The organism is Paraburkholderia tagetis (genome assembly GCF_022213065.1).
Taxonomy (GTDB): Bacteria; Pseudomonadota; Gammaproteobacteria; order Burkholderiales; family Burkholderiaceae; genus Paraburkholderia; species Paraburkholderia tagetis.
In genome coordinates this window covers 1-361251 of sequence record NZ_JAKLJA010000004.1, presented here as the reverse complement: position 1 = coordinate 361251, position 361251 = coordinate 1, and the positions used below count along the sequence as shown (strand labels likewise).

Here is a 361251-nt window from a genome sequence, read left to right as displayed (position 1 = left end):
TTACTGCTCGCTTACGCGTGGAATTCGCGCTCGGGTGTGCGTGGAATTCGCGCTCGGGTCATCGTGGAATCGGTGCTCGGGTCGCCGTGGAATTCGCGCTCGAGTACGCGTGGAATATGCAATCTTGGCAAATTTTCAAACGCGACCGGCTGGAACGCGACAGAAGTCAGCCCAGGTTCAGCTAAGCTGCGCGACCTCCTCTTCGAGAAGCGGCTACGAATCTGTCCGATTTGTCTCGAATCGGCGTACCACAGTGTCTGGCACCAGTTTCAAGGACTACGCATCTGCCCGATTCATTCATGCCAGTTGCTACCTACTTGCGCCTATTGCGGCGCAGGCACCATGATCGTCACCGATTATTTTCGCCACAATGCGCGATGGATGCGCTGCGTGTTCTGCGGCCAATATCTCGCGGGAGCCGCGCCGAATCTGACCGCTCACATCGACCTCCGAGATCAGTCGGGCGCGCTTGCCACTCACTTTGGCGCGCTGGACAAATGGTGGAGTGACTATGCCGGCGTCCTCGGCATGATTTCGGAGCTCGAGCCGATAGAATCCCCCGACCGAAGAGCACGCCGACGTTCGGGGGAATACCTGATCGCCAGTTTGTTCGATGCCCTTGCGCCGGTGCCCGGGTACTCGGCAAACTCAAGCGGCAGCTTGAATGTCTTTCAGTGGAGCGCGTCGTCCAATCGCCCTGGCCGCACGCGAGCGGACTACCACGTGAAAAGTTCGGCTTATAGCAACGCGCTTGGCAAGCTGCTCCGATGGGCCATCAGAGAGCCCGATCACGCGCGGCAGCTCCGGGATATCGGAAGGGCGCTCGAACAGCGATGGGCGACGGACGTCACGCTTTACTCACCGCCCGTTGTAGCTGTCGGGTTAACCAGAAACTGGTTCGAAGGATACAAGTGGGACATCCATCAAGCAACCGATCCGCACCGCCATGCACTGCGGCCGGATGCGCCCCTGCTGAGCGCGGTATGCCAGCCAGTCTTGAGACTAGAGATTCAGGCATTTGTGAGCGCAATTTGCTCAGCGTTTCTCCACGACGTCCGCCGGGCAACCGAGCAGGGGTGGAGCCTGTCAAGCGAGACGTTGCAACAATCCGGGCCGGCCGCCGCCGGCGTGCGCAAACAGGAGGGCAGGCTGTTCAGCGGCCTGATTGTCTTTCCGGGCAATGACGACGTACCGCATTCGCCATTGCGGCGGCACCAGTTTGGGGAGTGGCTGACTGGCGCGTCGTCGACACTCGATCGGCGCGCTTTTACGAAGGGCGGTAACGGTTGAGGATGGCCCCGTCCGCTCTTGATGACTATGCAGACGGGGGGATTCGGTTACCAAGCACTCGTCGCATTGCATCGGCTTTGATGCGCTCGTCGGACAGTGCCTTATCAAGCGCTTCGGCTCGACCTTTCCAATAACGGCACTGCTCGGACATCTGCTGCCTCAGGTTGTCCGTCTGCATACGCATATGGTTTTCCAGTCCCGCCATGCGCTGAATCGCGTCGGTCAATGCATCAAGGCGTTGCACCAGTTCCGCCGTCCGTTGGCCATGCTCGGCGCGCTCCCGCTCGAGTTGCTGCGTCAGTTCCCGCACCTGCGACTCGGCTGACATCGCGCGCCCGCCAACGGTAGTGCATTCGGCTTCATATCTCGCCAGGCGAGCGTAGGCGTCGCGCAATGCCATCTCCGAGACCTCCACGCGCACGCGAAGATCCATCATTTCGTCGCTTCGCTCATCGACCGGCAGCGGACTGGGGCAGGCCGCCGGGGGAGGCGCAATCGGCTCCCCAGCCTCGTGCACATTACGCGACCGCGGCTCCGGCAATGCCGCCTCCCGAGCGCGACGGATGGCTTTTGACCACGTCAGCGCCGACGGTCGCCGGCGAATCCCAACCGCTGATAGCATCCGTTCATAAAGCGTCTGGCCATAAAACTGGCCGGTCGTGCGTGCAACGCCCGCGATGAACTGGTCGAGGAATTCGTTATTCGCGTGATGAGGCGCAGCCTCATTGGCGGACGTGGCTGCCGCGGCGATCGCGCGCCATTCGTCTGACGTAAAGGTAATGACCGGCCGACCCATAGAGCGGTCCCTTGAACGAAACCTGGTTTACTATACAAACCCACCTGGGTTTGGGTGGGTTCATCAAGTTTGTCCACGTAATTCGTCTTGGAACGCGCAGGCCGACGGCCTGCGCCGACGGAATTCATGTCGGAATTCGGGGTTGCCACCGAGCGCCCATCGACGCAATTCGTGTCGGAAATCGGATCCCGGAATTCCGCAACGATTTGTGACGAATATCCGATACACATTACGTAGGCGGGCTCACTCGGCTACGACGGCTGGATCGGCTGCGAATACCGGCCGAAGGCGGCTACCTCCGATGGGCTGGGCTGGCTGCGTCCGTATCTGCATGCGACGAAGGCGCGGTGAGTGCTCGAGATTGGATCGAAAGCGCGGCTCAAACGCGCGGATTAGCGCAAGAGAATCAGTTGCGGCACGGCATCGGCGCCGCACCAGACGATCGCGTTCTGTCCGTGCTTTTCGCCTAGCGCCTTTGCCGCGTCGAGCGTTGCGCCCAGCACCAGCAAGCTGGCTTCGCCGGGCCAGGTGTTCGACGGATGTTTCCCGATGCCCTCGATAAACGCGACGCCGAGCGCTTCGAGATCGCGCACGAGCGCCTCCTGCCGTGCAGCATTGGCTTGAGGATCGAGATTCTGACTGAACGGATTGCAGGCGGTGATAAAGGCGCTACAGGCAACGTGGTGCGCATCGTGCAGCGCGGAAAGCGCCGGATTGAATCGACCGATCTGCAGCGTTGCCGGTGCGCCGCCGAAAACCTGGTAATGCGTTTCGAGGTACGCCTGAATCGTATCGCGCGGGATGCTGGAGTCTGAAAACAAAAGAGCCTCGGGTTTAATTGCCAGAACACGATATTTCTATTTGGGATCTACAGATTTTCCGCTGATAATTTGCATTATGTTAAATAACGCAAATTCCCGTTATCCGCCCCCCCCGTGCGGATTCCGCCAACCTCGCGAAACCCGCACGCTCGATGCATCCAGCGACGATGAAGCCGTGCAGGCACTTGGCGCGCTGCACGAATCACCCTAAAGAATACGATCCAATGCCTTGGCGAACCTGGCGACCGCACCTTCGACGTCATGCAGTTTGTCCAGGCCAAATAGTCCGACGCGGAAGGTCTTGAAATCTTCTGGCTCGTCGCATTGCAACGGAACGCCGGCCGCGATCTGCAAGCCGGCATCGGCGAACTTCTTGCCGGATCGTATGCCATCATCGTCCGTGTAGCTGACCACGACGCCCGGCGCCTGAAAACCTTCGGCCGCCACACTCCTGAAGCCTTTGCCAACCAGGAGTGCACGAATGCGCTTGCCGAGCTCGAGCTGCTCCGCCTGCACCTTGTCGAAGCCGTATGCCTCGGTTTCCTTGATCACGTCGCGCAGCGTCGTGAGACTGTCCGTGGGCATCGTGGCGTGGTAAGCGAACCCGCCGTTCTCGTAGGTCTCCATGATCTGCAGCCATTTGCGCAGATCGCAGGCGAAGCTGGTGCTGGTCGTGGCGTCGATTCTTTCGCGGGCAAGCGCGCCGAGCATGACCAGCGCACAGCAAGGCGACGCGCTCCACCCTTTTTGCGGCGCGCTGATCAGGACATCGACGCCGGTGGCCTGCATGTCGACCCAGATCGTGCCGGAGGCGATGCAATCCAGTACGAACATGCCGCCGACGGCATGCACAGCGTCGGACACCGCGCGCAAATAGTCATCGGGCAGCATCATCCCCGAGGCGGTTTCGACATGCGGCGCAAAGACCAGATCCGGCTTGTGCTCCTTGATTGCGGCGACCACTTCTTCGATTGGCGCCGGCGCATAGGCGGCCTGCCTTCCTTGTTCGACCGGACGCGCTTTCAATACGATCGACTCAGACGGAATACCGCCCATGTCGAATATTTGCGACCAGCGGAAACTGAACCAGCCATTGCGGATAACCAGACACTTCTGGTTCGTCGCGAACTGCCGTGCAACGGCTTCCATGCCGAAAGTCCCGCTACCCGGGACGATAACGACCGACTCCGCGTTGTAGACTTTTTTCAGGGCGCCGGAAATATCGCGCATGACGCCCTGAAAGAGCTGCGACATATGATTAATCGAGCGATCGGTGTAAACCACCGAATATTCGAGGAGCCCCTCGCGGTCGACATCGGGAAGTAAACCTGGCATGCCCGCCTCCGGTAAAGGATGAACAATGTGAGCCGATTCTAACGAAAGCCACCTGCAATCTGGTGCATATTTTTTCTCACTTCCGCGCGGGCGGCTGCGGATTGTTGGCCGGGTTCGTATCGAACCGGCTCACGCCTTCGATACCCACCTTACCAGCAAGAGCCGAGAGCCGCGCATGCAGCCAGTCGGCGGTTTCCCTGTCGTAGACCGGTTCGTCACGCACATACACCGTAAACGACCTCAGATACTTCGCCTTTTTCTCGGGATTGCCGATCGTATCCTTCGTCCATGGGTACAGCGGATAACGATCTCGCCCCGCCCTCTCCGCCTCTTCGACATATTCGGCGAATGCATCGAATTGACACTTCAACGAGGCGTTGCGCTCACTCAGGACGGCTTCGAGCAAATCTTTCCCCTCATGCTGCCCGCGCGCCCGCAACGCATCGGCCAGTTCGGGCACGACGGTAATGCGCACCTGGAATTGCCATGTTTGCGCCATGTATGCCTCCTGCAATAACGGCCTCCTGCAATAACGAGCAGGATACCCCTGAAGGCTCGCATCGCACGACCCGGTACGAGGTGCTTTCGCCGCTGCGCGTCTACATGGCGCCTATGACATCGCGATGAATCGCGAGCCGCACACGCACGAAGCCCAGCGTTCTTACTAACCGTTACAGAAGCGACGTCATCGTTGCACCTGTGTTTCACCTGTACGCGCCAAGCCTTTCTAGAATTCATCGGACCGTTGCGCGACACACTTGCACAGCGGTCGCAAACGAAGCCTCGTGCAACGCATGCACATCGCATTGAGCCGGGCCTCGTTTGTGCAATCAATAAATCACGAAAGGAGTTCGTATGTCTCGCCTCTCGCTTGCTTCGCTCGCCACTGCATCCGCTGCCGGCCTCCTCGTTCTTTCGCTGGGCGCTCATGCCCAGACCACGGCGCCTGCCGGCACCAACGCCGCCGCCGCTGCCACCACGAACGCCGCCACCGCGAATGCGGCCACGGCCAGCGCCCCCCCTGCGACTACCGCCAGTGCCACGGAGAAGCTGCATGGATCCGACAAGGCCTTCATCGCGGACGGCACGCAAACCGTCGCGACGCAACGCGACGCCGCACGCATTGCCGACTCGCGCTCGACCGATCGCGACGTGAAGGCTTTTGCGCAGCAAATCGTCGCCGACTACACGAAGCTCTCCAACTCGATGCGCGCCGCGAGCCCGCGCGGTGTTGATGTGCCGCGCAACGACCCGGACACGGCCGTGCTCGACAGCATCAAGAATCTGCGTGGCGCCGACTTCGACAAGGCTTATATCGAGCAGGTGGCGCTGGGCGCGCAGCAAAAGGCGCTTTCGGCGTTCCAGGCGGAAATCGCCCAAGGCCGCGATGCGGGTCTGAAGAAGGTCGCGACCGAAGGCCTGCCCGTGATCCAGGCGGACATCGCCAAGGCGAAGGAACTGGCGCAGCGCAAGCATATGGCCAGCTAATTTGTCGAGGGAGCAGCGCGCCGCGCAGTCGACGGCGCGCTCAACTCACTGATCCACAGCGCGGGCGTTCCGAGCATTCCCGCACAGTACGGATGCGCAGTGAAGACGCATGAAGACGAAGCAGGCGCGGTGGAAACCGCGCCTGCTTTATTTATTCTTGCGGCGGCTCGTGTGCGGCCGTCACGAGCCGCTCCATGCGACGGTCCGGCACGAGCCACAATAGCGCCACCGCCACGAAAAACAGCGCACCGATATGCGGCCAGTCCAGCGCCGCCAGCACCATCCCCAGCACATACCCCGTGACCGAAGCCTTGCCCTTCAGGTCGCGCCCCAAGGCTCGCGCAAGCGCGCTTTGCGCGCCGTGATGGCGCACGAGCGTGCCCTGCAACACGGCATACGCAAGCGCACAGAGCAGCAGGTTCAGACCGTAAAGCATGGTAGGCCAGCGCCCGAAATGGTTCTCGCCCATCCACCCGGTGGTGAACGGCAGCAGCGAGAGCCAGAACAACAGATGCAGATTCGCCCATAGCACGGTGCCGTTCACGCTGCTCGATGCGTGCAGCATGTGATGGTGGTTGTTCCAGTAAATGCCGACATAGATGAAGCTCAGGATATAGCTGAGCACTGTGGGCCACGCCGGGATGAGCGCGGCGATATCCTCGCCGTGCGGCACCTTGAGTTCCAGCACCATGATGGTGATGATGATGGCGAGCACGCCATCGCTGAACGCTTCGAGTCGGTTCTTGTTCATCGGCTTCGTTGTTCGCGGGTCGGTTCAAGCTGGCGCAAGTATCGCCGAAAGCACCGGCGGACGCCATGCCGGCCGCGAGCGCGATGCGCGCGGCGGCGCTACAGTGCATATGCGCAGATACGGTGCAATGAGCCCCACGCCAGCGCATTCACCGCTCACCCTCGCGCGCCCACTGCAATACAGAGGAATGCCATGGATAACGAACCGCACGCTACGCCCAGCGTCTTGCCCGCCCGCCGTGTGCGCATCTGGGATCTGCCCGTGCGCCTCTTTCACTGGCTTACCGTATTGCTCGTGGCGCTCGCTTATGTCTCGCAGCGCATGAACTGGATGCAGTTGCATGTGCGCGCGGGCGAAACGCTCTTCGCGCTCGTGCTGTTTCGTCTGCTTTGGGGTTGCTTCGGCAGCGAGACCGCGCGCTTTAGCCACTTCGTCGCGACGCCCGCGGCGGCGTGGCGGCAATTGCGCCATCTGGCGCACCGCGAACCCGACGTGCAAGTCGGCCACAATGCGGCGGGCGGCTGGATGGTGCTATTTCTGCTCGCGCTGCTGTTCGTCGAGACGCTCTCCGGTCTTTACGACAACAACGATATCGCCGATGAAGGCCCGCTCTCCGAAATCGTTCCCGCTGCCATTGCGAATGCGATCGCGGCAATTCACGCTTATGGATGGGACGTGCTGGCGGTGGCCGTCGTGCTGCACGTATGCGCGATCCTGAGCTATGCACTCGTCAAGCGCCACAATCTGCTCGGTCCGATGGTGACGGGCACGAAGCATCTGCCTGCAACGGTGCGCGCGCCGCAACGCGCTTCGCTGTGGCGCGCGGTGCTGCTGCTGGCTTTTTCCGCGCTCGTGACGGTGCTCCTTGCTGTTTATCTCTGAGGGCGTGTTTTTAAATCGACGAGCCCTACCCCGCAGGCACGGTAAGTATCGGCGCCTTCTGATCCTGATTGGCCTGCGAAAGCGCGATCACGTTCTGCAATACCGTCAACGCATACTTCGAATCGAAATCATCGTTATCGATCCAGTACGTGGCGCCGTGATAGACAACCGTGGCATACGCATCGGGCGGAGGCTTCTCGCCCACGTGCACGACGACGGTAGGCCGCGTCTCGCCGCCGACGAGATGCACGGTCGGCACCGTAGAGCCGCGCTTGACGTCGTCTTCGCGCACCGAGATCTGCGCGCCCAGATTGGTCAGGATGCCCATCACCGACCTCGTCACCATATTGATGGCGAGACCGTTGCCCGACGCAGGGCCATACATCACCGGATATTCGCGCACGGCAGGCGAGAGATGCAGCAGGCGGCGCACTTCGGCGAGATCCGCGGCGGTGCCGGGCGGCGCGCCGTCGCCTCCGATCGCCATTGTCACGCGCGCCGCGCGGTCGGGCCCGGCCTGCTTGTAGCTCACGGTGAGTTGTCCCGCGAGTTGCAGGCGGCGCAGCGCGCGCAGCAGCGCGAAAAAATCGGGGTTCCCGTCGCTCTCCGGGCCGCCGAGCGGCGTGGCATTCTGCAGCCCGCCAATCGATTGCACCGAAAGACGCAGCAGCAAGTCGATGGGCACGCCGCTATCGGCGAGCGGCAGCACCAACTCGGGCTGCAACGGGCGAATATAGCCGGTCGCGAGCGCCTCGCCCGTGGTGGGCACGAACGTGAAGGTCGGGTGATTCGAATACGAGGCGCCCACGCTCGCCTGACCATAGCTCGCGCCGGCCGGTCCCGATCCGCCCTGGGTTATCGCGCCCGCATTGGCCTCGAACGTGTACGACGCGATGATCTGGCTCACCGCCACGAACGAAGGCGAATCGCCGAAGCGCAGGCCCACGATGGTCGCGAGCATCTCGCGTTTTTTTGCGTCGCCGAGCGCGCGTTCGTAATCGACCTGGTCGGTGCGCAACAGATGCGGGCCGAACCAGGCGCAGCCCGATGTCATGAAGAGCGGGCACAATGCAGCGGCAACGAGCTGCCGGCGAGGCAAGCGGAATGAAATCATGCGGGAAGCCGGATGGAGTGGAGGCTGGAGGCGATGCGTGCAGCAAGCTTCATGCCTCGCACGACGCGCGGCGCTTGACGTAAAATCTACCGCTCCCCTCACTCCCCTCGAAAAGACCGCAGATGGCTACCTACCTCGAATTGCTCGCCGAAAAACGCGCGCTGGATGCGCGCATCGAAGCGGTGCGCGCCGAGGCGGCTCAAGAAGCACTTGCGGCCGCCCGTGCCGCCATCGCCGAATTCGGCTTCACGCCGGAGGACCTGTTCGGCAAGCCGCGCCAGAAAAGAGGCCCGCGGCGCAAGCGCGAGGAGGCGCAGGAAGGCGCCAATGCGCAAGCCGCCGACCAGGCCAATTTCGATTTGTTCGGCGATTGCGCCGCGCATTGACACCCGGGCGCACGAAGTAGCGGCCCAACAGCGGCTCAACAAGGGCTCAACGAATGAGCGGAATGCGCGTAGTTACTGCGCGCCCAGCTTCTTGATGAGCACATCGAGCTGCGCCATTTCTTCTTCGTTGAGGTCGGTGAGCGGCGCGCGCACCGGACCCGCATCGCGGCCCACGAGCTTCGCGCCCGCCTTCACGATGCTCACCGCGTAGCCGGCGCGGCGATTGCGAATCTTCAGGTAAGGCAGGAAAAATTCGTCGATGAGCTTGCCCACGGTGGCGTGATCGTCGGCGGCAATCGCGCGGTAGAACGCCATCGCCGTCTTCGGAATGAAGTTGAACACCGCCGACGAGTACACGGGCACGCCCAGCGCCTTATAGGCCGCCGCATAGACTTCCGCCGTGGGCAGCCCGCCGAGGTACGAGAAGCGCTCGCCCAGGCGCCGGCGGATCGTCACCATCGCCTCGATATCGCCCACGCCATCCTTGAAGCCAATGAGGTTTTCGCAGCGGTCCGCCAGCCGTTCGAGCATGTCCGCATCGAGCTTCGAATTCGCGCGGTTATAGACGATCACGCCCATCTTCGGCACGGCCTTGCAGACCTGCTCGACGTGCACGGCAATGCCTTCCTGCGAGGCTTCCGTGAGGTAATGCGGCATCAGCAGAATGCCTTGCGCGCCGTTGCGCTCCGCTTCCTGCGCGTATTCGATAGCCACGCGTGTCGCCCCGCCCGCGCCCGCGAGAATCGGCACCTTGCCCTTGCAGGTTTCGGTGGCGGTCTTGATCACCTGCGAATATTCGCGCTTCGTGAGCGAAAAGAATTCGCCCGTGCCGCCCGCTGCGAACAGCGCGCTCGCGCCGTAGGGGGCGAGCCACTCGAGGCGCTCGGCATAGGTATCGGCGCGAAAATTGCCCTGCGCGTCGAAGTCGGTGACGGGGAACGAAAGCAGACCATCGGAAACGATTTGCTTGAGTTCTTGCGGCGTGGTCATGGTCTTGATCCTGTGACGAAGTCGGTAAAAATATATTCAATCGAATTCAGTAACGCACTCGGGACATTCGAGCGGTTTTCGCTCAGCGCACGAGGCACGGACGCTTGTGGTCGAACGTCCAGTTGGGAATGAGGTATTGCATGGCGATTGCGTCGTCGCGGGCGCCCAGGCCGTGCTGCCGATAAAGCGCGTGCGCTTTCTCCAGTTCGTCCATGTCGATCTCGATGCCAAGGCCCGCCTTTTGCGGCACCTGCACTTTGCCGCCCGCGATTTGCAGCGGCTCGCGCGTGAGGCGCTGGCCGTCCTGCCAGATCCAGTGCGTGTCGATCGCGGTGACGTTGCCGGGCGCCGCGGCCGCCACGTGCGTGAACATCGCGAGCGAAATGTCGAAGTGATTGTTCGAGTGCGAGCCCCACGTGAGGCCCCAGTCGTTGCACATCTGCGCGACGCGCACGGAGCCCTGCATGGTCCAGAAGTGCGGGTCCGCGAGCGGAATGTCCACCGATTGCAGCTGGATCGCGTGGCCCATCTGGCGCCAGTCGGTGGCGATCATGTTGGTGGCCGTGGGCAGGCCGGTCGCGCGGCGAAACTCGGCCATCACTTCGCGGCCCGAATAACCGTTTTCCGCACCACAGGGGTCTTCCGCGTAGGCGAGCACGTCGTGCTTGTCGCGGCACAGGCGAATCGCTTGCGCGAGCGACCACGCGCCGTTCGGGTCGAGCGTCACGCGCGCCTGCGGGAAGCGCGCGGCCAGCGCCGTGACCGCTTCCATTTCCGCATCGCCGGCCAGCACGCCGCCCTTGAGCTTGAAGTCATTGAAGCCGTAGCGCTGCTGCGCGGCTTCGGCCAGACGCACGACGGCCTCGGGCGTCATCGCTGCCTCGGTGCGCAGGCGCTCCCAGTCGTCGCGGCCATCGGCGCCGCTCGCATAAGCCAGATCGGTCTTGTTGCGATCGCCGATGAAGAACAGATAGCCGAGCATCTCCACTTCGCTGCGCTGCTGGCCTTCACCGAGCAGCGCCGCAACGGGCACGTTCAAATGCTGGCCAAGCAGGTCGAGCAGCGCGGCTTCGAGCGCGGTCACGGCATGGATCGTCGTGCGCAGGTCGAAGGTCTGCAAGCCGCGGCCGCCCGAATCGCGGTCGGCGAACTGCTTGCGCACGGTATTGAGCACCGCTTGCAGATTGCCGATCGACTGGCCGACCACGAACGCGCGCGCATCGTCGAGCGTCTTGCGGATCGACTCGCCGCCCGGCACTTCGCCCACGCCCGTATTGCCCGCGCTGTCGCGCAGCAGCACGACGTTGCGCGTGAAGAACGGGCCGTGCGCGCCGGAAAGATTCATCAGCATGCTGTCGCGGCCCGCGACGGGCACGACGCGCAATTCGGTCACGACGGGCGTGGCGCTCTGTGTCACGTTTGGCTCGCCGTGCGGCTGGACGTTCTGTGTAGACATGAAAGCACTACCTCTAAAAAATGCGGCGCACCGCGCCTGGAAAACCATGGCTCACTGCGCGCTGCCCTGCACCGGCGCATCGACAAAAGCGCGGCGCGCGGGCTTGTTGCGCGCGAGGAACGCGACAGCGGCGGCGATCAACGAAGTCACGCCAAGGCCGTAGAGCCCGCCCGTGATCGAGCCCGTGTGCTGCTGCAAGTAACCGAACGTGGCCGGGGCAAAGAAGCCGCCCAGATTGCCGAGCGAATTGATGAGCGCGATTACGGCAGCCGCCACGCGGGTGTCGAGATAGCCCTGCGGGATCGGCCAGAACAGCGACGAAGCCGCCTTGAAACCGATGGCCGAGAAGCAGATCGCGACGAACGAGAACACCGGGTTCCCCGAGGTCGAGGCGAACAGACCGCACGCGGCAATGACGAGCGCAGTGGCGAGCCAGGCCTGCTGGAAGCGGAATTTCGCCGAGAGCAGCGCGAAGCAGTACATCGCGACGATGGCGATCATCCAGGGAATCGCGTTGTACAAACCCACCTGAAAGTCGCTAAGGCCGCCCATCTTGCGGATGATGGTCGGCAGCCAGAAAGTGGCCGCGTAGATCGTCAACTGGATCGCGAAATAGAGGAAGCAGAACAGCAGAATCTGCGGATCGCGCAACAAGCGCATGACCGGCACGCGCGCGCCCGTCGCGGCTTCGCGCTCGGACTGCTCGTTCGCCATGCAGGTTTCGAGCGCATTCTGCTCGGCGCTGGAAAGCCAGTGTGCGTCGCGGATGCGCGATTTCAACACGAGCCAGCTCGCGCCGCACAGCACGACGGAGAACGCGCCTTCGATCAGAAACATCCACTGCCAGCCCGAGAGGCCGAAGCCGTGCACCGAAAGCAACGCGCCCGTGACCGGCTCGGACAGCACCGAGGCAAACGCCGATCCCGCGAGGAAGATCGCCACGGCCTTGCCGCGCTCCTTTTGCGGCAGCCATTGCGCGAAGTAATAGACGACGCCTGGGAAGAAGCCCGCCTCCGCGATGCCGAGCAGGAAGCGCAGCATGTAGAACGAGGTGTCGTTGTGCACGAACGCCATGCTCGCTGCGACGATGCCCCATGTGCCCATGATGCGCGTGAGCCAGGCGCGCGCGCCGTACTTCTGCATCAGGATATTGGAGGGCACTTCGAAGATCGCGTAGCCGACAAAGAACAGACCCGCGCCGAGCCCGTATGCCGCCGCCGAGAGACCGATGTCGGCCTTCATGTGCGCGCCGGCGAAGCCGACGTTCACGCGGTCGATATAGTTCGCGATGTACATGATGAGGAACAGCGGCAAGACATGACGCTTGACCTTGGCGCTGGCGGAATCCAGCAGGTCTTCATTGCGGTCGGACGAAGTGGACATCGGGGTTGTCTCCAATTTGGCGCCCTGGTCGACAGGCCTGACATCGACAAGGCGCATCGTGGTACGTTGTCTGACGACATTGTAGCGAGGTTGTACGATCACTCCAATGTGGTGTTTACCCTTTTCTTGCCCTGAATAAGCCTGGTTATTGGGGCGAAAGGCCCGGCCCGCGGGGTTCCGTGGACAATTTGGCGTTATCGGTTGCCATGTCATGTTGTACGATGACATATGTCGGGTGACGCCCTTAAAGGGATGGCTGGCAGATCACCATATTGATGGGGCAATGCGGCGGCGCACGGCTCGGACAAGCCACAGTGGCTCCGCGCAGCGCAGGGATGGGGGAATTTTGTGCGAGAGATCAGTCGACGCACTGATGGAGATCAGGATCTGCGCGTCATTCGGCGCAGCGAGCGAAATGGCTTCGCCTTTCTTTTCTTTATTGCGCGGCGAGCAAGTACCCGCGCGCCAGCTAGATCAAACGGTGTCGCTCGAGTTATCTGGCAAGAACCCGGCGCGCATGGCGGCAACAAAAAGCACGGCCTGCTCTACGATGTGCGTCGCATTGATGCGAGCCTCACATTGAGATCCAGCCCATGATATCAAGCCCCCTCCGCCGCCCGCCGCAGCCGCTCCCGGCTGCTCGACAGATGCATGCGCATCGCGGCGCGCGCGCTTTCCGGATCGCGTCTTGCGATGGCTTCGAAAATGCTCTCGTGCTCGCGATTCACCAGCTCGGCATAAGCTTTGGGATCGCTATGCGCGATACCGGCCGAATCGATGCGATGGCGCGGAATGAGCGCGGCGCCCATCTGCGTGAGGATATCGACGAAATAGCGGTTGCCGGTGGCGCGCGCCACCGCGACGTGGAATTGCAGATCGGCGCCCGCGCTGTCACCGCCTGCGCGCGTGGCGGCTGAAATCGCATCGAGCGCCGTGCGGATATTCGCGAGGTCGCGCTCGCTCGCGCGCTGCGCGGCGAGTCCCGCGCATTCCGTTTCGAGGCTGATGCGCAGCTCCAGCACGCAGAGCAGATCGTTGAGCGTGCTCGCGGGCACGACTTCGAGTTCGAGCGGCTCGCGGCGCGGCTCCAGCACGAAGCTGCCGATGCCATGACGCGTCTCGATCACCGACATGGCCTGCAACCGCGAGATGGCCTCGCGCACCACGGTGCGGCTCACGCCCAGCGCGTTCATGAGACTGCTTTCGGTCGGCAGCTTGTCGCCGGGCTTCAGCGTGCGCGCAGCAATCTGCTCGTTGATGTAGTTGACGGCCTGCTCGGCAAGATTGCGACCGCGGGTGGTGGTGCTGGTCGTGCTGGTGGTGCTCTTGGTGCGGGTGGGTATGGGCGCGGCGGTCGACTCGGCCATCGTCCCCTCCTTGAAATGCGAATTTCATTTCATTATACGTCGTCGGACAACCAAACGACTGCCCCCCATATCGCGCACAATAACGCGGATTCGCAGCGTATTCCGACACCCACGAAGACATCGGACAACCGGGTTTGCCGGCACGATCGGCAGCGCGCCTGGCTGCCTCGCAATTGCCTCTCGACCCGCCACGCGCGCTCTCGCAAATAAATTCGGATTCCGTATCTATTGATACCGCCCGCGTTTGCGTCCGCGAGATCGATGTGTTAGCAAACGTCTTTATTCAAAGGCCGGATTAAAAAAACCACCGCCGACAATTTGTACACGTTCATCTCGACAGATCGCGTTTTTCCACGATAATGTGCTCCAGAAGATGCGCGCCGGAACGCAGTCGCCGCGTAGCTGCCTCGCAATTGGCTCGCAGTTGGCAATTGGCTTTGAGGCGCTGCTCAAGAGCGAACCCATTACCGCGCCGGATGACGCCTCAACTGATATCGAATCGCATCGCGCTTGTGCCGTACATGCCGTACATGCCGTCCACAATCCGCAACGAGGGAATCATTGAGAAACCGCATCGTCCGCGTTGTCCTCTGCGCCGTGGCACTCGCGCTGCCATGCGCCGCGTCCTTCGCAGCCCCGCCCGCGGAGCCCGCGCCTGACACGATGCAGGCCCGCGTCATGGGCTGCGCCGCATGTCATGGCGCGCACGGCGAAGGCACCGACAACGACTACTTCCCGCGCCTCGCCGGCAAGCCCGCCGGCTATCTCTACAACCAGCTCATCGCGTTTCGCGACGGTGGCCGCAGCTATCCGCCGATGAACTATCTGCTCGCGTATCTGCCCGACGCCTATCTCAAGCAGATGGCCGAGTTCTTCGCGCATGAGCGTCCGCCTTACCCGCCGCCCGCCACGCCCAAGGTGGATGCGTCCACGCTCGCGCTCGGCAAGTCGCTCGTCATGAACGGCGCGCCCAATCGCCAGGTGCCCGCGTGCGTGGCGTGCCACGGCGCCTCGCTCACCGGCATGCAGCCTGCCACTCCTGGCCTCGTGGGCCTGCATGCCGACTACATCAGCGCCCAACTAGGCGCGTTCCGCTACGGCACGCGCCGCGCTGCCAGCCCGGACTGCATGCACGACATCGCCTCGCATCTCGCCGAACGCGACATCACGGCCATCGCCGCATGGCTCGCCTCGCAGCCCGCGCCCGCCGACCCGACGCCCGCCGCGTCCGCGCACTTGCCGCTCGCGTGCGGCAGCGCCCACAACTAGCCGAGGCCTCGACGTGCGCAAACTTCGATCCCTCATCCCGACGATGCCGGTTCCGACGCTGACTTCAACGCGGACTTCAACGCTGACTTCAACGCTGACTTCAACACGGACTTCAACGCGGACGAAAGCCTTCGCCCGCACCTTGACGCTGAGCGCCGCACTCTTCTGCGCGGGCGCCGCGAACGCGCAGAGCGGCGCGCCTGCGGCCAATGCAGCGGATGCGGCGAGCGCTGCTGCCGCCGCCGCAACGGCCAACGCCAAGCCCGTGGCGAGCAATGCCGAGCAGCTCGTGCGCGGCGAGTATCTTGCGCGCGCGGGTGATTGCATCGCTTGCCATACGGTGCCTTCGCAGAAGATCTTCGGCGGCGGCCGTCCGATGGAAACGCCGTTCGGCACGCTCTATACGCCGAACATCTCCTCGGACAAGCAATACGGCATTGGCGCGTGGAGCGCCGACGAGTTCTACCGCATGCTGCACGAGGGCAAGTCGCGCGACGGCACGCTGCTCTATCCGGCGATGCCGTTCGCGTCGTACACCAAGGTCACGCGCGCCGACTCCGACGCGATCTATGCCTATCTGCTTTCCACGCCTGCGGTGCATCAGGCCAATCGAGCGCATACGCTGCGCTTTCCGTATAACCAGCGCCAGCTCCTGATCGGCTGGCGCGCGCTGTTCTTCCGCGCGGGCGAATTCAAGCCCGATCCGAAGCAATCGGTCGAATGGAATCGCGGTGCATATCTGGTGGAGGGCCTCGGGCATTGCACGATGTGCCACACGGAGATCAACGCGCTAGGCGGCAACACCGCCTCCAAGGAATTCCAGGGCGGCCTGATCCCGCTGCAAAACTGGTACGCACCTTCGCTCACCTCGAACAAGGAGGCGGGCCTGGGCGACTGGAGCATCAACGACATCGTCGACCTGCTGCACGCGGGCGTATCGAATCGCGGCGCCGTGTACGGGCCGATGGCCGAGGTCGTCTACGACAGCTTCCAGTACCTCACCGAAGACGACGTGCGCGCCGTGGCCGTCTATCTGAAGTCGCTGCCGGGCCACTCGAACGAGGTCGACAAGTCGCCCAAGAGCCCGTTCGTGACCGAGGAAGCCAACCGTCTCTCGCCGCTCGGCAAGAAGATCTACGAAGCGCAGTGTGCCGAGTGCCATGCCACCGCAGGCCAGGGGAAGCTGCCGCATTTCCCGCCGCTCGCGAACAACCAGTCGATCCAGATGAACTCGGCGGTGAACCCCATCCGCATGGTGCTCAACGGCGGCTATGCGCCGGGCACGAAGAAGAATCCGATGCCCTATGGCATGCCGCCGTTCGCGCAACTGCTTTCCGACGAGGAAGTGGCCGCCGTGGTCACCTATGTCCGCACGGCATGGGGCAATCACGGCACGCCGGTTTCCGGGCGCGAGGTGAACGCGCTGCGCTCTGCGCCGCTTTTCTGAGCCGTTTTTTTGAGCCGCTTTTCCAAGGTGTGTCGCGAATATTCAACCTGAGGCCGCGATGATCGAAACACCCGTTACTCAACAACCTGGCGAGCGCCCGCAGCACGAGCAGGTCGACGAGATCGTCCGGCGCGGGCCGTGCGGGGCGCTCGCGCTCGCCGGCATTGCCACGGCCATCGTGGCGGCGATCTGGTTTGCGTTCTACTTCCTGGTGTTCCTGCCGCGCGGCGTCATTCAATAGATGAGCCGACTGAAGCGCTACTGAGCCATCGCCGCGCAACACGCTCGCCCCCCCTTCACTCAATCTCGCGCCAACCGCCCTCATGTCCACGCATCCAACCGATCCCCATGCCAGCGCCGAAGTCGCCGCACGCGTGGAGCGCCGCTGGGCCACGCTCATGGTGGCGCTCGTTCTCGTGCTGGTGGCGATGACCGTCTACACCGGCCTGCACTGGGCCATGATGCCGCCTTCGCGCGTCGAGACCATCAGCCCGGAAACACTGCACGTCTCCGGCGAATTCGTCGAAACCAACCTGGGCAGCGCGCTCGAGCCGGACGGCTCCGTGACGGTGCGCGTGCTCGCGCAGCAATACTCGTTCACGCCGCAATGCATCGTGGTGCCGGCGGGCGCGCCCATCACCTTTCGCGCCACCAGCGCCGACGTCGTGCACGGTTTTCTCGTGACCGATACCAACCTCAATTCGATGGTCGAGCCGGGCTACGTCTCCACCTTCCACACGACCTTCGAAAAGCCTGGCGACCATCTCATGCCGTGCCACGAATATTGCGGCACGGGTCACCAGGGCATGTGGGCGCACGTGAAGGTCGTCGAGCGCGACACCTTCATGAAGATGGCCGCCCTTCCGGAGAACCATTCGCGGAGACTGAGCTGTGCTAAATAACAAGCGACTCGTGCTCGCCCACTTCTGGCTCGCGTTCATCCTCTTCGGGGTTGCGCTGCTGCTCGGCGCATGGCAGATGCTCGTGCGCAGCCCGCTGCATCCGTGGCTGCACGACCCCGAGCTCTACTACCGTTCGGTCACCGAGCACGGCACCGTGATGGGCTACGCGTTCCCCACGCTCATTGCCATGGGTTTCGGCTACGCCGTGACCGAGCTCTCGCTCAAGCGAGCGCTCATCGGTGCACGCTGGGCATGGCTCGGCTTCATTCTGCTCGCGCTGGGCGCCGTCGCCGCCTCCGTGACGGTCGCGCTCGGCCGCGCCTCGGTGCTCTACACGTTCTATCCGCCGATGATCGCCAACGCGTTCTATTACATCGGCGTCGTGTTCGTGGTGGTGGGCTCGTGGGTGTGGGTCGCGCTGATGAGCGTAAACTTCACCGCCTGGAAGCGCGCGAATCCCGGCAAGCCGGTGCCCCTCGCAATGTTCGCGACCACGGCGGGCGCGTATCTGTGGGGCTGGACCGCCGTGGGCGCGGCCATCGAGGTGCTGTTCCAGATCCTGCCCGTCGCGCTCGGCTGGCGCAGCACCATCGACGCGGGCCTCGCACGCGTGTTCTTCTCGTGGACCCTGCACGCGATCGTCTACTTCTGGCTCATGCCGGCGTATATCTGCTACTACACGATCGTTCCGCGCGCGATTGGCGGCCGGCTCTATAGCGATTCGATGGCGCGCATCTCGTTCATCCTGTTTCTCGTGGTGGCCATGCCCATCGGCCTGCACCACCTCTTCACCGACCCGCAGGTGGGCTCGGGCTTCAAGTTCCTGCAATCGGCGTTCACGGCGCTCGTATCGGTGCCCACGTTGCTCACGGTCTTCACGATCTGTGCCTCGGTCGAAATCGCCGGGCGGCTGCGCGGCGGCAAGGGCGTGTTCGGCTGGATCGCGAAGCTGCCGTGGCAAAACCCGCAGATGCTCGCCGTGGCGTTTTCGTTCGTGATGCTCGGCTTCGGCGGCGCGGGCGGGCTCATCAACATGAGCTACCAGCTCGATCAGCCGATCCACAACACGCAATGGATCACGGGCCACTTCCACCTGATCTTCGGCGGCGCGATCGTCATCATGTACTTCGCCATTGCCTACGATCTGTGGCCGCAACTCACGGGCCGCGCGCTCACCAACTGGCGCCTCATGCGCTGGCAGTTGTGGCTGTGGTTCATCGGCATGATCGTGACCACCTTTCCGTGGCACCTCGTGGGCATTCTCGGCATGCCGCGCCGCATGGCCTACTTCGATTACACCGACCCCGCGCTGGCCGCGCAGGCGAGTCTCGTGACCCTCTCGGCCGTGGGCGGGCTGATTCTCGTGATCTCCGCGATCCTGTTCTTCGTGGTGCTGCTGCAAGGCCATCGCAGCGCCGCCCAGGCGCCCGAGGAATACCGCTTCAGTGCGCCGGTGCATGAATCGCCGGTGCTGCCCGCCGCGCTCAACGGTTTCACGCTGTGGGTCGCGCTGATGATCGCCCTCACGATCACCAACTACGGCTACCCCATCGCCCAACTGCTCTCGACACCCAACACGTCGGTGCCCGCGATTCCAATTGGAGCGCCACGATGAGCGAAGAACGCCTGTTCACGTTACGCAATATGTGGTTCCGCGCGAGCGTGGGCGCGACGATACTCGCGCTCGTGGGTTCCGCGCTGATCGGCTTCGTCTGGCTGCCTTCCGTGCAACGCGATGCGCAGTTCCAGGGCATCTGGAACGCCATTTGCAGCGCGGCCGGCGTGCCGCGCCAGTGGTATCAGGCGGGCACGCCGCTGATGCCGGTTACGCCCGGCTACAAGGTCAGCACGGTCGAGCTCACGCCGCACATGCTCGACGACGCCACCCCGCTCTCGATCGGACGCGGCACCACGCTCTCACTGCGCTGCACGATGTGCCACGGTCCAAAGGGCATGAGCGAGGCCAATTCGCCGAATCTCGCGGGCCAGTTCGCGGGCGTGGTGTACAAGGAACTGCTCGACTTCCAGAGCGGCGCGCGCAAGAACGCGGTCATGACGCCGATGGCGCAGCATCTCTCGGACCAGGACATGCGCGACCTCGCGGCCTATTACGCCTCGCTGCCGCCCGCGGCGCGCGTGCGCGGCGAGCCGCCCGCGATCGTCGTGCTCGGCGCGCCGATGCGCAATATCCCGGCGTGCGCCTCGTGCCACGGCGGCGTCGACCACAAGGTGGGCAGCCCCTGGCTCGACGGCCTGCCGGCGGTCTACACCAAGGCCCAGCTTGCAGCCTTCGCGGACGGCACGCGCCACAACGACATTTCCGAGCAGATGCGCAACATCGCGCGCAACATGACCGCCGAGGAAATCGACGCGGCGGCGGCCTGGTACGCGGGCGGCGCACGTCCATAACGGGGCGGCGCGCGGCATGCCGCTTGCGCGCATCGCGCTTTCCCCCTCGCTCTTGTGGAGACACATCATGCAAAAGACGGCAACCGCCAAATGGCATGGCGGCATCAAGGACGGCCAGGGCTCGATCTCGACCCAGACCGGCGTACTCAAGGACGCGCCCTACGGCTTCGCCTCGCGCTTCGAGAGCGGCCCCGGCACCAATCCCGAGGAACTGATCGGCGCCGCGCACGCGGGCTGCTTCACGATGGCGTTCTCGCTCTTTCTCACCGAGGCGGGCTTCAAGGCCGACAGCATCGAAACGAAGTCGACGGTCACGCTCGAAAAAGTGGGCGAAGGCTTTTCGATCACGGCCTGCCAGCTCGACATGAGCGCGAAGATTCCGGGCATCGACCAGGCCGCCTTCGAGAAGCTCGCGACCGGTGCCAAGGAGAACTGCCCCGTGTCGAAACTGTTCGCCAACAACGCGAAAATCACGCTGAACGCGAAACTCGTGTCCTGAGCCGGAGAGACGATCATGGCCATTGCTCACGCCACGCCGGGCGAAGTCTTCGATGTGCGTCCGCTCGGCGGCACGCTCAAGGACGCGAAGTCGACCACGCTGATCCGCTCCGCGCAACTCGAGGTGATACGCCTCGTGCTGCCGGCGGGCAAGCAGTTGCCCGAACATAGCGTGCCCGGCGAGATCACCGTGCAATGCGTCGAAGGCGTGATCCGCTTTTTCGTGAGCGGCGAGCCGCTCACGATGCAGGCGGGCGAGATGCTGCTGCTGGGCGCGGGCGAGCCGCACGCGCTTGAAGCGCTCGACGACGCCTCGGTCATCGTCACGATTCATCTCGCGCACGAGCGCAAGTAGGCGCCCTTCTCCGCAGGCCGGCCGCAATCAGGTCAAGGCGGCGACACCGGATCGTCGTTGAGCGTCTTCAGAAACGCGACGAGGTCGCGGATCTCGTCGTCGTTCATCGCCGGCTTGTCGCCGAACTTGCGGTCGAACGGCGCATCCGTCACATCCACGTTGCTCCGGTATTGCGGCGGGATGTCGTCGTATTTCTCGATCTTGCCCCTGGCGTCGCGCGGGTAGAACTTGCCCGGATCGGTGTTGCGCTCGTTGTAGAACGCCATCACCCGATCGAGGTCGTGATAGATGCCGTTGTGGAAGAACACCGTGCGCGCAGCCGAATTGCGCAGCGTGGGCGTGAGGAACATGCCGCAATACTGCGTCTGGTCCTTCATGTCCGCGCGAAACGGCCCGCACACGCCCAGATCGAAGAAATGCGGGTCGCGGTTCTGCGCGAGCTTGCCGTTGCGCGGCACGCCGAGCGCCTCGTACTGGTAATCGGTGAACATCGGCGGCAGGCCATCCTTGCCCGGCTTGGAGAGGTGGCAGCCCGCGCAGTTCGCCTTATTGGAATCGTTGAAGAGGCGCAGCCCGCGCAACTCGGCCTGCGTGAGGCGCGCGTGCCCTTCCAGCCAGCGGTCGTACTTGCTGTTGTACGGATGGAACGACGGATCCTCCACCTGATAGCGCGAGATCGCGAACATCGCTTCGGAGACGAGCAGTTTGCGATTGTCGAAGATTCGCGGTCCGAACAATTCCGTGAAGCGCTTCGCGTAGGACGCGTGCTGCAACTTCGCGGCCACCTGGTCGACGCTCGTGTTCGCCATCTCCACCGGATTGAGCAGCGGGCCATAGGCTTGCTGCTGCAAGGTGTCGGCGCGGCCGTCCCAGAAGAGCCCGCCTTGCGGCACCCTCTCCACCGAGGTCGACGGGCCGCCCGCGGTCTTCTGCGATTTCACCACACCGGCGGCGGCCGTGGCCTGCTGTGCCACCGTGGGCGCGTCGTCGTTTTCGCCCGCGTCGGGGCCGATGCTGAAATTCGGCTGGCGATACAGATACATGAGCGACGGCGGCGGACGGTAGCCCTGCTGCGTCAGCGCGAGCCCGCCCTGCTGCACGTCGAGTCCGTTGGGCGGCCCATAGGCGTGCTCGGGGCTATGGCACGAGGCGCACGACTGCTTGCCCGAAGCCGAAAGCGCCGGGTCGAAAAAGAGCTGCTTGCCGAGCTGGGCCATGGCTGAAAGCGGCGCCACGGGCGGGCGCTGCAACACGACCGGATGCGGATTCGCGCCGGTGAGATTCTCGACGATAGCGCCAACGGGCTCGGGCACGTGGGCGGGAAATGCCACGGCGTAGGCACAGAAAGCCAGCGCGGCGGCTGCGCCGACTGCGGCGAGGCGTGACGCGAAGCGTGACGTGAAGCGCCCAGGCTTCGCCTTGACGCTTGCCGCAGGGGGCGAGGAAGAAGCAGAAGAGGAAGAGGAAGAGGAAGAGGAAGAGGAAGAGGAAGAGGAAGAGGAAGAGGAAGAGGAAAACTCGGACATATTGCGTTGTTCCTGGCGGACCAGAAAGCCGAAAGCCGTGTGCGATCTCGAGGATGCGCGACACGGCGTGGGACTCGGCCGACGTCACCGAATCGGTATGGACAAGCGATGCAAAAGCCCGGGGCGAGGCCTCTAGCGAGTGCGCAGCCGAGGGCGCGCTTCACAGCATGCGCGCCCCTGGTTGGCCTTGCGCCGGGCGTCGATCACATCGCCGGCGCGGCGCTCAATTGCGTGCCTTGCGAGCCGTCGAGATACAGGACCGGCAAGTTGCCCTTGCCGCCGAAATCGAACATGCCGCGCATGTCGCCCGCCGCCGCGTCGAACGAACCGCCACCGAGACGCGCGCTGCCGAGCCAGTTGTCTTCGATGAAGCGCACCACCGAGGCCTGGTCGATGAAGGTGTGATCCACGTAATTCGCCTTCGCCCACGGCGAAATCACCACGAACGGGATGCGCGTGCCCGGACCGCAGCGGCCGTTGACCGGCGCGCCCGCGACGCCCACGGGCTGCGTGCCGCTACCGCACACGCCGTTGCCGTTGAGCTGGTCGGCCGTGGCCATCGACGAATGCACCGGCGCCATGTACTGATGGTCGTACCAGCCGTCCGAGTCGTCATAGGTCACGACCACGGCGGTGTTCTTCCAGTCGGGCTGCTGCATCAGGAAGTTCACGACCTTCGTGACGAACTGCTGCTCGTCGAGCGGATCCGAGTAGCCTGCGTGCGCGTCCTGCGCGGCCGGCGCCTTCAGGAAGCTCACCGACGGGTAGTTGCCGGCCTTCACGGCGGCAAAGAAGTCGTCGGAGTCGTACTGGTGGTTCGCGGGCTCGGCCGTCTTGCCGTCCGTCTCCAGGCTCGAGCCGATCGCGGCCGTCGAGCTCGGGCGCGTATGCTGCGGGTTCGCGGTCGACTGAAAGTACTGGAACCAGTTGTGGTGCGGGATGTAGTCGGCCGTGGACGCGTTCACCGCCGACGCGATCGTGCTGCGCTTGCAGCCCGTCGTGCCGTTCGAGTTGGTCGTCTGCAGGTTGAAGCCGCCCATGAAGCCGCCCCACGTGATCTTCTGCGCGTTCAGCAGGTCGCCAATGTTCTTCGCGTTGATCATGGCGGTGTCGGTCGTGCTCGAGCACACGTCGTAGCCCGGATCGACGTCGTTGATCATCGTGAGGCCGCCCGCACCGTCGTTAATGTAGTACGACGAAGTAGTAGCCGTGGCCGGCTGCTTCGACGAGACCACGAGCTGAAGACCGTTGGTCTGGCCCGCCACCACTTCGAGTGCGCCGGGCGTGGACGGACCGTAGGTCGTGGTCCACGCGTTGTCGCTCATCGCGAACTTCTGCGCGTAGTTCCACAGTGCCGTGACCGTGTTGCCGTCGAAGTAGCCCATCACCTGGCCCTTCGTGCCGAAGGCGCCCGCGCCGCCGCTCGTGGCGTTGCCGGTGTACTTCGGGAACAGGTCGAGCGCGCCGTTGTCGCCGGCGCGCTGCTCGGCCGTGTAGGCGTGGTTCTGGTCGGCGGTGGCGGCCTGGGTGCGGTCGAGGCGGAACGGATTCGCGGCGTCCGCGCCGTTGGCCGTGTTCGTGAAGTTCGGGTTGGCCGTGAGCAGCGCGCCCGAGAGGCCGTTGATGGCCGGCGTGCCCGTGGCGGCCGTGAAAGCCGGCTCGCCCGACGGGTTCGTAGCGCTCGGATAGGTCGCGAAGTAGTGGTCGAACGAGACGTTCTCGCCGTAGATCACCACGAGGTGCTTGATGGGCGTGGCGGTCGAGAGCGCGTCCTGTGCGGTTGCGGACGGCGTATTCGAGTTGCTGCTGCCACACGCGAACAGCGTGGCGGCGAGGCCGGCGCACGGCACGGCGAGTAATGCCCGGCGATACATGCGATACATAGGGTTGGGCTCCATCGATTCTTCGAGTTGGTCTTAGCGGCCTGCCGGCGCGTCCAATGCGTGTAGATTCGCCGCCGCGCCATGCAGGCCCAATTCAGTTCGATTTGCCTGACATCAGGGCGAGCGCATTACAACATCCGAACATGACTGCATGGCGACCACCTCATTTCCATAAGCTTTCGCGAAAATTTCAATTTCGAAAGAAACGTGCAACTATCGGCGCGCGCCGCCGTTGCACTCTTGCGCGCGCGAGCTATAACGAAAGTGCAGCGCGGATTTTCTCTGCGCGCCCGCTCTCTCCTTCTTCTTGCGCCGCGCCACGCTGCGCCGCCTCCCGAACCGGCGGAGGCGCGTTCACAAGTTAGTTAGCTAACACGTCCGGCAGCCTGCCTTTTGCGCCGGCATCCCGGCCTTCCGCCCGAGTGCGCACGGCGCTGTGGTGCGCCGCGCGTTTGCCGTGGGTTTGCCACGCATTGGCCGTGCGCGCGCCGGGCCATTTTTGCGTTGTGCTCCGCAAGGAGTAGGGAAATGAAGATCCGATTGGCGTTGATCGCCGGCTGCGTGGCGGCATTGGCAGCCGGTGGGCCTGCAACTGCGCACTCGAGGGACGAGCCGGTCTCGCAGCAGCGCGCGCATCAGACGATGACCGATGATGCGGATGCTTCAGCTCAGGCCGAAACCGATATGTCGTATGGGGGGACGCCTGATACGCAAAGCGTCTCGGGCCATCGCACGGGCAAGGCCTGCTGGCCTCGTTCGGAATGCGATGTATTTTTTGGGCAATAAGCGATGAGATGAAGGTGGAGCCGGTGCGCACGCGGCGCGCCGGGCTCGCTGGCGCTGGTTAGCGCACCGCGCGTCTCACTGCACGGCGGCCTGCAAGAGCCCCGTCACGCGCTGCAAGGGAACCAGCAGATCGGGCGCGATGGCGTAGAGCGGCCCGAGCGTTTGCGTCACGTCGCGATAGTCCACTTGCGCGTGCCCTTCGTCGTCTTCCCACACCACGAGCCGCAATGGCAATTCGAGCGCCGCGTGCGGATTGGCCGCCATGACCGGCGTGCCCGCCTTCGGATTGCCGAACATGAGGAGCCGGGTGCGCCGCAGCGTCAGGCCCGCAAGCATCGCCGCCTCGCGCTGGTCCACGTCGGCGAACACGACCGCGCCCGCGCGCTGGAGCACCGCTTTGAGGCGCGAGATCGTAGTATCGAAATCGTGCGCGCTCCGGAACGTCAGAACGGATGGGGGATGCTGCCCGTGTTCGGTCATGGCGAGGCTCCTGGGGATAAAAACGCGCATTTACGCCTGGTCAATGCGCCCGGTGCATAACCTCGCACTTTAGTCGATAAAGCGCTCGCCCCCGGCTCAAGGCGGCACGGCCCGCAAAGACCGCGCGCGCCACACTCACAGCATCGGCGTGAGTTGCTGGACCTGTTGCGCGAAATGCTCCAGATCCTTGCCGTTCAGGGCCGTGCGGACCGGCAGCTCGACCGTGAGCGGATCCTCGGGCACGTGGTCCACATGGACCTCATAGTGCAGATGCGGCCCGGTCGCCCAGCCCGTCCTGCCCACGTACCCGATCACCTGGCCCTGGCTGACCTGGCTGCCCACGTGCAACGACTTCGTGAAACGCGAGAGGTGCGCGAAGGTCGTCGAAAATTCGCCGAAATTCTGGATCTTGATGACGCGGCCATAGCCGGTTTGCCGGCCCACGAACGTCACCGTGCCCTGCGCGGTCGCGTGCACGGGCGTGCCCACGGGCGCGGCGAAATCGACGCCTTCGTGCGCGGCCCAGCGGTGCGTGACGGGGTTGAGCCGGTTCGGCGAGAACGCCGAGGAGATGCGCGTGTAGTCGAGCGGATAGCGCAGGAACGAAGGCGCCGCCGGCTGGCCGTCGGCGCTGTAATAGAACGCCTTGCCGCCGAGCTTGCGGTAGAGGAACAGGTCGTGCGACTCCTTGCCCGTGGAAATGCGTATCGCGACGGGCGTGTCGTCGGCTGCGGCGGAAGGCGCAGCGGCGGCGTTCCCTGCGGTTCCCGCCGGTTTGGCGGACGCGCTCGCCTGTGCGCCGGCGGCATTCGACGCGCCGTCGCGGAACACGAGGCGCACCTGGCTGCCGGGCTGCAGATCGTGCCGGAAGTCGAGCTTGCCCGCGAGCGCGCGAGCGAGCTTCGCGGTTGCGGCGGCATCGGCGCCCAACTGGCTCGCCGTGGCCGAAAAGCGCTGCGTGACCCGAGCGGACTCGACGCGATAAATGGGGACCGGGGCGACGGCGTTCGCGGGAGCGAGCGTAGCGACGCCCGGCGTAGCGGCGCCCGGCGTAGCGACGCCCGGCGTAGCGACGCCCGGCGTGGCGGCGCGCGGCGCGGTGACGCCTGGCGTGGCGACACGTGGCGCAGCGCCGTTCGGCGCGGCGCCGTCTGGCGTGCCGGCACTCGGCGTGGGCGCGAGGCCGCGATCGCGCATGGCGCGCTCGGGGAGATCGTCGGAGGCGTGCAGCGATATCTCGGCGCCGGGTCTCGGCATCTCGTGCGAGAGCCACGCTGTGCAGGCGGTGCTGAGCGCGGCAATGAGCATGGCTCTACCCGCGACTCCCTGGGAAGTCGTCGATACGAATTTGGGCATCTGCTGGTACGGATCGGGTACGGATGACTGGCGGAAAGCCGCGCGGGCAGCACGCCGCCTTCGAACCGGCACCGGCGCCATTGCGACACCGGTGGGCGAAAGAGCCGAGCCTATGACAGATTTCTTAAGCGAATCTTAAAAATGGTGAATGACGTTAATTCCCTCTTTTTGACATCCTGTTAGCGGAAATTAGATGCGGATTGGGCGCGGTAGCCGACGCCGGCTTTTGCAGCGGCTCGGCGGGATCGGCGGCGGGCGTGGTCAGCGCGTTGGAGTAAGGCGAGCGTGCACGATGCCGATGCCGGAGCCACCCACTGCGCGAACTACTGTGCGAACTACTGCGCGATTTGCTGGCGTTGATACTCAGCGTGCTTCATTTGCAGATAGTCGGCGCGGCTGACTTCATGCAATTGCCGTGGATACTGCTCGGTCGCATCGAACCAGTCAGTGAGGCGTTTGTCGAGGCGAGCATTGGGCGGGCTGGAAAGCGCACCCAGATAAGCCTCGATGGCGAGGTAATAGCGCACGGTGTTGCGTTCCACCAGACCGCGCACGCCGCCGATGTATTGCACCTCGCCCGTCGATGAATCAGTGGTGGAGGAAAAGCCAACCTTGCCACTGCCGATCGTCGCCAGATAGGTTTTCATCGCGAGCCGCCCGGCCGTACCGTAACCGTAGGCGTAAGTCAGATGGATGAAGGTACGGCTCTTGCCCACGGGTATCGCCTCGAGCACGATCCGGTAGTCTTTCGTGCTCAGCGGCCCCGTGGCGGCGGTGAGTTCCACGCGAAAATAATCCGGCGTGCCCACGACCTCGCGATAGTTGAATTGCAGCCGGTAGGACGAGGAAAGCGATTCCTCGGTTTTCTTGCCGATATTCACCGCGAGGACCGTACCGCCGGCGCCAGTCGATGCGTGGCAGTACTTGGTGTTCAAGTGCAGGATCAAGACGTCGCACCAGTTGGCAGGGCCTTGAGTCGGGTCGTTGAGCGTGCCGTTGACCGCCGCGAAAGGATAGCTAACCACGCCGTAAATGTCGCCGTTGAGTGCCGACGGCAACTCCTTCGATTCGAGGTACAACGGCCGCTGAAACGGGTTGTGCGCGAGCTGTTGCGTCAGGCTCTGATATTTGTCCCGCAGACTCGCGGCCCGCTCGTCCGTCTGGGCGAAGGCGCTCTGCCATAGAAAACAGAACGCCAACGCCATCACAACCATTGGCCACAGGCGCGTGCGTCGGGTGTCTACAGGGATTTGGGCAAGCTGGCTCATGGCCCTCATCCTACCTTGACTGCGGTTGCGACGCGCCGGTGGTGGGGCCGGTCAGATCGAGAGGATCGAGCCCTCGCCACAGCGAGAAACCCGGCGCGCTCAACGCAACCGCCTCCCCTTCCGTACCGGCTTTCGTTCGCCAATCTGTACCGGTACTGTACAGATTCCCGCAGCTAAACTGGCTGCCAGTCAATCGACGCGCCCCTCAACGGTCGCGGCCCTTTCCCTGGAGCCCTCGCACCATGCTGCCCGAAATGCTCAGCGCCCTGCCCGCCGGCATGCTTTTCGTGGTGGTCACGACCATCACGCCCGGCCCCAATAACACGATGCTGCTCGCCTCCGGCGTCAACTTCGGTTTCAAGCGCACGGTGCCGCATATTCTCGGCATCAGCGCGGGCGTCGTCGTGCTCATGCTCTCGGTGGGATTCGGCCTCGGCGAGGTCTTCCGGCACGTGCCCTGGCTCTACACGACGCTCGAAACCGCGAGCGTCGCCTATCTGCTGTGGCTCGCGTGGAAGATCGGCACCTCGGGCATGATCAAGGAGAAAGGCGGCGAGCGCCGCCCCATGCGCTTTCACGAAGCCATCGCGTTCCAGTGGATCAACCCGAAGGCCTGGATGATGGTGCTCACCGCCGCCACCACGATCCGCCTCTCGGCGGACTTCGGCGTCAACACCGTCGTGATGGCCGCGCTGTTCTACGTGATCGGCCTGCCCTGCATCTGCTTGTGGGCCGCGTTCGGCACCGGCATGCGCCGCTTCCTCGACGACCCGCGCCGCCTGCGCACGTTCAACATCGCGATGGCGCTTGCGCTCGTCGCTTCGATGTATCCGCTGTTCGCGCATTTGCTGCAACGCTAAAGGCGGCTCGCGTTCGGCCGCCCCCGCGCTAAAGCCCGCCCTTGGGCCTCTAAACGCCGCCGTTGCCGCCCACGGTGCGCAAGCTCTTCCACTGCCCCTGCTGGACCTCGAAGAGCGTATAGGGCGGCTTGATCAGATCGCCGCGCGGATCGAACGCGATATTGCCGGTCACGCCCGTCACCGTGACCTTGGGGAAGCTCGCGACGATCTTCGCGCGATCGAGCGAGTTGGCGTCCTCGATCGCCTTGATCATCGCGAGCGCCGCGTCATAGGCGAACGGCGCATAGAGTTCGACATCCTGATTGAAGCGCGCCTTGTAGCGCTTCGCGAAGGCCTGGGCGGACGGCAGCTTGTCGAGCGCGGGGCCGGGTTCGAGATCCTGCGTGCCCTCGCCCGCCGTGCCGGCAATCTGCAGGAAGGCATTGCTCTTGAGCGCCCCCGCGCCGAACAGGTGCGCCTGCATGCCGAGCGAGCGCATCTGCTTGGCGAGCATCGCGCCCTGCTCGTCCAGCCCGCCAAAGAAGATCATGTCGACGTTCTTCTGCTTGAGTGTCGTGAGAATCGCGCGGAAATCCACGGCCTTGTCGTTGGTGAACTCGCGGTCGACGATATTGCCGCTGGCTTCCTTCGCACCCTTTTCGAACGCGTCCGCGAGCCCCTGGCCGAACGCGGTGCGGTCGTCGATGATGCCAATGCGCTTCGCCTTGAGCTGGTCCACCGCGAAGCGCCCCGCGATCACGCCGCCAATGCCGTCGTTGCCCATGGTGCGAAACACGTTTGCGAAGCCTTGCTGCGTGAGCGCCGGATTGGTCGAGCCCGGCGTGATCATTGCAACATTCGCCTTGTGATAGACCGCCGAAGCCGGAATGCTGCACCCGGAGTTGTAGTGACCGATCACGCCAACCACGCCGTCGTCCACGAGCTTTTGCGCTACCTGGATCGCGGTGCGCGGGTCGGCCTGATCGTCCTGCACGTCGAGCACGAACTTGACCGGTTTGCCGCCGATAGTGGGACGTTTCGCGTTCGCCTCGTCCAGCGCGAGCTGCGCGCCGTATTGCAGGTCCTTGCCGACGCGCGCGACCGGCCCGGTGAGCGGCCCCGCAAAGCCGATCTTGACGACTTCCTGATCGTCTGCGTACGACGAGACGTACGCACCCATCAGCCCAAGGGCCATCGTGATGATCAAAGTGCGACGGTTCATGATGCTCATCCTCTTGTGAAGACTGTAGCCGTGGTTGAAGAAAATCGTTAGAAAGACTGATTAAAAACGTCGCGGACTATAGGGCGCGAGATCGAGCGCACTCTCGCGGCCCGCAACGAGGTCGGCGACCACGCTGCCCGTGACGCCGCCGAGCGTCACGCCCAGATGCTGGTGGCCGAACGCATAGATCACGTTGGGCGTTCGGCTGGACGGCCCGACGACCGGCAAACCGTCCGGCAGGCTCGGACGAAAGCCAAGCCAGTCGCTGTCCGGCTCGGGCAAGCCCGGCAGCGCCGTTTGCGCCGACTTCGTCAGCAGCCTGAGCAGGTCGGCATTCTTGCCCGCTTCGTGGCGGGCGAGCTCGACAGTGCCCGCCGCGCGAATGCCGCCCTCCATCGGCGTCATGTAGAAACCGCGCTCGGCCCAGCCGCAGGGCCGCGAAATCAGGCCCGACGTGCCCGGAAAGCGCACGTGATAGCCGCGCTCCGTGCCGAGCGGCACGGCGTCGCCACATTGCCGCGCAAAACGCCCCGAGCGCGAGCCCGCGCAGACGATCGCGCGCTCGGCCTCGTGCGCGGCTCCAGCGCTGTCGATCAACCTGAGCGCACGCGCGTCCGGCACGACCGACTCGACGGTCACCTGCCTGTATTCCATGCCGCGATCGAGCAGCGAGGCATGCAGCACCCGCAGAAAGCCGCGCGGATCGCTGAGGAACCAGCTACCGCCGAACAGCGTGCCGCGCTCGAACAGCGGCGCGAGAGACGGTTCGAGTTCGCCGATCGCGTCGCGCTCCAGCGTGTCGAACTCCACACCGAGCGAGCGTCGCAGCGCCAGCGACGGCTGCGACGCTTCGAACGATGCCTTGCTCGAATACAGATACAGGCATTCGCGTTCGCGCACGAACGCGCCAAGCGCGTTTGCCGAGAGCATCTCGCGATAGCCCTCGAATGCGCGCGAGAGCATTTGCGCGAGCGCCCTCGCGCTCCATTCATAGCGGCGCGACGTGGCGCAAAGCAAGAAACGCGCGAGCCAGGGGGCGAGTGTGGGCGCATCGCGCCAGCGAATCCGCAATGGGCTGGTCGCCGAGAACAGAAAGCGTGGCAGATTGCGGAACACGTCCGGGTTGTTGACGGGAATGCACGCGTAGTTCGCGAACGTGCCTGCATTGCCGTACGACGCACCCTCGCCCGGGCCCTGCGCGTCGAACAGCGTGACGCGATGCCCGTCGCGCATGAGCCAGTAAGCGCACGAGAGTCCCACGAATCCCGCGCCGATGACAGCCACTCGAGCCATTACTTCTTCCGGTTCGTTGCGGGTTCACCGAAGCCGTGCGGCGACGGGGGTTGCTGGATTGCCACGAGCATCTCCTCATGTACTAAAGTGCGGGTTGCGTCGCACCTGTGTCCAAACAAAACCGTGGACTCATACTCACACAATAAATTTTTGTGTGCAAATAAAAATTCTTTGTGTGGAGACCAGGAATTTCCCTGGAGAGACGCCGTGCGCCCGACCGGAATCCGGCAAATCTCTTGCCATATGGCAGGTTATTGGGTTTAAGATGCAGCAAAGCTGCGACGCACCGAATTGGATGCAAAAGCTTGCAGTGGCGGGAGACCGAGTTTTGTATGGAGTTATTACTTGAATGAAAGTGGACGAAAACCAGACAAAATCCGACGGCAATAGCCATACAAAAGGGCGTCAGGCCACCTATCTCGAGGTGTCGCGCAATCTCGAGGAGCAGGTTCGCAGCGGACACTACCCGCCCGGCAGCCGGCTACCGCCGCAACGCGATCTGGCAATCGAACTGGGCATCAACGTGTCGACTGTTTCGCGCGCCTACAAGGAGCTTCAGGCACGCGGCCTGATCGTCGCGAGCAAGCGGCGCGGCTCGATCGTCACCGGCGGCGCGATGCCGGCTGTGCATACGAGCGCACAGCGCAACGCACAAGCACCGGGCGAAGGCACGAGCGGTGTCATCGACCTGACGGTCAATCGCCCCGCAACCGGCGAGTTCCTCACACAACTCGCGCGCACCATGGCCGTCATTTCGCGTGACCCGCGCTTTGCGGAAACACAGGAGTACCAACCGCCGCAAGGCCCCGAATGGGCACGCGCGGCGGGTGCCAAATGGATCGCCGCGCCCGGCTTCACGCCCTCCGCCGAGAATCTCGTCGTCACGAGCGGCGCGCAGCATGGGCTCTACGCAGTTCTGAGCAGTCTGATGGGCCACGAAGGCGTGATCCTCTCGGACAAGCTCACCTACTATGGCCTCAAGGCGCTCGCGCCGGCGTTCCAGTTCGAACTCGTCGGCATCCCGAGCGACGCCGACGGGCTGCTGCCCGAGCATCTGGAAGACGCGTGCAAGCGCATGCGCGTGAAGGCCATCTTCACCGTGCCGAATCTGCAGAATCCAAGTGTCGTGACGATGAGCCTCGAACGCCGGCTCGCGCTCGCGGAAATCGCGCGGCGGCATCACGTGGCCATCATCGAAGACGACGTCTACGGGCCGCTCCTGCGCAAGCGTCTGCCGACCATCGCGAGCCTGTGCCCCGAGCTGACCTTCCATATCGCGTCCACCTCGAAGATCCTGGCGCCAGGGCTACGCATCGGCTATCTGCTGACGCCGCCGCACGGCGCCGCGCTGGCCGCCGAGGCCGTGCGCACGACCGCGTGGATGCCCGCGCCGCTCTCGACGCTCATCACCACGCGCTGGATCGAGGACGGCACCGCGCAGATCATCCTGGAGGCGCAGCGCGTGGAGCTCGAGGCGCGCCAGACGCTCGCGCGCGAACTGCTGCCGCCGGACCTGCTCAACAGCGACCCCGCGTGCATGTTCGTCTGGCTGCGCGTGCCCGAACCGTGGCGCTCGGACGATTTCGCCGCCAACGCGCAGGCGCGCGGCGTGAGCACGATGCCCGCTTCGGCGTTCGCCGTCGACCGCTCGACCATCGAGCACGGTGTGCGGATCAATCTCGCGTGCGCAAGCTCGCGCGAGCAATTGGCGCGCGCCCTGCAGATTCTCGCGCGCACGCTGCGCGATCGGCCGCGCGCGCTGTACGGGACGATCTAGCGCTTTGTGCGGCGCGTGAAAAGCCACGCCTCATGACGGCTGGCTGCCGATCCGCTCAATGAACCGCCACAGCGCGTCGTTGAGCGAATACGGCGCGTTGAAGCGGAACCAGGCGCTGGCCGCGTCGTCGGTCCGGAAATAGGAGCCGGGCGCGAGCCAGATGCCGTCGGCAAGCGCTGCCGTAGCGATCTCGCCGGCGCGCGCAGCCTCCACCGGCAGACGCACCCACGCGAAAAGTCCCGCGCGCGGCCGGCAGAACGGTTCGAGGCCCAGCGTGTCGAGACGGTCTTCGAGCGTCGCATGCGCGGCCTTCAGCCGTTCGTTGACGATCTCGACGTGATGCGCGTAGCGCCCTTCGAGCAGCACTTTGTCGACGATGCGCTCGATCGTCTCCGACGAGGTGAGCCCCACCGCCATCTTCGCGCGCGCCAGCTCCCGTAGCACATCGCGCTCGGCCACCACGTAGCCGCAGCGCAGCGAAGGCGTCACCGTCTTCGAAAAACCGCCCACGTAAACCACGCGCTGGAGCCCTTCCATCGCGGCCAGCAGCGGCGCGCCGGGCGACGCAAGTTCGCGGCTCACGTCGTCCTCCACCACCCACATGCGCTCGCGCTCGGCAATCTGCAGCAAGCGGAACGCATTCGCCATCGTGTACGTCGCGCCGGTGGGATTCTGTAGCGTCGTGTTCACGAAGATCGCCTTGGGCCGGTGCGCGGCTACCTGCCGCTCGAGCACCTCGAGGTCGAGCCCGGCCGGCGTGCGCGGCACCCCGTGCACCGCGAGCCCGGCGAGCTTGAGGATCTGCAATAAATTGCAGTAGCCCGGGTCCTCCACCAGCACCGCATCGCCCGCGCGCAGCAGCGTGCGCACGATCAGATCGAGCCCCTGGGTCGCGCCTTGCGTGAGCAGCACGTTGCCGACCTCCACCGGCAGGCCCTGGCGATCCAGTTGCGCGGCAATGCGCTCGCGCAGCGGCGCAAAACCGTACGGATGCCCGTAGTCGCCCAGCCGCACTGCGGGCACCCGGCTCGTCGCGCGCAGGGCGTGGTGCAGCCCCGTCTCGTTGATCCACTCGCTCGGCATCCACCCGCAGCCTGCCTTGATCGGCACGGAGTGGTCTGCGAACACGTCCGAGAGCAGCCAGGTGGCCGTGAGCGTGGGCGGCTGCCAGGCCGCCGCGCTCGGGCGCGGCCCGGCCTCGCGCGGCGCCACGCGGTAGCCCGAGCCGCGGCGCGCCACCACGAGGCCCATCGAGACGAGCCGGTTGTACGCCTCGGTCACGGTGTAGGTCGAAAGCGCGTGCGATTGCGCCAGTTGCCGCACCGAAGGCAGCAGCGCACCCGAGCGCAGCGAATTCGCTTCGATCGCGTGAGCGAAGCCGTGCACGATCTGCTCGACGAGCGTCGTGGAGGCAGCGCGGCCGCGTTGCAATTCAAGTTCGATCATGGGGAAAGTGGGTGGCGCACGCGAACCAATACAGTTGCGACAGATTGTCCAGCACAGTTATCAGCGCAGTATAGAGACTGTATATGCCGCCGTTCAAGCCCCGGGGCTACAGTCTGTGAAACACAACCGCAACCCTGTTGCATGGAACCGGCGCATGCGCACGCGCGCCAACGCCGGTCGACACTGGAGGAAACCCATGACTTCGCGCCCCGTCATCGACGACCTGTCGTCGTTCTGGATGCCGTTTACGGCCAACCGTCAGTTCAAGGCCGCGCCGCGCCTGCTCGAATCGGCGAAAGGCATGTACTACCGCACGAGCGACGGCCGCGAGGTGCTCGACGGCAGCGCAGGTCTGTGGTGCGTGAACGCCGGCCATGCGCGCGACGAGATTGTCGCCGCCATCGCGCAGCAAGCCGGCTCGCTCGACTTCGCGCCCACCTTCCAGATGGGCCATCCGCTCGCCTTCGAAGCGGCGCGCAGGATCGCGGACCTCATGCCCGCTGGGCTCGACCGTATTTTCTTCACGAACTCCGGCTCGGAGTCCGTCGACACGGCGCTCAAGATCGCCCTCGCCTACCAGCGCTCGCGCGGCGAAGGCCAGCGCACCAAGTTCATCGGCCGCGAGCGCGGCTATCACGGCGTGGGCTTCGGCGGCATTTCGGTGGGCGGCATCGGCGCGAACCGCAAGGCCTACTCGGGCCAGCTACTGCCCGCCGTCGACCATCTGCCGCACACGCACAACCTCGAGCACAACGCGTTTTCGAAGGGCCAGCCGGCATGGGGCGCACACCTCGCCGACGACCTCGAGCGCATCGTCGCCCTGCACGACGCCTCGACCATCGCGGCCGTCATCGTGGAGCCGGTGGCGGGCTCGACCGGCGTGCTGATCCCGCCGCAAGGCTATCTGCAACGCCTGCGCGAAATCTGTACGAAGCATGGCATCGTGCTGATTTTCGACGAGGTGATCACGGGCTTCGGCCGCCTCGGCAAGGCCACGGCGAGCGAATATTTCGGCGTGACGCCCGACATCATCACGATGGCGAAGGCGATCAACAACGCGGCCGTGCCAATGGGCGGCGTGGCCGTGAGCCGCGCGATCCACGATACGGTGGTGAACGGCGGCGCGGCGGGCGCAATCGAGCTGTTCCATGGCTACACGTATTCGGCGCACCCGCTCGCCGCCGCGGCCTTGATCGCGACGCAGGACCTGTATCGCCGCGAAGGGCTCTTCGAGCGCGCGCACAACCTCGCACCGAAGTTCGAAGCCGCGGCCCACGCGCTGCGCGACGCGAAGCATGTGAAGGACGTCCGCAATCTCGGCCTCGTTGCGGGCATCGAGCTCGAATCGCGCGACAGCGCGCCGGGTGCGCGCGCCTATGAGGTGTTCGTCAAGTGTTTCGAGGCGGGCGTGCTGATCCGCTTCACGGGCGACATCCTCGCGTTCTCGCCGCCGCTCATCGTCAGCGAGGAAGAGATCGAGCGTCTCTTCGGCACCGTGCGCGATGTGCTGGCGAAGGTTCAGTAACGAGGGCACGGTAACGAGAGTGCAATAGCACGCTCGACTCGCCCATGTAGCCCACTCGTGCAACCGCGCGGGTGGCACCCGACACGACAAGACTCCTCCGAAGCAGTCCTGCGGCCCGCAGCATCACATGCGCGGGCCATTTTTTCGTCCGCTTTTTCGTCCATCTTTCAGTTTACTTTCCCCCCCACCCGGCGCCGGGATCACGACACGCACACGGCGCGCGGCATCGGCGTATCGTTTGCTTATCGACACTGCGATGCCGCGCGCAGGCGGCGGCGGGAGGAAAGGCAATGAAGACACCGATCCGTATGGGCGCGCATATCGAAGGCGTCCACTGGGTAGCGGAATACTTCGCGTCGACGCATGAAATCCGTGTGTTCCGCGATGGCCGCGAAGTCGACACGTTCGCGGCGCCGGCAGCGTTGCTTGGGGAAGAGGACGATGCGGGATCGGCCAGCGACGACGCGAACCGCGCCGAAGACGCCGCTGTGCTCGCCGTCCTGCGGCGCTACGTGGCCGCGCTCAGCGCCGAGGAGTGAACGGGGCGCGCCGGCACATGCATGCCGCGCGCCCCGATGAGGCAGGATCAGCCCTGCGCGCCACCGGAGGGCGCACCGCCAGAGGGCGCCGCGTCTTCCTCGCGGAAGATGCGGTCGGCGAGATGGAATGCCGAATTGGCTGCGGGCACGCCGCAATAGATGGCCGTCTGCAGCAAGACTTCCTTGATCTCGTCGCGCGTCACGCCGTTGTTCTTCGCGGCGCGCAGATGGAGCGCCAGCTCCTCGCTGCGATTGAGCGCCACCATCATGGCGATCGTGAGCAGGCTGCGCGTGTGACGCGGCAAGCCCTCGCGCGTCCAGATCTCGCCCCACGCGTAGCGTGAGATGAGCTTCTGGAATTCTTCGGTCAGCTCAGTGCGATTCGCGATGGAACGGTCGACGTGCGCGTCGCCCAGCACCGCGCGGCGCACTTTCAGCCCCGCTTCGTAGCGTTCGTCTTCGTTCATTTCGACTCCAGCAGGAAGCCCAGCACGGTCTTGTTGAACTCATCCGCCAACTCGACGTTCGAGATGTGCGAAGCGTTCAGCTCGACGTAGCGCGCACCCGGCACCGACTCCGCCAGCTCGCGGCCCTGCGCGGGCGTGGCGGCCAGATCGTGGGTGCCCGAGATCACGAGCGTGGGCGCCTTGATCGACGCAGCCTCGCCGCGCAGATCGGCGGCATTGATCGCTTCGCAGTTCGAAGCATAGCCATCCTTGTCGGTATGCACGAACACGTCGCGCGCCTGGTCGATCACGAGCGGATTCTTCGCCATGAATCCGGCCGTGTACCAACGCGGCAGCACCGCATCGGCGAGCGCGAGCATGCCTTCGTTGCGGGCCTTCGCTGCGCGCGGCACCCACACTTCGGGCGTGCCGATCTTCGCGGCGGTATTGCACAGCGCGAGGCGCTCGATGCGGCTGCCAAAGCGCGCGCCAAGGCCCACGCCCGTAAGTCCGCCCATCGAGACCCCCACGAAATGCGCGCGCTCGATGCCGAGATGATCGAGCAGGCCAATCACGTCGCCCGTCAACTGCTCGATGGTGTACGGGCCGGCCGGCGCCGCCGAATGGCCGTGGCCACGCGTGTCGTAGCGCAGCACGCGGAAATGCTTCGAGAATTCGACGAGCTGGGGCGTCCACATCGACACGTCGCTGCCGAGCGAATTCGACAGAACGAGCCACGGCGCCGTGGCGTTCTGCGCACCGTCGATGCGGTAGAACAGTTGCGTGTCGTTGACGGCTGCATGAGGCATGCGGTTACTCCTGGTGAGTCTGCGATGAAAGATGGGGAGCGCACTGCGCATACGACGCGAGCACCGCGTCGACAAACGCGTGCGCCTCGCCCACATAATTGGCGGGATCGAGCAGCGCCTTCAGGCGTGCTTCGTCCAGATGTTGTGTGACTGCGGAGTCTGCGGCAAGCACTTCATAGAGCGTACGCCCCGTTTGCACCGCCGCTTTCGATGCATGCTCAACGAGATGATGCGCATCGAGACGACCGATGCGCTCGCCCAGCGCGAGCATCACAGCCTCGCCGAGAATCAGGCCATGCGTGACGTTCAGATTGGCGGCGAGACGCTCGGGCCGGACTTCGAGACCGCCCGCGATTTGCTCGATCTGCGCGAGCGCGCCGCCCGCGAGGCGCGCCAGCTCCGGCAGCGCATCCCACTCGGCCTGCCAGCCGCCGAGCGCGCGCTCGTGCTCCTGAACCATGCCCGCGAAAACGGTGGCGACGAGACCAGGCGCACGCGTGGCAGCGGTCAGGACTGCTGCGCAACCCACGGGATTGCGCTTGTGCGGCATCGTCGATGAACCGCCCTTGCCCGCCGCCGCGGGCTCGCCCAGTTCGCCGATCTCGGTTTGCATCTGCAGCGAGATATCGCGCGCGATCTTGCCGAGCGTGCCAATCAGCATGCCGAAGAAAGCAGCGGCCTCGGCAATGCGGTCGCGCTGCGTATGCCAGGGCAGCGCGGGCGCAGCAAGCCCCAGTTCCTTCGCAAGTTCCGCGCTCACCTTCGGCGCCGCTTCGCGCAGACTCGCGAGCGTGCCCGCCGCGCCGCCGAATTGCAGCACGAGCGCGCGTTCGCGCAACGCAGCCAGGCGCTCGCGGTGACGCAGCATTGCATCGAGCCACTGCGCGAATTTCAGGCCGAGCGTGATCGGCAACGCTTGCTGAAGCCAGGTGCGTCCGATCGCCGGCGTCGCGCGATGCGCGCGCGCGAGGTCGGCGAGCTTCGCGCAGGTGGCGTCGATGCCGCTTTCGATCAGCGCGAGCGCGTCGCGCAATTGCAGCACCGTGGCCGTATCGATGATGTCCTGACTCGTCGCGCCCCAGTGCACGTATTTCGCGGCTTCGGGGTCGGCGGCCTTCACGCGTGCGGTCAGTTGCTTGACGAGCGGAATCGCCAGATTGCCGCCCAATGCGGCCTCGCGCACGAGCGCATCGGCGTCGAGCTGGTCCGCCTTGCACGTCGCTTCAATTGCGGCGACAGCGGTCTGCGCAATCACGCCGTGCACCGCCGACGCCCGCGCCAACGCCGCTTCCACGTCGAGCATGCGCTGCAACGTGGCTTCGGGAGACCACACGGCGTTCATCGGCTCGGTGCCACAGATCAGGCTCGTCAGGCGTTCAATCATGATCGGGATGATTCAGGTGGAAATGCGCGCAAACACAGATGGCGCGACGCCCGGCCACTGTGCAGCCGGACGCCGCGCCACGCGCGTGTTCATGCGATGAGCGCGTTGCAGCAGTTTAAGCCGCGCGGCGGTTCTGCGTCGCGTCGATCAGCGGCACGCCGGCCAGCTTTTGCAGCGCGTCGAAGTCGATATCCGAATAGATCTCGCGCACCGCGAGGCCATCGGACGTCACGTCGAACGCCGCGAGGTCCGTATAGATACGGCCCACGCAGCCCACGCCCGTCACCGGATACGAGCATTCGCTCACGAGCTTGCTTTCGCCCTGCTTCGTGAGCAGTTCCATCATGACGAACACCTGCTTCGCGCCAAGTGCGAGATCCATCGCGCCGCCCACCGCCGGAATCGCATCGGGCGCGCCGGTGTGCCAGTTCGCGAGGTCGCCCTTCACCGAGACCTGGAACGCGCCGAGCACGCAGTAGTCGAGATGGCCGCCGCGCATCATCGCGAACGAATCCGCGTGATGGAAGTACGCGCCGCCCGTGAGCAGCGTGACGTGCTGCTTGCCCGCGTTGATGAGTTCGTCGTCTTCCTGGCCGGGCGCGGGCGCCGGACCCATGCCGAGCAGACCGTTCTCGCTGTGCAGGAAGATTTCCTTGCTCGGGTCGAGGTGGTTGGCCACCAGCGTCGGCACGCCAATGCCGAGATTCACATAAGCGCCCTCAGGAATATCCTGAGCCACGCGTTGAGCCATTTCGTCGCGATTCAACCGTTTCATTTCTTGACTCCTCACTCAGGCGGCCTGGCCGGCTTGCAGCGATTGATGCGCCGCCTGCGGCACGCCCACGACGCGCTGCACGAAAATGCCCGGCGTCACGATGTTTTCCGGATCGAGCGCGCCGAGTTCGACGACTTCCGAGACCTGCGCGATGGCGACCTTCGCCGCGCTCGCCATGATCGGCCCGAAGTTGCGCGCGGTCTTGCGATAGACCAGGTTGCCCCAGCGATCGCCCTTGTACGCCTTGATGAGCGCGAAGTCGGCATGCAGCGGCGACTCCAGCACGTAATGGCGACCGTCGATCAGGCGCGTTTCCTTGCCTTCGGCCAGCTTCGTGCCGTAGCCCGTGGGCGTGAAGAAGCCGCCGATGCCGGCGCCCGCCGCGCGGATACGCTCGGCCAGATTGCCCTGCGGCACGAGTTCGAGCTCGATTTCGCCGGCGCGATAAAGCGCGTCGAACACATACGAGTCGGTCTGGCGCGGGAACGAGCAGATGATCTTGCGCACCCGCTTGGCCTTGAGCAGCGCGGCGAGACCGGTGTCGCCATTGCCCGCGTTGTTGTTCACGATCGTGAGGTCGCGCGCACCCTGCGCGATCAGCGCGTCGATCAGTTCCGACGGCATGCCGGCCGTGCCGAAGCCACCGATCATCACCGTGGCGCCGTCATGCACGTCGGCGACGGCGGCTTGAAGCGAATCAAAAATCTTGTTGATCATGCCTGTTCCTGAAAGCGATGCGCATCGCGGAAAAGCCCACGTCACCCGATCGCGAAAAAGTTCTATATACGAACACTGATTCGTTTAGCGAACGTTCAGCGCATTATCGGAGCCGAAATATGCACTTGTCAAGGCGGGACTTCCTGAGGCAGCGGTTGCAGTGAGCAAATCCCCCAATATCGCGCACTCGAATTCATGTACTACTGTTTATCCCGTTTCGACATAGTGCTTCCGGCCGCCCGCGCGCCCTCTTCCATGCAAGACCTCGACCTGAATCTGATCCCCTACCTCGTTGCGATGGATGAAACGCGCAACGTGAGCCGCGCCGCCGAGCGGCTGAACGTGAGCCAGCCACGCGTGAGCACGGCGCTCGGCAAACTGCGCGAGTATTTCGGCGACCCGCTGTTCGTGCGCACCTCGCGCGGCATGGAGCCCACGCCGCGCGCGCTCGGTTTAATCCCTGCTGCGCGCGACGCGCTCATCCGCATCGAAAAAGGCATGCTCGAAGCTCAAGACTTCGACCCGGCCACCAGCACGCATACGTTCTCGATCGCCCTTTCGGATGTGGGCGAGATCGTCTTTCTGCCGCGCCTGTTGCAGGTGTTCGCCGAACGCGCGCCCAATGCGAATCTGCGCTCGGTCTCGCTGCCGCCCAGCCAGGTGGAACGCGGCCTCGAATCGGGCGACGTCGATCTGGCCGTCGGCTACTTCCCCGACCTTGGGGGCAACAACTTCTTCCAGCAGCGTCTGTTCACCCATCGGTTCATCTGCCTGATGCGCAGCAACCATCCGCTCGCGGACAAGCCCATGACGATCGAGCAGTTTCTTGCACTCGGGCATGCCGTCGTGCGTGCCGAAGGCCGCAGCCAGGAAGTGCTCGAACGTTTTCTGGAGAAGAAGCGCCTGCACCGGCGTGCCGTGCTCGAGACGCCCCACTTCATGAGCCTGCCGTTCATTCTCACGCGCTCCGACCTGATCGCAACCGTGCCGCATGCAATCGGCTTCGCCTATGCCTCGGAGCACGCCTCGATCGCGCTGGTGGAGCCGCCGCTGCCCTTGCCCCGCTTCGACCTCAAGCAGCACTGGCACCGCAAGTATCACAACGCACCGCGCGGCGAGTGGCTGCGCCATGTGGTGGCCGAACTGTTCAACGATGCGATGGACGAATGGCCCAAATGAACAGCGCGACGAACATCGCCGCGCTAGCCATTGCGGCGCGCGCCGCCATGCACGGGCGCGAGCGAATCATGAAACAATGGATATTCGTGGTACGCGTCGCAGCGGCGTGTCCCACATGACAGGAGCCGATGCATGAGCGACGAAAAGAACGCAGAAAAAACCAGCAAGAATAAGCCGAAAACCGGCGCAGGCCGGCCATCGCGCGAGCAGGCGGAAGATGCCGTGCGCGTGCTGCTGCGCTGGGCCGGCGACGACCCCGCGCGCGAAGGCCTGATCGATACGCCCGCGCGCGTCGTGCGTGCCTATGAGGAATTCTTCGCGGGCTACGACCACGATCCGCGCGAGATCCTGTCGCGCACCTTCTCGGAAGTGGACGGCTACGACGAGATGATCGTGCTGAAAGACATCCGCTTCGAAAGCTACTGCGAACACCACATGGTGCCGATCATCGGCCGCGCCCACGTGGCGTATCTACCCGAGCATCGCGTAGTGGGCATTTCGAAGCTCGCGCGACTCGTCGACGCCTTCGCCAAGCGCCTGCAGATCCAGGAGAAGATGACCGCGCAGATCGCCGACACGCTCAACGAGGTGCTTCAGCCCAAGGGCGTGGGCGTGATTCTCGAAGCTGCACATCAATGCATGTCGACGCGCGGCGTGCACAAGGCGGGCGTGACGATGGTCACGTCGCGCATGCTCGGGACGTTCCGCAGCGACCCGTCCACACGCCGTGAATTCCTGGCCATCGTCGGCACGCCTGGCGTGATGAGCATGCCCAATACCTGAGGCGCGCCCCAGCTTCGGCCCGAGGCTGGCCGCAACTGCACACCCTCCTCGGGACCCGTTCAGCGCCCTTCAAGGCGCGTCGTTGCTATTACCGATTTCGCGGATCTTGCCCTGGCGCACGCTGCTGCCCGGCGGCACGCTATGCGTGAGCCACACGTTGCCGCCGATTACCGAGCCCCGTCCGATCGTCACGCGGCCCAGAATGGTCGCGCCGGCGTAGATCACCACGTCGTCCTCGACGATCGGGTGGCGCGCGTTGCCCTTCACGAGCGTGCCGTCGAGGTCGGCCGCGAAGCTCTTCGCACCCAGCGTCACGGCCTGGTACACGCGCACGCGCTCGCCGATGATCGCCGTCTCGCCGATCACGACGCCCGTGCCATGGTCGATAAAGAAACTCGAACCGATCTGCGCGCCCGGGTGAATGTCGATGCCCGTCGCCGAATGCGCGATTTCGTTGATGAAGCGCGCGAGCAGCGGCACGCCGAGCCGGTGCAATGCATGCGCAAGCCGGTGATGCGTCATGGCCCAGACGCCGGGATAGCAAAGCAGGATTTCGGTGATGTGCTGCGCGGCCGGGTCGCCGGTGAATGCGGCCTGAATGTCGCTCACGAGCAGTGCACGAATGCCGGGTAGCTGGTGACCGAATTCGCGGGAGATTTCGAACGCGCGCTTGCGCAACACGTCGTCGCTGGCATCGGCGTTTTCAGGCAGGAAGCGCAGCGCGCGGCGAATCTGCTCGGCCAGCAGGCGCAGCGTGCTTTCGAGTGTATGGCCGACGTAATAATCGACGCTTTCGTCCGTCAGGTCGGGAGCGCCGTAGTGCGTGGGGAACAGCGCGGCACGCAGGCCGGCCACAATGTTGATCACACCATCGCGCGACGGCAACTCGCGAATGCCGAGCGGATGGCGCGTACGGTGAAGCTCTTCGCGCGACGCGCGCAGATCGGTCACGATCTGTTCGAGGCCCCAGTCGGGGAAAGCGGCATTTGACATGATGAAGCAGCGGAACGGCACCGCCAGGGAGTGTATCGACCCCAGAGATTACCGCTTTTCGCGATAGTCCGCCGACGCCCCCTTGGTTCGCCTGGCTGCCCTTGGGCGACACCCCGCCCGCAAAGCGCCCGGCGAAGCAGAACGCCGGTGCTTGCGCGAAACCTCAGAGCGTGACGCTGCTCGCGTCGATCCAGCGCACCGCCCAGTCGCGCGCATGGGCGATGGCGGCGGCTTCGTCGGAAAAGCGCAAGTCGGCTGGAAAAAAACGATTGGCAACGAGTTCGCCATCGCTCGAACGCGAGATCACGACATAAGGTTGATAGGTGCCGTCGCCGGCGCGCGCCGGTGCACAATTGAGCAAATAACCGCGATGCGTAAATGCAGCGTCGAAGTGCATGTGTCTCGTCCGCCCCTGAACTGCCTTGTCCGTTTTTGTGGGCGCGTACAGGATCGTGCGGCAAAGCCACAGGCCCGGTCATTGCTTCATGCCGTTAATTCTTATGCGCGCCAACTCGTTGAAAGAGGATCATACTCCCAGTAAATACGCCGATCCAACGAAAAAAATCCTGGGTTGCTGGAGGCGTTCTCCTGGCGCACAAGCTTGCAATTCCGTTGGATTCCGGTTTCGCGCCGGATGTTTTGGAACGCCTCTTGCTGAAGTTTGGTGCATCCGGTTCTACATTGGCTTCCCACGGAGGGCATATCATGAACGACTCCGACCGCAGCAACCGCACTGCTGGAACGCAAGGGAAGGAACTGCGTCCGCGCAGCGCCGAACTGCACAACGACCGCACCCACGACAGCACGGTCGACACCGACGGCAAGAACCGCGAAGCTGCACGCCTCGCGGGACACGGCCCGATCGGCCCCGACGAAGTCACTACCAGCAATGCATCGCTCGACAACAGCATGCCTGAAACCCCCGACGGCCTCGCGGGCTTCGACAGCCGCGGCTACGCGCACCGCATGCCGTTCGCGCCCGGAACGGGCTTCGAGGCCGTGGATATGGGCATGGCTGACCCGCAGACAGATGACGCCGAACGGCAGTTCGACGACCAGCGCGAGCCCGGCCAGCGCCGCAGCCCGGGGCGCATTCACTACGCGATGAATCACATGCGCCCGACGCGCGTGGTCGAATTGCATCGCAAGCATTGACCCGCGCTGTGCATGCACTCGAACGCCTGGCGGACGTGCCCGCCAGGCGAGCAGCAACGCGCCGGGCGGGTCCGACTGTTCAGCAAGACTGCGCGAATCGGTATAGCCAAGGCACTGTGCTGAATAGCGTGCACCGGGTGTGTACTCGCTTGCACAAAAATGCATTCAACCGCATTAACAATCTTTCAAGTTCACGCGAAACGAATTTCCCGGTTTTATTATTCATTCACATCAAGTGATTTACAGAATAAGTAATAAATACCAGGACCCGATTTCGCTTACGGTGCGCCGGAACTTCATGCCGGAAAATCATCCTTTTTGCTCTTATTGGTCGGGAAGGCACCGTGATTCTCGCGAAGCGCTGGGGAAATCCCCGACACAAAACCATTCCAGCAGGGAGAAAAAGACGATCCCCGAGGAATTTAGTGATAAATTGTTACATCACAAGAAGCAAGGCAGCGGCCTGGCCAGGCCGCTGCCTGCGGTCTGGCCCACCGCCGATGGAGAGTGTTGAGTGCCTCTACATTACATTGAGCAGATGTCATCCGTGCTCGACGCGCCCGAGGATGCGGCGTGGTTCGACGCGGTGTCTCGGCTCGCCGCCTCATGGGGATTCGGTCAGGTCATGCTGGCTATCCTGCCGCGCCCAGGTATGCGGCTCGAGGACGCGTTCGTCCGCACGAACTATTCCTCCGTCTGGCGGCAGGCTTATAACGACCACGGCATGGCGTACTTCGACCCGGTCGTCGCGCATTGCACGACGCGGGCGGCACCGCTTATCTGGTCGCCTGAACTATTTGCCACCGAGCAGCAGCAAACGATGTATGAGGAGGCCCGCTCGCACGGGCTGCGGGCCGGCATTACGCTGCCGATCCATGGCCCGCGCCAGGAGGCGGGCATGCTGTGCTTCGTCAACGACGCCAGTCCGTCGGACTCGTTCTGGCAGGACGTGGACCGTGCGCTGCCGAACCTCGTGTTGCTTCGCGATCTCGTGCTCGACTCGAGCCAGCGGCACCTGAACGATCATGCTCAGTCCCTGATTCCCAAGCTCACGCCGCGCGAAAAGGAATGCCTCAAGTGGACTGCGCTGGGCAAGTCCACTTGGGAAATTTCGCACATCCTGAATTGCTCCGAAGCCGTCGTGAACTTCCACATGAAGAATATTCGTGGGAAGTTCGGCGTAAATTCACGGCGTGCGGCAGCCGTGATCGCAACCCAGATGGGCCTTATTGACCCGGGCTAAGCATCATGGGCGTGTCCATGCGCCGGAGCACACGCTCCGCGCGGCCCAGATCGCCGTCCGAGATTGTCTTGTTGAAGTACAAACCCAACAGGATCGATACCGGCGGCGGAATCTCCGCACCCGACTCGAACCGGCTGCCGCGTGACTGCGTCACGCCGAACCGCGCCCAGAAGCGGCGCTGGCTCTCCTTCTTCTTCTTCCGATACGCGATGATCAGGACACGGTCGATTACCGACGACAGGTCCCCTCCGGTGTGAGAGGAATTCGTGCCCGCCTGCCATTGATGATTGTCCAGAAGTTCCATTTTGACTCTCGCTGTGTCAGATATGCCTGATGAGTGACTGCCGCCCAGCCATTCTCCTGAACTGAACCTCCCTGCACACCTACCTATCTTGATAGGTGTTTTTTTATATTCATAACGCATAGCTTCGATCCATACCGCTGCCCCTCCACACGTATATAACGGGAGAGTTGTCATGCAAGCTGCGATTCGGATTGGACTGCGCCAGGAGTTCGACAACGAGGACATTAACGAGATGTATCGACTGCGCGCTCGAGTCTTTCGCGACCGCATGGGCTGGGATATTCCCACCATCGCGGGGATGGAAATCGACGGGTACGATGCGCTCGGGCCCCATTACATGCTGATTCAGGACGACAGCGGCACGGTGCGCGGCTGCTGGCGCCTGATGCCGACCGAAGGCCCGAACATGCTGCGCGACACCTTCCCGCAGCTGCTGCACGGCGAGGCTGCGCCGGCGGGCCGCCATATCTGGGAGCTCAGCCGTTTTGCCATCGAGTCAGGCAATGACCACGCGTTCGGCTTCGCCGACGTCACCATGCACGCGATCCACTCGCTGGTCTCGTTTGCCGACCGCATGGGCATCTCGCGCTACGTGACCGTCACCACCACGCCGATCGAGCGCCTGCTGCGCCGCACCGGCATCGAAGTCTCGCGGCTCGGCGCACCTGTGCGCATTGGCGTGGAGAACGCTGTCGCGCTGGAAATAGCGGTGGGCGCGCAGACGCGTAACGCCCTCTTTGGGCCGATGGCCGCCGCCGCCTGAGATCCGCGGTCGCCTGTTTATCGATCCCATCTTGCGCCACGGCCCGCGACGTCAAGTCAGGCGAATTTCAGTTTTGCCTGACAAATCGCGTCAAAGGTGGCTGAAAACCACCGCAGCGGGCGAGCCGCACACGCAGGTCCTGGGCCAGAGCGTCGGTGCCGTCACTCGACCTGAGTCGGGTCGCGCGCCGGTGCCGGCGCAGGTGCGGCCGTGGCGGCACGGCTAAAGCGGATATGCGCGATGCGGCGCACGGACAGCGCCGCCACGAGCGCGGCGAAACCGGTCACGCCGATGCCAAGATGAATGGCATCCACGAGCACGTGCCGCACGGCCTCGATGAGCGCTGCGCCGTCCAGGCCCGCCGCCCTCATTTGCATGGATGCGGTGTTGCGCGCGTGGCGAACGCGAGCCCCACGCAAGCGCACACGAGCAAGCCGAAGCCGACGGTCAGGATTGCCGACAGCGCCAGCGCAGTCCGAAATGGGTAAAGCGCCACTCTCCGACACCGATTTATTGATATTCCTTCCGGCTTCTTCCACTTTTCAGACGACGACACTGCAATTTTCTGAGCAATCAATTAAGCTTTTTTAAAGTTCGAGAAATGCAGCAGAAGGCCACGGGCGAACGTCACCCCTGAAGCCACGTGCATTTTGGTTCTACTCAAGCGGAGGCTCCATGTATAAACGCATCCTGGTTGCGGTCGACGGCAGCGAAACGTCGCGCCGCGCATTCGAGGCCGCGCTCGAGTTGGCGAAGGCGATGGGCTCGACACTGCAACCGTTCTATGTAATCGAAAACACGCCGATGTATTTCGACGCGCCGGGCTACGATCCATCCATCCTGCGCAACCAGATGATTGTCCAGAGCAAGGAACTCGCGGAGCAGATGAACAAGGTGCTACGCGAGCGCGGCGTGCAAGGCGAGATGCTGACTGGAGAGGCGTCCTCGCTCGACGACGTACCCACGCTCGTGCTCAACGCGGCAAAGACGAGCGGCGCCGACCTGATCGTGATGGGCACTCACGGGAGACGCGGTTTCCAGCGGCTGATACTCGGCAGTGTGGCCGAACGCTGTGTGCGGCAATCGACCCTACCTGTCCTGTTGATTCCCTCCGCCGCAGGCGCATCCGAAACAGACGCCGGGTAACGAGCGCCGAATAACTCAAAATTACAAGATAACGAGTCAATTACTGCCTTTTTAAACCCGCTTGAGCCCAATCACTTACCGCGAAAGCGGCTTCTGACAAGGCTCAAGCGGGTCCATCTCATATGCGCGGCGTTTTGCCGCCATTTTAAGATTTAAACGCGGTGTGACAATGCTCCGAAAGTCGATTACAGGAGCAAGCCGATGCTAACCCCTACTGTCGTATCGCACACCACCGTGCGCCGTGCCAGCCGCAACACCACAACGAGTCCGCGCACTTCCGCGCGCTGCTCGAGTTGCGCAATGCGTCATCTATGCATGCCTCAAGGGCTCGCGCTCGACGACCTTCCGAAGCTCGAAGCGCTTATCTGCAACGCGCGCAGCGTGCGGCGCGGTGAAGCGCTCTATCGCGCCGGCGACCCGTTCGACACGCTCTATGCCGTTCGCTCCGGCTCGTTGAAAACCGTCATGGCGCACCGCGACGGCCGCGAACAGGTCACGGGCCTGCGTCTCGCCGGCGACCCGTTGGGCATCGACGGCATCAGCACCGACTTCCACACCTGCAGTGCGACGGCGCTCGAAGACAGCTCGGTGTGCATCATTCCCTACTCGGCGCTCAAGCACCTGTGCCGCGAAACCGGCGCCATGCAGGACCGCCTGCACCGGCTCATGAGCGACCAGCTCATCCGCGAGTCGTCACAGATGATGGTGTTGGGCTCGCTTTCCGCCGATGAGCGCGTGGCCGCCTTCCTGCTCGACGTCTCCGAGCGCAACGGCCAGCGCGGCTACTCGCATGCGGAGTTCAACCTGCGCATGACGCGCGAAGACATGGGCAGCTATCTCGGCATGACGCTCGAAACGGTCAGCCGCACCCTGTCAAGATTTCAAAAGCGCGGCCTGATCGACACACAGGGCAAACTCATCCGCATCATCGATATCGAAGGTCTGCGGCACCTGTAAGCGCAGTGCCCCAACGCGCGCCGCCCCTTGCTGGCGGCGCGCGGCCGTATCCCCGTCCCTGACGTCCCCGTGACGTCCTTGCCTTGTTTACGCCGCCCCCTCGATCGCCCCCTCCTGATCCCGCCTCCGATAATGGCCCGCCGCCCCGGCGTGAACGTTGGCACGGCTCCTGCGCAGCGGTAAAGTTCGTTCACCGCCCAAGTCAGGAGACTCGCCGCAATGCAGCTCCCGTCCTCGCCCACGCTCGCCGTCCGCCTCGCCCGCGCACGTGCCGCCAGCGATGCGTTGTTTGCCGTCGTCAAGCCCGAATTCCTCTACGAGCGGCCGATCCGCGAACGCCACCGCATCGTGTTCTACATCGGCCATCTCGAAGCGTTCGACCGCAACCTGCTCGACAAGCGCCTGTTCGACCTGCCGTCCGCCGATCCGCGCCTCGACCAGTTGTTCGCGTTCGGTATCGACCCCGTCGACGGCGCGCTGCCCACCGACACGCCCGCCGATTGGCCACGCCTCACCGAAGTGCGCGACTATGCTCGCGACGCCCGCACGCGCATCGACGCGCAGCTCGCTGCGCTCGACCTGGCGCCCGGCGCCTCGCAGCACGACACCGAGGCTCAATTGCTGAACGTGGCCATCGAGCATCGTCTGATGCACGTCGAGACGCTCACCTACATGCTTCATCAATTGCCGTTCGCGCAGAAGCACGCACCCGCTGCGGCGCGCGATATCGCCGATCACCTCTACGTCGCGACGCCGTCGATGGTGAGCGTGCCGGCCGGCCGCACCGAGCTCGGCATGACGCACGAGCGCGGCGTCTTCGGCTGGGACAACGAGTTCGGCGAACAGCAGGTGGATGTGGCGGCATTCGAGATCGACCGCTATATGGTGACCAACGGCGCCTGGCTCGATTTCATCGCCGATGGTGGCTATCGGCGCAAGGACTTGTGGGACGACGCCAATTGGGCGTGGAAGGAAACCGAAGGCATCGAACATCCTGTCTTCTGGGTGCCCGACGCCGGCGGCTGGCGTCTGCGTACGATGTTCGAAGACATTCCGCTTCCGCTCGCGTGGCCGGTCTATGTGAGTCAGGCGGAAGCCAGCGCCTTCGCTCGGTGGCGCGGCGCGCGACTGCCGACCGAGGCCGAATGGCAGCGCGCGGCGCACGGCGCACTGCCGGGCTCCACGGACAACTTCGACTTCCGGAGCTGGAACCCCGTCGCCGTGGACGCGACACCGGACAGCGCGAGCACGTGGGGCGTGGAGGGGCTATACGGCAACGGCTGGGAATGGACCTCGACGACATTCGGACCGCTGCCTGGCTTCGAGCCATTTCCCTTCTACGAAGGCTATTCGGCGAACTTTTTCGACGGACAGCATTATTCGATGAAAGGCGGTTCCGCATGCACCGCCGGCTGCATGATGCGTCCGACGTTCAGAAACTGGTTTCAACCGCGCTATCAGTATGTCTATGCGGGATTTCGTTGCGCACGCAACTGAAAAATCAAGCGATAGCTGATCGCTAATTTCGGCTATCGCTTTATCTTCAGAAATCTCATCTATCGATTATCTCTGATAGCGCAGTCATGGCTGACGCATGGCTGCCATGCGCACGCATTCAACTACCGAAGTAGAGCGTGCAAAAGCTGACCGGACCGACACAGTTCGTCTCCGCCTTGCCAGCCGCCGATGGTCCGGCAACGCCCGGCGCGTCCGAACCCGACATCCCGGCGCCGACGCCGCTTGCGTTTTGCTCATTGCGGGCCGCCTGGTGCCCGGAGTCCTGGCGGACTTCGGCATTGGTCTTTTCCTGAGCGGACACGTTGGCCGCGACGCTAGCCGATGCAAGAATGGCAATGGAAAGGCCGAAGACAAGATGCTTGTTCATTTCGAACTCCTAAGTTGATATCTAAAAACTTCACGTGCTACATCATGTTTAACTCAGCTTGATTCGACTTTATTCCCAGATTTTTGTAGCGAACCGACTTTGTCGACCGCACCAGTTACGTCCATATTCGGGCGACACGCGCGCCACAGGATATGCGCTCGATGTGCTTCATGCACCTTATGCGACGGCGCGCAGCGCGACCGGGGGGCTGTGCGTGCCGCTGGCTGCGTTTGCAGGATTGGCACGGAACTGCTCGACCGCGAAGTCGATGAAGCTGCGCGCTTTCATCGTCAGGTAGTTGCGGCCGGGGTACACGATGAAGACGTGCTGCATGCCGCCGCTTATGTCGTACGCGTTGAGCACGGACAGCAGCACGCCGCGCGCGATGTCGTCGGTAACGAGCGGCAGCGGCAGCAGTGCAATCCCCATGTTGGCGAGCGCCGCGGCGCGCACGGTGGCGTAGCCGCTCGCAGTGAGCGGACCGTTCACGCTCACGCGCTGCAGGCCCTCGGCGTTGGCGAACGTCCAGCTGCGCGGCGCGTCGGAGACAGCAAGCAGGTCGTGCTGCGCGAGTTCTCCGGGCGTGCACGGCACGCCTTTGCGCGCGAGATAGCCGGGCGCGGCCACCACAACCTCCTTCAGGGAAGTGAGTTTGCGTCTCACGAGCGAGGCGTTCACCTGCTGGCGGTCGGTGGCGAAGCACACGTCGAAACCGCCTTCGATCATGTCGATGTGGCTGTCGTACGCAGTCACATCGAAATCCACGCGCGGATTCACGCCGCGATACGCACCGAGCAGCGCGGTGAGCGCACCGCTTGCGAACACCGAAGGCGCGGCAATGCGCAGTGCGCCGCTCGGGTCGCACGTGGCGCGCACGAGTTCGGATTCCACTTCATCGAGCTTTTCTATCACGGCGCGGCAGCCGTCCAGATAGAGGCGGCCCGTCTCGGTAAGCGAGAGGCTACGCGTGGAGCGGTTCAGGAGGCGCATGTTCAGATGCGCCTCCAGCATGGCAACGCTGCGCGTGACGGCTGCGGCGGACATGCCGAGCTGATCGCCCGCGCGGGTGAAGCTGCTCAGGTCGACGACACGCGTGAAGACGCGCATGGCTTGTAGCTGGTTCATGTGACGAGTCCAGGCCGATGAAGGCGGAAAGTCAGAGCCGCGCGGCCAGGGACCGGCCCGCCGCACGACTCAATACAGGCGAGATTGGCCTTTTCGGTGCATCGAAACTGCCTGAACACGCCGCACCGAATAGACGCCAATCCACCTACTGCACCGTGATGGTTGCCTTCATGTACGGGTGGATACCGCAAAACACCTTATAGACCCCCGGCTTGTCGAACTTGAACTGAAAGGTATCGTCCTGGTCGAGCGCCGCGGAGTGGAAGACGCCGGTATCGTTGACGATCGAGTGCGGCTCGCCATCCATGTTTTTCCAGGTCACCGTCGTGCCGGTCTTGACCGTCAGGGACATCGGCGAAAACATGAAATTCTTGATGATGATCTCATCGGGGTCCTGGGCCTGCGCGGCAGGCGACGCTGCGGCCAATGCCACGATGAGCATCCCGCTCCCGACGGAGCGAATGAAGGTGCGACGAAAGAAAGCGGATAGCATGGCTTCGATCCTTGTTCAATGAATGAATTTCGTCGTCAGGCGAGCGTTTTGTCGGAAAGCGATGCGGCGAGAGGGTGGCGCGAGATACTGATGCTGGTTACGCCAAGCATCTTTTGTAGCTGATCGCCAGGCACGGTAAGCGGCCCGGGGCCGGGACCATTGCCGGCCGTCGGCTGTGGATAGGCGGTCGAGCGCGCGGTATGGAACGTGATATTGCCCTCCACCTTGGAAACGATCTGATGAATATGGCCATTGACGACGGTGACCGAGCCGAATCGCTTCAGATACTCCATCGCCTGACCCGCATCGCCGGTACCCCAGCCCCAGGGTTCATAGATCGTCCACATAGGCATGTGCACGAACACAACGATCGGCGTGCTGGACGTGCGGCCCCTCAGATCGTTTTCCAGCCAGGCAAGCTGGTCCTCACCCAGGCTTCCCAGACCGTTTGGCTTGAAATGCATCACATTGACGAGCCCGACAAAGTGCACGCCATGGCTGTCGAAGCTGTAATAGCCCCGGTTGTCTGACGCCTGTCCGAAGCGCTTGAAGTATTCGCCTTGCGGTCCGTCTGTCACGTCGTGCTCTCCCGGCACAGTGTGCAACTCCGTGACGTTCAGCCCAGAGAGCAACTGGGACGCGAGATCGAACTCTGCCGGTTTGGAAAGATGGGTGATATCGCCCGTGTGAATCGCCAGGGCAGGTTTGACCGGCATGGCGTTGACGTAATCAATCGTTTGTTTGAGCGTGCCCGCGACATCGGGATTGGCTTCCTTGTTGAAGCCAATATGCGAGTCGCTGATCTGCAGGAATAGCGGAATACCGGAAGCCGCCGACTTGTCCTCAGTGCTGGCAGCAAGGGCTAGCTGCACGGGCGTGAGGATGCCTCCGGCCAGGACAAACACGGTGCCCACGCCACCGAAGGCGAGACATTTCAGGGCATTTCGGCGCGACGGTTGGGAAGGAAGATCTGACGACATGATGTCCTCTCGACTGGGTTCAGGAAGCCGCCCGCCGATTCGATCCGGAGTGCCTTCTTGGGCGGGGTTCAGGTGCAATACCGCCCACGCAGCCGCTTTATTCCCGATCCTGGACACGTCACTTCACTGTCCGGCGGCAATGCGCGCGGACGCAGGCCCGGCACATCTGCCTGCCTTCACATGTCTCTCGTCGAATCCGGGAATAACCGGCGCGGCTTCGCGGTATTGCAGTCGTGGCACACGAAATGAGGGAAACGAAATGGACATCATCGACAGGGCTCGTGCGTCGGGATTGACCGTTATCCTCGACGGCAGGATTGGCCGCGAGGAATACCAGAGCGTATGCGGTTCGATATCGGCATTACAGCGCTTCGCCGAATCGCTGCGTCAATGTGCAGCGCATGAGCAGGACAGCGCCCCGCACGGGTCAACGGCGTCCAGCGCGTCCAGTGCATCTGGCCGCGAATCTGGCAGCGAATCTGGCAGATTACGCCGGCGCATCAACAAACTTGCGAGAATAGCGGGCGCCATGGCGACGCCCGCTCAAAGGATGTCGCGCATCGCTCACTGGAGGCGGAAGTGAGCGTCAGGGTGCAATCCATTCTGCGCCGGCTCCAACTAGGATCGGGCCTCGTGATGCTGACTTATCTCTTTCTGCATCTGGTCAATCACGCGCTCGGGATCTGGTCGCTCGATCTGGCCGGCCACGGTCTCGTACTCGCCCTGAGGCTCTGGCGCAGCATACCTGGAACGATCGCGCTCTACGGCGCTGCAACTCTGCATTTCGCGCTGGCGTTGCACACGATATACGGGCGGCGCCACTGGGCGCTGCCGCCCGCGGAATGGATCCGCCTCTGGGCAGGGCTCAGCCTGCCGCTCCTGCTTATCCGCCATGCAGTGACGACCCGGCTTGCGTCTTCGCTCTATGGCTTCGAACCTGACTACGAGCGCGTCATTGTCGTGCTGCTTACGAGCGGCACGCAGGGCCTGCAACTGGCGCTGCTTGCACCCGGCTGGATCCACGGATGTCTCGGGCTGTGGTTCCGGTTGCGCCACTTTCCGTGGGCGCGTCGCTTGCGGCCTGCGCTGCTGGCGCTCGTTGTCCTGTTGCCGCTGCTGTCCGCTGCGGGCTTTATCCGGATGATGCGAGCAGTCGAAGGAAAGAGTCGCATTCTTCCGCCCGCCGATGCTACGCTCGTAATTCATCAGGTCGCCCTCAATGCCACGCGTCACAATCTCGTCGCTCTGTATCTAGCCCTGATTGCCAGTGCGTTGATCCTGGGTCAGTTGCGCAACGCCTTCGAACGTCGAAGGCTGCGAAAACATCCGGTGGGCTCCCGCGCCTGATTCGCGAGCTTACCCAGCGCTTTTACTGCCATACCGCTGTTCAACGATGTTCCTTACGCACACTTTGTGGAGGTCGATCGATGTCCAGATTTCAGGTGTTGTCGGGAACATTGCTTCTCTTTGGAATTTCCCTGTTTTTTCGGGCCTCCCCGGCAGAAGCCGGCGTGGAGAGACAGTGTGGGTGAGACCAATAGAGACGCCGCTGGCGCACCGCGCGACGACGCTGCCCGCAGCAGCCGTTTTCAGCAGATGGCGTTGCCGCATCTCGATGCCGCGTACAACCTCGCGCGCTGGCTGAGCGGCAACCCCAACGATGCCGACGACATCGTGCAGGAAGCGTTCATGCGTGCATTCCGCTTCTTCGATACGTTTCGCGGCGAAACCGCGCGCCCCTGGCTGCTGGCGATCGTGCGGCGGACCTGGTATACGGAGTGGCGGCGGCGCAAGTCGTCGCACGAGGTTGCCGAGTTTGACGACAACCTCGACGATGCCACGATCGACGGCTGGAGCGCTGCATGCGCCGATCCGCAAACGCTCCTCATCCGCGACGAGGACACACGTCTCGTGCATGCGGCGCTGGAGCAGTTGCCGGTCGAGTTTCGCGAGGTGCTGATACTGCGCGAACTGGAGGAACTGAGCTATCGCGAGATCGCGGAGATTGCCGACCTGCCTGTGGGCACCGTGATGTCGCGCCTGGCGCGTGGGCGCCGCAAGCTGGCTGCGCTGCTGAGCGCATTGCAGGCGCGTGGCGTGAAGTCGCCATCCCGCGGCGAAGCCGCCAACGCCCGGCGAAGCAGTGCATCGGAAGATGCGCGCGACCTGCCAGGCGCGTTACGCGGCGGCTTGCCCCCACGCAACAATCCAGGCGGAATCGGAGAGGAGATGTCAGATGGACTGTAAAGATGCAAGGCCGCTCCTGGACGCGAGCGTCGACCGGGAACTGTCGCCACCCGACGAACATCGCCTGCAGCAGCACGTCGAAGGCTGCGACGCATGCCGTCGCGAAAGCGAGGCGGTGCGCGCGATCAGCCGCGCAGTGCGCCGCGCCGAGTACTACCGTGCCCCCGAAGGGCTGCGCGCGCAGATAGCCGCCTCGTTACCGGCCGCCCCGCTGTCGGGCGATACGGATGAAACGCGTGACCGGGAGACCCCCGCGCGTAAGCGGAGACGCTTTGCGTGGCTCGACGGCTGGCAGATTCCACACGGGGGCGGCTTCGGGACAGCCTCCGGCAGCACCACCTCCGGCCGAGGAATAAGCGCCGGCTGGCTGACGGGACTGGCGATCGCGCTGTGCGCGGTGGCGGCGGGCGTGGTCTTGACGCTGCCTCGTCATGTGGACAGCACCCCATTCGTCGACGAACTCGTGTCGAGCCATGTCAGGGCCCAGCTCTCAGGGCGCGACATCGACGTCATTTCGTCCGATCAGCATACGGTGAAGCCGTGGTTCAACGGCCGGATCGACTATGCACCGCCAGTCGAGGACTTGACCGCGAGCGGCTTCCCGCTGGTGGGAGGCCGGCTCGACTACCTCGGACATCGGCGGGTGGCGGTCCTGACTTATCACTACCGCAAGCATGTGATCGACGTGTATGTATTCCCGGACTCCGACCAGGCTGTTGCGGGCCCGGCCGAGGCGCTGGGCCGCGAGGGCTACGCGCTGGCGCGCTGGCACGATAACGGGATGACCTGGTGGGCGATCACGGACGCTGCTCCGGACGCGCTGACCGCGTTCGAAACTGCGCTGAAGGCCCGACTGCACGGAAGTGGATGATGCGAAGCGCGCGCCGGCCAGTCAGCCGGGGAAAGCGGATATGAAACGCGCACTTCGGGCCTATGCAGACGGGAAGTGCGCGGGGAAAAATATTACCCACATCGACGATCAGACCGGCATGAGGGTTTGGTCAGCGGGTTTCCAGTGCTCGGCAACGGCCTTGTCCGGTATGCGCACCGTCGCGAGCAACGGCACGTAGCCGTGCAGCCTTGCCTCGCTTACCGCCAGTCGTTCGGAGCGTAGCAGTTCTCCTGAGAGCTTCGTCCCGTCCTCAGTTTCGATGCGGTATCCATCAATGGGCCCCCATTGTCCCTTCGGTACCGGTTCAATATAAACGTGCAACATCTTGCCTCTCCCACAGGTTTAGAAAATGCCGGAACGCGTGTGCGTCTCGCAAGCCGGAGTGCCGCGAGCCTGCGTGTGCGTTCTCCATGGGTACAGAGTATCGAGATAAGTGGCGGCTGCGGCCTTGGACTCGCTGACAAAACGAAACAAAAAAATAATTAAAATTCAAGCATATACGAATTATATTTCATGATATGCAATCGCATTCGCCGATGCGCAACAGCTTCATGTTGCGTCGCCGCAGATTTTTTTGGCATACGCGACTTTGTTTTGCATTATGAGATTTTGGTTGTGCAGCAGGAGCGAGGTCCGACGAAATCGTCGGCCTGCGTAGGAAAACGCTGACACCCATACTGTTGCGACTACAGCAAGTTCGCTGGCCGCTGATTTCAACTCTCCCCCGCGAAAGCAATACTTCCATCAGGAAATATCGACGTGGCCCTTGAACGGGGGAACCTCATGAACAGCGCCGAAACACTGCAATCCATTCAGGAACTCAACCTGTCCTATCTCGCGCTTGCGCAACGCCTGCTGCACGACGACCGCCCGACGGGCATGTTCCGGCTCGGCCTGTCCGAGCAAGTGGCCGACCTGCTGGCCGGGCTGACGCTGGCCCAGACCGTCAAGCTCGCCGCGTGCAATCAACTGCTGTGCTTCTTCCGGATCAACGACCATCAGATGCTCTCCGTGCTGGCGGCACCGGCGAAGCACGTGGATCTCGCGCACACGCATGCGGCCGTGCTGCTCGCGGGCCAGCCCGCCGAACAGTTCGCGTGAACGGGCCGAGGCGAGCCATGTCCAGGGTCAGCATCATCGAAGATGCGCGGGAAGTCGTGCGCGCGAGCGCGCTGATCGAACTCGGCGCACGGATGCAGGTGCTCGAAAGCGAGCTTGCGCTGCCGCGCGACCGGCTGATCCGGCTGTACCACGAGATCAAGGGGGAGTCGCCGCCGAAGGGCATGCTGCCCTCGTCCGCCGACTGGTACATGACATGGCAGGCCAATATCCACGCATCGCTCTTCTACAACACGTATGTGTTTCTCAAGGACGAAGCGGGCTGCTCGCATCTCGACGCGCTGACCAAGGGATTTCGCCTGTATCGGGAGCACTGCGTGCACAACGGTCTCGAGATGCAGCTCGATTTGACGCGCGCCTGGACACTCGTGCGCTTTTTCAACGGTGGCCTCCTGCAACTGACATCATGCCGCCGCTGCGCGGGCAAGTTCGTGATCCACAAATACGACGCGCCGAACGGTAAAGTCTGCGCGATTTGCCAGCCGCCCTCGCGCGCCGGCAAGCGCGGGAAGGCAAGGACGGGCGCGCCTTGCCAAGCGGATGGCGCGCGCGAACCCGCTGAAACGCGCACGGAAAGCAGGCCCAAATCAAACGAACGACGCGCCGGAAATCCGCACCGCCCTAAGCTGATGCCTCGCGATTCAGCGCACTCACCGGCAAGCTGACCGACAAGCGAAATCCTTCGCCCGGCGCCGTATCGACCGACACGGCGCCATTCAATTGCCGGACCCGCTCGCGGATGCCAAGCAAACCGAACGACTGCGCCTTGTGCATCGCGCTCGCCGCCGAGCCGCGCCCGTTGTCCGCCACTCCGATCCGGCACGCATCGCCATCGAGCACGACCTCGATGTGCACTTCGGTGGCCTCCGCGTGTCTGGCGACGTTCGTGAGCGCCTCCTGGACGATCCGGTACACGGCGGTGGCCGCCGCCGAATCGAAGTTCAGATCGTCGATGTCGATGAGCAGATCCACCACGATCCCATTGCGGCTTTCGAAATCGCCGGCCAGCCACTCGAGCGCCGGCACGAGCCCGAGGTCGTCGAGCACGGTCGGGCGCAGCCCCGCCGCGATATGGCGCACCGACCTCACGGTCTCGTCGATCAGCGTCATCATCGAGCGCGCGCGCCCGCGCAACGCCGGCGCCATCGTGCGGCCGTCGAGATCGACTTCGAGCATCGTCAGGTCGATCTTGAGGGCGGTCAGCCGCTGCCCGAGATCGTCGTGCAGTTCGCGCGCGATGCGCTTTTGCTCCTCTTCGCGCGCGGCCTGGATGCCGGCCGAGAGATGCCCCAGATGCTCCAACTCCTTCACGCGCATGCGCTCGCGCAGGTCCCGGCGCGTGAGCGCGACGAGCCGTGCATAGAGCGTGCCGCTCTCGACCAGCAGGACGATCAGCACGAAGCTCGCCGCCAGCAGACCGTAAATGCGTCCCGCATAGAACCCGAGATCGAACCGGCCATGATTGAGCATCGCCGCGAGCGCGATGTCGATCATCCATGCCGTCATCACCACCATCAACCACATATCGAGCGCCGTGCGCCTGCCGTGCCGCCACAGCATCGCGAACGCGCACGGGCTCGCCAGCCACACGGTGCCGATCACGAACCGGTATGTCCAGGTGAAGCGTCCGTTGACGAGGAGATCGGGCAGCAGCGCCTTGCCCGCCGTGGCAAACGCGGTCAGGCCGCAGACGAGTGCCGCCACGGCCACCACGCAGAATGCGATCGACGCGCGCGTGGAACGCCTGGGAATGTCGCGTCGCTGGCCGCCCGCAGCGTTCCCGAGCAGCACATAGGCCGTGACACAACAGGGGAACCCGGCATGCCAGAACATATAGAGCCACGCGGTGCTTTGCGGGCCGGCGCCTAGCAGCCCGGCGGGTGCGAACAGGCCCGGGAACGTGAGGCCATGCACGATCGTCATGCCTGCGGTGAAGAGGTAGCCGCTGCCGAGCGCGAGCAGCGCACGCGAGCGCAGCGAATTGAATTGACCGAACAGCAGCATGGCCGTAATCAGGTCGTTCATCACCAGGGCCGATTCGTAGATCGGGATGAACGCCCCCACCACCGGCAGCGGACGCTTGGCAAACGGCGCGCAGATGGCGAACAATACGAAGCTCACGAGTATCACCGTGAGCGCGAGCCGTCGCTCGCTGCGCCCGGCAGGCAAGGTCGACAGGAACATCTGATTGCCGTCTTCTCGGTCGCGACCCATGCTCGTGCCTGCAAAGGAATCCGGAAAAGGCATTTGAGCAGATGATGCACGCCGAAGGCAACTATTGCATACTGCCTGTTGCCCGCTGCGGCCGGACTGCGGCGCCCACAGATGCTTGTCCATGCACGATGAATCGGTTGCGCACGCCACGGCCAGCACCAGGCGCCGCGCGATCGCGATGACTTTCCTGCAACCCGCGCCACAACCAGCGGCACAGCTGGAGGACCGACACTGATGACCCAAGTCTTGATCGCCGACGACCATGCGCTCGTGCGCGACGGTCTACGTCATATCCTGCAGAACGCCAGCGGATTCGACGTGGCAGGCGAGGCGCGCGACGGCGTGAGCACGATCGCGCTGATCCGCTCGACTCCCGCGCAAGTGCTGCTGCTCGATCTTTCGATGCCGGGACGCAACGGCGTCGAATTGATCAAGCAGATCAAGGAAGAAAAGCCCGAGCTGCGCATTCTCGTGCTGACCATGCACGCCGAGCAGCAGTACGCGGTGCGGGCGTTCAAGGCCGGCGCATCCGGCTATCTGACGAAGGAAAGCGCCGGAGCGGAACTCGTTGCGGCCGTGACCAAGGTCGCCGCGGGCGGCGTGTACGTGAGCCTCGCGATGGCCGAGCAGTTCGCCCAGAGCCTGAACGAACCCGCCGACGCGCTGCCGCACCAGCGCCTCTCCGACCGCGAATTCGACGTGTTCCGCCGCCTCGCGGCCGGAGAAACCATCACGGAGATCGCACAGGAACTCAGCGTGAGCGCGAAGACGGTCAGCACGTACAAGACGCGCATCCTCGAAAAAATGCGCATGCCGCACGAGGCCGCGCTCGTGCGCTATGCCATGCGCCACAAGCTGTTCGACGACGACGACGATGTCTAGCTCGACCCGTCTAGCGCGACCCGGTCTGGCGCGAACCGGCACCCCGCCCAGGCGCGTTGCCCCATATGCAGATCGGGTAGGAATCCGCCTACACAGCTTCCGTTTCGCCTACCCGAAGTTCAACCGTGGCCGATTTCATTGCGCGACGGCGGGCACGATACTTCGGCACATGGACGCGAACGCCTCATCGACACAATTGACCGTCTTCCTCGTCGAAGACTCGGCATCGTTGCGGCGCCGGATTGCGGCGCTGCTCCACACGATCGCCGGGGTTCGCGTGGTCGGCGAAGCCGAGGAGATTCCCGCCGCACTGAGGGGCATCGCCGCGAGCCGCCCCGATGTCGTGATCACCGACTTGCGCTTGCCGGGCGCGAGCGGGCTCGAGTTGATATCCGCGCTCGCCCGCCGCGGGCCGCCGGTCGTCATGGTCGTGCTGACCAATCAATCGAGTCGGCCTTTTCGCGACGCCTGCCTGGCGGCGGGCGCGCATTATTTCTTCGACAAGACCAACGAGATCGACAAGGCGCACAAGGCCATCGAACGTCTGGCCGAAGCACGCAGCCGGCGTCCGACGCTGTAACCGGGCGCCCGCCGCTCACACCAGCAGCGTCGCGCCGGCCCACACGATCAACGCCACGCCCAGCGCCTGGCCGATGCGCTCGCCGCCCGGCAGGATTTTTTCGACGAGGACGATCAGCGAGAGCGCGGCGATCCACAGCACGTTCATGACGCCGCCTACAAATAGCAGCGCCATTAGCAACCAGCAGCACCCGACGCAGTAGATCCCATGATGCGCGCCGAGCAGGAAGCAGCCCGCCACGCCCGGGCGCCAATGCTCAGTCAGGAAATTGACCGGCGAGCGGCACTGCTTGAGGCAGGCGCGCTTGAGCGGCGTGAACTGATAGATGCCCGCCGCCGCGAGGATGATCGAGGAAAGCACGGCGCTCTTCGACCACAGCATCATTGCGGAAATGAGACCGCGCGGTTGCAGGATCATTTGCAGCCAGGACACGCCAATCGAAAACGCGAGCCACGCGCTGAGATAGCCGGCCAGAAGACACATCGACATGGCGGCGGTGTTCGATTCCGGCGCACCGCGATACCGGATGACGCGGCGATACAGCAGGATCAGCGGCGCGGCGCTGGGCGTCATCATCGCGATCATCATGATCCACCACATGACGATCACGGCCGGCAGCGACATTTGCATGCTGCCGCTGCTCGCGAGCCGATGCGGGAACAGCGTCGCCGCCGTCATGGCTAGCGCCGACATGCCTGTTCCCGCTCCTGTCCAGAGGTAGTACCACGACGCCGCCATGACCCCGGCAATGCCTAGCGCCGTGATTGCACGACCACGGCCAAGCACGCTTTCGACCGCGCTCATGCGGTGGCGCGATGCCGGATCGGCCCCTGGTTGTTCAAGTGCAGCCGCGCAAACTGCGCATACGTCCCGCTCAGATCCAGCGCGATGTTGCCTTGCGAGCGGCCCTTGCCAGAACCGATTTCGGCAAGCTCGTATTCGAAGCCTTGCGGCAGATCGATTCGGACGCGATGCTCGGCGCCGGTCACCACGTTGAGAATCGGCTCGCCTTCGAGATCGAAGACGCCGTCGACATGAACCCGGCCGCGTCTCGCATCGACATCGACGTCGAAATCGATCTTCGTGAAGATCGGCTCGAACGCCTGCTCGAGCGTCGACGCATAGACCGCGAACATCGTGGCGAATGGTTCGGTATCCTGACCTGTCATGATCTTCAGGATAGCTTCGCGTTGTTCCGGGCTGGTCCGTTCGTCGACGATCGGCTGGCACTTCCCCCTGCCTTCGTGCACGGCGCCCGGCCATTGAAAGACCACTGCGATATTGACGCCGTCGAGCCGCACGTCGCCGTGGAAGCCTTCGGCGATCGAAATCGCACCCATTGCTTCACACCGGCCATGGGTCGGCAGCGCGTTGAACTGGCAAGGGCAACCGTATGAGCAATTGCAACTGATCAACTCGGTGCCCTGGATTTCCCAGGAAGTCACGATCGTTCTCCTGTCGAGACATCGTCCGAAACCGGCCCCTCCCGAAAGCGGCGCTCTAGCCCTTTGATTTACCTGAGAAACCCTGCCGCACGCTGGGCTGCGTCATTTGAATCTAGTGGACGCACCAGGCAAAGTCAAAGCCGCGGCACACGGATATTTGCCTCCGCCGCAAGGGTGTTCATGGCACGACCCAGCCGCCCTGCCACGCACCGTTGCAGCGCGAAAACCGCGCACGCTTGTGACCGTCTGGAGACAGCTCCAGCATCGCAGACTCAGACCGATCTGGTCACGCCGCCGTCGACGCGAATATTCTGGCCGGTAATGTAGGCCGCGCCATCCGAGGCCAGGAAGGCGATGGTGGCCGCGATCTCTTCGCTCGTTCCATAACGTTGCAGCGGGACGCTTTCGCGACGCGCCTCCAGCGCGGGCAGGCTATCGATCCAGCCGGGTAACACGTTGTTCATGCGAATGTTGTGCTTGGCCTGACTGTCCGCGAAAAGCTTGGTGTACGAGGCGAGGCCCGCGCGGAACACGGTCGAGGTGGGGAACATCTCGCTCGGCTCGAAAGCCCACGCGGTGGAGATATTGATCACGACGCCGCTGCGCTGCTTCTGCATGATGGGGGCGACGAGACGAGTCGGGCGAATCACGTTCATCAGATAGGTGTCCATGCCGCGATGCCAGTCTTCGTCGGAGATATCGAGGAGCGGGCCGCGCGGGCCGTGGCCGGCGCTGTTCACCAGCACGTCGATGCGGCCCCAGCGCGACACGGTCAGATCGACGAGCTTGCGCAGGTCGTCGGTCGACTGGTTCGAGCCCGTCACCCCGACGCCGCCGAGTTCCGCCGCGAGCGCCTCGCCTTTGCCCGACGACGAAAGGATTGCAATCTTGAAGCCATCGGCGGCCAGGCGTCGCGCGGCGGCGGCGCCCATGCCACTGCCGCCCGCGGTAACCACTGCCACTTTTTCTACTGTCATGGTGTCAATCTCCGGATATTGGGTCATGCTCTGGACTGCCCACAAAATACGCTACAAGCCGAAAAGAGCTTAGCACCGGCGCACTCACCCGACGCCCCGCCCCGCTCGCTTGCTGGCACTCGAAAAACCAACGGCATCGTTGCGCGCGACGCATTGCTTCACAACGCGCGCTCGATCTCCACGATCAAGGCCCTCAGCACACGCTCGATCGGGCGCGAAAGCCGCCGTTCGCGCATTGTCATCACGCAGAGGTTGCGCTGATTGAGCAAGGGCTCGTCGAAGCGCTTCGCGACCAGCGAAAGATCGCTCCCGAGCCCCGAAAGCGAGAGCTTGCTGCCGAGCGTGATCGCGCCGGCCAGCGACGCGAACGCGTGCAACGCGCTCGAATTGTTGCTCGTGAGGATGGGTTCGAGCGTGATGCCGTGGCGCGCGCAGCATTCGTCGAATAGCTGGCGAGCGGTGTTGCCGCGCGCCAGCAGCGCGACGGGGTAGTCGCGCAGATCCGCGAGCGTGAGCGACGCGCGGCGCGCCAGCGGGTGCTCGGGGGCGAGCAGCGCGCAGACCGGCGCCTCGGTGCTGTATTCCACCTGGACCTTCGCGGGGTCGCCGCTCGAAAACGCCAGCCCCAGATCCACCTCGCCGGTGGCCACCCACTGCTCGACCTGCGCAGGCGTGCCCGAGCGCAAATTGAAGTGCACCTGCGGCGCTGCGGCGTGATGCTCCGCCAAAACGTGCGGCAGGAACGAGCGCGTGAAGCCCTCCGTGCAGCCGATGCGCACGATGCCGCGCCCGAGCGCCCTAGCCGTGGCGATTTCGGCGAGCACGGCGTCGCCTTCGAGCAGCGCGCGCCGCGCGTGCTCGGCGAGCCGCTCGCCTGATTCGGTCAGCACCATGCCGCGCGGCATGCGCTCGAAGAGCGCCGTGCCCACGTCCTGCTCCAGCTTGCTGATCTGCCGGCTGATGGCCGAGACGGCCACATGCAAACTCTCCGAGGCCGCAGCCAGCGACCCGGTGCGCGCGACCTCGACGAAGTAGCGCAAGGCGATTCCATGAAGCATCGGTTGATCCGGTCAATAAGCGTCCACGACGCATTCTTAGCATTGCCATTTTGGCAATGCTATCCGCAAATTTTGAAATTGTTGCGAATTTTTGACGTTCCTAGACTGGCTTTACTTCCTGCACCCAAGCCAGACAAGAGAGGAGCCCCCTTGAACGAGCCTCGACAAACCGGGTCGCGCCAGACCGGGTCGCGCCAAACCGCCATCGACCGCGCGCTGCGCGCCTATGACTCCGGTGCGTTTTTCGCCGATCTCCAGCGCCGCGTAGGCTTTCGCACGGAAAGCCAGAATCCCGCGCAAGCCGATGCCGTGCGCGCCTATCTCACCGACGAAGTCGCGCCCTCGCTCGCCCCGCTCGGCTTCACGAGCCGCGTCGTCGAGAATCCGGCGGCCGAGCGCGCGCCGATGCTGATCGCCGAGCGCATCGAAGACCCGGCGCTGCCGACCGTGCTGACCTACGGCCACGGCGACGTCGTGCGCGGCTACGACGAACAATGGCGCGAGGGCCTCGCGCCCTGGACGATCACCGTGGAAGGCGACCGCTGGTATGGGCGCGGCACGGCGGACAACAAGGGCCAGCACTCCGTGAACTTCGCCGCGCTCGCCGCGGTGCTCGACGCGCGCGGCGGCAAGCTCGGCTACAACGTGAAGCTGATTTTCGAAACCGGCGAGGAAATCGGCTCGCCGGGTCTCGACGAGGTCTGCGCGGCACACGGCGACGCGCTCGCGTCCGACGTGTTCATCGCCTCGGACGGCCCACGCGTGCTGGCCGAGCGGCCCACGCTCTTTCTCGGCTCGCGCGGCGGCGTGGCCTTCGAGCTGCTCGTCGATCTACGCAAGGGTGCCCATCACTCGGGCAACTGGGGCGGCGCGCTGCGCAATCCGGCGATCGTGCTCTCGCACGCGATCGCGAGCCTCGTCGACCGGCACGGCGCCATCGCCGTGGACGGCCTGCGGCCGCCGCCCATCCCGGCAAGCGTGCGCGAAGCGCTCGCCGACATCGTGCTCGGCGGCGACGAGAACGCGCCCGCGATCGACCCGGACTGGGGCGAGCCCGGCCTCACGACCACCGAGCGCGTGATCGCCTGGAACACGCTCGAAGTGCTCGCGTTCAAGGCCGGCAACCCCGATGCGCCCGTCAACGCGATCCCGCCCACGGCCAGGGCGACCTGCCAGCTTCGCTTCGTGGTGGGCACGGACGCCGGGCGCGTGGGCGAGCATCTCGAAGCGCATTTCGCTCGGCTCGGCTTTGACGAGGTGAAAGTGCGCGTCACGCAGATTTCGGCGGCCACGCGCCTCGACCCCGACGACGCCTGGGTGCACTGGGCGCTCGCGTCGCTGCGCGCGTCCACGGGCAAGAAACCGGCGCTGCTGCCGAACCTGGGCGGCACGGTGCCCAACGACGTGTTCGCGTACACGCTCGGCCTGCCGACGCTCTGGGTCCCGCACTCGTATCCGGCCTGCGCGCAGCATGCGCCGAACGAGCATCTGCTCGGCTCGGTCGCGCGCGAGGCGCTCGCCGTGATGGCCGGGCTCTGGTGGGACCTCGGCGACGCCGCCGCGCGCCTCGCCGCCACGCGCACCGCCCAAACCCTGGCACAAGCCCAGGCGCAAACGCAAACACAATCCTCCGACGCCGTTCTTTAAAAGGCCCGCCGCCATGTCCGCCAAGCAACCCGTGAGCCTTGTCAGGCTCGTCATCGCCACCTCCGCCGGCAACGCGCTCGAATGGTTCGACATCGCCATTTACGGGTTCTTCGCGGTGTATATCGGCAAGCACTTCTTTCCGTCCGATAACGACACCGTTTCGATGCTGCTCACGTTCGGCACCTTCGGCGCGTCGTATCTCGTGCGCCCGCTCGGCGGCGCGATTCTGGGCGCCTATGCCGACCGGCGCGGGCGCAAGGCGGCGCTGATGGTGTCGGTCGGCCTCATGATGGTGGGCACGGCGATCATCGCGCTGATTCCCGATTACGCCGCCATCGGCGTGGCTGCGCCGCTCGCGGTGTTCGCCGCGCGGCTCATTCAGGGCTTTTCGGCGGGCGGCGAGTTCGGCGCATCGACCGCCATGTTGATCGAGCATGCCCCGCATCGGCGCGGCTTTCTCGCGAGCTGGCAGTTCGCGACCCAAGGCCTGGCAACGCTGCTCGCAGCCTCGTTCGGCTACGGCCTCGCGCGCCTGCTGGCGCCCGCCGATCTCGCGGCGTGGGGCTGGCGCCTGCCGTTTTTCTTCGGATTGCTGATCGGTCCGGTGGGTCTCTATCTGCGCCGCTTCATCGAGGACGCCGAGGACTTCAAGCGCGCCGAGCGCACCGAAACGCCCGTGCGCGAGGTGCTGGGCCAGCAAAAGCGGCTCGTGCTCACGGCCATCGGCCTGCTGACCGTCTCGACGGCGGTCAACTATCTGCTCCAGTACATTCCGACCTTCGCGATCCGCCAGCTCCATCTGCCTGCGGCGACGGGCTTCGCGGCGACGATGGCGGGCGGCGTGATTCTCACGGTCGTCACGCCGTTCGCGGGGCATCTGTCCGACCGCATCGGCCGGCGCACGCAGATGACCTGCGTGGCGCTGCTGTTTCTCGTCAGCGCGTATCCCGGCTTTGCCTGGGCAACGAGCCATTCGAGCGCGCTCCCGCTCTTCGTTCTGATCGCATGGCTGGCGCTCCTGAAGTCGATCTATTTCGGCGCCCTGCCCGCGCTGATGGCCGAGATCTTCCCGGCCGCGACGCGCGCGACCGGCATGTCGATCGGCTACAACATCGGCGTGACCGTGTTCGGCGGCTTCACGCCGGCCATCGTCACGTGGATGCTGAGCGCGACCGGCAACAAGAGCGCGCCGAGCTTCTGGCTGATCGCGACCGCCATGATCAGTCTGTCCGCACTCGCTTATGTCAGCCGCGTGAAAGTCCCGTCCACGGTCTCGCAGCGAGCGACGGCCTGAAGGACCTCAAGGAGCCAATTCCAGACGAATATTCGCCGAACCTCGCGATATCTGGTAGAACATCGGCCTGGGCTTTTTCGATCAATAACCGCGAGAGACGACGCAAATGAACACCCTCCGTCCCCTTGAAATCGCCGTGGAACGGCACCCGAACCCCACGCCGGTCGAGGAAATCGCCGCCCGGCTGACCAATCCGGTGTTTGGACGCGTTTTCACGGATCACATGGTCACGATCCGCTGGACGGAAGGCACCGGCTGGCATGACGCCAAGGTGGAAGCGCGCCGCCCGTTCCAGATCGACCCGGCCTGTGCCGTCCTGCACTACGCGCAGGAGATTTTCGAGGGCATGAAGGCCTATCGCGGCGAAAACGGCCAGATCTCGCTGTTCCGCCCGCAGGAAAACGCCAAGCGCTTCCGCGCCTCGGCCGCGCGCATGTCGATGGCCGACTTGCCCGAAGAGCTGTTCCTGCGCGCGGTCGAAGCGCTCGTCGACATCGACCGCGCCTGGGTGCCGGGCGGTGACGGCAGCCTCTACCTGCGCCCCTTCATGTTCGCCAACGAGAGCTTCCTCGGCGTGCGGGCGGCCAGCGAATACATCTTCTGCGTGATCGCCTGCCCGGTCGGCCCCTATTTCAAGTCGGGCAAGTCGGCGGTCACGGTGTGGGTGTCGGACCAGTACACGCGCGCGGCGCCGGGCGGCACGGGCGCAGCCAAGTGCGGCGGCAACTACGCGGCCAGCCTGATCGCGCAGACCGAGGCTTCGGCGCACGGCTGCGACCAGGTCGTCTTCCTCGACGCGGCACAGCACCGCTGGATCGAGGAGCTCGGCGGCATGAACGTGTTCTTCGTGCTCGACGACGGCTCGCTGGTCACGCCGCCGCTTTCCGGCACGATCCTGCCGGGCATCACGCGCGCGTCGATCATCGAACTCGCACGCAAGGAAGGCCTGACCGTCAACGAGGCGCCCTACTCGTTCGACGCCTGGCGCGAAGACGCCGCGTCGGGCCGCGTCAAGGAAACGTTCGCGTGCGGCACGGCGGCGGTCGTCACGGCGATTGGCAGCGTGCGCCACGCGGGCGGCGAATTCTCGATCGGCGACGGCGGCGAAGGCGAAGTCACGCGCCGCCTGCGCACGCTGCTCACCGGCATCCAGCGCGGCAAGGTGGCCGATCCGGCCGGCTGGGTCTGGAACGTCAAGGCTTAACGACATCAAGGCGTAACGACGTCAAGCCACTCCCGGGGGCGCGCTCAATCGTGCGCGCGCACCTCGGGACGCACGAGCAACGCGCCCAGCGTGCGAATCGCCTCCTCGATGCGAGGCGACCATGGGTGCCCATAGTTCAGCCGGATACAGTTCTCGAACCCGTGCGATACGGAAAATAGCGGCCCTGGCGCCACGCTGATGCCGCGCTCGATGGCCAGCCGATGCAACGCCATCGCGTCGATGGGCTCGCGGAACCTCAGCCAGAGAAAATAGCCGCCCTCGGGTTGCGTCTGCTGCGTGCCCTCCGGCAGCCAGCGGCGAATCGCCCCGGCCATCGCATCGCGCTGCGCTTGCAGCGCGAGCCGGATCTTCTTCAGATGGCGCTCATAGCCGCCGTGCTCCAGATAATCGGCAATGCCGGCCTGCACGGGAATGCTCGCCGAAAGCGTGGTCATGAGCTTGAGCCGCTGCACGCGCTCCGCAAAGCGCCCCGCGCTCGCCCAGCCGACCCGGTAGCCGGGCGCGAGCGTCTTCGAAAACGACCCGCAGTGCATGACGAGCCCGCGCCTGTCGAACGCCATGGCCGGCGGCGGATAGTTCGGCGCGTAATGCAGTTCGCCATACACATCGTCTTCGATCAGCGGAACCTCGTGCCGCGCCAGCAGCTCGACGAGCGCCTGCTTCTTTTCCGCCGATAACGTCACGCCCGTGGGATTCTGGAAGTTCGTCATGAACCAGCACGCGCGAATCGGGTGCTTCTCCAGCGCCTGCGCGAGCGCGTCGAGGTCGAGACCGGCCGTCGGGTCGACGGGAATCTCCACGGCGCGCAAGCCGAGGCGCTCGATCGCCTGAAGGGCGACATAAAAGCCCGGCGACTCCACGGCGACGATATCGCCGGGCTGCGTGACCGCCATCAGGCACAGATTGAGCGCTTCGAGCGCGCCATTGGTGACGACGATGTCGTCGGCGGGCTGCGAGATGCCCACGCGCAGGTAGCGCAGCGCAATCTGCCGCCGCAGGTTTTCATTGCCTGGCGGCAGATCGACAACCGTGCTCCACGGACTCACGTTGCGCGCGGCCTGGCCGAGCGATTTCGCGAGGCGCGAGAGCGGAAACAACAAGGGCGACGGAAAGGCCGAGCCGAGCGGCACGATGCCGGGCTGCTTGGCGGCGTCGAGCACCGAGAACACGAGCTCGCTGATATCGACCGTGGCCGACTCCCCAGCGCTCGCGCGCGCCGCCGCTTCAGGAGCGTTCGCGGGCGGCGCGACATAGTAGCCCGAGCGTTCCTCGGCCAGCACGAGGCCCCATTGTTCGAGCAGATAGTAAGCGCGCGAGACGGTGGACTGACTCACGCCGTGCTGGGCGATGATCTGCCGCAGCGAGGGCATCCGCGCGCCGGGTGCGAGGTTCCCCGAGCGAATCTCCACAGCCATGCTCTGCGCCAGCTGTTCGTAGCGTGTCATGCGTTCTCTTCAGATGAGGTCGCGGCCCGCACTGCCTGCGTGCGCCGCGGAGCGCTCAATTTTCGTCTGTCCCGCCGGCGTTGAAAAGTGTTCTGCTGCGGTCGATTTTGCGGCAACTGCTTCTGTACGGCAGGATCGCCATAGCGGATCATGACGACCAGCGCGCATCGAATCCGGGGACGTTCTCCCGGGATGCGCGGGGATCACTGCGCGAGTGCCCGGATCATCACCTAAACCCGCAGAGCTTGCAGCTCTTTTTGCCTGTAGCGTGGCAAGCACTTCGCCCCGGCACGCACGTGCCGGGGCATTTTCGTTTGGGGCGTGCTGGAATCGAACACGATCAGATCAACATTGTGGCGCTTCTTTGGCGTGCGTCGTGCTGCTCGTTGCACACACCACGGGCAGCGCGCAGGGATTTTGATTTGATCAGTAATCCTCAAGCAAACCGCACGCAATAGATCGGCGGCAAATGCGCGGAAATCAGCCGCCAGTTTTCGCCGCCGTCGCTGGAGGTCCATAGCGCGCCGGTAGTCGAGCCCATCGCGAGACGCGTGCCCGAATCGTCCACGACAAGCCCGTGCCGATACACGAGGTCATAGGCCGGCGCTGGCGGCAAGCCGTTCGAGAAGCGCTCGAACGTGCGGCCGCCGTCGCGCGTGCGCGTCACCACGAACTTGCCGTCCACCGGAATCCGGCACGCGTCTTTCACGGCCGGCACGAACCATGCGGTGTCGGGCTCGCGCGGATGCACGGCCACCGCGAAGCCGAAGCTCGAGGGCTGCGCCTCGATGCGCCGCCAGTGCGCCGCGCCATCGGTCGAGCGGAAGATCGCGCAGTGATGCTGCGTCCACAGCACGTCGGGGTTCGCGGCGCATTGCACGACGCGGTGCGGGTCCTGCACATTGGCCTCGCCGCGCCGTTCGGGCGGCATGTAGTCGGCCTCCATGCCCTCGGAGCTCAGCAGCCAGGTCGCGCCGGCATCAAAGCTTTGCCAGACGCCGCCGCACGATATGCCGATCGTCACGTGCCGGCTGTCGCGCGGGTCGATCATCACGGAATGGATGCCCGGCGCGTCATAGCCGCCGCCGAACCATTCGGGGCGCTCCGGTCGGTCCCATAGCGCGCGGTTGAGAACCCAGGTGTCGCCGCCGTCGCCGGAGCGGAACAGGCCGCCGGGAATCGTGCCGGCCCAGAGGACGCCCGGCTCGTCCGGGCCGCCGGCTTCGAGCGACCAGATTTGCTGGAGCGTCCAGGGGGGCGATGGTGGCGTTGGGGGCGATGGTGGTGTTGTCGGGCTGAGTGCGGCGTCGCTCGCGTTGTTGGGATTGCTGGCGTCCAGGTCCGCGACTTTATCCGCGCTTGCGCTCGCGCCGTTGGCGGCGCGCCTCTCGTCGGGCGGTTGCGGCGGGTAGACAGGAACCGCGCACTCTTCCCAATCCGTCATGCCCGCGCGCTGCCGGTGCAGTTTCACGCCGAAGTGGCCGAGATTGAGCGCGGCGTAAAGCGTCCCGTCTCGCGGATCGGGCAGCACCATGCTTACCGGCTCGCCCGCGAAATGCGGCGCGCCATGCGTCCAGCCGCCCTGGCCGTCGTCATGCAGCACGAACAGTCCTTTGCGCGTTGCGACAAGCAATCGATCGCTCATGTGGAGTGTCTCCTGTCGACCAGAGTTAGCCGCCTACCCGTCCTTTACCTGCCCTTTACTTGCCCTTTACCCGCCCGACAGCGCCTGAACCACGTAGACGCGGCTTGCCTCGCTCAACGTATCGGAAAGATGCTGCCGGTCGCGCACTGGCTGACCGTCCACGAACACGGACAGATGCCGCCGCAGCGCGCCTTGATCGTCGAGGATGTAGCCGCGCAACCGCGGCTGCGCGCTGAAAACGGCCTCGAACGCCTCGCCCAGCGTGCGCGCGTCGATCTCGCGCTCGGGCGTTGCGACATGCCGTTGAATCGAGGCTGCGAAGAAGATGTGGGCCATGGGGACGCGGCGGCACGGGAAAGGCCCGTTGCCGCCGGTTTTGTAGTGTAGGCGATTTGCGGCGCCGATTTGCGGCGCGATTCCGTCTCGCTCCACACCGTAGGCCATGCGGTGCAAGGGAAAAAACCGCGTGCGAGTCGATAAGAGATACACGACACATGAGGCACGCGCGTTGCGGCACAGGACATTCCGGCGCGCCGCCGATCCGTGCACAATCACGAACGAAGCATGAGCAAAGCGCGGGCTCGTACACGCCTCGTCATCGCAAACACAGAAAACACAGGAAACTCATGGCCCCACTGGTTGCCACACTCGCGCTATTGATCGTCGTGTTTGTCCACGCGAGCATTCCGCGCTTCACGCTTCCAGGGCGCAAGCGGCTCGTCGCGCATGCGTCGCTGCTGCTCGTGGGTCTTGGGTTCGGCGTGGTGAGCGCCATGCTGACCGGCCCGGCAGCGCCGCCGTGGGCCGTGATCGCATGCGGCATGGGCGTCGTCCATGTGCCGGCGATGTGTCTGCTCGTCATCAAGCGCATGAAGCATTCCGGGCGTAGCTGAAGACGCCTGCCGTTGCACGCAGCCGTTGCGGCAACGTACACGCCTGCCAGCCCCTAATCCGCCGGATAAGCCGCCATCACGATCCAGATGTCGCGCTCGCCGTCGTCCACCTCGGCGGCCAGTGCGTAATCGTCCTGAGGGTCGCACGCCGTCTGGAGCGCCTTGCGCGCTTCTTCGGTATCGCCGTAGCGCCGTGCCGAGAGGGGCCGGACCTCGTACCTTCCCTCGAACATTCTTTGATCCTTCCGATAGATAAGCGGCTCGTTCTTCCACTCGCGAAAACGTTCGCGCACGTGCTGGAAGTCGCCTCCACAAACGTTGACCTCATAGCGTGGAATGGCGTTCATGATTGGCTCCTTGTTGTAACGGCGCTCGCAGAGTGTCCACGCATGTTGCGCATGCCGCGTGCCGAACCGGTGCGCCAGTGACGCAGCAGCATTGCCATGCCGACGAAATTCAGACGAAGAAGCGATATGAAGAAAGCGAGGATTCCGGTACTGGCTGACCGGCAGACCTGCGAAAGCGCCGCGTTACGCGAGCGTCAAACCTGATCAGCGCTGATTGGAGCCCGCCACTTCCTCGGGCTCGCCGGAGACCTCCGGCATCATGCCCGCATCCCGCGCCGGCGCCGTATCGGTGCGCGTGCGATTGAGCACGGCCAGCACTTCGCGCGCCGTATTCTCGGAGTGCGCGCGCAGGATCTGCGGCAAATCCGCGTGCGTGGGGTCATCGAGCGCGGCGAGAATCGCCTCGTGCTCTTCCATGGACTCGGACCAGCGCAGCATGTCGGTGTTGGCGGCGCCGCGCGCGCGATGCACTTTCGACATCAGCGTCGCATAGATAGTCGACAGGACCGGATTCGCGGCCGCATCCACGATCATCTGGTGGATCTGCTGGTTGAGCCGGAAATACTCGAGCCGCTTGCCCGCGTTGTGGCACTCCGCCATGCGCCGGTGCTTGGCCCCGATGGCGGCCAGTTGCGTGCCGCTCACGCGCTGCTGCACAAGCTCTCCCGCCATGGTTTCGAGCCCGTGCAGCATCTCGAAGGTGCTGGCGAGGTCGTCGAGGTCGATCGCCGCGACACGGTAGCCGTTGTATTGCCGGTGCGTCACGCGGCCTTCCGACACCAGCACCTTGAGCGCCTCGCGCAAGGGCGTCTTCGACACGTCGAACGCCGCGCACATTTCCTTCTCGTCGATGCGCGCGCCCGGGGGCATCTCGCCCTCGTCAATCATGACGCGCAGGCGCGCGGCAATCTCCGCGGCCATGCCGCGGGTGCGCAACAACAGTGGTGTGGCATTCGATTGGTTCATCGTAGCGAAAGCTTAGCATGATCCTGGGATATACCCTGAATTTCTTATCACTCTTTTATAAATCAATAGCTTATCGTATTTGTAATTATTTATCTCTAATTCTATACTCTGCCCAACGTTGCGCGACTGTTCAGGAGCCGTTCATGTCAACAGCATCCAGTGTGGCCGCCACGGCGGTACACAAGTCCAGCGTCCGCTGGAAGATTTTTCTGGTTTTTCTGGTCAGGAAGGGCATGTCGAACGATCTCGATTTCGTGATCCGACTTGTGGCTCCGCACGGTCGTTTGTGATTTTGTTTTTATGGGGGTCGCGGTTCCTTGTGTTCGTGTCGGTCTGCCAGCATTGCCCCTGTGCGGGGCGGCCCCTACTTTTCTTTGCAGCCGCAAAGAAAAGTAGGGGCGGTTTCAAGATACAAGTGCAACAGCATCGTTTAGGATGCGTTGCATGGGAAACCATGAGTACTGCCTGGGTAAGCGAATGCGAATGCGCACGCGCCCCACTGGTTTGGGGTTATGCCCCACGGGGCGCACAGCGCCACCGGAGGAATGAGCCCTTAGTCACTCCGTTGTACGTCGCGTGGCGACAGACGCTCCGGAACCGCTCCGATTAAAGGCAAGTGGTCCACTGCGTAACACTGGCGGTTTGAGCGGCTTTCTTTTGCCTACTTTTCTTTGCCGCTGCAAAGAAAAGTAGGTGCCGCCCCGCACAGGGGCAACGCTAGCAGACCGACACGAAAACAAGGAAACGCGAAACCCAGACCCAGAGTAAAACCCATAAGCAAAACGAAGGAAGGAGCACTCAATGAGAATGCCTAAAGCGTTACGCACGATAGCGGCAGCGGCGGCAATCGTCGCGGGATCCGCAGGACATACACAAGCGGCAGCGCCCACAGCCGGCGCAGCGCCACACGACATGCCCACGGTGGTGCCCGAATCGATCGGCGTCGATTCAGCGCCGCTCATACACATGTCGCAGTGGCTTCGCAACGACAAGATGGGCGTGCGCAGCCTCGTGATCGTGAAGGACGGCAAGATCGTATTCGAGCGCTACAGCGACGGACTCACGCGCGACAACAACTACGAGCTCTATTCGGTCACGAAGACAATCACCGCGCTGCTCACCGGCGTCCTGGTGGGCGAAGGCAAGCTCACGCCGTCAACGAAAGTCGCGCCCATGATCGCTCAGGCGCGCCCCGACCTGGCGGGCGAACTCGCTGACAAGCAAAACATCGAACTGCGCCACCTGATGTCGATGTCGAGCGGCCTCAGCTATCAGACGCGCGAAGGCACCGACCCGCTCTACTACGAAGCGCCCGACCGGCTGCGCGTCGCGGTCACGAGCCGCGCCACCGCGGCGGCGCCCGGCACGCACTTCGACTATATCGAGCCGTGGTCGTAATGACGAGCTTGCTGCCCACCGATGGCGGGCTGCGCGACGCGACCTACCTCCAGCAGTATCGGCGCATGGTCAACGAGTACATTCTTCCCGCCCTCACGCCCGCGAGCAAACCTGCGCAGACCGCCGCGAAAACGCAGGCGCTGCGCGAGGAACTCGAGAAGAGCCGCCAGACCCAGGGGGTTCCGGGCACGGCCACCGCATTCAACGACGCACCCGAAACCTGATGGAAACCACAACGATGACAACCCAGCCGGTCCTGCTGTTCCCTGCGCGGCGCGCGTCAAGTGCACAAGGTGCATCGCGCAAAGCGCGCTCTCCGGAAACGTCAGGCGCATTGTCGGGCATGCGCGCGCTGCTCTCGCGCATGGTGCCGTTCATGCTCGGCGCGAGCGCGTTCGTGCCATTCGCGGCTTCGGCGCAGCAGGCAGGCACCGCGCCTGCCGCGCTGCACGAAACCGGTATCGAGGCGGCTTCGCCCGAGGACGCAGGCGTCGATTCGCGCGAGCTCGTGCGGCTCTCGCAATGGATCCGCGAGCAAAAGCTCGACGTCTACAGCCTGCTCGTGGTGAAAGACGGCAAGCTGATTTTCGAGCGCTATGGCGCGGGCGCGTCGCGCGACGCCAACTACGAGCTGTATTCCGTGACCAAGTCGGTGACCTCGCTCGTCGCGGGCATCCTGGCCGGCCAGGGCTCCATCGGCCTGAACGATTCGGTGGCGGACCAGTTGAGCGCATGGCGCCCGGACCTGCGCGCGGACTTCGCCGACAAGCGCGACATCGAGCTACGCCACGTGCTTTCGATGTCGAGCGGCCTGCACTACGACTTCCGGCCCAAGGACGATCCCATCTACTACACGGCGCCCGACCGCCTGAAGCTTGCGGCCGCAACCAAACCGAAGGCGGCGCCCGGCACGGTGTTCGAATACACGGACATCAATCCGATCCTGGCTTCGGCCATGCTGAGCGCGGCGGCGCGCGAGCCCGTCGAGCGGTACGCGCAGGCGCACGTGTTCGAGCCGCTCGACATGAAGCACGCGGCCTGGGAGCGCGCAGACCGGAAGGGACTGGTCTCGGCGGGATGGGGCTTGCGGCTGCGCGCGGTCGACATGGCGAAAATCGGTATGCTCGTGCTCGATCATGGCCGCTGGCAGGGACGCCAGGTCGTGCCACAGCAGTGGATCGCGCAGATGACCACACCGGCGGTATCGCCGCACTTTGGCTACTACTGGTGGGTCAACAACATCGTCGAGAGCGAGCCCGAGTATGACGCGATGGGCTTCAAGGGGCAGTTCATCACGGTGCTGCCCAAACGCAACACGGTGATCGTGATGACGAGCATGCTGCCGATCGAAGGCGGCCTGCGCGATGCGAAAAACGTGCAGATGTTCCGGCAGATGGTGAACGGCTACATCGTTCCGGCGCTCGATAATGCGCAGCACGCGAAGCCGACCGACGAGCGCCGCGCGGCGCTCGCGCAAGAGCTGGAGGTGAGCGCGCGCACGCAAGGCATTCCGGGAACGTCGATGGACCCGACCGACCAGCCGAAGCTGTGAGGTCCCGCCGCGCGACGCGCTCGCGCGGCCACCGTCGCGAGAAACTACAAGCCCGCTATGAGTGCTGTATGACCCGCTACAGCCAGCGCCAGATCCCGGCGGCCATGCCGGCGATCGGCCTGTGCGCCCAGGTGGCGACGAGCCAGACGATGAGGCCGCCTGCCAGCGCGTGCATGCCGAAGCCGCCGAGCCGCGCGCGGCCGGCTGCAATGGCCGCGAACGGCAGATAGCTCGTTTTCGCCTCCCACGCGGGCCATTGCTCGGGCTGCAAGCGCTCCTTCTTGCGGTCCTGCAAGGCGGCGCCGACGAGCGCGAGCACGATTATCGCTGCCGCAACGACGATATTCTTCGCGACCGGATACACCGCGATATGACACAGCCCCCAGAGGGCGAAGGCCCACATCATCGGATGACGTGTCACCGCGTACACACCCAGCGCCGCCTCCGGATACGCGCTGGGCCGCCCGCCCGTGGGCAGCGCGGGGTTGCGGATCAACGAACCCATCAGCAGGATCGACGCGATCAGCATCAGCACGGTCACGAGCGCCCAAAGGCCGCTGCCGACTTCCCACAGCGGCCCGATCAATGGAGCGCGCCGGTAGGCCACGATCATCCAGCCGAGCGTCGCGAACGAGACCAGCGAGTAAACGCCCTGGAACGCCCGCTCGCCGATCGCGCCCACCAAGGGCTTGCGCAAGGGATGGGACAGGATGAAGTGGCTGCCCACGAAGGCGACTGCCGCCGCCACGACTACCTCGATAGTTCCGAAATCGCTTTCCATCGGCCCGGCTCCTCAGGTCATATCGTCAGCAATCCGCAAGGGTTTCATGCGTGAAAACGCGCGCGCGGATCCTGTAAGGTCCGCACAAGCGCGCGGCGTATCGAAGATTACTCCTTTATGGGACGAGGCCGCGGAGCGTCGTGGCGCGCGTGGCTCGCACCGCAGCCACGGATCGTCCCCGCGCCAAGGCAGCCTTTCTCTCCAGGAAAGCATGCTTGAGACATGCGCAATTTTCGTACTGGCGAAAAACTCCCACACTTGTCCTTGCGCCCAGTCCCTGCGGGATCCCTCGGGCGCACCTCACCCCGCGCAGCGCTTGAATCGCCCCTGCGTTGAGGACAAGACCTGCCGCTTGATGCGACATACCTATAGCTGGAGACACGATGAACAGCCAACCTTTGGATCTGGGCGGCCCCGCGGCCCGCGATAGCTCGCCCGCGCCGCTCACCACCGCCCGGCGCGAAGCGCCCGACCTCGCAGCAACGACGCTCGGCAACTTCATGGACGAAATGCCGGTAGGCGCGCTGCACCGCTTCGTGGTGTGGGTCGTGGGCATCGGCCTGTTCTTCGACATGTACGAGATCTTTCTCGTCAGCTCGATCGGCTCGGCGCTACAGAACGAATATGGTCTGGACGGCCACAGCACCGCTTTCAAGCTGCTGCTCGCCTCCGCGTTTATCGGCATGTTCTTCGGGTCGCTGTGCCTCGGCAGCCTCGCGGACCGCATTGGACGGCGCCGCGCATTTCTGCTCACGCTCGTCTGGTACAGCGCGTTCTCGCTGCTGGGTGCATTTTCGGTCAACGCGGCCATGCTCGTGGCCTGCCGCTTTCTCACGGGAGTAGGCGTGGGCGCGATCTATCCCGTCGCCGACAGCTACCTCTCGGAGATACTGCCGAAAGATCGGCGCGGGCGCCTCGCGGCATGGGCCTATACCACGTCGTATGTGGCCGTGCCGCTGGTGGGCTTTCTCGCGGTCTGGCTCAATCCGCTGCACGCCGGCGCGATCACAGGCTGGCGCATGATTCTCGCGATCGGCGGTCTGGGTGCCGTGTTCGTGCTGGCCGTGAAGCATCGTCTGCCGGAAAGCCCGCGCTGGCTGCTCGCACAAGGGCGCGCCCAGGAAGCGCATGCCACGCTGCGCCGGTTCGCCGAAAGCGCGGGGGTCGCCATGCCCGCGACCTTTGCGGAATCCGGCGAACGCAAGCGCCCGTTGCAACTACGAGAGCGTATCGCGTTGCTACGCCGCGCACCGTATGGCAAGCGCTATCTGATGCTGACTATCTTCCATCTGTTCCAGGGCTTCGGCTATTACGGCTTTGGCACGCTCGCCGGCGTCGTGGTGAAAAGCCGCGGTTTCGACCTGACGGGCAGCTCGCTCTTCGTCGCGCTCTCGTTCCTCGGCTACCCCATCGGCTCGCTGCTCTCCGTGCCGCTGCTCAACTGGTTCGAGCGGCGCACGCTCATCATCGTCTCTCTGATCGCAATCGCCCTCTTTGGCCTTGGCTTCGCCTATTCGAATCATATCGGCCTGATTATCTGCTTTGGCGTCCTGACTACGTGCGCGTCGAATGTATTCAGCAACGCCTACCACGTCTATCAGGCGGAGATCTTTCCCGCCAGCGTGCGCTCCACCGCCATCGGCAGCACCTACTCGCTCTCGCGCGTCGTTAGCGGCGCCCTGCCGTTCATTCTGCTACCCGTGCTCAACCAGCATGGCGCGCTCGCGATGTTCGGCGTGATTTCGGCTGCGCTCGCGATTGTCGCCATTGCGCTGCGCACGCTCGGACCGCTTACCACGCGGCGCAGCCAGGACGAGATCAACCCCGTCTGACGCCCGCGCCGAATCGCACTGCCGCATCACGGGCCGTGTGCCGCGCTTTGCGCGGCCACGGCCCTCATTGCTTCAGGCGCTTCAGGAACCTCAGATACTCGAGGTGCCTCAAGTACGTTCCGACATGTAATCGAACAGGCTCAAGATATCGGAGCTCGGCGCACCGCCCGCCTTCACGCCGACCCAGAGCGTGCGCATCGCCCACGCGTCGCTGAGTTTCACTTTGGAAACACCGATCTTGCCGCGCTCGTCGCTGACCGAATCGCGCGGCAAAACGCCGATGCCAAGCCCCGCTTCGATCATGCGGCACACGCCGTCGAAGTTCGAGGCCTGAATGCGCAGCTTGAGCGAACGCTCCACGGCGAACGCCGCATCGGTCATGCGCGCGAGCAGCGAGCTTCCATCGCTCAAGCCCACGTAGTCTTCATCGAGCGTATCCGCGAAACGAATGATTTCCTGCTGCGCGAAACGATGCCCCTGCGGCACGAGCAACACCAGTTCGTCGCGCCGGTACAGGCGCCGCTCGATGCCGGGCGCCGGCACATTGTCGGCGAACACGCCGATATCGGCCTTGCCCGAGCCGAGCGCCGCCACGATCTCGTGGCTCAGGCGCTCTTCGAGACTGACCTTGACGCCCGGATTTCCGTTCAGAAACCCCGCGAGATCGACGGGCAGGAACTGTACGATCGCCGACGTATTGGCCCACATGCGAACGTGTCCGCGCACGCCGGCCGCGTAGTCGCCCATTTCGTTCGCCATGCGGTTGACCTGGTCGATGACGCGGTTCGCATGATCGAGCAAGGCGAGGCCGGCCGGCGTCAGTTCCACGCCGCGCGCGCGCCGGATGAAGAGCGCGCAGTCCGTGACGCTTTCGAGTTCCGCGATGCGTTTGCTGACGGCCGAAAGCGTGAGCTGCCCGTGCTCGGCCGCCTTGGTCAGACTGCCATGCTCCGCGACGAGCAGAAAGACCCGCAGCGACTGCAGATCGAAGTGAAGCGGATTGACCATGGTGGACACGCTGGAAGAAAAGCTGTTTGAAGAGGCCATTGTGCGGCATCCGCGACGCGCGCGAAAGTAGCCAGCCGTGCGGTGAGCGGCAGTCGCATCCGAAAGCGGAAGACGGCACAACGAGCGCAGGCCGCTGAAGAAAACGAGAAAACAAAAGACGCGCACATGGCGCGTCTTTGGGCGGGCAACCAGAGCTGCAAGGACCGCAAGGCCCAGGGCCCGTCAAATCAGCTCGGAGATCTCGATGAGATTCAGATCCGGGTCGCGTACATAGACCGAGCGTATCTTCTGCGTCGCGCCCGTGCGCTCGACGGGTCCTTCGACAATGGGCCAGTCGAACTTGCCCAGATGCGCGATCACTTCGTCGAGCGGCACCGATGCGATGAAGCACAGATCGAGCGCGCCCGGCGCCGGCACATGCGCCTTCGGTTCGAATTCCGCGCCGCGCACGTGCAGATTGATCTTCTGGTTGCCGAAGCGAAACGCGAGCCGGCCCGCGCCGAATGTCTCGAGCTGCATCTGCAGCACCTCGGTGTAGAAATGCTTCGTGGCCTCGGGGTCCACGCAAGTCACCACCAGATGGTCGAGATGATCGATCAGCGCCATGCTTCGCTCCTTAAAGAACTGCGCGCTGCGCCGGCATGTCCTGCGCGCCGGCGGGCAGCGGATGAAGGTCGGTGCGGCGGCCGGCCTTGAGAATCTGGCTCGGCACATCGTGCCCGATCAGCGCCGGCAGACGCGCAGCGGCCTCCAGTACCGCCGCAAGATCCACACCCGTTTCGTAGCCGTCCAGTTCGAGCATGTGCACCAGTTCCTCAGTACAGACATTGCCGGTCGCGCCCGGTGCATAGGGACAACCGCCGAGGCCACCCAGCGATGCGTCGAAGCGCACGATGCCCGCATCGAGCGCAGCGAGCATATTCGCGAGCGCCATGCCGCGCGTATTGTGGAAATGCAGCGTGAGTTCCCGCGCGCCAAATGCTTCGCGCGCGCGCTCGCACAATGCGCGAACCTGGGCCGGATGCGCCATGCCCGTCGTGTCGCAAAGGGTGAAGCCGTTCACGCCCCGCTGCGCGAAGCGCTGCATCCATTCGAGCACCGTCGCGGTGGGCACGTCGCCCTCCATCGGGCAACCCATCGCCGTGGAAAGCGACACGTTGATGGCCACGCCGGTGCCGCGCACGGCCTCGATCACATCGGATAGCTGAGCGAACGATTGCTCGCGCGTCATGCGCAGATTCGCGCGATTGTGGCTCTCGCTCACCGACATCACGAGATTCACCTCGCCGACGTTGCACGAGAGCGCGCGCTCCGCGCCGCGCACATTGGGCACCAGCACCGTATAGACGACGCCCGGCGCTCGCACGATGCCGTGCATCACTGCCTCGGCGTCGCGCAGCGCGGGAATCGCTTTCGGCGACGTGAACGAGGTCACTTCGATCTTCGCGTAACCGCATGCGCTCAGTTGGTCGATGAGCGCGATCTTGTCGTCGGTGTCGATAAACGTTGCTTCGTTCTGGAAACCATCGCGCGTGGCGACTTCGTTCAGATACAGTCTTTGCGTCTGATTCGTCATTACATCCGCCTCTATTCAAATCACACCGCGCGCACGCCATGCGTCGCGTGTCGCGGCATCCACGCCGATGGATTCGAGCACCGTATCCGTATGCTGGCCGAGCGTGGGCGCGCTGTGCTCGATGACGCCCGGCGTGGCGTTCAGTTTCGGCACGATGCCGGGCACGCTCACCGGCGTGCCATCGGGCAGCGTGTCCTCGACGATCATCTCGCGCGCCTGGTAGTGCGGGTCGGCCGCGATATCCGCCACGTCGTAGATGCGTCCGGCCGGAATGCGCGCTTCGTTGAGCGCGGCAAGCACCTCGTCGAGCGTGTGGCGCGCGCACCATTCGCCAATGGCCACGTCGATGCGCTCGACCTGTGCGACGCGCCCGTCGTTCTGCGCGAGCGCCGGATCGCTGCCGAGGTCCGGACGCTCGATCAGCTCCATCAGGCGACGGAAGATGCTGTCGCCGTTGCCCGCGATCAGCGCGTATTTGCCATCGCTGCAACGATACGCATTGCTCGGCGCAATGCCGGGCAAACTGCTGCCGGCCGGCTGGCGCACCGCGCCGAACACCGAAAACTCGGGCAACAGGCTCTCCATCATGTTGAAGACGGACTCGTAGAGCGCCACGTCCACGACCTGCCCCTTGCCGCCGTGCTGCTCGCGGTGGCGCAGCGCGAGCAGCACGCCAATCACGCCGTGCAGCGCCGAAAGCGAATCGCCAATCGAAATACCCACACGCACCGGCGTGCGCTCGGGCTCGCCGCTGAGATGGCGCAGGCCGCCCATCGCCTCGGCGACCACGCCGAAGCCGGGCCGGTCGCGATAAGGCCCGGTCTGTCCGTAGCCGGACACACGCAACATGATCAGCCCTGGATTGATCGCGCTGAGCGCCTCCCAGCCGAGCCCCCAGCCTTCGAGCGTGCCGGGACGAAAATTCTCGATCAGCACATCCGTTTCCGATACGAGACGGCGGATCACATCCTGCCCCTCGGGCGAGCGCAAATCGAGCGTGAGCGACTGCTTGTTGCGCGACTGCGCGGCCCACCATACCGAGGTGCCTTCGTGCAGCAGGCGCCATTTGCGCAGCGGATCGCCGGTGCCGGGCGGCTCGATCTTGATGACGCTCGCGCCGAATTCGGCGAACATTTTCCCCGCGAACGGGCCCGCAATGAGTTGCCCGAGCTCCAGAACGCGGATGCCGGTGAGCGGACGTGACATGACTGTCTCCAGAAGGTTTTCGACTCTGGACGTCATGATGAGCCGGATCGCGCGCCTTGATAATCGATCGTTGCTCAATCTGGCTTGATCAAATGGAAAGGCTGAGCGACCCAAGCCCGAGTCGCATGGCACGCGGCATGACGCACGGCGCGGCAACCGGAGCGAGGCCGTGCGTGCCGGTCGCTGGCTCGAATCGGGTCACATTGCCGGGTTCCACGCCGGCCAGCCGCGCAACGTCGTGCTGCCGCGTTAACCGTTTCTGGCTGTGTCTTGCAAGCCAGGCGCCATCACACTCACACCATGGCTGGCTGTGCTGCCAGCCATTCATCGACGGATTGACGCGCCTTGTGCTCCACCATGCTGACCACCATCAGCACGTCGATCTTGAGTTTGGGAAACGCAAGCTCCATGCAAGGCAATGCGACATCGCGCACTTCAGCTTGCGCTCCCTCGATCTCCGCGCGGCACAGCCATTGCGTGTCCGTTGCGTCCGCTTGCGTATCGATATTGATTTGAAAGCCTCGGTATTCAATCGCCATACACTCTCCGCCACCTGTCAAAACGTAAGCATTTCATCGCTAGATTGCGATAAGGACCGCGAATATAGCACTGCTTCGCAGCCCGTTCAGCGACACGGACAGTGCAAGCCGGCGATCGAAATCCGACGATCAGAACCCCGCAGCCAGCCCGTCGCGCCGCGAATCGCTCGCCGCCACATAGCCACGTTCGGGATCGTTGCGATCGAGCTTCCAGATGAACTGGCCGGAGCCGAAGTCCATATACGGATCGTCGATGCTCTTGATCTCGTGGCCTCGTGCCGCCAGCGCTTGCGCGACCTGCGGATCGAGCGTCGATTCGATATCGACCGTGAAATCGCGATTCACTTTCCAGCGCGGCGCATCGCACGCGGCCTGCGGCTGCTGGCCGTAATCGAGCATGCGCACGACCGTCTGCAGATGGCCTTGCGGCTGCATGTCGCCGCCCATCACGCCAAAGCTCATGACCGCCTCTTCGCGGCCGTCCACCTGCTGCGTGAGGAACCCGGGAATGATCGTATGGAACGGGCGCTTGCCGCCTTCGACGACGTTGGGCGAGATCGGGTCCATCGAGAATCCGCAGCCGCGGTTCTGCAGCGCGATCCCGGTGCCCGGCACCACCACGCCCGAGCCGAAGCCCATGTAGTTCGACTGGATGAAGCTCACCATCATGCCGCGCTCATCGACGGCGGACAGATAGATCGTGCCGCCCGACCTCGGCATGCCGAAATCGAATGGCGTCGCGCGCTTCAGGTCGATGAGTTTCGCGCGCTCCTTGAGATACGCGTCATCGAGCATCTGCTCGGGCGTCACGTCCATCGAGCGCGGATCGGCGACATAGCGATAGACGTCGGCGAATGCGAGCTTCATGGCCTCGATCTGCAAATGCTGCGATTCGATGCCATCGCGCGGCAACGACGCGACGTCGAATTGTTCGAGAATGCCCAGCGCAATGAGCGCGGCGATGCCCTGACCGTTGGGCGGAATCTCGTGCATCCGATAGCCGCGATAGTTCTTCGAAATCGGCTCCACCCACTGCGCGCGATAGTTGCGCAAATCGTCGCGCGTGAGCGCGCCGCCGCCCTCGCGCGCGAACGCGGCGATGCGCTCGGCGATTTCACCTTCGTAGTAGGCACGCGGGCCGAGTTCGGCGAGTTGTCGCAGCGTTGCCGCGTGGCCCGGCAGGCACACGCGCTCGCTCACCTCGGGCGCGCGGCCGCGCGGCATGAAGGTCTCGGCAAAACCGGGCTGGTCGTGCAATTCGGGAATGGCCGCCTGCCATTTGTGCGCGACGACCGAAGCGAGGGCATAGCCGCGCTCGGCGACCTCGATCGCAGGCGCCATCAGATCGGCAAACGGCAGCGAGCCGAACTTCTCGTGCAGCGCTTCCCAGCCGGCAATCACGCCGGGCACCGTGACGGTATCCCAGCCGCGTTTGGGCTGCTTCGCAAGGCCGTTTTCCTCGCCGTACTTGCGCCGAAAGTAATCGGGATTCCAGGCGGCGGGCGCCGTGCCCGAAGCGTTCAGGCCGTGCAACTGCGCACCGTCCCAGACGAGCGCGAACGCGTCGCCACCCAGCCCGCACGACACCGGCTCGACCACCGTGATGGCCGCCGCCGCCGCGATCGCGGCGTCCACTGCATTGCCGCCTTTCCACAGCATGCGCAGGCCTGCCTGCGCGGCGAGCGGATGCGAAGTCGAAACGATGTTGCGGGCGAACACCGGCAGGCGCGGTGTCGGATAAGGGTTCTGCCAGTCGAAGCGTGTCATGGCGATACCGATTGGGATGATGGAAGAGATAGGGAAGAAACACAGCCGGGCAATACAGACGCACCAGTCAATATGGCAATTATCTTGAAGGCTCAGGCAAAAAAATATTAATATTTTGTTTTCGATGCTTAAATTTTTCTTCCATGCTTTCCCTGCGCATGCTGCGTACTCTGCAAGCCGTGGCCCGTAGCGGCTCGTTTGCCCTCGCAGCCGAAAAGACCGCGCTCACGCAAGCCGCCGTGAGTCTGCAAATGCGTGGGCTCGAAGAGGCGCTGGGCCGGCAGATCTTCGATCGCCGCGCCCGCCAGGTGGCGTTGACGCGCGAAGGCCGGGAGATCTGCGCGAAGGTCGAACGTATTCTCGAGCTGATCGACGAGTTGCCGGCCCGCGCCGAGGACACGATCCGCGGCTTGGTCATCGTGGGCGCCGTGGTCTCCGTGATCGGCGCGCTCTCGCTCGCCGTGGCGCATCTGAAGACCCAGCATCCCGAACTCGAAGTGCGGCTCACCTCCGCGCGCTCCGCGGAGCTTGCGCAGATGGTGGAAGCAGGCGAAGTCGATCTCGCCGTGGTAGTCGGCAACGCGGACGGCACGCTGCACGAATCGCTCGCGTGGACGCCCCTCTATGAAGAGCCGCTCATGCTGGTGGCGAGCCGTGCCACGTCGGGCGGCAACGTGCGCCGCATTCTGCGCGAACGCAGCTTCCTGCGCTTCGATCGCCGCGTACCGACCGGCAGCGTGATCGACGAAGCATTGCGCACGCTCGGTATCAAGCCTCAGGAATACCTTGAGCTCAATTCCATTGAAACGATCGTCTCTCTGGTGCGCAACGACGTGGGGGTGAGCGTGCTGCCCGTCCTCCATAACGGCAACTGGCACGACGATGCGAATCTGCGGCTGATTCCGCTTTGCAATCCACCGTTCATGCGCACCGTAGGCATGATTCACCGTAAAGCGAACAAGCGCACGTTGCTGTTCAATACGCTCGCGGAAATGTTGCGTTGACCGTATTGCGTTGACCGCTCGCCGCGCCCAAAGCTCAAACACCAGCTCAAACACGCTGAAATAAAAATGGCTCTGGATTACGCATCCAGAGCCATTTTTTCGTGCGCGCGATTCAAGCGATCGCGCGGGTTTCGTCGTCAGGCCACAGCGGCGTTCAGCGCCTTCACGGCGTCGAGCGCGCCACCTACCATTTCGCGCAGCGTCGGTTCGACCTTCTCCGCAAGCGCAGGCGCGTAATCGAACGGAGCATGCTCGTTCATATAGGTGGACTGGCACATTTCGAGTTGAATCGCATGCACGCCATCGACCGGCGCACCGAAATGGCGTGTGATATAGCCGCCCTTGAAGCGCCCGTTTGCCACCCACGTATAAGCACTGCCCGCTGCCGCCTGCTCGACGCGCGTCTGCACCGATGCGTGCGCGGTGCGGCCCTCCTGCGTGCCGATATTCAGGTCCGGCAGCTTGTCTTCGAAGAGACGCGGCAGCACGCTCGCGATCGAATGCGCTTCCCAGAGCAGCACGTTCGCGTGCTGGCTGCGCAAACGCTGCAGTTCAGCACGCAGCGTGTCGTGATACGGCTGCCAGTAAGCCGCAACGCGGCGCTGACGCTCGGCTGCGTCGGGCGGGCAGCCCTCACGGTAGAGCGGCTCGCCGCGAAACGTTTCAGTGGGGCACAGCGACGTGGTGGTTTGCCCCGGATAGAGGCTCTCGTCGTTGGGCGGACGGTTCAGGTCGATCACATAGCGCGAGACGCGCGCGCCTAGAATCGTCGCGCCCAGCGCCTTCGCGAAAGCGTAGAGGCGGTCGAGATGCCAGTCGGTATCGGCGAGACTCAGCGCGACGTCCGTATATTGGCCGCGCAGCGACTCGGGAATCGACGTGCCCAGGTGCGGAATCGAAATGAGCAGCGGCGCGTCGCCGCGCTCGAGGGTGTAGAGGTCAGTCATGAGTCGGTCCGTTCGATGGATTGCAGCGAATTACGGCGCGGATGTTGTGCTCGCGGCGCTCACGCGTCGGCCAGCAAGCGCGCAAGCGTCTTGCGATAGTCCGCATAGAGGCGCTCCTCATCGCGATGGCGACGGCCCTCGACCACTTTCTCGCCCGCCGTGTAGACGTCGAGCACGGGCGTTTCGCCATGCTCGCAGAACACGACCGAGGAAAGCCACGTCTGCGGCATCTTTTCCGCGAGATCGGGATGCTGCGGATCGAGCACGATCCAGTCGGCGCGCGCGCCCGCTTCGAGCGCGCCCACCGCGCGGCCTGCCGCGCGTGCGCCGCCCGCGAGCGCGGCGGCGAAGAGCCGGTCCGCCACGCTCGTCGTGTGCGGCGCGGCCAGCACGTTGCGCTCGCGCCTCACGAGACGCTGGCCGTATTCGAGCAAGCGCAATTCCGCGCGCCAGTCCACGCCGATATGGCTGTCCGAGCCCACACCGAACACGCCCTGCGCATCGAGGTAATCGTGCGCCGGGAAAATGCCGTCGCCGAGATTCGCTTCCGTGGTGAGGCAGAGGCCGGCCACCGCGCCGCTCTTCGCGAGCGCCAGCGTCTCCTGCGCATCGACATGCGTGGCGTGCACGAGACACCAGCGCGCATTCACGTCGAAACGGTCGAGCAGCCATTGCACCGGGCGGGCACCCTCGGTCTCGACGCAGGCGTCGACTTCGGCGGTTTGCTCGGCAATATGGATATGCACCGGCGCGCCGGGCAGCGACGCATCGAGACCTTCGAGCAGCGTGCGCAACGAGGCCTGCGAGACCGCGCGCAGCGAATGCGGCGCAACGCCATAGCGCAATGCGCCATGCTCGGGCCGCTCGCCGCGCAACGTCTCGATGATCGACAGCAGTTGTTCAGGGGTATTGATGAAACGGCGCTGGTCGTCGCGCGGCGCGCGAGAGCCGAAACCGCTGTACTGATAGAGCACCGGCAGCATGGTCATGCCCACGCCGGTTTCGCTCGCGGCGTCGACCACGCGCTGCGCCAGTTCGGCCGGGTTGGCATAACGCTGCCCGTCGTGCGCGTGATGCACGTAGTGGAACTCGCAGACCGACGTATAGCCGGCCTTGAGCATCTCCACATAGAGCCAGCGCGCGACAGCGCCAAGATCGTCGGGCGTGATGCGCGCGGCGAAACGATACATCAGATCGCGCCAGCTCCAGAAGCTGTCGGTGGGATTGGCGCGGTATTCGGTGAGGCCGGCCATCGCACGCTGGAATGCGTGCGAATGAAGATTAGGCATGCCTGGCATGACCGGGCCTGCCGCCTGTGCAACACCTGCGGGTGCGGCGGCAAGATCCGCCTGAACGCGTTGCAGCGTGCCCGTTTCATCCCATTCGAGCAGCACGTTACGGCGCCACCCTTGCGGCAGCCAGGCGTGCGCCGCGAACAGCGCGCGTGAGTTGGAATTCATGTTCGATGCCTGATTCATGCGTTCAATGCGTTTTTCAGATCGTGTTCAAACGACGCGCGAAAACGGTCTTGCCGCCGCGCACGACGCGCGCGCAAAGCGGCCTGCCGATCCAGTAAGCCAGTTCCGCGAGCGATTGCACGTCCCATACCGCGAAGTCTGCGGGGCGGCCTTCGGCGAGCGTGCCGTGGCGCTCGGCATCGCCGAGCGCGCGCGCCGCGTGTTGCGTCACGCCCTGCAGTACCTCGGGCACGGTCATGCGGAACAGCGTGGTCGCCATATTCATCATGAGCAGCAGCGAAGTCGTCGGCGATGTGCCCGGATTGCTGTCCGTCGAAATCGCGATCGGCACTTCGTAGCGGCGCAGCAATTCGAGCGGCGGCAATTGCGTCTCGCGAATGAAATAATAGGCACCCGGCAACAGCACCGCGACGCTGCCCGCAGCCTTCATCGCCGCCACGCCCGCCTCGTCGAGAAACTCCAGATGGTCCGACGACAATGCGCCGTAGCGCGCGGCCAGCGCCGCGCCGCCGCTATTGGACAACTGCTCGGCGTGCATCTTGACCGGCAGATTGCGCCGCGCGGCGGCTTCGAACACACGCTCGCTCTGTGCGATCGAGAAGCCGATGCGTTCGCAGAAAACGTCCACTGCATCGACGAGACCTTCGTCGGCCAGTGCGGGCAGCATGCGCTCGCACACTTCGTCGATATAGTCGTCGGCGCGACCGGCGTATTCGGGCGGCAACGCATGCGCGCCGAGGAAAGTCGTGCGCACCGTGACCGGATAACGCTCGCCGAGCTGGCGCGCGACGCGCAGCATCTTGCGCTCGGCGGCGAGTTCGAGGCCGTAGCCCGACTTGATCTCGACTGCGGTGACGCCTTCGGCAAGCAGCGGCTCGAGGCGCGCGGCCGACTGCGCATAGAGTTCCGCTTCGCTCGCGGCGCGCGTCGCGCGCACCGTCGAAACGATGCCGCCGCCGTTACGCGCGATCTCTTCGTAGCTCACGCCCGCGAGGCGCTGCGCGAATTCGTCGGCGCGCTGGCCGCCGTACACGAGGTGCGTGTGGCAATCCACGAGGCCCGGGGTCACCCACGCGCCCCCGAGGTCTTCGCACGGCCACTGCGCGAATTGCGCCGGCAACGCCGACGCCGCGCCCTGCCATGCGATCTTGCCGTTCTCGACGGCGATTGCCGCGTCTTCGATGGTGTGCCGCGGGTCGCCCTGCGGGCACAGCTTCAGGTGATGCCAGACAGTCTGGGTCATGGAGATTGCGCGGCGCTGCGATGCGCCGCGTCGCTATCAGGTTCTCGAATGTTCTCGATCCGCGTGCGCGCTCACGACGTCCAGCGCGATGGCAAGCAGTGCGCCCTCGCCTTGCGTCTCGATTCGAACGGCACGCGCCGAATCCGCAGCACCGGCTGTGTCGATGCGCAGCGTGTCGCCGGCCGCGAGCGCCGTGGGCTCGGCGCCATTCACGCGCACCTTCGCCACGCCCTGCGCGCAATAAAGCAGCACGGTATCGGCTTCGATGCGGCGCGCCACATTACCATCGCGCCACACTTCGAACGTCGCACGCGCCGCGCCGCGTCGCACCATCAGGTTGAAATCGCGCGTGGGTCCGTCGACGAGGCGCGCATCGATTGGCGCTTCGCCGTCGAAACGCGCGACGTCGAGCGCACGCGTGAGCGTGTGCGTATGCACATGTGCGCCGCTCTCCGCCGACGTCTCGGCGAGCACCATGCCAGCGCCTTCGAGCAGCACCAGCGTCCGCGCCACGCCTTCGAAACGCGAAAACGGACCCGCTTGCGCGACGTCCGCTACGCTCACGCGCCACGCGAATTCACCAGGCGCAGCGCCGGGCACCGCGCCTGGCAGATGCGCGAGCGCGATCTCTCGCGTGACGCCACCGCCGTTCTTCCACGGCGACGCCACGAGATCGGCGCCGCGCAGCAGCGTGAGCTGCGCGGTGCCCGTTTCGTGGGCCTTATCTTGGGGCTGACTCATCGGCCCAGCATCGGCAGCTTGAGACCCGCTTCACGCGCCGTCTGCTGCGCGAGTTCGTAGCCGGCATCCGCGTGACGCATCACGCCCGTGGCCGGGTCGTTCAGCAACACGCGTCCCAGACGCTCGTGCGCCGCCTGCGTACCGTCCGCGACGATCACCACGCCCGAGTGCTGCGAGAAGCCCATGCCCACACCGCCGCCATGGTGCAGCGACACCCACGATGCACCGCCTGCCGTATTCAGCAGCGCGTTGAGCAGCGGCCAGTCGCTCACGGCGTCCGAACCGTCCTTCATCGATTCCGTCTCGCGGTTCGGGCTCGCCACCGAACCCGTGTCCAGGTGGTCGCGGCCGATCACGACCGGCGCCTTCAGCTCGCCGTTCCTGACCATCTCGTTGAACGCCTGGCCCAGACGATAGCGATCCTTCACGCCCACCCAGCAGATACGCGCCGGCAGACCCTGGAACGCGATGCGCTCGCGCGCCATGTCCAGCCAGTTGTGCAGGTGCGGATCGTCGGGAATCAGTTCCTTGACCTTCGCGTCCGTCTTGTAGATGTCCTCGGGGTCGCCCGAGAGCGCCACCCAGCGGAACGGGCCCTTGCCCTCGCAGAACAGCGGACGGATATACGCCGGCACGAAGCCCGGGAAATCGAACGCGTTTTCCACGCCCATTTCCAGCGCCATCTGGCGGATGTTGTTGCCGTAGTCGAGCGTCGCCGCGCCGCGCTCCTGCAGCGTCAGCATCGCCTTCACCTGGTGCGCCATCGACTGCTTGGCGACCTTCACGATGCTTTCCGGCGCCACCTTCTGCGCTTCGCGCCACTGCTCGACGGTCCAGCCCTGCGGCAGATAACCGTTGATCGGGTCGTGCGCGCTCGTCTGGTCCGTCACGCAGTCCGGCGTGATGCCGCGTGCGACGCACTCGGCGAACACATCAGCAGCATTGCCCAGCAGGCCCACCGACACCGGCTTGCCCGCCTTCTTCGCTTCCTCGACGATGGCCAGCGCCTCGTCGAGCGTCTTCGCCTTGCGGTCCACGTAGCGCGTCTTCAGGCGGAAGTCGATGCGCGTCTCGTCGCATTCGACCGCGATCATCGAGAAGCCTGCCATCGTCGCGGCCAGCGGCTGTGCGCCGCCCATGCCGCCGAGGCCGCCCGTGAGGATCCAGCGGCCGCTCGGGTCGCCCTTGAAGTGCTGGTTCGCCACCGAGAAGAACGTCTCGTAGGTGCCCTGCACGATGCCCTGCGAGCCGATATAGATCCAGCTGCCCGCCGTCATCTGGCCGTACATCATGAGGCCCTTGCGGTCGAGTTCGTGGAAATGCTCCCAGGTGGCCCAGTGCGGCACGAGGTTCGAGTTCGCGAGCAGCACGCGCGGTGCGTCTGCGTGGGTGCGGAACACGCCCACCGGCTTGCCCGACTGGATCAGCAGCGTTTCGTCTTCGTTCAGGTCCTTCAGCGACGCGAGGATCTGGTCGTAGCACTCCCAGTTGCGCGCGGCGCGGCCAATGCCGCCGTACACGACCAGCGCGTGCGGATGCTCGGCGACTTCCGGGTCCAGATTATTCTGGATCATGCGGTACGCGGCTTCGGCCAGCCAGGTCTTGCACACCTTCTCCGCACCGCGCGGCGCGCGGATCGTGCGGGTCGGGTCGAGGCGGGGATCGGTGAAGTTGGGATGGTTCATAAGGATCTCGAATTATTTGTCTGGGTTATTTGATTTATTGCTCGGACTCGAATGCGAACGGGCTGTGCACCGCGATTGCGCCGTTCTGCACGAGCTGCGTCATTGCGGCGATATCGGGTGCGAAGTAACGGTCAATGTCGTAATGCGGGACTTCGCTGCGCACCGAGTGCATCACCTTTTGCAGTGCCGGGCTGGTCGCGTGCGGTGCGCGCAGGTCAACGCCCTGTGCTGCCGCGAGCAGTTCGATCGCAAGAATGTTGGCCGTGTTTCCGGCGATGTCGGCGAGCTTGCGCGCGGCAAACGTCGCCATCGACACGTGGTCTTCCTGGTTCGCCGAGGTCGGCAGCGAATCCACCGAGGCCGGATGCGCAAGCGTCTTGTTCTCCGAGGCCAATGCCGCCGCCGTCACGTGCGCGATCATGAAGCCCGAGTTCACGCCACCGTCCTTCACGAGGAAAGGCGGCAGGCCCGAGAGCGTCGCGTCGATCAGCAGGGCGATGCGACGTTCGGCAAGCGCGCCGATTTCGGCGGCGGCCAGCGCGAGGTTGTCGGCCGCGAACGCCACCGGCTCCGCGTGGAAATTGCCGCCCGAAATGACTTCCTTGGTGTCCGGGAAGATCAGCGGGTTATCCGAAACGGCGTTGGCTTCGATCAGCAGCACTTGCGCGGCATGGCGCATCTGGTCGAGACACGCGCCCATCACTTGCGGCTGGCAGCGCAGCGAGTACGGGTCCTGGACCTTGCCGCAGTCGCGGTGCGAGAGGTTGATCGACGAGCCGTCGAGCAGCGTGCGGTATGCCGAAGCCGCTTCGATCTGGCCGCGATGGCCGCGCAGTTCGTGAATGCGCGCGTCGAACGGCTTGACCGAGCCGGCCGCCGCGTCCACGCACAGCGCGCCCGACACCAGCGCCGTGCGATACAGATCTTCGATGGCGAACAGGTTATAGATCGCCAGCGCCGTGGAAGCCTGCGTGCCGTTCAGGAGCGCGAGGCCTTCCTTCGCTTGCAGCGCGATCGGCTTGAGGCCGGCCAGACGCAGGCCCTCTTCCGCGCTCATGCGCTCGCCCTTCGCGAACACGTCGCCCACGCCCAGCAGCACTGCCGACATGTGCGAGAGCGGCGCGAGGTCGCCCGAGGCGCCCACCGAGCCCTTCACCGGGATCACGGGCAGGACGTCGGCGTTGAAGAGCTTGATGAGCGTTTCCATCACTTCGCGACGGATGCCCGAGTGGCCGCGGCCGAGGCTCGAGAGCTTCAGCGCCATCATCAGGCGCACGACCGGCAATGCCATCGGCTCGCCCACGCCCACGGCGTGCGAGAGCACCAGATTGCGTTGCAGGAGTTCGAGCTGCTCGCGCGGGATATGCGTGCTGGCGAGGCGGCCGAAGCCCGTGTTGATGCCGTAGGCGGGATCACCCTTGGCCGTGATCTCGGCAACGGTGCGCGCGCTCGCGTCGATCGCCGCGAAGCTCGCGGGATCGAGCTGGAGCTGGACGCTGCGGCTATCCGCTGCGCGCGCGATCTGGCGCAGTTGCGTGAGGGTCAGATGGCCAGGGGTCAGTGTAATCATCGCAAGTCACCAGGTTGTATGGACAAGATGGCGCCAGATTACACAAAACGACTTGTCTATACAAGTTTAAAAAGATCCGCGTATACCCTCGCCCCTCCTGGCTAACGCCGAAGTTACGGGGCCTTACGTTTCCAGCACGGCAACGCAACCCAGGTAATAACACCGATTGCCGGCCCCCATGCTCAATCGGTAATTTGTATAGACAACTCGCTGCTCTGCAGATTATTCCGTTCGGAGACGTTAATGAAGAAACTTGCCCTGTGTGTCGCACTCGCTCTTGCCGCCGGCGGCGCCTATGCGAAAGACTGGTCCACCATCCGCTTCGGCACGGACGCCAGCTACGCGCCTTTCGAGTCGAAGGCAACCGACGGCAAGCTCGTCGGCTTCGACATCGATCTCGGCAACGAGATTTGCAAGCGCCTGAACGCGAAGTGCGTCTGGGTCGAGCAGGACTTCGACGGCATGATTCCGGGCCTGAAGGCCAAGAAGTTCGACGGTGCGCTTTCGGCGCTCACGGTCACGCCGCAGCGCGAGCAGCAGATCGCCTTCACCGCGAAGCTCTACGACACCCCCACGCGCCTCGTCGCGAAGAAGGGCTCGACCTTGCAGCCGAGCGTCGAGTCGCTCAAGGGCAAGTCGGTGGGCGTCGAGCAGGGCTCGACTCAGGAAACCTACGCCAAGCAGAACTGGGCAACGAAGGGCGTCAACATCATTACCTATCAGAACCAGGACCAGGTCTATCTGGACCTGAACTCGGGCCGTCTGGACGCGGCGCTGCAGGATGAAGTGCAAGCCGATCTCGGCTTCCTGAAGACCTCGCGCGGCGCGGGCTTCCAGTTCGCGGGCGACGCGATCCCCACGGGCGCCGCCGCCATCGGCCTGCGCAAGGAAGACACCGACCTCAAGGCGAAGATCGACAAGACCATCGCCGACATGATCAAGGACGGCACGTACAAGAAGATCCAGTCGAAGTACTTCGACTTCGACGTGTACGGCGGGTAAGCGCAATTGCGCGGAACTGAGCGCAACTGAGCGCAGCCAGGCGCGGCTCACCCCCGCGCCTGTCGCCTCGATGCATCACACGGGGGTGCATGCCGCGCTGCTGCGCGGTACGTGCGAAGCGCCCCGTCATTGAAGGACGTCCATCCATGCTCTTCCAAGGCTTCGGCCCTCTCCTCCTCGCGGGCACATGGGAAACCATCAAGCTCGCACTGCTGTCGCTCGCGGCGGCGTTCCTGCTGGGCCTCGTCGGCGCCGCCGCGAAGCTCTCGCCCAACCGCATGATCGCGCGCATCGGCACGACGTACACGACGCTGATCCGCGCGGTGCCCGATCTCGTGCTCATGCTGCTGCTTTTCTACAGTATCCAGATCTGGCTGAACCACCTGACCGACGCGATGGGCATGGACCAGATCGATATCGACCCGTTCGTGGCCGGCGTCATCACGCTCGGCTTCATTTACGGCGCGTACTTCACCGAAACATTTCGCGGCGCTTTTCTCGCCGTGCCGCGCGGCCAGATCGAAGCCGGCTTCGCATATGGCATGAGTTCCACGCGCGTATTCACGCGCATCCTGTTCCCGCAGATGATGCGTTTCGCGCTGCCGGGCATCGGCAATAACTGGCAAGTGCTCGTGAAAGCAACGGCGCTGGTCTCGATCATCGGTCTCGCCGATGTGGTGAAAGCCGCGCAGGACGCGGGCAAGGCCACCCAGCAATTCTTTTTCTTCACGCTCGCAACCGGCGCGATCTATCTCGTCATCACCACTGTTTCCAATCTGGCATTGCACCGCCTCGAAAAGCGTTATTCGACCGGTGTGCGGAGGGCCGCGCTGTGATCGAACTGCTTCAGCAATACTGGCCGAACTACCTGTACAGCGACGGCTTCAACTATAGCGGCCTTGTCATCACGCTCTGGCTGCTGGTCATCTCGATCGTGCTGGGCTTCGCGCTCGCCGTGCCGCTCGCCATTGCACGCGCTTCGCGCAACCCGTGGCTTTCACGCCCTGTCTGGCTCTACACCTACGTGTTTCGCGGCACGCCGCTCTATGTTCAGTTGCTGCTTTGCTACACCGGCATCTACAGCCTGAACTATGTGCATACGCACGCGCTGCTCGGCGAGTTCTTCCGGAGTGCGATGAATTGCACGCTGCTCGCGTTCACGCTCAACGAGTGCGCGTACGCCACCGAGATCTTCGCCGGCTCGATCCGCGAGACCCCGCATGGCGAGATCGAAGCGGGCATGGCCTACGGCATGTCGAAGTTCAAGCTCTATACACGCATCATCCTGCCCTCGGCATTGCGCCGCGCGCTGCCCGCGTATAGCAACGAAGTGATTCTGATGCTGCACGCTACGACGCTCGCGTTCACCGCAACCGTGCCGGACATTCTGAAAGTGGCGCGCGACGCGAATTCCGCCACCTATATGACGTTCCAGGCATACGGCATTGCAGCCGTGCTTTACGCAACAATCGTTTTCGCCCTGATCTGGGCCTTCCGCCGCATGGAAAACCGGATGCTGGCTTACCTGAAACCGCAAGGGCACTGAACGGCGCCGATGGAGTATTGAGAATGTACAAGCTGATTGTCGACGACCTGCACAAGAAGTTCGGCGAAAACGAGGTTTTGAAAGGCGTATCGCTCAAGGCGAAAGCCGGTGACGTGATCAGCCTGATCGGGTCGAGCGGTTCGGGCAAGAGCACGTTCCTGCGTTGCATTAACTTCCTCGAATCGCCCTGCTCGGGCCGCATCACCGTGAACGGCGAAGAGATCCGCACGAGCACCGACCGCTCCGGCTCGCTGCGCGTGAGCGATCCGAAGCAGTTGCGTGCGATGCGCACGCGCCTTTCCATGGTGTTCCAGCATTTCAATCTGTGGGCGCACATGACCGTGCTCGAGAACATCATCGAGGCGCCCGTGAGCGTGCTGGGCTTGAGCCGCGCCGAAGCCGAGGAGCGCGCGCTCAAGTACCTGGCCAAGGTGGGTCTTGCGAATGGCGTCGAACACAAGTATCCGTCGCATCTCTCGGGCGGCCAGCAGCAGCGCGTGGCGATCGCCCGCGCGCTGGCCATGGAGCCCGAAGTGATGCTGTTCGACGAGCCTACCTCCGCGCTCGACCCCGAACTCGTGGGCGAAGTGCTGCGCGTGATGCAGGCGCTCGCGGAAGAAGGCCGCACGATGATCGTCGTCACGCACGAGATGGGCTTCGCGCGCAACGTGTCGAATCACGTCGTGTTCCTGCACAAGGGCAAGATCGAAGAGCAAGGCGACCCGAAGGAAGTGCTCAACACGCCGCGCAGCGAACGGTTGCAGCAGTTCCTCGCGGGACGTTTGAAGTAAGCGTCATCCGTATGCGGGAGATCGCGCGGTTTTCCTCAGTCATCCTGATTGACAGAGCTACCGGTTAGATCTCCCGCCTCACCCACACCAATGCGGCGCCGCGCCTCCAGCGCCTCCGCCACCATACGCTCGATCACTTCGGCGGCGGAAGTCCGCTCGTTCACGAGCGCCGACGATTCTCCCGCGAAAAGCGCCATGCGCTCCAGTTCCCCCGTCGTGCTGCGCAAGGGGGAATCGGTACTGTAGAGGTAGAGCGGCCGCCCGTCTTCATCCCCAATCACTTCGCGAGGCAGTTTGTCCGGGTGATACCCGAAAAGCTGCGCGCCGGCCTTGGCGGTCACGCTATTGGCGAGCACGCGCACCGGCGAATTGGGCGGCCAGTTGATGGCGAAAAGATCCGTGTAGACGGTCTCGCCCGCGCGCGCCTCGCAAATGCGTTCCTTGTGATAATCGTGCGCGAACGATTCATGTGTCGCGAGAAACGCCGTGCCGCAATGCACGCCTGATGCACCCAGCGCAAGCGCCGCGATCAGGCCACCGCCCGTTGCGATGCCGCCCGACGCAACCACGGGCACGCGCACTTGCCGCGCGACCTCGGGCAGCAGCGTGAGAATGCCGGCCCGCCCGCGCACATGGCCGCCAGCCTCGATGCCCTGCACGATCACGGCGTCCGCGCCTGCCTGCTCCGCGGCCAAAGCATCCTCCAGCGAACCCACCTGATACAGCACGATGGCGTCGCCATCCTTCGCGCGCTTCACGGCTTCCGGCACGACGCCCCAAAAGAAGCACATCGCGGGTACGCGCGCGGCGAGGCACACGTCGAGTTCCGCCGCGAACAAGGAAGGCTCGGTTGCCGATGGAATCAGATTGACGCCGAACGGGCGCTGTGTAGCCGCGCGCACGGCGGCAATCTCGCGTTCGATCAGTTCGGGCGATTCGCGCACCATGCCGAGCAAGCCGAACCCGCCCGCCGCGGAAACGGCGGCGGCAAGTTCCGACCTGGCCGGCCCGCCCATGCCCGCCGATACGATCGGATAGCGGCAGCCCAGCAAACGGGTCAACGCCGTACGCAAGCAATCAGGTTCCGTATTCACGCTCATCTGGCACGCTCCGGTAATGATGGGGATTTCCCAATGATCGCTCAAACCTGGCCCGAGCGTGCGCCATTCGTGCTGATGTGCTGGTGCGCTCTGAACGGCCATGACGCAAATGAAAGCTACGCGTCGTCATCTCGCGATGAATTTCCGGCCTTGTGCCTTGAATAACCGCCTGGTTATTGACGCAGTTCGGCACGCAATCCGTGCGGCCCGACGATACTGCGCCCCCTGAATGGATTCCCTTCTCCACGGCTAACGGCTAATCGGCAACAAGGCAAACAGGCTTCCTCATGAGAACCCCTCTTCTATTCGCAGCTTTTTCAGCGGCGCTTTGCGCCGGCTACGCTCATGCCCAGAGCAGCGTCACGTTGTATGGCGTGATCGACAATGGCCTGAACTTCACGTCGAACGCGCGCGGCAATAACGCCTTCGCGATGGTGAGCGGCGACACGATTGGATCAAATTTCGGCGTGAAGGGCGCTGAGGATCTGGGCGGCGGTCTCTCCGCCATCTTCACCCTGGAAAATGGCTTCAACGCCAACACCGGCGCATCGAGCGGCCGCAACACGCTGTTTGGTCGCCAGGCATTCGTCGGACTCAGTTCCACTGCCACAGGCACGCTCACGTTCGGGCGTCAGTATGATGCCGCCGTCGACATGTGGAACCCCTTTACAGCGGCCGGCAATACTATCGGCGACCTCGCCGCGCATCCGTTCGACAACGACAACGCCGACCAGGACTTCCGGTTCAATAACGCCGTGAAATATGTGAGCCCGGTCTTTCACGGCTTCCAGGCCGAAGGCGTTTATGGATTCAGCAATTCCACCCAGTTCGCCGCCAATCGTGCGTACAGCGCGGCGCTCAGCTACGGCGCCGGTCCTTTCTCGGCCGCGCTCGCCTACAGGCGCCAATCCAATGGCAATCTGAACAGCACGGGCGCGGTAGGCGGCGACGGCATCTTCACCGCCGCGCGACAGCAGACCATTGGCGCCGGCGTCAAATGGACCTTCAGCGGCGGTTCGAACGTGGGCCTCGCCTATTCGCACGTCGACGTCTATCAGCCGAGCGCCAACAGCTACGCTGCCAATATCGGGAGCGCGGCGTGGTCGTCGTGGAAATTCGACAACGTCGAAGTCAACGGCCAGTACTTCTTCACACCGGCGTTCTACACGGTCGCCGCCTATACCTGGACGCACGGCAAGCTCGAGCAAACGGCGAGCGGTTCGAGCCCGAACTGGCATCAGGTCGCGCTGATGCTGAACTATTCGTTGAGCAAGCGGACTTCGGTCTACGCCCAGGGCGCCTGGCAACATACGAATGGCAAGACGGGCACCGACCTCGACGCCGCGCAAATCGTAGGCTCCGCAGGCCCTTCCTCGAGCGGAAACCAGAGCGTGGCGCGCATCGGCTTGCTGCACCACTTCTAACCTGCATTTCGCCAACGCTTGGCCGATCGCTCAATGCGCCTTTTATGGAGCGCATTTTGTACGAGTCGGCCGCCATCGGGCAGCCGCCGATGTGCACGTTTATGCACGTTTACATTCTCGTTCATGCACGTTATCATGCGCCCATGAACGACGACATTCCTCTCGCGCGGCGCGACGAGATCGCCAATCGGCTTGTGCAGGGCCAGCCGGTAGTGGCAGCCTCGCTCGCCGCCGAATTCAATATCTCCGAAGACGCCATCCGCCGCGACCTCCGCGCTCTGGCGGCCGCAGGGCGCTGCCGGCGGGTCTACGGCGGTGCGCTGCCGATCACGCCCGCCACGGCACCAATGGCAAGCCGAATCGACACGGCCATCGAGCAAAAATCGGCATTGGCTCGTGCCGCGCTGCCGCTGATACAGCAAGGAGAACTATTGTTTCTCGATAGCGGCAGCACCAACCTCGCGCTTGTCGACGTGTTGCCGGAAGAAGCCGACCTCACCGTCGCGACCAACTCGGTCGATATCGCCGCCGCGGTGCTGCATCGATCCGATATTCATCTGATCATGATTGGCGGGTCGGTCGATCCTGCGGTCGGCGGATGCGTCGACGCGAGCGCCGTGCAAAGCGTTACGCAAATGAATATCGATCGGTGCTTCATCGGGTCCTGCGCGATTTCGCCGAACAGCGGCATCAGCGCATTCAACCTCGCCGACGCCACTTTCAAACGCGCCGTCCTCGCATCGAGCGAGCACAGCGTGGTGCTGGCACTCACCGAGAAGTTCGACGCGCGCGCCTCTTATAAAGTGGCGACCGTCAGCGAGATCGAATCTGTGGTCGTCGAATCTGATCTGCCGCGCGCAAAGCGTGCGGCCTTGTCGAAAGCCGGCACGTCCGTCGTGGCGGCCCAGGAGCCAGCGAGTTCATGAACACCCGACCCACGCTCCGCGAACCGGAAACCATCGCTCCAGACCTGCCCGCAGCCCGACTGGCCACCCGTCTTGCCTTCCTCGTGGCGGGATTCGGCATCGCATGCTGGGCGCCGCTCGTTCCCTTCGCCAAGCAGCGGCTCGGCGTCGACGACGGCGTGCTCGGGCTCCTGCTGTTGTGCATCGGCCTGGGTTCGGTCATTGCGATGGGGGTCACCGGAGCGGTCAGTGCGCGATACGGCAGCAAGCCGTTCATCGTCGCCGGTGGCTCGGGACTGGCCGTCGTTCTGCCCCTGCTCACCCTCGTCAATACGCCGCTCATGCTGGGTATGGCGTTGCTCGCATTTGGCGCGTTCCTCGGCTCGCTCGATGTCGCGATGAACATTCACGCGGTCGATGTGGAGCGCGTGGAAGGCCGGCCGTTGATGTCGGGATTTCATGCGCTTTTCAGCGTTGGCGGATTCGTCGGCTCGACGGCGATGACCTTCCTGCTTTCGCTGCACATCGGAACGCTCGCAAGCACATTGCCATGCGCGGCTCTGATGCTCGCCGCTATCGCAGCGGCACGCTCTCGTCTGATCGTGTCGACCCATGCGAGCGACGGCCCGCTGTTTGCCTTGCCGCGCGGCATCGTGCTGGTGCTTGCCGGGCTGGCCGCGATCACCTTTCTGGTCGAAGGCGCATTGCTCGACTGGAGTGCCTTGCTCATCACCGGCGCGGGATTGGTCTCCGCCGCGCAAGGAGGACTCGGCTATATATTTTTCTCGATCGCAATGACCGCGGGCCGGTTCGGCGGCGACGCGCTCACCGCACGCATCGGCGACCGCGCGATGATGTTGTGGGGCGGACTGCTAGCAGCCGGCGGTTTCGTGGTGCTGCTGAGCGCACCGAACGCCGCGCTCGCGATGGGCGGATTCGTGCTGATCGGCCTCGGCGCATCGAATGTCGTGCCGGTGCTGTTCCGGCGCGCCGGCACCCAGCGCGCAATGCCACCGACGCTCGCGGTTGCGGCGATCACGACGACCGGTTACGCCGGGCATCTCGCTGGACCGGCAGGCGTGGGCTTCATCGCGAGAGCAGCAGGATTGCCGACGGCCTTCTGGGTATTGGCCGCGCTGCTCTGTCTCGTTCCGGCATGCGCGCGTCTGGTCACGCGCCGCCCCGGACCGGATCGCTCATGAACATCGTTCCGGTCTATACGCTATATACGCCACGAGTACCGCGACCGACGATAAATCAGGCTCCCGACGCCGGCATCTCCGGCAGCGAGATCTCGACCCCACGGCGGTGCAGTGCCGAGAGCACGTGATACACGGCCTTGAAGCACATCACCGGAAGTGCCGCGCGCCAGCTCCCCCGGAGATTTCCGGCCAGCAGATTGACGATGCCGTCTCGCATCCACAAACGATTGGACGGCGCCATGAAAAGCGTACGCATGACAGGATCGTTCACTCGATAGATCAGCCAGCTGATCCGGTCCATTGCGTCCGAGAGTTCCTTGTTGGCCGCTTGCGCAAGCTTCTTTCCTCGCGCCGGATTATCGAGCCAGGCGTGGGCGGCCTCGGCGCCGAGCTCTCCGCCAGTCATCGCCATCAAAACGCCCGTCGAGAACATCGGATCGACAAATCCGTAAGCATCCCCAATCATCAGAAAACCGTTGCCATTGCCCTCGCGCGCGCGATAGCTGTAATTGGCCGTGCTATAGACGTCCGATACACGCTGGGCGCCTTGCGCGCGAGCCGCTACGGTCGGGCTCGAAGCGATGCGCTCGGTCAGCAAATCGGTCGGCGTTCCTTTGCGCTCTTTCCACGCCGATTGATTGCCGACGAAGCCAATGCTCATCGTGTCGTCGGGTAGCGGAATCAGCCAGAACCAGCCATCCTCCGCAAGATGAATGCTGATGTAGCCCGCGAGTTCGCCTTCCCGACGCGTGACGCCGGTGAAATGCGCATAAACGGCAGCCGTGTTGTTGTACTTGTTCGAGGTCTTGACCTTCATCCGCGACGCGAGAAACGTATCGCGGCCCGAAGCATCGAGCACGTAGCGCGGATGCCATTCGCGGGTGCCGCCCGACTCGTCCTGCGCGGACACGACGTGACGCCCGCCGGCATCGTCCAGTTTGACTTCCGTGACACGGGTACGCTCGAAACACTCGGCCCCGCGCGCGACGGCGTGCTTGAACAACAAGGCGTCGAGGTCCGCACGCCGCACTTGCCAGGCGTGCGTACGGTCCCGATTCAGCGCGTTCTCGAACGGAAACGCGCAACTGCGGCCGGTACGGTCCGAGACGAACTCCGCACCCGGCTTATGGACACCGATCTCTCGCACCTGATCCAGAACGCCGAGCCGCTCGAAAACGTCGAGGTTACGTGGCAGCAGGCTTTCGCCGATATGAAAGCGCGGATGCGCTTCCTTCTCCACGAGCACGACGTCGCGTCCTTTCATTGCCAGGAAGGCCGCCGCCGTGGCACCAGCAGGCCCGCCGCCGATAATCAGCACATCGGGCCGGCTCGAATCGCTTTTCGATGAATTCATTGCACTTCCAAAAAAGGGCGTATTCATGGACTAAAACAAAACGGCTATGACCGACCTGGATCGGCCATTCAACGCAAGGCCGACAAAGCGACCGTCACCGAAAAAGCACCGAGCACGAGAGAAGCACTGCGAAGCAGATACTTTGGCGTCGACGCTCCAAGACGACCGGCGCCGAGTTGCGCGCCGAGACCAACCCAAAGCAGGCCGATCGGAAACAGCAAGGCGAGAAATAAACCCATCGCTTCGAGCCACGCCATGCCGCCTGCGAAGGCTGCTTTTGGAAAAATCGTTCCGCCGAACAAAATCGCTTTCGGATTCAGCGAGGTTGCAAAAAACAGGTCCCGCATGCCGATCACCTTACGCGCCCCATCGGTGAGTTCGAGCGTCGCATTCCACAAGCGCACCGCGAGATAAGCGATGTATATCGCGCTTACCGCTCGCACAACCGCCGGAAGCCACGACGCGATCTGCGCGAGTGTGTTGAGGCACATACCCCAAAAGGAAATAGCAATCAAATAGCCGCCGGCTTCGGCAATGGTCAGTCGCGACGAGCGGCGAAAGCCCCGCGCGAGACCCGAAGCAGCAAGCAACGTGTTGGTGGGGCCCGGCATTACCAGAACGAGGAACACACCACTGAGGAACAGGCCAAGGCTATGAATGGGAATCATCGTGTTGTTAGGAAGTGCCTCCCTGCCTGAGGCATAAAATAGCCAAAGGAGCGCACGGGGAGCAATTTTTGTTCCTGATCAGCGCAACAGGAGGCAATCCGACTGCTTCCTGATTTTCCGGGCGGCGTGCCGCGACCGAGGACCGTATTTTGCCATTGCGGACAGTCTGCGCGTTCGTGCGATGAGCGCGTGCAGTCAGGTGGTTAGCGAAAAACTAGCGAGAAACAACAGTTTGCAAACGACAGGCCAACAGCAGGCCGCTGCCCGACGAGGGCAGCGGCCTGTTATTTGTTAAGACGAGTGGGCGAAAAGAAATGGTCCGTTACGACTCGATCCTGGCCTGACGATGTTTCGCTCTGCCGGACACTATTGGCCGGCGGCCGGCGACCTGGTGGATGGGGTCGCAAGCGTGTTATTGGTCCCGAATGCGGGGTTGCCGGACATCGATCCATTGCTCATGGTGTTCTGCATGCCCGCGTCTGGCGATCCGGAACTCATGCCGCTATCCGAACCGGTGGCGCCGGGCATGCCGTAGCCGCTCGTTGCATTGGTCGGCGACACTGCGGCCGGCGACTTTGTGGACGGGGTTGCCAGCGTGTTATTGCTTTGTGCATAAGCGCTGCCCGACAGCGCGAGTGCGGCGGCCGCGATTAATGTGCTGATTGCCTTATCCATGATTCGTATCTCCATGACGTGCTGAAATATCGACACGAATTCATGCAGCCGACATGCGCAGAATTGCACGAGAACGTGATAACTGGCGGCTGCGGCGACATGATCGCTCGATACGAAGAGTAATGGAAAATATCTATTGACCGGTTTTATGAAGCACTTTCAACAGTATAGGTCAGGCAGCGAATACGCGAAGTCGACGCCCCGGATCGTAGACGGCCCGCATATTCGTCATGGCCGATGCGTGTCCATTGGGGATCATGTCGGCCTCAATCCGCAATCTTCTCGGCCCAATACGCGAAGGTTGCCCGAACGATCGATGGTTGCAGCAGAAAGTCATGCGCGGCTGCGGCGAGATCCGCGCGCACCGGCTGGATCGTCCCGGCCGCCATTGCGAGCAGCACCTGTTCCGCCGCCTGCTCCATCGACACCGCGAGATAGATGCTCTCCTCGATCGACGCGCAGGCGCAGATGTAGCCGTGATTGACGAGCAGCGCCGAACGGTAGTGGCCGAGCGCCGCCGTGATGATGCGCCCTTCCTCGTCGTCGATCGGCACACCCGGCCATTCGGCGAGAAACCCGCAGTCGTCGTGGAACATGCACGCGTCCATGTGCGCGACGGGCAGCGGTATGCCCAGCATCGACAACGCGGCAATGTTGCGCGGATGAGTATGGACGATCGCGTGCACGTCGGGCCGATGGCGATAGACCCACGCATGAAACCGCACAGCCGGATTCGGCACGCCTGCGCCTTCGAGCACGTTCAGTTCGTCGTCCACGAGGACCATCGACGCGGCACTCGCGCGTGCGAAGCTCTGGCCAAGCGCGGGCGTCCAGTAACCGCGGCGCTGTGCGTCGCGCCACGTGATCTGCCCGGCCAGGCTCGCCATGTGACCTTTCGCGTAGAGAATGCGGCACGCGTCGGCCAGCGTGTCGAGCGGCGCGCGCGTTCGCGCGCGGCCAAGGTCGTTTATGGTTGCATGCGGCTTCATCTGTTCATTCTCCTTGAGCGCGCGTCGGCGCCTGCGTTGCATGGGTTTGCACGGCGCCGCTCATGAGCCGCGTGCAGAGCGCCGCGACTAGCGCGAGCGCGGCGACGTACAGCGCAATCGCCAGCAGCCCGTGATAGCGCGCGGTAAGCGACGTTGCGACGATTGGCGCGAGGCCGCCGCCGATCGCCGCCGCGAATTGAATGCCGATCGAGATGCCTGAGCAGCGCACGTTGACCGGAAACTGCGAAGCGAACAGCGCCGATTGCGGACCGAACAGAAGCGAATAGTTGATGCCGAGCGCGATCGCCATCGCACACTTCAGCGCGACGAGGCTGCCGCCGTCGATCCAGCGCAGCAGCGGCACCACGCAGACCGCCATCGCCAGCGCGCCGCCCAGATAGAAGCGCCGCACACCCACGCGGTCCGCGAGCCAACCGAAGAGCGGCAGCGCAACGATCTGCAGCGCGGCACCCATCATCACGGCACCTAGCACGTCGGCGCGGCTGAAGCCGAGGTGCGTCGACGCATAGGCAATCATGAACACCGTGAGCACGTAATAGAGCGTCACTTCGGGCAGCTTCGCGCCGATCGCGAGCAGCAACGCCTTCTTGTGACGCGCGAGCAGTTCCAGGACCGGCACATCGCGCGGCCCGCGCACGGCGGCGGCGCGCTCGAACGCCGGCGATTCGCCGACGCTGCGCCGCACGAACGCACCGAGCCCGACGAGCACGGCGCTGGCGACGAACGGTATGCGCCACCCCCAGCTCTGGAATGCGGCTTCGGGAAGGCGGGTCAGCAGATTGAACGCGCCGGTCGACAGCAGCAAACCGACCGGCGGCCCGATCTGCGGCAGGCTGCCGAACAGTCCCACGCGACTCGTGGGCGCATGCTCGACGGCCATCAGCACCGCGCTGCCCATTTCGCCGCCGAGCGCGATGCCCTGCAGGATCCGCAATGCGACGAGCAGCACAGCGGAGAACATGCCGATTGCGGCATAGCCGGGAATCAGGCCGATCGCGACGGTCGAGCCGCCCATCAGGAACAGCGAGACCATCAGCATCGAGCGGCGCCCGAGGCGGTCGCCGAAATGGCCGAACAGAATCGCGCCGAGCGGCCGCGCGAAGAGCCCGGTCGCGAACGCACCGAACGACGCGAGCGTCGCGCTCGTCGGATCAAGGTTCGGGAAGAATTGCCGGTTGAACACGAGCGCCGCCGCGGTGCCATACGCGATGAAGTCGAAGCCTTCTATGATCGAGCCGGCAGTGGCCGAAAGGATCGCCTTGCCGCGCGCGCCAGGCGTGGATCGGGGCACCGCGCCGGCGAGGCCGCCGAGCGTGGGAAGCGGTTCATTCACGGGATGTCTCCTGACGTATTGGGTCGGCGTGGAACCGCCGAACTGCCGTCAGTATTCGTCCCACGCACGGCGCGAGCCATGCGTCCAGAAATAACTCTGGATTAACCGGGCGTTATCGCGCGCGTGCCGATGCGCCGAGCAATCTCGAGGGCTGCATCGAACGCCGGCGATGCGCGATGCCCGCTGCGCGACAGCGCGACCAGCCGGCGCGCCGGCATCGAGGGCAGAAGCCGGCGCCGCAGCCCTCGGTCCTCGATCATGTCGCGCGGCAAAGTCGACGGCAATACCGTGACGCCATCGGTCATCGACACGAGCCGCAGGCTGAGCTCGAGCGAATCGCATTCGATGTAGGGTTGAACCGCAGCCCCGAGCGCCCGCTCCACGATCCGGCGTAGCGCATACGCGCGCGGCGGAACGATCAGCTTCATGGCCGCGAGGCCAGGAACCGCGTCAGTGTCAGTGTCGGCATCGGCGCGGGTGTACAGCGCCAGTGTCTCCTCGAACAGCGGCTGGCTGACGAGATCCGGCCCGTCCACCGCGGTCTCGTAGACGAAACCGATGTCGGCCCGGCCCCGTTCGATGCTCTCCACGACATTCGTGGAACTGTCGCAATGGATCGTGAGTTGCAGGTCCGGATAGACGTCGAGCAGCTCCCGGCTCAACATCGACATGAACGAGGCCACCAGCGTTTGTACCATCGCGATCCGGAGCGTGCCGCCGTGTCGCGATTGCAGCGACGAACGCGAAAATGCCGTATCGAGCGCGTTGAGCAGCGGTTCGACTTCGAGAAACATCGCTCGGCCGTCGGGCGTCAGCTCCATCCCCCGTCCGTGCCGCAGGAACAGCGTCCTGCTGAGTGAGGCTTCGAGTGCGCGAATCTGCTTGCTGAGCGCGGGTTGCGTCACGCCGAGGATGTCGGCCGCTTCGCGGAGCGAATTCGCTCTCGCGACGGCAACAAACATGCGGAGCTGGACGTCGCGGCTGGCTGGAGCGTGCATGGAAGGGGCGATTAGCGGTCGTCGGACATGCCGCCATCTTATCCGACGCATTCATACGCGCCGCAAAACAATCTGGGCATTTGCCCTACGCCATGCCAACACACAGCACCATCACCTTGAGTGGCGGATCGAGGTACAGGCCAACGATGTCGCGAACCTTGTCGGCGAACAGCGGATCGCTCTCCCGAGCCCGAGCCCGAGCTTTTGATTGTGCCAGCGGAACCGAACTTCACCGCGCCGGCGCGTTAGCGAGCCACTGCCGCGCCTCGGCTTTCATGCTCTTTTCGATTTCGCTTCCGCGAGTTGCGAAAACGCGGCCGACTGGAAAGCCGCTCTTCTCAAGCAGATATGCAAGTGCCGCGTATTCTCTGGGGTACTTCGCAACCACCTCCTGCTCGATCGCGACGATGCCGCCGGGAAACGTAAATGACCCCATGTCGTATATGCTTTGACGCTTGACCAGTTTCCAGACGCCATCGCGCCGCTCGACTTTGTCGAAGAATCGATTGTGAACCGCGCAGCCCAAATTCAGCGCAGCGTTGTCGGCGACGATAACGGCGTTCGTTTCGACGAGCGCGCGATCGCCGTGAAATGTCACGACCGGCGTGCCGACGAGGTGCTTCGTTTTCAGCGGGGATTTCCCCATGCGCCTCGACCCCTCGATGAAATCGGAAGCCTTGCCTTCAAACCACGTCACTTCGATCTCTCCGTCCGGATGGAACAGGTCGCGCAACTTGTCCCATTCGCCCAGATCGCGGTGAATCCATCCCGTCATGAGGTCGGTGATCTGCCAACGATCGTCTGTGTACATCGTCATTTTCGAATTCCATGAGTTTGGGGAGCAGCCGTGCGATGCCCCCCGTCTATTGAAGTTATGCCGCCGACTCCCCGCTCGACGGCGGCTCGCCGCTGAGGAACCGGCGCAGCACGGCATTGAAGGGCTCGCCGGTGCGTTGAGGCGCGTGTCCTCCGCCCTCGATGACGACGCGCTCGCCGCCAAGCTGCGAAGCCAGCGCATCGGTAATGCCTTCATAGGCGGCGCTATGGCCGCCGGAAATGTGGAGTGTCGGAAACGAAGCCGCCGCCAGTTCGCGCACCGGCACGATGGCTTCCGATGGCGAACGGAAGTGCGGCAAGTGCCCTGCGAAGGCACGCAGCGGCGCAGGCAACGGGTCGGGCAGCGGCCGCGAGGGCTCCAGAATCTTGAAGAGCGTACGCAGATACACTTCGTCATCCGCGGGCGGGTGCGCCGCAAGACCGAGCGTCGCGTAATGGAACGCCGTAACGCGGGGATCCTCCTTCGCAATGTCGCTCGTGCCCGACTCGATCAACGTGAGGGACGCCACGCGGCTCACGTCTTTCGCCACGGCCAGCATGGCAACGGCGGCGCCATACGAATGCGCGACCACGTGATCGCCCGGCTCGATTAGATCTGCTACGTAATTTGAGTCGTGCGCGAAATCCTCGCTTCCGGGCCACGGGCTCGCACCGTAGCCGGGGCGTGCCGGCATGACGAGACGCCAGGTGTCGCCAAGCGGCCATTGCTCCTGCCACGCCATTGCGCCGCCCAACCCGCCGCCATGAATGAAGACGACGCGCGGCCCGCGACCGCGTTCGTCGATGACCATTTGCCCGGGACCGCTGTATTGTTTCTCTTCCATTCTCATCACCCTGCCGTAGCAAGTTATTGCAAATGCGGCTAGCGCCTCAGAACCGCGTCGCGAGACCGACGCGCAGCGCCGTCTGCCGGTTCGATCCTGAAGGCGAGAGACCGTTGATCCACGCATTGGCCTGACCGTCTCCCCCTGCCTGCTGGAATACGCCCTCCAGATAGACCGTCGTGCGCTTCGAAAGCAGGTACTGCACAGCAGCGGTCACCTGGCTCGCCTTGTTGTGCGAGAGCCTGGCGTTGCCTTTCATGTACTGGTAGTTCGTGCCGATGAGCCAGGCGTCATTCAGCCAGCGCAGGACCCCGGCCTGCACGACCCACACCTCGCCGCCCGTGAGCGTGTTCTTCGTATCGGTGAAAAGCACGTTGTAACGGTTACCGAGTCCGTCGTACCGCACACCGAAGCCGTAGTTGCGAATCCCCTCCTGGCCGTTGGCCAGTTCGGGATAGTGGGCGTCGACATACGCGCCGCCCACGGAAATCGCGCCTGCCGTATAGCTTGCCGAAAAGCCCACGGTGCGATCGGCCTGAAACGAGCCGGCAACGCCACCAAAGCCGTACATGGCGCCCGCCGAAAATCCGGCGAGATTGGGCGTCACGTACTTGACCGAGTTCTGCACGCGGTGTGCGCCCCCAACGTTATCGAGTTCGAATGCGCCCGTTGGATTCTCAGGCACGCCGAGCTTCGCGAACGGGCCCTGACGCAGGTTATAGAGGCCGCCGTACGCATAGCTCGCGTCGTAGCCGCCGTAGAACAGCGTATCGGTCATGAAGTCGTACTGGTTGCCAAACGTGACGGTGCCGTATCGATCATTGGTCAACCCGAGGTATGCGTTGCGCCCGAAGATCGAGCCGGCCGGCATCGATGCACCCGTGCCGAGGTTGAACTGCGAGACCAGATTGAAAATCGCCTTCGTGCCGCCACCCAGTTCTTCCGATCCCTTGATTCCGAAGAGGCTGGGATACAGGATCGAATTGTCGAGCCTGTAGTTGTGGCTCCCCTGTTCGTTGGTCACGTACGTAAAGCCTTCATCGAGCAACCCATAAATGGTTGCACTGCCTTGTGCGTGGGCGCCTAGCGTCACGCACGCGAGAGATACTGCCGTTGCCACCTTCTTCATTGACGTCTCCAGTTTATTTTTTATCGTTTTGCCGGATACGGGCCCAATTGCGCCCGTTCCGGCTTCAGTTCACGGCTTTGCCGCGATACAGGCGCCCTGTTGCCGACATCGCCACGGCGGCGACCAGTGCGGGCAGCGCGAAAACAGGAAAGGCGATGCGCGGCGAGTGCAGCAACGCGAGCAGCACGCCGCCTGTCATCGAGCCGATGATCGATCCCACCCGCCCGACGCCTAACGCCCAGCTCACGCCGGTCGCGCGGGCCCGCGTTTCATAGAAGCCCGCCACGAGGACGTTCGCGCCGGTCTGCGCGCCCGAGAGCCCGAGTCCCGAAAACCACACGGCAAGCACGAGAAGCCAGGGGCTGCCCATCGCCGGGCCAATGCACGCGATCCCAGCCGCCGCCACCACGTAGGACGCACTAAGCACAACGAATGGATTGATCCGCCGCATCAGCACCGCATTGATCAGCGCGCCGACCGTGCCGCTCACCGGCAGCAGCGAACTCGCCTGGGCGGCGCGCGCGGCGCTCATGCCCGAATCGGCGAGTACCGAAGGCAGCCAGCTGCTGATCTGGTAGTACACCCATAAGGTGCAAAAGAACGCGATCCACAGCAGCAGCGTGCCGGCCCGGTAGTGCGCATTGAAGAGCGTCGCCGCAGGGCGCTTCGAACCTTCTGCTTCAGGCTGCGCCACCGTTGCCTGTTCGAGGTTGCCCAGAGCAACGGCGGCGTCGCCGCTCAGGTGGCCGAGGAGGCGTTGGGCCTCGTCCGCGTACCTGCGCTTTCCCAGCATGAAGCGCAGCGATTCCGGCAGCAGCAACCACAGCACCGGCGCAAGCGCGAGCGGCGCGATGCCGCCCGCCACAAAAACGCTGCGCCAGCCATACGCGGGCATGATCGACGCAGCAAGCTGGCCGCCGAACGCGAGACCTATCGTGAAGCCGCAGAACATCAGCGTGACGAGCATCGGACGGTGACGCTCCGGGCTGTACTCCGAGCTCAGCGTGATCGCCGTCGGCATGCCGCCGCCGAGTCCCACGCCGGTGAGAAACCGCAGCGCAATGAACCAGCCGGCTGCAGGCGCCGCCGACGTGAGCAGGCTGCCGATGCCAAAGAGGATCACGGAAATGACGATGGTCCGCTTGCGCCCGATGCGGTCCGCCAGAGGACCGAACACGAAACTGCCCACCGTCAGCCCGAGAAGCCCCGCGCCAAAAATCGCCCCGAGTTGCTGCGGCCCCAGGAGCCACTCGCGCTTGAGCAGCGGCGCGACGTAGCCAGCCGACGCGACGTCGAAACCGTCCATGGCGACGACCAGGAAACACAGAATCAAGACAATGATTTGCATTCCTGATGTTTGTCTTGCGTTGATGAGATCTTCCACTGCGATTGCACTGCCCGACATGGGTTGTCTCCTGATTTTTTGCCGCGCTCACTTCGCGGTCGATGGCCCGGATGCAAAGTTAAACGTACCGGCCCTGCGAATTACGGCAAAGCCACCCTTATTATTTCGTCATCCTTCATTTCAATGACGCACCTGCTTCAGCACACTCAGGTCGCGATTGCGTGGGGGGAAGAAGTCCGGCCCTCCCCCTCCTCCTACGTCACGACTGTGCGCTTACGAGGTATTCCTGCCCGATGCCGTGCCCGGTCTTGAGCGCCAGCCCCGCGCCGAGCATGTCAACGAGCCCGGACAGCTCGGTCAACGAACCCACCGCGCCAAACACGTAGTAGTCAGGGCGCACAATCAGCGCCTTTGCACCGTACTCATTGAAGAATGCCTCGTACTTCCCGCTTACATCGAACAACACCCGGCCCGCGACGACCCGGCTTTCGTCGTGCGTGACGCCGATCGTCTGCGCGCCGATCCGCCCCAGCATCTTGCGCGCCGGCTCGTCCAGATAGAGGTCGGGGTCCGCATCGAGCGCGATCACGTGAAAGCCGTTCGGCATGGCGTCGTCGTAACGCATGACTTCGCCGTCGTTTCGCACCTGGCCATGCACGCAGAGTTGACCGGCAATGCCTCCCGTGGCCGAATTCTGATCGCCACGAATGAGTCCGTCGGTGAGCCCCGGGAAAGGTGGCAGCGCCGGCACCTGGCCCGACAGATACGCCGCGTCGCGCTGCGCGGCTTCCTGCGGATCCGAAATGCACACGACCTTGCCCATGGCGATCGACGCATCGATGACGGCACGAACCTGGGGGCGGCGCTCGGGCGTGTAGCCATCGAGCAGATCGGCGCCGGCGATGCCCTTGAGCACGAGGTCGAGGCGCCACGCCAGATTCCATGTATCGCGCAGGCCCGAACACATGCCCTGCCCCATGAATGGGGGCATCTGGTGAGCCGCGTCGCCCGCGAGCAGCACACGGGACTTGCGCCACGTTTCGGCGATCAACGAGCGGAACGTGTAGACCGCGTAGCGCACCAGCGTGGCGCGATCCGGTCCGACCCACGGCGAGAGCAGTTCCCAGACCTTTTCCGGTTTCTGCAGGTCTTCGAGCGTTTCGTGCGGCAGGCGCATGAACTCCCAGCGCCGGTAGCCGGGCCCGCCGGGCACCATCGTGGTCGGGCGCGCCGGATTGCACCACTGGCCGATGTCGGGTACGTCGAGCTTCACGCCCTCGTTCGGCTTCAGGTCGATGACGAGCCAGTCTTCCTGGAAGCCGAGGTCCTCGAAGGTCACGCCCAGCGAGCGGCGCACGAAGCTGTTCGCGCCGTCTGCCCCGACGACATAGCGGGCGCGGACCGTGCGCGTCTCGCCGGTCGTGAGCCACGTCCCGTTCGTCATGCGCCCCTGCTTGAGGACCACCTCGCAGCAATCTGGCAACTGGCGCAGTTCGACAGCCTCCCAGCCCTGATTGACGGAGACGTTCGGCATCGACTTGGCCTTGCGGTCGAGCAGTGCTTCGAGCGATGGCTGATTGAACAGATACCCCACAGGGCCGTCGCTGATCGATTCCGCGGACCAGTCGATTTCCACGAGCGTTTTCCAGTCGGCGTTGAACCACTGATAGGTCGCGGACGGCTGGGATATCGATTCGATATCCTTACCAATACCCATAGCATGAAAGACGCGGCGGATTTCATGATCGTGAAACACCGCGCGCGGCAACGGATAAAGCGACGGCCAGCGGTCGAAGACCGCGACATCGTAGCCACGCGCGCCGAGCAGAATGGACAGCGACTGCCCGACCGGGCCGTAACCGACGATGACGACGTCGAGAAGATTCTGATCTGCCATTTGAATTCCCCTGCAAAAAAAGCGAGTCGTGCCCTGGCGCCAGGTCGTCTGGCAGCCATCCAGTGCACATCCGAGAGAGAGAGAGAGTCCGTTCAGCCTTGCGGCTTCACGCCGGTGGTCCTATGCGGGAGCCTCGGTGTTGTGAATGAAGTTGCTGGGTACTTCCGGTCCCCAGAGGTACAGCGAATCCTCCGGTGCAAAGTCGCCTGCGGGCCATGCGTGGCCGGCCGACACGAAGTCGATGTCGGCCGAGTATTCGCAGAACGAGCCCCAGGGGTCTTCAACGTAGTGAAAGTAGTTCGAACCGAGCACGTGCCGGCCCGTGCCCCAACCTTTCGTGTAGCCGGCTGCAGCCATTTGCGACGCGCCCTCGCCGACGAGGTTGACGTTATCCACGTCCCACGCCGCGTGGTGCCAGCCGCGCGCGCTGCTTTTCGCGAACGCGACCAGATGGTGATCGCTGCCGTGCGGGGCATGCGTAAAGGCGATGATGTCGCGCGAGCGGTCGGACAGGCGCAGGCCCAGCGCGTTGCCGTAAAACTCGAGCGCACGCGGCACGTCTGGCGTAAAGAGCAGCACGTGCGAGAGACGCCGTGGCTGTACCGTTTTCGATTCGGATCGGATGTGCGAACCACGCTCGTCGGCCGCGCTGCTGGCGAGCACGCACGGGCTCTTGGAGTATGGGCTGGTTTTCGGTCCGGCCTTCACCTGGATGAGATTGCCGTCGGGATCGAGAAACCAGAAACCTTCAGGGTCGGCTATCGGTGCATCCATCGCAACGGCGCCTGCCGCCTCCACCTGGGCGCGCAAGGCGTCAAGGTCGACTTCGAAGCAGTTGAAGGTGAGCCACGCGAGACTTCTGGACGATCCGGGCAAAATGCGCGCCCAACGGTGGCCGTCCGCAGCCCGCAACTCCAGTTCGCTCGCTTGCGGGCCGGCCGTTGCCACGTCGAGACCGAACGCGCGATAAAACCTCGCCGCATCGTCAACCGAGGGAACCGTGAGCGCGAAGTGATCGATCGAATGCACGCTGGCGCGCGCGGAAACGACTACCGGGTCGGACATGACCGTCTCCTTGAATCTGGCGATGCGCCGGCTCTGTGGCCGGCTCGTGAAAGTTGCGCGGCTTAATGCGCGGCTTCGTCGGCAATCATGTTTCTCAGTGTGCCGATCTTCTCGACGCTCACCTCGCACACGTCGCCAGCCTTCATCAGCAGCTTCGGGTTGCGCGCCCAGCCGATGCCCGCAGGCGTGCCCGAGACGATCACATCGCCGGCTTCCAGCGTGATCGCTTCGCTGATGACGCTGATGAGGCTCGCGACGTCGAAAACCATGTCGTCGGTGCTCGCCGACTGCACCACTTCGCCGTTCAAACGCGTTTCGAGGCGAAGGCCCTTCACGCCGGGCGGCAACTCGTCGGCGGTGACGAGATCGGGCCCGAACGCGCCGGTGCCGTCAAAGTTCTTGCCCACTGTCCATTGCGGCGTTTTGAACTGATACTCGCGCACGGAACCGTCGTTGAAGACGGAATAACCGGCCACGTGTGACAGCGCGTCTTCCTTGCGGATATGGCGGCCGCCCTTGCCCAGCACCACGGCGATCTCGCCCTCGAAGTCGAGCCCTTCGGAATCGCTCACGGCCGGGCGGATCATAGGCTGCTCGTGCGCGATCAGGCTGGTCGCAACGCGGAAAAACAGCGTCGGGTAATCGGGTTGCTTGTACTGGCTCTCGGACGTGTGATCGGCGAAATTCAGTCCGACGCAAATGATCTTCGGAGGACGCTGGAGCGGCGGCAGCAGTTTCAGTTCGCTCGCCGCGATACGCTGCTGGTTTGCCCCACTGCTTGCGTAATCGACGAGATTCGCGCCGCGGGCCAGCAGCGATTCCAACGTTTCCTCTCCCAGCACGCGCACCGCGTCGCCCTCGCGCACGCCCAGCGTCGCCTTGCCGTCTCGTTCAAAACTGACCAATCGCATTTCCATCTCCTGTTGCTCGCCGTGATGTTGCTGGGCATCCGGCGATGAATTGACATATTTGTCAATTCAGAATTCTAGTTGATTTGATAAAATCGTCAACTAGAATCGGGACAAGGAAAAACCCGGATGGGGCGCGTCGCGAAGCGCCGAATGAACTGGAGAAAAAATGAAGGCTCCGATTGAGAACTACCAGAGCCGCGTAGGCGCGTTACGCCGGGAAAAGACGCGCAACAAGCTGATCGAGAGCGCACTAGCCGTTTTCGCCGAAAAGGGCCCCGATGCTCCGATGATCGATGACTTCATCGCCGCCGCCGGGGTGGCGCGAGGCACGTTCTACAACTACTTCAGGACAACTGGCGAATTGCTCGCGGCCGTTGCCGGCGAGACCAGCGATGAAGTGCTCAGCGTGATTGACCCGCTCGTGCTTGAAGTGAGCGATCCCGCGCAGCGCGTGGTGACGGGCTCGCGGCTTTATATGCTGATGGCGGCGCGCTATCCGCTGTGGGGCGCATTCATCACGCGCGTGGGCACACGGCGCGGCTCGCGCGGCCGCCTGCTCGACGAATACCTCACGCGTGACTTGCAGATGGCGATCGACTCAGGGCGGTTGCATGTCGGCCACGTGACGGTGGCCCGCGATATCACCCTCGGCTCGATCATGTACGGCATCGAAACGCTGCTGTCTGGCGAAGCGCCCGAGGACTATACCGAGCAGTCGATGTTTGCGTTGTTGCAGGCTTTCGGTGTTGGCGCGGATGAGGCGCGCACGATGGCGTGGGCGCCGCTTGGCAATTGCCCGGAGCCGCGCGGCGCCATTTTCGAGCGCGTGCGCCGGTGTGGACCCGGCACAGACGCAACTGAATCCTGCGAATGACCCGGTAATTGTTCTGCCGAGCGTGAGGCGACACCCTTCGAGCTTATCCACTTTCTCGAAAAGCGCGGCGACTTGATCCTCTGGCGACACGATCGGCAAGAGACCGTTCTTGAAGCAGTTATTGCGGAAAATCTCAGCAAAACTCGGGTCGGGGGCGCCAGCAAAAGAAAGACACGATTTCGTGGCGCAAGCCATGATCCGGCGCCCCTTCTTATCGTTACTAGTCAGATGGCTCTTGACGTAAAAGCCCTCCTGATTATGTATCCAAGAGGGCTTTAGAATGAATCCCGGTTCAGGAATCAGGTCTTTCCTTGCACCCGGCAGTTCACCAACTCCACAGCGCCGTCACTGAAATAGATGGACAGATCGAGCCCGTAGTCTCTGGAGTTCACGAATGCAGATACGACCGCGGTCCGGCGATCTTCGGAGATCGCGTTTGCCCCTTGCTGGGCAGCATCGATATTCCTGTCTTGGGTCAGCATCTCGATCTCCGTTTACTGCGTCAGACCGCGAATCCCGGCGTTGAAGTTCACCATCGGCGATCCTGCGTCGTCGGTGGTCGTCTTGCGGATCTTGCCAACAAACATCGCGTGTGTGCCCAAGGTCGTCATGTGGATGATGTCACATTCAACATTGGCCAACGCATCAACCAGGATCGGCAGGCCGTCCAGACCCGAACTCCATTGCCCGGTAGCAAAACGGGGGCAACCCTGCGGCTCCTTCAGGAACTTCGCCACCACGTCATGGTGTGTTTGGCCCAAGATGTTGGCCACGAACTTGCCATTGGTTTTCAGCGGCCCAAGCATGGATGAATCGCGGTGCACGAAGAAGCCGACTAACGGAGGTTCCGCCGAAATCGCAGTCAAGCTGGACACCACCATACCGCTCGGATTTGTGATATCTCCCGTGGTGATCGCGGACACGCCCGCCGGAAGCATGCGCATTGCCGCCTTGAAATCGTCGACAGAACTACCCGCCGAGTTTTCATTACGCACAATATGAGCGCGAATCAGGCCTTCTTCGTTGACCCAGTTGAATTTCCTGGCGAAACCCACCATTGCTTCGAAGCCGGTCTCCCATTCAACATCGCCGGCCTTTCCGGACAGAAATCGAATGATCTGGGGATTGACCCAGACGTGCTCTTCATCCGAACGATGACCGACTCGCGCAATTGCCGCATCCAGCAACGCGCCACGTTGTTCGTCTACCAAGATATCGAATTGTTTGAAGTGCGACGGCGCAATAAGAGTAATCGCACCGCTATTCGTCAAATGTAGACGCATTAGAGGTCTCCGTATTTCTTGCTTACTGGTTGATCAAGCCAACACCGCTGCTTCGTTCCGTGCCAGTTCCTTGCACACTGTCGGGATGATCTTGTCGCCCCAGAGTTCGATCTGCTTGAGCATCATCTTCTGGTCGCAGTCACCAAGCTGCGTTTGAAGTGCGATATGGTTCGGCTTCAAGATCTCGATTTCCTGAAGCAGCTTGTCGACAACCTCGTTAATCGAGCCGACCGGCAGATTGGCGCGCAGTTGGCCGAGGGTCATGTCGGCGGCGCACGGCGTTTCCTTCACGAGGTACCCATCGTCCATGTCCATGCGACGATCCTTCAGCGATTCCGAGATACGACGAGCCCAGCGTGCCGAATCGAGATACGACCTGATTTCCGATTCGTTATCCGAAGCAAATCCGCAGCGCAGGAAGCCAATCCTGGTCGTGGAGAGGTCCTTGCCAAGTTCCGTGGCCAGCCCCTCAAGGCGAGCGCGCAAACCGCGCAGTGCGTCGGCGCCACCGTGCAGAACCGTGGTGAACAGGTTCACGTTTTCGTTGAATGCGCGACCCAGCGTGTCCGGGTTCATCGACGTGATCCACAGCGGCACCTTTTCCTGCACCATACGGATCGCAATCGACGTCGGCGGTATTTCGAAGTGCTTGCTCTTGTGCTCAAAGACCTTCTGGCCCAGCCCGTGGTTAATCACGTCCCACATTTCGTGGAAGATCTCGCCGCTGTTTGCGAGCTTGCAGCCGAAGCGCTCGAATTCGAATTGCTGGTAGCCAGAGCCGATGCCCAGTTCGAGACGCCCTTCCGACAGCGTGTCTGCAAGACCGATTTCAGCGAGCAGACGTGCTGGATGATACAAGGGCAGGATACAAACCGCCGAACCCAGACGGATCGTCCTCGTCCTGGCTGCCGCGTGTGCGATCGTCATCAAGGGCGACGGCGAAAGCGAGTAGTTGTTGAAATGGTGCTCTGCGTACCACGCGGCGTTGAAGCCAGCCTGTTCAGCGACAACCGTCTGCTCGATCGTGTTGTGAATAACACTCTGCGAAGTCTGTGCGTACGAGCGTTGTTGACCCAAAATAAATACACCGAATTCCATGATGATGTCTCCGTTGTTATGGTTAGCTGGCTGCATCTCCACTGGAACCGATTTAAGCAGTTCGACGAATCCGGCACAATCCAAAAACCTCTCCTTCTGTATTAAGAATTTGACATCAATACTCTTCTAATTGAACTGCTAGTTCGTAGTAAATTACGCTTGCCCAGAAGCAGGACCGCATAAATTCAGATCGTTCTACGAACGTGTCACGATGGACAAGAGACGATCTTGGACCCAAAGAAATCGAAGTTGTTGTGTCTGATCCAAATCGAGAATGCCGCGACGGGTAAACATGCCGGGGAGATCGGTCTTGGCCAACGAAAGTTCGACGCGGCCGTCGGGAAACGTGATGCGCGGCGTTCGGACCTCGGGGAATTAACGGCGCGTCGCCCTGGCGCGCACCAAGTCGGACCCGATCACACCACGCCTCGGTGCGCCAGATCGTCGATACGTTCGGCGCTGTAGCACATCACACAATCGAAGAATTTCTCGTTCTGTATTGCGCATTTGACATCAATACTCACCCGATTACAGCTCTTGTGTGTAGTAAAGTAGTCTCACCCTTGGAGGGATATCTCCGGCTCAGATTGAGTATTAACCCCAATGGTTCAGCAGTGCGTTTCCTGCGTGGGGCAAAGTCGCGGCTCTGTTTCTTTCGAATACCTCTACCAACAAACCCGATGTTCCTCGACGGTGGACTTGTGTCTTTTCTGGTTACTTTATTCCGAAATGTGCAATAATTGATTTTTATTGAAAGCAAAAGGGTGAGTCGTCGTGGACCGACTTCGTGCGATGGAATTCTTCCTTTCTATTTCCAGAAATAAAAGCTTTTCAGAAACTGCCCGCCAATTCGGCATCGCCCCGGCCTCGGTTTCGAGAATGGTTCTGGATCTCGAGCATGACCTGAAGGTTAAGTTGTTCACCCGCACTACCCGCAATGTCGCCTTGACCGAAGCAGGGCTCGAATATGCAAAGCATGTCGAAGACGTTCTGCGGCGCATTGAAGATGCCCATCGGAGCATCACTTCCATTACCACCGCCCCCTCGGGAACGCTACGCGTTCATTCGCGCGTCATGTTCGGCGTGGGCGTGTTACCGACTCTAATCAGCGAATTCTCCAGGCTTTACCCGGATATTCAAGTCGAATTGGTGCTGAGCGAAAGCCCGGCTGATCTAAGCAAGGATCAGATCGATATTGATTTTCGAATTGCACCTCCAGTTGAATCCGGGATCAAGCGCCGAATTCTTTTCAGGAGTGAGCGCTACCTGGTAGTGTCTCCTGGTTACTTCATTGGCCGGAGCAAGCCCACATCGCCGGAAGAACTGAAACTTCACCGATGCGTCGCTTATTTCATGCCGGGCAACGGCTATTCATGGCGATTCCGGAAAGACGATGTCGAATCGGAAGTCCCGTTTCAGCCCTGTCATGTGAGCAATAACGGTCTTGCTCTACTCGAATTCGCACGCATGGGTGAAGGCATCGTTCTTCTGGATGACTACACTGTGCATAAAGATCTCATGAGCGGAAGATTGGTGCGGCTGCTTCCCGAATATCAGGTCACCAATTCCTCATTCGAAGACGGTATGTACGCGACGATTATCGATTCTCCGTCCATCCCGACCAAGACCCGCCTGTTCCTGGACTTCGTCGCTTCCCGCGTCTCCGGCTCAGAACTCAGATTCTCCGCTTACGCGTCCCATGAAGCAAAAAAGCCAACGAACTGATCATCATAAGACCTGCCAGGCACCCTGGACTACCCGTGATTTGGATGAATCAGCCTTGGTTTTTGATTGAAAATCATCCAATCTGGAGACGGTAGAATCTCTTGTACACCTTGGCACCATAAATCAAGAGATAACTACCGGAGTAGACGCATGAGCGCAGACGTACAAGAGATCGCCGAAACTACGGTGACCCTGGAAGTCCAGGATGGCGTGGCCCTGGTCACGCTCAATCGTCCCGAGGTCAAGAACGCGCTATCGCGGGCCATGCGTCGTCGTCTCATTGCCGTATTTGACGAAATCAGCCTTCGCGACGATATTCGCTGCGCTGTCCTGACCGGCGCCGGTACCGCCTTTTGTGCTGGGGCGGACCTCCGCGACCGCCCGGACCCCGACGTCCCGGGCGACTTCCTCGATCACAACCGATGGACTCGCGAAACCGGCAATTCGATCAAAGAGTGCGCAAAGCCCGTGATCGCCGCTGTAAATGGCCCGGCCCTGGGCGCCGGTCTGGGCTTGATGGCCTCATGTGACATCATGTACGCGTCAGAAAATGCTGTGTTCGCGATGCCGGAGATCAACGTCGGCCTGGCTGGCGGTGCATCGATGCTGTGCACGTTGTTCGGTCGCTCGACTGTCCGCCGCATGTTCTTTACCGGCGATAAGTTGACGGCTCAAGATCTGCTGCGTCGTAATGTGCTGGAGGACGTGCTCCACCCCGATCAGTTGCTGCCCCACGTCATGGAACTGGCTCGCCGCATTGCCAGCAAATCCCCGATCGCGCTAGTCCAGGCAAAGAAAGCTGCCAACTTCACCGACCAAATGCCCCAGCGTGAGGCCTACCGTCACGAGCAGGACATCACGATGATGCTGGCCAGGACCGAGGACGCCAAGGAAGCCCGCATGGCATTCCTGGAAAAACGCGCACCTGTATTTAAGGGTCGATAATCCATTAACCGGGAACGGAAAGCTAATATGCAACAAGATTTGGTTGGGCGTTATGCCCTCGTGACTGGAGCCGGCGCTGGTATTGGTAAATCGACCGCTCTCAGACTGGCCGCACGTGGCGCTATCGTTGGCGTCAACGACCTGAAGGATGAACTAGTCAGCGATACCGTTGAAGCCGTGATTGCTGCTGGCGGCCACGCATTTCCAGTCGTGAAGAACGTCTCGACGCGCGAAGGCATCACCGAGGCCGTTAATATCGTTTATGAAAAAGGCGGTCGCTTCGATATCCTGATCAGTAACGCGGCCTGGGTTCGCTATCAATCGGTGTTGGAGATCGCCCCCGAGACGGTAGATCGTATGCTTGATGTCGGTTTCAAAGCCGTAATCTGGGGGATTCAAGCCGCGGCGGCAGTCATGGATCCCGAGCGCGGCGGCGCCATCGTCAACGTGGCCTCAACGGCAGCTCTGCGCTCTGCCGCGAACTCCATTGTGTACTCGGGCATCAAGTCCGGTATCCTGGGGATCACGCGTGCGGCGGCGGCAGAACTGGGGGCCCGAAATATCCGTGTCAATGCAGTTTGCCCTTCTGCAGTTCCAACCGAAGGCACGGCCCGAAATCGTAACGAAGAACGCGATGCCAGGCGCGTGGCGACGACTCCGCTGGGCCGTTTGGGCAACGTCGATGACATCGCCAAGGCAATCGTGTATCTGGTCTCCGATGATGCTGGGTTCGTAACCGCGCAGTGGTTGGCTGTCGATGGCGGCATCACCTTCACGAATATTTAAGCAGTAGTATTAGCAGACCCCTGTCATGCCCTCTGCTAACGAGACATCTTCACTTCACTAGACTCATAAGCAGAGAATCTAAGTTCCGAGCCCGAGATGCGGGAGGCTACGAAGTCCAGGAACAGGCGAATCTTGGCAGGAATGGCAGGCGAATCAACAATTGTCGCGTACATACCATCTTCGAAACTCGAATTGGTCACCTGATACTCAGGAAGCAGGCGAATCAATCTTCCGCTTATAAGATCCTTATGAACGGTGTAGTCATCCAGAAGAACGATACCTTCACCCATGCGTGCGAATTCGAGTAAGGCGATACCGTTATTGCTTACGTGACGGGGATGAAACTGGACTTCATTTTCAACGTCGTCTTTCCGGAATCGCCATGAATAGCTGGTTCCCGGCATGAAATAAGCGACGCATTGATGTGCTTTCAGTTGTTCCGGCGAAGCGACTGAGCTTCGACCAATGAAGTAACCGGGAGAAGCTACCAGGTAGCGGTCACTTCTGAAGAGAATTCGGCGTTTGATGCCTGATTCAATCGGCGGCGCAATCCGGAAATCAATATCGATTTGATCCCTGGTAAAATCAGCGCGGGCTTCGCTCAGCGTCAATTCGATTTGAATTTCCGGGTAAAGTTTCGAAAATTCGGCAATCAGCGTCGGCAATACACCAAGGCCGAACATAACCCGAGAATGAACGCGTAGCGTTCCCGAGGGTGTAGAGGTGATAGAGGTGACGCTCCGTTGCGCATCATCTATGCTCCGCAGGATACCTTCGACATGCTTTGCGTATTCGATCCCCGCTTCGGTCAGCGTGACACTGCGCGTGGTTCGAGTGAACAGCTTAACCTTCAGGTCATGCTCGAGATCCAGAATCATTCTCGAAACGGAGGCCGCGGCAGTACCGAACTGGCGAGCAGTTTCTGAAAAATTCTTATTTCTGGAAATAGAAAGAAATAACTCCATCGCACGAAGCCTGTCCACGAAGTCTCCCTATTTTGTTTTCAATATGCGGAATCATTGCGTATTCCGGGAATAGCTTGACCAGAAAAAATACAAAGCCACTACACGCTGGCAGCAGCTTTGTGGAACCGAACATAGGCTCTCGCTTGCCTATCCGTGGAAGGCCGCCTTCGCCTCGACACCATCGTATCGATTGCGTAGGGACGGGATACCGAAGCCAATACAGATGATCGCGATCGAAGCGACGACGGTCGGGAGTGCGACCGCTGCGACGATGGTCGTCAGGGGCCAGCCGAGTCCAATCAGCGTGGCGCCCAGGAACGTCCCGGCCACACCGCCGAAGCGACCGACAGCCAGCACCCAGGCAGCGCCCGTCGCGCGCGAGGACGTTGGATACATCTGGGTTGCGAGCGTGGACATCGAGGAGCAGGCTCCGTTGTTGCCCATTGCCGTCAACACCAGCATCCACAGCAGTGCGTTGCCGTGAACGCCCGTGATGCCGACAACAACAGCCAGAATTGCCGAGATCGCGAAGTAGATCGAGATGACGCGCAAGGAGCCGAACTTGTCCATCAGGATACCGCCCAGGAGAATGGCGATGCCAGAGAACCAGTTGAACGCCATCATGACGTTGGCGGTTTCGGCCAGTGAACGACCTTCAGCGCTCATGATCGTCGGCGTCCACATCAGCAGCACGTAGAGCACGACCGTCGAGCAGATATACGCAACCCACAGGAGCAGCGTCGGGACCGCCAGCTCCTTCGAGAACAGTTCAACAAACGAGAACTTGTGCTTTTTAGCAGCGGCAGTCGCGTCAGCAATAAACTGAACACCAGAAAAATCGACTGTCGAGTCGATGCGCGAAAGGACCTTGGGGATCCTGGCGCTGTCCTTTTGAGCCGTCGCGAGGTATCGAACCGATTCCGGCAAAAAGAACAGTAGCAGAACTGCCACGATCAAGGGAGCGATGCCACAAACCAGGAGGTATCCTTGCCAGCCATGTTGCGGAATCACGGAGCGCGCGAGCGGACCACAGATTCCGCCACCCACCGCGTAGCCGAAGAGCATCCCATTGACTGCACGGCTGCGCATGCGCGAGGGCAGGAATTCGTTCATCATCGTGGCGCAAAGCGGAATTGCAGCGCCAAGACCGATACCGGTATAGAAGCGCGACCACATAAGTTCGTGCAGCGTCGTGGACTGTGCCGACCAGATGGTGGTGATACCGAAGAGCGCAACGCTCAGGATGAGAACCAGACGGCGGCCAATGCGGTCAGCGAACGGAGCGCCCAGTGCTGCACCGATGCCGATGCCGATCAACGATGCCGAAAGGACCGGTGCCAGCTCAGCCTTGGTTGCCTGCATTTGCTTAAGCAGCGCAGGAGCAATCAAACCCATTGCACTTGCATCGAGACCATCCAGAAGAATGGTCAGAAACATGAGCAAGAATAGAATTGCATGGAATGGTTTAAGTGGTCGTTCGTCGATGAACGACTGGACGTTAATAGTTTTCATTTTCCAGTTTGATAGCCTATAGGTTTTTACAACACTGGGTAACTTTTAAAACGTCAATCAGAAGTTGTGAACCAGACCGACGGAGACCCCGAACTGGGCCGAGGAGCCCGGTGCCATATTGAGCAGGGTCTGGGTACTGTACTTGTCGTGCTTGTAGGCACCCGTGAACCAGTTACGGTCAGCCTCTACGTACAGCGACGTCGATTTCGACAGCGAGTACAGTGCTTCGATGTATGCCGTATTTTTATTGCCGTTTGCGCCATCGACGTTCGACAGGTTCCTGGCCACGTCGATATAGTAGGCACCGATCAGGGTGAAGTATGGGGTCGGTTGGTAACGTCCACCGATCGTCGTCACGTAGTCGCGGCGAGCCGGACCCGCCGCGCCATCGATCGTCGTCAGGCGCAGCGTCACCAGGTTCAGGTATGCCTTCAGACCGCCGTACGTGTAGGTACCGCCGATCCACCAGTTGTCCTGCGTACCCGTTTCATCCGGGCTGTACTGACGCTGAAACGAAACAGCGGCCTCCAGGCCGTGCGCTGCGTAGTAAATGTCGCCCGAGTAATTTACGCCCGCACGCGATGCGCCGGCCACGCCCGAGGGATTGTAGCTCGCGCTGAGTGCGAAGTCGCCGATGTGCTTCGTGTAAACAATGTTGTTGTTGGTACGCGAATCGTGAGTCCACACGTCGGTCAGGATTTGGCCGAGCGGGCATATTGCGGCGATACCGCCACCAATGTAAATCGGGTCCATCATGATCGCGCGCAGTGCCGTCGTTGCGTACTGGCGACCGAACGTCAGACGACCGAACTGCTGGCTGTCGATGCCCATGTATGCCTTCCCGTACCACAGCGTGTTCGGCGAAGTCATGGCACCGGTGTTGATGTTGAAATAGTTTTCCAACTGGAAGACCGCTTTGTTGCCGCCACCGAGGTCTTCCGAGCCGAACAAGCCCCAACGTTCCGGAGAGATCGCATTGGCCATCTGGAATGTTGCGCCGCCTGCGGTGTTGTTGACGTAACGAACGCCGTCGCTGATGTAGCCATACATCGTGACCGAGGACTGCGCGTGTGCAGCGGATGCCAAGGATGTCGCGGCAACCGCTGCCGCAAGTATTTTCGTCTTCATTTAGTCTCCAAGATCAGAAGACGCGCTTTCGCGCGCTCATTCATTTATTTATTTATTTGCTTATCTTGATACACGCTTACAGCACCAACCGGCCGGTATACCGTCTTGCAAACGGCAAGTAGGTGCGCCCTGCAAACAACACGTTCGGCGATACGCGGAGATAGTTGTCGTCGGCCTCGCGGCCTCAAATCGACGCCGCCCCTGTTTAACGGGGTTCATTACGAAAAGGAGGATCGCGTGCGATAGCTGCAGAGTTCGCACCCGTAACCCATCTGGACCTCCGACTACGACGCGAGAGCGCGGATCGCGGCGTTGAAGTTCACCATCGGTGATCCAGCGTCGTCGGTTGTCGTCTTGCGGATCCTGCCCACGACCATCTCGTGCGTTCCGAGGGTCGTCGTATGGATGATGTCGCACTCGACATTAGCCAATGCGTCCACCAGGATCGGGATATTGTCCAGGCCAGAACCCCACCGACCGCTGGCGAAGCGGGCGCTGCCCTGCTGCTCTTTCAGGAAGTTCGTCACCACGTCATGGTGTGCCTGCCCCAGGATGTTGGCCACAAATTTGCCATTGCTTCTCAACGGATTCAGCATGGACGAATGCCGGTGCACGAAGAATCCAATCAGCGGCGGCTCCGCCGAAATCGACGTCAGGCTCGATACCACCATACCGTTTGGATTGTCGATATCGCCCGTCGTGATCGCTGACACGCCGGCGGGCAACATGCGCATTGCTGCCTTGAAGTCATCGACGGAACTGCCTGCCGAGCTTTCATTGCGCACAATGTGGGCTCGGATCAAACCTGCTTCGCTAACCCAGTTGAATTTCCTGGCGAAGCCAACCATTGCTTCGAAGTCGGCTTCCCAGTCAGCGTCTCCGGCCTTGCCCGACAGAAAGCGAATAACCTGCGGATTAACCCATATGTGCTCTTCGTCAGCACATTCACCGATTCGTGCAATCGACTGATCCAGCAAGGAGGCAGGCTGCTCGTCTACCAGGATCTCGAATTGCTTGAAGTGCGACGGCGCAATCAGCGTAATCGCGCCACTATTCGTCAAATGCAGACGCATGCCATGCCTCCCGGATTTATTGCTTGCTGCTGGATCAGGCAGTTGCAGTTTCGTTTCGCGCCAGTTCCTTGCGCACTGCCGGGATGATCTTGTCGCCCCAGAGTTCGATCTGCTTGAGCATCGTCTTCTGGTCACAATCACCGAGTTGCGTCTGGAGTGCGATGTGATTCGGCTTCAGGATTTCGATTTCCTGAAGCAGTTTGTCCACGACTTCGTTGACCGAACCAACCGGCAAATTCTGACGCAATTGGTCGAGGGTCATGTCGACGGCGCACGGCGTCTCCTTGATGAGATAGCCGTCGTCGACGTCCATACGGCGATCCTTCAGCGATTCGGAAATACGACGCGCCCAGCGTGCGGAATCCAGATACGCATCGACTTCAGCCTTGCTGTCCGATGCGAAGCCGCAACGCAGGAAGCCAATCTTGGTCTTGCTGAGATCCTTGCCCAGCCCCGAGGCCAGATCTTCCAGCCGACCGCGCAGGCCGCGCAGAGCGTCGTTTCCTCCGTGCAGGACCGTCGTGAACAGGTTCGCGTTTTCGTTAAATGCGCGACCCAGCGTCCCCGGATTCATCGACGTGATCCAGAGCGGCACCCTTTCCTGAATGGTGCGGATCGCAACCGACGTCGGCAGCATTTCGAAATGCTTCCCCTTGTACTCAAAGACCTTCTCGTTCAGCCCGTGGTTAATGATGTCCCAGATTTCGTGGAAGATTTCGCCCGACGTCGGGAGGTCCGAGCCGAAGCGCTCGAATTCGAACTGCTGGTAGCCCGAGCCGATGCCCAGTTCCAGACGGCCGTCGGATAGCGTGTCTACAAGACCGATTTCAGCCAGAAGGCGTGCAGGATGGTAAAGCGGAAGAATGCAAACTGCCGAGCCAAGACGGATCCTGGTCGTCCTGGCCGCTGCGTGAGCAATCGTCATCAGCGGCGACGGGGACAGCGAGTAGTTGTTGAAATGGTGCTCGGCGTACCAGGCGGCATCGAAGCCCGCTTGCTCGGCCACGACTGTTTGCTCGATGGTGTTGTGAATGACGCTCTGCGATGTCTGTGCGTAGCTGCGCTGCTGCGCGAGAAGAAATACCCCAAATTCCATGATGGCATCTCCGTTGTAATGGTAAGTGAATTACTGCCTGGAGCTCAGTCTGGAGCGGATTCTAAGCAGTTCATCGACCATCACACAATCGAAAAATTTCTCGTTCTGTATTGCGGATTTGACATCAATACTCACCCGATTGCGGCTCTTCTGTGTAGTAAAGTGACCTCGCCCAAGAAGGGATATTTCCGGTCCAGATTCGACATTAACCCGGCACTAACCCGGCATTAACCCCAATGTTTCAGCAGTACGTTTCCTGTGTAAGACGCGCGCGTTGTGGCTCTTTTTGCCTGATTCGGCAAACGGGCCCATGGAGTGAGACTTTATTTAGACAGATAAAACAGGACGACAATGAACGGACTGATGCAACAACGGCAGCTCCTGATCTCCGATTTGATTGAGCACGCGGCAAGCAACCATAGCGATCAAGAGATCGTATCCAACCTGGGCGATGGCAATTTCCATCGATATACCTGGTCTGCCGCTCGTCGCCGCTCAAAGCAGGTTGCAAACCTCATCCAGTCACTGGGTGTGAGCGCAGGCCAGCGTGTCGCTACGCTGGCGTGGAATACCCACCGCCACCTCGAACTCTATTACGGGGTTGCTGGCACTGGCGCGGTCCTGACCACCGTGAACCCGCGGCTGTTCGCAGAACAGATCGTCTACATCCTGAATCACTCCGGGAGCACACATGTATTCTTCGACGTGAACCTGGCCAGGCTGGTGGCGGAGATCGCGCCACAATGCCCGCATATACAAGGCTTCATCGCCCTGTGCGAAGCTGATCAGATGCCCGACATGGTGGTTCCCGGCCTCGCCTGCTATGAGTCGCTAATGGCCGGGTGCAGTGACGTCTATACGTGGCCACAACTTGACGAAAATAGCGCATCGTCCATGTGCTATACCTCGGGCACGACGGGCAAACCCAAGGGCGTTCTGTATAGCCATCGTTCAACGGTACTGCACGCCATGTCCACCTGCATGGCCGACAGCTTCGCTATTAGTGCCCGCGACAGCTTTCTCCTGATCGTCCCCATGTTTCATGTAAACGGCTGGGGCGTCCCCTATTCGTCGGCAATGGCCGGCGCCAAACTCGTTCTTCCGGGCTCGCAACTGTCTGGCGAAAACGTGTACTCGATGCTCCGCGACGAGAAGTGCACGGTATCTTGCGGTGTCCCTACCGTCTGGATGTCGTTGCTCGAATACGCGGAAAGCGTGGATTCAGAACAGCGTCGTCGCGACATCGTCGTGACTCGCGTCCTCTCGGGTGGATCTGCTGCTCCGCGTCGCATTATCGAAAAGTTCGAGGAATATTTCGGTGCCTATTTGTGTCAGGCATGGGGTATGACTGAAACGAGTCCTGTCGTGACCGTGAACATTCCGCTGCCCACGCACAACGATCTGACGCTCGATGAGCGCTTCGACCTTCAAATGCTTGCCGGTCGTTCGCTACCGGGTACCGAAATCGCGATCTTCGACGACGAAGGCAACCGCCTTCCCCACGATGGCCACACCACCGGTCAATTGAAAGTGCGCGGCCCCTGGATTGCCCGCGCCTACTACAACCACGAGGACGACGCATGGGACGCGAATGACTGGTTCGCAACCGGCGACATGGCGACGTTGAACGCCGACGGCTATCTCAAGATCACGGATCGCGCGAAAGACGTGATCAAGTCGGGTGGTGAATGGATTTCGTCTCTGGACCTGGAAAGCGTGGCGCTCAGCCATCCTGCGATTGAAGAGGCCGCTGTTATTGGTCTGCGCCACTCGCACTGGCAAGAGCGCCCGCTGCTCATCGTGGTGAAGCGCAAGGGAATGGATGTTACGGCTGACGAAATGCTGGATCACATGCGCAATAACGTTGCCAAGTGGTGGCTTCCCGATGACGTGGTCTTCGTGGATTCCCTCCCCCACACCGCGACTGGCAAGCTGTACAAGGTTCCGCTGCGCAAGCAATTCGAGAGCTTCAGATTCTCGACCGATGTCGAAAATGCTTGAGGATATGCATATGTATTCCCAGAAGACTGTTCTTATCACTGGATCCGCTTCCGGTATCGGCTATGCGAGCGCCATGCGCTTCGCCAAAGATGGCTGGCGCTGTGTGCTGGTGGATTACCAGGCCGAAGCATTGCAGGGCTTGATCGAGAAAATGCCGAAGGTTGACGAGCCGCACCTGATTCGCGTCGTCAATTTGATGGAGCCCACAGCAATCGCGGCACTGGCCGTGGATATGCCGTATCTCGACGCTATCGTCAATAATGCGGGCATGTCGGACAGCACGCAATTGCCGCTCACGGCGATGACGCAGGAGCAGTTTGCGCCGCTCGTCCGTCTGAATCTGGATGCGCCTCGCCTGATTTTCCAGGCGCTGGAAAAGAAGCTCAAAACATATGGCCGCGTCGTCAATGTATCGTCGGGTGCCGGGCTGCATGCGATCCCATTTCGAGGCGCGTACTCTCCGACCAAGACCGGCGTTATCGCCTTCACGCAAGCTCTGGCCGCTGCACGTCCGGAACTCGGCGTGACCGCCCTGTGCCCGGGTTTTGTGCGTACGGAAATCGTGCGCCGCTTGATTGAATCGGGGCGCCTCGATCCGGTTCGCGCAGCTGGCAAGACTCCCCTCGGTCGTATTGCGGAACCGGTCGAACTTGCTGAAGCGCTGTTCTTCCTGGGTAGCGAAGGCGCTCTCCCCCTCTCCGGTTCCGCTGTGTCGGTGGACGGCGCGGCGTCGGTCTACGGCGGGTCCATCCAGTGCGCCCCGGCCGAGTACGAAGTTCTGCCCATGGATGCCGAAACCACCATCGACGTCGTAGGTGTCGCTGCGGCCTCCGGACAAAACTGGATGTCGTTACAAACCGACAATAAGGACGCCACGTACATGTCGGTTATTGACGCCTCCGTGCTGAACGCACCGGATGGCCAGCGCCTGAATGCGGCGCATGAGGCGGCAAAGCGATTTGCCCGGTCGCATACACAAAACGCAAGCCTGACTCTCCTGCTCCCCACGCAGACCGAAGACTGGGCTACCTGCGGTGACGAAGCGGCGGCGCGTATGTTCGTCGCGACACAGGCTTGCGAATGGGGCTCAAAGGGTCTGCGCATCAATTCGCTCGAAGTCCACGCACATACCCCGGTCTCCCAGGTGCAGCCCATCGCCCGCTACATGGCGAGCGCGGCGGCACAATTCGTGACCGGCCAGTCGTGGACTATGGCTCCTTGAATTGCAGGTATCAAATAACAAACGGAGACGCGGATGGAACAGTCAGTGGAACAAAAGCGGATCAAGCAAAAGTTCATCGCCGCACGCGGTTACTGGCGCCCGTGGACCGATACCATTCTGAAACTCCATCCCGACTTCCTTGAGCGGTATGCGGATTATGCGGGTCAGCCGGCAGGAAAGGGCCCGCTCAGCCCACGGATGGTGGAACTGGTTTATGTCGCTCTCGACGCTTCGTCGGCTCACATGTACGGGCCCGGTCTTTCGACCCATCTCAAAGGTGCCTTGAGTGCGGGTGCAACACCTTTTGATGTGCTCGATGTGCTCCATCTGGTGTCTATGCAGGGGTTGGAAGCCGTTTATGCCAGCACGGCGATTCTTGGCCAGGAACTTGGCGCGCAAATGCCGGAGGACAACCCATCCGCCGGCATGCCGATCGGTGAAAAATTCAAGGCCGCTCATCCGGTCGCTGCCTCATTGATTGCAGGCCTCGCGCAGTTCGATGCGGAGTACGCGCAGGTTGTGACGGACTTCGTTCAATCTCTCTTAACGAAATCATCGAATCGGTCAAAGGGCAAGTTAATGAGCAACAGTGAAAATTCCCTGTCCTGGCTGGGTCTGTCTGGACGCATTTGCGTCGTCACGGGCGGTGCGGGTGGCATCGGTTCGGAAACGGCGAAGCATATGGCGGCCGCGGGCGCGAAAGTCGCGATCCTGGATCGAACCAGGGAAATCTGCCATGACGTCCTAAACGATATTCTGCTGGCTGGAGGCACCGCGATCGCCGTCGGCTGTGACGTGTCTGACGCCGCGTCTGTTGCTCTTGCTGCCGAAACGGTGTTACGTGAACTCGGCCCCGCTGAAGTTCTGATCAACAACGCAGGTATCGGCGGTGGTGGGCGTGTCGCGCTGCTCGATGCAACGCTCGACGAATGGCAGCGTCTGCTGTCGATCAATTTGACGGGCGCATTCCTCTGCGCACAGGCGTTCGGCGCTCAAATGATCGATGCGGGCAAAGGCGGAACAATGGTGCATGTGGCGTCTATCGGCGCAGACATCGCAATTCCCAAGGGGATTGCGTATAGCGTGAGCAAAGCCGGCGTTTTGATGCTCTCCAAACAGCTTTGCCTGGAGCTCGCACAATACGGAATTCGCAGTAATTGCGTGAGTCCTGGCCTGGTACGAACTCCTATGAGTGAGGCTTATTACCAGGACGAAGGTCGTTTACGTGCACGCAATGAGGCTGTACCCAGTGGCCGAATTGCAACGTCAAATGACATCGCGGAGGCAATTCTATTTTTGGCCAGCGATCGGTCCAGTTACGTCAACGGCGAAGAACTATTGATCGATGGCGGTTTGAGCCAGGTTGTGATGGCAAATATTCCGCGCGTCTGATTTATCGTATGCGCAGCACTCGAACTTTATAAAGGAATCTGGAAAATGGAATTCAATACCCTTCTCGTTGACATCAAAGACAAGATCGCACTCGTTACGCTCAACCGCCCGGAAAAGCGCAACGCCCAGAACGCCGAAATGCGCAATGACATCATCGAGTGTTTCGACGTGCTCGGCGCGCGTGACGATGTTATGGTCATCGTTGTTACGGGTGCGGGTTCCGCGTTCTCGGCAGGCGCCGACATCAGCGACCGCAAAGACCTCTCGCAACCTGGCGCGTTCCCGAAGCATCACCGTATCGTTCGGGAATCGGCGTATGCGATCCGCGAATGCCCGAAGCCCATCATCGCCGCTATCAATGGCGCGGCCATGGGCGCCGGCTTCGGCATCGTGATGAACTCGGACATCTGGGTGGCTTCGGAAGACGCTTACGTCTCGATGCCGGAAATCAACGTCGGCCTGGCTGGCGGCGTCTCGTTCCTGAACCGCATTTTTGGCCAGTCGCGGGCCCGCCGGATGTTCTACACGGGCATGAAAGTCTCGGGTCATGAACTGTATCGACTCGGCCTCGTGGAAGCGTGCACGACGAAAGAAGAACTGCTGCCCTTCGCGATGGAAATCGCCAAGGAAATCGCGTCGAAATCGCCTGTTGCGTTGCGTCTCGCGAAGGAAGCTGCGCGTATGACCGAGAACATGCCACTGCGTGAAGCCTACCGCTACGAGCAGGGCAACACCGAATTCCTGTCAAAAACCGAAGACTCGAAGGAAGCGCAGCGCGCCTTCCTCGAAAAGCGCGAGCCGGTTTACGTGGGCCGCTAATCGACCGGGCAGTTAAAAGATCTGTGGCTACGCCCCCCGAGCGGCTTAACCGCCCTATTGGATTTAGCAAGGCTAATTATCTATGAGTGAAATGGATAAAATGCGGGACGAAGCATTTTATGCGGCGTTTCGCGAAGAAATCGCCGAATATATCGAAGCCCATGTTCCCGCAGAGGTACGTGCTGCAACGCGCGCAAACAAGAAGTTGGGCCGCGAGCTCCTGAGTCAATACACCGCTGCGATGGCCAAGGGTGGTCTCGGCTATTCGGCGCCGGGCTGGACCAAAGCGTTCGGCGGCCCGGGTTGGGACGTGATGCAGCGCCTGATCTTCGAAGAAGTGACGGCGGCAATGGACTGCCCGCAGCTGTATCACCACGGCATTGGCCACATTGGCCCCGTGATCCAGGCATTCGGCACGGACGAGCAGAAAGCACGCTTCCTGCCCCCGATCATCGACGGTTCAGAGTGGTGGTGCCAAGGCTATTCGGAGCCGGGCGCCGGCTCCGATCTAGCCTCCCTCAAGACCGCTGCTGTTCTGGACGAAGCCGGCGAGAATTACATCGTCAACGGCCAGAAGATCTGGACGTCGCACGCTCAGGAAGCGGACATCATGTACACGCTCGTGCGAACGAGCAACGAAGGCAAACGTCAGGAAGGCATCACCCTGCTCCTGATCCCGATGAACACGCCGGGAATCGAAGTACGGCCGATCCACACGATTGACCAGTGGCACCACGTCAACGAAGTGTTCCTGAAGGACGTCAAAGTACCGGTGTTCAATCGCATCGGCGCTGAAGGCCAGGGCTGGTCGTACGGTAAGTTCCTGCTCGACCGCGAACGTCTGAGTCCGGCACTGATGCCGCGTCTGCTCCGTCACGTTCAGCAAGTGACCGAACTGGTTCAGGACAAGATCAAGGAAAAGGGCGCAACGCCGTCGCTGCTGAAGGCACTCGATCGCTTGCTCGAAGTCGAAGCCGGTGCATACGGTACGCGTGAAATCCTGCTGTCGGCAATCAAGGAAGACATGGCCGGCACGCTTCAGTCGTCCAAGTCGTCGGCGCTGAAAATGGCATGCTCGAAGCAGAGCCAGGAAGTGACGTCGATTGCCATGGACGTGCTCGGGCCCGAGTACGCCGCCCGCCTCCTCCCGCTGCTGCCGCTGGCAACGACCGAAGACGAGTTGAACCTCGAGCGCAACTTTGTCCATACGTACCTGTTCTACCGTTCACGTACGCTCGCCGGCGGCTCGACGGAAGTCCAGAAGAACATCATCGCCAGGTCGATCATGGGCGCGGGCTATGCGGTGAGCAACATGTTCCAGGGCGACATGTTCGACTCGTCGGCGCGCCTGGCCGCTGCTGCTGAAACGCAGAAGGGCAATGCCGTCGAAGGCAAAGCCTCCGGCAAGTGGCAACAAGCCCTCGAACTGGGCTGGCAGTCGGTTCTGGTTTCGGAAGACAACGGCGGCGTCGGCGCGACGCTCACGGACCTCGCAGGCATCGTTGAAGCGGCCTCGCGTTACACGAACGTGACCCCGCTGGTCGAGCGTTGTGCCGTGGCCCCGGTTCTTCTCGAAGCAGCGGCTGCGGCACCGATTGTGGGGCCGGTGCTCGAGCAACTGCTCAGCGGCGACGCTTCGGTGTCGCCGGTTCTGCAATCGAAGTCGGGCACGCCTCTCCAGGCGGCTACGGTCAGCCTGGAAGGCAACGTCCTGCGCGGTGCAATCCGTGGCTCGAATGAAAGCGAACCCGCAACGCACGTCATCTTCAACGCGTCTATCGCAGACGGCCAGGCTTTGGTGCTGATCGCGCGCTCGCGTCTGGCTGATCGCGCCCAGTTCTTCGGTGGTATCGACGGCACGGTTACCGTGGACTACGCGGTCGACGGCCTCGAAGTCAGCGAAGACGAAATCGTTCTGGTCGGCGCTGCCGCTAACGTCGCGGTCAATCAGGCTTTGCAGATCGGCGCACTGCTGTCATGCGTCCAGATCGTCGGTGCCGTCGGCGCCAAGGTCGAACAGACGATCCAGTATCTCAACGACCGCGTGCAGTTCGGCCAGCCGCTGGCTGTCCACCAGGTGCTCCAGCACAGCGTCGTGGATTGCTATGTGGCGTACGAAGGTATCAAGGGTCAAGTCGCTCGCCTGATCGAAGGCTTCAACGGTAGCGATGACTGCGCTATCGACCGTCTGGTCGTGCTGACCAAGATGTTCTGCGCGGGTGTTGCCAAGGACGTCGGCCACGCTGTTATCCAGATGCACGGCGGCATGGGCATGACGGTGGAAATGCCTGCCACGCAGCTTTGCATGCAGTCGCGCACCGCAGCGGAACGGTTCGGCAACCGTAGCCAATGTCTCGATTGGCTCGTCGCACAAGTCTGAACCCGACTTGATTCAGGCTCCCCGGCGTGACCGGGGAGCACTCGACCTTACTCGCACACCATGACATCTTCTACTCTCAGCGCATTGTTCGACGCAAAATCGGTTGCCGTTATCGGCGCCTCGTCCGATCCAGACCGCATCGGCGGTCGCGTACTGCGATTCCTTCGCGAATCCGGCTATCAGGGCAAGTTGTTCCCGATTAACCGCAGCGGCTCGGAAATTCAGGGCCTTCCGGCGTACCCGTCGATCCTCGACGTACCCGAAGCTCCGGATCAAGCGATCATCGTGGTTCCGACCAGTGCCGTGGAATCAGCATTGCGCGATGCAATCCAGAAGGGTGTCAAGTCCGTAGTCGTCTTGACCGCGGGTTTTGCCGAAATCAACGCAGATGGCCGCGCCGTTCAAGACCGTATGGCGGCTATGTGCAAGGCCGCTGGCGTTCGTATGGTTGGGCCGAACTCGCTTGGTCTGCTAAACGTTGAATCGCGCCTGTTCTCGACGTTCTCGGTCGTGCTCTATGGCGTCAGCCCGAAGGCCGGCAACATCGCGCTGGCAACGCAGTCGGGCGCCTTCGGTTCCGCTTTGTACGGCGCCGCGACGCTGCGCGGCATGGGCTTCAGCAAGATCGTGGCGACGGGCAACGAAGCAGACGTCGATGTGGCGCAAGCCATCGACTATCTGGCTGAAGATCCGGCCACCAAGGTCATCATGGCCGCGCTCGAATCGGCAAAGGACGGTCAAAAACTTCGTCGTGCCCTGCTGAAAGCGGCCAAGGCTCAAAAGCCGGTCATTATCATGAAGGTCGGTCGCTCCGAACTCGGCGCCGCCGCTGCTGCGACCCACACGGGTTCGCTGGCCGGCAACGACGCAGCCTACGACGCCGTTTTCGCTGAGTGCGGTGCGTATCGCGCCCAGTCACAAGAAGCGATGCTGGACATCGCGTACCTGGTCTCGACCACGGGTCATCTGCCGGTCAACAACGAACTGGGCGTTCTCACGTCGTCGGGCGGTATCGGCGTAATGGTCGCAGACGCATGCGGTGATTCCGGCCTCACGATGCCTGCCCTGCCTGAAACCGCCAGGAAGGCAATGCTTGAACTGCTGCCGTTTGCCGTCGCAGCCAACCCGCTGGATGTGACGGCTCAAATCACGTCGGTCAAGAACGGCACAGTCCGCGCTCTGGACGTCATGCTCTCGAACAGCAGCTACGGCACGACGCTGGCGTATCTGGCGTCGGCTGGCCTGGCTCCTGCAACGTTCAAGACCAGTTACGAGCAGCCGTTTGCCGAGCTCAAGGCCCGGCACCCGGAACGCGACGTCGTCGTGGTCACGCTCTCCGTGCCCGAAGTTGACCGCGAACTCGAAAAAATCGGCATTCCGGTCTTCAACGACGCAACGCGCGCCACGCTCGCACTGGGCGCGGCAGCAACGATCCGCGCACGTTGGTCGAACCTCTACGAACCGGCTGAAGCGAAGCACGAGGCTTATAAGTTGGGTGACGTGAGCACGGAAGCCCTGGCCAAGGAAGCATTGGCCGAAGCTGGCCTGCCGGTGCCGCAGGACGTCCTCGCGATCAACGCTGATGCGGCGGTTGCCGCTGCCGATGCAATGGGCTACCCCGTGGTGCTCAAGATCGTGAGTCCGCAAATCATGCATAAGACCGAGGTCGGCGGCGTCGTTCTGAACGTCAAGAACGCTGACGCGGTGCGCGCAGCCCACCAACAGATCCTGGACAGCGTGCACGTCCACGTACCGGACGCACAGATCGACGGCGTCCTCGTGTGCCCGATGATCGTGGGTGGCACCGAAATGATCCTCGGGGTGAACAACGATGCAACCTTTGGCCCGATGATTCTCGTGGGCGCCGGTGGTGTCAATACCGAATTGTACAAAGACGTGTCCGTGGTCTCCGCCCCACTCACGCAAGCACGCGCACGTCAGGCGATCGACAAGGTGAAGGCCACGGCACTCCTGAAAGGCTGGCGTGGCTCTGCGCCCAAGGACATGGACGCACTGGTTACGGCAATGGTCAAACTCTCGGATTTCGCGATGAATCATCCGGAAGTCATGAGCGTGGACGTCAATCCGCTTGTCGTGCGTGAAGCCAGTGCCGCAGTGCTCGACGCTGTAATCATCAAGCATCCTGAAGCGGCTCTTTAAGCCGCGAACGTGGCCGGATGCCCCGGCCACCATCCCACCCAACGCCAGGAATCACATGAGCCAATCTGAAATCCCGCATCAAGCCATGCAAGACCTGCTTGACCGCGAAGCGATTCGCGAATGCCTCTATCGCTATTGTCGTGGCGTGGATCGAGGCGACGAGATTGCGCTGCGTGCAACCTATTGGAACGACGCAACGGACCGTCATGGCCCCTATCAGGGCACTGCCTCGGGGTTCTGCGATTGGGCAATGGAAACACTCAAAACTGCCGGCCGTATGGTCCATATGATCGGCAACATCATCATCGAATTGCACGGCGACCGCGCGTTGGCCGAAAGCTATTTCCACGCCGTCCAGGAAGACCGGAAAAACACGGATAAGCCCACGGAAGTTATTCTCTATGGGCGCTATATCGACCGTTTCGAGAAGCGCGGCGGTGAATGGAAAGTAGCGGCACGCACCGTCGTCTACGACTGGAGCCGCACGACGCCGATCGAATCCACTACCGAAAGTGAAATGTTTGGGACTGCTCGTCGTCCGTTGGGGTCCCGCTACCCGACGGATACGCTCTATGAAGCTCGCGCCGATATCCTGGCGCTGAATGCTGCTGAAGTGAAAGGCACCCGCAAGCAAGCATAATGAAAAATCATTCTATCGACGTTATCGGAACATCCCGCGATGCACTGGGCGAGTGCCCGCTGTGGGATGATCGCAAGCAGATCCTGTATTGGATTGATTCCCACGCATGCCAGGTGAAAGCGCGCGATCTCAAAGCCGAATCCGTGCGCGTATGGACACTGCCTTCACAGATCGGCTCCATAGCCTTGTGCGAAAGTGGCCGTCTTCTCGTCGCACTCGCGCATAGCTTTTACTTTCTTGATACCGAAACCGGCGACATCACGCACTTTGTGGATGTAGTGCACCCCGCTCCGAATATGCGGCTCAACGACGGTCGTGTTGATCGTGAAGGCCGCTTTGTTGTTGGCTCGATGGCGCTCGGACGCCGGGAGCCGGTGGGCGAACTGTATCAACTCGACGGCCAAGGCAATCTGAAGGTTTTGGAAACGGGGATTTGCGTCACCAATTCCACCTGCTTTAGTCCCGATGGCGAGCATCTTTACTTCTCAGACAGCCTGAGCCACCAACTGCGCCGCTATCGCTATGACTCGGCATCCGGAGCAATTAGCGAACGGACGTTGTTCGTGGATACGACATCGCTGAAGTCGGGTCCTGACGGTGCCACGATTGACGCACAGGGCAATCTCTGGACGGCAATGGTTATCTCGGGCCAACTGGCTCGATTCGCTCCTGACGGCCAACTCGATCTTCTGATCGACCTGCCGACGGTATATCCGACCTGCCCGTCGATCGGGGGGACAGAACTCGATACGATCTTCGTGACCAGCATCAGCAACAGCGGAAACGCTCTCAAGAGCGACAACCCGAATGCGGGTGCAGTCGTCGCGGTCACCGGTAGTGGCGTGCGCGGTCTGCCGGAATGCCGGTTTAAAGACCATTGACCCAATTAAACGATGTTCAGGAATAGAAATGACTAAGCAACTGGAAGGAAAAATCGCGCTTGTGACTGGCGGCGCTCAAGGCATTGGTCGCGCTATCGTCAATAAATTCGTTCGCGAGGGGGCTATCGTTGGTATCCTGGATCGCGACCTCGATAAGGCTCAGTCCACAGCCGACGAAATCAAGGCTCAGGGTGGCGTCGCCTACGCTTTCGGCGGCAACGTTGCCGAACGCGAAACGATTTTCAATGCGGCTGGCGGTCTCGTCGCCGCTGCGGGCCGCCTCGACGTCATCGTGAGTAATGCAATGTGGGTTCGCTATGCGCCCGTTCTCGAGATCACCGAGAAAGACGTTTCGATGATGACGGGTACAGGTTTCAATTCGGTTGTATGGGGGATTCAAGCTGCGGCCCAGTACATGACGGAAGGCGGCTCAGTCGTCAACATCGCTTCATCGTCGGGTTTAATTGGCCTGCCCAAGGCTCTCATCTACTGCGGCGTGAAAGCAGGTGTTCTCGGGCTGATGCGCGCTGCTGCTGCGGAACTGGGCCCGCGTGGCATTCGTGTGAACTCGGTTGCTCCGGGCTACACGGAAACTGAAGGCGTGGCAAAAAACGTCAGCGAAGAAACGCGCAAGATGCGTCAGTCAAAGACCCCAATGCCGCGTCTGGGCCGGCCTGAAGACATCGCAAATGCGACCTGCTTCCTGGCCAGTGACGAAGGCTCGTTCGTAAACGGTGAATGCGTTCGCGTAGACGGCGGCTCCGCAATTGCTTACCTGTAGGTTCTAATTGTGATTGCGCGGTTTCGATCTATTGGATGCGCCGCTTCAATCGAAAATTGGGGTGCCGTCAGGATTCGGAAAAAGCGTCGGGGCAGACGCGATTCACTTGCCCCAATTGGCGGAAGGCAGATGGAGTCGAACCATCCCGGGAACGGCTGACGTCCCCAACCAGGTTTGAAGTCTGGCCGCACCACCCGATACGATTGCCTTCCGTTGCAACAACACCCAACCCGCACCCAACCCGCACCACTCACTAAAGCCAATCGCGCATGCGGCTATCGGGTCTCAGCATACGCAAATCGCGCCGAAACCGAGTATATCCAACGCGATCGAAGAACTCCAGAATCTGGATCGCGCGCTTACGCCCGAGTCCCGCGGCATCGCGAAACGCCGCCGCGCCCAGGCCTGCACCTTGCGGCTGCGACGCCTCGGCCAATTCCGCCACGAGACGTGCAAGCTCGTGAACCACGTCGCGATCGTAGAACAGGTCGCGCACGATCTGATACAGCCTGCCAAGGCGCGCGAGCTTGCGCAGCAGCGCGCGCACTTTTTCTTCCGGCTCCCGCGCTTCGCGCGCGAGATCACGCACCCAGGGCGGGTCGTAGCGTCCCTGCGCGATCAACGGCATGAGGCGTGCGGCGAGCGCTTCTTCGCCGGCGTCGAGCGAGACCGCGTGCGAAGGCAGATGCAGCCATGGCCCGCTGCGCGCGATACGCCCTGCTTCGATAAGCGCCTCCACCGCCGCGCGCCAGACTTCGTCGCTCACGAGCGGCGCCGCCATGCGCCGCAGCCGCGCGGCGTCCGGTCCCTGCTCGTCCGGCGTGCGCGCATGAAATTCACCCAGCACGTCGACGATACGCGCCGCCAGGCGCGTCCAGTGATCGTGTGCGAGCACAACGGATTCCGCAGCCCTTCCTTGCGGCGCGATCACGACCGCGTCGTCGGGCAGCGCAAGCGTAGCCGCGTCGAAGCCCGTCAATTGCACGAGCGTGGAACGCGCGAGACCGCGCGGCGCTTCTTCGATCAGCGCGCCGATCCGGCCTTCGTTCAGCCATGTATCCAGTGCATCGAGCCACGCGCGGCGCTCCGGTGTGCGCCGGCGTCGCGTGGGCCCAAACGGATCGAGCACGCGACCGCCGCCCACCGTGCGGCTCGCCTGCGCGTTGCGCACGATGAAGCGATCGCCGGGCATCGCGTGCAGCGGGACATCGAAGACGAGTTGCACGCGAGCACGTTCTCCCGCCGCGAGGGTATCGCCTTCGAGCAGCGCGATATTCGCCACGCGATGCGTCGTGCCCAGATGCACATGAAGGGGCGACCAATGCTGGAGCGTGATGCCTGCGTCGTCGAGCAGGTGCAGTTCGACGTCCAGACGCATCGCGGGCTGCGCGAGCCTCGCATCGACAATCCAGTCTCCCCGCGCGATCTGGTCCCTATCGATTCCTGAAAGGTTGAGCGCGCAACGTTGCCCCGCATACCCCGCGTCCGAGGCGCGATTTTGTGCGTGGATGCTGCGCACCCGCACCGGCACGCCCGCGGGTGCGAGCAGCAAGTTATCGCCGGTGCGCACGCGCCCCGCGAACACGGTGCCGGTCACGACCGTGCCCTGCCCCGTCAAGGTGAAAACGCGATCCACGGCCAGACGGAACAGGCCATCGTCGCGGCGGGCTTGCCAGTGCACGGCGCACTCGCGCAGCCACGCATCGAGTTTCGCGACACCCGGGTCGCCGGCCTGTGTCGCATTCGTTTCGAAGCACGGTGCGTCGGCCAGTGTCGTCGGCGCGAGCCACGCGGCAATTTCCGCGCGCACCTCGGCAAGGCGCGCCGGGTCCACGCGGTCCACCTTGGTGAGCGCAATCGCGCCATGCGTTACGCCGAGCAACTGCAGGATGGCGAGATGCTCGCGCGTTTGCGGCATCACGCCGTCGTCGGCGGCGATCACGAGCAGCGCGAAGTCGATCCCGCACGCGCCAGCCGCCATCGTATGCACGAGCTTCTCGTGCCCTGGCACGTCGATAAAGCCAAGCACGTCGCCGTTCACGAGCGGCGTATAGGCATAGCCGAGCTCGATCGAGATGCCGCGCGCCTTTTCTTCCTTGAGCCGGTCGGTATCCACGCCGGTGAGCGCACGCACGAGCGTGGTCTTGCCGTGATCGATATGCCCCGCCGTGCCGACGATCACAGGCGCAGCTCCGCGAATTGCGCAACGAATGCGGCTTCGTCCGCGTGTTCGAGGCAGCGCAGATCGAGTCGCAAGGCGTCGTCGGCAATACGGCCGATAACGGGACGCGGCAGCGCGCGCAATGCGCGCTCCAGCCGGAGCAATGCACGGCCGCTGCCGCCTTTGCCGCGATGGCGCACGACCAGTCCGCTGCTCGGCAGCACGTCGACCGGCAACGCACCGCTGCCGATCTGGCTGAACATCGGCTCGATGCTCACCTCATAGCCGTCGCCAATCATGCGCTGCAAGGTGGGCTGGGCGCGCGTGGCCGCTTCGTGCATTTCACTCGCGGGACGTGTGAGCAGCCGCAGCGTTGTCAATCGCTCGCGCAAAAACTCGGGCGCCTGGTAGAGCTTGAGCACGGGCTCGAGCGCGGCGAGCGTGAGCTTGCCGACACGCAGCGCACGTTTGAGCGGATGCTTCTTGATCTTTGCGATCAGTTCTTTACGGCCGACGATCAACCCGGCCTGCGGGCCGCCCAGCAGCTTGTCGCCGCTGAAGGTCACGAGATCGGCGCCCGCCTCGACGGTCGCGCGCACGGTGGGCTCGGCCGGCAAGCCCCACTGCGTGAGATCGGCGAGCGTGCCGCTGCCGAGGTCCACCGCGACCGGCAAGCCGTACTTTCGCGCGAGCGGCGCCAGCTCGTCCAGCTCGACGCTCTTCGTAAAGCCGCTGATCGCATAGTTGCTGCAATGGACCTTCATCAGCAGCGCGGTGCGTGCGCCGATAGCTGCTTCGTAATCCTTGAGATGTGTGCGGTTGGTCGTGCCGACCTCGCATAGCCTCGCACCCGCGCGGCTCATGATGTCGGGAATGCGAAACGCCCCGCCAATTTCCACCAGTTCGCCGCGCGAAACGATCACTTCCTTGCGTGCGGCCAGCGCGGAAAGCGTGAGCAGCACAGCCGCGGCGTTGTTGTTCACGACGGTCGCCGCTTCGGCCCCAGTCAGCTCGCAGATGAGCGCATCGATCAGGTCGTCGCGGTCGCCGCGCTTGCCGGTCGCAAGATCGAACTCCAGGTTGGCCGGTTGCGTGAGTGCCTGCACCACGGCACGAACGGCAACATCGGGCAGCAGCGCACGACCCAGATTCGTGTGCAGCACCGTGCCGGTCAGATTGAATACGGCGCGCAGACGGCTTTGTGCGCGCGCGGCGAGTGCGCGGTCCGCATCCACAATCGCACGCTCGATGGCAAACGGCGTCTGCGCGGTTGCGTCGGTTGCGTCGGTTGCGTCGGTTGCCAGCGTGCCCGCCTGCGCATCGCGCCGCCAGCCATCGAGTGTCGCGCGTATCGCCGCGAGGACCTGCGTGCGGCCGTGCTGCGCGATCAGCGGCTGTGCCTCTGGCGAGGCAATCACGCGCTCCACGGCAGGCATTTGTGCAAGCAGCGCGTTCAACGTGCGTTTATCGGCCATCTCGCGCTCCGCCGTCACCGCGCCCTGCTGCGCGGCTTCGCCCATCTCGCTCGTGCGTGTCATGGCTCGGCCGGTGCTTCGGGATAGAGCAGTGGATTCGCGCTCGCGCGGCGGTAGCCCGCTTCGCCCATCAGCAAATCGAGCGTGAGGCTCGCGAGGTCGTCGGCGAGCGGCTCGAATTCGAAGTCTTTCTCCTGATAGCCGATCTTGCGATAGGTATGGCATTCGTCGCACGATTCCGCCTTCAAGGCCGGATTGCCGCCTTCGATGCCGTGATAGGCGATGCCCTTGGTCGAATCGCAATTCGTGCATTTCACGCGCACCACGTGATTCTCGGTGCCGCACAGGCTGCATTGCACGTAGCGATAGCCCTGGAATGCGCCGCCCACGCGCACGATGCTCGCAACGGGCTGCACCCCGCACACGGGGCATACGCCCGGCGCATCCATATAAGGCACGTCCTGCACCTTCAGGCGGCTCGCGAGGTCGGTCCACACCACCTGCAACGCCGTCATGATGAAGGGCGCGGTGGCCGGTGCGATTTCCGTGTGGCGCTGCGCGAGCAGCGCGTCGGCTTGCGCGTCGAGTTCGGCGTCGGTCATCGCGCGCAGCGTGTCCAGCACTTTCGCGAGCGCGGGCGTGACCGCGCCCGCGGCTTCCACGCGGTCCGCGAGCCGGCGCAGCACCGCGCGCCATTGCGGGTCGCGTTCGCCGCCGAGCGCGGGCAGGATCGGCATCGAATGGCGCTGCGCGTTGGCGATGGCTTCTTGCGACGGCATCTGCGCTTCGAGATGTTCCAGCGCCTGCTGCTGCGCGTCCACGAGCGCCGCCATGAGGCGCACGTAACCGCCGATGGGATTGTGGTCCGCCAGCTTGCGCAAGCGCGCGGCGCGCTCGCGGAAATGCGTCGCGCGCTCGGGCAGACGGATGCGTGGAATCGCGGAGGGATCCTGCACCTGAATCTGCTCGGGGTCGAGAATGCGTTGCACAGGTTTCGTCAAGGCCGGTCGTCTCCCATAACAAAAAGCCGCCGCGCCCTTACGGGCGGGCGGCTTGCCGGCGGCGCCGGGCGAACGAATCGCTCTACGGCGCGCCTGCTATTTGATGCTCTCGCGGAACCAGCGCGGATGATGCTTTCTCGCCCAGCCCCAGGTCACGTAGCCGCGCGTCATCGCGCGAATCGAGCCCTTCACCCACAACGCCGCATAGATATGCACGACGATGCCCACGATCAGCACGAATGCAGTGGCCGCATGCACGACGGCGGCGCCGCGAATTAGCGTGACCGGAAAATAGAACGAGAAATAGCGCCGCCAGATCACGATGCCGCTCAGGAGCAGCAGCACGAGGCAAACCACCATCACGAAGAATAGCAGCTTCTGGCCCGCATTGTAGCGGCCGATCTCGGGCAGCTTGTCCTCGCGATTGTTCAGCACGTCGCCCATCTGTTTGAGCCATTGCCGGTCGGCCGAATCCAGATAGTTGTGATGCCAGAAACGCAGCGCGAGAATCATGAACGAGACGAACATCACCACGCCGATGAACGGATGCAGAATGCGCGTCCATTGCCCGCCGCCGAATAATGCGGAAAGCCAGAACATGGCCGGATGAAACATCGCGAGGCCGGACAGCGCGAGCAATATAAAAGTGATTGCGGTAATCCAGTGGTTACTGCGCTCGTTGGCCGTATAGCGCTGGATCAGTTGGGGTTCATCGTTTTTCATCGTCGCGCTCCTCGGGCTCGCCACGGATGCGCCGCGCCTCGTCGCGCGCGGCTTGCTCGTCCTCTGCACTCACTTCGTTCGGCCCCACCCGCGTGTAGTGGAAGAAGCCGGCCACCGCCGCGAGCGCGATGCCCGCGAGCGCGAGCGGCTTGGCCATGCCCTTCCAGAGCCCCACGAGTGGACTGATGCGCGGGTTGTCGGGCAAGCCGTGATAGAGCGAGGGCTGGTCCGCATGATGCAGCACGTACATCACGTGTGTACCGCTCACGCCAGGCGGATCGTAGAGTCCGGCTTTATCGAAGCCGCGCTCCTTGAGGTCCTCGATGCGCTCCGCCGCGTGCTGCTTCATGTCCTCCTTGGTGCCGAACACGATCGCGCCGGTCGGGCAGGTCTTCACGCACGCGGGCTCCTGCCCCACGGCCACGCGGTCGGAGCACAGCGTGCACTTGTAGACGCGGTGATCCTTCTTCGAGAGGCGCGGAATATTGAACGGGCAACCCGTGATGCAGTAACCGCAGCCGATGCAGTTTTCCTCGTGGAAATCCACGATGCCATTCGTGTACTGCACGATCGCGCCCGGCGACGGACACGCCTTGAGGCAGCCCGGGTCCTCGCAATGCATGCAGCCGTCCTTGCGGATCAGCCATTCGAGGTTGCCGTTCGGATTCTCGTATTCCGTAAAGCGCATCACGGTCCACGAGTCCTCGGTGAGATCGCGCGGGTTGTCGTAGACGCCCGTGTTGATCCCCACTTCGTCGCGCAGATCGTTCCACTCCATGCACGCGGTCTGGCACGCCTTGCAGCCAATGCACTTGGTCACGTCGATGAGCTTCGCGACCGTGCCCGTGGCGGGCGCGCGCACGCCGGGCGGCGGCGTGGTGGTGGCCGACTGGCGCTTGATATCGAGCGATTGCAATGCCATGTCGTCCCCCTTAGGCCTTTTCCACTTTCACGAGGAACGACTTGAACTCGGGCGTCTGCGAATTGCCGTCGCCGACGGGCGGCGTAAGCGTATTCGTCAGATAGCCGGGTTTGGTCAGTCCCGTGAAGCCCCAGTGCAGCGGCACGCCCACCTGGTGCACCTTCTTGCCGTCGATGGTGAGCGGCTTGAGGCGCTTGGTGACCACCGCCACCGCGACCAGGTAACCGCGATTGCTCGACACCTTCACGCGTCCGCCATCGACCACGCCCACCTCCTTCGCGAGTTCTTCACTGATCTCGACGAACTGCTGCGGCTGAATGATCGCGTTCAGGCGCGCATGCTTGGTCCAGAAGTGGAAATGCTCGGTGAGCCGGTACGTGGTGGCGACATGCGGGAACGATTGCGCCGTCGAAAACGTCTTGCGGTCGTCAGGGAATACGCGCGCCGCTGGATTGCTCGTGGCTTGCGGATTGTTGGGATGGAACGGGTTATAGCCGAGCGGGTTCTCGAATGGTTCGTAGTGCTCTGGAAATGGCCCTTCGTTCATGCCGTCGCGCGCGAAGAAACGCGCGACGCCCTCGGGGTTCATGATGAACGGCCCCATGCCGAGATCGGGCGATTCGTCGATCTTGTAGTCGGGCACGTCCGCGCCACTCCACGCGCTGCCGTTCCAGCCGATCAGCTTGCGCGTGGGATCGAACGGCTTGCCCGAGGGATCGCACGAAGCCCGGTTGTAGAGCACGCGCCGATTCGCCGGCCAGGCCCAGGCCCAGTTGAGCGTCTGGCCGATGCCGGTGGGGTCCGAGTTGTCGCGCCGGCCCATCTGGTTGCCCGCCTGGGTCCACGCGCCGCAAAAGATCCAGCAGCCGCTCGCGGTGCTGCCATCGTCCTTGAGCTGCGCGAAGCTCGCAAGCTGCTCGCCCTTCTTCACGAGCACTTTGGCGGCGTCCTTCGGGTCCGACTGGTCGGCGAGCGCTTTGCCGTTGTATTCCTTAGCGAGCTCTTCGGGCGTGGGGCTCGCCGGATCCGAATACGGCCAGTCGAGCTTCACGATCGGATCGGGCAGCTTGCCGCCGTCTTTCTGATACGCGGCGCGAATACGCAAGAACAGCCCCGACATGATCTCGAGATCGCTCTTCGCCTCGCCCGGCGGTTCGGTACCCTTCCAGTGCCATTGCAGCACGCGGCTAGAACTCACGAGCGAGCCGTTTTCCTCCGCGAAGCATGTGGTGGGCAGACGGAACACCTCGGTCTGGATCGAGCCGCTATCGACATCGTTGTACTCGCCATACTTCTTCCAGAACTCGGAAGTTTCGGTGGCGAGCGGGTCCATGATCACGAGCCACTTGAGCTTGCCGAGCGCGGAAAGCGTTTTCGCCTTGTCCGGCGCGGACGCCAACACATTAAAGCCCTGGCAGATATAGCCGTTGACCTTGCCCTGATTCATCAGCTCAATAGTCTGTAGCAGGTCATAAGGCTTATCGAGTTTCGGCAGCCAGTCGTAGCCCCAGTTGTTCTCCTTCGTGGCCGCCTCGCCCCACCACGATCTCATGAAACTCACGAAGAACGCGTTGTAGCGTTGCCAGTAGCTGAGCTGGTTCGGCCGCAGCGGCTGCAGCGCGCGCGTCTTGATGTAATCGTCGTAGCTTTGCTCGGCCTCGTTGGGCAGCGTCATGTAGCCGGTGAGCAGATTCGACATCAGCCCGAGGTCGGTGAGCCCCTGGATGTTCGAGTGGCCGCGCAGCGCGTTCATGCCGCCGCCCGCGATGCCGATGTTGCCGAGCAGCAGTTGCACCATCGCGCCCGTGCGGATCATTTGCGAGCCGATCGAGTGATGGGTCCAGCCCAGCGCGTACATGACCGTGGCCGCGCGGCCCGCAACGGCCGTGCTCGCCAGCATTTCGCATACCTTGAGGAATTTCTCCTTCGGCGTGCCGCAGATCTTCTCCACCATCTCGGGCGTATAGCGCGAGTAATGCCGCTTGAGCAGTTGATAGACACAGCGCGGATTTTGCAGCGTGCTGTCGATCTTCACGAAGCCGTCTTCACCGATCTCGTAGTTCCACGACGACTTGTCGGGATACGCGTGCTTTTGCGCGTCGTAGCCCGAATAAATGCCGTCGTTGAACGCAAAGTCCTCGCGCACGAGGAAAGCGAAGTCCGTGTAATTCTTCACGTACTCGTGCTGGATCTTGTCGTTCGTGAGCAGCCAGTTGATCACGCCGCCAAGGAAAGCGATATCCGTGCCGGTGCGAATCGGCGCGTAGTAGTCCGCCACCGATGCCGTGCGCGTAAAGCGCGGGTCCACCACGATGAGCCGCGCCTTGCGGTGCGCCTTGGCCTCCGTGACCCACTTGAAGCCGCACGGGTGCGCCTCGGCCGCATTGCCGCCCATCACCAGAATCACGTCCGCATTGCGAATGTCGACCCAATGGTTCGTCATCGCACCACGGCCAAACGTCGGGGCAAGACCTGCCACCGTCGGGCCGTGTCAGACACGCGCCTGGTTGTCGAATGCGAGCAGGCCCATCGAGCGGGCCACTTTATGTGTGAGGTAACCGACTTCGTTGCTGCCCGCCGAAGCGGCCAGCATGCCGGTGGTCAGCCAGCGGTTGACGGTCTTGCCGTCCGCGGTTTTCTCGACGAAGTTCGCGTCGCGGTCTTCCTTGAGCAGCTTCGCGACGCGATCGAGCGCCTCGTCCCACGAGATGCGCTTCCATTCATTCGAGCCCGCCGCCCGATACTCGGGATACTGGAGCCGGTGCGGACTGTGAATGAAGTCGATGAGGCTCGCGCCCTTCGGGCACAGCGTGCCGCGATTGACCGGATGATCGGGATCGCCCTCGATATGGATGACGCTCGTGGTGGCGTTCTTCGCGCCGTCGCCGAGACCGTACATGAGGATCCCGCAGCCCACCGAGCAATACGGGCAAGTGTTGCGGGTTTCAGTGGTGCGCGCCAGTTTGTATTGTCGGACTTCGGCAAGCGCGTTGTCGGGCGCGAAACCCATCAACGCAAGGCTGGAACCCGCCAGCGACGTTGCCGTGACCTTGAGGAACTGGCGCCGGGACATTTGCAGCATAGTGTGCGTCCTCGGCTTTGGGGGTTGTGGGTTTTTTCAGTATAAGACGTTTTGGGAGACGGATCGCACGAGGTGTCCAAAGGGGCGCCTGGGTACCGGGCTTGCTCTATATTTAAATGAGTCGAACGAGGTCGGATGAATTCGAATGAGGCCCAACGCAGTCATTCCACGCGTGCCAGGCAGGATACCGGCAATATGAAACAGGCCACGCCGGAACGCCGGACGCACAACATGGCTACCCGCTCATCGGTACGGCTCGAATCCGCCGCGCGCAAGGAAGCTTCGTGGGTCGTGGGCGCATGCCAGCAGTTCATCGCCCACCGCTGCCCGTCGCTGGCCGCGAGCATCGCGTTCTATTCCGCGTTCTCGCTCGCGCCCACGCTCGTCATGGTGATCGCCGTGGCCGGCTGGTTTCTGGGCGCCGACGCAGCGCGCGGCGAGCTCTATCGCCAGGTGCACAACGTGCTCGGCAACGACGCCGCCGCGGGCATCACGACCATCGTGGAGAATGCGCACCGCGCGGGCGGCACTGGCAGCATCGCCGCCGTGATTTCGCTCGCCATGCTGGCGATCGGCGCCTCCGCAACGTTTTCGTCACTCAATTCCGCACTCGATATCGTCTGGCCGCCGGAGGGCCAACGCAGCTCTTCGGTGCTCGCGCTCGTGCGCGTGCGGCTGATTTCGTTCGGCCTCGTGCTCGGCGTCGCCTTCCTGCTGATCGTCTCGCTCGTGCTGGACGCCGCCATCACGTTCGTCGGACGGTGGCTCTGGGGCGATTCTCCTTATTTGATGATCGGAAACATCGTGCAACTGGCGCTCGGGCTGGTCGTGCTCGCCATCGCCTTCGCCGCGCTGTTGCGCTTCCTGCCCGACGCCTTGGTGCACTGGCGCGACGCCATGGTGGGCGGCATCGTGTCGGCGGTGCTGTTTTCCGTGGGCAAGAAACTTTTCGCGCTCTATCTCGCGCATGCGGGCATGGCCACGGCATTCGGCGCAGCAGGCTCGCTCGCCGTGCTGCTGATGTGGCTGTATTTCTCGGCAGCGGTGCTGCTGCTCGGCGCGGAATTCTCGGCGGCGCGCGCGCGTCTGCACGATCCGCGCGGCGCATGGGGTTTCCTGAAGGAAACGCCGCCCGGCAGCCGCGCCAAGCTCGCCTCGGTGCTCGCCGCATCCACGATCGCGCCCATGCGCGAAACCGCGGCGGGGGCGCTGCCGGCACATACGGTTCCCATCGGAAACCCGGGCGCCAGCGGCGCCACCGGGCCACGCGCCGCCGGCAACGGCGCGCCGCCCTCGTACGCAGCGGCCGGCGCCGCCCCGAACCCCGTCCCTCAAACGAAAGCCGGCGATGCGCCGTTGCCCGCCATCGACCAGGTGCGCGCCAAGGGTGGCGCCTTCGCCCGACTCGGCGCCGCTAGCCGACAGATTTGCCGCTCGATCGTGAACACGGAGAAAAGCGCCACCTATGCCGCCGCCGTCACCCTCGTGAGGGCGGGCCGCACGGTGGCCGCCGCCGACCGCTACGTCAAGCGCCACCCATGGCGCTCGGTAGCGCTTGTCGCGAGCGCCGCGCTCGCGGTGACGACCGCTGCGGGCCGTTGCGCCGGTGCGCGCGACAAGCGCCGGACACCCGCTGCCGTGGCAACCGACGATTCGCGCCGGGCACCGCCAAACTAGAAACACGGCGCAACCAGGAGGCACCCGAGGTTGTTCCGCGTTTACCCTTATGTAACCTGATTTGAGGTTGCATGTTTCGCAACTTGTATCGAAAACGACAATAATGCGTCGCCTGCTGTCGTTCCTTGCAAAATTCTGACGAATCGTTAGAGCCCCTGTATTTCAAGGCTTTCTGCGCATGTGTCAGCTTTTTGCGACAGTCATTTTTTTTCAGTTCTGGTGAATTGCACCCCTGCGTTATTCTCCATTCCGCAACAGCATCAACTAATTCAAGCAACAACTAAATTATCTGCGTGGAGAAAACTGGATGAAACGAATCGCACTCTCGACCCTGTCGCTGGCTATTCTGGCCGTTTCGGGCGCAGCACACGCACAGAGCAGCGTGACCCTGTATGGCGTGATCGATGAATCGATCCAGTGGGTGCACAACACCAAGGACGCAGCAGGCCACAACAAGAACCTGGTCGGCCTGTACGCCGGCAACATCTCGGGCGACCGCTTCGGCCTGAAGGGCACGGAAGACCTGGGTGGCGGTCTGAAGGCGATTTTCCAATTGGAAAACGGCTTTGACGTCAACACCGGCAAGCTGGGCCAGGGCGGCCTGATGTTCGGTCGTCAAGCTTATGTTGGCCTGACGCACGAGCAATTCGGTACGGTGACGCTGGGCCGCCAGTACGACCCGCTGGTCGACATGGTTCAGCCGCTGACCGGTGACAACTACTTCGGCAGCACGTTCACGACGCCGGGTGACGTCGACAACAACGACAACAGCTCGCGCACGAACAGCGGCGTCAAGTACGTGTCGCCGGTTCTGAGCGGCTTCCAGTTCGAAGGCATGTACGCACTGGGCGGCATCGCAGGCGCGACGGGCTCGGGCCAAAGCTGGGGTGCAGCTGCTACCTACGGCATCGGCTCGTTCAATGTCGCCGCTGGCTACTTCCGCATGGACAACTCGTCGTCGCCGGCAACCCGCCTGGCAAGCGGCGGCTGGGCGGCGAACTCGACGTCGGGTGCGATGTTCGACGGTCAGGTCAATGGCGCCTACGCTTCGGCGAAGTCGATTGGCAACGCTTCGGTCGCTGCCCAATACGTCGCAGGTCCGTTCACGTTCGGCGTGCGTTACGCCAACGTCCAGTACAAGCCGGACGGCTACTCGGCGTTCCGTTCGACCGAGCGCTTCAACGTTGGTGGCGGCTTCCTCGGCTACCAGGTGAACCCGGCCCTGTTGCTCGGCCTGGGCTACATCTATACGCACGGCGCAGGCGACACGTCGGCCTCGTACCACCAGGTTTCGCTCGGCGCGGACTACAACCTGTCGAAGCGCACCGACCTGTACGCAATCGCGGCTTACCAGCACGCCAACGGTACGCAGCGCGTCGACAGCGCGACGACCCAGTCGGCTGCCGCATCGATCGGCTCGTACGGCTACAACTCGGCTTCGAGCTCGCAGGAAATCGTCAGCCTGGGCATCCGCCACAAGTTCTGATCGACATGAGCCGGGCTCGCGCCCGGCCACGCGACGAGACCACGCAGCTAAAAGCTGCACGCTACGCAAGCCAGCCCTTCGGGTTGGCTTTTTCATTGGTGGCGTGCAGAGCGGGAGCACCTCGGACGCCTGAACAGCGAATACGCTGGCCCACCCACTGGTTTGTGTTATGCCCCACGGCGCGCGCAGCGCCGCCGGAGGGATGAGTTCTTAGTCACTCCGTTGTACGGCGCGTGGCGACAGACGCTCCGGAACCGCTCCGATTAAAGGCAAGTGATGCACTGCGTCACACTAGCGGTGTGAGCGGCTTTCTTTCGCCTACTTTTCTTGCCGCCCCGCACAGGGGCAACGCTAATAGACCGACACGAAAACAAGAAAACGCGCAAAGCGCCCTACAAATCGGCATAGCGCCTCACCGCAACCTCCCAAGCGCGGCCACGGCATAACGCAGAAAGGCCTCCGCCAGCGGCACACCATCCCGCTGCGCGTACCGCGCCACATTAAGCGGCACCTCCAGCTCCGGCACAAAGCGCTTCACCACGACGCGCGCACTCGCCCCCGCGGCCGTGAGCGGATCAACGAGCGCGATCCCCATCCCCGCCTCCACCAGCGTCACGAGCGCCTGCGCGAGATCTGCTTCCACGCTTGGGAGACGCGTGACACCGCACTCGGAGAACATGCGGTCGATGCGCAGCCGCGCATGCGTTCCCGCCGAATATGAAACGAAGGGCTCGCCTTCGCAGTCGGCCGCATCAACGACACGCTTACGCGCGAGGCGATGACCGCGCGGCACGATGCAGCGCATCGGCCATTGACCGAGACACTCGAGCCGCACGGCGCGCGGCGCCGCTTCCTCGCCAACGAACGCCAGATCGCAGCGCTGTGCCGCCACGCGTTCGAGCGCGAGCGCAGGTTCGAGCGTGAGCAGCGTCACATCCACGCCCTCATGCTCCTGCGCGAATGCGGCGCTCACACGCGGCAGAAAGTCGGGACCGAGTTCGGGTACTCCAGCCACACACAACGCGCCGCGACGCTGCTCGCGGATTTGCGCGGCGGCCTGCACGACCCGTTCGAGCCCGCTGAACGCACGCTCGACTTCCGTATGAAGCGCATGCGCCTCGCCGGTCGGCAGAAGCCGTCCACGCGCGCGCTCGAACAATGTAAAGCCCACGCTCGCCTCGAAGTCGGCAACGAGACGGCTCACTGCGGGTTGCGAAACGCCAAGCGCACGCGCAGCGCGCGTGACCGTGCGCCATTGCATCAGGGCGCGAAACGCTTCAACCTGGCGAATACTGAGTTCGGAAGCTGGCATAACATGGACGCATACACTTTTGCCCTACGGCCTTCGGCGCATCGTCAGTCAAGATCGAGATCGTTAGAAACCACTAACATTTAGCAGCATCTTACCTGACGCCCGCGCATAACATTTGCACATGCTCGGCATGAAAAAAGCGAGACGATGCGATTTCCATAGGCAAATAAAAATCCCCGCGGGCACAAAGCCAACGGGGATTCTTTGGGGTACTCACGCGTGCCGCAGCAGCAAGGCCACGGCGCGAAGCACTTAGGCCGCTGCGGCGTCCTTCAGCTTCTTCAGCGCGCGCGCCTTGATGCGCACGGTTGCCGGCTTGGCCGGGAACCAGCGCTCTTCACCCGTGAACGGGTCTTTGCCGAAGCGCTTCTTCTTCGCCGGGACGGCCTGAACGACGATCTTCAGAAGACCGGACAGCGTGAATTCGCCGGCGCCCTTCTTGTGGACCGAACCCAGGATCGTGTCTTCCAGCGCGGCGAGCACGGCCTTCGTGGCCTTCGGCTCGACGCCAGCACGCTCAGCAACGTGAGCAGCCAGCGAGGCCTTCGTGAAGGTGTCCTTGATCGGCGACGGTGCGCCGGACGCCTTCACGGCGACCTTCTTAGCTGCGGCCGTCTTGGCGGGCGCTTTCTTTGCGGCAACCTTCTTGGCCGGGGCAGCTGCCTTTTTGGCCACTTTCTTTGCGGAAGTCGGCATGTTTCTCCTACCAGTGTTGGTCAGTGAATCGACGAAGCACAGCGGAATGCAGATGCTTCAACGGCGGATTCTACAAGCGTGCAAGCGTTTTGCGTGACTCTTTTGCATCGCAGATGCAAATTTGTTGCGCGGCGCTGACTGCCGAATGCATTTCGATACCTGTTTACAGGGGTAAACGTGCTCCGGCGCGACCCGCATGCACGCCGCCCGCGCCCGCGCGACGCGTGCGCGATGCGGCGAAAACGCCACACGTATGGCGGTTTTTCGCAACAACGGTGCCTTCGGCGGCTTCGGCGCGCGTCCAGGCAACACGCCAGGCACGTGCTTCGCATGCAGCGTTCAGCGCGCACGCAGTGCAAATCGTCACGCACGTTGCGGCGCGCGAGCCTGCATATCGCTCGGCATGCTGTGCATGCGCGTGCTTCAAGCCGCCGCGACGTGCAACAGCGAGCAGCGCCGTCGCACGCGTTCGAGCAGCGCGGCTGGCAGCTTTTACGCGCTTTTTGGCGCTCCTGCGCACGTGCGCGCGCATAGAGTGACGATGAATGACGATGAACGCGCCGCCGCCGCCGGCACGGCTCGCGTCTTTCTCCACCTTCATTTCGAGGCTTTCTCCATGGCATTCAAGATCGGATTTCTGCTTTTCCCCAAGGTGCAGCCGCTCGACCTCTGCGGGCCCTACGACGTGCTCGCATCGATGCCGGACACGCAGTTGCGGCTCGTCTGGAAAACGCGCGAGCCCGTCATGTCGGCAACCGGCATGCTGCTCACGCCCGACACCGTCTTCGACGACTGTCCGCCGCTCGACGTGATCTGCGTGCCGGGCGGCGCCGGCGTGGCCCCGCTGCTCGAAGACGACACCACGCTCGCATTCCTGCGCCGCCAGGCACGCGATGCGCGCTATGTCACCTCGGTCTGCACCGGCTCGCTCGTGCTCGGCGCTGCGGGTCTCCTGCGCGGACGCCGCGCCACTACGCATTGGGCCTTTCACACGTTGCTCGAACCGTTCGGCGCGATCGCGGTGAAAGAGCGCGTGGTGCGCGACGGCAACCTCATCACCGGCGGCGGCATCACGGCAGGCATCGACTTCGCGCTCACACTCGCGGCAGAGCTGATCGGCGTGGAAGCCGCGCAGGCGCTCCAGCTCGGAATCGAATATGCACCGGCGCCGCCGTTCAATGCGGGCAGCCCCGAAAGCGCGCCGCAAGCCGTGGTCGAACGCGTGCGCGCGCAAAGCGCGGCAACGCTCGAGCAGCGCACGCGCATCGTCGAACGCGTGGCGGCAAGGCGCTGGGATACGAACGCGTGATCGAGCGTAGCCTCACGTAAACACACGTGATCGCTCATAAGCGCTGCACAGCGCCATCATCGCGTCCATCGCCGCACCGCGCAGTGGCACCCGGATCTGCTGCGCGGCACGAGCCAGGGTCCACACTTGCTACCCTCGTTTGCGCGGATCGTATACATTCAATCCAGGGCGACGGATAAAACCGGCGCACCTGGTGACGGCGCGGCATCCGTCGCGCCGCTTCTCGCGATTCTTGCATTACAAACCCTGAAACCAGCGGTAAAAATCAACCAAGAGGGTGTCCATGCAGTCCACCACCAGCAAGCTGACTCTCGCCGCGGCCGCCGCCGCATTCCTGCTGAGCGTTACCGCGCCTGCCTTCGCCCAGGACGCCAGCGCACCCGCAGCCACCGCGCAAAGCGCCGCGCCGGCCTCGCAGCCGCTTACCAAGACCGAGAAACGCAAACAGGCACGCGCGCAGCACAAAGCCGAACGCAAGGCCGCACGCGCGAAAAACAACGCCGAACTGAAGAAGCTGGAGGACGCGGGCTACAAGCCGGCAAATAACGACCCGAACTATCCGACGAATCTCCAGAACGCGCAGAAGAAAGCCGCCGCAGCGGGCGCGAGCCAGTAAACCGCTTTCTGCCTAACCTTGTTTCGCCCATGCATGGGACCGGCGCGTAGCCGGTCTCCTGCCATCGTCTGCCGCTCCCCTCTCTTCCGCCACCGGTTCTCTCGCTCCCATCGCTTGACGCTCGAGCTTGCCGTTCGCCGATCAGTATCCGGGCGAATACGAAGCAAATAACCGCGCGCGCCATACCACCGCCATCGACTTGCCCGATTCGGTGCGCAAGCCGTTTGCGGATCTGGCTGCGGAGTTTGAGATTGCGCCGGTTGCGCCAGTCACAGCGCGTTGAATTCCCGATACGCGCTGCACGGCACTAAACCGCCACCGCGCCCACGTAGTTCTCGGCCATCGCGGTTGCCGCCGCGCGCGAGGTGGTGACGTGCTCCAGCTCCGCGACCTGCAAACGCTGCTCGAACGGCGAGGCATCGTCGAGACGGTGCATCATGCGCGTCATCCAGTACGAAAAGTGCTCGGCGCGCCAGATGCGGCGCAGCGCGGTTTCGCTGTACGCATCAAGCAGATCGGTGCGGCTTTCCTTGTAGAACGCCACGAGTGCGGCGCTCAGCACGCGCACGTCGGCAACGGCCAGGTTCAGGCCCTTCGCCCCCGTGGGCGGCACGATATGCGCCGCGTCGCCCGCGAGAAAGAGGCGCCCGTGCTGCATCGTCGTCGATACGAAACTGCGCATGCCGACGATGTTCTTCTGGAAAATCTTGCCCTCGACCACATGATGGCCTTCGTCCGAATCGACGCGTGCGTGCAGCTCGGCCCAGATGCGATCGTCGGACCAGTTCTCGACGGCGTCGTTCGGATCGCACTGGAAGTACATGCGCTGCACGTTCGGTGAGCGCGTGCTGACGAGCGCAAAGCCGCGTTCGTGGCGCGCGTAGATCAGCTCGTCGGACGAAGGCGGCGCCTCCACGAGAATGCCGAACCAGCCGAACGGGAACACGCGCTCGTAATCCTGGCGCAAGGCTGCAGGAATGGCCGCGCGCGAGACGCCCTGCGAGCCGTCGCAGCCGATCACGTAATCGCAATGAAGCTCGTGCTGCTCGCCCTCGTGCTCGAAGCGGATGGAGGGCGATGCCGTCTCGATGCCGTGAATCGAGGTGTTCGAGACGTTGAAGAACAGCTTGCCGTCGGCGGCCACGCGCGCCTCGACCAGATCCTTGAGCACTTCGTGCTGCGCGTAAACCGTGATCGATTTGCCGGTGAGCGCGGTGAGGTCGATGCGGCGGCGCTTGCCTTCGAACGCAAGCTCGAAGCCGTGATGCAGCGCGCCTTCGGCTTTCATGCGCGCGCCGACGCCGGCCTTGGCGAGCGTATCCATGGTGCCTTGCTCAAGCACGCCCGCACGTATCGTGGATTCGATCTGATCGCGGCCGCGCCTTTCGAGCACGACGGAATCGATGCCGCGCAGATGCAGCAGATGGGAAAGCAGCAGGCCCGCAGGCCCCGCGCCGATGATGCCAACCTGGGTACGCATGATGTCTCCTGAAGTGTTGATTTTGCGCAAGTTTGGCGGCTGCAAGTGATATCGCGCAACGCGATATCGAGAATATGAATTATCTCGATTGCGAATAGAGAAACGGGACGCCCGTTGGTGTGCAGCAGCGGCGAGAAATCGCCTGCGGCCGGATGTGCCGATGCGAAAAATTCGATGCATTCGGTGCCGATCGGAAACCCGTTTCCACGCGTCATCCTGCGCGACGCCCGCGACGCCCGCGACGCCCGCGGCATACGCGACGAATGCGACGAACGCCGGGAAAGCGGCGACGCCCGCGCGCTGATTCGCGATGCAGGCATGCCGCGGCGCAGCGTAGCGGCGCTTGCGGTTTGCTGTGCGTGTGCACGCCTGGCGGCATCGGCGTATGCTGAAACACATGTCCGCAGAGCAATCTGCACTCTGGCCGCCGGCTCGCCGCCGCCCGAAATGCGATGAACGCCTCTCCTCCCACCCCTGGCTCCGAACCCGGTCCCAGACCCGCCTCCGGAGCCGACACCGGCGCCGGATCCGGCGCCCGGCCCGGCCCGCGCGTGACCGTGGTCGTGCTCACGCATAACCACGTGCGCCAGGTCGTCGATACCGTGGCGCGGCTCACCGCCTTGCCCGAGCATCCGCATGTGATCGTGGCTGACAATGGCTCCAGCGATTCCACCGTGAGCCTGCTCGCCTCGCTGTTTCCGCAAGTGCGCATCGTTCAGAGTCTCGGCGACCACGGGATGGCGGGTTTCAACCGCGCCTTCGCGCTCGCGACCACCGACTATGTAGCGTGCTGCGACGACAGCACCTGGTTCGCGCCCGGCGCCCTCGCGCAGGCGGCGCGACTGCTCGACGATCATCCGAACGTGGCTGTGCTCAATGCGCGAGTGGTCGGCAACGACGAGCGCGAAATCCACCCGGCGTGCCTTATGCTCAACGCCACCTCACCGGGCGGCGAAGGCTTGCCCGGCCCATCGCTCGCAGGCTACATGGCGGGAGCGTGCATCATCCGCACGAGCGTGTTCCGCGCGCTCGGCGGCTATGAAGAGCGACTCTCGCATGGCGGCGCGGAAGAACTGGCCGCGTTTGACGTGTTGAGCGCGGGCCATGCGATCGTCTATTGCGAGGCGGCGCTCGCGCATCGCGAACCGCTATGCCGCTGGTTCACGCGCGCGCAGCACTGCACGCACGCGCGCAATTCGGCCTGGGTCGCATGGATGCGTCTACCGCTGCGCGACGCGCTTGCCGCGACGGGCCACGCACTCGCGGTATTCGCGCGCCAGCGCTCGCTCGGCCCGGCCAGCTTCGCGCTGCTACGCGGCGCGATCTGGACACTGCGCCGCCGCCGCGTCGCGCCCGCGCACGTCGTGCAACTCACGCGCCAGGTGCGACGTGCCGAGCGCCACGTGCGCGCCGGCATACCCGCCATGGCGGAGAAATACGACCAATCCGGCCAACGCGCATGGTAAATAACGCCGCCACATAGAGCACGCCAGCGCAGCGCGCCCCGGCAAAAAAACAAACAGCCTGACCGGGCGAATACGCACGCACCCCATCGGTTTGGGTAATGCCCCACGGCGGGCGCAGCGCCGCCGGATGGATGAGCCCTTTGTCACTCCGAAAAACGCCGCGTGATGGCAGACGCTCCGGAACCGCTCCGATTACAGGCAAGTGGTGGACGGCGTCACACTGGCGGTTTGAGCGGCTTTCTTTTGCCTACGTTTCTTTGCGGCTGCAAAGAAAAGTAGGTGCCGCCCCGCACAGGGGCAACACTAATAGACCGACACGAAAACAAGTAAACGAAACGCGCAAAGCGCGAAGACACACGACAAAAAACTAAACCACAACTAAACCACAACCGGCACAAAATCCCGATACTCAATCCGCGCACCGCGCACGACAATCGCGGTGGACTCAGGCACCTCGGCCCACGCATCGGGCAGATCCACAACCGGCTCGGAAACAATCAGATAAGCATCCTCTCCCACAGCCTCGATACGCGGGTCATCGGGATAAAGCTCATGCAGATGCTTGAACGAAGTGCTATGAAAGAGCGTGCGCGACTTGCGTTCGCTGGAATAACGCACGGCCACGAGCTGCTCGCCGTCGCTTGCGCAGACCGTCATGTTGAGCGCCGGCTCGATGCCATGCCTTTTCGCAGTAGCCTCGACGAATCCCACCATGCGCTCGAGCGCAGGCACAGGATCGGCTTCGAGTCCGAAAGTCATCGCGAGATAGAACATCGCTTCTGAATCGGTCGAGCCTTCGAGCGCGCTGAACCGTCCGGGCTCGATCGCCACCAGCAGATCGCGGCGCACGAGCGGAAAGCTCTCGATGAGCCCGTTGTGCGCGAACATCCAGCGCCGATGCCGGAACGGGTGACAGTTGGTCTCCTGCACCGGGGTATGCGTAGCGGCGCGCACATGCGCGATAAACATCGGCGCGCGCACTGCACGCGAAAGCTCACGCAGATTGCGGTCATTCCAGGCCGGCTGCACGCTGCGATAGCGATACGGAATATCGTGCGGATGCTGATACCAGCCGACTCCAAAGCCATCGCCATTGGTGGTGGTCGCGCCGAGCTTCGAATGCAGGCTCTGGTCGATCAGCGAATGGCGCGCGCGAAACAGCACGGTTTCGAGCGGCACGGCGTTACCGGTATAAGCGAGCCAGCGGCACATGATTACCCTCTACTTTCAACGACCCAATCAACGTCACCGCGAACGTCCCCGCGAACGTCCCTGAGAACGTCCGAACGTGGCGGACAGTGAACCCCGTGCGCCGCGATTCAATTGCCCGCGTGCGCGCCGAGGAGCGGTGAGATAAAGCCGCTCAAGCCGGTGAGTATGATCTGCACGCCAATGCACAGCAGCAGGAACGACGACACGCGCATAGCCACACGTGTGCCTTCCACGCCCAGGTACGATGCGAGACGCGCGGCGCGGCTATAGACGTAATAGATCACGACGACCACGAGCACGGAGATCGCCACCGAGGCAATGCCCGAGAGCAGAAACGCCGAAAGCTTGTGCGTGCGATTCGCATTGAGCGCAATGGCCGTGGCGATGGAGCCAGGACCTGTGGTGAGCGGAACCGTCAGCGGAAAGAAAGCCTTGCCGGACGCCGACGCAGCGCTGAGTGGTTTCACCGGATGATCCGCGACCGACGGGTCGGGTTCCGGCGCATTGAGCATCTGCCAGCCGCTCACGGCCACCGCGAGGCCGCCGCCGATACGCAGCGCCTCCATCGAAATACCGAAGAAATGCAGGATGGGCGTGCCCACGAAAAACGCCACGAGCAGCACGAAGCCGGCATTGGTGGCAACGCGCTTGGCGAGCAGGCGCCGCTCTTCGTCGCTGAGCGACGCCGTGCGATCGAGAAAAACAAATGCAATTCCGAAAGGGTTAATGATGCTGATCAGTCCGGTGAAACCGAACAGAATGTCTGAAATCAGGCTCTCGATCATGTACGCGATCCGTGTGGACGCGGCGGGCTCCCATGGCGCCGCCGCCGGGCAGCGTGAAGTGTAACCGGAGCCGTGCGCACCGTGCATGCTGCATGCCGGCGCCCATGCGCAAAATCCCCGCTTCATGACGCAGCGCACCATGCTGCATCTTCCACCACGGCAAGGCACGGGAACTGCATACGTCCCGCACAGACTGCCAAGGATTGCCCGGAATTGGTGCATCGGGATTTTTTCCAGCTTTACGGGGCGCATTCCCCGGCATAGAGTGATTCGACCGGACCCCGAAGCAACATTTGCCTTTTACCCAAAGGAGTTGCCATGTCATTGAGGTTGCTCGCTGCACTACCTTTCATCGGCATTCTGATAGGCGTGCCATTCGTCAACCGCACCGAGCCACTCGTGCTCGGCATGCCGCTCGTGCTGGCGTGGATCGTCTTGTGGGTCGTGCTCACCGCGGCCATCATGGGCATCGTCTACAAGCTCGATCCGGCCAACCGCACCGTGCAAGACCCACAAGGCGAGGTGCGATCATGAGCGCGCTCATCATCATTGCGGCGATCACTGTGATCGCGCTCTATCTGGGCATGCGTGCGCGCCATGGGCACGACATGAGTCTCGAGCAGTGGTCGGTGGGCGGACGCAGCTTCGGCACCGCGTTCGTGTTCCTGCTGATGGCGGGCGAGATCTACACCACCTTCACGTTTCTCGGCGGCAGCGGCTTTGCCTACGGCAAGGGCGCGCCCGTCTATTACATCCTGGCTTACGCGACGCTTGCGTACATTCTCTCGTACTGGATGCTGCCGCCCGTGTGGCGCTACGCGAAAGAGCACCGGCTGCTTTCACAGCCGCACTTTTTCGCACGCAAATACCAGAGCCCCGCGCTCGGCGTGCTGGTCGCATGTGTGGGCGTGGCCGCGCTCGTGCCCTATCTCGTGCTGCAATTGAAGGGTCTCGGCATCATCGTGTCGACGGCATCGTATGGCGCGATTCCGTCGACGGTGGCGATCTGGATCGGTGCGGTGGTGGTCACCACCTATGTGACCGTCTCGGGCGTGCGCGGCTGCGCGTGGAATTCGGTCGTCAAGGACACGATGATTCTCGCCATCGCCGTGTTCCTCGGCATCTATCTGCCGGTCCATTACTACGGCAGCCACGCCGAGATGTTCCGCGCCATCGACGCGGCGAAGCCCGGCTTCCTCAATTTCGCCGCGAAAGGCCAGGGCGTGACGTGGTTCCAGTCCACGACGCTGCTCGCCGCGCTCGGCTTCTTCATGTGGCCGCACACCTTCGGCTCGGTCTACACCGCGAAGGACGAACGCATCTTCCGCCGCAACGCCGCGATCCTGCCGCTCTATCAACTGATCCTGCTGTTCGTCTTCTTCTGCGGCTTCGCGGCGGTGCTCAAGGTGCCGGGCCTCAAGGGCACCGACATCGATCTCTCGCTGTTCCGCCTCTCGCTGCAGACCTTCGATCCGTGGTTCGTGGGCGTGATCGGCGCAGCCGGCGTGCTCACCGCGCTTGTGCCTGGCTCGATGATTCTCACCACTGCCTCGACGCTGCTGGCTAACGATATTTATCGCGGCGCGCTGATGAAAAACGCCGACGACGCGCGCGTCGCGCGGATTGCGCGCCTGTGCGTGCCGATCGTTGCGCTGGTTGCAGTGGGCTTCACGCTCAAGGGCGGCGAGACCATCGTGGCGCTGCTGCTGATGGGCTACAACTTCGTGACGCAGCTATTCCCCGCGCTGGTGTGCAGCCTCGCGACGCGCAATCGCGTGACGAAACAAGGCGCGTTTTGTGGGATTCTCGCAGGTGTGCTGGTGGTCGTGCTCACCACGCTGCTGCATGTGAGCGTCGCGCAGTTGATTCCCTTCGCGTCCGATTCGTTTAAGGACATCAATATCGGGTTTCTTGCGCTTGGGGTGAATATTATCGTGCTCGCGGCTGTGAGCATCGTCACGCAGCCGCATACGCATGCGGATCAAAAGCACGCTCGCGCGCACTGAGATCGATGGCTGGCTTGTATTGATGGTGGGCGGCGCGTTCTTTGCGCCGCTTTTTTTTTGCGGTTTTTATGCGGTTTTTATGCGGTTTTTCGCGTTTTCTTGTGTTCGTGTCGGTCTATTAGCGTTGCCCCTGTGCGGGGCGGCACCTACTTTTCTTTGCAGCGGCAAAGAAAAGTAGGCAAAAGAAAGCCGCTCAAACCGCTAGTGTTACGCAGTACACCACTCGCCAGTAATCGGAGCGGTTCCGGAGCGTCTGCCACCACGCGCCATACAACAGAGTGACTAAGGGCTCATTCCTCCGGCGGCGCTACGCGCCCCGTGGGGCATAATCCAAAACCAGAGGAATGCATACGAATCGATGCGGCGCATGCGTATTCAAGTACTTTGCAGTACGTGTGGTTTCCTATGCAAACCCGACCGCTGCGCGCGTAGCGAGCAGCGGGATGCATGACTCCTTTGTCACTCAGTTTCAAGGTGCGGGGTGACGGATGCCCCGGAACCACTTCCATCACAGGCAAGAGGTGTACTGCGTCACACTGGCGGTTTGAGCCGCTTTCTTTTGCCTACTTTTCTTTGCGGCTGCAAAGAAAAGTAGGTGCCGCCCCGCACAGGGGCAACGCTAATAGACCGACACGAAAACAAGAAAACGCGAAAAACAAGAACCCACACCAAAACCACAACTTAAAACCAACCAACCACCTACCGTTTCGACACACCATAAAGCGTCGACTCAGCAAACCCCTCGGCACTGAGCACGCGCCCCACGAGTATCAGCGCCGTGCGCTCGATATCGGTAGCCTGAACTTTCTCCACGATATCCGCGAGCGTGCCCGTCACGCGCTCCTCGTCGGGCCAGCTCGCACGATAGATCACCGCCACCGGGCAATCGTCGCCGTAATGCGGACGCAACTCCTCCGCGATGCGCGCGATGTGGCGCACGCCCAGGTGAATCGCCATGGTCGCGCGATGGCGCGCGAGGTCGCCTAGCGCTTCGCCTTCGGGCATCGACGTTTTCGTCGCGTAGCGCGTGAGAATCAGCGTCTGCGAAATGCCGGGCAGCGTAAGCTCGCTGCCAAGCGCCGCGGCGCAGGCGGCCGTCGCAGTCACGCCGGGCACGACTTCATAAGGAATCCCAAGCTCACGCAAGCGGCGAATCTGCTCGCCAATCGCCCCATAGAGCGACGGATCGCCCGAATGCACGCGCGCGACATCGTGGCCTTGAGCGTGCGCGTCTTCAAGCAGCGCGACGATTTCGTCGAGCGTGAGCGGCGCGGTATCCACGACCTTAACCGCGCGATGGCCTTCGAGCACGGCGGGCGGCACGAGCGAGCCCGCATAGAGAATCACAGGACAGGTGCGCACAAGGCGCTGCCCTTTCACGGTGATCAATTCGGGGTCGCCCGGCCCCGCGCCGATGAAGAAAACGGTCATGCGTTCAAACTCCGCTGAATTGGTCAGGTGTGCGCTGAAAACGTTGCGAGCGCAGCGATTGCGTCTTGCACCGAAACGAACTCGCGTTGTGCGGGCGGCAGCGCGGGCCGCCGCATCATCGCTACAGGCAGGCCCATTTCGCGCGCGACGGCGAGCTTCGCTTCGGTAGCACCGCCGCCGCTGTTCTTGCTCACGATGACGTCGAAGCAACCCGCCTCGAACAACGCGCGCTCCCCTTCGAGCGTGAACGGCCCACGCGCGTCGACCACCCGGGCGCGCGCGTGGCCCGCGTGTGCATCGAGGCAACGCACGGTCCAGTGCTGATGTGCGGGAACTGCGTCGAGATGGGCAAGCGGCTCGCGGCCGAGCGTGAAAAGCACGCGCGAAAACGGCGCGATGGCTTCGATCACGCCCGCCCAGCCGTCCACCATGCGCCAGTCGTCGCCGGGCTGCGGCTGCCACGGCGCACGGCGCAGCGCCCAATACTGCACTTGCGGCACTTGCGGCACTTGCGGCACTTGCGGCACGGCGCACGCGCGCGCCGCGTTCGCGCTGATCCGCGCCGCGTAGGGATGCGTGGCGTCGAACACCAGCCCGATGCGCTCATCGGCGAGATAGCGCGCGAGGCCTTCGGCGCCGCCGAAACCGCCCACGCGCACGGAACACGCCAGATCGCCAGGCACGCGGCCGAGGCCCGCGAGGCTGTAGACATGCTCGGGGCCGAGTGCGCGGGCCATACGCAAGGCGTCGCCGGTGCCGCCCAGCAGCAGGATGCGCGCGCTCATGGCTTCACGGCTTCGTAGAGTGTGACGGGCAGCGCCTGGCGCCACGTATCGAAGCGCCCGAGCGGCTCGGCCTCGCCGATGCCGATGCGTGTGAGCGTGCCGCCATGCTGCGCGCGCCATGCCACGAGCGCGGCCTCGCTCTGCACGGTCACGGCGTTCGCCACCAGCCGGCCGCCGGACTTCAAACGCGCCCAGCAGGTTTCGAGCACGCCCGGCACGGTCACGCCGCCGCCGATGAACACGGCGTCCGGCGCGGTAAGACCGGCAAGCGCGTCGGGCGCGCGGCCCGCCACGAGTTGCAGCGCGGGCACGCCCAGCGCGTTGCGATTATGTTCGATGAAGCGCTGACGCTCGCCATTCGATTCGATGGCAATCGCACGACATGCCGCGTGCGATCGCATCCATTCGATGCCGATCGAGCCGCTGCCCGCGCCCACGTCCCAGAGCAGCGCGCCGGGCGTGGGCGCGAGTCGCGCGAGCGTGAGCGCGCGCACGTCGCGTTTGGTGAGTTGGCCGTCGTGCAGATAAGCGTCGTCGGGCAAGCCTGGCGTGAGCGTCCATGCGCGCGGCGATATGTCGTCACCGGCTTCGCATTCGAACGCGACGAGGTTGAGCGCCGCGACTTCATCGGCATGCCACGCATCGGCGCGACCTTTCACGTGCCTTTCGAGCGGGCCACCCAGGTGCTCGAACACCGTGAGCCGCGTCGCGCCATAGCCTTGCGCCGCGAGCAATGCGGCGAGCGACGCGGGCGTGCGCCCATCGGCGCTTAACGCCAGCACGCGCGAGCCTGCGTAGAGATGACGCCTGAGCCCATCGAGCGGCCTGCCCACGAGCGAGACCGCAGCCGCGTCCTGAAGCGCCCAGCCGAGGCGCGCCGCCGCGAGCGAAAGCGATGACGGCGCAGGCAGCACGTCCATCTCGCCCGGCGCCACATGACGCGCGAGCGTCGCGCCCACGCCGTAAAACATGGGGTCGCCGCTCGCGAGCACGCACACGCGCTCGTGCGTTTCGCGCAATGCGAGCAGCGGCTCCACGCTGAACGGCTGCGGCCAGGGCTCGCGGCGCGCTTGCACGCGCGCGGGCAGCATCGCCAGATGGCGCGCGCCGCCCGTCACCGCCGCAGCCGCAAAAAGCGCGCGCCGCGCCTCGCGCCCGAGCCCCGCATATCCATCGTCGCCGATGCCGATCACTGTCAACCATGCCCGCCTGCCCTGCATCCGTGCTCCGTTTCGCGCTTTGCGTCGTGTCCGTGTGTGTGAAGCGCGGGCCGCACTGATTCGCGGAAACGCGCTGAAAAACGGGCATAATACCGCTTCCGCCGGCGCCTGAAGCGTGAAAACCCGAAGGCATAAAAGGGAACACAGCAAAGCTGTGGCCGCCCCCGCGACTGTGAGCAGCGAGACCGCATCCACCCGAGCCACTGGTTTTACCGGGAAGGCCGATGCGGTTGGCGACCTGCAAGCCAGGAGACCTGCCGGCCGAATGTTGGTTCGCGTGCGCCCAAAGCCGGGCGGGGTGTATCGGCTTCGACCGCAGCGCGCGGACACTTTCGTTGTAGCTTTCGTAGCTTTGGTACTTTCGCGCTTTCGCATCGCGCCCCCGCAATCGCACCCTTGCACCTTCGCAGCGTGCTCGCGGCGGCCCGCCATGCGAAGCGCGCGAGGCATACACGGTGTTGTCCCTTGAATCACGACTCGAAGCCCGCTTTATCTCCTGCCGCGCTGGCGTCGGCGCGCCGTTCGGCGTGCCCGGGACTCGTGCGCGTGGTCGCGGCGCGCGACGGCGGGCTGTGCCGCATCCGCCTCGTGGGCGGCGTGCTCACGGCCGCGCAGGCGCACGCAATCGCTCAAGCCGCGCTCGCGCATGCGAGCGGCACGCTCGAATTGACCAATCGCGCAAACGTGCAGGTGCGCGGCGTGCGCGCGGGCAGCGAAGCGGCGCTCACCGAGGCGCTGGTGGCGGCGGGCCTGGGTCCGGAGCCAGCGGCGTGCGGGCATGAACACAGCGGTCTCCACGCCGCCGACGAATTGCGCAATCTGATGATGAGTCCGCTCGCAGGCCTCGATCCCGATGCGCTCATCGACACCATTCCGTTCGCTGCACCCATCGTCGCGATGCTGCAAAGCGAGCCGCGTTTCGCGGCGCTCTCGCCCAAGTTCGCGCTGCTGCTCGACGGCGGCGAGCGTCTCGCGGCGCTCGATCATCCGCACGACATCTGGCTCGCGGCGGCGCACGGAGGAAACAGCGGCGGCGATGCGCGCTTCGTATTCGGCCTGGCGGGCTGCCCCGGCGACGGTGCGCTCGGCGCGGTCGCGTCCACGCAGGCGCCGGCGCTCATTCGCGCGATGCTGCATGCGTTCCTCGATCTCGCGCAACCCGGGCAGACGCGCATGCGCGAAGTGCTCGCGGCGCACGATGCCGATGCCGTGCTCCAGCGCGCCCGCCATCACGCGGATGTGTTTACCGACACGAGCCACGCAGACGATAAAGCCGCCTTGCACGCATGGCGGCGCGCGAGCGTCGATCTCTCGCTGCGCCTCGGTGCATATGCCCTGAACGCGCGCGACAACATTCATGCAAGCCACCTGGACGACGCGGGCTACGTGGGCTGCCAGCCGCCGCTCGCGCGGCTGGATTCCGCCACGCTGCACGCCCTCGCCGCCCTCGCCGAACAACACGGCGATGCGACGCTGCGCATTACGCCCTGGCAAGGCGCAATCTTGCCGAATGTGGCCCATCGCGCCATGCCTGAGGTGCTCGAACGTCTGCGCGCGCTCGGCCTCGTTTGCGACAGCGCCGATCCGCTCGCGCGCACGATCGCCTGCACGGGCTCGGCGGGCTGCGCGAAGAGCCGCGCCGATACCAAGGCCGACGCGCTGCGCATTGCCGCGCAATTGCCGCCCGATGTGCAGGTGCACTTGAGCGGCTGCGAGCGTTCGTGCGCGGCCGCGCATCAAGCCCCGTTCACGCTGCTTGCTACGGAACCTGGCCACTATGATCTTTACGAGCGCGACATGGGAACAACGCCCTTCGGCCACCTGATCGCGCACGACCTGACGATCGAAGCCGCTGCGCGCGCCCTCGCGCAACGCCCCCGGAGCACCACCGATGTCTGACTACCAGCGCGACGGCCAGGCGATCTATCGCGAGTCGTTCGCGACGATCCGCGCCGAAGCCGATCTCTCGCACATTCCCGCCGACCTCGAAAAGCTCGCTGTGCGCGTGATCCACGCCTGCGGCATGGTCGACGTGGCCGCCGATCTGGCGTTCTCGCCCGGCGCAGGCCGCGCAGGCCGCACGGCGCTCGCAAACGGCGCGCCCATTCTCTGCGACGCGAAAATGGTCGCTTTCGGCATCACGCGCGCGCGCCTGCCTGCGAACAACGCGGTGATCTGCACGCTCGACGATCCCGCCGTGCCCGGCCTCGCGCGCGAGTTCGGCAACACGCGCTCGGCCGCCGCGCTCGAACTGTGGCGCGAACATCTCGACGGCAGCGTGGTCGCCATCGGCAACGCGCCCACCGCGCTCTTTCACCTGCTCGACATGATCGCTGCCGGCGCGCCGCGCCCCGCGCTGATCCTCGGCATGCCCGTGGGGTTCGTCGGCGCCGCCGAGTCGAAAGCCCTGCTCGCCACCGCCGCGCACGGCATACCGTTCGTGGCCGTGCACGGGCGGCGCGGCGGCAGCGCCATGGCCGCCGCCGCCGTCAACGCACTTGCTTCGGAGATCGAATAAATGTCCATCAAAGGCCGTCTGCACGGCATCGGCGTGGGTCCCGGCGACCCCGAGCTGCTCACGCTCAAGGCGCTGCGGCTGCTGAAGGCCGCGCCCGTGGTTGCGTACTTCGTCGCCAAGGGCAAGAAAGGCAACGCGTTCGGCATCGTGGAAGATCACCTCGAAGCGCAACAGGAGCGCCTGCCGCTCGTCTATCCGGTAACAACCGAAGCGCTCGAGCCGCCGCTCTCGTATGAGGCGATCATCGCCGACTTCTACGACGGCGCCGCGCAAGCCGTCGCCGGCCATCTCGACGCGGGCCGCGACGTGGCCGTGATCTGCGAGGGCGACCCGTTCTTCTACGGCTCGTACATGTACCTGCACGACCGACTGGCCGCGCGCTACGAAGCGCAAGTGGTGCCGGGCGTGTGCTCGATGCTCGGCGGCGCGGCGGTGCTGGGCGTGCCGCTCGTCTATCGCAACCAGAGCCTCGCGGTGCTCTCGGGCGTGCTGCCCGAGGACGAGTTGCGCCGCCGTCTCGTCGACGCGGATGCCGCCGTCATCATGAAACTGGGCCGCAACTTCGAGAAGGTGCGCCGCGTGCTCGCGGAGCTTGGCCTCGCTGAGCGCGCGCTTTATGTTGAGCGCGCAACCATGTCGAACCAGCGCATCGTCCCGCTCGACGACGTCGACCCGATGGCCTCGCCGTATTTCTCGCTGCTCGTGGTGCCGGGGGAAAAATGGCAAGCCTGATGCCGCCCGCCATCGTCGTGCTCGGCCCCGGCGCGCTCGCAACCGCGCAGCGCGTGAAGGCGCGCTACGCGGGTGCGCAGATCCACGCTTTGCAGGAACGCGCGCAAGGCGATGTCGCGTTCAGCGGACTCAGCGATCATTTGCGCGAGCTTTATCGGCGCGGCACGCCCATCGTCGCGCTGTGCGCGGCGGGCATCGTGATCCGCTGCCTCGCGCCGCTGCTTGCGAGCAAAGGCGTGGAGCCGCCCGTGCTCGCGCTCGCGGAAGACGGCAGCGCCGTCGTGCCGCTGCTCGGCGGCCTGACTGGCGTGAATGTGATGGCGCGCGAGATCGGCGCGGCGCTGGAGACCGCGCCCGCGATCACCACGAGCGGCGAGTTGCGCTTCGGCACCTGCCTGCTCAATCCGCCCGATGGCTACGCGCTTTCGAGCCTCGCGCAGGGCAAGCGCTTCGTCTCCGATCTGCTCGCGGGCGAGGCCACGCGCATCGACGGCGCGGCGCCCTGGCTCGATACCGTGAACCTGCCGCGCGACCCGGCGGCGCGCCATGCGATCCGCGTGAGCCCGCATGCATGGGACGGCAATCCCGAGCATCTGGTGATTCATCCGCGCAGCGTGGTGGCGGCGGCAAGCGTCGCGCATGCGCTGCTCGCCGAGCACGTGCGCGAGGCACTGAGCGCGAACGGGATCGCGCACGAAGCGCTCGCGGCGCTCGTCGCGCCCGCCGCGCGCATGGGCGATGCCGCTTTCGAGCAGGCGGCATCTGCATTGGATGTGCCGTTGCGTTTTGCAGAGGCAATCGATGCTGCGTGCCGCACCGAGGCCACTGAGGCCGCCGAAGCCACCCACACCCTGCTCGATGCGCTTTCACTACCTGCATCGGCACAGCGCCTCGCCGCCGGGCACGGCATCGCGCTCTCCGTGGCACATGAGCCCATCGACGTACACACGCTCGGCGCGGCGCGCGGCAAGCTCACGGTGCTGGGCCTCGGACCGGGCCGCGCCGACCTGCTCACGCCCATGGCGCGCGCCGCGCTCGACGAGGCCACCGATATCGTCGGCTATTCAACCTATGTGGAGATGGCGGGACCGCTGCGCCCGGGGCAGGTGCGCCACGCCACCGACAACCGCGAAGAGCTTCAGCGCGCCCGCCATGCATTCGAACTCGCGAGCGCGGGGCGGCGCGTGGCCGTGGTGTCGTCGGGCGACCCCGGCGTGTTCGCGATGGCCGCCGCCGTGCTCGAAGCGCTCGAAGCATCGCATGAGCCGCACTGGCACCGCGTGGAACTCGCGATCGTGCCCGGCGTCTCGGCGGCGCTCGCCACGGCGGCGCGGGCTGGCGCCCCGCTCGGCCACGACTTCTGCATGCTCTCGCTCTCGGACAACCTCAAGCCGTGGAGCGTGATCGAAAAACGCCTGCGCCACGCCGCGCTCGCCGATCTGGTGATGGCGTTCTACAACCCGATTTCGCGCGCGCGGCCCTGGCAACTCGACCGTGCACTGGAAGTCGTGCGCGAAGTGCGCGCGCCCGGCACCCGCGTCGTGCTCGGACGCGACGTGGGACGCCCGGGGGAAACGCTCAGAGCGACCACGCTCGGCGCGCTGAAGTCGTCGGAGGTGGACATGCGCACGATGGTCATCGTCGGGTCGTCGGCCACGCGTGGCTTCTCGCGCGGCGGCAGCGAAGACGGCGAGTGGATCTACACGCCGCGCTGGTATGCGGATGGCGGTGACGCGCGAGGTTGAGCCCGAGGTTGAGCCCGAGGTTGAGCCCGAGGTTGAGCCCGAGGTTGAGCCCGAGGTTGAGCCCGAGGTTGAGCCCGAGGTTGGCGCTTCATCCTCATTCAACTTTCTCCGGTGCGCGCCGTTAACGCAGTGATCTTGTCCCGTCACCCCTGTCGAGCGCGCCGATGAACGACATTCTCGCTGCGGCCTCCCACGCCGCCTCCGACTCCCTACCCGGCGCCGCGTTGCTCACGCCCGCGGATATTCCGCTCGGCCAGCCGCTCGCATGGCCCCTCGTGGACCATGACGGCACGCTGCTGCTCGAACGCGGCGCAACGCTCGTGGGCGAGGTGGAGCGCGACTTCCTGTTCCGGCACTTCGCACCGCAGCGCGGCGACCGCGCAACGCCCGAGGATTCAGCCGCGCACGAAAAACCGCAGGAGCAAGAAGCCGCGCCAGGCGTGCGCGACCTGCACCTCTCCATCGGCGCGCTGATGGGTCTGCGTCCGCAACAAGGCGCGAGCGGCGCGCCAATGCATCCGTGCAAGCTGATCGGCATCGCGCCGAACGAATCGATCTTCGCGACGCTGCCCTATGTGGATGGCCGCCCAATCGAAATCACGCCCGGCGAAAACGTGGAGGTCGTGGCGATCGCGAGCCAGGCCGTCTATCGCTTCGTCTGCACGCTTCACGCGATGCATCAGACGCCGTCCGGCTATCTCGTGCTCTCGAAGCCCGCCAATATCCGCATGCTGCGCGAGCGCAATTCGATCCGCGTGCGCGCAACGTTTCCGGTGCGCTTCGGCATCGGCGCTGGAGGCTATCAGGGCGTCGCGCTCGCGCGCGGGATCAGCGCGCTGGGGCTCTCGCTCATGGCGCCATGGGCGCTCGGCAAAGTGGGCGAGCGGCTGCGCATCGCCTTCAGCCTGCGCTCAGGCAATCTCGACACGCCCATCGAAACGAGCGCGGTCATTCGCAATGTGCAGCACGAAGACGTCACGCAGACGCAATGCACGCTCGGCCTCGAACTGGACCGCCTCACGAGCGCCGAGCAGATGGCGATGAAAGTCTACGTGTTCGACCGCCACGACGACGTGATCTACTGGAGCAACAGCGCCCGCTGAGGCTGGCATCGCGACGGGCGCGGCACGGGCGTGCCACAGACGCTCAGGCGCTCAAACGAGCAACGCCTCGGCCTCGACACATTCGCCCTGCCACGCCTGCGCGAGCGCGCGGCAGCGCCCCACGCGCACGGCTGCGGTTTCGCAGTCGATCACGGTCACGCGGTCCGCATGGCATGGGCGCGCCGGCCATTGCGTCGTGCGGCCATCGCTGAAGAGCCAGAGATGACGCTCGCGCGCCGGGTCGCGGCGCGCCGCGCTTTCGAGCAGTTGCGCTGCACGGCTCATGCCGGCTTCGAGCGGCGTGCCGCCCCCGCCGCCGATCGGCTCGAGCCAGCGCTCATTCCACCAGCGCGGCACCGCAGGCCCAAATCGCAATTCGGCGCGCGCGCCACCGAAGCAGACTAGCGCCACTTCCACGCGCTCGCTGCGCGCCCGGTCGAACAGCGCGATCAACAGCCCCTTCGCCAACGCAAGCTGCCCATGCGCGAGCATCGAGGCCGAGCAATCGAGCACGAAGCAATGCAGCGCTCCGGTGCCGGTTTCATGCTTCCTGTAGCGCAAATGCTCCGCGCGCAGTGCTGCGCCGCGCTTCGCGGCGAGCGTAGGCAGCCAGGCGATGCGCGCGCCCGGCGCCGCATCGCGAATGACGCGCACGAATGCGCGCCCTGGACCTTCACGCCGCCGGGCGCCGCCCTGTGCCTGAGCGGCGGTCCTTGCCCGGCGGGTCAGCGTTTTTTTGCGGGCAGCGGAATCACGCCTTTCACGTGCCGCGCGGCAACCGGCTCGGCGGGCAGTTCGCCCCAATCCGGATTTGCTTCGGACTGCAATTGTTCCGCCGATGCCCGGTTCGATGCGGGCCCCGGTTCGGGCGGTTCGGGCGGCGCGCCGCGCTCGCTACGTCCACCACTCATGGGCGGTTGATCCGGCATCACGCGCCGCCGATGCGCCAGCACCGCCTCGGCGACCTGGTCGACGTGATCGGGCGCCACCTGCGTCGCGCCTTCGAACGCGGCCAGCGCGCGCGCTGCGCGCAGCATCACCAGATCGGCGCGCATGCCGTCGACGGCAGCCTCCACGCACCATTGGGCCGCGCGTTCGTGCACCGCGTCGCTCCACTCCAGCCCGTCGAGCGCGCCTCGTGCGGCGGCAATGCGCTGCGCCAGCTCGCGCTGTGCCGCCTCGTGGGCCGCGCAAAACGCCAGCGGGTCCGCATCGAACGCGAGCCGCGCCTTCACGATGCGCTGGCGTTCATCCAGGTCGAAGCTATTGCTCAACTCGACCATCAAGCCGAAGCGGTCCAGCAACTGCGGGCGCAGCTCGCCCTCTTCGGGATTCATCGTCCCCACCAGCACGAAGCGCGCCGCGTGCGTATGCGAAACGCCATCGCGCTCGACCGTATTGACGCCGCTCGCCGCCGCGTCGAGCAGTACATCGACGAGCGCATCGGACAGCAGATTCACTTCGTCCACGTAGAGCACGCCACCGTGCGCGCGCGCAAGCAGGCCCGGCGAGAAGCGCACGGCACTTTCGCGCAATGCCGCTTCAAGGTCGAGCGAGCCGATCAGTTTCTCCTCGCTCGCGCCAAGCGGCAGCGTGACGAATGCGCCGTGGGGCAGCAGCGCGGCGAGTGCGCGCGCCGCCGTCGATTTCGCCGTGCCGCGCGGGCCGCTCACGAGCACGCCGCCGAGCGCCGGATCGATGGCCGCGAGCAAAAGCGCGCGCTGCAACGGCGCCTGGCCGACCAGCGCCGTAAAGGGAAATGCGGCACGCATGCGCGCTTCGCTCATGTTCAGGATTCCTCCATGTGCCGCTCGGCTTCGAGCAGATGGTGTTCGAGTTGCGCGCGATGCTCGCCGGGCTGTTGCCACAGGCCGCGCTGCATCGCTTCGACCAGCCGTTCGCAGATCGCATGCAAGGCGTGCGGGTTGTGGCGCTGCAAGAAGGCGCGCGTGTCGTCGTCGTGCACGTAGGCGGTCGCGACCAGCGCGTACTGGTGATCTCCTACTACGCGCGCCGTCGCGTCATAGCCGAACAAATAATCGACAGTGGCCGCCATCTCCGCCGCGCCCTTGTAGCCGTGGCGCTTCACGCCTTCGATCCACTTCGGATTCACCACGCGCGAGCGGACCACGCGCGCGATCTCCTCATGCAGCGGCCGGATGCGCGGCGCGGCGGGATTGCTGTGATCGGCGTGATAGAGGCTCGGCTGGGCCTGCGAGAAGTGCCGTGCCGCTGCCGCCATGCCGCCCTGGAACTGGTAGTAATCGTTCGAGTCGAGCAGATCGTGCTCGCGGTTGTCCTGGTTCTGGAGCACGACATCGAGCGTGGCAAGGCGCGTGCGGAAGACATCGCGGGCCTCGTCGCCGGCACTCTTCTGTGTATAGGCATAGCCGCCCCAAGCCTGGTACGCGTGCGCGAGATCTTCATCGGTCTGCCATTGCCGATGATCGATCATCGATTGCAGGCCCGCGCCATACGCGCCCGGGCGCGCGCTGAAGACGCGCCAGCCCGCGCGGCGGCGCGCTTCGTCCGCGTCCATGCCTTGAGCGACGAGCGTGTCACGTTCGCGCAAGATACGCGCGCGCAGCGGATTCAGATGCTCGGGCTCGTCGAGTTCGGCCACGGCCTGCACGGCGGCATCGAACAGATGCATCACGTTGGGAAACGCGTCGCGAAAGAAGCCCGAAACACGCAAGGTGACATCGATGCGCGGACGGTCGAGCGCTTCCACCGGCATGATCTCGAAGTCGATCACGCGCTGGCTGCCCGCCGCCCATTTCGGGCGCGCGCCGATCAGCGCGAGCGCCTGGGCAATGTCGTCCCCGCCGGTGCGCATGGTCGCCGTGCCCCACACCGATAGCCCCACCGCGCGCGGATAGTCGCCGTGCTCCTGGAGATGCCGCTCGATGAGTTGCTGCGCCGACTTCATGCCGAGCGACCACGCCGCCTGCGTGGGCACGGCGCGCGTGTCCACCGAATAGAAGTTGCGCCCCGTGGGCAGCACGTCGGGACGGCCGCGCGAAGGCGCACCGCTCGGGCCGGGCGGCACGAAGCGGCCTTCGAGACCACGGCGCAGCTGGCGCAATTCCTCGGGGCCGCAGGCGTCGAGGCGCGGCAGCACGTCGTCGCGCAGGCGCGCGATGACGCGCGCCGCGTGCGGCAGCGCTGGCGTGGCTTCGTCGAGTTCGGCGCACTCGCTTGCGCAAACATGCGCAAGCAGCGCCAATGCCAGCGCTTCGAGCCGCTCGCGCGTGTCGCCGGCATGGCGCCACGGCGCGTCGCTTACCGCCGCGAGTCGCTCGGGACGCGGTCCGGTCCACGGCGCAGCCCAGTCGACGTTCGCGGGATCGAGCAGATGATCGATGCCGAAATCTCGCGCGAGCGCATCGATCAGCCCCGCGTTTGCGCCCTGCCCGTCGCCGCACGGATAGCGGCCCAGCGCGAGCAGCGTATCGCGCCGCTGCGCACCTTGCGGCGAAACACCGAAGGTGTGCAGGCCATCGCGAATCTGCGCTTCTTTCAACTCGCACAGATACGCATCGGCGCGCGTCAGCAACTCGTCCTCGCCCTGCTGATCCTGCGGCGCCGCAACGCTCAGTTCCTCATGCAAGCGATGCTCGATGATCGTCGCGAGAATGGTCTTGCGCAGCAACTTCGCGCGGCGCGGATCGACCATCAATGCTTCGTAATACTCATCGACCTGGCGTTCGAGGTCTTGTAGCGGCCCGTAGTTTTCCGCGCGCGTGAGCGGCGGCATCAGGTGATCGACGATCACAGCCTGCGCGCGCCGCTTGGCCTGACTGCCCTCGCCTGGATCGTTGACGATGAACGGATACAGATGCGGCAGCGGCCCGAGCACCATGTCGGGCCAGCAGGTATCGGCCAGCGCTACGCTCTTGCCCGGCAGCCATTCGAGATTGCCGTGCTTGCCGACGTGCGCGATCGCATCGATGCCGAAGGTATCGCGCAGCCAGAAATAGAACGCGAGATACGCGTGCGGCGGCACCAGATCGGCGTCGTGATAATTGGCGTAGCTGTCGTCGCCGCGCGAGCGCGAAGGCTGGATGCCGACGAACACCTGGCCGCAGCGCCAGCCCGCGATCATGAAACGGCCCCGGCGCACCGTGGGGTCCTGCTCGGGCGCGCCCCAGCGCGCGATGAGCGCGTTCTGCGCTTCCACCGGCAATTGCGAAAAGCGCTTGCGGTAAGCATCGAGCGCGAGACTCTGCCACGCGGGACGCAGCGCGCGCGTGCCGGAGTCGTTGGTCACGCCCTGCGTGAGCGTGCGCATGAGCGCCTCGCCGTCCTCGGGCAAATCGGCGACGCCATAGCCTTCGTCGCGCAGCATGCGCAAGATGCCCACGACCGATGCCGGCGTATCGAGCCCCACACCGTTGCCGATGCGCCCTTCGCTCATCGGGTAGTTCGCGAGCACGAGGGCGAGTTTCTTTTGCGCGTTCGGCACCTGGCGCAGCCTGCACCAGCGCCGCGCGAGTTCCGCGACGAACGCCACGCGCTCCGCATCGGGCTGATAGCGCACCACATCGACTTGCGTCGTCTTGCAGTGATACGCGAGCCCCTTGAAGCTGATCGCGCGCGTGATCACGCGGCCATCGACTTCGGGCAGCGCGATATGCATCGCGATGTCGCGCGAATTGAGGCCGTGATTGTCCGCGATCCAGGCGGCGCGATTGCTGCCGCTCAGGATCACCTGGAGCACGGGCGCGTCGCCGGCTAGTGCGAGCGGTTCGGGGTCGTCGAGCGACGAGGCCGCAAACGCCGTGGTGTTGAGCACGAGCGAGACATCGTGCTCCGCCGCGAGGCGCTCCAGCACGTCGCGGCTCAGCGTGTCCTTGAGCGACGTGATGGCGAGCGGCAGCGGATTCATGCCGCGTTCGGCCAGCGCGTCGATGAGCGCATCGAATGCTGCCGTATTGGCGGCCTGCAAATGCGCCTTGTAGAAGAGGATCGCCACCACGGGCGCGCCCGGCTGCCAGCGCGCGCGCCAGTCGTCGATGGTCGCGATATCGCGCTGCGGGTGATACAGCGCGGCGGCGGGCAGCGCCACGGGCGGCGCGGGCTCGCTGCCCCACTTGAACGCATGCCACGCGAGCGCGCGCAAAAAACCCTCGGCATTGGCCGCGCCGCCTTCGCGCAGATAGCGCCACAGCAGACGGCAGAACTCGGGCTGCGCGCGGCTCTTCGCGATCAGGTTCGGGTCTTCCTGCAAGTCGCCCGAGAACATCGCGAGCAGTTGCCCGCGCTTTTCCGCGAGCGCGACGACTTGCTCGATGCCGTAAGGCCAGTACGTCTCGCCGCCCAGATGATCGACCACGACCGCGCGCGCGTGCTGCAAGACATCGTCGACATAGAAGTCCACCGAGGCGGGCTGGCGCAGATACGTGACGTTCGCGAGCCGCACGCTCGGGAAACCTTCGGGCAGGCGCGACACGACGCTCGCGAGCAAGGCGAGCGTCGTGTCGGCGGAACTGAGCACGACGATCTCGGCGGGCTGCTGGTCGATGCGGACGACGCCCTGCGTGTCGTCGACGAAGCCGCCCGGCGTGGTGCGCAGCAAATGCATGGCGTTCTCGCGTGCTTCAGTGAATCAGTGAATCAATGGGCCTACAGGAATGCGGCAGATGCACGCTCATTGCGCCGGCGCGGTTTGCAGCGCAGCGAGCGCGGCTTCGAACGCACGTTGCAGCACCGCTGCATCGAGGTCCTCGCCAATCAGCACGAAGCGGCTCGCCATCGTGCCGTCCTGTTGCGCCGCGCTTTCCTGCGCGTTCCAGCGACGGTCGAAATAGCTGTCGAAGCGGCGGCCCACGCCTTGAATCACGAGACGCATCGGTGCGCCCGGCAACGCGGCGAAGCCCTTCACGCGATAAATCGTGTGCGCGTCCACGAGTTTTTGCAGCGCCTCGATCGCGGCTTCGCGCGAGCTTGCGTGCCCCTGCACCACGACCGAATCGAAGTCGTCGTGATGGTGATCGGGATCGTCGGCGGAACCGTGATGATCGTGCCGCAGATGAATGCTCTCCTCCGCAGCCGCTTCGAGCCCGAGCAGCGTGTGCAGATCGAGCTGGCCGTGCTGCGCGCACACGATCTTCACTTGCGGCGGCAGTTCCCCGCGCAGGTTCTCGATGAGCGCGTCCTGCGCGGCGGCGTCGATGAGGTCGGTCTTGTTGAGGATGACGAGATCGGCTGCCGAAAGCTGATCTTCGAACAACTCGTGCAGCGGCGATTCGTGATCGAGATTCGGATCGGCCTTGCGCTGAGCGTCCACGGCCTGCGGGTTTTCCGCGAACTGGCCGCTCGCGGCGGCGGGGCCATCGACCACGGTCACGACCGCATCGACGGTGAACGCGTTGCGAATCGACGGCCAGTTGAAAGCCTGCACGAGCGGCTTGGGCAGCGCGAGGCCCGAGGTCTCGATGAGCACGTGATCGATCTCGCCGCGCCGCTCGAGCAATTGCTCCATCACCGGGAAAAACTCTTCCTGCACGGTGCAGCACAAGCAGCCGTTGGCCAATTCGTAGAGCGCGCCCGCTTTCTCGTTGCCGCTCTCGTCGCAGCCAATGCCGCAACCGCGCAGGATCTCGCCGTCGATACCCAGTTCGCCGAACTCGTTGACGATCACGGCCACGCGCAAGCCGCCCGCGTGCTGGAGGATGTGGCGCAGCAGCGTGGTCTTGCCGCTGCCGAGAAAGCCCGTGACGATGGTGACGGGAATCTTGCGCATGTGCTGCGTTTGCATGAAGTTTTTCCTTCGGCTCGTGGGCCGCAGGTGGGATGCGCCGCGCGGGGCTCGCGCGCACGTCTTTGCGCTGCGCCGTCAAACGCAGCAAGGCTTGCACAACGGTGAAACGCAAAGACGCGCCACGGGCAAAGCCCCGCTGACGCATGAAAATCATGGACCCGGCGCCGCAAACCCGCAGCGCGCGTCCCTCGTATCTGGCCGGTATCCGGACTGACGAAGCGCCGCCTCGCCTTCCCGCGCAGCGGACCTTGCGGCCCGCTCGCGCAGTGGCATCACGCATGCCATGCATGCTTCGAAGCGGCTTGCATCGACCTTGCAGCCGATGCGCTCGTTGTACCGTTGCGGGTGCAGTTCAGGTTGGCCAAGCCCCTTGGTGGGATGGCTCCCTGATTCCCGTTTAACTGCGTGCAGAACGTAAGCGCACGCGAGCACCAGAGTGCGTGCGAGTGTAGGCGCGGGCCGCGCGCGCGTCAACAACGCGTGCACAACGAGTAAGCAACGGAGTAAGCAGCGGAATAGGCAATGCGTGCGCGGCATGAGCCGCACGGCGGCCCGCGCGCAGGCCGGCCGCGCGCACTCCGGCTTTACCCCTGGCGCGGCGCGGCGCATGCGCGAAGGCCCGAATGCGTGTGCTATCGTATTCGCGCGTCCGGGCCGCATCGCACGCACTGCATCGCACTCCATCAGCCAAAGCCGCGCAATGCGTCCTGCGCGCGGCGCATGCCGCGCCCTCGAACGCGCGCTTTCACGTGAACCGCTCCCAGCCCATCGACACCTTGCCAGCAGCCCCCACATCAGCGCACAATGCGGCGCCGCTCGCGCTGGGCCTCGGCTGCCGCAGCGGCGTGACGCTCGCGCAGGTAGAGGCGGCCGTGCACGCGGCGCTAGGCGATTGGCCGCTCGCACGCGTGAAGACCGTGGCCACGCTCGACGCGAAAGCCGCCGAGCCCGCACTGCTCGCGTTCTGCGCCGCGCACGCGTTGCCACTGCAAGCCTTCGCGCGCGAACGTTTGAGGGCCACGGGCGTGCAGTCCGCGCCAAGCAGCGCAGCGCATGCGCGCTTCGGCGTGGAAGGCGTCTGCGAGCCGTGCGCGCGGCTCGCAGCGGAAGGCGGCCCGCTCGTGCGCGGCAAGCTCGCGCTGGACGGGGTGACCGTCGCGCTCGCGGCTTGCGCCCAAGCCGCACTGCCGGACACCGCAGCAGACACACCCGCCGCAATGAAAACCACAACGCAAGCTGCCAAACAGGACTGACCCGCGACGATGAAAACCGATCCCGAATCCCACCAACGCATGACCCAGCGCCGCCGCGAAGGCCACGAAAAGAAGCAGGCTTCGGCGACGCACGAGAAGGGCCTCCTCATCGTCAACACCGGCAACGGCAAGGGCAAGAGCACGGCCGCATTCGGCATGGCGGTGCGCGTGCTGGGCCACGGCATGAAGCTTGGCGTCGTGCAGTTCATCAAGGGCGCGCTGCATACGTCCGAGCGCGATTTTCTCGGCAGCGTCGCGCACTGCGACTTCGTCACGATGGGCGACGGCTACACCTGGAACACGCAGAACCGCGACGCCGATATCGCCACGGCGCGCAAGGGCTGGGACGCCGCGAAGCACATGATCGAGAGCGGCGAGTACGGCATGGTGATCCTCGACGAACTCAACACGGTGCTCAAGTACGAGTATTTGCCGCTCGACGAAGTGCTCGGCGTGCTCACCGCGCGCGGGCCCGCGCAGCACGTCGTGGTCACGGGCCGTCACGCGCCCGATGCGCTGATCGAAGCCGCCGACCTCGTCACCGAAATGCGGCTCGTGAAGCATCCGTATCGCGAGCAAGGCGTAAAAGCGCAAAAGGGCGTGGAGTTCTGACGCGATGGCAGCCGTCGCAACAGCGATTGCGTGCCCCGCGCTCTTTATCAGCGCAAGCGCGTCGGGCCAGGGCAAGACCACGCTCACGGCGGGTCTCGCGCGCCTGCACCGGCGCATGGGACGGCGCGTGCGCGTGTTCAAGACCGGCCCCGACTTTCTCGACCCGATGATTCTCGAGCGCGCGAGCGGCGCACCTGTGATGTCGCTCGACTTGTGGATGGTGGGCGAAGCGGACTGCCGCGCGTTGCTCGCGCAAGCGGCTGCACAGTCGGATCTCATCCTGATCGAAGGCGTGATGGGCCTGTTCGACGGCACGCCCAGCAGCGCCGATCTGGCCGCGAAATTCGGCGTGCCGGTGGCCGCCATCGTCAGCGCGAATTCGATGGCGCAGACCTTCGGCGCGATCGCGTTCGGGCTCGCGCGCTATCGCGCCGACGTGCCGTTTCATGGCGTACTCGCCAACCGCGTGGGCTCGCCGCGTCATGCGCAGATGCTCCAGGAAGGACTGCCCGCCGATATTCGCTGGCTCGGCCACGTCGCGAGCGACGCGGCGTTTGCGCTGCCCGACCGGCATCTCGGCCTGCATCAGGCGAGCGAGATCGACGATCTCGATGCGCGCATCGAACGGGCCGCCGACGCCCTCGCGCAAACCGAACTCGCGCAATTGCCGCCAGCCGTCGAGTTTCATTCGAACGATGCGGATGATGTGGATGATGTGGATACCCTCGCGTCCGTGCCTCGCCTGCTCGACGGCATGCGTATCGCCGTGGCGCGCGATGCCGCGTTCTCGTTCATCTATCCGGCGAATCTCGCGCTGCTCGAAGCGCTGGGCGCACGCGTGAGCTTTTTCTCGCCGCTCGCCGACGAATCCGCACCCGCGAGCGCAGACGCGATTTACCTTCCCGGCGGCTATCCCGAGCTGCACGCGGCGACACTCGCGCGCAATATGCGCAGCGCGGATTCGTTGCGCGCGCACACAGTTTCCGGGCGACCGCTCATAGCGGAATGCGGCGGCATGCTGTATCTGCTCGACGCGCTCACCGGCGTCGACGGCACGCGCACGCCGATGCTCGGCCTTCTGCCCGGCGAAGCCACGATGCAAAAGCGCTTCGCCGCACTCGGCATGCAGCGGCTCGACGGCACGCACGGCATGCTCACCGGTCACACGTTCCATTACTCGCGCGTGAGCACGCCACTCGCGCCCGCGCTGCGCGCGCGCCACGCGCAAACCGGCGCGGACGGCGAGCCGCTCTATCGGCACGGCGCCATCGTCGCGACCTATATGCACGCCTATTGGCCTTCCAACCCGGCTTTCACGGCCGCACTCTTTCATGGCACAGCCCTTTGACGAAGCCGAGCGCGCGGCGGTCTACCGTGCGATCTACGAACGGCGCGACATGCGGCACTTCACGCCCGGCCCCATCGACGAAGCGGTGCTCGCGCGTCTGCTCGACGCCGCCCACCATGCGCCGAGCGTGGGCTACATGCAGCCGTGGCGCATCGTGCGCATCACCGATGCGGCATTGCGCGAGCAGTTGCACGAGACCGTCGAGCGCGAACGCCTCGCCACCGCCGACGCGCTCGGCAAGCGTCGCGACGAATTCATGAAGCTCAAGGTGGAAGGCATGCGCGAATGCGGCGAGTTGCTCGTCGTCGCGCTGATGGACCGCCGCGACGCGCACATCTTTGGCCGCCGCACGTTGCCGGAGATGGACCTGGCCTCGGTGGCCTGCGCGATCCAGAACATGTGGCTCGCGGCGCGCGCCGAAGGGCTCGGCATGGGCTGGGTGTCGATCTTCGACGTGGACGAAGTGCGCGCGCTGCTGCGCATGCCGGCCGGCGCGAAGCCGGTGGCCATTCTTTGCGTGGGCCACGTTGCCGAGTTCTATCCGAAGCCGATGCTCGAGATCGAGCATTGGGCGCAGCGCCGCGCGCTCGGCGAATGCGTGTATGAAAACCGCTGGCCTGACGCGCAGACCGAAGACGCGCCGCCAGGCGAAAGCGTGGGTACGGGTTCCGCGTAACCGGTACGGGGTCCGCGTAACCGGTACGGGTTCCGTATAACCCCGGCATGCCTGATTCCCGACTCCATGCAAAGCCCGCTCCCTGCGGGCAGGCGTTGCCTCAGGGACTCAGGACGTGACTCAGGACATGAGAATCAGCTTCATTGCGCAAGCGGCGTAACGGAGATCACATCGGGCATGGCGGGCGCGCCGGCCTGTGTGCCGGTCTGGTTCGCAGCAGGCGCCGCCTCCTTCAGCTTCACGCGCCATTGCGGCGCGCCCGCGTAGGGCAGCCGCGCGAGCGCGCCGGCCACCAGATAGGGAAGCGCTTTCTGCGCGTCGGCGTCGCGGTCGCGTTTCTCCGCGCTCACCTTGTAGGCTTCGTGACCATCCGGCAGCGCGAAGAAACGCAACGTGAGCGTATGCACGTAGCGCGTGCCGAACCACGGAAACGACGGTCCTTCGGACGGCACGCAACCGCCGGTGCAACTAGCGGTTGAGACCGCGACGTCGGCGGGCCGCGAGGCCCATGCCGCGGAAACGAGGTAGTGCGCCGCCTCGGGCGAGCCCTCCTTGAAGCCGCGCTGCGCGAGACCGGCCCGCAGCAGCGGCTCGTAAGGCAGCGGCTCGCCGGCGTCGTCTTGCGCGGGCGTGCGCGCGAGCCGGTAGGTCGCGGCCGCCGCGTCCGTCGCGCTCAGGTCGCCGCTTGCCCGCACGTCGGCGCTCGCGCCTGCACAGCCGGCGAGCGCGGCCAGCGTCGACAAGGTGCAGATCGTCATCAGGACTTTCACGGGGAACTCCATCGGAATCGTTGCCAGCGCACTTCTTGCGCCATTTGGCCGGATCAGGCGGCGTAATCGATCATCAGCAGTGTCATCAAGCCGCGCCATCGAGCGCCGGCAGCGACATCGTCACCGTCGTGCCCTGGTCCGGCGCGCTCTCTACGTGGACTTCGCCGCCGTGACGCGTCACGACCGTCTTCACGAACGCCATGCCAAGCCCCGCGCCACTCACCTCGGGCCGCTGGCCCGCATGAAAACGGCGGAACGGCTGGAACAGCTTGGTCTGATCTTCGAGCGGGATGCCATAGCCCTCGTCGCGAATCGAGCAGATCACGCGCGGGGTCCGACCATCCGCGACTGCGATACTACAGACAATTCTCGTTTCGGGTGGGCTGTATTTCACCGCGTTGTTCAGAATATTGACCAGCGCTCGGGTCATGAGCGAGCGGTCGGCGTTGATCCAGCCCATCTCCTCGCCGTCGAATGCGGTCTCGATCTGAATCTGCTTGGCGCTCGCCTGCGGCCAGACTTCGTCGCTGGCGTCGATGGCAAGCTCGGTCAGACTGGTCGGCTCCAGCGCATATTCCTGCGACTCGGCGCGGGCGAGCTGCACGAAGTCGTCGGCGAGCGTGAGCGAGCGGCGCGCATAGCGCTCGATGCGCTCCATCACCTCGCGCACCGGCGCGGCGGCGATCGTACCGCGCTCGCGTTCGGTCTCCACGAGCGCCACGATCGACGCCTGCGGCGAGCGCATGTCGTGCGACAGCAGACGCAGCGCGTGCTCGCGCTGGCGCTCGGCATCGTGCAGCGCGGTCACGTCGACGAGGCCCGCGATCCAGCCCACCGCCTGCCCCTGCGCGTTCGTGCAGCTCGCGTAGCGCAGCAGGTAATCGCTGCCGTCGCGCGCGCGCACTTCCACGCCCCGCTCCATGAGCTGCGCGAACTCGCCGCGCGCGGGATCGAGCGGCGCGGGCCAGTGCGCATGGGCGAAAGCCAGCGTCTCGGGGTTCGGGTCGATGGGCTTCATGAGCGCGAGATCGCCGAATACCTCGGGCATTGCGCGCCCTTCCGCGGCGCTCACGTTCAGGCGAGCGAAACAGGCGCGCGCCGCGTGATTGGCGATCAGCACCACGCCGCGCAGATCGGCCACGACGAGCGGCTCCGGCACGGAATCGAGGCTGTCCCACACGAAGCGCCGCATGTCCTGGAGGCGCTGCGCGGCCTGCGCCATCAGCGCCATCTGCTGGGCCAGCACGTCGCCGCCGAACTCGCGCGGCGGCGTGGGCGCCTCGGGCAGCAGGTAGGGTTCGTCGGCGAGCTGGCGCAGTTCCTTGCGCAGATACGCCATCGTCATTTCGAGGCGCCGCCAGCTCCAGAGCGGATAAACGAGTGCGAGCGCAACGATCGCCGGCACCGGCGTGAGCCAGATGCGCGCGTAATAGAGCAGCGCGGCGCTGCCGGCCAGCGAGAGCAGCGCCAGCAACGGCAGCAGGAGCAGCGTGCGCAGCGGCGAAAGCACGAGAAAACCGGCCAGCACCAGCGCGAGCGGCAACAGCGAGGCGAGCACGACGGCTGTCGGCGAGACCGGTTCGATGGCCGTGCCCGACAGCAGCGTATCGAGGGCGAGCGCATGGATATAGACGCCAGGCAGCGGCCCGAGCGTGCCCGAAAGCGGCGTGGCGAAGCGGTCGTACAAGCCCGAAGCCGTCACGCCCACCAGCGCCACGCGTCCGCGCAGCAGATCGGGCGGCACGCGGCCTTCGAGCACTTGCTCGAACGACACCTTGCGGTAGCTGAGCGTGTTGGCGCTGAACGGCAGCAGAAAGCGCGCCTCGCTATCCGGACCGCCCGCGCTCATGAGCCTGGTGTCGGCCGCAGGGGCCGCAGTGGCCGCAGTGGCCGCGGCGCTGCTCGCGCCGGCGAGGTCGGCAAGCGCAATCGTGCCGCCGCGCACGGCGCGCCAGAGCGGCACCATCAACTGGGGCCAGCGCTGCTGCGCATCGCCTTCGAACATCGCGACGCTGCGCACGATGCCGTCGTTGTCGACTTCGAGGTTGATGTGGCCAAGACCCGCTGCGGCCTGGGCGAGCGGCGCGACCGGCTTCACGACCTCGCGGCGGCCGTGGTCGGCTTCGTCGGCGGGCGAAAGCAGCACGGGCAGATACGCGGGGCGCTCGCGCAGGGCCTCGCCAAGGCGTGTGTCGTCAGGAGAAGGTTCGGTGAAGAGCACGTCGTAGACCACGGCGGCCACACCCGCCTTCGCGAGCCGGTCGACGAGCTGCGCGTGCAGGCTGCGCGGCCAGGGCCAGCGCCCCAGCGCGGCCACGCTCGCGTTGTCGATCTCGACGATCACGATGTCGGGCGAGACCGGCCGCTCGCGGGCGGCCAGAAAGCGGTCGTAGACCAGATGGTCGGCGCTGAGCGTCCAGTGCCACACCACGCTCAACAGCACGACGGCAATGCCCGCGCATGCGACGCCCACCCACTCGAACAAAAAGCGCCGCCCGACTGGACGGCCCAGGCGGGAGCGGGGACGCGCGCTCGCACTCATGCGCGAGCGCCTCATCAGTCGAGACGGAACGACTGGACCGGGCTGGCCTTCTGGAAGTAGCGGCCCCCTTCGAACTGCTCGGCAATCACCGTCCAGTAGTAGACGCCCTTCGGCAGATCGCTGACGACGGCCTCGCCGTTGGCGATGTCGGTGCGGTCCACGAGCGGCGCGCGCAGGTCCGCCGACGTGGCGAGCACGAAGCGAAAACGCGTATTGCCGGCGCGGCGCTGGTCGACGAACCAGCGGAACGCGTAGTCGCGCGTGCCTTCGACCTGCCCCGCCGAGGCGCCCATCGCGAGATGCCGGCGCTGAAACGCGTAGGTGGACGGCATGCCTTCGAGGCCGTTTTCGTCGATGGCGGAAACGCGCACGAAATACGTGCCGTCCTCGAGCGCGCCCACGGTCACGTGCGGCTCGTCCGAGTGCGTGTCGCGGATCAGGTCCAGCAGGCCCGCGTCGCGGCCGATCTGCAGATGGTAGCGATGCGCGCCCTTGACGGGCGCGAGATCGAACGCGACCGCTTCATCGTCCTGGACCTTCGAAGGATGGAGCAGATCGGGCGCGTCGAGCAGCGCGACGGGCACGCCCACCGCGCCGCCCGCCAGCGTGATGCTGCCGTGGCGCGCCGCGACGAGTTGCGACGAAGCCGCGAGCGGCGTGCCCGGCGCGGGTGCGACCGACGCGGCCTGGCCGCGCGACGCCGCGTCCACGCCTACCGCGCCCTCGATCACTTCGACGGCGGTCGAGCCTTTGTCGCCGTCGTAATTCACGCGAAAGCTCGTGCCGCGCACGCCCGCCACCACCGAAGGCGAGCGGATCTGGAAACGATCGTCCTTGCGGGTGGCCTTGGTGACCTCGGTATTCACCTGGCCGCGATGGAGGTCGATCACGCGGTCGGTCGAGCCGGTGAGCACGGTCTGACGCAGCGTGGCAAGGTCGAGCGATGCGCCCGGCGGGACGACGATATGCGAACCGTCGGCGAGTTCGAGTGTGGCGAAGCCGTTCTCGCCGGTCTGCACGCGGTCGCCCTCGACGAGCGTCCCGCCGACGACGAGCGGCAGCAACCGCCCGCCGCCGAACGCATGGCGCGCCGGCCCCGAGGTCGCGATCACGCGCGCGCTCAGGTGGTCCTGACGCAGCAGCGCAACCGGCACGCGCAGCGACGTGCCCGGCTGCAAGTGGCGCGGCGTGCTCACGCGGTTGATGCGTGCGAGCCGGGTCCAGTCGGCAGGATTGCGCAGATAGCGCGTCGCGACGTTGTAGAGCGAATCGCCGGGCCGCGTGACGTAGACGGCCATTTCCGGCGTCTGGCCCTGCGGCTTGCGGGCTTCGGCGCGGCCCGCAGCGGGCAGCAGCCCCAACGCCAGCGCACAGGCGAGCGCGCCGGTAAGCGGCGAGTGTGCGCGCGCCGCGCGCGGGAGCGGTGCCGGGCCAGCCGGGCTGGGCCAGGACAGCGCAACGGCCATCTTCACGCGCCCAGGCGCGGCCGGGTATGCAGCCAGATGCGCAGTCGAGTGCGCCGACCCGTGGCCGCTCACGCCGCGTCCCCCTCGATGCGCTCGAGGCGGTAGCCGTAGCCGTAAATCGGTGTGAGGCGATAGCCGTTTTCCGGGCGCAAGCCGAGCTTCGAGCGCAGCATGGAGACGTGCGTGTCCATGGTGCGCGACGGGATATCGTCGGACTGCTTCCAGATCACGTCGAGAATGTGCGCGCGCGAGAGCGGCCGGCTCAGATGCTGGAACAGCAGGAGCGCGAGCTCGAACTCCTTTTGCGTGAGCGCCACCTGCTTGCCGCCAACCGCTGCCTGGCGCGACTTCAGATCGAATTCGTATTCGCCGAAGACTTCTTTCTGCGTAGGCGCGTGCAGTTGATACGCGCGGCGCAGCAGCGAGCCCACGCGCGCGAGCAGGACCGGCCCGGAGACCGGCTTGACCACGTAGTCGTCGGCGCCGCTGTTGAGCATCTGAGCAATATCGACTTCACGGCTGCGGCTCGTCATGAACAGGACGGGCAAGCGCGTGGACAGGCTTTGGCGGACCCAGTGCAGGACTTCGTCGCCAGCCATATCGGGAACGTTCCAGTCGAGCACGAGCAAGTCGAATGTCTGCCGCCGAAGCTGCTTGACGAGCTCGCCGCCCTTGGCGAACGCGTGGCAGACGTGGCCAGCCGCCGTCAGCGTCTGGCAGACGAAATCGGTCTGTGCCGGATCGTCGTCGAGTACTGCAATTCTCATAATGTCCTGCACCCAGTGTCGTTATTCATCTTCCCGGGACGGGCCGGCCCTGCGATACCCGATAAATACCGGTAAATACCCGATAGCCGGCCTGCATCCCCCATCCCTTGCCGTGCGGCCCCACCGCACAGCCCGGGCGCCACTCTCGCCGCATCTCGAAACGAATGGGAGTGCGCTACCCAACAATTTGCATGAAGAGATCGGGAACCAGTTTTCGCTCATGGTAGTCGAAAACGCCCCCGATTGAACGCGGCGCGACCTTACATGCCCCGCCCGACGCATTTGCGGACCTCACCCTCGGCGGCGTGCCGGCGGGTCGCCCGCCGTGCCGGTCGCCGCGCCCAATGCATACGGGTCGTCCGCCGAGGCGGCCTCGCGGGACGCTGTCCGGCTCATCTGGCCAGCCGCATGTCGCACTTCGGACGCTGCCGGCTCGGCCATTGGCGCTTCGGAAAGCAGCGCGGCCAGTTGCCGGCGCACGTGCTCCCACGCGGCATGCGCATAATCAGGCTGCGCCGCGGCGCGCGCCTGAGCGAGCACGAAGGTGCGCAATACCGTCGATGGGCACTGAGTCAACCTCTCCGAACGGCCGAAGCGCGACTGGCGCAACACCTCGCTCAGCCAGGGCAGTTCGGCTTCGCACGAATCCGCATAGGCTTCCATGGCCGCGCGTGCGTGCCGGTCGCGGGCAAGATCGAGCTCGATGCGATCGAGATCGCGGCTGCGGCCCGAACCACTCACCCGCGAGCCAGGCGGAAACCGCATGCTGCCGGAACGAAAAAACATGAAACCCCTCGTGTAGCAGACAAGCTCCAGACCCGCCGGAGTTGCTCCGTGCGCGCCCGGCAGCACGGCCTTCGCGCGCGGCGCGGACGGCACATGCATGAACGTGACTTGTATATGAAAAACGAGTGGCGACAGCCTCGGGCCGCGCACCGCGTGGTCTCCGGCGTCCTTCCCCCCGGACTCGGACCGCCGGCGCGGGCGCCGCCGGACCGGCGCGTCACGCGCGGGCGGGCATCACCGCCCGACACCCACCCGCAGACCGCAGCCGATCACACCATGGCGTTTCCCGCTGCCATCGCCACTCCTGTACTTCCAGGCGCTGTTTGCCAGCGTTATCCGGCGGACTCGAGCCCGCTCTGACTTCCTCCCCACCGGCGCGTCGCCGTGTCCCGACTGCGCCGGCCCCCGTAGCCGAATTTCCTTGCCTGGCGCGCGTGAGTCGCACGCCCATTTAACGCGGTCCATACAGCGACACGCCGCGACAAGCTATTGTGGCGGCAAGCTCGCAAAGCTACTGTCAGGGATTGTTAAATCGGCCGGATGCGGCGCACGCCGTGGGATTTGGGTGCGATTTGCGTGCGATTTGCGTGCGATTGGGGTGCGATTGGGGCGGGTATGGCGCTGGGCGATATCGACGATTCGACCCGCGAGCGAACGTGGGCTACGAGTGGAAATCGGCGGCCAATGACGGATCAGCGATACGGAATCCTGATTACTTTTCGACGGCATGCGCGGAACCGGCGATTGTCTGCATCAATATGCAAGTGAATCAGGCAGCGCAGCGCAAAGGACGCCCGTTTCAGGCGTCCTTGTTATCACACACGGAAGCGACGCGCCTCAGTTCTGCTGCCGCTGTTCGCCACGGCCCTGGACTGGGCCGCCTTGTGGCGGCGCCTCGGGACGGCCGCGCGCGGCAGGCGGCTCCGGCGGGCGGGCGGTGCCAGGCGGCGGGCCGGGCGCGCGATTGAACGCGGGTGCGGGTGCCTGCGCCGGCGCGGGCGGGCGGCCCATATTGGGTTGCTGCATGGGCGGGCGCTGCACTTCGGCAGGCTGACGCGCGCCCTCGCCCGGCGGCCGCTGCATCTCGGCGGGCTGGCGCTGCATCTCGGCGGGCTGGCGCGCACCCTCGCCCGGCGGACGCTGCATCTCGGCAGGCTGGCGCGCACCCTCGCCCGGAGGACGCTGCATCTCGGCAGGCTGACGTGCGCGCTCGCCCGGAGGACGTTGCATCTCGACAGGCGGACGTGCGCCCTCGCCCGGCGGACGCTGCATCTCGGCAGGCGGACGTGCGCCTTCGGCAGGCGGACGTGGCGCCGCAACGGGCGGCCCGCCGTTCACGGGCGGCCGGCCATGAACAGGCGGCGCTTCGTTGCCGGGACCACGCCCCGGCTCGGGCGGACGGCCTGCGCCGGGCGGCGGCAGAGGCCGTCCCGCACCGCCCGGCGGCCCGCCGTGATATCGCGGCTCCGGCGGACGTCCGCGGCTCGGCGGCGGGGCATGCGCCCATCGATCGCGGTCGCCGTACCACGGCCGGTCGCGATAGAAACTGCCCCAGTACGCACCAATGGAGAACGAGACGATCGGCAGGCCGATGGCCGCGCCATAGCCGGTCAGCGGTACGTAGGCGCCCTGGTACGGGTAGCTCAGATAGCCGCCATAGACCCAGCCACGCAAGTCCGGCAGCGCGACATCGCACCAGGTGTAGTCGCTTACACAGCCCATCACCGTGACCGGCACGTTGGGTCCGAGTTCGCTGACCACCGGATATTCGTCGGATGGTCCAGCGAACAATTCGACGGGTTCGCTCGTGTAGGCCCGGGTCTGCGCGCGAACACCCGGTGCCGCAAACGCCATCGCCGCAGCCATGCAGACCGTCGCGAGCGGCAGGGCCAGCCCGCGCCGCGGCTTCATATATTGGTTTGTCATGCTCCCCTCTTTACTTCCGCAATCCTGCGAAAGGGGTGAGCATATTTCGTTCCTCGATGCGGGTCGGCACCCTCCCTATCCATACGGCTGCTGGCGCGCACTTCATGTTAACGATGCAGTGCGCGCCCGTGTGGTCGATATGCGGCGCCAGTTACAAACCTTCCGGCCTCACCGCGAGATTGCTCTTCACCTCGGTGACACCCGCAACGCCACGAGCGATTGCGGTGGCTAATTCGGCCTCGTTCGCTTCCGGAACGGAGCCGCCCAGCGTCACGACACCGCTGCGCGCCACGACAACGATATTGCTTGCGTTAAGGCCCTTCGTTTTCGTGAGGTTGCGTAGTACCTCTTTTTGAAGCTTGCGGTTTTCTGCTCTTACCGCTTTCTTGTTTGCGTTACTGGTGCTTGCAGGTATGGTGGATCTCGCTTCGTCTGTGTCGATTCCCTGCGCATGGCTGATGGCCGTGACCGCCATGATGAATATGCCGGCCGCGCGCCGGATCGGTTTGATAATTTGCATGGTTTGGTTCTCCTTGGTTGGTGGTTTTTTGCTTTCGTGGTTCATTGTTTTTCGCGTTTCCTTGTTTTCGTGTCGGTCTATTAGCGTTGCCCCTGTGCGGGGCGGCACCTACTTTTCTTTGCAGCCGCAAAGAAAAGTAGGCAAAAGAAAGCGGCTCAAACCGCCAGTGTGACGCCGTCCACCTCTTGCCGTTAATCGAAGTGGTTCCGGGGCATCCGTCACCTCGCACCTTCAAACTCAGTGACAAAGGAGTCATTCATCCCGCTGCTCGCTACGCGCGCAGCGGTCGGGTATGCAAGGGAAACCACCGGGTACTGCACAAGCTTTCGAATACGCAGGCATCCTATCGATTCGCATGCATCCCACTGGTGTTGGGTTATGCCCCACGGCGCGCGCAGCGCCGCCGGAGGAATGAGCCCTTAGTCACTCCGTTGTACGGCGCGTGGCGACAGACGCTCCGGAACCGCTCCGATAATGGGCAAGTGGTCCACTGCGTCACACTAGCGGTTTGAGCGGCTTTCTTTTGCCTACTTTTCTTTGCCGCTGCAAAGAAAAGTAGGTGCCGCCCCGCACAGGGGCAACGCTAGCAGACCGACATGAAAACAAGGAAACGCGAAGGGAATCGCGAAGGGAATAGCGAAAGGAACCGCGAAGAGAAACGCAAATCGCAAAAAACCAAAACCGAATCGCAATACCCCCCGAAATCCACGAAAAACATCCTGCTAAAACGTATGCCGAATTCCAACAACAGTACCGACCGAAGTCCCCGTTACTTCGTAAAGCGCACCGATCATCGACAATCCCGTATTCATGGCGCCATGATTATTTACCATGCCGACTTGAGCATAGAGCGTAGTCCGCTTCGACACCAAATAATCGGCTCCCAGCGCGCCCAGCACTGAGTGATTGGTCGTACGGTTTCGATCGCTCGTCACCCAGACGCCGCCATTGATATCGAACGCCGGGGTTATATACCAGCTAGCTCCGACGCCATAAACGTTGGCGTTAAACGACCCCGCAACCTTATAGTTAACAAACGAACCTTTGACGGTCAGCGATCCAAACTGATACCCCACGCCGATCATCCGCCCTTCGTATTGCACGGTCGTGGGGACAGGCGTCTGCGCCGTGCCGCCGCTATTACCATCGTAGATCGCCGCATTGACCGTCAGCCCACCCACTCCATACTTGAGTCGCAGAGCATACTGTCGCCCCGCCTGGAAATTGCCCGCCTGTCCACCAAACGCATACAGCGCGCTGGCCTGAAAGCCGCCCAGTACAGGACTGGTATAAGAAATCGCATTGGCGTTGAAAATACCCGTGCCAAGAACGTTGTCCACGAGCGGTATCGCCCCGCTGCCAAACAGCGAAAGACTGCGCGGGTCGGAATCGTACACAGCGAGAAAGAACGGCGAGAACTGCAGGCCCAGCTTGATCTCGCCAGGCGGGCCATCGACACCCACCCAGGCCTCGCAGCCAAACAGATTGCCGTTGCAGTGAAGCAGGCCACCGTTTGCAATATTGAGTCCGCTGACAAGACGAAACTTTGCCTGGTATCCGCCGCCGAGATCCTCTGTTCCCACGATGCCAAACTGCGAATAGTACGAGCCGCCATCGATCACGGAAAACTGCTTGCCCGCATTGGCTCCCGTTGCCGGATTCAGCGTCTTGTTGGTATAGAGCAGACCGCCATCCAGTACGCCGAACAGCGTGACACTGCCTTGCGCATGCGCGGCGCCGCTCAATGCGACTCCCATCGCCCAGAGCGATAAACTCCGTACTACGAATTTTTTTCGTGACATCTACTGTCTCCATGACCAGCCGCATCGAGTGCGGCTTGTTATTTTTTGGAATATGAAGCGGGAGCGTTAGAAACGAATCGGGCGATCGGCGCCGAGCCACGGATAGCGCGCCGTATCGGCGCCACCATAGTCCGGATCGAGGTAGACGTAGCAGCGTTGAATCCTGAAATCGCGAATCTCGAAGACGTCGCACCAGCGTCCCGCATGAGTGACGCCGGCGCGCCAGGCGGCCCCGTCGCGGGTCCGGCCACTCGACGTTCCTTCCGCCACGACGAGATCGCCCTGCTGAATGAAGTTGATGCTCGACGCGTCATGCGACACTTCGGAAAGAATGCCCATCAGGTCGGCAAAGAGCCGCTCGATTTCCGGCTTGCCGCGTGCGATGCCCCACTTCGGGAAATAGACTTCGGCGTGGTCGTCGAAGAGTTCGAAGAGGTTTCCGCCTCGATCCATCCGCTTGAAATACTCGAGCGCGATAGCCTTGCGCTGCTCGTCCGTCATCGTTCTGATTTCCATCGTTGGCACCTGTTCAGGAGGGTTTTGGAAACACCGATGGCATGCGTGCAAGCCCACGCCTTGCCAGCCGGAGTGTTGGTTACATCAAAAAAGATTCTTGCTGTGCCTGCTTTTATTTGTATTACTAATTATTCAGGCGAATCTCAGGCGAACGCCCGAAGGCGTCGCCCGTATTCAGTCTTGTGCGTATAACGGCGACATGTCCGCCACTCTGGACGGCGCAAGCAGCCGGCTTTCCGCGTGAACGTCGACCGGCGCGAGATCGCGCAGAAAATCGTTCCAGCGCGCCGACTCCCGCAGGCGCTGGCGATGAAGCAATGCGGCTTCGAAATCCGGATGCTGCCAGTACAGCAAGACCTGGTTGAGCGTGCCGGCAATGGTGCTGAATCCCGCGCACAACCTCGTCATGACGACGGTGTCGTCCGTCAAGGCGTGCCGCGCCATCGCTTCCCAGCACGCCGGAACGCCGCCTGCGGCAAAGGTCAGCGTCAATTCCTCCATCACGCTTTGGGCTCGCGGAGAAGCGAAGGCCGGCCCATGCGCGGGCAGCCAGTCGCGACCGTTACCCCACAGAGGCGTCAGCTCGGGCAACGGCGCGGGTGCGAGAAGCCGGCTCTCCTGGTGCCTGATGAGCGGCCTGACCGCGCGAAAATACGGTTGAAGCTCTGCCTGCCGGTACAGGCCGAACAGGCGCGTGTGCCAGTCTTCGAAGCTGTCGTAGCGGTACAGGCTCACGATTTGATCCATCGCGCCGCTGCGCGCGGCATACGTGCCGACCAACCGTTCGAGAATGGGACGCAGCCCATGCGCGCCGCGCTCGCGCTGAGCGTCCCAGAACGATGCCTCCGTGCCCGGCGCGAGGGTGTATACGCGGTGCTCGATCAACATGCCTGACTCCCCATGATTCTTACCGTGGCCGTGGATGCGGGGTTAAACGAATCGAACGGATCAGCCCGATCAAAACGATTAACCCGATCGAACCGATCAAACGGGCTCGGCGCCTTCGTAGGCCCGTTGCAGCAGTTCGCGGATTGCGCCACGCTCGAAGGGTCGCGGGTTCGGATAGGGCGTCTCGACCACGAGGTCCGCTGCGCGATCGAGCCCCTGCTCGGGCATGCCCAACTCCCGCAGCGAATTCGGTACACCCAGCGCCGCGCCCAACGCCCGCAAGCCAGCGGCGGCCGTCTCGCTGCCCAGCGCACGCGCGATGCGCGCCATCGCCTGCGGCGCGGCCGCTGCGTTATAGGCAAGCGCATACGGCAGGATCACCGTGTGGACCTCCGCATGCGGCAGATTGAAGGACCCGCCCAGCGTATGGCACAGCTTGTGGTGCAGTCCCATCTGCACATTGCCCAGCACCGTCCCGCATAACCAGGCGCCGTATTGCGCGTCGCTGCGCGCATCGAGCCCCGAGGGCGTTTCGCGCAAGCGGGGCAGCGCACTCGCGAGCGCCCGAATGCCCTCTTCGGCCATCAGGCTGTAGACGGGGTTGCCGTCGCGGCCATACAGACCTTCGGCTGCGTGTGCGATTGCGTTCATCCCGCTCGTCATGCTGAGCGGCACCGGCAGCGTCAAGGTCAGTTCGGGGTCGTAGATCACGCTGCGCGGCATCACGCGCCAGTCGCGCCCGGTCTTTTTCAGGCCGCCATCGGTGATGCCATAGAGCGGTGTCATTTCGGACCCCGAATAAGTAGTGGGTAAGGCGATGATCGGCAGGCTCGATTCGAGTGCGATCGCTTTCGCGAGACCAATCGTCGAGCCGCCGCCGATTGCCACGCAACCGTCCGCGCCAAGACGGCGCGCCGTCTCGATGGCCTCGCGCGCCACGTCGAGCGGCACGTGCATCACCGCCTTGCCGTGAACGCCGGCGCTGCGCGCGCCCAGAATCCCCGCAACCTGTTCGCCAATGCCGGTCTGCTCTGGCGTGGTCAGCACGAGCGCGCGCCGCATGCCCAGGTTTTCGAGTTCCTGGATCAACTGGTGGCGGCTGCCTGGACCGAACACGACCCGGGCCGCACGCGTTTCGTGCACAAAAGTTTGCATGGTGGCTACCTGTTTCTCTATGTCCTGAACTTACGGCTTACGACCGGAAAGCAGCGTGCACGCATAGCCGATTTCGGCGTCGCGAATGCCGTGCTCGTCGCCGGCCTCGATCTTCAAGGTCACATCCGCCCCCGCTTGCGCAAAGCGCTGCGCCGACTCGCGCACGCTCTGCGCGGGCACATGGGGATCGTCATCCCATGTGGAGAACAACACGGGCATGCCGTCGAATACACCGGGGGCGATCTCGCGGTGCATGCCGGGCGGCCCGATCAACCCGCCCGTGAACGCGACGAGTGCGCGATAGCGCCGCCTGGCGCGCCACACGAACTCGCTGCACAAGCATGCGCCCTGCGAAAACCCCACCAGCACCTGCGATTCATACGGAAAACCCTGCTCGCACAGCGCGCCGGAGAGCGCATCGAGTCCCGCCAGCGCGTGCGTCAGATGCGGTTCGTTATCTTCGAGCGGCGCGATGAAGCGCTGCGGATACCACGACTGCCCGGCCGCTGCCGGCGCATGCCAGACGAGGTCGTCGCGCCCGAAGCGGTGCACGACCGCGTCTCGCATCCACTCGGGCGACTGCCCGCGTCCGTGCACGAGAATGACCGCCAGCGCGGCGTCCCCCGGTGCGCAGCCGTACACCTGCGGCGGCCGGGCCAGATGCGGATTCGCGTTCGACATGGTGCGGGTCTCCGGCTCAGAATTCGAGCTTTTCGAGCGATGCGATGATCGTCTCGCGCTGGCTCTCGAACTGCGGCGCAATCTGCACCTTCGAACCCAACGCCTCATACGTTTCGTCGATCAGGAATGCTTCGGGCTTCGAAACAGTTGCCTCGAACATCGCGCCAGCCGGCGTGCGCACGTAGATCGATTCGAAGTAGCCGCGATCCTTGCGCTCGGAGGTATCGGTGAAGCCGAGCCCTTCGAGATTCGCCTTGACCTTGTCCTGCACCGCACGATCCTTCACCTGGAACGCGCAGTGGTGCACGATGCCCTCGCCGTAGGTCCAGCTCGCCTGCGGCAGATCCGGCGTGAGCACGTAGTCGACGAACTGGCCCGGATGTCCCGCGCCTTCGCCGAACGCGAACCGCGTATGCTTTTCGTCGCGGGCCACTTCGTGCGCGCTCCAGCCCTGCTGCATGAATTCCTGCGACGGCTCCAGTTCGCGCACGTTCACGCTGATCGTGTGCAGGCCGCGAATCGCGAGGTCCGCGGGCACTTCGCCGTTCGACCACGGCTTGCGCGCATCGTCAGCAATGCCAATCATCTCGTAGGGAATGCCGCAAGGATGCGCAAAAGACAGCACCGGTTCGCCAAAGCGCTCGGAGCGTTTTACCTCGAAGCCATGATCGCGCAGCCGCTTTTCCCAGAACGGGATGGCCGAGACCGGCACCGAGAGCGAAAGGCCGCCGATCTGCCCCGCGCCGCGATGGCCCTTGCGGCCGAAGTGCGCAACCGGGAAGCAGGTGATGAGCGTGCTTTCCTCGCCGAGATCGTTGCCGTAGTAAAGATGATAGAAAGGCGAGGCGCCGTCGTAGATCAGCGTCTTCTTCACGCTCTTGAGCGAGAGCACCTTCGTGTGGAAATCGTAGTCGTGCTGCGCCGATCCCACGCACAGCGTGATGTGATGGTGGCGCAGGATGGCTTCTTGTGCTTCGGTCATGGTCGTCTCCTTCATGTTTGATGCAATGGCGCGAGTTTGTGCGAGTTCGCGCGAATCGTGATTGATGGCTCAGCCGACGGACGGAATATCCGTCATGGCCTCGTCGACCAGGCTCCAGATAAAGCGGCCCGACGGGTCGCGCTGTTCCTCGGCGATGTGCGAAATGAGACCGGCCGCGCGGCTCAGCACCGCGAACCCGCGCATCAGCGCGGTCGGGATGCCGATATCGCCGAGCAGCGCCGCAATCGCACCGGTCGCGTTGATCGTGATGTGCCGCCCCGCCGCAACGTCGACGGCGGCAGCAAGGTGCCCGAGCGCCTCGCAATACGGTCCATACGTCCCCACCTCGCGCGCCAGCGCAAGCAGCGCGATGGCGCGAGGATCGTCGGGCTTGTGAAGATGATGGCCAAAACCAGGCACAGCCTCGCGCCGCGCCCGATAGTCCTGGGCGACGCGCGCCGCTTGCGCAGCGGCGTCCTCGCTCGCCGCGATACGGCCCAGCAATTGCGCCGCCGGCTCCATCGTGCCGACAAAGCGGCTCGCCACTGCGAGCAGCCCCGCCGCCACGCCCGCCTGCAGATTTTCCGGCGAGCTTGCATAGATCATGCGCGTGGCAATGGCGCTCGGCGTCATGCCATGCTCCATCAGCGTGACCAGCACCGCATCGACGATCCGTCGCTCGCCGGCACTCGGCACGCGGCCGAAGGTCTGCTTCATGAACACGTCGATAAAGCTCGCCTGGCCGAGCAGGTCGCGCACGAGATCGGCATCGCCGTAGTAGACCGCATCGGTCGTGTAGTGGCAGAGCGCCGTGCGCGGCGCCCGGGCGTCGTTCATTGCGTTCATGCTTCGCTCCGCAGGTTCAGGATCGCCTCGCGCACCGCGGGCTTGAGCACCTTGCCGACCGCGCTGCGCGGCAGCGTATCGAACAGATGCACGGACTTGGGCGTCTTCACCGAACCGAGTTCGCGCTTCACGAGCGCAACCAGTTCTTCGGCTTTCACCGTCATGCCGGGGCGCAATTGCACGGCCGCGTGCACGGCCTCGCCCCATTTCGCGTCGGGCACGCCCACCACCGAGCAATCGGCCACTGCCGGATGACTCGCCAGCACCACCTCGACATCGCCCGGATACACGTTGAAGCCGCCCGTGATGATCACATCGCGGATGCGGTCGCGCAGGAATAGATAGCCATCCTCATCGAATACGCCCGCGTCGCCCGTGTGCAGCCAGCCGTCCACGAGAGTCTTGCTCGTGTCCTCTTCGGCGTTCAGATAGCCGCTCATCACGAGGCTGCCGCGCACGGCGATCTCGCCCTCCTCGCCCGGCCCGAGCGGCTGGCCCGACTTGTCGAGAATCGCAACGCGCGTGAGCAGCGTCGGCCGGCCGACCGAGGCGAGGCGTTCGCCCGTCATCTCGGCGGGCGGCAGGAAGGTGATGATCTGCGGCGCCTCGGTCTGCCCGAACGAGGTGCAGAGCACCGGGCCGAACACAGATTGCGCATCGCGAATCTGCTCCGGGCGCATCGGCGCACCGCCGTAGACGAGGTAGCGCAGCGCCGGCAGCGCACGCGGGGCGCGGCGCTGTTCTTCGCTCAGCGCGAGGATCAGCGTGGGCGGCGCGAAGAAAATCGTCGCGCCATGCTCGCTCGCGGCATCGAGCAACCCGGCGGGCTTCGCGTACTCCGGGAACACCAGCGCGCCGCCCGCGCCGAGCAGCGGCAGCATATAGGTCGAGGTGCCGTGCGTGATGGGAGCGGCCACGAGATAGCGATCGTCGGGCGTGAGACCCAGTTCGTGAATCTGCGTTGCGATGTTCGTATTCCAGGCGCGCAGCGGCTGGATCACGCCCTTGGGAATGCCGGTGGATCCGCCCGTGAACTTGATCGCCTGCGCCTCTTCGACACTGACGCCGCCGCGCGCATAGGGGCCGAACGCCACGGCGGTCGTGTCGCCATCGTCGCGCGCGAGATCGCCGAGCGGGCGCAGCGGCGCGGGAACGCCCGCGAGGCGTTCGAGCATGGCAGCGTCGGCGAGCACGAGCGAAGGCGCGACGAACTCCACGATCCGGCGCAGCTCGGGGTCGCCGTTGCGCGGATTCAGCGGCACCCACACCTTGCCCGCCGCCAGCACGGCGAGCAGCGAGAGCAGATGATCGACCGAGTTGGCCGCACCGATGCAGACGCGACTGCGCGGCAGCGGATCGAGGCGCGCGAGCGTGGCCGCGCGCTGGAGCACCTCGGCGGCCAGCGCCTCGAAAGTGAGGTTGCTGTCAGGGCTCACGATGGCGGTCCGGCGGGGATGGCGGTGTGCGGCGCGCCACAGGAAATCGATCGGGTACATGCGGGGTTCTCCGGTATTCGTGGAGCCCGTGACCACCGGCTCCTTGAGTTGCATTCTAGATTTATTCAAATGTTCGAACATTCGTGCTTACCCTGGCGCCGCTGCTATACTGGCGCCATCGCGGCCGCCTCATGCCACCTCGTGCCGCCTCGTGCAGCCTTCCGTCCCGCTTTCGTCTTCTCCGGTCCCAAACGCCATGCCGCCCATCACCGACGCGCCCGATGCCCCCATGTTCGACGTGCCGCAGCCGCGCCATGTCGACCTGGCCCGCACGCTCATGCAGGACATCCGCGAGGGCCGCTTCGCGGTCGGCGAGATGTTGCCCACGGAGGCGGAGCTTTGTGCGCAGTGGGGCCTGAGCCGCTACGCCGTGCGCCAGGCCATCCAGAAGCTCTGCAATCTCGGTCTCATCACGCGGCAAGCGGGTGTGGGCACGACCGTGCTCGCGGACCGCCCGCAGACGCGCTATGTGCAGTCGATGGATACGCTTTCCGATCTCGCGCTTTACGCCAAAGGCACGCGGCTGCGGGTGAATGCGCGCCGCACATTGCAGGCCGATGCATCGCAGAGCGCGCTGCTGCGCTGCGCAACAGGCGCGAAGTGGCTGCAACTGGAAGGCGTGCGATACGGCGGCGAGGGCGCCGATGAGCCGATCGCTCTGGTCGATATTTACGTGAACGCGGAATACAGCAAGCTGACGGGTCTCACGAAGACGCTCGATAAGCCGGTCTACACCATGATCGAGGAGCAGTACGGCATCAAGGTCACGCGCGTCGAGCAGGAGATCCAGGGGCTGCTGCTTGAAGGGGCTGTCGCTGGGACGTTGCAGGTGGAGAGCGGGTCGGCCGGCCTGCGCATCGTGCGGACCTATTTCGTGCGCGACAAGGTGATCGAAGCGACGACCGGCGTGCATCCGGCGAGCCGCTTCAGCTATTCCATGTCGTTTCAGCTCGCTCAGAGTGCGGGGTGAGTGGAAGGCGGTTGGTTTTGTTTTTTGTGTTTCGCGTTTCCTTGTGTTCGTGTCGGTCTATTAGCGTTGCCCCTGTGCGGGGCGGCACCTACTTTTCTTTGCAGCCGCAAAGAAAAGTAGGCAAAAGAAAGCGGCTCAAACCGCTAGTGTGACGCCGTACACCTCTTGCCGTTAATCGAAGTGGTTCCGGGGCATCCGTCATCTCGCACCTTCCAACTCAGTGACAAAGGAGTCATTCATCCCGCTGCTCGCTACGCGCGCAGCGGTCGGGTATGCAGGGGAAACCAGGCGTGCTGCCTGGGTACTCGAATGCGCATGCACTGCATCGATTCGTATGCATTCCTCTGGTTTTGGATTATGCCCCACGGCGCGCGTAGCGCCGCCGGAGGGATGAGTCCTTAGTCACTCTGTTATACGGCGCGTGGTGACAGACGCTCCGGAACCGCTCCGATCACAGGCAAGTGGTGGACGGCGTCACACTAGCGGTTTGAGCGGCTTTCTTTTGCCTACTTTTCTTTGCCGCTGCAAAGAAAAGTAGGTGCCGCCCCGCACAGGGGCAACGCTAATAGACCACCGCGAATACAAGGAAATGAGCTTCCCCCGAAATTTCGCCTTCCAGCAGGTCGTGTGTAAACTCGACCCAAAGGAAGGAAACAGGAAATGTTCAAGGTACCCAAACAGGTGTACACGGCAGAGTTCAGGACAGCGGCCGTGCAGCGAGTCAAGGATGGGCAAGGCGTGGGCGCGGTGGCCCACGAGTTGGGCGTGTCTGCGCAGACGGTGCGCAACTGGATGAAGGCCGAGCAGGCCGGCAAGCTCAACGGTGCGGGCGCGAAGGTAGTCACGCCGGAGCAAATGGAACTCTCACGCTTGCGTGCCGAGAACAAGCGGCTGCAAATGGAGCTCGAAATTGCAAAAAAGGCGGCGGCGTTCTTCGCGAAGGACCTCCTGTGAAGTACGCCTGGATTGACGAGCAGTGCCGGCATTATCCGTTGTCGGCCCTGTGCGAGGTCCTTTGCGTGAGCATAAACGGCTATCGCGCCTGGAAGCGCGGCGGCACCGCCGAGCGCAAGCGGCTCACAGACGCGCAGTTGCTCACGTTGATTCGAATGATTCACGCCGAGGTCAAGGGCGCCTATGGTTCGCCGCGCATGACCGAGGAGATTCGCGCACGCGGGTTTCCGGCGAGCAAGGCGCGCGTGGAGCGTCTGATGAGCCAGAACGGCATTCGGGCGCGCCACAAGCGGCGTTACCGCGTCACAACCGATTCCAGGCACAAGCTGCCGGTCGCACCGAACTTGCTGAATCGCGACTTCACGCCGGACGCTCCAAATCAGGTGTTCAGCTCGGACATCACGTACATCTGGACCGACGAAGGATGGCTGTATCTGGCGGTCGTACTGGACCTGTTCAATCGGGAAGTCGTGGGCTGGTCCATCAAGCCGCGCATGACGGCGGACCTTGTGACTGACGCGCTGATGATGGCGTGGTTCCGCCGCAAGCCCGAGCCGGGCGCGCTGCATCACTCGGACCGTGGCAGCCAGTACGCGAGCCACGAGTTTCAGCGCAAGCTGGCCGATTACGGCATGCGCTGCTCGATGAGTCGCAAGGGAAATTGCTGGGACAATGCGCCGACAGAGAGCTTCTTCAACAGCCTGAAGAACGAACGGGTACATGCTACGCGCTACCGGACGCACCGCGAGGCGCAAGCAGACCTGTTCGAATACATCGAAGTGTTTTATAACCGCAGTCGTCGTCATTCGTCCCTCGGCTTCGTATCACCGACCCAGTTCCTGCAAGACTGGCTGATTGCTCAGCAAGCAAAGGATGCGGCTGCATAACCCGGGGCCTCTGGAAGGCGAAAAACAGAGGGAAGGTCAAAACGCGAAAAAAACCAGACCCAGCAAAACCCAAATAAAGCCCACCTCAAAGCCCCTAATCCTCATCAATCTCCCCAAACCGCAAAGCAAGAAAATCAATCAGCGAACGCACTGAAGGAAGCAAGCCGCGCCGCGACGGAAACACAGCATGAATAATCCCGCTGCGCGGCTTCCATGAAGGAACGATGCGCACGAGCTTGCCCAGCTTCAGCTCCTCGGACATCATCATGACCGGCAGTTGCAAGATGCCCGCGCCCACGGCGGCGGCCTGCTTCAGCGCGATCATGTCGTCGGTCACGAAGCGCGGCGTATGGCGGATCATCGCCTGCTGGCCGTCCGGTCCGTCGAGCTGCCAGACGTGCTCGCCGGACGCCGGCCCGAAATCGAGGCTCGGCATCGACGCCAGATCCGCCGGCACCCTTGGCACGCCATACTGCTGCAACAGCCCCGGGCTCGCGACGAGACACCAGCAGCGCTCGCCCAGCACCTTCATCACGAGATCGCTGTCCTTGAGGGGCGGCGGACGCACGCGGATGGCTATGTCCACCCCTTCGCCAATCACATCGACGACCCGATTGGTCGCCTCGAGATGAACGCTCACGCGCGGCGTCGCGGCGAGAAAGTCGCCAAGCATCGCGCCGATGCGCGCGTGCAAAATGCCCACCGGGCACGTGATGCGCACGATCCCCTGCGGCTCCGAGCGGTTCAGGTCGATCGCCTGCTGGGCGGCCTCCGCTTCGATCAGCATCGCCTTGCAGTGGCCGTAATAGCTCTGACCAATCTCCGTCACCGAAAAACGCCGCGTGGAGCGTTGAATCAGGCGCACGCCAAGCTGCTCCTCCAGCACGGCAATGCGCCTGCTGAGCGTCGACTTCGGTATGCCGAGCGCCCGCCCGGCCGGGGCAAAGCCCTGATGATCGACCACCTGCGCAAAGTAATACAGGTCGTTGAGGTCCTGCATCGGCCATTCTCCATCGTTCCATAAACGAGACACTGAGGATAAACCACGCCGTCTACCGCGACCCGCGCGCCTCTCCTATCCTTCGCTGATACGTTTCAGATCCAAAACGCGTTGCCCCTGCCGTCGGCACCCCGATCGCCGGAGCACACGCCAAGGCCGGGCGCCAGATCCGGGAGGACAAAATCCGTGAAACCCCTCAGCAATGAAGACATTCAGGCGTTCCTGCTGGTCGTCGAGCAGCAGAGCATCACCGGTGCGGCGCGCCGCATGAATCTGTCGAAGTCGGTCGTCAGCAAGCGCGTGAGCGACCTGGAGCGCGGCCTCGGCGCCCAGTTGCTGATGCGCTCGACCCGTGTCGTCCTGCCAACCGACGCAGGGCTGATGTTCTACGAAGCTGCACGCGAAGCCATGCATCGGCTCAATACCGCCGCCGAGACCCTCTCCGAGCACACCAACGGCCTGTGCGGCGAGTTGCGCATTACGGCGCCGCTCAGCCTGACCCAGTTGTGGCTGGGCGATGTCGTCGCGGATTTCGCCGCGGCGCACCCGAACCTCCATCTCGCACTGGAGCTCGACGACCGGATCCTGAATATCGAGGCCGAACGATTCGATCTCGCGATACGCGTCGCACGCCTGCCGGACAGCGCACTGATCGCGCGGCGCATTGGCGTCAGCAGCCGCGTTCTCGTAGGCAGTCCAGATTACGTTTCGAAAAACGGCGCGCCGGCGTCGCTCGACGAGGTGGCGCAGCACAGGTGTCTGTGCTACACCAACGCACCGGTCTCCCATACCTGGTCCTTTCGCTCAGCCACGCCGGGGGGCAAGCCGCGCACGCTCTCGCCTCGCAGCGCGTTCGCGTCGAACAATGGCGAGGCCCTGCGCGACGCCGCCGTGCGCGGCGTGGGTCTCGCGATCCTGCCGACCTTCATCGTCGCCAAAGATCTGCTGGAAGGGCGTCTGGTGCAGGTCCTTCCCGAGTTGCAACCCGAGGACGATTTCATCTACGCGGTCTACCCGCGCACCCCGTTCACCTCCCGCAAGCTGCGCGCATTCATCGAGCACATGCGGCTTGCCCTGCTCGCCAGTCCGTGGGACGGGCTCGCCGCCAGCGCCGAATCGACTCCCGAGTCCATTCAAGGGCCGGCTGAATGCGCCCGCGCGTTGTGCTGAAAGCAATGCTGAAGACAGGCACCCGTTCGGGAAAGCCGAACGAAGCGTTTCCATTTTCGGCGCTACCGGATTGCGCACGGGTTTCGTACAGTTGACCATTCAGGCCCCCGTCGCATGACTGCCGCGCCGCTCGCGACGGGTCGCCGTACCGGTCGTGCACGCGGGAAGAGAGAACCATGAGCACACCCTCGGCTACCCGCCCGCACGGGTACACCGCCATCGTTTCGGCGTTTCGCCAATATGTTCAGGACGACGGAGCACGGCTGCTCCATGTCCTGAAGACCGTGCTCGCCGTGCTCCTCGCCACCGGGATCTCCATGCGCCTCGAACTGTCGGCGCCGCGCACGGCGATGGTGAGCGTCGTCATCCTGATGATGCATCAGCACACCGGCATGGTCATGGCGCGCGGCTTCTACCGTGGCCTCGGCATGGTCGTGGGCAATCTCGCCGCACTCGTGCTGTTCGCGCTGTTCCCCCAGGAGCGCGTGCTGTTCCTCACTGCGCTCTCCGTCTGGATCGGGCTCTGCGTCTGGGGCGCCGCGTCGTACCGCAATTACCAGTCCTATGGCTTCGTGCTCGCCGGCTATGCCACCTGTATCGCCGCGCTGCCCGCCATCGATCACCCCTACGGCATCCTCGATAACGTCGTCACCGGTCTCAGCGAAGTGTCCATCGGCATCCTCTGCGCGAGCCTCGTCAGTGCGCTGATTCTTCCGCTGCACGTGCGCGACATATTGCTTCGACTCGGCGCCAGTCACTTTTCGGGCTTTCTCGGCTTCGCGCGCACCGCCCTGACCGGCAAACTCGAGCCACTCGAACTCGGACGCACCCAGTTGGCCCTGATCGCGGAGCGCGCACAACTGGAGAATCTGCGCAGCGCGGCGGTATTCGAAAACCCCGATCTGCGGATTCGCAATGCCATCATGACCCGTCTGGCCAGCGAGTTTCTCGACGCCAATACCCGGCTTCATCTGCTTTATCAGTTCCGCCAACGGCTGCGCACCAATCTGCGCAGCGATCTGGCCGATGCGGCCAATGCGGCCGACATGGCGGATGCACTGTTCGCGCGGCTCGCCGCGCTGCTGCCCGAGCGCATCGATCCCGCGCATCCCGACCTGGAGCGCCTTCGCGAATTCGACGCGGCGCTCACCACGCTGCTGGAGCGGCTGCCGAGCCTCCAAGCCGATCAACGCCGGGCCCTCATGCACGAAGATGCGGCCACACGACAGCTCGCCGAGAGCGCGGTCCCCCATCTGGAAAACGCGGCCACGTCCCTGCAAGCGTATCTGCGCGACTTCATCTTGCTGCGGTCCGCGAATTTTTCGCAGGATCCGGCCCGCGCCCAACGTCCAGTGCGGATCGTGACCACGGCCAACCGGATGGTCTCCATGGCGGCGGGATTTCGCGCCACCTGCGCGATCGGCGCCGTTTCGCTGTTCTGGATCGCCACGGGGTGGACGGGTGCCTCGGGCGCAGTTATTTCCGCCGCCATTGCCAGCGCGCTCTATTCGATCATGCCCGCGCCGGCCGCCGCGACGCGCCAGATGGCGTTGGGGTGCGGCGCCGCCTGGCTGGCGAGCCTGTTCTTCAACTTCGTCGTGCTGCCCCGCCTCGATGGCTTCGTGCTGCTCGCGGCGGCCATCGCGCCGGTCATCATGATCGGTAGCTACCTGAATAGCTGGCCGAAGACGGCCACCATCGGCCTCGGCTTCAATATCTACTTCTGCTTTCTCAGCAATCCGCTCAACCCCAGTATCTATTCGCCCACCAGCGCGCTGGACGCCGGCTTCGCCGCCATGCTCGGCATCGCCGCGGCCTCGCTCGCCTATTCGATCGTCGCGCCCTACGCCGGCAACTGGGTCACCGGCCTCTACCTGCGCGAGCTTCGCAAGCTGGTCGCCCGTACAGCATGCGACGGCCCGCTCGATGGCCTGCGGCTGCGCTTCGACAGCGGCGTGCGCGACTTCGTCCAGCAAATCGGCGCGCGCCCGGCCACGGGGCGCTACAGCCAGGCCGTTCTGCATGCGTGGTCGTTCGCCTCCATCGAAATCGGCCGGGGCGTCATCGATCTGCGCGAAATGGTCACAAGCGCCCCGCTCCCCGCATCGTGGCGCACCTTCGAAACGGATCTTCGCAAGGCCGTTGCGCAAGCGTTCGCGTCGCCCGCCCGCGACACCTGCCTGAATGCGCTGCGCAGCGTCGAAGCGGCTCTGTCGGCGCTGCCGCTATCCGCACATGAGGCAACCAAGGCAAGCGAGGCAAATGTGGCAGGCGGAGCGGACGAGGCCCGCGCGGTCCCTGTGAACGCGCCGGCCGACCTCGCCCTCATCAGGCTGCGCTCGACGCTGAACGCCATTCGGCTCTCGCTCCAGGACAACCTGGTCCCGCTGGGCGGCAGGGCCGGGGATATCCGATGACCTCGCCCTGTCGCGCGCCACGTTCCTCCGCGCCATGTCCCTCCGCGCCACATCCCTCTATCGAACGCAACGCTCCGATGCCGAAGTCTCTCTGCCTGTCGCTAGCGCTCGCCTGCACGCTCCTGCTATCGGCCTGTGCGAACACCGACGGCGTCGCGTCGCGCTCGGCCGTGCTCGACCCGAAGACGCTTGCCGCCGGCGACGCGATCCAGGCGGCGCTGGCCGACGCGGACTGGCCGCAAGAGCGCTGGTGGACCCGCTGGTCCGATCCCCAGCTCGACCAGTTGATCTCGCTCGCCTTGGCCGGCAATCCGCAAATGGGCCTCGCCCAAGCGCGGATCGACCAGGCCGAAGCGCTCGCGCGCATCGCCGGTGCAGCGCGCGAGCCGGCCATTTCCGCAGGCGGCGCGTTCTCGCGCCGGCGCTTTTCCGCCTACGCGAACCCCAGCCCGCCTGGCGGCGACACCGTATGGAGCAATGCCGTCGACGCCAGCCTGCGCTATGAGCTCGACCTCTGGGGCAAGAACCACGCGACGCTCGAAGGCGCACTCGATACGGTTCAGGCGGCCACCGCCGACGCCCGCGAGGCTCAACTGCTGCTCGAAGCCTCGGTGGTGCGCACCTATGTGACGCTCGCGTTGCAGTACGACCTGCGCGATGTCGAAGTCCAGACGCTGGAACAGCAACAGCGCATCGTCGACATTCTGGAGCGGCGCAGCAAGGCAGGCCTCGCGAGCCGCCTCGAGATCAGCGAGGCGCACACGCCCATCGCGGCCACCCGCGCGCGGATCGACCAGTACGAGCGGCAGATCGCGTTGGAGCGCAATCAATTGGCAGTGCTCACCGCGCAGGGGCCGGGCGCCGGCGAGCGTTTCGCGCGCCCCAACCTGCGCCTCGACGTGCCGGTCGCGTTGCCGGCCACCTTGCCCGCCGAACTCGTCGGCCACCGTCCCGACGTGGTCGCGCAGCGCTGGCGCGTCGAAGCCGCGGCGAAGTCGATCAAGGTGGCGCACGCGGACTTCTACCCGAACATCGACCTCATCGCCGCGGCGGGTCTCGCGTCGGCGGCGTTCGGCGGCTTCTTCACCTTCGTCAACAGCCGCGCCGTCGACCACAGCGTTGGCGTCGCGATTTCGCTGCCGATCTTCGACGGCGGCCTGCGCAAGGGCCGCTACGGCGTTGCCATCGCGGGCTACGACCAGGCTGTCGAAACCTATAACCAGACCGTGCTCGCCGCCTTCCAGGGCGTCGCCGACCAAGTGGTTTCGCTGCGCTCGCTCGACACTCAGCAGCGCGACGTGGAACGCTCGTTGCAGTCCGCAAAGGAGGCATTCGGCTACGCCGAAAAAGGCTATCGGATCGGCATGACCGACTATCTGAACGTGCTTGCCACGCAAACCGAGCTGCTGCGCGCCCGGCAGAGCCTCGCCCTCACCCGCGCCGCGCGGCTCGACGCCTGGGCGCAGCTCATGACGGCGCTGGGCGGCGCCATGGAAACCGCCGCCACGAGCCCAGCGCAAGAAGGAACCGGCCATGCCCCGTGAGATCGCCTTCGTTTCGCTCCTCGTCCCGACCCTGCTGCCCGTCTTTCTCGGCTGCGCGGCCGGCTACTGGCTGATCGACCGGATGCTGGCCCGCCTCGGCCTGTTCCGTCATGTCTGGCATCCGGCGCTGTTCCGGGCCGCGCTTTTCGTGTGTCTGTTCAGCGGCGTGAGCCTGCTGCTCGGAACCTGGATTCACACCCCGCTCTCACCATGAATCTTCAATCGCTGATTCGCGCCATCGTCACGCTGGCCCTGCTGGGCGTTGCAATCGTCCTGGGCTATACCCTCTGGAACCACTACATGTACGCGCCGTGGACGCGAGACGGCCGCGTGAGGGCCAAGGTCATCAGCATCGCGCCGGACGTCTCGGGCATCGTCACCGACGTGCGCGTCGCCGACAACCAGCTCGTGCACCGCGGCGACGTCCTGTTCGATATCGACCGCGAACGTTTTCGCCTCGCGCTCGCCCAGTCCGAAGCAGAACTCGCGCTGCGCAAGTCCGAACTCGACATGCGCAAGCAGCAAGCCGCGCGGCGCGCGCAACTCGACGGCTCCGTGATCTCCACCGAGGTGCGCGAAGACTCCGGCGCCCAGGCGCGCCAGGCCTTCGCGGGCTGGCAGGCCGCGCTGGCCGCGCGCGACGTGGCCCGGCTCAATCTCGAACGCAGCGCGGTCCGCTCGCCCGTGGACGGCTACGTCACGAACCTCAACCTGTATCCCGGCGATTACGCGAGCGCGGGCGCGGCGCGGCTTGCCGTCATCGACCGCGACTCGTACTGGGTGTACGGATACTTTGAGGAGACCAAACTGCCTCATGTGCATGTCGGCGACAAGGCGGAAATACGCCTGCTGTCCGGCGGCCCGATCATCGAGGGGCATGTGGAGAGCATCGCGCGCGGCGTCAGCGATCGCGACAATCCATCGAGCCCCACGCTGCTCGCCGACGTCAACCCCGTGTTCACATGGGTCCGGCTCGCGCAGCGCATTCCCGTGCGCATCCATCTCGACGACGTACCCGAGGACGTGCCCCTTGCCGCAGGCACCACCTGCACCGTCACGGTCGTTGCTGCGCAGCAAACGCGCACGAAAGCCGCCGCCACGACCACAGGCGCACCAGGCGCGCCAGGCGCGAACCATCGATGAAAGCGCGCCGTTCGACGGCACCGAACAGTGTGTTCGAAAAATGAGGCTCACCCGGTCGGCGGCCGTTCGCATATGCTTGAAAAGCCCGACCGGCACTGCATGAAAGCCGAATCCCACCCTTTATTGGACAGGAGAAACTTATGGCCAGCGAACCGATTCGCGATCCCGCCAACGACCATCTGCTGACCCCGCAGAACGCCGCATTCGTGATCATCGATTACCAGCCGGTACAGGTGAATTCGATTGCGTCGATGGACCGGCAGTTGCTGGTCAACAATATCGTCGGCACGTCCAGGGCGGCGGTGGCCTACAAGCTGCCGATCGTCCATTCGACGGTCAACGTCAAAACCGGCCTGAACAAGCCGCCGATTCCCCAGTTGCGCGCGGTGCTCGGCGATTACCCGACTTACGACCGCACCTCGATCAACTCATGGGAAGACGTCGAATTCCGTGCGGCGGTCAAGGCAACCGGCCGCAAGAAGCTGATCATGACGGCGCTCTGGACCGAAGCGTGCCTGACCTTCCCCGCGCTCGACGCGCTCAAGGAAGGCTACGAGGTCTACGTCGTGGTCGATGCCGTGGGCGGAACCTCGGTGGCCGCTCATGAAGCCGCGCTTCGCCGCATCGAGCAGGCGGGCGGCAAGATGATCAGCGTCGCGCAGCTCTTCTGCGAACTGCAGCGCGACTGGGCGCGCAGTGAAACCGTTCCCGCCTTCATGAACCTGTTCATCGAGACCGGCGGCACGGCTGGCATCCAGTTCGCCTACGATCGGACCTGATGCGCAACTGACGCGCAACCGACTGGCCGGGCGCGCGCTCCCTGCGCGCGCCCGGCTTTTTTCCATTTGTTTCGACGACACCGTAGCCGTCCCGCGACGCTCGAACAATCATTTCCGGATGCACCATGGTCGACTACTACCTCCTCGCCGGGCGTTTATTCATCGCATTGATGTACGTGCTTAGCGGCTTCAACAAGCTGCTGTTTTTCAGCCACGGCCTCGAAGAGGTACAGGCCAAAAATCTGCCCTTTCCCCGCCTCGCGCTCAGCGGCACGATCGTCGTTCAACTCGTTTGCGGAGTGGCAATCATGGCTGGCTGGCAGACCGCGATAGCGTCGGTCCTGCTCGCGATTTTCACGCTCGCGACAGCCGTGGTCTTTTACGACTTCTGGAAACAGCAGGGCGCGCAGCGAACCCTGTTCTTCACGGGTTTTCTCGAACACATCAGCATCATTGGCGGGTTCGTTATTCTCATCGCGTCCGGGCCAGGCCGATTCGTGCTTCCCTCGTGATCCTGGCCCGTTCGTCTTTCTCGACCCGTTCCGGCGCGCCTGACTGCGGGTCCGACTGCGGGTCCGACTGCGCGCCTTCCCCCCTTCAAGCCTCGGTGTTCTCGAAGAAGTAACCGGGAACGTCCGGCCCCCAGAGGTACAGCGAATCCTCCGGCGGATGATTGCCGCACGGCCATTCGGTGCCCGCGTCGACATAGTCGATGTCGGCCGAATACTCCCAATACGAGCCCCACGGATCGCGCACGTACTGGAAATAGTTCGAGCCCAGCACATGGCGCCCCACGCCCCACCCCTGCGTGTAGCCCGCGCGCTCCATCTGCATCTTGCCAAGGCCGACTTCGTCCACGGTGGGCACATCCCAGGCACTGTGGTGCCAGCCCTTGGCGCTTCCCTGGGCAAATGCCACCAGATGATGATCGCTGCCATGCCGGGCGTGCAGGAACGCAACGACGCCCTCCGATCCATCGGATAGCCGCAAGCCCAGCGCGCGCTCGTAGAAGTCGACGATGCGGCTCACGTCGGGTGTGAACATCAGCACGTGCGAAAGCCGCGTCGGGCACGCGCCGGGCGCTTCAGCGCGAAAGTGCGCACCGCGCAAGGAACGCGCCCCAGGCGCGTGCGACGCCTGCGGCTTGCAGCCCGGCGAGGTCTTCACCCCGGGCCGCACCTGCAGCAGGTTGCCGTCCGGGTCGTCGAACCAGAACCCGTCCTCCGGCGCACCGGGCGGCGCCGCCGCCTCGCGGCCGCCGGCGTCGAGAATCTGGCTGCGCAGCGCCGCGAAGTCGTCGGCGAAGCAGTTGAACGCCAGCCATGCCAGCCGCTTGCGCTCGCCCGCCCGGGCCCTGGCCCACACGTGCGTACTGCCCGGCGCGCGGACCAGCAGTTCCCGCGGCTGCGCCTCCAGTTCCAGGCCGAATGCCGACAAAAAATGCGTCGCATCGGCAAGGCTCGGCACCTCGAGCGCGAAATGGTCGATCGAGTGAACGCCAAAGCGCGCCGGGTGGGTCTTCGTTACGATCATGAATCCACTCCCTGAGGTCAGGCGGAGACGCCGGCAGCGTCCAGTTTCGCACGATCGTCCGTGCGCGGCGACCGGCCCAGAATCGCGCTCAGCGCGCGCCGCAACTCGGCCAGCGGATCGGCGGCAAGCGACGTCGAGCGATACGCGACGAAGCGGTCCGGGCGGACCAGCACGCAGCCGTCGTCTTCCATCTCGCGCTGCGCGGCCCATTGGCCGTAAGCGTCGAAGGTCCCGGTGCCGTGCGCAATCGACACGGCATTCACGGTAACGCCGAACTCATCGCCGACGCGCTGCGCAGCCTCGCTCCACGCTTCGCCGCCAGGCCCCGTCAACACGGTGAATGCGCCCTGCCCGACGAGGTCGAGCGTTGACACGAGCTGGTCGTCGCGCTGGATCCAGGCGTGCGGCAGACAGGCACCCGGGGTCGTGGTGGGATGATAGTAAAGCTCGGGGTCGCGAGTCGGCTCCGGAAAAACCGCACCATCGGCCACGACGGCGGACGACGCGTAGCGCTGTCCCAGTTCCACCCCGTGGCAGTTGAACTGATAGTTCTGCAAATCGATCGCCTCGGCCAGCGTCTTTCTGCGCCGCTTGCCCGCCTCGCTCCCCGCGAACAGCTCGTCGAGCGACGCCCAGCCATCGGCCGCGCTTTGGCCTTCCTGGAAGCCGAGCGCCTGCGCGATCGGCAGCATCCCCGCGACCGACTTGATCGCGCGATTCACGACCCCTTGCGCAACGGGCTGGCGCTCGTCCGAGTAAGTCTGCAACAGCGCCGGGGACGCCTGCCCCTTGACGATCATCGCGAGCTTCCACGCGAGATTGAAGCCGTCCTGCACCGAGGTGTTCGAACCGAGACCGTTGGCGGGCGGATGGCGGTGCGCTGCGTCGCCGGCAATCGCGACGCGCCCCTTCACCATGGTCTGCGCGAACATGCGGTTGATGGTCCACCTGGACACGGCCTTCACGCGAATGGGAATGTCCGGGTCGCCGATCGTCGCGCGGGCGCGCGCGATCACCGCTTCTTCGCTCAGGTCGGGCTCGCCATCCTTCGGGTTGTACATGAACAGCAGCACCCACTCGTTCCAGGGCCGCACGTTGATCCACGTGCCGCTTCCCACCCAGTAGTCGCTGCCCGGCTGGCACATCCAGTAGAGCACGCCGGGACGGTGCGCCGTATATTTCTCGAGATCCACTTCGAGCCAGCAGTTGACCGCACAGCCCAAGCCCATTTCGCCTTCGTATTCGAAGCCGAGCTGTTTCGCGACCACGCTTTGCGCGCCGTCCGCGCCCACTGCGTAGTCCGAAACGATTTCGAACTCCTCGCCGGTCAGGCGGTCGACGACCTTCGAGTGCACGGCGTCGTCCGTCTGCGTCATCGACACCAGCTCGGTATTGAACAGGAACCTGGCGCCGTACTCGCGGGCAGCCGTCAGGATCACGGGCTCGAGCAGATGCTGCGGCGCATTGCACATCTGCGAAGGACTCGCCGCCTCGTAATCCGCCTTGCGCTTGACGCCCGTGCCCCAGGTTTCCAGGCGCGCGATTTCCTTGCCGGCGAAGCTCGTCGCCCAGACGTTATTGCCCATCAACTCGTTCGAGGTGGCCAGCGCGCGCACGCGGTCCTCGATGCCGAGATCGCGGAACACCTCGACGGTGCGCTGGTTCGTGATGTGCGCGCGCGGCGAGTGCGCGGTGCCGGGGTAACGCGTGATCGCCAGCACCTCGACGCCGTATTTCGCCAGCAGCGCGGCGGTCGTCAGGCCGGCGGGGCCGGCTCCCACTACAAAAACGGGGACGCGAATCTGTCTCATGTCTGCTCCTGTTTCCTCTGAGTCTCTTCCTGAGTCTCTTCCTCTGTCTCTCTCCTGGCCCGGCACGCTCAGCGCTGCGGCGCCTCGTCCTGGACCACGTTGCGCAGCACGCCGAGCCCTTCGATCTCCACCTCGCACACGTCGCCCGCGCGCATGATCAGCTTCGGCTCGCGCGCCCAGCCGATGCCGGCCGGCGTGCCGCTCACGATCACGTCGCCCGCTTCGAGCGTAATTGCCTCGCTGATGATGGCAATGAGCGAGGCCACGTCGAACAGCATGTCGTCCGTGTTCGCGGACTGGACGACCTTGCCGTTCAGGCGCGTCTCCAGCTTGAGCCCCTTGCCGCCCGCCGGGACTTCGTCGGCCGTGACGAGCGTGGGGCCGAATGCGCCCGTGGCGTCGAAGTTCTTGCCGACCGTCCATTGCGGCGCCTTGAACTGATATTCGCGCACGGAACCATCGTTGAAGATCGAGTATCCAGCCACGCAATCGAGCGCTTGTGCGAGCGGCACGTGACGGCCGCCGCGTCCGAGCACCACCGCCATCTCGCCCTCGAAATCCAGCGAATCGGACACGAGCGGGCGGATCATCGGCGCGCCGTGGCCCATCAGGCTGGTATTGAAGCGCGGAAACAGTGTCGGATAGGACGGCTGATCGTACGGGCTTTCGTTGGTGTGGTCGGCGTAGTTCAGGCCCACGCAGATGATCTTGCCAGGCTTCGTGAGCGGGGGAAGCAAGCTGACCTCGTCGACCTTGTATTCGGTGCCGGATGCCCGGCGGGCCTGCGCCCAGGCGACCAGATCGGTGCCTTCGGCGAGCAATTGTTCGAGCGTGGTGTCGTCCAGCGACACCACGGTGGAGCCCTGCAGCACGCCCAACTGGCGTGTCTTACCATCGGCCGAGAAATTTACATAGCGCATGACGTCTCCAGATCGGATAAGGGGGCGAACACATCAGGCGTCGCCTTCGGATATAAAAGTACAAAATATATATATTTTTGTCCAAGAGCGTTAACCCTTAGATGTGGATACACTTTCGTTTTAAATATAATTAAGGCTGGACGCAGGAGGATTTCGTGGACATCACGCTCGACAACGCCGACAGCAGCTCGCCGCGCACCCTGGCATCGGTGCTGGCAGACGCCATACTTCAGGACATCGTCACGGGCGCGCTGCCGCCCGGCTCAAAGCTCAAGATCCGAGAGCTGGCCGAGCGCTATCAGACGAGCGCGATTCCATTGCGCGAAGCGGTGTCGCGGCTCGCGATGAGCGGTTTCGTCGAAACGGAGGATCAGCGGGGTTTCCGGGTGACGCAGGTCTCCAAGGAGGACCTGGAGGACATCACGTCGGTGCGGCAGTGCATCGAGTCCGAGGCGCTGCGCGACGCGATCGAAAGCGGCAATCTCGAATGGGAAGGCGCCGTGCTCTCGGCATTCCATATGGTGAACAGCCAGCCGACGGTGACGGGCGATCCGCCCCGCATGAATCCCGCATGGGAGCGCGCGCACGACAATTTCCACACGACGCTGCTCGCGGGCTGCCGCTCGAAGTGGCTGAAGCATTTCGCCGCGACTTTGCGCACGCAGACGGCGCGCTATCGGCACATGTCGTTGCGCAGCCAGCATGCCAGCGAGCGCGACGTCGGCAAGGAGCACGAGGCAATCGTGAAGGCCGTGCTGGCCCACGATGCGGATCGCGCCTGCGAGTTGCTGCGCGAGCATTTCGCCGCCACGACCCGGCTGGTGCTCGATCGCGGAGAGGGAGCCGATACGGCGCGCGATGCGTCGAGCGAGGATGGCAATAAGGACAGCAATCAGGCCGTCAATAAGGACAGCAATAAGGACAGCAACAAGACCGCCAGCGCGCGGAAACGACGCGCGGCGGCGTGAGGGGCATCGCACACCTGAACGATCTGGTGAACGGCGGGATGGCCCACCGCGCCTAGACCATCCGATACTTGTCCGGCGCCGGTGTGGGGCCCTTGTTCCCGACCTGCCACGCCTTCTCTGCGCCACCATATCTCGCGACCAGATCCCGCTGGTCGCGCTTCGCGCGCGCATCAACCCGCTCAGGATCAAGAAGCGCTTTCAATCGCGCCTCGAACTCCTCAACCACCAACCGGTAATCGCCGCATGGTGCGAGATTTATCGTCTCTTCCGGATCGTCGACGATGTCGAACAGCTCGGCGGGGTAATTCACGTAGTGGTGATACTTGTAGCGCCCGCTGGCCAGCATATAGGCGGCGCCATCCGCACCCACCGCGTGATATTCGCTGAACCCGGGCCGATCGAGATCGTCCGCTGCGCTGGCGATCTGGATCAGCGACCTGCCCGGCAGCCCTCGCTCCTCCGCTATCGGCGCGAGCCCGACGGCGTCCAGTGCAGTGGGATAAACGTCCACGAGCCCCACGTTGGTTCGCCGCGTTGTGCCCGCTGGTACGCCGGGCCCGGCGACAATCATCGGAATGCCGGTTGACTCGCGATATAGCGTCGACTTGTTCCAGAGTCCACGCGCGCCCAGGTTGTCGCCGTGATCCGACGAATAGACCACGACGGTGTTCTCAGCCAGCCCCGAGCGATCCAGCGTGTCGAGCACGCGTCCGATCTGCGCATCGAGAAAAGAGACCAGGCCAAAGTAAGCCTGCCGCGCGATACACCGGCGCTCGTCGGTGCCGAGCGCCGCGTCGTGGTCCCAGAACTGCGCCATGCGCTCGACCCACGGATGCCGCGCGTGCCCATCGCGCGGCAAAAGCTTGGGCAAGGTGGCCGCTTCCTGCGCGTACAAAGAAAAGTATCGCTCGGGCACGACGAGCGGCATATGTGGCGCGACGAATCCGACGAACAGCGCCCACGGCTGCGGGTCGTCGCGGTGCGCTTCGAGCCACTCGACGGTTCGCCCGGCAATGCGCATGTCATAGCGGTTATAGGCGGATTCGCCAGGCCCCAGTTCGTCGAAGATCGGCGACGGCCCCCGATAGCGCGGCAGCGGATCGCGCACCGAGCCCCATACCAACCCTACGCCATCCTGAATATTCATGGCCTCGTGCTGCGCGCAAAATCCGCTCGGGTCGCCCTCGCGGCGAAAATGCAGCTTGCCGATGGACTCCGTGCGAATGCCCGCGTTCGTCAGACGCTGATGCCAGCTCGTACTGCGCCCTTCATAGGCAATCGCATTGTCCCAGTAGCCGATTTCGTGGACATAGCGGCCCGTGGCCAGGCTGCTGCGCGCGGGCACGCATATCGGGCTTGGCGTGTACGCGCGTTCGAAGCGGGTGCCTCTCGCCGCCAGCTTGTCGAGGTTGGGCGTGCGAATCCACGGGTTGCCGTAGCAGCCGGTATAGCGGGGATCGTGCTCGTCGGAGAGCAGGACCAGGAAATTCCGGGGCTTTTGTGCGGATTCGGACATGGCAGACTCGTTCGGGTAGCAATGTCCGAAGTATAGGCCGCTTAAATTGTCATGACAACATTGTTTTCACAATGTAATCGCCCCGCCCCCGGCCCTCCTCAGTTGCCTTTGGAGTCACCTTTGGGTGACGGGTCGAGCATCGTCTCGGCGACGGCCTGAAGGCGTTCGACGAAGCCCTCGAACTGCGCGTACTCCTGCGCCGTGAACACCGCCTTGAGCCGCTTTTGCCGGCGCTGGGACCATTCGGATGCCTCGAGGTGCAAGGCCTTGCCGGCCTCGGTGAGCTTGAGCGAGAAAAGCCGGCCGTCCGTTGGCAGCGGCGCGCGTTGAATCAGCCCCTTCTTTTCGAGCGCCACCACGGTCCGGCTGACCCAGGCCTTGTCGACCGCGATCGTCTGCGCCAGATCGTTGAGGGAGATCGGCCCGCGGATGCCCACCACCGAAACGATGCGCCATTCCGGCACGCTGACGTCCGTAACCTCGGCCAGGTCGCGCGCCGCGGAACGCGCGAGCGTATTGGAAAGCAGCAGGAGCCGGTACGACAGGTTTTGCGTGACGTCGACGGGTTTGCCTCGCCGGCTTGCGGGTTTGTCCATGCCTTTATTGCCTCCGTTTGGATAGCGCGAGCCGCGCCCCGCTTGCCCGCGGAGCCGGCGTGTGTGTTCGCGCCCTGTTCAGTCACCCGGCAACATATCAGTTCACATCCCCATTGACAACGCAATATTGTGAACACAATCTTGTTATGACAATGAACAAAGCTTCTATCCTTTTTTCTGGAGATTGCACATCATGTACAGGCTCAGGCAAGGCACCGGCACACCGGTATTCCTTCTGCACGGCTTCTGCGGCAGTTCGGCGGGTTGGGGCGCCCTTATTGAAACGCTTGCTGAACGGTTCGACGTGATCGCGCCGGACTGGCCGGGCTTCGGGCGCAGCGCCGGCTTGCAGCCCTGCCGCAGCATCGCGCAATTCGCCGGAACCCTTATTGCGCTAGCCGACGAGCTTGAAGTCGAGCGCTTCGCGGTGCTGGGGCACTCGGTTGGCTCGTTCGTCGCCCAGCAATTAATGGTCAGCGTTCCGAATCGCGTGGAGGCCGCCGTGCTCTATGGTTCCGGTCTGCGCATGGACAACACGGCGCGCTTCGAGAGCGCGGCGCAGACCGTCGAGCGGCTGAAGGCCGAAGGCGCCGGGCGCACCATCGAACGCGTGGCGAAAACCTGGTTCGTGGACGGCGAGCGCCATGGCGGCTACGCCGAGTGTGTGGCAGCCGGTGCGGGCATGACCGAGGAAGCCGGCGCGGCGGCCATCACGGCAGCGCAGCCGCACGATCTCAGCGAAGCGCTGCGCACCGTGCAAACGCCCACGCTCGTCATTGGCGGAGAACGCGAGCGTACCTTCCCGCCTGCGCTTGCACGCGCGCTCGCCGACACGCTGCCGCGCGGCAACCTTTGCATCCTGCCCGATTGCGCGCACGCCGCGCATCTGGAGCGGCCCGGCACCTTCAATGCAATCGTGCGGGACTTTCTGCAACGCAACACCGCCGCACCGCGGACTCGCGCCCAGTCGCCCGCCCGCTGTGGCGCCTGAATCGTATCGACGAACGCAGGAGAGGCAATCATGAATACATTCGTGCGAGCGTGGCTCATCGTCGTGTTGCTGGTGGCGCTCATGCTCATCAATTTTCTGGACAAAGTCGTGCTCGGCATGGTGGCGTCGCCGCTGATGAGCGAGCTTGGGCTCACGCCGACTCAATTCGGCTTTTTAGGCGGCAGTTTCTTCTGGTTATTCGCGGTCTCGGGCGTCGTGCTCGGGCTGACCGCAAACCGGGTATCCGCGAAAAAGCTGCTGCTGTGGATGGCGCTCGCGTGGTCGGTCCTGCAGTTGCCGATCTACTTTTCATCTTCGCTCGGCGTGCTCGTGATCTGTCGGGTGCTGCTCGGCGCCGGCGAAGGCCCGGCTTGGGCCATTGCCGTCCATACGATCTACAACTGGTTTCCCAACGAGCGGCGCGCGCTGCCTGTGGGCGTGCTTGCGCAAGGCGCCATGGCGGGCCTCCTGCTGGCTGGCGCGCTCATCCCGCCCATCACCGTGATGCATGGCTGGCGCACCAATTTCCTGCTGCTCGGCCTCGTCGGGCTCGCGTGGGCCGCACTCTGGCTGTGTCTCGGCAACGACGGCCCAGGCGTTGCGCACAGCGCTCCCGCCGCCCGCAAGGAAAGCCTCGAACGCATCCCGTATCGCTATCTGCTGCTCAACCGCACGGTGCTCTCGACGATCGCCATGCACTTCGCGTTCTACTGGAGCTTCGCGCTGGTGCTGACCTGGCTGCCGTCGTATCTCAACAAGGGGCTCGGCTTTGCGCCCATTACGGCAGGGCGGTTGTTCTCCGGCTTCGTGATCGTCAACGTGCCCGTCAATCTCGTGCTGTGCTGGCTTGCGCAGGATCTCTCGCGCCGCGGCTTTTCCTCGCGTGCTTCGCGCGGGCTGTTTACGGCTATCGCCTTTGTCGTCGGCGGCGCCCTGATGTTCGTGCCGTGGCTCACCAGCGTTACCGCGCTCGCAAAAATCGTCGCGCTCGCGGTGGCGTTCGGCGCGGTAACGACGGTGGTATCGCTCGGGCCGGCAATGCTCTCCGATGTGTGTCCGCCCGCGCAGCGCGCCGGCCTCATTGCGATCGACACGGCCATCGCCTCCGTCGCGGGCGCACTGGCCCCGCTGATGATGGGCGGCATGATCCAGCAACTCTCGCGTAGTAGCGGCCTCGCCCATGCCTATGAGACCGGCTTCGCGCTGGCAGGCGCGCTGCTCCTCACCGGCGGTGCGCTCGGGCTGTTCTGCGCGACGCCCGAAGCGTCCGCACGCAAGATTCGCGCAGTAATGGCCGAACGCGAGTGTGTCCGGAGGGGGGGCATCGCGGAGGATCTTCAGTCGTAGCGAACGGGACGCGAACGCACCCGCGCACAAGTCCTGTCGAGCAATTGCTCGCGTCCCTTACACCATTCCTTTCAAATTAATTCGCATTCCTTTTTAACCAACGTGGACGGGAAACGACATGATCAAGCAATTCGCGATCGGTGCGGCCATACTGGCAGCGCCGGCTCTGGCAGCCGCGCAAAGCAGCGTCGCGCTGTATGGCCTCATCGACGCGGGCGTTGCCTGGTCGAACAATCAGGGCGGCCATTCCGCGGTGCAGGCGGTCAACGGCGCGGCGGCCGGAAGCCGTTGGGGGCTCACCGGCAGCGAGGACATCGGCGGTGGATCGCGCATCGTTTTCAGGCTGGAAAACGGCTTCAACGTGATGAATGGCGCATTGGGACCCGGCACGGAAATGTTTGGCCGTCTCGCCTATGTCGGCGTCACGCATCCGCAGTTCGGTACGCTCACGCTCGGCCGGCAATACGACGCGGTCGTCGATTCCGTGCAGATCTACACGGCTGCGCTCTGGTCCACGCGCTTCGGCTCGACCTTCCTCGATCTGGACAATCTCTCCAATACGGCCCACAGCAACAATTCCATCAAATACACGAGCCCGAAGCTCTGGGGCCTTCAGGCGGTGGGCCTCTACTCCTTCGGCAATACGCCAGGCGCATTCGGCCAGAACGCGAACTGGAGCGTCGGCGCCAACTACAATGCGGCCAGCTTTTCCGTGGGCGTCGCCTTTTCGCATGCCAATCATCCCTGGCAGTCGATCTACGACACGACGGGAACCTATGAGGGTTTCGCCCGCGGACTCTACGCGAATCTCCAGAACGCGCAGACGGAGCGCAATCTCGTGGTTGGCGCATTGCTCAAACTCGGCCAGGCAACCATGAACTTCGCCTGGTCGCATGTCACGCTTTCCGGTCTCGACAAGTCCAACACCTTCGCGCCCGGAGGCGACTTTACGCTCGACAATTACCAGGCCGGGCTGCTCTACTGGATCACGCCGAGCGTTTCCGTGGGCAGCGCTTATATCTACTCGAAGGGCGACGTCACGCCGTCGGGACGTCATCCGGACTGGCAGCAGGTCAATGTCGGCGCCGATTATGTGCTCTCGAAGCGCACGGACATCTACCTCGCCTTGATTGCGCAGAAAGCAGGCGGCGACGGTCTGGGCGCGAATGGCAAACCCATTGCGCAGATCGCCGGCATCACGCCTTCCAGCACCGGCAAGCAGTTCCTGACGACGATTGGCTTGCGGCACAAGTTCTGAGCACGCGGCAACGCCATGGAAAAAGAGCGGGCCCGGCATGCCGGGCCCGCTCTTCGTTTCTCACTTCGACGATTCGCCTACAAGATGGTCAGTTCGCCGCGCGCCGGATCGAGACGCACCCGTTGGCCAGTCTTGAGATACTCGACAGGATCGACTTCGAAGCCATCTGCAATGGGAATGCCGGCGAGCACGGCACCCTGCACGACGACGGGGTTGGCCCGGCGACAGAGAATCGCGAGCGGCGCGAGGCCGCGCCGGCGCAGATCCGCAAGCGCCCAGGAGGTGGCAATGCCGCCCTTGGGCGTCGCGAAAACGAAGATCTTTCCAGCGATCGATTCGCCATACAAATCGTGGCCGGGACGCGCAAAAACCCCTTTTTGCCGGTCCATGTCGTAGCGGGCGTTAAAGCCGTGCGCGGAGACGATCAGTTCGCCTTCTATCGCCTCGCCGTAACCCTGCGCGAAGCGCAGCACCCGCGTCCGGTGCGAAGCGGCCGGCGACGCATTCACAGGTTCACGCATGGCGAAGCTCTCCGGCAACGGCCGACTCGACGCACGACGCGACATCGAGCAGCGTTGGCCGGTAGCCAAAGCCGCCGGCGATATTGGCCAGCTTCGCCGAGGGCGTGACCAGCGTGCGAAAGCCAAAGCGCTCGCGCACCTGGGCGGGCGACATCACGTAAAAGCAGGTTCCCGCGAGCAGTTCGGCCCCGGCGTCGTGCAACGCCTGCGCCATGCCGAGCCGTTCGAGCTCGCTCCTCACCTGATGATTGACCGTGATGATGAGCCGCGTGCCGCGCGCGACGTGCCGCGCACCGAGGGCATCGACGATCTCCTTCACTTCGAACAAGGAAAGCTGCGGCGCGCTGAACACCACGAGATCGACACGCTCCCCCGGCTCGGGATAGCGCTCGTACACCGCGCGGATGTCCTGCATGGTCAACGTGCGCCGCACGGTACGCGCCACGTCGCCCTGGCACGCCGCGTCGAGCGTGGCAGCTTCGGGCGTCGCGCCGATCACATGGAACATGGCCGTCGAGCCGAAACTCGCGAGCGACGCCGCAAGGTGCTTGAGTTCGTCGATGCATGGCGAACTGTCGGGTGTGACGATTGCGGGCACCTTCCAGTAGTCGGCCAGTTCGCTGCCGATCAGCGCCCCCAGCGCGCCCCAATCGCTGATGCCCCGCAACGTCCCTTCGATTTCGAACACGTGCGTCGCCCGACGTCGGGCCTCGATGTGAAACCCGTACTCGGGCGTGCAACCGGACAAGGCCGCCGCGATCGAAGCGGGGCCGCCCTCGAAATTGCTGCGTGCGCCTGCCACACCGTTCGCGAATGCGACAGCGCCCGTATCCCCCCATGCGAGATGCTCGCGAAAGCGCGGCGGGCTCACGGTCTGATAGTTGATGCAGGTGGAGCTGTCGACGAACCCCATCGTGCGCAAGCCATCGTGCAGCGCACGTTCCATATCGACGTGTGCGGACGGCAAGCAGAAGTCGCGCCAACGGCAGAAGTCGACGCTGCAGGCCGCGGTGGTGGCCGGCACCCGCACGCGCGCACCCGCCTCGGCCATCTGCTCGATCAGCGCCAGCCCGCCTTCGCCCATGATGCCGATCTCGGCGCCCGCATGCACGGAAGCAACCGGCACGAGCCGCGTCGCGCCAAAGAATGCGCTCACGCCAATCTGCTGCCCGATCGCCCAGCGCGCGGCCGCGCCGAACGCACCGGCGCGCATCGCTTCCTGCTCTTCGCTCAAGCGTAGCGTGCCAGTCATGGCTTGACCGTATGCGAACGCGCATCGAGATCGACAACGTCGAGACGCGCAGAATGGCCGCATACGTCATAGCCCATCTTCGCAGCGGGTATCTCGTCGCGCTCGATCGTCACGAGCAGCAGGCCTTCCTCGCACTCGCCGAGCGGCACCCCCAGCGCGTTGCCGTGTGGCCCGAACGCGCGCGCGAAACCACCGCCTTTTTGCAGACGTGCACGTCGCTCGGGCGTGTCGCATACGAGCTCGATCATTGCGTCCGTCACGAGCGCACAGGGTGCGAGCACATAGCAGCCGCCCTCGACGGCATAGACCTGGCTAAGCGCATTATTGACCTGCGGCCCTATACCCACAGCCTGCGGCTGATCCAGCGAAAAGCTCGGCCACGCGGCAACATGAATGTCCTCGTGCTGCCGGTGGAGCGCATATTTGAAGAGCGGCTGGCGATGCTCGCCGCAACACAGCCCGCCTACGCGGCCAAGCGGCGTATCGGCCACATTGAGGTTATCGCCGTCCCCGTCTGCAAAGAGACCGCGCTCGACCAGCCCAGGCTTGAGCTTGCGGCGCCGCCAGAGGGTTTGCCCATCCTGATCGATGAGCCACTGGCCGATGTAAAGCGTGTCGCCCGCGCGCTCGGCCACGCCCATCGCCACGACCATGTCGTAGCGGCGCGCGGCTTCGCTCAGCCGCTGCGCGTTCGGACCCGAATAGTCGAAGGCCTCGCGCCGATAGCGGCTGGCGAACCCGCGCGAATCGGCCCACGCCTGCGGCCCGAGCCAGGCCCACCACGGATAGCCCGGCAGCCAGAGTTCGGGAAAGGCGATCATCTGCGCACCGGACTCGGCAGCGCTGCGAATGAGCTCGACAGCCTTCCCGGTCGACGCCTCGATATCGAGGTACTGCGGCGCGGCCTGCACCACCGCCGCGACGAATCTGGACTCGCTCACTGATTCCTCCGATGAAAGCTCGTAAATTTTTAATGTCAAGACAACATTGTTATCACAATAATATTCCCGCGTCTACGCCTGGTAAAAAGTCATCTTTGCGAAACCCATTTCGTGTCACGCACATCATCGTCATGCTTTCCGGTTGACGCGCACGCGGATGTCAACGACACGATGATGGGCGAAAAGATTGCACACGGCACGCCGTTTCGCTGCACGGTCGAAGAGGGGGCGCTCGACTGCCAGCGTGTGGTGCAGATTGGTTTGCGCGGCACGGGCTACGCCGCCGAAGACTTCGACTGGTGTCGCGAGCGGGGTTTTCGCGTGGTACGGGCCGAGGCGTGCGGGAACCGCTCGCTCGATCCGTTGATGGCAGAGGGGCGCGTGGGAGGAACGCCGGTGTCGGTGCGTGCTAGTTGGCGTGTTCGTGGGGTATCGAGGCGGATACGCGACGCACGTTTAATCGACTTCTGCTTCAGCAGTTTCCTTTCTTCGCCTGTCCGGGCGGACAGAACCCATTGCCCGGACCGCCGTGCGGACCCGCGTCCGGCAGGTATACCGCGCATCCGCTCAACACACCGGCGACCACAGAGGCTATCAGCAATATTTTTCGCATCTTTTTCTCCCGGTCCGGAAGGGGCGACGTGCCCTTCCGGCCGGCATCGTAACGTTTAGAAGGAGAAGTTGACGTTTGACTGGCTGCCTGCGCTGAGGTTGACCGTCGACGACTGGGTCGCGCCGCTCGCCGCATCGGCTTCGATGCCATACTGCCCCGCCGCGGCCGGCGCTGCAGTCAGCGCAACCGGAAGCGAACCCGAATACGTGCCGATCATGGGCGCGGCGGTCGGCAACGTCAGCGAGTAGTTGCCGGTGTCGAGATTCGCATTGGTCGACGCGATTTCATACGACGCGGAGTCGATGCTCTGAAGCGCCCGTACCGCAGCAGCCGCGCTGGGGGTGACCGTGCCACTCACCGAATTCGAGGCCGAAGCAGCCAGCGCAATCGGCGTCTGCGAAGTCGAGAGCGCCGTCGTCGTGTTGACGACCACCGGCACCGAACGCACGATGCCCGTTGTCTCCCCGCTCTTGACGATCACGACGTCGTAATTGCCCTGGGTCGAGCTTTGCACGAGCGGCGAGAGCACGAACTGCCCCGTGTTGTCCGTGACGGTGCCCTTCACGATCTGTCCGTTCTGCTCGGCATAAACAGTTGCGCCCACATCGTTCGGCGCGACGTAGCCAGCAATCGCACCGCTCACCACGGTCGGCGTAGCGCTCACCACCGGCTTGAGCGCATAGGAACCGTTGCCGCGCTGAACGATCGATTTGCACGCATTGAAGTCGAGCACGAGATCGACCAGGGTATTCGCCTGTACCGTGAACGGCCGGATGATCTTGTAGCCGCTTTGCGTGGCGCTTGGCGTATCGAGCGGCTGCTCGCTGCCGCCCGTCGGGATAATCGAGTTGGACAGCGTGTTGCCGGTATTCTGCGCAAGCACCAGACGGACTTGCTGGTACTGTCCGGCCGGCAGGGCCGTCTGCCCGAGATCCGCGAGCACGCCGTTGGAAAGCGAGAGCAGATCGAGCTTCTGCGGATTGGCAACGTTGATGTCAACCCAGCCCGCGTCGTTGTCGCCCGCGTTCGCGCTGGCATTGACGCGGATTTTCGTCACCGTCACGTAGACATTGTTGTAACCGCAAGCAGGCGCATCGGTCATCGAGACTTTGAGCGTACCGGTTGGCGTACTGGTATCGCTGCCGCCTCCGCCACCACATGCCACAAGCCAGGCCGACGTCAGCGCCGCACAGGCGAGCGTTTTCCATGCATTTTTCATTTTCAGCCCCCACCGGGTTTTTTTCTTGGTGAGCGAAGCATAGGCCAAGCTTGGGAAGGTATGACAGGACATCTTGAAACGTGCGGTAACAAGTACGTCAATTCGTAACAACTGGCATTGAGCGGCGTTCAGGATGCGTCGCCCTGTACCGTTTTGCCGACACTACCGACACTACCGGCGACCGGCCGCGCCTGAAGCGCGGCTTGCCGCACCGCCACATGGGTCTTCAGGCGCCGCCCTCGCGCTCGAAGACCGATACGAGACGCTTGAGCGCGCGCCAGAGGAAACTCTCGCGCGCGCCGCCTATCGTCGCCGTGCCGACGATCTCGCGCGGCCATGCCGCATTCGCCGGGCATGCGCCGACACGCACGCGGTAGGTGGCCGCGAGCGGCACGAGCTGGTGCGTGCCAGGTTGCGCCTGCACCGGCAGCGGGCCGCCATAGACGCTCGCGAGCGATGGTGCATCGAGCGTGGCGAGGTTGACGCGATCGACGGCCGTGACGCGGCAATGCAGCGCCTCCAGCTCGGGCACCGCCGCAACGAAGCTGACACTGTCGCCGGGTGCAACGCGCGCCGCATCGTCTTCGCCGACGAACGCTTCGCCCTTCACGCCTGCCGGCCCGACGACGGCGAACAAGCGCTCGCCGCGCGGCAGCCAGGTGCCGGGCGCGAGTTCGTCGTCGGTTTGCACCGCACCATCGAACGGCGCGCGCAGCGTGAGTTGCGCGACCTGCGCCGTCAGCCCCTGCACCGTTTCGCGCGCCGCTTCCCAGCGCCGCCGCAGCGCCACGCCCTGCTCGAGCAGCCGCGCGTCAAACGGTTGCTGCTCGAGTTGCCAGCGCAACAACGCTTCCTCGGTCTGGGCCGCTTGCAGCCGATGCGCGAGATCGGGCGAAGCCAGCACGGCCAGCACGTCGCCTGCGCGCACGCGCTGCCCGTCCCGGGCTACCGGCGCCGTCTGCGTCACGTAAGCGGCTTCGGGTGCGTAGAGACCTTGTGCGTGCAACGGGCCGAACACGGCCGGCGCATTGACACCGCCATGCCAGGGCAGCACGAAGAACGCGAACAGCAGCCCGCCCACGATGGCGCTGCGCCGCGTTTCGCGCCTCCAGTGCAGGTCCGCGCGACGACGCCAGCAGGCGAGCACTTCGCGAACGACCGGCCGCGCGATGAACCATCCGAACTCCACGCAAAAGAGCACGAGACCCAGCGCCTTGAAAAACGCGTGATAAACCAGCAGCGCGATCGAAAAAAACACGACGAGCCGATAAAGCCAGGTCGCGAACGAAAAGGCGATCAGAAAGCGCCGGCGTTGCGGCGCGCACGGCTCGGGTTGCGGGTCGCCGAAGCCGAACAGGCGTTCGCGCATCCACCAGCGCCCGAACGCGAACGCGCGGTCGTGCAGGTTCGGCATGTCGAGCCAGTCGGATAGCAGGAAATAGCCGTCGAAGCGCATGAACGGGCTGGCGTTGATCGTCAGCGTGCCGATCCAGGTCGTTGTCGCGAGCAGGAAAGCGCCCGCGCGCAGCGGCCCGTCGGGCAGCACGCTCCACGCGAGCGTGGCGAACGCCGCGAGCGCGAGCTCGGTCAGCATGCCCGCCGCGCCGATACGCAAGCGCTCGGCCCGCCCCGGCACCTTCCAGGCTTCGGTCGTATCCGTATAGAGCACCGGCACCATCACGAGCAGCGCCACGCCCATCGTCGGCACGCGGCAGCCGTAACGATGCGCGGTGAACGCATGCCCGAACTCGTGCAGCACCTTCGCCACGCCCAGGGCGATGCCAATCGTGAGGAGTCCGTGCAGATCCGCGTAACTGTGGAACGTATGGACGAACTCGTCCCAGCGGCGCGACACCAGCACGAGCCCCGCCAGCGCCGCGCCTGCGACGACCGCCCAGAACGCGGGCCGGTAAGCAAGTTCGGCGTAGCGCGCGAAGCGCCGCAGGAACGGCATCGGCCGCCAGAGCGGCACGCGGATCATCAGGTAGTGCTTGAGGAGCCACATTGCGTGCGAAAGCTGGCTGGCCGCGGCGGCGCCCGCGAGCCGCCCGGTGTCGAGCGCGTTCGCCGCCACCAGCAGATGCTGCTGGCGCAGCGTCTGCACGAGTGCCTCGAAGTCGTCCAGCGTCAGATTCAGCGTGGTCTCGGCATTCACGGACGCGACGATCGCGGCGGCATCGCCCATCGACCAGCGCGAGAGCATCTCGAACGCGGGCCAGCCAATCTGGAAGAAGCGATTGCCCGCCGGGTCGTGGAGCATCCACGTGGGCGCGCCCTCGGGCGTCGCGGCGGCGGGCGACAGGCTCAGTTCCTGGCGAAGAGTCGGAAGAGGCATCGAAGCGCTACGTCAAGTGAGAGAACACACGGCATATATACGTGTACATACGCGTACACACCACGCACGGCTTACCAGCCGAGCCACTGCCGCGCCGACGCGAGCGGGCGCCGCAACAGCCAGTAGGCGAGCGGCACCCAGCGGCCATGAATGCGCGCCGTGCCCATCGCGCCGAGCGGCGGCTGGGCCGCGCCGACGAACGTCGCCCTCACGCGGTAGGCCACGATGCCGTCCGGCGTGGGCTCCGCGTGATAGGCGACGGTGTCGATGCGCGCGTCGTAGGCCGCGAGCGGCGAGCTCTTCGGATACAGCGTGAGCGTCGCGCCCGGCACGACGTCGACGTTGTCGGCGGCCGGAACCCAGGCCGTCAGTTCGACGTGGGCGGGATCGGCGAGCAGCATCACCTTCTCGCCGATCGACACGGCCTTGCCGTTCCAGTCGTTCGGATCGGAAAAAACCGCCACGCCCGCGCGCGGCGCGCTCACACGCACGCGCGCCAGCTCCCGCGCCGTGTAGTCGAGTTCGACCGCGCTTGCATCGAGCTTGCCCTTGCGCAATGCCATGTCGAGCCGGTCCTTGTCGTCGGTGACGGCAAGCTGCGCGGTCTGCCGGTACTCCTCCTGCGCCGTGGCGTAGTTCTTGTTCGCGAGCGCATAGCGCGAGGCAAGCGCCGTGGAATCGAGCGCGAAGAGGGGCGCGCCCGCCGCCACGCGCTGATTGGGCTGCGCGATGAGACGGTCGATGACGCCGTCGAGCGGCGAGCGCACCACGAACGGATCCTTGGGCGTCACCTCGGCCGGCGCGAGCACGGTGAGCGGCACCGGCACCACGAGGGCACAGGCAAGCGCCACAAGCGCACGGCGGCGCTGCTTGCCTGCGCGCAGCGCGAGCCGCGCGCGCTCGATCCACGAGGCCCGCGGCGCGAAGGCCGCCAGCGCATGCGACCAGACGCAGGCCAGCTCGGCGAACAGCACCTCGTCGACCTGCGTCCACGGCTCGTCGCGCGCGAACACCACGCCGCCCAACGAGCGGCCCGCGCGGTCGATGAGCGGCACCCACAGTGCATGCGCCGGCCACCAGGCGCTCCAGTCGGCCGCGAGCGGCTCCGGCAGCGCATAGGCGGTGAACGCGTAGGGCGACTTGCGCGCCGCGTCGGCGGCGGGCTGCTCAGGGGGGCTCGGTGTGGCGCTGGGCGCGTTGCCCTGGCTGACCTGGCTGCCCTGGCTGCCTTGGTCACTTTGCCCAGGCCCCCGCTGCGCAGCAGCCCGCGCGTGAGGATGGGCCGAGCGGCGGTCGAGCACGCGGCACACCTCGCCAAGCCACTGCACGTAGGGCGCGCCCGGGTCGCTTTGCGGCAACCCCGAAACAGCCGCGACAGCGCCAGGCACCGCAGCCGGCGCTCGCCACCAGGCCGCCTGGCGGTACGGCGCAAGCGCGAGCGATTCGTTGACGATGACGAAGCCGAGCGTCTCCTCGGACAGCGCTTCGCGGGCGCGTGCCGAGAGTTGCCATAGGATGGCGAGTGCGCTTGCGTCGATGCGCAGCGGAGCATTCATGACCAGTTACCAGGGGGCTAATAGGGTCTGTGTTTTTTTTGTATTTCGTGGGGACTGGGTTGTCGCGTTTCCCTTCGCGTTTCCTTGTATTCGTGTCGGTCTATTAGCGTTGCCCCTGTGCGGGGCGGCACCTACTTTTCTTTGCAGCGGCAAAGAAAAGTAGGCAAAAGAAAGCCGCTCAAACCGCTAGTGTGACGCAGTGGACCACTTGCCCATTATCGGAGCGGTTCCGGAGCGTCTGTCACCACGCGCCATACAACGGAGTGACAAAGGACTCATTCCTCCGGCGGCGCTACGCGCGCCGTGGGGCATAACCCAAAACCAGTGGAGCGCATGGGCATCCGCTTACCCAGGCAGTACTCATGGTTTCCCTCGCAGACCCGACCGCTGCGCGCGTAGCGAGCAGCGGGATGCATGACTCCTTTGTCACTCAGTTTCAAGGTGCGAGGTGACGGATGCCCCGGAACCACTTCGATTAACGGCAAGAGGTGTACGGCGTCACACTAGCGGTTTGAGCCGCTTTCTTTTGCCTACTTTTCTTTGCGGCTGCAAAGAAAAGTAGGTGCCGCCCCGCACAGGGGCAACACTAATAGACCGACACGAAAACAAGGAAACGCGAAAACAATGAAACGCGAAAAAAAACCGAGCCACTGAACGAAAACGATCGATTGTAAACAGCCCCTAGCGGGCGGTCCCAGCAAAACTCGCCCAGCCACTCATGCCAGGCAGAAGTTCCGGGGGATGACCGGACAGCGCGGCTGTCACATCAACGGTCTGCGTCACGGGGTCCACGCGCGCACCGATGCGCGCGACCGCGGCCGGATAGGTCTTGCCGACCTCATCCACCCTGACCACCAACGAATGGCCGGGCTTGAGCCAGGCAAGCCATTTCGACGGCACGATCATCTTCAGTTCGAGATGGCCCGTGTCGACGACCGTCAATAGCGTCTTGCCTGGCTGAGCGAACTGCTGCGCCGCCGCGCTGCGCTTCACAACACGCCCATCGAACGGCGCGCCAATGCTGCACTTGCGCACGGTCGCCTGCATATAGGCAACCTCGGCAGCACTCGCCTTCGCACGCGCCGCGGCTTGCTGCACGTCGATCTCGCCAATCGAATGCAGTTCCGAGAGCCGGTCGTCGACATGCTTGAGCTGCACGGCTGCATCGGACTCGGCCTGCGCCTTGTGCAATTGCGCGGCGTACAGCGAGCAATCGAGCGAGACGAGCGTCTGGCCCGCGCGGAACGCGTCGCCTTCGCGATACGGCATCGCGGCAATCTTCGCGCTGATTTCGCTCGACAGTTCGACCTCGTCGCGCGCGACAAGCTGTACGCGAATGCGTCCTTCGTCGTCGGCATGCGGCGCCGCCACCGCAACCGGCATAACCGCCACAGCCGCCGGCACAGCAACCGGCGCCGCCGCCAGACAGCTTTGAGCGCCCACCACCACCATGAGCGCCACCATCGTCTTCAGCGCCTTCAGCGACTTCATCGACATCATCAAGCGGGCCGCGCTGCGCTGCCCTGCCCTGCACCTTCCGTTCATTGCGTCTTCACTCCGTCCGCGTGGCCGAATGCGGCCCACCGCAGTTGCTCCTTGTCGATCGACTGCTCGATCGATTTCAAATCGGCGCTGCCGACGTTGGCCGGCACCGCGTCCAGCCCGATCGTGGCCAGCATCTGCCCATAGGCGCTTTCAAGCTCGCCGTAGCTCTGATACAGGCGCAGCTCCGACATCATCGCCGAGGTCGCCGCGCGAATCTCTTCGAGCTTGCCCTGCGCATTGGCGATCGTCGCGTTGTGCGTGTGCTGCAGAATCTGGCTGTCGACGTCGTTGATCTGCCGGTTGAGATCGAACTGGCGTTCCTTGGCGCTCAGCTCGGCGCGCGCCACGTGCACCTGCGTGAGCACCGCCATCGAGAGCGCGAGCCGCTGTGCGTGCGCGACTTCGTGCTGTGCGTCGGCGAGACCGCGGATGTTCTTCGCGTTGAGCACGTTCAGCAAATTCCAGCTCACGTTGATGCCGGCCGCGCGCCATGCGTGATAGACGAGAAAGCTGTTGCTGTCGTAGTGCCCGCCCAGTTGCACCTCGATGCCGGGCAGCAGCTTCGCGATCGCCTTGTGCGTCTCGTTGATGCTGATGCGCTCGTTGTAGCTCGCCTCGACCAGTTCCGGCCGGCGCTCGAGCGCGGTCTCTTCCATGCGCTCCATCGGCATGTCGAAGGTGGGCCGCGCAAAGCCCTCGGGCGGCGCGAGCGTAAAGTCGGTGCCGGGCGCGACGTTCATCAGCGAGGCCAGGCGCGGCCTGGCTTCGTCGAGCTGGTCGCGCACGATTTCGAGCTGCCGCATGATGTCGAGCAGCGAGTGCTGATAGGCGAGCGTGTCGAGCGGCGAGCGCAAACCCTCCTGCTGCGACTGGCGCGAGTCGTCGAGCGCCTGCTTCGCCTGCGCGAGCAGCGGCCCGACGCGGCTCGAGAGTCGCTGCGCGCCCACGGCTTCCCAATACGCCTCGCGCACCTGCTGCATCATCAACTGCATGACCTTGCGCCGGCGCTGCTCGACCACGAGCACGCGGTCGGCCTGCTCCTTCGCCTCGAAATAGCTCACGCCGAAATCGAGCAGATTCCACGAGAACATGAGATCGGCCGTGCGATCGTTCTGGTCGGTCGAGAACGACGGCGGCACGACCTCCGTATTCGTGTAGAGCCCCTCGGACGACGACGCAAGCGGATGATTGCGGTTCGTATAGCCGGCCTGCGCGGTCAGGCGCGGCAGCATGTCGAAGTTGGCGACGTCGAGCTGCTTTTGCGCGAGCGCCTCTTCCATCATTTTCAGGCGATGGTCGAGGTTGTAGCGGATCGCGCGCGCCATCGCCTCTTCGAGCGTCACGGGCGCGGCCAGCGGCGGCTGGTCCGCGAACATCGCCGTGCGGTCGGCTTGCGCGCTCTGCACGCGCTCAGCGTCGGTAAACGGCGTCGGGCGAACGGCGCAGCCCGCCAGCCACAATGCCGCGAGCGAGGCGGCGATCAGCGACGGGCGCAGCCTGCGCGGCGAACGGGTCTCGCGCGCTGTGCGCGCAGCGGGAGCGGTTGAAGGCATCACTTCGGCAACGGACGGTTGTAAGTTCATGGGTGTTCGGCAATGTCGGAAATTCATGTGCGAGTGGTGCCACCTGCAACGCCAGCGTTGGGCCGCGTCACGTGCAACGCCACGCGCGCGCGCTGGAATTGCTGATCGAGCGAGGGCTTGCCCTCGGGGTGCCCGGCGCGCGCGAGCACTGGCTCGGCGCCCGTGCGGGCGGCGTGGCCGGGTGCCGTCGGATGATCGAGGCCGGAGGGATCGCCGGTGCGATCGCCGGGGGGGTCGCCATGAGGTGCACCATGCGCCCCGCGATGACCAGGCGGCGCCAGCACGATTTCGCGGCGCGTCTCATGGCCCGCCGCATCGCGTGTGCGCATGACGATGTGCACGTCCTGCGCGCCCGGCGGCAACTTTCCGCGCAGCACGCCGTTCGCGGCGTCGTAATGGACCCAGCCCGGCAGCGAGCGGCCATCGGCGAGCCGGACCGTGACGTCCGTGCCGTGCAGCGCCGCCGAGGGCGGCAACAGCGTCGCGACATCGATCGAGAACGGATCGTCGGGGCGCACCGCAAGCGCAAGCTCCGGCAGCGGCGCCGGCACGTCCACGGGTGGGGGCGTGAGCGCGAGCGCCGCGTCGAGCGCCGTTGCGTCGAAGCGCGGCACCGTCGTCCTGTCGAGCGAGTGCGGAATGTGCGTCGCGTTCGGGTCCGAGAACGTGATCGTGGGCACCACGGGCAGCGAGCCGAGCTGGACCGGCCGATCGAACTCGTCGAGCACGTAGGCCGGGGCCGTGTGGTCCGAGCCGCTCCCGTGCGTCGAGGACGAGGCGGCGCCGAAGTGCCCCTCCCCGGTCTGCGTCGGCAACGAGGATGTCGGCGAGCCGCCCGATGGCCCCGCGACGATGCTGACCGTGTTGGACGCGAGCGCGCTGTGCTTCACGCCGTCGCTGACCGAGAACGTCACCGTGCGGCTGCCGCTCGCGCCATGCGCCGAGTCGGCATACGTGACCGACTGCAGCGCCGCCTGCCATTGGGCCAGCGACGCCGTCCCGCTGCTCACCGTCAACGTCAGCACACCCGTGCCGGCGTTATAGCTCGCCGCGATGTTGCCCGTCGCCGCGCTGCCGGTGAAGCCGAGCGTATCGTGTGCAGCGTCGAAGCCGGTGGTGATCGTCACCTGCGCCGAGATCAGCGTGGCACCCGGGTCGCGATCGCTCAGCGTCACCTCGGGGGCCACGGCCACCGGCGTCGCGCCAACCTCGCTCGAAACGAACGTCACGCTGCCGCTCACGCTCAGAAGCGGTGTCTGGTCGGTGTCGGCCACCGTCACGCTGCGGGTCTGCACATCGCTCGGGGTGCCGTTGCCGTCCGTCACGGTGAAGCTGATTACGCGCGTCGTGGCGTCGGGCCGGATCGCCGTATCGGCATAGGTGACCGAGGCCAGTGCCGCGCGCCACTGCGCGAGTGTCGCGCCGCCGCTGGCCGAGCGCAGGGTCAGCACGCCCGTGCCTGCATCGTAGCTGGCTGCGATGTCGCCCATGGTCGCGCCGTCGTTCGCGAACGCGAGCACGTCTTCGCCGCCATGGAAGCCGCCCGTGATCGCAACCGTTGCCGCAGCGAGCGTCGTGCTGCTCGCATCGTTTAGCGTCAAGCCCGGCGAGACGACCACCGGCGTCGAAGGCGCATTGTCGGCGGCAACGAACGAGGCCGGGCCCGCGTCCGTGACCACGTGCGGCCGGTCGAGCACGGTGACGGTGGCGTTGGCCGCTGCGCTCGTTTTCGTGCCGTCGTTGGTCGCGAACGCGATCGTCCGGTTATCGAAATGCGTGCCGCTGCTCGCGAAGGTCACGGCGCTCAGCGCGTTGGCCCACTGCGCATCGGTGGCCGTGCCGCCAGCCGAATTCAGCGTCAGCACGCCCGTTGCCGCATTGTAGGATGCCGAAATATTGCCGTATGACGTCGCGCTCGTGTTCGCGAAGGCGAGCGTGTCTTCACCGCTGTGGAAGTTGCCCGCAATCGAGACCGTCGCCGACGATTGAGCCGCGTTGTCGAGGTCGCTCACGCTCACGTGCGGGTTGACGACCGTTGCCGACGAGCCGGCCACGTAGTTCGTCGCGCCGCCCGTGGTTGTCACGATCGGCGTCTGGTCGGTGTCGGTCACGCTGACCGTGCGCGTCGCGGTGTTGCTCGCGATGCCTGCGCCATCGGTCGCCGTGAAGCTCACCGTGCGCGTCGCATTGTTGGGCGTCACCGCCGTATCGGTGTACGTCACCGAGCGCAGCGCCGCCTGCCACTGCGCGAGCGTCGCGCTCGCGCCGGCCGAGTTCAGCGTGAGCACGCCCGTCGCTGCATTGTATGAACCGGCGATATTGCCCATCGTCGCGCCGTCGTTCGTGAACCCCAGCACGTCCTCGCCGCTGCGGAAATTGCCGGTGAGCGCGACGCTCGCCGAAGCCAGCGTCGTCGCGCTGCCGTCCGCGAGGCTCAGCCCCGGGTCGATCGTCACCGGCGTCGATGCCGTGTTGTCGCCCGCGACGAACGAAGCCGAACCGGCATCGGTGGCGAGCGTCGGCGGCGCGGTGAGTTCGACCGTGTCCGTCGCCACGGCGCTCGTTTTGGTCCCGTCGTTCACCGCGAACGAGATCGTGCGGTTGCCCGGCATCGCGAAGGCACTCGCCGAGAACGTCACCGCGCTCAATGCATTGGACCACTGAACATCGGTGGCCGTCGCGCCCGCGGACGTCATCGTCAGTACGCCCGTGGCGGGGTCGAACGTCGCGGCGATATTGCCGAACTGGCTAAAACCCGTATTCCCGAAGCTCAGCGTATCGCCGCTATGGAAACCCGCGCTGATCGACGCCGTCGCCGACGCTTGCGTGGTGTTGTCGCGATCGGTGACCGTTATGGCGCCGTCGATCGTCGTCGCCGACGTGCCGCCCGCATACCGGATCGTTCCGCCCGTGGTCGTCACGACCGGCGTCTGGTCGGTGTCGGTCACCGTCACCGTGCGCGTCGCCGTGTTGCTCGTGACGCCTGCGCCATCGACAACCGTGAAGCTCACCGTGCGCGTCGCATTGTTGGGCGTCACTGCGATATCGGTGTACGTCACCGAATCGAGCGCCGACTGCCACTGCGCCACGGTGGCCGAGGCACCCGACGAGACCAGCGTCATCACGCCGGTGGACGCGTTGTACGAGGCGACGATATTGCCCATCGTCGCGCTGTCGTTCGTGAACGACAGCAGGTCCTCACCCGCGTGGAAATTACCCGTGATGGCAACGGTGGCCGAGGCCAGCGTCGTGCTCGCGCCATCCGTCACGCTCAGGCCGCTGTCGATGGCGACCGGCGTCGAAACAACGTTGTCGCCGGCCACGAACGAGGCGGAACCCGAGTCGACCGTGATCGTCGGCGGGCCGAGTACGTCGACGGTGTCGGTCGTCGCGGCGCTCGTCCTGGTGCCGTCGTTCACCGTGAATGCGATCGTGCGGCTGCCCGGCGTCGCCGCCGAACTCGCCGAAAACGTCACCGCACTCAACGCATTGGACCACTGGGCGTCGGTGGCTGTATCGCCGGACGAAGTCATCGTCAGCACGCCCGTTGCCGCGTTATACGAGCCGACGATGTTGCCGAACGTGACCGAGCCGGTATTGATGAACGTGAGCGTATCGCCGCTGTGCAAGCCGCTGGTAATCGATACCGTGCCGACCGATTGCGTAGCGTTGTCGCGGTCGGTCACCGTGACGGCGCCGTCGATGGTCACCGCGCTGGTGCCGCCCACATAGTCCGTGGTGCCGCCGGTCGTGGAGACAATCGGCGTCTGGTCGGTGTCGGTCACCGTCACCGTGCGTGTCGCCGTGTTGCTCGTGAAGGCGCCGGTGTCCACCGCCGTGAAGCTGATCGTGCGCGTGGTGTTATCGGGCGTAATGGCCGTGTCGGTGTACGTCACCGAAGCAAGCGCGGCCTGCCATTGCGCAAGCGTTGCCGTGTTGCTCGACGAGGTCAGTGTCAGCACGCCGGTGCTCGTGTTGTACAACGCGGCAATGTTGCCGTATGTCGTCGAACTCGTGTTCGTGAATCCGAGCACATCCTCGCCGCTTCGGAAGCCGCCCGTGATTGCCACGGTGGTCGACGCCAGCGTCGGCGACGTGCCGTCGGTCAGCGTGAGGCCTGAATCGATTGCCACCGGCGTCGACGGGGCGTTGTCTCCCGCGACGAAAGAAGCCGAGCCCGAATCGGTCGTGATCGTGGGCGGACCCAGCACCGTCACGGTATCCGTTGCCGCGACGCTGTTCTTGATGCCATCGTTGATCGTGAACGAAACCGTACGATTGCCCGGCGTAGCGCTCGAACTCGCCGAGAACGTGACCGCCCTCAATGCGTTGGCCCACTGCGCGTCGAGGGCCGTATCGCCGGACGAAGTCATCGTCAGCACGCCCGTTCCCGCGTTATACGAGCCGATGATGTTGCCGAACGTGGTCGAGTTGGTATTGATGAACGTGAGCGTGTCGCCGCTGTGCAAGCCCGAGCTGATGGAAACGGTCGCGCTTGCCTGCGTGGTGTTGTCGAGATCGCTGACCGTGATGCCGCCATCGATCGTCACGGCCGAGGTGCCGCCCACGTAGTTCGTCGTGCCGCCCGTCGTCGTGACGATCGGCGTTTGATCGGTGTCCGTCACCGTCACGGTGCGTGTGGCGGTGGCGCTCGTGTTGCCCGCGCCGTCGACCGCAGTGAAGCTGATCGTGCGCGTCGCGTTGTTCGGCGTGACGGCCGTGTCGGTGTAGGTCACCGACTGGAGCGCGCTCTGCCATTGCGCGAGCGTCGCGCTCGCACTGGACGAAGTCAGCGTGAGCACGCCCGTCGCCGCGTTGTACGTGCCGACGATGTTGCCCATCGTCGAACCATCGTTCGTGAACCCGAGCTGGTCTTCGGCGCTGTGGAAGCCCCCCGTGATCGCGACCGTCGTCGTGCCGAGCGTGGCGGCGCTGCCGTCGGTAACCGTGAGGCCTGAATCGATGGCCACCGGCGTCGACGTGGCGTTATCGCCCGCGACGAAAGAAGCCGAGCCCGAATCGGTCGTGATCGTCGGCGGCGCCGTCATGGCGATCGTGTCGGTCGCCGCCGTGCTCGTCTTCGTGCCGTCGCTCGTCGCGAACGAAATCGTGCGGTTGCCGTAAGTCGTGCTCGTGCTGGCGAACGTCACCGCATCCAGCGCGCTGGCCCACTGCGGGACGGTGGCCACGGCGCCTGACGAGGTCAGCGTCAGCACGCCGGTCGCCGCGTTATACGAGCCGACGATATTGCCCATCGTCGTGCCGTCGTTCGTGAACGAGAGCGTATCGCCGCTATGGAAGCCGCCCGTGATCGCCACCGTGCCCGACGCTTGCGTACTGTTGTCGAGATCGCTGACCCTGATGCCGCCGTCGATCGTCACGGCCGAGGTGCCGCCCACGTAGCTCGTCGTGCCGCCCGTCGTCGTGACGATCGGCGTTTGATCGGTGTCCGTCACCGTCACGGTACGCGTGGCGGTGGCGCTCGTGTTGCTCGCGCCATCGACCGCGGTGAAGCTGATCGTGCGCGTCGTATTGTTCGGCGTGACGGCCGTGTCGGTGTAGGTCACCGACCGCAGCGCGCTCTGCCATTGCGCGAGCGTCGCGCTCGCACTGGACGAAGTCAGCGTGAGCACGCCCGTCACCGCGTTGTACGCGCCGACGATGTTGCCCATCGTCGAACCGTCGTTCGTGAACGCCAGCACGTCCTCGCCCGCGCGGAAATTGCCCGTAATGGCGACCGTCGCGGAACCCAGCGTGGTTGCCAGCGTGTCGCTCACCGTCAAACCGGAATCCACCGCAACGGGTGTCGACGTCGTGTTATCGCCCGCCACGAACGCTGCCGATCCGGCATCCGTGGTCACGAGCACCGCATTGGTGACGTTGACAATATCGGTCGCCGCAGTGCTCGTTTTGCTTCCGTCATTCGTCGCGAACGAGATCGTGCGGTTGCCATACGACGTGCTGGTGCTCGAGAACGTAACCGCCGACAACGCATGTTCCCATTGAACGTCGGTGGCCGATGCGCTCGCGGACGTCAGCGTCAGCACGCCGGTTGCCGCGTTGTACGAGCCGAGGATATTGCCAAACGTGGTCGAACTCGTATTCGAGAAGCTCAGCGTATCGCCGCTCTGAAAGCCGGTGCCGATCGAGACCGTGCCCGACGCCTGGCTGGTGTTGTCGAGGTCGGTCACCGAAACCCCGCTGTCGATCGTCGTGGCGGAGCTGCCGGAGCGGTAGGCCGTCGTGCCGCCCGTGGTCGATACGATCGGCGTCTGGTCGGTCGCGGTGACGGTCACGTTTTTCGTGACCGTATTGCTGGACGACAGGTAGGCATCGCTCGTCAATGCGAAGCTCACCGTACGCGTCGCGGTGCTCGGCGTCACGGCCGTGTCCGTGTAGGTCACGGCGCGAAACGCGTTCTGCCACTGCGCGATGTTGGCCGAGCCGCTCGGCGAGGTGAGCGTCAACACGCCCGTGGTGGCGTTGTAGCTGCGTGTAATGTCGCCGTATAGGGCCGCGCTGGTATTGTTGAATCCCAGCACGTCCTGGCCCGCCGAGAAGTTGCCCGTGATGCTGACCGTGCCCTGCTTCGCCGTGGTTGCATCGCCATCGGTCAGCGTCAGGCCGTTATCGATCGCGACGGGCGTGGACGTAACGTTGTCGGCTTCGACGAAAGACGTGCTGCCGCCTGAAGCCGTCAAGGCCGGCGGCGAAGAGAGGTCGACGTAGGCGAAGTTGTTGAGCGTCGGCGTCAGAAAAGCCCCGTCCGTCTCGACGAACCTCAGGCTCTTGATGCCCGAAAACGCAGCGTTGTTCGAGAGATCCTCATGAAACACCGAACTGCCGCCATTCTTCGAGGTGTCGAGCGTGATTGTGCCTATCACATTTCCGGAGGCATCCAGCGCCTCGACCGCGACCACCGAAGGCGCATTGATATCGATGTCGAAACTCTGCACGGCCATCTTGTCGCCGTTTTGCAGCGTCAGCGTCATCGACGTCAACGAGGTGCCTTGCACGTTGCCGAACAACACCCCATCGGTCGAACCGGTGCTCAATGGCGGCGCGCCGAACTGATTGACGGTCGTACTGTCGACGGCGAACTCCGCAGCCTGATCCATCGTGTAAGTGATGCCATCCAGCGTAAACGACGTGACGCCGCTCGCGCCCCCGGTCGTCACATAGCCGATCTGGCTGTCGAACGTTTCATTCGTCACGCCCAGCAAGCCGTCGTATTGCTGCTCGGCGGCCAGCGAAAAAATCACCGGCGTATGCACGACCCCTGCGTCGTACTCCAGCGTCCAGTCGCCGCCCAGCGCCGCTGCGCCTGTGGCATCGGTCGACGCCGCCACGTTTAATCCGGATATCGAAGCGATTTGCTGCACGAGCGCCTGGCCGTCCGCGTTCCCGGCGACATCGCAGCCGTAAATCAGAAAGTCGCCACCCGGCTTCATGGCCGCGCCAATCTGCGCAAGTTCCGCGCTGTAGGCCGACAAATCGCCTTCGTTGAGCCATGTGCTGCCCACCTGAATTTCGCCATCCGTTCCGTGCGAAACGAGGTGAATCGCGCTCACGCCAGGGTGCTGCTCGAGATACTGGGCGATCTGCGCGAGGCCGTCCTTCGTCGAATCCAGCATGACGTACTGGGTGCCGGACGGCAGACCGGCAATCAGCGTCTGATAACCGCTGACGTTCGAGTCGATGAAAACGACCTGATTGTCGGGCCCCGATACCGCCGCTTCGGCCAAGCCATGCACGGTGGCCGAGGTGGTCGAGGTGGCCGATGTGGTCGCTCCCGAGACGCGCTCGCTTGTGCTCTTGCCCGTTGCCGCCGCCGTGGCCGCATCCCCTTGCACCGCGTGAGCCGGAGCAGCCGATGCCCTGCCCGATGCCACTTCGCCCTGCGCAGCCGCGGGCGTGGCCGAGCCGCTCGCGCCATGGGTGTCCGCGTCCGCATGATGCTGCGCGGTGGCAGCAGCGCCGATGGCGGCCGCCGATCCGTCGTAGACGATGCGCGGCTCCAACGCGATGATGAGCGGCGCGGGCTTTGCAGCATGAGTGCTGCGCGCCGCCGTTGCGCTCGTGCGCATGCCGGCAAAAAACTTCGAGAGGCTGGCGGCGAATTTCATCGCATGTTGTCCAAAATGGCGTGCCGCTCGCGCGGCACGCATTCGTTACCCGCGCGAGGGAAAGATTCCTTGCAGCGCAATGACGAAGTTGATGCCCAGATACGGATTGCGCAGCGCGAACGGCAGGCTGCCGCCCGCCAGGCTGTTTTGAATCGTCGGCGCAGCGCCCTGAAGCGTGACGTTGAAAGGCGCGAGCGTGGTGTCGGCGGTGCCGGTGCTGTACAACGCGCCCGGACGGCCGCCAGCACTGATCGGCCCCAACACCGTGCTCGTCCCCGGCATCGCGCCTTCGCCCGTCGTGGAGGTCGCTGCCGGAACCGCAATTTGCCCCGTGACGGCACCGCCGCCGGACACCGTTGCGGTGTGCGTATGCATGGGCATGTTTTGCGTGGTCAGCGTCGCGTTCTCCGTCCCGCCTTGCTCACCGAGGGCGATGCTCGAAAGCCCCAGGCCCTGGCCCATGCCCACCGGCATGCGGCCGCGCAAATCCGGTAGCTGGAACGTCGTCGTGCCATTACCGCCATAGGTGGTGCCAAGCAGCGCGAACAACGCCGTATTCTGCGCAATCGGCAACACTTGCCCCTGGCAGAACGCCCATCCGTTGGGAGCGTAATTGAAGCCCACCATGCGGATCTCACCAAGAAACGGATCACTCATCGAACACCTCCTGTCGGAAAATCGAAAAGCACGCGCTACGTGATGTCCGGCGAGCCGGCGGTGTTCGCCAGTTCGCCGGCATGGCTGTGCACGACGACCGTGAGCGTCGCGCGTCCGTCGTCGGTCGGTCGGGTGGGCGTGGCGAGCAAATCCCAGGCTCGGCCCGCGGACGAGCCGATGCGATAGACGGCCTGCGGAAGATAAGCGCCCGCCGGCAACTCGAAAGTCGCCGAGTAGCAAACAAAACGATCATTCATGGGAGTGCCGGCCGGTGCGTGCGCAAGCACTGCGTCGACGGTTTGCCCGTCGGCCGTACCGAACGTGAAGCGTTGCCCGATTGCATCGAGCAATTCCGCATGGGTAGGAATAGACAACACGCAAGCCCCCGGGTCATTCTGTCGTTCTGTTTATGTTCGGTCGGTATTGCCGACCGTGGTCTATTCTTTTACTGCATTATTCTGGCGGCCCGTAAAAACACAACGCCGCAATCATTCCTGCCGGGCCCGCGGTCCGCGTTACATCGCGCGCTCAATCACGAGCCCCTCGATATTCATCACACTCCCCTGCTCGAACGGCACGGCGGGCCGCCGCATTTGCAGATACACCCCGTTCTCGCCAGTCGCCTCGAAACCAAGCCGGCGATAAAGCCCTTGCACCGGGTTGTTCGCTTCGACGTACAGTTGCACGGGCATCGACCTCTGCGCAGCTTGCGCCACGAACGCCCGCACGATTCGCGTTCCGATACCCGCACGGCGATAAACGGGCAACAGCGCAATATCGATCAAACACGCCTCGCTGCCATGCCAATCGTGATAAAGGCGGCCAATCGCCATTTCGCCGCGCATGACCACGTCGAAGCGGCCACGCGGATACACGCGGCGATAATATGTGTCCTGCATCGAGAATTGCTCTGCCAGCAACGAGGCAACGCGCTCGGCGCTCCACCCTGCCTGTGAGAACTCGGACGCGCGCGTGCTTTCGAAAACCGCGTACAGGAAAGCACGATCGTTCTGATGCGCTTGTCGAAGGCGCAGATCTCCGCCGGTATGGCCGACGCTGCATTGCACGGCGTCGAAAACGAAATCGGCGCTTGCGGTCATCGAAGCTTTCATTTCCCTGCGCACAAGAACACGGCCAGTCAATATATGCCGCGTGAATCGAACTGAAAATCCGATACAGGCGATGCGGATAATAGTCTAGACATTGGCGACTCGCAACTGCGTCAGTGCGAATGGAATCCCCGGGAATACCCGGATCGACATAAAGCGGTGCTATTGGCGACGAAAAAAATCCGCCTGAATTGACGCGCTGCTTGCTGGCGAGAAAATCATCGTGCTAAATACGCGCGGCGCAGTTCGTGACAAACTTGCGACAAGCGTTCGCGCGGCGCGCTCTGCGCCGTTCAACTTCGCCCTTTCGTCCGGTTATGCGCCGAACTCAGCACCTGTGCGTTCGAATAGATATTCGGCCCCATGCTGGCCATAGGATGAATATGGTCGATCTGAAACCCGTTGTCCGAACCTAGATGGGTGAGAACAGATTTGATCGGGTCGTTTGGATCGTCGCTCCAGCATTCACCCTTTCTTTCGTCGGATTGCGTATAGCAGTTTGCATAAACGATATTGACGCGCTGCGCCTCGACGAATTCCTTGCCCGGCGCAATGTCGCACGCATCCCAGCGCGGCAGCATCAACTGCGCATAGCTGGCGAATTCCGGGCTGTAAGCGATCCGGTCGAGATAGCCGTAGGGTCGCGCCGCGACCGGCGGCAACCAGCCCTTACGGGACCACGCAACCGCGTCGCCGCCGAGCTGTTCGATGCCCCATCCCTCACGGATCGTTCTGGCGCGCAGTTCGAGATGGAAACGGCGGCGCTCGATGTCGCCGCCCTCGATCGGAAAGCGGACCCCGCCGGCCCGCACGTTCGCGATCTGTCGCCACGCCGGACCCATCGGCAGTGCGCCGGAAAGCGGTCCGGTAAAGTTGGGAAACAGCCAGAAGCTGAATCCGACCGGCACGCGCGCGTCGTCGTCGACGCCGGTGCCCGTCGCCGGATACTGAAGGCCGACGAGCATCACCGCGTTTGGGTTCCCGGCTGCAGCCAGCTCGAGTTCGCGCTCGATGTCTCGATAGCTGCCGCGGTTGATGTTGCCATACATCGGCACCAGGTTTTCGCGGACATCGAGGCCGCCGATACTGAGCCCGACCAGATGGCCGTACTCGGTATTGAATGGCCTCGCGTCCTGTCCGATCACATTACCTTGCAATGCGATCGGTGTTGTCCCGCTGCGAAAGCGCCCCGTGTTGGGTACGAGCTTGATTCGGGAGCGGGCCCATGTCGGGCGCTGTCGCTGTGCGGCCGGTACGCCGACCATGAAGTCGTCGAGAAAGACTTGCGTGGAGCCGTCCGGAACGAGGTTGATCCAACCCATGGCTTTCCCCCTGGCGCGTTATCGAACCAACGCCAAGGATAGTGCATAGCGCGCATCGGGAACTAGCGAAATCCATTTCCGATTCGCTTCGCATATTTAAAGGTCGGTGACTTCATCGCGATTTCATATTGCGTCTGCTGCTATTAATTTTTTATTCGCGCAGGGACGTCACCAACGCTAACAACCGGACAATCGATAAGGAATGGAAAGTACTCCCCTGGGGCTGAGGCGGCCGGTGCATTTAGCCAAAGTGCAGCTCGGCGCTATTGCCCCTTGGACTGAAAATACTTCTCCACTTCGATCCGCGTCGCGGCGATATGTTCGGTCATCACTCGCCCCGCCGTCTCGGCATCGCCGGCCTCGATCGCCGCCATCAGGGGCTCGTGACCGCGAACCGCTTCATCGAGCGTCGCATACGTATTGCCGATCATCCGGAACAGAATGCGCAGTTCCGTGTGAATGTCGTCGAATGCCTTCAGGCCGCGGCTGCTGCCCGTCATCTCGCAGATAGCGCGATGAAATTGCGCGTCGATTTCGAGCGTCCGCACGACGTCGCCGTTGTCCGCCGCCTCGCGCATCTCGGCCAGAATGCCGCGCAGACGGCGCACGTCGGCATCCATGCGCGTCTCGGCCACGCGCATGATGCCCGCGCGCTCGATGCAGGTGCGGAAATAAATGATGTCTTCTGCTTCGTCGCGGCTGATCTGCCGGACAAAACGCCCGCGTCGCGGATGGTTGACGAGCAGCCCGCTTCCCTCCAGGCGCCGCACCGCCTCGCGGATCGGATTGCGGCTGATTCCCAGCCGCTCCGCGAGCGCCGCCTCGACGATCTTTTCGCCGGGCGCGATGACGCCCTCGACGATCTGGCTGCGCAGCATATCCGTCACCTGATCCACCAGGCTATCCGTGTAAAGCAGCTCGCCCTCGTCCTGACGGTGCCCGTCTTTGCCTGCCGTCACGGCGTTCTCTCGCGTGTTCACTGACGCGTCTCCAGGTTGCAGTCGGCACACCGACTAAAGTATGCACATTATAGACTGTGGACACTTTCCCGCCGGAGCGGCACCGAGCCACAGGACCCGTCGTGCACCAGCGAGCCGCCAGGCAGCTACGCCGCGGGAACATCGAAGCGTTCCCGCGGCGCCCTCGTGCGCCCTCGTGCGCCCTCGTGCGTCCTCAGCGCGCCGCTGCCGCTGCCGCTGCCTCGCGCTTCTCGCGCGCCTCACGCCAGTCGACACACCATTGGGAACAGAAAATCTGCCCGTCCCGCTGGACGCTTTCCGCCTGCTGGCGCTGGTCGTCTGCGTAGATCAGCGTGCCGCAGTTTGCACACTTGATATAGCGCTCAATGTAGAGCCCGTTTTGCGAGAATTTCATGATCAAGCCTCCTCTTTGTAGCCATACAACTCGCGGGCTGCCTGGGCGGATACATAACCGTCCAGCACATCGTCTTGCAGCGCTTGCGGCGCGCGTTTCGCGGGTTCGCCATAACCGCCGCCGCCGGGTGTCGTCAGCGTGACGCGGTCGCCGCGCCGGATCTGCACGTTCGAATAGCGGCTCGACGACGCCTTGCCGTATGCATCGCACATCGTCTTCCAGCCCGAGGTGCCCGCTTTTTGCACGAGCGTCGCGCCAAGGCCGCCCTCGCCGCCGCCCTTCAATCCCCATGGCGCGAAGTGATGGCGGTCCGTCATCTGCGACACGGTGATCGTTTCGTTCAGGCAGAGCATCTGCTTCGAATAGCCCACGCCGCCCCGGTATTCGCCCGCGCCACCCGAGTCCGGGTTGAATGCGAGCTTCTCGATCCGCCACGGAAAGCGCGTTTCGTACACTTCGACCGGCGTGATCCGGCAGTTCCCGTTGATCGAATCGACCGCGTCGTTGCCGTCCGCGAACGCGCGGCCGCCCCAACCCACGGCCTCGAGGTCGTAGCACGCGAAATATTCGCCGCTGTCCGCGTCCACGCCGCCGAACACGAAGTTGCAGTGCGTCGCCCCCTCCGCCGCCATCACGCGGTTCGGCACCGCGTCGGCCATCGCGCCGAGAATCGCGCCGACGATGCGCGGGTGGGTTTCAGTGTTGCCGCCCACTTCCGGCGCCGGGAAATCGACGTTGACGATCGTGCCGCCGGGCGCGACGATCCGGATCGGCCGGAAGCAGCCGCTGTTGCGCGGGATCGAGGGATCGGTCATATGCAGGATGGCGTTGTACGCGGCCGAGGTCGAAACGCCGAGCGTCGCGTTGATCGGCCCCGACGCCTGCGGCGAGGAGCCCGTGTAGTCGACGACGATCTCCTGCCCCATCTTGTGGACCGCGACGTGTACGTCGTAGGTGCGATCGGCATCGATGCCGTCACTCTCGATGTGATCGACGAACGTGTAGATGCCGTCCGGAATCGCTTCGAGTTCCGCGCGCATCCGGCGCTCCGAATACAGCAGCAGATCGCTGACGTTCTGCCGCACGCGCTCCTTGCCGTACTTCTCGAACACGCCCTTCATCTGCTGCTCGCCGAGATCGACGGCGGCGATCAGCGCGCGCAGGTCGCCATAGTTGGTGCGCGGCGTGCGCACGTTCGCGAGCAGCAGCTTCCAGATGTCGCGATTGTCCTTGCCCTTCGTCTTCACCTTGACGGGCGGAATGCGGATACCTTCCTGGAAGATGTCGGTGGCCTCGCCGCAGAAGCCCCCCGGCGCCATCCCGCCGACTTCGGCGATGTGACCGATCGCGACCGCCCAGCCCGCCAGCACGCCATCGACGAAGATCGGCTTGAAGAACGTGTGTTCCGGTGTATGCAGTCCGCCGCGATAAGGATCGTTGTGCAGAATAATGTCGCCTTCCGCTAGCTCGTCCATGTCGATCTCCTTCAGGCACGACTGCACGAGCAGCGGCATCCCGCCGATCTGCGACGGGCAGTAGTCGGCGACCGCGATCATTTCGCCTTCGGCGTTCGCGAGCCCGCATGTGAAGTCGAGCGCCTCGTTGAAGATCGTCGAATAGGACGTTTTCATCAGCGTGATGCCCATTTCCCGGCAGATCGACACCATCGTCGACTCGAGAATGTTCATGGTAATCAGATCCATCGTGGCTCTCCTCAGACCGAGATGATCAGGTTGCCGAACGGGTCGACCCGCATCGACTGGTCGGGACGCAGAATCGTCACCGAGGCACTTTCTTCAATCACAGCCGGGCCGTCGATCGTCTGGCCCTGCAAGAAGGTTTCGCGGTCGTAGGTCGGCGTGTCGATCCAGCCCGATTCGAAACGCACGCGGCGGCTACCGGTCGAGACCGGCGTGCCGCTGCCTTCCGGCAGTTCGCGCAGCTTCGGCTTTTCGCCGAGCGCCACAGCCGTCACCTTGAGATTCACCAGTTCGATTGTTTCGCCCGGAATCGCGAAGCCGAAGCGCGCCTCGTGCTGCGCGTGAAAACGCGCCCACAGATCGGCGACCGACGCTGCGTCGAAGTCGTCGCTGTTCAGCACGATCTCGAGTTCGTGATTCTGGCCAAGGTAGCGCGCCTCGACCGACCGGTAGACCTCGATGTTGTCGCGGTAGCCTTGCTCGTGCAGTTCGCCGTAAGCACGTTCGACGAGTTCCCGCGCGACGCGCGCCACGCGCTCCGCCTCGAAGCGCGTCGACACCTGCTGCACCGTGCGGTGCTGGTCCACGCGCGCGTCGGTCATGATGAAGCCGAACGCGGAGAACTGGCCCGGATAGTTCGGCACGAGGCCGCGCGGAATCCCGCTGATCTCCATCAGGTCGCAGATGTGAACCGGGCCCGCGCCGCCGGAACTGACCAGCGTGAAGTCGCGCGGATCGAGGCCGCGCTGCAGCAGCACCGTGCGCAGCGCGCCGAGCATGTTGTTGTTCGCGATCTGGATCATCGCGTAGGCGGCTTCGTCGACTTCCATCCCGAGCCGGTCGGCGACCGACTTGACCGCGCGATGGGCAGCGGCCGCGTCGAGCTTCATCTTGCCGCCGAGAAAATAATCGGGATTGATGCGGCCGAGCACGACGTTCGCATCGGTCACCGTCGCGTGCTCGCCGCCGCGCCCGTATGCGGCGGGCCCTGGATCCGCGCCTGCCGACTGCGGCCCCATGCGCAGCATGCCGCCCTTGTCGATCCACGCGATCGAGCCGCCGCCCGCGCCGATCGTGTGGATGTCGATCATCGGCACCTGGATCGGCAGGCCCCATTCGATCTCGAAGTCGGTCGTCAGGTGCTCCTTGCCGTCGACGACCGTCGTGCAGTCGGTCGAGGTTCCGCCCATGTCGAACGTCACGAGGTTCGCGAACTGGCAGAGCTGCGCAATCACGCGCGTCGCGACAGCCGCGCCGGTCGGCCCCGAGAGCGACATCTGGACCGGCGCCTCGGCCGCGCGGCGCAGCGTCGACTCGCCGCCGTTCGACTTGATCACGCCCACTTTGTCGCCCACGCCAAGCTCGTCCAGATACTTCTGCATGCGGTGGAAGCTGCGCGAGACGATGGGCTTCAGATACGCGTCCGCGATCGTGGTCGACGCGCGCTCGTATTCCTTCCACTTCGGCAACACGTCATACGAGATCGACACCGGCAGATCCGGCAGCAGTTCCGCGAAGATCTGCGCAATCCGGCGCTCATGGGTCGGATCGACATACGAGAACAGCGTGCAGATCGCGACCGCCTCGATCGACGGATCGGCCTTGATCTTGAGCGCGACTTCGCGCACGGCGGCCTCGTCGAGTTCGGTCACGACCTCGCCCTTCGCCGAAAGCCGCTCGGGAATCTCGAAGCACTCGCGACGCCGCACCAGCGGCCGGGTCTTGATCCACGAAATGTCGTAGTGGCTGCGGCGGTCGCCGCGCTGGATGAACGGGACGTCGCGAAAGCCTTGCGTCGTCACGTAAGCGATCTTCGCGCCACGGCGCTCGAGCAACGCATTGGTGGCGATGGTCGTGCCCAGACGGATCTTGGCGACGCCTGCGGGATCGGGATGTTGGGTGAGCCCTTGCAGCACGCCCTGGATGGGGTCCTTCGGCGTGGTCAGGTTCTTCCAGTTCTTGATGGTCCCGCTCGTGGAATCGTAGGCGACGAAGTCGGTAAACGTCCCGCCAATGTCGATCCCGATAATATCAATGCCTTGCATGACACTCCTCCTGGTACTTGCCGCACATTGCGGCTTGATTTCGTGGCGAACCAGCCGCGCTGTCCCGCCTTGTGTTCGGGTTGCCCGATAGTGCGCGCGTGGTCACGACCGGGGCGCGCGCGTCGAGCGCGCGCGCAGCCTCAGCGAGAATTCGCGCCCGCCGACCAGACCGTTGCGGCGGTAGATCAGAATCAGCAGCATCGCGGCGGCGAGCACGAGTTCCTGCACGCCGCTGGGCAGCGCGATCTGCGTGTGCCCGATATTCACGCCCGCTTCCAGTTGGCGAAACGCTTCGGTAATCGCCTGCACGACGACCGTGCCGACCACGGCGCCGGCCAGGCTGCGCGTGCCGCCCACGATCAGCATCGCGAGCGTGATGAAGGTCAGATCGAGAAAGAACGAATCGGTCGAGATGCTGCCGAGAAAATGCGCTTGCAGCACGCCGGCCATCCCCATCACGGCGCCCGACACCGTGAATGCGACGAGCCGCGACACGTAGAGCGACACGCCCGCCGCACGCGCCGCGACTTCGTCCTCGCGGCTCGCGCGCAACATCAATCCCCAGCGCGAACGCTGGTGCACGAAGGCGATCACGAGTGCGAGCACGACGCCGGCCGCTGCGACCGGCGCGCTCACGTACTCGGGCAGGCCGACGATCGACGCCGAGCCCATCGTCACGCTGTCCCAGTTCGAATAGACAGTGTTGAAGATGAACAGCACGGCCAGCGTCGAGATCGACGCGGCGAGGCCCGACAGGCGCATCAGGATCAGCCCGACGACGAACGCGGCCAACGCAGCGAGCGCGACCGACGTCAGGCCCGAGACCCACAGCGGCATGCTGCCCGCCAGCAGAAACTCGGGGAGCCCTGGCATCGTCATCGGCTTGAGCGCCTCGCAGCAGGTCTGCCAGGCGCTCGCATACGCGGCGATTGCCATGAACGCGATCTGGCCGAACGACACGATTCCCGAATTGCCGACGAAGATGTAGATCCCCACCACCGTCACGATGCGGATCAGCGCGAGCGTCACGATGCTTTGGAGCGTGGCGTTGCCCGCATACTCGACCACCGCCGCGAGCACGATCAGCGGGATCGCGAGCAGCAGCACCGGCGACCACCCGGCGAGGATCGATGCCACGAAGGAGCGCGAATCGCGCGCCTCGACATAAAGGCCGCTGCGCTGACTGTTTTCCTGGCAGTTATCCTGGCTGTTGACTTGAAAGGCAGACATTTACACACGCTCCCGATTGGTGCTGTTGGCGATCAGCCCGTTCGGCTTCGCGAGCAGCATGAGAATCACCAGACCAAACACGCCGGCGTCGCGAAACGGCCGCAGGTCCGCCGGCAGCCAGGCTTGCAGAAAGACACTGAAGCAGCCGACGATGAAGCCGCCCAGCACCGCCCCCGCGAGCGATCCCATTCCGCCGATCACGGTCGCGAAGAAGGCGTAGATCACGGGCAGCGTGCCCATGCGGATATCGAGCGTGCCGGTCTGCATCACGAACAGCAGCGACACCGCGCCGGAAAGAATCCCGCTGATCGCGAATGCGACCGCGATCACGCGGTTGGCCGGCACGCCAACGAGCCTGGCCATCTGGAAGTTCTCCGCTGCCGCGCGCATCTGGATGCCCATCGGCGTGCGGCGCAGAAAGATCAGCAGCGCGACAAGCAGCGCAGCGCACACGCCGATGCTGAACATCTGCGTGCCCTGCACGCGAAGCGCGCCGATGTTGATCGCGTCGTTGAGCCCGTGGCTGATATCGATCGATTTCGGCCGGCTCGTGTACGCGAGCATCACCAGATGCTGAAGGAAGTAGCTGACCGCGAACGACGACACCAGCAGCGTCGCCGGGCTCGTCTGCCGCAGCGGGCGAAACGCGGCCCGCTCGGTGAGCAGCGCGATGCCGGCGACCGCCGCGATTGTCGCGACCAGCATCAGCGGCACCGGCAGCGCACCGAACATCAGCGCCGGCGCTGCACTCGCACCCGGCACGATCAGCAGGTACGCGCCGATCGTGATGTAGTTGCCCTGCGCGAAGTTAATGAGGCGCATGATGCCGAACACGAAACCGATCGCAAGGGCCGAGAGCGCGTAGAGACTGCCGAGTGCAATCGCATCGAGAACCGTCTGAACGAAATACATTTAAGCCGCCTTGACTGGAGTGGCCCCGGCCTTGCCCTTGTCGCCCAGATAGGCGCGGCGCACGTCGGGGTTATGCATGATTTCCGCAGGACTGCCTTCGGCGATGCTCTTGCCGCCGTCCAGCACATGGATGCGCGCGCACGCGCCCGTGATCACTTCCATGTTGTGCTCGATGAGCAATACGCCGCAGCCGAACTCGCCGGGAATCGACGCGATCATGCGCATCAGCGCGTCGCTTTCGGCGTCGTTCATGCCGGACGCGGGCTCGTCGAGCAGTACGAACTTCGGCGCCAGTGCCAGCGCGCGGCCGATGCCAATGCGGCGCTCGTTGCCATACGACAGGCTGTCACAGCGCTGCCCGGCCATCTCGTGGCAACCCATCCATTCCAGAATAGCGCCGGCGCGCCGCCGCGCGTGGCCCATTCCCAGCCCGGCGCCCATCGCGGCAATCGTCAGATTTTCACCAACGCTCAGATCGCGAAACAGCCGCCCGGCCTGGAAGGTCCGGCCGACGCCGAGCCGCGCCGCGTAATGCGGCCCGCGCGCGCCGACCTCGACGCCGTCGAGCGTCACGCTGCCCTGCGTCGGCCGCTGAAAGCCGCTCAATACGTTGACCATCGTCGTCTTGCCGGCGCCGTTCGGACCGATCAGCCCGAACACCTCGCGCTGCCGAAGCTCCATGTTCACGTCCGTCAGCGCGGCGATCCCGCCAAACGCCACTGACACGTTCGCGACCTTGATCGCCGCAAACTCCCGCTCGTTCATTGCGCACCTCTTCCACGATGGCGTGTGCGGACCGCGCGGCCCGCACGCGCCGGTTAGCGTTCAGCCGCCGACACGAAACAGCAGGCGGTTATCAGGAACGAACTCGTTGCGAAAGAGCTCGACCGCGTGGAATGAACCGTTCTCGACCTTCATCACGAGCCACGGACGATTGAGCTGGATATGCAGCGTCTTCGTATAGGAAGTCGGACCGACGAGGAACGGCTGGTTCTGATAGCTGTTCATCACGTCGAGCACCTTCGCCGAATCGGTCGTGTTCGCCTTCGTCACCGCATACGCCCATTGCTCGACGAGGCTGTAGCCGAGCACCGAATAGGACGACACGGGCGCTTGCCCCCAGCGCGCGGTGAAGTCCTTGACGAACGTCTGCATCTGCGGGCGGGGATCGTCGCCGTACAGCGACATGAACGCCGGCACGTAGAAGTTCTTCAGGTTCGGCACGGCATTGAGCCAGTAGTTGTCGATCATCGCGGTATCGCCGAGGATCGGCTGACTGATGCCCGCCGCGCGCAGTTGCCGGACTGCGGCCGCGCCGCCCGGCGTGTAGCTGCAAAGGAAGATCGCGTCGGGCTTCTTCGGCAGGCTGTTCAGGCGGGTGATCTGCGCGGCGATCGACGGATCGTCGTTCTTGAACACGTCGGAGCCGAGCAACGCGTCCTTGCCGCCGTCGCGCGTCCATGCGGCGCGAAAGCCCGCGCACGCCGACTTCGTGTATTCGATCGATGTGTCTTCGAGCACATACGCGGTCTTCAGGCCGAGCTTGCTGCGGGCGTACTCGGCAATCGCGATCCCCTCCGATTGCGCGGCGCTGTTCGCGGTAAACGCGTAGTTGCCGACACCCTGCGCGCCCATCTTCGGATCGGCCGCGCACAGGCTCATCGACACGACCTTCGCCTTCTGCGCGGCCAGCGCAGCCGGCGCACCGAAGTCGTAGTCGCACGACACGACCAGCAGCTTCACGCCCGACCGGATCAACTCGGCGCCCGCGCTCGCCGCACGCTCGCGGTCTGTTTTCGTGTCGATCACCTTGTAGTCGACGTGGTGCCCGAGCAAACCACCCGCCTTGTTGATCTCGTCGATCTTCAGCACCGCCGCCTTGAACGGCGCCGAATCGTAGTTCGCCAGCCAGCCGGACTGCGCAATCGCGAACCCGATCGTGATGGGCGACGTGTCTGCCGCCCGGGCCGGCTGGCCCAGCAGCAACGTGGCGAGCGCCAGCGCGCCGCCCATGATTCTTACGAAACTCTTTCGCATGCTCGTCTCCATTTGACTACCTGCCTCCTCGTATTTGCCCACTGTGGTTTGAAGACTGTGGACAGTTCACATATTTCCGAGCACAATATTTCCTGTCAAGCGTTTCATGCCCGCCCCCGGGTCAACCCTGGTCATCCGCCTCGTCACGCAGCGGGATGAGGCTTCGCTTATCCAAGGAGGTATGTGAAATGATCGAAATCGCGGACCTGTCCGCCTCTTACGGCAAGCTCCAGGCGCTCAAAGGCGTCTCCCTTTCGGTCGGTTCCGGCGAGCTCGTGTTCGTGGTCGGACCGAACGGCGCGGGCAAATCCACCCTGCTCAAGTGCATCGCCGGCGTGCTCAAACCGCGCGCGGGCAGCATCACGTTTGCCGGCGAGAACATCATCGGCAGCCAGCCCGAGCGGTTGTGCCGCAATGGCCTCGCGCTGGTTCCCGAAGGCCGCCACATATTCGGCACGCTGAGCGTCGAAGAGAACCTTCTGCTCGCGGCCATGCATCGGAAGGATCGCGAATCGGTTCGCGAAGACATTGAAAAAGCCACGCAGCTATTCCCGATACTGCACAAGCGCTTTAAGGGCGCGGCGGGCTATTTGTCAGGCGGAGAGCAGCAGCAATTGGCGATCGCCCGAGCCATCCTGCTCAAACCCAGGCTGATGATGATCGACGAGCCTTCGCTCGGCCTCGCCCCTCTGGTCGTCGATCAGGTCTACGAAGCCCTGTACGAATTGAAGAAAACCGGCCTCACCTTGCTTGTGGTCGAGCAATCGACCGCCCGCGTGCTCGACCTTGCAGATCGGATTGCCGTTCTACGCAACGGAAAAATCGTCTTGAACCAAAGCCGGGACGAAATCGGCGACGGCCTTGCCCTCGAAAACGCCTACTTTGGTTACCACGGCGATCACGCGATGCTCGTTACATCCTGACCGACTTTCGCTCAACGGCAACTCCAGCAGTTTCACAACCTGAACTTGAACCCCACCAACATGAAAATCATTGCACCGACCGGCGCACGCGCATCGTTCTCCGACATTGCCCAAGGCACCCAGGAAGACTGGGAAATCATCAGCCGCGAAGCTCACCCCTACGATTCGGCTGTTGGCGAGCGCGTTCTTGAGCATCTGAAACTTCTTGACGGAGAATTCGGGGGATTTCCGGTCGACCGTCTAAATCACAGTCTGCAGTCCGCCACGCTGGCTTACCGCGACGGGCGGGATACCGAATATGTCGTGTGCGCGCTGTTGCACGATATCGGCGACACGCTGGGAAGCTATAACCATTCCGATATCGCGGCGGCCATCCTCCATCCGTTCGTGTCGCACGAAAATCACTGGATGATCAAGCATCACGGTATCTTCCAGGGCTATTTCTATTTCCAGTATCTGGGCCTCGACCGCAACATGCGCGAACGCTATCGCGATCAACCGGAACTCTTCCATCGCACCGAAGAATTCTGTGCCAAATACGACGGCCCTGCTTTTGTGAAGGATGCAGACGTGTTGCCGCTGTCGTTTTTTGAGCCGATGGTTCGCGAGATTTTCTCGCGCCCCCCGCATTCGATCTATACCAAGCCGGGTAACTGAATCAGCACTCTTGTCACGCGCCGCCTGTCGCGCGGCGCGAAATTCGGGATCCAGGCAAACAGGAGATTCATCGTGAGAAAAAGCAGGACAGTCGTCGTGGTAGGCGCTTCTCGCGGACTGGGTCTGGCGCTCGCCGAGGAATATTGCGCACGCAACTGGCATGTCATCGCGACATCCCGGGGTCGATCAGCCGGTCTCGATCAATTGCGTGAGCGCTATCCGACGTCGCTCGAAATCGAAACGGTCGATATTGCCGATGGTGCATCGATACGTGCGCTGGCCCGGCGCCTCGAGACGGTCAGCCTCGACGCATTATTCGTCAACGCCGGCATCTGCAAGGCAAACACGCTTACGCCGCTCGAGGTCGATGACAAGGATTTCCTCGACATGATGTCGACCAATGCGCTTGGGCCCATGCGTATCGTGGAAGCCCTTTACGATCGGGTCCCCGAACGGGGCGTGATTGCCGTCATGTCGTCCGAACTTGGCAGCATCGCCCATTGCACCGGCTTCTGGGAGCTATACAGTTCCAGCAAGGCCGCATTGAATATGCTCATGAAAGCGTTCTCGGCCCGCCATGCCGATGCATCGCGCTCACTGCTGCTGATCGCGCCGGGATGGGTGCGGACTGAAATGGGTGGGGAAGACGCCGCATTGGAGACGGGCGAAAGTATCCCGCTTGTTGTCGATGTCGTTGAGCAAAGTGCGGGCGTCCCGGGATTACGCTTTGTCAACCGCCATGGGGAAATCCTCCCTTGGTAGGACAAGTCCTGAATCAGTCCAAGCAGACCGGCGCGGTCGAAGTCAGTGAGTTTGGACTTGACGCCAGTCCATGTCGGTTTATCGCAGCAAGAAGCCCGGTAGGACCGGCTGTTCGTCACTGCAACAGGCCCAGCGGGTGCATGGAAAAGATTTCCATCCAGTTTTGGCCACCGTACGTGATACCCACGAACGCGACCGCCAAAACGGCATCATCTACTACATAGGCGAGGATGGTTTCGCCCTCGATGTTCCAGGTTCGCAGCCCCGACATGACGTCGTCGTGCCGGCCCCCACGATTCGGAAAGATCGCGAATTTTTCGCACGTATCAAACACGGTGGACCGGTAGCGATCGATCGACGCATCGGATCGACCATGGTCCACCATGTATTCCTCGATATTGCGCAGCATCTCATAAAACGACGGCAGGTATTGAACCTTGTACAGCATCATCCAGCCGCTCCCTTTTTCGCTCGACGCTGGCGCCTGTCCCGATCAAGCTGCTGCTCGACCTGCTCCCGGGTCATCGCACTTTCCGGATTGGCCTTGTACTGAAGATAGCCCGGGACCACCTTCTCGGTCAGCCATTGACGAACCGCGTTATCACGCTCCTTCAGCAGCCGGAGTCCGTCCCTGATCACCTCGCTATCGCTGTTGTAGTCGCCTTCTGCGGTTCGCTCGCGGACGAATTCAAGCAGCTCCGGCGTCAACGTGATTGTCAGGCGTTCGCTCGCCATGATCGCACCTCAATTCAATAGTGTATGACACTATCATACACGCAATGGGGCCAGGCCGACGTACGCGGGGCGCGTCACCTGAGTGGCGAAGAACTCGCTCGCTCCTCTTCTTCATGAGCATCTACCACCATCGAAATCTGGTTTCGCCTCTTGTAGTAACGCCATGCGTTATCTGCGAGAGGATCCAGATTGATCGTCAGTGTCTCGCCGCAACCATCGGACATGCCGTTACGAAAGAACGGAGCACACCGCCCCTCTATCGCGGCGTCGACGCGCGGCATGGGCGCTATCTATGCATTCCTGAACTATTCTGCACGGCATGAGCGGCAGCCGCCTGTTTCAACGCGCACGCGCCTCACCCGTTAGCCCGCGGCTCCATGAAGGTATGCCGGAAGTACTCGCGCACCGCGTGCATTGCAGGGCTCAGCTCCTTGTTCTTGCGCCACGCCAGGCCAACGCTCATCGCGGGAACGGGGTCGAGGAGCATGATCGTTTCGATGCGCCGGCCTTCAAGCGACCACGGCCGGTAGACCATGTCGGACAGAATGGCGACCCCGGAGCCATTCGCGACCATGCTGCGCACCGCTTCGACCGACGACGTCCGCAGGATCACATTCGGCCGCCAGGGTGTCTCGTTCCAGTACCGCATTGCCGTTTGCGCAGCTTCATCGACGGTCAACATGACGAACGGCTCATGCGCGACTTCCGCGAACGTCACGCTCTCGCGTTTCAACAACGGGTGATGCGCGCCGACCCAAAGCCGGCGGACCGAGTGAATCACGGGCTCCAGCGCGAGTTCGGGGTTCGAGACGTTCGATGTGAGCAGAACAGCCATGTCGTACTGCCCGGTGATCAACCCCTCTTCGATCGCGTCGCGGTTCAACTCGTGCAGTTGAATGGTGAGGCTCGGATACAGCGCATTGAGCCGCTGTATGTGATGCGGCAGAAAATAGCCCAGTACCGTGTAGCTCGCCGCAATGGCGAGCGTGCCGGTGAGCGTGCTTTCGAGGTTGGGGATCCGCATGGCCTCGTCCACCGACGCGAGAATGGTGTACGCGTGATTGAGGAACCGACGCCCCGTGTCGGTCAGCGTGACGCCTGAAGCCGTGCGCAAGAAAAGCTGCGTGCCCAGACTGTCCTCCAGTTCCCGGATGGCGCTTGTCACCGCCGACTGCGAAATGGTCAGATGAATAGCGGCTTGCGAGAGTTGCCCAAGTTCGGCGGTCGCCACGAAGTACTTGAGCTGTCTGAGAGTCAATGCCATTTCGAGTGAAGAGCGAATGTGAGCAAGCCGAGCGTACCGCGCAATATCTAAAAAATCGATACCAGGCCATACAAAAATAGAACTTTTTTGGTCACCCCCCTCCGTATAACCTCCATTTCAACAAGGCTTGCGTGGCCTTCACAGACGGACACAAACGCAAGCGGGCGAACCTGGAGGAACAGTATGAAAAAGCAGTGTGTCGATCTGAATTCCGATATGGGGGAAGCGTTCGGCCCCTGGCGAATTGGCGATGGCGTCGACGAAGACATCATGCCGCTCATCAGTTCGGCGAATATCGCCACGGGTTTTCATGCCGGCGATCCAAACATCATGGCGCGGACGGTTCAACTGGCGAGGGAGGCCGGCGTCGGGATCGGTGCGCATCCGGGTTTTCGCGATCTCGTCGGCTTCGGCCGCCGCAACATCGCAGAAGCGCCGCAGGCGCTGGTCAACGACATCCTCTATCAACTCGGGGCGCTGCGTGAGTTCGCGCGACTGCACGGCCTCAGGCTCCAGCACGTCAAGCCGCACGGCGCGCTTTACATGCACGCCGCGCGCGACGAGGCATTCTCGCGGCTGCTCATAGAAACGCTGCAACAGGTCGATCCCAGTCTGCTGCTCTTCTGCATGGAGGCGTCGGCGACGTACCGCATCGCGCGCGAGATCGGGCAACCGGTCGTGCGTGAGTTCTACGCCGATCGCGACTACGACCGCAGCGGCTCGATCGTATTCATCCGCCGCATCGGCCGGCTCGACCCCGAGCAGGTCGCCGAAAAGGTCCTGCGAGCGTGCGTCGAGGGAAAAGTGCGCACGGTTGACGGAGACCACATCGATATCGACTTCGACTCCGTCTGTATCCACAGCGACACGCCCGGCGCACTGGAGCTCGTGCAAAAGACTCGCGAACACCTCGTTCGCGAAGGGATTCGTATTGCCGCGCCGCAGGCCGCGACGACAAAGAACTGAATCAATTCAAGGAGAGACATGATGGCACTGCACGATATCGTCAGCCCCCTGCCGGGCACGTTCTACCGGCGTCCCTCGCCCGAGGCGGAGTTTTACGTCGCCATCGATTGCGCTGTACACGCCGGCGCAATCATTGGCCTCGTCGAAGTGATGAAGCAGTTCACCGAAATCGAAGCGAGTGTGTCGGGCCGCGTGATGGAGCTTCTCGTCGAGGATGGGGAGCCCGTGGATGCGGGACAGGTGCTGATGCGCATCGAGGAGTGAAACCATGAATATGGAAAATTCAACGACGGCGTTCTACCGCCCCACGCGCATTCGAACCGTTCTGGTCGCGAATCGTGGCGAGATTGCGGTGCGCGTGATTCGCGCGGCGCAGGAGCTTGGCATGCGCGCTGTGGTCGTGGTGAGCGACGCAGACCGCGAGAGTCTCGCCGCCCGCATGGCGGACGAAGCCGTGCATATCGGTTCATCGCATGCCGTGAAGAGCTATTTGAATCCCGCGGCGGTTCTCGCTGCCGCACGGCAATGCGGCGCCGATGCGGTTCATCCCGGCTATGGTTTCCTTTCAGAAAACGCGGACTTCGCGGCACAGGTGGAGGCGGCTGGCTTGATCTTCGTCGGGCCCACGTCGCAGGTGATCGCAACGATGGGCGACAAGGCCCGCGCCCGCGAGACCGCGCAGCGCGCCGACGTGCCCACGGTGCCCGGCAGCGCCGGTATCGTCAGTTCGCTCGACGAGGCCCGCGAGGTTGCCGCGCGCATCGGCTACCCGATCATGATCAAGGCGGCAGCGGGCGGTGGCGGGCGCGGCATTCGCGTGGCGCACGACGCCGCCCAGCTCGACGCCGAACTGCCGCTTGCCCAGCGCGAAGCCCAGGCCGCATTCGGTGATGGCGGCGTCTATCTCGAGCGCTTCATCGCGCGCGCCAGGCACATCGAGGTACAGGTACTGGGCGACGGCAACGATGTTATCCACCTGTTTGAACGCGAATGTTCCTTGCAGCGGCGGCGTCAAAAGATTCTGGAGGAAGCGCCCTCGCCGTCGCTCACGCCGCAACTGCGCGCAGAGCTTTGCGCGTCGGCGGCGCGCCTCGCGAAGCAGGTTGGCTATCGCAGCGCTGGCACGCTGGAATATCTCTTCGACGAAACACGCGGCGAATTTTATTTCATCGAAATGAACACGCGCATTCAGGTCGAGCACCCGGTGACGGAGGCGATCACGGGCGTCGATCTCGTGCGCGAAATGCTGCGCATTGCCGATGGCGAGCCCTTGCGCTTCAGCCAGAGCGACATCGTGCTGCGCGGCGCGGCGCTCGAATGCCGCATCAACGCGGAAGATCCGCTACAGGATTTCCGCCCGAATCCGGGGCGCGTGGAAGAACTGGTCTGGCCGACGGGCCCTGGCGTGCGAGTCGATTCGCTGCTCTATCCCGGCTACGTGGTGCCGCCGTTCTACGACTCGCTGCTCGCCAAGCTGATCGTGCACGACGAAAACCGCGCGGCGGCCATCGAGCGCCTTGCACGCGCGCTGCGGGAACTGCACATTGGCGGCCTGAAAACCACCGCGCCGCTGCACCGCGCGCTCGTCGCCGACGACGACGTGCGCGCGGCCCGTTATCACACCAATTATCTCGAGACCTGGATGGCGGCGTGGCGCGAAAGCCGCGAGGCAGCATCAATCGCGGCGCAAGCGACGAATGCGGTGGCCGGCTCGACTAGCGCACGGGAGGCGTCATGACCCTACGCTATACATTTGGCGGCGACGAATTCGTATTCGCCGAGATCAGCGAGGAGATGTCGCTCGACGCGTTCTTCAAGGGCACGGCGATCACGCGCGAACTTCAACGCCGCAACGTGGCTGGCGTAACCGAGATTTGCCCGGCGAATGCCTCATACCAGGTGCGTTATGACCCGGACGTCATCGCCCCCGATGCACTCGTCGCGCTGCTGCGCAGCATCGAGACCGAAGTCGGCGAAGCCACGCTCGACATCGACACGCGCATTGTCGAAGTGCCGGTGCTCTACGGCGATCCCTGGACGCACGAGACGCTCATGCGTTTTCGCGAGCGACACCAGGATCCGTCTTCGACGGACCTGGAATACGCGGCGCGCATCAACGGCAAACGTGACGTCGACGAATTCATTGCAGCACATGCCGGCTCGCCGTGGTTCGTTTCGATGGTGGGCTTTGTTGCGGGACTCCCTTTCATGTACCAGATGGTCGAGCGCGACCATCAGCTTCAGGTGCCCAAATACCTGCGACCGCGCACCGATACGCCGAAATTGACGGTCGGCCATGGCGGATGCTTCGGTTGCATCTATTCGGTACGTGGCGCAGGGGGATACCAGATGTTCGGCGTGACGCCAGCGCCGATTTTCGACCCCGCGCAGCGTCTCGATTATTTGCGCGACTTCATGGTGTTCTTCCAGCCCGGCGATATCGTGAAGTTCAAACCGATCGACCGCGCAGCCTATGACGAGGCCGTTGCTGCCGTCGAGGCAGGCACCTTCTCGCTACGCGTGCGGCCCGTGAAATTCTCGCTCGATGCTTTCCTTCGGGACCCGAACGAATACAACCGTTCTCTCGTCGAGGTGCTGTATGCCAACTGATACGCTCAATGTAATCGAGGTCCTGAAGCCAGGACTGGCCACTTCGGTGCAGGACACGGGACGGCAGGGCTACTATCACGTCGGTATTCCGCCTTCTGGATCGCTCGACCAATATTCGTCCCGTGCAGCGAACCTGCTCGTAGGTAATGCGCAAGACGCGGCCGTGCTCGAATTCACGCTGCTGGGACCCGAACTGTTGTTCCACTCGGACGCGCTTGTCGCACTAACAGGCGCGGAAATGACGCCGAAAATCGACGGCGTCGGGTACACAGGCAATACGGCGCTGCGTATTCGCGCCGGGAGCAAGCTGACGTTCGACTATGTGAAACGTGGCGCACGCGCGTATCTGGCGATCGCCGGCGGGATCGACGTGCCAGCGGTGCTGGGCAGCCGGTCGACCTACACGCTCGGCGCAATCGGTGGTCTCGACGGTCGCCGGCTGCAAAAGGGAGACCGCATCACGACGGGCACGGCCCGCGCCAAGCTGAGCGAGGGTCTCGAACTGCCGGCGGCCTTGCGTGCGAAACTCGACACAACGGTCGAACTGCGCGTGCTAACGGGGCTTTATCACTACCGCCTCACCAGCGAGTCGGCACAAACGTTCTTCGAGGACGAATGGACCGTCGCACCCGAAGCGGACCGCATCGGCTATCGATACAAAAACGGACGCCCGCTGCACTTCAAGGATCGCGAACAACCTTTCGGTGCGGGAGCGGATCCGTCGAATATCGTCGATGCCTGTTATCCCATTGGTTCAATCCAGGTACCGGCTGGGCTGGAGCCGATCATTCTGCATCGCGATGCGGTGTCGGGCGGCGGATACGCCACGATCGGCACGGTGATCAGTGCAGATATGGACCTGATCGGCCAGATGCAGCCCAACCACCGCGCACGCTTCACGAGCGTCACCATGAGTGAGGCACTCGCTGCACGCCGCGAGTATCAGCATCGCCTTGCCTTGCTACGCGAAGCGCTAGCGCGCCAACCCGTTTGAGGCCAAGGGGCGGTCGGCAGCCGCGCCGCCCCCGCGCTTTTCCCTTTCGCGACGCGCGTTCCGTGCGGCCTCGAGCCACACGGCGGGAGCGCTCGCACCTTCTTTTCAGCATCGGCTGCCCGACCGGCGTCACGGCAGCCCCGCGGGTTGAACCGCACCGCGGTACGGACGCCCTTCGCTACATGCAGACTCAAGGAGCAGATCATGGCCAACCTGGCTCAGGAAAGCACGGAGGGCGACGTCGATCTTTCGACGGTTGCCATTCCTGATAGCGCAAAAATGCCGCCCTTTGCGCTGACAATGGCGTGGTGGGCAGTATGTAGCGCCGTGTTCTACATCGTGGTCGGCGCAACGCTCGCGCTGAACTATGGTGCACGCAACGCTTTGATCGGCATGGCGCTCTCGGTTGTGTCTTATGGCGCCATCAATATGGTCATCAGCCGATACGCCATTCGCACGGGTTTATCGGTCGCGCTTTTCTCGCGTGTGTTGTTTGGAAGCGCAGGAGCCGCTCTCGCTACGTTGATCTTCTTCGCGACGGCCATTTATTACGCGGTATTCGAGGGCTCGGTCATCGCGGTTGCGGCCAATCATCTGTTTCCCGCACTGCCATACAAGTGGGCCGCGCTGATCGTGGTCTGCTATAGCGTGCCGCTCGTATTCGGCAGCGTGCAACACTGGCTGGACAAGTTCAACGGCGTGCTGCTGCCCTTCTATCTGCTGGGACTCCTGGCCGCCGTGGGACTTGCGACCTGGGAATACGGCTACAACGCATCCTGGCTGGATTTCGGCCCCAAGGGCGCAATACCTGCCGACGGCTGGTGGCACTGCTTCGTCTATTACATGGGCGTGTGGGTGCTGATGATGTTCACATTCGACTACGCCCGCTTCGGGCGCAAGGAAGATTCGCGATATCACGGCCGGTACAATTTCGGCATGCCGTTCTATCTGGTCACCTTCCTTGTTAACGGCGCGGCAGGTATTTATCTTGTCAGCACCATTCCTGAACTTGGTCCGTTATCCGAAGTTTCCGTCGTGCTTGCATTGCTCAAATTGATGGGCATCTGGGGATTGCTGTTCGTCTGGGTCACGCAGTCACGAATCAACACGGCGAACTACTATCTCGCGACCATCAACATGCAGGCCTTCTTCCAGAAGGTCGCGGGACTGAAAGCGCCGAAGTTTGTCTGGGCCCTGGTCGTCGGCACTGTGGTCTATGTGCTGATGATGGCCGACATTTTCTCGAAGATCCTCCAGGCGCTCGCCTGGCAGGGTATCTTCGTTGTCGCGTGGGTGGGCGTCGCGCTGGCCCATATCATGTCGGCACGCTACGTCGAGCTTATCGGCACCGATATCGAATGCCGCGATACTCACGTACCACAGTTCAATCCAGGCGGCTTGATGGCCTGGTTCGCCGGCGCATTCGTCGGGCTCGCGTTGAATAACGCATCGGGTTTTCTCGCGTCGCTTTCCGCGCCGGCCTCCTTTGCCATATCGTGGATCGCTTATACCGGCCTGCTCGCCGGCGCGAAGCGAACCTGGTTCGTGCGGAACGAGATAAGTAGATCGGTCGAATAGCAAAGACTCATGCCGCGAGCCACTGGTGAGCGCTACGGCTCGCCGACATAGGGACGGCGCGTTCGAAGCGATCATCAGTGCCCGCGGCTGAGCACATTGCGGTTGCCGTGTATCGCAAAACTGCCTTGCGAATGCCCTTCGAAAACGAGCCGACCGACCTGTCAGCGACCTTCAACCCGCATCAAAACCCGGTCGAGGGCTTCCTCGTAGTGCGCATAGCTTCCACGACGCGTTAGCTCGGCGTGCAATTGCTCATTGAGGCCGCCTGGCGTCATGACACCTTCGATCATGGACGCAAAGGACTGATCCGTGCGCGTCGTTTCGTGGGCAAGACCCAAGCAGTAGCCCGACAAAAACGCCCTTGCAGCGTCCTATTTCAGCCCCTACCCTGCTCTAATTCCCGCTTGGAGACGACGCCTCGCTCAGCAATTTCCCTCGCGTCTCCGGCGCCAGAACCTGGGACACGATACCGCCCACGAGGCAGATGGCAGCAGCAATGAGCATGGTATAAGCGATGCCCAGCGAGCTCATTGCCACGGGCAGGAGAAACGTCCCCAGCGCTGCGCCGACTCGCGAAACGGCAGTAGCGAAGCCAACGCCAATACCGCGAATCTCCGTCGGGAACACCTCGCCCGGGTAGACGCCGCACAACGTGGTAGAAACCGCGTTGACGAGCGAGAACGTGAAGAAGCAAACCATCACCACGGTCGTGGAAACGTGTGAGAGCAGCGCCACGCAAATCAACGCGACAGTCGAGATGAAGAACGGGGGAATCGCGAGTTTGCGCCGCCCCACACGCTCGATCAAGATGACCGAGAGCGCAGTGCCAAGAACCGCGAAGCCGTTCAGCACCAGGCCGCCGGTGAGCCCTTCCTTGAGGCCCAATTGGCGCAAGACGATGGGCGCAAACGCGCCGATGGCGAAATACGGCGTCACGTTGCAGACCCAAAAGGTCGAAACAAATACGGTCGCTTTCAGGTAATCGCGGGAAAAGAGCCGCCCGAATCCTTGCCGCCCCACGCTGCTGGGCGCATGCAGATCTCGCTGCTCTTCGTGGGTCATATGCTCGGCTGCCACACGCTTCGCTTCCGCATGCCGGCCTCGGCTAATCAGCCAGCGCGGCGATTCCGGCGTGCCGAGCCGCATCAGGAAGACGATGACCGTCGGCAGCGTGCTCAGGCCGAGGATGACGTGCCATCCCGTCGCCGACGAGACGGTCAAGGCCCATCCCAACGCATAGGAGACCAAATATCCGACGTACCACGCAAGCTCTAGCACCGCGAGCAGCTTTCCGCGCAGGCGCGCTGGCGAAAATTCCGCAAGCAACGGCCACCCAATCGAGTAGTCGGCGCCGATGGCAATACCCATCAGCACACGCACCAAAAAGAGTTGCCAGGCCTCTACCACGAAAAACTGCGCAACGGAGCCGACCAGAAAGATTGCCAGATCGACGGTAAACATCGGGCGGCGCCCCACCTTGTCGGCCAGCCACCCGCCCAAAGGTCCGCCGATAAAAATGCCAATCAGCGCCGACGCCCCAATCAATCCCTGCCAGGTTGTGGACAAAGCCAGATCATGCGTGATGGCGGGCATGACGATCCCGATGCTACCCAGGATGAAGCCATCGATAAACATGCCCCCGGATATCAGCAGGGTCAGCTTGGCAAGGAATCTGCGGTGCTTCGTGGAGAGGCTCCTCGACCCGTGGGTCGGTAGCGAAGCGCCGTTTGCGATGGTTTTTGACACGGGGGACGTCTCCTTGGTGGTTCGATTCAAACAATCGATCTCGCATGCACTGTCTGCTGGATGGGTCATGGCCGATCCTGATCGGGAGTGCTGCGATGTAAATTTGCTAGCGGCCTATCGTTGCTCTCGTGAGGCGAGAAGCACGATCAAGTTGAATAGCCGAAAGGAAATGGCCGGGCGCGGGGCAGCGATGCGAGCAGCAGCCGGCGGGAAGAGGTGACGGCAAGACGATTGATGCTGCCGGAATGAGCCGGCAGCAAACTCCATCTTTTGCGACGACGCCGTCGTGGCGGTAAAGCGAAGGATCACGCAAGTTAAAAATTGCACCGACTCACTGCCTGCTTGTCACGTACCGTCAAACATCGTTGACGCTCAACTAAAAGCAACCACTGCCTCGACATCGTCAACGCATTAAATAGCGGGCAAGGCCATATTACAAATCAAGAACGAGATCTGAAGTGGGACGGCTGCAGCACATCAGCCGCATGCCCTTCTCGATTTCACGCGGGCGAATTCCTCCGTTGTGCTTCATGTCCACGCTGCCTTCGAGCACCTTGGTCTTGCAGGTTCCGCAGATGCCCTGACTGCACGACGAGGGCAACGGTACACCGGCCTTTCGGGCGGCCACGAGCACCGTCTGCGTGCCGTCCATCGTGAATTCGCGGCCCGAGCGCGCGAGACGCACGGTATATCCGGTGTGTTCGCTACGTTCGGTACGTTCGGTTTGGTCGGCCGTCGTGGACGCCGGTTCTTCGGCGCACTCGACGGTCTCCGCGAAATTGAAGCTCTCCTGATGATATCGGGCAGGGTCATGCCCGCCCTCGAGAAGCATCTTTCTGGAAGCGTCCATATAGCCGCCCGGACCACAAATGAACACTTCGCGGTCGCGGAAATCGGGCACGAGTTCCTTCAACAGGTCCAGGTTGAGACGCCCTACCGGACCCGACCAATCCGGCTCATTCCCGAGCGCTTCGCAGATGTGAATCACGCGCAGCGGGTCCGAGAGACCGCACAGGGTCGAAAGCTCCTTGCGGAAGATAATATCTTCCGGCGTTCTCGCGCTATGGATGAAGACGATATCGCGATTCGGACCGAGATCGAGGGCCGCGCGCGTCATCGACATCAACGGCGTCACGCCCGATCCCGCCGAAAGATAAAGGCTCTTGGCTGCCGGGCCCGACGAGGGCGTGAACACGCCCGACGGACCGAAAGCCTTGAGTGCGAGGCCCGCCTTCATGTTCTCGTGCAGCCAGTTCGACATCACGCCGCCCGGGGTGCGCTTGACCGTAATGGACAGCGTATAGGGTCGCGTGGGCGGCGACGAAATCGTGTAGCAGCGGCTGACCTCCTTGCCGTCGATTTCGGCCGACACAGTGATGAACTGACCCGGCTCGAAGCTGAAGAGCTGACCATCCTGCGTGTGGAATACGAAGGTCCGAACGTCGTGAGTCTCGTTGGAGACGCGAGCGCAGATGAGCGTGCGCTGCTCGTGATTCGGCCACTGCGCGTCGGCGCGCTCCCACGCACTTGCACTATTGAAGCGATCCAGCATGTCCGGCCCCTGCCCAATGAAACATGAATCTGCGGCTATGTTCATGACAACCTCAAACGCCTTGTGCCTTGAGCTTGGCGTCGTACCAGCGTGCAAACTGGTCTAAAGGCGCCTCGGTATAGTTCGAGTAGGGTCCGGGAATATAGGCAGGATCCTGGGTTCCCGCATGCGTGTTCGCGACAAGCTCCGCATCCTGATTCGTCGTAGCGATCCAGACTTCGGTCAACTTCTTCAGGTCGTAGTCCACGCCTTCGACAGCGTCCTCATGGACCAGCCAGACAGTGCGCACGACCGTCTTGTCCGGTGCAAGGGGCAAGGCGTAGGCAATGACCGCGTGGTCGCTCATTACGTGGGTCCATGAATGATGGCCCCACATGTGGACGTCCCCGAGATCGCGCCGCTCGACACCGCCCAGCAGTTTCGTGCAGGCCACCTTCGTGTCCATGGTCTGGGATTCATTTGCGCCGGCGATGACGAGACGCTGAGTGCGAAAGTTGGTGTCCACGCTTTCGTCGAGCGATTCGAACGCGGCGCACACGAGGCCGTCCTTTTCCCAGTTCTCGCGGGATTGTGCGTTGCGCTTCAGGTAGTCCTCATAGCCCTGAAGCGCGTCCTCGCTCTGCCCGTCCGGGCAAAAGCCGAAGTCTTCCGCGAGAAATGAATTGGTCAACTCCGGATGGGTGCCCGCGCAGTGATAGCACTCGCGGTTATTTTCCATCACGAGTTTCCAGTTGCCGTTTTCGATGATCTCCATCTCGTGGGCGATTTTCGTTCGCGTCAGGTCGTACGGCGCGAAACGCGGGGCCATGGTCGTCTCGAGCTTCTCGAAGTCGGCCGGCGGTTCGTCCGCAAGGCAAACGAAGATATGCGCGCCCACGGTCTTGACGTGCACAGGAATGAGACTGTGACCGCTCGCGTCGAAGTCATTGCCCATATGCGTCGAATGCTTGAGGCTGCCGTCCAGGTCGTATGTCCACTGATGGTACGGACATACGAGCATGCCCACGCTCGCTTTGCCCGCCTTCTTCATGATGCGCGAGCCACGATGACGGCAAACGTTGCGATACGCACGTACGTTCTCGTCGTCGTCACGCACGATGATGACCGACGCCTTGCCGATGTCCACCGTGTGAACGTCGCCCGGCTCAGGAATATCGGCCGTCACGCCGACCAGAATCCAGAGCTTGTGAAAGAACACGTCGACGTCGTTCTCGAAGACGTCCTGACGCCCGAACAATTGACCGGGCATGCCATGTCCTTTCTTTCGGCTATCGATGAGTTCGCGGTGCGTTTGAATCTGAACTTCGGACATTGTGGGCCTCTTAAAGGGAATGTTTCATAGCGCTTGCGGCACTGATATGGCTGGAGTATTGGACGACCAAAACGTGTCGTCAACGCGCTTTATAAGCTCACTCACATTCGTTTAAATCATGCGAAAATGCGCTCGGGGCTTAGCCCCAAAAGCACGCCTCGCGGCCCATGCGCAGGCGCGGGTTTTCCCTGGCGAACGAACGGTGACAGACCGTGCGGGCTCACCCCTTTAGTTGTCCGTAGACTGATGTGATGGCGAATGAAAACCACTAAAGCAACGAAAGGCTATCGCCGGATCGTTCCCTCGCTTACTGCCCTTGTCGAATTCGAGGCCGTGGCTCGCCTCGGGAGTTTCACCTACGCCGCAAGCGAATTGGGCGTCACCCAGTCCGCCGTAAGCCGACAAGTCAGGTTCCTCGAAGAAACCCTTGGCGTTCGGCTCTTTCACAGACTGCATCGCTCGATCGATCTGACCAGTGAGGGGCAGGCGCTGTATATGGTCGTCGCGGAGTCCATGCAAAAGATCGCTGGCGTGTTCGATCGCCTGGTGACAGGTACCGAACAACGTGAACTGGTGCTCGCGGCAACCGCCGCGTTTTCGCAATTCCGGCTCTTGCCACGGCTCGCCAAGCTCAAGAAGCTCGATCCGCCTTTGCAGCTACGGCTAACCACCGACATGTTCACCGCCGACCTTCGGCACGTCGAGGTCGACGTCGCCGTGCGCTACGGCGATGGCACATGGCCGGATGGCACCTCGACCTTGCTCTTCGATGTCGAAGTCTTTCCCGTGTGCTCACCGGCGTTCCTGCGGGAATACGGCACACCAGGCTCGCTCGACGACCTGGCCCGGATGGCGCTCGTCGAATCGGACGCCACCTCCGAAGGCTGGATGGGTTGGAATGAATGGTTCCGGGCCATCGGATACCGCCCTTCGCGGCTGAACAAAGTGTTGCGGTGCAGCCTCTACACTGACGCGATACAAGCGGTGAGATATGGACAAGGCGTCGCTCTGGGGTGGAACCGTCTGGTCGATGATCTGCTCCAGTCGGGAGAGTTGGTCCGGATCGATCTCGCGACGTTCCGGCCAAGCGAAGCCTATTTCGTGGTGGTTCCCCATGGCCGGACCATCACGCCAGTCATTACGCAACTGATCGAATGGTTACGCGGGGATCCCGCGCCGCGCTAACGTCGAGCAAGAGGCGCCTGCCATCATCTGCCAGCCATCCGGCCTGGACTCATCGAATGACTTAAAGTCATGTGAACTGGAAAAGATAGGCAGTTGACGACGCATTTCTGCGTTTCGATACTGCCACACGAGGACGGCAAGTCGCGGCCATCGCGCCGCGCTCACCTCGCGATTTCCATGCTTTGAATCATTCCGCTCGCCTTGATGAAAGCGCCTCGTACACGTGCGAGGCGTCATACGTCGTGAGCAACCTCAGGAGATGAACCATGTCGGTGGTTTCCACCATTCACGCGGTCGCGTCCGAAGCGACGGAAGGCGTCGACCTTCTTCCCGCTGGCGTGCTGGACCGCGTCCGGGAGTACCGTTTGCGACGGGTGCAGCAGCAACTTCGCTTGCAGCACGTCCCTGCCATCATCATGTATGACCCCGTGAACATCCGGTACGCAACGGATACGTCGAACATGCAGGTGTGGACGGGGCGTAACCCTACTCGATATGTCGTTGTGTTCGCCGATGGCCCCGTCGTTGCGTTCGAGTTTCACAACTGCGAGCACGTCTGGAACGACGTCACGGTCAAAGCGGAAATCCGCGGATCGACCTGTTGGAACTACTTCAATGCGGGCCCTGAGGCTGCCTCCAAAGCACGGCAGTGGGCGCGTGAAATCGCCGATTTGCTTCGCGAGCATGCGCCGTCCGAAAAGCGCATCGCCGTGGACAGACTCGATCCCGAAGGCACCTACGCCTTGCACGAGGAAGGTATCGAGCTAATCGACGGCCAGGCGCTCATGGAGCAGGCGCGCAAGATCAAATCGGACGATGAACTCATCGTCATGAAGGCCGCAATTGGGGTCTGCGAAAAGGGCATCGAACGCATGCATGCCGCGCTGCGGCCGGGCATGACCGAGCAGGAACTGTGGGCTCATCTGCACTACGAAAACATCCGGCTGGGCGGCGAATGGATCGAGACGCGACTGCTGGCATCGGGCGCCCGCACTAATCCGTGGATGCAAGAATGCAGCCCTCGCGTCATGAAGCAGGGCGAGCTCATTGCGTTCGACACTGACCTCGTCGGTCCTTATGGCTACTGCGCCGATATCTCCCGCACGTGGACGGTCGGCCATGTTCGCCCCACTGACCCGCAGCGGCAACTCTACGCCGCTGCGTATGAACAGCTACAAACGAATATGTCGCTCATCCGGCCCGGTATGACCTTCCGGGAGTTTTCCGAGCGCAGTTGGGACATGCCCAGCAAGTTCTTCCGCAACCGGTATAGCTGTCTCGCGCACGGCATTGGTCTGGTGGATGAGTATCCGTCCATTGCCTATTTCAAGGATTGGACCGATGGTGGCTATGACGGCATGTTCGAAAGCGGCATGACGCTCTGCATCGAGAGCTACATTGGCGAAGAAGGCGGCCGGGAAGGCGTGAAACTCGAGCAGCAGGTCCTCTTGACCGATTCAGGTTGTACGCCGTTGTCGACCTTCCGCTTCGAAACGGACTGGCTATAAGCAGCTTTACGCCGGCCCGCGCCCTCTCCCAACGGAGTGGGCGCGAGCCGGCTGTCTCACCCTTAGTTCGCGAAACAAAAAAGCCCCGCGCCAAGCTCAATATCCGCTCGCGCAGGGCTAAGTGTGCAGACGATCAGGCTCTTCGGTCAGGCCCAGATATCGCCGACGGTGAAGCCGTTGACGAAGGGATCGTCGGGATCGAGCACGTAGGTGTTGTAGCCGTAAATCCACGAACGTCCCGATATGGTCGGCACCACAGCCTGAATTCCCTCGAGCGCGACCTGCTCCACCAGGCGCCCGGTGAATACGGTCCCGAGTATGCCCTCGTGACGGAACGGCTGATTCAGATCGAGCTGCCCCTTGGCGAAAAGCGTGGCCATCTTCGCGGACGTTCCGGTTCCGCATGGGCACCGATCGATTGCGCCGGTCCAGGTCGCCGGATTATCGAAATCGATCTCGCCGCTGGCAACCGTGACCACGTTCTTCCAGTCCGCGTTTGCGTTCGAGGTCGGCCCCGAAAGTTGCACGATCGTAATGCCGTAGCCTGGATAGTGCGGATGCTGAACCGGCAATTGCTCCTGCGCGGCTTTGAGAATGAGCGCCGAAATCCGCGTGATCTCCCGACCATGCTCCGGAATGAGCTCCAGCCCCTTGAATTGCCTTACGTCGGCGATGACATAGAACATGCCGCCCCAACCCACGTCCACGGTGACCTTGCCAAGATGCGGCACGTCGATCACGGTATCGATATAGGGAGCGAAAGCCGGTACGTTTTTGAAAGTGACCTGAGTCACCTTGCCGTTGGCGCATTCGGCCCGAATGCCGATCAAGCCCGCCGGCGCTTCCAGCTGGAATTCGGTAACGGGCTCCTGCATCGGCAGCATGCCGGTTTCAAGCAACACCGTCGCAACGGAGATCGTGTTTCCGCCGCTCATCACGGGATACTCGACCTGTTCCATGATGATGTATCCCGCCGCCGCGTCCGGATGTTTCGCTGGCACGACCAGATTGCAGCACAGCGGAGGATAGCCGCGCGGCTCGCGCAGCATGAGCTTGCGGATTTGATCGTCGTTCTTCTCGAGCCACTTCATCTGCTCGTAGACGCTATTGCCCGGTATGTGAGGCACCCCGCCGGTAATCACCCGCATGGGTTCACCCGCATGCGTCTCAACTGCATGAAACGTGCGTTTAAAGGTCATGATTTTCTCTGAAGCATCAGCGTTGTCACGTCGGTCTGCTTGATCAGTTATAGCCCAGCACGGCGGCACTAGAGTGGCAATTGAATGTAGACACCCGGCGAATTACTTGCCTGCGAGCCAAACTGCGAACTTCTGGTTCAGATCGTCGCCGTGGTCGGCCCAGAAGTTGACGTCGACTTCGACGGCATTCTTCTCGTTCGCCGGATTCGTCGGCAGGAATGGCGTAACAGCCGGATTGACCATCGGAATCGCCGATTTGCGCATCGGTCCAAGTGCCGTATCGGTGGACAGCTTCGCAAGCTGTTCCGTCGACGTAGCAAACTTGACGAAGTCTTCGGCCGCCTTCAGGTTCTTTGTGCCTTTGACGATCGCGTAGCCTTCGATGTTCTTCACTTCGCCATCCCAAAGAAAGCCGAAAGGTTTTTTGTCCTGCTCGACGGCCACCCAGATGCGGTTCGGGTACGCGCTGGTCATCGTCACTTCGCGATCGGCGAGAAGCTGGGGAGGTTGGGCACCGGCTTCCCACCACACGATGGAAGACTTGATGGTGTCGAGTTTCTTGAATGCACGGTTCACGCCTGCGGGGGTCGAGAGCACCTTGTAAACGTCTGCGGGCTTCACGCCATCCGCGAGCAGCGCCCATTCCAATGCACCTTCAGGCGACTTCTTGAGGCCGCGCTTACCCGGAAAGCGCTTGAGGTCGAAGAAGTCGGAGATCGCGGCTGGCTCCGCGCCTTTGAATGCGCTCTTGTTATACGTGATCATGGTCGACCATGCGACGTTGCCTACCATGCAGTCCGACAAGCCTCCAGGCAGAAAGTCGGACTTCGCCGGCACGCCCGATTTTCCCGCCGGCAGCGTTGCCGGATTGATTTTTTCCAGCAAGCCCTCGTCGCAGGCTCTTGCAGCATCGGCCAACTGCATGTCCACCACGTCCCACGTCACGTTGTTCGTTTGCACCTGGCTGCGGATCTGGGCAATGCCGCCGTTGTAGGTGTCGACCTGAACATTCGTTCCGGTCTTTGCGGAAAACGGCTTGGTTGCAGTCGTCACCTGCGTGTCCTGATAAGAACCTCCCCAGGAAGCAAACATGAGGCTACTTGCAGAGGCGGCAGTACTCATCGTGGCGACTGCAGCAAGAGCCACAATCTTCGGGGTCAACTTCTTGTGCAGTTCCATTCCATCCACTCCTTGACGAAGCCAAATGACGCCCTTCGCATCACTCGCTTTCAGGTTAAAAAAACAACTTCTGCGGAAACTATTTTGCAACCCTAACCAATCTGTTCAATTGCTCGCTTGATGGGTGAGACCGCTGGAGCCCCGGATGCTTCGCCCCCGACTGATCGCTTCTCACAGCGGTAAGGGACAGAAATCTTGTCCCTGGTTCCGTCACATTGGCTGAACATTGGTTCAATTAACATCATGATCCGGAAGCATCTGAACGGCATGATAGCCCGTCAAAAACGTATGGGAAGGGCAAATTTTACCAATTTGGCGGTTTTTGGCTGTAACCCAGGGAAAATCACAATGCCGAGCCATCAAATTCATTGAACACATGTTCAAGTGATTTATATTGAGCATCACCGTCGCTTATGAACCATGCCCATTGCAAGCGCGCCGCCGCCGGAGCGGCCCCGATGGGGCTCACATGTTCGGATAATTGGGTCCGCCACCGCCTTCCGGCGTCACCCAGACAATGTTTTGCGTCGGATCCTTGATATCGCAGGTTTTGCAATGGACGCAGTTTTGCGCGTTGATAACCAACTGGTTCTCGCCGGCGGCGTTATCTGCGAACTCGTACACCCCTGCTGGGCAGAAGCGCGACTCCGGCCCGCCATAGACGTCGAGGTTGACCCGCACCGGTACGGACGCATCCTTCAGCGTGAGATGGGCTGGCTGGTTTTCCGCGTGATTCGTATTGGAGAGGAACACCGAAGAAAGCCGGTCGAACGTCAGCTTCCCGTCTGGCTTCGGATAGACGATCTCCTTACACTGCCTGGCGGGGCGCAAGGTCTGGTGGTCGGCATGCTTGTGATGCAGTGTCCATGGCACGCGGCCGCCCAGCACCTTTTGCTCCAGGCCGACCATCGCCGTGCCGGTATACAAGCCCTTGCTCATCCATTGCTTGAAGTTGCGCGCCCGGTATAGCTCTTCCTTGAGCCACGAGCGCTCGAAGGCTTCGGGATATTCGGTCAACACGTCGTTTTGGCGAGCGCCGCACAAAGCACCGAAAGCCGCTTCCGCCGCCATCTTGCCGCTTGCAATGGCCGCGTGACTTCCCTTGATGCGCGATGCGTTCAGAAAACCCGCCTCGCAGCCGATGAGCGCGCCGCCCGGAAAAACCAGTTTTGGCAACGACATCAACCCGCCTGCGGTAATCGCACGCGCGCCATAGGAAAGGCGCTTTCCGCCTTCGAGAAACCTGCGAATCTCAGGATGGGTCTTGTAGCGCTGGAATTCCTCGAACGGCGAGAGGTAGGGATTCGTGTAGCCCAGTCCAACCACGAATCCCGCCACGACCTGATTGTTGTCGAGGTGGTAAAGGAACGAGCCGCCATAGGTGTCACGCTCGAGCGGCCAACCTGCGGTATGGATCACCAACCCTGGCTGATGGAGCTTGGGGTCGATTTCCCAGAGTTCCTTGATGCCAAGGCCATAAACCTGGGGGTCCGCATCCTTGCGCAACTCATACCGGTCCATGAGCTGCCGGCCCAGATGGCCGCGCGCGCCCTCGGCGAAGAGCGTGTATTTCGCATGAAGTTCCATCCCGAGCTGAAAGGTGTCGCCCGGATTGCCGTCTTTGCCGATGCCCATGTTTCCGGTGGCCACGCCCCGCACCTCACCGCGCTCGCCATAGAGCACTTCGGCCGCCGCAAAGCCCGCAAAGATTTCCACGCCCAGTTCCTCGGCTTTCTGTCCCAGCCACCGTGTGACATTGCCCAGACTCACGACGTAGTTGCCGTGATTCCTGAAATTGTCCGGCAGCAGCCAGTTCGGGACGCTTCGCGCTCCATCTTTCGAAAGAAACAGAAAGCGGTCTTCCGTTACCTCGACATTCAACGGCGCGCCCTGCTCTTTCCAGTCGGGAATGAGTTCGCTCAGGGCCCTGGGGTCCATGACCGCGCCTGAAAGAATATGCGCGCCCACCTCGGAGCCCTTCTCCAATACGCAAACGCTCACGTCCTTGCCTTGCTCGCGCGCCAATTGCTTCAAACGAATGGCCGACGACAACCCCGCTGGACCGCCGCCTACGATGACGACGTCGTATTCCATGGATTCGCGCGGACCGTATTGTTCAACGAGGGACTGTGTATTCATGTCAATAACCTTATACGGGCAACCTGGCGGGCAACCTCGCGACCTTCACGAGGCCACCCTGAGATCGAGCGACGCGCGGTGCGTCACGTGCAGCGCATCGTAAAACCGAATGTTTCGGGTCCGGGTGAAATAACGCCTGCTTATGCTCCACACAAGCGGAAGTTGCATTCGACGGATGAATCCCCTCCCGCTCCGGTGCGCGCTCGTGGCCCGATACTGATACTGTCTTTTGCTAAAAATCGCCCTTGCTTATATTTGCGCCTCCCTGTTTTCTTGCGGTCAAACTGCACCCACGACTTGACCAACGAAGGAAGCTGAATCGTGAACTCATACGATGTGGTTGTGATTGGCGCTGGGGTAATCGGCAGTTCGGTAGCGTTCCAGCTTTCGAAGCTCGGCGCGAAAAACGTTCTGGTGCTTGACCGGGGGACGATTGGGGCCGGGACGACCTCGCAGTCGTCGGGGATCCTGCGCACGCATTACTCCGTCAAGGAGAACGTCGAACTGGCGCGCAAATCATGGGATGTCTTCAACAACTTCGCCAGCTATCTCGGCGATGAAGAGGCCTCGTGCGGCCTGGTGAAATGCGGCTATATGATTGTCGCGAGCGAAGGCGACAAGCTCGAGCCGCTGCGCGCGTCGCTCAATCAACAAAAGGAGCAAGGCATTCCGCTCGAACTGCTCAGCGCACAGCAGGCCAAAGAGCTTCTGCCTATCGCCCGGTTCGACGACGCCGCGCTGATCGGCTACGAGCCGGAGGCCGGCTTCGCCGACGCGTATCTGGTGGCGACGAGCTTCGCACGCGCCGCGCGCCGCGGTGGTGTGACCATCCGCGAGAACGCGACCGTCAACAAAATTCTCTTCGAAGGCAACAAGGTCGTGGGCGTCTCGACGAGCATTGGCGACTTCGCGACGTCGATGGTCATCAGCACGCAGAATATCTGGACGCCGGAGCTCGCTGGCTGGACCGGCTGCAAACTGCCGATCATGCCGGAACGCCACGCCGTGCTGGCGCTCGAATGCGAAGCGGCCAAGTACACATTCACCATGCCGGTCTTCAAGGACCTCGCTTCTACCGGCATGCTGTACTACCGCAGCTACGGCGGCAACCAGATGCTCGTGAGCGAAGGCGTGGTGGGCGAAAAGCTGAGCACGACGGAAACCGAACAGGGCGACATCCCGATGGACTACGTCGTCGAAGTTGGCGCGCAGGTTGCCGAACGATTCCCCGAGTACGAGACGGCAGGCATTGCCTCCTCGTGGACCGGCGTGTATGACGTGACGCCGGACTGGAATCCGGTGCTCGGCAAACTGCCCGGTATCGAAGGCCTGGTCGTGGGCTACGGCTTCTCCGGTCATGGCTTCAAGCTGTCGCCAACGGTGGGCCGCGTGCTTGCGCAGGAAGCGCTCGGATTGACGACCGACGTGTCGCTCAAGCCGTATTCGATCGAGCGCTTCGAAACAGGCGAGCTTCTGACGGGCAAGTACGGCCTCGGCGCGGTGTCTTGAGGCGCCGGGCATGGCGGCAATCGAAGTTCGCTCAATCGCCGCGCTCCCCGTGGAGCGCTGGCGCAACGGCGGCGGCGTCACACGGACCATCGCGTCCGGTGCGTCCGGTGCGTCGGGTGCGTCTGGCGAGTCCCAGTGGCGCATCAGCCTGGCCGAAGTGGAACGCAATGGGCCTTACTCGCGATTCGAGGGCATTGACCGGATATCTTTCGTGCTGCGCGGCGCGGGCGTGACGCTGCGCGACGAGCATTCGGCCGTAACGCTCAAGACGTTCGAGGCAGTCGAGTACGACGGCAACGCGCAATGGCATGCAACGCTCATCGATGGTCCGGTGACCGCACTCAACGTGATGACCTCCAAAGGGCGCTATCGCGCAAGCGTCAGGAACATCGTGGGTCCGCTCACCGTGCCTTCTGGTTGCCTCGTGGCGGTCGTTGCGCTTCACGGCGGTTGCGCCTGGAGCGACGCTGCGGGTGAACCATTGGGCGCCATCGAAGCGGGACAGTTTCTGATCGCGGATTCCCTCGATTACGCCATTCGGTTCTTGCCGACTGCTCCCGCCGTCAACGAAGCCGTAAGCCCACAGCCTCCCGTGCTGGTGACCATCGAGTCAGCCAGCGCGCACGAATGATTGAATTTTAGGAAGACGAAATGAAAGTCATAACAGCAGTGAAGCGCGTCGTCGACTACAACGTGAAAGTGCGCGTGAAGTCGGACCATAGCGGCGTCGACATCGGCAACGTCAAGATGTCGATGAATCCGTTCGACGAAATCGCCACCGAAGCCGCGACGCGCCTGAAGGAAGCCGGCAAGGCGACCGAAGTGGTGGCCGTTTCGTGCGGCGTTGCCCAAAGCCAGGAGACCCTGCGCACCGCGCTTGCAATCGGCGCAGACCGCGGCGTTCTGGTCGAGACCGACGCCGAACTCCAGCCGCTGGCCGTCGCGAAGCTGCTCAAGGCGGTCATCGAGAAGGAGCAGCCGCAACTCGTTATCCTCGGCAAACAAGCGATTGACGACGACGCGGGCCAGACGGGCCAGTTGCTCGCGGCGCTGCTCGACTGGCCGCAAGCGACCTTCGCCAGCAACATTGAAATCGACGGCTCGACGGCCACCGTCACGCGGGAAGTCGATGGTGGTCTCGAAGTGATCGCCCTGCAACTGCCCGCCATCATCACGACCGACCTGCGCCTGAACGAACCGCGCTACGTGACGCTGCCGAACATCATGAAGGCCAAGAAGAAGCCGCTCGAAACCGTCACGCCGGCATCGCTCGGTGTCGACCCGTCCCCGCGGCTAAAGACGCTCAAGGTGGTCGAGCCGGCAGCGCGCAAGGCGGGTGTGACCGTTCCGGACGTCGCGACGCTGGTCGAGAAACTGAAAAACGAAGCGAAGGTGATCTAAATGACGACGCTTGTTATTGCCGAACACGACAACGCGCAGCTCAAGGCTGCCACTCTTCATACCCTCGGTGCCGCCCAGAAGCTCGCCAATGGCGTGCATGTGCTCGTTGCGGGCAGCGGGGCTCGCGCTGTAGCGCAAGCAGCCAGCAAGGTCGCCGGTGTGGACAAGGTCATCTTCGTCGATGCACCGCACCTGGCCGACGCCCTGGCTGAGAACGTCGCGGCTCAGGTCACGGCGTTGGCCATGGACTACTCGCACGTGCTCTTCCCGGCAACGGCAGCCGGCAAAAACGCGGCTCCGCGCGTGGCGGCCAAGCTCGATTCCGCGCAGATTTCCGACGTCATTGCGATCGACTCCGCCGACACGTTCCAGCGCCCCATTTACGCCGGCAACGCCATCGCCACCGTGCAATCGCCGGATGCGGTAAAAGTTGCGACGATACGCACGACGGCATTCGACGCCGCTGTGGCAACCGGCGGTAATGCCGAAATCGTGGAAGCGCCGGCTGTTGCCGATACGGGCCGTTCGAGATTCATCCGCCGCGAAATCGCGACCAGCAATCGCCCTGACCTCACCGCCGCACGCGTGGTGGTCTCCGGCGGCCGCGGCCTCGGCAGCGCCGAGAACTTCGCGATCCTCGATCCGCTGGCGGAAAAGCTGGGCGCGGCCATTGGCGCATCGCGCGCCGCCGTGGATTCCGGCTTCGCGGCCAATGATCTGCAAGTCGGTCAGACGGGCAAGATCGTGGCGCCGGAGCTCTATGTGGCCGTGGGCATTTCCGGTGCGATCCAGCACCTCGCAGGCATGAAGGATTCGAAGGTTATCGTTGCCATTAACAAGGATGCGGAAGCTCCTATCTTCGGCGTTGCCGATTACGGCCTCGTGGCCGATCTTTTCGACGCTGTGCCGGAAATGGTGAAGGCAGTCTGAACCCAACAACGGCCTCAAACAGGCCATCGGCTTCTCAGCAGTACCTTGGCCGCCTCGCGCAAGAAGTTGCGCCCTGGCGGCTTTTTTTCATTTCTGCTCGCCGAATCTGGCGCTATTGCTGCAAACGCCGAAGCGCACCCAACGCCGCGTCAAGCATCCCCTGCACGACCGGTTTCACCTTCGCCGCCAGTTCAGGCCGGTACTCGAACGGTGCGGTTTCGCTCATGTAGGTCGACTGACACATTTCCAGCTGAATCGCATGCACGCCGCGCTCGGGGCGGCCGTATTCCCGAGTGATGAAACCGCCCTTGAAGCGCCCGTTATGCACCCAGGTAAAGGGCTGGCCCGCCAGGCTGGCCGTCACCGCGTCAATGATGCGCGGATCGCAGCTAAGCCCTGAATGGGTGCCCAGATTCAGATCGGGCAACTTGCCTTCAAAGAGGCGCGGAAGGATGCTCGCGATGGAGTGCGCCTCCCATAGCAGCACGCGACCGTGGATACGCGTTAAACGCGCCAGCTCCGCCCGCAGCTTTGCGTGGTACGGCTGCCAATACCGCTCGAGCCGCTGCGCTTTATCCGCCTCCGATGGGCCCGCGCCGTTCCGGTATAGCGACTCTCCGCGAAAGGTCTCGGTCGGGCACAGCCCCGTCGTCGTCTGCCCCGGATAAAGACTCTCCCCTGTAGACGGGCGATTCAGGTCGATCACGTACCGGGAAATCTTCGCCCCGAGCACCGACGCGCCCGCGCTTCGTGCAAAGTCGTAAAGCCTGTCCAAATGCCAGTCGGTGTCTGCCACCGCACCGGCAACGTCGGTCAGTTGCCCGCGCACATCGTCGGGTATCTCGGTTCCCAGGTGGGGAATCGATACGAGCAGTGGAAGCCTGCCCTCATGGAATTCGTATACCTCGGTGTTCAATTTTTATCTCCTGCCGCAAAAAATCGGGACTGCGCCGGCTAACCAGAAGGGCGCAGTCGACACCGATGTCGCCTTTTGGGCCGATCACGCCGACGATCTGAACCAGCGATTCGCCGTCTGGCTCGGCCGGAACTGACGCTCTAACCGACGCCATTACCGAAGCCATGAAAGCCTGCCTCCCGAAGATCCGGTGCGGCAGGCGACGGGTTTTTAGCCTTCGAGCTTTTTGAGCAGTTCCTCTGGCACGTCGATTTCCGTAACGTTGAGGTGACTGCCGGGAATACGCACGCCTTGCGCGGCCAGACGCTCGATCTGCGAAGACAGGCGAGCGGTAAAGTCCTCGACCACGAGATCCGGTTTGATCGCCAGAACGAACAGACCCACGCCGGGCGACTCGCTGCCTTCGGCGAAACTCGGTGCGTCCATCGACCAGTTGCTGCCGGCCATCCCCGCCACCAGGAACTCCAGCATCATCGCGATGTTGGCGCCGCGCGCCCCGCCAAACGCGAGCAGCAGCCCCTTCACGGCTTCCCGCGCGTCGGTCGTGGGGTTGCCTTGCGCATCGACGGCCCACCCCTCGGGAATGGGGTCGCCGCGCTCCGCTGCCTGGCGTACGTTCACGAACGCCGTTGCGCTCGAGGCCTGATCGATCACGAACGGCTTTGCGCCCGCACGCGGTGCGCCGAACGACAAAGGATTGGTGCCGTACACCGCCTTTCGGCTCTCCAGCGTGGTCATCTGCGCCGTAGCGTTCGTGGTGGCGATGGCAACCAGACCGGCCTCGGCCAGACGGCGCGTGTAATACCCTAGCTCGCCCACCGTGAAGCTGTTTGACTGCAGCAACACCGTCACGCCGTAAGTCTTCGCGCGCTGCACGAGTTCAGCGAATGCCAGGTCGAATCCGAGCTGGGCGATGCCGCATTTCGCATCGACGGCGATCGCCGCAGGCGCGGGAAACGTCACCTCGGGCTTCGCGTCCTTCGCGATGCGCCCCTTGACGAAACCATCCAGATAATCGAACAGGTGAGCGAACCCCACCGCGCGACTGCCGGCCCATTCAGCGGACACGACCGCTTTTGCGAGCGCATTGGCGACTTCATGGCTGGCGCCGGCTTTTACCGCGGCTCGACGAGCGATATCGTGGGCTTCCTGTGTTTCAAGACGCACGGTCAGTTCCCTCAATTTACGCGTTTAATATTTTCCGTCTCTAAGAAACGTGCCGGGCCCGTTGCAATACCGGGCCCGTGCCGTGTGCATGCGTAAGCGGCAATCTACTTGTATTTTATGTGCCGCCCACGCGATCGCTTGCCCGCAAGCCGCGACTTCTGCGGCCCAGGGCATGATTCATGCGGCGTCTTCGCTCAACACCATCAACTGCGTGTTGCCACCCGCGGCACTCGCGTTCACCGTCGTGACACGTTCGCGCACGAGTTGCGTCCAGTCGTATTGCCCGTCCGTGCCGCGCTGCACCAGCGCCTTCATGTGCTCGGCCGCCGCGACGCGCAGACCGGCAAGCGCGAAGTGGTTTGCCTCGACCATCACTGCGTCAGGCTTCACGCCCACGCCTTCGCCTTTGATCACCGCCGCGATGTCCGAGGCGTTCACGACCCGGCACGCCGCGCCCAATACGCGAGCGATATCGTCCGATACCGCCGACTTGAATAGAAGCGCGGTATTGCCGAACGCACTGGCCATCATCACCTGTTCGAACACAACGGCCGGAGATTCGCCGGTACAGAGAACCTGCCCGCGCGGCAGGATCTCTACCGTGTTCTCTTCGCCGGTGAGCGCCGGCAGGCTGATCGTCGTCGTATGATTGACCCGTTCGTCGAGGCCTTGCTTGCACTTTGCGAGTGCCGTGCGCTGGGCGGAATCCGTGCTGCGCGCCGTAGCCAGTGCGAACAGGGCGCTCACGTTGTGGAGCCGCGACTTCTTTTCCCGGATCATTTCCTCGCGGCGGCTCTTGAGTTTCCCACCCGCCGATTCGATCGGGAATTCGAAGAACTTTTCGCTCACGGCACGCGCCGTCCGGGCGAATGGCCCCGCGTCTGCATTGAAAGCGGGCGCCGGTGTCGCGGTGAGCGCATACAGCGCCAGCGGACCGCCGAGCATCGGACCTGTCCCGCAAGCGCCCACGCCGCCGAACGGCTGCATGCCAGGCACGGTGCTGTGCATCGAGCGATTCACACAGACGCTATTGGCATTCGATGCCGAGAGCAGCTTGCCGGCTGCCTCGTTGATACGCGTATGCAGTCCCTGCACGCCGCATCCGATTGCGTTCAGGGCTGCCAACAATGCATCCATCTCGCCGGTCTTGTATCGGACGACATGGAGCACCGGACCGGAGATCGACGCGTTGATCGTCGAGAGCGCACCGAGATCGCGAATGTCGACGATGGCGGGGGCGACGAAGTTGCCTTTCGACTGATCGGCGGACAGCTTCCCGCGCGCCACCGGGTACCCGAGGCGGCGCATCTGCTCGATGTAGGCTTCGGCACGGTCCTTCGCCTCGCGGGTCGCGAGCGGTCCAATATCCGTGCCGACAAACAGCGGGTTGCCGGTAATGCGCTCACTCAGCATGCCCTTGAGCATCTTCAGCACCTTTTCTGCCGTCGAGTCTTGCAGACAGAGAAGACCCAGCGACGACGCGCTTTGACCCGCACAACTGAATGCGGACACCATGGCGTCCGAGATCACCTGCTCCGGCAACGCCGAGCTATCGACGATCATGGCATTCGCGCTGCCCACTTGCGCAAGGAGCTTCGGCTGACGCGCGCGCTTCGCCAACTGCACGCCAACCAAACGGGCCGTTTCTGCCGAGCCTGCAAGCAGGACCCCTCCGATCTCTTCGGAGGCCAGCAGCGCGCGCCCGACCACTGCGCCCGAACCGACCAGCAACTGAAGCACGTCCTTGGGCACTCCGCTGCGATAGAACGCGCGCACCGCTTCATAGGCGACGAGCGAAGCCTTCGACGACGGTTTGGCGACTACGACGTTACCCGCGGCAAGCGCAGCCGCGATGTGCCCGACAAACGTCGCCAGCGGCGACGATACCGGCGTGATGCTAGCGACGATGCCAAGACCGCTGCGCGTGCGCAGGCGGACGTCTGCCTTGACCTGCATGGCATAGAGACGGCAGAGATTGACCGCAGTGCGGACTTCTTCGGCAGCCTCGGCAAGCGTGGCGCCGTTCTCCAGCACGAGGAGCGCGCCAAGATGTCCGCTTGCCGCTTCGAGTTCCCCGGACATACGCTCGAGCAAATCCGCGCGCTGATTCAGGTCCGAGCGTGTCCAACTCGCGGCGACGTCCTTCGCCGCTGCAATAGCCTGTGCAACCGCACCCGATCGGCAGAACGAAACGCTGCCCACGACTTCGGTGGTGTCGCCTGCGCTGTAGACGAGATGCGTCGAATCGGATTCGATGTCGCCATTGTCGGCCACCAGCGATTGCGCAGCGATGCGGCTTGCTCGGATGGCACCCACCACCGCTTCGAAATCCGCGCAATTGCTGTACGAAATGGCCGCCGCATTCACGCGGCCGGGGAGCACGTCCACCGGCGTCGCAATGCCCGCGTGCGGCTTGCCGCCGGTGCGCGCGGCTTTGGCAACAGGATCCTCGACGATATCGGCAATGCTCACGGCCGGATCGACAATCTGGTTCACGAACGACGAGTTCGCACCATTCTCCAGCAAGCGGCGCACCAGATACGCGAGCAGCGTGGCGTGCGGGCCAACAGGCGCATAGATCCGGCACGGGCGGCCGAGCTTCGATGGGCCGACGACCTGGTCATAGACCGTCTCGCCCATCCCGTGCAGACACTGAAACTCGTATTGCTTGTTTCCGGCGAGCGTATGAACCGCTGCGATGGTGAACGCGTTATGTGACGCGAATTGCGGAAAGATCGCGTCCGGTGCATCCAGCAGTACCTTCGCGCACGCGATGTAGCTCACATCGGAGTGCACTTTTCGGGTGAATACCGGATAGCCCTGGAGTCCCGCATCCTGTGCGAGCTTGATCTCCGTGTCCCAGTACGCGCCCTTCACGAGACGAATGTTGATGCGGCGTCCCGTCGATCGTGCGAGCGCCACGACCCAGTCCGCGACCGCGTGGCCGCGCTTCTGGTAGGCCTGAAGCGAGATGCCGATGCCGTTCCAGCCGCGCAGCGACGGATCGTTGCAAAGCCGCTCAAGCATTTCGAGCGTCAACTCGAAGCGCGCGGACTCTTCCTGATCCAGATGGAAACCAATGCCGTACTTCTTCGCCAGTTGTGCCAGTTCGAGCAGCCGTGGGTAGAGTTCGACGAGCACGCGTTCACGCTGTGCGAGCTCATAACGCGGATGCAGACCTGAAATCTTCACCGAAACGCCCGGACCCTCGATGGGCCCTCGACCTTGTGCGTCCTTCCCGATGGCCTCGATGGCATGGCGGTACGACTCGAAATAGGCCTGCGCATCCTCGTCGGTGAGCGCCGCCTCGCCCAGCATGTCGTAAGAGTAGCGATAGCCGCCGCTCTCGCGCCCCTTCGCGGCGCCAATGGCTTCTTCGATGGTCTGGCCAGTCACGAACTGCTTGCCGAGCATGCGCATCGCGTACGCAACGCCAGCGCGGACGACAGCCTCCCCGCCCTTGCGCACGACGCGCGTGAGCGCTTCGGCGAGCGCGTTTTCGTCCGGCTGCTTCAGTAGCTTGCCCGTCACGAGCAGGCCCCACGCCGTCGCGTTGACGAACATCGAAGGCGACTTGCCAACGTGGGCACGCCAGTCGGCATCGACGATCTTGTCGCGAATCAGCTGGTTGCGAGTCTCGGTGTCGGGGATGCGCAGCATCGCCTCGGCAAGACACATGAGTGCGATGCCTTCGCGGCTGTCCAGCGAAAACTCCTGCGTGAGCAGGTCGACACCACCCGCATCGATGCGTGCGTCGCGTACTCCCTGCGCCAGGCGCGCGGCCAGTTCCTGGGCTTTCGCGAGCGTGGGTGCATCCATTTGCGCGCGCCGCATGAGCGTCTGGACCACCGCCTCTTCGGGAAGCGCAGATGCCTCAGCGATGCGTTGGCGCAGGACGGAAAGATTCGTCGTGTCCGTTTGCGTGACTTTCATTTCTGACAACATGATTTCATGACCGGGTTGGGTGCTACGGATTGCGAGTATCAAACTGTGCGTTTCAGGCTGCGAGTGTCGTCGCCGTTAAATCACGCCGCCGTGCCTCTAAGGCGCTCGGTTCTTCGGCGCAGAAGCTCGAGCGTCACGAGAAGCAGCGTCGAAATCACCACAAGAATGGTCGCCACCGCGAGAATCGTCGGGCTGAGCTGTTCGCGGATGCCGGACCACATCTGGCGCGGAATCGTCTTCTGGTCAGGGCCGGTCAGAAATAGCGCGACGACAATCTCGTCGAACGAGGTCGCGAAAGCGAAGAGCGCACCCGATATCACGCCCGGCGCGATAATGGGCAGCTTCACCTGCAGAAACACGCGCAGCGGTGACGCGCCGAGGCTTCGGCCTGCGCGCGAGAGCGTTTCGTTGAACCCGGCCAGCGTTGCGGTCACCGTGACGATCACGAACGGCACACCGAGTGACGCATGCGCGAGAATCAGCCCGGTCAGACTACTCGTCAGGCCCAGGGGACTAAACGCGAAATACACGCCAACGGCTGTGATGATGAGCGGCACGATCATCGGCGAGACGAGCAGGCCGGTGATCACGGCTTTGCCCTTCAGGCGCGGGCTCGTCAACCCGAGCGAAGCCGTCACGCCCAGCACCGTCGCAATCGTCGTGGACGCGAATGCCGTGATCAACGTGTTCTTCAATGCGAGCATCCAGTCCGGACTGCCGAGGAAGTCCTGGTACCACCGCAGGCTCAGGCCCGGCAGCGGGTACGTGAAGTACGGCTGGGAACTGAACGAAAGCGGCATCACCACGAGCACGGGCAGCACGAGAAACAGCAGCACGGCAAGCGAAACACCCAGGTGAGTGAATCGTCCCAGACGGCCCCAGACCGTCACGTAGGCGGGAAAATTGAACATGTCGTTACCCCAGTTTGATGCCGCCGCCCGTGAGCTTCACGAAGAGGCCGTAAATGATGAGCACGCCAACGAGCAGGATGGATGCAAGCGCGCTCGCGAGGCCCCAGTTCAAGGTCGTATTGACGTGATTGGCGATGTAGTAGCTCGCGAGTTGGTCGTCGGGACCGCCGACAATGGCCGGCGTGATGTAGTAGCCCACCGCGAGAATGAACGTCAGCATTCCGGCCGCACCCACGCCCGGGAGCGTCTGCGGGAAATAGGCCTGGAAGAACGAGCGCACGGGACCGGCGCCAAGCGAGCGCGCCGCCTTCATATAGATATGCGGCACACCCTTCATCACGCTGTAAAGCGAAAGAATCGCGTAGGGAAGGAGAATGTGCGTCATCGCCACCAGTACGCCGAAGCGGTTGTAGATCAGCGAGACACCATGCTTCGAGAGTCCCAGATGAATCAGCAGATCATTCAGGACGCCGTGAGTCTGGAGGACGACAACCCATGCCGTGGTACGGACCAGAATCGATGTCCAGAACGGCAACAGCACCATGATCATGAAAAGGTTGCTGTACTTCGCCGGAAGGTTCGCGAGAAAGTAGGCAACGGGATAGCCGAAAAGAAGGCAGAGCAGGCTGACCGCGAGACTGACCCATGCCGTGCGCAAAAACACGCTGACGTAAAGCCGTTCGCCGTCGGGTTGGCGCACGATGGCGCCGTGCTCGTTGCGTTCGAAGTCGAATGCCCTGAGGTAATACCCGAAGGTCCACGGCGACGACGCGTACTTCAGCGTCGACCATGCCTTCAGGTCGTCCCAGCGCGAGTCGATATTCGACAGACGCTGATGCCACGTGCCCTCACTGCTTTCGTCGATATGACGCGCGGTCTTCATGATAAGGCTGCGCATGCCGCCTTCGTCGTAGTTCAGGCGGGAGGCGACGCGACTCACGCCGTCCGTCCCCCTGGCGGCGGTCAGATCCTGCCCGAACGCGGCATAGATCTGCTCGCCGGGCAATTTCCCGCCGGCAGGGTCCCACGCACGCAACAACACTGCGGCATGCGGCAGTTCCTGCGAAACCGTCGGGTCGCGGAAACTTTTCGTCAGGAGACTGGCAATCGGAATGAGGAACGTGACGAGGAGGAATGCGAACAGCGGAAAGACCAGCAACATCGCCTTCGTGCGCTCAGTGCGCTCCGCACTGCGGAGCCTCGCCTTGAGGCTCTTCGAGTCAGAAACGACGACCTGAGTTGCGTCGGTTGTCGGGATAGCCATATCAGTCGGTAGAATCATCGTGGTTCAGCGGTCGCGACCGCGCCCTCCTCATCAATGCAACTGCAGATACGTTTGTGCGTGGGACAGCAGGAACGCGGTCTTCTTCAGGCAACGTCAATCAGTAATCCGAATAGTCGAACTGATTCGCTCCGCCTCGGTATTGACCTGGTATTGACCTGGTATCGACCTGGTATCGACCTGGTTTTGCCCTGAATCCGGACGCTTCGAAAAACTCTCTACGTCGTGACAGTTACTGCAAGGCTCGGCAGGCGTCGGCCATCCAGCCGACATCCACGGAGTCGCCGATACGCAGCTGCCGTGCAACACCGTCATTCGGCAGCTTCACGATGAAGTCGTTGCGCCCGCATACTTGCATGACCACGCGCAGATGGTCGCCGTAGTAGATGAGATCCTTCACACCGCCGCTGAATACGTTGTCACACGCACGCGCGTGCTCGCCCACGGCTATCCGCTCGGGGCGCAGCGACACCGAGGTCGAACCGGCGGCGCGAATGGCAGCCCCGGCGCTCGCGCGAATAGTGGCTCCGCCGTCGAGCTTGACCGTGCACGCCTTGCTTTCGACCGACGCCACCGTGCCCTTCAACTCGTTGCTCTCGCCGATAAAGCGGGCGACGAATGCGTTTTCGGGCTTCTCGTAGAGATCGGCCGGCGGCGCGAGTTGTTGAATGATGCCGTTGTTGAATACCGCGATGCGGTCCGACATCGTCATGGCCTCGCTCTGGTCGTGCGTCACGTACACGACCGTAAGCCCGCTTTGTTCGTGAATCTGCTTGATTTCGTATTGCATCTGCTCACGCAGTTGCTTGTCCAGCGCACCAAGCGGCTCGTCCATCAAGACGAGCGCGGGCTCGAACACGAGCGCACGAGCCACGGCGATACGTTGCTGCTGGCCGCCGGAGAGTTGCCCAGGCATACGGTTCGCGAACTTCTCCATGTTCACCATCGCCAGTGCGCGGCTGACCTTCCGGGCAATCTCATCCTTGGCGATCTTGCGAACCTTGAGTGGAAACGCAAGGTTCTCCGCCACGGATTTATGGGGGAACAGCGCGTAGCTCTGGAACACCATGCCGATATTGCGCCGCTCAGGCGGAATACGGTTAATCGGCTTCCCCTGAAGCAGTATCTCGCCATGCGTCGCGGTCTCAAAGCCGGCCAGCATCATGAGGCAGGTGGTCTTGCCCGACCCGGACGGTCCTAGCATTGTGAGAAACTCGCCCTCGCGAATATCGAGGTTGAGGTTTTTCACCACGAGCGATTCACCGTCGTAGGTCTTCTGAACGTTCTTGAACGAGACAATGGTCGACATCACAACTCCTCAGGGAAAGCCACACTCGGTGATCAGGCGCCGAACTTCCAGTCACGAGCCGGCAGATACGTTTCCTTCACCACACGCGGAGAGGCCCAGCGCAGCAGGTTCAAATACGAACCCGCCTTGTCATTGGTACCGCTCGCGCGGCCGCCGCCGAATGGTTGCTGACCGATCATTGCGCCTGTGGGCTTGTCGTTCAGGTAGAGGTTGCCTGCTGCATTGACGAGCACGCCTTCGGCCTGGTGCAGCGCGAAACGGTCCGTGCAGAAGATGGAGCCAGTCAGCGCATACGGGCTCGTCGCATCGATCAGTTCGAGCGTCTGGTCCCACTGGGCGTCTTCATAGACGAACACCGAGAGCACCGGTCCAAAGAGTTCTTCCTTCAGCAACGCGTGCTGCGGATCGCTCACTTCGAATACGGTAGGCTCGACGAACCAGCCCGGTTCGGTCCAGGTCTTGCCGCCGGAGACAAGCTTCACTGCGGAGTCATCCTTCGCGGCAGCAATCACGCGGCTGAGCTTCTGATGCGAAGCCTGCGAGATCACCGCGCCCATGAAGGTGCTGGAATCGGCAACATCGCCGACCTTGAGTTCGGCGAGGCGCTCACGCAGTTGCTGGCTGACTGCGGGCCACAGGCTGCGCGGAATGTACGCGCGAGATGCCGCGCTGCACTTCTGGCCTTGATATTCGAAAGCGCCGCGCACGAGCGCGATAGCGACCTCGGATGCATTGGCCGACGGATGGGCCAGCACGAAGTCCTTGCCGCCCGTCTCGCCAACAAGGCGCGGAATCGTGCGGAACGCGTCCACCTTCGACGCCACACCCTTCCAGAGCGACTGGAACACCGCCGACGAGCCGGTGAAGTGAATGCCAGCGAGATCCGGCGACGAAAGCGCGACACGCGTCGTCAGCTCGGCATCGCCGGGGACGAAGTTGATCACGCCCGGCGGCAAGCCGGCTTCTTCGAGTGCTTCGAAAAAGATGTAGTTCGCCAGCGCCGACTTTTCGGACGGCTTCCACAGCACCGTATTGCCCATGATGGCCGGCGCCGTGGTCAGGTTCGCGCCGATGGCGGTGAAGTTGAACGGCGACACCGCATAAACGAAACCTTCCAGCGGGCGCCAGTCCGCGCGGTTCACCGCGGTCGCGACGGACATCGGCTGTTCCGCGTAGACGCGCTGTGCGTTGTACGCATTGAAGCGCAGGAAATCGATCAATTCGCATGCGCTGTCCGGCTCTGCCTGATCGAGCGTTTTGCTTTGACCGAGCATCGTGGCGGCGTTGATCTTGGCGCGCAGACGTGTCGCAACGATATCCGCTGCGCGATGAAGAATCGTGGCGCGGCTCGCGTGCGTCAGGCTCGCCCATTCACGGGCCACACCCTTGGAGCTGGAAATCGCTTCCTTGATCTGGGCTTCTGAGGGGCGATGAATGCGTGCAAGCAGGCGTTGCGTATCGTGAGGAGCCCGAACCTCCGTGACTTCATTGGAAAAATACCGCTTGCCGCCGATCACTGTCGGAATCTCGACGACTTCACGCTGTTCGAGCGCGCTGCGCAGCGCGGCGCCAGACTCGGTGCCTTCGCCAAATTGAACTTCGGCTTCATTCGCCGGCAACGGAAATTGTGGACCAGAAATCACGCTTACTCCTTACCAAAAAAGTTGGATGAGCAGTTGAGCAGTCACCGGTTCAACCCGGGACAACCCTTAGCAGGTGCAGGTTTGCGGGCCATTCGAGGCACCGTCAACGCTCAGTGCCCAGACTAGTGGGTGCAAAAAGAACAACCGCTTAGTTAACTTCGCTTTATGTTGTAAATCGTTGCCCGTTATGACCGACGGTTGAGGGCGGGGTCCATCGGATCGATCGGCGCGCAAACGACACGCACTGAACATGGACGCCCTTGAAATCTCGCTTAGAGCTGAACACTTGTTCAGTATCAATGACAATGACGGGACTATATATCCGTTCTCCGAGATGTCAAAGTCGATTGGATAGGGGTTTTCACGCAGAAACAGCCCAACATCGCGCGATTCTAGGGTAAACGCCATGGACCATAGCCCTAACTTAAATGAACAAACGTTCAGCATTTCAGCAAGAGCAAAGCCGCTATACTTCTATCTCCATGAACGAATGTTCAGTTTTCGGGGCGCAATACCGCCCTTTCTCTGACTGAGGACAGCACCATGCGTCGCGACGAGGAACACGCCGTCAAGGTTGAAAGCCGGAAGGAAGAGCCCGCGGAGTACGACGGCATGCGCCTTAAACTCGTCGACGCCACGCTGGAAGTGGTGGGTCAAGTCGGTCTGGAAAACCTGACAATCCGGAAAGTGAGTGAGCACGCGGGAGTTTCAGTGGGCCTGGTGCATCACCACTTCGAGAACAAGAGCAATCTCGTCTACAAGACGTTCGTCTACATGATCAGGAGCGTTCGCAACCAGCTGATTGCTGGCCGGCGCAAAATAAGCGACCCCGTGGAACGCCTGAAATTCACGGTCGACATGTGTTTTAGCGACGAAGTCATGAGCCCCGGCGCCGCGAACGTATGGCCGCACATGTGGAGTTCTTCGGCGCATGAGGTGGACGTGCAACGTCTATGCGCGGCGTTTTCGCGACGCCTGCGCTCGAACTTCATTCACGATTTTCGACAGGCGGGCTGCGACGCAACGATGGCAAACATCTATGCAATACAAGCGTTGGCGCTCACCCATGGTCTGTGGATCGAGCACCGGGTGGCCGGCACGGTTTCTATCGAGGAAGTGCTGGCGATCTTCCACGGCGTGATCGACAACGCGACAAACCAGGGGTGGAAGACGAGCTTTCGCGGCCTCGCCAACTTCGGGCACTAAGCCTGGCGGCACTATTCGTCTTCTGTGTCGCCCACCTCTTCGGGCTTCAGCGAAAGCGCTTTCGCAATGTCGCGTGCGACCTGCCGTTCAAATGCGCGCCGAATCAGATCGTAGAGATCGGTCGGAAGATGGCCGAGCTCGTTTTCCCGATACGAAAGATAAAACGAACGAGTGAGCCGTCCATACGGCCGCCCGTGCCGCGAAAACGCTGTCAACGGAACCACGCGAACGTCGGGCACGTAGTGACGGGATTGCCACAAGCACAATGGCGTCGTGATGGCGAACCCCAGGCCCGCCGCGACCAGGCTCAGCATGGGATCCGTGGCGTCGAACTCGCAGGTGCGTTCGATGTTTTCGCCGTGCGACGAGAGATAGGTATCGACGTGCTGGCCGATGACCGAGCGCGCGCTATATCGAATGAACTGCAGATGGTTGCTCAACTCGGTCAGCGTCGTGTAGCGGTCGACTTCGAAGCTGCCGGGGAGAACCACGACGTAAGGCTCGGAGAACAGCTTCCTTTTGCGGATGCCGGAAGCATGCGACGTACTGCTGGTCGTCACGGCCATGTCGAGCTGCCGGGCCTCAAGCTGGCCATCGAGCGCAGGCGTGATGCCAGACCAGAGCCGTATATGGTGCGATGTGCCGGACAACGCTTTAATGGCGATCGGGCCGATGGTCGCTGCAAAAGAATCGACACACCCGAGGCGTACCACGACCCGCTTTGCGCGAGTGACATTGCGCACGCTCTCAACCATCTGGTCGGCGCCTTGCAGGAGGACCGTGGCGTGCTCGAACAGGCGCTGACCTGCAGCCGTTGGTCGAGCCGGGCGCGTTGCCCGGTCGAGCAACGTCGTGTCCAGTAGCGTTTCGAGCGCCTTGATACGCTGCGAAACACCTGCCTGCGAAATCGCCAGGCGACTTGCCGCATCCGAAATCGAGCCGGCCTCCACCACCGCCACCCAGCTGGCAAGGAGGTCCCAATCAGGATATTTTTCTGGCGCGCTGTCTTTCATCATTGTGGAGGCATCCATCCCAAAATTTAGCACGTCCCGGACGCGCCGTCCGCGCCAAACCGGTCGATCTCCGTGGTTAATCGGTGCACCTCGCGGCGTCGAGCGCGCCGAGCACATCATCGGAAGCAGCCGGGAGTTTCAGGACCGCAGCGCCTGCGCGATCCAGAAGTGCCGCCATGTCGTCTTGGGGTGAATCGCAAGCCAACCCCGCTTCGCTGCTTGCCTCGAGTTCGCTACGCCATTTACCGGCTATCTCCACTTCGACGACATGAACGCCGCTCTCGGGCACGCCATAGTGCTGCGCCGCGAAGACGCCGCCGAGCTTGCCGTTGACTACCCACGACCGTCCGTGCTCTTGAGCAGCATCGGTGAGCGCGGCAACCACTCGACGGTCGCACGCTGCGCCGTGATGCGTTCCCAGGTTGAAATCGGTCCCTCCAGCCTGCTCGCGGTACGGCGAAAGCCACGAGCTCGCGTGCGAGAAAAGAACCGCAATGTTCTCGTGCATTTCCCTGAGGCGGACGATCTCAGCAGTCACCATCTGATGGAACGGAAGCCACCAGGCGGCGATCCTCGCAGCAACCGCCGCCTCGTCTGGCTCGCAGTCGTGCGGATAGAGCGGCTCCCCGCGCGACGTGTGCGTCCTGCACAGTCCCACCCGATTCAAACGCGGGGATAGCGACCGATTGTTGGTCGCCACGTTCGGGTCGATCACACAAGGGTGAATGCACGCCGAAACCGTCGACATGCCGTTTTTGCGCGCGGTGGCGATCCATGCGACGCCTGCCGGGTCGGACAGGCGCCCATCAATTGGCGCCCAGGCTGGATTGGTCAGCAATTCGGCCGGTACGCCGGTGCCGATGTGGGGCGCGACTACCAAAACCGGCCCGTTACCGCGGGCAATGAGCCCGAAGTTTTCGCTCTGCATGCATTCCCCCGTCAAATCGTGGCGACCGCCGCCTAGCCGAAGTCCTCGTGTGAACGTATATCGATTACGCTTTCTACGCCGCCATCATAAGGGTCGCTTATATTTTTCATCGCCGCGACTGAATCAAGGCGCGATAGACCCTCGCTTCGTGCGGCGGCACGACGAACCGCCCCCGAAAATCTCCCAATACCGGCCGCCTGTCGAATACGCGTCCCGCTCGAATAACTTGAAGTCATGCCAGCGTGAAAATAATGCGCATTGACGCCGCGGGTGCTCGATCCAATACTCACCGCTCATCGAGAAAGCGAATCAGCGCATGCACCGGACCTAAGACCGCTTTGATGGTCGCGGTGAGTGCTCTATTCTGGCCGGCCGTTCACAACGATTCGCGCCACCCTAAGTCACTCAATCAGGAGACAGCATGTCAGGAAATCGCGGCGTCGTTTTCACCGGCCCTGGAAAAGTGGAAGTGCAGAATATTGCGTTTCCCGAACTCTCCGATCCCGCCGGCCGCAAGGCCAACCATGGTGTCATTCTGCGGGTCGTTGCCACGAACATTTGCGGATCCGATCAACACATGGTACGCGGCCGCACGACTGCGCCGGTCGGACTCGTGCTGGGCCACGAAATCACGGGCGAAGTGATCGAGGTCGGCTCCGACGTGATGACGCTGAAGAAAGGCGACCTGGTGTCGGTCCCGTTCAACGTTGCTTGCGGGCGCTGCCCCATGTGCAAGGCGCAAAACACCGGGGTCTGCCTGAACGTCAATCCGGCGCGTCCGGGCGGGGCCTACGGCTATGTCGATATGGGCGGCTGGATTGGCGGCCAGGCGGAATATGTCATGGTTCCATTCGCCGACTTCAACCTGCTTAAATTTCCCGATCGCGATCGCGCAATGGCGAAGATCCGCGATCTCACCTGCCTGTCCGATATTCTGCCCACGGGCTATCACGGCGCCGTGACCGCCGGCGTTGCGCCCGGAGCCAGCGTCTATGTCGCAGGTGCGGGCCCGGTCGGGCTCGCGGCCGCTGCATCCGCGCGACTCCTGGGCGCCGCCGTCACGATCATCGGCGACGTGAACCCGAAGCGTCTCGAACACGCTCGCCGCGTTGGATTCGAAACGGTCGATCTTTCGAAAGATGCGTCGCTGGCCGAACAGATGTCGGAGTTGCTCGGCGAACCGGAAGTCGACTGCGCCATCGATTGCGTGGGCTTCGAAGCACGCGGCCACGGGCATACCGGCTCGCAGGTCGAAGCGCCAGCGACGGTGCTCAATTCGCTGATGGAAGTAACGCGCGTGGCCGGCAAGATCGGCATTCCGGGGCTGTATGTCACCGACGATCCCGGCGCGGTGGATCCGGCCGCCCAAAAGGGCAGTCTTTCGGTACGTCTCGGCCTCGGCTGGGCCAAATCGCACTCGTTCTTCACCGGCCAGACGCCTGTCATGAAGTACAACCGTAACCTGATGCAAGCGATTCTTTGGGACAAGCTCAATATTGCCGAAGTCGTCAATGTGACGGTCATCGAACTCGATCAGGCACCGAGCGGCTATGCGGAATTCGATTCCGGTGTCCCCAAGAAGTTCGTGATCGATCCGCACGGTAGCCTTAAAGCAGCCGCCTGAGCGTCACACCCGTCTTGCTCAGGCGAACCCGATTCGCGAAGAAGTTTTCGCCGGCCGTTGGCCGGCTTTTTTGCTTGACCAGGGCCTGGCATCCCGAACAACGAATCGCCATTTCTCAAGCACCGCTTGTGCTATCTATAAACCAGGCTGAAGAACAACCTTGGTCCGATACCGCTCGCTATGCTGAATACACCCGTTTGCCCGTCGTGAGCAGCACCGAAGGGATCACGGACACCTTGGCCCCTACCATCCTGGCAGCCGCCGCAAGCGCGCCCGGTAATGGCAGATAACCCTGTTTGGATCGTACCTTGATACGGACCTATACCGCCTTCATTCTCCTCGGCCTGTTCTGGGGATCAAATTTCATCTACATGAAATGGGCGGGCGCATTGATCAGCGCAGGTCAGATTTCGTTTTTGCGCATCCTGTTTGGCTTCGTGCCGTTGGCGGCGCTCGCGTGGCGTAGCGGCGTACTGAAGTCTGGGCAGGTTCGTTATCTGCATCATCTGGCGGTGATGGCCGCGCTCCCCACTGCCTTTTGCTACTTCGCCATGGCGAAGGGCACCGCGCTGCTTCCGTCCGGTATTGCCGGCGTGCTCGGCGGGTCGCCGGCCATTTTCACCTCAATGGCATCGAGTCTTTTTTTGCGCAACGAGAAGATGAACCGGTTGATGGTTTCCGGCATTGCGTTGGGCATAGTGGGGATTACGCTCATCGCCCGACCGTGGGCCGCTTTGAGCGACAGCGCCCCTATCAGCCTCGAAGGCGTCGCGTGGATGATGGCTGGCTCGATCGTCTTCGGAATGTCGTATATCTACGGCCGGCGCTTTCTCTCCCCGACCAATCTCCCACCACTAGCCATCGTGACCTGGCAGATGGGCCTGGCATTGGCCATGCTCTTTTTCGTCACCGATCTCGATGGCACCGGCCAGATTCTTCACGACGCGCGTGCCTTGGCAGGCATGGTGATCGGTCTGGGATTGCTCGGTACTGGCGCATCGTTTCTCCTCTACTATTTCCTCCTCCGGGAACTGGGCGCAGTTGCTGCCTCTGGCGCGGTCTATGTCACACCTGTCATTGCGCTGATGATTGGCTGGGCTGCTGGCGAGCATGTGGGCCCGCTGGAGGTCGTGGCGACACTGTTGATCCTTTGCAGCATCGCCATGCTCGAAGTCGGTCGACAACGCACCACTCGACCGGAAGCAACACCCATTCAGACAGCGGTAAGTCCTGATTGAATAGGGCCGAAATCGTGAACTGCCGGAGCAGCTATGTATCAGCGACCTAAAAATCTGGAACATTTCCTCGGCGTTGCCCAAACACTGTTTCAGGCAAAAACGCTTCCGGATACTGCACGCCGGTTATCGGCGAAGGTATTCGAGCGTCTGGAACAACCGTCCGACGATGGCAGGCGAAACAGGGAACGATTTCCTGCCTGTGAACTTCTCGACTCTGCCTTGGCAGCTCTGCTTGTCGACCAGTCCAATCTTGGCGTGGCCGCCCGCGCGATCAAAACGCTCGAACCTTCGATCGGCTGGCAACGGCGTACTTCCGGCTTGAATGGAAGCGATGACTACGTCGAAAAACACGTCCATGGAATAATTTGCGGCCCCGGCGGCATGGAAAGCCGCTATGACGTCCAGTTGGGTTTTTCCTTGCTCGCGCCTCACACCCGATATCCGGATCATCAACATCCCCCGGAAGAGGCCTACGTGCTGCTGAGCGCGGGTGAATTCAGGCAGTGCGAGGGAGACTGGTTCGATCCAGGCATGGGTGGCGGCCTGCACAACGCTCCTAATAGCGTGCACGCCATGCGATCGGGAACCACCCCATTAGTCGCGATGTGGTGTCTCCTTGTTTAATCGAAAGCACAAGTTAGCAGACGCATACCCGCGCGCAGGACTTCCGTGAAATGCACCGCTGCCATGCGCACTCGCCTGGCAGCGGAGCCCGTAAAACGTCCAATCAGGACGCCGCCACGATTACCACTTCGATGAGCTTTTCGGGCTGTGCCAACACCGCGCCCACGGTGGCACGAGGCGGTGTATGTCCGGGCGCGACCCACGCATCCCATACCTCATTCATTGCGGAGACCTGAGACATGTCCGCCAGGAAAATCTGACAAGAGAGGATGCGCGATTTGTCCGAGCCATGTTCTGCAAGAAGTGCATCGATTGAGGCCAGCACCTGGCGGGTCTGCCCTGCCATGTCCTCGGTGATATCGCTCGGCACTTGCCCAGCCAAATAAATTGTGCCTTGATGCACAGCGACCTCGGAGAGGCGCTTCCCTATGTGACTACGCTTGATTTCAGCCATGACTTCGTTTCCTGTCTAACGATAAAAAGGTTCAACGCTCGGGACCCGCGAGTGCGGCTTGATACTTGATCGTCGAGACGACGCCAATGCGCCGAAAGGGTTCTGGTGGCAGCCAACTCGGCCCCTCGAGGCTGAGCGCGTCAGACAGGCAGGACGATTGTGCTCCCATTGCCATTTCGCCCAGCAGTTTGCCGTAGGTGCTGCCCTTGAGCACCCCTGCACCATTGCAGCCCAAAGACGCGAATAGTCCGGGCCGCAACTCGCCAAAAAAAGTCGCGCCATTGCGTGTCAATGCCGTCGTTCCACCCCACACATACTCGAACCGGTGCGACTGCATGTTCGGATAACGACGCTGATAGCTGCTCGTCAACTGCGCCAGCGTTTCGGCTGGCGACTGCTCCCGTTCGTAGGAGTACGCGCTACGCACCATGAAACGGTCACCCTGAACGCGCCGCAGTGTCGTCCCAAGGCGGTTAGCCGGAATCAAGCCCCATTCGGACGTATTGCCGAGTTTCTTTAGTTCGGATTCCGAAAGCCTCGGCGTGAGGGCCGCATAGGTAAAGATCGTGATGAGTCTGTCGCGCAAGATACCCAGCTCTTTAGCGAATCCATTGTTCGCCAGCACGACCCGATCCGCAGTGTATTGGGTCTTGCTGGTGGTGACGCAGAATGGTGACGACTTGCTCAGTGAAACGACCGGCTCTCCTTCAACCAGAAGCACATTGGAAGGGAGAGAATCTGCGAGGCCACGAATCAGCGCTGCGGGCTGAACGAATACATTGTTGGGCGAGTGGTAGCCGAACTTGTAATAGCTTGTCCCGAGCTTTTCCTGCAGCGCCTCTCGGTCGAATACCTCAAAATTAACGCCCCATTCGCGATATTGCGCCAACGACGCCATGAGGTTCTGTACTCCAGCCTCGCTCGCTGCCGCATGGAATTTTCCCGCTGGGTTCCAGTTGCAGTCGATCCGGTGTTCGCGCACCAGCCCCTCTAGCCAATGCAAGCCTGCTTCGTAAATGCGAATCTGCTTGCGGGCGACTTCCAGCGGGCTCGTGTGACCGCCCATCTTCGTGTTGTGCGGAACGTTGATGACGAAGCCAGAGTTACGCCCCGAAGAACCCTCCCCGATAGTCGACGCTTCCACCACCAATACCGGCTCGTCGGGCCGCAATTCCGCAATACGGCGCGCCGCGGCCAGACCGGTATATCCGCCACCAATGATGACCGAGCCGAATCGCCGGACAGAAGTCGAGCCGGCCCTCTTGCGCTCAGGGAGCATGGCGTTCCAACCTGAGCACTGATGGTACGTGGGATATTTTCCACTAGCGATTTCGGGGACTGAGGGATGTGTCTCGGTATTCATGGAGGGACGGATTTCTCAATGAAGTGGGGGGCTGCTTGCATACTGCCGAAGCATGCGCCGCTTCCCCCAAACATCAGGATCCTTGATACCGAGATTCAGTGAGATTGTTTTTATTCGGATCGGAAACGTGACGTAAAGGACAACGATTTCCAATTGCGCCCCGCTGCCGGTCGATCGCATCACGATCGACGGAGCGTTCGTGCCAAGGAGCAGGAAAGCCAGCGCTTCGAGCAGCACTCACGTGGCAAGCGCTATTTGCGATGAGTCGATCGCCGTCGCGCGGCCTGTGCGCTCATGCGCAGTCGTATATCACCGATGTATCTGCACAACGCGCTACGCCCCCAGCTGGGCATACTTGCTGGCCTCTGCAATCAACCACTTCTCGAACCCCTGTAGTTGAGGGGAGCTTTCCTTGTGCTCTGGAAAGACCAGGTAGTATCCCTTTTCACTACGCAGGGAAAGATCGCATGGAATGACAAGCTCCCCAGTGGTCAATTCGTGCGAAACAAAAAATCGAGGTACGAGTGCAATTCCGAGGCCGGCCCGTGCGGCCTCCACAAGCATTGAAAACAACTCGTAGCGCTGGCCCAGCATAGCGTCGACATCGTGGATGCCTGCCTGCGCGAACCAGTGCCGCCATGCGTCTGGCCGTGCCGATTGATGCAGGAGTGTGAAGCGCGCAACGTCTCGCGGCTCGAGGCGAGCCCCCTTCGATAGCAGTTGCGGACTACACACCGGTGTAACTTCCTCCCCGAACAGATATCTGGCAATGGAGCCAGGCCAGACCGGATCCCCAAAGTGAATCGCCGCGTCAAAAGGCGTACCGGTGAACAGGAACGGCACTGCGCGGGTAGTCAGATTGACCGTCACGTCCTTATGCTGCGCATAGAAATTGGGAAGGCGCGGGATCAGCCATCGAGTCGCGAACGTCGGGATAACCGCGAGCTCGAGGATGCCTCCAGCATCGCGGTGCGCCATCGCCGCGAGGGTGTCTCGCTCCATCGTGTCGAGCGTATCACGGACCTGACGAGCATAAATTTGCCCAATCTCCGTCAAGACGAGCCGCTTCTTCACCCGACTGAACAGGGACACCCCCAGGAACTCCTCCAGACTTGCCACCTGGCGCCCCACCGCGCTCTGCGTCAGCGCCAGTTCGTCCGCACTGCGAGTAAAGCTCAGATGTCGGGCTGCTGTCTCAAACGCAATGAGCGCTTCGATGCTCGGTATCTTTCGTCTCACAATCCTTCCTCAAACGCACAACGTTGCGAGTTTATATCGTTTGCCGAACGCAGGCGAGGTCGCAACAATGGTCCTCCTGTAGCCCGCGGCCATCGACCGTTTCGCAGCGCCTTGATGCCCCGACCGTGGTCACGACCGGGCATGCGCGCGACCAAAGATGCGGTCCGGTCAGGAGTGTCCGTGGGTAGAGCATTCGCATGTTTATCACAATTCATATAACTTAGTCATACATATTAAATCCAGACAACCGATCGAAACACCATCCTGACTTCGCCATAAAGGAACCGCCAATGACCTCCGATTCTCTTCCTGTAAAGTTCAAGCCTTACACTCGCCAGACGATCAGCCAGGCGCCGCAATGGCAGCTTCTTCCTGAAGAACTTCGGGAGGCAGTACAGGTGGTATCCCGTGTCTTACCGTTCCGCACGAACCAGTACGTGATGGAGGAGCTGATCGACTGGAGCGCCGTTCCGGACGACCCGATTTACCGTCTGACTTTTCCGCATGAGGACATGCTGTCTCCCGCGGACTATTCGAAGCTCAGGGACCTTGTACTCGTAAAGAAGGACGAGGCCGCCATCGATGAGGCGGTCCGTCGTATCCGGTTGTCGATGAACCCGCACCCGGCGGGTCAAATGACGCACAACGTGCCTTTCATGGACGGGCAACCCGTAAGCGGCCTGCAGCACAAATATAAGGAAACGGTGCTCTTCTTCCCGAGCGCCGGACAGACTTGCCATGCGTATTGCACGTTCTGTTTTCGCTGGCCGCAATTCGTCGGGATGGACGACCTCAAGTTCGATGCTAAAGAATCGAACGAGTTGGTTGCTTACCTCAAGCTGCACAAAGAGGTCACCGACGTCCTGATCACTGGCGGCGATCCCCTTATCATGAACACGCGTTCGCTCGCCGGCTATATCGAACCACTGCTGTCGCCCGAACTCTCGCACATCCAGAACATCCGTATCGGCACCAAGTCCGTCGCCTACTGGCCCCAGCGCTTCGTGACAGACAAGGACTCGGATGATCTAATGCGCCTGTTCGAGAAGGTTGTCGCGTCGGGCAAGAATCTCGCGATCATGGGCCACTACAATCACCCGGCGGAGTTACGAACGTCGATCGCTCAACGTGCCGTCAAGCGGATCGTATCTTCCGGTGCCACCCTGCGTATGCAAGCACCGCTGATCCGCCACATCAACGAAGATCCCAAGGGTTGGGCGGAACTCTGGACGACGGGCGTCCGGCTAGGCGCAATTCCTTATTACATGTTTGTCGAGCGCGACACCGGCCCCAGTCACTACTTCCAGTTGCCTCTTGCTCGGGCCTATGAAATATTCCAGGCGGCCTATCAGTCCGTTTCGGGGCTGGCGCGCACCGTTCGCGGCCCCTCGATGAGCGCATTCCCCGGTAAGGTGGTCGTGGACGGTATCGTCACCATCCACGGCGAAAAAGTGTTTGCGCTTCAACTCCTGCAGGCGCGCAATCCTGATTGGGTACGTCGCCCTTTCTACGCGAGGTTTGATCCCGCGGCAACGTGGCTTCACGACCTGGTGCCTGCGTTCGGCGAGAAGAAGTTCTTCTTCGAAGATGATGCCGAGCGTCCACACAAGGTCGTGCAACTGGCGACGCGTAACTCGGGACGATACGTTCCGCAGTCGTCGAACGAAGCGATCCACGGCATTGCAACCGAAGCTTAACCATCTCGATCGAGAGGCCTGCCTTTCCCGGGCATGGCCTCATCGGCGCGCCTATAGGTAACGTGGAGCGATAATGTCATATGTCGTAACGGAAAACTGCATCCAATGCCGATACACGGACTGCGTAGAGGTCTGTCCAACCGACTGCTTCCGACAGGGACCGAACTTCCTTGTGATCGATCCCGACGAGTGCATCGATTGCGGCGTATGCGCGCCGGAATGCCCGGTTGATGCGATCGTGCCGGTGGAGGAGGTAGCGGAAAATCAACAGCTGTTCGTGGCGCTGAACATCGAACTCGCGAAACAGTGGCCGGTAATCACGACAAGGCAGGCCCCGCTCCCCGAAGCGGAACGTTGGCGAGACGCCAGTGACAAGTTGCAACACCTCCTGAAAGACGCAGTCACGAGTTCAACCTGATGTATCTCGAGGCTTGACCTTCGCGTGCCGCCTACGCTTCCCGGTCCGAGGCAGGCGGCTATATCGTCGGCGGGAAGCGTTTTCAGATCAACCAATGAAATCGACGTGCAGCTGAGCTGTTAACATAAGCATCCTTAAATAGCCAACGCATCCACACATGTGCACGGTTCGTCGCGCAGATTGATTCAAACTTTCCCCGAGAGATGGACGCGTGATGCTGAATGCCAGAGATGTACAGTGGTCGCGATCACGTCGCCAACCCAGGTCCGTCTCCAGATCAGCAAGCAGGGTTCACCGATATCGATTGATAAATACCGACGGATCTGCGCGCTCGGCTTGCGCGCATAAATCCGAAATTCCGCCCGCTGGATCGGCGCGAGCCGCACCATATAGTGGTTCGGCGTCTCTGCGGTAAAATCCTGATCCAAATACTGCGGAAATACTTTCGGGTTCACATAGCGATCCTCGTATTGGATTGCACTCTCGTCCTCGTAATGCACGATGCACGAGTGGAACACCGGGTCATTGTTGACACCGAGCGTAGCCATTGCCCGCGAGTTTGAACTCGCATCCAGTACGAGCACGCGAGCACTGTAGCAATGCCCGCGTAGCGCTACCTCGTCCGCGATATTGCGGATCTCCAAAACTGGGGACTCGTGGTCGCGGGGCGTGACAAATGTTCCCGCCCCCTGGACACGCGTGAGTATGCGCTCGGCCGAAAGCTCGCGCAACGCACGGTTGACGGTCATGCGCGCAACACCGAATGTCTTTGCAAACACCGTCTCCGAGGGAATGGTGTCACCCGGTTTCCACGTGCCGTCTGCAATGCGTTCGACTACATAGCGCTTGATTTTCTCATAGGGCGGAGGCGATAGCCCCCGCTGTGTGCACGCCTGCCCTGCCATGTCCCCTGCCGGCACGAAAGCATTCATGATTGTTGTCCCAACACGATCGAATTCGGCGTCTCGTTCAGGTGCCCACTGCGGTGGGCAGCATGTCGTTGGCGGAAGCCGGGGTGCCGGCCCCGACCGGTACGACGGAATCGGCCACGTAAGTGCCAGACGGCACTTGCGTGCGCAACGGGCCAGGCAGCGGCGGAGGGCCGTCGTCGGAAATCATGTGAAATGCCCGTGTCATGTCGTCCGCGAGCGGGCGGTCATCACGGTATGTCGGCAGCACACCGCGAACCTGCTGATACAACGCCTGCGTGTACGGCGCACGCTCGCCGTCGTTCGGCTGTAAGTCATACGCCTGCACGGCCGCCAGAAGTTCGATGCCAAAAATGCGGTTACTGTTCTCAATCACGGCGAGCGCCTTGAGTGCTGCCGGCGTCGCGTGACAGAGATGATCCTCCTGCAAGCCCGAAGTCACGCCACCATCGAGGCTCGCGGGTGCCGCTTCGCGCCGGTTCTGCGCGACAAGCGATGCTGCCGTGTACTGCGCGATCATGAAGCCCGAGCGCGTGCCACCAGCCTGCGCAAGGAATGCGGGTAATCGGCTCACGAGCGGGTTCACGAGCCGGTCCAGACGTCGCTCGGCCATTGCCGCGACCTGCGCGACTGCTGCGGCGAGGCTGTCCATCGCGAGCGCGATCGAAGCGCCAACGGCGTGCGCCTGCGAGAACACCTGCGGCACTTCGGGCGTGCCGGCAACAATCGGATTGTCCGTGGTCGAGGCCAGCTCCCGATTGACGACTTCGGCCGCCGTGGCAAGTACGTCTCGGGCTGCACCATGGACGTGCGGAATCGTCCGCATGCTCAGAGCATCCTGCGTGCGACGTCCGAGCGCCGACGCGAGCAGCCCGCTACCCGTCAGAGCACCGCGCATCCGCTCGCCCACGTGCACCAAACCTGGCGATATGCGGAACGCGAGCGACTCCGCGTCGAAGGCTGCCACCTGCCCGCCGAGATTCTCGAAACTCATGGCGGCTACGACATCGGCCCAGTCGAACAATCGCTCTGCACGCTGCAGTGCGAGTGCCGCGAGTCCGGTGACGCACGGCGTGCCGTTCACGAGGCTCAGGCCCTCCTTCGCTTCGAGCGCCAGCGGTTCGAGTCCGAGTCGGCGCAGTGCCTGGGCGCCGCTCATATGTTCACCGCGCCAGGTAACCTGACCCGCACCCACGCAAACCAGCGCGATATGCGCCATGTGGCTCAAATACCCGACTGAGCCGAACGCCGGCACATCGGGCACGCAGCCGGCCTCGAGCAGCGCGACGAGGCGCTCGACCAGTTCGACACGTACACCGGAGCGGCCATGGGCGAAATTGTTGATGGCTGCGGCCATGATCGCGCGCGTTTCTACCGCGCCGAGTGGAGCGCCCACGCCCACAGCGTGGCTCATCAGGATGTTGTGCGAGAGATCGTGCTGCTTCTCCCGCGACACAACGACGTCGCACAATGCGCCGACCCCGGTATTGACGCCATATGCGCGGATACCGCGAGCGACGATCTGCTCGATAAGCTTACGGGCGGCGCCAATACGTGCGCGTGCGTCGGCTGAAAGCTCTAGATTCTCACCGTTGGCGACAGCGCAAACCTGACGCCAATCCATAGGCCGCCCGGAACGAATGACTGACATGGTTAGCTCTGGCAATTGATTAAATTGATTAATGCGTGCTGCGGTCCTGATGACTCGAGACAAACTGGCGGAAGCGCTCGGACTTGTGCTCTCCGAAGACCTCCTCAGGCGTACCGTCCGAATCCACCTGGCCTTGATGCAGGAACATCACACGATTCGAGACGTGCTTCGCAAAACCCATCTCGTGCGTAACAACAAGCATCGTGCGCCCCTCGTCGGCCAACGCGCGCATCACGCGCAGCACTTCACCCACGAGTTCGGGATCGAGCGCGGAGGTGGGCTCGTCGAACAACATCACCTTCGGATGCATCGCGAGCGCTCGCGCAATGGCCACGCGCTGCTGCTGGCCGCCCGAGAGATGCGCAGGATAATGGCTACGCTTCTCGGCGAGCCCCACCTTTGCCAGCAGCACTTCGGCTTCCTCCACCGCTTCCGCGCGGTCGCGCTTCTGCACGCGCATTGGCCCTTCGATCAGGTTTTCGAGCACCGTCATATGCGACCACAGATTGAAATTCTGAAACACCATGCCGAGTTGCGAGCGCACACGATCCACCTGGCGGCGGTCCTCTGGCTTGAGCTTTCCATCGCGCAGGCGCTTCATCTTCAGCTCCTCGCCCGCAAGGGCTACCGAGCCGTCATCGGGCATCTCCAGCAGGTTCAGGCAGCGCAGGAAAGTGCTCTTTCCCGAGCCGCTCGCCCCGAGAATCGAAATCACGTCGCCTTCGTGGGCATCGAGCGAGATGCCTTTCAGGACGTGATGGTCCCCGAAGGACTTGTGGATATTCTTCACGGACAGGGCGACCGGTGTGCTTGCATTCATAGGTTTCTCCGGGTGGCTACGTCAGTCTTCAGACGGCGCGGCGAGTTTCGAGTTGGGTGGCGGGACGGCGCACGACTGCGGGCATGGCGCGCAGATGCCGGGAGAGCCGGCGCTCGATGAGCCCGAGAATTCGGACCACGATGAAATTGAGGCACAGATAGATCAGCGCCGCACAAGTAAAGACTTCTGTCGTGCGATAGGTCTGCTGGATGATCTGCTGTGCGACACCCGTGACTTCCCAAACCGTGACAAGGCTCGCCAGCGCTGTCGACTTGACGAGAAGCACGGCTTCGGTCGAATACGCGGGCAAACACTGGCGCAGCGCGATGGGGCCTATCACGCGGCGCAGCAGAGCGAATCCCGAGAGACCGATCGCGTAGCCCGCCTCGATCTGGCCAACCGGCACGGCAATCAAACCGCCTCGAATGATCTCGGCGGTATAGCCCGCCGTACACAGTGCGAGCGACAGCACGGCACACACGTAAGGCTCGCGCAGCACCGGCCAGAGGAAACTTTCGCGGATTACGCCGAATTGCCCAAGCCCGTAATAGACGAGGAACATCTGGATCAGCAGCGGTGAGCCACGGAACACGAGAATGTAGGCGCGCCCGAGGCGATTCGGCAACCAGTGCGACGACACACGCATCGTGACAATCACGAGCGAAAGCAGACCACCGAGCACCAGCGATGCGAAGAAAAGGCCCAGCGTGGTCGGCACCGCCGCAATCAGCTGGCGCATCGTGTCGAGAAGAAAGTCGAAATCGATATGCATGATGGAGCAGCCCTTGCGTCAGTTGCGCGCGAAGTTGCGCTTGAACGAGCGGCCGACGATCGCCTCCGCACGGCCGAATACCCGGTTCGACACGCCGGTCATCGCGAGATACAGCACGCCGCCCGCGACGAAGAAGAGAAAGTATTGATGAGTCGAACCCGCCGCCACCTGGCTGGCGCGAAGCAACTCGGCGAGACCCGTAACCGAGATGAGCGCCGAGTCCTTGAGGCTCAGTTGCCAAACGTTGCCGATCCCGGGCAAGGCGAAGCGCAACACCTGGGGAATCAGGATACGGCGCGCCATGGTAAGCGTCGGCATGCCGATCGCGCGCGCGGCCTCGAGCTCCCCGCGCGATACAGCGAGCACGGCAGCCCGATACACCTCGGCCTGGTACGCGCCTGAAATCATGCCCACGGCGAACGCGCCGATCACAAACGGCGGAACACCGATGAAGCCATCCGCCCCGAACCACTGGCCGATCGACGATACGAGCGTCGAGCCGCCGAAGTAAAACAGATAGATGACGAGTAGTTCGGGCACGCCACGGAAAACCGTCGTATAGAAGTCGCCCACGACACGCGCCGTGCGAAAGCGCGAGAGCTTCGCGGCCGCGATGAGCGCACCAAACACCGCACCAATCGCGAGCGCGGCGAGCGTCAGTAAAACCGTCATAAGCGCGCCGAGCAGCAGCACGCCACCCCAGCCATCCGCCCCGACACCGAGCATTTCGACAAAAGGACCCATTACGTCACCTCAAGCTAGCCTGTGAAACAAACCGCGCGGCGTCGGCCCTTTGAGCCGGCGCGCGCAGTCACGCTGTAAGCGACACTCAGGGCGTCACATCGGTCTTGAACCACTTCTCCGAAAGCTTCTTCACGGTGCCGTCGGCGATGGCCGCCGTGACCGCCGCGTCGAACTTCGCCTTGAGGTCGGCGTCCTGCTTGCGCAACGCGAGTCCTTCACCCGCCCCCCAGATCGGGCCGCCGATCTTCGGGCCAGCCGGGACCGTAGGCACAGCCTCTTTCTTGTCGGCGTTTGCAGCGTAGTAAGTCACGTCGTCAAAAGACGCGTCGATGCGGCCATTGGCCAGATCCAGATCGCGTTCCGGCGAGGTCTTGTACACGCGGATAGACGCGACGTCCTTGAAGTTTTCATTGATAAACCGCGTATAGACGGTGCCCGATTGAAGGCCGATCGTTTTGCCCTTGAGAGCCGTCCGCAGCGCCTGTAGCGCGGGCACATTCGACCTGGCGTCGGTGTCGAGCTTCAACGGCAGCGCGGCGGCGGTGGCCTTCGGGAGAATCTTCGTATCGGTGACGGCGAAAGTCGCGGGCGTGGCGGCATACGGCTTCGAAAACGCGAGAATCTTTTCACGCTCAGGTGTGATCGAAATAGCATCCATCAGGACATCGAATTTCCCAGCCTGCAAGCCGGGAATCATGCCGTCCCAATCCTGCGCGACCAGGTTGCACTTTAGTTGAGCCCGCGCGCAAAGGTTGGCGGCGAGTTCCGGCTCGAAGCCACCGAGCTTGCCACCAGGCAGCGTAAGATTCCACGGAGCGTAGCCACCTTCAAAGGCGATCGTCACCGTCTTCCAGTCCTTTGCCTCGGCAGCGCTGCTCGCGAGCAGCGCCACGCCGAACGCGGCGCCGACCAATCCTCTGACCAACCTGCTGTATTTCGCTTGCATGTCCAGACTCCTCCGGTTTTGGGAACGACACTAAGGCTATAGATAATTCGCGAGTGTTCTTGTCTATACAAGATGGCGGAACAATATTCTTTACGCAAGCGGGATTTTTCAAACCGCGACTCATTAGCGGTATTCGCCAAGTCGCATGCCTGCTTTTCACCACATGGCAGCCGGCTAATGGATTTTCAAAGATGCCTGAAAACAAGGCATTTTTTCGTTGAAAATGTGTGGCTGCCTTTCAATGGTCGCGTAGATTGAGGCGTGCCATATACCCATAAGGGGGTATGTCTAGATACCCAATCTGGGATATGAGAGAGGAAATTCGATCAAATCGCCTGGCCACGTTGTCTATACCACTCGGCGTTTTCCCAACCGTGCTGCATTCGCAAACTGACTTCCTTGGACACAATCGGAGAAGCTGATCCGTGCAGGACTCTCATTGTGGCCGCTCAGGCCCACCCCATAAGGGATTGGCAATCAATCTCTTCGCTTTCCCCAGATGAAGGCCTCCGGATGACGTTCGAGAAAATCGGCGAGTGCATTCAGGCTAGCCAGCATGCCTCGCAATTCAGTCAGCGCCTGACGAGCGTCGCTCTGCAGCGGCGAAGCTTGATCAAGAGTCTCATCCGCAGCGCGAAACGCCTCCCGGGCGGCATCAAGCGACGAGCGCGCCGCGGGTACAAGATCGGCATCAAGTCGCTGAAACAGCGCATTTGAACGCTGCAGGGTAGCATCCAGATTATGGTCGATCTCCTGGACCGGCATGCGATCAAGTCTGCGTACGATGTCCTTGTCATGTAATCGGCGAGCGCCGTCTTGTCTTCGTCGGACAGAGCGCCGAACTGATTGTCGCTACCCCTATACACGACTATGGGATCAACGATGACCTGCGAATAGCGCGACCAAACCACCGGCGACGCGCACCTGAATGGTATTTGCGCTGCGTCATCGCTCCTGTTCTGCTTTAGCTGGGTAGACGACGCGAGGTCGGTATATGCAACAGGGCGGACGCCGGCACAAGCCGATAAAATCAGGATTACTATGCACAACGATTCTCCTGCGTTTGTTCGCAATACAGTGCCGTGAACTACCCCCAGGTAGTCCAGGTTTTCGTCCTCACCTCCATTGGGTCAGTTCTGCGTGGGCATCAACAGCCAGCCTTCACATTGGCGGCACCACGCCGCCCTTTTCGACCACGACGCGTTGCGCAACATAAGTCCCCTGTGACGCGGGCGTTGCGGCAACGAACACCTTCTTGCCCGGCGTAAGCTCGCTGTGCTCAGCGGGCGTGAACGTGACGACGGGTACGTTGGGCGGCACCGTCACGACGTTTGTGCCGCCCTTGTATGACAGTTTCAGATCACGGCCGCTCGTGCTCTGCACGACGCTATCGACGTTCGCGTTGGTCATCATGCTTTTCGGGCCCAGGTCCCACTGATAATGTCCTTCGCCCGTGCCGCGCGCGGACTCGGGAAACACCACCACTTCCGTTGCGGTCAGCTTGCCATCGGTGCCCGTGGTGGTCGCGGTGCCGATGAACGTACCCGGCTTGATATCCGATAGCTGCATCGCCTTCACGGCCGAAACGTTGACAGCCGGCTTCACATCGATCGACACCGTGTCGCCGCTGCGTCGATGGACCTTGAGCGTCTCACCGGCATACGACACGATTTCGCCCCGGATGCGCTCGGGCTTCGTGGCTGGCGCTTGCGCGAAAGCAGCGCTCGCGAGCGCAGCGGCCATCAACGCTGCGCTTATTCTGATATGGATGGACATGGAAGCTCCTGACTGGATGGTTGAAGGAAGAGAGGCGGAACATCGTCGCTCACGAGCCGCTGAACCAGTTATAGCCCTGGTTCTCCCAATAGCCGCCCGGATACCGGTTCGTAATTTCGATGGCGACGATATGCTTGGGATTCTTGAAGCCGAGCTTGGTCGGCACGCGCAGCCGCATCGGAAAGCCATACTTCGGCGGCAGCACCGCACCGTCGTAGGTCAGCGTGAGCAGCGTCTGCGCGTGGAGTGCCGTCGGCATGTCGATGCTGGTCCAGTAGCTGTAGTCGGCGCAGTGAAGCGATACGTACTTCGCGCTCGTGTCCGCACCCGCGCGGCGCAGAAATTCGGAAAAGCGTACGCCGCCCCAGTGACCGATGGCGCTCCATCCTTCGACGCAGACAAGGCGCGTGATCTGGCTTTCCTGCGGCAGCGCGCGCAGTTCGTCGAGCGTCCATGTACGCTTGCCGCGCACGAGGCCGGTGACCTGCAGACGATAGGTCGCGACGTCGATCTCGGGCACGTCGTCGATGTCATAGAACGCATTGAACGGAAACGGCCGCGTGATCATCGATTCCGGATACGTCGGCGCCAGCTTGTTCGGATCGAACAGCAGCGCCTGCACGTCGTCGTTGAAGGACGAGATGCGGCGCAGCGCCGCGTTCACCGCCTTGTCGTCGGTCAGGCCGGAGCCGGACAGCAGCGCCATGCCGCCCACCGTCAGCAGTCGCTGGCCGAACAGGCGGCGCGCGGGCGATTTGAGTTCGCGCTGTGCGTCGCGGATGATCGATTCGCCATGTGTCGCGAGAAAGCTGTCTTGTCGCGGGGTTCGCTTTCGGGTCGCCATGATTTACCGTCCGCGTAGCATCAGTAGCAGCGAGCGCGGCACGAGCGCGACCATCACGATGTGAATCACGAAAAACGTGACCAGTACGCTCATACACACGAAGTGCACCACGCGTGCGCTGTCATAGCCGCCCATCAGCGTGCGCAGCAAGGGGAACTGCACCGACTTCCAGACGACGAGCCCCGACAACACGATCAGCACGATGGCGGCGATCACGACGAGATAGGCAAGCTTCTGCACCGCGTTGTAGTGCGCGAGATCGTCGTGTTTCAGGCGCCCGCGCAGCGCATCCGCGAGATCGGCGGCCAGCTCTTTCGGCCGCACGGGCAACAGCTTGCGTCGAAAGCGCCCAGTTGCCAGGTTCAGCGCGAGGTAGACGATGAAATTGGCGACCAGCAGCCACATCACCGCGAAATGCCACAGCAGCGCTCCCGCGAGCCAGCCGCCGAGCGTGATCGAGGGTGGAAACTGAATGGCGGGAAAGATCGGCGACGCGTCGTAAATCTGCCAGCCGCTCATGACCATCAGCACGACCGCGACGGCATTGATCCAGTGCGTAATCCGCACCCATCCGGGTTGAACCGCGTTGTGACTCAAGATCACTCCAGGCTTGGTGACAATCATTCCAGTGCCACGGGAGCCGTAAATGCAGATACCATCAGCCCCGCGGCAGGCCGCATGCAGAGCCGGGCAACCAATTCAAGTCGTCAGGCTGCCCTTGCGACAGAAGCGGTAACGCGACTGATCGACGTTTATTCCATCGTGCCCGAAGATTTTCTTCAGCCTACTTCAGTGGGTTATCCGCATCGCGCGAAGACTGTGACGCCGCAAGAAAATGCAGCATGCCGCATGCCCGACCGCGCGCAGGCGCTGATTCCGTCTCGTACCGCCCTACATTCGCTGCGTGTGTGATTGCCATGCATCGCGCTTACGGAATCGATGTGCTCATCGGGCAGCCGCACTCCGCATGACATCGCGTGCCAGTTGAGCACAGGCCCGGTTTGAATGGACAGACTTCTGTCGACAGGTGAGCCGGGCATTGAAATGCCGCCGGGCGCGTACGCCGTTTCAGCGTAGCGAGCGCTGCGCGCCCAGCCTGCCATGAGAAGCAGCACGATAGTCGAGGTACCACGGCGGAACGGCGCAAAACGTCCACTCCGAAACAGTAATCCGGCAATCAATGCGGTAAGTCGTGCCATTTGCAATCAGTGCTGCGCAATCTTCCCGCCCAGTTCATCGTCGATGAAGGCCCGCACGATGTCCTTGAACGATGCGTCACCGTGCAGTCCGAGTTGAGCAGCGCGCGACGTGTCCCACCGCGCGGGCCAGCCGCCGACGATCTTCTCGACTCTATCTTCCGCTTGCCACTCGATCCGCGCCGCAACGGCATCGCCCGCCAGCTCCCGCAGCGCGGCAATCATTTGGTCGACGCTTACCGACACGCCCGGCAGATTCACGGTGCGCCGGTTACCTAACGCGGCTGCATCGATCTGGCAGGCGGCCACCAGGCACTCGACCGCCTTGCGCGGCGACAGCAGCCACACACGCGTTGCGCCGCTCACCGGGCACACGGCTTTTTCGCCGTTGAGCGGCTCGCGAATAATGCCGCTCGCGAACGACGATGCCGCGGCATTCGGCTTGCCCGGCCGGACGCTGATAGTCGGCAGGCGCAGCACGCGGCCATCCACGAAACCGCGCCGCGAATAGTCGTTGAGCAGCAGCTCGGCGATCGCCTTCTGCGCGCCATACGACGATTGCGGATTAAGCGCGGTGTCGTCGAGCACGACATCGGGTAGGTCGCCCCCATAGACGGCGACCGAACTCGTGAAGACGACTCGCGGTCGATGCCCGCGCATCCGGCACACGTCGAGGAGCTGTCGCGACGCATCGAGATTGATGCGCATGCCCAGATCGAAATCGCTTTCGGCCTGTCCGCTGACGATGGCGGCAAGGTGGAAGCTCGCCGCCGTCCTGTCGTCAATCAGCCGCTCGAGCACGCTGCGCTCGGCGATATCGCCAACTTCGATCCGCACGCGCGCGTCGTCCGGCCCTGGCGCCGCCACGACGTCGAGCAACACCAACTCGGTGATCGGCCGGAGCTGACCGTCGGCATTCCTTAGTTCACCGCGTGCCAGCAGTTCGCGCGCGAGACGCTGGCCCAGAAAACCCGCGCCGCCTGTGATCAAAACTTTCATGTGCTGCCGTTCCTCAGTGTGTGGGTCTGTCCAACGCGCTTTCGCCACGTGCCTTCATATACGGCCTGATCCATCCGAGGCCTGCCGATGTGCCTGCGCGCGGCCGGTACTCGCAGCCGATCCATCCGTCATAGCCAAGTTCGTCGATCAGCGAGAACAGATACGGATAGTTCACTTCACCGATGTCCGGCTCGTGCCGCTCGGGCACGCCCGCAATCTGGATATGGCCGACGCGCGGCATGTCGCGTTTGAGCTTCATCGCGAGATCGCCTTCAACGATCTGGCAGTGGTAGAGGTCGAACTGCACCTTCAGGTTCGCCGCGCCGACTTCCGCGCAGATCGCCTGTGCGTCGTCCTGGCGGTTCAGAAAGAAGCCGGGGATGTCGCGCGTGTTGATCGGCTCGATGACTACGGTGATGCCGTCTGCCTGGGCGGTCTTCGCGGCGTACGCAAGATTCTTCAGATACACGTCGCGATGCGCCGCGCGCGACTGGTTCGGCCCGATCAGGCCGGCCATCACGTGTAGTTTGTCGTTGCGGAGCACGCGCGCGTAGTCGAGCGCGGTATCGACGCTGCGGCGAAATTCGTCTTCGCGGCCCGGCAACGATGCGATACCGCGTTCGCCCGCCGCCCAGTCACCGGGCGGCGCGTTGAAAAGCGCCTGCGCGAGGCCATGCTCGTCGAGACGCGCTTTCAGGTCAGCGGCGGAGAACTCATAAGGAAACAGAAACTCGACGGCCTCGAAGCCGTCGCGCGCGCAGGCGGCGAAACGGTCGAGGAAGGCGTGTTCGTTGTACATCATCGTCAGATTCGCAGCGAAGCGAGGCATTGAAGTCACTCCTGTCGACCGGAGCAAGGCGCTGGGGCGCCCCGCTCCGGTCCCATGTAAAACGGCCGCTATCGAGCGTTGGCCGCACGCGCAAGGCATCCGGCCTTCGATTGCGGATCTAGCGGATCTAGCGGTTCACGAGCCGCGCGGGCGTCAGCCAGACAGCGAGCGCGCCAACCACGAGCATTGCGGCGAGCACGTACATGCCGGACTGCGTGCTGTGCGTGACGTCCTTGAGATAGCCAATCATGTATGGGCTCGCGAACCCCGCGAGATTGCCGACCGAATTGATGATCGCAATGCCCGCCGCCGCAGTCGCGCCCGACATGAACGCCGTCGGCAGCGACCAGAAAAGCGGCGCACAGGTCAGCACGCCCGCTGCCGCAATCGACAGGAATGCGATCGACACGACCGTGTTGTGGGCAAACGATGCGGCGATCGTAAAGCCAAGTGCACCCGCGAGCGCGGGGCCGATCAAATGCCAGCGGCGTTCGCGGTGCTGGTCGGCGCTGCGGCCCATCACGTTCATCACGACGATAGCGACGAAAAAGGGAATCGCACTCAAAAGGCCAATTTCGAATGCGCCCGTCACACCCGTCGACTTGATGAGCGTGGGCATCCAGAACGTGAGTCCGTATTGGCCTGTGACGAACGCGAAGTAGATCAGCGACATCCACCACGTGCGCGAATCGCGAAACACCGCGCTAAGCGAATGTGACTTTGCTTTTTCCTGCGGCTGCGCGGCAATTTCATCGGAGAGCAGTTGCTTCTCACGCGATGTGAGCCATTTCGCGCTTGCAATGCCGTTGTCGAGATAGAGGATTGTCGCGATCCCGATTGCAATCGCGGGCACCGCTTCGATCACGAACATCCACTGCCAGCCGGCGAAGCCATGATGCGAATCGAACATCTGCATGATCCAGCCCGACAGCGGATTGCCGACGATGCCCGACACTGGAATGGCCGACATGAACACCGCGATGATCTTCGCGCGCCGATGCGACGGAAACCAGTAAGTCAGGTACAGGATCACACCGGGATAAAACCCGGCTTCGGCGAGGCCGAGCAGAAAACGCAGTGCATAAAACTGGCCCGGCGTCCGCACAAACACGAAGAGCCCGGAAAGAATGCCCCACGTGATCATGATGCGTGCAATCCAGATGCGCGCGCCAAGACGATGCATGAGAATATTGCTTGGCAGTTCGAATAAAAAATAGCCAATAAAAAACACCCCGGCACCGAACCCGAACACGGTCTCGCTGAAGGCGAGATCCTGCGACATCTGGAGTTTTGCAAAGCCGACATTGACACGGTCCAGATACGCAACCACGTAGCACAGCATCAGAAACGGCACGATGCGCCAAAACACTTTGCTGTAGGTGCGTTCGATTTCCGCGGCGCCGGGTTGGCTCGCCGCGTCGGCCGATGTTGCAGGGCGAACAGATGCCGCCTGATAAGCTGTCATGCGCTGTCTCCTTGTGAATGAGGCCGGTTGCTGGCCGCCCGCATCATGTCGGGTGGTCCTCCGGCTTTTTTTGCCTGGTTGGGTGATACGGATAGACCAATCTGGGTGGACGCTTTGAATCTCGATGGCGCGTGCGATATGCGCTACCAGCGCGCGCCGAACGCCGTGCGCAATTCTTCAAGCGCCGCGACGTCAAGCGGTGAAGGGCGCGGCGTCGTCATCAGCCACAGGCGCGCCGTCTCTTCGAGTTCCTCGAGCACATACGACGCGTGTGATACCGAGCGCTCCCACACCACCGGTCCGAGTCGTTCGAGCAGCACGCCGCGCACGCGGTCCGCGATGGCCGCCACCTCCTGCGCGACTTGCGGGTCTCCTGGGCGCCGGTAGCCAATCAACGGAATGTGACCGACCTTCATCACGTAATACGGCGTGATGGGCGGCAGCACATCGGCTTCGCTCCATACACCGGCGAGCGTCAGTGCGACGAGATGCGTCGAATGCGTGTGCACAATGCCGCGCGCTTCGCGATTGCGCTCGTAGACGCCGCGATGCAGCGCGAGCGTCTTCGACGGCTTGCCACCCGACACCGCATTGCCCGCAAGATCGACCTTGGCGATCTGCGCGGGATCGAGCCGGCCGAGACAGGCGTCTGTCGGCGTGATCAGCCACCCGTCGTCAAGACGTGCGCTGATGTTGCCAGCGCTGCCGACGGTATAGCCGCGTTCGTAGAGGCTCGCCCCCGTCACGCAGATTTCTTCGCGGATCTCCGATTCGCGGCTGGTGCGGATCGCGGCTGACGCGGCCGTGTTCATTACGCGCCCCCGCTCAGATGACGCAGCGCCTTTGCGAAGAAGTCGACAGCGCCGAAGTTGCCCGATTTGAGCGCGAGTGCGAGCGGCGCATCGCCGATGGCCGCGGTTGCCGGTACGCCCGGATCGATTTGCTTGCCGATGCGCAGCATCTGAACACCGAGCGCCTGTACGACCGCACCCGACGTCTCGCCGCCCGCGACGACGAACTTGCGCGCGCCGTGCTCGTACAGGCCGCGCGCAATGGAAGCGAGCGTGCGTTCAACGAGATGCCCAGCTTGCGTCACGCCGAGTTCGCGTTGCGTGGCCTTCACTTCCTCCGGCGAAGCGGTTGCATAGATCAGCACGGCTTGCGGCTGGGCCGCATCCGCGTGCTCGCGCGCAAACGACAGCGCCTGCTCGACGACGGGCTCACCGCGAGCGACAGCCATCGGATCGATCCGGAACGCGGGTCGCGTGTCACGCCACGCGGCGACCTGCGCGTTCGTCGCCTTCGATGCACTGCCAGCCAGCACCGCGCACGTGCCTTCGATACGCGGCAGTTCGCCCGCATCCCTGGCGTGGTCGAGCAAACCGGCACGCAGGAAATTCGCGGGCAAGCCGAGCGCAACACCCGAGCCGCCGGTGATCAGCGGCAGGTCGGCGCATGCTTCGCCGAGCACGTAGAGATCGGCATCCGATATGGCATCGGCGATCGCCATGCGCACGCCGTCGCGCTTCAAGGCATCGAACGACGCGCGCACCGCGTCTGCGCCTTGCGCAACAGCGTCGTAGCGCACGAGGCCCACCTTCGATCGCGTCTGCCGCTGCAGCACGCGCACGAGGTTCGCGTCCGTCATCGGTGTCAGAGGATGGTTCTCCATTCCCGACTCGTTCAGCGGCACATCGCCGACGAACAAGTGCCCACGATAAATCGTGCGGCCATTCTCCGGAAACGCGGGACACGCGATCGTAAATGGCGTGCAGCCGGATGCGTACAGCGCGTCTAGCAGCACGTCCGAGACGGGGCCAATGTTGCCCGCGTCGGTCGAATCGAACGTTGAGCAGTACTTGAAGAAAAACTGGCGGCAACCCTGTGCGCGCAGCCATTCGAGCGCGGCCAGCGACTGCGCGACGGCATCGGCGGCCTCTACCGTGCGCGATTTCAACGCGACCACCAGCGCGTCGGCTTCGATGCGCGTGTCTGCGGCGGGCACGCCGATCGTCTGAACCGTGCGCATACCACCGCGCACGAGCATGTTCGCGAGATCGGTCGCACCCGTGAAATCGTCGGCGATGCAGCCGAGCAAGGGCTTGCCGGCAGAGGTCGAGGAGGTCGTCATGGTTGGTTGGCTCCTCTCGCTCATCGCTTCGCGGGAACATCAATGCCGGGGAAAATCTTGATCACGGCGGAATCGTCTTCGCCGCCATGGCCCGCCGTCGATGCCATCATGAACATCTGATGCGCCGCCGCCGACAACGGCAGCGGAAACTTCGAGCGGCGTGCGGTATCGAGCACGAGGCCGAGATCCTTGACGAAGATATCGACGGCCGACAGCGGCGTGTAGTCGCCGTTGAGGATGTGCGGCACGCGGTTCTCGAACATCCACGAGTTGCCCGCGCTGTGCGTGATGACGTCGTAGAGCGCGTCAGGGTCGACGCCTTCGCGCAAACCGAGCGCCATCGCTTCGGCGGCGGCGGCGATATGCACGCCCGCGAGCAGCTGGTTGATGATCTTCACCTTCGAGCCCACGCCATGCTGTGCGCCCAGGCGATACACCTTGCCCGCCATCGCAGCGAGCACGTCTTCGCATGCGGTGTAAGCGGCAGCGGGGCCGGACGTCATCATCGTCATCTCGCCCGATGCCGCGCGCGCCGCGCCGCCCGACACAGGTGCGTCGAGCATCTGCAGGCCCGCCGCTTCCACGCGGCGGCCCAGCTCGATCGCGAACTCGGGCGCAACGGTCGCACATGCGATGACTACGCCGCCCGGCTTCATGGCCTTGACCGCGCCCTGCTCGCCGAACAGCACCGTTTCCGTCTGCGCGGCATTGACGACGAGCGTGACGACGATATCGCATTGCGCACCGAGGTCGGCGGGGCTCGCGCAGGCCTTGCCGCCGTGCGCGACGAACTGGTCGAGCGTTTCGCGGCGGACATCGCATGCATGGACATTGAACCCGCCACGCAGCAGCGAACGCGCGACGCCCATTCCCATCGCACCAAGACCGATCACTCCGACATTTCTGGACATACTTTTCCTCTACGAACCATGCTTCAGACGACGGCCCGCGCTTGCCGCGAGCCAGCGCATCTTCGGCTCAACAGATACCCGCTTGTGCAAGCCGGCGCGCTGCGTTGTACATGTGCGTCTGCGCTGCATTGCGCGCGGACATCGGGTCGCCTGCGCGAATCGCCGCCGCGATCGCCGCATGCTCGTCGCGCACCTGACGCGAGAAGTCCTCGCGCAGCGCCTCGTTGCGGCGCGTCACGATGGTGCCCGCTTCGAGGTACTGGTTAAGGAACGTGAGGGTCTTCATGAAATACGGATTGCCGGTCACGGCCGCGATCGCGCGATGAAACGCGATGTCTTCCGCGACGCCGTCGCGGCCCTCGGCCACCGCTTCGTCGATCTTCCCGAGCGCAGCGTCGATCGCCATCATGTCGGCGTCGGTGCGGCGCATCGCGGCCTCCGCCGCGACCTCCGCTTCGATCGCGCGGCGCACCGCGAGGATCTGCAGCACCGAGCCCCCTTCCATTGCCTCCGCATAGTCGATCCGCAACGGCCGGATCGCGCCGTGAACGGACACATACACGCCGCTGCCCTGCCGCGGCTCGACCACACCTTCGTTCTTCAGGCGCGAGATCGCCTCGCGGATCACTGTGCGGCTCACGCCGAACTCCTGCGCAAGCACGGCCTCCGTGGGCAGCTTGGCGCCGCGGGCGAACGCGCCCTTGTCGATCTGCGTGAGCAGTTGCTGGGCGACCGTATCGCTCAACGCCTTGTTGGGAATTTTCTCGAACATATTCAACACATTTGCCATGTCATACGGTCATCATACAAATTCTTGCCGACGGGAAGGCACTGGGACAAACCCTTAACGTTCTCGTCCGACGAAGGTGTTCGAACTGCACAGGCGTTGTAGTTCGCAATTTCTGCTAGCGATCGCTGCGCACGATCGCCGCCGATCCCCGGCATCTCGGCGCGCAGATCGGCGCCACACTCGTGCTGCACACTTGGGGCTCTGCGCTCACGCATAATCCGCACGTGCACGGCATCGTCCCCGGCGGGGGGCTGTCGCCCGACGGCGAGCACCCCGCGCGGCGTCGATTACCGTTCGCAGTGCCTGCAAGCGCGTCCTGCGCTGCGCGGAGTTCATCGCCACACGGGGAATAGTGCTTGTCAAGGTGCATCGTATGCATGCACCTGAACGCGGAAAAACCGACAAATTGATTGGCGCAGGGTCGCCCCGCCTAGAATGTATAGGACACGTTAAGCAGCGTAATCAGCGGATTGATCCGGATCTTCGTTTTGCTAACGATTTCCGTTGCGGCAGCAGTTCTCGCATAGGTGGTGAGAGTCGTTGTCAGCGGGATATAAGTCACTGCAAAGCCAGCCGACCAGTGCTTCGTGATCGCGTAGGTCGCCCCAAGGGATACCGTTGGATTCCATGAGGTGCTCAGCGTCGCACGTGTCGAACTGCCAGGCCCAAAGCTGGACGCAACGAAATCATTGTTTGTCAGGCGCGTATCCGAATACCACGTGTAATTGACCCCCAGCGCAACATATGGCCTGAACCGTGCGTCGGCCGCGAAGAAGTGATAGCGTGCCTCCAGGACCGGAGCCATCGGCTTGGCCTTGCCAATCACACCGTACCTGCTCAGAGTACCATTGCCGATCAGATCGCTTGTGAACGGCGATCCAGCGAGAAAGGCTACCCCGAAGTGGTCCGTTACATAGTATTCGGCCTCAAAGCTCGCTGCGTCAGATGCACCGACATGCGCGCCGGTGCCGCTGATCGCCTGGTTGACCGGCATGCCAGCAACACTTTCAACGACGGTCTGGCCTGATTGGCCCTGCGGCATGATATGCAGCCAGCCTACCCCGACGCTTACGCTGCCACTGGCCTGTGCATGGGCGTTTTGCACCGCGAGTCCTGCCCCGACACTCATCGCTACGACGGATAGCATCGATATCTTCAATCGGCCTTTCATGTCTCCTCCAGCTACGTTAGTTATGCAAAATATTTGCACTGCGAATAGTGATGCTCATCGCTTGCCAAGCTCTTATTGAGTCGATGTCGCGCGGCCAGCCGATGACAGCAAAACTGAAAACGTGTACGGAAACCGGCCGAGAATGCTGCTTACCTGATCGCGATCCGCAACAAGAGCAACTTCCACTTGTAGCGACATCCCCCTGGAAGCGTCGTCGCCAAGAGACACTCGCGCGCCTTTAACGCCGCCCGCAGATAGGGCCGTGTGTAAAGCGTCAAGAAGTTCCCGCTGTTTCAGCTCGGGCTTGAAGATCTTTCCCACGGCCGTCAGCGGGATCTTGTCGACGATATGGATGCGCTTGGGCAACGCCGCCCGCTCGCCAATCGATCCGCGTATGAACGCGTCCAGCTCCGCCTCTGTCGTGCTCGCCCCGGGCTTAAGCTGCACATAGGCTACCGGCAGTTCCCCCGCGTGCGCGTCCGGACGTCCGATCGCCGCTGCGATCTGCACGGCAGGATGCCGGTGCAGCGGCTCCTCGATCGTCGCCGGGTCGATGTTGTGTCCGCCCCGGATGATCAGCTCCTTGCGACGCCCCGTCAGCCAGAAGTACCCGTCGGCATCGCGCCGCGCGAGATCGCCGGTATTCAGCCACCTCCTGTCGTCCCCCAGGTCCAGCCAGAGACCGCTGTTCTGGGCGGCTTCCATATAGCCCGCAAACACGTTCGGCCCCGAGATCACCAGCAGCCCCACCTCGTCTTCCCCGCAGTCACGTGCGTAATGCCCCGCTTCGTCGAGGACGACGGTCTTCATGTCCTGCCCCGGCACCCGCACGCCGATCGAACCCAGCCTGCGCTCGCCCATCGGCGGGTTGATGCTGCTCACGCACGCCCCTTCGGTCAGCCCGTAGCCTTCGAGGATGCGCACACCCGTGCGCTCCTGGAAGGTCCGGAACACCTCCACCGGCATCGGCGCCGCGCCGCACAGTCCGTACTCCAGCGAGCTGATGTCGCGACCGCCGACCGGAACGTCGAGCAGTGCCGAGTACAGCGTGGGCACCGCGCTGAAGAAGTTGATCCGGTGGTGTTCGACGATTTCCCAGAAGCGCCCGACCACACCCTCGCCGCGATAGCCCTGCGGCGTACCCACCACGACGTGCGCGCCCCGCGAGAACGGCACAAGGCCGGTCGCCAGAACTGCATTCACATGGAACAGCGGCAGCCCGCAGAAGATGGTTTTCCCGGGCCCGATGTCAGGGCCGAAGACCTGCCCCACGCTCCACGCGTTGGCGACCTCGTTGCCATGCAGGCGCCGGGCAAGCTTTGGCAGGCCCGTTGTCCCGCCTGTACAGAAGTACGACGAGATGTCCCCTGCCTCGATCCGGCGCTGGCCCATCAGCTCTCTGCCCGACTCACGCGCCATCGCACGGGAGAAGTCGTGGATGTCGATCTGCGCGGGGACGGCGCCGCGCACACCCCCGCGGCCATGCAGCCGCCTGCACTCACGGCGCTGCATGAGCCGGGCGGCGACGCCGCGCCAGCCACGCACGTGGCCCGCGAGATCGACGAGAACGAGGTGCTGCAGGGACGGGATCTGTGGCAGGATCGCCTGGATCTTGGACCACAGGTCGGTGCCGGGAAACGGCGCCAGCGTGACCAGCACCTTTGCGCCGGACGCCCTGAGCAACGACGCAATCGCCGCACCTTCCAGCAGCGGGTTGATTGCGCAGACGATGCCGGCGGCTTCCCCGCCCCAGATCACGAAATGCGTTTCGGGCAAATTGGGCAGTACATAGGCGACCACTGACTGACGCTCGATGCCCAGGCGCGTGAACAGGTTCGCGGTCCGCGTGATGTCCCGGCGCAGCTCCGCATAGGTCCAGCGCAGCGCACGGCGATGCTCGTCGGCGCGCAGGAAGAACGACAGCGCCGGCGCGGTCGGATCGATCGCGGCGCCGCGGCAGATCATCTCGTAGGTACTCGCCGGCAAGTCCGGCGGCGGGCCCTGCGTCTCGATTGCCAGGACATCGGCCTCGGTAGCAATTGCGCTCATACGACCTCGTCCACAACCCGGTTGCGCTGCACCCCGAGATCAATCGTCCCGTCGCGGCTCGCGATGCGCGACTCCACGATATCGCCGGTCTTCAGATACTGGCTCCTGCCCGCCTGCACCTTCGTGAACAGCCGCCATTTCATGTGCTCGGGCAGCAACGCGGCAAAGCGCTGCTTCGCCGGCGACGGAATGCTCAGCGCGCATCCGGACGGCGTTCCTGTCGCCAGCAAATCGCCCGCATGCAAGTCGTGCACGCCGGAGATCTCCGTGAGCGTCTCGGCGGGGCCATGAACTAGATTCGCGGTCGAATCCCGCTGGCGTACCTCGCCATTGACCGTCAGTGTCAGTTGCAGGTCCCGCAGCTGGGCGATGTCGCGTGGCTCGAGCAGGCAGAGATAGGGACCCACCGGGCCGAAGGTCCGGTAGCTCTTGCCCTTGTAGAACTGCATCTGGGGAATCTGGATGTCACGCGCGGAATAGTCGTTGACGATCACCGCGCCGGCAACGTACTCATGAAGGTTGCGCTCCGTGATGGTCTCCCGGTCCCGGATGTCACGCCTGATGACGAGGCCCAGCTCGATCTCATAGTCGAGAAAGCGTACGTGGCCCGGCCGGACCAGATCCGAATTGGCTGGCACGATGCAGCCGGGCGCCTTCGTGAAGAGCATGTTGAAGCCCTTCGCGTCGGGGTCCATGCCCGACTCGATCATGTGTTGCCGGTAGTTCGCGCCTTGGCAGACGAACTGCTGGTTATGCGTGATGGGCGACAGCCACTCGACCTCCGACTCGGCAATCGTGGCGCCCGTGAGTGCCGCCAGTTCGCCAGGCCGGCACGCCCGCACGAACTCTCCCGTCGTCCCGAACTCGCCCGGCACCGGCGTGATCCGGCGGTTTCTGACCACGCCCCATCGTGCGCGGCCGTCATATCTGTAGTGCAAAACGTGCAGTGCCATGATTGCGCCTCAATCTTCCTTCGACAGGTTGGTGTCATGCAAAAAGCTTCGCGAGCGTGCGCAGCTTCGCGAGCGTGAGGTCCGGGCTGCTGCGCAGGTTGCGCACAAGGGCTGCGACGCTGGATGGAGTGAGCTTCGGCTTCGTGAAGCTGCGCGGCATCGTGGGGCCCCACTGCGCCATCGCTTCGCGGCTGACAGCGTGCACGCCGGTGGGCATGTCGACGGTGAACAGGTCGCCGTCGCAATAGTGTTCGTGCTTGTCGCCCCACGGGTCCTGCCAGTAGTCGAAGACCTGGCTGCCGAGGATGTGCCGGCCGATGCCCCAGGCATGAGCCCAGCCGCGCTCACGCAGCACGCGCTGCCCGACGCCGACCGCGTCGGCATCGACCAGCTCAAACGCGCAGTGGCTGAACACCGGCGCGAACCCCTGGGCGAGCGCGAGCGTATGGTGGTCGGCCGGCTCGCTGCCCCGATCGAGCCGCATGAAGGCGACCGCCGGCGAGCCGTCGGGCAGCACCTGGACGTCGCTCGGAATGAACCCGAAGTGGCGGGTGTACCAGGCGCTGGTGGCCTGGTAGTCCGCGACCTCCAGCACCACGTGTCCGAGGCGGATGACTTCGGGCGCGTCCGCCGGCGGGCGCTGCGTGCCGTTCACGCGCACGACCGAGTCCACCGAGTTGAAAGACAGCGGTGGCCGGTGCGGCAGTCCACTTACCGGCGACTGCCCGGCAATCGCGTCGACGCGAAAACCGGACGGATCTACCAGCCGCACGCGATGACCGCCGCCAGGCCACGGCGAACTCTCGATATCGGACGCGCCAGCAACTCTGGTCAGCTTTTCCAGCGCGGGCAAACCATCGACTGACAGACCGAATCCGACAAACCGGGGCTTCTCGGCCTGCCGCACAACGTAGCAGAACGGCGTCGCAGCGGTGCCTCTGAGGAACAACGACTCACCGTCCACCGATACCGTTCTCAGGCCGAAATCGTTGAGGAATCCTTCTGCTTTTTCGAGATCGGGGCGCTCGAACACCAGGTAGGCGAGCGCCGTTGCTTTTGTCGTCGGGCTCGGGTGACGCACCGGTTGCGCGGTGGCAAGTTTCATACGGGACCTCAGGCAGACGGTGATACGAACTGGAGAACTGGATCTGACGATTCGCCTGGCGCGCCTAGCAACTGCAGAGCCTCGCGCACGAGACGGCTAACATCAGATATGGGGCCGTCGTGAAGAATGGTCTTGTCGGGACGAACAACAGCGGCCCAGCCGAATGGCACGGCTCGAGGCATGAACACGCCATCGAGATCCTCCCAGCAGGCAGTCTCGGCACGGTGCAATTTCTGCCCGCGATGCACGAACTGGACAATCGCCCCTCCGGCGCTTGTCCACGCTGTTCGGGTCGTGGCATCGAGCGCAGCACCCGCATCCAGTCCGAATCCCGCCAGTACGAGGCGCGTACCAAGCACGTCGTCGCTCAGCCGGATCTGCCCTTCGCGATCACGCACCCAGCCTTGCGGGATAACAGCGCCACGTACCATTCTTGACTTCACACATTTGACGAACAGGCCCCTGCGAAAAACGTTTTTCGGCTTCATGCCAAGCTCATCGAAGTGCGCACGAAACCGTGGAACAAGTCGCGCGAGTTTCATGAGGCCGTGCGTCAGCAAGGCGACGCCGGCGTTGCGCGGCATAACGAGCCGGCCCATGAACTTCGCGAGGCCGATCATTGCCTTCACGTGAGGGCGACGCTCCTGATCGTAGGTATCGAGGATCCGCGGCGCAGCGCGACCCTGAACCACGCAGGCCAGTTTCCAGCAAAGATTCGACGCATCGCGCAACCCGGCGACGAGGCCCTGTCCGACGAAAGGCGGGGTAATGTGCGCGGCGTCGCCAGCGAGAAACACGCGCCCTTTGCTAAACGCCTTCACCGTTCTTGCATGGAAGCGATACACCGCTTTCCGCTCGATCGTCATCGCCTCGATGCCACCCCACGGCGCCAGCATCTTGCGTATGCGCGCGTCGGACTCCATCTCTTCGCGCGTCTCGCCAGGCCGAAGCATGAATTCCCAGCGCTCGCGCGCGCCGGGCGCCACCATGTGCGGCGTCGGGCGCCGATGGTCGCAGATGAATTCGACGTGGTCGATCGGATCACGAACGTGGCTGGCGTCTACGATCAGCCAGTCTTCGGTAAATGTCTTGCCCTCGAAGGTCTGACCGATCAACTGACGGACGAGCGAGCTCGCCCCATCGGCACCCACGACGTAGGTCGCCCTGACGTTGTACGGGGTCTGGCGCCCGATATCGAGCGATGCAACAACATGATCGCCCTGGTCGTCCAGCGATAACAACGTGACGCCCAGCGCAGTCTTCGCCGTCTCGCACGCGGCCAGACGCGCACGCAACGAGCGCTCCAGTTCGGGCTGGTAAAACGTGACGAGTTTCGGGTGACCGTCCACGCTTCCAAGCGTGTTGACCCTGCCAAACTCGCCGAGCCACGGTGAGCGCATGCGCACATACGGTATGGCAATCGTGTCGAAATCCTTGTCACCGATGCCCGCGAGCTGAAGGATCCGCAGCGCCTCGTTGTCCAGCGCGATCGCGCGCGGCGCCGTAAAAATTTCAGTCGCCTTGTCGATGACAAGCACGCGCACGCCATCGCGCGCCAGAAGATTCGCGGCCGTCGCACCGACGGGACCGCAGCCTACCACCAGGACGTCGACACTCGACGGCAGGTCTGCCGGCTCGCCACGCAGACCCTCATCGTTGCCGCCTTGCGCGAGGACGTCGCCCCCTGAATTCGTCGTCACCACCGATCCGTCTCCATTTTGTACGCGCCGCGCTATGTTCAGCGGCCGTACTGACATTAAACTCATAACTGAATATTTTGTCAATTATGATAATCGAACGTACACTCGAACCCTGACCGAACTATCCGATCGCCATGTCGAACCCTGCCAGCAACACGGAACTACGAGATGCAACGCCCGAAACAGGCGTGCCGGCGGCGCGCGAGCCGCGTGGGGCGCGCCGCAAGCGGGAAACGAGGCTGCGCCTGCTCAGCGCTGCCCTTCGGCTAATGGCCGAGAAAGGGATGGAAGGTGTCGCGATCAATGAAATTACCGAAGCGGCGGATGTCGGGTTGGGATCGTTCTATAACCACTTCGAGTCGAAAGAAGCTATTCACGCTGCCTTGTCGGACTGGGTATTCGAGGAATTCGCCGACAACCTGGATCGACTGACCTCTGAACTGACCGACCCCGCCGAAGTTGTCGCGGTCTCCGTACGGCACACATTGCTCCGCGCCCAGCGGGAGCCCGTCTGGGGCCGCTTTCTCATTCGCGAGGGATTGTCTGCACGGGCGCTGAACCGTGGTCTGGGTCCACGGCTGTTGAGAGACATTCAGAAGGGAATTGCCTGCAAGCGCTTTTCAGCAGATGACCCGTTCATGAGTGTTCTCACGGTAGGTGGCGCGGTACTCGCTGCCGCCGCGGTTGAATTGCATGTCAGCTCACCCGGCACTCCCCCCGGAGATGCGTCGGTGCTCGCAGGATTCACGGAGGATCGATTTGCAGAGCGGGCAGCAGCCTCGTTGCTGCAAACGCTTGGATTGGCGCGCAACGAAGCCGTCGACGTCGCAAATCGACCGCTACCTGCGCCGCTGGCTACGGGCTGATAGCCGCGGCCTGCCGGACGGCGGCAGATGCCCCGCCGGTCGGTCAGCCATGGAGTGGGCATATCGCCGGGCAGGGCCGACGGGATCAGGAGCGCGGCGGCCCTGGAAGAACGTCTGCATGCCAAGACGGCCAACGAACTGGCGATCGGTGCTCGATTGAGCAAGGCCGCCTTCCCATGCACCATGTGCGCCCGCCACATCGCCGCCGGTCCACTGGTACGCAGCCTCGGCATAGACCATCGTGCGTTTGGAGAGCGAATACTGGAGCGTCGTGGTCACCTGTTGAGCCCGATTGTGGTCGAGCTGCGCGTTGCCCTTCATGTACTGATAGTTCGCCCCCGAGCCGCCAGAAGGTGTTGAACGAGTACAGCCCGCTGATCTGGCCGACCTGCGATAGCCGCACATCATCCCGGCCCCGTCAATCCGGACTCCGGCTGCCCGACACGTGCCGGCGCACCCAGTCGAAGGCCAGCAACGAGTGTCACGAGCGCGCAGCCAACGACATACCAGGCCGGAGACTCCAGCGAGCCGGTCTCGCGATCGAGTGCCGCGCAAACGAGGGGAGCAAAGCCGCTGAAGACGACAACCGAGACGTTGTATGCGAGCGAGATGCCGCTAAAGCGCACCTGCACCGGAAAGAAGTCCGCGAGCACGGATGCCCATGTGCCGCTCGCGAGCGAAAAAGCCAGCGCAGCGAGTACGAAGAGCACCGTGAGGTTGACGCTATGCTCGACTAGCGCGGCGTAGAACGGGTAAGCCAGCGCAGCCAGCAGGACACACGAAAAGCGCAGAAGATAGCGGCGCGGCACGAAATCGCCGGCCCAACCGGCCGCGAGCAAGCCCACCGAGCTCACGAGCAGATAGGCGTTCTGCGCAATTGCGGCTTCACGCGGAACGTAGTGCAGCCGCTGGACGAGATACGCCGGCATGTGGCCGTACAGCACGCCGTTGAAGCCCGCCATGACGGCAATGGAGAGTGCACCCGCCACCACCGCGCCGCGATGATGGCGCAGCGTCTCGCGAAACGGCTGCCTGACCACGGCACCGCGCATCTGCAGGAACTCGGGCGACTCCTCAAGGTTGCGCCGAAGCAGGTACGAGGCAATCCCGCACAGTCCGCCCACCAGAAACGCGATGCGCCAGCCGTACGCAGCGGCCTCAGCGGGCGAGAACGTCGATTGCACAACGAGGTTGACGAGCGTTGCGAGCATTACGCCTGTGTTGACCGCGCAGATGATGACGCCCGCCGCGAGCCCTGCACGATGCGGCGCCGCCTCTACGGCATAGGTGATCGCGCCCGGCATCTCTCCTCCCACGCAAAAGCCTTGCAGGACGCGCAGCGCGATCAGTGCGACCGGCGCCGCCATACCCCAGGTTGCATAGTCGGGCAGGAATCCGATGCAAATCGTCGCCGACGTGACAATCACAATCGACGCGAGGAACACCGGACGGCGGCCGATTCGATCGCCGAGGCTGCTGAGCACGATACCCCCGAGCGGGCGAATGATGTAGCCGATGGCCAGCACCGAGAAAGTCAGCAGCATGCTGACGAGCGAATTCGTGGACGGGAAAAAGCGCGCCGCAATGTAGTGCGCAAAGAACCCGTAGATCACGAAGTCATAGAACTCCAGCGATCCGCCCAGACTCGCAATCAGGATCATTTTCCACTGGGCGCGATTGAGGCCGGGCATGCCGGCAGCGCCCGCTGCGCCAATGCGCAAAGGTTTCGTCTCCATGTTCTCTCCAAAGTGGGTTGGCGACTGCTCGTGCGACATCCCGGATCTGCCTCCGGCGTCCACGCCAGACGGGCGCGAACCGGTGTGGCCGGTTCGCGCCCGCCCGTCGGTCAGGCAGCCTGCGACCGTTGTCCTGCAACTTCGAGGCCGGCATGCGCGAGCAACCGCACGACCCCGGCAAAATCATGGGCGACGCCGCCCACATATCGGTCTGGACGCAGCAGGATCGCACGCGCGGCCTGCGCGTCGAGCCACGCCTGCAGCACTTCGCCGCTCGCCGCCACGACCGCGACTCGTTCGCGCTGCTCCGCGCTCAAGGGGGCGCGCACCTGGTCCGCCATCGAGGCGTCGACAACAAGCGCAAAGCGATAACCGACCGCGTCATCGAACCGCGCGCCATCGCCGAAAACCGGCTGCGGCCCGACATGGCCGCCGGGCTCGCCGACGTGCCAGCCGACACCCAGGCGCGGCTGTGGCGTCCTGAACTCGCGGATGGCGGTCGTCATCTCGCGGTCTCGCGCGGCAACGGCATCCTGGTCGGTCGTCTGGATCACGCGACCCAACTGCACGGCCGTTTCGATAAATTCGCGCACGTGCGGCGCGCGTTCGCTCTCGTAGCTGTCGAGCACGGTTTCGGGCAGCTCGCCCCGAATCACGTCGGCGAGCTTCCACGCAAGGTTCGACGCGTCGCGAATGCCTGCGGCCATGCCCTGCCCCATGAAAGGCGGCGTCTGGTGAGCCGCATCCCCGGCGATCAGCAGGCGGCCGCGCCGCCAGCCTTGCGCGATCACCGAGTGAAACGTGTAGACCGCCGAGCGTTCGAGTTGCGCATCGGCCGGCGTCACCCAGCGCGCGAGGCGCTCCCATATCCACGCAGTGGTGCCGATACCGCGCTCGTCGTCGCCCGGCATCACCATGATTTCCCAGCGCCGCCGGTTGTGCGGGCCGCGCGTGTATGTGATCGGGCGGGCCGGATCGCAGTACTGAACCGAGTAGTCGCCAAGATCGGGGCGCTCGCGCTCGAGCAGCACGTCGACCACGACCCAGCGCTCATGCGATTTCAGATCGGCAAGCTCGGTGCCAATGAAACGGCGCACCATGGAGCGCGCGCCGTCGCATCCCACCACGTAGCGCGCTGTCGTGTGTACGAGACGGCCATGCGCGGTGTCTTCGAAGCGGATGCGGACATGGTCGTCGCGTTCGTCGAGCGCGAAAACTTCATGGCGTAGCCGAACGTCAGCACGCCCCGTTGTCGCGAGCTGCGCGCGCAATGTCCGCTCGAGGTCGGGCTGGTGGAACTTGTAGCTCGCGCACCAGCCCTGTGGGCCGATGCCCTGCGGGCGGCTCCAGTCCAGCAGTAATTCATCGCGGGCGTTGACGAAGCGCATGCCCGGGGCAACGCACAGGTTCGGCAACAACGCTTCTGCAATACCGATGGTCTGGAACACGCGCATGCACTCGCCGTCGAAATGTACGGCGCGCGGTAGTGCGAACATGTCCTTGTCGCGCTCGAAGACGACAACTTTCATTCCACGTAGCGCGAGCAAATTAGCGAGCGTCGCGCCCGTCGGACCGTAGCCGACGATCGCGACGTCGTAGTCCGGCGCGCCTCGCGCCGGAGCTTCGACAAGATCCTTCATTTCGTTCACCTGAATCATGGATTGACAGCGCCGCCCGCAAGCAGCGCCAGGCGTTCAGACTTCGTCGGCGATCGGGTTGACGAGCGTGCCGATTCGGTCTACCTCAACTTCAACGCGGTCGCCGGCTTTCATGAAGAGCGGCGGATTGCGCTTGGCCCCGACACCACCAGGCGTGCCCGTGACGATGACGTCGCCGGGAAAGAGCGGTGTGAAGGTCGAGAGATAGGCGACCTGCTTCGCAATGCCGTGGATCAGCATGTCCGTGGTCGCACGCTGCACTTCCTGGCCGTTCAGGCGCGTGACGAGTGTCATGAGCGCGCTCGGCTCGATTTCGTCGCTCGTGACCATCCACGGGCCGAACGCACCGGTGCGCCAGAAGTTCTTGCCAGGGCCCCACTGCCCCGTGTGGCGCTGCCAGTCGCGAATCGAGCCATCGTTGTAGCAGCTGTAACCTGCGATGTGCGCCCATGCATCAGCCTCGGCAATGCGGCGGCCACCGCGGCCGATGATTACTGCGATCTCGCCTTCGTAGTCGAACTGAGCCGACTCGCGCGGACGCAGCATCGGCTGCCCCGCGCCCACCTGCGAGGCCGGCAGGCGCATGAAGATGACCGGCTGCTCGGTTGTCTCGCGGTTCGTTTCCCGGACGTGCTCCGCGTAATTCAGGCCGACGCAGAAGATCTGCTGAGGATTGGGGATTACCGGCTCGAGTACCACCTCGGCGAGCGGGTAGTCGCCATGTTCGTCGTCGGTAACTCGCTGCGCCCGGGCAAGGTCGCCCGCTGCGATTAGCGACTTCAGATCGGCATGGCAGCCGTCCAGACGCTTGCGCAAGTCGTACACGGACTGATCGCGCACGACGCCGAACGACGGACCCTCAGGGGTGGAAAAGCTCGCAAGTTTCATGATGCTCCATTGATAAAGGTAAGAATTTTCCCAAGACCGGCAGACGCAATTTCTCGTGCGTTTATCGTATTTTGAGAATACACTAAGAAAAACGCGCCGCACAACGCGTTTTTTACCAGGGTTTATCATGAGGAGACGACATGACACTGCCGGGCAGCAAACGATCGGGCCTGACGCTTAGCCATATGGGCTTCTACGTTAACGACATGGCCAAGATGGAAGACTTCTACACACGGGTGCTGGAGTTCACGGTCACGGACCGCGGCACGCTTACGACGCCGCGCGGCCCGGTCGATCTTGTGTTCCTGAGCCGCGACCCCGCCGTTCACCACCAGATCGTGCTGGCAAGCGGGCGGCCCGAGACGCTGCCCTTCAACCCGATCAATCAGCTATCGTTCGAAGCAGACAGCCTCTCCACGCTCAAGCGCTTTCATCAACGCTTCGTGCAGGAGCAGATGGAGGAAATCTCACCGGTGACGCATGGCAATGCCATTTCGTTCTACGCGTGCGATCCAGAGGGTAACCGGCTCGAACTGTTCATCGACACGCCCTGGTATGCAGATCAGCCGATGAGAGTCCCGCTGGACTTCTCTCTGCCGGACGCCGAACTGATGGCTACCGTAGAGCGGCATGCGCGCACGCTGCCGGGGTTTCGTGCGCGTGAGGAGTGGAAAAGTGAAATGGCCGTACGCATGGGGCTGACCGTGCCAGGCAATTCAAGCGGCGACAACGAAAGCGGCCGCGACGGGCGACGCCAGAAGTCGGCTTGAAGGAGCAGCGACGGCGGGGTAAGGCTCCGTCCAAATGGGCGGAGCAACCTCGCCGTACGGCGAACCTTCAGGACTCGATCAAGACGCGCGTGCGCGCAGAAATGCGCGCTGCGCCATCCTTGACAGCATCGACCAGGCGGTCGACGTTTAGAAATTCCAGTCGGTGCTCAGGCACCACGACCGCGAGCGAAGCGACCGCCTCGCCCGAATCGTCGATGAAGACGGGAGCAGCCAGCGCGCACACGCCGGCCTCCAACTCGCCTCGCGAGAGATAAAAACCCGCGCGCCGGATCTTCAGCAGATTCGCGCGAAACGCTTCGAGCGAGTCGCCGAGACCGCCCGCAGCGATCTCCTCCGGATACGCTTCAAACAGCGTCGCGAGCTTGGCCTTGGGGAATGTCGAGAGAATCGCCTTCGGCGCCGCGCCCAGAAAAAGCGGGCGTGGCCGGCCGCGTCCGTAGCGTAGGTCGAGCGTTGCGTCGAGTGTTTCCCGATGCGTGTCGACCAGCGCGTCGCCATACCAGCGCGACATCACGATATCGAATCCCAATTGCCCGGCCATCTCGCGCATGACGGGCTGGCCCGCCTTCAGGAGAGGATCGGAGATACGCAGGTGATAGTCGAGCGTGATGATCCGCGGACCGAGTCCATACTCTCCGCCAGCGAAGCGCAGCAGCATCCCGGGCTCGACCAGTTCCCGCAGATAACGGTATGCAGTGGGCACCGAGCACGACAGTTCGGTGGCAACCTCCTCAACAGAGAGGAACGAGCGATCCTCCTTGAACAGTTCGAGGATAGACAGCAGTTTCGCAACGCTCGACAAGAGTCGGATCTCCCGCAGAGAAAAGGTCGATACTCATTATACTGGGGTACGTTGAACGCGCCTTGGTGGAGACCGATCACTTGAGCTGAATGCCGCTGCTCAAAACACCGCATCGGCGTATCGAGCGGACCGCGCTCGTCCAGACGCTGTCCCTTTCCATAACGGGTTTCATTGCAACCCGCCGGACGTCATGGAAGCCACCCACCAGCGAGCCGTGGAACGCCATCGCTGCGGGCAACGAATTCAAAGTTTGACGCAAAAAATGAAGCACGACATCGCCATTACGATAAGTATTCCTATCGTTATAGAGCGCTATTTCTCCGCTTGACCCATGCAAACGTGCAAGTGATTGCGGCCGACATGGAATCGAAAAGCGCTTCCGGAAGCAGAAGCCTGTGCAAACACACTAAAAGCGTCAGGCCGGTGGTGCGCGAGCGCATTTGCATAGCGCCAGGTGGTTAAAGTCAAACTCAAGCGCAACGCGAGTTCATTGAACTGGTCCATGCCGAGAAGCATGGCAATCAGATCACTCTTTCGGGCGGTTGACATCGCGGCGGTGCGCGAAGGGTTGTCGATTCCCGGCGCAGGTTTTTCGCGGAGAAAGACACATGGCGTAGGTTCGCTCCCAACAGGGGAAAAACCTACGCCAGCATCGCCGACTCACACCGAGAAAGATAAGCGGAGGCTAATCGACCCAGCGCTTGCACTCCAACAGAACGCCGTTTTAAATCAGTTACTTAGAATAAATCTAGCAAATCTGCCCGCTCATCACCAATCCGAATATTACTTTTGTTCATTATTTTTTCGGATATGCGAAGAGGCAGTTACCGTCCCGCTATGAAATTCTAGAAAACGCTTATTTTTCAGCCATCTAAACGCTGAGACCGGCATTCATCCGAATAGCAATCCTGACTATTCATTCTCTTCAAAGTAATGCCCAAACTTCACCTGCTTGGTGCGGATATAACGTTCGTTTTCCTCGCGCATCGGGATCGCCAGCGCGACGCGCTCGATCACGGGGATGCCGTGCTTCGAGAGCGTATCGAATTTTTTCGGGTTATTGCTCATCAGCCGCACCGACGTGACCTTCAACAGCCGCAGGATCGCCGCCGCCGAGTCGTATTCGCGCGCGTCGTCGGGCAAGCCCAGGTCGAGATTCGCCTCGACGGTGTCGCGCCCCTGCTGCTGTAGCTGGTAGGCGCGGATCTTGTTCGACAGGCCGATACCCCGGCCCTCGTGGCCGCGCAGGTACAGCAGCACGCCGCGCCCCTCGGCCGCGATGTAGCGCAGCGCGAGGTCGAGTTGCTCGCCGCAGTCGCAGCGGTACGAACCGAACACGTCGCCGGTCAGGCATTCGGAGTGCAGGCGCGCGAGCACGGGCTCGCCGCCCCCCACGTCGCCCATCACGAGCGCGACGTGCTCGGCGCCGCCGTCCTTGACCCGGTAGACATAGGACTCGAACGTGCCGTAACGGGTGGGCAGCGTGGCGGCCGCGTCAAGCACGACGCATTCGTTGGCGTTGTCGCCGTCGGCGCAGGACGGCTCTTGAAGCGTAGGCATGATCTGGAACAAATGACTGGCATAAACCGGCCGAAGGCCGGATTGAAGTTTGGAACCGGAGTGTACCGCCATTTGGCCCATCCCGCCCCGCCGCCCCCTGGCGCTGCGTGCCTTCGCGCGCATATCCGCGCGCCGCGCTCGCCCCCATCCGCCTATACTGATAGGGCTTTCATGGCTTACCGAACGTGCACGAGCCGCGCGCACCCGCCCGTGCCACACCACGCAATGTCCGAACGACAAGAAGGACGAACAGGAGTCGCCCTATGACGAGCGTTGCCCAAGTACTCAATTCCAAGCCGGACCAGGCGGTCCATACGATCACCGCAGGCGATTCCGTGTTCAACGCGATCCGCCTGATGGCCGAAAAGCGGATCGGCGCGCTGGTGGTCACCGACGGCGACGCGATCGTCGGCATCGTCACCGAGCGCGACTATGCGCGCAAGATCGTGCTGATGGACCGGTCGTCCAAGACGACTGCCGTGCGCGACATCATGACCCCGCATGTGCGTTTCGTGCAGCCCGACCAGACCACCTACGACTGCATGGCGCTCATGACCGAGCGGCGCATGCGCCACCTGCCCGTCATGGCCAATGGCCGGCTCGTGGGCATGGTGTCGATCGGCGACCTCGTGAAGGAAATCATCGCCGAGCAGCAGTTCACGATCTCGCAGCTCGAGCATTACATCACCGGCGGCACGGGCACCTGACGGCCAGCGCCGCGCGAGGCGGCCCTTCGGGCGCACTGGCCCCGCATCCAGCAAAAAAAGCCCAATCCGGAGCGGGTTGGGCGAGGCCACCTTGCGGCGGCGGAGGTTTCACGCATGAAATTCGTGCGGGGGCTTGCGAACCGGCGAGCCGGCCAGGCGGGCGCTGCCCGTCTGGCCGCTGCGATCGAGGAGGGGTGCGCGGGCTGCGCGCCGCGCCAGGACGTCGAAATGCCGAAACGTCGAAATCAGTTACCGAAATAGGTCGACTGCGACGGTGCGGCAGGTGCTGCCGGTACCATACGCGGCGCCGGCTGGCCCGATTGCATCGTGCCCATGGGCGCGCCGCCGTAGCCGGTAGTGTCGGCAACCGGCAATTGCGTCTGGGCCATGCCTTCTTGCTGCGAAACGCGCGCTTCGGCGGCCTGGATGTCTTGCGGATAGGTGGCGTCGTTGGCGATTGCCGGGTTGTAACCGGCCTGCTCGAGCTGGATCAGTTCCTGGCGCACTTCGGCGCGGGTCTTCGGCGCGTTCATCTGGTCCTGAGCGAACGACAGCGCCGGCGCGGCAACGAGGGCCGCAACCACTGCGGCTTGAATCAGGGTACGGGTCTTCATGATCACTTACCTCCATCGCTTGTTGTGTGCTGGCGTGCAGCACCTTGCCGCAAGCCAACAATTCCAAGTTTATTGAGCCTGGAGATAAGGGCAAATACCTATTTCTCAAAAATACAGTTTCGCTCAAGACAACAATGCAATATGCAAGGAATCGGCCTCAGGCATCGCCCGACAGCAGCCTGCGCGGACCGCTGACAAAAGGGCTGCCCGCCTCGTAGAAGCGCAGCAGCCGATGGGTTTCGCGCGACAGGCCAATACGCGTCGTGACGCCCACGACCCGCGCCGGCTCCTGCGGCATCCCCTGCTGCACTCGTTTTTGCATCGTCTCGCCGAGCCGCCCGATCCAAAGCCCTTGCCCGCCGCACAGATCGACGCCATCGAATGACGCGCCGATGTCGTAAGCCTGCGTGAGCCGTCCCGGTCCGCGCGCGAGATCGCGCAGCGGTGCGCCGCGACGCCGGAGCTCCATGACCGCCATCCCTTCGAGCGGCTCCACCGCGCGAAACAGCACGCCCGCCCCCACCTCCTCAGCCTCGCTCGCCATGTTGAGCATGTAGGCGCTGCCGTAAGTGAGCCGCACATAGGCATGGCCGCGCGCGAGAAACATCGACGCGTTCCAGGCGCGCCGCCCGATAAATGCATGACTCGTCGAGTCGCCGAGCGGATAGGCCTCCACTTCGACGAGGCGTCCCGCGATGCGCGCGTCATCGGCGCCTTCGCCGGCATCGCGGACCAGATACTTGCCGACCATGAAACGCGCGAGCTCGACGGTATCGATTGGCAGTTCCTCGCGGCGCAGCGGCACGATGGGCAGCGCTGCGGGCGCGGCGCAGGCGGGCGTCTGGTCGTTGCTGGCCAATGTCGACATATGGCGGCTCTCCGGTACGGGAATGGTCGATTGATTTCAACCGATCGAAGGCCGCGCGCACGTTGTTGCGGCGCGCGGCGCCAAGGCGCAAGACGCTAAGGCGCCAAGGCCCATACAGCCGCGCATGCGGCGGCGCGATCGCGGCCTTTCGGGAACCGGCCGAGTGTAGCGCCGCCTCCCAGCCTGCGCACGCCAGCCTGATTCGGCGGCGCAGCATCAGGGCAACGCGCGCAGCCCCATTGCGCTACCATCGTCGGCATGGACGCGAGCCTTGCGGCCGCGCGATGTCGAACCCAAACCAGGAGCCGCCACAATGGACGAAGCACGCGCAATCCAGTTCCTCTCCGAGGTCCGCAAGCCGCTCCTCACGCTGCACAAGGCGATTCTCGACCACGAGCGCGCCGAGTACGAACGCGAGTTCGGGCCGACGACGCCGGCCGCCTTCCTGCAGGTGTTGATCAACGGCTCGGGGTTCCGCTGGCTGATGCCGCTCTCGACGGTGATCGCGAACGTCGACGAAACGCTTGACGCGAAGGACGCGAAATCCGAAGACCGCGTGGGCGCCGCCGAAGGCGTGGCCGGGCTCTTCGCGGGCGAGGAATCGGTGGAATTTTTCGAGCGCTATCAGGCGCTCCTGCAAAAGAGTCCCGAGGTGCTGCACCAGCACGGCGCGGTTGCGAAGCTGCTGAACGGGATCAAGAACTAAGCGCGTGCTGAGGGCGGCGACGCGCGCCTGCGCGTCATGCTTCGCGCGGCGGTTTGCGCCGCGCGGGCAGGCTGCTTGCGCTGCTTCCGCCGCTTCCGCCGCTTGCGCTGCTTGCGCTGCTTTCGCCGCTTGCGCCGCTTGCGCTACCTCCCCCGTTTGCGCCGCTTGCGTGGTTCGCACCCGGCCTGGCCTTCGTGGCGTTCAGGCGCCGCCAGAGCGTCGTCTTGCTGATGCCGAGTTGCGCGCACACGCGGTCGCGGTCGCCGCCATGCGCTTCGAGCGCCGCGCGAATCTCGTCGGCTTCCACCGTCAGGCTGCGTTCGCGCAAGGTGAGCGGCTGAGCGGCTAGCTCCACCACGCCGGCTGCATCGGCCGAATCGTCCTGTAATGCCTCGACGGCCCTCATCGCCATCCCTCGCGCCGCGCCGCCGCGCAGCTCGAACACCTCCGGCGCGATCGCGCGCAGCACCTCGGGCGTGAGCACGTCCACGTCCGAATCCGCGAGTTCCACCACCATCCGCTCCACCACGTTCTGCAGTTCGCGCACGTTGCCGGGCCAGTCGTGACGCGCCAGCGCGTCGCCCACGGGCGCGAGCGCGCGTGTCGCGTCGTCCTGCGTGCGGATGCGCAGCGCCACGCGCGGCTCGCGGCGCGACGACTGCAACAGCAATTCGGCCGCGAGCGGCACGATGTCGGCGCCGCGCTCGCGCAGCGGCGGAATCGCCAGGTTCAGGATGTTCAGACGATAGAACAGGTCCGCGCGGAACTCGCCCGATTCGATCTGCTCGGTGAGCGCGCGGTGCGTGGCCGCCACCACGCGCACGTCCACGCGTGTAGGTTCGGTCGCACCCAGGCGCACCACCTCGCGCTCCTGCAGCACGCGCAGCAGGCGGCTTTGCAACGGCAGCGGCATCTCGCCGATCTCGTCGAGAAAGAGCGTGCCGCGGTGCGCGGCCTCGATCAGCCCGACCTTGCCGCCGCGCCGCGCGCCCGTGAACGCGCCTTCCTCGTAGCCGAACAGCTCGCTCTCCAGCAGCGCCTCGGGAAACGCGCCGCAATTGATCGCCACGAACGGGAAATCGCGCCGCGGGCTCTCGCGGTGGATGCCCTGCGCGATCATCTCCTTGCCCGTGCCGCTCTCGCCACGGATCAGCACGGTGGCGTCCGAGCGGGCGTAGCGCTGCGCGAGCTGGCGCACGCGCGCGATGCCCGGCGTCGCGCCGCTCAGGTCGTCCAGCCGGTAGCGCGCCACGAACTGCTGCGTGCGCTGGCGCGAGCGCAGCGTGCGGTCGAGGCGCTCCACGGCGCGCGACTCCTGGAACGTGAGCACGGCGCCCGAGGCCACGCCGTTGTCGACGAGCGGCCCGCGATGCACGACATAGCTCACGCCGCGCACGGTTTCGAGCGATTCGCCGTCGGCGTCGGGCAGCGTGAAGGCGATGTCGGGCGCGAGGTCTTCGAGCTGCCGGCCCGCCGCCGCCGCTGGGTCGATGCCGAGCACGGCGGCGAGGCGCTGGTTGATCGCCTCCACGCGCCCGTTGGCGTCGAGCGCCACCACGCCGTCACGCAAATGCTGTAATACGCTGTCCAGACGCTGGCGCCGCTGCGTTTCGCGCCGCGTGGCCTGCACGACTTCGAGCGCATTGTCGAAGGCCCCGCGCACCGAGGAGCGCGAATAGACGAAGAACGGCACGAGCCCGAGCCGCGCCGCGAGATCGTTCACATGACCCGGCCCCACGACCGCGCCCACGCCCCGGTCGCGCAGGTCCAGCACGCAGGCCTCGGCGTCCTGCACGGTGCGATACGAGGCGAACACCACGTCCAGACCGTACGCGCTCGCGAAACGCCGCACCTCGGCGGGCGTCTCGCCATAGGTCACGAGCGCGACCAGGTCGGCCTCGCGGCGCGCGCGCGCGAGCGCCTGCATCACGTCGAAGCCCGTGGGCTGCACGAGCACCACCGGCAAGTCGATGCGCGCCTTCAGCCAGGTGCCGTTCGAGCCTGCCGCCACGACCACGTCGGGCCGCTGGTTGGGCGCCGCGGCCGCGATTTCGGCTGCGGCCTCCTCGAAGCCGCGCGGGACCACGCGCAGGTCGGCAAGCCCCTCGTACTCGCCGGCGATGTCGCGGAACAGGTCGCGCAGGCGGCTGATGCCCATGGCCCAGACGCGCGGGCGAAATTCGGAGGCGGTGGGGAAGCGGTTCATGAGACTGCGGTTCGTCATTTCATCCATGTTTCATTATCGCGCCGGAATTTCAAATTTGAAATGGCAATTTCAGACGAGAAATCGGGGCGCAAAGCGCCTCGCAGCCTATCCGACGCAAAATCAACGCATTAGCGCCTTTGCCCAAGGCTGGCACGGTATCTGCAGTATCAGCGCCGTTCCTTCGGAGACTCGCACATATGAACAGCAAATCCCCCGCAAGCGCCGGCGCGAAATTCCGCGCGGCCGTGGCCACCGAACAACCGCTGCAGGTCGTGGGCGCCATCACCGCCTATGCCGCCAAGCTCGCCGAGCAGACCGGCTTCAAGGCCGTGTACCTCTCGGGCGGCGGCGTAGCTGCCAACTCGCTCGGCGTGCCGGACCTCGGCATCAGCACCATGGACGACGTGCTGATCGACGCGCGCCGCATCACCGACGCCGTCGACATCCCGCTGATGGTCGACATCGACACGGGCTGGGGCGGCGCCTTCAACATCGCGCGCACGATCAAGTCCTTCATCAAGGCGGGCGTGGCTGCGGTGCACCTCGAAGACCAGGTGGGCCAGAAGCGCTGCGGCCATCGTCCGGGCAAGGAAGTCGTGGCCAAGGACGAGATGGTGGACCGCGTGAAGGCCGCCGTGGACGCGCGCACCGACGAGGGCTTCGTCATCATGGCCCGCACCGACGCGGCCGCCGTGGAAGGCATCGACGCGGCCATCGAGCGCGCGGTCGCCTACGTGGAAGCGGGCGCCGACATGATCTTCCCCGAAGCCATGAAGACGCTCGACGACTATCGCCGCTTTCGCGCCGCGGTGAAGGTGCCGATCCTCGCGAATCTGACCGAGTTCGGCTCGACACCGTTCTTCACGACCGAAGAGCTCAAGAGCGCCAACGTCGACATCGCGCTCTACTGCTGCGGCGCGTACCGCGCGATGAACGCGGCGGCGCTGAACTTCTACGAGACGGTCAAGCGCGACGGCACGCAAAAGGCCGCCGTCTCGACGATGCAAACGCGCGAGGACCTCTACAAGTACCTCGGCTATCACGCGTACGAGGACAAGCTCGACGCGCTGTTCGCCGCGAAGAAATAACGCTGAATAACGCAGCGCAGCCATTCAACTATCTGCCCAGATTAGAGAGAGGAAGGACGACACCATGAGCGAAACCGACAACACCACGCAGGCCGCAGGCGGCTTCAAGCCGAAGAAGTCCGTCGCGCTGTCCGGCGTGACGGCGGGCAACACCGCGCTGTGCACCGTGGGCCGCACCGGCAATGACCTGCACTACCGCGGCTACGACATTCTCGATCTCGCCACGGCGAGCGAATTCGAGGAAGTCGCCTACCTGCTCGTGCACGGCAAGCTGCCGAACACCGCTGAACTGGCTGCGTACAAGACCAAACTCAAGGCGCTGCGCGGCCTGCCCGCGAACGTGAAGGCGGCGCTCGAATGGGTGCCGGCTTCGGCGCACCCGATGGACGTGATGCGCACGGGCGTGTCGGTGCTCGGCACCGTGCTGCCGGAGAAGGATGACCACAACCTGCCCGGCGCGCGTGACATTGCCGACCGCCTGATGGCCTCGCTCGGCTCGATGCTGCTCTATTGGTATCACTACTCGCACAACGGCAAGCGCATCGAAGTGGAAACCGACGACGATTCGATCGGCGGCCATTTCCTGCACCTGCTGCATGGCCGCGAGCCGTCGAAGTCGTGGGTCGACGCGATGCACGTGTCGCTCAACCTCTATGCGGAGCACGAGTTCAACGCCTCGACCTTCACGGGCCGCGTGATCGCGGGCACGGGCTCGGACATCTACTCGGCCATCACCGGCGCGATCGGCGCGCTGCGCGGTCCGAAGCACGGCGGCGCCAACGAAGTCGCGTTCGAGATCCAGTCGCGCTATGAAACGCCGGACCAGGCGGAAGCCGACATTCGCCGCCGCGTGGAAGCGAAGGAAGTCGTGATCGGCTTCGGCCACCCGGTCTACACGATCTCGGACCCGCGCAACAAGGTCATCAAGGAAGTCGCGAAGAAGCTCTCGAAGGAGCAGTCGAACATGAAGCTGTTCGACATCGCCGAGCGCCTCGAATCGACGATGTGGGAAGTCAAGAAGATGTTCCCGAACCTCGACTGGTTCAGCGCCGTTTCGTATCACATGATGGGTGTGCCGACCGCCATGTTCACGCCGCTGTTCGTGATCTCGCGCACGGCCGGCTGGAGCGCGCACATCATCGAGCAGCGCATCGACAACAAGATCATCCGCCCGAGCGCCAATTACACGGGTCCGGAAAATCTGAAGTTCGCGCCGATCGGCAAGCGCTGATCCAGCGCCGTTTGCCTCGCTCCTTGCAGCATCGTTAGCCATTCGGCTAATGGGAACCGGAGGCGGTGCGTCGTACAGTGACGACACCGACTCCGGTTGAATGCCCCGCTTACAACCTCATTGGTCCCCACAGCCGTGAATACCGCCTACCGCAAGCCCCTACCCGGCACCCGGCTCGATTACTTCGACGCGCGCGAAGCCGTCGAGGCCATCCAGCCCGGCGCCTGGAACACGTTGCCGTACACCTCGCGCGTGCTCGCAGAAAATCTCGTGCGCCGCTGCGACCCGGCCACGCTCACCGATTCGCTCAAGCAGCTCATCGAGCGCAAGCGCGACCTCGACTTTCCGTGGTTCCCCGCGCGCGTCGTGTGCCACGACATCCTCGGCCAGACCGCGCTCGTCGATCTCGCGGGCTTGCGCGACGCCATCGCGGACCAGGGCGGCGACCCCGCCAAGGTGAACCCGGTCGTGCCGGTGCAACTGATCGTCGACCACTCGCTCGCCGTGGAATGCGGCGGCTTCGACCCGGACGCGTTCAAGAAGAACCGCGCGATCGAAGACCGGCGCAACGAGGACCGCTTCGACTTCATCAACTGGACGAAGAAAGCGTTCAAGAACGTCGATGTGATTCCGCCGGGCAACGGCATCATGCACCAGATCAATCTGGAAAAGATGTCGCCCGTGATCCAGGCGCGCGACGGCGTGGCGTTCCCCGACACCTGCGTGGGCACGGACAGCCACACGCCGCACGTGGATGCGCTCGGCGTGATCGCCGTGGGCGTGGGCGGCCTCGAAGCCGAGAACGTCATGCTCGGCCGCGCTTCGTGGATGCGCCTGCCCGACATCGTCGGCGTGGAGCTCACCGGCAAGCGTCAGCCCGGCATCACCGCCACCGACATCGTGCTCGCCCTCACCGAATTCCTGCGCAAAGAAAAGGTCGTGGGCGCGTATCTGGAGTTCCGTGGCGCGGGCGCGTCGAGCCTCACGCTCGGCGACCGCGCGACCATCTCGAACATGGCGCCCGAATACGGCGCCACGGCCGCGATGTTCTTCATCGACAATCAGACGCTCGACTATCTGCGCCTCACGGGCCGCGAGGAAGAGCAGGTCAAGCTTGTCGAAACGTATGCGAAGACGGGTGGCCTCTGGGCCGACACGCTCGCCAACGCGCAGTACGAACGCACGCTCACGTTCGATCTTTCGAGCGTCGTGCGCAACATGGCTGGCCCGTCGAACCCGCACAAGCGCCTGCCCACCTCGGCGCTGGCCGAGCGCGGCATCGCGGGCAAGTGGGAAGAAACGCCGGGCCAGATGCCCGACGGCGCGGTCATCATCGCCGCCATCACGAGTTGCACGAACACCAGCAACCCGCGCAACGTGATCGCCGCCGCACTGCTCGCGCGCAACGCGAACGCGCGCGGCCTCACGCGCAAACCGTGGGTGAAGAGTTCGCTCGCGCCGGGGTCGAAGGCGGTCGAGCTTTACCTCGAAGACGCGAAGCTGCTGCCGGAACTGGAGAAGCTGGGCTTTGGCATCGTGGCGTTCGCGTGCACCACCTGTAATGGCATGTCGGGCGCGCTCGATCCGAAGATCCAGCAGGAAATCATCGACCGCGATTTGTATGCGACCGCGGTGCTCTCGGGCAACCGCAACTTCGACGGCCGTATCCATCCGTATGCGAAGCAGGCGTTCCTTGCCTCGCCGCCGCTCGTGGTCGCCTATGCGATCGCCGGCACGATCCGCTTCGACATCGAGCAGGATTCGCTCGGAACGGACCAGGACGGCAAGCCGGTCTATCTGAAGGACATCTGGCCGACCGACGAGGAAATCGACGCCATCGTCGCGCAGAGCGTGAAGCCCGAGCAGTTCCGCAAGGTCTACGAACCGATGTTCGCGGCCACCGCCGCCAGCAGCGAAACCACCGACCCGCTCTACGACTGGCGCGCGCAAAGCACCTATATCCGCCGTCCGCCGTACTGGGAAGGCGCGCTCGCGGGCGAGCGCACGCTGAAGGGCCTGCGCCCGCTCGCCGTGCTCGGCGACAACATCACGACCGACCACCTCTCGCCTTCCAACGCGATCATGGCGAACAGCGCGGCCGGCGAATACCTCGCGAAGATGGGCCTCCCCGAAGAGGACTTCAACTCGTACGCCACGCACCGCGGCGACCACCTCACGGCGCAGCGCGCAACCTTCGCGAACCCCACGCTCATCAACGAGATGGTCGTGGTGGACGGCGCCGTGAAGAAGGGATCGCTCGCGCGCATCGAGCCCGAAGGCACGGTCACGCGCATGTGGGAAGCCATCGAGACCTACATGGAACGCAAGCAGCCGCTCATCATCGTCGCGGGTGCGGACTACGGCCAGGGCTCGTCGCGCGACTGGGCGGCCAAGGGCGTGCGTCTCGCGGGCGTGGAGGTCATCGTCGCGGAAGGCTTCGAGCGGATTCACCGCACGAACCTGATCGGCATGGGCGTGCTGCCGCTGGAGTTCAAGGCAGGCACCAACCGCACGACGCTCGGCATCGACGGCACGGAAACCTATGACGTCATTGGCGAGCGCACGCCGCGCGCCGACCTCACGCTCGTGATTCACCGCAAGAGCGGCGAGCGCCTGGAAGTGCCGGTCACCTGCCGCCTCGACACCGCTGAAGAAGTCTCGATCTACGAAGCGGGCGGCGTGCTGCAACGCTTCGCGCAAGACTTCATCGAGTCGTCGCAGGCTGCATGACCTGATCGCCCCTCTTCCTCCACGGGAGAGGGGCGATCGCTACATCATCGACACGGGATTCCCATGAGTCATAAACCCCAGATCAAGATTCCCGCCACCTATTTGCGCGGCGGCACCAGCAAAGGCGTGTTCTTCCGCCTCCAGGATCTGCCCGAAGCCGCGCAACAACCCGGCGAGGCGCGCGACAAGCTGCTCATGCGCGTAATCGGCAGCCCCGACCCATACGGCAAGCAGATCGACGGCATGGGCGGCGCCACTTCGAGCACCAGCAAGACCGTGATCGTCGCTAAAAGCAGCAAGCCCGGTCATGACGTCGATTACCTGTTCGGCCAGGTCGCCATCGACCGCGCGTTCGTCGACTGGAGCGGCAACTGCGGCAATCTCTCCGCGGCCGTGGGCCCGTTCGCGATCAGCGGCGGCCTCGTCGACCCGAGCCGCGTGCCCGAGAACGGCGTGGCGACCGTGCGCATCTGGCAGGCCAACATCGGCAAGACCATCGTCGCGCACGTGCCCATCACGAACGGCCAGGTGCAGGAAACCGGCGACTTCGAACTGGACGGCGTGACCTTCCCCGCCGCCGAGGTGCAACTCGAATTCCTCGATCCCGCCGCCGAGGAAGAAGGCGCGGGCGGCGCGATGTTCCCCACCGGCAAGCTCGTGGACGACCTCGAAGTGCCAGGCGTCGGCACGCTCAAGGCCACGATGATCAACGCGGGCATTCCGACGATCTTCCTGAACGCCGAGGCCATCGGCTACACGGGCACGGAGTTGCAAGATGCGATCAACGGCGATCCTGAAGCGCTGAAGAAGTTCGAGACCATCCGTGCGCACGGTGCGCTGCGCATGGGCCTCATCAAGAGTCTCGACGAGATCGCCACGCGCCAGCACACGCCAAAGATCGCCTTCGTGGCGAAGCCGCAGGCCTATACGGCGTCGAGCGGCAAGCGCGTGGAAACCGGCGACGTCGATCTGCTGGTGCGCGCGATGTCGATGGGCAAACTCCATCACGCCATGATGGGCACGGCAGCGGTGGCGATCGGCACGGCGGCGGCCATTCCCGGCACGCTCGTGAATCTCGCGGCGGGCGGCGGCGAGCGCAACGCGGTGCGCTTCGGGCATCCGTCGGGCACGCTGCGCGTGGGCGCCGAGGCGCACGAAGAAAACGGCGAATGGACGGTCGGAAAGGCCATCATGAGCCGCAGCGCGCGCGTGCTGATGGAAGGGTCGGTGCGGGTGCCTGGGGATTCGTTCTAAGAAGCGGTTCCAGGAAGCGCGCTGTTTGTGCTGACTTAGAAAACAAAAAACGCAAACGAAAACGCCCTGACGCTGCGCTGCGTCAGGGCGTTTTTTTGCTTTACGGCAGTGCTTTTCTAACTAATAACCGGGCCGAGCATGGATACATCGAAATTCGCATCAATTGATGCTACATTTAATGCCTGTACATTGAAGGGTAACCGTCATGCGCACCACCATTGCTCTCGACGACGACTTGATCGCCAAAGCGCAGGCCTATACCGGTCTGGAAGAAAAGACAGCGCTCGTGCGCGAAGCCCTCAAAGCCCTTATCCAGCGCGAGGCTGCGCGACGGCTTGCGAACCTCGGCGGCAGTCAGCCCGGCATCATGGCCGCGCCGCGCCGCCGGACGGATGTCGAATGATCCTCGTCGACACATCGGTCTGGATCGACCATTTCAACGCCGCCGATCCCCTGCTAATGAGCCTGCTTGTAGACGAGCGCGTGCTCGCGCACGCTTATGTGATCGGGGAAATCTCCCTGGGTAGCCTGCGCGAGCGCGATCTCGTCCTCGGCGCGTTGCGCGACTTGCCGGCCTTACCCATTGCCACTCCGGAGGAGACGTTCTATCTGATCGAGCAAGCGAAGCTGTTCAATCGCGGCATTGGCTACGTCGATACCAGCCTGCTGGCGTCCGCCCGTCTGCAGCCGGGCGTCACGATCTGGACGCGGGACAAGCGGCTTGGCAAGGTTGCAGGCGAACTCGGCCTGGCCGCACAAATCGGTCACTAATCCGACACTAATCGGACACTAACAACCAAACCGGAAACGCGACGCACTTGCGCCGCGTTTGCGCGCTGCGATCCGAAACGGCGCGCTCAGCTCTGCGGCGCAGGCAAATACGGCATCGGATCGACCGGCTTGCCGTCACGGCGCACCTCGAACAGCACCGCTACGCGGTCGTTCTTCTCGCTGCCCATTTCCGCGATCTGCTGACCCTGGTGGACCACGTCGCCTGTCTTCACGAGCAGGCGCCGGTTGTGCGAGTACGCGGTCAGGAAGTCCTTGTTGTGCTGGACGATGATCAGGCTGCCGTACTCGTTGAGCCCCGTGCCCGCGTACATGACCTTGCCGTCGGCGGCGGCGATCACGGGGTCGCCGGCCTTGCCCGCGATCTCGATGCCACGCGTCGCGCCCGGCTCGAACGGCTCCACTACCCGTCCCTGCGCCGGCCATACCAGCGCCACGCTACGTGCATGGCGCTTGACTTCGGCCGCGACCTGGCGGCTCTCCGAGGCGCTCGGAGCCGCACTCGCCGCCGCACCTGCAACCGAACTCGCCGACGCATTCGCCGACGCATTCGCACCACCCGCACGAGCGGGCACTGCGGCTTGCACCGTGATCGTCTGCTTCGAAATCAGCTTGAGCGACTGGCCGGCCCGCAAGTGGCTGCTGGGCTTCATGCCGTTCCATGCCGCCAGTTCCTTGACGGGAACCTTGTGGCTCGCCGCGATCCCGAGCAGCGAATCGCCGCGACGCACGCGCACCCAGGTGGTTTTCGTGACGACGCGCGTAACCGGCTCGCTGGCCGCCTGTTGCTGGCTCGCCGTCGCCGCGGCTGCCATCGCGGCGGCGCCCGACGCAGGGCTCGTGGCAGCCGACTGATCGGGCTGAGGCTGTGTCGGCGACGGTTGCTGCTGGTCAACGTTTGCGCAAGCGCCCAGCACTATCGCCAAGCCGAGGCCCGCGAAACGCTGCCACAAGCGACGCGTCAGACCGTTGGTGCGCTGACCAGAACGATCTTCGAACATGATTGTTAATCTCCTGTCGATCGGAGTGGGTAGCACCTACTCCAATCCCATGCAAAGCCGTCCATCGCAGCAGGATGCAGCACGGGCGGCCTGACAGGTCTGCAGCGTCGAAACGCGCTCCCGCTCTGCCCATGGGCCAGACGCACGCGCCGGCCACCTCCATCCGCATTCAAAATGCACGCTTCATCTGACAAAATCCGCTACCGTCGCGCAAAACACGTGACAGCAGCTCCTTTTTTTATCTTGAAAGCAATCTGGCATTGTAAAACGCAATTCACATATATCAGGCAGGCGACAACACTCTGATACAAATCTTAAAAAGACGAATCTTCTTGCTTGCGCGCCTTTCATGCACTCGAAATAGAGCCAGATCAGATCGTCATCTCTGACATATCGGCAAGCTGAACCAGAACTTAAGTAGCGGCGCTCTCTGAAAGCTCTTTGAAACTCATGTAGTATTCGCCCCTCAAGCGAATGACCCGACTCACGGGAACCTTGGCGTGTCAATTCAGGTCGTTCCTGGGCCGCCGCTGTCCTGTTTGCGGGGCTTTTGACCCGATGTGCCGCTCCGGCTCTGTCCGATGGCCGTCCGAATGGCAACCCCGAGGCAGTCGTGCCGCCGGGCCTTGCGCCACGGCAGCACGCCATAGCAGCGACCTTTTTGCACGCGCCAGCGCGGCCGTGCGCGCCTGCGGCCGGTCTGGCCTATTTGAGGCGCGCCGCAGCCGGCTGACGCCGGATCCATGTCACAGTCACCCAAACGTCTCGTCGAACTCGACTTCTTTCGTGGCCTTGTCCTGCTGATCATCGTCGTCGACCATATCGGCGGCAGCATCGTCTCGCGCGTCACGCTGCACGCCTACGCGATGTGCGACGCCGCCGAAGTGTTCGTGTTCCTCGGCGGCTTCGCCACGGCCACCGCGTGGGCCGCGCTCTGCGCACGCCGCACCGAGGCCGTCGCGCGCCAGCGCTTCATCAAGCGCGCGTTCGAGATCTATCGCGCCTTCGTGGTCACCGCGCTGCTCATGCTGCTCGTGACGGCGATCCTGCTCGCCTTCAATGTCGACGCGCCGAACCTCGCCACCACCGATCTCGACGATCTCGCGCTCGCCCCCGCCGCAGCGCTGCGCGACATCGTGTTGCTGCGCCGCCAGCCATACCTCGCCGGCGTGCTGCCGATGTACGCGTGCTTCGCGCTGGTCGCGCCGCTCGCCCTGCCGCTCGCGCGCACGCGGCCGTGGCTGCTGGCCGCCATCAGCCTCGCGGTATGGGGCGTCGCCCCGCTCGTCACGCCGTGGCTGCCGCACGTGGCCGACGTCAACTGGGACTTCAATCCGTTCGGCTGGCAACTGATGTTCGTGGCCGGCGCGATCGCCCAGGCGCAGCCGGTGTTCCAGCGCGTCACGGCGCAACGCAAGCTCGGCACCTTCGTGACGGCGCTCGCGCTCGCCGTGGTCGCGGCGGCCGCCATCTACCGCCTGCAGCTCGGCAACACCGAGCTCGACGGCGACTTCAAGCGCAATCTCGCCTGGTTCCGTGCGATCAACTTCTTCGGCATCGCGTGGCTCACCGCGCATGTGATCCGGCTCGGCTGGGCGAGAAAGCTCGCCACCGCACTGCCGTGGGTGGGGCTCGTGGGCCGCAAGGGGATGCTTTCGTTCGTGGCCGGCGCGGTCATCTCGCTGACGGTCGATTCGGTGCTCTACTGGTACACCGACGGCTATCTGAACGTGCCGCTCGGCCTCGCCGCCGACGCCTTCGCGCTGACCGCGCTGCTTCTGGTTGCGCGTGCATCCGATCCGCTCAAGCGTCTGCTGCCCTCGCGCGCGAAGGTGTCGGCCTGAGAGCTTCGGCGCAGCGGCAGCGCATCGTTTCGCCGATGGCGTGGGCAGGCCGGCGCCACCTCGCACTCCCGGCGCGCGAAGTTTGCTTGACCTGCGCTCGCGCCGCCCACTACCGCGCTTCCGGCGCGCACGGGCCGCTGCTAGCATGGTGGCCCCGCGCCGCTGACGCGCCTTCCTGACCGGCCTTCCTGCCATGCGCAGACACCTCCGCACCGCGCTCTGCGCGACGCTCGCCGTCCTTGCCGCCCTGGTCTCGTTCGCCACGCCCGCCGCGGCCAGCACGGTCGCCATGCGCAGTTTCCACGCGACGGCGCTCGGGCGCGACTGGCCTTACGCGGTCTACCTGCCCACCGGCTATCGCGCCGACGCGCCACGCTATCCGGTGCTCTACCTCCTGCACGGCAACAACGGCGACGCGATGGACTGGGTCACGCAAGGCGACCTGCAAAACGCCGTCGACACGCTGATCGCCCGCCACGAGATTCCGCCGGTCGTGGTCGTGATGCCGCAAGGGGGCACCGACTGGTACGTCGATCGCAAGGAAAAGATGGAGACGGCCTTCTTCAACGACCTGATTCCGGAGATCGAGTCGCACTTCACGGTCGAGAACGAGCGTGGCGGGCGCGCGATCGGCGGCGTCTCCATGGGCGGGTTCGGCGCACTGCGCTACACGCTCGAACACCCGGAGATGTTTTGCGGCGCGCTGCTGCTCTCGCCGGCGATCTACTCGGGCGACCCGCCGCCGTCATCGTCGGCGCGGCGCGTGGGGGTGTTCGGCGAGCATCAGTTCGATCCGCACGTCTGGCGCGCGCTCAACTATCCGACGCTCTGGAGCGGCTATTTCGGACGCCCGTGGCGCGTGCCCATCTTCATCGCCTCGGGCGACGACGACCTCGTGATCCAGGCCGAGTCGTCGCTGCTCTACACGCGTCTGCGCGAGGCGGGCAATCCGGCGGCGCTGCGCATCGTCGACGGCGGCCACGCCTGGCCCGTCTGGCGCGAGCTGCTGCCCGCCGCGCTCAAGTACGCGCTCGCCTGCTTGCACTGAAAACCGCGCGGCGGCCGTGCGGGTCCAAGGCTGCCGGCCACCGGGGCGCTGCCGGCCCCAGGCGCCTGCGGCTGCGGCTGCGTCACTCCGCCCAGTTCACCCACAGCACCATCAGCACCGTCATGAGCGCGGGGCCGATGAAAATGCCGATCAGCCCGAAAGTCGTCGCGCCGCCCAGGATGCCGAATAGCACGAGCAGGAAGGGCAGGCGCGTGGAATTGCCGATCAGCACGGGCCGCACGAAGTGCTCGGCGATGAACACCACCACGAAGCCCCACACCACAAGCGCGACGGCGCCGATGATCGAGCCCTGCGCGACGAGCCACAGCGCCGCACAGCAGAACACGATGGGCGCGCAGAACGGCAGCATGGCCGCGACGGCGGTGACGGTGCCCAGCAGCGCCGCATGCGGCAGGCTGGTGAACATATAGGCCATGCCGATCAGCACGCCCTCGCCCAGCCCGACGACCACGAGGCCCGTCACCGTCCCGCGCACCGCTGCGGCCATGCGCTGCAGCAGTTGCGCACCGTCCACGCCGAAGGCGCGGCGCGCGCCGCGCATCACGGTGCCGGAGAGCCGCGGCCCCGCATGAAAGATCACGAACAGCGTGATGAGCATGAAGCCGAAGGTCATCGACGCATGCAGGGCGCGCGCGCCGAAATGCCGGCCGAACGACACGATGGCGTCGCCGTGCAGGCTCTTCATCGCGGGGGAGGCCTTGAGCGGCGGCGCGAGATTCGTCTGCCACCACGCGCTCAACTGGTGGCTGCCCACCGGCAGTTGCGAGACGAAATCGGGCACCGGCACGCCATTCTCCTGGGCCGAGTGCAGCCACAAATAGAGCTCGTGGGCCTCGCCGCCCGCCTGGATCGCCGTGAGCGTGATCGGCAGCACGACCAGTAGCGCGACGGCCACGGTGAGCAGCGTGGCCATCCACGTTGTGCGGCACCTGAACCAGGGGTGCCGCTCGATGGCCTGATAGGCCGGCCACAGGACGATGGCGACCACGCACGCCCACGCTACGGCGGGCAGGAACTCGCGCACGACCCACAGCGCGAGCAGGACGAGCGCGGCGAACAACGCGGCGGAAGCGATGCGCTGGAGTTTTCGCTCGTTTGCGGAGTTCGGAGCGGGCGGGCGATGAATCATGTAACCTCGTGAAAATTCGGCAAGACGGCTCGTGCGGCGCAGCAAATCCCGCCAACGGCGAGCGGAATCGGAGCGCGAAGCCAACCTGCATGGCGCAAGGCCATGCCCTACGCGAGCCGCCAGCGTATTTTCTCCCATTAGGGGCGGCACACCGAAAATACGAACACTCAGGGGCGACCTCGCGCCACCAGCCTTTCATCTGATTCCCGCCACCTCCCCACGTTCCAGCCCCGCCTCCACGCCGATTTTCGTGTCGCGCCGGGCACAACACTGCGTTGCACAAATTCGTCAGGTCAAACCCTGATCGCCCGCAAACCCCCATTCCTTCGTCAATCGCGATATGTCGCAGGGGATTGTTGCCGTTTTTGGAATGGTGTTTCAACGCCGACACAATGGCTCTCGGCAGCGCACAGGCATACAGTCCGGGCAAACCCTCACGGAGCCGACAATGAAAAGGATGGCGTGTCTTGCGCTTGACGGAGCCAACGGTGAACGCATCGAAATCCTCGAACAAACGGATTCGGCGCTCGTGATCCGCTGGGTCGAACCCGGCCGCTGCCACTACGGCGAGCAGCGCTGGCGCCGACGCTCGGCGCATACCTCGGGGACCTGCGCCGTCTCGCGCCGCAAGATCCGCCGCGGCGACGCCGTGTTCAAGCCGGCCGAACGCCCGGCGCCGCTCAATGCTTCGGTGATGATCGCAGCGGAAGTGTTCGGCGACCTCGTCGCCAACGTGCCGTTCAGCGAAGCGGCCTGAAGACGGGCTGACGCCCGCAGAGCCCGACCTCCGCTCCCGTCGAGCCTGACCGACCGCCCTCCCGCGACCGGCGACGCGCTGACGGCGGCAAAAACCGGCTTTTGGCCGGGCCGAAGTCCCTCGCGACCTCGCGCCACGCTCGCCGCCACTGCGGTAAGGTTGCAGGGTATGGCGCCGGTTGCGCACAGCATGCGCAGCGGCGCCTCGTCCCGCAACCGCCGCCACGCCCATCGCACCCCTTATCTCCGTCCAGCGAGGCGCGGCGCCCCGAGAGGCCCCGGCCATGGCTGAAAACACGCCCCCGCTTCCGTTCGCTTCAAAGCCCACTTCAAAGCCCGCTTCAAAGCCCACCTCAAAGCCCGCTTCAAAGCCCACTGCCCAGCCCTTTTCGCTCGACGTAATGCTCGAAAAGTACGCCAAGGGCGACGAGCAAACCGCCGACGACATCTATCGCCGCGTCGCCCACGGCGTCGCGCAGGCCGAGCCGCCGGCGCTGCGCGCCGAAGTGGAGGCGCGCTTCGTCGACAACCTGCGCCACGGCGCGCTGGGCGCGGGCCGCATCATGAGCGCGGCGGGCGCCGGCATCGAGGCCACGCTCATCAACTGCTTCGTGCAGCCGGTGGGCGACAGCATCCAGGGCGTGGACGACGAAGGCCGCCCCGGCATCTACGTCGCGCTGCTCCAGGCCGCCGAAACCATGCGGCGCGGCGGCGGCGTCGGCTACAACTTCTCGGCGATCCGGCCGCGCGGCGCGCACGTCAAATCGACGGGATCGAGCGCCTCCGGGCCGTGCAGCTACATCGACGTGTTCGACGCCTCGTGCCGCACCGTGGAGAGCGCGGGCGCGCGGCGCGGCGCGCAGATGGCCGTGCTCGACTGCGATCACCCCGACCTGCCCGAGTTCATCGAGGCCAAGCATTCGAAGGGACGCTGGAACAACTTCAACGTCTCGGTGGCGGTGACCGATGCGTTCATGCGCGCCGTCGAAAACGACGAAATCTGGCCGCTCGTGCATCGCGCCGAACCCTCGCCCGCGCTGCGCGCGGCAGGCGACCTCAAGCAGCGCGAAGACGGCCTGTGGGTCTACGCGGAAAGACGCGCCCGCGCGCTGTGGGACACCATCATGCGCTCGACCTACGACATGGCCGAGCCGGGCGTGGTGTTCATCTCGCGCATGAACGAGGACAACAACCTGCGCGCGCTGGAAAGCATCCGCGCGACCAATCCGTGCGGCGAGCAGCCCCTGCCCGCCTATGGCTGCTGCAATCTCGGCCCGCTCGACCTCACGCGCTTCGTGCGCGAGCCGTTCGCGCAGTTGCGCGGCGGCCAGCCCTCGTTCGACTGGGACGAACTCGCCGCGCGCACCGCTACCCAGGTGCGCTTTCTCGACGACGTGCTCGACGTCACGCTCTGGCCGCTGCCCGAGCAGCAGGCGGAGGCCGCAGCCAAACGGCGCATCGGCGTGGGCTTCACGGGACTCGGCGACACGCTGGTGATGCTCGGCATCCGCTACAACTCGGAGGCCGGCTGCGCGTTCGGCGCACAAGTGGGCCGCACGATGCGCGACGCGGCGTACCGCGCTTCGGTGGCGCTCGCACAAGAGCGCGGCGCGTTCCCGCTCTTCGAGGCGAATGCGTATCTCGCGACCGGCACCTTCGCCTCGCGCCTGCCCGAGGACCTGCAAGCCGAGATCCGCGCGCACGGCATCCGCAACAGCCACCTGCTCTCGATCGCGCCGACGGGCACGGTGAGCCTCGCGTTCTCCGACAACGTCTCTAACGGCGTCGAGCCCGCGTTTTCGTGGACCTACCAGCGCACCCGCCGCATGGCCGACGGCAGCAACGAGACCTTCGCGGTCGAGGACCACGCGTGGCGCGTCTATCGCGAGTTGGGCGGCGACGTGAATGCACTGCCCGACTACTTTGTGAGCGCGCTGCAAATGAGCGCGCAGGAGCATGTGGCGATGATGGCGGCGGTGCAGCCGTTCGTGGACACCTCGATCTCGAAGACGGTGAACGTGCCCGCCGACTATCCGTTCGACGCCTTCGAGGATCTCTATCTCGACGCATGGCGGCGCGGGCTCAAGGGCCTCGCCACCTATCGGCCCAACGAAACGCTGGGCGCGGTGCTGCAAACGCTGCCCGCCGCCGCGGACGTACTCGACGACGCCCAAAGCGATGCCCTGCTCGACCCGTTGCGCGTGGCGATCGACCATCGGCCCAAGGGCGAGCTGCCCGCCGTGATCGAGAAAATCGAATACATCACGCAGACGGGCAAGGTCTCGCTCTACGTGGCCGTCTCGTTCCTCGAAGTGACAGGCCAGGTGGGCGGCGAATCCACGACGATCGAGCGGCCCATCGAGTTCTTCATTCCCGTGGGCCAGCGCGACGAGTCGCAGCAATGGATCACGGCGACGATGCGCTCGCTCTCGCTTGCGGCGCGCGGCGGCTTCGTCGCGCGCAATCTGCAGGACTTGCGCAAGGTGTCGTGGGACCGCGGCCAGGTGCGCTATGGACATACGCAGCGGCTCGATGGCAAGCGCACGCCGCTGTGGCACGACTCGGAGGTGGCGGCCATCGCCTATGCGATCCAGCAGATCCTGCACCGGCGCGGCTTTCTGGACGCCGAGGGGCGCCAGGTGCCGTCGCGCCTGCTTGCGCAGCGGCGCGCCAAAGGCGCGGCTCCCGCAAGCGCAACGGCACTCGACGAAGCCGATGCCGCGACGCGGGCGGGCGAGCGCGTGCTGGACGGCCCCAACGCCCTGCCCGCCGATACGGCGCTCGCGGCGCCGCACGCCATGCTCGGCCGCAAATGCGGTTCATGCGGCGCGAATGCGGTGATCCGGCGCGATGGTTGCGACTTCTGCACCGCGTGCGGGGAGATTGGGAGCTGTGGATAGTTGCTGGGGCATCCGGATTTTTATGCATTGCGAATCAATTCAATGCAATCTCCTGCCCAGTTTTTTATCGCTCTCGCGCGTTCATTCGATCTGGTCTACTCTCTCGTTAAATCATATGAACCGATTGAGGAGACCGCGTGCTCACGTCCGCCCCGGGGGACAAGGCCTGGACCAATGGCCTTGTGCGGCGCATTTACGTGTTCAGAACGCTCGGTTACGCGTTGGGCACGCTACCTGTGCTGTTCTTGCTGCACTTGCAGCAAGAACCGGTGTGGCTCCTCGGCGGCGTGCTTGCCATCTGCCTCGTCTGGCCGCATCTTGCTTACCAGCTCGCGCGCCCCGTCATCGCCGATGCGCCCCGCAAAGAGCGCCGGAATATGCTCCTCGATTCGGCCTTCGGCGGCTGGCTCATCGCTGCCGTTCATTTCGAGCCCATCGCGACGGTCGTCATCCTGTTGATGTTCGCGCTCGACAACATGGCGATCGGCGGATGGTCGCTCTTCGTTGCCGGGGCGGGCGCCAGCGCCGCGGGGCTGATAGCCGGAGCGGCAACCTTCGGCATCGCCTTCTATCCACTGAATGTGCGGTACGCGCCGATGTGGCTGCCGATCATCTTCATCTATCCGCTCCTGTTCGCCAAAACGACGCATGGCGTCTCGGTGAAGCTGCTCGATCGCTCACGCCGTATGCGCGAACTGAGCGAATGCGACAGCCTCACCGGGCTCGCGAATCGCGCAGCGGTCAGCGCCAGATTGCAAGCCCTGCTCGCCGACCCCGAGCAGGACGGCACATTCGTCCATGTGGTTTTCCTCGACCTCGATGCCTTCAAGACCGTCAACGATGCGCTCGGGCACGGCGTCGGCGATCGGCTGCTCGTGGAAGTCGCCGCGCGTCTGCGAGACTGCGCGCGCCCGGGCGACGTGGTCGGCCGCTACGGCGGCGACGAGTTCATCATCGTGTCGCCCGGTGCGCGGAGCGACACGACACGCTTCGATCTGCCCGACGCCGTGCTCGAGGCGATGGCAAAGCCCGTGCTCGTCGACGGGCTCGAGCTCGTCGTTAGCGCGAGCGTCGGCGTCAGCGTGTTTCCCACGGACGCGAGCGATGCACAAACGCTGATTCCGTGCGCGGACATGGCGATGTACGCAGCCAAGAATCGCGGCCGCAACTGCTGGGAACGTTATCGGCCGGAAATGCGCACGGAGGCCGACGCGAAGCTCATTCTTTCGGCACGCCTCAGAAAGGCGATCGAAGCCGGTGGGCTGCGGCTCCATTACCAGCCGCAGGTCGACATGCGCACCGGTCGCGTGCTGGGCGCCGAAGCGCTCGTGCGCTGGTACGACGAGATTTACGGCGAGATCGCCCCGGCGGAGTTCGTTCCCATTGCGGAAAAGTCGGGATTCGTCGCGAAACTCGGCGAGTGGGTGCTGCATGAGGCTTGCCGTCAATCCGCCCAGTGGCGGCGCATGGGTATTGCGCCCCTGCGCGTATCGATCAATTTGTCGCCGTTGCAGTTGCAGCGCGCGAATATTGTCGAGACGTTCCAGAACGTTTTGCGCGAGACGGGCGCCGATCCGACCCGGCTCGAACTCGAAGTCACCGAGACTGCGCTGATCCAGCAACCCGAAATTGCCGTGCGTCGCCTTCACGAGTTTCGCAGCGCCGGCATCAGCGTGGCAATCGACGATTTCGGCATGGGTTACTCGAGCCTGAGTCAATTGCGGGCGCTGCCGGTCGATCGCATAAAGATCGACCGGGCATTCGTGCATAGGGTCGCGGAAAACGACACCGGGGCGATCGTGACGGCGATCGTCACACTGGCGAAGGCGCTTGGATTGTCGGTTATTGCTGAAGGTGTCGAGACGATTGAGCAGCAGGAGTTTCTGCTGGCGCTCGGTTGTGTGGAAGCGCAGGGATACCGGTTCAGCAGGCCGATCGATGCCGAGAGTATGACGCGTGTGCTCGCTAATGGTGGCCCGCTGCCGCGGCCGTCGCTTACTGCGCGTGGCGATCAGGTTAGTGTTTGAGGTGGTTTTTTTTGCTTTTCGCGGGTCCTCGTTTTTCGCGTTTCCTTGTGTTCGTGTAGGTCTATTAGTGTTGCCCCTGTGCGGGGCGGCACCTACTTTTCTTTGCACCGCTGCAAAGAAAAGTAGGGGCGGTTTCAAACTCCAAGTGCAACAGCGGGGTCAATCACAATTCCTTGCTTCGCGCAGTTCTCGATAAACACTTCGCCTGGTGTGCGCCAGCCGAGTGTCTTGCGAGGCCGCGTGTTCATATTCAGTGCGATCGCATCAAGCTGGCGCTGCGAGAACACAGACAGGTCTGTGCCTTTGGGCAGGAACTGTCGCAGCAGTCCGTTGATGTTCTCGCAAATGCCACGTTGCCATGGGCTATGGGGATCGCAGAAGTAGATCCGGATGCCCGTCGCCCGGGCCAGCTCTTTATGTAACGCCATTTCCTTGCCCTGGTCGTAGGTCAGCGTCTTGCGCAACGCTTCGTCCAGCGGGGCAAATGCGGCACTGTACGCCTTGAGCGC

At 63.5% G+C, this 361251-nt stretch carries 324 protein-coding genes, 1 tRNA gene, 5 pseudogenes and 2 riboswitches; of the genes and pseudogenes, 136 read left to right on the top strand and 194 right to left on the bottom strand.

Features of this window, described 5'->3' with window-relative positions; genetic code table 11:
* Nucleotides 1-1290: pseudogene (locus L5014_RS08745) on the top strand (hypothetical protein); the annotation flags it as partial.
* Nucleotides 1291-1315: 25 nt separating this feature from the next.
* Here the strand turns inward: L5014_RS08745 and L5014_RS08740 are convergent.
* Nucleotides 1316-2086 (bottom strand): hypothetical protein, encoded by a 771-nt coding sequence (locus L5014_RS08740; RefSeq protein WP_238463175.1) that lies wholly within the window; start codon nt 2084-2086, stop codon nt 1316-1318.
* Nucleotides 2087-2329: 243 nt separating this feature from the next.
* Between L5014_RS08740 and L5014_RS08735 the strand changes: the two are divergent.
* Nucleotides 2330-2437 (top strand): annotated as a pseudogene (locus L5014_RS08735) (hydroxypyruvate isomerase); the annotation flags it as partial.
* Nucleotides 2438-2478: 41 nt separating this feature from the next.
* Here the strand turns inward: L5014_RS08735 and L5014_RS08730 are convergent.
* From L5014_RS08730 to L5014_RS08720, 3 genes are all read right to left on the bottom strand, one after another.
* Nucleotides 2479-2907, bottom strand: a complete 429-nt coding sequence (locus L5014_RS08730) for a DUF3293 domain-containing protein (RefSeq protein WP_238463174.1) — start codon at nt 2905-2907, stop codon at nt 2479-2481.
* Nucleotides 2908-3114: 207 nt separating this feature from the next.
* Nucleotides 3115-4242 carry an aminotransferase class V-fold PLP-dependent enzyme gene (locus L5014_RS08725; RefSeq protein ID WP_238463173.1) on the bottom strand — a complete coding sequence of 376 codons (1128 nt, stop codon included), beginning with the start codon at nt 4240-4242 and terminating at the stop codon, nt 3115-3117.
* Between the two features lie 76 nt (nt 4243-4318).
* Nucleotides 4319-4741, bottom strand: a complete 423-nt coding sequence (locus L5014_RS08720) for a hypothetical protein (RefSeq protein ID WP_238463172.1) — start codon at nt 4739-4741, stop codon at nt 4319-4321.
* A gap of 356 nt (nt 4742-5097) precedes the next feature.
* Between L5014_RS08720 and L5014_RS08715 the strand changes: the two genes are divergently transcribed.
* A complete protein-coding gene (locus tag L5014_RS08715; RefSeq protein WP_238463171.1) occupies nt 5098-5730 on the top strand; it encodes a DUF4142 domain-containing protein in 633 nt (210 codons plus the stop codon).
* 151 nt (nt 5731-5881) lie between these two features.
* On the opposite strand, the gene L5014_RS08710 is transcribed toward L5014_RS08715, so the two are convergent.
* On the bottom strand, nt 5882-6481 hold the full coding sequence (locus L5014_RS08710; RefSeq protein WP_238463170.1) for a TMEM175 family protein: 600 nt from the start codon (nt 6479-6481) through the stop codon (nt 5882-5884).
* A 192-nt stretch (nt 6482-6673) separates the two neighbouring features.
* On the opposite strand from L5014_RS08710, the gene L5014_RS08705 reads away from it, so the two are divergent.
* Nucleotides 6674-7363: a cytochrome b/b6 domain-containing protein gene (locus L5014_RS08705; protein WP_238463169.1), complete on the top strand. Its 690-nt coding sequence runs from the start codon at nt 6674-6676 to the stop codon at nt 7361-7363.
* 25 nt (nt 7364-7388) lie between these two features.
* Here the strand turns inward: L5014_RS08705 and L5014_RS08700 are convergent, their stop codons facing one another.
* A complete protein-coding gene (locus L5014_RS08700) occupies nt 7389-8462 on the bottom strand; it encodes a hypothetical protein (RefSeq protein ID WP_420800040.1) in 1074 nt (357 codons plus the stop codon).
* Nucleotides 8463-8599: 137 nt separating this feature from the next.
* Between L5014_RS08700 and L5014_RS08695 the strand changes: the two genes are divergently transcribed.
* Nucleotides 8600-8863, top strand: a complete 264-nt coding sequence (locus L5014_RS08695) for an H-NS family nucleoid-associated regulatory protein (RefSeq protein ID WP_238463167.1) — start codon at nt 8600-8602, stop codon at nt 8861-8863.
* Nucleotides 8864-8935: 72 nt separating this feature from the next.
* Here L5014_RS08695 and kdgD read toward each other — a convergent pair whose 3' ends face one another.
* The 3 genes from kdgD to L5014_RS08680 all read right to left on the bottom strand — a co-directional run bounded on the left by kdgD (nt 8936) and on the right by L5014_RS08680 (nt 12692).
* On the bottom strand, nt 8936-9853 hold the full coding sequence (gene kdgD, locus L5014_RS08690; RefSeq protein WP_238463166.1) for a 5-dehydro-4-deoxyglucarate dehydratase: 918 nt from the start codon (nt 9851-9853) through the stop codon (nt 8936-8938).
* A gap of 82 nt (nt 9854-9935) precedes the next feature.
* The gene (gene gudD, locus L5014_RS08685; protein ID WP_238463165.1) at nt 9936-11309 is read right to left on the bottom strand and encodes a glucarate dehydratase; all 1374 of its coding nucleotides are present in this window, start codon (nt 11307-11309) and stop codon (nt 9936-9938) included.
* Between the two features lie 51 nt (nt 11310-11360).
* Nucleotides 11361-12692, bottom strand: a complete 1332-nt coding sequence (locus tag L5014_RS08680) for an MFS transporter (RefSeq protein WP_238463164.1) — start codon at nt 12690-12692, stop codon at nt 11361-11363.
* A 373-nt stretch (nt 12693-13065) separates the two neighbouring features.
* Here L5014_RS08680 and L5014_RS08675 point away from each other — a divergent pair, with 373 nt between their 5' ends.
* Nucleotides 13066-13275 (top strand): hypothetical protein, encoded by a 210-nt coding sequence (locus L5014_RS08675; protein WP_238463163.1) that lies wholly within the window; start codon nt 13066-13068, stop codon nt 13273-13275.
* Nucleotides 13276-13291: 16 nt separating this feature from the next.
* Here the strand turns inward: L5014_RS08675 and L5014_RS08670 are convergent, their stop codons facing one another.
* A complete protein-coding gene (locus L5014_RS08670) occupies nt 13292-14059 on the bottom strand; it encodes a FadR/GntR family transcriptional regulator (RefSeq protein ID WP_238463162.1) in 768 nt (255 codons plus the stop codon).
* A gap of 663 nt (nt 14060-14722) precedes the next feature.
* Here L5014_RS08670 and L5014_RS08665 point away from each other — a divergent pair.
* The 8 genes from L5014_RS08665 to L5014_RS08630 all read left to right on the top strand — a co-directional run bounded on the left by L5014_RS08665 (nt 14723) and on the right by L5014_RS08630 (nt 20939).
* A complete protein-coding gene (locus L5014_RS08665; RefSeq protein WP_238463161.1) occupies nt 14723-15328 on the top strand; it encodes a c-type cytochrome in 606 nt (201 codons plus the stop codon).
* A gap of 82 nt (nt 15329-15410) precedes the next feature.
* On the top strand, nt 15411-16775 hold the full coding sequence (locus L5014_RS08660; protein WP_238463208.1) for a c-type cytochrome: 1365 nt from the start codon (nt 15411-15413) through the stop codon (nt 16773-16775).
* 58 nt (nt 16776-16833) lie between these two features.
* Nucleotides 16834-17016 (top strand): hypothetical protein, encoded by a 183-nt coding sequence (locus L5014_RS08655; protein ID WP_238463160.1) that lies wholly within the window; start codon nt 16834-16836, stop codon nt 17014-17016.
* A gap of 82 nt (nt 17017-17098) precedes the next feature.
* Nucleotides 17099-17677, top strand: coding sequence for a cupredoxin domain-containing protein (locus L5014_RS08650; protein WP_238463159.1), 579 nt, complete (start codon nt 17099-17101; stop codon nt 17675-17677).
* Nucleotides 17667-19292, top strand: coding sequence for a b(o/a)3-type cytochrome-c oxidase subunit 1 (locus L5014_RS08645; RefSeq protein ID WP_238463158.1), 1626 nt, complete (start codon nt 17667-17669; stop codon nt 19290-19292). The genes L5014_RS08650 and L5014_RS08645 overlap by 11 nt, the downstream gene beginning before the upstream one ends.
* Nucleotides 19289-20086 (top strand): c-type cytochrome, encoded by a 798-nt coding sequence (locus L5014_RS08640; protein ID WP_238463157.1) that lies wholly within the window; start codon nt 19289-19291, stop codon nt 20084-20086. Before L5014_RS08645 ends, L5014_RS08640 begins: the two co-directional genes overlap by 4 nt.
* Before the next feature lie 67 nt (nt 20087-20153).
* Entirely contained in the window at nt 20154-20585 is a 432-nt protein-coding gene (locus L5014_RS08635) for an OsmC family protein (protein ID WP_238463156.1), read from the top strand.
* 15 nt (nt 20586-20600) lie between these two features.
* Nucleotides 20601-20939, top strand: coding sequence for a cupin domain-containing protein (locus L5014_RS08630; RefSeq protein ID WP_238463155.1), 339 nt, complete (start codon nt 20601-20603; stop codon nt 20937-20939).
* Nucleotides 20940-20971: 32 nt separating this feature from the next.
* On the opposite strand, the gene L5014_RS08625 is transcribed toward L5014_RS08630, so the two are convergent.
* Nucleotides 20972-22465: a cytochrome-c peroxidase gene (locus L5014_RS08625; RefSeq protein ID WP_420800032.1), complete on the bottom strand. Its 1494-nt coding sequence runs from the start codon at nt 22463-22465 to the stop codon at nt 20972-20974.
* 203 nt (nt 22466-22668) lie between these two features.
* Nucleotides 22669-24339, bottom strand: coding sequence for a phospholipase C (locus L5014_RS08615; protein WP_238463206.1), 1671 nt, complete (start codon nt 24337-24339; stop codon nt 22669-22671).
* Between the two features lie 537 nt (nt 24340-24876).
* Between L5014_RS08615 and L5014_RS08610 the strand changes: the two genes are divergently transcribed.
* Entirely contained in the window at nt 24877-25134 is a 258-nt protein-coding gene (locus tag L5014_RS08610; RefSeq protein ID WP_238463154.1) for a hypothetical protein, read from the top strand.
* Nucleotides 25135-25209: 75 nt separating this feature from the next.
* On the opposite strand, the gene L5014_RS08605 is transcribed toward L5014_RS08610, so the two are convergent.
* The 3 genes from L5014_RS08605 to L5014_RS08595 all read right to left on the bottom strand — a co-directional run bounded on the left by L5014_RS08605 (nt 25210) and on the right by L5014_RS08595 (nt 28238).
* Nucleotides 25210-25614, bottom strand: a complete 405-nt coding sequence (locus L5014_RS08605; RefSeq protein ID WP_238463153.1) for a DUF302 domain-containing protein — start codon at nt 25612-25614, stop codon at nt 25210-25212.
* A gap of 135 nt (nt 25615-25749) precedes the next feature.
* Complete coding sequence (locus L5014_RS08600; protein WP_238463152.1) at nt 25750-26922, bottom strand: M23 family metallopeptidase; 1173 nt, start codon at nt 26920-26922, stop codon at nt 25750-25752.
* A gap of 383 nt (nt 26923-27305) precedes the next feature.
* Nucleotides 27306-28238: a hypothetical protein gene (locus tag L5014_RS08595; protein ID WP_420800031.1), complete on the bottom strand. Its 933-nt coding sequence runs from the start codon at nt 28236-28238 to the stop codon at nt 27306-27308.
* Between the two features lie 242 nt (nt 28239-28480).
* Between L5014_RS08595 and L5014_RS08590 the strand changes: the two genes are divergently transcribed.
* On the top strand, nt 28481-29098 hold the full coding sequence (locus L5014_RS08590) for a LysE family translocator (protein ID WP_238463151.1): 618 nt from the start codon (nt 28481-28483) through the stop codon (nt 29096-29098).
* A 49-nt stretch (nt 29099-29147) separates the two neighbouring features.
* Here the strand turns inward: L5014_RS08590 and L5014_RS08585 are convergent, their stop codons facing one another.
* Together L5014_RS08585 and L5014_RS08580 are read right to left on the bottom strand one after the other, a co-directional pair.
* Nucleotides 29148-30299 carry a branched-chain amino acid ABC transporter substrate-binding protein gene (locus L5014_RS08585; RefSeq protein WP_238463150.1) on the bottom strand — a complete coding sequence of 384 codons (1152 nt, stop codon included), beginning with the start codon at nt 30297-30299 and terminating at the stop codon, nt 29148-29150.
* Between the two features lie 60 nt (nt 30300-30359).
* Nucleotides 30360-31592, bottom strand: a complete 1233-nt coding sequence (locus L5014_RS08580) for an NAD(P)/FAD-dependent oxidoreductase (protein WP_238463149.1) — start codon at nt 31590-31592, stop codon at nt 30360-30362.
* A 349-nt stretch (nt 31593-31941) separates the two neighbouring features.
* On the opposite strand from L5014_RS08580, the gene L5014_RS08575 reads away from it, so the two are divergent.
* Nucleotides 31942-33369 carry an aminotransferase-like domain-containing protein gene (locus L5014_RS08575; protein WP_238463148.1) on the top strand — a complete coding sequence of 476 codons (1428 nt, stop codon included), beginning with the start codon at nt 31942-31944 and terminating at the stop codon, nt 33367-33369.
* A gap of 30 nt (nt 33370-33399) precedes the next feature.
* Here L5014_RS08575 and L5014_RS08570 read toward each other — a convergent pair whose 3' ends face one another.
* Complete coding sequence (locus L5014_RS08570; RefSeq protein ID WP_238463147.1) at nt 33400-34815, bottom strand: aminotransferase-like domain-containing protein; 1416 nt, start codon at nt 34813-34815, stop codon at nt 33400-33402.
* Nucleotides 34816-35011: 196 nt separating this feature from the next.
* On the opposite strand from L5014_RS08570, the gene aptA reads away from it, so the two are divergent.
* On the top strand, nt 35012-36340 hold the full coding sequence (gene aptA / locus L5014_RS08565; RefSeq protein ID WP_238463146.1) for an omega-aminotransferase AptA: 1329 nt from the start codon (nt 35012-35014) through the stop codon (nt 36338-36340).
* A gap of 290 nt (nt 36341-36630) precedes the next feature.
* A complete protein-coding gene (locus L5014_RS08560) occupies nt 36631-36879 on the top strand; it encodes a hypothetical protein (RefSeq protein ID WP_238463145.1) in 249 nt (82 codons plus the stop codon).
* Between the two features lie 47 nt (nt 36880-36926).
* Here L5014_RS08560 and pcaC read toward each other — a convergent pair whose 3' ends face one another.
* The 5 genes from pcaC to L5014_RS08535 form a co-directional block, all read right to left on the bottom strand.
* A complete protein-coding gene (gene pcaC / locus L5014_RS08555; protein ID WP_238463144.1) occupies nt 36927-37346 on the bottom strand; it encodes a 4-carboxymuconolactone decarboxylase in 420 nt (139 codons plus the stop codon).
* Nucleotides 37343-38134: a 3-oxoadipate enol-lactonase gene (gene pcaD / locus L5014_RS08550; RefSeq protein WP_238463143.1), complete on the bottom strand. Its 792-nt coding sequence runs from the start codon at nt 38132-38134 to the stop codon at nt 37343-37345. Before pcaD ends, pcaC begins: the two co-directional genes overlap by 4 nt.
* A 4-nt stretch (nt 38135-38138) precedes the next feature.
* On the bottom strand, nt 38139-39518 hold the full coding sequence (locus L5014_RS08545; RefSeq protein WP_238463142.1) for a 3-carboxy-cis,cis-muconate cycloisomerase: 1380 nt from the start codon (nt 39516-39518) through the stop codon (nt 38139-38141).
* 115 nt (nt 39519-39633) lie between these two features.
* Complete coding sequence (locus L5014_RS08540) at nt 39634-40293, bottom strand: 3-oxoacid CoA-transferase subunit B (RefSeq protein WP_238463141.1); 660 nt, start codon at nt 40291-40293, stop codon at nt 39634-39636.
* Nucleotides 40294-40308: 15 nt separating this feature from the next.
* Complete coding sequence (locus tag L5014_RS08535) at nt 40309-41010, bottom strand: 3-oxoacid CoA-transferase subunit A (protein ID WP_238463140.1); 702 nt, start codon at nt 41008-41010, stop codon at nt 40309-40311.
* 255 nt (nt 41011-41265) lie between these two features.
* Here L5014_RS08535 and L5014_RS08530 point away from each other — a divergent pair, with 255 nt between their 5' ends.
* Complete coding sequence (locus L5014_RS08530; RefSeq protein ID WP_238463139.1) at nt 41266-42189, top strand: LysR family transcriptional regulator; 924 nt, start codon at nt 41266-41268, stop codon at nt 42187-42189.
* Between the two features lie 132 nt (nt 42190-42321).
* The gene (gene folE, locus L5014_RS08525; protein ID WP_238463138.1) at nt 42322-42972 is read left to right on the top strand and encodes a GTP cyclohydrolase I FolE; all 651 of its coding nucleotides are present in this window, start codon (nt 42322-42324) and stop codon (nt 42970-42972) included.
* Nucleotides 42973-43041: 69 nt separating this feature from the next.
* Here the strand turns inward: folE and epsC are convergent, their stop codons facing one another.
* Entirely contained in the window at nt 43042-43965 is a 924-nt protein-coding gene (gene epsC / locus L5014_RS08520; RefSeq protein ID WP_238463137.1) for a serine O-acetyltransferase EpsC, read from the bottom strand.
* 163 nt (nt 43966-44128) lie between these two features.
* Nucleotides 44129-44362, bottom strand: coding sequence for a hypothetical protein (locus tag L5014_RS08515; protein WP_028222781.1), 234 nt, complete (start codon nt 44360-44362; stop codon nt 44129-44131).
* A gap of 308 nt (nt 44363-44670) precedes the next feature.
* Here L5014_RS08515 and L5014_RS08510 point away from each other — a divergent pair, with 308 nt between their 5' ends.
* Both L5014_RS08510 and L5014_RS08505 read left to right on the top strand, forming a co-directional pair.
* On the top strand, nt 44671-45120 hold the full coding sequence (locus L5014_RS08510) for a DUF3005 domain-containing protein (RefSeq protein ID WP_238463136.1): 450 nt from the start codon (nt 44671-44673) through the stop codon (nt 45118-45120).
* 538 nt (nt 45121-45658) lie between these two features.
* A complete protein-coding gene (locus L5014_RS08505; protein WP_238463202.1) occupies nt 45659-46363 on the top strand; it encodes a helix-turn-helix transcriptional regulator in 705 nt (234 codons plus the stop codon).
* Here L5014_RS08505 and L5014_RS08500 read toward each other — a convergent pair.
* Complete coding sequence (locus L5014_RS08500) at nt 46347-46667, bottom strand: helix-turn-helix domain-containing protein (protein ID WP_238463135.1); 321 nt, start codon at nt 46665-46667, stop codon at nt 46347-46349. The two genes, L5014_RS08505 and L5014_RS08500, sit on opposite strands and share 17 nt — an antisense overlap.
* A 172-nt stretch (nt 46668-46839) precedes the next feature.
* Here L5014_RS08500 and L5014_RS08495 point away from each other — a divergent pair, with 172 nt between their 5' ends.
* Nucleotides 46840-47430 carry an acyl-homoserine-lactone synthase gene (locus L5014_RS08495; protein ID WP_238463134.1) on the top strand — a complete coding sequence of 197 codons (591 nt, stop codon included), beginning with the start codon at nt 46840-46842 and terminating at the stop codon, nt 47428-47430.
* Between the two features lie 161 nt (nt 47431-47591).
* On the opposite strand, the gene L5014_RS08490 is transcribed toward L5014_RS08495, so the two are convergent.
* Entirely contained in the window at nt 47592-47807 is a 216-nt protein-coding gene (locus L5014_RS08490) for a hypothetical protein (protein WP_420800030.1), read from the bottom strand.
* Between the two features lie 298 nt (nt 47808-48105).
* Here L5014_RS08490 and L5014_RS08485 point away from each other — a divergent pair, with 298 nt between their 5' ends.
* The 3 genes from L5014_RS08485 (at nt 48106) to L5014_RS08475 (ending at nt 51030) form a co-directional block, all read left to right on the top strand.
* The gene (locus tag L5014_RS08485) at nt 48106-48576 is read left to right on the top strand and encodes a universal stress protein (RefSeq protein ID WP_238463133.1); all 471 of its coding nucleotides are present in this window, start codon (nt 48106-48108) and stop codon (nt 48574-48576) included.
* A gap of 201 nt (nt 48577-48777) precedes the next feature.
* Nucleotides 48778-49533, top strand: a complete 756-nt coding sequence (locus L5014_RS08480) for a helix-turn-helix domain-containing protein (protein ID WP_238463132.1) — start codon at nt 48778-48780, stop codon at nt 49531-49533.
* 219 nt (nt 49534-49752) lie between these two features.
* Nucleotides 49753-51030 (top strand): SUMF1/EgtB/PvdO family nonheme iron enzyme, encoded by a 1278-nt coding sequence (locus tag L5014_RS08475; protein WP_238463131.1) that lies wholly within the window; start codon nt 49753-49755, stop codon nt 51028-51030.
* A 118-nt stretch (nt 51031-51148) separates the two neighbouring features.
* Here L5014_RS08475 and L5014_RS08470 read toward each other — a convergent pair whose 3' ends face one another.
* The 4 genes from L5014_RS08470 to L5014_RS08455 all read right to left on the bottom strand — a co-directional run bounded on the left by L5014_RS08470 (nt 51149) and on the right by L5014_RS08455 (nt 54016).
* Entirely contained in the window at nt 51149-51418 is a 270-nt protein-coding gene (locus tag L5014_RS08470; RefSeq protein WP_238463130.1) for a hypothetical protein, read from the bottom strand.
* A 177-nt stretch (nt 51419-51595) separates the two neighbouring features.
* Nucleotides 51596-52543 carry a LysR family transcriptional regulator gene (locus L5014_RS08465; RefSeq protein ID WP_238463129.1) on the bottom strand — a complete coding sequence of 316 codons (948 nt, stop codon included), beginning with the start codon at nt 52541-52543 and terminating at the stop codon, nt 51596-51598.
* A gap of 145 nt (nt 52544-52688) precedes the next feature.
* Complete coding sequence (locus L5014_RS08460; RefSeq protein WP_238463128.1) at nt 52689-52985, bottom strand: cupredoxin domain-containing protein; 297 nt, start codon at nt 52983-52985, stop codon at nt 52689-52691.
* An 86-nt stretch (nt 52986-53071) separates the two neighbouring features.
* Nucleotides 53072-54016: a metallophosphoesterase family protein gene (locus L5014_RS08455; RefSeq protein ID WP_238463127.1), complete on the bottom strand. Its 945-nt coding sequence runs from the start codon at nt 54014-54016 to the stop codon at nt 53072-53074.
* 259 nt (nt 54017-54275) lie between these two features.
* Between L5014_RS08455 and L5014_RS08450 the strand changes: the two genes are divergently transcribed.
* The 4 genes from L5014_RS08450 to L5014_RS08435 all read left to right on the top strand — a co-directional run bounded on the left by L5014_RS08450 (nt 54276) and on the right by L5014_RS08435 (nt 57134).
* Complete coding sequence (locus L5014_RS08450) at nt 54276-54599, top strand: hypothetical protein (RefSeq protein ID WP_238463126.1); 324 nt, start codon at nt 54276-54278, stop codon at nt 54597-54599.
* A 53-nt stretch (nt 54600-54652) separates the two neighbouring features.
* Entirely contained in the window at nt 54653-55363 is a 711-nt protein-coding gene (locus L5014_RS08445) for a hypothetical protein (RefSeq protein ID WP_274389305.1), read from the top strand.
* A gap of 177 nt (nt 55364-55540) precedes the next feature.
* Nucleotides 55541-56263: an RNA polymerase sigma factor gene (locus L5014_RS08440; RefSeq protein ID WP_338019271.1), complete on the top strand. Its 723-nt coding sequence runs from the start codon at nt 55541-55543 to the stop codon at nt 56261-56263.
* A complete protein-coding gene (locus L5014_RS08435) occupies nt 56253-57134 on the top strand; it encodes an anti-sigma factor family protein (RefSeq protein WP_238463124.1) in 882 nt (293 codons plus the stop codon). The genes L5014_RS08440 and L5014_RS08435 overlap by 11 nt, the downstream gene beginning before the upstream one ends.
* A 108-nt stretch (nt 57135-57242) precedes the next feature.
* Here L5014_RS08435 and L5014_RS08430 read toward each other — a convergent pair whose 3' ends face one another.
* Nucleotides 57243-57479, bottom strand: coding sequence for a hypothetical protein (locus L5014_RS08430; RefSeq protein ID WP_238463123.1), 237 nt, complete (start codon nt 57477-57479; stop codon nt 57243-57245).
* A 459-nt stretch (nt 57480-57938) separates the two neighbouring features.
* Here L5014_RS08430 and flhD point away from each other — a divergent pair, with 459 nt between their 5' ends.
* Both flhD and flhC read left to right on the top strand, forming a co-directional pair.
* Nucleotides 57939-58256, top strand: a complete 318-nt coding sequence (gene flhD / locus L5014_RS08425) for a flagellar transcriptional regulator FlhD (protein ID WP_238463122.1) — start codon at nt 57939-57941, stop codon at nt 58254-58256.
* 17 nt (nt 58257-58273) lie between these two features.
* Entirely contained in the window at nt 58274-58939 is a 666-nt protein-coding gene (flhC, locus tag L5014_RS08420) for a flagellar transcriptional regulator FlhC (RefSeq protein ID WP_238463121.1), read from the top strand.
* Here the strand turns inward: flhC and L5014_RS08415 are convergent.
* Nucleotides 58896-60488: a sensor histidine kinase gene (locus L5014_RS08415; RefSeq protein ID WP_238463120.1), complete on the bottom strand. Its 1593-nt coding sequence runs from the start codon at nt 60486-60488 to the stop codon at nt 58896-58898. The two genes, flhC and L5014_RS08415, sit on opposite strands and share 44 nt — an antisense overlap.
* A 234-nt stretch (nt 60489-60722) precedes the next feature.
* Between L5014_RS08415 and L5014_RS08410 the strand changes: the two genes are divergently transcribed.
* Together L5014_RS08410 and L5014_RS08405 are read left to right on the top strand one after the other, a co-directional pair.
* Nucleotides 60723-61370: a response regulator gene (locus tag L5014_RS08410; protein ID WP_238463119.1), complete on the top strand. Its 648-nt coding sequence runs from the start codon at nt 60723-60725 to the stop codon at nt 61368-61370.
* A gap of 169 nt (nt 61371-61539) precedes the next feature.
* Nucleotides 61540-61950: a response regulator gene (locus tag L5014_RS08405; RefSeq protein WP_238463118.1), complete on the top strand. Its 411-nt coding sequence runs from the start codon at nt 61540-61542 to the stop codon at nt 61948-61950.
* A 15-nt stretch (nt 61951-61965) separates the two neighbouring features.
* On the opposite strand, the gene L5014_RS08400 is transcribed toward L5014_RS08405, so the two are convergent.
* The 4 genes from L5014_RS08400 to L5014_RS08385 form a co-directional block, all read right to left on the bottom strand.
* Complete coding sequence (locus tag L5014_RS08400; protein WP_238463117.1) at nt 61966-62754, bottom strand: DUF2182 domain-containing protein; 789 nt, start codon at nt 62752-62754, stop codon at nt 61966-61968.
* Nucleotides 62751-63395, bottom strand: coding sequence for a DUF1326 domain-containing protein (locus L5014_RS08395; RefSeq protein ID WP_238463116.1), 645 nt, complete (start codon nt 63393-63395; stop codon nt 62751-62753). The genes L5014_RS08400 and L5014_RS08395 overlap by 4 nt, the downstream gene beginning before the upstream one ends.
* A gap of 272 nt (nt 63396-63667) precedes the next feature.
* Entirely contained in the window at nt 63668-64372 is a 705-nt protein-coding gene (locus L5014_RS08390; protein ID WP_238463115.1) for an SDR family oxidoreductase, read from the bottom strand.
* A 158-nt stretch (nt 64373-64530) separates the two neighbouring features.
* Nucleotides 64531-65430, bottom strand: a complete 900-nt coding sequence (locus L5014_RS08385) for a LysR family transcriptional regulator (RefSeq protein ID WP_238463114.1) — start codon at nt 65428-65430, stop codon at nt 64531-64533.
* A 150-nt stretch (nt 65431-65580) separates the two neighbouring features.
* Between L5014_RS08385 and L5014_RS08380 the strand changes: the two genes are divergently transcribed.
* From L5014_RS08380 to L5014_RS08370, 3 genes are all read left to right on the top strand, one after another.
* Nucleotides 65581-67077, top strand: a complete 1497-nt coding sequence (locus L5014_RS08380) for a M20 family metallopeptidase (RefSeq protein ID WP_238463113.1) — start codon at nt 65581-65583, stop codon at nt 67075-67077.
* Nucleotides 67078-67090: 13 nt separating this feature from the next.
* Complete coding sequence (locus L5014_RS08375) at nt 67091-68371, top strand: MFS transporter (protein ID WP_338019270.1); 1281 nt, start codon at nt 67091-67093, stop codon at nt 68369-68371.
* Between the two features lie 106 nt (nt 68372-68477).
* Nucleotides 68478-69575, top strand: coding sequence for a branched-chain amino acid aminotransferase (locus L5014_RS08370; RefSeq protein ID WP_238463112.1), 1098 nt, complete (start codon nt 68478-68480; stop codon nt 69573-69575).
* A 44-nt stretch (nt 69576-69619) separates the two neighbouring features.
* Here L5014_RS08370 and L5014_RS08365 read toward each other — a convergent pair whose 3' ends face one another.
* The 3 genes from L5014_RS08365 to L5014_RS08355 form a co-directional block, all read right to left on the bottom strand.
* Nucleotides 69620-71041 (bottom strand): aminotransferase-like domain-containing protein, encoded by a 1422-nt coding sequence (locus tag L5014_RS08365; RefSeq protein WP_238463111.1) that lies wholly within the window; start codon nt 71039-71041, stop codon nt 69620-69622.
* Between the two features lie 436 nt (nt 71042-71477).
* Nucleotides 71478-72686, bottom strand: coding sequence for a WD40/YVTN/BNR-like repeat-containing protein (locus L5014_RS08360; RefSeq protein WP_238463110.1), 1209 nt, complete (start codon nt 72684-72686; stop codon nt 71478-71480).
* A 66-nt stretch (nt 72687-72752) separates the two neighbouring features.
* On the bottom strand, nt 72753-73022 hold the full coding sequence (locus tag L5014_RS08355; protein WP_238463109.1) for a MoaD/ThiS family protein: 270 nt from the start codon (nt 73020-73022) through the stop codon (nt 72753-72755).
* 290 nt (nt 73023-73312) lie between these two features.
* Between L5014_RS08355 and L5014_RS08350 the strand changes: the two genes are divergently transcribed.
* On the top strand, nt 73313-73579 hold the full coding sequence (locus L5014_RS08350; RefSeq protein WP_238463108.1) for a hypothetical protein: 267 nt from the start codon (nt 73313-73315) through the stop codon (nt 73577-73579).
* 53 nt (nt 73580-73632) lie between these two features.
* Here the strand turns inward: L5014_RS08350 and L5014_RS08345 are convergent, their stop codons facing one another.
* Nucleotides 73633-73926: a hypothetical protein gene (locus tag L5014_RS08345; protein WP_238463107.1), complete on the bottom strand. Its 294-nt coding sequence runs from the start codon at nt 73924-73926 to the stop codon at nt 73633-73635.
* Between the two features lie 204 nt (nt 73927-74130).
* Nucleotides 74131-74892, bottom strand: coding sequence for a GntR family transcriptional regulator (locus tag L5014_RS08340; RefSeq protein ID WP_238463106.1), 762 nt, complete (start codon nt 74890-74892; stop codon nt 74131-74133).
* Between the two features lie 143 nt (nt 74893-75035).
* Here L5014_RS08340 and L5014_RS08335 point away from each other — a divergent pair, with 143 nt between their 5' ends.
* From L5014_RS08335 to L5014_RS08320, 4 genes are all read left to right on the top strand, one after another.
* Complete coding sequence (locus L5014_RS08335) at nt 75036-75182, top strand: hypothetical protein (RefSeq protein ID WP_238463105.1); 147 nt, start codon at nt 75036-75038, stop codon at nt 75180-75182.
* A gap of 511 nt (nt 75183-75693) precedes the next feature.
* On the top strand, nt 75694-76290 hold the full coding sequence (locus L5014_RS08330; protein ID WP_238463104.1) for a serine hydrolase domain-containing protein: 597 nt from the start codon (nt 75694-75696) through the stop codon (nt 76288-76290).
* Nucleotides 76290-76514 carry a hypothetical protein gene (locus tag L5014_RS08325; RefSeq protein ID WP_238463103.1) on the top strand — a complete coding sequence of 75 codons (225 nt, stop codon included), beginning with the start codon at nt 76290-76292 and terminating at the stop codon, nt 76512-76514. Before L5014_RS08330 ends, L5014_RS08325 begins: the two co-directional genes overlap by 1 nt.
* 152 nt (nt 76515-76666) lie before the next feature.
* Complete coding sequence (locus L5014_RS08320; RefSeq protein ID WP_420800039.1) at nt 76667-77842, top strand: serine hydrolase domain-containing protein; 1176 nt, start codon at nt 76667-76669, stop codon at nt 77840-77842.
* 76 nt (nt 77843-77918) lie between these two features.
* Here L5014_RS08320 and L5014_RS08315 read toward each other — a convergent pair whose 3' ends face one another.
* Entirely contained in the window at nt 77919-78623 is a 705-nt protein-coding gene (locus L5014_RS08315; protein ID WP_238463101.1) for an NnrU family protein, read from the bottom strand.
* A gap of 383 nt (nt 78624-79006) precedes the next feature.
* On the opposite strand from L5014_RS08315, the gene L5014_RS08310 reads away from it, so the two are divergent.
* Entirely contained in the window at nt 79007-80455 is a 1449-nt protein-coding gene (locus L5014_RS08310; RefSeq protein WP_238463100.1) for an MFS transporter, read from the top strand.
* Between the two features lie 108 nt (nt 80456-80563).
* Here L5014_RS08310 and L5014_RS08305 read toward each other — a convergent pair whose 3' ends face one another.
* From L5014_RS08305 to L5014_RS08280, 6 genes are all read right to left on the bottom strand, one after another.
* A complete protein-coding gene (locus L5014_RS08305; RefSeq protein ID WP_238463198.1) occupies nt 80564-81463 on the bottom strand; it encodes a LysR family transcriptional regulator in 900 nt (299 codons plus the stop codon).
* A 222-nt stretch (nt 81464-81685) separates the two neighbouring features.
* A complete protein-coding gene (locus tag L5014_RS08300; RefSeq protein ID WP_238463099.1) occupies nt 81686-82069 on the bottom strand; it encodes a VOC family protein in 384 nt (127 codons plus the stop codon).
* Between the two features lie 10 nt (nt 82070-82079).
* Nucleotides 82080-83039 carry a hydroxymethylglutaryl-CoA lyase gene (locus L5014_RS08295; RefSeq protein ID WP_238463098.1) on the bottom strand — a complete coding sequence of 320 codons (960 nt, stop codon included), beginning with the start codon at nt 83037-83039 and terminating at the stop codon, nt 82080-82082.
* 15 nt (nt 83040-83054) lie between these two features.
* Nucleotides 83055-84245: a CaiB/BaiF CoA transferase family protein gene (locus L5014_RS08290; protein WP_238463097.1), complete on the bottom strand. Its 1191-nt coding sequence runs from the start codon at nt 84243-84245 to the stop codon at nt 83055-83057.
* A gap of 293 nt (nt 84246-84538) precedes the next feature.
* Nucleotides 84539-84784: a hypothetical protein gene (locus L5014_RS08285; protein WP_238463096.1), complete on the bottom strand. Its 246-nt coding sequence runs from the start codon at nt 84782-84784 to the stop codon at nt 84539-84541.
* A gap of 129 nt (nt 84785-84913) precedes the next feature.
* Nucleotides 84914-86551, bottom strand: a complete 1638-nt coding sequence (locus L5014_RS08280) for a gamma-glutamyltransferase family protein (RefSeq protein WP_238463095.1) — start codon at nt 86549-86551, stop codon at nt 84914-84916.
* 143 nt (nt 86552-86694) lie between these two features.
* Here L5014_RS08280 and L5014_RS08275 point away from each other — a divergent pair, with 143 nt between their 5' ends.
* Complete coding sequence (locus L5014_RS08275; RefSeq protein ID WP_238463094.1) at nt 86695-87555, top strand: LysR family transcriptional regulator; 861 nt, start codon at nt 86695-86697, stop codon at nt 87553-87555.
* Between the two features lie 137 nt (nt 87556-87692).
* Here the strand turns inward: L5014_RS08275 and hutG (L5014_RS08270) are convergent, their stop codons facing one another.
* From hutG (L5014_RS08270) to hutH, 6 genes are read right to left on the bottom strand one after another with little or no spacing between them, the layout of a single operon-like run.
* Nucleotides 87693-88502 carry an N-formylglutamate deformylase gene (gene hutG, locus L5014_RS08270; RefSeq protein ID WP_238463093.1) on the bottom strand — a complete coding sequence of 270 codons (810 nt, stop codon included), beginning with the start codon at nt 88500-88502 and terminating at the stop codon, nt 87693-87695.
* A 59-nt stretch (nt 88503-88561) separates the two neighbouring features.
* Nucleotides 88562-89962: a formimidoylglutamate deiminase gene (locus tag L5014_RS08265; protein ID WP_238463092.1), complete on the bottom strand. Its 1401-nt coding sequence runs from the start codon at nt 89960-89962 to the stop codon at nt 88562-88564.
* 34 nt (nt 89963-89996) lie between these two features.
* Complete coding sequence (gene hutI / locus L5014_RS08260) at nt 89997-91223, bottom strand: imidazolonepropionase (RefSeq protein WP_238463091.1); 1227 nt, start codon at nt 91221-91223, stop codon at nt 89997-89999.
* A 36-nt stretch (nt 91224-91259) separates the two neighbouring features.
* Nucleotides 91260-91964, bottom strand: coding sequence for a HutD/Ves family protein (locus tag L5014_RS08255; protein WP_238463090.1), 705 nt, complete (start codon nt 91962-91964; stop codon nt 91260-91262).
* The gene (gene hutU / locus L5014_RS08250) at nt 91961-93649 is read right to left on the bottom strand and encodes a urocanate hydratase (RefSeq protein ID WP_238463089.1); all 1689 of its coding nucleotides are present in this window, start codon (nt 93647-93649) and stop codon (nt 91961-91963) included. The genes L5014_RS08255 and hutU overlap by 4 nt, the downstream gene beginning before the upstream one ends.
* Nucleotides 93650-93683: 34 nt before the next feature.
* Nucleotides 93684-95219, bottom strand: coding sequence for a histidine ammonia-lyase (hutH, locus tag L5014_RS08245; RefSeq protein WP_238463088.1), 1536 nt, complete (start codon nt 95217-95219; stop codon nt 93684-93686).
* 243 nt (nt 95220-95462) lie between these two features.
* On the opposite strand from hutH, the gene L5014_RS08240 reads away from it, so the two are divergent.
* The 4 genes from L5014_RS08240 (at nt 95463) to L5014_RS08225 (ending at nt 98558) form a co-directional block, all read left to right on the top strand.
* Nucleotides 95463-96221 carry an ABC transporter substrate-binding protein gene (locus L5014_RS08240; protein WP_238463087.1) on the top strand — a complete coding sequence of 253 codons (759 nt, stop codon included), beginning with the start codon at nt 95463-95465 and terminating at the stop codon, nt 96219-96221.
* A 146-nt stretch (nt 96222-96367) separates the two neighbouring features.
* Entirely contained in the window at nt 96368-97057 is a 690-nt protein-coding gene (locus L5014_RS08235) for an ABC transporter permease (protein WP_238463086.1), read from the top strand.
* The gene (locus L5014_RS08230; RefSeq protein WP_238463085.1) at nt 97054-97767 is read left to right on the top strand and encodes an ABC transporter permease; all 714 of its coding nucleotides are present in this window, start codon (nt 97054-97056) and stop codon (nt 97765-97767) included. The genes L5014_RS08235 and L5014_RS08230 overlap by 4 nt, the downstream gene beginning before the upstream one ends.
* A gap of 23 nt (nt 97768-97790) precedes the next feature.
* On the top strand, nt 97791-98558 hold the full coding sequence (locus tag L5014_RS08225) for an ABC transporter ATP-binding protein (RefSeq protein ID WP_238463084.1): 768 nt from the start codon (nt 97791-97793) through the stop codon (nt 98556-98558).
* 35 nt (nt 98559-98593) lie between these two features.
* On the opposite strand, the gene L5014_RS08220 is transcribed toward L5014_RS08225, so the two are convergent.
* Nucleotides 98594-99658: an NAD(P)H-dependent flavin oxidoreductase gene (locus L5014_RS08220; RefSeq protein ID WP_238463083.1), complete on the bottom strand. Its 1065-nt coding sequence runs from the start codon at nt 99656-99658 to the stop codon at nt 98594-98596.
* A gap of 287 nt (nt 99659-99945) precedes the next feature.
* Here L5014_RS08220 and L5014_RS08215 point away from each other — a divergent pair, with 287 nt between their 5' ends.
* The 3 genes from L5014_RS08215 (at nt 99946) to L5014_RS08205 (ending at nt 103189) form a co-directional block, all read left to right on the top strand.
* Nucleotides 99946-101082, top strand: coding sequence for a porin (locus L5014_RS08215; protein WP_238463082.1), 1137 nt, complete (start codon nt 99946-99948; stop codon nt 101080-101082).
* Nucleotides 101083-101183: 101 nt separating this feature from the next.
* Entirely contained in the window at nt 101184-102008 is an 825-nt protein-coding gene (locus tag L5014_RS08210) for a DeoR/GlpR family DNA-binding transcription regulator (protein ID WP_238463196.1), read from the top strand.
* Between the two features lie 32 nt (nt 102009-102040).
* Nucleotides 102041-103189, top strand: a complete 1149-nt coding sequence (locus L5014_RS08205; RefSeq protein ID WP_238463195.1) for an MFS transporter — start codon at nt 102041-102043, stop codon at nt 103187-103189.
* Between the two features lie 55 nt (nt 103190-103244).
* On the opposite strand, the gene L5014_RS08200 is transcribed toward L5014_RS08205, so the two are convergent.
* The 13 genes from L5014_RS08200 to L5014_RS08140 form a co-directional block, all read right to left on the bottom strand.
* Nucleotides 103245-104543 (bottom strand): NAD(P)/FAD-dependent oxidoreductase, encoded by a 1299-nt coding sequence (locus L5014_RS08200; protein ID WP_238463081.1) that lies wholly within the window; start codon nt 104541-104543, stop codon nt 103245-103247.
* A 68-nt stretch (nt 104544-104611) separates the two neighbouring features.
* A complete protein-coding gene (locus tag L5014_RS08195) occupies nt 104612-105211 on the bottom strand; it encodes a LysE family translocator (protein WP_238463080.1) in 600 nt (199 codons plus the stop codon).
* 366 nt (nt 105212-105577) lie between these two features.
* Entirely contained in the window at nt 105578-105886 is a 309-nt protein-coding gene (locus L5014_RS08190) for a hypothetical protein (RefSeq protein WP_238463079.1), read from the bottom strand.
* A 266-nt stretch (nt 105887-106152) separates the two neighbouring features.
* On the bottom strand, nt 106153-106875 hold the full coding sequence (locus tag L5014_RS08185) for an aldolase (protein ID WP_238463078.1): 723 nt from the start codon (nt 106873-106875) through the stop codon (nt 106153-106155).
* Nucleotides 106876-106879: 4 nt separating this feature from the next.
* A complete protein-coding gene (locus L5014_RS08180) occupies nt 106880-108229 on the bottom strand; it encodes an MFS transporter (RefSeq protein WP_238463077.1) in 1350 nt (449 codons plus the stop codon).
* Nucleotides 108230-108330: 101 nt separating this feature from the next.
* Nucleotides 108331-109191, bottom strand: a complete 861-nt coding sequence (locus L5014_RS08175; protein ID WP_238463076.1) for a LysR family transcriptional regulator — start codon at nt 109189-109191, stop codon at nt 108331-108333.
* A gap of 265 nt (nt 109192-109456) precedes the next feature.
* Nucleotides 109457-110038, bottom strand: coding sequence for a nuclear transport factor 2 family protein (locus tag L5014_RS08170; protein WP_274389301.1), 582 nt, complete (start codon nt 110036-110038; stop codon nt 109457-109459).
* Between the two features lie 61 nt (nt 110039-110099).
* Nucleotides 110100-110888, bottom strand: coding sequence for an alpha/beta fold hydrolase (locus tag L5014_RS08165; RefSeq protein WP_238463075.1), 789 nt, complete (start codon nt 110886-110888; stop codon nt 110100-110102).
* A 46-nt stretch (nt 110889-110934) separates the two neighbouring features.
* Nucleotides 110935-112017 (bottom strand): porin, encoded by a 1083-nt coding sequence (locus L5014_RS08160; RefSeq protein WP_238463074.1) that lies wholly within the window; start codon nt 112015-112017, stop codon nt 110935-110937.
* Between the two features lie 64 nt (nt 112018-112081).
* Nucleotides 112082-113422, bottom strand: a complete 1341-nt coding sequence (locus tag L5014_RS08155; RefSeq protein WP_238463073.1) for an MFS transporter — start codon at nt 113420-113422, stop codon at nt 112082-112084.
* A 199-nt stretch (nt 113423-113621) separates the two neighbouring features.
* Nucleotides 113622-115259, bottom strand: coding sequence for a bifunctional 3-(3-hydroxy-phenyl)propionate/3-hydroxycinnamic acid hydroxylase MhpA (mhpA, locus tag L5014_RS08150; RefSeq protein WP_238463072.1), 1638 nt, complete (start codon nt 115257-115259; stop codon nt 113622-113624).
* Between the two features lie 120 nt (nt 115260-115379).
* Nucleotides 115380-116324 carry a VOC family protein gene (locus L5014_RS08145; RefSeq protein WP_238463071.1) on the bottom strand — a complete coding sequence of 315 codons (945 nt, stop codon included), beginning with the start codon at nt 116322-116324 and terminating at the stop codon, nt 115380-115382.
* A 62-nt stretch (nt 116325-116386) separates the two neighbouring features.
* Entirely contained in the window at nt 116387-117235 is an 849-nt protein-coding gene (locus tag L5014_RS08140; RefSeq protein WP_238463070.1) for a fumarylacetoacetate hydrolase family protein, read from the bottom strand.
* Nucleotides 117236-117401: 166 nt separating this feature from the next.
* Here L5014_RS08140 and L5014_RS08135 point away from each other — a divergent pair, with 166 nt between their 5' ends.
* The gene (locus tag L5014_RS08135) at nt 117402-118109 is read left to right on the top strand and encodes a TetR/AcrR family transcriptional regulator (protein ID WP_238463069.1); all 708 of its coding nucleotides are present in this window, start codon (nt 117402-117404) and stop codon (nt 118107-118109) included.
* Nucleotides 118110-118408: 299 nt separating this feature from the next.
* Here the strand turns inward: L5014_RS08135 and L5014_RS08125 are convergent, their stop codons facing one another.
* From L5014_RS08125 to L5014_RS08115, 3 genes are read right to left on the bottom strand one after another with little or no spacing between them, the layout of a single operon-like run.
* The gene (locus tag L5014_RS08125) at nt 118409-118591 is read right to left on the bottom strand and encodes a hypothetical protein (RefSeq protein ID WP_238463068.1); all 183 of its coding nucleotides are present in this window, start codon (nt 118589-118591) and stop codon (nt 118409-118411) included.
* A 12-nt stretch (nt 118592-118603) separates the two neighbouring features.
* Nucleotides 118604-119392, bottom strand: coding sequence for a flavin reductase family protein (locus L5014_RS08120; protein ID WP_238463067.1), 789 nt, complete (start codon nt 119390-119392; stop codon nt 118604-118606).
* 33 nt (nt 119393-119425) lie between these two features.
* Nucleotides 119426-120526 carry an LLM class flavin-dependent oxidoreductase gene (locus tag L5014_RS08115; protein WP_238463191.1) on the bottom strand — a complete coding sequence of 367 codons (1101 nt, stop codon included), beginning with the start codon at nt 120524-120526 and terminating at the stop codon, nt 119426-119428.
* Nucleotides 120527-121282: 756 nt separating this feature from the next.
* Here L5014_RS08115 and L5014_RS08110 point away from each other — a divergent pair.
* From L5014_RS08110 to L5014_RS08100, 3 genes are all read left to right on the top strand, one after another.
* Nucleotides 121283-122215: a LysR family transcriptional regulator gene (locus L5014_RS08110; RefSeq protein WP_238463066.1), complete on the top strand. Its 933-nt coding sequence runs from the start codon at nt 121283-121285 to the stop codon at nt 122213-122215.
* Nucleotides 122216-122365: 150 nt separating this feature from the next.
* Nucleotides 122366-123160 (top strand): enoyl-CoA hydratase/isomerase family protein, encoded by a 795-nt coding sequence (locus tag L5014_RS08105; protein WP_238463065.1) that lies wholly within the window; start codon nt 122366-122368, stop codon nt 123158-123160.
* A gap of 27 nt (nt 123161-123187) precedes the next feature.
* Nucleotides 123188-123946 (top strand): SDR family NAD(P)-dependent oxidoreductase, encoded by a 759-nt coding sequence (locus L5014_RS08100; RefSeq protein ID WP_238463064.1) that lies wholly within the window; start codon nt 123188-123190, stop codon nt 123944-123946.
* A 35-nt stretch (nt 123947-123981) separates the two neighbouring features.
* Here the strand turns inward: L5014_RS08100 and L5014_RS08095 are convergent, their stop codons facing one another.
* From L5014_RS08095 to L5014_RS08075, 5 genes are all read right to left on the bottom strand, one after another.
* Nucleotides 123982-124929: a LysR family transcriptional regulator gene (locus L5014_RS08095; RefSeq protein WP_238463063.1), complete on the bottom strand. Its 948-nt coding sequence runs from the start codon at nt 124927-124929 to the stop codon at nt 123982-123984.
* 129 nt (nt 124930-125058) lie between these two features.
* A complete protein-coding gene (locus L5014_RS08090; RefSeq protein ID WP_238463062.1) occupies nt 125059-126423 on the bottom strand; it encodes an MFS transporter in 1365 nt (454 codons plus the stop codon).
* A 57-nt stretch (nt 126424-126480) separates the two neighbouring features.
* Complete coding sequence (locus tag L5014_RS08085; protein WP_238463061.1) at nt 126481-127551, bottom strand: porin; 1071 nt, start codon at nt 127549-127551, stop codon at nt 126481-126483.
* Between the two features lie 284 nt (nt 127552-127835).
* Nucleotides 127836-128624, bottom strand: coding sequence for a flavin reductase family protein (locus L5014_RS08080; protein WP_238463060.1), 789 nt, complete (start codon nt 128622-128624; stop codon nt 127836-127838).
* 34 nt (nt 128625-128658) lie between these two features.
* The gene (locus tag L5014_RS08075) at nt 128659-129720 is read right to left on the bottom strand and encodes an LLM class flavin-dependent oxidoreductase (RefSeq protein WP_238463059.1); all 1062 of its coding nucleotides are present in this window, start codon (nt 129718-129720) and stop codon (nt 128659-128661) included.
* Between the two features lie 351 nt (nt 129721-130071).
* On the opposite strand from L5014_RS08075, the gene L5014_RS08070 reads away from it, so the two are divergent.
* The 9 genes from L5014_RS08070 (at nt 130072) to L5014_RS08030 (ending at nt 141996) form a co-directional block, all read left to right on the top strand.
* Nucleotides 130072-131721: a long-chain fatty acid--CoA ligase gene (locus L5014_RS08070; protein WP_238463058.1), complete on the top strand. Its 1650-nt coding sequence runs from the start codon at nt 130072-130074 to the stop codon at nt 131719-131721.
* Nucleotides 131722-131731: 10 nt separating this feature from the next.
* Nucleotides 131732-132943 (top strand): SDR family NAD(P)-dependent oxidoreductase, encoded by a 1212-nt coding sequence (locus L5014_RS08065; RefSeq protein ID WP_238463057.1) that lies wholly within the window; start codon nt 131732-131734, stop codon nt 132941-132943.
* Nucleotides 132944-132976: 33 nt separating this feature from the next.
* A complete protein-coding gene (locus L5014_RS08060) occupies nt 132977-134335 on the top strand; it encodes a glucose 1-dehydrogenase (RefSeq protein ID WP_238463056.1) in 1359 nt (452 codons plus the stop codon).
* 45 nt (nt 134336-134380) lie between these two features.
* Nucleotides 134381-135154: an enoyl-CoA hydratase/isomerase family protein gene (locus L5014_RS08055; RefSeq protein ID WP_238463055.1), complete on the top strand. Its 774-nt coding sequence runs from the start codon at nt 134381-134383 to the stop codon at nt 135152-135154.
* Between the two features lie 100 nt (nt 135155-135254).
* Entirely contained in the window at nt 135255-137534 is a 2280-nt protein-coding gene (locus L5014_RS08050) for an acyl-CoA dehydrogenase family protein (protein WP_238463054.1), read from the top strand.
* Between the two features lie 84 nt (nt 137535-137618).
* On the top strand, nt 137619-139694 hold the full coding sequence (locus L5014_RS08045; RefSeq protein WP_238463053.1) for an acetate--CoA ligase family protein: 2076 nt from the start codon (nt 137619-137621) through the stop codon (nt 139692-139694).
* A 55-nt stretch (nt 139695-139749) separates the two neighbouring features.
* A complete protein-coding gene (locus L5014_RS08040; protein WP_238463052.1) occupies nt 139750-140334 on the top strand; it encodes a nuclear transport factor 2 family protein in 585 nt (194 codons plus the stop codon).
* The gene (locus L5014_RS08035; protein ID WP_238463051.1) at nt 140334-141215 is read left to right on the top strand and encodes an SMP-30/gluconolactonase/LRE family protein; all 882 of its coding nucleotides are present in this window, start codon (nt 140334-140336) and stop codon (nt 141213-141215) included. Before L5014_RS08040 ends, L5014_RS08035 begins: the two co-directional genes overlap by 1 nt.
* Before the next feature lie 28 nt (nt 141216-141243).
* Nucleotides 141244-141996, top strand: a complete 753-nt coding sequence (locus L5014_RS08030) for an SDR family NAD(P)-dependent oxidoreductase (protein ID WP_238463050.1) — start codon at nt 141244-141246, stop codon at nt 141994-141996.
* 116 nt (nt 141997-142112) lie between these two features.
* Here the strand turns inward: L5014_RS08030 and L5014_RS08025 are convergent.
* From L5014_RS08025 to fdnG, 7 genes are all read right to left on the bottom strand, one after another.
* A tRNA-Sec gene (locus tag L5014_RS08025) sits at nt 142113-142208 on the bottom strand.
* A 41-nt stretch (nt 142209-142249) separates the two neighbouring features.
* On the bottom strand, nt 142250-144178 hold the full coding sequence (gene selB, locus L5014_RS08020) for a selenocysteine-specific translation elongation factor (RefSeq protein WP_238463049.1): 1929 nt from the start codon (nt 144176-144178) through the stop codon (nt 142250-142252).
* Nucleotides 144175-145632, bottom strand: a complete 1458-nt coding sequence (gene selA / locus L5014_RS08015) for an L-seryl-tRNA(Sec) selenium transferase (protein WP_238463190.1) — start codon at nt 145630-145632, stop codon at nt 144175-144177. Before selA ends, selB begins: the two co-directional genes overlap by 4 nt.
* A gap of 59 nt (nt 145633-145691) precedes the next feature.
* A complete protein-coding gene (gene fdhE / locus L5014_RS08010; RefSeq protein ID WP_238463048.1) occupies nt 145692-146633 on the bottom strand; it encodes a formate dehydrogenase accessory protein FdhE in 942 nt (313 codons plus the stop codon).
* Nucleotides 146634-146729: 96 nt separating this feature from the next.
* Nucleotides 146730-147356, bottom strand: a complete 627-nt coding sequence (locus tag L5014_RS08005) for a formate dehydrogenase subunit gamma (protein WP_238463047.1) — start codon at nt 147354-147356, stop codon at nt 146730-146732.
* Nucleotides 147343-148278: a formate dehydrogenase subunit beta gene (gene fdxH / locus L5014_RS08000; protein ID WP_238463046.1), complete on the bottom strand. Its 936-nt coding sequence runs from the start codon at nt 148276-148278 to the stop codon at nt 147343-147345. The genes L5014_RS08005 and fdxH overlap by 14 nt, the downstream gene beginning before the upstream one ends.
* Before the next feature lie 10 nt (nt 148279-148288).
* Nucleotides 148289-151360 carry a formate dehydrogenase-N subunit alpha gene (fdnG, locus tag L5014_RS07995; protein ID WP_238463045.1) on the bottom strand — a complete coding sequence of 1024 codons (3072 nt, stop codon included), beginning with the start codon at nt 151358-151360 and terminating at the stop codon, nt 148289-148291.
* 231 nt (nt 151361-151591) lie between these two features.
* Between fdnG and L5014_RS07990 the strand changes: the two genes are divergently transcribed.
* Together L5014_RS07990 and L5014_RS07985 are read left to right on the top strand one after the other, a co-directional pair.
* On the top strand, nt 151592-153037 hold the full coding sequence (locus L5014_RS07990; protein ID WP_338019269.1) for a YihY/virulence factor BrkB family protein: 1446 nt from the start codon (nt 151592-151594) through the stop codon (nt 153035-153037).
* A gap of 307 nt (nt 153038-153344) precedes the next feature.
* A complete protein-coding gene (locus tag L5014_RS07985) occupies nt 153345-154523 on the top strand; it encodes a porin (RefSeq protein ID WP_238463043.1) in 1179 nt (392 codons plus the stop codon).
* 412 nt (nt 154524-154935) lie between these two features.
* Here the strand turns inward: L5014_RS07985 and L5014_RS07980 are convergent, their stop codons facing one another.
* Nucleotides 154936-155835, bottom strand: coding sequence for a LysR substrate-binding domain-containing protein (locus L5014_RS07980; RefSeq protein WP_238463042.1), 900 nt, complete (start codon nt 155833-155835; stop codon nt 154936-154938).
* 252 nt (nt 155836-156087) lie between these two features.
* A complete protein-coding gene (locus L5014_RS07975; RefSeq protein ID WP_238463041.1) occupies nt 156088-156531 on the bottom strand; it encodes an HU family DNA-binding protein in 444 nt (147 codons plus the stop codon).
* 616 nt (nt 156532-157147) lie between these two features.
* On the opposite strand from L5014_RS07975, the gene L5014_RS07970 reads away from it, so the two are divergent.
* Both L5014_RS07970 and L5014_RS07965 read left to right on the top strand, forming a co-directional pair.
* Complete coding sequence (locus L5014_RS07970) at nt 157148-157840, top strand: DJ-1/PfpI family protein (RefSeq protein WP_238463188.1); 693 nt, start codon at nt 157148-157150, stop codon at nt 157838-157840.
* Between the two features lie 283 nt (nt 157841-158123).
* Nucleotides 158124-158456: a DUF4148 domain-containing protein gene (locus tag L5014_RS07965; RefSeq protein ID WP_238463040.1), complete on the top strand. Its 333-nt coding sequence runs from the start codon at nt 158124-158126 to the stop codon at nt 158454-158456.
* A gap of 307 nt (nt 158457-158763) precedes the next feature.
* Here the strand turns inward: L5014_RS07965 and L5014_RS07960 are convergent, their stop codons facing one another.
* Nucleotides 158764-159936 (bottom strand): 4-hydroxybenzoate 3-monooxygenase, encoded by a 1173-nt coding sequence (locus L5014_RS07960; protein WP_238463039.1) that lies wholly within the window; start codon nt 159934-159936, stop codon nt 158764-158766.
* A 174-nt stretch (nt 159937-160110) separates the two neighbouring features.
* Here L5014_RS07960 and L5014_RS07955 point away from each other — a divergent pair, with 174 nt between their 5' ends.
* Nucleotides 160111-160392 (top strand): hypothetical protein, encoded by a 282-nt coding sequence (locus L5014_RS07955; protein ID WP_238463038.1) that lies wholly within the window; start codon nt 160111-160113, stop codon nt 160390-160392.
* Complete coding sequence (locus tag L5014_RS07950; protein WP_238463037.1) at nt 160389-161402, top strand: glycosyltransferase family 2 protein; 1014 nt, start codon at nt 160389-160391, stop codon at nt 161400-161402. Before L5014_RS07955 ends, L5014_RS07950 begins: the two co-directional genes overlap by 4 nt.
* A 378-nt stretch (nt 161403-161780) precedes the next feature.
* On the opposite strand, the gene L5014_RS07945 is transcribed toward L5014_RS07950, so the two are convergent.
* Entirely contained in the window at nt 161781-162614 is an 834-nt protein-coding gene (locus L5014_RS07945; RefSeq protein ID WP_238463036.1) for a class II glutamine amidotransferase, read from the bottom strand.
* 107 nt (nt 162615-162721) lie between these two features.
* Nucleotides 162722-163399, bottom strand: coding sequence for a MarC family protein (locus tag L5014_RS07940; RefSeq protein WP_238463035.1), 678 nt, complete (start codon nt 163397-163399; stop codon nt 162722-162724).
* A 318-nt stretch (nt 163400-163717) separates the two neighbouring features.
* Between L5014_RS07940 and L5014_RS07935 the strand changes: the two genes are divergently transcribed.
* Genes L5014_RS07935 through L5014_RS07925 form a run of 3 tightly spaced genes read left to right on the top strand, consistent with a single transcriptional unit; the run spans nt 163718 to nt 165583 of the window.
* Nucleotides 163718-163933 carry a DUF3311 domain-containing protein gene (locus L5014_RS07935; RefSeq protein WP_238463034.1) on the top strand — a complete coding sequence of 72 codons (216 nt, stop codon included), beginning with the start codon at nt 163718-163720 and terminating at the stop codon, nt 163931-163933.
* Nucleotides 163930-165405 (top strand): sodium:solute symporter family protein, encoded by a 1476-nt coding sequence (locus L5014_RS07930; protein ID WP_238463033.1) that lies wholly within the window; start codon nt 163930-163932, stop codon nt 165403-165405. Before L5014_RS07935 ends, L5014_RS07930 begins: the two co-directional genes overlap by 4 nt.
* A complete protein-coding gene (locus L5014_RS07925) occupies nt 165374-165583 on the top strand; it encodes a hypothetical protein (RefSeq protein ID WP_238463212.1) in 210 nt (69 codons plus the stop codon). Before L5014_RS07930 ends, L5014_RS07925 begins: the two co-directional genes overlap by 32 nt.
* Before the next feature lie 521 nt (nt 165584-166104).
* Here the strand turns inward: L5014_RS07925 and cobM are convergent.
* The 3 genes from cobM to cbiE are packed head-to-tail and all read right to left on the bottom strand — an operon-like array spanning nt 166105 to nt 168841.
* Entirely contained in the window at nt 166105-166836 is a 732-nt protein-coding gene (gene cobM / locus L5014_RS07920; RefSeq protein WP_238463032.1) for a precorrin-4 C(11)-methyltransferase, read from the bottom strand.
* A gap of 23 nt (nt 166837-166859) precedes the next feature.
* On the bottom strand, nt 166860-167621 hold the full coding sequence (locus L5014_RS07915) for a cobalt-precorrin-6A reductase (RefSeq protein ID WP_238463031.1): 762 nt from the start codon (nt 167619-167621) through the stop codon (nt 166860-166862).
* On the bottom strand, nt 167618-168841 hold the full coding sequence (cbiE, locus tag L5014_RS07910) for a precorrin-6y C5,15-methyltransferase (decarboxylating) subunit CbiE (protein WP_238463030.1): 1224 nt from the start codon (nt 168839-168841) through the stop codon (nt 167618-167620). Before cbiE ends, L5014_RS07915 begins: the two co-directional genes overlap by 4 nt.
* Before the next feature lie 85 nt (nt 168842-168926).
* Nucleotides 168927-169117, top strand: a riboswitch (cobalamin riboswitch).
* A 189-nt stretch (nt 169118-169306) separates the two neighbouring features.
* Here cbiE and cobG point away from each other — a divergent pair.
* From cobG to L5014_RS07885, 5 genes are all read left to right on the top strand, one after another.
* Nucleotides 169307-170740, top strand: a complete 1434-nt coding sequence (gene cobG / locus L5014_RS07905; RefSeq protein WP_238463029.1) for a precorrin-3B synthase — start codon at nt 169307-169309, stop codon at nt 170738-170740.
* Nucleotides 170733-171359 (top strand): precorrin-8X methylmutase, encoded by a 627-nt coding sequence (locus L5014_RS07900; protein ID WP_238463028.1) that lies wholly within the window; start codon nt 170733-170735, stop codon nt 171357-171359. The genes cobG and L5014_RS07900 overlap by 8 nt, the downstream gene beginning before the upstream one ends.
* Nucleotides 171360-172091, top strand: a complete 732-nt coding sequence (locus L5014_RS07895; protein WP_238463027.1) for a precorrin-2 C(20)-methyltransferase — start codon at nt 171360-171362, stop codon at nt 172089-172091.
* Nucleotides 172079-173836 (top strand): precorrin-3B C(17)-methyltransferase, encoded by a 1758-nt coding sequence (gene cobJ, locus L5014_RS07890; protein WP_238463026.1) that lies wholly within the window; start codon nt 172079-172081, stop codon nt 173834-173836. The genes L5014_RS07895 and cobJ overlap by 13 nt, the downstream gene beginning before the upstream one ends.
* Before the next feature lie 164 nt (nt 173837-174000).
* Nucleotides 174001-174939 (top strand): flagellar brake protein, encoded by a 939-nt coding sequence (locus L5014_RS07885; protein ID WP_238463025.1) that lies wholly within the window; start codon nt 174001-174003, stop codon nt 174937-174939.
* A 51-nt stretch (nt 174940-174990) separates the two neighbouring features.
* Here L5014_RS07885 and L5014_RS07880 read toward each other — a convergent pair whose 3' ends face one another.
* The 4 genes from L5014_RS07880 to cobW all read right to left on the bottom strand — a co-directional run bounded on the left by L5014_RS07880 (nt 174991) and on the right by cobW (nt 181699).
* The gene (locus tag L5014_RS07880) at nt 174991-175593 is read right to left on the bottom strand and encodes a vWA domain-containing protein (protein WP_238463024.1); all 603 of its coding nucleotides are present in this window, start codon (nt 175591-175593) and stop codon (nt 174991-174993) included.
* A gap of 71 nt (nt 175594-175664) precedes the next feature.
* Nucleotides 175665-176726, bottom strand: a complete 1062-nt coding sequence (locus tag L5014_RS07875) for a magnesium chelatase ATPase subunit I (protein ID WP_238463023.1) — start codon at nt 176724-176726, stop codon at nt 175665-175667.
* 2 nt (nt 176727-176728) lie between these two features.
* Nucleotides 176729-180523, bottom strand: a complete 3795-nt coding sequence (gene cobN, locus L5014_RS07870) for a cobaltochelatase subunit CobN (RefSeq protein ID WP_238463022.1) — start codon at nt 180521-180523, stop codon at nt 176729-176731.
* A 66-nt stretch (nt 180524-180589) separates the two neighbouring features.
* Nucleotides 180590-181699 carry a cobalamin biosynthesis protein CobW gene (gene cobW, locus L5014_RS07865; protein WP_238463021.1) on the bottom strand — a complete coding sequence of 370 codons (1110 nt, stop codon included), beginning with the start codon at nt 181697-181699 and terminating at the stop codon, nt 180590-180592.
* 182 nt (nt 181700-181881) lie between these two features.
* Nucleotides 181882-182153, bottom strand: a riboswitch (cobalamin riboswitch).
* A gap of 325 nt (nt 182154-182478) precedes the next feature.
* Between cobW and L5014_RS07860 the strand changes: the two genes are divergently transcribed.
* From L5014_RS07860 to bluB, 4 genes are read left to right on the top strand one after another with little or no spacing between them, the layout of a single operon-like run.
* Nucleotides 182479-182955: a cobalamin biosynthesis protein gene (locus L5014_RS07860; RefSeq protein WP_420800038.1), complete on the top strand. Its 477-nt coding sequence runs from the start codon at nt 182479-182481 to the stop codon at nt 182953-182955.
* 9 nt (nt 182956-182964) lie between these two features.
* Nucleotides 182965-183567 carry a cob(I)yrinic acid a,c-diamide adenosyltransferase gene (gene cobO, locus L5014_RS07855; RefSeq protein WP_238463019.1) on the top strand — a complete coding sequence of 201 codons (603 nt, stop codon included), beginning with the start codon at nt 182965-182967 and terminating at the stop codon, nt 183565-183567.
* Between the two features lie 4 nt (nt 183568-183571).
* The gene (locus L5014_RS07850) at nt 183572-184915 is read left to right on the top strand and encodes a cobyrinic acid a,c-diamide synthase CobB (RefSeq protein WP_238463018.1); all 1344 of its coding nucleotides are present in this window, start codon (nt 183572-183574) and stop codon (nt 184913-184915) included.
* Nucleotides 184899-185591, top strand: a complete 693-nt coding sequence (gene bluB, locus L5014_RS07845) for a 5,6-dimethylbenzimidazole synthase (RefSeq protein WP_238463017.1) — start codon at nt 184899-184901, stop codon at nt 185589-185591. Before L5014_RS07850 ends, bluB begins: the two co-directional genes overlap by 17 nt.
* A 140-nt stretch (nt 185592-185731) precedes the next feature.
* Here bluB and L5014_RS07840 read toward each other — a convergent pair whose 3' ends face one another.
* The 15 genes from L5014_RS07840 to L5014_RS07770 all read right to left on the bottom strand — a co-directional run bounded on the left by L5014_RS07840 (nt 185732) and on the right by L5014_RS07770 (nt 202734).
* Complete coding sequence (locus L5014_RS07840) at nt 185732-186361, bottom strand: DUF4136 domain-containing protein (protein WP_238463016.1); 630 nt, start codon at nt 186359-186361, stop codon at nt 185732-185734.
* Between the two features lie 85 nt (nt 186362-186446).
* Nucleotides 186447-188918, bottom strand: a complete 2472-nt coding sequence (locus L5014_RS07835) for a CHASE2 domain-containing protein (protein ID WP_420800029.1) — start codon at nt 188916-188918, stop codon at nt 186447-186449.
* Nucleotides 188918-190441 carry a FecR domain-containing protein gene (locus tag L5014_RS07830; protein ID WP_238463014.1) on the bottom strand — a complete coding sequence of 508 codons (1524 nt, stop codon included), beginning with the start codon at nt 190439-190441 and terminating at the stop codon, nt 188918-188920. The genes L5014_RS07835 and L5014_RS07830 overlap by 1 nt, the downstream gene beginning before the upstream one ends.
* Nucleotides 190438-191136 (bottom strand): response regulator transcription factor, encoded by a 699-nt coding sequence (locus L5014_RS07825; protein ID WP_238463013.1) that lies wholly within the window; start codon nt 191134-191136, stop codon nt 190438-190440. The genes L5014_RS07830 and L5014_RS07825 overlap by 4 nt, the downstream gene beginning before the upstream one ends.
* Nucleotides 191137-191427: 291 nt before the next feature.
* Complete coding sequence (locus tag L5014_RS07820) at nt 191428-191922, bottom strand: hypothetical protein (RefSeq protein ID WP_238463012.1); 495 nt, start codon at nt 191920-191922, stop codon at nt 191428-191430.
* Nucleotides 191923-192759: 837 nt separating this feature from the next.
* A complete protein-coding gene (locus tag L5014_RS07815) occupies nt 192760-193848 on the bottom strand; it encodes an SH3 domain-containing protein (RefSeq protein WP_238463011.1) in 1089 nt (362 codons plus the stop codon).
* 151 nt (nt 193849-193999) lie between these two features.
* Nucleotides 194000-194413 (bottom strand): BON domain-containing protein, encoded by a 414-nt coding sequence (locus tag L5014_RS07810; protein WP_238463010.1) that lies wholly within the window; start codon nt 194411-194413, stop codon nt 194000-194002.
* A gap of 677 nt (nt 194414-195090) precedes the next feature.
* Nucleotides 195091-196170, bottom strand: coding sequence for a porin (locus L5014_RS07805; protein WP_238463009.1), 1080 nt, complete (start codon nt 196168-196170; stop codon nt 195091-195093).
* Nucleotides 196171-196236: 66 nt separating this feature from the next.
* Nucleotides 196237-196686, bottom strand: coding sequence for a nuclear transport factor 2 family protein (locus L5014_RS07800; RefSeq protein ID WP_238463008.1), 450 nt, complete (start codon nt 196684-196686; stop codon nt 196237-196239).
* A gap of 174 nt (nt 196687-196860) precedes the next feature.
* Nucleotides 196861-197574 carry an NIPSNAP family protein gene (locus L5014_RS07795; protein WP_238463007.1) on the bottom strand — a complete coding sequence of 238 codons (714 nt, stop codon included), beginning with the start codon at nt 197572-197574 and terminating at the stop codon, nt 196861-196863.
* Between the two features lie 96 nt (nt 197575-197670).
* A complete protein-coding gene (locus L5014_RS07790) occupies nt 197671-198729 on the bottom strand; it encodes a maleylacetate reductase (protein ID WP_238463006.1) in 1059 nt (352 codons plus the stop codon).
* Between the two features lie 30 nt (nt 198730-198759).
* Entirely contained in the window at nt 198760-199410 is a 651-nt protein-coding gene (locus L5014_RS07785) for an alpha/beta hydrolase (RefSeq protein WP_238463005.1), read from the bottom strand.
* 16 nt (nt 199411-199426) lie between these two features.
* A complete protein-coding gene (locus tag L5014_RS07780) occupies nt 199427-200392 on the bottom strand; it encodes a VOC family protein (protein WP_238463004.1) in 966 nt (321 codons plus the stop codon).
* 69 nt (nt 200393-200461) lie between these two features.
* Nucleotides 200462-201238, bottom strand: a complete 777-nt coding sequence (locus L5014_RS07775) for a citryl-CoA lyase (protein WP_338019268.1) — start codon at nt 201236-201238, stop codon at nt 200462-200464.
* Nucleotides 201235-202734 (bottom strand): class I adenylate-forming enzyme family protein, encoded by a 1500-nt coding sequence (locus tag L5014_RS07770; protein WP_274389287.1) that lies wholly within the window; start codon nt 202732-202734, stop codon nt 201235-201237. Before L5014_RS07770 ends, L5014_RS07775 begins: the two co-directional genes overlap by 4 nt.
* Nucleotides 202735-202930: 196 nt before the next feature.
* On the opposite strand from L5014_RS07770, the gene L5014_RS07765 reads away from it, so the two are divergent.
* Nucleotides 202931-203704, top strand: a complete 774-nt coding sequence (locus L5014_RS07765) for a GntR family transcriptional regulator (RefSeq protein ID WP_238463002.1) — start codon at nt 202931-202933, stop codon at nt 203702-203704.
* A gap of 660 nt (nt 203705-204364) precedes the next feature.
* A protein-coding gene (locus L5014_RS07760; RefSeq protein WP_238463001.1) for an IS3 family transposase occupies nt 204365-205545 on the top strand; the annotation gives its coding sequence in 2 pieces (ribosomal slippage) (nt 204365-204626 and nt 204626-205545; 1182 coding nt in all).
* Nucleotides 205546-205639: 94 nt separating this feature from the next.
* On the opposite strand, the gene L5014_RS07755 is transcribed toward L5014_RS07760, so the two are convergent.
* On the bottom strand, nt 205640-206545 hold the full coding sequence (locus tag L5014_RS07755; RefSeq protein ID WP_238463000.1) for a LysR family transcriptional regulator: 906 nt from the start codon (nt 206543-206545) through the stop codon (nt 205640-205642).
* Between the two features lie 186 nt (nt 206546-206731).
* Here L5014_RS07755 and L5014_RS07750 point away from each other — a divergent pair, with 186 nt between their 5' ends.
* The 7 genes from L5014_RS07750 to L5014_RS07720 all read left to right on the top strand — a co-directional run bounded on the left by L5014_RS07750 (nt 206732) and on the right by L5014_RS07720 (nt 214110).
* Nucleotides 206732-207715 (top strand): LysR family transcriptional regulator, encoded by a 984-nt coding sequence (locus L5014_RS07750; protein ID WP_238462999.1) that lies wholly within the window; start codon nt 206732-206734, stop codon nt 207713-207715.
* A 176-nt stretch (nt 207716-207891) separates the two neighbouring features.
* Entirely contained in the window at nt 207892-210132 is a 2241-nt protein-coding gene (locus L5014_RS07745) for an FUSC family protein (protein WP_238462998.1), read from the top strand.
* A gap of 77 nt (nt 210133-210209) precedes the next feature.
* A complete protein-coding gene (locus tag L5014_RS07740) occupies nt 210210-211676 on the top strand; it encodes an efflux transporter outer membrane subunit (RefSeq protein WP_238462997.1) in 1467 nt (488 codons plus the stop codon).
* Nucleotides 211666-211890, top strand: a complete 225-nt coding sequence (locus L5014_RS07735) for a DUF1656 domain-containing protein (RefSeq protein WP_238462996.1) — start codon at nt 211666-211668, stop codon at nt 211888-211890. The genes L5014_RS07740 and L5014_RS07735 overlap by 11 nt, the downstream gene beginning before the upstream one ends.
* The gene (locus L5014_RS07730; protein WP_238462995.1) at nt 211887-212819 is read left to right on the top strand and encodes an efflux RND transporter periplasmic adaptor subunit; all 933 of its coding nucleotides are present in this window, start codon (nt 211887-211889) and stop codon (nt 212817-212819) included. The genes L5014_RS07735 and L5014_RS07730 overlap by 4 nt, the downstream gene beginning before the upstream one ends.
* Before the next feature lie 140 nt (nt 212820-212959).
* Complete coding sequence (locus L5014_RS07725; protein WP_238462994.1) at nt 212960-213598, top strand: hydrolase; 639 nt, start codon at nt 212960-212962, stop codon at nt 213596-213598.
* Between the two features lie 125 nt (nt 213599-213723).
* Nucleotides 213724-214110 carry a DoxX family protein gene (locus tag L5014_RS07720; protein ID WP_238462993.1) on the top strand — a complete coding sequence of 129 codons (387 nt, stop codon included), beginning with the start codon at nt 213724-213726 and terminating at the stop codon, nt 214108-214110.
* Nucleotides 214111-214195: 85 nt separating this feature from the next.
* Here L5014_RS07720 and L5014_RS07715 read toward each other — a convergent pair whose 3' ends face one another.
* From L5014_RS07715 to L5014_RS07705, 3 genes are all read right to left on the bottom strand, one after another.
* On the bottom strand, nt 214196-215131 hold the full coding sequence (locus tag L5014_RS07715; RefSeq protein WP_238462992.1) for a VOC family protein: 936 nt from the start codon (nt 215129-215131) through the stop codon (nt 214196-214198).
* A 17-nt stretch (nt 215132-215148) separates the two neighbouring features.
* On the bottom strand, nt 215149-216942 hold the full coding sequence (locus tag L5014_RS07710; protein WP_238462991.1) for an FAD-dependent oxidoreductase: 1794 nt from the start codon (nt 216940-216942) through the stop codon (nt 215149-215151).
* Between the two features lie 68 nt (nt 216943-217010).
* Nucleotides 217011-217862 (bottom strand): fumarylacetoacetate hydrolase family protein, encoded by an 852-nt coding sequence (locus L5014_RS07705; RefSeq protein WP_238462990.1) that lies wholly within the window; start codon nt 217860-217862, stop codon nt 217011-217013.
* 155 nt (nt 217863-218017) lie between these two features.
* Here L5014_RS07705 and L5014_RS07700 point away from each other — a divergent pair, with 155 nt between their 5' ends.
* Nucleotides 218018-218830 (top strand): GntR family transcriptional regulator, encoded by an 813-nt coding sequence (locus L5014_RS07700; protein WP_238462989.1) that lies wholly within the window; start codon nt 218018-218020, stop codon nt 218828-218830.
* A 52-nt stretch (nt 218831-218882) separates the two neighbouring features.
* On the opposite strand, the gene L5014_RS07695 is transcribed toward L5014_RS07700, so the two are convergent.
* On the bottom strand, nt 218883-220346 hold the full coding sequence (locus L5014_RS07695) for a sulfatase family protein (RefSeq protein ID WP_238462988.1): 1464 nt from the start codon (nt 220344-220346) through the stop codon (nt 218883-218885).
* Between the two features lie 98 nt (nt 220347-220444).
* On the bottom strand, nt 220445-220942 hold the full coding sequence (locus L5014_RS07690; protein WP_238462987.1) for a MarR family winged helix-turn-helix transcriptional regulator: 498 nt from the start codon (nt 220940-220942) through the stop codon (nt 220445-220447).
* Between the two features lie 193 nt (nt 220943-221135).
* Between L5014_RS07690 and L5014_RS07685 the strand changes: the two genes are divergently transcribed.
* From L5014_RS07685 to L5014_RS07675, 3 genes are all read left to right on the top strand, one after another.
* Nucleotides 221136-221933: an alpha/beta fold hydrolase gene (locus tag L5014_RS07685; RefSeq protein ID WP_238462986.1), complete on the top strand. Its 798-nt coding sequence runs from the start codon at nt 221136-221138 to the stop codon at nt 221931-221933.
* Nucleotides 221934-221963: 30 nt separating this feature from the next.
* Nucleotides 221964-223280, top strand: a complete 1317-nt coding sequence (locus L5014_RS07680) for an MFS transporter (RefSeq protein ID WP_238462985.1) — start codon at nt 221964-221966, stop codon at nt 223278-223280.
* Between the two features lie 118 nt (nt 223281-223398).
* Entirely contained in the window at nt 223399-224538 is a 1140-nt protein-coding gene (locus L5014_RS07675; RefSeq protein WP_238462984.1) for a porin, read from the top strand.
* 77 nt (nt 224539-224615) lie between these two features.
* Here L5014_RS07675 and L5014_RS07670 read toward each other — a convergent pair whose 3' ends face one another.
* The 3 genes from L5014_RS07670 to L5014_RS07660 are packed head-to-tail and all read right to left on the bottom strand — an operon-like array spanning nt 224616 to nt 227252.
* Nucleotides 224616-225059, bottom strand: a complete 444-nt coding sequence (locus tag L5014_RS07670; RefSeq protein WP_238462983.1) for an aconitase X swivel domain-containing protein — start codon at nt 225057-225059, stop codon at nt 224616-224618.
* On the bottom strand, nt 225052-226311 hold the full coding sequence (locus tag L5014_RS07665; protein ID WP_238462982.1) for an aconitase X: 1260 nt from the start codon (nt 226309-226311) through the stop codon (nt 225052-225054). The genes L5014_RS07670 and L5014_RS07665 overlap by 8 nt, the downstream gene beginning before the upstream one ends.
* Complete coding sequence (locus tag L5014_RS07660; protein WP_238462981.1) at nt 226308-227252, bottom strand: carbon-nitrogen hydrolase family protein; 945 nt, start codon at nt 227250-227252, stop codon at nt 226308-226310. The genes L5014_RS07665 and L5014_RS07660 overlap by 4 nt, the downstream gene beginning before the upstream one ends.
* Before the next feature lie 141 nt (nt 227253-227393).
* On the opposite strand from L5014_RS07660, the pseudogene L5014_RS07655 reads away from it, so the two are divergent.
* Nucleotides 227394-227651: pseudogene (locus tag L5014_RS07655) on the top strand (arginase family protein); the annotation flags it as partial.
* A 269-nt stretch (nt 227652-227920) separates the two neighbouring features.
* Here L5014_RS07655 and L5014_RS07650 read toward each other — a convergent pair.
* The 18 genes from L5014_RS07650 to L5014_RS07565 all read right to left on the bottom strand — a co-directional run bounded on the left by L5014_RS07650 (nt 227921) and on the right by L5014_RS07565 (nt 256615).
* Nucleotides 227921-229084 (bottom strand): DUF4382 domain-containing protein, encoded by a 1164-nt coding sequence (locus tag L5014_RS07650; protein ID WP_238462980.1) that lies wholly within the window; start codon nt 229082-229084, stop codon nt 227921-227923.
* A gap of 226 nt (nt 229085-229310) precedes the next feature.
* Nucleotides 229311-231419 (bottom strand): site-2 protease family protein, encoded by a 2109-nt coding sequence (locus tag L5014_RS07645; protein ID WP_238462979.1) that lies wholly within the window; start codon nt 231417-231419, stop codon nt 229311-229313.
* A gap of 71 nt (nt 231420-231490) precedes the next feature.
* On the bottom strand, nt 231491-232975 hold the full coding sequence (locus tag L5014_RS07640) for an efflux RND transporter periplasmic adaptor subunit (protein ID WP_238462978.1): 1485 nt from the start codon (nt 232973-232975) through the stop codon (nt 231491-231493).
* 681 nt (nt 232976-233656) lie between these two features.
* Nucleotides 233657-234466 (bottom strand): efflux RND transporter periplasmic adaptor subunit, encoded by an 810-nt coding sequence (locus L5014_RS07635; RefSeq protein WP_420800036.1) that lies wholly within the window; start codon nt 234464-234466, stop codon nt 233657-233659.
* 50 nt (nt 234467-234516) lie between these two features.
* Entirely contained in the window at nt 234517-236073 is a 1557-nt protein-coding gene (locus tag L5014_RS07630) for a TolC family protein (protein WP_420800035.1), read from the bottom strand.
* 53 nt (nt 236074-236126) lie between these two features.
* Nucleotides 236127-244229, bottom strand: a complete 8103-nt coding sequence (locus tag L5014_RS07625) for a DUF4347 domain-containing protein (RefSeq protein WP_238462975.1) — start codon at nt 244227-244229, stop codon at nt 236127-236129.
* 45 nt (nt 244230-244274) lie between these two features.
* Nucleotides 244275-244886 (bottom strand): phage tail protein, encoded by a 612-nt coding sequence (locus tag L5014_RS07620; protein WP_238462974.1) that lies wholly within the window; start codon nt 244884-244886, stop codon nt 244275-244277.
* 35 nt (nt 244887-244921) lie between these two features.
* A complete protein-coding gene (locus tag L5014_RS07615) occupies nt 244922-245260 on the bottom strand; it encodes a DUF6916 family protein (protein ID WP_238462973.1) in 339 nt (112 codons plus the stop codon).
* A 141-nt stretch (nt 245261-245401) separates the two neighbouring features.
* The gene (locus L5014_RS07610) at nt 245402-245986 is read right to left on the bottom strand and encodes a GNAT family N-acetyltransferase (protein ID WP_238462972.1); all 585 of its coding nucleotides are present in this window, start codon (nt 245984-245986) and stop codon (nt 245402-245404) included.
* Between the two features lie 302 nt (nt 245987-246288).
* Nucleotides 246289-247317, bottom strand: a complete 1029-nt coding sequence (locus L5014_RS07605; protein WP_238462971.1) for a DNA/RNA non-specific endonuclease — start codon at nt 247315-247317, stop codon at nt 246289-246291.
* Nucleotides 247318-247580: 263 nt separating this feature from the next.
* Nucleotides 247581-248297 carry a GntR family transcriptional regulator gene (locus L5014_RS07600; protein WP_238462970.1) on the bottom strand — a complete coding sequence of 239 codons (717 nt, stop codon included), beginning with the start codon at nt 248295-248297 and terminating at the stop codon, nt 247581-247583.
* A gap of 193 nt (nt 248298-248490) precedes the next feature.
* Nucleotides 248491-248691, bottom strand: a complete 201-nt coding sequence (locus L5014_RS07595; protein WP_238462969.1) for a hypothetical protein — start codon at nt 248689-248691, stop codon at nt 248491-248493.
* A 2-nt stretch (nt 248692-248693) separates the two neighbouring features.
* Nucleotides 248694-250394, bottom strand: a complete 1701-nt coding sequence (locus L5014_RS07590) for a hydantoinase B/oxoprolinase family protein (RefSeq protein ID WP_238462968.1) — start codon at nt 250392-250394, stop codon at nt 248694-248696.
* A gap of 11 nt (nt 250395-250405) precedes the next feature.
* Nucleotides 250406-252436, bottom strand: coding sequence for a hydantoinase/oxoprolinase family protein (locus L5014_RS07585; protein ID WP_238462967.1), 2031 nt, complete (start codon nt 252434-252436; stop codon nt 250406-250408).
* 102 nt (nt 252437-252538) lie between these two features.
* Nucleotides 252539-253666: a branched-chain amino acid ABC transporter permease gene (locus L5014_RS07580; RefSeq protein WP_238462966.1), complete on the bottom strand. Its 1128-nt coding sequence runs from the start codon at nt 253664-253666 to the stop codon at nt 252539-252541.
* A complete protein-coding gene (locus L5014_RS07575; RefSeq protein WP_238462965.1) occupies nt 253667-254578 on the bottom strand; it encodes a branched-chain amino acid ABC transporter permease in 912 nt (303 codons plus the stop codon).
* The gene (locus L5014_RS07570) at nt 254579-255343 is read right to left on the bottom strand and encodes an ABC transporter ATP-binding protein (protein ID WP_238462964.1); all 765 of its coding nucleotides are present in this window, start codon (nt 255341-255343) and stop codon (nt 254579-254581) included.
* Between the two features lie 60 nt (nt 255344-255403).
* The gene (locus L5014_RS07565) at nt 255404-256615 is read right to left on the bottom strand and encodes an ABC transporter substrate-binding protein (RefSeq protein ID WP_238462963.1); all 1212 of its coding nucleotides are present in this window, start codon (nt 256613-256615) and stop codon (nt 255404-255406) included.
* Nucleotides 256616-256803: 188 nt separating this feature from the next.
* On the opposite strand from L5014_RS07565, the gene L5014_RS07560 reads away from it, so the two are divergent.
* The 3 genes from L5014_RS07560 (at nt 256804) to L5014_RS07550 (ending at nt 258957) form a co-directional block, all read left to right on the top strand.
* A complete protein-coding gene (locus tag L5014_RS07560) occupies nt 256804-257538 on the top strand; it encodes an ABC transporter ATP-binding protein (RefSeq protein WP_238462962.1) in 735 nt (244 codons plus the stop codon).
* Between the two features lie 60 nt (nt 257539-257598).
* A complete protein-coding gene (locus tag L5014_RS07555; RefSeq protein ID WP_238462961.1) occupies nt 257599-258195 on the top strand; it encodes an HD domain-containing protein in 597 nt (198 codons plus the stop codon).
* Nucleotides 258196-258267: 72 nt separating this feature from the next.
* A complete protein-coding gene (locus L5014_RS07550; RefSeq protein ID WP_238462960.1) occupies nt 258268-258957 on the top strand; it encodes an SDR family NAD(P)-dependent oxidoreductase in 690 nt (229 codons plus the stop codon).
* A 115-nt stretch (nt 258958-259072) separates the two neighbouring features.
* Here the strand turns inward: L5014_RS07550 and L5014_RS07545 are convergent, their stop codons facing one another.
* From L5014_RS07545 to L5014_RS07535, 3 genes are all read right to left on the bottom strand, one after another.
* The gene (locus L5014_RS07545) at nt 259073-259408 is read right to left on the bottom strand and encodes a type II toxin-antitoxin system RelE/ParE family toxin (RefSeq protein WP_238462959.1); all 336 of its coding nucleotides are present in this window, start codon (nt 259406-259408) and stop codon (nt 259073-259075) included.
* Nucleotides 259405-259692 (bottom strand): type II toxin-antitoxin system ParD family antitoxin, encoded by a 288-nt coding sequence (locus tag L5014_RS07540; protein ID WP_238462958.1) that lies wholly within the window; start codon nt 259690-259692, stop codon nt 259405-259407. Before L5014_RS07540 ends, L5014_RS07545 begins: the two co-directional genes overlap by 4 nt.
* 355 nt (nt 259693-260047) lie before the next feature.
* Nucleotides 260048-260956: a LysR family transcriptional regulator gene (locus tag L5014_RS07535; RefSeq protein ID WP_238462957.1), complete on the bottom strand. Its 909-nt coding sequence runs from the start codon at nt 260954-260956 to the stop codon at nt 260048-260050.
* Nucleotides 260957-261139: 183 nt separating this feature from the next.
* Between L5014_RS07535 and L5014_RS07530 the strand changes: the two genes are divergently transcribed.
* The 6 genes from L5014_RS07530 to L5014_RS07505 all read left to right on the top strand — a co-directional run bounded on the left by L5014_RS07530 (nt 261140) and on the right by L5014_RS07505 (nt 267104).
* Nucleotides 261140-261922 (top strand): 5-oxoprolinase subunit PxpA, encoded by a 783-nt coding sequence (locus L5014_RS07530; RefSeq protein WP_238462956.1) that lies wholly within the window; start codon nt 261140-261142, stop codon nt 261920-261922.
* A gap of 21 nt (nt 261923-261943) precedes the next feature.
* Nucleotides 261944-262186 (top strand): acetyl-CoA carboxylase, encoded by a 243-nt coding sequence (locus tag L5014_RS07525; protein ID WP_238463187.1) that lies wholly within the window; start codon nt 261944-261946, stop codon nt 262184-262186.
* A 4-nt stretch (nt 262187-262190) separates the two neighbouring features.
* Entirely contained in the window at nt 262191-263660 is a 1470-nt protein-coding gene (locus L5014_RS07520; protein WP_238462955.1) for an acetyl-CoA carboxylase biotin carboxylase subunit, read from the top strand.
* On the top strand, nt 263657-264532 hold the full coding sequence (locus L5014_RS07515; protein WP_238462954.1) for a 5-oxoprolinase subunit B family protein: 876 nt from the start codon (nt 263657-263659) through the stop codon (nt 264530-264532). Before L5014_RS07520 ends, L5014_RS07515 begins: the two co-directional genes overlap by 4 nt.
* Nucleotides 264522-265526, top strand: a complete 1005-nt coding sequence (locus L5014_RS07510; protein WP_238462953.1) for a 5-oxoprolinase subunit C family protein — start codon at nt 264522-264524, stop codon at nt 265524-265526. Before L5014_RS07515 ends, L5014_RS07510 begins: the two co-directional genes overlap by 11 nt.
* Nucleotides 265527-265730: 204 nt before the next feature.
* The gene (locus L5014_RS07505; RefSeq protein WP_238462952.1) at nt 265731-267104 is read left to right on the top strand and encodes a purine-cytosine permease family protein; all 1374 of its coding nucleotides are present in this window, start codon (nt 265731-265733) and stop codon (nt 267102-267104) included.
* 393 nt (nt 267105-267497) lie between these two features.
* Here L5014_RS07505 and L5014_RS07500 read toward each other — a convergent pair whose 3' ends face one another.
* The 3 genes from L5014_RS07500 to L5014_RS07490 all read right to left on the bottom strand — a co-directional run bounded on the left by L5014_RS07500 (nt 267498) and on the right by L5014_RS07490 (nt 271714).
* On the bottom strand, nt 267498-268850 hold the full coding sequence (locus L5014_RS07500) for an MFS transporter (protein ID WP_238462951.1): 1353 nt from the start codon (nt 268848-268850) through the stop codon (nt 267498-267500).
* A gap of 433 nt (nt 268851-269283) precedes the next feature.
* Nucleotides 269284-270447, bottom strand: coding sequence for an FAD-binding oxidoreductase (locus L5014_RS07495; RefSeq protein ID WP_238462950.1), 1164 nt, complete (start codon nt 270445-270447; stop codon nt 269284-269286).
* A gap of 7 nt (nt 270448-270454) precedes the next feature.
* Entirely contained in the window at nt 270455-271714 is a 1260-nt protein-coding gene (locus tag L5014_RS07490; RefSeq protein WP_238462949.1) for an aromatic ring-hydroxylating oxygenase subunit alpha, read from the bottom strand.
* Between the two features lie 258 nt (nt 271715-271972).
* Here L5014_RS07490 and L5014_RS07485 point away from each other — a divergent pair, with 258 nt between their 5' ends.
* Both L5014_RS07485 and L5014_RS07480 read left to right on the top strand, forming a co-directional pair.
* Nucleotides 271973-272899, top strand: coding sequence for a LysR substrate-binding domain-containing protein (locus tag L5014_RS07485; protein WP_238462948.1), 927 nt, complete (start codon nt 271973-271975; stop codon nt 272897-272899).
* A 266-nt stretch (nt 272900-273165) separates the two neighbouring features.
* Nucleotides 273166-274407, top strand: coding sequence for a M24 family metallopeptidase (locus L5014_RS07480; protein ID WP_238462947.1), 1242 nt, complete (start codon nt 273166-273168; stop codon nt 274405-274407).
* Between the two features lie 146 nt (nt 274408-274553).
* Here L5014_RS07480 and L5014_RS07475 read toward each other — a convergent pair whose 3' ends face one another.
* The 3 genes from L5014_RS07475 to L5014_RS07465 all read right to left on the bottom strand — a co-directional run bounded on the left by L5014_RS07475 (nt 274554) and on the right by L5014_RS07465 (nt 278924).
* On the bottom strand, nt 274554-275606 hold the full coding sequence (locus tag L5014_RS07475; protein WP_274389292.1) for a proline racemase family protein: 1053 nt from the start codon (nt 275604-275606) through the stop codon (nt 274554-274556).
* Between the two features lie 102 nt (nt 275607-275708).
* The gene (locus tag L5014_RS07470; RefSeq protein WP_238462945.1) at nt 275709-276785 is read right to left on the bottom strand and encodes a polyamine ABC transporter substrate-binding protein; all 1077 of its coding nucleotides are present in this window, start codon (nt 276783-276785) and stop codon (nt 275709-275711) included.
* Nucleotides 276786-277250: 465 nt separating this feature from the next.
* Nucleotides 277251-278924, bottom strand: coding sequence for an electron transfer flavoprotein-ubiquinone oxidoreductase (locus tag L5014_RS07465; protein ID WP_238462944.1), 1674 nt, complete (start codon nt 278922-278924; stop codon nt 277251-277253).
* 321 nt (nt 278925-279245) lie between these two features.
* Here L5014_RS07465 and L5014_RS07460 point away from each other — a divergent pair, with 321 nt between their 5' ends.
* Genes L5014_RS07460 through L5014_RS07445 form a run of 4 tightly spaced genes read left to right on the top strand, consistent with a single transcriptional unit; the run spans nt 279246 to nt 282764 of the window.
* Complete coding sequence (locus L5014_RS07460; protein ID WP_238462943.1) at nt 279246-280433, top strand: NAD(P)/FAD-dependent oxidoreductase; 1188 nt, start codon at nt 279246-279248, stop codon at nt 280431-280433.
* A 10-nt stretch (nt 280434-280443) separates the two neighbouring features.
* Nucleotides 280444-281064, top strand: a complete 621-nt coding sequence (locus tag L5014_RS07455) for a HutD/Ves family protein (RefSeq protein WP_238462942.1) — start codon at nt 280444-280446, stop codon at nt 281062-281064.
* A 20-nt stretch (nt 281065-281084) separates the two neighbouring features.
* Nucleotides 281085-281834 carry an electron transfer flavoprotein subunit beta/FixA family protein gene (locus L5014_RS07450; protein WP_238462941.1) on the top strand — a complete coding sequence of 250 codons (750 nt, stop codon included), beginning with the start codon at nt 281085-281087 and terminating at the stop codon, nt 281832-281834.
* Nucleotides 281835-282764, top strand: a complete 930-nt coding sequence (locus L5014_RS07445) for an electron transfer flavoprotein subunit alpha/FixB family protein (protein WP_238462940.1) — start codon at nt 281835-281837, stop codon at nt 282762-282764.
* Nucleotides 282765-282876: 112 nt separating this feature from the next.
* Here the strand turns inward: L5014_RS07445 and hutG (L5014_RS07440) are convergent, their stop codons facing one another.
* The 7 genes from hutG (L5014_RS07440) to pruA form a co-directional block, all read right to left on the bottom strand.
* Nucleotides 282877-283680 carry an N-formylglutamate deformylase gene (gene hutG, locus L5014_RS07440; RefSeq protein ID WP_238462939.1) on the bottom strand — a complete coding sequence of 268 codons (804 nt, stop codon included), beginning with the start codon at nt 283678-283680 and terminating at the stop codon, nt 282877-282879.
* A gap of 210 nt (nt 283681-283890) precedes the next feature.
* Nucleotides 283891-284847 carry an Ldh family oxidoreductase gene (locus tag L5014_RS07435; RefSeq protein WP_238462938.1) on the bottom strand — a complete coding sequence of 319 codons (957 nt, stop codon included), beginning with the start codon at nt 284845-284847 and terminating at the stop codon, nt 283891-283893.
* 177 nt (nt 284848-285024) lie between these two features.
* Nucleotides 285025-288780 carry a bifunctional proline dehydrogenase/L-glutamate gamma-semialdehyde dehydrogenase PutA gene (putA, locus tag L5014_RS07430; RefSeq protein WP_238462937.1) on the bottom strand — a complete coding sequence of 1252 codons (3756 nt, stop codon included), beginning with the start codon at nt 288778-288780 and terminating at the stop codon, nt 285025-285027.
* Nucleotides 288781-288872: 92 nt separating this feature from the next.
* Nucleotides 288873-289703, bottom strand: coding sequence for an ABC transporter permease (locus L5014_RS07425; RefSeq protein ID WP_238462936.1), 831 nt, complete (start codon nt 289701-289703; stop codon nt 288873-288875).
* 4 nt (nt 289704-289707) lie between these two features.
* A complete protein-coding gene (locus L5014_RS07420) occupies nt 289708-290985 on the bottom strand; it encodes an ABC transporter permease (protein ID WP_238462935.1) in 1278 nt (425 codons plus the stop codon).
* Nucleotides 290986-291217: 232 nt separating this feature from the next.
* Nucleotides 291218-292294, bottom strand: coding sequence for an ABC transporter ATP-binding protein (locus L5014_RS07415; RefSeq protein ID WP_238462934.1), 1077 nt, complete (start codon nt 292292-292294; stop codon nt 291218-291220).
* A 32-nt stretch (nt 292295-292326) separates the two neighbouring features.
* Nucleotides 292327-293937: an L-glutamate gamma-semialdehyde dehydrogenase gene (pruA, locus tag L5014_RS07410; protein WP_238462933.1), complete on the bottom strand. Its 1611-nt coding sequence runs from the start codon at nt 293935-293937 to the stop codon at nt 292327-292329.
* 543 nt (nt 293938-294480) lie between these two features.
* Here pruA and betI point away from each other — a divergent pair.
* Nucleotides 294481-295143 carry a transcriptional regulator BetI gene (gene betI / locus L5014_RS07405; protein ID WP_238462932.1) on the top strand — a complete coding sequence of 221 codons (663 nt, stop codon included), beginning with the start codon at nt 294481-294483 and terminating at the stop codon, nt 295141-295143.
* A gap of 11 nt (nt 295144-295154) precedes the next feature.
* Here the strand turns inward: betI and L5014_RS07400 are convergent, their stop codons facing one another.
* Together L5014_RS07400 and L5014_RS07395 are read right to left on the bottom strand one after the other, a co-directional pair.
* Complete coding sequence (locus L5014_RS07400; RefSeq protein WP_238463185.1) at nt 295155-296156, bottom strand: LysR family transcriptional regulator; 1002 nt, start codon at nt 296154-296156, stop codon at nt 295155-295157.
* A 76-nt stretch (nt 296157-296232) separates the two neighbouring features.
* Complete coding sequence (locus L5014_RS07395) at nt 296233-297084, bottom strand: N-formylglutamate amidohydrolase (protein ID WP_238462931.1); 852 nt, start codon at nt 297082-297084, stop codon at nt 296233-296235.
* Between the two features lie 421 nt (nt 297085-297505).
* On the opposite strand from L5014_RS07395, the gene fdhA reads away from it, so the two are divergent.
* The 3 genes from fdhA (at nt 297506) to L5014_RS07380 (ending at nt 300570) form a co-directional block, all read left to right on the top strand.
* A complete protein-coding gene (gene fdhA, locus L5014_RS07390; protein ID WP_238462930.1) occupies nt 297506-298708 on the top strand; it encodes a formaldehyde dehydrogenase, glutathione-independent in 1203 nt (400 codons plus the stop codon).
* 308 nt (nt 298709-299016) lie between these two features.
* Complete coding sequence (locus tag L5014_RS07385; RefSeq protein WP_238462929.1) at nt 299017-299946, top strand: DMT family transporter; 930 nt, start codon at nt 299017-299019, stop codon at nt 299944-299946.
* Between the two features lie 33 nt (nt 299947-299979).
* The gene (locus tag L5014_RS07380; RefSeq protein WP_238462928.1) at nt 299980-300570 is read left to right on the top strand and encodes a dimethylsulfonioproprionate lyase family protein; all 591 of its coding nucleotides are present in this window, start codon (nt 299980-299982) and stop codon (nt 300568-300570) included.
* Between the two features lie 103 nt (nt 300571-300673).
* Here the strand turns inward: L5014_RS07380 and L5014_RS07375 are convergent, their stop codons facing one another.
* From L5014_RS07375 to L5014_RS07365, 3 genes are all read right to left on the bottom strand, one after another.
* Nucleotides 300674-301024, bottom strand: a complete 351-nt coding sequence (locus tag L5014_RS07375) for a RidA family protein (protein ID WP_238462927.1) — start codon at nt 301022-301024, stop codon at nt 300674-300676.
* Nucleotides 301025-301055: 31 nt separating this feature from the next.
* A complete protein-coding gene (locus L5014_RS07370; RefSeq protein WP_420800028.1) occupies nt 301056-302387 on the bottom strand; it encodes an NAD(P)/FAD-dependent oxidoreductase in 1332 nt (443 codons plus the stop codon).
* A 333-nt stretch (nt 302388-302720) separates the two neighbouring features.
* Nucleotides 302721-303629, bottom strand: coding sequence for a LysR family transcriptional regulator (locus tag L5014_RS07365; protein WP_238463182.1), 909 nt, complete (start codon nt 303627-303629; stop codon nt 302721-302723).
* A 287-nt stretch (nt 303630-303916) separates the two neighbouring features.
* Here L5014_RS07365 and L5014_RS07360 point away from each other — a divergent pair, with 287 nt between their 5' ends.
* Together L5014_RS07360 and fdxA are read left to right on the top strand one after the other, a co-directional pair.
* Entirely contained in the window at nt 303917-305323 is a 1407-nt protein-coding gene (locus L5014_RS07360; protein WP_238462926.1) for a KamA family radical SAM protein, read from the top strand.
* A 73-nt stretch (nt 305324-305396) separates the two neighbouring features.
* Nucleotides 305397-305741, top strand: coding sequence for a ferredoxin FdxA (fdxA, locus tag L5014_RS07355; protein ID WP_238462925.1), 345 nt, complete (start codon nt 305397-305399; stop codon nt 305739-305741).
* 185 nt (nt 305742-305926) lie between these two features.
* On the opposite strand, the gene L5014_RS07350 is transcribed toward fdxA, so the two are convergent.
* From L5014_RS07350 to L5014_RS07300, 11 genes and pseudogenes are all read right to left on the bottom strand, one after another.
* Nucleotides 305927-306646, bottom strand: coding sequence for a UTRA domain-containing protein (locus L5014_RS07350; RefSeq protein WP_238463181.1), 720 nt, complete (start codon nt 306644-306646; stop codon nt 305927-305929).
* Between the two features lie 64 nt (nt 306647-306710).
* Nucleotides 306711-308321 carry an HAL/PAL/TAL family ammonia-lyase gene (locus L5014_RS07345; RefSeq protein WP_238462924.1) on the bottom strand — a complete coding sequence of 537 codons (1611 nt, stop codon included), beginning with the start codon at nt 308319-308321 and terminating at the stop codon, nt 306711-306713.
* 28 nt (nt 308322-308349) lie between these two features.
* Complete coding sequence (locus tag L5014_RS07340) at nt 308350-309141, bottom strand: ABC transporter ATP-binding protein (protein ID WP_238462923.1); 792 nt, start codon at nt 309139-309141, stop codon at nt 308350-308352.
* Nucleotides 309142-309169: 28 nt separating this feature from the next.
* Nucleotides 309170-309913 (bottom strand): ABC transporter permease, encoded by a 744-nt coding sequence (locus L5014_RS07335; protein ID WP_238462922.1) that lies wholly within the window; start codon nt 309911-309913, stop codon nt 309170-309172.
* 18 nt (nt 309914-309931) lie between these two features.
* Nucleotides 309932-310657 carry an ABC transporter permease gene (locus L5014_RS07330; protein ID WP_238462921.1) on the bottom strand — a complete coding sequence of 242 codons (726 nt, stop codon included), beginning with the start codon at nt 310655-310657 and terminating at the stop codon, nt 309932-309934.
* Nucleotides 310658-310742: 85 nt separating this feature from the next.
* On the bottom strand, nt 310743-311603 hold the full coding sequence (locus L5014_RS07325) for a transporter substrate-binding domain-containing protein (RefSeq protein ID WP_238462920.1): 861 nt from the start codon (nt 311601-311603) through the stop codon (nt 310743-310745).
* Between the two features lie 477 nt (nt 311604-312080).
* On the bottom strand, nt 312081-312368 hold the full coding sequence (locus L5014_RS07320) for a hypothetical protein (RefSeq protein WP_238462919.1): 288 nt from the start codon (nt 312366-312368) through the stop codon (nt 312081-312083).
* 83 nt (nt 312369-312451) lie between these two features.
* A pseudogene (locus L5014_RS07315) lies at nt 312452-312652 on the bottom strand (DUF3313 domain-containing protein); the annotation flags it as partial.
* A 112-nt stretch (nt 312653-312764) separates the two neighbouring features.
* On the bottom strand, nt 312765-313379 hold the full coding sequence (locus L5014_RS07310; protein WP_238462918.1) for a hypothetical protein: 615 nt from the start codon (nt 313377-313379) through the stop codon (nt 312765-312767).
* 49 nt (nt 313380-313428) lie between these two features.
* Nucleotides 313429-314223: a molybdopterin-dependent oxidoreductase gene (locus tag L5014_RS07305; RefSeq protein WP_238462917.1), complete on the bottom strand. Its 795-nt coding sequence runs from the start codon at nt 314221-314223 to the stop codon at nt 313429-313431.
* A 3-nt stretch (nt 314224-314226) separates the two neighbouring features.
* On the bottom strand, nt 314227-314847 hold the full coding sequence (locus L5014_RS07300; RefSeq protein WP_238462916.1) for a cytochrome b/b6 domain-containing protein: 621 nt from the start codon (nt 314845-314847) through the stop codon (nt 314227-314229).
* On the opposite strand from L5014_RS07300, the gene L5014_RS07295 reads away from it, so the two are divergent.
* Nucleotides 314812-315135: a hypothetical protein gene (locus tag L5014_RS07295; protein WP_238463210.1), complete on the top strand. Its 324-nt coding sequence runs from the start codon at nt 314812-314814 to the stop codon at nt 315133-315135. The genes L5014_RS07300 and L5014_RS07295 overlap by 36 nt on opposite strands.
* A 293-nt stretch (nt 315136-315428) precedes the next feature.
* On the opposite strand, the gene denD is transcribed toward L5014_RS07295, so the two are convergent.
* The 7 genes from denD to L5014_RS07260 all read right to left on the bottom strand — a co-directional run bounded on the left by denD (nt 315429) and on the right by L5014_RS07260 (nt 322526).
* Nucleotides 315429-316418, bottom strand: coding sequence for a D-erythronate dehydrogenase (gene denD, locus L5014_RS07290; protein WP_238462915.1), 990 nt, complete (start codon nt 316416-316418; stop codon nt 315429-315431).
* A 13-nt stretch (nt 316419-316431) separates the two neighbouring features.
* The gene (otnI, locus tag L5014_RS07285; protein ID WP_238462914.1) at nt 316432-317247 is read right to left on the bottom strand and encodes a 2-oxo-tetronate isomerase; all 816 of its coding nucleotides are present in this window, start codon (nt 317245-317247) and stop codon (nt 316432-316434) included.
* A gap of 127 nt (nt 317248-317374) precedes the next feature.
* Nucleotides 317375-318712 (bottom strand): MFS transporter, encoded by a 1338-nt coding sequence (locus tag L5014_RS07280; protein WP_238462913.1) that lies wholly within the window; start codon nt 318710-318712, stop codon nt 317375-317377.
* Nucleotides 318713-318855: 143 nt separating this feature from the next.
* A complete protein-coding gene (gene otnC, locus L5014_RS07275; RefSeq protein WP_238462912.1) occupies nt 318856-319524 on the bottom strand; it encodes a 3-oxo-tetronate 4-phosphate decarboxylase in 669 nt (222 codons plus the stop codon).
* Complete coding sequence (gene otnK, locus L5014_RS07270) at nt 319524-320843, bottom strand: 3-oxo-tetronate kinase (protein WP_238462911.1); 1320 nt, start codon at nt 320841-320843, stop codon at nt 319524-319526. The genes otnC and otnK overlap by 1 nt, the downstream gene beginning before the upstream one ends.
* Before the next feature lie 20 nt (nt 320844-320863).
* The gene (gene ltnD / locus L5014_RS07265) at nt 320864-321754 is read right to left on the bottom strand and encodes an L-threonate dehydrogenase (RefSeq protein ID WP_238462910.1); all 891 of its coding nucleotides are present in this window, start codon (nt 321752-321754) and stop codon (nt 320864-320866) included.
* A gap of 67 nt (nt 321755-321821) precedes the next feature.
* A complete protein-coding gene (locus L5014_RS07260) occupies nt 321822-322526 on the bottom strand; it encodes a FadR/GntR family transcriptional regulator (RefSeq protein WP_238463179.1) in 705 nt (234 codons plus the stop codon).
* Between the two features lie 140 nt (nt 322527-322666).
* Between L5014_RS07260 and L5014_RS07255 the strand changes: the two are divergent.
* A pseudogene (locus L5014_RS07255) lies at nt 322667-322849 on the top strand (transposase); the annotation flags it as partial.
* A gap of 125 nt (nt 322850-322974) precedes the next feature.
* Here the strand turns inward: L5014_RS07255 and L5014_RS07250 are convergent.
* The 5 genes from L5014_RS07250 to L5014_RS07230 all read right to left on the bottom strand — a co-directional run bounded on the left by L5014_RS07250 (nt 322975) and on the right by L5014_RS07230 (nt 329579).
* A complete protein-coding gene (locus L5014_RS07250; protein ID WP_238462909.1) occupies nt 322975-323715 on the bottom strand; it encodes an OmpW/AlkL family protein in 741 nt (246 codons plus the stop codon).
* 72 nt (nt 323716-323787) lie between these two features.
* A complete protein-coding gene (locus L5014_RS07245; protein ID WP_238462908.1) occupies nt 323788-325764 on the bottom strand; it encodes an acyl-CoA synthetase in 1977 nt (658 codons plus the stop codon).
* A complete protein-coding gene (locus L5014_RS07240) occupies nt 325761-326717 on the bottom strand; it encodes a fumarylacetoacetate hydrolase family protein (protein ID WP_238462907.1) in 957 nt (318 codons plus the stop codon). Before L5014_RS07240 ends, L5014_RS07245 begins: the two co-directional genes overlap by 4 nt.
* 34 nt (nt 326718-326751) lie before the next feature.
* Nucleotides 326752-327822 carry a VOC family protein gene (locus L5014_RS07235; RefSeq protein WP_238462906.1) on the bottom strand — a complete coding sequence of 357 codons (1071 nt, stop codon included), beginning with the start codon at nt 327820-327822 and terminating at the stop codon, nt 326752-326754.
* An 8-nt stretch (nt 327823-327830) separates the two neighbouring features.
* Nucleotides 327831-329579 carry a bifunctional 3-(3-hydroxy-phenyl)propionate/3-hydroxycinnamic acid hydroxylase gene (locus L5014_RS07230; RefSeq protein WP_420800034.1) on the bottom strand — a complete coding sequence of 583 codons (1749 nt, stop codon included), beginning with the start codon at nt 329577-329579 and terminating at the stop codon, nt 327831-327833.
* A gap of 77 nt (nt 329580-329656) precedes the next feature.
* Here L5014_RS07230 and L5014_RS07225 point away from each other — a divergent pair, with 77 nt between their 5' ends.
* Nucleotides 329657-330388: a TetR/AcrR family transcriptional regulator gene (locus L5014_RS07225; RefSeq protein WP_238462904.1), complete on the top strand. Its 732-nt coding sequence runs from the start codon at nt 329657-329659 to the stop codon at nt 330386-330388.
* Here L5014_RS07225 and L5014_RS38990 read toward each other — a convergent pair.
* From L5014_RS38990 to L5014_RS07205, 4 genes are all read right to left on the bottom strand, one after another.
* Nucleotides 330362-330709 carry a porin family protein gene (locus L5014_RS38990; RefSeq protein WP_238462903.1) on the bottom strand — a complete coding sequence of 116 codons (348 nt, stop codon included), beginning with the start codon at nt 330707-330709 and terminating at the stop codon, nt 330362-330364. The two genes, L5014_RS07225 and L5014_RS38990, sit on opposite strands and share 27 nt — an antisense overlap.
* 83 nt (nt 330710-330792) lie before the next feature.
* Nucleotides 330793-332124, bottom strand: a complete 1332-nt coding sequence (locus tag L5014_RS07215; RefSeq protein ID WP_238462902.1) for an MFS transporter — start codon at nt 332122-332124, stop codon at nt 330793-330795.
* Nucleotides 332125-332234: 110 nt separating this feature from the next.
* The gene (gene mhpA, locus L5014_RS07210) at nt 332235-333764 is read right to left on the bottom strand and encodes a bifunctional 3-(3-hydroxy-phenyl)propionate/3-hydroxycinnamic acid hydroxylase MhpA (protein WP_238462901.1); all 1530 of its coding nucleotides are present in this window, start codon (nt 333762-333764) and stop codon (nt 332235-332237) included.
* Nucleotides 333765-333818: 54 nt separating this feature from the next.
* Complete coding sequence (locus L5014_RS07205) at nt 333819-334670, bottom strand: fumarylacetoacetate hydrolase family protein (RefSeq protein ID WP_238462900.1); 852 nt, start codon at nt 334668-334670, stop codon at nt 333819-333821.
* A 140-nt stretch (nt 334671-334810) separates the two neighbouring features.
* On the opposite strand from L5014_RS07205, the gene L5014_RS07200 reads away from it, so the two are divergent.
* A complete protein-coding gene (locus L5014_RS07200; RefSeq protein ID WP_238462899.1) occupies nt 334811-335440 on the top strand; it encodes a VOC family protein in 630 nt (209 codons plus the stop codon).
* 67 nt (nt 335441-335507) lie between these two features.
* Here the strand turns inward: L5014_RS07200 and L5014_RS07195 are convergent, their stop codons facing one another.
* Complete coding sequence (locus L5014_RS07195) at nt 335508-336263, bottom strand: IclR family transcriptional regulator (RefSeq protein WP_238462898.1); 756 nt, start codon at nt 336261-336263, stop codon at nt 335508-335510.
* Between the two features lie 89 nt (nt 336264-336352).
* Between L5014_RS07195 and L5014_RS07190 the strand changes: the two genes are divergently transcribed.
* Complete coding sequence (locus tag L5014_RS07190) at nt 336353-336517, top strand: hypothetical protein (protein WP_238462897.1); 165 nt, start codon at nt 336353-336355, stop codon at nt 336515-336517.
* A 658-nt stretch (nt 336518-337175) separates the two neighbouring features.
* Here L5014_RS07190 and ribA read toward each other — a convergent pair.
* Entirely contained in the window at nt 337176-337823 is a 648-nt protein-coding gene (gene ribA, locus L5014_RS07185; RefSeq protein ID WP_238462896.1) for a GTP cyclohydrolase II, read from the bottom strand.
* Between the two features lie 263 nt (nt 337824-338086).
* Between ribA and L5014_RS07180 the strand changes: the two genes are divergently transcribed.
* A complete protein-coding gene (locus tag L5014_RS07180; protein WP_238462895.1) occupies nt 338087-338530 on the top strand; it encodes a CBS domain-containing protein in 444 nt (147 codons plus the stop codon).
* 245 nt (nt 338531-338775) lie between these two features.
* Here L5014_RS07180 and L5014_RS07175 read toward each other — a convergent pair whose 3' ends face one another.
* Nucleotides 338776-339144: a DUF4148 domain-containing protein gene (locus L5014_RS07175; protein WP_238462894.1), complete on the bottom strand. Its 369-nt coding sequence runs from the start codon at nt 339142-339144 to the stop codon at nt 338776-338778.
* A 157-nt stretch (nt 339145-339301) separates the two neighbouring features.
* Complete coding sequence (locus tag L5014_RS07170; RefSeq protein WP_238462893.1) at nt 339302-340012, bottom strand: DNA-3-methyladenine glycosylase; 711 nt, start codon at nt 340010-340012, stop codon at nt 339302-339304.
* Nucleotides 340013-340325: 313 nt separating this feature from the next.
* Between L5014_RS07170 and L5014_RS07165 the strand changes: the two genes are divergently transcribed.
* On the top strand, nt 340326-340718 hold the full coding sequence (locus tag L5014_RS07165; RefSeq protein WP_238462892.1) for a thioredoxin domain-containing protein: 393 nt from the start codon (nt 340326-340328) through the stop codon (nt 340716-340718).
* Nucleotides 340719-340752: 34 nt separating this feature from the next.
* Here L5014_RS07165 and prpR read toward each other — a convergent pair whose 3' ends face one another.
* The gene (gene prpR, locus L5014_RS07160; RefSeq protein WP_420800027.1) at nt 340753-342942 is read right to left on the bottom strand and encodes a propionate catabolism operon regulatory protein PrpR; all 2190 of its coding nucleotides are present in this window, start codon (nt 342940-342942) and stop codon (nt 340753-340755) included.
* A 179-nt stretch (nt 342943-343121) separates the two neighbouring features.
* Here prpR and prpB point away from each other — a divergent pair, with 179 nt between their 5' ends.
* The 6 genes from prpB (at nt 343122) to L5014_RS07130 (ending at nt 349998) form a co-directional block, all read left to right on the top strand.
* Nucleotides 343122-344012 carry a methylisocitrate lyase gene (gene prpB / locus L5014_RS07155; RefSeq protein ID WP_238462891.1) on the top strand — a complete coding sequence of 297 codons (891 nt, stop codon included), beginning with the start codon at nt 343122-343124 and terminating at the stop codon, nt 344010-344012.
* A gap of 64 nt (nt 344013-344076) precedes the next feature.
* The gene (prpC, locus tag L5014_RS07150) at nt 344077-345243 is read left to right on the top strand and encodes a bifunctional 2-methylcitrate synthase/citrate synthase (RefSeq protein ID WP_238462890.1); all 1167 of its coding nucleotides are present in this window, start codon (nt 344077-344079) and stop codon (nt 345241-345243) included.
* Between the two features lie 135 nt (nt 345244-345378).
* Nucleotides 345379-347973 carry a Fe/S-dependent 2-methylisocitrate dehydratase AcnD gene (gene acnD / locus L5014_RS07145; RefSeq protein WP_238462889.1) on the top strand — a complete coding sequence of 865 codons (2595 nt, stop codon included), beginning with the start codon at nt 345379-345381 and terminating at the stop codon, nt 347971-347973.
* 63 nt (nt 347974-348036) lie between these two features.
* Nucleotides 348037-349227 (top strand): 2-methylaconitate cis-trans isomerase PrpF, encoded by a 1191-nt coding sequence (gene prpF, locus L5014_RS07140; RefSeq protein WP_238462888.1) that lies wholly within the window; start codon nt 348037-348039, stop codon nt 349225-349227.
* Nucleotides 349228-349432: 205 nt separating this feature from the next.
* A complete protein-coding gene (locus L5014_RS07135; protein ID WP_238462887.1) occupies nt 349433-349630 on the top strand; it encodes a type II toxin-antitoxin system VapB family antitoxin in 198 nt (65 codons plus the stop codon).
* On the top strand, nt 349627-349998 hold the full coding sequence (locus L5014_RS07130) for a type II toxin-antitoxin system VapC family toxin (protein WP_238462886.1): 372 nt from the start codon (nt 349627-349629) through the stop codon (nt 349996-349998). The genes L5014_RS07135 and L5014_RS07130 overlap by 4 nt, the downstream gene beginning before the upstream one ends.
* 86 nt (nt 349999-350084) lie before the next feature.
* Here the strand turns inward: L5014_RS07130 and L5014_RS07125 are convergent, their stop codons facing one another.
* Nucleotides 350085-351017, bottom strand: coding sequence for a peptidoglycan DD-metalloendopeptidase family protein (locus L5014_RS07125; protein WP_238462885.1), 933 nt, complete (start codon nt 351015-351017; stop codon nt 350085-350087).
* 743 nt (nt 351018-351760) lie between these two features.
* On the opposite strand from L5014_RS07125, the gene L5014_RS07120 reads away from it, so the two are divergent.
* On the top strand, nt 351761-352861 hold the full coding sequence (locus tag L5014_RS07120; RefSeq protein WP_238462884.1) for an OpgC domain-containing protein: 1101 nt from the start codon (nt 351761-351763) through the stop codon (nt 352859-352861).
* Between the two features lie 193 nt (nt 352862-353054).
* Nucleotides 353055-353909: an alpha/beta hydrolase gene (locus L5014_RS07115; RefSeq protein ID WP_238462883.1), complete on the top strand. Its 855-nt coding sequence runs from the start codon at nt 353055-353057 to the stop codon at nt 353907-353909.
* Nucleotides 353910-353991: 82 nt separating this feature from the next.
* On the opposite strand, the gene L5014_RS07110 is transcribed toward L5014_RS07115, so the two are convergent.
* Nucleotides 353992-355059 (bottom strand): AI-2E family transporter, encoded by a 1068-nt coding sequence (locus L5014_RS07110; protein WP_238462882.1) that lies wholly within the window; start codon nt 355057-355059, stop codon nt 353992-353994.
* Nucleotides 355060-355516: 457 nt separating this feature from the next.
* On the opposite strand from L5014_RS07110, the gene L5014_RS07105 reads away from it, so the two are divergent.
* The 3 genes from L5014_RS07105 (at nt 355517) to L5014_RS07095 (ending at nt 360742) form a co-directional block, all read left to right on the top strand.
* A complete protein-coding gene (locus L5014_RS07105; protein WP_420800033.1) occupies nt 355517-355816 on the top strand; it encodes a DUF3331 domain-containing protein in 300 nt (99 codons plus the stop codon).
* Nucleotides 355817-356216: 400 nt separating this feature from the next.
* A complete protein-coding gene (locus tag L5014_RS07100; protein WP_238462880.1) occupies nt 356217-358715 on the top strand; it encodes an adenosylcobalamin-dependent ribonucleoside-diphosphate reductase in 2499 nt (832 codons plus the stop codon).
* A gap of 137 nt (nt 358716-358852) precedes the next feature.
* Nucleotides 358853-360742: a putative bifunctional diguanylate cyclase/phosphodiesterase gene (locus tag L5014_RS07095; protein WP_238462879.1), complete on the top strand. Its 1890-nt coding sequence runs from the start codon at nt 358853-358855 to the stop codon at nt 360740-360742.
* A 134-nt stretch (nt 360743-360876) separates the two neighbouring features.
* Here L5014_RS07095 and L5014_RS07090 read toward each other — a convergent pair.
* Nucleotides 360877-361251: IS30 family transposase (locus L5014_RS07090; protein ID WP_238462878.1), on the bottom strand; the 375-nt coding region annotated here is incomplete at its 5' end.

Excerpts from the sequence above, each read along its gene's own strand:
- L5014_RS08190 (WP_238463079.1), bottom strand. The coding sequence starts at position 105,886 with ATGGATAAGGCAATCAGCACATTAATCGCGGCCGCCGCACTCGCGCTG.
- prpC (WP_238462890.1), top strand. The coding sequence starts at position 344,077 with ATGAGCGAAACCGACAACACCACGCAGGCCGCAGGCGGCTTCAAGCCG.
- L5014_RS08345 (WP_238463107.1), bottom strand. The coding sequence starts at position 73,926 with ATGAACGCCATTCCACGCTATGAGGTCAACGTTTGTGGAGGCGACTTC.
- L5014_RS08195 (WP_238463080.1), bottom strand. The coding sequence starts at position 105,211 with ATGATTCCCATTCATAGCCTTGGCCTGTTCCTCAGTGGTGTGTTCCTC.
- L5014_RS08030 (WP_238463050.1), top strand. The coding sequence starts at position 141,244 with ATGACTAAGCAACTGGAAGGAAAAATCGCGCTTGTGACTGGCGGCGCT.
- L5014_RS07580 (WP_238462966.1), bottom strand. The coding sequence starts at position 253,666 with ATGTCTGCCTTTCAAGTCAACAGCCAGGATAACTGCCAGGAAAACAGT.
- L5014_RS08385 (WP_238463114.1), bottom strand. The coding sequence starts at position 65,430 with ATGCTTCATGGAATCGCCTTGCGCTACTTCGTCGAGGTCGCGCGCACC.
- cobO (WP_238463019.1), top strand. The coding sequence starts at position 182,965 with ATGAAAACCGATCCCGAATCCCACCAACGCATGACCCAGCGCCGCCGC.
- L5014_RS07625 (WP_238462975.1), bottom strand. The coding sequence starts at position 244,229 with ATGAAATTCGCCGCCAGCCTCTCGAAGTTTTTTGCCGGCATGCGCACG.
- L5014_RS08215 (WP_238463082.1), top strand. The coding sequence starts at position 99,946 with ATGAGAACCCCTCTTCTATTCGCAGCTTTTTCAGCGGCGCTTTGCGCC.
- L5014_RS07260 (WP_238463179.1), bottom strand. The coding sequence starts at position 322,526 with ATGTTCGAGAAAATTCCCAACAAGGCGTTGAGCGATACGGTCGCCCAG.
- L5014_RS07495 (WP_238462950.1), bottom strand. The coding sequence starts at position 270,447 with ATGAACATAGCCGCAGATTCATGTTTCATTGGGCAGGGGCCGGACATG.
- L5014_RS07540 (WP_238462958.1), bottom strand. The coding sequence starts at position 259,692 with ATGGCGAGCGAACGCCTGACAATCACGTTGACGCCGGAGCTGCTTGAA.
- L5014_RS08175 (WP_238463076.1), bottom strand. The coding sequence starts at position 109,191 with ATGTTTGTTGCCGTCGCGAGAGCGAATTCGCTCCGCGAAGCGGCCGAC.
- L5014_RS08035 (WP_238463051.1), top strand. The coding sequence starts at position 140,334 with ATGAAAAATCATTCTATCGACGTTATCGGAACATCCCGCGATGCACTG.
- L5014_RS07765 (WP_238463002.1), top strand. The coding sequence starts at position 202,931 with ATGCCGCCCATCACCGACGCGCCCGATGCCCCCATGTTCGACGTGCCG.
- L5014_RS07490 (WP_238462949.1), bottom strand. The coding sequence starts at position 271,714 with ATGTCCGAAGTTCAGATTCAAACGCACCGCGAACTCATCGATAGCCGA.
- L5014_RS07330 (WP_238462921.1), bottom strand. The coding sequence starts at position 310,657 with ATGGGTCCTTTTGTCGAAATGCTCGGTGTCGGGGCGGATGGCTGGGGT.
- L5014_RS08485 (WP_238463133.1), top strand. The coding sequence starts at position 48,106 with ATGTATAAACGCATCCTGGTTGCGGTCGACGGCAGCGAAACGTCGCGC.
- L5014_RS38990 (WP_238462903.1), bottom strand. The coding sequence starts at position 330,709 with ATGAAGGGCAACGCGCAGCTCGACCACAATCGGGCTCAACAGGTGACC.
- L5014_RS07115 (WP_238462883.1), top strand. The coding sequence starts at position 353,055 with ATGCGCAGACACCTCCGCACCGCGCTCTGCGCGACGCTCGCCGTCCTT.
- ltnD (WP_238462910.1), bottom strand. The coding sequence starts at position 321,754 with ATGTCCAGAAATGTCGGAGTGATCGGTCTTGGTGCGATGGGAATGGGC.
- L5014_RS07180 (WP_238462895.1), top strand. The coding sequence starts at position 338,087 with ATGACGAGCGTTGCCCAAGTACTCAATTCCAAGCCGGACCAGGCGGTC.
- cobW (WP_238463021.1), bottom strand. The coding sequence starts at position 181,699 with ATGCAAACGCAGCACATGCGCAAGATTCCCGTCACCATCGTCACGGGC.
- L5014_RS08160 (WP_238463074.1), bottom strand. The coding sequence starts at position 112,017 with ATGAAGAAGGTGGCAACGGCAGTATCTCTCGCGTGCGTGACGCTAGGC.
- L5014_RS07985 (WP_238463043.1), top strand. The coding sequence starts at position 153,345 with ATGAAACGAATCGCACTCTCGACCCTGTCGCTGGCTATTCTGGCCGTT.
- hutG (WP_238463093.1), bottom strand. The coding sequence starts at position 88,502 with ATGACTGACCTCTACACCCTCGAGCGCGGCGACGCGCCGCTGCTCATT.
- denD (WP_238462915.1), bottom strand. The coding sequence starts at position 316,418 with ATGAAAGTTTTGATCACAGGCGGCGCGGGTTTTCTGGGCCAGCGTCTC.
- L5014_RS07375 (WP_238462927.1), bottom strand. The coding sequence starts at position 301,024 with ATGGCTGAAATCAAGCGTAGTCACATAGGGAAGCGCCTCTCCGAGGTC.
- L5014_RS07875 (WP_238463023.1), bottom strand. The coding sequence starts at position 176,726 with ATGAGCGAAGCGCGCATGCGTGCCGCATTTCCCTTTACGGCGCTGGTC.
- L5014_RS08070 (WP_238463058.1), top strand. The coding sequence starts at position 130,072 with ATGAACGGACTGATGCAACAACGGCAGCTCCTGATCTCCGATTTGATT.
- L5014_RS07425 (WP_238462936.1), bottom strand. The coding sequence starts at position 289,703 with ATGTTCAATTTTCCCGCCTACGTGACGGTCTGGGGCCGTCTGGGACGA.
- otnK (WP_238462911.1), bottom strand. The coding sequence starts at position 320,843 with ATGACGACCTCCTCGACCTCTGCCGGCAAGCCCTTGCTCGGCTGCATC.
- L5014_RS08605 (WP_238463153.1), bottom strand. The coding sequence starts at position 25,614 with ATGACCGAACACGGGCAGCATCCCCCATCCGTTCTGACGTTCCGGAGC.
- L5014_RS07925 (WP_238463212.1), top strand. The coding sequence starts at position 165,374 with ATGCGGATCAAAAGCACGCTCGCGCGCACTGAGATCGATGGCTGGCTT.
- cobJ (WP_238463026.1), top strand. The coding sequence starts at position 172,079 with ATGGCAAGCCTGATGCCGCCCGCCATCGTCGTGCTCGGCCCCGGCGCG.
- L5014_RS08005 (WP_238463047.1), bottom strand. The coding sequence starts at position 147,356 with ATGAAAAACGATGAACCCCAACTGATCCAGCGCTATACGGCCAACGAG.
- L5014_RS08675 (WP_238463163.1), top strand. The coding sequence starts at position 13,066 with ATGGAGATCAGGATCTGCGCGTCATTCGGCGCAGCGAGCGAAATGGCT.
- L5014_RS08430 (WP_238463123.1), bottom strand. The coding sequence starts at position 57,479 with ATGTTGCACGTTTATATTGAACCGGTACCGAAGGGACAATGGGGGCCC.
- L5014_RS07120 (WP_238462884.1), top strand. The coding sequence starts at position 351,761 with ATGTCACAGTCACCCAAACGTCTCGTCGAACTCGACTTCTTTCGTGGC.
- L5014_RS07900 (WP_238463028.1), top strand. The coding sequence starts at position 170,733 with ATGTCTGACTACCAGCGCGACGGCCAGGCGATCTATCGCGAGTCGTTC.
- L5014_RS08635 (WP_238463156.1), top strand. The coding sequence starts at position 20,154 with ATGCAAAAGACGGCAACCGCCAAATGGCATGGCGGCATCAAGGACGGC.
- L5014_RS08585 (WP_238463150.1), bottom strand. The coding sequence starts at position 30,299 with ATGAACCGTCGCACTTTGATCATCACGATGGCCCTTGGGCTGATGGGT.
- otnC (WP_238462912.1), bottom strand. The coding sequence starts at position 319,524 with ATGAACACGGCCGCGTCAGCCGCGATCCGCACCAGCCGCGAATCGGAG.
- L5014_RS08200 (WP_238463081.1), bottom strand. The coding sequence starts at position 104,543 with ATGAATTCATCGAAAAGCGATTCGAGCCGGCCCGATGTGCTGATTATC.
- L5014_RS07505 (WP_238462952.1), top strand. The coding sequence starts at position 265,731 with ATGGCCAACCTGGCTCAGGAAAGCACGGAGGGCGACGTCGATCTTTCG.
- L5014_RS08330 (WP_238463104.1), top strand. The coding sequence starts at position 75,694 with ATGAGAATGCCTAAAGCGTTACGCACGATAGCGGCAGCGGCGGCAATC.
- L5014_RS08350 (WP_238463108.1), top strand. The coding sequence starts at position 73,313 with ATGGCCCCACTGGTTGCCACACTCGCGCTATTGATCGTCGTGTTTGTC.
- L5014_RS07705 (WP_238462990.1), bottom strand. The coding sequence starts at position 217,862 with ATGCGCTATGTAAATTTCTCGGCCGATGGTAAGACACGCCAGTTGGGC.
- cobM (WP_238463032.1), bottom strand. The coding sequence starts at position 166,836 with ATGACCGTTTTCTTCATCGGCGCGGGGCCGGGCGACCCCGAATTGATC.
- L5014_RS08640 (WP_238463157.1), top strand. The coding sequence starts at position 19,289 with ATGAGCGAAGAACGCCTGTTCACGTTACGCAATATGTGGTTCCGCGCG.
- L5014_RS07415 (WP_238462934.1), bottom strand. The coding sequence starts at position 292,294 with ATGTCGACCATTGTCTCGTTCAAGAACGTTCAGAAGACCTACGACGGT.
- L5014_RS08510 (WP_238463136.1), top strand. The coding sequence starts at position 44,671 with ATGAACGACTCCGACCGCAGCAACCGCACTGCTGGAACGCAAGGGAAG.
- L5014_RS07965 (WP_238463040.1), top strand. The coding sequence starts at position 158,124 with ATGCAGTCCACCACCAGCAAGCTGACTCTCGCCGCGGCCGCCGCCGCA.
- L5014_RS08545 (WP_238463142.1), bottom strand. The coding sequence starts at position 39,518 with ATGATTGAACGCCTGACGAGCCTGATCTGTGGCACCGAGCCGATGAAC.
- L5014_RS07790 (WP_238463006.1), bottom strand. The coding sequence starts at position 198,729 with ATGCAAACTTTTGTGCACGAAACGCGTGCGGCCCGGGTCGTGTTCGGT.
- L5014_RS08110 (WP_238463066.1), top strand. The coding sequence starts at position 121,283 with ATGGAATTCTTCCTTTCTATTTCCAGAAATAAAAGCTTTTCAGAAACT.
- hutU (WP_238463089.1), bottom strand. The coding sequence starts at position 93,649 with ATGAACCATCCCAACTTCACCGATCCCCGCCTCGACCCGACCCGCACG.
- L5014_RS08135 (WP_238463069.1), top strand. The coding sequence starts at position 117,402 with ATGAAGGCTCCGATTGAGAACTACCAGAGCCGCGTAGGCGCGTTACGC.
- L5014_RS08740 (WP_238463175.1), bottom strand. The coding sequence starts at position 2,086 with ATGGGTCGGCCGGTCATTACCTTTACGTCAGACGAATGGCGCGCGATC.
- L5014_RS07690 (WP_238462987.1), bottom strand. The coding sequence starts at position 220,942 with ATGGACAAACCCGCAAGCCGGCGAGGCAAACCCGTCGACGTCACGCAA.
- L5014_RS07515 (WP_238462954.1), top strand. The coding sequence starts at position 263,657 with ATGACCCTACGCTATACATTTGGCGGCGACGAATTCGTATTCGCCGAG.
- L5014_RS07940 (WP_238463035.1), bottom strand. The coding sequence starts at position 163,399 with ATGATCGAGAGCCTGATTTCAGACATTCTGTTCGGTTTCACCGGACTG.
- L5014_RS07835 (WP_420800029.1), bottom strand. The coding sequence starts at position 188,918 with ATGAGGCGCTCGCGCATGAGTGCGAGCGCGCGTCCCCGCTCCCGCCTG.
- L5014_RS07420 (WP_238462935.1), bottom strand. The coding sequence starts at position 290,985 with ATGATTCTACCGACTGATATGGCTATCCCGACAACCGACGCAACTCAG.
- L5014_RS07475 (WP_274389292.1), bottom strand. The coding sequence starts at position 275,606 with ATGACCTTTAAACGCACGTTTCATGCAGTTGAGACGCATGCGGGTGAA.
- otnI (WP_238462914.1), bottom strand. The coding sequence starts at position 317,247 with ATGCCTCGCTTCGCTGCGAATCTGACGATGATGTACAACGAACACGCC.
- L5014_RS08415 (WP_238463120.1), bottom strand. The coding sequence starts at position 60,488 with ATGGGTCGCGACCGAGAAGACGGCAATCAGATGTTCCTGTCGACCTTG.
- L5014_RS08210 (WP_238463196.1), top strand. The coding sequence starts at position 101,184 with ATGCACGTTTACATTCTCGTTCATGCACGTTATCATGCGCCCATGAAC.
- L5014_RS08650 (WP_238463159.1), top strand. The coding sequence starts at position 17,099 with ATGTCCACGCATCCAACCGATCCCCATGCCAGCGCCGAAGTCGCCGCA.
- L5014_RS08360 (WP_238463110.1), bottom strand. The coding sequence starts at position 72,686 with ATGAGCGATCGATTGCTTGTCGCAACGCGCAAAGGACTGTTCGTGCTG.
- L5014_RS08410 (WP_238463119.1), top strand. The coding sequence starts at position 60,723 with ATGACCCAAGTCTTGATCGCCGACGACCATGCGCTCGTGCGCGACGGT.
- L5014_RS08370 (WP_238463112.1), top strand. The coding sequence starts at position 68,478 with ATGAACACCCTCCGTCCCCTTGAAATCGCCGTGGAACGGCACCCGAAC.
- L5014_RS07370 (WP_420800028.1), bottom strand. The coding sequence starts at position 302,387 with ATGAATACCGAGACACATCCCTCAGTCCCCGAAATCGCTAGTGGAAAA.
- flhC (WP_238463121.1), top strand. The coding sequence starts at position 58,274 with ATGTCCAGGGTCAGCATCATCGAAGATGCGCGGGAAGTCGTGCGCGCG.
- L5014_RS07915 (WP_238463031.1), bottom strand. The coding sequence starts at position 167,621 with ATGAGCGCGCGCATCCTGCTGCTGGGCGGCACCGGCGACGCCTTGCGT.
- L5014_RS07775 (WP_338019268.1), bottom strand. The coding sequence starts at position 201,238 with ATGAACGCAATGAACGACGCCCGGGCGCCGCGCACGGCGCTCTGCCAC.
- L5014_RS08670 (WP_238463162.1), bottom strand. The coding sequence starts at position 14,059 with ATGGCCGAGTCGACCGCCGCGCCCATACCCACCCGCACCAAGAGCACC.
- hutH (WP_238463088.1), bottom strand. The coding sequence starts at position 95,219 with ATGATTACACTGACCCCTGGCCATCTGACCCTCACGCAACTGCGCCAG.
- L5014_RS08580 (WP_238463149.1), bottom strand. The coding sequence starts at position 31,592 with ATGGCTCGAGTGGCTGTCATCGGCGCGGGATTCGTGGGACTCTCGTGC.
- L5014_RS07165 (WP_238462892.1), top strand. The coding sequence starts at position 340,326 with ATGGACGAAGCACGCGCAATCCAGTTCCTCTCCGAGGTCCGCAAGCCG.
- L5014_RS07200 (WP_238462899.1), top strand. The coding sequence starts at position 334,811 with ATGACACTGCCGGGCAGCAAACGATCGGGCCTGACGCTTAGCCATATG.
- L5014_RS08220 (WP_238463083.1), bottom strand. The coding sequence starts at position 99,658 with ATGAGCGTGAATACGGAACCTGATTGCTTGCGTACGGCGTTGACCCGT.
- L5014_RS08460 (WP_238463128.1), bottom strand. The coding sequence starts at position 52,985 with ATGCTCATCGTGGCATTGGCCGCAGCGTCGCCTGCCGCGCAGGCCCAG.
- mhpA (WP_238462901.1), bottom strand. The coding sequence starts at position 333,764 with ATGAAGGATCTTGTCGAAGCTCCGGCGCGAGGCGCGCCGGACTACGAC.
- L5014_RS08335 (WP_238463105.1), top strand. The coding sequence starts at position 75,036 with ATGTCAACAGCATCCAGTGTGGCCGCCACGGCGGTACACAAGTCCAGC.
- gudD (WP_238463165.1), bottom strand. The coding sequence starts at position 11,309 with ATGTCTACACAGAACGTCCAGCCGCACGGCGAGCCAAACGTGACACAG.
- L5014_RS07950 (WP_238463037.1), top strand. The coding sequence starts at position 160,389 with ATGAACGCCTCTCCTCCCACCCCTGGCTCCGAACCCGGTCCCAGACCC.
- L5014_RS08235 (WP_238463086.1), top strand. The coding sequence starts at position 96,368 with ATGCTCTTCCAAGGCTTCGGCCCTCTCCTCCTCGCGGGCACATGGGAA.
- L5014_RS08390 (WP_238463115.1), bottom strand. The coding sequence starts at position 64,372 with ATGACAGTAGAAAAAGTGGCAGTGGTTACCGCGGGCGGCAGTGGCATG.
- L5014_RS07230 (WP_420800034.1), bottom strand. The coding sequence starts at position 329,579 with ATGTCAGTACGGCCGCTGAACATAGCGCGGCGCGTACAAAATGGAGAC.
- L5014_RS08240 (WP_238463087.1), top strand. The coding sequence starts at position 95,463 with ATGAAGAAACTTGCCCTGTGTGTCGCACTCGCTCTTGCCGCCGGCGGC.
- L5014_RS07780 (WP_238463004.1), bottom strand. The coding sequence starts at position 200,392 with ATGACCGAAGCACAAGAAGCCATCCTGCGCCACCATCACATCACGCTG.
- L5014_RS07570 (WP_238462964.1), bottom strand. The coding sequence starts at position 255,343 with ATGAACGAGCGGGAGTTTGCGGCGATCAAGGTCGCGAACGTGTCAGTG.
- L5014_RS07455 (WP_238462942.1), top strand. The coding sequence starts at position 280,444 with ATGGCGGCAATCGAAGTTCGCTCAATCGCCGCGCTCCCCGTGGAGCGC.
- hutI (WP_238463091.1), bottom strand. The coding sequence starts at position 91,223 with ATGACCCAGACTGTCTGGCATCACCTGAAGCTGTGCCCGCAGGGCGAC.
- L5014_RS08480 (WP_238463132.1), top strand. The coding sequence starts at position 48,778 with ATGCTAACCCCTACTGTCGTATCGCACACCACCGTGCGCCGTGCCAGC.
- L5014_RS08490 (WP_420800030.1), bottom strand. The coding sequence starts at position 47,807 with ATGCAAATGAGGGCGGCGGGCCTGGACGGCGCAGCGCTCATCGAGGCC.
- L5014_RS07805 (WP_238463009.1), bottom strand. The coding sequence starts at position 196,170 with ATGTCACGAAAAAAATTCGTAGTACGGAGTTTATCGCTCTGGGCGATG.
- kdgD (WP_238463166.1), bottom strand. The coding sequence starts at position 9,853 with ATGACCACGCCGCAAGAACTCAAGCAAATCGTTTCCGATGGTCTGCTT.
- L5014_RS07650 (WP_238462980.1), bottom strand. The coding sequence starts at position 229,084 with ATGAAAAATGCATGGAAAACGCTCGCCTGTGCGGCGCTGACGTCGGCC.
- L5014_RS07710 (WP_238462991.1), bottom strand. The coding sequence starts at position 216,942 with ATGAGACAGATTCGCGTCCCCGTTTTTGTAGTGGGAGCCGGCCCCGCC.
- selA (WP_238463190.1), bottom strand. The coding sequence starts at position 145,632 with ATGGCCGATAAACGCACGTTGAACGCGCTGCTTGCACAAATGCCTGCC.
- L5014_RS08290 (WP_238463097.1), bottom strand. The coding sequence starts at position 84,245 with ATGTCACGTCCGCTCACCGGCATCCGCGTTCTGGAGCTCGGGCAACTC.
- L5014_RS08665 (WP_238463161.1), top strand. The coding sequence starts at position 14,723 with ATGCAGGCCCGCGTCATGGGCTGCGCCGCATGTCATGGCGCGCACGGC.
- pcaD (WP_238463143.1), bottom strand. The coding sequence starts at position 38,134 with ATGCCTCATGCAGCCGTCAACGACACGCAACTGTTCTACCGCATCGAC.
- L5014_RS08185 (WP_238463078.1), bottom strand. The coding sequence starts at position 106,875 with ATGAAGCCGCATGCAACCATAAACGACCTTGGCCGCGCGCGAACGCGC.
- L5014_RS07205 (WP_238462900.1), bottom strand. The coding sequence starts at position 334,670 with ATGAAACTTGCGAGCTTTTCCACCCCTGAGGGTCCGTCGTTCGGCGTC.
- L5014_RS07320 (WP_238462919.1), bottom strand. The coding sequence starts at position 312,368 with ATGCCGGTCCAGGAGATCGACCATAATCTGGATGCTACCCTGCAGCGT.
- L5014_RS07930 (WP_238463033.1), top strand. The coding sequence starts at position 163,930 with ATGAGCGCGCTCATCATCATTGCGGCGATCACTGTGATCGCGCTCTAT.
- L5014_RS08085 (WP_238463061.1), bottom strand. The coding sequence starts at position 127,551 with ATGAAGACGAAAATACTTGCGGCAGCGGTTGCCGCGACATCCTTGGCA.
- L5014_RS08310 (WP_238463100.1), top strand. The coding sequence starts at position 79,007 with ATGAACAGCCAACCTTTGGATCTGGGCGGCCCCGCGGCCCGCGATAGC.
- L5014_RS07695 (WP_238462988.1), bottom strand. The coding sequence starts at position 220,346 with ATGTCCGAATCCGCACAAAAGCCCCGGAATTTCCTGGTCCTGCTCTCC.
- folE (WP_238463138.1), top strand. The coding sequence starts at position 42,322 with ATGAGCGACGAAAAGAACGCAGAAAAAACCAGCAAGAATAAGCCGAAA.
- prpB (WP_238462891.1), top strand. The coding sequence starts at position 343,122 with ATGAACAGCAAATCCCCCGCAAGCGCCGGCGCGAAATTCCGCGCGGCC.
- L5014_RS07300 (WP_238462916.1), bottom strand. The coding sequence starts at position 314,847 with ATGATTGTCACCAAGCCTGGAGTGATCTTGAGTCACAACGCGGTTCAA.
- L5014_RS07400 (WP_238463185.1), bottom strand. The coding sequence starts at position 296,156 with ATGAAAGACAGCGCGCCAGAAAAATATCCTGATTGGGACCTCCTTGCC.
- L5014_RS07225 (WP_238462904.1), top strand. The coding sequence starts at position 329,657 with ATGTCGAACCCTGCCAGCAACACGGAACTACGAGATGCAACGCCCGAA.
- L5014_RS07345 (WP_238462924.1), bottom strand. The coding sequence starts at position 308,321 with ATGTCAGTCATTCGTTCCGGGCGGCCTATGGATTGGCGTCAGGTTTGC.
- L5014_RS07565 (WP_238462963.1), bottom strand. The coding sequence starts at position 256,615 with ATGCGAAAGAGTTTCGTAAGAATCATGGGCGGCGCGCTGGCGCTCGCC.
- L5014_RS07960 (WP_238463039.1), bottom strand. The coding sequence starts at position 159,936 with ATGCGTACCCAGGTTGGCATCATCGGCGCGGGGCCTGCGGGCCTGCTG.
- L5014_RS07100 (WP_238462880.1), top strand. The coding sequence starts at position 356,217 with ATGCTCGAAAAGTACGCCAAGGGCGACGAGCAAACCGCCGACGACATC.
- L5014_RS07310 (WP_238462918.1), bottom strand. The coding sequence starts at position 313,379 with ATGTCCATCCATATCAGAATAAGCGCAGCGTTGATGGCCGCTGCGCTC.
- L5014_RS08300 (WP_238463099.1), bottom strand. The coding sequence starts at position 82,069 with ATGGCGCTGATCGATCATCTCGACCATCTGGTGGTGACTTGCGTGGAC.
- L5014_RS07735 (WP_238462996.1), top strand. The coding sequence starts at position 211,666 with ATGCCCCGTGAGATCGCCTTCGTTTCGCTCCTCGTCCCGACCCTGCTG.
- L5014_RS08560 (WP_238463145.1), top strand. The coding sequence starts at position 36,631 with ATGAAGACACCGATCCGTATGGGCGCGCATATCGAAGGCGTCCACTGG.
- L5014_RS08125 (WP_238463068.1), bottom strand. The coding sequence starts at position 118,591 with ATGCTGACCCAAGACAGGAATATCGATGCTGCCCAGCAAGGGGCAAAC.
- L5014_RS07215 (WP_238462902.1), bottom strand. The coding sequence starts at position 332,124 with ATGGAGACGAAACCTTTGCGCATTGGCGCAGCGGGCGCTGCCGGCATG.
- L5014_RS08140 (WP_238463070.1), bottom strand. The coding sequence starts at position 117,235 with ATGCGATTGGTCAGTTTTGAACGAGACGGCAAGGCGACGCTGGGCGTG.
- L5014_RS08695 (WP_238463167.1), top strand. The coding sequence starts at position 8,600 with ATGGCTACCTACCTCGAATTGCTCGCCGAAAAACGCGCGCTGGATGCG.
- L5014_RS08465 (WP_238463129.1), bottom strand. The coding sequence starts at position 52,543 with ATGAACCAGCTACAAGCCATGCGCGTCTTCACGCGTGTCGTCGACCTG.
- L5014_RS08655 (WP_238463160.1), top strand. The coding sequence starts at position 16,834 with ATGATCGAAACACCCGTTACTCAACAACCTGGCGAGCGCCCGCAGCAC.
- L5014_RS08570 (WP_238463147.1), bottom strand. The coding sequence starts at position 34,815 with ATGATCGAACTTGAATTGCAACGCGGCCGCGCTGCCTCCACGACGCTC.
- L5014_RS08595 (WP_420800031.1), bottom strand. The coding sequence starts at position 28,238 with ATGAGCCAGCTTGCCCAAATCCCTGTAGACACCCGACGCACGCGCCTG.
- L5014_RS08575 (WP_238463148.1), top strand. The coding sequence starts at position 31,942 with ATGAAAGTGGACGAAAACCAGACAAAATCCGACGGCAATAGCCATACA.
- L5014_RS07545 (WP_238462959.1), bottom strand. The coding sequence starts at position 259,408 with ATGATGCTGTACAAGGTTCAATACCTGCCGTCGTTTTATGAGATGCTG.
- L5014_RS08600 (WP_238463152.1), bottom strand. The coding sequence starts at position 26,922 with ATGCTCATTGCCGCGCTCAGCACCGCCTGCACAGCGTGGCTCTCGCAC.
- L5014_RS08435 (WP_238463124.1), top strand. The coding sequence starts at position 56,253 with ATGGACTGTAAAGATGCAAGGCCGCTCCTGGACGCGAGCGTCGACCGG.
- putA (WP_238462937.1), bottom strand. The coding sequence starts at position 288,780 with ATGAAAGTCACGCAAACGGACACGACGAATCTTTCCGTCCTGCGCCAA.
- prpF (WP_238462888.1), top strand. The coding sequence starts at position 348,037 with ATGAGTCATAAACCCCAGATCAAGATTCCCGCCACCTATTTGCGCGGC.
- L5014_RS07175 (WP_238462894.1), bottom strand. The coding sequence starts at position 339,144 with ATGAAGACCCGTACCCTGATTCAAGCCGCAGTGGTTGCGGCCCTCGTT.
- L5014_RS08295 (WP_238463098.1), bottom strand. The coding sequence starts at position 83,039 with ATGACGAATCAGACGCAAAGACTGTATCTGAACGAAGTCGCCACGCGC.
- L5014_RS08610 (WP_238463154.1), top strand. The coding sequence starts at position 24,877 with ATGAAGATCCGATTGGCGTTGATCGCCGGCTGCGTGGCGGCATTGGCA.
- L5014_RS08060 (WP_238463056.1), top strand. The coding sequence starts at position 132,977 with ATGGAACAGTCAGTGGAACAAAAGCGGATCAAGCAAAAGTTCATCGCC.
- L5014_RS08320 (WP_420800039.1), top strand. The coding sequence starts at position 76,667 with ATGCTCGGCGCGAGCGCGTTCGTGCCATTCGCGGCTTCGGCGCAGCAG.
- L5014_RS07555 (WP_238462961.1), top strand. The coding sequence starts at position 257,599 with ATGAAAATCATTGCACCGACCGGCGCACGCGCATCGTTCTCCGACATT.
- L5014_RS07685 (WP_238462986.1), top strand. The coding sequence starts at position 221,136 with ATGTACAGGCTCAGGCAAGGCACCGGCACACCGGTATTCCTTCTGCAC.
- L5014_RS07885 (WP_238463025.1), top strand. The coding sequence starts at position 174,001 with ATGAACGACATTCTCGCTGCGGCCTCCCACGCCGCCTCCGACTCCCTA.
- L5014_RS07235 (WP_238462906.1), bottom strand. The coding sequence starts at position 327,822 with ATGAAACTTGCCACCGCGCAACCGGTGCGTCACCCGAGCCCGACGACA.
- L5014_RS07470 (WP_238462945.1), bottom strand. The coding sequence starts at position 276,785 with ATGGAACTGCACAAGAAGTTGACCCCGAAGATTGTGGCTCTTGCTGCA.
- pcaC (WP_238463144.1), bottom strand. The coding sequence starts at position 37,346 with ATGAACGAAGACGAACGCTACGAAGCGGGGCTGAAAGTGCGCCGCGCG.
- L5014_RS07770 (WP_274389287.1), bottom strand. The coding sequence starts at position 202,734 with ATGTACCCGATCGATTTCCTGTGGCGCGCCGCACACCGCCATCCCCGC.
- L5014_RS07250 (WP_238462909.1), bottom strand. The coding sequence starts at position 323,715 with ATGAAAGGCCGATTGAAGATATCGATGCTATCCGTCGTAGCGATGAGT.
- L5014_RS08540 (WP_238463141.1), bottom strand. The coding sequence starts at position 40,293 with ATGAAACGGTTGAATCGCGACGAAATGGCTCAACGCGTGGCTCAGGAT.
- L5014_RS07605 (WP_238462971.1), bottom strand. The coding sequence starts at position 247,317 with ATGGGTTGGATCAACCTCGTTCCGGACGGCTCCACGCAAGTCTTTCTC.
- L5014_RS08530 (WP_238463139.1), top strand. The coding sequence starts at position 41,266 with ATGCAAGACCTCGACCTGAATCTGATCCCCTACCTCGTTGCGATGGAT.
- L5014_RS07485 (WP_238462948.1), top strand. The coding sequence starts at position 271,973 with ATGAAAACCACTAAAGCAACGAAAGGCTATCGCCGGATCGTTCCCTCG.
- L5014_RS08720 (WP_238463172.1), bottom strand. The coding sequence starts at position 4,741 with ATGGCGCAAACATGGCAATTCCAGGTGCGCATTACCGTCGTGCCCGAA.
- L5014_RS07980 (WP_238463042.1), bottom strand. The coding sequence starts at position 155,835 with ATGCCAGCTTCCGAACTCAGTATTCGCCAGGTTGAAGCGTTTCGCGCC.
- L5014_RS08715 (WP_238463171.1), top strand. The coding sequence starts at position 5,098 with ATGTCTCGCCTCTCGCTTGCTTCGCTCGCCACTGCATCCGCTGCCGGC.
- L5014_RS08535 (WP_238463140.1), bottom strand. The coding sequence starts at position 41,010 with ATGATCAACAAGATTTTTGATTCGCTTCAAGCCGCCGTCGCCGACGTG.
- L5014_RS08450 (WP_238463126.1), top strand. The coding sequence starts at position 54,276 with ATGGACATCATCGACAGGGCTCGTGCGTCGGGATTGACCGTTATCCTC.
- L5014_RS07305 (WP_238462917.1), bottom strand. The coding sequence starts at position 314,223 with ATGGCGACCCGAAAGCGAACCCCGCGACAAGACAGCTTTCTCGCGACA.
- aptA (WP_238463146.1), top strand. The coding sequence starts at position 35,012 with ATGACTTCGCGCCCCGTCATCGACGACCTGTCGTCGTTCTGGATGCCG.
- L5014_RS07810 (WP_238463010.1), bottom strand. The coding sequence starts at position 194,413 with ATGAACCACGAAAGCAAAAAACCACCAACCAAGGAGAACCAAACCATG.
- L5014_RS07640 (WP_238462978.1), bottom strand. The coding sequence starts at position 232,975 with ATGAATGCTCCGCTGCGCATCGACGCAAGCGCACTCGCCATCCTATGG.
- L5014_RS08280 (WP_238463095.1), bottom strand. The coding sequence starts at position 86,551 with ATGACACGCTTCGACTGGCAGAACCCTTATCCGACACCGCGCCTGCCG.
- L5014_RS07620 (WP_238462974.1), bottom strand. The coding sequence starts at position 244,886 with ATGAGTGATCCGTTTCTTGGTGAGATCCGCATGGTGGGCTTCAATTAC.
- L5014_RS08400 (WP_238463117.1), bottom strand. The coding sequence starts at position 62,754 with ATGAGCGCGGTCGAAAGCGTGCTTGGCCGTGGTCGTGCAATCACGGCG.
- L5014_RS08145 (WP_238463071.1), bottom strand. The coding sequence starts at position 116,324 with ATGTCCGACCCGGTAGTCGTTTCCGCGCGCGCCAGCGTGCATTCGATC.
- L5014_RS08475 (WP_238463131.1), top strand. The coding sequence starts at position 49,753 with ATGCAGCTCCCGTCCTCGCCCACGCTCGCCGTCCGCCTCGCCCGCGCA.
- L5014_RS08500 (WP_238463135.1), bottom strand. The coding sequence starts at position 46,667 with ATGGAACTTCTGGACAATCATCAATGGCAGGCGGGCACGAATTCCTCT.
- L5014_RS07595 (WP_238462969.1), bottom strand. The coding sequence starts at position 248,691 with ATGAAATTCTCGCAAAACGGGCTCTACATTGAGCGCTATATCAAGTGT.
- L5014_RS07130 (WP_238462886.1), top strand. The coding sequence starts at position 349,627 with ATGATCCTCGTCGACACATCGGTCTGGATCGACCATTTCAACGCCGCC.
- L5014_RS07240 (WP_238462907.1), bottom strand. The coding sequence starts at position 326,717 with ATGGCACTGCACGTTTTGCACTACAGATATGACGGCCGCGCACGATGG.
- L5014_RS08065 (WP_238463057.1), top strand. The coding sequence starts at position 131,732 with ATGTATTCCCAGAAGACTGTTCTTATCACTGGATCCGCTTCCGGTATC.
- L5014_RS07740 (WP_238462997.1), top strand. The coding sequence starts at position 210,210 with ATGCCGAAGTCTCTCTGCCTGTCGCTAGCGCTCGCCTGCACGCTCCTG.
- L5014_RS08040 (WP_238463052.1), top strand. The coding sequence starts at position 139,750 with ATGAGCCAATCTGAAATCCCGCATCAAGCCATGCAAGACCTGCTTGAC.
- L5014_RS07350 (WP_238463181.1), bottom strand. The coding sequence starts at position 306,646 with ATGGCAGGGCAGGCGTGCACACAGCGGGGGCTATCGCCTCCGCCCTAT.
- L5014_RS08515 (WP_028222781.1), bottom strand. The coding sequence starts at position 44,362 with ATGCACTTCGACGCTGCATTTACGCATCGCGGTTATTTGCTCAATTGT.
- L5014_RS07535 (WP_238462957.1), bottom strand. The coding sequence starts at position 260,956 with ATGGCATTGACTCTCAGACAGCTCAAGTACTTCGTGGCGACCGCCGAA.
- fdxA (WP_238462925.1), top strand. The coding sequence starts at position 305,397 with ATGTCATATGTCGTAACGGAAAACTGCATCCAATGCCGATACACGGAC.
- L5014_RS07675 (WP_238462984.1), top strand. The coding sequence starts at position 223,399 with ATGATCAAGCAATTCGCGATCGGTGCGGCCATACTGGCAGCGCCGGCT.
- cobN (WP_238463022.1), bottom strand. The coding sequence starts at position 180,523 with ATGCATTTGCTGCGCACCACGCCGGGCGGCTTCGTCGACGACACGCAG.
- L5014_RS08225 (WP_238463084.1), top strand. The coding sequence starts at position 97,791 with ATGTACAAGCTGATTGTCGACGACCTGCACAAGAAGTTCGGCGAAAAC.
- L5014_RS08155 (WP_238463073.1), bottom strand. The coding sequence starts at position 113,422 with ATGTCGGGCAGTGCAATCGCAGTGGAAGATCTCATCAACGCAAGACAA.
- L5014_RS07990 (WP_338019269.1), top strand. The coding sequence starts at position 151,592 with ATGGCTACCCGCTCATCGGTACGGCTCGAATCCGCCGCGCGCAAGGAA.
- L5014_RS08615 (WP_238463206.1), bottom strand. The coding sequence starts at position 24,339 with ATGTATCGCCGGGCATTACTCGCCGTGCCGTGCGCCGGCCTCGCCGCC.
- L5014_RS07850 (WP_238463018.1), top strand. The coding sequence starts at position 183,572 with ATGGCAGCCGTCGCAACAGCGATTGCGTGCCCCGCGCTCTTTATCAGC.
- L5014_RS07135 (WP_238462887.1), top strand. The coding sequence starts at position 349,433 with ATGCGCACCACCATTGCTCTCGACGACGACTTGATCGCCAAAGCGCAG.
- L5014_RS08365 (WP_238463111.1), bottom strand. The coding sequence starts at position 71,041 with ATGACACGCTACGAACAGCTGGCGCAGAGCATGGCTGTGGAGATTCGC.
- ribA (WP_238462896.1), bottom strand. The coding sequence starts at position 337,823 with ATGCCTACGCTTCAAGAGCCGTCCTGCGCCGACGGCGACAACGCCAAC.
- L5014_RS07360 (WP_238462926.1), top strand. The coding sequence starts at position 303,917 with ATGACCTCCGATTCTCTTCCTGTAAAGTTCAAGCCTTACACTCGCCAG.
- L5014_RS07825 (WP_238463013.1), bottom strand. The coding sequence starts at position 191,136 with ATGAGAATTGCAGTACTCGACGACGATCCGGCACAGACCGATTTCGTC.
- L5014_RS07190 (WP_238462897.1), top strand. The coding sequence starts at position 336,353 with ATGCCGCTGCTCAAAACACCGCATCGGCGTATCGAGCGGACCGCGCTC.
- L5014_RS07895 (WP_238463027.1), top strand. The coding sequence starts at position 171,360 with ATGTCCATCAAAGGCCGTCTGCACGGCATCGGCGTGGGTCCCGGCGAC.
- L5014_RS07520 (WP_238462955.1), top strand. The coding sequence starts at position 262,191 with ATGAATATGGAAAATTCAACGACGGCGTTCTACCGCCCCACGCGCATT.
- L5014_RS08305 (WP_238463198.1), bottom strand. The coding sequence starts at position 81,463 with ATGGTCAATCCGCTTCACTTCGATCTGCAGTCGCTGCGGGTCTTTCTG.
- L5014_RS08285 (WP_238463096.1), bottom strand. The coding sequence starts at position 84,784 with ATGGCGATTGAATACCGAGGCTTTCAAATCAATATCGATACGCAAGCG.
- L5014_RS07955 (WP_238463038.1), top strand. The coding sequence starts at position 160,111 with ATGCATTCGGTGCCGATCGGAAACCCGTTTCCACGCGTCATCCTGCGC.
- L5014_RS08090 (WP_238463062.1), bottom strand. The coding sequence starts at position 126,423 with ATGAAAACTATTAACGTCCAGTCGTTCATCGACGAACGACCACTTAAA.
- L5014_RS07720 (WP_238462993.1), top strand. The coding sequence starts at position 213,724 with ATGGTCGACTACTACCTCCTCGCCGGGCGTTTATTCATCGCATTGATG.
- L5014_RS07340 (WP_238462923.1), bottom strand. The coding sequence starts at position 309,141 with ATGAATGCAAGCACACCGGTCGCCCTGTCCGTGAAGAATATCCACAAG.
- L5014_RS08590 (WP_238463151.1), top strand. The coding sequence starts at position 28,481 with ATGCTGCCCGAAATGCTCAGCGCCCTGCCCGCCGGCATGCTTTTCGTG.
- L5014_RS07785 (WP_238463005.1), bottom strand. The coding sequence starts at position 199,410 with ATGTCGAACGCGAATCCGCATCTGGCCCGGCCGCCGCAGGTGTACGGC.
- L5014_RS07645 (WP_238462979.1), bottom strand. The coding sequence starts at position 231,419 with ATGCCTCTTCCGACTCTTCGCCAGGAACTGAGCCTGTCGCCCGCCGCC.
- L5014_RS08275 (WP_238463094.1), top strand. The coding sequence starts at position 86,695 with ATGCTTTCCCTGCGCATGCTGCGTACTCTGCAAGCCGTGGCCCGTAGC.
- fdxH (WP_238463046.1), bottom strand. The coding sequence starts at position 148,278 with ATGGCATTGCAATCGCTCGATATCAAGCGCCAGTCGGCCACCACCACG.
- L5014_RS07815 (WP_238463011.1), bottom strand. The coding sequence starts at position 193,848 with ATGACAAACCAATATATGAAGCCGCGGCGCGGGCTGGCCCTGCCGCTC.
- L5014_RS08680 (WP_238463164.1), bottom strand. The coding sequence starts at position 12,692 with ATGTCCACTTCGTCCGACCGCAATGAAGACCTGCTGGATTCCGCCAGC.
- mhpA (WP_238463072.1), bottom strand. The coding sequence starts at position 115,259 with ATGGCAGATCAGAATCTTCTCGACGTCGTCATCGTCGGTTACGGCCCG.
- L5014_RS07380 (WP_238462928.1), top strand. The coding sequence starts at position 299,980 with ATGTATCAGCGACCTAAAAATCTGGAACATTTCCTCGGCGTTGCCCAA.
- L5014_RS07630 (WP_420800035.1), bottom strand. The coding sequence starts at position 236,073 with ATGCCTTCAACCGCTCCCGCTGCGCGCACAGCGCGCGAGACCCGTTCG.
- L5014_RS08105 (WP_238463065.1), top strand. The coding sequence starts at position 122,366 with ATGAGCGCAGACGTACAAGAGATCGCCGAAACTACGGTGACCCTGGAA.
- betI (WP_238462932.1), top strand. The coding sequence starts at position 294,481 with ATGCGTCGCGACGAGGAACACGCCGTCAAGGTTGAAAGCCGGAAGGAA.
- prpR (WP_420800027.1), bottom strand. The coding sequence starts at position 342,942 with ATGACGAACCGCAGTCTCATGAACCGCTTCCCCACCGCCTCCGAATTT.
- L5014_RS08710 (WP_238463170.1), bottom strand. The coding sequence starts at position 6,481 with ATGAACAAGAACCGACTCGAAGCGTTCAGCGATGGCGTGCTCGCCATC.
- L5014_RS07575 (WP_238462965.1), bottom strand. The coding sequence starts at position 254,578 with ATGTATTTCGTTCAGACGGTTCTCGATGCGATTGCACTCGGCAGTCTC.
- L5014_RS07610 (WP_238462972.1), bottom strand. The coding sequence starts at position 245,986 with ATGACCGCAAGCGCCGATTTCGTTTTCGACGCCGTGCAATGCAGCGTC.
- L5014_RS07245 (WP_238462908.1), bottom strand. The coding sequence starts at position 325,764 with ATGAGCGCAATTGCTACCGAGGCCGATGTCCTGGCAATCGAGACGCAG.
- L5014_RS07725 (WP_238462994.1), top strand. The coding sequence starts at position 212,960 with ATGGCCAGCGAACCGATTCGCGATCCCGCCAACGACCATCTGCTGACC.
- L5014_RS07465 (WP_238462944.1), bottom strand. The coding sequence starts at position 278,924 with ATGAATACACAGTCCCTCGTTGAACAATACGGTCCGCGCGAATCCATG.
- L5014_RS08325 (WP_238463103.1), top strand. The coding sequence starts at position 76,290 with ATGACGAGCTTGCTGCCCACCGATGGCGGGCTGCGCGACGCGACCTAC.
- L5014_RS08445 (WP_274389305.1), top strand. The coding sequence starts at position 54,653 with ATGCTGACTTATCTCTTTCTGCATCTGGTCAATCACGCGCTCGGGATC.
- L5014_RS08630 (WP_238463155.1), top strand. The coding sequence starts at position 20,601 with ATGGCCATTGCTCACGCCACGCCGGGCGAAGTCTTCGATGTGCGTCCG.
- L5014_RS07450 (WP_238462941.1), top strand. The coding sequence starts at position 281,085 with ATGAAAGTCATAACAGCAGTGAAGCGCGTCGTCGACTACAACGTGAAA.
- L5014_RS08080 (WP_238463060.1), bottom strand. The coding sequence starts at position 128,624 with ATGCGTCTGCATTTGACGAATAGTGGCGCGATTACGCTGATTGCGCCG.
- L5014_RS07745 (WP_238462998.1), top strand. The coding sequence starts at position 207,892 with ATGAGCACACCCTCGGCTACCCGCCCGCACGGGTACACCGCCATCGTT.
- L5014_RS08265 (WP_238463092.1), bottom strand. The coding sequence starts at position 89,962 with ATGAATTCCAACTCACGCGCGCTGTTCGCGGCGCACGCCTGGCTGCCG.
- L5014_RS08455 (WP_238463127.1), bottom strand. The coding sequence starts at position 54,016 with ATGTCGTCAGATCTTCCTTCCCAACCGTCGCGCCGAAATGCCCTGAAA.
- L5014_RS08115 (WP_238463191.1), bottom strand. The coding sequence starts at position 120,526 with ATGCAGCCAGCTAACCATAACAACGGAGACATCATCATGGAATTCGGT.
- L5014_RS08405 (WP_238463118.1), top strand. The coding sequence starts at position 61,540 with ATGGACGCGAACGCCTCATCGACACAATTGACCGTCTTCCTCGTCGAA.
- L5014_RS08340 (WP_238463106.1), bottom strand. The coding sequence starts at position 74,892 with ATGAACCAATCGAATGCCACACCACTGTTGTTGCGCACCCGCGGCATG.
- L5014_RS08050 (WP_238463054.1), top strand. The coding sequence starts at position 135,255 with ATGCGGGACGAAGCATTTTATGCGGCGTTTCGCGAAGAAATCGCCGAA.
- epsC (WP_238463137.1), bottom strand. The coding sequence starts at position 43,965 with ATGTCAAATGCCGCTTTCCCCGACTGGGGCCTCGAACAGATCGTGACC.
- L5014_RS07820 (WP_238463012.1), bottom strand. The coding sequence starts at position 191,922 with ATGTTTTTTCGTTCCGGCAGCATGCGGTTTCCGCCTGGCTCGCGGGTG.
- L5014_RS07530 (WP_238462956.1), top strand. The coding sequence starts at position 261,140 with ATGAAAAAGCAGTGTGTCGATCTGAATTCCGATATGGGGGAAGCGTTC.
- L5014_RS08355 (WP_238463109.1), bottom strand. The coding sequence starts at position 73,022 with ATGGCCCACATCTTCTTCGCAGCCTCGATTCAACGGCATGTCGCAACG.
- L5014_RS07795 (WP_238463007.1), bottom strand. The coding sequence starts at position 197,574 with ATGTTGATCGAGCACCGCGTATACACCCTCGCGCCGGGCACGGAGGCA.
- flhD (WP_238463122.1), top strand. The coding sequence starts at position 57,939 with ATGAACAGCGCCGAAACACTGCAATCCATTCAGGAACTCAACCTGTCC.
- L5014_RS08725 (WP_238463173.1), bottom strand. The coding sequence starts at position 4,242 with ATGCCAGGTTTACTTCCCGATGTCGACCGCGAGGGGCTCCTCGAATAT.
- L5014_RS08165 (WP_238463075.1), bottom strand. The coding sequence starts at position 110,888 with ATGGAAGAGAAACAATACAGCGGTCCCGGGCAAATGGTCATCGACGAA.
- L5014_RS08075 (WP_238463059.1), bottom strand. The coding sequence starts at position 129,720 with ATGGAATTTGGGGTATTTCTTCTCGCGCAGCAGCGCAGCTACGCACAG.
- L5014_RS07970 (WP_238463188.1), top strand. The coding sequence starts at position 157,148 with ATGGCATTCAAGATCGGATTTCTGCTTTTCCCCAAGGTGCAGCCGCTC.
- L5014_RS07755 (WP_238463000.1), bottom strand. The coding sequence starts at position 206,545 with ATGCAGGACCTCAACGACCTGTATTACTTTGCGCAGGTGGTCGATCAT.
- L5014_RS08470 (WP_238463130.1), bottom strand. The coding sequence starts at position 51,418 with ATGAACAAGCATCTTGTCTTCGGCCTTTCCATTGCCATTCTTGCATCG.
- cbiE (WP_238463030.1), bottom strand. The coding sequence starts at position 168,841 with ATGCAGGGCAGGCGGGCATGGTTGACAGTGATCGGCATCGGCGACGAT.
- L5014_RS08625 (WP_420800032.1), bottom strand. The coding sequence starts at position 22,465 with ATGTCCGAGTTTTCCTCTTCCTCTTCCTCTTCCTCTTCCTCTTCCTCT.
- L5014_RS07105 (WP_420800033.1), top strand. The coding sequence starts at position 355,517 with ATGGCGTGTCTTGCGCTTGACGGAGCCAACGGTGAACGCATCGAAATC.
- L5014_RS08315 (WP_238463101.1), bottom strand. The coding sequence starts at position 78,623 with ATGGAAAGCGATTTCGGAACTATCGAGGTAGTCGTGGCGGCGGCAGTC.
- L5014_RS07560 (WP_238462962.1), top strand. The coding sequence starts at position 256,804 with ATGATCGAAATCGCGGACCTGTCCGCCTCTTACGGCAAGCTCCAGGCG.
- L5014_RS07680 (WP_238462985.1), top strand. The coding sequence starts at position 221,964 with ATGAATACATTCGTGCGAGCGTGGCTCATCGTCGTGTTGCTGGTGGCG.
- L5014_RS08705 (WP_238463169.1), top strand. The coding sequence starts at position 6,674 with ATGGATAACGAACCGCACGCTACGCCCAGCGTCTTGCCCGCCCGCCGT.
- L5014_RS07335 (WP_238462922.1), bottom strand. The coding sequence starts at position 309,913 with ATGCATATCGATTTCGACTTTCTTCTCGACACGATGCGCCAGCTGATT.
- L5014_RS07510 (WP_238462953.1), top strand. The coding sequence starts at position 264,522 with ATGCCAACTGATACGCTCAATGTAATCGAGGTCCTGAAGCCAGGACTG.
- L5014_RS08255 (WP_238463090.1), bottom strand. The coding sequence starts at position 91,964 with ATGAGTCAGCCCCAAGATAAGGCCCACGAAACGGGCACCGCGCAGCTC.
- L5014_RS07730 (WP_238462995.1), top strand. The coding sequence starts at position 211,887 with ATGAATCTTCAATCGCTGATTCGCGCCATCGTCACGCTGGCCCTGCTG.
- L5014_RS08055 (WP_238463055.1), top strand. The coding sequence starts at position 134,381 with ATGGAATTCAATACCCTTCTCGTTGACATCAAAGACAAGATCGCACTC.
- L5014_RS07670 (WP_238462983.1), bottom strand. The coding sequence starts at position 225,059 with ATGCGTGAACCTGTGAATGCGTCGCCGGCCGCTTCGCACCGGACGCGG.
- L5014_RS07800 (WP_238463008.1), bottom strand. The coding sequence starts at position 196,686 with ATGGAAATCAGAACGATGACGGACGAGCAGCGCAAGGCTATCGCGCTC.
- L5014_RS08375 (WP_338019270.1), top strand. The coding sequence starts at position 67,091 with ATGTCCGCCAAGCAACCCGTGAGCCTTGTCAGGCTCGTCATCGCCACC.
- L5014_RS07525 (WP_238463187.1), top strand. The coding sequence starts at position 261,944 with ATGGCACTGCACGATATCGTCAGCCCCCTGCCGGGCACGTTCTACCGG.
- L5014_RS08100 (WP_238463064.1), top strand. The coding sequence starts at position 123,188 with ATGCAACAAGATTTGGTTGGGCGTTATGCCCTCGTGACTGGAGCCGGC.
- L5014_RS07325 (WP_238462920.1), bottom strand. The coding sequence starts at position 311,603 with ATGCAAGCGAAATACAGCAGGTTGGTCAGAGGATTGGTCGGCGCCGCG.
- L5014_RS07110 (WP_238462882.1), bottom strand. The coding sequence starts at position 355,059 with ATGATTCATCGCCCGCCCGCTCCGAACTCCGCAAACGAGCGAAAACTC.
- L5014_RS08495 (WP_238463134.1), top strand. The coding sequence starts at position 46,840 with ATGCAAGCTGCGATTCGGATTGGACTGCGCCAGGAGTTCGACAACGAG.
- L5014_RS07480 (WP_238462947.1), top strand. The coding sequence starts at position 273,166 with ATGTCGGTGGTTTCCACCATTCACGCGGTCGCGTCCGAAGCGACGGAA.
- L5014_RS08120 (WP_238463067.1), bottom strand. The coding sequence starts at position 119,392 with ATGCGTCTACATTTGACGAATAGCGGTGCGATTACTCTTATTGCGCCG.
- L5014_RS08170 (WP_274389301.1), bottom strand. The coding sequence starts at position 110,038 with ATGTACACAGACGATCGTTGGCAGATCACCGACCTCATGACGGGATGG.
- L5014_RS07125 (WP_238462885.1), bottom strand. The coding sequence starts at position 351,017 with ATGTTCGAAGATCGTTCTGGTCAGCGCACCAACGGTCTGACGCGTCGC.
- fdhA (WP_238462930.1), top strand. The coding sequence starts at position 297,506 with ATGTCAGGAAATCGCGGCGTCGTTTTCACCGGCCCTGGAAAAGTGGAA.
- L5014_RS07170 (WP_238462893.1), bottom strand. The coding sequence starts at position 340,012 with ATGTCGACATTGGCCAGCAACGACCAGACGCCCGCCTGCGCCGCGCCC.
- L5014_RS07945 (WP_238463036.1), bottom strand. The coding sequence starts at position 162,614 with ATGTGCCGCTGGCTCGCTTATACCGGTAACGCCGTGCCGCTCGAAACC.
- L5014_RS07445 (WP_238462940.1), top strand. The coding sequence starts at position 281,835 with ATGACGACGCTTGTTATTGCCGAACACGACAACGCGCAGCTCAAGGCT.
- L5014_RS07590 (WP_238462968.1), bottom strand. The coding sequence starts at position 250,394 with ATGGATCTGATTACCATGAACATTCTCGAGTCGACGATGGTGTCGATC.
- bluB (WP_238463017.1), top strand. The coding sequence starts at position 184,899 with ATGGCACAGCCCTTTGACGAAGCCGAGCGCGCGGCGGTCTACCGTGCG.
- L5014_RS07665 (WP_238462982.1), bottom strand. The coding sequence starts at position 226,311 with ATGACTGGCACGCTACGCTTGAGCGAAGAGCAGGAAGCGATGCGCGCC.
- L5014_RS07975 (WP_238463041.1), bottom strand. The coding sequence starts at position 156,531 with ATGCCGACTTCCGCAAAGAAAGTGGCCAAAAAGGCAGCTGCCCCGGCC.
- L5014_RS07935 (WP_238463034.1), top strand. The coding sequence starts at position 163,718 with ATGTCATTGAGGTTGCTCGCTGCACTACCTTTCATCGGCATTCTGATA.
- L5014_RS07585 (WP_238462967.1), bottom strand. The coding sequence starts at position 252,436 with ATGCAAGGCATTGATATTATCGGGATCGACATTGGCGGGACGTTTACC.
- L5014_RS07715 (WP_238462992.1), bottom strand. The coding sequence starts at position 215,131 with ATGATCGTAACGAAGACCCACCCGGCGCGCTTTGGCGTTCACTCGATC.
- L5014_RS08505 (WP_238463202.1), top strand. The coding sequence starts at position 45,659 with ATGTCATCCGTGCTCGACGCGCCCGAGGATGCGGCGTGGTTCGACGCG.
- L5014_RS07395 (WP_238462931.1), bottom strand. The coding sequence starts at position 297,084 with ATGCAGAGCGAAAACTTCGGGCTCATTGCCCGCGGTAACGGGCCGGTT.
- L5014_RS07280 (WP_238462913.1), bottom strand. The coding sequence starts at position 318,712 with ATGACAGCTTATCAGGCGGCATCTGTTCGCCCTGCAACATCGGCCGAC.
- L5014_RS07635 (WP_420800036.1), bottom strand. The coding sequence starts at position 234,466 with ATGAAGTCGCTGAAGGCGCTGAAGACGATGGTGGCGCTCATGGTGGTG.